The organism is Shewanella sp. HL-SH2 (genome assembly GCF_051164935.1).
GTDB classification, from domain to species: domain Bacteria; phylum Pseudomonadota; class Gammaproteobacteria; order Enterobacterales; family Shewanellaceae; genus Shewanella; species Shewanella glacialimarina.
On the sequence record NZ_CP195035.1, the window covers coordinates 621,201 to 1,082,573 of the forward strand.

Consider the following 461,373-nt stretch of genomic DNA (forward strand, 5'->3'; position numbering starts at 1 on the left):
TTGGCGGATATAGCACTGGTCAACTCAGCTTGTAAACGTTCAACTTCGGCAGCAAATACTCTCGAGTCGATAGTAAATAACACATCGCCTTTATTAACCAGCGTCCCTTCTTTAAAGTTCACCGACTCTATGTATCCTGATACGCGAGGCACTAGGGTAACTTCTTCAGGAGCTTGTAAGTGTCCGGTAAACTGATCCCACTCGGTAATACGTTCATGGATCACATTGGCAACATTCACTTCGATGGCTGCTGGTGGCATAGCTTGTTGTGGAGGCGATTCATTACCACATGCGGTTAATAGCAATGCGGTTAGGCTCACTATCAGTGTGGATAGAATTGATGTAAATCTGTTCATGTAATTGTCCTTTCAACAATGGCTTTGATGTCATCTAGTGCGTTGCTTTTGTTGTCTAATAGTTAAATTTGTACCAAAAGGTAAAAAATGTTCTGTACCGAACGGTAATATATAGATTAAAATAGACCTGTCAATTAAATGTGTACCGATAAGTATTAAATTATTTTATAAGATATGTTATTTACGATGAGGCAATCTGTTACCGGGCAAGTTAGCCTTAGTGACTTGGGTCAACCTTGATACATTAAGGTCTTTATTTGATATTGGTAGCGTGTAACATACTCAATAATCCCCACAGGTAAGTGATTCAGACTTTGAGTCAAAGTATGGCGTTGTGGTAAAGTGTGCTGATTATTTTTCAGTGTTTGGTTAACTTATTAATCATCAACAATTAATCAATTTAAAGAGGTGATGTTTTGACAGAAATAAAGACAGCTTGTGTCGGACGTCCTCGTGGATTTGATATTGATTTTGCTTTAGCACAAGCATTGGACGTATTTTGGCGTAATGGTTATGAAGGGGCGTCTTTAAGCGAGCTGACCGCTGCGATGGGAATTAAAAAACCGAGCCTTTACGCCGCATTTGGTAATAAAGAACAATTGTTTTTAAAGGCAATTGATTTATATGAAAGTCGACCTGAATCATTCTTTAATCAGGCATTTCAATGTGATCATATTGGTGATGTTATTAAGGGATTATTACTCGGCGCGGCTATGCAGTTTACCGATACTAATCACCCGCAAGGTTGCGCCTTGGCCAACAGCACCTTATCGTGCAGCGAAGCGAGCGAATCAATTAAACAGGCCATAGTTGAACGAAAGGCACAACATAATCAAAATTTAGTCGCAAGATTTGAAACCGCTAAAAAGCAGGGTGAGTTGAAGGAGGAATGCTGTCCTGAAGACCTAGCTAGGTTAATGGCAATTTTGTTTCAGGGGATGTCGGTACAGGCGTCAGAAGGAACAAACGTTGAAGCGTTAATCAAAGTGGCCCAAATGGCGGTTGATTGCGTGTTATCCCAGTATGTTAATAAGTAGCTAGTTGGACGACGTTTTTTATCAGTGCTAATCAGTTTAAACGTGCCATCAGAATGATGCTGTCTTGTTAACCTTTATCGTTAATCACCTCTTCACACTCCCGCTCTTCGCGCAGTTATATCGGCTGTTAATAGCGTGTATAACTGACAATGCTGTTTAAACAACTCAAATAGTCATTCAGTGATCAAGATATCAGTTTAAGATTTTGTGAACATAGGTTTTTTTGTTAAATTAACAGCCTATTTATCAATATTACTTTTTACCCACACTAGGGAATAAATAACATGAGTAAAGCAAAAATCGGCATTGTTACAGTGAGCGATCGTGCCAGCGCAGGCATTTATGAGGATTTATCTGGTAAAGCCATTATTGACGTACTTAATGAATATTTAACCTCGCAGTGGGAACCTGTTTATCAAGTGATACCCGATGAGCGAGATGTTATTGAAGCAACTTTAATTGATATGGCAGATAAACAAGGTTGCAGTTTAATCGTGACTACTGGTGGTACAGGCCCTGCAAAACGCGATGTAACCCCAGAAGCTACTGAAGCGGTATGCGATAGAATGATGCCTGGCTTTGGTGAGTTAATGCGTGCAGAGTCATTAAAATTTGTGCCTACCGCGATTCTTTCCCGTCAAACCGCAGGTCTTCGAGGTGATTCATTAATCGTTAATTTACCCGGTAAGCCTAAATCAATTCGTGAATGCTTAGATGCAGTATTTCCCGCTATTCCATATTGTATCGATTTAATGGAAGGGCCATTTTTAGAATGCAATGAAGATGTGATTAAACCATTTAGGCCTAAGGCAAAATAGGTTTTAATTGTTACCCTGTTTAAGCCCAACATTGTTTGGGCTTTTTTATGTTTTAAAAATATGAAATCTATCGATAATTTGTAGATAGATAAATTATCGTTATGAAAAATCACGACTACACTCAATAGTAATATTTGAATTTGAGTGAATATGCATGACGTTAAAACGCTTTTCATTGCTGCTGTTATCATCACTGTTGATAAGTGTTGCGTGTTTAGTTATGACTATTTATTACTTTTTTTACCTTCCAGGCATTAATGCTGAAGTTGTTGACCAGCAACAACAAGAATATGTTTTGCTTAAAGCTGCCTTTTCCGCATCGGCTAAAAATTTAACCACCCTAACCTATGACTACGCGGTTTGGGATAGTTTGGTGGAGTTTGTTTATGCGCCATCGGACGAATTCATAGCCAGTAATTTATTATCAAATGCATTTGAAGTGGCTAATGTCGCTGCGGTGTTTATCCATACTGTTGATAAGCAGTTGGTTTGGCAATACCTAGATGAATCGATCCGTGATGGCTCCTCAGCGTTAAGAGAATTTGTTGAGGGAAAAACAGCAACCGAAGCAAAAACTTTATTACCATCTGCGGCTGATATCTCTGCACAACAAGCTTCAACTCGTCATGGATATTATGTGATAGCAGAACAGTTATTTTATATCACTAACACGACTATTTTACCTTCAGAAGGCTATGGCGTTATCGCGGGTAGTATCACTATGGCCAGGTTAGTGGATAAGGAGATGATAGACGAAATTGCCGGCTATTCTATGGTGCGTTTTTCTATGGATAAAAAGATTAATACGCCTGCTGATGCACAACCCATGAATGATTTTTTTAGCTTTGATCAGTTACAGGTAGTAAATGCTTCACACAGTTGGCTGATCCGTAATACCTTTGATGATCAGACTATGGTTATTACAGTGCATCATCGAAAAGGATCAAGCCCTAAGTTAGATGCTGTTTCAATTATTTTGTTATTGTTAATTGCTACCCTGATAGTGTCATTGTCGATGATGATGTTATCGCGATTTTTAATTTTACCTCTGATCCATTTCAACAGCAGTATTAATGCCTCTTCAAATGATAATCTAATGGCTAAGGTTCCTAATCAGCACTTTATTGATGAAATAGACAATGTGTCTAATTCATTTAATAAGCTGTTAATTCGGTTTTATGAACAACAAAACTATTTAGAAACATTAACGGTTCAGGATGCGTTAACCGAAATCACTAATCGTCGTGGATTAGAGGCTTTTGCGGACAATGTGATGGCAGAATGGCATCAACAAGCGACGGGCTTTAGTGTGATGATGTTAGATATTGATCATTTCAAACTTTATAACGACCAGCATGATCATCTTGCTGGCGATAAGGCTTTAGTGGATGTTGCTTGTTGTTTAATGGAGACCATGGCGTCCCATGATGCGCTTGTTGCCCGGTATGGCGGTGAAGAGTTTTGTGTCATTGTGAAAGATGATAATACCCAAGCCGTAGCCTTTATCGCTGAGACGTTACGAAGTGCGGTGGAAAACTTACACATTAAGCACGATGTTGATGGTACTTTGTGGCTGACAATCAGTATTGGGGTACAGGTGGTGCCTAAGTCGCTTGAAAATGCTCTGCAGTACCAATTTCATGATTTATTAAAATTGGCAGATAAGCAGCTCTATCTAGCTAAAAATACTGGTCGAAATAAAGTGATGCTGAATGTACTGTCTTAAACTTAGTTTTTGCTGGCATGCTTTTGCGGGGACTTTTTCTTAAGCTCCGGTTATAACATTGCTTCTATCTTTATGACAGTTCGACGCTCATTGCGGCCATACTCTGTATTGGACTGCTCAAAATGGTCTGTTTGGCTATTCATAGGCTTCACTGAATTTGGTTTTTACTGCTTCAAATAACCTAGGCTGGGTTGACTTAAGTTGAATAACAAAATCATCGTTAATCTGTCTAATTTTGTTCGTGGTAGAGACCTGACAATGCAGTGCATCCAGTGTAATAAGCGCCATAGCGTCAATAATATTGCGGGCAATTTCAGCTCTTTTTCCCTTTAGAATTTGAACTACCCTGATAAAGCGCAATGCCGTTGCAAATATCAAATGTGCTGACGACATGAAGCGTATTCTTGGCATCTTCATGCCCCGCGCAGGTTTTTGCCATCCAGCGCTATAACTGTTTTCCCTTCTGCTTGTCGTTTCTCATTGGCCCAACCACACACTCCTTGTAGAAGGAGTTCACAGTCCAATGCTCTGATAATATTAGATATACAATGCCTGCGAGGGATGCCATTTTTGAATTTCTGGTACAGACGCAGCCAATCGAGTTGTTCCTCTCCGAACTCATGAATAGACTTCCAGCCTTTGCCGCCGCTAAGGATGGCACTGAGAGTTAGGAATACCACATCGACAATATTATGTTTTAGATTGATATCTTTACGAGGGCTGGTGATCTTTTCTAGTTGTTTTAAAAGAGTCATGGCTATTAGTGGGTTATTGGTTAGTATTGCTCAGATCATGACTAGCCGTAAAGTGGGCCCCCGACCTAGCTACCTACTGAATCTTACCTTACCATAGTCAAAATATAGTTTATCTATCTCATACATCAATCCTTTACTTATCCTGTTTATTATCTAGTGTCATTCCCAAGTTTAATAAAAAAAATTGATTTATTACCGTTAATCATTTTTTTTGACCGCTTTTCATAAGAGTAAAAATAATTACGTGATACCTCCTATTATTTATTTCAAGCAGACGCTTAACAAGATAATAAATTAAAGATGACTGATGAATTTATTATTTAAATCATTATCTATAAAAAGGAAGCCATGACATGAAAATCGAAAACACGACAGAACTTAAATCACAATTTGGTGTAGCAGGTACTTCACAACTACAAGTAGTTGGTGGTCCAATTTGTATCGGCGTAATGGTTGTATTAATACAAGCTTAATGTTAAATGTTTTTTACTAATACTTTGTAAGGATATTAATAATGAAAATCGAAAACACGACAGAACTTAAATCACAATTTGGTGTAGCAGGTACTTCACAACTACAAGTAGTTGGTGGCCCAATCTGTATCGGCGTAATGGTTGTATTAATCGCTCACTAATTACTGACTTAACTAACTCATAAATAACAAGGATATTAATAATGAAAATCGAAAACACAACAGAACTTAAATCACAATTTGGCGTAGCAGGTACTTCACAATTACAAGTGGTTGGCGGTCCAATTTGTATCGGCGTAATGGTTGTATTAATCGCTCACTAATTACTGACTTAACTAACTCATAAATAACAAGGATATTAATAATGAAAATCGAAAACACAACAGAACTTAAATCACAATTTGGTGTTGCAGGTACTTCACAACTACAAGTGGTTGGCGGTCCAATCTGTATCGGCGTAATGGTTGTATTAATCGCTCACTAATTACTGACTTAACTAACTCATAAATAACAAGGATATTAATAATGAAAATCGAAAATACGACAGAACTTAAATCACAATTTGGCGTAGCAGGAACTTCACAATTACAAGTGGTTGGTGGCCCAATTTGTATAGGCGTAATGGTGGTATTAATACAGGCATAGTCTGGAATGGGTCGCTGGCTTACTATTGTCGCTGTCAGTAAGTTAGCTTACCCCTCAATATAAAAACAAGGAAGAACATCATGGAATTTAATCACAAAGTAGAAAGCTTTTTAAGTAATCCTGCTTCTTGGGTAGATACGTTAACGGCGATGGAGAAAAGTAGAGGAAACAATTTAAATTTTACGCTTGTTAATAAGTTAAAGTCATTGTTTGCTCAATCGCCATCGGTTCAAATTGAAGCGATATCCGATGTGATTAAGAATGAACATGATGCGGTACTTGATATTATTCTCAAAGAAAGCACAGAAAACCTATCTACTAATGATTTTTATGTCTATCCAATTGCTGGTCATTCAACTGCTTTTGCTCAGAGAATAATATTAGACAGTAATGATGATTTTGATTTAAGTATTGATTTTATTGATCAAAAACTACTTTCAAACTACAAGTCAACAAGTAAGCGTAACTTAAAAGATCGTGGTATTTCATTTTATGGCAGAGAAACACTCACATTCTTTATTAAGTCAGGTAATATGCGTCTTTCCAATTGGGAGCATGATTTACAGCGGACTAATCTTAATCTTGCGCAATGTGAGCATACTGGTGATATTCGAGTTTCCGATGGTGAGTGCATTTATAAAAAAGCCAATGAAACTTACATGTTTGAAGAGTCTGAAGGTAATGCTGTGCTTATCTCATTAGAGTTGAAACGAAATAAGTCACCTATTAGTTTAATGTTCTCTGCCTATGATTATCAGCTTAAGTTCCAAAACCCATCAGATGAGGTCGACTCTAGGGTGCAGTTGCATATTTCATTGCTCAAAACGATGGATTATCAAATAGCTATTCCAACTATTAAAAAGTTTTTGAATCACCCACAGCACTATATGCGCTGGTATGCAATGCAACAATTATTGGGGATGGATGCCCTACAAGTAATTGATGAGTTAGAGAGTATGGCTAAGTCAGATCCTCACCATGAAGTTCAACAAGCGGCCTCTCAAACCTGGGACATTGTACAAAGCCAGTTACTTCAACGTGCTAGTTAATCATTAAATGCTTTAATAGCAACGATAAGCAGCGGCCATTCCAGGTTGCTGCTTTTAGTTTTACCCACATAATCTACCACTCACCAGCTAATAACTAATCTCTACCTTTACCTTGAGTCGTTTATCTTAAGTTGATGTGGACTTGTCATATTACTTCTGCCGAAAATCCTTTTGTTTGACCGTTAATCACACTTTAGCGCTGTTATTTCTCTCCGTTGCTATTATCAATCCATACCAATTACGGCACTAAAAAGTGATTGAATATACAATTTATTATAGGGAATATAACCATGCCATTAAAATTAGATCTAAATCATATTGATGAGTCTATTTCACTTGATGAATGTTATGAGCAGCTTATAGAAAGTAAGTTTGACTCTTCAGATGATGAGAGCTTTCAAACTGTTGCTCCTATTTTAAAGAAGTTAAATAACAATAAAACATTCTTACCAGAAATCTTAATGACAGAATTAGAAAAACACTGTGATATTCAAAAGAAAACAAATAAATATACCCCTCAAGTGATCATGCTTAAACCTGCTCAAAAAGGGATTAACTTTTTTATGAGAGCGAATATTTGGTTAGCCAAAAAAGATCCTTTATTACAAACATCTGGTGAGAAATCATTTTTCTATAATGTGCCTCATGATCACAACTTTAGCTTTCTAACTTCGGGTTATACAGGCCCTGGATATGGAAGTGACTATTATGAATATGATTATTACGATGTTGTTGGATACCCAGGTGAGAAAGTTGATTTGAGATTCATTGAGCGTAAGAACTTAACTGAGGGCGAGGTGATGCTATATCGTGCTTATAAAGATGTGCATAACCAATTACCAGCAGAGGAGTTGTCGGTATCACTCAATATTATGCCTTCAACCATGTTTGCACATTTACGCCCACAATATGTATTCGATGAAAACTGTTCAAAAATAGTAAGTTCAACAGTTACATCAAATTCATCTATGGAACCCATACTCCACCTTATCGCTGAAATGGGGAGTGACGATAGTCGTGAGTTTATCGAGCGTTTTGCTAATACTAGCTGTATTGAAGAAGACCGTTTTAAAGCGATTAAAGCATTAGTGTCAGCGGAAAAAGAAGTAAATAAAAAGTCAAAAATAATTGAAGAGTTGGGAATTAAGTCCAATTCAAAATTAGTGTCACAATTAAGTCGTAATTATTTATCAACCCTAGCATTAGCTTAATATTTAATTTAAAAGAGGAAATTATTATGTTTTTATCAAATTTAGGATTAAGTACTGGTCAAATTGTACTTTTAGTTCCCTTGTTTTTTGGTGTCTATTTTTTACCTTCAATTGTAGCGATCTTACTTAATCGAGAGCATAAAGGAAAAATAATGGCGGCTAACGTTCCTGCAGGTATTTCGTGGATTGTATGGTTTGGTATTTTAGTCTGGGCAATTTCTGGTCGAGAAAAGGTTAAATTTTAATGAAAAAAGCACTCGATAGCTGCTGGTGATATTGTTTATCACTTGCAGCTTTCTTGCTTTATCCCTTCTCCAACTTCCTGCAATTTGTATCGCTCCCTCGATACCCATTACCGAAAATCACTTAGTTTGACCGTTTGTCATTTTCCCCAGTCAGTTTTTTCCTTATTTGATATTTTATTTATAAGTAAATCCAATCATGAGGGAGTCATTATGGCTACTGTAGTTAATACGGTACTGGATGCGTTTGTTGCACCAAGTTCGTTGTTTGAAAAGTTTGATAATAATCAGAAACAAAGCGGAATCTTGTTACTTACGCTGATGTTATTAATATTTGTGAGTCATTACTGGTTTTTTGGTGGCATGACTGATGAGTATTTGCTTAATCAGCAATTAGCGAAAGTTAATGATTTGAGCGTTCAGGAATTAGCAGTCGTTAGAGAAAGTATGAGTATGACTTTGCAATATACCTGGATATTCGTGGCTGGGATGACCGCAATAGGGCATTTATTTGTGGTGATTGGTTTAAGCCTTTTTTTTGCGATGGTCTCTAAATTATCAAACACACAAATGAAAAGTTTTAGTGTGAAAAATTGGTTTTATTTTGCGTCATGGTGCCAGTTACCTTGGATAGTAAACTACGTAGGTTTCATGATGTTGTTTGCAAGCTCTACGACTGGGAATTTACCTTTGGATCTAATCGATTACGCCTCCGTAGCGCAGTTGTTTACCCATAATGAGGGGGGCGTTTACGTTGCACTGTATTCGTCAATGAATTTATTCTCTATTTGGTCAATTACGATATGTTCACTGGGGTTATCTCGTTATTTTTCTATGCGTTTATCTAGCACTATCGCCATTTCTTCAGCACCTTATCTTATTTTTTATGGTGTGTGGTTTGCAGTGCTTTAACTAGTAAAAAAGGAGTTTTACATGAAAAAGGGCATCGTCTTACTGTGCATTCTAATTGGCTTTTCTAGCTTACTAATATTGAGCAAAAACAAGTCTCGTGATGTTGGTGTGCAAGTTGATACTCAGAGTGTGAGTAAGAGCAGCATCAATGACACTATTTTAGCTTCTGGCAATTTACAGTTTTCCCGTGAGATTCAGATCCGCTCAGAATTGACTGGTATTGTTCAGCATGTGCATGTCAAAGAGGGGCAGCTGGTTAAAAAAGGTGAAATACTCATTGAGATCGATCCTAAGAGCTTTTTAGCAGATGTACGCAAAGCTAAGGCTGCTGTTGAAATTCAATTGATTGAGATTGAGCGACTTAAAGAAATTGAGTCAGAAACAGCGCGCCGCGCCAAACAGCATATTGGCTTAGTGGCAAAAGGATTGATGGATAAAGATACTTCGGCACAACTACAAAGCCAGTTAAGGATTGCCCAAATCGACGTGTTGGCTGCTCAACAGGGGCTTGAACAATACAGAGCAACTATGGTGCAAAGTCAAAATCGTTTGGATAAGACTCGATTTGTGGCTGCAATAGACGGGCTGATTTCAACCGTAGATATTAAAGTGGGTGAGACTGTTATAGCTGGCACGACAAATATAGTTGGTAGCCCGTTGATGACACTAGCTGATACAAAGTCTTATGTTGCTCAAATTAGAGTCGATGAGGCTGATGTTGCAAATATAGCAATAGGGCAAGACGTGGAAGTGTTCTTGGCTGCGACACCTCGCCAAGCTGTGTTAGGTAAGATTGATTCTATTAGCACTTCAGCCAAAAATGATGGCATAAACAAAGGCCTTTACTACAAAGTCGAAGTGACACTAGACGCGGAGCAAATGGTTTATCCAGGAATGAGCTGTCGGGCAGAGATTTTACTGGCCCGCTCAGACCGTGAGTTGACGGTACCGGTAGCGGCTATTAATCGCGATGAGGAAGGTTATTTTGTTTGGATTGTGGAAGCGAATAAAGCGACTAAAAAGTCGGTTAAGCTAGGAATGTCTACTGATACGGAGCAAGTTATATTGTCGGGTGTAGTGCAAAATGACTTGGTCATAACTGGGCCGAGTCGTTTAGTGAGCAGCCTGGAAGAAGGCCGAGAAGTGCAACATAAGGAAAGTTATCATGCTGCAATCTAACTCAGTTATACAATTAAATGGCATCACCAAGAACTATCCGTTGGCGGGTGAAGTCTATCAAGCTTTACATCCTTGTAGCGTATCTATTGAGCAGAACGATTTTGTTGCAATAACGGGCCCTTCAGGGTCGGGTAAGTCGACGTTGATGAATATTTTAGGCTGCTTATCAACACCCAGCGAGGGATGCTACATGCTCAATGGCGAAGATGTAGCTGGTTACAGTGAGTCAGAGCTCGCATATGTCAGAAACCATTCAATAGGTTTTATCTTTCAAAGCTTTAACTTACTGCCACGTCAAAGCATTCTACAAAATGTTATGCACCCATTAAAATACCGTATTATGCCGTCTCGCTCTCGACAACAGCTTGCGCTTAATGCGTTGGAGAAAGTAGGTCTGGCAGGCAAGCGTGACGTGTTACCTAATCAATTATCTGGTGGACAACGTCAACGCGTAGCGATTGCTCGCGCTTTAGTAACTGATCCCAAAATATTACTGGGTGATGAGCCAACGGGGAACTTAGACAGTAAAACAACTCGCGAAATAATGGCGCTATTTGATGAACTACATCAACAAGGGCAAACCATAGTCTTAGTGACTCATGAGCAAGACATTGCGAACCATTGTCAACGTGAAATTCGATTAGTGGATGGTCAGATCGTATCAGATATTTCTACCCCATCAATTAGACTGGAGGCAGCATGTTGAGCAACTTATTTCACCATCTCTATGAAGGTACAATAGCAGCAATTCAGTCTATTTGGGCTAATGGTTTTAGAAGTGCACTGACGACCTTAGGCATTATTATTGGAGTGGGATCGATTATTACAGTGGTATCGATTACTGAAGGTTTGAGCCAAGGGGTAGGTAATCAGCTAAAAGATCTTGGTAGTGACATGGTTACCATAAAAGCACAAACCAATACTGAGCTTGAAATGTTGGGGATTGCGAATCAACTTAGCTATGACGACTATTTGTCTATCAAGAGTAAAGCGCTGGGAATTAAACATATTGCCGCTAAAATGCGCGCATTTAGCTTTGGGTCGGAAGTGAGATATGGCCAACAAAGCTTGCATACTCAAGTTATCGGAACCGAGAGTGATTATCAAAAAGTGGTTAACGTTTTTCCCGAAATCGGCCGATTTCTTTCCCATGACGATGATGCTAAAAGACGCCGCGTGGTTTTTTTAGGTAGCTCAGTACTAAAAAAATTAAAACTGCCAGCTCAACCTGTTGGTGAGTTTATTTTACTCGGGAGCGAATGGTTTAAAGTGATTGGATTGGCCGAAACTCGGGGGAGTTTATTTGGGTTTGATCAAGATAACTATGTTATTGCACCACTAAGTACTATTCGCTCGTTAAATGGGACAGATAGTACCAATAATATTGATATTGTATTTAGTCCAGAAGCGGGGGCGGATCTCGCATCAATTAAATACTCTGTTAGCCAAATTTTAAGGAATAAAAATAAGATAGATGCAAGCGAAGCTGACTTTTTTGAATTTGAAACCGCAGAGAAAACACGTCAACAATTCAGTGATATTACTAATTCAATTACTTTTGTCGCCGCGGGGGTTGTTGGCATCAGCTTAATTGTAGGGGGAATTGGTATTATGAATATTATGTTGGTGTCAGTAACAGAAAGAACAAAAGAAATTGGCATTGCTAAGTCTTTGGGCGCCACTTCTTATATTATTTTGACTCAATTTTTGATTGAAGCCAGTGTGTTGTCTTTATTTGGTGGTATAGCTGGAATCGTGCTAGGTTATTTGCTTGCGGGTGTTATTTTCATGTTTATGCCAGTGGTTGGCTCTCTTACTATTCCTTTATGGGCAATTTGGTTAGCTCTTGGATTTAGTGGAATTATTGGTATAGTATTTGGTATTGCTCCAGCGATAAAAGCATCTAAATTGGACCCCATAGATGCATTACGATATGAATAGAAGGATCTCAATTGTTAAAGCAGTTTTATCAACATAGCCGTAACACCAGTAAAAGTTACCGTGCAGCCATGATGATCATGTTTGGATTGCATTTTGTGTTAACTTGGTCAGTGATGTTATCGCTTGTGGAAATGCCACAGCATCATTATAGCGACATTATTTTACGCTCTTTCCTAGAAGCCAGCCTGTTAATTTTTATTTGCCATTGTTTATTACGTCCCTACCTGCGAATGAACATGTTAGGCGCCAGTATGGATATTTGGACAACGTTTGTTGGTCTAGCCTATATTTTGTTTGTCTCATTTATTTATTTTATATTGTCGTATGGATTGGGGAAATTAAGCTTTTTACAAAGTACTGATATCAACCAAATTCAAGTGATGACACAGGACGGTAAGTTTGGCGGTGAAGTCACGACCTTAACCATATTTGTTATTGGCATATTAGAGTCATTTGCGACGTTATTTTTATGGTGTGTTGCTTATCTTGTTTGGCAATTTCACAAAAATAAAAAAGAACTCCAACTTGAAGTCAATGAAAGTCAAATCCAGCAACTTACCAATCAACTTAGTCCCCATTTTTTATTTAATACACTCAACAGTATTCGAGCACTTATTTTTGCGGATCAAGAAAAAGCTGCTGAAGTGGTGACATTGTTATCTGATCTGCTGCGTAATCAAATGCAATCGCAAATGAAAACTAAGTCGACGCTAGCACAGGATTGGTTAATTACTGATAAGTATTTAGCCATTGAGAAAGTGCGCTTTGACAAAAAGTTACAGCTAACGGTGCAATTGGCTGAAGCTACACTAAGCCAGAATATCCCAACGTTAACTCTGTTAACGTTGGCAGAAAATGCCATTAAACACGGTATATCAACAAGCCGTAAGCCAGGTTTTATTCATGTTGAATCGGCAGTCTTGAATGATGACTATTGGCGTTTAACTATTACCAATAGCGTATACGCGCAAAAAGTCCAGCCAAGTACAAAGGTGGGAATACATAACGTCAAGAAGCGACTTGAGCTGATGTTTACTAGCAAATATCAGTTTTTCAATGGACTGGATCAAGACCAATTTGTGGTTTCAATGGAGTTACCTTATGTTAAAAGTGCTAATCGTTGATGATGAATATTTAGCTCGTTTAGAGCTAACAAGGTTACTGGGGAAATTTGCTGATGTTGAAATCGTTGCTGAAGCAGAAGATGGACTACAAGCGCTTGAGATCTTGTCTGATATCAATGTAGATATTGTGTTTGTTGATATTCAAATGCCTGAAATGGATGGGCTTGAGTTTGCTAAGAAAGCACAAGAACAGCAAAGTCATATCGTTTTTTGTACTGCGTTTAGCGAGCATGCTGTAGACGCATTTGCATTGAATGCCTTTGATTATATTGTGAAGCCTATTATGCAAGATAGGCTAGAAGCTGTTATCAACAAAGCGCGTTTAGTCAAAGAAAGCCGCAGTGATGATGAGCTTACCCACAACCAATACTTACCTGATAACCACGGCTTGCTACTCAAATTTGGGGGCGATTATAAAATTGTGCGTATACAGGACATTACTCGTTTTGAATCAATAGGTAATCATGTGGCTGTTTATTCAGAGGCAGGGAAATCTTACTTACATATTTCGTTATCAAAAGTAGAGAAGCGGTTAGATGCCAACTTATTTTTCAAAGCCAGTCGCAGCGATATTTTACGTATCGATAAAATGAGTAAAATTGAGGAAGGAATAACGGCCGGTAGCTTGCTTGTACACATGAATAATGGTCAAGAAGTGGATGTTAGTCGACGCCAGGTACAGCAATTGCGTAAGATTTTTAGTATTGAGGCTACATTTTAGATGCTGTATTAGGATCAAAATGTAACCTCATAATGATTCAACGGATGGCATTGCAGTTAATGATAACCTTCACGTTAGTTTTAAGGTTCCAGGTGTTGAAAAGTTATGTGGGTGCTTGTTTATGCAATGTAGACATATTTCACACGTTATAACTTTTTAAACTGCTGCTTTAGCTCAAAATCACTGTCGGTGACTAACCTTTCTAGCACTTGTACTCGTTCAATCAGTGCTTGGTTTTGTGACTTAAGCTCGGCCATGCTCCCTGTGTCTGAGTTTTGCTTGTGCTTCATATAGTACTTAAACATTTCTGATGCAGTAGTGCCAATGACGATAATCAACACTAGGGCCATTATTGCGAAATCATTTTCCATTTTAAATTCCTCATTTTCTAGTATTTAATGACCCAATCCTTACCGATAAGCGCTAAGGATTGGGCGAATGACAAAGGTTATAGGCCAAATACGACCTTTTCACTTTTAAGCATTTTTTCCATCCCAAGCATTAGGCCGATTGAGATTGCTAATGTGGCAATAGAGGACGCTGCTAACTGCAACATAGGGATATCTTTGCCTTTGATAAAGTCCATGAGTGCTTGCTGCTGGCCAGACACAGGCAACCACTGCAATGCATCTGGGGCGACGTTATAGCTGGCTGCCATAGATAGGGCCAGTGGCACAAACAACACCATGGTTAAATATGACTGAGCTTCTTTGAAGCTTTTAGCCATAAATGACACAAACAATTGTAAGGTCGAAGCCATCAAGGCGACAGGAATACCAATGACGAACATCAGTCCCATAAAGTCGGTGGAGATATTGATGCTAAAGCCCAGCTCTTGCCATGGCACAAAGGTGTAGGCCACTTTGGATATAAGCAAAATAAGCACTAAGCCGAGTAAGGCGAAAGTGGTTACCGCAATCACTTTGCCTAACACAAGTTGACGGGTGCTAATGGGGTGACTGAGCATTAATGCCAATGAATTACGTTCGCGCTCGCCGGCACTGGTGTCGATGGCTAAATTCATTCCCGAAATAAATACCGAGTAAATCATGGTGAAAATTGCGATACCTAAAATCATGCCGCCTTTTGAATCAGGAGTGGCTTGATCTTTTACATTCACTTTTAATGGTTGCATCACTTGCGGGTTAATGCCGCGGGCGATTAACCGTATACTGCCCATTTCTGAACTATAGGCTTGTAATTCAAGCTGTAGACGACGGATCGACTTTTGCAGTTTTTCATTAGAGTTGTCTGCTTCTAAAATGACTTCTGCAGGTTTTGCTTTGGCCATGTTGGCGGCATAATCATCACTAATGGTTAATATAATTGCTTTAACATCGGCGTCGGGCTCAGTAGTTAAGTCTGCTTGGTTAATGCCTTTTCTGCCTAAGTAACGGACTAGATCGGGTGCGTTATCTGCTTTATTAATGGTGATGTTTAAATCTTCTGGGCTGGTTAGCTGACCAATTAGCACCATAAACATGGCACACATAAGTAAAGGCGTGCCGATGGCGTAATACAAGCCCGCCATCACAGATCGTTTGTCACGTGCGGCATCAATGAGTTCTTTGCGCACCATTGCGATGAGTTTATTCATTATGCTGCGATCCCTTCGTCAGTTCCGATAAGTTTAATGAAGGCTTCTTCTAATGAAGCCTCACCCGTTTGTTGGCACAGCTCGTCTGGACTGCCTGTGGCGACGACTTGACCATTGGCCATAACGATAACGTGATCGCATAATGCGGCGACTTCTTGCATAACGTGACTTGAAAATAGTACGCAGTGTCCACGTGCTTTAAGGTCGACTAAAATATCGCGTAATAAGCGGGTACTCATTACATCTAGACCACGGGTGGGTTCATCTAAAATAATATTGGTTGGCTGGTGGACTATCGCCTGTGCTAAAGCGGTCTTCATCCGTTGCCCCTGTGAAAACCCTTTACAGCGTCGATCACTAATGTCACTTAAATTGAGCTGGTTGATGACATTCTCGGTCGCGACTTTAGCGTCTTTGCGTGACATGCCACTCAGTTCAGCGAAGTAGGTAATATACTCGCGCGGGGTTAGGCGCTCATACAAGCCAAACGGATCCGGAAATAGGCCTAACTGTTGTTTGGCAGCAATAGGATTATCGGCAATGTTAATGCCGTCTACTTCTGCATAGCCCTCATCAGGCTTTAATAACCCAAATAAAGTGCGTAAACAGGTCGTTTTGCCCGCACCGTTTGGGCCGAGTAAACCGGTTATATGGCCATCTTGGGCGCTAAAGCTCAGTTTGTTCAATGCTTGAACATCACCGATTTTTTTCGATAAATTGGTCACTGAAATCATGATTATTCCTTATCCGTGCCAGTGGCATTGTCGGTAGCGTTGTTTATTACACTGTCAGTGACATTATCTGCCGCAGTCTCTTTTACCATGTCGACGGTATTTTCAGCCGCTGGTGTGATTGTGACATTGCCTTCAACGTTTGACTGCGTGGCAACGGTGAGTGGCTCAACGGTGTTAGCGTTGAGATAAAAGCTGCGGCGAATATCTTTTTGTAAACAGCTAGCATCCAGGTTTTTCACGCTACCACTGTCAACCAAATCAGCAATGAGATCGTTGGCACAGGTTTGAGCTGCCACACCATGGGTGGCGAATGGTGATATAAAATGCTTAGCATTAGTCATTTCTGTTTGCGCTAGTGCGGCCCAGTTAGGTGGGGTTGCGGGATCTAATTCACCAGATAACAATAATGTCGGTAAATCAATGCGGATGGGCTCACTAAAGGTGTCTTTAACCGGCGGTAGTTTCCAAACTTCACAGGTTTTTTCAAGGCCTTCAATCATGCTCGCGCTGATGTAAGATTCTTTGGCGTCTTTACGCATTTGATCAGATATACGGTGTATATCTTCACCGCATACCACTGAGGCATGCATGCCCATTGCTATGCCGATACTATCTGACGTTAAGGTATAAATACCCATAATCGGTTGATAATTTTCTAGAGCAGCTTGATGAATCGCATGGGGCAATAACGCGCGTATGGCTGGGGTATATAACCCCATTCTAATAGCACCTATAAACTTACTGCGAGTAAGTAAAAATGTGCTTGGCTCATTGGTTTGTGGGTCACGCACGCTTTGGGTTATGGCTTTTTCGCTAAGGCGTTTATTGGCGGTGGTAAAGTCGGCTAATAAATCTGGATATTGTGCTTGGCAAGCAGTGTTGCTGGCGCAATCGCGCATTAATAATTCAAATCCACGCTCAATCGCTCCGCCGATTGCCATAACACTTTGTTGCATTGGTACAACACCATCAAGTGTGACAGTGGCAAGTACTTCGGGATAGTGACGCATATAAAGCTGAGCCATTCTTGTGCCGTATGAAATGCCATAAAGATGCAGTTTTTGGTAGCCTAAATATGCTCGTACCGCTTCAAAGTCGGTTAAGGCTGTCTCGCTACCGTATTGGGTAATATCAGCATCGGTTTGCGCAAAACACTTTTCTGTTTCGGCTATTACATCGATATTTTCGTCATCAAAAGCTAGCATTGATATCACTGTACTGTCTTCGCAGTTAAGGATGTTTGATTTTCCTGTTCCGCGTTGATCGATCAGTAAAATGTCACGTTGCTGACGCACTTTACTGAGTAAATTTTCAAACCAAGCGGCATTATCAATCGCTGATTGCCCTGGGCCACCGGCTATCGCTAATAAGGCTTCGTTTGGGTGGGTATCTTTAATGGCCGGTAATATCGCAAAGTGGATATCAATATGCTTTCCATCTGGTTTTTGCGGATTTTCTGGCACACTAATTTTGCCACATTGTAGCTGCTCAGACATCCCGTCTAAGTAACACGCGCTGGTTTTAGCTGATTTGATAATATTCAGCTGATTGTCGACTTCAGCTGCAATACTAATATTGGCAAACACCATCGCAATAACGATAGCGGTACCACGACGAGCAAGTTTTGCCGATTGGCATAAAGCGGTGGTGCTTAGCCTTGAGATAAGTGCTTTGCTGACAAACTTCCTATAGATCATCGCAACGTTTCCTTTTTGCATTTTTAGATGATTGTGTTAACTTACTATAAGTGTATGAGTGTATCAATGTATTAATACAGTTGTTAGAGACTAATGTTAGAACTATTAAATGTCAACCCCAGCAGCGGCGAACCTATATATCGTCAATTACATGATCAAATAGTCAGTTTGATTGTGGGCGGACAGTTGCAAGCTGATGAGGTATTACCTTCAGTAAGGCAAATGGCTGAGTTTTTAGCGGTCAACCCAATGACGGTATCACGTGCGGTACAACAATTAGTCGATCAAGGCTGGATTGAGCGTCGTCGTGGGCAGCCTTCAATAGTCGCGGCTCGCACAGATACTCATACCACTTCTGGTAGCAGTTTATTACAACCCAAAATTAAAGAATTAATTTCTCAAGCTCAGCAGCTAGGTGTGAGTTTAGCTGAGTTAGAAGTGTTAATTGGCCAGCATTGGCAAGAGTAAGCTCACACAACCAAGTGAACACTTAGATTATACATGCAAGGAATCGCTAAAAATGACCAGAGAAGTCTCGCCAATACTCACATTTTCAAATGTCAGTAAAACTTATCCTGCCAAGGGAAAACAAGTGGCGCGTGTGGCGTTAAATAATCTGTCATTAGAACTCACACCGGGCATGGTTGTGGGGTTATTGGGACAAAACGGTGCAGGGAAATCGACCTTAATGCGCTGTGCATTAGGTATATTGGATATTGATCAAGGCGAAATCAGTACGTTAAATCAAGCACCCTTTATGTTATCAGCTCAAGCCAAAGCTAAAATTGGTTATGTGCCACAGCAGCCTTTTGGTTACGAAGGTTTTACCGTCGATCGCGCGTTAGATTTACATCGCAGTTTTTATCCTGATTGGGATATTCAATTAGAACAAGATTGGTTGGTTAGGTTTGATTTAGATGCCACTCAATCTGTGCAGAAACTGTCGGTAGGACAACGCCAAGCGTTAGCGTTAATCATGGCAATGGCGTATCGACCTCAGCTGTTAATCCTTGATGAGCCAGTGGCCAGCCTTGATCCAATAGCAAGACGCAAATTTATGACAGATTTGTTTGATTTGGCGCTGGAGTCTGGTTCTGCTGTGCTGTTTTCATCACATATCACCTCAGATTTAGAGCGCGTAGCTAGCCATGTGGCGTTAATTAAGCAAGGCCAGTTGGTGTTGTTTAAAGAAATTGACGCGTTACGTGAACAGGTTAAATTATTGAAAGTCAGTTCTGATGCGCAATTGCCTGCTCACTTAGTTGTGTTGCATCAAACTGAAACCCAAGGCACCCGTACGATAGTGGCGGATGATTGTGTGGGTGATGAGCTATTCCCAGGATTATTAAATCAACAATCATTGAATTTAGAACAGCTGTTTATGGAGCTGCATCGATGAAAGCCCTTTTCAGCGATTTTTTACATGCCAGTAAACGGCTTACTCCAGGTAGTGTTAAGTTAGCTGATTTTATTAACCCCCAATGCTATCGAGGTATGTGGCGTTTGTGGGCATACGATATTGGCAGCATTAGCTTTTTGTTAACCGCGTTAGTGGGTATAGCAATCGCATTATTAAGTGCTTACGTGGGTAAAACCAGTGCCGTTAGCATGATGCTGTCAATGTCTATAGCGTCAACCGTACTGGCGGTGGCGTGGCAAATAAATCGCTTAGTCGCCACCGAAACTAGCCGACTTATTCCAGGCTATCAACGTAATGTAGTTGTGCAAGCGTGCGCTATTTTATTTGGGTGCTTTATTCTGACTATGCTACTTGCTTTAGGTTTGGCTCCCCAGGGTATTAATACTGTGTTGCTGTCTTCAATTGTGGCGTTAGCTTTTTTGGTTTTAAGCTTACGATGGCAACATGGTTTTCAATTTTCAATGTTGTTATTTATTGGCATAGTGTTTATCGATAGCGTTGCAGCTCAGTTTTCTCCAGTGTTATTAATCGTATTGATGGCGGTGATGATTGCAGCCGTAAGAATACAGTTTAGTTTATTAAGTTGGCATGCCAACGCCCGGCAACTTTACTTAAATGGCATGGAAATGGGGTGGGTGTGGGTACCTAACTTAAAACAAAGTATTTTGCTTCATTGGTTGAACCGTCAACTACATCCCATTAATTTCTTTGTGGGGCCATTATTGGCGCTATTACTTATCTTTATTGTTCTTATTGGCTCATTGTTATTTGTTTTATCTAACTTATTTGGCTGGGATTTTCCGGTACCATTTTTAGCGGGACAATTATTACTAATGGCGGCAAGTTTAGTGCATTGGACTCGATTGCAGCGTTGGCGTAGTAGTGAAACTTTATTTTTACTCCCTTGTTTTAGTGGCTTAGTGGGCTTACAAAAAGCGTTTCATGATGCTTCTTATCGATTTGTTGGGCTATCCTTAATCGTGATGCTATTAGTTTGCTTGGTGGGCAATCTATTTGGCCAAGGGTTATCTTTCTTATTCATTATTCATTTGCTGTTAGCTACGGGTTGGGGCGTTGCTATGGCTCTGGGGTTTGGGGCCATAAGTCGAAGTGTTAGCCAGTTGTCAGTGTCTATGGTGTTGATGATTGCCCATTCGGTATTTATATCGTTAAGTTTTGACTCATTTGAGGTGCAAGCTAACATGGTTTATTGGCTAGTCGCTGACGGCACGCTACTGCTACTGGCAATAATACTATTAACCTTGGGGCGAAAGCAGTTGTGGAAAAATGGCTTAATAGATCAATAAATCTCAATGTAATTGTTTAAAAGTTGAACTTTAGCTCATGAATAGAGCAAAAACTCTTATTGTTTATTATTGCTTCAGGTAGAATGCAACAAAAAGCAGTACAGCTGTAAGCTAAAAAGGTAGCACTCAAATGATCCTTGAAAAATATCATATCGTCAGACTTCTTCAACAAAAAAGCCAAGCTTTAGGCGACAAAATTGCCCTTGAAGGTTTTGAAATGGCTGCGCCGTGGAATACGGTTTCCTGGCAGCAGTTTGATACTATCACCAGTAAAATAGCACAGTTGTTGATTGGTTTTGGTTTGCATGTTCAAGATAAAGTGGTCATTTTGGCGCAGAACAGTCCCCAGTGGAGCTGTGCTGATATTGGGGCATTAAAGGCGCGTAATGTAGTTGTGCCGGTTTATCCCACAAGTACCATGGAACAGGCTGTATTCATTGTTAATGATGCTCGGGCAAAGGTGATTTTTGCAGGTGATGAAAGCCAATATCACACAGCGTGTAAAATCCAAGCTCAGTGTCCAACGGTTGAACATATTGTGGTGTTTGACAGTGCAGTGGCGTTAGCCTCAGATGAGCATTTTCATTTAGACACAATACTAAGTTCAGCCCCTTCATCGGCTAGCGAAGATGAGCTAGTGTTGCGTTTGTCGCAAACCTCTTTAGATGACTTATTGACGCTAATTTATACCTCAGGTACCACGGGTGATCCTAAAGGTGTGATGCTGGATTACCGTAATATCGCCTCAATGGTTGAACAACATGATACTGAAATAGCCTTTAAAGAAGGTTATGTGTCATTAGCCTTCTTACCGCTAAGTCATGTGTTTGAGCGTGGCTGGAGCTTTTACGTGTTATGTCGTGGTGGCCGAAATGTGTATTTAAATGATACTCATCGCATTAAACAGGCCATTGCAGCAGTAAAACCACACACATTATGTGTTGTACCGCGTTTTCTTGAAAAAGTGTATAGCGCAGTACATGACAAGGTAAATACCGCACCAGCCTTACGACAAAAGTTATTTCATTGGGCAATAGGCATAGGTGCGCGCCAATTTGAAGTTAGCCAAGGCCGTAAACCAGCCAACTTGATGTTGTCTGTGCAGTGGAAATTGGCTAACAAGCTGGTGTTTAGCAAGTTACAAAATGTCTTAGGCGGGCGGTTGAAGTTTATGCCTGTCGGCGGTGCAGCCCTTGACGTAAATGTTACCGCTTTCTTTCACAGTATTGGTGTGCCTATTTTATGTGGTTATGGCATGACAGAAACCTGTGCCACGGTTACCTGTAATACATTAAGTAATCGCGTAACTGGGTCAAATGGCAAACCTTTACACGCCATGGAAATAAAAATCGGTAACAACAGTGAAATTCTCGTCCGTGGCGATACCGTTATGCGGGGTTACTTTAATCGCCCAGAAGATACTTTAGAAGCCTTTGAAGACGGTTGGTTAAAAACCGGCGATGCAGGCATGATAGATGCTGATGGCAACTTGCATATTACTGACCGTATTAAAGAGTTGATGAAAACGTCCAACGGCAAATATATTGCTCCACAACGTGTTGAAGGCAAAGTCAGTTGCTGCCCGTTTGTAGAGCAGGTGGCTATAATTGCGGATGCTAGAAGCTATGTGTCCGCGTTAATTGTACCAGCATTTGAAGCATTAGAAGTATGGGCGAAAGAGAAAGGGATTAGCGTTGAAAATCCAATCGATTTGCTGCGTAACACTCAAGTGGTAGAGCATTTTGAGCAACGCTTAAAAGAGTTGCAACATGAGCTTGCTAGCTTTGAACAAATCAAAAAGTTTACGTTACTTCCTGAAGCCTTTTCCATGGAGTCAGGCTTAATTACCCCCACGATGAAGCTCAAGCGCAAAAATATCTATAACAAGTATACTAGCGAGATTAATGCGATGTATTAAACATACTTATTGTTTTAACTAAAGAGCATAACAAGCCCCTTTATAGGGGCTTTTTTTGATTTGTAAAATTTGGTCATGCCCGTGTCATTTTACGTGTTTAATCTGGTGACATCATAAATACTTAAATATGCAGCTAATTGAAAAAACTTAAGCGCTATCAATATGAACGTTATGCGGTGCTTTGTAAGGTAACGTATAAGCCTGATTTTTCGCCTGAGAAGTTGGGGTTTGTGGCAGAGAATTATCAACAGATTGCCAATCGTTGGGGCAATGTTTGCGCACGAATTCTGTGGCGTGAAGATCAAACTGAAGTGCTGGTGGTATTTCGTGGTTCGCAAACGGTGAATGAGTGGTGGATTAATACCTGGTGTTGGCCGGTTACCAAAGTTTTTGCTGATGCCGAGTATCGAGTGCATGCTGGATATGAGTATTTACTGGAGCAAACAGCCAACCCTAAATCTCCTGAGTATCTGACGGGTGTCAGCCTTTATCAACAACTGTATACTATTTTGACTCCTCTAATTCAATCGGGTAAGCGTATTAGCTTAACGGGACATTCATCTGGCGGTGCGATGGCTATTCTGGCTGCCGATAGGTTAGAGCGAGACTTTCCCCGAGCAATTAAGCGGGTGGTGACATTTGGTCAACCTGCACCGGGTTTTAAGAGTTTTCAGCAACAATATTTACTGCATAGACGAACTTATCGTATTTGCTGTGGTGTCGATATGGTGACATTTCTGCCTCCTTTACCGGGTATTTACTACCATGTGGGTAAAATGCTGTGGCTACATAATGAAAGAATTTATGACAATATCCATCCGGTAAATCGATTTTTATTAAGTATTATAAGCTGGTTGATATCACCGTTTGCATATCATTACATGCATAAGTATATTCGAGACAAAGACTTCTTTGATGATGTTTGATGACTCTATTAAACTCTTGTTGCCGCTGAATTGAGTTTGGCGATGATGACCCTGAATATACCGATTATAATAATAAGGAATTACCGTGCCAGTGACTCAGTTTTCTTTGGATTTAACACCGCGCTTTTGTGAAACCGATGCCCTAGGCCATATTAACAATACCGTTATTCCGGTGTGGTTTGAGGCGGCAAGAGATCCTGTTTTTGAAATTGTGAATCCAGGACAAGATCTATCAAAATGGAATATGATTATTGCAGGTTTTACCATAGCGTTTAATGCGCCCACGTTTTACGGTAAAACGGTAACGGTAAAAACTCACATTAGCCGTATCGGTAACAGCAGTTTTGAAATCGCTCAAAGTTGCTGGCAAGAAGGTAAGCAAACCGCCGAAGCAAAAACCACTATGGTGCATTACGATTATAAAGCAGAAAAAAGCCAGCCATTGTCTGATGCGGTAAAAACGCAATTAGCTGACCTAACGGGGTAACCATTTAGCAACTGTAAGTGAGATACTAGCTAATTTAACGCAAAAATTTTTGTACGTAACTGCAACTGGCTTCTATAGTCAGTTGCTGCTCATTCGCCCAGCCTAACCCTGCTTGTACTAATTTTTCAGCCATTCCCTTGCCGCGCATTGATGGTGGTACAAAAGTATGGTGAAAATTGATGGTTTTATTGTCTGTGTGATATTCCAACATAGCTTGTTCACCCTCTGAACCTGCTACAAAACGATGCTGTTCTGGCTGATGTATGACAGTCATATCATTCATACTCTTTTCTCTATGATTTGGCATAAAGCGTTAGCGCATTAAGTAATGGCGCGGTTAGATCGGCTTTTTTACCTGATTTAAAGTTAAACATCACGACTTTAGCCCAGCCTTGGGTTGTCACAGCTTGTTGTGCTTCACTGAATGCAGTGTAGTGCATGGTAAAGCGGTCTGCTTGAATATCACTAATCGTCACACCAATAATTAAGGTATCGGGAAAGGTTACAGGGCGTTTATAGCGTGCGTTAGTTTCACTTAAAACAGGGCCTACTCCCGTTTTATGTAAGTCTTCTAGTAAGTTTATTTGATTAAAAAAGTCTAATCTGGCAGTTTCGAAATATTTGAAATAAACAGCATTATTGACATGCTGTAAGGCATCCATTTCGCCCCATGCGACTGGGATCTTGGTGTGGATCGGGTGTTCAGCGATAAAGTCTTCCATGTGGCTTATCCTTATTCTTATAAGTTGGTATAAGTTTTTTTAAACGGTCGTTTAATATATAGCACCAATTTAGCAATCATTGATACTGACAACAAGTATAAAAACACGTTATGTTATTGTTTTGCCATTAGCTTAAATGGCTGCTTTTATAAATAACATACGTATTCTGATGCGATGGCCAAAGTGAGTAAGAGAATCATGTTTGCACGAATAAAGTCGTTTAAGTTGCCAGAAGCTGCCGCAATACCCAAATTAGTATTCCAACAGCTAATTAGTCGATTGATTGTACTGCGTGATCAATTGTCTATTGCGCAAAAATTCTATCTGCTTGCCATTTTGTTACTTATTTTTAAGCAGCCATTGGCTTTAGTTGCACTGGTCAGTTTACTCGCCATATTGCTAGAGTTTTGGCCTATCTTTGAAAAGGTTTGGCATAGCCTAGCGGGTAAAGCGGTACTGCTATTGTTTTATGCCATAATCGCTAATTTTGCTCTAGCAAATGCCAGCTCTGTGGTTAACGATGTCGTGGGCGTGCCAGCTCAACATTTTAATTACACTCATAACTTTGCTATTTTGCTGTATATCCCTGCCTGGTTCATTATTATCAGCGGGATCGTGATGTTTTTAGTGCAGATTATGTCACCCGCTTACTTCTTATTTATATGGATATTGAGGCCATTAGGTATCAAGTCACCTCAATTTATACATCATAGTACTTTTCGACGTAGTACATTTTTAGTCCGAGTGATGCTGTCTTTTGTGGTGATTTACCATTTGTGGATGTTGTTAGGTGTTGATTTAGAAAGTAATATTGAAGATCCTGACAGTCCAGTGTCTCAGGTACTAAACCAGCAAGATGTAAATATGAGAGAGGATATATTAGACCAGCTTGAACAACCTCAAGCCAAAGACAATCTCAGTGCGACAGATGATAAGCAACTAGAGGGTATGAACCTTAATATCAATATATTTCAAGAGATTGACTTCAAGCAGGTCCACCACAATTACTCTTTAGGTGTGCGTAAGGCGGTAGCATTATTTGCTTATACATTCGAGGCAGATAACTTGTCCCGTTGTGAAAAATCGGCAGATTCACACGTTGTAGAATTGAATGATTATGAAATACTGGCAATAACACGCAATAGTAATGCTGTTTATGATTATGACTTTGTTATTAAACCATGTGTTTCAGTTGCTTTTGGCCGAATGCTACCAAAGCCAGTGAATCAAGTAGAGTGATAATGCTTCCCCCACCTTAATAGCGGGGGAGATTGTTACACAGACAGTTCATCAAATGTGGTAATGGTTTTGAATTTAGCCGTGTTGGCGCTTGGCTCTCTTACCATTTGGCAAGTCATTAACCCAGCCGCTTCTGCGGCTTGTAACTCTTCCACTCTATCGGAAATAAACAGCAGCTGTTTTGGTTTTAAACTGATGGTGTTACAAATGTTGCTGTACGCCTGCTTGTCTAATTTATTACCGGTACGAGTATCAAAATGACCGCTAAATTTAGCGGTTAAATCACCTGAGTCGGTATGACTAAACAGTAATTTTTGCGCGTCGACAGATCCAGATGAAAAGCTATAAATACGCAGGTTTGCGTTAAGAATTCGGTCAATATTGTCGATGAAATCTGGATAGATATGGCCTCTAAATTCAGAGCGGCTATAGCCTTGTTTCCAAATCAATCCCTGCAAGGTTTTTAATGGAGTCAGTTTACGGTCTTCATCAATCCATTGGCATAAAATTTCATTCACACGGGTAAGATCTGCTTCAGGTTCAAGCGCGATATCTTTCACATCACTAATGCAGTAATCAACCAATGCATTAGTTTGATTTTGCTCAAGAAAGTCTGCCATTGCTTTTTTGGAGTAAGGAAATAATACATCCTGAATAAAGGTTAGATCGGTAGTGGTACCAGCGGTATCAACGATGATGGCTCTAATACTCATAATGTTTTGTGACTCCAAATAAACAAATTAACTTGCCTGTGATCCTATGCTTTATTGCGGTTAATGGCTAGCTTAATTGCATTATCTAAGCTGAGGATTTGCTGTAAGTAAATCATAAATCACAACAAATGTTTGAAAGTTGTACGCTCAGTTTTTAGGTGTTAAGTTAGGTTTAACTGATTTACTCATTTGAGCTACCTATTTTCAAGGACGAATATGATTCAATCCCTACGTTGTTATTATTTTTTAACGCTCATGTTTTTTATTGCCATATTCTGGTCAAGTCAGCCTTGTGCCAACCCCGCTTTCCCCGTTTCGACCACCGAAGATCTTAAGGTAACGTCCACTTTACTGGGTGCTGAGTCGGCCAATTTCATGGTGACTTTGCCACATAATTATCAACAGTCACCGAACAAACGTTATGTTGTTCTGTTGGATTTACATCCAAGAAGTCATTTAATGCTTGTAGGAATGCACGACTGGATGAGCCATAACGGCGGTTGGCCATGGCCTGAAACGATTATTATTACCGCACCGGATGGCCATCAAGCCTTGGGGAAGTTAAAGCAGCGTGCAATAGAGCAACAAGGTGATCAGGCACTACTGGACTTTTTTGAGCAAGATTTACTGCCCGCAATTGATAAACGCTATCGCACCAACGGTTTTCGTATTTTTAACGGCTTTACTGGTAATGCTGGTTTAGTGCTCTACAGCTTAATTAATCGTCCAAGCTTATTTAATGCCTATATTGCTGCTAGCCCAGTGTTATCAGCAGACTTTGCATATGTGCTAAATGACGCGCCTGAAAAGCTTAAAAACATGCAGGGCAAACCAAGGTTTCTATTTGTTAGCACCAGTGATAGTGACTTTGAGCAAAGACAACTAGATTCATTTGCTAAGCTTGAAGGTATCATTCAAACCAATGCCAATAGTCAATTGAACTATCAAATAAAGCGTTTTGACGGCAGTTATTATATGACCCAACCTATACTGGCTACCGCCAACGGTATTGAGATGATATTTAATGATGTGCATAACACGGTTAAACCTGACTCAGTTATCGGCAAGCAGGGCGCTAAAGCGATTGTTGAGTATTATCAGCACTTGTCAAAACAGGTATATGGTTTTGAGGTTTCTGCTGTTGAATCGTTAACCTTATTAGCAGACAGTCAGTTAAAAACGGATCCTCAAACCGCGTTAAGTACTTTTATGCTGGCTATTGAAACTTATCCTAAAGAGGCGGGAGCACATGCTGCACTCGCTGAAGCCTATGTTCAATTAGGCGAGGTCGATAAAGCTAAAGATTCACTGAGAAGTGCGCTTAGTTTAACTGAGCATCCATTTTATTTGGATAAGTGGACCAAGATGCTAGAGGGTCTATAGACGCTTAGCTGCTGTTAGCGAGCAATAACACCATGAATGAAAGTGTTATTACTCACGAATAAGCACTATATTCGAATGAAAGACTTTGTCGCAATAATATTGTCTGAGGAGTCCCTTAACGTTAGAGTATAGGTTCCTTTTGGAGCTTCGTACTTCGATACTTTATGCTTTATACTCCAAGTGTCATCGGCATTACCATAAAGCATTCCTGCCCATAATTCACCTCTGTCACCGTTTTCGCTGGTGAATTGCCAGCTAGCCATTATCGCGAGGTTTTTCTCATCATTGTCAGCGTCAATATTGAAGAATAAGGCAATGTGGTCACCCTCACTGAGCTTGAGTTTAGGCTGGTTATTCACAATTGTTAGACCGTCAGATGAAACTAAACCTGCATCTTTTATGTTTATTGAGAATTTGATGTTTTCAACTTGATACTCCTCTAACAATAGCAGTTGTAATGCTCGCCGCTCGGCTGCTGAAAAGTCCGTTTCGAGAAATATTTTGCCAATAACCGCGCGCTGAGCTTGTTTGTTAAGTTCTTCGTCTTCGTTTGTCTTATTTTCTTCAAGTACATTTTTCAAATGATTTAATTTTAGTAAATCAACGCATTTAGTGTTATCTCTTGGGATGGTATCACCGACACAATAATATTTTGCCATCTGTATTTTGGCAGCAGAACTATAGCCTTGTTGATCAGCTCTTCTGAAATACTCGAACGCTTTAATATTATCTTTAGATACCGACTCATTACTATTACCACTATACAACAAACCCAATTTATAGCTTGCTGCCGCGTAGCCATACTTAGATGCTTGCTTATACCAGGATAATGATTCTGCTTCTTCACCCTGTTCTAAATGAAGACTTCCCATTATGTAGTTAGCTCTTCCGTGTTTCATTTCTGCAGCTTTTAAATAATATTCATTTGCTTTTTCAGGATTTTTGGCAATTTTGCTATCGAAATGCCATGCATCTGCAAGGGTGACATAATCTTCAGCTAAATCCACAATTGCTTTTGCATCTTTGTCGGCTGAAATTAACTGTTCATAACTATTAAAGTTAAACGTGTTTTTTAGAAATTCGGCAATAGTGATGGATTGGTGACGCTCCCAAAAATAATTATCGTGACCATGTTTAGTTTTATCGTAGTAAAGGGTCTGTGGTGGATTGCCTAACTTTTCTAGAACATATTCTAACCGACGAGTGTGTTCAAATTCAGCGATAGGGTCCTGCTTGCCGGCAATCAGTAATAAAGGAGTTTTGATTTTATTCGCCAAATACAAGGGAGAGGTATTCTTTAATTCGACCCTGTTATCACCAACCACTTTTGCAGTGCTTTCACGGTATTCATCTGTGGTTTTGATGTTGCTAGAATTAAACAATAAGGGCAAATCATAAACCCCATAAGCACCAACCACGCATTGATAATCATCGGGGTGTTGTATTGCTAACATTAAAGAAGAGTAGCCACCGTAGCTCGAACCAATAGCACATCTTCGTTTGAAGGAATACCGGCTATTAATATAGTTAACTGTGTTAGTGATGTCTTTTTCAATATCTAGACCAAATTCACCTACTCCACTGAGTTTAAAAGCTTTGCCGTATCCCTGAGAACCTCTGAAGTTGATTCTTAGAACAGCATAACCCCGGCTAGCATAAAACTGGCTTTCAGGATTGAAATGATTGTAATCTCTGATGCCAACAGGACCGCCATGAGGCATGATCAGTAACGTTCCATTACTGGTATCTTTATTGGGAAGGGTTAAATATGATTCAATATCGACGCCATTTTTAGATTTAATATTGAACTCTAAGGTCTTATTCAGTTGATAGTCTTGCAGTGACGGATAGCGATCAAAGAGTAAGACTGCTTTGTCGGTATCACTATTGAAAAGATAATATTTTCCTGAGTCATCAGAGGCTGAAACGAATAAAATATGTTGGTTGTTATCTTTGTTGGAGTTGATTGTGATTACAATTTTATTTGGAAATGCTTGAGTAAACTTTTTTTGTTCTAGACTGGCATCTTTATCAAATATGTTAGTTGTTAATTGGCCATTTTCATAAAAAGAAACCGAATGAAGGTTACTTTGCTGATCAAATTTTCCTCCGACAAGGTCATATTTTTCATGTTCATAAATCAAGTCGAGTAATGACTGATTTTTAATATCAAACTTATATAAACCCACTTTGTCGGAATTCTGATTGCTGAGTACATACATTGTTTGCTCATCAATAATTTGTATTGGGATGAAGGTTTCTGAGTCTGAGGATAGGGTGAAAAATTTTTGCCACTTGTAGTCATTAAATGGTCGGTAAAAGAAATTTATCTCTTTCGCTTCCTTATCAATTTTTAGAGAAAATAAGGTCATTTTTTTTTCATCGAAGAAATAACCGTGCACTTTCTGCTTGGTGTCATCAAATAAGGTTTGTTTAGAGAAGAGGTTTTTTTCTAGCTGTTCAATGCTGACTTTATGCAATTGTTGGTAGTTACTATTATATTTTTTGAAGCTATAGAGCACTTCACCACTATAATTGAGTGAACTAATGAGATCTCCTTTTGATTCAAGGATCGCAAAGCGAGGTTTAATGTTTCCTTGGCTATCTTTAATTGTCATAAAGCCTTCCATAGAGAAACCTTTGTGACTTATTTTTAAATATATATGATTGTTATCAAGCCACTGATATCCAGTAACGGTCTGGCTTGGGGGTAAGACTAAAATATTAATTAAATTCTGGGATTCGATTTCAATTAACGATAACTGATAGCCTTCGTCATTATACTGAGATGTCGATAGATATTTTTCATCAGGGCTAAAACTTAATTGACCGAAAGCGGGTGAAATAAACAGTTTATCTGCCGGAATAGGGATAGAGAAAACGGTTTTAATTATACTTAGGGTTAATACCAACGTAAGCAGGAGGCGATTTATCATTCAGATTTTTCCTTAGTCATTTCGCGGGCAAATGAAAAGAAGTCGTCATTACCCGGGCCAGAATAAACTAGCTCTCGAGATTGATATATATTGGGAAACTTTGCTTCTATATATCTCAGTGCTTCTGATGATTGGTTTTCTAAGAGCATTTTTGAGCCAAAAAATTTAATTTCAATATTGAAATTACCGATATAATTAATTTTTCCAGCTTCAACAGTGAAGTTCCATATTCCATCAGTAAGGGAGTAATAATAGTAACGATTTAGTTTTATCCTTTCGAAACTATAAGCGCCAGCAGGAATTTCGGCTATGATGAAGTTTGAACCAGGCTGCAAATTTTCTTCAGTAAAAATAAAATCACTGTCGCCGTCAATGCTAATGCTGTCTAATTTACTATTAGTATCAATGGAAATAAGCAAGTAACCCATAAGGGTATCAAGTTTTTTATCTTGGTCTGTGTTGATTGCGGTAATTTTCTGCGCGCAACCAGCCATTAACATGGCGAGCAGTAACACTAAGCACGGGTTCATTATTTTAAGTATCCTTACTTGGTTTAACGTCATTATATCCATGATCAATAACGTATTTAAATATTTGTAGTATCTAAAAATGTGTAACAATATCTATTTAATAATCAATTTTGTCAAATGCAGAATGCAACTTTAAATTTATTATCGCAGTTGGATAGATATAAGAGTTAGTTTGGTTATCAGGTATGATATTTTATCGAATAAGATTGTTATTTGTCATTCATTTAGGGCTGTTAGTATGATTTCAAAGTGGGCAAAACGTTTTTTTCAAATGGCTGAGTTAGTTGGCTCTTGGAGTAAAGATCCGTCGACTCAAGTGGGCGCGGTGATCACCAAGCATAATCGTATTGTGTCTGTTGGCTTTAATGGTTATCCGCACGGTATTTCAGACAGTGCTGAAACCGACGACCGGGAAATGAAGCTGCTTAAAACATTGCATGCCGAAGAGAATGCGATTTTATTTGCTAAGCGAGATTTAGACGGTTGTGATATTTGGGTGACACACTTTCCTTGCCCTAATTGTGCAGCAAAAATAATTCAAACAGGTATTACTGGCGTCTTTTGCCCTGAACAAAATGCTGATTTTTTATCACGCTGGGGTGAAAAAATTAAGCTTTCACAAGAGATGTTTCAACAGGCTGGTGTGACAGTAAATTGGTTGCCACTGGATGAGTTAGCCGAGTCGTAGGCTATATTGTTATTAATTAAAAATCGCCTATTTGGGCGATTTTTTCGTTTTAACTCATTACCCATATTCTTAACACTCCCCCTCGAGGTTGTTCTATTAGCTTTATTTCCTCCCTAGCGTAGCTTTTTAAGTAATGCCAAGACCGATTAATTATTAATAACATGCTCGTTATAATCATATTCATTAGATTTTTATCAATTATATTTTTATCAATTAGGTTTTTTGCATGGATATGATCTACTTCAAATTAACACTACCCCCTTTTAGGTAACATTCGTTACAGCAAAGAAATAATGACACCTTGCTAACGTAGCACCCATAAAAAGCCCTACAGAGGATAAACAGATGAACACTTATATTAAAGTTAGTATAGCAATCGCCATTGCATTATCGTTTGGTAGTCAAGTCATGGCCGCTGAAGGTGGAAACCCTAAAAAAGGTAAACACCTGTACAAAAAAGAATGTAAAGCCTGCCACAGTGCAAATAGTGAAGGGCAAGAGCTCACTCCAATGACCAAAACCATGAGCCAGTGGGATCGCTTTTTCACTCGCGATATGCACAAAGCCAAACCTGCCGTTTTTGAGGCACTGTCAGAAAAAGACTTAAAAGATATTCAACAGTTTTTATATGACCATGCCGCTGATTCAGATCAACCAGCCACCTGCGGCTAAATCATAAACGCTGAGCACCTTTCGTCTTAAGCGAAAACGTCAGCCACTAATCAAACTGAAAAATAATGGGGCTAAGCCTCAGGGATTTTTACAACTAAAATTTGCCAAATAGACTTGTTTATTAGGCAGGTTTGGGGAGAAATAACATGAGAACTCTCATATCAATACTCGTTGCTAATGCGCTCTTTATGAGCGGTGCTAGCCTTGCTGCAGACGCAGATGCCCAGAAAATTGCTGATTTAAAACAACAGCTCGCAACAATAACTGAAGATCTTGACGATTTAAATTCACGGGTTGATAAAACCGAACGTCACACCGCGTTAGACAGAGTTGCAATCACTGGTGACTTTAGAACGAAAGCGCATTCTTTACATTACCAAAATGTCACATGGAACCCGGCCATGAACGTTAATTTCTCTGACTTTGGCGCGAAAGCCATGTCAGGAGCATTTGGCGACCCGAATAGTGCTACCTCTCCGTTAGGCCAAATGATGATAGCGAACCCTGATTTAGCCAGCGCGTTTCAAAACGGTATGCTACAAGGCGTTATGCCTATGATGTTAGGGGCAAAAACCCAGCAAGATATTGATAATGAAATTTTTTACACCACGCGGTTGCGTTTAAATATTGATGCTAAAGTATGGGATAACGTCAGTTTTTCCGGACGTTTGACCATGTTTAAAAGTTGGGGAGACTCTACTGGCGTTAAAGTGTTTGATTCGTGGAATTCATTCACTATGGATGGCACCAGTAGCGGTAGCACCAGTGGTGATGAATTAAAAGTAGAACGCGCCTATTTTAACTGGAAAGACATTAACGGCAGCGGCACCTATCTTTCGATTGGACGCCGCCCTTCAACCTACGGCCCACCAAGTCACTATCGTGAAAATGAACTCAGAGGCGGCACGCCATCAGGTCATTTAGTTAACTTCAACTTCGATGGCCTAACGCTAGGCTATGATCTCAGTGATATTACCGGTATCGAAGGTCAAACAGTGCGTTTTTGCTATGGTCAAGGATTTGAATCACAGTACGGTAATGGCGAATTATTTGGCGACATTATCACCAAAGATACTCACCTCGGTGGTTTTAATATCGACGTTGTCAGTGACGGAAACCACTTCTTACAGTTCACTTTATTCGGCGCTAAAGATGTCAATGATGGCTTTACAGGCACCATGGCATTCCCGACTCGACTGGCGGGTATCTTTGCTCCAACTATGTATCAAGACATGCAAAAATTTGACAACTTTAACTTCGTTACCCGCGTACAACCCAGCGGTGTGATTGGTGATTTGTTCTTAGGGGGACTAGGTTATGCCTATGAAACCGATGACGATATGAAAATGTTTGCTTCATTCGGTTGGACTCGCGCAGAACCAAACGGTAATGCCGGTTTGTTTGGCGGCATGTTAAGTGACGCAGTATTTGAAGCAGAACTTAACAGCACGGGGACTGAAATCATTATGGTGCCAAAAGAAACGGTTGATAGTGACACTAAAGATGGCTATGGCATTTATGTCGGTATGCAAATACCTGCACCCTACGGAAAGTTCGGCTTGGAATATAACTACGGTTCTAAATACTGGAGTCCGTTCACCCAAGCGCAAGATGATCCTATCGGCAGTAAGCTAGCGACCCGTGGCCATGTAGCTGAAGCCTATTATATTTTTGATATAAATCCAAAAATGTTTATCAAGTTAGCCGGTTTGTATTACGACTATGAATATACCGGAAGTGGCTCACCAGTAGGTGCACCGATGAATGTTGACGATGTGATTGCCGGTAACGCGTTCTCAATGCTACCCGTTGTCGACACCGCCTATGACGTTAATGCGTCACTGACGGTTAACTTCTAACTTGGTTCCTCCCTGAGTGTCTGCTCAGGGAGGTAAGGATATACACCATGAAAATCTTAACTGCAGCCCTTATGTTGCTTGCCATAAGCACCACTGCACAGGCTGCCTTTGACCATAAAGAGGCGCTAAAAGGGCCATTTTCCAACGGCCCTGAAGTGACTACACAATGCTTAACATGCCATAAAGAACATGCTGAAGAATTTATGACATCTTCACATTGGACTTGGGAATTAGAACAAAAGCTACCTGATCGCACAGTGATGCGTGGTAAAAAGAACAGTATTAACAACTTTTGTGTGTCGATATCCGGTAATGAACCGCGTTGTACCAGCTGCCATGCTGGCTATGGTTGGAAAGATTCTACATTCGACTTTAAGGACGCGACTAAAGTGGATTGTTTAGTCTGTCACGACACCACGGGGACTTACATTAAAGATCCTGCGGGTGCAGGCGAGGCCTTAGCAAGAGTCAATTTAGCCAACGTAGCCCAGAATGTCGGTTCGCCTGTGCGTGATAATTGCGGCAGCTGCCACTTTTACGGTGGTGGCGGTGATGCGGTCAAGCACGGTGATTTAGACTCATCCATGTCTTATCCAGATAAAGCGACCGATGTGCATATGAATGCCGATGGAAATGATTTCCAGTGCCAAACTTGTCACGTCACTGAAAGTCATCAAATTACCGGTAATGCGATGGGTGTCTCACCTGGAGGCGAAAGCAAAATTGGTTGTGAAAACTGCCATGATGGCGCACCTCATAAAAACAAAAAGCTTAATACCCACTCGGAAGCCGTAGCGTGTCAGACTTGTCATATACCGTCATTTGCGAAAAATGAACCGACAAAAATGCATTGGGACTGGTCAACTGCAGGGCAAGATCTTCCTGATACGACAGATCAATATGGTAAGCATACTTTTAATAAAAAGAAAGGTAGCTTTATTTGGCAAAAAGACGTTAAACCACAATATGCTTGGTTTAATGGCCGTGCCGATGCGTATATGGCTGGCGATAAAATGGACCCAACTCAAACAATTAAATTAACTTATCCATTAGGGGATATTAATGACCCTAAAGCTAAAATCTATCCCTTCAAAGTGCACACGGGTAAGCAAATTTATGATGCTAAACTCAATATTTTGATAACCCCTAAAACGTACGGTGAAGGTGGCTATTGGGATAAGTTTGATTGGGACTTAGCAGCAAAATTAGGCATGGAAGCTAACCCAACTATGGTAGAGAAAGGCTTCAAGTACAGTGGTAAGCATGGCTTTGTTGAAACCGAAATGTGGTGGCGCATCAACCATATGGTGTCACCAAAAGGCAAAGCATTACAATGTAATGACTGCCATAACAAAGGTGAACGTTTAGATTGGAAAGCGCTAGGATATGACGGCGACCCAATGAAAAACAAACAAGGTAAACGTCATGCAATGGAGTAATTTTAAGCTATTCCTGAAGGCATTGTTTAGTTTCTAGGTTACCTAGACTTAATATTACCAATAATAAAAGAGCTTAAATCGCTAGTCGGTTTAAGTTCTTTTTATAGCGGATTATGTGGGTTTACTGCTGAATAATTTGACCCGCTTTAATGACTTGCTCGCAAGGGTTTACCCCAAAAGTGTAAGCCAGTTCAGCAGGTGAACTAATATCCCACAAACAGAAATCGGCTTGTTTACCTACCACTAAACTACCAACACTTTCTTCAATCCCCAATGCTTTAGCGGCATTAATGGTTAAGCCTTTAAGGGCTTCTTCAGGCGTTAGGCGGAATAATGTACACGCCATATTTAGCATCAATTTGGTTGAACAAATTGGTGATGAACCAGGGTTAAAATCACTGGCGATAACAATGGGTACTTTGTATTTACGCAGCAATTCAATCGGTGGCAATTTGGTTTCTCGTAGAAAATAATAGGCACCAGGTAGCAGTACCGCACAGGTACCGCTTTGACTTAGGGCTTGTACGCCTGCTTCATCTAAATGTTCAATATGATCGACAGACAAAGCGCCAAGTTTGGCAGCTAATTCACTACCACCAATATTAGACAATTGTTCGGCATGCAGCTTTATTGCTAAGCCGGCTTGTTTGGCAGCTGTCAGCACTCGCTCTGTTTGCTCAAGATTAAAGGCGATGCCTTCGCAAAACACATCTACAGCATCAGCAAGATTATGCTTAATCACTTGTGGCAGCATCTCATCAATGACTAAATCGACATAAGCATCAGGTTGGGTTTTATATTCTGCAGGAATGGCATGGGCGCCTAAAAATGTGGTTTTCACATCGATATGGTGATGCTCGCCGAGTTCTCGCGCAACCCTAAGGAGTTTTAATTCGGTTTCGGTATCTAAACCATAGCCAGATTTTATTTCAATTGTGGTAACGCCTTCTTTAGCAAGCGCATTTAAACGCTTACGACCCAGATTAAATAGGGTTTCTTCATCGGCTTCGCGACAGGCTGTTACGGTCGAAATAATCCCGCCGCCAGCTCGAGCAATATCTTCATAGCTTGCGCCTTGTAAGCGTTGTTCAAACTCATTGGCGCGGCTGCCTGCAAAGACGAGATGAGTGTGGGCATCAATCAAGCCAGGAGTGATCCATTTACCTTTACCACGGTAAATCGGCGTGGCTAACGCATCAAACTTAGGGAGATCTGCGCGAGGGCCTATCCAGGCTATTTTGCCGTCTTTTACGGCAATGGCTGCACTTTCAATCGCGCCATATGGCACTGATGATGCTGTATCCATAGTGGCAACGTTGACATCAATCCACACGTGGTCCCAGTTCATAGCCATGTTCTTTACTCAGTCTTTTGATTGTTAATCAAACAATACTTGATCTCGCTTGTATATACAAGCTAGGATGATATCCCATTATTCCTCATTTCTAGCATTGGAACCGCATATGGCATTGGCAAAATTTGCTGAGATTAAACAATTCATCCTTGCGCGTATTGAGGCGGGTGAGTGGGAAGAGAACGCCCGCATACCATCAGAAAATCAATTAACTGAGATGTTTAATTGTAGTCGAATGACTGCCAGACGCGCATTAACTGAACTTGTCGAGGCTGGCATTTTAGAGCGCACCCAAGGGTTAGGGACATTTGTAGCAGGTCTTAAGTCGCAATCGTCTTTACTGAATATTCGTAATATTGCCGATGAAATTAAAGAGCGCGGCCATGGATACAGTGTAAAGCAGCTAGAGTTAACTCAAATAGACGCCATCGCGCCAATTGCTATCGCGTTAGGATTAGAGGTGGGTAGTGCCGTATTTCACTCGGTATTAGTGCATTGCGAGCAAGGTATACCATTACAGTTAGAGGAGCGCTTTGTTAATCCTAACTTGATCCCGGATTACCTAAAGCAAGATTTTAGCCAGCAAACACCCCATGAATACTTATCCCAAATTGCGCCATTAACAGAAGCGCGCCACACAGTCGAAGCGATTATTGGCACAGAACAAACTCAGCAACGTTTAGAAATAGTGGCCACTGAACCCTGCTTACAAATTACTCGCCGTACCTGGTCACGTAAAGGCGTGGTGAGTTTTGCCCGTTTAGTGCACCCCGGCAGTAAATTTAGATTAGGCGGCCATTTAACCTTTAAGCGTTAACCATAAATAAGTTATTCGCCGTAAGTAAACCGATTAACTAACGAACAACAAGCCGTTAGCCACAGAAAAAATAAAACAAACCGAACAGGTTGAAGAGGAAAATATGGATAAAAGACACGACCCAAGCAGACGAATTATTGCGCCACACGGTACAACGCTAAGTTGTAAAAGCTGGTTAACAGAAGCGGCAATGCGGATGTTAATGAACAACTTACACCCTGATGTAGCTGAACGCCCGGAAGATTTGGTGGTTTACGGTGGTATTGGCCGTGCAGCAAGAGACTGGCCAAGCTATGACAAAATTATTGAAGTGCTGCAGCGTCTTGAAGATGATGAAACCTTGTTGGTGCAATCAGGTAAACCTGTAGGCGTGTTTAAAACCCACAGTAATGCACCGCGAGTGATTATTGCCAACTCAAACCTGGTACCGCATTGGGCTAATTGGGAGCACTTTAACGAACTCGATAAAAAAGGTTTAGCCATGTATGGCCAAATGACCGCAGGTTCGTGGATTTACATTGGCTCGCAGGGCATTGTGCAAGGCACTTACGAAACCTTCGTCGCTATGGCAAACCAACACTTTAACGGTTCATCTGCGGGTAAGTGGATTTTAACCGGTGGTTTAGGTGGCATGGGCGGCGCTCAACCATTAGCAGGCACTATGGCGGGCTATTCAGTATTAACCTGTGAAGTGGATGAAACCCGTATCGACTTTAGAATGCGCACCCGCTATGTAGACAAAAAAGCCAAGTCGTTAGACGAAGCATTAGCCATGATTGATGAAGCCAATAAAAGCGGCAAGCCAGTATCGGTCGGCTTATTAGGTAATGCGGCCGATGTATTTACTGAGTTAGTTAAGCGTGGCATTACGCCGGACGTGGTAACCGACCAAACCTCAGCGCACGACCCATTAAATGGTTATTTACCCCAGGGCTGGACATTAGAGCACGCTGCCAGCATGCGTAAAACTGATGAAGCGGCGGTTGTTAAGGCGGCTAAACAATCAATGGCTGTTCAGGTTAGAGCTATGTTGGCATTACAAGCCGCAGGCGCTGCAACTACAGATTACGGTAATAACATTCGTCAAATGGCGTTTGATGAGGGCGTTGAAAATGCTTTTGATTTCCCTGGTTTTGTACCTGCTTATGTGCGTCCTTTATTCTGTGAAGGTATTGGCCCGTTCCGTTGGGTAGCCTTGTCGGGTGATCCTGAAGATATTTATAAAACTGATGCCAAAGTCAAAGAGCTTATTCCTGATAATCCACATTTGCATAATTGGTTAGACATGGCGCGTGAGCGTATTGCGTTTCAAGGTTTACCTGCACGTATTTGTTGGGTTGGTCTAAAAGATCGTGCTCGTTTAGCGTTAGCCTTTAACGAAATGGTTAAAAATGGCGAGTTATCTGCGCCAATCGTTATTGGTCGTGATCATTTAGACTCAGGCTCTGTCGCCAGTCCAAATCGTGAAACCGAATCTATGCTTGATGGCTCTGATGCAGTATCTGATTGGCCACTAATGAACGCGCTATTAAATACCGCTAGCGGTGCCACTTGGGTGTCACTGCACCATGGTGGTGGCGTGGGTATGGGCTTTAGTCAGCATTCTGGTGTGGTGATTGTTGCCGACGGTACTGATGAAGCGGCTACGCGATTAGGTCGAGTATTATGGAATGACCCCGCTACTGGTGTGATGCGTCATGCTGATGCAGGTTACGACATCGCAAAACAGTGCGCTAAAGAGCAAGGTTTAGATTTACCTATGATTTCAAGTGATAAAGCAGGAACACAATAATGACTAAGCATAAATTCACATTAACACCGGGCACACTCACACTGGCAGAGCTGCGCCAAATTAGTCGTAATTCTGTTGAGCTAACACTTGCCGATAGCGCCTTTGCCGATATTAATAATAGTGCTGAAATTGTTCAGCAAGTATTGCGAGATGGTCGCACCGTTTATGGTATCAATACCGGTTTTGGTTTGTTAGCTAACACCAAAATTGCGCCAGGTGATCTACAGCTATTACAGCGCTCAATTGTATTATCGCATGCGGCGGGTATCGGCCAATATATGCAAGATGCGACCGTGCGCTTAATGATGGTATTAAAAATTAACTCATTAAGCCGGGGTTTTTCGGGTATTCGTCTTGAGGTGATCAACTTCTTAATTCAACTAGTTAATGCCGGTGTTTATCCCTGTGTGCCAGAAAAAGGTTCAGTTGGCGCATCGGGTGATTTAGCTCCATTGGCGCATATGTGTTTGCCGTTATTAGGTGAAGGCGAAATGAGTTACCAAGGTGAGTTAATTAGCGCCAAAGAAGGCTTAGAAATTGCCGGTCTACAACCTTTAGAGTTAGCGGCTAAAGAAGGCTTGGCGTTACTTAATGGTACACAAGCTTCAACTGCGCTGGCGTTAGAAGGTTTGTTTAATGCAGAAGACTTATTTGCCGCAAGTTCAGTGATTGGCTCAATGAGTGTTGAAGCCGCAATGGGCAGTCGCAGTCCGTTTGATGCGCGTATTCACGCTGCGCGTGGACAAAAAGGCCAAATTGACTCGGCAGCTATTTTCCGTCATTTATTGGGTAATGACTCTGAAATAAGTCAAAGCCATGCAAACTGTGACAAGGTGCAAGACCCGTATTCACTACGTTGCCAGCCACAGGTATTAGGTGCGTGTTTAACTCAAATTCGCCATGCCGCTGATGTACTATGTGTCGAAGCCAATGGGGTAACAGATAACCCATTAGTGTTCCAGGACACCGGAGATATTCTATCAGGTGGTAACTTCCATGCTGAGCCTGTTGCAATGGCGGCGGATAACTTGGCGATTGCGATAGCTGAGTTAGGTTCAATTTCTGAGCGCCGTATGGCCTTGTTAATTGACTCTAGCTTATCAAAACTACCGCCATTTCTAGTGAATAACGGCGGGGTAAACTCAGGTTTTATGATTGCGCAAGTGACTGCAGCGGCATTAGCGTCTGAGAACAAAACCTATGCTCACCCAGCATCGGTAGACAGCTTGCCGACCTCTGCAAACCAGGAAGATCACGTGTCTATGGCAACCTTTGCCGCGCGTCGTTTACGGGATATGAGTGAAAACACCCGTGGCGTGTTGGCAATTGAATTGTTGGCAGCGGCTCAGGGGCTTGATTTTAGAAAGCCATTACAACCCAGTGCTGCGGTAGCCAAAGCGAAAGCCGAGTTACGTGAAGTGGTGACGTTTTACGATCAAGACCGTTTCTTTGCACCTGACATCGAAAGTTCGATTGATTTATTGATGCAAGCAAACTTTAACACTTACTTACCAATGGGGATGATCCCGAGTCGCTAGATGATCCCGAGTCGCTAGATGATCCCGAGTCGCTAGATGATACGATTCTTGATACCTAGGGTGAGTTGTAAAGCCCTAGGTTAAAAAGTAATGAATAGATAAAGGACCCTGAGGTCCTTTTTTATTGTGATTTTCGGTTTTGTGCGATAACGATAAAGTAAGTGATAAAACACCGCCTAGCCTTGTTTCAAATGAGCAATATCAATATTGTTTAATCTTTCATATAAGTGCTGAAATGATAATGTTAAAATCACGATTTAAAATAATAGTTTGCGGCTGGCTTTAGATGGGTAATTATGGATTTAACTGATTATCGTTTACCCAGTGATTGTTATGTTTAGGCTTATCTTAATGAATAGGATTGAATTTGAATACAAATTGGCGAGTTGAAGTGGCCTCTTGGCTAACAGATTTGGGTATTAATAGTCAGCCTACCGATGGTATTTCTACCTCAGTATTATTGCTCGCGTGTGTGCTTGTGGCAGGCATTGGTTATTTTATTACTCATCATTTTTTTGTGAGTGGCATTAATCGTATTATCCGACGTTCTAGTGTGACTTGGGATGATATTTTTATCCGCTTCAAAATGTTTGAACGTTTAGCTATGCTAGTCCCCCTGCTCATTTTAGATTTTTTATTGCCGATAGTATTAACCGAACATAAAGTATTAAGCTTGTTTTTAGATCGTGCGCTTAGTGCTTTACTGGTGATATTAATTATCCGCGCCATTTACGCCGGTTTGAATGCAGTTAATGAGATAGCAGATGTTAAACGAATTAACCGAAACCTACCGGTTAAAAGCTTTGTACAGCTGATTAAGCTGTTTTTATTCTTTATCGGTCTGATTGTTATTATTGCTGTGTTAAGTGACCGTTCGCCGATATATTTTTTTAGTGGTTTAGGTGTTGCCACAGGTTTGGTGATGTTAGTTTTTCGCGACACCATTTTAGGCTTTGTTGCGGGTATTCAATTAGCAGCTAATCGCATGGTGAGTAAAGGCGATTGGATCCAAATGGACAAGTATGGTGCTGATGGTGCGGTTGAAGATGTCACTTTAACGACAGTAAAAGTGCGTAATTGGGATAACACTATCACCATGATCCCCGCTTATGCTTTAGTGTCCGATGCATTTAAAAATTGGCGCGGTATGTCAGAATCTGGCGGACGCCGTATCAAACGTTCAATTAATATCGATGTAAATAGTATTAAGTTTCTCAGCGATGATGAAAAAAGCCGCTTATCAAAAGTGAATCATTTAAAAGCTTATATTCCACAAAAGCTGTCAGAAATTACCACGGCAAACCAACTGATTAGCGATCTTGATATGCCAGTTAATGGCAGAAGGTTAACTAACATTGGCACCTTCAGGATTTACCTACAGGAGTTTTTACGCCAGCACCCTAAGATACACAAAGACATGACCCTGATGGTGCGTCAGTTGGCGCCAACAACTGAGGGGCTGCCGATTGAATTGTATATTTTTACCAATGACATTCGCTGGGCATACTACGAGGAGATTCAGGCCGATATATTTGATCATGTTTTTGCTGTATTACCAGAGTTTGGTTTGCAAGCATTCCAAAATCCGACTGGCATTGATATGCGTTCTATCAACACTGTAGTCAATAAGCTAGAAAATTAGCAGATTATAGGGCTGTGAATCGCAGCCCCAGCGGTTATTTGGTTTGTTACTTTTGATAAACGGGGATGGTTTTGGCGTGACGGCCATTAATGGTGCGGTAAAAAGCCATCAATTGATTTATTTCTAACTCTATCGCCCCGGTTGGTTTTAATGCTGTGGTGATAATTATTTTCTTACTGTTAAAATCTAAGCCTACCGGCACAATATCAACACCTGCCTGCAGGGCGATATGATAAAAACCACTTTTCCAGCGTTTAACAGTACTGCGAGTGCCTTCCGGTGCTAATGCAAGTTTGTAATTTGCGTTTTGATTAAATAGCTGTACCGCAGAATCAACCAAGTTATTGTGTTTGCGTCTGTCTACCGGGCTGCCACCCATTGCTTTAAATATCCAGCCCCAAGGCGGAACAAACAATTGATGTTTACCTAAAAAATGGATTGGGGTGTTTAATGCACCGCGCGCCAGAATACCAATAACAAAGTCCCAATTGCTCGTGTGCGGGCCAACAATAATGACACATGATTGGTTATGATTTATATGGCCATCAAACTGCCAGCCAAGCTTGGTGAGTGACCAGCTACAGAAGCGATTAAACATAAGTAACCCTTTATTTTTGGCTACCATTAAACGGGTAGCCTTATTATTTTATTATGTATTTTAAAGTAACAAATCTATTTGGATTAGCAAGCGCTTAAGTAGAGCTGACGCATCTTTCTAGCGGCCTGTAGAGCTTAAATTATAGATCAATTGGTGTTAGGTGAATTAATGTGTAGGGGCTTGTTCGAACTCAGTAATATTTTTGGCTTCTTGCAAAATACTCTCACCTAAGTCAGCTTCAGAGCGCATTCTGGCAAAATCCAGTTTCATACGTTGTTGCTTGGGTAGTGCTTGGCGCGCTTCCATAATAGGATGAGATCTTATGATGTCATAATGGCTGAACAGCTGCGGGAAAAGCGGAGTCACTTGTTCTGTCATTGACAAAGCATCGAATAACTTACCAATACGCATTACCCCTTCAGAAAGCTCGCAGCGGTCCTCTAGCATCGCTGCCGCGATGTAACGAATATCGGTAAGGACTTGTTGGCGGCGCACCTCTGCTTTTGCTAGGCGCTCTTCAAGGGCTTGTTGATTAATGGCAGCTTGGCGTTTCACTTTCAACAACAATGATGCGGCATAAGCACCTAAGGCGATAACGATGATAATGGCGATGATTATAAGAGCGGTAGACACAAAGACTCCTTAATTGGCTGACTACGACGAATAACAAACTGGCGCATTAAGCGCCAGTCGGGAGTTTATTTAGTCTTTGGAGAAGTAATCGTTTAAGTGATTCTCACCAGACTCAAACCGGGCTAATAAGTCATCATCAGAATCTGATTTAGCGGGCTTTTTGACTGCTTTTGGAGCTGGCTCAGGTTCATTTAACCCTAAGCGGTTCATTAAATGTTCAATTTTGTCTAATTGAGCATCAAGCCACTTTTGATCTTCTGCAGACAAATCACGGCCTTCTTCTAGCATGTCTAACAAGCTATTTAGGCGTGGGTCATCTTCTAACTTGAGTAACTTTTGCTCGTCAGTCAGTTTAGGTTGCTTAGGCTTATCCTGGTCCGCAACTTTAGATACTTTGACCACAGGTGCTAGTGCTACAGGCTTTTTACTGCCATGACGAGGGTCTGTCGACTTGCCGGCATTAGAGGGTGCACTTTTCTTTAGTAAGGCTTCGTTGTGACGACTTCCAGACTTTCGGCCTGTTTCGCCACGTTTTCCTTCAGCATCTTTACGATCGGCTTTTTTGACTCTAGGTGCAAATTTAGGGCCGTTCTCTCCGCCCTTGCGAGTTTTTTTACTGCGCGCCATGAATTATCTCAGTTACTTTTTAAAACAGCTCACGCCGGCAAAATGCCAACGTGCATTAAATTAGGATGCGCTTTATACCAGATCCTGATGATTTTTGCATCAAAATGAGCGCCTGCGATACAAATAATAGCGTAAATTCGCTATTTTCGGTTAAATATTCGAAAGTTTGTCGTTGATAGAAGCTCACGTGGGTAGGATTATTTTTATAATGCCACTTATTAAAATGTCTTAAATCCGTCATCAGTGGGGTACTAATTGCTAACCATCCCCCCGGTTTAACTAAACGAGATAACAATTGCCACTCTTTATTTGGGTGGCGAAAATGCTCAAACACTTTATAACTACAGACAAAGTCATAGGTTGTTTGCAATACACTGTGATCCGCTGCGAAAAAAGGATCGTATTGTTTAACACTATGGCCGGCTTCATTAATTGACTGCAAACATTGTTGATCCAGCACTCGGCCAAAGTTAAGTCCTGATAATATACCAGATTGTTGTAAATTAATTTGCGCTAAAAGTGGCATTAAGAATTGTGAAAGCTGCCGTTGTTTAGCCCCTTTCTGTGCTCGGCCATAACGTTGCATTTCAATACTGGGTCTTAAATGAGACTTAGGATCTGCCATAACTAGCCCACAATGAGGACAGACATAAAACGCGCGCTTTTTATCCTGCAAAAAAAATTGAGCCTGATGATTGCACAGAGGGCAGGGTATCATGAAATATTTATACACCTATAGAAGGATGTGTCATGACAGTATATAGGGATTTTTTGAGCTTTAAAATCACCAAGATATACAGTGTAGCTTGAAAAAAAGACAAGAAAAAAGGTGGCAGTAAACTGCCACCTTATAAACAGTGCAAAAAGCACCTTGTCCTGATTCCAAGTATCCATGCTTGCTATGCGACTTCCCGGTCGGATCCTTCTTGTTTTTTAAGCTTTCCATGCGCTTATTATTATTGGTCATCTATGACGCTTTTTATATGCTCTGTAGTCATCCTAACTTCAGCTTCCGTAGACGGTCATTAATGACACATCATATTCCTAACCGTCATCTGTGACGTGAATTTACTATCCATGTATAAAGTACCTTCCAGTGATAGTCAGCTTCCAGTGAATGCATCCTAAGCATGAGCTTTGTGTGCGAATACAGATGGCTTTTATCTCTGTTGCGTAAGGCAGTGCTATATAGCATGTCGACCAATTGGTCTATCCCTTACAAATTATCTGACCTGGATCTCAAACCGAAATCGCGACTCTTTGTTATTATTATTGAGTGGCCGTAAGTATATTATTATTATTGATTCAATTTATTCTTATATCTTAAATGACAAGGTCCGAGATCTGTTTTTACATTATTATTATTAGCAATAAACAGCTGGGTTCATCTCGGTACGCGGGGTATTTAACCCTAAAAGCGTCAACCCTGTCAAGCATTGATGGTGTGAAGTTGACGTAAACGTAAACTGGCGGTCAAAAATAATGGGTCAATCAGACCCATTATTTAATCAGTAGATTTATGATTTAAAACTACTTAATGCTTGAAATATACTTAGATAAAGCTTCCATATCTGCATCGGTTAACTTTTTCGCAATGTCTTGCATCATGCCGTTCATATCGTTATTACGGCTTTTTTCACGAAATTTAGTTAATTGAATTTTGATGTAATTAGCATGTTGGCCGCCAAGAGCTGGAAACCCTGCCGCTGCCATGCCTTTTGCATCTGGACCGTGACATGCAATACATGATGTTATGCCGCGAGCCATATCGCCACCTTTGTAAAGCGACTCACCCGCAGCAGGGACATCGGCTACATCAGCCACAATAAGCTTTTGCGATGAGTAATAGGCTGCAAGATCAGCAATATCTTGGTCACTTAACCCGATAGCCATACTGCCCATGATTGGGTCCATACGACCTTGTTTACCACCTGTTTGCATTGCTGCACGAAACTCTTTTAACTGTTTCTCAAGGTATGATGGGTGTTGTCCCGCGAGTTTCGGGTACATATCAATCATGCTATTGCCGTCAACACCGTGACAGGCAGAACATACGAGTGCTTTAGTTTTTCCCGCTTCGGCATTACCTTCAGCCATAACAGGTGATGACATAGCGGCTACTACAGACAGCGCAAGAGCTAACTTTTTCATGGCGTTCCAACTTCTTGTTAATTTATTGTCCTGAGCTTACTAGGATAACCCGCAAGCGTGGTAAAATAGTTTTCCAAGCGACAATTTTGCTTTAAATGAGGCTTTTAGAGTTCATTTAAGGGCTTTTTAAATCACAATATTAAGATTTGCTTGGAGTTATAATGTGATCTGGCTGATATTTTACACGAAAACGTGCAAAAGGCAGCATTTGAAACATAAATATGATGTTAGGTAAACATTTTCTGGAGTAAACCGTGTCTGAATCTCAAATCGACTTTCGTCAAACTAAGTTTTTAATCAGTGCACCTGACATTGCACACTTAGATCAATATCTTCCTGGCGATGTAGGTGTTGAGATTGCATTTGCGGGCCGCTCTAATGCCGGTAAATCCAGTGCATTAAATGCGTTAACCGAGCAAAAAGGTTTAGCCAGAACCAGTAAAACACCTGGCCGTACTCAGTTAATTAACGTGTTTTCTCTCGCTGCTGACCGCCGTTTAGTTGATTTACCTGGTTATGGTTTTGCTAAAGTGCCATTAGCGTTAAAAAATAAATGGCAGCTTGCGTTAGGCGAGTATTTACAAAAACGTGCTTGCTTAAGTGGTGTTGTGGTATTGATGGACATTCGTCATCCGCTTAAAGATTTAGATATGCAAATGATTGAATGGGCGGTGTTCAGTGAAATTCCCGTGTTAGCTTTATTGACCAAATCTGACAAGCTTGCGCAAAACGTGAAGATGAAAACAGTTAACGCCGTGCGTAAAGATTTGTCTAAATTTGGCGATTGGGTTCAAGTTGAGCCATTTTCGTCAACTAAAGGCACAGGTAAGCCAAAAGTGCTGAGTATTTTAAATAAGTGGTGTAATCCACAATGGCTACTTGATCAGCAAGCGCTTGAAAAAGAACAACAAGAGCAGCAAGATTAGCAGCTACTTATCGATAATAAAAAAGCGTAATGTGTTAATCACATTACGCTTTTTATTGGTCTATCATTTTTTACAAGCAAAAAAAACCGATAACCATAGGGCTATCGGTATAAAATTCTTTAGCTCTTTTTGGGGAGAAGCTAAATTCAACAAGACTCAAGTGACATCAACTCAATTTGATGACTCTCAATACAAATATAATAACGCTATTTTTAACTCATTTAAAGTATTTACTCTAAAAAATCGAATTTAAATTACAAATAATCATTAATTTTCCCACTGTGCAGTTTTAAAGTCACAAATCGATTAAAAAAAACCAAAAAAAAGCCTCAGCAATAAACATTGCTGAGGCGCCGAATTTGGCTGGTCACTATCGCTAGTGAAATAAAGGTTTGAAAGACTGAACATCTTAACCTCTGTACCCTACGACAAGAATAATACCCTATTGGACTTTAAATGGAAAACTGTTTTTCATATAAAACGACAATAATGTGAACTTAAGCACAGTCGACTGCTATCTATTTTTTATTCATTTATCATTATTATAGATTTTAGTTATTAATATCAGAGGATTGACGTTAATTTTAGCCGATAAAAAAACCGCGCTATTCTGGCGCGGTTTTGGCTTGATCTTGAATCGAGTTAACTTTTTGGCATTTATGAGCTTAGTGGGCTTGATCCCAGTTGTCTCCAATACCAGCTTCTGCGAGTAAATAAACATCTAATTTGGCCGCATCGGCCATCAGCTGACACACTTTTTGTTTTAGCGCCTCTGCTTGATCTGCATCCACTTCAAACACTAGTTCATCGTGAACTTGCATTATCATGCTTATCTCGCCATGGGTGTCTTGCTTTATCCAGTTTGCTACAGCAATCATCGCTTTTTTGATAATGTCCGCAGCAGTACCTTGCATTGGCGCGTTAATCGCAGCGCGCTCTGCAGCTTGGCGGCGCATTGCATTACGATCTTTTATTTCCGGTAAATACAGACGACGACCATATAAAGTGGATACGTATCCTTGTTCAGCGGCATCAGCACGTGTGTCTTCCATATACTTTAATACGCCAGGGTAACGGGTAAAGTAGGTGTCGATATAGGTTTGAGCTTCATTGCGTGGAATATCTAATTGCTTAGCTAAACCGAATGCTGACATGCCGTAAATCAAACCAAAGTTGACTGCTTTAGCACGGCGGCGTTGTTCTGTGGTGACTTCTTCAAAATGTACTCCAAACACTTCAGCAGCAGTTGCCTTGTGAATGTCTTTACCCTCGGCAAAGGCAGTTAATAGGCCTTTGTCTTGCGACAAATGCGCCATAATACGCAATTCAATTTGCGAGTAATCCGCCGCTAATATCTTACGACCTTCTGGAGCAATAAAGGCTTGGCGAATACGGCGGCCTTCTTCGGTGCGAATAGGAATATTTTGTAAGTTTGGATCGCTAGATGATAAACGTCCGGTTGCCGCATTAGCCTGATGGTAACTGGTGTGCACGCGTCCGGTGGTAGAGTTAACCATTAACGGTAATTTATCGGTATAGGTACTTTTTAATTTAGCCAAACTGCGGTGCTGCAAAATAATTTTAGGCAATGGGTAGTCTAGCGCGAGTTCAACTAAGACATCTTCAGCGGTAGAAGGTGCGCCTTTAGGTGTTTTCTTTTTAACTGGGTATTTTAACTTGTCGAAAAATATCACTTGCAGCTGTTTGGGTGAGGCAAGGTTAAATTTTTCTTCGGCTATTTCATATGCCTCTTGCTCTAGTTGGTCGAGCTTTTGAGCTAATTCCCCACTTTGTTGGCTGAGTAGCATTGAGTCGATATACACACCTTGTCGCTCTATATCGGACAATACTTGAATAAGTGGCAATTCTAGCCCATTAAATACGCTGGCAAGTTTGGCTTCTTTTTCGACTCTTGGCCATAAGTGCTGATGTAAGCGAAGGGTAATATCGGCATCTTCTGCGGCATAGGGTGCGGCAATGTCGAGCGACACTTGATTAAAGGTGATTTGTTTGGCGCCTTTACCTGCAACTTCTTCAAAACTGATATTTTTATGGCCTAGATACTTAAGCGCTAAACCGTCCATATCATGACGTGATGCAACCGAGTTAAACACGTAAGATTCAAGCATGGTGTCATAACGCACCCCTTGTAACTTAATGCCGGCGTTAGCAAATATACTGATGTCGTATTTTAGGTTCTGACCGACTTTCTCAGGTTTAGTGCCTTCAAGAATAGGGCGAAGTTTTTCTAATACAGCTGCTTTATTCAGTTGCTGAGGCGCTCCTTCATAATCGTGTCCTAGAGGTAAATAGGCTGCTTTTCCGGCTTCTACCGCAAATGAAATCCCGACTAATTCAGCATCCATATAATTTAAACTGGTGGTTTCAGTATCCACGGCAATTAACTCTGCCTGACCTAATGTGATTATCCATTGGTCAAGTTGCTCGTCAGTCAAAATGGTTTGGTAGTCAGTTTCTATTACAACTGGCACCGAACTTGGCTCATCCGTTTCTTCAGCTTTAGGCGCTGTTGGGTTGTTGTTATCCAATACCTCTGCTAACCAACGCTTAAATTCCATTTCGCCATAACAAGCAATGAGTTCGTCACGGTTTTGCGGTTTAATATCCAGACCATGCCAGTCTTGCTCTAGTTCAACATCTGTTTTGATGGTTGCTAACTCATAAGACAATTTCAACATGTCTGCGTTATCGATGATTTTAGCAGGCATGGTTTTTGAGCCTCTAAAGTTCACCTCTAGTACAGATTGAGGATCGGCTAGTAATTTTGCCACGCTGCCAACTCCCGTTAACATTGCAAGGGCTGTTTTTTCACCTACACCAGGCAAGCCTGGAATATTATCGGCTTTATCTCCCATCAAGGCTAAAAAGTCGATGATCAATTCGGGACCGACACCAAATTTAGTTTTTATTTCTTCTGGTCCCATGATGGTATCTGTCATGGTATTGATTAACGTGACGTGTTCATCAACGAGCTGGGCCATGTCTTTATCGCCAGTACTGATTAATGTCGCCCGACCTTCTTTACTTGCCTGGCGAGAAAGAGTGCCTATGACATCATCGGCTTCTACACCTTCAATGCTGATTAGTGGTAAGCCTAATGCGCGAATAATACGGTGCAATGGCTCAATTTGACTGCGTAAATCATCCGGCATAGGAGGACGTTGCGCCTTGTACTCACTGTACATGTCATTACGGAATGTTTTACCTTTAGCATCAAAAACCACCGCGATATGCGTGGGCTCATATCGACTTAATAGGCTACGCAACATGTTTACCACGCCATATACAGCGCCTGTTGCTTCTCCTTTAGAGTTGGTTAAGTGTGGTGGTGCGTAGTAAGCGCGATAAAGATAAGATGATCCATCGACCAATATAAGCGGATTATGAGCAACTGTAGGCATAAAATGAGTTCGTTTCTGTTATGTTGAAAAGAATATACTAGCAGTGAATATAGCATGAAATTGGCTATGAATGTTTGAACGTTATGAGTAACTTAACTCAAGCGTTATTTGTCAAGAAAAATGACCACGTAAAATGGTTACAGCCTGTGGATAAGTCTGTGAGTCATTTTGTGTAAATAACAGGATAGTTTTAAATACGACTAGAATTGAAAAACTTAACTTGTTGAATAATATTGTTTATTTAAATTTTTGTGAGCAGTATATAAGTTTTATAAATTATTCTTATTATGTGGACTTTTTTATTTAACTGGGTTAGTCCCTTGATATATAAACGATAGATTAAAGATTTTTTGGTGTTGCAAACTACATCGGATAATTCATTTAATGGATTAATTATCCGATAATCCAGCTCTGATATTTTTCGTAGCGATTGACGTTATAAAATTGAATAACTGACTTTACAAAAAATTTGATGAGCTAAGTTAGCACGATTTTTAATCAGATCAAGTATTTTGTTGAGCATTTGTTAAAAAATTACGTAATCAATCCTAAGGTGAAGGAACCGACAATGAAAACTATTGCAGTATTATTAAGTGGATGTGGTGTGTTTGATGGCACTGAAGTCCATGAGGCTGTTTTAACCTTACTGGCGTTGTCTCGTGCGGGTGCTAAGTATCAGTGTTTTGCTCCTGATATTGATCAAATGCATGTGGTTAACCATTTAACTGGTGAGGTTACAGCTCAAGAAACACGAAACGTATTAGTTGAGTCAGCACGAATTGCCAGAGGAGAAGTGCTTAACGCAGCCAACTTAGACGTTGACCAGTTTGATGGCTTGATTGTGCCTGGTGGATTTGGCGCAGCGAAAAACTTATCTAACTTTGCCACTAATGGCAGTGATTGCACTATTTCACCTATTGTTGAGACCTTTTTGCGGGAGTTTGCGTTGGCGAATAAGCCAGTAGGCTACATGTGTATTGCACCTATGATGCTACCTGTTATTTACACGAATGTTAAGGGCACTATTGGCCGTGACAATGAAACTGCTCATGCATTTAATGAAATGGGCGGCGAACATCATGCGGCGAATGTTGAGGATATTTTTGTTGATGAGGCGAATAAAATAGTCACAACTCCAGCTTACATGCTGGCAACTAGCATTGCACAAGCTAATGAAGGCATCGAGAAACTGGTTAATAAGGTGTTAGAAATGATAGGGTAAATGCTAACCCTCGCTTGCCAGCAATGACAAAGAGGAGGGTTAGCTTTTAGCTGATTTACGGCTATCGAATAGTGCTTGAGCTAGACCCACCAACAAACCGCCCACATGCGCCCCGTTAGCTATTGGCATACCTAATAAATCGGTAAACCCTAATATTAACCAAACCATCATAAAGCCCATATAAGATTGTGGTAATGCGATACTACAATCTGGTTTTCGTACACCCATTAACCAGGTGTACCCGACTACCGCATAGACCACGCCAGATAAGCCGCCAAAATTAGGACCTGTAATAAAAAATTGTAAAATATTGGGCAAGGTGCCCGCCATAAGCAATAAAAACAATAAGGGCCTAGTCCCTAAGCGAGTTTCTATTTTACCACCCAAATACCACCACCAGAGTAAATTGAAAATAATATGCATCGCGGAAAAGTGCATTAATGAGGGGGTAAATACACGCCAAACTTGATTAAGGTTGCTGTCAGGCACAGCGCTAAAAAATGATAATGCGCTAAAGGTGGCATTACCCAGACCTAAGTTCATTAATGCATATACAACAACACAACTAAAAAAGGTGATTAATGTTAGTGGTCCTGCGCCGGTAATAAATTGCTGGGTTAAGCCTAAAACACCTGAACCATAATCAAACTTTGTCTGTGTACTGCCATTATCCCACGAAGCCTGTAGATATTTGTCATCGTGAGGATGCAACACAAATTGAGCAAATTCATTACGGGCCTTTGCTTCATGTTGTGGCTCAACTAACATAATTGCTACGCCATGAGGGTGAGGCTCAATATGGCTCTCAATACCCAAACCTGTTAGGTAATCCACAAAAGCCTGTGCGGTGCGAGCGTATGGTAGCAGGCCAATTTCTATCATGCGTGGGCGGCTCCCCATGCGACATAACCACCATCAAGGCTATAGACATCATCAAAACCTTGTTCAATAAGGTAGCCTGCAGCGCCTTGGCTGCTTATACCGTGGTAACAGACAACCACTAGTGGTTTATCCATATCGGCATCGGCAATAAACTGAGCGATATTTTCGTTAGTTAAATTGATCGAGTTTTCAATATGCCCGGCATTAAAAGTGGCGCCGTCGCGAATATCAACAATCTGTACATCGTTAGAATCTGTAGTCATATGGATGAGTTCGTTAATAGATAAATGCTTAAAAGTCGACATGCTTCACCTTAAGATAAAATAACTGAATAAATAACAAAGTAAACGTGATTATGTAATAAGGGGTTGTAATGATACAACCCCTTATTGGTGTGAATATTATGTTAGGTTTAGGGCTGAGCCTAAATTAGTCCCAATTTAAAATCACTTTTCCTGATTGGCCTGAACACATAGCGTCAAAGCCTTGTTGGAAGTCATCAATATTGAAATGATGGGTAATAATTGGTGACAGGTCTAATCCCGACTGAATTAAACTGGCCATTTTATACCAGGTTTCAAACATCTCGCGGCCATAAATACCTTTGATGATTAACCCTTTGAAAATGACTTTGCTCCAGTCAATAGCCATATCGCCACCAGGAATACCTAGCATGGCAATTTTGCCGCCGTGATTCATGGTGTCCAACATGGCGTGGAATGCTGATGGCACCCCAGACATTTCTAAGCCTACGTCAAAGCCTTCGGTCATACCGAGATCTTTCATCACATCTTTTAAGTTTTCTTTGGCGACGTTTACTGCGCGTGTTACGCCCATTTTGCGGGCCAAGTCTAAGCGGTATTCGTTAACATCGGTAATCACCACATGGCGAGCGCCCACATGCTTACACACCGCCGCAGCCATAATACCAATAGGCCCAGCACCTGTGATTAACACATCTTCACCGACCAAATCAAATGATAATGCGGTATGAACAGCGTTACCAAATGGGTCAAAAATAGCGGCTAATTCATCAGGAATGTCCGCTGGAATTTTAAAGGCATTAAATGCTGGCAATACTAAAAACTCAGCAAATGCGCCATCACGGTTTACACCCACACCAGAAGTGTTACGACATAAATGGGTGCGACCGCCTCGGCAGTTACGGCAATAACCACAGGTAATATGGCCTTCACCTGATACGCGATCGCCAATTGCAAACCCGCGCACTTCCTGGCCCATGCCGACAACTTCACCGACATATTCATGACCCGCGATCATAGGAACCGGAATGGTCTTTTGCGCCCACTCGTCCCATTTGTAAATATGTACGTCAGTGCCGCAAATAGCCGTTTTACGAATTTTGATTAATAGGTCGTTATGACCTACTTCTGGTTTTGGGGCGTCAACCATCCAGATGCCTTCTTCAGGCTTTAATTTACTTAGTGCTTTCATCTTAATAACCTATTATTTCCGAGCTGTTGTCGTCTTGGCTAAGATCAAATAATGCCCATGTCTTTACCTATTCGGGTAAAGGCACTGATAGCATGGTCTAATTGCTCACGGGTGTGTGCGGCTGACATTTGGGTGCGAATACGTGCTTGCCCTTTAGGAACAACAGGGAACGAAAAACCGACCACGTAGATATTTTCAGCCAGTAATTTGTTAGCAAAGTCACTTGCTAGTTTGGCATCGCCAATCATAACCGGAATAATGGCATGATCTGCGCCGCCTAAAGTAAAGCCTGCAGCTGTCATTTGCTCACGGAAATAACGGCTGTTTTCCCATACGGCTTCACGTAAGTTTTGCCCAGTTTGTAGCATTTCAAGCACACGAATCGACGCACTGACAATTGATGGGGCTAAAGAGTTTGAAAATAAGTAAGGGCGTGAACGTTGACGTAACCACTCAACCACTTCTTTTTTGGCAGCAGTAAAACCACCTGATGCGCCACCTAATGCTTTACCTAAAGTACCTGTAATAATGTCCACTCGGTCCATCACATCACAGTACTCATGTGTACCACGGCCATTTTGACCAATAAAGCCCACGGCGTGAGAGTCATCGACCATCACTAATGCGCCGTATTTATCTGCTAAATCACATACGCCTTTGAGGTTGGCAATTAAGCCGTCCATCGAAAACACACCGTCGGTGGCAATCAAAATATTGCGTGCACCAGCGTCTTGAGCTGCTTTTAATTGGACTTCTAAATCAGCCATATCATTATTGGCATAACGGAAACGCTTCGCTTTACATAAGCGTACGCCGTCAATGATTGAGGCGTGATTAAGTGCGTCAGACACAATGGCATCTTCGGCATCTAATAAGGTTTCGAACAAACCGGCGTTGGCATCAAAACAAGAAGAATACAAAATAGTATCTTCAGTACCTAAAAACGCGCTTAAGCTTGCTTCTAATTGCTTATGAATATCTTGCGTACCACAGATAAAACGCACCGAAGCCATACCAAAACCATGGGTGTCTAAACCCGCTTTTGCTGCTGCAATAAGGTCAGGGTGATTAGCTAAACCTAGATAGTTATTAGCACAAAAATTAATAACTTGAGTGTGATTAACTTCAATCGAGGTTTGCTGAGCAGATGCAATTACACGCTCACTTTTATATAAGCCATCGGTTTTTACATCGGCAATTTGTTGGTTGATACGGTCATAGAAAGAGGTTGAGGCCACCTTTTTTCTCCTAGATATTGGTTATTATGCTAATCCAAACCTCAGTGTTAAATCGGTCTACACGGGGCAGGTCAGTTGGAGTTGATGGCATTCTAACCTGTATTTTTGTTGTCCCACAGTGTTTTTTATAGTGGCAAATGCAACATTAACAAGATTAGGGCAATTGAGGTGTTTCGATTAGAAAATCTAATCAGAATTATGAATGAATTGTTATCGAAAATACCGCCAACCCACATACTATTGTAGCGGGTTCGGGCAACATTGTTTGATGGCTGTAGAGTTTACGCTGCGGCAGCGCGCTCTTGGCTAGCGATATCACGATAATGATGTTCTAAACGATCAAACGTGGCGATGGATGACGGCGTTGAGTAAGCTTTAAAAATCATCATAACCCGTAATAAACCATCGTATAAAGTGGCTTTAGTTATGGTGCCAATACTCGTTTGCGTTAACTGGTAGCTAATCCAAAAACTGACCATCATTTTAATCGTGTCTGCTAAGTCGATAATGCGATCATCATCTACGGCTAATATGCCGTCTTTTTTTAGTTTACGTAATACATCACTTGAGCGATTTAATACCTGCTGTTGTGCATGTAAATAACGCTTTTTAAGCGCGTCATCACGACTTAAAATATCGGCCAGATTGGCATACATAAAGCGGAACTGCCATAAGGTATAAAACATGGCATCAAAATAGCCAATCAGTAAGTCAACCGTAATAGGAATATCATCGTAAGGTTTAAACCCTGATTCTAAATGACTTTCATACAAACTGAATATGGAGTTGATGATGTCTTCTTTATTGCGGAAGTGGTAATACAAATTACCCGGGCTAATACCTAAATGGGCAGCAATATGATTGGTTGTTGTGGCACGTTCACCGTGTTCATTAAACAGTTCGAGGCTTGCAAAAACAATTTTATCGCGGGTTTTCATGCGGTTTCCAATTTCAACAAAAAGTCATTTACGCTTATGGCGACATGATAATCGAGAGTTCATATCCCTATGAATTATGATTATGTTAACATTGTGTTTATCTGACAAGCAAAAATCTCAAAAGTAGCCAATTAATGTTCCGAATTCTGTATTCGATATTTCTTTACCTCTTGTTTCCATTGGTTGTGATTTATTTTGGCGTGCGAGCCTATAAGAGTGTTGATTATCGCAGCCGTTGGGGTGAACGTTTTGGTTTAACCCAATGGGCAAAAACCGATGTGGTGGTGCACTGTGTCTCAATGGGTGAAACCTTGGCCGCGGTGCCGCTAATTAAAAAGCTGATTAAAAGCTATCCAGAATATAAATTTACCGTCACCACGACTAGCCCAACCGGGTCGAGCGAAGTGCTCAAAGCATTTGGCAATAAAGTACAGCATTGCTATTTACCGCTGGATTTTGCTTACGCAGTGAAACGATTTTTACGCCAGACACAACCCAAAATGTTGATCATTATGGAAACCGAGCTGTGGCCGAACTTGTTATATTTTGCAGATAAACAGCACGTTAAGTTAGTTCTGGCCAATGCGCGCTTATCTGCCAAGTCAGCGAAAAAGTACCAAAGTAAGTCATGGTTAACTCGGCCTATGTTAAAACAATTAAGCGCTATTGCGGTGCAAACTCAAGTAGAAGCTAGTCGGTTTACTTCGTTAGGCATTGATCCTGCGGCTGTACATGTGTGCGGCAGTTTAAAGTTTGACCTCACAATTGATCCGCAAAAATTACAGCAAGCTCAAGCGTTAAGGCTGCAATGGCAACGCCAACAAGCGCCGATTTGGGTGGCGGGCAGTGTTCATCCCGGCGAGTTTGACGCAATATTAACTGCACATAAACAACTGTTAGCCAAATACCCTCAAGCCTTGTTAATTATGGCGCCGCGTCATCCTGAGCAATTTAATTTAGCAGCTATTACCATTGCTCAAGCTGGTCTGCAATTAGCGCGTCGTAGTATGAATGATAACGTGGTTGAACAAACTCAAGTGTTACTAGGCGACACTATGGGGGAGTTGGTGATGTTATATGGCGCAGCAGACCAAGCTTTTGTCGGCGGCACGTTAATTAATAACGGTGGGCACAACCCACTAGAGCCAGCAGCAATGGGGTTACCCGTCACTGTGGGGCCTAATCATTGGGATTTTGCCGAAATTACTGCGCTGCTGAAACAAGCTGGAGGTCTTAAAGTGGTAGCCAATGCTGATGAACTTGCCGACACACTACTGCACTTTTTTGAACATCAGCAAGATTATCAACAAGCTGTGCTAGCTGCTCGTGGTGTTGTTGAGCAAAATAAAGGCGCACTTGAAAAACAATATGCGCTAATCGAGCAGTTATTAACGCACTAAAATCTCAATAGTCTGCTCTTATTGGCGCTTAATTTACAGCCCTACTGGGTTTAGCGTTTGATAGCCTTGGATTAATTGTTGCCAGTTTTCTGTGGTGAATGGTAAGGCGGGTTGTTTAGTTTGCTCTTTGTTAAACGAGCGCAATAATCGTTGTAAATTTGCCTGTTGCCATTGTTTCTGCGGTGATTTAATTTCACCGCGATCAAAATCGATTAACGAGAATGAATCACCAGAGATTAAAATGTTTTTCGCGTTAAGGTCGGCATGGTACACCCCACGCAGATGAAACTTAGCAATAGTTTCGCCCAATGCGTGCCACTGAGCCTCAGTAAGTGGCTGGTTAGTTAAATGCGCCACTAGATCTTTCGCACCAGCGACTCGTTCAATAATAATATCTGCACGATACCACAGGCCAAAACGTTCAATTTTAGCTGCAATGGGATTTGGTACCGCAAAACCTTCTTGATAAAGCAGCTCTAATAACGCTAACTCAGCATAGGCACGTGTGCGGGTTAATCCTGTGTAAAAGTAAGCATCACGGCTAAATTTCTCCATTAATCCACCACGCCAATAATGACGTAATACCCACTGTTGCAGCTGGTGTTCAGCACCGGTTTGCACAAACCAAGTGGTGTAGCGCCCTTTGGACTGGCCAACGACAGCATCGTTCGCCTGCCAGTGCTCAACAGTGAAACTGTCGACAGTTAATTGTGCTGCCGATGGTGGGCACCAAGCAATAACGCCGTTGGGTATGGATTTTAGCTGCATGAATAGTTAATAACCCTGCTAGATCAAAAGGGCATTATACCTTAAGATCACTCACTTGCATTCACTGGCAACTTCGCTTGCTTAATCTTACATTGGACGCCCATGAAGTTTGACCCTAGCAAGATGAAATCATTATGCCTTTTAAGGTTATCTGCCATTGGTGATGTGTGTCATGCCGTGGCTATGGTACAAGCTATTCAGCGTGAATATCCTGAACTAAGCATTACCTGGATTATAGGCAAAGTTGAATACCAATTATTACAGCATCTCCCTGGGATAAAGTTTGTCATATTTGATAAATCCCAAGGTTGGCGAAGCTATGGTGCATTGCGTAAAGCATTAGTCGGACAAAAATTCGATGTGCTTTTGCACATGCAAGTGGCTTTAAGAGCCACCATCGCATCATTGATGATTAACGCTCGTGTTCGAGTTGGTTTTGATAAGGCCAGAGCCAAAGAAGGCCAGTGGCTAGTGACTAACCATGCGGTAGAACCACTAGCAACGCCACATGTTTTAGACGGTTTTATGGGGTTTGCCAAAGCCATTGGCGTGACAGACTTAACCCCGCGTTGGCATATTCCTGTCCCACAAGCTGACACCGACTTTGCCTCACAACTTATTGGGGATGATAAGGTATTGGTGATTTGCGCCGCAGCCAGCAAAGCTGAACGTAACTGGTTAGCTGATCGCTACGCTGCTGTGGCCGATCATGCGGTATCGCAAGGCTATAGGGTGATGTTATGCGGTGGCCCTACAGTACTTGAAAAAGATTTAGCCGATGCGATTCAATCACACAGTCAACATATGTTAGACAACCAAGTCGGTAAAACATCCTTAACGCAATTGCTTGCGGTGTTAAAGTTGGCAAAACGGGTACTTGCACCTGATACCGGACCATTACATATGGCTGTCACGCAGGGCACTGCCGTTATTGGTCTATATGCACACTCAAACCCTGATAGAACTGGACCTTATTTCTATCGCCAATTTACCGTTAGCGTTTACCCTCAAGTCATTGCCGCACAAGTACAGGGTGATGTTCCTTGGGGGAAAAGGGCTAAAGGCGATCAGCTAATGGCCATGATTGATGTTGCTGCTGTTATTGAGCAATTTGACCATTTAGAAGGTGTAGGCATTATCGGAAATTGAGGCCGCTTGATTTAGGGGCGTTTGGGCTAAATTTACAACGTAGACACTAGGCTCTCTTGTTGGAGGCCAATGCTTTAACTTGGTTAATGTTTTATTTGGCTATTGTTGACTTGAGATTCAGTGTATTTAAAAGAGCACTATAAAAAATAATATATAGAAAAAAGGCCAGAGTAATAAGTTACTCTGGCCTTTTAAGTGTTATGTAACGAGTGTTACTTAACCGTGGAAGGTTTATTTAACCAAGGTGATCTGGCATCTGTGCCACCGTATAATTCGAACTTGCGACTCAGCTTTTGACCGCCATCACGAGTTAGTGGCTGCCAAGCTAAACTGCCACGGTTTGAAACCGGTTTTGGTAGTATGGCGTCAAAAGGTACCGAGATATAGAATCCCTTAGTGAAGCTACCTTCGCCAAAGTCTTCAGCTGACAAGTCTGTTTTAGAAGCAAAAGCGCCAACAATCACGCCACTATTAAACTGTTTAGCGAACTCAACCGTGAATCCACGGTCCTCTGCTAGGTACTGACCATAGCTTACCTTAAGCAGCACATCGTCAAACCACTTTGGTTGATAGTAAACGCTGGCATGGCCGGTAAAAGTCCCTGTTTGTGCGCGGAAGTAAACGTTTGAGTCAGGGTCTAAATTGATTTCTTGGTCAAAAAAGCCAAATGTGTCATCAGGATCACGCTGTTTTACGTAGTTAGCATCAACACCGAAGGCCCATTCACTATCCCGAGGACGATAAAGGATCTCTCCACCCACGCCGCCAAACATCATTTCTAAATAACCCGCATAAGCTTGACCATAGAAATTTTCACTGAGTTTATCTAACCAAGTGAGTTGTAGGTTATCTACACGAACTGGGGTGTCAGAGACATACTGTCGTATTAGTGTTCTGACTCGTTTTAAGTCAGTTCCATCAGGTGGTGTCTTGTATTTAAATTGATCATAGTTATCAAGTATATTGATATACACCGAACTGCTTATTTCAATATTGTCAGTTAACCAGCGACTTGCGGCCCCATTAATGCCGAAGTTGAACATGTAAAAGTTCTCTGAACCACCAAAAGATTGAACCAGTTTAGGAGAAAAACCATAATTCCACTGGTTAGGTGTTTCCCAATCAGGATTTTCCGTCGGTAGAATGGGCTCAACAACAGTAATGCTATCTTCAACCTTGGCATTAATGTGATTGTGCTGCACGGCATCTTTAAACTGCTTTGCATCGATACGGGTTTCTGTGGTGGCTAAATGGCCAGCTTCTTCAATAATGATAAAAGTCTTAACCGCAGGAAATTGGTTGGCTAAAATTCGACCTGCTTGATCGTGAGCATATTTTCTATCACGATATTTAGTTTGCGTTGCCACAACGGTGACCTGGTCATTTTTGATGTAAATTCTAGCGCCTTTGTAACCGGCATCAAATGCTAATTGTTTATTTAATTCAGGTAAATCGACTTTGTGGTCGGCTATATCTGGCTTATCTTCAATCGGCGGTTTTGGTGTGTCGCGCCAGTTAGATTTAAGCGTGTTAAAATTGGTGACTAAACTAAAGCCTAATGTCCAAGTATTACCGCGCTCGTAACTCAGTTTGAAGTCACCCCAGTTGCCTACTTTGTACAATACACCGTAGTTTATTGAGCTATCTTGTACTAATTCATTGCCGGTTCTTAACGCAGCAAAGTCAGACTTATAATCATTGCCGTCATATTCGACCTTTAAACGCAGAGGGTCCCAAGGTGTTTGATACTCTATACCTGCAAAAATAGCGCTACAACCTTTAAACCATCGTTCAAAGTCAATACTACCGCCAGTACCTTTAAAGCCTGTGCTGCGATTACAATCGACCGATGATGTTTTATCGGTATCAATTAAGTTACCACTATTTCCAATATAGCCCCAGCCTATACCGATAGTGGCATCAAAAGGGCCAAAGGCTTTGGTCATAGCAATAAATTCGCTATCAAATAACCCAGTACCACCAATGTCACGTAAGCCTATGGAGGTTTCTGGGATCCAGTAACTCTCTTCAAGTAAGCGTAGCTTTACATCAATACCTTTATCTGTGTAATAAGTGTCGCCACTAAAACTAGGGTCATTACTATAAAGTACATCAGGCACTTGAGTGTAACGAATGGTTGTTTCTAACCAGGGAAAAAGTTGTAACGATAACGCGCCATGGTAGTAGTCTTCGTTGAAAGTGGCATTGGCGTTAAACTCGCCTTCTGCAGCCATTCTGCCACTGGGCATTTGAATTAACCCGACACCGCCAAAATCATTTTGCGAGGGAGTGAGTTTTATTGTTGAAAATTCATCACTTTGTGCTTGAATAGAAACAACAATGCTACTGATCATCAACGGGATCGCGAAAAAAGAATAAACGGTCTGTTTTACATGACTCATGATTAACGTATCCAATGTCGTAATAATTCGAGTATTGCACTATTTAACTCTGGCTCGTTATCTCTAACACCTTGAAAGTCTAAATAAATGATAGCGCCGGGTGCAATATCAATGTGATGTTGGTTCCAATAAGCAATGGGATGATTTTCGATCTGACCATCTGGCTGAATAACCCAAGCAAAGCTATTTTCTGAGTCGCTAATCGGCATCGCCAAATCTAGATAGGTAGCCGCTTGTTGGTTAGCTTTAAAAGCTTGAAGGCCATTTTTTTCTACCCCACCAAGTACCACTACGTAATCTGGTTTTGTTGGTAAAATCAGTAAGTATTGGCTCGCCAGCTTCGGATTTAATTCTTGTTTGAGTCGAATGCTATCGAAATCAAGCGGGATAAATTCTCTTTTAATGAATTTATTGCTACTTATCCATGATGACAATGATTTAAGTGCATTAATATTTTGCGGTTGACCCATGTCAGTATATTGAGTTTTGAGTGAGTTCAGTACTTGCTGTTTTTTTTGTTGAAATTGGATTTTAGTTTTGGAGTCGTAAAGCCCTGCTGACAGCCAATATATAGCCTTTGGCTGTTGTTTTATAGTAAATTGCTCACTGCTTAATAAACTATCTTGGATTACCTGTACAAGTCGAGGCGCTTGTTCGTACTGGAGTGTGAGCGATTGCTGTGCAGCAATTGACTGTTTAACCGTAATCGAAGTGCTTGCATTGATATTTTGTGAGAAAGTCACCAGAAACAGCAAACATAGTTGAATTAAAGACTTCATTTCATGTCCCCAAAGCCATATGGTTTTAACAAGGTAATATCGATATAAGGCAGATTAGGTGCAATTTTTTGGCGGCTCTGTAATACCAGCCCAGTCGATTTATCAACCCAGAATTGATTGCTGTATTCCATATTCAAATTACTGATTACGACGAGTTCATTAAATTTTTTGACTAGTACAGGCTTATCATTAATCAATAATGTTTCATCTGCGATGAAAGTAAATGTCGACAGCTGCTGATAATTAAGGTGATAACCCGGTTGCCAATCAATGGTGCTTTGCCATTGTAAGGGGGTGCTGGCTAAATGCAGTCCTAATACTAAAGGGTCGGTTTGCTCGCTGCTCAGGCTCACTCTATTACCATCATAAAGGTTGATGGTTTTTAATAAGCGACTATTACGGGTAACTAACATGCCCGCATCAGATGAGATCCATTTTAATTCTGCATTTTGTTGGGTAAGCGTGGTTGCTGGAAGTGTTTGCGGTGCTTCAACTAATGCGAGTAAAACGTAAACTTGGTGGGTATCATTAACTTTGGCATAAATACTAGAATATGGGCTGCTGTCTATTTCACTTGCTGGAATATTATCACCCGGCAACCCCACTATGCTTTCTTTTAGCATTGAACCGACCTGAACAAAGGTATTGCTACAGCCTGTTAATACCATGATTGTGATAAGGGGTAGCAGGATTTTGTTGTTAAAAATCGGAGGCATACGAGCTCAATTCCTTAAGCTTTAAGACTATCGCGAAAAAAAGAAAATAAAAAAGCACATTAAAAAATGTGCTTTTTATTCAGTAAAACTAATTAGTTTGAAACTGAAGTAGTCGTTGTGCCAGTACCAGTACCAGTACTTGAAGTTGTAGTGCCAGTTCCTGTGCCTGGAGTGGTGCCATTACCAGTACCATCTTCAGCAGCATTATCGTTCAATACTGTAGCGGTAACAAAAGTTAAAACGCCGCCAATCACTACCCACGTGCCATTTGTTAATCCAGCACCTGTTTTAGCAACGGTTGAACCAGTTGGGATACCATCAGCAGCAGAAGCTGAACCGATCATTAATAAAGCAATTGATAACGCGATAGCTGATTTTTTCATATTCAAAGTCTTCCCATAAAAATATTCAAACAAACCTGATGGAATATTAGCACATAATCGATGCACATCCATATACAATTCGATATAATTGCTCAATTAATATTCAGCGTTACCGAATGCTAAATTTACACGACTTTGCACTTTTTTACAAATTTTGTTTACTTAATTATCAATGATAAGTGTGTTGAAGTGTGTAGAACTGATAAAATCACTGAAAATGAATCATTAAGACTATTAATTATGCACAGAAGAGCAATTTATCCAGGTACCTTTGACCCTGTGACTAACGGTCATGCTGATTTAATTGAACGTGCAGCACGTTTATTCAAGCATGTGATTATAGGCATTGCGTCTAATCCTTCTAAGCAGCCTAGATTTTCATTGGAAGAGCGTGTGGCTCAGGTTAATTTGGTTACCGCTCATTTAACTAACGTCGAAGTGGTTGGATTTACTGGCTTGTTGGTCGATTTTGCTAAGGAGCAGAGGGCTAGTGTTTTGGTTCGAGGCTTACGTGCAGTGTCTGATTTTGAATATGAATTCCAACTGGCGAATATGAATCGCCGCCTAAGCCCTGATTTAGAGTCGGTCTTTCTAACGCCAGCAGAAGAGAATTCGTTTATATCTTCGACACTTGTAAAGGAAGTGGCATTACATGGTGGTGATGTGAGTCAGTTTGTACACCCTGACGTGGCTGCCGCTCTGGAGCAGAAAATGGCAAAAATCCACGCTGCAAATAAACAAGGATAAGTCACCCTATGATAAAGGGATTTAATGTCACTAAAGTGGCTGCCGCAATTAGTTTTAGCGCGTTATTTATTTGTCAGTTTACTCAAGCAGCGCCTTGGGTTGATACATCAGATATATACCTACGAGCCGATATTCAAGCACTTGCTGATGGGGGAGTCATTAGTGCCCCTATTAATACTTATCCATTGATGTGGGCCGGTATTGGTAAAGATTTGGCAAAAGCGGAGCCTTCTTTGTTTAGCGCTGATTTAGTCGATGCATATTCACGGGTTAATTTTTATTATCAAAATGCGGTTAATAATCGTGGAAATACCGTCATTAAAGCTTCTGCTGCATCTGATCCTGCTCGTTTTCAACATTTTGGTTCTGATTATCGTGAAAAAGGGCAAATACAAGCTTCACAGGAATACATGGATGAGCGATTGGCTTACAAAATCAAAGCTTCTGCTGTGTATGATCCCTTAGACGATAAAGAATTCCGTTTTGAAGATAGTTATGTTGCATTAATATTGGGCAATTGGGTGACAACTTTCGGGGCTGTGGCGCAATGGTGGGGACCTGGCTTTGATTCTGCTTTACATAAGTCGACTAACGCTAGACCTATGTCTTCGTTAATGATCAGTCGTCATAATCCACAAGCATTTGAGACCCCATGGTTATCATGGTTAGGGCAGTGGACGCTGAACGGTGGTGTGAGTTTGTCAGAACAAGAACGTTATATTCCTAACGTTTTGTTATGGAGCTTACGTGCCGGCTTTAAGCCGCTAAAGACATTAGAGGTTGGCTTATCTTGGACTGCGCAATTTTGCGGTGAAGGCCAAGACTGCGGTGTTAATAGTGCAAGTGAGTCGATAATCAATCCACAAGACTGTCAAATGGGCGTCAGCGACAATGGTGAATGTGTTGCTAATGCTAATCAAATGACCGGTTTTGATGCGCGCTATGCCGATACCTGGTTTAGTGTGCCTGTAGGACTGTACTTAGAACGCACTTGTGAAAATGCCTCTGGCGAGTCTTGGGCCATGGCTGATTGTGGGCAAATGGTCGGAGTTGATACTCGGTTTAATTTTTTAAAACAACAATATAAGTTATTTCTAGAGTATTCAGACACAACCGTTAATTGTGGTAAAGAGGGGCAATATAACTGTTTTTACGAACACTCAATCTACCAAAGTGGCTCTCGTTATTATGGTCGTGCGTTGGGCAGTACCTATGACAGTGATGCCAAAGTGACTGCGTTAGGCTTGGTGGGGCAATTTGAAAATAGCCATGGATTCACGTCTATACTACGTTATGCTCAACTCAATAATGATGGTAAAAATGTAACCAGTCAATGGTCGCCTCAGCCTTTAAAAGAAGACCTTATCATGCTTGAATTGTCATATCGTTTACCTATGTTTAACGGTATGTTGACCTTAGGCGGCAGTGTGTCTAATGCTAATTATGAAGTACAAGACGATGATTCGCAGGCGAGCGTTTTCTCTGCTTATGAATATCGTTTTTAAATGTTTAATTTAGTGATAAAGGAGCCTAGGCTCCTTTTTTTGTTGGTGTTTTAGCTATTTAAGCGTTCACTATTTGCACTATCAGTTGTGTTAACGCTTTTGGCACACTCCACAAAAAACCGTCGTGCGCTGGCCTAATTTTATCTCACTCAATAAATTACCACAGGCTGTGCAAGTTTGGCCGCCGCGACCATACACATGCAGTTTTTGGGCAAAGTAACCTGGTTTACCATCGGCATTAGTGAAGTCTTTAAGCGTCGTGCCACCTTGCTTGATGGCGTGAGCTAGAATTAATTTCACCTCATTAACTAAGATGGTCAAACGTTCAATGTCTATATTGCCAGCCGCTGTTTGTGGGTGAATACCCGCAGCAAATAATGCTTCATTGGCATAAATATTACCGACCCCGACGACAATGTGATTGTCCATCAAACACAGTTTAATGGCCTTTTTTTTACCGGCTAACGCAGTTTGCAGTTGGATAGTATTAAAGGCATCGCTTAGTGGCTCAGGCCCTAGCTTAGACAATAGCGGGTGAGCCTCTTCGGGGAGTTCATACCATAACCAGGCACCAAAGCGGCGGGGGTCGTTATAGCGCAGCATGCGACCATTGCTGAGGATTAAATCGATATGATCATGTTTTTCAGGCGGTGTATTGCGCGGCAAAATACGTAAACTGCCAGACATGCCCAAATGCACAATGGTGATGCCGGCATCGGTATCAATGAGTAAATATTTGGCGCGGCGACGCACGCTGTTGATTGTTTGGCCGACAATGTTTTGTGCAACATCAGGGACAGGCCAGCGTAATGAGCTATTGCGTACAATCAACTGGTCAACGGTTTGGCCGACAAGGAAAGGACTGACACCCTGGCGGGTGACCTCTACTTCTGGTAATTCTGGCATGGCTTAGCAATCTCTCTTATGGTGGGTCATCTACAATTATTCACTTTGATGCTTAGTGAGATTGTACGTTGACTATGGGCAATAGATCAGCGCGTAAGCTTGGGGGAATTTTATACCAATTGAATCCGGGTGATTGTAATAAACCTTCCTCAGTGAATAACAACCACACTTGGGGCTCGTCAATATTGGCAATGGCAAAGGTAATCTTGATAGGTTCAGAGGTATGTATGGGTTCAATTTGTAATGCAGATACAGCAATGTTTTGCCAAGCTTCAGTCCACTGCAAGCAGTTAAGGACGTCATCAGAGCACTGCCATTGACCGTTAGAGTCAGCAAGCCATTGATTATTGATGTGCAGTTGCTTTAACGGCAAGGTGCTGTCAAACAATGGCATTGCATCAGTTGGTACCTGTTCGGTTTTACTATTAATAAAGCTCAGTACAGCAATCATCATCGCTGTGACAAGGATAATAATGGTATTCCATTTTTTACGTGATAAAGCCATAAGCTCAATAGGATAATGAAACGTTATTTGAGTTTATCATCTATGGTGAGAAATACTAACTATCCTCAGCTTGATAGAAGTAACCACCTACGGCACTGATAAATCGAAATATCTGCACGCTTTCATTATTGCTTTGGCTATTTTCGAGATACGTGAGCTATTTGTTGTTATAGGCATCTAGCTCACGCGGTAAATAAATCGGTGTCTTCACTCACACAATAGAGGTAACAGAATCACAGCGGTCTGTTACAGACAATTGTTAATATCCTGCTTGGCTATCTGAACTATCTTCAATTTGACTTATCTTTCCCCTATAGATTTTTCTAAAACGTGAGTTAAAGTTGCTGAATAAAAACACGCTCGCCCTTGGCAATATGCTCATCCTTTTCACCAATTACGATTAAGCAGTTGGCGGTAACCATCGAATTCAACATGCCAGAGCCTTGAGCACCGCTTGAGGTAACATGCACTTGTCCGTCTGCGGCAATATGATAAACCCCGCGTAGAAATTCAGTGCGGCCTGTTTTACTGCGTAACAACTCATCGGCAACCGCTGGCATATAACTGGGTTGCCATTGTTGTTCACCTGCCAATTGTTGTTCACCCGCAAGCTTACGTAATGCCGGTTCAACGAATTGTAAAAATGACACCATGACAGCGACAGGATTCCCCGGTAAGCCAAAGAACAAGCTGTTATTGATTTTACCTACCGCCAGAGGGCGACCGGGCCGCATATTGATGCGCCAAAAATTAATTTGACCAATTTTAGCCAGTACGGTTTTAATGTAATCAGCATTTCCTACAGACACACCACCAGAGCTAATCACAATATCTGCTTGCTCGGATGCCTTAAGTAAAGCGGCTGTAAGTGCCTGTTCATTATCTTCAATAATACCTAAGTCGATAATTTTGCAGCCTAACTTTCTGGCCATTGCTTTGATGGTGTAACGGTTAGAGTCGTAAATACAATTTGGTTTAAGAACGTCACCTGGTTGACTCACTTCATCACCCGTTGAAAACACTGCCACTGTTGGTGCTTTAACCACTGATGCTTGATGAACCCCTAAAGAGGCTAATAAACCTATCTCAGCCGCACCTAAACGCTTACCTTTAACTAGGGCCACCTCATTAATAGCAATATCTTCACCGGCTAAACGCACATGCTGACCTTGCTTAATGCTAGTGGTTTCTAATAGTGTTAATAGGTTATCTTGAGTATCACATAATTCCCTAGGCTGAATGGTATCAACACCTTGTGGGGTGGGCGCGCCAGTCATAATTCTTACAGCTTCTCCCGGTTTTACGACCTTGTCATAGCCATGGCCAGCGAGTACTTCTGCTACTATGGTGAGTGGTTTGTCAGTAGCCACATCGCTATATGCAAAACCGTAACCGTCCATTGCTGAATTAGTTTGCTGTGGGACATTGACTGGAGAAATACAATTAGTGGCTAAAACACGCTTATCCAATTCGTCTAAGTCGACTAACTCGGCTCCAACAAGTGGCATAACCTGGCTAAGAATATGATTAATGCCTTGCGCAACCGAAAGACCTTGTTGGCCATCACTAGGTTTTTGTGCGGTTAAGAGATCAATTGGCAAAGTGACAGATTTAGCTTGCCAGCTTTGTTGGTATTGCATTACAAAATCGGCAATTTGAGCGATATTGTTGATGTCTAACCGAGTCAGTTCTGCCGGTGTTTGTGTGTCTTCGCAGCAGGCAATTGCAACAATATTGTCGTCATGGGTATGAATTAAAGGTTTGCCATGGGAAGCGCGATGTAATTCAATTTTTGGCAATGCCAGTTTTTTAAAACCTTCGACTAAAACAATATCGACTTTATCGGTTTCAATTTGTTTTAGCAGGTGAGCTAAACTCGGATCTGTCTCTAATGCATCCTCTGTCATTAACGCCCAGCGGACATGGGATGCTACAAGCACTTGCTTCGCACCTGCTTTGCGCATTTCGTAACTGTCTTTACCGGGAATGTCGACATCAAAATTGTGATGGGCATGTTTAATTACCGCTAAGCGAAGTCCACGACGATTAAGTTCAGGAATTAGCTGTTTCAGTAGTGTGGTTTTGCCGGTACCACTGTATGCACAAAAACCAAGAACAGGGATCGACAGTGGATTATTAAAAACGGAAGACATAATGACCTCTAATTGAAAGACTATGCTAGTTTTTACACATAACTTGGCTTGTTACTCGACTAATGGTGCAGCAAGTTGCTCGGCAAGTTGTTGTTTTTGTTCTGGGGTATTCACATTGATAAAGGCGTTAGGCTGATCAGCAAAGCTGGTCACTTCATAGTGATGCTTGGCGTACCAAAAATCGATTTTACGTTCACCTGCATCTAGAAATGTTTTCATTGAATCACGTAAACCCGGCTTGAGTAATAACACCACAGGTTGTTCACGTATGCCATCGCTAGCCACAACAAGCTCTGCGCCTGTTTGCTGCATAGTTGCTAGCATTCTGCTGGTTAAATCCTGTGGTAATAATGGGCAATCACAGGGAACTACTAATAATAAGTCTGCTTCAGTATTGCCCATCGCGGTGATCATGCCTGCTAAAGGGCCTAAATAGCCGGAGTCAATATCACTCATCACAGGGTAGCCGAACTCGCTATAACGCTGTTGATTACGATTGGCGTTGATCATAATGCGCTGTACTTGTGGTGCTAATCGAATAATCGTATGGCTAATCATCGGCTGGCTGTTTAACTCGACTAAGCCTTTATCTTCTCCGCCCATACGCCTAGCCATACCGCCGGCAAGAATAACGGCATCAATAGTCGGTTGGTGTTTACTTGGCAATGACATAGTGTGATTCCATAACAGAGTAATCTTGTTGAGTATCTAAATTAGGCACATATTGGCTTGTGTGTATAACATGTTGCTTAATATGCCAATGTTGTTGACATAACGCGGTCAAGCCACAGGTTTGATGGCTACTAATCAGTAAGCCAGTACCTTCTGATTTAAGCTGGTTTATCATGGCAAGCACAAGGCGTTGAGAGTGTTTGTCCATGTTTGAAATGGGCTCATCTAGCATGAGCAATTTAGGCTGACAGATCCAGGCCCTAGCAATCGCTAAACGCTGACGCTCACCGCCTGATAACTCACTGGCGCAATGGTGTATCAAGTCGGTAAGTTGAGCCATTTTTATTGCCTGAACTAAGCGTTGCCGTATTGCTTGTGAGCGAGCTTGTCTTACCGTTAATCCGTAGGTTAAATTGTATTCAACACTGCCATCGAATAAATAAGGGTGTTGATGTAAATACACAGCTTTACCTAGCAAAGACTCTGCTTGCCACCAAGCGGGTTGGCTAAAGCCTTGGCTGTTAATATGCCCTTGTGAAGGAGATATTAACCCCGCCAAAATCTTCATTAGAGTTGATTTTCCTGAACCATTATCACCCTGTAGATAAATGACATCCCCCTGGGTAAAGTTCAATTCGTTGACGGAAAATAGTACTTTTTGATCAAACTGCATCACCACATTAGTGGCATTGATTGTCGCCTTTGTTGTGGAGCGAATCGCTATGGTTGAAGACGATTGTCGAGTCATTAATGACTCCTTGGCAGGGCTTTACCCCGTAATGAGCCCAGAGAGAAATTCAGTACTAATGCCAGAATGAGTAACACTAATCCAAGTGCAATAGCCTGAGCAAAGTCGCCCTTGCTGGTTTCTAACGCAATGGCTGTAGGAATATTGCGGGTGACATTCATAATATTGCCACCGACCATCATAGAGCATCCTACTTCAGTTAAAATTCGACTAAATGCGGCTATAACAGCAAGCAATAATGCCGCTCGTAATTCTCGGCACACAGTCCAAATTGCATGTAACCAGTTCGCGCCTAATGTGCGTGATGTTTCCCACGCGCGGCGGTCGACGCTGGTAAATGCAGCTTGCGATAAGGCCACTAGCACTGGGGCGCAAATTAACATCTGACCAAAAATCATCCCATTTTGGCTAAACAACCATTTTAAATCACCCATAACACCGTTGCGGGTGAGTAATAAATACACTAATAATCCAATAACAACCGTCGGAATTGATTGTAAAGTTTGCACTAGGTTAGTGACAATCCAACGGCCAGGAAAGTGAGTAAAAGCAAGTAAAAAGCCCAGCATGATGGATGGGAACAGGGTGAACAGTAGCGCAGCGAACGAGACGGAAAAAGACACATAAATGATTGACCACACATCGGGGTCAAAAGAGATCAGCAAGCCGAACGCTTGCTGCAAAAGGGCTAACCAGCCTTCACTCATTATTGATAAGTTGCCTTAAACAATTGCTCTCCTTGCACGGTGAACTCATTAATCATTTTTTGTGTAGCAGGGCTGATTAACCAGTCACTTAATGCTTGTGCACCTTGATGATTCAGCTCAGGGTATTTTGTCGGATTAATCAGCATAACTTGATAAGGGTTGGCTAATTCAGCGCCGCCTTCAAAGCTAATAGTTAAGTCCAACTTTGCTTTGTAAGCTACAAATGTACCACGGTCTGTTAGCGTATAAGCTTGTAACTCATGCGCCATTAATAGGGTTTTACCCATACCTTGACCAACCGAAGTATAGCCTGCAAAATCAGGCTTGACGTTAGTTTGTTGCCAAATCTTCAACTCTTTCATATGTGTGCCAGAGTTGTCGCCACGGGAGATAAACGTGCTTGGTTTGGTGGCGATACGCTCAAATGCCTGGATAACGCTTTTAGCATTGTGCACACCAGCAGGGTCATTTTTAGGTCCTAAGACCACAAAATCGTTTTCCATAATGCCGCGAGGTTGAATGCCATAGCCGTCAGCGACAAATTTTGCTTCAGCAGCAGGAGCATGAGTCATCACGATATCTACATCGCCTTGGCTGGCGAGTTTAATTGCCTGACCAGTGCCTGTGGCGATTACCTGTACCGAGTAACCTGATTGTTTTTCAAACCTAGGTAATAATGCGCTTAATAAACCAGAGTTTTCAGTGCTGGTGGTCGTTGCTAATTTTATTACGCTGTGATTTTTATGCTCATGTGCTTGTAATAATGGACTAAAAACTAAGCTGCCCAACACGCTAAATGATGCCGTAATACAGGCGATTTTCTTTAACATTAAATTATCCTTTTAAACGACGATGGAATTGCATAATCCATTACTGGAGGTGTAAGTCTCGGTTTAGTAACCGTTAATACTGTCCGCTGTTAAGCAAGTTAAATGCCAATTACATAATGTGCAAATTCAGTTCACGGCAAAACCTTAATTTGTGAACCAGATCCCACGGTGGTTAAAAACACCTAAGACAAATTGTCCCAAGGTCACTTTTTGGTGGTTCATCCTGACCCAGTTTCTATCATTGAGTGCTAAAGTAACGCCAAGTTGAGCCAAAATGTCCAATCGGAGTAATTATGAGCATCGCTGTAAGCGCTAACACCAGTATGTCGGTTCTAATCGTTGACGATGAGCCTGGAATGCGCAGCTTCTTAACTAAAGCCATGTTGAAAAAATTTGCTCTAGTCGAAACCGCATCAAGTATTGCACAGGCCGAGCAACTCCGCAGCCAAGGTCATTTTGATTTGTTAATCGTCGATATTCGGTTACCCGATCGTTCAGGCATCGAATGGCATGAAGCATTAGATGATACAGACCGTCAGTCCGATATTATTTTTATGACGGGTTATGCTGACATGGATGTGGCGATTAGAGCATTACGAGCGGGCGCATCAGACTTCATCATGAAGCCGTTTCACTTAGAACAAATGATGACAGCTGTTGATCGTTGTATTGAAAAGCGTTTACTAAAGCGTGAAAATTTTATGCTAAAACGTGAGCTGTCCCATGGTCAGTCTTCTACCATCATTGGCAGCAGTGACGCGATTAATGAAGTTAAGCAAGTGATAGAACGTGTTGCTCAAACCAATGCGGTTGTTTTAATTGAAGGCGAGTCAGGTACAGGTAAAGAGCTTGTCGCGCGCCAGCTACATCAGTTGAGTGGACGAGCAGGCCCATTTGTACCGGTGAATTGTGGCGCTATTGCACCAGATCTATTGGCCAGTGAGTTATTTGGTCATATAGCAGGATCATTTACCGGAGCAAAAAGCTCTCGGGAAGGATTATTTAGTTTTGCTTCCGGTGGGACTATTTTTTTAGATGAGATCGGCGAAATGCCGATGAATATGCAAACGGCACTATTGAGAGTGTTAGAACAACGTGCAATTCGCCCAGTGGGTAGTGAGAAAGAAGTGGCAATTGATGTGCGTGTTGTGGCGGCCACTAACCGGTTATTAATTGAAGAAGTCGACCAAGGCCATTTTCGTCGAGATTTGTATTACCGTTTAAATGTACTGAATATTTTAATTCCACCTTTACGTGCTCGTCCAGAAGATGTGGTGGAATTAACCCATCATTTTACGGTACAGATATCACAGGACTTGGGCATTAAACCGGTTCTATGGAGCCATGAAGATTTACAAGTTTTAAAGCAGCATGAATGGCCAGGTAATATCCGTGAGCTTAAGAATATGATTGAGCGATGTATTTTATTAGGTAAGCCCCCTGCAGAATATTGGAAAAAAACTGAACAAGCAGAAACTGTAGATAATTACGGCTACCCCCTAAGTTGGACATTAAAAGATGTTGAAAAACAGCATGTAACACAGGTGGTTGACTCCCATGATGGCAATAAATCGGCAGCGGCGAGAGATTTAGGCGTATCGCGAAAAACCTTAGACAGAAAGTACAAAGATTGGTTTGGGCAAGATAGTTGCGAGGATCAAAAGGAAGCTTAATCGTGTCACTTTTTAAACAAATATTCGGTATCAGTTGGCAACAAATGCAGGCTAAGGTGCGTTATCGACTATTAATTCTGACACTATTGCCGATCTTAATGACATTAATCAGCCTAGTATTTATCACTATTTACTGGAATATTAGTTATACCAGTCAGCAATTGTTTATGAAGGTTAAAGCTGATTTATCGGTTGCTGAAAACACACTACAACAGGTTCAAATCCGTCAAGAGCAACAGCTTGTTCATTTGGCTAATTCATGGGCCTTTCAAACTGCGTTTAGTCAACTCCAACAAGATAAAAATAATCCACAAGCGCAGCAGACTATCGTAGAGGTATTAACGCAAACTCAGCGGCAATTTAACTTAGATTTTTTAAGGTTAATCAGTGTAGAAAAAGTTAAAACAGATCCAGATTTAACAGCATTGTTGCGTAACAAACCTGACTCGCCATCTTCAGGTGTCATGGTGCTTCCCTCTGAGCGTTTAAAGCAGATAAACCCACAATTGGCACAATATGCCACAATTAATCTTAAAACCACTCAAAGAGCGATAGCGCCAAGCAAGCAGCAGGAACATCGCGGCTTAGTGAGTCGAAGCGTACTACCAATAATAAATTCAGACTCTTCAGTGCAGTGGTATCTTGATGGGGGGAATATATTTAATAAAGATACCGTGATAGTTGATTACATTCGCAATCTTGTTTATGACAAAGGGACTTTACCTGCACATTCAATTGGTACTGTGACGATTTTTTTAGACAATGTCAGAGTCAGTACTAACGTGCCAATGAATGCCTCGTCATCACAATATTCTGAACAAAATCGCGCGCTAGGCACCTTAGTGTCAGAAGAGGTGAAGCAAAAAGTACTAGTGGATGGGCAAACTTGGGTTGATAGGGCATTTGTGTTTAATGACTGGTACATTTCCGCCTACGCCCCTTTACTTGATATCTATGGTAAACGAGTGGGTATGGTATATACCGGTTTTTCTGAAGGACCTTTCATTCATAATTACCTACTTAATATTATTGAGTTGGGCAGTATTTTAATGCTGGTATTATTTGGCTCAGGCTTATTGGTTTATCGTGGCGCGTACAGTTTATTAAAACCCATAGAACGCATTCATCAGGTGGTTAAAGCGGTACAATCAGGCCGTAATGTTCGTATCGGTGAGCTCGGTTTAGATCGTGATAATGAACTGGCTCATTTAGCTGAACAGTTCGATAGTATGCTGGACTTATTGCAAAGTCGAAATTTACAGATTCAAGCCGCAGCAGAGCAACTCGAATTAAAAGTGGAGCAGCGCACCAAAAGCTTGCAAGACAAAACGGAAGAGTTACAACGTAATGTCGAATTACTGAATGAAACTCGCCAGCAATTGGTCACCAATGAAAAACTAACCGCATTAGGTGAGTTAACGGCGGGTATTGCCCATGAAATTAATAATCCTACCGCTGTAATTCTAGGTAATATGGAATTATTAAAGTATGAATTGGGTGATCAAGCTGAACAGGTATCAGAAGAGATTGATCTCGTGATCCAGCAAGTGGGACGTATAAGCACTATTATTCGTAGCTTATTGCAGTACAGTCGCCCTGGTGAATTTAATGCCCCCATCGAAATGCATCAGATGACCCCGATTGTTGAAGAAGTTTTAGTCTTGGTACGTCACTCAATACAAAAGCAAGAGGTTGTACTAGTTAAAGCGCTTAATGCAAGTTGTCCCGTTGAGGTTAATCGACCGCAGTTGCAACAAGTGCTAATTAACCTAGTTGTTAATGCCGCCCATGCTATCGAAGCTAGAAATGATACGGGTAAGGGCAAAATTTGGATTCGAACCCAAGACTGGCTTCAAGGTGATGAACCTATAGGAGTGAAAATCGAAATAGAAGATGAGGGTATAGGCATAAACACTGAGCAACTAAGCCGTATTTTTGATCCATTTTATACCACCCGTAAAGACGGCACAGGTTTAGGGTTATCATTAAGCTACGGTATTATCAAACGGTTAGGCGGCACTATTGAAGTGAAGTCTACCGAAGGCAAGGGCACGGTATTTATTATTGGTCTTTATCATAGAGCTAAAGATGAATATACCAATAACCCTTACGAGGGGCTGCAGTTTAACTAAGCATGAGATTGATGTGAACCACTGGTGGCTAAATTAAATGAAGTGTGATGATTAACAGCATGGGGATAGAATTGAGCGGTTTATCATAAACTCACGTAGCCTTATAAATGTGTCGGTTAATAAATTTTAAGCAAAAAAAAGCCGGATGATTAATCCGGCCACAAAGAGTGTGAGCAATGTCGTGCTTGCGAACTCAGCGTAACAATAAAGGTGATGAATCTTTAAAATCGTAACTGAGCTTTGGAACGTAGATGAATAGTAATCATTCTCATTATCGTTTGCAAGTTAAATAAACTTTTTTTTATTCTTTACACTTCATTTACCAACTTTAAGACAATAAAAAAGCGCGATAGCCGATACCATCACGCTTATTATTCTATTATCAAATAGGGTTATAAAATGCGTCTTGAATGTTGATGCGTACTTAATAATTTATCTTGTAATACCCTCAATAACACCCCGTAAACGGGTAAAAACAATCCCAAACTGACAATCAATTTAAAACCATAATCTATGGTCGCTATTTCTGGCCAGTGTTGCGCCATAAAAGTATCGGTAGAGGCATAAAATGCCACACTGAAAAAGACTAAAGTGTCGACTAAGTTACCAATTAAGGTAGACGCAGCAGGGGCTATCCACCACGCACGGGCTTTTCTTAATTGCGCAAATACCGTTATATCCATTAATTGGCCAATAAGATAAGCAATGAAGCTTGCAAAGGCGATGCGGAATACAAAAGTATTGGCTTCGAGTAAGGCGTCAAATTGTTGAAATTGGCCTTGATGAAATAGTACGCCAATTAGATATGACACAATTAAAGCAGGAAACATGGCTTTAAAAATGATTTGTCTCGCAGCTTGCTGGCCAAATATACGCACCGTAAGATCCGTGGCTAAGTACACAAAAGGAAAACTAAATGCTCCCCAAGTGGTGTGATAGCCGAATACTTGAAACGGTAACTGAACCAAGTAATTACTGGCACAAATTATCAGTATATGAAAGCTGACTAAAAATAGCAGCGCACGGCGCGTCTGCGTCGGGGTAAGTGTTAACATCTTGTGGCCTTTTTATTGAGATTAGGCGGGGTGAGGGAACCCGCAATTTTATTGGTTCTGGGTATGCTAGCACCCACAACGTGTACAGAGATTTATTATGATTATATCTTGTGCGGTCATCACCAGTAATAGGTCGCAGCCGACAAGGGGGCAGGATAATACCACTCTAGCAATAAATAGCCCAGCTTAAGCGATAAAGTCGATTGTTTAGCTCGCATATTTCCGAGTGGAATAAGAATAAAGTAACAACAATACATGCACTTAAAAATTATTGAACGACTCTCAAAAAAACTATTAAGTGAGTTGTATGGTAATGTCTATGTCAGTTTTTACGTTTGTAATTAATAAAATCAACAACAAAGCATTTGTTTGTTGTACTTAAATATTTTGGTTTCTTTGATTTGCACGATACCTGTTACAATAAATCATCTTGTATTTACCATGTTATCTATATGTCAGTATCTCTGCTTAAACACAATACCCTGGGACTAGAACAGTCTTGTGATGAACTATTTGTCGTAGATTCTAAAGCGTCTCTTATCGAGAATTGCCTATCCTTATATCACTCAGATAAAGCGTTAATGATACTCGGTGGTGGCAGTAATGTTGTCTTCACTGAAGATTTTGCAGGATCTGTGGTTAAAATTGCGACTAAAGGGATTGCTGTAGAACAAGAAGGGAATGAGGTACTGCTTACTGTTGAAGCTGGTGAGAGTTGGCATGAGCTGGTGGCGTATTGCGTGGAACATAATTTCTACGGTATTGAAAACTTAGCGTTAATACCCGGCACTGTTGGTGCTGCACCGATCCAAAATATCGGTGCTTACGGGGTGGAATTTAGTCAGGTTTGCCATTCTGTCGAGTTCCTCGATCTTGATTCATCACAACTGTATGAAATTATGGCTGCAGATTGCCAATTTGATTATAGAGAGTCTATTTTTAAGCAACAACTTAAACACAAAGCTGTCATTACAGCGGTCAAAATTAAGTTAACTAAAGTTTGGGTGCCGCAGTTGGACTACGCTCCATTAAACACACTTGATTCTACGACTGTCAGTGCGAAACAGGTTTTTGAACTAGTTTGCAAAATAAGACAGTCAAAATTACCAGACCCTGCGGTATTAGGAAATGTTGGCAGCTTTTTTAAAAACCCAATTATTAACACCGATAAATTTGAAACTTTAAAAGATAAATTTCCACAAATAATCGGCTACAGCTTAGAAAATAGTCTAGTAAAACTAGCCGCAGGCTGGTTAATCGAAAATGCTGGGCTTAAAGGGTTTTCTATCGGCGGCGCATCGGTTCATCAACTGCAGGCACTAGTTTTAGTGAACTCTGCTAATGCAACCGGCAATGATATCTGTCAACTCGCGTTACATGTTATTGATGTTATTGAGCAGCGATTTGAAGTATCTCTAGAAACTGAACCTAGGATGATGGCGCAATTTGGAGAGGTCGTTTTATCATGAATGAACATTGGTCGCGTAAACGTTCAATACTGTCCTTGCTGAGCGCAGAACATTTTACTTCTGGCGAGAAAATAGCAAGTCAAATTAGCTTAACCAGAATGGCGGTTAATCAGCATATTGACTCATTATCAGAATATGGTGTTGAGATTTTTAGTGTGAAGGGCAAAGGGTATAAGCTCGCCAACCCAATAGCATTAGTTGATGAAAATAGATTGATTAACCAGATAGATAACAGATGTTTTTATTTTGATGAAATAAATAGCACTAATAGTTTTCTGTTAAGCCACCATGAAGACCTTAAGTCTGGTGATATTTGTGTTGCTGAATATCAATCAGCTGGCCGCGGCAGGCGTGGTAGGCAGTGGCAGTCTCCCTATGGTAACCATCTTTATGCATCCCTATTTTGGCGTTTTGACAGTGATGTAACCAAAGCTATGGGGTTAAGTCTGGTTATAGCGTGCTCAATCGTCAAAGCGTTAACTGATATGGGTGTGACTGGGCTAGGGCTTAAATGGCCTAATGATATTTATTTAGAGGGTAAAAAGCTGGCTGGAATTTTAATTGAAGTGGCGCAAACCAATGCACAACAAACTGAGCTGGTAATCGGCTTTGGGATTAATATGAGTATGTCGGCTGTACAGGGCGAACTTATTGATCAGCCTTGGAGCGATTTAACTAGCCAAAATCAATTGCCCGATAAAACCTTGTTATTGGCAAAGCTACATCAGCACTTAAAAAGTGATATTCAACTGTTTGATAAGCAGGGTTTGGTTCCATTTATTGATTTTTGGCAGCAATACGACTTATTTACTGACAAGCCAATCAAGTTGCTGATGGCGCCTAATGAAGTTGAAGGTGTTTACAAGGGAATAGATCAACAAGGAGGGATTATAATTGATACTAATGAAGGGCTAAAAACCTTTATTGGCGGTGAAATAAGTTTACGACGCGCCTAACTTAGCGCGTGTGAACTTAAGGTTACTTTCTCAGTAAAACATTATCCATTAGGTGATTTTCACCTTTTTTGAGGATCAAATTTGCGCGTTCTCGAGTCGGTTGAATATTCAAGTTTAAATTTGGGCCATTAATCGTGTCCCAAATATTAGCAGAAATGGCATTTGCCTCACTATCGGACAATGCTGCGTAGTGATGGAAAAATGATAATGGGTCGCTAAATGCGCCTTTTCGAAATTGCAAAAATCGCTGCTGGTACCATTCTTTTAATAAATGTTCTTCTGCATCGACATATATTGAAAAGTCGACAAAGTCAGATACAAATGGACGTCTTAAATCAATGGGAGAATCTAGACCTGTTTGTAAAACATTTAACCCTTCAAGTATAAGAATATCCGGTTGTTCTATCACTTGATGTTGATCATGACATCGATCATAGGTCACATGGGAATATAAAGGGGCTAAAACACGCGGTTCACCGGTTTTCACTGCGGAAATGAAGTCGACTAACATTTTCATGTCATAACTTTCAGGAAAGCCTTTGCGCTGGAGTAATCCCTTGCGTTTTAAGTCTGCTAGTGGGTACAGGAAACCATCGGTTGTGACTAAATCGACTTTTGGATGTTCTGGCCAGCGTTGTAATAAGGTTTGCAGAATACGTGCAGTGGTACTTTTTCCAACAGCAACACTACCTGCAATACTGATAATGTAGGGTGAACGAGAAGCGCTTTGCTCCAAGAACTTGTCTACAATCATTCCCCGTTGTTGCTTAGCTCCTACGATAAGGTTAAGTAACCGACTTAATGGTAGATAAATGTCAGTTACTTCATCTAATGATAACTTCTCATTCATGCCCCTTAGGTTTTCAAGCTCTTCCTGACATAATGTTAAGGGAACAGAATTGCGCAACTCCGCCCATTTATGACGTTCGAAGGAGAGATATAGCGCTTGTTGAATGCTGTTTTTCATTAATAAGCCAACTTTATACTGGGTCTGGCACATTACACGATCCGTATTACTGGAACAATACTTTAAGATTCAATTAACTGACCGAATAAAAATAATGGTTAATTATTGGTTATATTTAACGCTTCGCGAATAAAAAAACGACAATTGAGAGTTTATTTAGCTTTTTTATAATTTTTCTATTGCACTTAGCGCCACATTTACCTAATATCCGTTCCCGAAATGATGCGCCGGCATAGCTCAGTTGGTAGAGCAACTGACTTGTAATCAGTAGGTCCCGAGTTCGACTCTTGGTGCCGGCACCATTTTTCTGGAGGGGTTCCCGAGTGGCCAAAGGGATCAGACTGTAAATCTGACGGCTCAGCCTTCGAAGGTTCGAATCCTTCTCCCTCCACCATTTTTTAGGTAGTTAGGTAGCCTATGTAGGTTGCGCGGATGTCGTATAATGGTATTACTCCAGCCTTCCAAGCTGATAACGCGGGTTCGATTCCCGCCATCCGCTCCAAGTTTGTTTGCTGATATGGCTCAATTAATTGAGCAAACCTTAGGTCAAGGTTAGTCGGTATTACTGCCATGCTTATCAGCACAATCCTACAAAAAATAATCGCCTGACTAAAAAATCGATTCGATGTCATATCTATATGCATCGGATTTTTATTATGTGTGTGTTTTCATCACCAAACTATTGGATTGAGGCTATACCATGGCAAAAGCTAAATTTGAACGTAAGAAGCCCCACGTAAACGTAGGCACCATCGGTCACGTTGACCATGGTAAAACAACTTTAACTGCAGCTATTTCTGCTGTGTTAGCTAAGACTTATGGTGGTGAAGTGCGTAACTTCGCTCAAATCGATAACGCTCCAGAAGAGCGTGAGCGCGGTATTACCATTAATACTTCTCACATCGAATATGACACACCAATTCGTCACTATGCACACGTCGACTGTCCAGGTCACGCGGATTATGTTAAAAACATGATCACTGGTGCTGCACAGATGGATGGCGCAATCTTAGTAGTTGCTGCTACAGACGGCCCAATGCCACAAACACGTGAGCACATCCTACTTTCTCGTCAAGTAGGTGTACCTTTCATCATCGTATTCATGAACAAATGTGACATGGTAGATGACGAAGAGCTATTGGAATTAGTAGAAATGGAAGTGCGTGAGCTTCTTTCAGAATACGACTTCCCAGGTGATGACTTACCAGTTATCCAAGGTTCTGCATTAAAAGCGTTAGAAGGCGATGCGGCATGGGAAGGTAAGATTCTTGAGCTTGCAGAAGCACTAGATACTTATATTCCAGAGCCAGAGCGTGACATCGATAAGCCATTCCTACTACCAATCGAAGACGTATTCTCGATTTCAGGTCGTGGTACAGTGGTAACTGGTCGTGTTGAGCGTGGTATTGTACGCGTATCAGACGAAGTTGAAATTGTAGGTGTTAAAGACACAACTAAAACAACTTGTACTGGCGTAGAAATGTTCCGTAAGCTACTTGACGAAGGTCGTGCTGGCGAGAACTGTGGTGTGTTATTACGTGGTACTAAGCGTGATGACGTAGAACGTGGCCAAGTACTAGCTAAGCCTGGTTCAATCAACCCACACACTACTTTCGAATCAGAAGTATACGTGTTATCAAAAGAAGAAGGCGGACGTCACACTCCATTCTTCAAAGGATACCGTCCACAGTTCTATTTCCGTACAACGGACGTAACTGGTACTATCGAATTGCCAGAAGGCGTAGAAATGGTAATGCCTGGTGACAACATCAAGATGGTTGTTACTTTGATTTACCCAATCGCGATGGACGACGGTTTACGTTTTGCTATCCGTGAAGGTGGCCGTACAGTTGGTGCTGGTGTTGTAGCTAAAATTATTGCTTAATTGCGAATTTAGTTAACACTGAAAAAGGAAGCTTAGGCTTCCTTTTTTGTTTTGGCTGCCTGCGTTAAGATAAAACGCAAGTTTTTTACTGATTTATTCGCATAAGACCACCAGTCATGTTGCGAATAGAGCTGAATCAGAATACAATCTATGACCGATTTTTGACCCTGTGCTGTGATAGTTTCTGGGGTAACTCGGGAATGTAGTGGCAGTTCACTGTTGCTAAGCTCAGGTCGTATTGAGTAACGGAATTAACAGATGACAACAAGTACTGAAAGCCAGGGTAATTCTCTGGATATCGTGAAATGGAGCGTGGCTGTATTGCTAGTTTTAGCAGCAGTTATTGCTAACCAATTTTTTGCAGAAGCCAGTGTAGTGGCTCGTGTTGCTGGTGTAATTGTCACTTTTGCAATTGCTGGCTTCATAGCATTTCAAACCGTTAAAGGTAAGCAAGCACTTTCATTTGCTCGCGAAGCACATATTGAAGTGCGTAAAGTGATTTGGCCAACTCGCCAAGAAGCTCTTACCACAACGTTTATCGTTCTTGCTGCAACAGGTGTTGTTGCATTGATCCTTTGGGGATTAGACGCAATCTTATTGCGAGTTGTGAATTTAATTACAGGCGTATAGGCATTTAAACATGACTGAAGCTACAGAAGCGAAGAAAAGATGGTATGTTATTCAAGCCTTTTCAGGTTATGAAGGTCGTGTACTTAAAACACTACTTGAACATATCAAAATGCACAGTATGGAAGATTACTTCGGCGAGATTTTAGTGCCAACAGAAGAAGTCGTTGAAATGCGTGCAGGTCAACGTCGTAAAAGTGAGCGTAAATTCTTTCCGGGCTATGTGTTAGTACAAATGGAAATGAATGATGATAGCTGGCACTTAGTAAAGAGCATTCCTCGTGTAATGGGCTTTATTGGTGGTACATCAGATCGTCCAGCGCCGATTTCAGAGAAAGAAGCAAATAACATACTACAGCGTTTACAGGACACTGTTACTTCGCCGACACATCGTGTTATTTATGAACCAGGTGAAGTGGTTCGTGTGTGTGACGGACCATTTGCAGACTTTAACGGAACTATCGAAGAAGTCGATTATGAGAAGAATCGCGTTAAAGTTTCTGTGATGATTTTTGGTCGCTCAACACCTGTTGAACTTGATTTTCATCAGGTTGAAAAAAGCTGATTAAAATAACCACAAAATATTGATTGTTTGCGGGTGTGGATTTTTGTATAATTCGCACCCGTTGTTTCAGGGGGAGCAAATTGGCATGTCGCCAAGATGCGTTTGAACCCAAATAGAGGAAATGTCGACATGGCAAAGAAGATTGAAGCTTATATTAAGCTACAAGTAGCAGCCGGTGCTGCAAACCCGTCTCCACCAGTTGGTCCTGCTTTAGGTCAAAAAGGTGTGAACATCATGGAATTCTGTAAAGCATTCAACGCTCGTACTGAAAAGTTCGAAAAAGGCATGCCAATTCCTGTTGTTATCACTGTATACAGTGACCGTTCTTTCACTTTTGAAACTAAGACTCCACCTGCATCTTTCCTACTGCTTAAAGCAGCTGGTTTGAAATCAGGTTCAGGCCGTCCTAATACACAGAAAGTAGGAACTATCAAGCGTAGCGCTGTTCAGGAAATTGCTGAATCTAAAGCGGCTGATATGACTGGTGCTGATATTGAAGCGATGACTCGCTCAATTGAAGGTACTGCACGTTCAATGGGTTTGGTAGTAGAGGACTAATATAATGGCAAAGCTAAGTAAACGCGCTCGCGTAATTCGCGAAAAAGTTGATGGTACTAAGCAGTATGACATCAACGAAGCAGTAGCACTTTTAAAAGAATTAGCAACAGCTAAATTCGTAGAAAGTGTTGACGTAGCTGTTAACCTTGGTATCGATCCTCGTAAATCAGATCAAAACGTGCGTGGTGCTACTGTACTTCCACACGGTACTGGTCGTGACGTTCGTGTTGCTGTATTCACTCAAGGTGCAAACGCTGAAGCTGCTAAAGCTGCGGGTGCTGAACTTGTGGGTATGGACGACCTAGCTGCTCAAATTAAAGCTGGCGAAATGAACTTTGACGTTGTTATCGCATCACCAGACGCAATGCGCGTTGTTGGTATGTTAGGTCAAATCTTAGGCCCACGTGGTTTAATGCCTAACCCTAAAACTGGTACTGTAACGCCTAACGTTGCAGAAGCAGTTAAGAATGCTAAAGCTGGTCAAGTTCGTTACCGCAACGACAAAAACGGTATTATCCACACTACTATCGGTAAAGTGGATTTCACTGTTGAACAGTTAAAAGAAAACTTAGAAGCGTTAGTGTCAGCACTGAAAAAGGCTAAGCCTGCAGTTGCTAAAGGCATTTACGTGAAAAAAGTTAGCATCTCTACCACTATGGGTGCAGGTGTTGCAGTCGACCAAGCTAGCTTGGAAGACATTAAGTAATTTTACAATTTGCGCGCATTAGTCTATAATGCGCGCAAATTGTGGGTTGAAGCTCCTTTTACTTGATATTGCCTTAATTCGTTAATGTATATTGGCTAAAAAGTGAGTTTCCGTCCAAGACCGCAGGTGTTTATCGTAAGGTTAACTTAATTTCCTGCGTAGACGGTGTCAGGCCCCAGCTAAATTTTTTTACTGGAAAATCTGCACCGTAAGTAGCCATCTACATATTGTATTTGGTTTGGTAAATTCTAGGGATTTCCCTAGGTAGAATCCAGGAGTAAAGCCTAATGGCATTAAGACTCGAAGACAAAAAGGCAATTGTTGCTGAAGTCAACGAAGCTGCCAAAGGTGCGCTTTCTGCAGTTGTTGCCGATTCACGCGGTGTAACTGTAAGTGCCATGACTGTTCTGCGTAAAGCCGCTCGCGCTAATGGTGTTTATGTACGTGTAGTACGTAACACTTTAGCTAAGCGTGCTGTTGAAGGTACTTCATTTGAATGCCTTGCAGAAACATTCACTGGCCCAACTTTAATCGCCTTCTCTCTAGAGCACCCAGGTGCTGCAGCGCGTCTTTTAAAAGATTTCGCTAAAGAGCAAGCAAAGTTTGAAGTTAAAGGTGCAGCTTTCGAAGGGATGTTTATCCCTGCAGTTGAAATTGATCGTTTAGCGAAACTACCAACATACGACGAAGCACTAGCTCAGTTAATGATGACTATGAAAGAAGCATCTGCTGGCAAATTCGTACGTACATTGGCCGCCCTTCGCGATCAAAAACAAGAAGCCGCTTAATTATAAGTTGGCCGCTTAATAAAATTGAATTCAGAACAATAGGAAATATTTCTAATGTCTATCACTAAAGACCAAATCTTAGAAGCTTTCGCAGCAATGTCTGTAATGGAAGTTGTTGAACTAATCGAAGCAATGGAAGAGAAATTCGGTGTTTCTGCTGCTGCTGCAACTGTAGCTGTTGGCGATGCTGGCGCAGCTGCTGAAGAGCAAACAGAATTCGACGTAATTCTTACTTCTCACGGTGCTAACAAAGTTGCTGTAATTAAAGCACTTCGTGGCGCTACAGGTCTAGGCCTGAAAGAAGCTAAAACTATGTCAGAATCTTCTCCAATTGCAGTTAAAGAAGCTGTTTCTAAAGAAGAAGCTGAAGCGCTTAAAGCTGAGTTAGTTGCAGCTGGTGCAGAAGTTGAAATCAAGTAAGTTTTAGTTAACTTACTCACCCAAGCAATTGGGTGAAGGCTGGCGGTTTTTTAACCGTCGGCCTTTTTTGCGCTCTATGCGCAGGCGATTTTTTATTCACCGTTTATCGCCAGTTTTAGCAGTTCCTAGCAGAGATTACTGGTTAGGTTCTTGCGACAACGGTGACGGGCAAACGCGCTGATTTATATTAAAAAATTAATGTATTTCAGTCTTGGTCACACTAGTAAGTAGAGGAAACCCATGGTTTACTCCTATTCTGAAAAGAAGCGTATTCGCAAAGATTTTGGTAAGCGTCCAAAGGTTTTGGACATCCCTTATCTATTGTCTATCCAGTTAGACTCTTTTAAGAAATTCACCGATCAAGATCCTACGGGTGAACGCGGTTTTGAAGCGGCATTTCGTAGCGTTTTTCCTATCAAGAGCTTTTCTGGTTATTCTGAGCTGCAATATGTCAGTTATAAACTAGGCGAGCCAGTTTTTGATGTGAAAGAATGTCAGATCCGTGGTGTCACTTATTCAGCTCCACTGCGCGTTAAGTTACGCATGGTGTTGTTTGATCGTGAAGCTGCAGCTGGCACAGTAAAAGATATTAAAGAACAAGAAGTCTACATGGGTGATATCCCATTGATGACTGATAACGGTACGTTCGTTATCAACGGTACTGAGCGTGTTATTGTGTCTCAGTTACACCGTAGTCCTGGCGTATTCTTTGATCATGACCGTGGTAAAACCCACTCTTCCGGTAAAGTGCTTTATAACGCACGTATTATTCCTTACCGTGGTTCATGGCTTGACTTTGAATTCGATCCTAAAGACGCATTATTCGTCCGTATTGACCGTCGTCGTAAATTACCTGCGACTATCATGCTACGTGCGTTAGATTTTTCTACTCAAGACATCTTAGACTTATTCTTTGAGCGTATTCAGTTCAAGATTAAGAAAGATTCTTTAGTGATGTCATTAGTACCTGATCGCTTACGCGGTGAGACAGCTAGCTATGACATTAAAGATGCTGAAGGTAGTCTGTTGGTTGAAGCGGGCCGTCGTATTACAGCTCGTCATATTAAACAGTTAGAAAAAACCAACACGACTGAGCTTGAAGTGCCAGTGGATTACATTGTTGGTAAGTATGCTGCACAAGATTATATCGATGAAGATACTGGTGAAGTATTAGTGACAGCAAACAGCGAAATCTCATTAGAAGATTTAGCTAATTTGTCATTAGCCGGCATTAAAGAAATTGATACGTTATTTATCAATGACCTTGATCATGGTGCTTATATCGCAGACACACTGCGCATAGATTCAACAACTAACCGCTTAGAAGCATTAGTTGAAATCTATCGTATGATGCGTCCTGGCGAGCCACCAACCAAAGATGCTGCTGAAGGTTTATTCCAAAACCTATTCTTCAGTGAAGAACGTTATGACTTATCAAAAGTAGGTCGTATGAAGTTTAACCGTCGTCTTGAGATTGCTGAAGATGAAGGTTCAGGCGTTCTATCGAAAGAAGACATCGTTTGTGTTATGAAGAAAATCATCGAAATCCGTAACGGTTACGATGAAGTCGACGATATTGACCACTTAGGTAACCGTCGTATTCGTAGCGTAGGTGAGATGGCTGAAAACCAATTCCGTGTTGGTCTAGTCCGTGTTGAGCGTGCGGTTCGTGAACGTCTATCTTTAGGCGATTTAAACGAATTAATGCCACAAGACTTAATTAACGCTAAGCCAATTTCTGCGGCAGTGAAAGAGTTTTTCGGTTCTTCACAGTTGTCACAGTTTATGGACCAAAACAATCCATTGTCAGAAGTGACGCATAAACGTCGTATTTCTGCCCTTGGTCCTGGTGGTTTGACCCGTGAACGCGCAGGCTTTGAAGTCCGTGACGTACATCCAACTCACTATGGTCGTTTATGTCCAATTGAGACCCCAGAGGGTCCAAACATTGGTCTAATCAACTCGCTAGCCAGTTTTGCTCGTACAAACTCGTACGGCTTCCTAGAAACGCCATACCGTAAAGTGGTAGACGGTGTGATTACTGATGAAGTTGAATACTTATCAGCAATCGAAGAAGGTCGTTATGTTATTGCGCAAGCTAACATCGAAGTTGATGCAGCTGGTCGTATGGTTGAAGACCAAATAGCTTGTCGTCATAAAGGTGAATCTACCTTTATGCGTGCAGCTGACGTTCAGTACATGGACGTTTCGCCACAACAGATTATTTCTGTTGCAGCGTCATTAATTCCGTTCTTAGAACACGATGATGCTAACCGTGCATTGATGGGTGCAAACATGCAACGTCAAGCCGTTCCTACACTGCGTGCTGATAAGCCGTTAGTAGGTACTGGTATTGAACGTACTCTTGCTGTTGACTCTGGTGTTGTGGTGGTGGCTAAACGTGGCGGTGTGGTTGACTATGTTGACGCTAGCCGTATCGTTGTTAAAGTTAATGAAGACGAGCTACGCGCAGGCGAAGCCGGTATCGACATTTACAACCTAACAAAATATACCCGTTCAAACCAAAACACTTGTATTAACCAACGTCCTTGTTGTTTTGCTGGTGATCCAGTGGTTCGTGGTGATGTATTAGCTGATGGTCCTTCTACGGACCTTGGCGAATTGGCCCTTGGTCAAAACATGCGTATCGCGTTCATGCCTTGGAATGGCTATAACTTCGAAGATTCGATCTTAATTTCTGAGCGCGTAGCGCAAGAAGATCGTTTTACTACTATCCATATCCAAGAGCTTTCTTGTATTGCTCGTGATACTAAATTGGGTAGCGAAGAAATCACGGCTGATATTCCAAACGTAGGCGAGTCTGCTTTATCTAAATTAGATGAATCAGGTATCGTTTATATTGGTGCAGAAGTGAAGGGCGGCGATATTCTTGTGGGTAAAGTGACACCTAAGGGTGAAACACAGTTAACTCCAGAAGAGAAACTACTCCGAGCTATTTTTGGTGAGAAAGCTTCTGACGTTAAGGACAGCTCATTACGTGTACCTAACTCAGTTAAAGGCACCATCATCGACGTTCAGGTATTTACCCGTGACGGCGTTGAAAAAGACAAACGTGCACTTGAAATTGAAGACATGCATGTTCGTCAAGCTCGTAAAGACTTAGGCGAAGAATTCAAGATCCTTGAAGACGGCGTATTAGGCCGTGCGCGTAACTTGTTATTAGCTGCTGGTTTCTCTGAAGCTAAATTAGCTGAGTTACCACGCAAAGACTTGCTAATCCAAGTGATTGACGATGAAGCAAAACAAACTGAACTTGAGCAGTTAGCTGAACAGCACGAAGAGCTGCGCGCTGACTTTGACAAGAAGTTTGAAACTAAGCGTCGTAAGATCACTCAAGGTGATGATTTAGCTCCAGGCGTACTGAAAATTGTTAAGGTTTACTTAGCCGTTAAACGTACTATTCAGCCTGGTGATAAAATGGCGGGCCGTCATGGTAACAAAGGTGTTATCTCGAAGATTTGTCCAGTCGAAGACATGCCATATGATGAAGAAGGTAATCCAGTAGACATCGTACTAAACCCATTGGGCGTACCATCGCGTATGAACATCGGTCAGGTACTTGAAGTTCACATGGGTGCTGCTGCGAAAGGCATTGGTAACAAGATTACCGCTATGCTTGAAGAGCAACGTGAAATTGCTGTACTTCGTGATTACATCAAGCAAGTCTATGAGTTAGGTGACGACGTGTTACAACGCGTTGATATCGATTCATTTACTGATGATGAAGTTGTACGTTTGGCGACTCACCTTAAGGGTGGTATCCCAATCGCAACACCAGCATTCGATGGTGCTAAAGAGAAAGAGATCAAGCAAATGCTTGCTCTTGCAGGCTTACCTGAGTCTGGTCAGTTGACATTATGTGACGGCCGTACCGGTAACGAGTTTGAGCGTAAAGTGACCGTTGGTTACATGTACATGCTTAAACTGAACCACTTAGTTGATGACAAGATGCACGCCCGTTCTACTGGTTCGTACAGCTTAGTTACACAACAACCATTGGGCGGTAAAGCTCAATTTGGTGGTCAACGTTTCGGTGAGATGGAAGTGTGGGCACTTGAAGCATACGGTGCAGCTTATACTCTACAGGAAATGCTGACAGTTAAGTCGGATGACGTTAATGGTCGTACTCAGATGTATAAAAACATCGTCGACGGTAACCATCAGATGCAACCAGGCATGCCTGAGTCTTTCAACGTATTGTTGAAAGAAATTCGTTCACTTGGTATTAATATCGAGCTGGATCAAGAGTAAGCATCGCACTTAAGCAATGTTTGGTAACCAAGGGTGCTTTGCATCAGCAAAGCACCTGGTTTAACTCCTTCAGGAGAGAAACGTGAAAGACTTATTAAAGTTTCTTAAACAGCAAAGTAAGACTGAAGAATTTAGCGGAATTAAAATTGGATTGGCTTCGCCTGATCTAATCCGCTCTTGGTCATTTGGTGAAGTTAAAAAACCAGAAACCATTAACTACCGTACATTCAAACCTGAACGTGAAGGTTTGTTCTGTGCGCGTATCTTTGGTCCAGTTAAAGATTACGAATGTTTGTGTGGTAAATACAAACGTCTTAAGCACCGTGGTGTCATTTGTGAAAAATGTGGCGTAGAAGTTACCCAGACTAAAGTGCGTCGTGAGCGCATGGGTCACATTGAACTGGCTAGCCCAGTTGCACATATTTGGTTCTTAAAATCATTACCGTCTCGTATCGGCTTAATGTTAGATATGACGTTACGTGATATTGAACGCGTACTGTACTTTGAATCATTTGTTGTGATAGAGCCTGGCATGACCACGCTTGAACGCGGTCAAATGTTGACCGAAGAAACGTATTTAGATGCGTTAGAAGAGTACGGCGATGAGTTCGAAGCTAAGATGGGTGCTGAGGCAGTTTTAGAATTGCTACGTGCTATCGATCTTGAGCAACAAATCGAGCAAATGCGCGAAGAGTTACCATCAATAAATTCAGAAACTCGTCGCAAAAAAGTGACCAAGCGTTTGAAATTGATGGAAGCATTCTTTACATCTGGCAACAAGCCAGAGTGGATGATCTTAAAAGTGTTACCGGTTCTTCCACCTGATCTACGCCCATTAGTGCCGTTAGATGGTGGTCGTTTCGCGACATCTGATCTTAACGATCTATATCGTCGTGTGATTAACCGTAACAACCGTTTGAAGCGTCTGTTAGATTTAGCTGCGCCTGACATTATCGTACGTAACGAAAAGCGTATGTTACAAGAGTCAGTTGATGCGCTATTAGATAACGGTCGTCGTGGTCGTGCTATTACCGGTTCTAACAAGCGCCCGCTTAAATCTTTGGCTGATATGATCAAAGGTAAGCAAGGTCGTTTCCGTCAGAACTTACTTGGTAAGCGTGTTGACTACTCTGGTCGTTCGGTAATTACCGTAGGTCCTACTTTACGTTTGCACCAGTGTGGTCTTCCTAAGAAGATGGCACTTGAGCTATTTAAACCATTTATCTATGGCAAATTAGAAGGTCGTGGCCTAGCTACAACTATCAAAGCTGCTAAGAAAATGGTTGAGCGTGAACAGGCTGAAGTATGGGATGTGTTAGACGAAGTAATTCGTGAACATCCAGTCATGCTTAACCGTGCACCAACACTTCACAGACTAGGTATTCAAGCATTTGAACCTGTTCTGATTGAAGGTAAAGCGATTCAATTACATCCGTTAGTTTGTGCGGCATACAACGCCGACTTCGACGGTGACCAAATGGCGGTACACGTACCATTAACGCTTGAAGCTCAGTTAGAAGCTCGTGCGCTAATGATGTCTACGAACAACATTTTGTCACCTGCTAACGGTGAGCCAGTAATTACGCCGTCTCAAGACGTTGTATTAGGTTTGTACTACACAAGTCGCGAATGTATTAATGGCCGCGGTGAAGGTATGGCATTCTCTGACGTGTCAGAAGTAGAGAAAGCTTATGCTACTGGTGCTGTTGAGATACATGCACGCGTTAAAGTACGTGTTACAGAGACTACTATCGCTGAAGATGGTGAAAGAACTAAGGCTACTCGTATCGTTGATACAACAGTAGGACGTGCGCTTTTATCATTAATTCTGCCTGAAGGCTTATCATATGATTTGGTTAACCAAAACATGGGTAAGAAGCAGATTTCTAAATTGTTGAACACTTGTTATCGTCAACTAGGTCTTAAAGATACTGTTATCTTTGCTGACCAGTTAATGTATACCGGTTTCCGTTTTGCAACCATCTCTGGTGCCTCTGTAGGTATCGATGACATGGTTATTCCTGACGAGAAATACACCTTAGTTGCAGATGCTGAAGCTGAAGTGCTTGAAATTCAAGAGCAGTTCCAGTCTGGTCTAGTAACTGCCGGTGAGCGTTACAACAAAGTCATCGATATCTGGGCATCTGCCAACGAAAAAGTATCAAAAGCGATGATGGAAAACCTGTCAATTGAGACAGTGATTAACCGTGATGGCGTGCCAGAGCAACAAGCTTCGTTTAACAGCATCTATATGATGGCTGACTCGGGCGCTCGTGGTAGTGCTGCACAGATCCGTCAGCTAGCGGGTATGCGTGGTTTGATGGCTAAGCCTGATGGCTCAATCATTGAAACCCCAATTACGGCTAACTTCCGTGAAGGCCTAAACGTACTTCAGTACTTTATTTCTACTCACGGTGCGCGTAAAGGTCTTGCCGATACCGCATTGAAAACAGCTAACTCGGGTTATCTAACTCGTCGTCTTGTTGACGTTGCACAAGATTTAGTGGTTATTGAAGATGATTGTGGTGTTGAACACGGTCTAACAATGAAGCCGCTTATTGAAGGTGGTGATGTTGTTGAGCCATTGCGTGAACGCGTACTGGGTCGTGTGGTTGCTATTGATGTATTGAAGCCTGGTACTGAAGAAGTATTAGCGCCGCGTAATACATTACTAGACGAAGCATGGTGTGACACATTAGAAGAGCACAGCATCGATGAAGTTATCGTACGCTCTGTAATTACCTGTGACACAGATTTTGGTGTGTGTGCGGCATGTTACGGTCGTGATTTGGCTCGTGGTCATATTATTAACCACGGTGAAGCGATTGGTGTTGTTGCGGCGCAGTCTATTGGTGAACCTGGTACACAGTTAACCATGCGTACGTTCCACATTGGTGGTGCGGCATCTCGAGCTTCTGCAGAAAACAACGTTCAAGTTAAGAACGCAGGTTCTCTGAAGTTACACAATGCTAAGCATGTTTCTAACATTGACGGTAAGCTTGTAATTGTTTCTCGTTCATCTGAACTAGCCATCATTGATGAACTAGGTCGTGAGAAAGAACGTTACAAAGTGCCTTACGGTACCGTTTTAGAAAAACTGGAAGATACTGAAGTGGCAGCTGGCGACATAATCGCTAACTGGGATCCACATACGCATCCAATTATTTCTGAAGTTGCCGGTACAGTTAAGTTCGTTGACATGATCGACGGCGTAACCATGACACGTCAAACCGACGAGTTAACAGGTCTTTCTTCTGTTGTTGTACTTGACGTTGGTGCACGTACTTCAGCGGGTAAAGAAATGCGCCCAGCAATCCGCTTAGTGGATGCTAATGGTAATGACTTAATGATCCCTGGTACAGAAGTACCAGCTCAATACTTCTTACCAGGTAATGCGATTGTAGCAAAAGATGATAACGCGAAAATTAACGTTGGTGACGCATTAGCACGTATTCCTCAAGAATCGTCTAAAACACGTGACATCACCGGTGGTCTTCCACGTGTTGCTGACTTATTCGAAGCGCGTAAGCCAAAAGAGCCTGCAATTCTTGCAGAAATCTCTGGTACTATCTCGTTCGGTAAAGAAACTAAAGGCAAGCGTCGTCTAGTGATTACTCCTGCCGATGGCGGCGATCATTATGAAGAGATGATCCCTAAGTGGCGTAACTTAAACGTGTTCGAAGGTGAAAAAGTCGAACGTGGTGAAGTTATTGCTGACGGCCCAGAAGCGGCACACGACATCTTACGTCTTCGTGGTATACATCATGTAGCAAACTACATTGTTAACGAAGTACAGGACGTTTACCGCCTCCAGGGTGTGAAGATCAACGATAAACATATCGAAGTGATCATTCGTCAGATGCTACGTAAGTGTATTATCACTTCTTCAGGCGACACTGACTTCTTAGAAGGTGAGCAAGCTGAAGTGGCTCGCGTTAAGATCGCTAACCGCGAACTTGAAGCGCAAGGCAAGATGCCTGCATTGTTTGAGCGTGATTTATTAGGTATAACTAAAGCTTCTTTAGCTACCGAATCATTCATCTCAGCAGCATCGTTCCAAGAAACGACTCGTGTGTTAACTGAAGCTGCAGTCGGTGGTAAGAGTGATCCATTACGTGGTCTGAAAGAAAACGTAATCGTAGGTCGTTTGATCCCAGCGGGTACTGGTTATGCTTATCATAAGACTCGTAACGAAGAACGTGCTAAAGCAGCGGCTTCTGGTGGCAAGGTTGAAGCACCAAAAGTGACAGCAAGCGAAGCTGAACAGAACTTAGCAGACTTACTTAATTTGGCAGGAAGCTAAGATTAAGTTGCGAAAATGTTAATAAAAGGCGCCTTTGGCGCCTTTTTTATTCGAATTTCGATCAAAAGTTGGCTATTTCTTGACAGATTGGCATTACCTTTCTAAAATTCCGCGTCCCACCATTGTGGGATATAGATTTTTCACACCTAATTGTTGAGTTATTCAACTGTCGGAGCTATACATGGCAACTGTAAACCAGTTGGTACGTAAGCCACGTGCGCCAAAAGTCGAAAAGACTAATGTGCCTGCGTTGAATGCGTGCCCACAAAAACGTGGTGTTTGTACTCGTGTGTACACTACAACACCAAAAAAACCAAACTCTGCTCTACGTAAAGTAGCTCGTGTGCGTCTTACTAACGGTTTCGAAGTAACTTCGTACATCGGTGGTGAAGGCCATAACTTGCAAGAGCATAGTGTAATCTTAATCCGTGGTGGTCGTGTTAAAGACTTACCCGGTGTGCGTTACCACACTGTTCGTGGCGCATTAGATTGTGCAGGCGTGACTACACGTCGCCAAGGCCGTTCTAAATACGGTGCTAAGCGTCCTAAGTCTTAACGTATCCCGTTAGAAGTAAGGCCAAGCTAGTATTATTTAACATTCCAGTTTTGGAAATACCTGAAGCATACGGAGAATTAATATGCCAAGACGTCGCGTTGTAGGACAACGTAAAATCCTACCAGATCCAAAGTTTCACAGTGAGTTGTTGGCTAAGTTCATCAACGTCATTATGCAAGACGGCAAAAAGTCGACTGCAGAAAAAATTATCTACAAGGCGTTAGATGTTGTCGCTGAAAAGAAAAGCGAAGATCATTTATCTATCCTTGAAGCAGCTCTTGATAACGTACGTCCATCAGTCGAAGTTAAATCTCGTCGCGTTGGTGGTTCTACTTATCAAGTACCATGTGAAGTTCGTCCAGTGCGTCGTAACGCACTAGCGATGCGCTGGTTAGTTGAAGCTGCTCGCAAACGTGGTGAAAAATCTATGGCTCTACGTCTAGCAGGTGAAATGCTAGATGCGTCTGAAAACAAAGGTACTGCGGTTAAGAAACGTGAAGACGTTCACCGCATGGCAGAAGCTAACAAAGCGTTTGCTCATTACCGTTGGTAATATAATGGGGCGGGCATTAGCCCGCTCCATATTGTTGATATTGTCTAAAGCAAATTTTGCTTTAGTTGAGAGGGTATAATCGTGGCTCGTACAACCCCAATTGAGCGTTACCGAAATATCGGCATCGTCGCTCATGTGGACGCAGGTAAAACTACCACAACTGAACGTGTTTTGTTCTATACCGGTCTGTCTCATAAAATTGGTGAGGTGCATGACGGCGCCGCCACTACGGACTGGATGGTACAAGAGCAAGAGCGTGGTATAACAATTACCTCGGCTGCTGTTACCACTTTCTGGCGTGGTATGGATGCTCAGTTCACTGAACACCGTATTAATATCATCGATACCCCAGGTCACGTTGATTTCACTATTGAAGTAGAGCGTTCATTACGTGTGTTAGATGGTGCAGTTGTTGTCTTCTGTGGCTCATCAGGCGTTGAACCTCAATCAGAAACCGTATGGCGTCAAGCTGACAAATACCACGTTCCGCGCATTGTATTTGTTAACAAGATGGATCGTACTGGTGCTGACTTTGACCGTGTTATTAAACAAATCCGTAATCGTCTTGGAGCCACTTGTGTACCTATTCAAATGAATATTGGTACAGAAGAGGATTTTAAAGGGGTTATTGATTTGATTAAGATGAAAGCCATCAATTGGTCTGAAGAAGATCAAGGGATGTCATTCACTTATGAAGAAATTCCAGCACATCTTGTTGCTAAGGCAACAGATATGCGTGAGTACCTTGTGGAAGCTGCTGCTGAAGCCTCAGATGAACTGATGGATAAATACTTGGAAACAGGTGAACTTTCAGAAATCGAGATTAAGCATGCATTGCGTCAGCGCACTATCAATAATGAAATTGTCTTAGCAACCTGTGGTTCAGCATTTAAGAACAAAGGTGTTCAGGCGGTGTTAGATGCGGTGGTCGACTTCTTACCCGCTCCAGTTGATGTACCTGCAATTAAGGGTATTGATGAGGAAGAGCAAGAAGTAGAACGTCCATCTGATGATAATGCCCCATTTGCGGCATTAGCATTTAAGATAGCCACTGATCCATTTGTTGGAACACTTACCTTTATCCGCGTATATTCCGGTGTACTTCAATCAGGTGCAGCCGTTTACAACTCTGTTAAACAGAAACGTGAACGAATTGGTCGTATGGTGCAAATGCATGCAAATGATCGCTCTGAGTTAAAAGAAGTACGTGCTGGTGATATCGCTGCGGCAATTGGTTTAAAAGATGTCACAACAGGTGATACTCTTTGCGATATAGATCACAAAGTGATTCTAGAACGCATGGAGTTCCCAGAACCAGTAATTACCATTGCTGTTGAGCCTCGTTCAAAAGCAGACCAAGATAAAATGGCGATTGCGTTGCAAAAATTAGCAGCGGAAGACCCTTCTTTCAAAGTCGAAACTGATGACGACTCTGCTCAAATACTGATATCTGGAATGGGTGAGCTACACTTAGACATTATCGTTGACCGTATGCGTCGCGAATTTGGTGTTGAGTGTAACGTAGGTAAACCTCAGGTTGCCTATCGTGAAACTATTCGTTCCAGTGTTGAAGTAGAAGGTAAGTTTATACGCCAATCCGGCGGGCGAGGTCAATTTGGTCATGTATGGCTAAGAATTGATCCACGCGAAGAAGGTGAAGGCTATGAATTTGTCAATGAAATTGTTGGGGGTACAGTTCCTCGTGAATTTATTCCTGCCGTTGACAAAGGTATTCAAGAACAGATGAAGAACGGCGTTTTAGCTGGCTACCCTGTACTTGACGTAAAGGTCACTTTATTCGATGGTTCATATCATGATGTGGATTCGAATGAGATGGCATTTAAGATTGCGGGTTCTATGGGCTTCAAAAAGGGTGCGCTAGAAGCTACCCCTGTGTTGCTCGAACCTTGTATGAAAGTAGAAGTGACTACTCCTGAAAATTATATGGGCGACGTAGTAGGTGACTTAAACCGCCGTCGTGGCATAATTGAAGGTATGGAAGATGGCATCGCTGGTGTTAAACTTATCCAAGCAGTAGTCCCTCTATCTGAAATGTTTGGTTATGCAACTGATTTGCGTTCAGCATCTCAGGGTCGTGCTTCATACTCTATGGAGTTCTTGAAGTACGCAGATGCACCGCAAAACATTGCAAAAGCGATTATAGAATCTCGTAACTAATATTGGTTGCGGCATAAATGTTATATTGCTCGAATTAAACGAGCACTTCTGAAAAGAAAGGAATATATCGTGGCAAAAGCTAAATTTGAACGTAAAAAGCCTCACGTAAACGTAGGCACCATCGGTCACGTTGACCATGGTAAAACAACTTTAACTGCAGCTATTTCTGCTGTGTTAGCTAAGACTTATGGTGGTGAAGTGCGTAACTTCGCTCAAATCGATAATGCTCCAGAAGAGCGTGAGCGCGGTATTACTATTAATACTTCTCACATCGAATATGACACACCAATTCGTCACTATGCACACGTCGACTGTCCAGGTCACGCGGATTATGTTAAAAACATGATCACTGGTGCTGCACAGATGGATGGCGCAATCTTAGTAGTTGCTGCTACAGACGGCCCAATGCCACAAACACGTGAGCACATCCTACTTTCTCGTCAAGTAGGTGTACCTTTCATCATCGTATTCATGAACAAATGTGACATGGTAGATGACGAAGAGCTATTGGAATTAGTAGAAATGGAAGTGCGTGAGCTTCTTTCAGAATACGACTTCCCAGGTGATGACTTACCAGTTATCCAAGGTTCTGCATTAAAAGCGTTAGAAGGCGATGCGGCATGGGAAGGTAAGATTCTTGAGCTTGCAGAAGCACTAGATACTTATATTCCAGAGCCAGAGCGTGACATCGATAAGCCATTCCTACTACCAATCGAAGACGTATTCTCGATTTCAGGTCGTGGTACAGTGGTAACTGGTCGTGTTGAGCGTGGTATTGTACGCGTATCAGACGAAGTTGAAATTGTAGGTGTTAAAGACACAACTAAAACAACTTGTACTGGCGTAGAAATGTTCCGTAAGCTACTTGACGAAGGTCGTGCTGGCGAGAACTGTGGTGTGTTATTACGTGGTACTAAGCGTGATGACGTAGAACGTGGCCAAGTACTAGCTAAGCCTGGTTCAATCAACCCACACACTACTTTCGAATCAGAAGTATACGTGTTATCAAAAGAAGAAGGCGGACGTCACACTCCATTCTTCAAAGGATACCGTCCACAGTTCTATTTCCGTACAACGGACGTAACTGGTACTATCGAATTGCCAGAAGGCGTAGAAATGGTAATGCCTGGTGACAACATCAAGATGGTTGTTACTTTGATTTACCCAATCGCGATGGACGACGGTTTACGTTTTGCTATCCGTGAAGGTGGCCGTACAGTTGGTGCTGGTGTTGTAGCTAAAATTATTGCTTAATTGCGAATTTAGTTAACACTGAAAAAGGAAGCTTAGGCTTCCTTTTTTATTGTAAAAAATTTACTAGTATTTTGACAATAATTGTGTAAAATGCTGCGCAACGAATTGTGTAGACTTATTTTAATATAACGCACAAAGGGCCTTGATCTTATAAACCAGATCTGTATAATTGCCCACTCGCTGCACTAGTGCAGTGAGCGAAAGAAGAGTCGATTAGGCTTTTCATATTCATAGCGACTCCGATTGGGAGTCGAACGGTTAAATCATCTCGCTCTGCATTTCCGATCAGGAAGTAGCAAGAGGGTGATTTTTTATGTGTCCATTTTAGGAGCTCTGGTCAATGCAGAACCAAAGAATCCGTATCCGCTTGAAAGGCTTTGATCATCGTTTAATTGATCAGTCTACAGCGGAAATCGTTGAAACTGCTAAGCGTACAGGCGCGCAGGTCCGTGGTCCTATTCCACTACCTACACGCAAAGAGCGTTATACCGTTTTGATCTCTCCGCACGTTAACAAAGATGCTCGTGATCAGTATGAAATTCGTACACACAAGCGCTTAGTTGACATCGTAGAGCCAACAGAAAAGACAGTAGACGCGCTAATGCGTTTAGATCTTGCGGCTGGTGTCGACGTTCAGATTAGCTTAGGTTAATTGAGATCCTTAGAAGAGGTTTGAGAGATGGCTATCGGTCTTATTGGTCGTAAAGTGGGTATGACTCGCATCTTCACTGAAGATGGTACGTCAATCCCAGTAACAGTTATTGAAGTAGCTGGCAACCGTGTTACTCAAGTGAAAACTTTAGAAACTGACGGCTACCGTGCACTACAGTTAACTACAGGTACCAAAAAAGCCAATCGCATCACTAAAGCAGAAGCAGGTCATTTTGCCAAGGGCGGCGTAGTTGCCGGTCGTGGTTTATGGGAAGTGCGTCTAGCAGATGGTGAAGGCGAAGGCATTGAAGTTGGTGCTGAGCTTAATGTTGATATTTTCGCAGAAGTGGCGAAAGTAGACGTTACCGGTCAATCAAAAGGTAAAGGTTTCCAAGGCGGCGTTAAGCGTTGGAACTTCCGTACCCAAGATATGACTCACGGTAACTCTTTGGCTCACCGCTCGAATGGTTCTATCGGTCAGAACCAAACGCCCGGTCGTGTATTCAAAGGCAAGAAGATGTCAGGCCATATGGGTGCTGAACAAGTAACTACTCAAAATTTACACGTTGTACGTGTTGATGCAGAGCGTAACTTGATACTAGTACGCGGCGCTGTTCCAGGCGCTACCAATGGTGACTTGATTATCAAGCCAGCAGTTAAAGCTTAAGGTCTGAGGAGATAGTAATGGAATTGGTATTGAAAGACGCGCAGAGCGCTCTTGAAGTTTCCGAAACTACCTTCGGCCGTGACTTTAACGAGGCATTGGTTCATCAGGTAGTTGTAGCTTACGCTGCAAACGCACGTCAAGGCACTCGTGCCCAAAAGACGCGCGCGGAAGTTATTGGCTCAGGCAAAAAGCCTTGGCGCCAAAAAGGCACTGGCCGTGCTCGTGCCGGTAGTGTTAAAGGCCCAATCTGGCGTGGCGGTGGCGTAACATTCGCTGCTAAAACTCAAGATCACAGCCAAAAAGTTAACAAAAAGATGTACCGTGGTGCTCTTCGTAGCATATTTTCGGAATTGGTACGTCAAGAACGTTTAGTTGTCGTTGAATCATTTAGTGTTGAAGCTCCTAAAACTAAAGAGTTGAAAGCTAAATTAGCAGCAATGAACTTACAAGATGTTCTAATTGTTACTGCAGAAGTTGATGAGAATTTATTCTTAGCAGCTCGCAACTTATACAAAGTTGACGTACGTGACGTTGCGGGTCTAGACCCAGTAAGTCTAATTGCGTTTAACACTGTTCTTGTTACTGCTGATGCAGTGAAGCAAATTGAGGAGATGCTAGCATGATCACCGAAGAACGTTTGCTAAAAGTTATTCTTGCTCCGCACATCTCTGAAAAGAGTACTGTTGTTGCAGAGAAAAACAACACTGTAGTTTTCCGCGTAGCAATCGATGCGACTAAAGCAGAGATCAAAGCTGCAGTAGCGAAGCTATTTGAAGTTGAAGTAGATACAGTTCGCACTTTAGTTAACAAAGGTAAAACCAAACGTACTGGCGCCCGTACTGGCCGTCGCAGCGATTGGAAAAAAGCTTATGTTACTTTAGCTGCTGGTGCTGACATCGATTTCGTCGGCGGCGCTGAGTAAGCAAAGGAGAATTATCATGGCAGTTATTAAGTGTAAGCCAACCTCTCCAGGTCGTCGCCACGTAGTTAAAGTGGTGAATACGGACCTGCATAAGGGTAAACCTTTTGCTGGCCTGTTGGCGAGAAAAACTAAAAGTGGTGGCCGTAACAATACTGGCCGTATCACTGTCCGTCACATCGGTGGTGGTCACAAGCAACATTACCGTCTAATCGACTTCAAACGCGATAAAGATGGAATTCCAGGAAAAGTTGAGCGTATTGAGTACGATCCAAACCGTACTGCGCACATTGCTTTAGTATTATACGCAGATGGTGAGCGTCGTTATATTCTTGCTGCTAAAGGCATGAAATCTGGCGATCCAATCCAATCTGGTAATGATGCTGAAATCAAAACTGGTAACGCTAAACCGTTACGCAACATTCCTGTTGGTTCAGTTGTTCACGCAGTAGAAATGAAGCCTGGTAAAGGTGCTCAAATCGCTCGTTCAGCTGGTGCCTATGTACAAGTTGTTGCTCGTGATGGCGCATATGCAACTCTACGTCTTCGCTCTGGCGAAATGCGTAAAGTTCCAGTTGATTGCCGCGCGACATTTGGTGAAGTTGGAAATGCCGAACACATGCTACGCCAATTAGGTAAAGCAGGTGCTAAGCGCTGGAGAGGCGTACGCCCAACAGTGCGTGGTGTTGCAATGAACCCAGTAGACCATCCACATGGTGGTGGTGAAGGCCGTACTTCTGGTGGACGTCATCCAGTGAGTCCATGGGGTGTGCCAACTAAGGGTTATAAAACTCGTAGTAATAAGCGCACTGACAAGTACATCGTACGTCGTCGTAATAAATAGTAAGAGGATTCGCCATGCCACGTTCTCTCAAGAAAGGTCCCTTCATTGACCTGCACTTGCTGAAGAAGGTAGAGAAAGCGATGGAAGCGGGAGATAAAAAGCCAATTAAAACTTGGTCTCGCCGCTCAATGATCATCCCTAATATGATTGGGTTGACCATCGCTGTCCATAATGGTCGTCAGCACGTACCTGTGTTCGTAACTGACGAAATGATCGGCCACAAGCTTGGTGAATTTTCACCAACTCGCACTTATCGCGGCCATGCTGCAGATAAGAAAGCGAAGAAGCGTTAATACGGGAGGAATAAGATGGAAGTTTTAGCTAAACATCGTTTTGCTCGTACGTCTGCGCAGAAGGCCCGTCTAGTTGCTGATCAAATTCGCGGATTGCCTGTTTCTAAGGCACTCGAGATTTTGACATTCAGCCCCAAGAAAGCCGCCGTACTAGTTAAAAAAGTACTTGACTCAGCTATAGCAAACGCCGAACACAACGAAGGTGCGGATATTGATGAGCTTAAAGTTGGAGCCGTCTTCGTAGATGAAGGCCCAACTATGAAGCGTATCATGCCACGTGCCAAAGGTCGCGCTGATCGTATCATGAAGCGTACCAGCCACATTACTGTGGTTGTATCAGATCGCTAGGAGAAGAGAGCAATGGGACAGAAAGTACATCCTAATGGTATCCGTCTGGGTATCACTAAGCCTTGGATCTCTACCTGGTACGCAGATGGATCAGACTATGCAAATAATCTGAACAGCGACTGGGAAGTGCGTCAATATTTAACTGAAAAGTTAAAGGCCGCATCAGTATCTAAGATTGTCATTGAACGCCCAGCGAAAAGCATCCGCGTTACTATTCACACTGCCCGTCCAGGTGTTGTGATTGGTAAGAAAGGTGAAGACGTTGAAGTACTACGTGCATATGTGTCTAAAATCACAGGCACTACTGCTCAAATCAACATCGCTGAAATCCGTAAGCCTGAATTAGACGCTAAGCTTGTTGCTGACAGTATTGCACAGCAATTAGAGCGCCGTGTTATGTTCCGTCGTGCTATGAAGCGCGCGGTTCAAAACGCAATGCGTATTGGTGCTCAAGGCATCAAGGTTCAAGTTAGCGGCCGTTTAGGTGGTGCTGAAATCGCACGTGCAGAATGGTATCGTGAAGGTCGTGTACCTTTACATACTTTACGTGCTGATATCGACTATTCAACAGCTGAAAGTCACACGCAATATGGTGTGATTGGTATTAAAGTTTGGATCTTCAAAGGCGAAGTTCTAGACGGTATGATGCCTGCTATTGAAGAGCCAAAGCAGCAACCTAAGCGTAAGCCTCGTGGTAAATAGGAGAAACTTTAATGCTGCAACCTAAACGTATGAAGTTTCGCAAGATGTTCAAAGGCCGCAACCGCGGTCTAGCGAACGGTACTGAAGTTAGCTTTGGTACTTTCGGTTTGAAAGCAGTCGGCCGTGGCCGTTTAACTGCTCGTCAAATCGAATCTGCACGTCGTGCCATGACACGTCATGTTAAACGTCAAGGACAAATTTGGATTCGAGTTTTCCCTGACAAACCAATTACCTCTAAGCCTCTTGAAGTGCGTATGGGTAAAGGTAAAGGTAACGTTGAATACTGGGTATGTCAGATTCAACCTGGTAAGGTTCTTTATGAGATGGGTGGTGTACCTGAATCGTTGGCTCGTGAAGCCTTCGCTTTAGCATCAGCTAAACTACCTCTGAAGACTACCTTCGTAACTAAGACGGTGATGTAATGAAAGCGAGCGAACTAAGAGAAAAGAGCGTTGAAGAACTTAACGCTGAATTACTTGGTCTGCTGCGTGAGCAGTTTAACCTGCGTATGCAACACGCTACTGGTCAATTGACTCAAACGAATCAATTGAAACTAGTGCGTCGTAACATTGCACGTGTTAAGACCATTATTACTTCTAAGGCAGGTGCGTAATGTCTGATAAAATCCGTACTTTGCAAGGTAAAGTAATTAGCAACAAAATGGAAAAATCTATTACTGTTGCTATTGAGCGCCAAGTGAAACATCCTATTTATGGGAAGTACATCAAGCGTACTACTAAGATCCATGCACATGACGAAACTAATCAGTGTAATGAAGGTGACATAGTGACTATTAGTCAGTGTCGTCCTCTATCTAAGACTAAGTCTTGGACCCTAGCTGAAGTAGTAACCAAAGCCTAATTTTATGTTAGGTTAATCTAAACGGCTCCTTATTTTGGAGCCGTTTGTTTTTTTACTATGCAATCCGATATTGTGGTGTTATACTTGCGCGCCAAAATTGAGTAAAACTATCCTCATTTTTGGCTAAATATTGTCCCAATATTGGGATTTGTGTAGTAACGATAGCGGAGCACTTAAAATGATCCAAATGCAATCGACTCTAGACGTCGCATGTAATAGTGGCGCACGTAGAGTTCAGTGTATTAAGGTCTTGGGTGGCTCTCATCGTCGTTATGCCGGTATCGGCGACATTATCAAAGTTTCTGTTAAAGAAGCGATTCCTCGCGCTAAAGCGAAGAAAGGTGATGTATATAACGCGGTGGTAGTCCGTACTAAGAAAGGCGTACGTCGTCCAGACGGTTCTGTCATTCGCTTCGATCGGAATGCAGCGGTATTGCTTAACGCAAACCTTGCACCGATTGGTACTCGTATCTTTGGACCAGTGACACGTGAATTGCGTACTGAGCAATTTATGAAGATTGTCTCTCTGGCACCTGAAGTACTGTAAGGAGCTTTCAAAATGGCAGCAAAAATCCGTCGTGAAGACGAAGTGATTGTATTAGCAGGTAAAGACAAGGGTAAACGCGGTAAGGTTTCTCAAGTTCTACCTACTGGTAAATTAATTGTTGAAGGCATCAATCTCGTTAAGAAACACCAAAAGCCAAACCCACAATTGGGCGTAGCTGGCGGCGTTATCGAGAAAGAAGCACCGATGCAAACATCAAACGTAGCGATCTTTAACCAAGCCACAGGCAAGGCAGATCGTGTTGGTTTCCGATTTGAAAACGACAAAAAAGTCCGTTTTTATAAATCGAACAGCGAACTCGTTAAGTAATTTGGAGTAAACGATGGCGAAACTGCATGATAAATATCAAGAGACTGTGATCGCTGAACTAGCTAAAAAGTTCGGTTATAGCAGTGTCATGCAAGTCCCTCGGATTGATAAAATCACCCTTAACATGGGTGTTGGTGAAGCTGTTGCAGATAAGAAAGTTATGGAGCACGCGCTTCGTGACATGACTGCAATCGCTGGCCAAAAGCCAATTGTAACTGTTGCTCGTAAATCAGTTGCTGGCTTTAAAATCCGTGAAGGCTACCCTATAGGCTGTAAAGTTACCCTGCGCGGTGAGCGCATGTGGGAATTTTTAGAGCGTCTAGTTGACATTGCAATCCCACGTATTCGTGATTTCCGTGGCTTAAGCGCTAAAGCGTTTGACGGCCGTGGTAATTATGCAATGGGTGTGAAAGAACAGATCATCTTCCCTGAGATCGATTACGATAAAATCGATAAGATTCGTGGTATGGATATTGTTATCACTACTACTGCGAAAAATGATGAAGAAGGTCGTGCTTTGTTGACCGCTTTTAACTTCCCATTTAAGAAATAAGGGTAGCATAATGGCTAAAACTTCTATGAAAGCACGTGAAGCAAAACGTGCACAGCTCGTAGCTAAGTATGCTGAAAAGCGTCTAGCACTTAAAGCTACTATCAGCAGCCCAGAGACTTCGGAAGAAGATCGTTGGGATGCGGTACTTAAGTTGCAAGCACTACCACGTGATTCAAGCGCATCGCGTCAACGCAATCGCTGTAATCAAACTGGTCGCCCACATGGCTTCTTACGTAAATTCGGCTTAAGCCGTATTAAATTACGTGAAGCAACCATGCGTGGTGAAGTTCCTGGCCTACGTAAGGCCAGCTGGTAAGCACTTGTACGGAGTAAGCTAATATGAGCATGCAAGATCCTATTGCGGATATGTTAACCCGTATTCGTAACGGCCAAGCTGCTAACCACGTATCTGTAAAGATGCCTTCAGCTAAGTTAAAAGTAGCAATTGCGAAATTACTTAAAGATGAAGGTTTCATTACTGACTACGCCGTAGCAGATGAAGCTAAGCCTGAATTAGAAATTACATTAAAGTACTTTCAAGGCAAACCAGTCGTTGAGACTATCCAGCGCGTAAGCCGTCCTGGTCTTCGTATTTACAAAGGTAAAGACGAACTTCCAAAGGTTATGGGCGGTCTGGGTATCGCAATTGTGTCCACTTCTAAAGGCTTGATGACTGATCGTGCCGCCCGCCAATTTGGCTCGGGTGGCGAGGTTATCTGCTACGTAGCGTAAGGAGTTAGTAATGTCTCGTGTTGCAAAAGCACCAGTCACTATCCCTGCTGACGTAGAGGTGACTTTAAACGAACAGACTTTAACTGTCAAAGGCAGTAAAGGAAGTCTGACTCGAGTAATCAACAATGCGGTAAATGTTGTTATCGAAGATGCACAAGTTAAGTTTCTACCTGTCGAAGGCTTTGAAAAAGCTTGGGCGCAGGCAGGTACTGCACGTGCACTAGTAAACAATATGGTTGTTGGTGTATCTCAAGGTTTTGTGAAAAAACTTAAACTTGTTGGTGTAGGTTACCGTGCGAAAATCGCTGGTAGTGACTTAGACTTAACATTAGGTTTCTCACATCCATTAGTACACAAGCTACCCGCAGGCGTGACAGTAGAATGTCCTAGCCAAACTGAAATCGTCCTAACAGGCGTTGATAAACAGTTGGTTGGTCAAGTTGCTGCAAACATTCGTGGTTACCGTCCACCAGAGCCTTATAAAGGTAAAGGTGTTCGCTATGACGACGAAGTTGTACGCCGTAAAGAGGCTAAGAAGAAGTAGGTAACGCGATATGGATAAGAAAACATCTCGCTTACGTCGCGCTACTCGTGCACGTAAGAAGATCCAAGAGCTAGGCGTGAATCGTCTGGTTGTACATCGTACACCGCGTCACATTTATGCTCAGGTTATTAGTCCTGAAGCTCAGGTGTTAGCTGCCGCTTCAACTGTTGAAAAAACAGTTAAAGAGCAACTAAAGAGTACCGGAAACGTAGATGCGGCCAAAGCAATTGGTAAACTAGTTGCTGAGCGTGCGATCGAGAAGGGCGTGGCTACTGTTGCGTTCGACCGTTCTGGTTTCAAGTATCACGGACGTGTGGCTGCATTAGCAGACGCTGCTCGTGAAGCTGGCCTGAAGTTCTAAGGGGTTATAAATGGCTAAATTAGAAGCTCAGCAAAAAGACGATTTGCAAGAAAAATTGATTGCAGTTAATCGTGTTTCTAAAGTAGTTAAGGGCGGTCGTATCTTTAGCTTCACAGCACTAACAGTAGTGGGTGACGGTAACGGTAAGATTGGCTATGGCTACGGTAAAGCACGTGAAGTTCCAGCAGCGATTCAAAAAGCTATGGAAAAAGCGCGTCGTAACATTGTGACCGTTGAGTTGAATGCAGGTACTCTGCATCACCCAGTTAAAGGTCGTCATACAGGTTCACTTGTGTACATGCAACCAGCATCACAAGGTACTGGTATTATTGCCGGTGGCGCAATGCGTGCCGTATTGGAAGTAGCAGGCGTTCATAACGTTCTGTCAAAAGCATACGGTTCTACTAACCCGATCAACATCGTTCGCGCTACAGTCGATGCGTTGGTGCACATGAAGTCACCTGCTCAAATCGCTGCTAAACGTGGCCTGAATGTTGACGAAATTCGGGGATAATGCACCATGGCTACTAAAACAGTTAAAGTAACACAGACCAAAAGCAGCATCGGTCGTTTACCAAAACACCGAGCTACCCTAACAGGTTTAGGTCTGCGCCGTATTGGTCATACAGTTGAACTTGAAGATACTCCTTCAGTTCGCGGTATGATTAACAAGGTTTACTACATGGTTTCGGTGGAGGAATTAGGATAATGCGTCTAAATACTCTATCTCCAGCAGCAGGTTCTAAATCTGCTCCTAAGCGTGTTGGCCGAGGTATTGGTTCAGGTTTAGGTAAAACAGCAGGTCGTGGTCATAAGGGACAAAAGTCTCGTTCTGGCGGCGGTGTGCGTGTAGGTTTTGAAGGCGGTCAAATGCCTCTTAAAATCCGTTTACCTAAGTTCGGCTTTACATCTCGCAAAGCTTTGGTTTCAGCTGAAGTTCGTTTACTCGAACTAGCAAAGGTTAACGGTGATGTCATCGATTTAAACACTCTGAAAGCTGCGAACGTTATTACTCGCAATATCCAGTTTGCGAAAATCGTTCTTTCAGGTACCATTGAGCGCCCAGTGACTGTAAAAGGTCTAAAGGTAACCAAAGGTGCACGTGCAGCTATTGAAGCTGCCGGTGGCAAGATCGAGGAATAATACGTCGATGGCAAAACCAGGACTTGATTTAAAAAGCGCGAAAGGTGGTTTATCTGAACTGAAAACTCGCCTTCTGTTCGTGATTGGTGCGATTATCGTCTTTAGAGCCGGTTCGTTTGTACCAATTCCTGGTATTGACGCAGCTGTATTAGCAGAGCTTTTTGCTCAGCAAAAAGATACCATCCTTGGCATGTTTAACATGTTCTCGGGTGGTGCTTTAGAGCGTGCCTCTATCTTCGCATTAGGTATCATGCCGTATATTTCGGCATCGATTATTATGCAGTTATTGACTGTTGTGCATCCTGCACTTGCTGAATTGAAAAAAGAAGGCGAGTCAGGGCGTAAAAAGATAAGTCAATATACTAGATATGGCACACTTGTACTGGGTACATTGCAATCTATCGGTATCGCGACAGGTTTACCGAATTTAGTTCCTGGCCTCGTGGCCAATATTGGATTTGGTTTTTACTTTGTTGCTGTTGTAAGTTTAGTCACAGGAACTATGTTCCTAATGTGGTTAGGCGAACAGATTACCGAACGTGGTATTGGTAATGGTATCTCGATATTAATTTTCGCAGGTATTGTTGCAGGATTACCATCGGCTATCGGCTCAACAGCCGAGCAGGCGCGTCAAGGTGACTTGAATGTATTGGTACTACTGTTGCTCGCGGTTATTGTATTTGCTGTAACTTATTTTGTAGTGTTTGTGGAACGTGGACAGCGTCGAATCGTTGTCAACTATGCTAAACGTCAACAAGGCCGTAAGGTTTTTGCTGCGCAAAGCACTCATTTACCACTTAAAGTAAATATGGCAGGTGTAATTCCACCAATATTTGCATCCAGCATTATTTTGTTTCCAGGCACACTGGCTCAGTGGTTTGGACAAAATGAGTCTATGTCATGGCTAAGCGATTTCGCTTTAGCTGTGTCCCCTGGACAACCGCTGTATTCATTATTGTATGCGACAGCAATTATCTTTTTCTGTTTCTTCTATACTGCGTTGGTTTTTAATCCACGCGAAACAGCTGATAATTTGAAAAAGAGTGGTGCATTCATTCCTGGGATTCGTCCCGGTGAACAGACTTCGCGTTACATTGATAAAGTAATGACACGTTTAACCTTAGCGGGTGCGTTGTATATTACCTTTATCTGCTTAATTCCGGAGTTCATGTTAATTGCGTGGAAAGTACAGTTCTATTTTGGCGGTACTTCGCTACTAATTATAGTAGTCGTGATCATGGACTTCATGGCTCAGGTTCAGACCCATATGATGTCTCATCAGTATGAGTCTGTGATGAAGAAAGCTAATTTAGTCAACAAAGCGAATTTAGATCGCTTTGGAAAATAAGTTAGCTTTTACGGAGTGATGAAATGAAAGTTCGAGCTTCCGTGAAGAAGATCTGCCGTAATTGCAAGATCGTCAAGCGTAGTGGTGTTGTTCGCGTTATATGTGTTGAACCTAAACACAAACAGCGTCAAGGCTAAGTAAGAAGTTGGTCAGCCCAATAATGGGCTGACCAAAAATATTGTTTGCAAATTTGTTGTCTGTCGAGTATCCTTTCGGGCTTTTCGCAGATAGCCTTTAACATTTAAGGAGTGCATAGTGGCCCGTATCGCTGGCATTAACATTCCTGATCAAAAGCATACAGTCATCGCATTGACTGCTATTTTTGGTATTGGACGTACAAGCGCAAGAGCAATCTGTGCTGCTACTTCAATTGCTGAAGATGCTAAGATCAAGGAATTGAGCGAAGCTCAAATAGATATCCTACGCGAAGAAGTCGCCAAATATGCTGTAGAAGGTGACTTACGTCGTGAGATTTCAATGAACATCAAGCGTCTTATGGATCTTGGTTGTTATCGTGGTCTCCGCCATCGTCGTAGCCTGCCACTTCGTGGGCAACGTACTAAGACCAATGCGCGTACGCGTAAAGGTCCACGTAAACCAATCAGAAAGTAACGGGAAGGTAAACCAAAATGGCTAAAGTTCCGTCACGTTCTCCGCGTAAGCGCGTACGTAAACAGGTTGCAGATGGCATGGCTCATATCCATGCGTCTTTCAACAACACAATCGTAACCATTACCGATCGTCAAGGTAATGCTTTATCTTGGGCTACCTCAGGTGGTTCTGGTTTTCGTGGTTCACGTAAATCGACCCCGTTTGCTGCACAGGTTGCGGCAGAGCGTGCAGGTATTGCTGCGCAAGATTATGGTGTTAAAAACCTTGAAGTTTTTGTGAAGGGTCCAGGTCCAGGACGTGAATCAGCGATTCGCGCACTGAACGCAGTTGGTTATAAAATAACCAATATTACTGATGTGACACCTATCCCTCACAATGGTTGTCGTCCACCTAAAAAACGTCGTGTATAACACTACGTTATAGGATAGTTGGAGAAAGATCATGGCAAGATACTTGGGTCCTAAGCTCAAGCTCAGCCGCCGAGAAGGTACAGACCTTTTCTTAAAAAGCGGTGTGAGAGCAATCGAATCAAAGTGTAAGCTGGAAACTGCACCTGGACAACATGGCGCTCGTAAGCCACGTTTGTCTGAGTATGGTACTCAGTTACGCGAGAAACAAAAAGTTCGTCGTATTTACGGTGTGTTAGAAAAGCAATTCCGTAACTACTACAAAGAAGCTGCACGTTTAAAAGGTAATACAGGTGAAAACTTGTTACAACTTTTAGAAGTCCGCCTAGATAACGTAGTTTATCGTATGGGTTTCGGTTCTACTCGTGCAGAATCACGTCAGCTAGTAAGCCATAAATCTATTATGGTTAACGGTCGTGTAGTTAACATTCCGTCATTCAAAGTGTCTGCGAATGATGTTGTAAGCATCCGTGAAAAATCACGCACTCAAGCTCGTATTAAAGCGGCTTTAGAAGTGGCTGGTCAACGCGAAAAGCCTACATGGGTAGAAGTCGACAATGCGAAAATGGAAGGTGCTTTCAAGCGTCTACCAGAACGTAGCGATTTGTCTGCGGATATTAACGAACAGCTGATCGTCGAGCTTTACTCTAAGTAAAGCTAACAAACAAGAGAGGACACAATGCAGGGTTCTGTTACAGAATTTCTTAAACCGCGTCTCGTTGAAATTGAGCAGGTTAATTCAACTCGCGCCAAAGTTACACTAGAACCGCTAGAACGTGGTTTTGGCCATACCTTAGGTAACGCGTTGCGTCGCATCCTATTGTCATCTATGCCTGGCTGTGCTGTTACAGAAGTCGAGATAGATGGCGTACTGCACGAATATAGCAGTAAGGAAGGCGTACAAGAAGATATCCTTGAGATATTGTTAAATCTTAAAGGTTTAGCGGTAACTATCGAGGGTAAAGACGAGGCTATGCTTACGTTAAGTAAGTCCGGCACAGGCCCTGTTACAGCAGCAGATATCACACATGATGGCGATGTTACCATCATGAATCCTGATCATATTATCTGTCATTTGACTGGTAATAATGACATCAGCATGCGTATCCGTGTTGAACGTGGTCGTGGTTATGTACCTGCTTCGGCTCGTGCACAAACCGAAGACGATGATCGTCCAATCGGTCGCCTGTTGGTTGATGCGTCTTTCTCACCTGTTGCTCGCATTGCATACAATGTAGAAGCGGCTCGTGTTGAACAGCGCACAGACTTAGATAAGCTCGTAATTGATATGACCACTAATGGTACTATCGATCCTGAGGAGGCAATTCGTCGCTCAGCAACTATTTTAGCCGAACAGCTAGATGCGTTTGTTGATTTACGTGAGCCTGCTGCTAAGCCTGAGGAAGATGATAAACCGGAATTCGATCCGATATTGTTGCGTCCTGTCGACGATTTAGAGCTAACTGTACGTTCGGCTAACTGTTTGAAAGCCGAAGCGATTCATTACATCGGTGATCTGGTACAACGCACTGAAGTTGAGTTGTTGAAAACCCCTAACTTAGGTAAGAAATCACTTACTGAAATTAAGGACGTTTTAGCATCTCGCGGACTGTCGTTAGGTATGCGTCTTGAAAACTGGCCTCCAGCTAGTTTAGCAGACGACCTATAAGTCTCAGGTTAGTACAGATTAAGGTTATAAGGATTAGTCATGCGCCATCGTAAGAGTGGTCGTCAACTAAATCGTAACAGCAGTCATCGCCAAGCTATGTTCCGTAACATGGCATGCTCACTAGTTCGTCATGAGATAATCAAGACAACTGTAGCAAAAGCGAAAGAATTGCGTCGCGTAGTTGAACCTCTAATAACATTAGCTAAAGTAGACAGCGTTGCAAATCGCCGTTTAGCTTTCGCTCGTACCCGCGACGCTGAAGTTGTAGGTAAGTTATTTACTGAATTGGGTCCACGCTTCCAGGAACGTCCTGGTGGTTACACTCGTATTCTTAAGTGCGGTCTTCGTACCGGTGATAAAGCCCCAATGGCTTACATCGAGTTAGTAGGTCGTCCTGAAGCTGCTGAAGCTGTTGAAGTTGAAGCTGCAGAGTAATTAATTTTTAATTACTTATTAAAAACCGAGCCTAGGCTCGGTTTTTTTATATCCACTTTTCAGCTTTCTTATCCCTTGTTTTATTCTACTTAACCTCAGCTCGTGTTAAGAATGAATAAACGGTATTGAAATAGTCAAAATTCAACTGTTTACCCTCAAACTTGAGCTTTGCGCTGTTAACAAGGCGAATTTATGCGTCAATAGCGAGCTATTGCAAATGAATTCAACACAGTTAGCGGGGCAAAGATCTGTTTGATATGCATTTATTATCCCGAGCTGAGGTTACTTAGTATTATCTGCAATTTTTAACGTTCACAGTAGTCTTTAGTAACTAACAACGGGTTAATACCAGTTGTTATCAAGTGTGTAATCTAATGAAAATGTACACTTTAGTAAGCTTTCAGTAGCCTCAGCATGCTCATCGGAATGCAGCATAAGCGTTTGTTGCACTCTCAAACATGCTAAATCCATAATTTGTCTTTATTTTATGAAATTCATTTATGATTTGGCTTTCTGATGTCTATTTGGAGCTGTAATAATTATGCTTATTTTGCGATTACCTTAGTTTCACTTACTCGTAAATAAGTCGATGAGGATTGTCATGTTCGCCAGATTGAGAATTGATGTCTAAAGGTTCGAATATAGTTTTCGAGTCACCTGTGCTAAAGAATTGGATGAATAACAGCTACCAATGCTTGCGACATATAAGCTTGAAGTTAATGCCTCTTCAGCTCGATCACTACAAGCAAAATTTGAGTCGTTGTGGAAGTTGTTCGGATATTTCACTGACGTAACGATTTCAGCAGTTTTAAATCTGAATCGGTTCCCGTAAGCTGTTATGGGAATTCTTACAGAAGCAGACAAAGCGTTCATAAATTACATTACTGAATATTGCAGTGAACCTCTACCCCATCAATATAATGATGGGTAACGCCAAATGAATCAGACCGTTTATATTGGAATCGCACTAAAACCGCGGCTAATTTAACTTGACCAATAATTTTTTATACGAATATAAAAAAGACCGAATCTTTTGGATTCAGTCTTTTTATTCAAAGAGATTATTAATCTAGGTATAAGAACCAATATCTATTTCAACTCTATTAATTTATAGGCTTTGAATTTGTAGTTTTTCAATATAAGTTACTGGTATTTATAGCCCTTTGGCTCTGCGCCTTCTGGATAATCTAATTTTTTGTGGGTTTGTCCCATTGCTTCAGCAACTTCTGGTGGCATATAATTTTCATCATGCTTTGCAAGTACTTCAGTTGCTTCCAGCTTACCTGATTCCACTAATACGCCTTGAGCGACTATTCCCTGGCCTTCGCGGAATAAATCTGGAAGAAGATCGTCAAATGTCACAATGATTTCGCCACCTACTGAGTCATGTACCGCGAATTCCACATGTAAACTGCTTGGGTCGCGTATCATAGAGCCAACAGTGACCATGCCGCCTACGCGAATACGCTGTCCAATCTCTGGCTTAACTCCAGTGTCATTCTTACCATGTACAATTTCATATGGTGTATAAAACAAGTTCAAATTGGTATTTAACGCGTACAGTAAAAGTGAAGCGACACCTGCTACACCTGCGATTAAAGCTACTGCCAGTGTGAGTCTTTTTTTACGTCTTGGGTTCACGATTTATTACCTCTCGATTCTTTTAATCGTTCTTCTCTGATGATCTTTTTAGATATCTCAATAAGAACTTTTTTCCTTTGGCTAAGACTATGAATGATCAAAATAGCCAAACTGCCAAATGTTACACCGTAAGCTAACCATACAAAGAACGCATAGCCGCCCATATCTAAAAATTCTGCTAATGTATCGAATTGCATTATTTTGTCGCCTCCGCGTTAGCTAAATCACGAACCCAAGGACGCATTCCGTTACGTGCCAATACTTCTGCTCTATATCTTACTATGGTTAATGCTCCTATCATCATGCCAAATCCAGCAATATTGATAAGCAGTGGATAGAGCATATCTCCAGTCATTGTAGATTTTTCTGTAATCTTGATTGTGGCAGGTTGATGTAAGCTGCTCCACCATTCAACTGAATACTTGATAATTGGAATATTGATTACCCCAACGATGGCCAATATGCCTGCAGCTCTGCCTGCCAATACTTTGTCCTCAAATGAGGCGTAAAGTGCAATAACACCCAAGTAAAGGAATAATAGTACTAGTTCTGAAGTTAAACGAGCATCCCAAACCCACCATGTACCCCACATAGGTTTTCCCCATGCAGCGCCAGTAAATAATGCGATAAAAGTAATAACTGCTCCAATTGGGGCAATAGATGCCGCAGCCCAATCGGCGGCTTTAATCTGCCAGACGATACCAATAAATGAAGCGGTTGCCATCCCCATGTAGGCTGCCATTGACATGGATGCTGCAGGAACATGTATATATATAATTCTAAAACTATCACCCTGTTGATAATCCATCGGAGCATATAACAAGCCCCATGTCGTACCAACACCTATCATTGCAATTGCTAAACATGCAAACCAGGGCAACATTTTTCCTGCTAGATTATAAGATCGCTCAGGGTCTGCATATGAATTAAGCCATTTCCACATCTTATTCCACATATTAATTTGTACTCACACGTAAGGAGGCGCCAATTGCAAAAGGTGCCATAATTAAAGAACCAACCAGCATAGCGCCAATAATCGCTAGCTGACCATCATAAGGTAAATTCATCCCTGCCGCATCGATAGCACTTGTAGCAAAAATCAACACCGGTATATATAAAGGCAATATTAATAAGGTCAGTAATACGCCACCTTTACTGAGCCCAACAGTAAGAGCCACACCAATTGCACCTAATAGTGACAGGACAGGTGTTCCCAACGCTAAGGTAGCCATTAAAGCAACATAGCTATTACCTTCTAAATGAAGCAATACCGCCAATAATGGTGATACGAGTATTAATGGCACACCCGTTAAAATCCAATGAGCTAAGACCTTAGCCAATACCATAATCGCTAGCGGCTGAGGACTAAGTAACATTTGCTCTAAGCTACCGTCGCTGTAATCCGCTTTAAAGAGCCTTTCCAGTGACAGCATTGATGCCAGTAGAGCTGCTACCCATATTATTCCTGGAGCTACACGTGTTAGTACTTGCGGTTCTGGTCCAATTCCTAGTGGGAATAGAGTTACCACCATAATAAAAAATAACAGTGGGTTAAATATGTCACCACGATGTCTAACCGCAATTTTCAAATCACGTTTTAACAAGGTCACAAACGCGCTGCTGTAGCTAATACCTCTGTTCATTATTGAGCCTTATATAAAACGATAATCGAGAGTGATTTTACGAAGATTAGGCTCAGTAATTAAACTCATATCTTGATGAGTTGTGATAATTACGCATCCACCGCGATTAGCATGCTCCATAAAGAGTTGCTCCAGCTCTTCAACACCTTTTTTATCGATTGCAGTAAAAGGCTCATCCAATATCCATATTTTACAATTGGTATGCCATAATCTTGCTAACGCTGTTCTCCGGTGTTGCCCTGCAGACAGATGTCCTGCTAATGCTTCTTCAAACCCGCTTAAGTTTACTTTGGCTAAAATGTCAGACGTTCTATAGTCATCATAACCACTGATTCTTAAATTGAAGTTAAGATTTTCTTCTGCGGTTAATTCACTTTTAACGCCGGCTAGGTGCCCTAAATAAAGTAAATTTTCATTAAACTCATCACGCGATCGAATGATGTTGTGTTTCAAATACAGCACATCCCCGGAATAGGGACGAGATAAACCTGCTAGAATACGTAATAAGCTTGTTTTTCCGGAGCCATTCGGACCTTCAATTTGAACGATATCCCCAGGCATGATATCAAAGCTAAGCTCGTCAAATAATAAACGCTCTTCGCGGATGCATGTTAGGTTGTTTGCACTGATCAAGGGAGTGGATGATGTTATTTTTGTCACTGAGCCCTCTATTTAATCGACTAATAAAGATTAAAAGATATTAACATAAACAGTATTATGCAGTTAACTTTAGCTATCATTAAGTGCCCGCAATTTGATGTAGTTCCAATAAAATTACTAAAATGCGAGTTTTTTCAACATTTGCTAATATATTACTTGAACTGGTTAATATTGGTTGATTTGAATGCCAAGGTGAGATTGTTATCACAAAAAGGTGAGATTTTTTGCAGTATGTAGTAATCTAGTAGAGCTAAAAATAGTCTGCCTTCTAAAAATAACAGGCAGCGTTGAGCTTTGTATTTATTTGCAATTAGGAACGTTGAACATGAAAAAATTGTTAGCAATGACTGCAGTAGCTGCCTTAACTTTGTCTGCGAATGTATTTGCTCAAGAAGGTGAAGCTGTATATAACAAGGCATGTCAAGTATGTCACAGCATGGGTGTGGCCGGTGCGCCTAAATCTCATGATGTTGCTGCTTGGGAACCTCGTTTAGCCAAGGGTGTTGATGTACTATTAAACTCTGTTAAGACAGGTTTAAATGCAATGCCACCAGGTGGTATGTGTACTGACTGTTCTGATGAAGATTACAAGAACGCTATTGAGTTCATGTCTAAGTAATACTTCTTTAAGAATATAAAAACCGGCCTAATAGCCGGTTTTTTTATGGATGTCTGACAGCAAATTTGCGTAGACCTCTATTAAGGTGAACCTAATAAGTTCGCCTTAATCTAAGTTATTGAACTATTGTATCTAATACGAGCGTGGTTTTACCGCCGACTTTAACAGCATCTACAGTACCTTTCATGTCACCCGCTTGTGGTTTGACGCTGCCATGTTTTGATAGCACGGCTATAATCTCAACTTCGCTAGCACCACTTAATTTTACATCCCCTCCCATAGAAGTACTATCGTCTAAGGTAATGGTCAATGGTAAATCACTAGCATTGACTTTAGTCGCTGCTAAAGGCACTTTTGGCCCTTGAGTTGCGCGAGCAAAAATAAATACTTGATCATTTGGCCCAACCTTAGACGCTAATTCCGGTGCAACTTCGACCATAACACTGACAGTTTTTGCAATTGTTGTACCTGCTTCAGTGGCGGTATTTTTAACAGCACTGTGGGCATCATCATTTGGCATGGCTCCCGTATCTGATTGCATACTCATTTTAGCAGACTGAATAGCATTCATTAATGCTGTGCGGTCAACATCACTACGGTCACTATCTAAAATAGCTTGCCATGCATTAATTGCATCTTGATATTGAGCATTAAAAAAGGCGTCCATTCCGACAAGTAATAATGTAGATGGGTCTTGTGCATCCAAAGCTAATGACTGCTCAATAATAGCCTGAATATCTGGCGTGAGCTTCTGACCTGCCTGGTAATACATCGCCGTTGCTTTAGGGCCTAGTAATTCAGCGTGGGTTCCGACTAACTCCATGACTTTATCGAATGCAGCAACAGCTTTATTATATTGGTTTGCTGAAATATAAGCATGACCTAGGCTAAACCATGCTTGGCTGTTTTCAGGAGCTTGTTGAACCTCTGCCTCCATCATCTGCACACGCTGAGCCATAATTTGTTCATTACTCATTCCTTGATGCGGATTATTAGCTTGTGGCGGATTTGCCAGTTCATTATATGCACCAAGCTGCTGATAGAAGTAACCTGTTAGTCCCAACACTACTATGGTCATCAAAGAGGGCCATAAAATACCTTTTGGTTTTGCAGCAGCAAGTGAGTCATCACCCTTATGCTTCATATCCTGCAATAAACTAATTTCTAGTTCCTGCTTTAATGCGTCAAATTCATTCTGATCATGTAAATCGTTTTGTAATTCTTTCTCAAGAATGCCTAAACGTTCATTAAAAAGTTCAAGGTTAGTTTGTTTACGGACGCCAGACTCTTCAGCTTGAAGTAGCTTTGTCTGACGAAAATGAGGTACCCAAATCATCATTAAACCGATAATAAGGACAAGCGCGATAAGAATCCAAAATGTGGTCATCGTTTCAATATTCACTTTTAGTTTATAGGAAAGCGGGGGTTCCGCTGAGCTTGATTAGACGATTATACGTAAAGATTATTAATTGAATAGTAATATAAGGAAGATATAAAGCTCAAACTTGAGAGTTGAGCACTGGTTCACAATTTAAAATGTGAACATTAAATGGTAAGAAACTTTAGATCATTTTGTTAGTCTTATCGCAGTGTGATTGTGATTAGAGACTTTTGATCCTACAGCGTACCGATAATGAGACAAGTAACCCAGTTTTGCACGAAAGTGGCAGACATGTGAGCTGGCAAGCTCTAAAATGATTTAAAATTCGCTTAAGCTAATGTGAGTATAGTAACGTATGCTCATCACCTGCATTAACGTGGTTTGTTGATATCAAATCAATGTTTTTATAACTAAGGAATACCCATGATTCCAGAAATTGGACATTTTTCACTGATAATAGGTTTGGCATTTGCCATGTTATTAGCCAGTGTTCCATTAATAGGTGCTGCCAAGAAAGATGCATATTTAGTGAGATATGCCTGGCCTCTTGCGTACGGTATGTTTTTCTTCATTCTAGTTTCAGTAGTTATATTAGGCTACAGCTTCGCGGTGGATGACTTTTCAGTCGCCTATGTTGCACATCATTCAAATTCACAATTACCCATCTTCTTTAAAATTGCTGCAGTATGGGGCGGTCATGAAGGTTCATTATTATTCTGGGTATTCTCATTGTCAGTGTGGGCAACAGCTGTAGCCATGTTCAGTAAAGGCTTAGAAGAAGTCTTTACTGCGAGGGTGCTAGCAGTACTAGCCATGATTATTGTTGGTTTCACCTTGTTTATGGTTCTAACCTCAAGTCCATTTGAGCGTATATTTCCAATTCCAATGGAAGGACGTGACTTAAATCCAATGTTGCAAGATGTGGGGCTAATCTTCCACCCACCTATGTTATACCTTGGTTATGTAGGTTTCTCAGTAAGCTTTGCTTTTGCTATTGCAGCATTAATGAGTGGTAGTTTAGATTCAGCTTGGGCTCGTTGGTCTCGTCCTTGGACGTTGGCTGCTTGGGTGTTCTTAACCGGTGGTATCTCACTAGGCTCTTGGTGGGCATACTATGAATTAGGCTGGGGTGGTTGGTGGTTCTGGGATCCAGTTGAAAATGCTTCTTTTATGCCTTGGCTAATAGGTACAGCATTGGTTCACTCTTTAGTGGTAACTGAAAAGCGTGGTGCATTCCGCAATTGGACTGTTTTGCTATCAATCTTTGCTTTCTCATTAAGCTTACTGGGTACCTTTATTGTGCGTTCCGGTGTACTCACATCGGTGCATTCATTTGCAGCAGATCCAAGCCGTGGTATGTTTATTCTGCTTCTACTGGCTATTGCCGTTGGTGGCTCTTTAACTCTGTTTGCTTTCCGTGCCAGCGAAATGAGCAGTCCTGCTCGATTTGAGCTTAAGTCTAAAGAAACCATGTTGTTGGTTTGTAACGTGCTATTAACTGTAGCTGCCGGTACCGTGCTACTTGGAACCTTATATCCGCTGCTTATAGATGCGCTCGGTATGGGTAAAATTTCTGTAGGACCTCCATATTTCAACGCGGTATTCGTTCCAATCGTGTTAGTACTGTTTGGCTTTATGGGTATTGGTCCAATCATTCGCTGGAAGAAATCAAAGCAAGGCGAGATCAAGCGTCAATTGCTTGTGCCTGCAATGGTTGCAGCAGTGATCGGTTTGTCTGTACCTTTCCTCATGGGCGGCGAATTCAATATATGGGTTGTACTTGGCATTACTGCGGCAACATGGGTGACATTATCGACATTCCGCGCTGCATACAATATGGTTAAAGGAACAGATGGCAGCATCAGTTTAACCCGTATTGGGCGTAGCCAACTTGGAATGATCATGGCCCACTTAGGTATTGCCGTCTCAATTGTTGGTGCCACTATGGTGTCGAACTACTCAATAGAGAAAAGTGTTCGCATGGGGCCAGGAATCAGTCAAGAGTTAGCGGGTTACACATTCAAGTATCTTGAAACTAAGAATGTCGTTGGACCAAACTACACAGCACAACAAGGTCAAATAGAAATCTATCAAGATGATAAATACATTACCTTATTAAAACCGGATCGTCGTCAATATAATGTTCGTACAATGGACATGACAGAAGCCGGTATCGATTGGGGTTTATTCCGTGACCTATATGTCACCATGGGTGACCCAATCAGTGCGACCGAGTTTGCTGTACGTCTAAACTACAAACCTTTTGTACGTTGGTTATGGTTCGGATCAATCTTTATGATGATTGGTGGTTTCCTTGCTGCATCAGATAAGCGTTATCGCGTAAAGAGCACGGCTGCCGAAGTAAACGACAAAGCAAAAGAAAAGTTAGCGACAGCTTAAAAACGGAGAATTTATGAAAAAGTTGGTGCTGTTTATACCTCTAGCCTTATTTTTGGTGATGGGAATATTCTTATATCAAGGTTTATTCCTTAATCCACAAAAGCTGGATTCAGCATTAGAAGGGAAGCCGGTGCCGGCTTTCCAACTTGAGAGACTTGAAACCCCTGGTGAACTGTTGACTGAAGCTGATTTAAAAGGTCAAGTTTCATTATTAAACGTGTGGGCCACCTGGTGTCCTGCATGTAAATATGAACATCCTTTTTTAACTATGTTGTCTCGTCGTAATATTATGCCTATATATGGTATTAATTATCGTGACGATCGAGCACTGGCAATAAAAGAGCTACAGCGCGAAGGGGATCCATATACGATCAACTTTTATGATAAAGATGGTCGTTTAGGTTTGGATCTCGGGGTATATGGTGCGCCAGAAACATTTATCATTGATCATAATGGCATTATACGATTTCGCTATGCAGGCCCAATTGATCAAAATATTTGGCAAGATACCTTATATCCAATGGTTAAGCAGCTACAAGCTGAAGCTAAAGCGGATGGAGCAGCGTAATGAAATTAGTTAATTTATCGTTCGCGTTAGTTATTGGTTTGTTATCGAGTGTAGTGGTCCATGCCACACCAGTAGATACCTATGAATTCAAAACACCCAGTAATCAAAAGCGTGCTATTTCACTCGCACATGAGTTGCGTTGCCCACAATGTCAAAACCAAAACTTAGTTGATTCTAATTCGCCAGTCGCTCAAGATTTGCGATTAGAAGTTTATAAGATGGTTGATGATGGTAAGTCAGATGAGCAAATTGTAGAGTTCATGACAAGTCGTTATGGTGACTTTGTACTTTATAAACCGCGACTTGATCCAAAAACATATGTTCTTTGGATTGGTCCTTTTGCGCTGCTATTTATAGGTTTCATTGTTGGCGCGATACTTATTCGTCGCCAGAGAAATGTAAAATATGCCCATGCCGAGATGTCAGCTGAAGATAAACAGCAGCTTGATGAATTACTAAAACGTAATAAATAACCTCAGTCCAGAATATAAAGACTTTTCAAACTGCTCTTTGTTTTGTTAACAGCGTTACATCAACGTGCTTTGCTTTCAAAACAAATAGCAAGTTTGCGATAAAATAGGCTAAAAGTGTAGGGTTTAGCCTATTGACTGTATCTCTTAACCCGACTTGAGGTTAAATAATGATATCGAAAAAAAAACTTGTTGTTGTAGCCTCTATTATTAGTGCTAGCATGCTGTTAATAGAAAGCGGTGTAGCCTACCCAGGTATGCAACCTAGTCAAAAATCAGTATCTCAAACCAGTTTGGATAAAATCATCATCCTGGAGCAACCTTTTCCCATCGCCCAAGCTAACTTCAGCCAATTGAATAATGATCAAATAGATTTTGAAGCCTTCAAAGGTAAAGTCATCTTAGTGAATATGTGGGCGACATGGTGTCCCCCTTGTGTCAGAGAACTTCCAGCACTAGACAGGCTTGCCAAAAAAATAGATCAAACCCAATACATGTTGTTACCTATATCAATTGATGGCGATGGCCAAGTGATAGTGCAACCATTTTTGCAATCGATAGGTCTACCAAAATTCGAATCTTATTTTGATCCCAAGCAAAATCTTCGTGAAGTGTTCCCGTTAGAAACAATTCCGGCGACTTTTATATTAAATCCGCAAGGGGAACTGGTAGCTTATGTACGTAGTTATGTTGATTGGGACGATGAGAACGCTATAACCTTCTTAAAGCAGTTTTACACCACAACAGGAAAAGTGGTCGATTAGTATTCTTTTTGGTGCCTAATTAAACGATTTAGATCGTGTTAGGTTAAAAGATCGTCAAGCGATCTTTTTTTATATAAAAACTTTATAAAAGGGGTTGCACTGCCTCAGAATCTCCCTATAATGCGCATCCACTGACACGGCACAGCGCGAAAGCAAAGTGGCGAGTTAGGTTGATTTGAAAGGATAAAAACTTCGGTTTCATCATCAAATCAACAGCGAAAAGAAAGTTTGAAAAAACACTTGACGCTGACAACAGGGCCTGTAGAATACGCAGCCCAAGCCAACGACCTAGCGTCCAACGGCGATGTTTGAAAAATCAACATCAACGCTCTTTAACAACTTAAACAAGAAATCTGTGTGGACATTCACAGGTATTGAGTTATTCGAAATTGCTTCTTCTTAGGAAGAGCAATCAAAAAATTTAAACTCAATGCAACGATGAATGTTCATGGCAATATGTACAAAAAGACTTTGTTAACTTCGGTTGATAAAGCAATCAGAATTCATTGAGCCGAAACCTTCGGGTTTCAAAAAACTTTAATTGAAGAGTTTGATCATGGCTCAGATTGAACGCTGGCGGCAGGCCTAACACATGCAAGTCGAGCGGCAGCGGGAAGATAGCTTGCTATCTTTGCCGGCGAGCGGCGGACGGGTGAGTAATGCCTAGGGATCTGCCCAGTCGAGGGGGATAACAGTTGGAAACGACTGCTAATACCGCATACGCCCTACGGGGGAAAGGAGGGGACCTTCGGGCCTTTCGCGATTGGATGAACCTAGGTGGGATTAGCTAGTTGGTGAGGTAATGGCTCACCAAGGCGACGATCCCTAGCTGTTCTGAGAGGATGATCAGCCACACTGGGACTGAGACACGGCCCAGACTCCTACGGGAGGCAGCAGTGGGGAATATTGCACAATGGGCGAAAGCCTGATGCAGCCATGCCGCGTGTGTGAAGAAGGCCTTCGGGTTGTAAAGCACTTTCAGTAGGGAGGAAAGGCAGTAGTTTAATAAACTATTGCTGTGACGTTACCTACAGAAGAAGGACCGGCTAACTCCGTGCCAGCAGCCGCGGTAATACGGAGGGTCCGAGCGTTAATCGGAATTACTGGGCGTAAAGCGTGCGCAGGCGGTTTTTTAAGCCAGATGTGAAAGCCCTGGGCTCAACCTAGGAATTGCATTTGGAACTGGGGAACTAGAGTCTTGTAGAGGGAGGTAGAATTTCAGGTGTAGCGGTGAAATGCGTAGATATCTGAAGGAATACCGGTGGCGAAGGCGGCCTCCTGGACAAAGACTGACGCTCATGCACGAAAGCGTGGGGAGCAAACAGGATTAGATACCCTGGTAGTCCACGCCGTAAACGATGTCTACTCGGAGTTTGGTGACTTAGTCACTGGGCTCCCAAGCTAACGCATTAAGTAGACCGCCTGGGGAGTACGGCCGCAAGGTTAAAACTCAAATGAATTGACGGGGGCCCGCACAAGCGGTGGAGCATGTGGTTTAATTCGATGCAACGCGAAGAACCTTACCTACTCTTGACATCCAGAGAATTCGCTAGAGATAGCTTAGTGCCTTCGGGAACTCTGAGACAGGTGCTGCATGGCTGTCGTCAGCTCGTGTTGTGAAATGTTGGGTTAAGTCCCGCAACGAGCGCAACCCCTATCCTTATTTGCCAGCGAGTTATGTCGGGAACTTTAGGGAGACTGCCGGTGATAAACCGGAGGAAGGTGGGGACGACGTCAAGTCATCATGGCCCTTACGAGTAGGGCTACACACGTGCTACAATGGCGTATACAGAGGGTTGCAAAGCCGCGAGGTGGAGCTAATCTCACAAAGTACGTCGTAGTCCGGATTGGAGTCTGCAACTCGACTCCATGAAGTCGGAATCGCTAGTAATCGTGAATCAGAATGTCACGGTGAATACGTTCCCGGGCCTTGTACACACCGCCCGTCACACCATGGGAGTGGGCTGCAAAAGAAGTGGGTAGTTTAACCTTCGGGAGAACGCTCACCACTTTGTGGTTCATGACTGGGGTGAAGTCGTAACAAGGTAGCCCTAGGGGAACCTGGGGCTGGATCACCTCCTTACCTATACGACTAACTCAATACCTAAAGTGCAGAGATGCATGTGAGTGTTCACACAGATTACTTGTTAACTTCTTCGGAAGTAGAGTGAAACACACCGCTTGCCGGTTAAGTGTTGTTCTTTAACAATTTGGAAAGCTGATAGTACTAACTAAAGGCGCATGAATGATGATTCGTTGTCGTTTGTGTGATTACGTTAGTGCGAAAATAATATTGATGCGAAAGCATCAGTATCTTGAGTTCTCAAAACACTGTTTAAGTGTCTTGAATATTCTAAAAACTAAGGCGAGTCACACTTCCTGGTCGGGAGTGAGACAAGTAAAAACCAGCTAGTTGCGATACAGTCTAATTAGTTCATTCTCTTGTTTACAAGGGTTGTGAAACTCATTTGGGTTGTATGGTTAAGTGACTAAGCGTATACGGTGGATGCCTTGGCAGTCAGAGGCGATGAAGGACGTAATAACTTGCGAAAAGCGTTGGCGAGCTAGTAATAAGCATTTGAGCTAACGATATCCGAATGGGGAAACCCGGCCACATAAGTGGTCATCATACAGTGAATACATAGCTGTATGAGGCGAACCTGGGGAACTGAAACATCTAAGTACCCAGAGGAAAAGAAATCAACCGAGATTCCCCTAGTAGCGGCGAGCGAACGGGGATTAGCCCTTAAGTCTATGGGGTGTTAGTGGAATGAGTTGGAAAGCTCAGCGGCACAGGGTGATAGCCCCGTACATGAAAACTAACCATAGATGAAAACGAGTAAGGCGGGACACGTGACATCCTGTTTGAATATGGGGGGACCATCCTCCAAGGCTAAATACTCCTGACTGACCGATAGTGAACCAGTACCGTGAGGGAAAGGCGAAAAGAACCCCTGTGAGGGGAGTGAAATAGAACCTGAAACCGTATACGTACAAGCAGTGGGAGCGGTTCTTGAGACCGTGACTGCGTACCTTTTGTATAATGGGTCAGCGACTTACGTTTTGTAGCGAGGTTAAGCGAATAGCGGAGCCGTAGGGAAACCGAGTGTTAACTGCGCGTTTAGTTGCAAGGCGTAGACCCGAAACCGAGTGATCTAGCCATGGGCAGGTTGAAGGTTGAGTAACATCAACTGGAGGACCGAACCGACTTATGTTGAAAAATGAGCGGATGACTTGTGGCTGGGGGTGAAAGGCCAATCAAACTCGGAGATATCTGGTTCTCCTCGAAAGCTATTTAGGTAGCGCCTCGAGCGAATACCATTGGGGGTAGAGCACTGTTAAGGCTAGGGGGTCATCCCGACTTACCAACCCTTTGCAAACTCCGAATACCAATGAGTACTACTCGGGAGACAGACAGCGGGTGCTAACGTCCGTTGTCAAAAGGGAAACAACCCAGACCGTCAGCTAAGGTCCCAAAGTGTATGTTAAGTGGGAAACGATGTGGGAAGGCTTAGACAGCTAGGATGTTGGCTTAGAAGCAGCCATCATTTAAAGAAAGCGTAATAGCTCACTAGTCGAGTCGGCCTGCGCGGAAGATTTAACGGGGCTAAACATACCACCGAAGCTACGGGTTTGCAGTTTACTGCAAGCGGTAGAGGAGCGTTCTGTAAGCGGTTGAAGGTGAAGGGGTAACCCACACTGGACGTATCAGAAGTGCGAATGCTGACATGAGTAACGATAAAGGGAGTGAAAAACTCCCTCGCCGAAAGACCAAGGGTTCCTGTCCAACGTTAATCGGGGCAGGGTGAGTCGACCCCTAAGGTGAGGCCGAAAGGCGTAATCGATGGAAAACAGATTAATATTTCTGTACCTCTGCTAACTGCGATGGAGAGACGGAGAAGGCTAGGCTAGCGCGGCGTTGGTAGTCCGCGTTTAAGGTAGTAGGCGGTGTTCTTAGGCAAATCCGGGAACACGTACTTAAATGTACACGTTGAGAGCTGATGACGAGTCACTAAGGTGATGAAGTAGTTGATGCCATGCTTCCAGGAAAATCTTCTAAGCTTCAGGTTAGTAGGGATCGTACCCCAAACCGACACAGGTGGTCGGGTAGAGAATACCAAGGCGCTTGAGAGAACTCGGCTGAAGGAACTAGGCAAAATGGTACCGTAACTTCGGGAGAAGGTACGCTGCTGTTGGTGATGGGACTTGCTCCCTAAGCTGACGGCAGTCGCAGATACCAGGTGGCTGCAACTGTTTATCAAAAACACAGCACTGTGCAAAATCGCAAGATGACGTATACGGTGTGACGCCTGCCCGGTGCCGGAAGGTTAATTGATTGGGTTATCGCAAGAGAAGCTCATGATCGAAGCCCCGGTAAACGGCGGCCGTAACTATAACGGTCCTAAGGTAGCGAAATTCCTTGTCGGGTAAGTTCCGACCTGCACGAATGGCGTAATGATGGCCACGCTGTCTCCAGCCGAGACTCAGTGAAGTTGAAATTGCGGTGAAGATGCCGTATACCCGCGGCTAGACGGAAAGACCCCGTGAACCTTTACTATAGCTTGGCACTGAACATTGAACCTACATGTGTAGGATAGGTGGGAGACTTTGAAGCTTCGTCGCTAGATGGAGTGGAGTCAATCTTGAAATACCACCCTTGTAGTTTTGATGTTCTAACTCTGGCCCCTTATCGGGGTTGAGGACAGTGCCTGGTGGGTAGTTTGACTGGGGCGGTCTCCTCCCAAAGAGTAACGGAGGAGCACGAAGGTTGGCTAAGTACGGTCGGACATCGTACGGTTAGTGCAATGGCATAAGCCAGCTTAACTGCGAGACATACACGTCGAGCAGGTACGAAAGTAGGTCATAGTGATCCGGTGGTTCTGAATGGAAGGGCCATCGCTCAACGGATAAAAGGTACTCCGGGGATAACAGGCTGATACCGCCCAAGAGTTCATATCGACGGCGGTGTTTGGCACCTCGATGTCGGCTCATCACATCCTGGGGCTGAAGTCGGTCCCAAGGGTATGGCTGTTCGCCATTTAAAGTGGTACGCGAGCTGGGTTCAGAACGTCGTGAGACAGTTCGGTCCCTATCTGCCGTGGGCGTTGGATGATTGAGGGGAGCTGCTCCTAGTACGAGAGGACCGGAGTGGACGAACCGCTGGTGTTCGGGTTGTCATGCCAATGGCATTGCCCGGTAGCTACGTTCGGAATCGATAACCGCTGAAAGCATCTAAGCGGGAAGCGAGCCCCAAGATGAGTCATCCCTAGAGCTTTAAGCTCTCTAAAGGGCCGTAGGAGACTACTACGTTGATAGGCAAGGTGTGTAAGCGTTGTGAGGCGTTGAGCTAACTTGTACTAATGACCCGTGAGGCTTAACCATACAACCCAGATGGGTTTTACTGATACGACTTAGTATTAGAATGGGACGCTTAAATAGTGTAACGAGACTCAAACTCAGATAAAGCAATCAGCTTTCCGAATTATTATTTAATGCACATGAGTGTGTTAGATAAACCAAATTTGTCTGGAAACCATAGAGCTGTGGCACCACCTGATCCCATTCCGAACTCAGAAGTGAAACACAGTATCGCCGATGGTAGTGTGGGGTCTCCCCATGTGAGAGTAGGTCATTTCCAGGCGCCTAATTTCTCTTTTAAGTAAGAGAAGTCTACTGATAGTGACATATCAGCGACTTAAAAAGAATTTAGCATAGTGCGTAAGCAATTTGCTAAAGGAGCGGTAGTTCAGTTGGTTAGAATACCGGCCTGTCACGCCGGGGGTCGCGGGTTCGAGTCCCGTCCGCTCCGCCAACTTAAGACGAAGGCCTTTGCAGCAATGCAAAGGCCTTTTTCGTGTGTGTAATATTAAAAATATTGGTAATAGTTCTGTTGGTTAAGGCTTTTTCGAGACATCGATTCGAGACATCGATTCGAGACATCGATTCGAGACAGCGGCCTGTCACGCCGGAGGTCGCGGGTTCACTCTTGTTACCAGCAGCGTTCGCTCCGCCAACTTAAGACGATGGCCTTTGCAGCAATGCAAAGGCCTTATTCGTATCTGGAATTTGATATTATTGTTGATGTTTTCGTTTTCATCAGTCAATAAGGGCCAATTGGATAGCGTTATTTTAGATTAATGTCGTTCTTTGTCGTTCTTTGTCATTAATCTATTTTTATACCATTTACATTAATTAATTGGTCAGTTTTGTCCACCGTCTAGAACATAGTAGAATCACCCTTTCCGGCTCTGCAATAAATCGATTCCATGCAATGGAACACTGCTCAACAATATCGTCATATCCACTAAAGCAACGATTGGCGAGTTCATTCTGACGAAGCCATTGCCACACTTGTTCTATAGGGTTGAGTTCTGGCGAATAGGGCGGAAGCTTAAGGATACTAAGGTTATCAAAGTCCTCTGTCAGCTCCTGTTGATGCCAACCTGCGCCATCCATGATGACCAAAGCATGGCGACTCGATTCGGTAGCCTCTGAAATTAATTTTAAATGCTCCCACATATATTCACTATTGGCATGCGGGGCAATAATAGCCTCTGTCGCACCCGTTGCCGGACACACCGCGCCATATAAATACGCTGATTCAAACTGTTGTTGCCTTACCGCTCGTGGTCGGGTTCCTTTCGTTGCCCAAATGCGGGTTGTTGTATTTTGCTGACCAAATCTGGCTTCATCTTGAAACCAAACATCAATGCGATCTAACGCCACATGACCAGGGGTGTTAAGGATCGTTGACAGCTGGAAGTTTTTTAAAAGCGTCCTGAATATCTTGAGATTGTTTTGGGTGACGAGAGCGGGTCGTTATCCATGACAATCCTAATTGATGCAGTAATCTGTAGATATTTGCCTGTTTAAAGGTCACGCCAAATTCAGACTGAATAAAAAGACTGACATCTCTTGCCATCAATCTTCCGCCACTCTCAGACAAGCTTTTGACGTTGTACAAATTCTTTCAGATTTACCAGTTGTTTCGCCGATAATTGAGCGGGTCGACCTGGATTATGTTTATCATCTAGGCCGCTAATGCCATGAGTTAAATAATGAGTAACCCATGCATTTACACTGGTTCTACTGACCTTCAACATGTTGGCTATAGCAGTACGAGAATGACCTTCGGTAAAATGAAGTAAGGCGAGATAACGCATACGTTTACGTGCGCTTTTCTCAGATTTAACTAATGCTGCAAGATTGAGATTATTCATCGATACTGAAATAAGGAAATGACAACTAATTAGATCACATATTTAATGTAAATGGTATTACACCTTGTGTGGCTAATCTGGTGAGACTTTTTGTCCGTTATCTGTCTGATGAACCAGCTGTTTTCTTGCTAACACTTAATAGGAACAGATAAATCGATCTATTTTCTTGCTATTGCCATATTGGTTGCCTAACTTATGGGGCAATTGTTGTTATAAAGGAAAAAGCAATGAAGCTTGAGATGATTTGTACTGGTGAAGAAGTGTTATCTGGCCAGATTGTTGATACTAATGCCGCTTGGGTTGCCAATGAGCTAATGTCATTAGGTATTGAGATGCAGCAACGCACCACTGTTGGCGATAGATTAGCGGATTTAGTGGCTGCTTTCCAAGAGAGAAGTAAGCACGCTGACGTTATTTTAGTGAATGGTGGGTTAGGTCCAACCAGTGATGATATGTCAGCGCTTGCTATGGCAAAAGCGAAAGGCGAAGAGCTAATAGAGAATCAGCAATGGCGCGATCATCTAGAGAATTGGTTTACCAAAAATGGCCGTGTGATGTCGAAGAGCAACTTAAAACAAGCTTGGTTGCCTGAGTCGGCGGTGATGATCGATAACCCCGTAGGCACCGCCTGTGGTTTTAGAGTGAAGTTAAATAAGGCCTGGTTATTCTTTACTCCGGGAGTACCTTTTGAACTAAAACACATGTTCAAAGAACAATTTGTGCCATTCATTACTAAAGAGTTTGGCTCAGGTGATAACACCCAATTGCATAAACTGCTCACCATTGGCTATGGTGAATCTACTCTCGCTGATATGTTATCTGAACTTAGCTTACCCCTAGGTATCGAGCTAGGTTATCGCTCTTCTATGCCACATATTGAAATTAAAATTTTCGCCCGTGGTGATGAAGCTATTCGCGCGTTGCCTCAAGTGACAAAAGCGGTTAAGGAATGTTTAGGCACTGCCGTTGTGGCGGAAAATAAGCCGACCTTAGCTGAAGAGATCCATACAAGGTTATACCAGTCTGGTTTTAGTTTAAGTGTGGCAGAATCCTGTACTGGCGGAATGATCACAAGTCAGTTAATTGATTTCGCTGGCAGCTCATCATACCTACATCATGGCTTAGTGACCTACAGCAATGAGTCCAAGGTAAAAGTACTTGGCGTTAATCCGCAAATTTTAGATGATCACGGAGCTGTCTCTATTCAAACCGTCGAAGCAATGGCTGAAGGCGTGCGTAAAATACTCGACAGTGACTTCGCTTTAGCGACCAGCGGAATTGCTGGCCCTGAAGGTGGTTCTGATCAAAAGCCAGTCGGCACAGTTGCAATAGCACTCGCGACGCGTAATGGCATTTACAGTCAAATGGTTAAATTGCCGAGTCGCTCTCGACAGTTAGTGAGAAGCCTCAGCACTGCCGTTGCTTATGACATGTTACGTCGTGCGTTATTGGATGAAGCTGTCATAGTAGATTACCCATCAATTAGTCGATTTGAAAAATAATATACGCTGGCATTAAGTCATTAATCAATTAATCCCCTCAGGTTCTCTCTGTGGGGATATTTGATTTTTCTGCGCTAAACAAAATACGCAACCGCCAGCAATATGATCCCGATTAGCATAAAAGCAATGACTTTTAACCTTGTTATCCCTAATAAAATGCCTGACAGTTTGAGTAAATTTTGATGATGGGGTCGTAAGCTTAAAAACATCAATACACTGCCATGTATCACCATTTGAATTGCACTTACAGTTGCTGCAAGATCGCCTGCTTGTGATCCAATAACTAAAGTATGCTATCCCACTTCAAGCCAATTCTCGTGATAAATGAGCCGTTTATTGTAAATCTTGTGCCTAGAACAAAAAAAGCGCCTATTGGCGCTTTCATTGAGTCATACTTTTTGGCCTTAAAACTTAACTACCAATTTACCTTTTTGAACGGCGAGCTCTTTGGTCATTTTGGCCATTAACGCTTGATTTGAATCATTCATATCAAGGGTGTAAACCGGCTGACTTTCTAGAAACCCACGTAAGAAGCTCATTACCTGTGGGGTAATGGCTGTCAGTGCTTGCTCTAAATCGGCCGGATCTGCACTGACATTAACTAAATCCAAATTGCGTAAATAGATACTTTTAGTTTCGCTGTTATACCAAGGCTGTGCTTCAAACGTTGTTTTAAGCTTAGCGCTAATTGGCATTAAAGGATTACGAATACGCACAAGAGTCGTTGCCGTTAATCCCATAGTATTAGGTTTATCACCTAAGCTGACTTGCATGTCGTTAAGCACCAAATTAATACCAATAATTTGGTTACCTTGCTTTACCTCAAAATGCATCTCTTTATTAAGGTAATTTTCTATCTCATTTTCAGTAATGCTGTACTGACTGGCACAACCTGTCAGTACTAGCAAGGCACTGATAAAAATCAGCTTTAGTGTTTTCATTAACCAGTGTTTCTCATGCCTGCGGCAACGCCCGCGATAGTAAGCATTAGCGCCAGTTGTACGTGCTTAGAAGGCTCAGCTTCTTTACGTGTACGGGCTAATAGCTCGGTTTGTAGGAAGTTTAATGGATCAATGTAAGGATTGCGAAGTTTTACTGATTCACGATTCCAGGGAGTATGCGACATTAACTCATCTGACTCAGTTAATGACAATACGGTATCAATACCCAGTTGTAATCGTTGACGTAATTTCTCACCTAAATGATGTAGTTCAGGTTTCACCAAACAGTTTTCATAATAGCGGGCTAAGTTAGGCTCTGCTTTCATGTAAACCATTTCTAGCATAGAAATTCGTGTTTCAAAAAATGGCCACTCGGCTTCCATTTCACGCAGTAATGCTAGTTCATCACGCTGAATAGCGTCATTGAGTGCTTCACCTGCACCTAACCAAGCTGGCAACATTAAGCGGTTTTGTGACCAGGCAAATATCCAAGGAATAGCACGTAAACTTTCAATGCCTCCATCAACTTTGCGTTTAGCTGGGCGGCTACCTAATGGTAATTTACCCAGTTCAACTTCTGGTGTTGCTGCACGGAAGTAAGGCACAAAATCCTTTTCTTCACGTACGATACCGCGATAATGCAGCACAGATTCATCGGCAATCCGCTGCATACAATCACGCCAAGCTTTTTTCGGCTCAGGTGGCGGTAATAAAGTGGCTTCCATTACGGCTGAGGTATAAAGCGCTAAACTTTGTACCGCTAATTTTGGTAAGCCAAATTTAAAGCGGATCATCTCACCTTGTTCAGTCACACGGATACGGCCATCTACTGAACCCGGCGGTTGAGATAGAATGGCTTTGTGAGCAGGCCCGCCCCCACGTCCAATTGAACCCCCACGGCCATGGAACAACATCAGTTTGACGTTGGCTTTATTACACACTGCGACTAACTGCTCCTGTGCGCGATACTGCGCCCAGGCAGCGGCCATCACACCGGCGTCTTTAGCTGAGTCAGAATAACCAATCATGACTTCTTGCATGCCTTTGGTGTATCCACGATACCAATCGATATTCAATAAAGACTCAATACAGCTAGCGGCATTGGTTAAATCTTCTAAGGTTTCAAATAATGGCACTACGCGCATTGGATGGCTGCAACCAGTTTCTTTTAATAACAATAAAACAGTCAACACATCTGATGGCTTACCCGCCATTGAAATAACATATGATCCCAAAGACTCTTTAGGCTGTTTGGCAATCAGTTCACAGGTTTTGATGACTTCAGCAACATCTTCGCTTGGCTGCCAATTAGCCGGAATTAAAGGACGACGATTAGTGAGCTCGCGCAGCAAGAATGCTTGCTTTTCATTTTCATCCCAGTGATTGTAATCACCTAAACCTAAATAACGGGTCAGCTCGGCAATCACATCGCTGTGACGAGTAGAATCTTGGCGAATATCCAAACGCAGCATATGAATACCAAAGCTGGCTAGACGACGTAAAATATCGAGCAGTAATCCATTGGCAATCAATTTCATGCCGCTGTCACATAAACTGTTATAAAGCAGTTCTAATGGCGCTTGCAGATCCGCTTGTTGCCAAATCAGTTCACTGGTATCAACATCAGGAAAACGACCTTCAAGTCGAATGTTCAAGTAATCAATTGTTTTACGCAGTTTACAACGTAATTGGCGTAACACTTCACGGTATGGCTCATTGCTATTGTTAGTGAGTTCAAGCAGTTCTGGCGTTGCTTGCTCCATAGATAATTCACCGACTAAGGCAACGATGTCTTTTAAATACAAACGTGCAGCAGCATGACGATTTCGGTCTAATACTTCTTGGGTGACTTTGTGAGTAACAAATGGGTTGCCATCGCGATCGCCGCCCATCCAGCTAGAAAAGCGAACAGGGGCGATATTAATCGGTAATTCTTTACCTGTGCGCTGCTCTACTTGATCATTTAACTGACGTAGAAAGTCGGGAATAGCCTGCCATAGAGAGGTTTCAATCGTGCTTAAGCCCCAACGAGCCTCATCTACAGGTGTTGGACGCTCGCTACGAATTTCATTGGTGTGCCAAATTTGGGCAATCAATTGACGTAAACGTAAGTTGTTTTGGTTGCGCTCACGGTCTGACAGTTGGCTGTTTTCTTGATCTGTTAAACAATCGACAACCGCAGCATATTTTTGGATCAGAGTACGACGAGATATTTCAGTTGGATGAGCAGTTAACACTAAGTCGATTTCTAATTGCTTCAAGCAATTAATCACATCATTTTCATCTAAATCAGTATTAAGAATGCGACCAAGCAGTTGCTCTACTGGGTCTGGCACACAGACTAACTCATCGCAATTACGACTTATGGTGTGGTATTGCTCGGCGATGTTAGCTAGGTTCAAAAATTGGTTAAACGCTTTAGCAAACGGCACTAATTCTTCATCTGGAAGTGAGGTCAACAATGCTAACATTTGCTCGCGAGAGGATTCATCGCCTTTGCGTGCCTGTTTTGCAAGAATTCGAATTTGTTCTACTTTCTCAAGAAATGCATCACCAAGATGGCTTTGCATTGTCTCACCTAAAATTTGGCCTAAATGTCCCACATTCGATCTCAGTGAGGCATACATATCTGCCACTTGCTCTGCCATACATACTCCAAAGTAAACTCGGTTAAACTTGTACTACTTATCTATCACAATAACCATCGTACAGTATTCGGTCAATACACAAACACCGCGTTTGGTAATTTTATTTCGTTAAAAAATTTCAACAAAAGCGGTTTTAACGGTTTTTTGGTTGAAAATTACTTAATGCATGCGTGATAAATCATCTTTTTGATCAATTCTACTGTCGGCGTGAGATATTCTAAGCCAATAAACTCATCGGGTTGGTGGGCTTGATTAATACTCCCAGGTCCTAAAACTAAGGTTTGGCAGCCTAACTTATTAATGTAAGGCGCTTCGGTTGAGTAGTTAACTACCTCAGCTTCATGGCCTGACAATTCAGCAACCAGTTTTGTCCATGGGTTGTCTGCTTTACCGGCAAACGATTCAGCGCCTGGATATAAAGTGCTGATACTAATACTGCCAGGGTACTCTTTACTGATATCACTTAAATAATTCAGCACCATGAGTTCAAGATCGGCCAATTCCATTCCTGGTAAAGGACGAATATCTAAGTGTAAATCACAACAACCACAAATGCGGTTAGCTGCATCACCACCGTGAATATGGCCAAAGTTCATTGTAGGGTAGGGAACGGTAAAAGCATCTTCGCGATAGTTTTCACTTAAATGCTGTTTAAGTTTCAATAACTGGCCCATGACTTTATGCATTACTTCAATGGCGTTTAATCCGCGGGCGGGGTCAGATGAATGACCACTGCGGCCAATAACGCGAATACCTTGAGCTAAGTGCCCTTTATGCATATACACAGGTTTTAAGCTGGTGGGCTCGCCTATTACCGCATAATCAGGTGCAATTGCCTTTGAGTCGGCAAATGCTTTGGCACCACTCATAGTGGTTTCTTCATCGGCACTGGCAAAAATAGTCAGTGGGCGTTTAAAGTCTGCTAGAGGCATGTCTTTTAGCGCTTCAAGTACCAAGGCAAAAAAACCTTTCATGTCACAGGTGCCTAAGCCGTACCAACGATTATCTTTTTCTATTAACTCAAACGGGCTTTGGCTCCAACGACCTTCATCAAAAGGTACGGTGTCTGTGTGGCCGGCTAATAATAAGCCACCTTCCCCTTGGCCAATGCGGGCTATAAGGTTTTGTTTATTGCGTGAGTCTGCAACCGTAGGAGTTTCGCAGCTAAAGCCTAACTCGCTGAACCAATCTTGTAACAAGGCAATAACTGCATGGTTACTCATATCTTGCTCTGGCTCAAGCGCGCTGATAGATGGTGTGCCAATTAACTGTGTAAAAGCACTTTTTAGGTCAGGTAGTGTACTCATTAGTTGTCCTGTGTCTGAAACTATTAAAATACTTATTCAATAATATTGCATAAAAATTATTGTGTGCTAGTCTAGCAAACAGATGACTAAGGCACTACAACTAGAATGTAAGCAATGATAATAAATATGTGTAACTTTACTGTTAAATCCAATATACCAATAATCAGCAAGAACTTCCTGCGACGATAGTTCTAGATTAGACGTCCCCCGTCTAAATGTACTATGCTAACACTTCCATTTATGACAACAAAAGATAACAACATAATGAAAAATATCGCAATTATTGGTGCCAGTGGATACACAGGTGCACAAATTACGTCTTTGATAAATGCTGACGCTAATTTATCGGTTCAGGGGTTGTATGTGTCTGAGGGCAGTTTAGATAAAGGGCGTAAGCTAGCTGATCTTTACCCAGTGTATAGTCATATGCCTTATGTGCTTGCTCCATTAACTGACGAAGCTAAAGCGACAATTATTGCTGAAGCAGATGCCGTAGTATTGGCAACAGAGCATTCAATTAGTTTGGAATTAGCCGCTGAATTTTATAAAAAAGGCTTAGCTGTATTTGATTTAAGTGGTGCATATCGTTTTGCTGATGTCGCGCAATACCCTAAGTGGTATGGCTTTGAACATACTCACCCAGACGTACTTGCAGATGCAGTTTATGGCTTAGCTGAATGGAATAGCGAGCAAATTAAGCAAACTAAAATGATTGCCGTGCCTGGCTGTTACCCAACAGCATCATTAACCGCACTAAAACCTTTGAAGCCTTTGCTTACTGCTGCTTACCCAGTAATTAATGCGGTAAGTGGTGTTACAGGAGCGGGACGTAAAGCGCATTTACATACCAGTTTTTGTGAAGTCAGCCTGACACCTTATGGTGTATTAGGTCACAGACATCAGCCTGAAATTGCCACGCAATTAGGCCAAGAAGTGATATTTACCCCGCATTTAGGTAATTTTAAGCGTGGCATTTTGGCCACAATTACCGTGCAGTTAAAGCCTGGGACCACAGAAGCGGATGTCGCTAAAGCCTATAGCGTTTATGACAGCTCACCGATTGTGACGGTTAAGCATAATCAATTCCCTAAAGTAGACGATGTGGTACTGACACCAAACTGTCATTTAGGTTGGAAATACGACGAAAACAGTGGTTATTTAGTAGTTGCCAGTGCGATTGACAACTTAATGAAAGGTGCTGCAAGCCAAGGTTTACAGTGCATCAAAATCCACTTTGGCGTTTAATCACTAAATAAAACAAGGATAAAAAAATGACAACTAATTCTGTTTTAGTACTTAAAGTGGGTGGCGCATTACTGCAAACCGAAACCGGTATGGCTAATTTAATGTCAGCAATTAAAGACATGACCGCAGCAGGGCAGAAAATTGTTTTAGTTCACGGTGGTGGTTGCTTAGTCGATGAGCAATTAACGGCAAACGGTAAAGAGATTATCAAGCTTGACGGTTTACGCGTAACCCCAGCCGATCAAATTGGCATTGTAGTAGGCGCATTAGCGGGCACATCGAACAAAACCTTACAAGCAGCAGCAGCGAAAGCGGGTGTTGTCAGTGTAGGCATGAGTTTGGGCGATGGTAATGTGGTTAAAGCGAACATTAAAGATGAGCGCTTAGGACTAGTGGGCGAAGTGACCCCGAATGACGCTAGCTACTTAAACTTTATTTTACAGCAGGGCTGGCTGCCGATTTGTAGCTCAATCGCCATTTCAGATGCCGGCCAAATGCTCAATGTTAATGCAGACCAGGCAGCAACCGCATTGGCCAAATTAGTTAACGGTACTTTAGTGCTGTTATCTGATGTGTCAGGCGTGTGGGATGCGAACAAGCAAGTGATTAAAAGTTTAAATAAAAGCCAAATTGATACCTTAATCGCTGAAGGCGTGATTGAAAAAGGCATGAAAGTCAAAGTTGAAGCCGCTTTAGAAGTGGCTCAATGGATGGGCAAGCCGGTTTTAGTTGCTTCTTGGCAAGATACTGAACAGTTAAAAACATTAGCACAAGGTGGGTCCATTGGGACCCAAATACAGCCTTAATGGAGTAGTTTATGAAGCACCTGTTGTCGATAAAAGAGTTATCTCAAACTCAGTTACTGGATATTTTAGCGCTAGCTAAAAAAATTAAAGCCAACCCAGCTGAGTACCGTCGCGCTTTAGATGGAAAAAGCGTTGTGATGCTTTTTGAAAAGCCATCACTGCGCACCCGAGTAAGCTTCGATATTGGCATCAACAAGTTAGGTGGTCATTGTTTGTACCTTGACCAACAAAACGGTGCTTTAGGTGAACGCGAATCTGTGGCGGATTTTGCCACTAATATTTCATGCTGGGCCGATGCCATTGTCGCTAGAACATACCTGCACAGTACAATAGAAAAATTAGCTCAGTACGGAAGTGTACCTGTTATTAATGCGTTATCTGATTTATATCACCCATGCCAGGCATTGGCAGACTTTTTATCATTATCAGAAAAGTTTGATGATGTTAGTCAGGCGAGATTAGCCTATGTAGGGGATGGCAATAATGTCACCCACTCATTGATATATGGTGCAGCTATTTTAGGCTTAACCATGACAGTGATTTGCCCTGAAGGGTATTTTCCTGATGCATTGGTGGTTACCGAGGCACAAGCTTTAGCAGCACAAAATGGTGGTAAGCTGACATTATCTACTGATATCAATCAGATTGAAGGCCATGACGCCATTTATACCGACACCTGGATTTCAATGGGTGATGAAACCTCTTTAGCTGAAATTAAAGAGCGCTTTAGCCCATACCAAGTTAATGCAGCATTAATGACTAAAGCGGGTGCAAAATATTTTATGCACTGTTTGCCTGCTCACCGTGGTGTTGAGGTAACTGATGAAGTTATCGATGGCAAAGGTTCATTAATTTTAGATCAAGCGGAAAACCGTATGCATGCTCAAAATGCAGTATTGGTCACCTTATTAAGTTAGTCTGATGATTAAGTCAGTAATGCCATTGGCGTTATTCATATATCAAAATATACGTAATCGATTGTAGGAAAATAAACATGTCTAGTGCAGTGAAAAAAACCGGCGTTAAAAAAGTCGTCCTCGCTTATTCAGGCGGGTTAGATACCTCAGCCATCATCCCATGGTTAAAAGAAACCTATGATGATTGTGAAATCGTGGCCTTTTGTGCCGACGTAGGTCAAGGCGAAGAGGAATTAGTGGGCTTACACGAAAAGGCCATCGCTTCAGGGGCATCAGAATGCTACATCGTTGACCTGAAAGAAGAATTTGTTGCTGATTATATTTACCCAACTATTGCTACCGGCGCGATTTATGAAGGCACTTACTTGTTAGGTACTTCAATGGCGCGTCCAATTATTGCCAAAGCACAGGTTGAGATTGCCCGTAAAGTCGGCGCAGACGCCGTATGTCATGGTTGTACCGGTAAAGGTAATGATCAGGTACGTTTTGAAGGCTGTTTTGCTGCCCTAGCACCGGATTTAAAAGTGATCGCCCCTTGGCGTGAATGGGAAATGCGTAGCCGTGAAGACTTGCTTGCCTACTTAGCTGAGCGTGATATTAAAACCAGCGCATCGGCGACTAAAATTTATAGCCGTGATGCTAACGCATGGCATATTTCCCATGAAGGCGGCGAGTTAGAAGACCCGTGGAACGAGCCATCAAAAGGCGTGTGGACATTAACTGTTGCCCCAGAAGATGCGCCGAATGAGCCAGAATATGTGTCGCTTGCGGTTAAACATGGTCGTATTACCCATGTTAACGATGAAGCACTAACGCCATATGCAGCATTAATGAAGTTAAACGACATTGCCGGTAAACACGGTGTAGGCCGTATCGACATTACTGAAAACCGTTTAGTCGGCATGAAGTCACGTGGTTGTTATGAAACACCCGGCGGCACTGTGATGTTTGCGGGCTTGCGTGCCATTGAAGAGTTAGTACTGGATAAAACTAGCCGTACTTGGCGTGAGCAGATCGCTGCCCAAATGTCGCATTTAGTCTATGACGGTCGTTGGTTTACGCCTTTATGTAAGTCACTTATAGCTGCATCTGAGTCGCTAGCTGAATCAGTAAATGGTGATGTGGTGATCAAGCTTTACAAAGGCCAAGCTACACCAGTTAAAAAACGCTCACCAAACAGCTTGTATTCAGAAGCTTTTGCTACCTTTGGTGAAGATGAAGTGTATGACCAAAAGCATGCAGAAGGCTTTATTCGTTTATATTCATTAGCTAGCCGTATTCGCGCGCTAAATACGAAATAAACCTTAATCAATCTTAATTAGGGCGCTGCAAAGCGCCCTTCTTGTAATCACTTTTAATCTTACAAAAGAGTGAATAAAAGAGTGCTTAAAGAGTGATTACAAGAAGACAATATTGATCTAATCGACTTAATTGAATAGCAAAAAAGAGGATACCGACATGGCGTTATGGGGCGGAAGATTTCAAGGCGAAACCAGTGCACTTTTCAAATTATTTAATGACTCATTGCCAGTCGATTACCGTTTATTTGAACAGGATGTTGTTGGTTCAATCGCCTGGGCAGATGCCATTGCTAGCGTAGGTATTATTACAGCCAAAGAATGTAGTGATTTAAAAGCGGCATTAAATGAATTACTGGTCGAAGTGGGCAACGATCCCCAAGCGATTATCAGCAACGGCGCCGAAGATATTCACAGCTTTGTTGAACAAAAGCTGATTGCCAAAGTGGGTGACTTAGGTAAAAAACTCCATACTGGCCGTTCACGTAACGACCAGGTTGCTACCGATTTAAAACTGTGGTGTAAAAAAGAAGGTGCAGCACTGCTGGCTCGTTTAGGTACATTGCATGCGGAGTTAATTGCTTTAGCAGAACGTGAAGTTGACGCCGTTATGCCGGGTTATACCCATTTACAACGTGCACAACCGGTAACATTCGGTCACTGGGCGCTAGCTTATGTTGAAATGTATGAGCGTGACATTAGTCGCCTACAAGATGCATTGGGGCGTGCCGATTCATGTCCATTAGGTTCTGGTGCACTTGCTGGTACAGCCTACCCGATAGATCGCCATGCGTTAGCGTCAGCGTTAAACTTTGCTCGCCCAACGCTAAACAGTTTAGACAGCGTGTCTGATCGCGATCACGTGGTTGAATTGTGTAGCGCAGCATCAATCAGCATGATGCATTTAAGCCGTATGGCCGAAGACTTAATTTTCTTCAACTCTGGCGAAGCCAATTTTATCTCGCTAGCCGATGAAGTCACTTCTGGTTCATCATTGATGCCGCAAAAGAAAAACCCGGATGCGTTAGAGCTTATTCGGGGTAAAACCGGCCGTGTATATGGCAGTTTAATGGGTATTTTAACCACAATGAAAGCCTTGCCATTGGCATACAATAAAGACATGCAAGAAGACAAAGAAGGCTTGTTTGATGTGGTCGACAGTTGGGCAATTTGTTTAGACATGGCCGCATTAGTGTTGTCGGGCTTAAAAGTTAATCGCCCGCAAGCACTAGTGGCAGCTCAACAAGGTTATGCTAATGCGACTGAGCTAGCTGACTACCTTGTCGCCAAAGGCATGCCGTTCCGTGAAGCGCATCATGTGGTTGGCGAAGTAGTGGTATTTGCCATTGGTCAGCAAAAGCCGATTGAAGCGTTAAGCGTGGCTGAATTACAAAAATTTGCCCAAGTGATTAGCGATGATGTTTATCCAAACCTCACCATTGAAGCGTGTTTAGAAAAACGTGATGTATTAGGTGGCACTGCGATTAATCAAGTTAACGCAGCCATCGCAGCCAAAAAAGCGTAACTATAGCGTTATTGGTTTGAATAGGGTGGTTTACACCCATTTATCAAAAAGCCCTGCTGGTGGATACCAGCAGGGCTTTTATGTTTACAGGGCTTAAACAGCACTGTAAACATAAAAGCTTACAATGATAATAGCGGATTATGTGATCATTATAGATTGTTAGCTGGACACTTATCAGACATAATTTTAAACAGTAAGGTTAATCAGTAATCGTAATCAATCACTTATCAATGGCGTGCATTCATACATCTTATGGCTTTAGAACATTCGTCTAGCAGCACTAACCCTTGTTCACGCAGTCGCGATAGATTGTCGTGGCTGCGACGGACGTTGCGCCGTTCTCAACAAGAAGCCATAGCGTCATCAACCATGACCGCCACCAGCGATAACTTCTTTAATGCCTATGCCATATTTTTAGGCGCAAGCATGGGGCAAATGGGTTTTGTTACCGGATTACCGCAATTATTTGGTGCGATATCGCAGTTATTGTCAGTGTGGTTAGCCAGTCACTTTAGCCGTAAACTTTTTATTGTTACATCAGCGATATTGCAAGCGCTGGTGGTATTAGCAATGGGATTAGTCGCCGCCCTCAGGCCTGACAATGCAGTGTGGATGTTTATTGGTTTGGCGGTGTTATACCACGGTTTTATTAACTTGATTCAGCCCCATTGGCGCGCCTGGATGGGGGCGATAGTGCCTGACAAACGTCGCGGAGCCTTTTTTGCTGCCCGCACCAGATTAACCATGGCAGCGTCCTTGAGTGTGTTTTTTGTTGGCGGCGGTATTTTAAGTCTTACCGACAGTTATCAAATGGCCTGGCTAGGGTTTAGTTTACTGTTTTCAATCGCCTTCATGGGACGATTAGTGTCAGCATGGCTATTATTGCAAATGCATGATCCTGAACCTTGTTGCGCAAAAGAGAAAGGCTATTTTACCCAGACATTGGTCAATTTTCGCAGTGCTTGGGCAGATAAGGTTTTCCGTCAATACAGTTTATTTGTCGCCGGCATGCAATGTATGGTGGCAATCTCTGCACCGTTTTTTGCGGTTTACATGTTAGAAGACTTACATTTTACCTATTTAGAATTTGTGTTCGCCAGTGTCGCCTCCATTTTTACCCAATTTGTTACCTTGCGGTTTTGGGGACGCTTCAGCGATTTATATGGCAATAGAATTGTGATGATCATCACTAGCTGCTTAATTCCTTGTTTGCCACTACTGTGGATTTTTTCTGATAATTATCTTTATATTATCGGCCTACAAGTTTTTTCAGGTCTAGCGTGGAGTGGCTTTACCCTTTGTACCGCTAACTACTTATACGACATTCGGCCTTTTCGCAGCGACTTTGCGACCTATGCTGCATTGCAAGCATCATTAAGTGCAGGTTTTGTATTTGTCGGTGCCATGGTCGGTGGGTTTATTGCCACCTATGCCAATGACTTCTTGGTATTCACCGGACTTAATCAATGGTTATCTAGCCCGATATTTGTGGTGTTTATTGTGTCTACTGTGATGCGCTGTATGGTTACGTTATGGTTTATTCCGCGCTCTATTGAACCTAAAATTCGGCCAAGGCCGCAATTTTTACAACTCATATTCCGTATTAAGGGCTTTAGTGCCATATCAGGGGTGAGTTTAGATTGGCTTACCGTAACCAAACGGATCGTAAAGCGAAAACCTCACGAAAACGCAGACGAATAATACATTGAGCTGAGGTGACTTAGGCCATGACTATTATGGTTTAGGTAAGGTGTAATCAAAAAACTTTCGTTTATCAGGGCCAGTCGCATTGCTACTGATTTTATGCGGATGTTTATACTCATCCCAGCTGGCCACGTTGCGACCGACATTAAGCACAGGGTAGTCGATAGCATCGTCATCTTTTATCCCTAAAAAGGTCAATAAGGTTTGCAAGCTATTCGGCTGGCCAATATCAATACTGATAAAGTCATCCCGCCCCGCAAAGTAATCGCTTACTTGCTGCTGGTGGCGTAAATAACACTCCGCTAAATGCGCTTCATCACATACATCTTCAACCTGCCATATATCAAAACAATGATTAAAGCTGCGTTTCATTATCGGATGAAAACGGCCATTGTCTTTATCTAAATGCACCATCATCTTACTGAGCAACATTTGCATCGACGGTAGCCATTTATCCATTGGCCTATCTAAATAAACAAACTTAGCGCTGGGAAATAGCGCATCAAGTTGTTGATAGTCACTAAAGCACGGCGCATCAGACACCGCATCGGCCAACATAAACGCCTGCTTAGTAAAGGCCTGGTGAGCAACCGTTAAGCCTTGCTCAAGCAACGCAACACTCACGCTAGTCGTACCCGTACGTGGCAGGCCAATAATAAACACTTTATTGGCCTGTTTATTCGGCAAAGTGGGATTAGGTATCGTTGACAATGATGTTGTTGAATGGGGCAGCTTATAAGTCATTCAGTTGTTTTCGCATCGTGTTTATTTAGCCAGTAAGTGATTATACCGAAATGACTATTTAAAGTGTTATTGAAGTTAAAAGTGATCGTGATGAGGCAATTAATAACCCTATTCGCCTCATTTTGTGAGTAGAATAATTTGTTATTTGCCTCACCTTGCATCCACTTGATGATGGCAATGGGCGTATCACCCGTTTACTCACGGACTTAGCTTTAGCACAGGCTGAACATCGTTAGATTCATTTTTACGCTATGTCAGTGAGCATACTTGAGCGACGTAAAGCTTATTACGCGATATTAGAGTCTACCCAACAGGGTTCTCTCGATATTACACCTGGCTTCTTTGGTTTTTAGACACCTTAAACGATGCCGTTCAAAACTCTCTTAATAACATTGAACAAACCATTGCGAAAACCCAATTCTGGCTTCGTTTGGATCGACGCTCACTCACCCCATCGTTAACAACAGAACAAGTTAAAGTGCTTAATAGATTACTCGATGGTGACTTTAGCGATGGCATCAGCAGTAGCCAATATCAGAAAGTCGCCAAAGTCAGCCGGGCCACTGCAACCCGACATTTGGCCCAGCTTGTAGAGCAACAATGTTTGGCCAAAACTGGCGCGGGCGGCCGAGTACAAGGTATGTGTTGGTGCTGAGAGTATTGTATTAAGTTAAAAATTGTTTGAATGATATTTTGCTTGCGCCAACTATGTTTTGAAATGTAAGAGTATTGATTTCTAAACAAATAACGTCTTTATTTTGTCTGATCTTAAAGCCATTCAAATTATCAAAAAGGTACAATCTATCTACTTTTAACCAATTTAAGCTGTTATCACTTTTTAGAAGCAAATGAATAAAAGGCAAACTAGGTGATTTTATTTTATTGATTGGTATTTCTAGCCACCATACTGGCTTTGCTTTATTCACATTAGCAAAGTGAGTGTTTGACGTATTAAATACGACGTTAAAATTTCTATTTGCAAAATCTAGCGCTTCATTCTTGTTCATGCTTTTACCTAGAAATAAACCCATAAAGTATAACAATAACATTGTGTTATTAAATAGTCTCTGTAATATTACGCATCAATAAAGTATTGTTGTTTGTCGGTGAATATGGAAATTCAAATTGGTGATGTGCTCAGATATAAAAAGCCAGCAACTGCTGAAAACATGTATGAAGATGGCTACCTCAATTTCCATTTTCTAACAAAATCAATCGAAGCCAACAATCTGCAGCTTGAAAAGGGAATTAATCCCTGTGCCAAAATCAAAACTAGCTTGGGTGAACTCGTCCGCCCGGCAATACTAATTTCCAGTAGTCCAAATAAAAAAGGTTCATCAGAAACACCGTGGGAAGATTTCTACGATGTTGATAATGGTCATATTCGTTACTTCGGTGATAACAAGGAACCTGGTAAAGATCCCGCAACCGCGCTCGGAAATAAAGCATTACTTGAAGCGTTTCGTTTAGCCCATTCACATTGCCCACAAGAACGTTCACTAACACCGCCAATTTTATTTTTTAAACGTGTTGTAATGAACGGCGTTGCTAAAGGCTACCCTCAATTTCAAGGACTAGGCGTAATTAATAGTGTTGAGTTAGTGACTCAATGGGATAACAAACTGGGGCGTACCTTCACAAATTACGCGTTTGATTTTACTGTTTTTTGTATTGCATCAGAGCATGAAAAATTTGAATGGGATTGGATTAATAGCCGACGAAAAAAAGCGTTCTCTTTAGATGTTACCAATCAAGCGGCACCTAAGAGTTGGCGACAATGGCTTAAAGAGGGGAGTAATTCACTCAATAAACTACGTCGACGCGTTTCAAAATTACGCCTTGAAAAGTCGGTTAATCAAAGACCTATAGCTGGCAGTGAAACAGACAGAATATTAAATGAGATATATGCTTTTTATGCAGACAAAAAACACAATTTCGAGGCCTTGGCAGAGGTTATTGCGGAGCGCGTTATCGATAGGGATTTAGGTATTTATCAAAAAGGTTGGGTGACCCAAGGCTCGAGTGACGGCGGTGCAGATTTTATCGGTAAGGTCACGCTGGGTAGCGGCTTTTCTAAGGTCGAATTGATTGTGTTGGGTCAAGCCAAGTGTGAATCATTAAATACCCCAACTGGTGGTAATCACATAGCTCGTACCGTTGCCAGATTAAAACGTGGTTGGCTAGGCGTGTATGTTACGACCAGCTATTTTTCTGATTCTGTGCAGCGTGAAGTGATTGAAGATAAATACCCCATCATATTGATCCATGGCCTCAGAGTCGCCGAAGAAGTCGCCAAAATAGTCTATGAAAGTGAAATATATTCGAGTGTAGGTGAGTTTTTAATCGCGATGGATACAGTGTATCCATCGCGATTAAAGCAAAGGCAAGCTGAAGAAGTTTTAAATATCTAAAACTGGAGGTTCAGCAGGGTTCATTTCGCTAAAAAAAGCAGGAATATAGTCAACCCCAACTCTACCTTCGTGGTGGCTCTTAATAGCTTGAAAACGCGCAGCATACGCGGACTTTAACTGAGCAACTGGTATCAATGTAAGATTGTTTTCTTGTAAATTTCCTTTTCCCTTCTTTTTCTGAATAGAGGTAATAGAGGTCGCCGTTATACCTGCAGTAGTTAAGTAGGTAGTTTTATGGTTTTTAACTATCAATTGGACTAAGTCTGGCTGCTTGGTAATCTGATTTATCACCCTCAGAGCGACTCTCTCTCCATCGATATCAGTAATAAAAACATGAGAAGATTGAGTTGCAACACTTAGTGCGTCACATAATTCTTCTCGGGTAAGTTTTATGAAGCTTAACAGTCTATGAGGTGATAACCATCTTGCTACCTCATCCGTTTCTTGATTCGGTACCGTATCACAGCTTGGCGTAACACATACATACCAATTAGTTTGCTTCCCTTCGCTAGATTTTAAAATTGTCCCTGTAGTGATGTACTCAGGTAAAGAGCGCTTTGTTGATAGCAGTTTATTATGAGCATGGGCGACACTCATATGGAAGTTTTGATCGAACTTTTCTTGATTGGTTTTAAAATTAGATTTTGATACTTCCAGTGCTTTTTGTACAAATTCATTATGTGGCTGAGAATTAGATTTTTTAAACGGAATAAATACTGGAGGATTTTCAACAGTAGAATTAGCAACTGATTTTATCAAGTTAGGGACAGCTTTATTATCCCTATGAAGCAACTCATCTGATATATCCTGAAGTAAATGATGTAATAAGCTCTCAGATATAATGAGTTGTCTATTAGGATCTTCTTTCAATATTGACCATAGTAAAGCTATCTGCTCATGTTCGGGCTTACCAACAATTTTAGACATAGAGAAATTTGAGTCTTCAATTCGGTTTTGAAGCTCAGATAAAACCACTCGATAAAAGCTTGGATACCAGCTATGAAGTGCTTCTTCTAGTTTGTCCCATACAGCTTGTGGTTGTGTGACTATCTCTTCAGATGAACTATCTTTCTTTTCGCATAAAGCGATAAACACCTCTCCACACTGAATCCAAATATTATCCTTGCCATGTATATGCGACTTTTCCCTTCCAGCAGTTAGCAGGTTTTTTTCACTAATATCAAGCTCGCACAAATAATTAACAATAGCGGTAGTAGGCTCCTTGTGAATATCTTGATCAAACTCTTCTCGAGCTTGAATATCACTCCAGAACCGAACTCGAAGTTCATCTGTTATAGGATGGGCTGGCCCATCCAGGATAAAACTCACTTCTTCTGGTCGAGATAAAGTTGACCAGAATTCTTGGTATTCATCTGAAGCATCATCCCAAAGGGACAATGAGATTGGGTCATCTGAAAAATATTCTTGCGGGGTTAAAGTCTTAGGCCCTCTCAATGTTGCTGCAATTTCTAGCCAAACTTCAGACAAAGATTTGTTTGTGTATATAACGACTAAATTTAGGTGTTTACTTGAACTTAACTCCCTAAGCAGCTGCAATGATGCAGATGGGTCATCTCTGTTTAAACAATAATCTAAAATTATCAGATCGCTTTTTCGTACTTTTTCTGGGTTTAGTTGAGCAGTTTGCTTTTCAACATCACAAATACATTTAGCGTTGTGAAAAAAACGACCAAATTCAGCGGCGACCGAAGTACGTTTAAAACTATCGGCAATAGACTTAGCTGACTCACGAAGAAGTTCTATCTTGGCATATACTTCGGACAACATTAACTTTACATCCTTAGCATCCTGAGGTATAGCAGGTGGTAGCTCCCCCTCTGGTAACTTAGGTGCAATCTTCTGGATCTCTTCGATAAGTTCTTGCTGCTTTTGAGCTAAATCAGTATATGGATGGTAATCATCATCAATTAGAAGCACCGAACGAATAGCATCATCGCGAAATGTTTTGGTAATTTGTTGTTTGTAGGCTTGTGGCATTATCTTACTTCCATTCCGCGAAATTGAATTACAAAATTGGCACCATTTTGAATTAGCTTTTCTTCTGGCTTTTGGGCATACCAGATATTGTGGCGAGCTATCGCAAGGTTTTGTTTAGACAGGTACAAACCCACACCGTTGCCTGTTGGCCTGCGGCTATAAAACAGCTGGAATAGATTGCCAATATCGTCATGGTCAATAGCTGGTCCATTATTCGCAATTACGACCAAATCATTAATGATATCCACCTTTATTTCGCGCTCTTGTTCGGCTAAAGCCACCCAATACTGCGCGTTGTTCAGTAAATTGATAAACACCGGGATAATCCGTGACTTTACATCAACAATATTCATACGCATGAAGGCATCGCTAAATTCTAGTTTAATGTTTTGTTGTTCAAACTGATCTTGAAAGAACAGCTTTACATTTTTGACTATATCTTGCCCTGTAATGTCATCGCGGGTTTGATAACCGGAAAGCTTAAGCGGCGATAAAAACCTGAGGTATTCGGTAAACTGTTTATGCGCTTTCATTGCATTTTTAAAGCCTAACTCTTGTTTTGCGCCAACGCTCATGGCATTGAGCGAGCGAGTTACCGCTTTATCTTGTGTGCTAAGTTCATGAGCTAAAATTTCAAAACTAATACCTAGTTGCGCAAGGCTGCGCATTTGAGTAATTTCTTGCTCCGCTTTTACGCGTTCGTCTTCAGCCAAGGTAAAAGCTGATTCTAGATCAACACCTTGCTCTAATTTATCAAGGGCTTGTAAAAAACCTTCATACTTGGTGGCAATATCATCGGCTAAATCGCGATAAATTTTATCTAATGAATTAAGCACTTGAGTTGTATCACTAGCGTTGGTTACTGCATCGAGTAATGGCAAGGCTTGTTGTTCAAATACTTCTTTATCCACTCGCGCTGTTTTTTTCCAAGTAATCACTAAACGCTCAAGGGTTTTATCGATATCATTGGCATATCGATTTACCTGTTTTGTCAGTGCTAAATCAATAGCGTTATATTTGTTCTGCGCACTTTCCATTGGTGAGCGTTGCTGGCTTAGCGTTTCTAGTTTATTTAAGCGCTCACGGCAAGTTTGTAAAAGCTCACTGAGTTCGCCAAATAAATCACGATAGCTACGGTACTGTTCTTCGAGGTAATCATCCATCTTAGCGGGCTTGTTGGGCGCTTTTAGCTCAGGTCTTAGTGCTTCTAATTTATCGATGCCTTTAACTAGCTCATCCAAATGGTGAAGCGATAATGTTACCCCATCTTCTAGCTCTTTATGAAAGCTTCGAGCAGATTCTACATGAAGAGTTAGTTTAGGTAGGTTGGCCGTCATTGCACTTGTAAAAGTTTTTTTGGACAGTCGTGCTGATGAGTTACGGGCTTTAAGCTGTTTTTGTTTATCTTTCGATAACTGGTCAAGCATTATTTTTCGTTCTTCGGAATTAGTACCAAAGTAAGTATCTGCAAGCTTTAATAGAAGAGATCTTATCAATACCTTAAGCTCTCTGGCAGCTTCATTTTTCACAAAACCTTCACGACCAGCTTTATCTTTTAATGAGCGGTTGCTTTTGTGTTCTAATAAAACCTGGCCAAATAAACGACGAGAAGCCCAATAATATCGACCAGCATTCTTTCCTCTATTTTCTTCTATCTGAAAAAAATCATTATCTGAACGGCCATATGGTAGAACTCGTAAACCATCACGGAAGATCATAAATCCAGCGTATTTTTCAGCTTGCTCTTTTAAATATGCATGGTGTTCTGGTTCATGAGTCGATTTAGCAAGCTCAATTTCAAACGTACCTAATTTAAAGTCAAAAGCACCCGTTTTTGTTAATGCATCCATACCTGAGGTTCGACAGGGAAATGCCACATCAGGGTATTCTTTTCCAAAAGCGGTTACCTGACCTCTAAACCAGCCCTTATCGTCAATCACCCCAACTACTTTATGTTCTAATGTCTCAAACTGAGAATAATCAAATACGTCTTGGTAGTTAAGAATTTCGGTTCGATCACCGCGGGAGTAACCAACATTATCAAAGGCAATTATTTCATAATGAAATTCATTATTGTCACTCGATTCTCGGTTAAATGGGTCAACAAATGCACGTAAGGTATCGACTAAATCACGTTGAATTGCTTGATACTCATCGGCCTCACGGCTCATGTTTCCCCTGTTGGTAAGTAAAGCTAAGTCGCGATTCAAGTCTAAAAGAAAAAGTGCAGTGCCATGTTCTGCTTCATCTAGGTCAGTAACTTTATCTAACAAAGTGGCCCAACTATCGCTGTGACTTGATTTGAAAGTAAAGTTTTCACTTAATTGTCTAACTTTCTGCTCGGTAGATATAAATACTTCGTTATCTTGGCTGTTGTGTCGAAAATCGAACGCTTCTTGCTCATCTTCACTAAAGCGCTGCCACATATGGCGGAGCATTTTTTCATCTTCAGTTTTTGGGTTTAAGGCTAGATTTTTAAGCATGTCTTTCTGTAGACCTGAACATACAGAAGGTAATTCACTTAGATTATCAAACTGCTGCATAGGAACTTTAATATCATGCAAACTAAGATAGGTATTTTCAAATAAACGCCAATCAATTAGTGCTGCCGAATATTGTGTATTGCCTTTTTTAGTCACAATAAGGGTGACTGGGGCTAAAAAAGCAGTTGAAAGCCTGCCAATACCTTTTTCACCTTGGGTATATCTATCTTTTAAGCCAAAACGATCTTCTTCAGGTAGGAGGTTTTTTTTTGTTTTTGATGATGTACCAATAGTTAGCCAGCTATTGCTTAACTGCTCGTAAGTCATGCCGCAGCCATTATCGATAATTGCACCACATTTTATATCATCATCGAATAAATGGAGGGCTACATCTCGAGCATAAGCATCGTAAGAATTTTTCCAAAGCTCACTAACAGCTGTGGGCGCATCAGCTATTTGGCCTTTACCTAGGTGATCGATAGTTCGAGCCTGAGCCTTAAACGAAACCGATTTTCTTGAAGATTCATTGCTCATATCAAATGGTTACATTGGAAAATAATGAAACCTATTCTATGCACTTTTTTAAATTCAATCCATTTATTATCGATTTAATTAGAACCTTACCGAGTAAAGGAGGAACAGCGTTACCTATCTGTTTACCTTGTTGAGTCGAGTTGCCTAAAAAATTAAAGCTGTCAGGAAAGGTTTGGAAGCGAGCAGCATGGCGTAGCGTCATGCCATGGTTCTTCCAGGGGTGAACAAAACGGCCTTTTGAAGGGTTGTTACAGCCCGTAGTCATGGTGTTGCCAGGTAGGTGGATCATGATCCGGCCATACACATCTTTATGGCCTTTATAGCCATTTGAATGACATTTTAGAGTGTGTCCTGAGTCTTCTCTCCCCCCATTAAGAGGCGTATTTTCGAATCGGATAATCATCTTAGGTGTTGGCTGCATATTGATGTTGCATACGTCAGTCGGGTTAACTGGTTCGCCGTGTTCTAAAGATGCTAATAGTAATCTTGCATTTTCATCGGTCATTTTCGTTTTGGGACGGAAATAATCTTCGATATAAAAGTCTATTAATTCTGAAGTGAGCTTTTCAAACACGCTAGACGCGGTTTTCCATTTAGGCTCATTTTTAGTGGTTGGCGCAAAATGTGTCGCTGCAGGTGGAAAGTCTGAGTTTTCAATATTCAAATCGTTATGTGTACCAAAAATAAACACACGCTTACGGTTTTGTGGCACACCGTAGTCTTTAGCGTTTAGTATTCCGCAAAAATGAATGGTGTAGCCATGCTTTTCTGCCAACACTAACAGCTGATGTAGATAGTCTTCGTGGCGCTTCCACAGTAATCCTGCCACGTTCTCGATTAAGAAAGCTTTTGGTTGCAGGCCATCAACAAAATCGAAGTACTTTAACAGCAACTGATTTCTAGGGTCGTCAATGCCAGCATTATTGATGCGATGTGTTGAGAAGCCTTGGCATGGAGGGCCACCAAGCAATAAATCTAACTCACCGGATTTAAGTTGTAGCTCTTTCATCAAGGCGGGGAGATCGACTTCATTAATGTCACCATTAATGAGTTTTGTTGGTGCTTTTAGCTGTTCAATTAAGTTCGCTTGATAAGTAATGGAAGCGGCTTTATCTAACTCTATGGCTGCTACTACATCAATACCACATTGATGTGCGGCTAAGGAGAAGCCACCGGCACCAGCAAAGAGATCTATCGCTTTCATTAATCATTAGCCTAAACGCAAAATTCGAACCGCAAATTATACATGGCAAGCGCTATTCTGCTAGCTTTTCATTATTCAAGGTTGATGATTTCTCAGATCCTAAATCTTTTATGATGTTTCGGGTATAAGAAAGTGAGCTTGTATTGATGAATTTATGTATTTCTTTAAGACCATCATCGACAGTAAAAACCAACCCGCTCTCTAGCTCTTCATTATTTTTCGATACCGACCAAACATAACCACCACTGTATTGGTCTGGATTAGGTTCTATGTAAATATCAAAACCATCAATAGTGTCTTCAACAATTTCGGTATATGAATTACCACACATATTTTTACCTCCAATAAATGCTAAGTTTTATTGTCAGTAATCATAAATAAAGAGTCCACGGACTATGAGTCACATTGGCCTGTTTTAAACACCGGAAATGATGATTTATTGAGAAGTTAAATCATATGAGCTTGCCAAAGCCTGCCATATCGGCATATGCAACTGTTGAAAACAGGATGTTTTCGTCAAGCCCCCATGGATGGGTTTACGGCGTGTTGCAGAGGACTATGTGGCTGGCTGTTTCGCTATGTGGAAATGAGATTAAGATAAGCTATTAGATCTTCACTTGTTTCGCACTCAAAGATGTTAACAGCTTCAGTACCAGCGTATATTTCGGGGAAAGCATCATTACCTTCATTGGTGGCTGATTCGATAATGAAACGGGCGCAGTCTTCTTCACGTTCATCGGCTATTTCATGATCAACCCACAATATTTTGTATTGATCACCTTGCCTAAAATAAAAGCTTACACAAGTGTCGTTACCGTAACTATTATCGATTAAAAATGGATAATCACTAAGGCTAAACCCCAAATTAAACTGAGTCTCAAAAGCTTGTAAATATGGCTGCATGATTATTACTCTTACATTTTTTCAAGGTATATAGATTATAGTATAAACCTTGATTTTAGCGGTTTTTAGCTAACTTTTTGAGCAAAAATAGAGTTTGATATGTAAGATTATCAGTAGCGTTTGCCTATAATGATTTTGTGCTTTTGAGCTGTATATTTAGTTTGGGTTTAGCTAAAGATCGGCTAGTTTTCGAGCCGCCAGAAGTCATATTATTCCTTAGCATCACGCATTATGTTTGTAGACTTATCCGTAACCATTACTGAGGCGTGAATGGCGATGTCATTAAAGGCGTGACTTAATCATCACGGGTTAATACTTCAAGCAATTCAATTTCAAAAAACAAATCTGAATGAGGCGGGATCTTCTCGCCAATTTGACGCTCGCCGTAACCAAGGTTTGCTGGCACTGATAATTGACGCTTGCCACCGACCTTCATCGGATTGTCTCCAATAATGCCCATATACCATCCTTGAATAACCCGCTTAGCGGATATCACCACTTGAAATGTATCAGAACTGTCAAACACAGTGCCGTCGGCTAGCTTGCCAGTATATTTACAGGTAATAAGTGCGCCTTTTTCGGCGGCTTTACCCGTTCCTATTTGGGTGTCGTTGATGATTAAATCTGTCAATGTTGATGAGGTCATAGGGTGTCTTATTGATTGTTTTGTCGATTTTTGTGAATGTTATTAATGAGTGTCTGATGCCAGTAGACTGGCTAAAAAGCCAAAAAATATGCCCGTATCATAGCAGTTGATACGGGCATATTTAAAGCTGTTAGCTTAAGTAACACTCTAATAGCGTGTGGTGTTTAATTAGTTCACCGGTAAATGCTTTTGTAAAAAGGCTTCAATAGCATAAAAGGTTTTAAGTCTGTCAGCATTGTCACTAAGGTAATGGTCGCCATCTTCAAGCTCAACAAATTGGACATTTTTATTGTACTTAGTTAATGCATCAAACATATCTTCACTGTGCTCAACGTCGACAACCCGATCTTTCTCGCCGTGAATTAATAGCACTGGCACATTAATGTCTTTGGCTTTACTGACAGGGGAGCGGGCATAAAGTGCATCATAATCGTCGCCAATTTGCTGCTTCACAATTTCAAAGTTGCGGTAACGACGGTGTGACTTGACTAAGTCTTCCACATCCATCACACCACCAAAACTAATCGCACATTGAAATAAATTTTGGGTGGTTGCAACGGCCATTAATGCGGCGTAGCCTCCGTAACTTGCCCCAGCAATACAAATTCTTTTAGGGTCAGCAACGCCTTGTTCAATAAGCCAGCGTGTACCGTCTTCTACGTCGGTTTGCATTTCAAGTCCCCAGTTTTTGATACCTGCTTTCATAAAGTCGTAGCCGTATCCGTCTGACCCTCTAAAGTTCATCCGCAATACCGCGTAGCCGCGATTTGCAAAGTATTGGGTCCAATAGTCAAAACTATTGTTGTCGAAACTAATTGGTCCGCCATGGGGGAATACAATGGTGGGTAGTTTAGTTTTTAATGCGTTTTTTGGCGTTGTTAGAAAACCTTCAATATTTAAACCATCACGGGCTTTGTAGTTAATACTTTCGGTACTGGCCATTAATTCAGGGAATAAATTTTTGTAGCGATAAGCAATAGGGATCAATGTTTTGGCATCTCTGTTACCTAAATAATAAGTGCCTGAGTCGGTTGCGCTGGTAGAGAATACAATGTAACTGCGCTCGTCTTCACTGTATTGAGTAATAAAATTGCGGGTGTCGGGCAACACTTGATTCAAGCCATTAATGAGGGCGATATATTCTTCATCCCAAAAAGTGTATTCCGAGTCAGCACCATCACTTACACCTACGATTTGTTGTTTTACTTTGGAGTAAATTAACCCCCCTGTGACATCAAGATTATCGCGCTTAAACACCAGCTCTTTGGTGAGTTTAGGATCAGTGAGGTTCACTTTGAAAATAGCTTTATAGCCTTCATGGTAGGCTTGAATATATAAAATGTTAGGGTCTTCACCGAAGCCCATTGGCCAAACTTGATCTTCAGCAAACGCCTCAAATTCCCATAACGTACGATAGCTTTCATTGTTATCGGCTTGTTCAATGATTTTATAATGGGTGTCATCTTGAAAGATGCCGACTCGTACTCGATGTTGTTTGTCCGTCGTCCAATCGATGACATTTTTTACCGCATATTGCACAGCACTTGAGCGGCCGTCGGTGAGGTTAATTTTCATTACTGTTTCATTTTCTGGTTTGCTACCTAATCCAGTAAATTGCATCAGAATGTGGTCATCATCGTCTTTGAGCATATCAATAATATCAGATTGAATTTGTGGCACCCATTTAAAGCGTTTTAAAACCATGGGTTTAATCACACTTGATAATTCATTTTCAGAGATAGAATATTTAAATAACCGCCATTCATTGGTTGGCGTGCCATATCGTATGGCTGGAAACTTGGCATAAATAAATAATATGTCATTACTTGCCCAGGATAAGCCGGTAATGGTGAATTTTTGGTTGTCAGTTTGTACTGGATAAACTGACTTACCAGAAGCAACATTATAAATATTAACTAATGAGCCTTTTTGAGTATCTAAATCCAACCGAACAACTGTTGCAATGTTTTTACCATCAGGTGAAAGGGTGACATTGGTTACGTCGGGAATGCTGGCAAAAGCTTCAACAGGCAGTTGTTGTGGTGTAGAGGGAGTGGCAAATGAAGGTTGTGCAACAAGCAAAGCGAGTAACAATGCAAATGCACTGGAAAAAAGAGCTAAAGTCCGTTTCATTAAATATCCAAACTAAATTGTTATTTTGACATGTAACCAGGATGTTACCGTGTAATTCATCAAAGTTTACTGCTTTTTGAGTATTTACCCAAATTTTAGTTTAAGTCGATATTGATAATGCCAACCCAAACTAATGCTGCGAAATAGCATAAATGCACACAATGCGCCCCATAAGGCGTGGTTGCCAAAGGATTGCAAGCTCCACCAGAGTGGAAAGTAAACCCCAAAGGTGGCGATTATCATGCTGTTACGCATAATATGCCCCTGGGCGGCACCAATATAAACGCCATCAAATAAATAGCAGCCAAAGGCTAAAATAGGCATGGCGATAAGCCACATAAGGTATGTGCTGGCCGTTTGTTGCACGCTGGGGATATTGGTCAGAGCGTTGATAATATATTGACCAAACAACCAAAAGAAGACACTGAAAATAACGGCGATAATCGCTGACCAGGCAAATGCTAGGCTAACAGATTCAAACAATAAGCTGGGGTTATTTTGTCCTACAGCGCGGCCAACTTCTGCTTCGGCGTAGTAAGCTACCCCATCCAGCGCATACGATATCAACATCAATAAATTGAGCAGTACCGCATTAGCGGCTAAGGTATCGTCACCTAACCCTGCGCCATAAAAAGCCATAAAACTGAATGCCGCTTGCAGGCATAAGCTGCGAATGAATATATCGCGGTTTAAGGTGAGTAAGCGTGATAAGCCTGTAAAGCTTAAGTGTTGGGTTAACTGTGGCCAGGTAAAACCAGGCTGCTTTTGCAGCTGCTGTTTAACCATAATTACCGCCACACTAAATGCACACATATCAGCGATAACAGATGCTAAAGCCGCACCTTGTACGTTCCATTGAAAACCAATTACAAACACCACATCTAGAATAATATTAACAATGTTGGCAATAATTAGCTGCCACATAGCAGCTTTGGGTTGTTGCCTACCAAGTAGCCAGCCTAATAACACTAGGTTAGTTAAGGCGAAAGGCAATGACCAAATGCGGATCTCCACATACTGACGACAATAAAATTGTACTTGCTCGCTGGCTTCAGTTAAGTGCAGCGCTAATGACAATATCGGCTGTTGGAATAGAAGGGCGAAAAAGGCCAGCAAAAGCGCTAAACTGACCCCTTGAATAAGTAATTGCTGCTGGGTATGGTGATCGTTTGCGCCAAAAGCTTGTGCCACTAACCCTGTGGTCGACATACGTAAAAAGCCTAATAACCATATTATTAAGGTAATAATGGTACTGCCCAGCGCCACTCCGCCTAAGTAATAGGCTTCACCAAGATGGCCAATAACCGCAGTGTCCACTAAGCCTAATAGTGGCACTGTGATATTAGATAAAATCATTGGAATGGCTAGCGCCATTAATTGGCGGTTTTTATCGCCATTTAACAGTAAACGAAACACAGACATATTTGGGAAACACTATGCTTAAAAAAGTCATGTTAGTGGCGGGCGCAATATTAACGGGGGTTATATCGTCATTGGCCAATGCCGTGGTGATATTACAATACCACCATGTGTCTGACAGTACACCCAAAAGTACCTCAGTTACCCTAGCTCAATTTGCCGAACAAATGCAATATTTGGCTGACAACGACTTTACGGTTATGTCTCTGACTCAGGCTGTTGAACAAATAAAATTGCAGCAAACTGGATCGCCTAAGCAAATCGTTATTACCTTTGATGATGGTTATGACAGCATTATTGAAAATGCCGCACCTATTTTAGCTAAGCATCAATTCCCATTTACTGTGTTTATCTCTGTTAAGCCTATCGATGCAGAATATAAGGGGATGATGAGCTGGCAGCAGATAAACAAACTTACTGAACAAGGGGCGACAATCGCCAATCATAGTTGGGGGCATGAGCATTTAATTCGCTATCTTGCCAATGAAACCACTGTGCAATGGCGGCAGCGGGTTGGGCAAAACCTGTTGAAAACAGAAGCTGAAATTAAGCAGCAAACAGGGCAAAGTGTGAAAATGCTGGCATATCCATATGGTGAATATAATGCTGAGTTAACCTCATTGCTGGATGAGTTGGGTTTTGTCGGCTTGGGTCAGCAATCGGGTGCCGCAGGTCAGTATTCATCACTCACGGCATTGCCGCGTTTCCCGGTAGCCTTTGATTACGCGGAACTGTCTGAGTTAACACTAAAGTTTACCAGCTTGAACATGCCGGTAATTAAGCAAAACATTACCGATCCACAATTAAAAAATGGCCAATGGCGCCCTTTGCTTGAGGTAACCGTCGACACCACTGATATTGATAAGCACCAAATGATGTGTTTTGTGCAGGGCCAGGGAAGTCAGCCTACTATTTGGGTTAATGATAATACTTTTTCTGTGCAGGCGAAGCGCGATTTACCCGCAGGACGAAAGCGCTACAATTGTACTGTGCCTAGTAAAACCCAAACAGGCTATTATTGGTTTTCACAAGCTTGGGTAAGGCCTAAAAATGATGGTACTTGGCGTGAAGAATAGCGAAACCTATTCTCATAAAAACACATTAACTGATGGTGAGTAAGGTCAGTAGTTTGTCGCTAATTTGAGTTAGAGGTAATACTTCACTGGCTGCCTCAATGGCAACCGCGGCACTGGGCATTTGCCACACCAACGACGAAGCTTCATCTTGGGCTATGGTATAAGCCCCTTTTTGTTTCATTGCAAGCAGACCTGTGCTGCCATCGGCGCCCATTCCGGTCAGTATAATACCAACAGAGTTTTGAGCCGCATGTTCAGCGACGCTATTAAATAATACGTCTATCGAGGGTTTATGGCGGTTTACTGGCCCAGTGTTAAGTAGTTTTGTTTTAAAGTGGTTGCCTTCAGGTTCGATGGCTAAATGCTGATCCCCTGGGGCAATATAAACGTTACCTGGGGTGAGCTTTTCACCGCCTTGGGCTTCTATCACATTTAAGTGGCAATTTTGATTTAGCCTAGCTACAAATGAGCTGCTAAATACTGGCTGTATATGCTGGGTAATCACAATGGGTGGCATATTTGCGGGTAATGCCATCAGAATGGTTTGAATCGCTTCAATGCCTCCTGTTGACGCCCCTATGGCGATAAGTCCATTTTTAAACTTCCCCGTCACTGGGGGAGCTATTGCATGATGATGGCGAATAGCCGGTGGTGCATCAAAGGACACTTGTCCTGCAGCGGTGACTTTTTGAACTAAATTATTTTGAAATAATGATAGGCTATTTTGATAATGGTTTTGTGGCTTAACAATATAATCTATAGCCCCCAAAGAGAGTGCTTCTAAGGTGATGTCGGCTGCCTTTTTAGTGAGCGAAGACACCATCAAGACTGGCATGGGTCTTAGGCGCATTAAATTACGCAAAAAAGCCAGCCCATCCATTTTTAGCATGTCAACATCAAGGGTTAACACATCAGGTGAAAGTTGTTTAATAAGTTCGCGAGCTTCATAGGGATCTTCTGCTTCACCCACAACAATAATATTATCATCAGTATCAAGCATCTGAGTGAGTCGCTGGCGCATTAAGGCAGAATCATCTATGACCAATACTTTAATCATTTAGCCTCCTTTCAAGTGGTGATAATAATACGTTACTCCCTTACGGGCGAAATAAATAGCGTGTCCTATAAACTAGACACCAGTAGTTAAGTTATGCTGGCTTTGAGCGTGATTAATTCATAACGGTTTGAACGTTGAGTTATGCGTTGGTTCACCTATTTTTGAAAAATGAGCGGGAGTACCTTTCAAGTATTGGTGCCTTTATAGGCAGAGTCAAGTATCTGATGTGTAAAGCAATGATATAAAATATTTAAAGTGTACTTTTTAGGGCTTACGGTTTTTTAAGCATAATCAACAGTTGTTAAGTGTTATCAACGATCTTTTTAAAATCAGCAATTAGCTCATTATTCAGTATTTGAGGTGTCTCACCCGGCTTAGGCTTGGCTTTAAATACCGCTATTTTTTCCGCATTAGGTGAGACCAGTACATATGATGCACTGTGGTCGACTTGATAATCATCACCATCACCTACCATTGCATAAGCAAAGCCGAGATCGCGGCTAAAGGGAAATAGCTGAGCGTGTTCAGCGGTAATGGCTTTAAAGTCACTATTAAAAAAGTTGATGTAATCTAGACGTTTGGTTTGCGTGTCACGGTCAGGATCGGCTGATACAAACACCACTTGTATGGAGTCAGATATTTGCTGTAACGCGGGATAAGCTGCGGCTAATTTATTAAGCGTTGTTGGGCACACATCTGGGCATGAGGTGAAGCCGATAAAAAATAGGCTCCATTTACCTGTTAAATTTTTATTAGTAAAAGTATTGCCATATTGATCACTCAAACTAAACGGCGCTAATTTACGAGGATTATCGTAAATAAAGCTGGTGGCTAAATCTAGGGAGTCGTATTGCGGCTTAGCAAGTGACGTTGAAGGCATATTATCTGCAGGGCTTAGCCATTGATTAGCGACTATGCCCCCGAATGCCATAATGATCAGTGCGACGATAATACTGCGCTTACCCATTTACCACTTCCCTAGATATTGATGTTAGCTGCCAATTTAGCTTGTGCATTGTTACTGTAAGTCACGATTAAACTTAACGGATTAATTCACCCACAAGTAATGATCAACCAGCAAGATGATAAATAGCACCATTAAGTGGTATATAGAAAACTTAAACACATTCATCGCTAAACCTGAGTAGTCATGGTACTTAAGCTGCCAAGCTTTATAAATAAATCCACAACTCAGTAGCGTTGAACCAACCAAATAAACCGGGCCACACATTCCGACTAATACGGGTAATAAACACGCTATGGCTAATAGGACTGTGTATAACAAAATGCAGGTTTTGGTAAACTCAACGCCGTGGGTAACTGGCAGCATTGGAATATCAACCTTGGCGTACTCTTTACGTCGATGAATAGCTAGCGCCCAGAAATGCGGCGGTGTCCAGGTGAAAATAATAATCACCAACAATAACGCATGACCATGCATTTCATTGGTGACAGCAGTCCAGCCAAGTAAAGGGGGCATTGCGCCTGCTAAGCCGCCAATTACAATGTTTTGCGATGTTGCACGTTTCAAATACGTGGTATAGACCAAGGCGTAACCAATTAGGCTGGCAAAGGTAAGCCAAGCTGTGAGGGGATTAACCCAGGCATACAGCATCACAAATCCTAGCACCCCAATAGATACCGCAAACACTGCCGCTTTTACGCCAGATATTTTACCTTTAGGCAATGGACGGTTATAGGTTCGCGCCATTAGGCCATCTATTTTTCGGTCAATAAGGTGATTAAAAGCGGCTGCTGCGCCTGCCATTAATCCTATGCCGACCATACCGACAATTAAAGGTTGTAGTGGTACGGCTCCTGGTAATGCTAGACACATGCCGACTAACACCGTCAGTAGCATCAATGCTACCACTTTGGGTTTAGTCATTTCAAAGTATGCCCGCCACTGTAATGTGAGAGCCGCACTTGGAGCGTTGAGGATGATCGGTTTTGTCATTGTTATGTCCTCTAGTTACGCTTTACGCCATAGGGCGTAGTTAATAAATACCATGGTGAGCAGTAATAATGCTGCGCCGCCATTATGTGAAACTGCAATGCCTAATGGTAAATTCATCACCACATTGCTGATGCCTAACGCAACTTGCACAATTACCATTAAAATAAGTAAATAGGCACTGGTGCGAATGGTGGATGATTGTGCTTTTAATAACTTGAACGCCAACCAAACAAGCATTACTGCGGTGAATACTCCCCAAATACGATGAGTGATGTGAATCGTCATTCTGGTTGAATAATCTAATACCCCATATTCAAAACTGGGATGGTCACCTTGAAAGGGTGAAAACGCATCGGCAAAGCGCAGATTGTCTATCCAATTCCCCTCACAAATTGGCAAAGTGGTACAGGCCAGTGCAGCATAGTTAGAGGATGTCCAACCACCCAACATGATTTGCACCACTAATACCACTAAGCCTATAGCAGCCAATGGCGCCAGTTTTCGAGCATAAGTATCACCGCCGGGAATACGTAACGGCTTGGTACGTAAATACAAAATGAATAATAGTGAGAATAGGGCAAAACCGCCGATTAAGTGAGACATCACTACAATCGGCATCAGTTTCATGGTGACCGTCCACATCCCTAACGCGGCTTGAAAAATGATTAAGGCTGAGATAAATATTGGCAACTTTTTTGGCGCTTCACGTTGCTTTAAACACATGATTAAAATCACCAGCACCATAAGGCCTAATGTGCCAGCAATGTAGCGATGGATCATTTCAAGCCAAGCTTTTTTCGGTTCAATAGTGTGTTCAGGAAAATGGGTTTCGACTTTTGCCAGTTCATGGCTTTCATTGGGAACGGTTAAATGACCATAACACCCAGGCCAGTCAGGACAGCCTAAGCCCGCATCTGACAGGCGGGTGTAAGCGCCCATTAGAATTACCATTAAGGTAAATACTAAGGTGAATTTAATCAGTTGAGGAATATGCATTAACCCACCCTCGACAACTTAAGCATTTTACGTAGGTCGGCAATGATCGCTTTGCCCTGAACAATATTGGCATCACGCCCCAATACTGCGTCATATTGCATGACTAAACTGCCTAATGGGTCGACGATAATCATTTGTTGTAACCGTAATAATTCAGCCATCTTGCTATTAATTACGGCGGTATCAAAAGGAATGTGCAGCTGTTTAAGCGCCTCGATATCACTGTTGTCTTGCAGCAGTATCATTGGAACTATTCTGTCGCGGTCTCGCCCAAGGGCAATGTGACTTTGATTAATAATATATAATCTGTCTACACATTGTTCATCGCACTTTTCTGGCAGTAAATATACCAATTGCCATAAATGTGGCTTAGGGTTATCCATGTCTAGGGTGCTGTATGTAAGGTCTGTACTGAGTAGCGCGCCTTTATTGGTTGCGCCGCCATGGTACAAATCCATACTTAATACTAGTTTGGCCAATGCCACAGGCACTAAAAACACCACAAACAAAAGTATTAATGTTTTATTACTTTTTCTAGGTTGGGAGTTCATTCTCTCTCCTCTTATTACTTGTTATATAATGGAAAAATATTTAACGCCTTAATTGCTGCCACTTTTTCAGTGTCAGCCAAGTCATTAATCCTAAAAACACTGCGGCCATAGTGAACCATTGCAGTGCGTATCCTTGATGTTTATGGGCCGATAATGGAATGGGTTGCCAGGGTTGTGGTAAGTCCACATGGGGCACATTGTCAGGTTGTAAAACCACAGGTAATAATGGATACCCCAGTGTTTGTGATAACTCATCTATGGCAATATTTTGAAAGCGCATAGGATTACCCGTTTCAGCCATAAGATGGTCGCTAAGTGGATTAGTTTGCTTTTGATAAATTCGCCCGAGCAATTTGTATCGCCCAGCTGGAATAGGGTTAATTTGCGGCAAAATACGGCGATCTTTATTGGCTGGTATAAAGCCAAGTTCGACTAATAATCGAGGCTCTGTTTGCTTTACTTGGAATACTTGGTAGGCCAAGTAACCCACTTGACCTTGGTATACTTGATTATCGAGTAATAAAACCTTGTCAGAGGCTGGCGAAGCTGAAACGGCTACACGGTAGCCTGTCAAAATATTTGTCTCAGACGCATCGGCTGTCTGTGAAGTAATGATTTGTTGTAAGGACTTAAAGGTAATTGCAGGTTGATTTTGTCTTTCAATTAACGTTTGTTCCCAAGCTTGTTTGAATTCGGCTCTATCAAGTTGCCACAAACCCAGCTTGACCAGAATGCTAAACACGCTCACAGTAATAGCAACAAAAACAAACGCGGCCCAACCTATACCCGCAAAAGGATTGCCTGTGACAGCCCCTCTGTTCGTTAAGTTAGTTTTAGTGCTACTGCTTGTATTCATTCTATTTAATTTAGCCCGCGCATTATTTATTATGGTTAAAGGTGAAAACACTCAGTCTATGAGTCGCTTTTTAGGGCGTAGGGTAATGTTTTCTGCATTCGTGGTTATTCTGTTATTAATTGCCATGGGACTAGGCATTATTGAGCCTAACCCACGGCCTTACTAATATGTGCTATTTACCTGTTGCTACAACACGTAAACGAACACAAATAAACATAACCACACCACATCAACAAAGTGCCAATACCAACTACCTGCTTGGAAGGCAAAATGTTTATCTTGGGTAAAATGGCCTTTCAACACCCTTAAAAACAGTACAATTAAAAATACAGTCCCTAAGGTGACGTGCATACCGTGAAAACCGGTTAACAAGAAGAAGGTATTGCCATAAATTCCCGACTCAAGCGTTAAGCCCATTTCATGGTAAGCGTGGGTATATTCTTCTACTTGTAAAAACAAAAACGCAGAACCTAAAAGAATGGTCAGTCCTAGCCAAATTTTCAGTGGTGTACGTTTCGCTTTTTCTAAACTTGTGTGAGCAAAATGTAAGGTTACCGAAGAGGTTAATAACAATATCGTATTGATAAGCGGTAAACCTGTCCATGGCATGGCTTTGGTGGTGGTGCCATCTGGAGTCTTAACCAGTGGCCATACTGCTTCAAATGCTGGCCACAATACTTCATGGGTCATGGCATTATTTGATGCACCGCCTAACCAGGGCATTGCAATCATTCTGGCATAAAATAATGCGCCAAAAAATGCCCCGAAGAACATGATTTCAGAGAAAATAAACCAGCTCATTCCTTGACGAAAAGAACGGTCCATTTGCGCCGAATACAAACCGGACATAGATTCATCAATCACGGTTTTAAACCAACCAAAAATCATAAATATGATCACAGCGATACCGGTTATTAGAATATAACCGCCATAACTGGCTTCAGTTGATAGTTGTTGTACGTAACTGCCTGCGCCAAAGGCGATTAAAAATAGGCCTATTGCACCAATGATAGGCCAGGCACTTTGTGCTGGCACATAATAGGTTTCATGCTTTGTGGTCATTTTGCTGCTCCTTGCTTTACACCACCGCCGACTTTGTCGGTAATGTCATAAAGGGTATAAGAGAGAGTCAATGTATGAATGGATTCTGGTAAATCAGGATCCACGTAAAAAACCAGTGGAAGTTCAGCGCTTGCTGATGCCGCTAGCGGTTGTTGATTAAAACAAAAACACTCTGTTTTATTAAAATAGGCTGCACCTTGACCAGGTGATACTGAAGGTATCGCCTGGCCAACCGTGTCTTTTGTCGATAAGTTTTTGGCATAAAACTTCGCATGGGTAAGCTCTCCAGGGTGCACTGTAATACGATTGACCTGAGGCTTAAATTCCCAAGACATATCAGATTGCACCTGCGCGACAAATTCAATGGTAACGGTGCGGCTTTTATCTACAATCACCGCTTGGTAAGTGCTGGCGGTGCTTTGGGGTTTGCCATTAATCCCCAAGGCATCACACAGCACGTCATACAAAGGCACCAACGCAAAACCAAAGCCGAACATACCCACAGCGCCCAAAATAAGCAGGGTCAGTAATTTACGATTCGATTTTGTTGGCTGATTCATCTCATTTTATCTCTGGTGGGGTAGTAAACGAGTGATATGGAGCAGGACTCGGAAGGGTCCATTCCAATCCTTCAGCACCTTCCCATGGTTTATCTGGTGCTTTTTCACCACCTTTAATGCATTTAAGCACTACGGCTAAGAAAATAAACTGAGACAATCCAAAGGCAAATCCACCAATTGATACAATCTGGTTAACGTCGGCAAACTGAATTGCGTAATCAGGAATTCGACGTGGCATACCAGCAAGTCCTAAGAAATGCATTGGGAAAAACAGCACGTTAACCGAAATGACCGAGCACCAGAAATGCCATTTACCTAAGGTTTCGTTGTACATATGACCGGTCCACTTAGGTAGCCAATAGTAAGCAGCGGCCATAATGGAAAATATTGCCCCAGTAACCAGTACGTAATGGAAATGAGCCACCACAAAATAGGTGTCATGGTACTGGAAATCTGCCGGTGTAATGGCCAGCATTAACCCTGAGAAACCGCCAATAGTGAACAAAATAATAAAGGCGATAGCAAACAGCATGGGCGTTTCAAACGTTAAAGAACCGCGCCACATGGTTGCTACCCAGTTAAATATTTTTACACCCGTTGGTACGGCAATCAGCATGGTGCAGTACATGAAGAACAGCTCTGCAAATACCGGCATACCCGTGGTGAACATATGATGTGCCCACACTAAGAATGACAGCACCGCAATACTGGCGGTCGCATATACCATTGACGAGTACCCAAATAGCTTCTTACGGCTAAAGGCGGGCACAATGGCAGAGATAATACCGAATGACGGTAAAATCATGATGTACACTTCAGGATGACCAAAGAACCAGAAAATATGCTGGAACATAACAGGGTCGCCACCACCTGCGGCATCAAAAAAGCTGGTGCCGAAGTATTTATCGGTTAACACCATGGTGACCACACCAGCCAGTACTGGCATTACCGCAATCAGCAAGAATGCAGTAATAAGCCATGTCCACACGAATAAAGGTAACTTCATCCATGTCATTCCTGGTGCGCGCATATTAACTATGGTCACAATCACGTTGATTGCGCCCATAATCGAGCTAATCCCCATAATGTGTATCGAGAACACAAACAGTGCTGTGCTATCTGGACTGTAGGTGGTAGATAACGGTGCGTAGAATGTCCAACCAAAGTTAGGTCCACCGCCTTCCATAAATAATGTGCTAAGTAACATGGTAAAGGCGAAGGGTAAAATCCAAAAGCTCCAGTTGTTCATGCGAGGTAATGCCATATCTGGCGCACCAATCATCATAGGTATTAGCCAGTTAGCTAAGCCGGTAAAGGCTGGCATAACAGCACCAAATACCATGATAAGGCCATGAACTGTGGTCATTTGATTGAAAAAGTTAGGTTCAACTAGTTGTAAGCCTGGTTGAAATAACTCAGCGCGGATCACCATTGCCATGGCACCGCCAGTTAGAAACATAATAAAACTAAACCATAAATACAAAGAGCCAATGTCTTTATGGTTAGTGGTTAGCAGCCAGCGCATAATGCCCTTAGGGGCACCATGATGATGGTCGTCATGGACTGCAGTATCGTGCGTAGATGTACTCATTAATTATCCCCTACTGTCCATGGCTATTGACATCGGCTGCTTGCACCGTATCGCCTGAATTGTTACCCCATGCATTACGCTCGTAAGTGATCACCGCTGCCATTTGGCGTGGTGATAATGAACTGGCGAAAGCTTGCATCGCGGTACCAGGTTTACCGTTGTGAACGATATTGATATGCGCATCAACAGGGCCAGTAATTATGGGACTACCAATCAATGATGGGAACGCACCAGGTAAACCAGCACCTGTTGCTTGATGACAAGCAGCACAAGACGATGTGTATACCTGTAGACCTTCGGTCATTAACTGCTCATAAGTTAATTCCGTCAAATCTACCTCTTTCACCTCGGCGACAATGTCGACAGCTTTGGTAACTGCAGCATTGACTTGCTCAGATGGATCGGCAGATACAACTGCTTGAGTGCTGGTATTTGCTTGATTAGGTTCTGCTGCATTAATACCACTGGCAACATTGCTTACATCAACAGCCTGAATAACATCACCGGAGTCGTTCCCCCAAGCATTACGCTCATAGGTGACAACCGCGGCAATATCTTTGGCGGTTAACTGTTTTGCAAATGATTGCATTGCTGTTCCAGGCTTACCATTAAGCACAATATTAATATGGCCATCGACAGGCCCCTTAATGAGTGGGCTGCCAATAAGAGATGGGAATACACCGGGTAAGCCTGCACCATTAGGTTGGTGACATGCTGCACATGTAGAGAGGTAAATTTGTTCGCCTTTGGTCATTAACTCTTCTTTTGAAAGAGTTTCTGACAAGGCTGCTTGAGCCGCGGCAGCTGCATTATTGGCAAGCTGTTTTTGGTCTAAAAGCCACGCATCATATTCCGCTTCAGGCAACGCCTGAACCACAATAGGCATAAATCCATGGTCTTTGCCGCATAATTCAGCACATTGACCACGGTAAGTTCCTGCTTTATCAATTCGTGTCCAAGCTTCGTTAATAAAGCCTGGGTTAGCATCCTTTTTAACCGCAAAAGCTGGAACCCACCAAGAGTGGATAACATCATCTGATGTCATTAAAAAACGCACTTTCCGATTGAGAGGCAGTACCAAAGGTTTATCTACTTCTAATAAGTAGGTTGCGCTTTTAGTTTCATCACCGTCAATTTGGGTGCGAGGAGTGGATAAAATGCTATAGAACTCGACATCTTCATTAAAATAACTGTAATGCCATTTCCACTGCGAACCAGTGATCTTAATGGTTAAGTCCGCGTCAGACGGATCTTCCATAGCGATAAGGGTTTTAGTGGCTGGAATGGCCATACCAATTAAAATAACAAATGGGATCACGGTCCAAGCAATTTCTACTTTGGTACTTTCATGAAAATTTGCCGCGACCGCGCCTTTGGATTTACGATGATAGATCATTGAATAAATCATGATCCCGAACACCACAACACCAATAGCACAGCAAATATAAAGAATAATCATATGGAGGTCATAAACCTGGCCACTGATATTCGTTACACCCTTTGTCATGTTGAGGGGCATTTCGTTTGCCCCAAGTGGAGGTGCCAGTAACACCGCCATTACACAATACAACCATTGCTTCACAAGACTTCTCCTCTGCCAATTGCGAATAGCAACTACAAAGAAGAGTCACACAGTAAGTCTCTGCTCTATGTAAACTCTTCGGTTCCCAAAAAAGCTTGATGACTTCAAAGTACCCTGGTGGTTGTAAGCGTGTAAGGCTTACGGATTTGTATTTATGTGCACCACGCTGGCACCTACAACTGAACCTATCAATTCTGATTTGACGCTTTTATCTGTCAGATAAAATCTAGACTGTAGCGTTTCAATTAGGTTAAAAATGTTTCAACCCTGTTAAATACATTACTTGTAGATTAAACATTGATCAAGATCACTTTTATAGCTAATTAACTGAAAGTTTGCATAAAAAAGCCCTGTACATAGACAGGGCTCAGTAAACACGGCGTTTAGTACTAATGAAATGAAGTGAAATTAATTGTTTTAACAGCATTATTTTGATTTGAAATAATCGCTTTAGTTGCCAAATTAGTGCCTAAGTGAGTGCTTACATCTTCAATAACGACACCTAATGCTCGGGCACTTTTTGCGACTAACTCTAATCGGCGACTGTCGCGTGCATCTAAAGGTTGAGTCCATGAAATAACGGCACTTGATGTACCACTGGTTAATGCTTTTTCCATTGCCCAAAGTGTTTCAATTTCATCCTTTGCATGTACTAACAATACGCGGTCCATTCTTACCCCAGCACTAGCTAACATCTGTTTATAATTGATATTGGCGGGATTAATTAGCACAATCCAACGACCTTGCAGGCTTAGTTGTGCCAATTGGCTAGCATATTGACTGAGTTCCACTTTACCATTGGTTTCGGTTTGGAGTGTGGTGATAGGCTGCGCTAAATTAATATCTGCAGTTGGCAAATCTACCCATAAACCAGGATGACGAGGGGATGTACCCATTAGTTTGTTCATAACCATTCTCCATTACGAATTACACCAACTGCAAGCCCTTCAATAGTGAGGCTTTGGTAACTTAAATCGACTTCGATAGGTGCATACGCTTCATTTTCAGCGTGCAAATATACGACATTGCCTTTTTTCTCAAAACGTTTCACTGTCACATCATCTTCAACACGAGCAACAACGACCTGGCCATTTCTGGCTTGCTGTATTTTATGAACGGCGAGTAAATCACCCTCTAAAATGCCGATGTTTTTCATGCTGTCACCGCGAACCCTTAACAAAAAGTTTGCGGCAGGTTTAAACATATTAGGATCAACTTGATAGTATTGTTCTACATGCTCTTGCGCTAAAATAGGTTCACCTGCAGCGACTTGTCCAATTAAAGGTAAACCTGCTTCTTCGGGTTCATCTTCTTGGGTTAATCGTATTCCACGGGATGTGCCGGGCATGATTTCAATAAACCCTTTTTTAGCCAAGGCTTTTAAATGCTCTTCTGCGGCATTTGCGCTTTTGAAACCTAAGCGTGTAGCGATTTCTGCACGAGTAGGTGGCATACCAGTTTCAGAGATATTGTTTTTAATAAGCTCTAAAATTTCAGCTTGGCGTGGTGTTAAGGGTCTCATGTTATTTCCTGTCTTTCTATACAGTAACTGTCATTATATACAGTGTTTGTGTTTGCGCAAGTATTCACCAATTATTTTTTAATTTTATTATTTGAAATGTTTTTTTTATTATATGTATCAATTGCATGCTTCAATTTATTTGTTCTTGAATTTAAAAGCATTGTTTGATGTGTACAGCCTATAGTGAAAGGTAACCAGTTTCTGGTATCCTATGCGCCCATATTAAAAGGGCTTTATTGCGAATATTATTATGTCAAAACCAGATTCAATCATGCTTAGACTGCTGCGTAGGGTGCAAAAGCTGATGGTGCAAACGATAGTTGTGCCACATGACCCATTTGCAGATCTAAACTTCGATCCAGACAAGCCCATTGTTTATGTCATGAAGACAGAGTCGATCAGTGACACTGCAGCATTAAGCGAAATGACCCAAGGCTTAGGCTTACCAAGTCCTTATGCGCCATTACAACTTGATGGTATGAAAGTGCCACGAGTTGTTTGTTTAGAGGGGCGAAAGCCTATTATTGGTAAGCGTGAGGGTGGTGAGAAGTTTTTAAACTGTTTTACCAGTTTATTAGCGCTCCACCGTCAGCAGCCTGAATTAGATATTCAACTTGTGCCAGTAAGTCTTTACTGGGGCCGTACTCCAGGCAAAGAAGATGACACGATGAAAGCTGCTGTGCTTGAACGTGAGAATCCAACCTGGTTACGTAAATGGTTAATGATTCTATTTCTAGGTCGCCATAGTTTTGTGCAGTTCTCTAACGCAATGTCATTACGCTATTTAGCCGATGAACATGGTACTGATGAAGCCATTGCCCATAAATTAATTCGGGTGGCTCGGGTACATTTTCGCCGTCAACGTAAAGTCATGACTGGACCACAACTGCCTAACCGTCAAGCTCTGTTTGCTTCGTTATTAAAGTCTGAATCGATCAATAAGGCCATTGAAGAAGAAGCGGCAAACAAGAAGATTTCCAAAGAGAAAGCGCGTGAAACTGCGATTGAGTATCTGGACGAAATCGCGGCCGACTATTCAGATAGTTTAGTACGTATTGCTGAGCGTTTTCTCACCTGGTTATGGAATAAGCTATACAGTGGTATTAACATCAAAGGCGCTGAGCAAGTGCGCCAACTGCATCATGACGGTCATGAAATTGTATATGTGCCTTGTCATCGCAGCCACATGGACTATTTACTGCTGTCTTATATTTTGTATTACCAAGGTATGGTGCCGCCGCACATTGCAGCCGGTATCAACTTAAACTTCTGGCCTGCAGGCCCAATGTTCCGTCGTGGTGGTGCATTTTTCATTCGCCGTAGTTTTAATGGCAACAAACTGTATACCGCTATTTTTCGTGAGTATTTAGATCAACTGTTTGCTAAGGGCTACGCCGTTGAATACTTTACCGAAGGTGGTCGTTCACGCACTGGTAGATTGCTTGCACCTAAAACCGGTATGTTAGCCATGACAATTAACAGTGTGCTGCGTGGTATTGAGCGGCCGGTGACGTTAGTGCCTGTTTATCTCGGTTATGACCACGTGATGGAAGTGGCTACTTACCATAAAGAATTAAGTGGTAAGAAAAAAGAGAAGGAATCGCTTTGGCAGGTATTTGGTGCTATTCGTAAGCTGGGTAATTTTGGCCAGGGTTACGTAAACTTTGGCGAGCCAATCAATTTACAAAACTTTTTGAAACAACAATCTCCTGATTGGCGTGAAGAAATTGCCAAAGATCCAGACCAGAAACCATCATGGGTTACGCCAGCAGTTAATCTTCTAGCCAATCAAGTGATGACCAACATTAATGGCGCAGCAGCGGCAAGTTCAGTCACGCTAACTAGTTTAGTGTTATTAGCCTCAGAGCAAAATGCGTTAGAACGTCATCAGCTTGAGCGTCAGCTAAATTTCTATTTAAAGTTGTTAAAACAAGCACCTTATTCCGACTATGCATCGGTTGCAGAAGGTGATGGTCCATCCATTGTTAAGCATTGCTTATCACTCAATAAATTTACCTTAGAAAAAGACCCACTAGGGGACATTGTCGCAATTGACCCTAACCACGCTATTACCTTGAGTTATTATCGTAATAACATTATTCATATCATGATTATTCCTTCCTTAATTGCCAGTTGTTTAGTGCGCTATGAAGAATGTAATCGTGAACAAATTCTGGCAGTGGTTGAGGACTTTTACCCGCTGATGAAAGCAGAATTATTTATGGGTATTGCTGATCTTCCCGCTTATGTTGATTTAGTGCTTGATCAAATGGTTGAGGAGAATTTAATTAGTGGTGATAAACGTTGTGTTGTTGTCCAAGCGAATATCACCCAGTTAGAGCTATTAGCTGAAACCGTCAGTGAAACATTACAGCGTTATGCAATTATCTTTAATTTGCTAGGGATCAAACCTGAATTAGAGCGTGCTGAGCTTGAACGAGACAGCCATTTATTGGCCCAAAGGTTAGGGGCGTTGCACGGTATTACTGCACCAGAGTTCTACGATAAAAAATTGTACAATACCCTGAGCGTGAAACTAAAAGAGCTAGGTTATTTATGCAGTCGTGAGCCATTAGATGAAGTGTTTCGTATACGCGACCACGCGAATGGATTATTACGTCCATCAGTGCGACAAACCATTCAAGATAGCGTAAACGCGGAGCATTTAAATTAATGGCAAACCACATGAATGCGGCTAAAAATAGCCCCAAAAGTAAGTCTCTTATTGGTGGGGCAATGATTATTGCTGGTACGACTGTCGGCGCGGGAATGTTCTCGTTACCCGTGGTCGGGGCAGGTATGTGGTTTAGTTATTCTGTACTGATGTTAGTAGGTATTTGGTTTTGTATGCTGATGTCTGGTTTACTATTACTGGAAGCCAATTTACATTTTGAGCCTGGGGCCAGTTTTGACACGTTAACGCGTGATACGCTTGGGCAATTTGGTAGAATAGTCAATGGGTTATCAATTGCTTTTGTGTTGTACATCCTAACTTACGCTTATATTAGTGGCGGTGGCTCGATTGTTAATCATAGTCTGCAGGCCATTGGCATCAGCTTACCGCAAAGTATCGCCGGATTAGTGTTTGCGTTGGTGCTTGCACTTATTGTGTTAATCAGCACTAAAGCCGTTGATCGCATTACCACCATTATGCTTGGTGGTATGGTGATCACTTTTTTCTTAGCTACGGGTAACTTATTAATTGAAATAGATCCAAGTCGATTGTTTGAGCCTGATGGTGAAGCTCGATACTTGCCTTATATGTTAGCTGCATTGCCATTTGGCCTGGCCAGTTTTGGTTACCATGGTAATGTACCCAGTCTGGTTAAATATTACGGTAAAGATGCCAAAACCATTGTAAAAGCTATCGTACTAGGCACAACCATTGCCTTGGTGATTTATGCCTGTTGGTTAGTGGTCACTATGGGTAATATTTCTCGTGCTATGTTCTCAGATATTATTGCCCAAGGCGGTAATATGGGGGTATTAGTGGCGGCCTTATCTGAATCCATCGCCAGCGAAAATTTATCACGCGTACTGACCTTGTTTGCCAACTTAGCGGTTGCTTCATCTTTCTTAGGGGTGACATTAGGCTTATTCGATTACCTAGCTGATTTATTTGGTTTTGATGATTCACGTACTGGTCGATTAAAAACCGCAGCAATTACGTTTATTCCACCAACAGTATTAGGGTTACTCTTTCCTAATGGTTTTTTAATGGCTATCGGTTTTGCAGCTTTAGCCGCAACCATTTGGGCGGTTATTGTACCTGCACTATTGGCTTATAAAACCCGTCAGCTCTATCCAAATAGCCGAAGCTTTAAAGTACCAGGAGGCAATATGTTGATCATTATTGTGGTGTTATTTGGGGCATTAACGGCAACGTGTCACTTGTTGGCCATGGCGGATATTTTACCGGTTTACCAGTAGGTTTTTGACAGGCTTACATAATAAAAAGTCTTCTTCGGAAGACTTTTTGCATTTATGGCATTTTGTAGCTTAACTGTGGGCAATAAGATACGTGAAACCCTATGTTAAGAATTAAAAATGAAGGAGGCATGTTTTAATCATTACGTTACCCTCCCATGTTATAAGGCAGATGAAACATAAAACAAATAAACTTGTTGATAACAGATTGTTTTTATTGCTATGTTAATTTTTTAATTTAAGGATGAAATTGTTATGTCAGATCTGCTACTAACACAACTAAAAGCGATTGATCGTAAAATGCTGATGATTGCCATTATTGATTTTCCAGGCAGCCTTCTGTTTGGCTTAGGCTTGTATGGCATATTTGCTGGCTTTGATAAAAACTTTTTACCTATGTTGGCGGATCAACAAATCATTTACGCCATGATCCTTGTAGGTGGGGGGATAATGCTGTGGGGTGGCTGGAAGATGCTTATACTAGCCCGTGAAAAACAGCATATTTTGGCTCAACATAAATAATTAAATTAGCGGGTCATGGCATAAAATGAGATCTGTGTTGCAATTATACTGTTGATATTTCGTGTCTTGTTGTTAAGCAACCTCCGTTGTATTAAGTTTAGTTTAAGGTTTGAGTGAGTAATAGTTAGTCAATTATTGATCAGCTTCAAAGTTTAAGTGATGAATTCTACCTATTACCTAAATCTAGAGGCATATCAGCTTTTTTCGTGCCACAACACTCTACACTTACTCAAAATTAATAATATATAAAATGTTGTAAAACGGAGATGTGTGATGAACTGGCGAACCCTATTTAAACCAAGCACAAAATATTCCATTATCGTACTGATTTTAGTCGGTGTGATTTTAGGTGTAGTTGGCTATTTTGCAACTCAGCAAACCTTACATGCAACAAGTACAGATGCTTTCTGTATGTCTTGCCACAGTAACCATTCTTTAAAGGATGAAGTATTAGCGTCAGCTCATGGTGGTGGCAATGCAGGTGTAACAGTGCAATGCCAAGATTGCCATTTACCCCATGGCCCAGTTGATTACTTGATCAAAAAAATCATCGTTTCTAAAGATTTATACGGTTTTATCATGATAGATGATTTCAATACTCAAGCATGGTTAGATGAAAACCGTAAAGAACAAGCGGACCTAGCATTAAAGTATTTCAAATCTAATGATTCAGCTAACTGTCGCCATTGCCATACTCGTATATATGAAAATCAGCCTGAAGGCATGAAGAAAATGGCGAAAAAAATGCATGAAAATAATTTCAAAAAAGCACCCGAAGACAGAAAAACCTGTGTTGATTGCCATAAAGGTGTCGCCCATCCTTACCCTAAAAAGTAACTTGGCTTAGGCTACTGAATAAAAAACCTCGTTCAAGTGAACGAGGTTTTTTTTATGGATGATTATTTAAAGTGTGCTTAACGGTGTTGAGTGAGTTTATGGTACTGGTTGATAAGCATACAAACGGTAACTCACTTGCCCCGCTGTTTTTTGTTTCAGTGGTAACCAGCTTGAGGGAATAACCAGATCAGTAAGATCGGTTTCAGTTTCAAGATAAATGAGTGCATCGTTATTTAACCAACTATGGGCCATTAATAATTCAATAGTCTGTTTGGCCAAACCTTTACGAAAGGGAGGGTCAATATAAACCACATCAAAACCTTGATCTGTTCCTTTAGCCAATAACTGCAAACTATCACCATTAATCACTTTGGCATTGATGCAGTTAAGGGTGTGCAGATTTTTGGTCAGTTGGTTGGCGGCACTTTTTTGTAATTCAAACATTAACGCAAATTCGGCATGACGTGATAACGACTCTAGGCTTAATGCTCCGCTTCCGGCAAAACAATCTAATACTCGAGCGCCCCGAATATCAACCGATAGCCAGTTAAATAGGGTTTCACGCACACGGTCTGTGGTAGGGCGTAAGCCTTCTAAATCATGGATCGGCAGCTTACGAGAACGCCATTGTCCAGAAATAATTCTGACCTGCCCACTACTGCTATTTTGTCGTGCCATGTGTTCCCCGTGATTTTGTCTGAACAAAGAAAAAGAAAGTGGTAGACTATGCTCACCCTAAACAGCTGATATTTTATATTAAACTCAACCAAAATACTGAGTATTCTCCAATAACCCATATTGGCGTAAAAAAATCGCTGTAATTGAACTTATTTTATATTGAGCACTGGTAGTAAACATGGCAAAGAAAGGTTTTTTCTCGTGGTTTCGTAAAGACAAGAACGAGCAAGAGGTAGTTGAAACCTCCAAAGAAGTCGTCCAAGACGTTGCTCAAGAAAGTATTCAAGATGATGCTACTCAAGCGCAAGCGAGTGATGCAAAAATTGCCGCTGAGGCGCAAGCTGCCGAAGAGGCTAGAATAATTGCCGCTGAAGCTCAAGCTGCAGAAGAGGCTAAAATAATTGCCGCTGAAGCGCAAGCTGCAGAAGAGGCTAAAATAATTGCCGCTGAAGCGCAAGCTGCCGAAGAGGCTAAAATAATTGCCGCTGAAGCGCAAGCTGCCGAAGAGGCTAAAATAGTCGCCGCTGAGGCTCAAGCTGCAGAAGAGGCTAAAATAATTGCTGCGGAAGCTCAAGCTGCCGAAGAAGCTAGAATAGTCGCCGCTGAAGCTCAAGCTGCCGAAGAGGCTAGAATAGTCGCCGCTGAGGCTCAAGCTGCAGAAGAGGCTAAAATAATTGCCGCTGAAGCTCAAGCTGCCGAAGAAGCTAGAATAGTCGCCGCTGAGGCTCAAGCTGCAGAAGAGGCTAAAATAATTGCTGCTGAAGCTCAAGCTGCCGAAGAAGCTAGAATAGTCGCCGCTGAGGCTCAAGCTGCCGAAGAAGCTAGAATAGTCGCCGCTGAAGCTCAAGTTGCGGAAGATAATGCACAAGGTGTTGTTACCCAAGTTGAGCCAGAACCCCAAGACAAGCCTAAAAAAGAAGGCATGTTTGCGCGCTTAAAACGTGGTTTGATGCGTACCAGTGAAAATATTGGTTCTGGATTCATTGGTTTGTTTAGTGGCAAAAAAATCGATGACGATTTATTTGAAGAGCTTGAAGAACAGCTGTTAATCGCCGATGTGGGTGTTGAAACTACTACTAAGTTAATTAAAAGCCTCACTGAGCAAGCATCACGTAAACAGCTTAAAAATGCAGAAGCGCTGTATGATCTTATGCGTGATGAAATGCACAAAATGTTAGCCCCTGTAGCTATCCCTTTGGTGCCTGATCATGCTGAGGGGCCATTTGTTATTTTAATGGTAGGTGTTAATGGTGTAGGTAAAACAACGACCATTGGTAAATTGGCAAAACAGTATCAAAAACAAGGCAAATCTGTCATGTTAGCTGCTGGTGATACTTTTCGGGCAGCCGCTGTTGAGCAACTACAAGTCTGGGGGCAGCGCAATAATATTCCAGTTGTTGCACAGCACACAGGTGCCGACAGTGCTTCAGTTATTTTTGATGCACTTCAAGCTGCTAAGGCGCGTAAAGTCGATGTGCTAATTGCAGATACTGCTGGCCGTCTACAGAATAAAAGCCACTTAATGGAAGAGTTGAAAAAAGTGGTTCGAGTGATGAAAAAACTCGACATCAATGCTCCCCATGAAGTGATGTTAACCTTAGATGCTAGTACAGGGCAAAATGCGATTAGCCAGGCACAACTATTTCAAGAAGCAGTAGGTGTGACAGGTATTACCTTAAGTAAATTAGACGGCACAGCCAAAGGCGGAATAATCTTCGCCATAGCAGACAAGTTTAATATCCCCATTCGTCACATTGGTGTCGGCGAACAAATTGATGATTTACGTACTTTTAATGCCAATGATTTTATCGAAGCATTATTTAGTCAAGAAAAGGCAGAATAACAGAACATGATCCAATTTGAGCAGGTCAGCAAAGTCTATCCCGGCGGGCAAAAAGCCTTACTGGATGTGAATTTTCATCTTCGTCAAGGTGAGATGGCTTTTTTAACCGGTCACTCTGGTGCAGGTAAAAGTACCTTGCTTAAATTGATCACCGTTATTGAGCGTGCATCAGCAGGTCGGGTGGCGATTAATGGCCATGACATTGCCAATGTCAGTGCTAAACACGTGCCTTATTTACGTCGTAATATAGGGATGATTTTTCAAAATCATCACCTATTAATGGACAAAAGTGTTTTCGATAATGTGGCATTGCCATTAGTGATTGAAGGCTTTTCCCATGGTGAAATAAAAAAGCGTGTTGCAGGTGCGTTAGACATGGTTGGGCTATATGGCAAAGAGCGTCATAGCCCCATTATGTTATCTGGTGGCGAGCAGCAAAGGGTAGGTATTGCCCGCGCGATTGTGAATAAGCCACCTATTTTATTAGCCGATGAGCCAACAGGTAACTTAGACCCAAAGCTGTCTATGGATATTTTAAGGTTATTTGAAACCTTTCATGATGCTGGTACCAGCGTGTTAATTGCGACCCACGACTTGGGACTCATCGCACGGATGAAATATCGTACCTTTACCCTAAAACAGGGAAGAATGATTGGCGGTGAGTCTCATTCTAGCTCGGGGGGAGAAGACTAATGGCTAAACAAAATAGCATTACCCAAAGCAAGCTACCTATGAGTGGGCGAATCGTGATGTTTTTTATTCGTCATGTTCAACAAGGCATGTCGAGTATGGGAGAATTATGGCGTACGCCAGTGTCTTCAATCATGACAATGGCCGTTCTTGGGGTCAGTTTAAGCTTACCTGCAGCATTGCAGGTGTTGGTTAAAAATGCAGAAAATATCACTCAATCTTGGAATAGCGCCGCGGAGATATCACTGTTTATCAATGAAGGACGCAGCGAGCAGTCTATTCAAAGCTTAATTTCACGCATTAAAGTGTTTCGAGAAGTCGAGTCGATTGACTATATCAGCCGAGATCAAGCCTTAGAAGAATTTCAGCGTCTATCTGGTTTTGGTGAGGCTTTATCTTACCTGGACGAAAACCCACTACCCGCAGTGGTAACGGTTACACCGTCACTTAAATATTCTAGTCCAACAGGTGCGCGAGAATTACTACGTAAACTTGAACGTGAACCTGAGGTCAGTTTTGGTCGTTTAGATATTGAATGGTTAGAGCGTTTACAAGCCATGGTGCGCTTGCTGGAGAAAACCGTATTGGCAATCGCGGCATTATTAGTACTGGCGGTGATATTGGTAATAGGTAATACCATTCGACTGGCTATTATGAATCGTCGTACCGAAATTGAAATTATGAAATTAGTCGGCGCGACAGAAGCCTTTATTCAGCGGCCGTTTCTATATACCGGCATATGGTATGGCGTCATTGGTGGACTTTTAGCGTGGATAATTATTAATTTATTAGTCTGGTACTTAGATAGTGCGCTAGCTGACTTAATGGGACTATATGGTAGCGAATTAAGTTTACAGGCACTGACTTTTGCTGAACTGGGTCAATTGGTTTTACTGGCATCATTTTTAGGCTGGTTAGGATCTTATTTATCAGTGCGGCAGCATCTTCGTAAAATAGAGCCGTCGTAAATATATCGCCGACCAGCAGTAAACTTAGCATAGATGTTAACGGTAACAGGATTAACCGATTGAGATAATCTATGCAAAGTAAGTAAATGAAACTTAGTTTACTTGCAAAGTAGTACGTTAACGGGTTAAATAACGGCTCGGATGAACTTTATTGGACATAAGATGTCTTAATAATATGAAGTTTATCAGCTAACGTCTTGTGAATTTTTTAATCTATTTCATTGTATTCAAAGATTTTGTAGCATGATTTTATTAAAGCAGTAGGAGAGCGAATGACTAATCAAACGCAATCAATGGCGCTAGCGTTACCGCAAAGCAGTGGTAGCATAGAAGCTTATATTCGGTCAGTATCTAAAATTGAGATGTTAGATGCTAAGACTGAGTTTGATCTCGCCAAGCGTTTACAAGAAACCGGCGATCTTCAAGCGGCTAAACAACTTATTATGTCGCATCTTCGTTTTGTTGCACACGTCGCCAAAGGTTATTCTGGCTACGGGCTACCACAGGCGGATTTAATTCAAGAAGGCAATGTTGGTTTGATGAAAGCGGTAAAACGTTTTGATCCTGATGTTGGTGTACGTCTAGTCTCATTTGCAGTGCATTGGATTAAAGCCGAAATTCATGAATACGTGTTGAAAAACTGGCGTATTGTGAAAGTGGCTACCACCAAAGCACAACGCAAACTATTCTTCAATATTCGCAAATCTAAAAAACGTTTAGGCTGGTTCAGCGATGAAGAAGTCTCAATGGTGGCCGAAAACTTAGGTGTTTCTAGATCAGACGTGACGGAAATGGAATCTCGGATGGCAGCGCAAGATCCTGCCTTTGATTTGACCAATGACAGTGACGACGACACAACCGATTATGCGCCAGCATTGTATTTGCAAGATCACGCTTCAGATATTGCGCAAAATATTGAAGACGACAACTGGGAGTCTGACTCGCAGGACCGTTTATTATTAGCCATTAAAACCTTAGACGAGCGTAGTCAGCATATTCTTCGTTCTCGCTGGTTAGATGATGATAAAACGACCCTACAAGAGCTGGCTAATACTTACCAAGTATCAGCTGAGCGTATAAGACAGTTAGAAAAAAATGCCATGAATAAGCTTAAAAGCTGTATGGATATCTAATACTGTTATTAGTGCTCGTTAAGTATTAATTAAAACCTGCCGCGGCAGGTTTTTTTATGCCTATCGCTAAAATATTTGTATTAGTTGATACCGTTTCAAACACTATTGTGCATAAAAATCTTCACATCAAAACGCTTCAGTTTTAAGGCTAATTAGTTCGAGTTTAAACTCTTCATGTCTGTGCATTCCGAGTTAAATTGTTATAACCCGTGCTTAAGATCAACTTTCTAATAATGGGTTTTGTTAGGGGCTATTAAAGTTTTAAATTAGCCCTTACACTGAAAACAGAGCCATTACCTAGGTAAACTTAATGCCCCCAATTATTTGTAATACTGCTTTAGAAGCTGTTTCTTTAATTGAAAATGGTGAAACAATCTGGACCCACTCTATGGGCGCGACACCCAAGCTATTACTCGATGCATTGGCTGTTCACGCGTTAAATCGGCATGATTTAACTTTATTGCAGCTTCATACTGAGGGCGCTGAGTCATTAAGTGACCCAAGATTGAAGGCTCATCTTCGTCATCGTTGTTTTTTCGGTGGCGTGCCAACACGCTTGTTGTTGCAACAAGGTGATGCGGACTACGTACCGATATTTCTCTCTGAAGTTCCTAAACTGTTTCGTTCCGGTGAACAGCATATTGACACCGCTATTATTCAGGTATCGCCGCCAGATAAACATGGTATTTGTTCACTGGGTATTTCGGTTGAAGCAACGTTGGCAGCATGCCAAATGGCCGGTAAAATCATCGCACATATTAATCCCATGATGCCCCGTACTCATGGTGATGGGTTTGTTCATTACCAGAAATTTGCAGCCGTGTATGAGCAAAGTATGGTATTACCACAACATCCATTAGCAGTAAGTGACCCGATTAGCTCAGGCATAGGTAAAAATGTTGCCAAGCTGGTGCGCGATGGTGACTGCTTGCAAATGGGCATAGGCTCGATTCCTGATGCGGTACTCTCTTGCCTTACAGAGCATCATGACCTTGGTGTCCATACCGAACTATTTTCCGATGGGGTATTAAACCTGGTTGAGAGTGGCGCCATTAATAATAGCCGTAAGAAGGTGCATCCAGACAAACTGGTGACAGGTTTTGCTTTAGGTAGCCAGAGACTTTATGATTTTGTTGATGATAATCCATCAGTGATTTTCATGGATATTGAACAGGTTAACGACACGGCTATTATTCGTAAAAATCCTAATGTTATGGCAATAAATTCCGCCTTACAGGTGGATATATCAGGTCAGGTCTGCGCCGACTCGCTAGGCACAAGTATCTACTCCTGTGTAGGCGGTCAAATGGACTTTATTCGCGGGGCAGCACTTTCTGAAGGAGGGCGATCGGTTATTGCCCTGCCGAGCACTGCAGCTAAAGGCACTATTTCAAGGATTGCGACAGTGTTATCTCCTGGCGCAGGGGTCGTCACTACCCGTGCCCATGTACATTACATTGTCACCGAATATGGTATTGCCAACATGCGGGGTAAATCACTGCGTGAACGTGCCCGCGCTTTAATCGATATCGCTCATCCAGACTTTAGAGAACAGTTGTGCCAGGAAACCTTCGATATTTGGCGGTTGAGGGTATAGTTTTTTATGGATATTAGTAAATAACCTCAGCTCGGGATAATAAATGCATATCAAACAGATCTTTGCTCCCGCTAACTGCGTTGAACTCATTTGCAATAGCTCGCTATTGACGCATAAATTCGCCTTGTTAACAGCGCAAAGCTCAAGTTTGAGGGTAAACAGTTGAATTTTGACTATTTCAATACCGTTTATTCATCTCTTAACCCGAACTGAGGTTAAATAAAAAAGCCTCACTTAATGAGACTTTAGTAAGGTGTTTAGTGTTTTAGCGTGACCGCTAAAACATTACTCAACGTTTTGGATCTGCTTGTTGATTTTTACTATTTAAATGTTGATATTAAAGGGTTTTCTGTTTGATTTTGTTTTTATATAAACTTTTGCCCACCATTTTGCCCACCTTTTGTGTAAGTTGTTCAGTACAGAGTGAACACCACAGTTTCGAAAGAAGTTGCCAGCACAACCCTTTCGATAACTGGAGTTGACTTATATTGAAATTTTCACTGGAGTAGAAATTCTTGGTTCGATTTCAGTAAGAATCTCTGAATAAGCCTCTAAAATATCGGAAAATATATTTTTATGTTTAGCTGCCTCTAAGGTAACTACAAAAGCATATTTTATTATAGGTGCTTTTGAGCCGCTTATACCACCACCGCTATCTCTTGCCATATAATGTATTTCAAATGCTGGAGAATTAAGCTTATCACCAAATTTATTTTTATCTTCATGTAAGACCGATTCCCATTTGGCAGCATCACGCCTCAGCTCTGCTTCAGTTGCAATTTTAACTTGCTTAAAAAATGCCTCAGGTTTTTTATCCTTATTTGGTCTCCAAGATATTTCTACACCAGCTTTTGTGTACATTGAAGTATCTTGTGGATCAACGGGGGTTGAAAAACAGCAGGTGGCTTTAATCTTCACTTTGCCTGTAATACCTGATATTGGAATTGGCAGTGGGACTCGTAAATATTTTCCAGGCAATAATTCGCCTTGATATAAAATTTTAGCCACACCATCGGGAGACTCTATAAGGTGTCCGATATCATCTGATACTTTACCCCATCCAACATCACATTGGTCGTGGCCTGCTTTTTCTGCACTATTAATAAGTAGTGCTTTAATCGCTAATGGAGAAATGCTATAGCCTAATATGGCCCTAATACCTACTGCTTGTCGCAATAAATAGGGTGCAGAGAAACTAGTTCCACATTGAGGAATTAGCTGTGCAGGATTGGAATCATTGATAACGTGAAAATAGTCTGTAGAAGAACCACCAAATGCTAAAAGGTCAGGCTTTACTCTTCCTGGCGATCTTCCCGGTCCTACTGCACTGTATGACGCTCGGGTCCATTCTTTTTTATTCGTTGTCGCAGCACCAACGGCTATAGCATTTACGCAATCTGAAGGAACTTGAATGCGGTTTAGCATCATAGCTTGGTCATTTTCGCCGTTATTACCAGCTGCTATTGTTAAAAATGTATCGCCTTCTGCTAGGTATGTGTCTATCAATGATGTCCAAGGGTGTATTTCATCATCCTCAATTGGAAGGTTTGGACCCAAACTAATATTTATAAATTCATATTGTCTAGATAATAAAATATCTTCAATATGGGCAAGTGTTCTATATAGCTCCAATGGATCTTCAGTCGCGATTAGGCTATCCAGGACTCGATGGTGGTCTACATAAGAATATGGGCGAGAAGCTTCTTTTCCTTGTGAAAGAGGTCCAAAAAGAAATGCAGATGTCACGCCTAAACCATGCTGTGGGCCGCCTACATGATCAGTTGCTTTTGAATCTGATATTTTATAATCATTTACCCAGGGTGTTAATGCGTGAAATTTCGGTAATCCTCCATCTAAAATTGCTACCCGGACGTCTGAGGCATAAGGCGGTTCAGTAGGAAGTATTGCCGTTGAGGCTATTGGCAGCCCCCGCACTAGTGGTTGAAACGATCTAAGTTGCGGTATCGGCCTTATAACTCTAATAAAAGAGTGTTCTGCTAGCTTTTTAAGTTTATCCTGGCTGCCTTTGATAGGAACAAACCATAGGTTTGAAATCTCTATCGCTAGCTCTTCATTGACAACAAAACCTAGTTGTTTTGCGTATCGTAAGAAGGAAGACTTTACAAACTCAGATGGACTATCAGGAATAAGTTGAACTCCAGCTTCAAAATATCCTTTGGTATCGTGAAGCCCTTTCTTAATTTTTGACTCTGGAGTTATATTTTCTAAACTCCACACCCGAATAAGATCATCTGCGCCAGGTGTATCATCAGTCATATTTTTTAAGTTTTGCCCAAAGCTAGCTAATTGCTCTCTTTTACCCGCAATGAAGATGGCTGTAGATGGTGAAAGTTTAGGTTCACCTTTTCTTGTCCATTTATCTGGTTTTACTTCTGTAGCTTTACTTCCGACAGAATGAACCCCCATTTGTCGGAGGAGACTTTTTGGGAAATGGCCTTTTGAAATGAAAGATGGATGTAGTGTTAGTTTCGTTACAGAATAGTCTTTTGGGCATACATCATCATCTAACTTGCGTAGTTCTTTGGTAACATGACTAAATTGAGCCTCAAGCCTATTAATAACTTCATTTAAGGTATATAAACTCCCGCCAGGGGGCATCATTTTTGGTGGAGCCTTTAATTCAGTTAACACTTCAGCTTTGCCAATAAGATAATTCTTCTTTGCCATTTCACATGTCCTTATGCAGTTGCTTCATTAATTTTTTTCTAATGGTGTCTCTACTAACTTGAGCAAGTTTAGCTGCTTTAAGCTTCGGTAGATTGAAATCGGAAACTAACTTTACCGCTAGATTTATGCGCTCGGTTCTAGTTAAAGATGAGACATCAGGTAGCAAATAATCCAAAGCATTTTCTTCAAAATTCTTTGGATTTAATAATTTAAGTTTACGAAGTTTGAGAATAGTTCGCTTAATATTACTATAAGACGTACCGTTAAGACTGTCTACGAGTAACCCAATCCAAGGTTCAAAATCCTTTAAATCGGGTCCTAAAAATTTGATTACCGCTTTCTTTACATGCTCTTCTAACGGGTTAGTAAATGATATTTCCATATCAAAACGCCTCCACAGAGCAGGATCAACTAGTTCGGGGTGATTTGTGGCAGCGATTAGTAGTCCATCTGAAGGCCAATTCTCAAGCTCTTGGAGCATTATTGTAACTAGGCGTTTCAATTCACCAACATCAGCCTCATCACTTCGTTTCTTTGCTATAGCATCAATTTCATCTAGCAGTAAAACGCAAGGATGGGTTTTAGCAAATTCAATAACAGCTCTTAAATTATTCCCCGTTTTACCTAAAAAACTACTCATTACGGATGTTAGGTCGAGAACATAGAATGGTAAATCTAGTTGTGATGATAACCATCGTGCAGTTATTGTTTTTCCAACGCCAGGAGGCCCTTGAAAAATTAATGAGCTTGTAGGTTTTAACCCTCTTTCTATTAGAACATCTGAAGCTTGTCTTTCAGCAATTATTTGAGTTAAGCAATTACTCATAGATTGATCTAATAGAGGTTCTTCGATAAAGATACCATCGAAAGATTTCAATAGTGATAGGTCGTCATCTGTGGAAGGAGTTATTATTACACCATTTGTTGGTGCAGCTTTACGCATTATGGGGTTTCCCCTAGCAGGTGAAGATTTCAGTAGTCCTTCTAGTGCTGAAGCTGTTTCAGGTTCAGTTTTTCTCAATGATCTTACGAGCTTTGCGACGTAAAGTCGCACATCGGATTCTTTTCCTGCTAGAGATAATCTTGCTATGTTTATGATTTGTTCGGATTTCATTATTTAAACCTATTGCCATCGTTTATGATTGCAGTCTAATTGGTGGCTTTTTACGTCCTAATTTTTCAATTGTAGCCACTAGTGGTGCTATGTGCCACTGTTTTGGTGTTTTTTATTGCCATTTTTGGTGGCTAGTTTTATTTATTTTTTTAACTCTAGTCACTTCGCGGGATTTTCTAAAGGTTGTTTGCTCTTTGTTGCTATGTCTTTACCCTCAAAAATATAGGTATCTTCAAACTCTAAATGGATTTCAAGGTACAAGGTAGATTTTACTTTAGGCGGGATTAGCAGATATTTTAAAGATGACCTTATGTTCACATTGCTCGTAGCCTTCGTTATGCCCCTGAATACTGATGACTCTTGAACCGTTTTTGAGATACTTTCTGACATCCAATTCAGGCCAGTGCTGTTCTTCGCTTAAATATCTAAAGCGACGACCTTCAGTTATCATCTCATTGGTTTTTTGCTCACGAATGCTCGTAAAATCAGTATTAAATTTTAGTTTACTTGATACCCAAATGAACAAGTCGATATCACTTACAGGTCCCGTCCCTGATAGGTAACTGCCGAACAATGCTACCTTGGTTACTCGATATAGGTATGAATCACTGGAATCGATCTCATCGACTCGCGTCAGGAACGCCTGATAGTGCTTGTCGACACTGGCTTGGGCGGTAATCCCCCTAAAAATAGTAGATTTCAAAAGTAGAATTTTCTCGTAATGTATACAAAGGGATATTCTGCATGAAAACATCAAAATTTAGTGACAGCCAAATCCCAGCAACCCTTAAGAAGCCCGAAGCTGGCATCACAGTTCCGGGGCTTTGCCGTGAGCTGGTATGAGCTCTGCGACCTTCTACAAATGGCGCGCCAAATTCGGTGGCATGGACGCTTCTATGGTGGCGCGATTAGAGGAAGTGGTAAAAGTGTCGCGTCGGCTTGAGCTGGTGCAAAAGGCGGTGCAAGATAAAGCCATTACTATAGCCTTTGCCTTGTTTGGGCTCAGTGAGATCTGTTTCGTTATCAAGCAAAACTCAGTAATGAAAACGCTGCCGATGGAACAATAAGCGGGTGTATAGGATTTACCGCGAGTTGGTCTGAACCTACAGATTAAGCTGAAGAAACGCTTGAAGCGTGATAAACCGGACGTATTGGCAGTGCCAGAGGCAATCAATGTTGGTCCATGTACTTTATGCAAGATCAATTGGAAGATGGTCGCAGCATTAGGTTATTGAACGTGATTGATGATTACAACCGTGAAGGCTTGACGATAGAGGTCGACTTTTCCTTACCTGCGGAGCGTGTTGTGAGAACATTGGAACAGTCATCGAATGGCGTGGAAAACCAAAACAGATACGCAGCGCTAATGGTCCAGAATATATAAGTGTGGTATTGGCTGCCTGGGCTGAAAAACACAATGTAGAACTGAAATATTTTCAGCCAGGCAATCCACAGCAGAATGCCTATGTAGAACCCTATAATCGGACTGTGCGATACGAATGGTTGAGCCAATATCTTTGGAATAGTATTGCCGAGGTACAGAAGTATGCGACACAATGGCTATGGTTTTATAAAAATGAAAGACCTAATGCAGCAATTAGTGGTGTCCCAGCAAAGCAAAAACTGGCACTAGTGAATTAAGTCTCTACTTTTGTTATCAACTAAAAACGGGGAGATTACCGCCAACGTGGCGGCTTTCATGGTGAGTTGCCAGCGGGTGTTCTTGTCATCATCCCTGACTTTTTCAAAGTATCCCTCAGGCTCAAATGCTTCTGTTTTTATTGAGGAGTCTAATTATTTTATCGTATACGGTTTTAAGTTTACATACACAAAATTAGTAGACAGCATGAAGTAACATATACAAAGTCATTTACTCTGGAATCGGTCCCAACAGATTTTAATAAGTATTATTGTTAATTGTTGGCTTGGAAAAAAGATCTTATTTGTCACAAGTAAAAATTAACTTAAGGGGGCGGTCACTAAGCTGTATCTGCTAGAGATTTGACCATCCCCCCTTATCTATTGAGGTGAGAATTAAGTGTGCAAAATGGCTGTATCCCTTATAAATACAGAGTCTTAGGTGGCTATATGTTTTATGAAATTGGATCGCATACACGCAATATTTCGAGGCTAAATTATGGCGTTTACCTTCATTAATCTAGTGTCATTCTTTGTAAACATCAGGTGTTAAAAAGTAGTTTTTAGCCTTATTTAAGCGAAAAAATGGGTTAAAGGAGGCTAGGTTTTGCAAATTTATGCGTATTTACCGCCTTCTATAGGCGGTAAATACGTTTGTATTTGTTTGTGACGGGTCACAAACTCCACTTTCCCTAATCACTTCACAACAACTTGTACCAAGTTATATTTAGATAGTAACTTGCAATGCTCGGAAGCCAGGTAGAGAATTAATCCAGATAGTGTGTTAATTGAGAAGCCATAATCCTGATTTATTACAGGCAATACGCTAGAGCAAGCAGAGTGCCACGGCTTTGAGCCTAGACTTTGATCCCAATAGCTTTGAATTAACTCGTACAGCGCTTCAATAGCGATGCGTGAAGGCCATTGGTCAACTGGGTATCGATTAAATCTAGATCGTAACGAAGCACCTATTAACAAGGCGATAACCTGCTCATGATCATGCTTTACCTTCGAAAGATATGTCATAGTGTTCCGCTCTCCACTACTTAGGCAATCTCCTCTTTTTATGAATGAAGTTGTTCTGTTACTTAATTGACCAAGTAATTCATCTGTTCTTTGCTTTAGTTGATCGCGTTGCCATAGAAAACACATTTTTACTGCCGATTCGGGGTCAATATGGTTTGACGTGATTTCGATGAAAAAATCATCTAGGTTTATTCCGAAATAATCGACTTCCATTTTCCATGTTGAAAGGATTAAATCCCAATCACTCTTACCCATAAAATCACTAATAATTTTTAGTTCTCGTTCTTCAATATTCAACTGTCTATCCTTGTTGGTAATTTGGGTTAAATTAGTCTGAAAACTGTAAATGTCAGCCTGTAATAAAATCAATGTGTTAACTTGAATTTGGGACGCAACTTATAAACTGTCTCAATTGTTAATCTCCTCTCCAAAGAGTGCTTTATCTCCTGCTACAAAGGTATCGACTAAGTCTTGTTCGTTATTGTCCAGATAGTTGATGGTTGTTTCTGGCTTACTGTGGTTAAGTAATTGCTGTAATTCTTCTAAAGTCACACCCGCTTGCTGTCGTAATCGTGAGCCTGACTTACGTAAAGAGTGAGTACCGAGATTAACGCCCCCTAAGCGACCACAGCTACGCCGCCACTTGATGACGTCAGGTTCTACTTGTGACATCCAACGCCAAGCCGTCTTGCGACTTAATGGTTTTCTCGAACCTCCATGACGGCTTTCAAACAGGTATATGTGGTTTGGGAATGTCAGTCTCATGTGATTAAGTAATTTAATGGCGTGAGGAGTTAAGGTAATCACCTTATTTTTTTGAGTCTTGGTCTCGATAATGGTGAATTCACCAGTATTAAAAGATTCATCTACTTGAGCTGTGGTAATTGCGAGTAAATCACTAATCCTTAATGCCCATAGTGCGGTTAACTCTGCCAGCCAGCGGGCTTTAAGTCCGTGGTTTCGTTCCAAGGCATCAAGAATTACTCCAAATTCATCACGATCCCTAGCTGAATGCACTCTTGACATGATTAGCCTACTGATTTGCTCTAAGAGTGGTACTTAAGGTGGCCAGGCTGTTTTGAATATCATTGGCCATATCCGTTAAAGTATTGAAGAAATGCACGATATCCTCTGAGTTTAATTCTTCAATATTACTGCCTTGGGCAATGATGGTTAAGGCTTTAATCTGTGAGGTTTTGGTTTCGATTTGTTCTAGTGCAGTAAATGTTTTATCTGACATTTCTATAATTCCTCTGACACAAAGTTAGTTAATTTTTTGTTTGGATATGGCTTATATAAAGCACACCAGATTTTGGGACAAACCTCTGAGCACTCTTAATTGCATAAATTTATTTTAAGTTGTTGATTATAAATGTTAATTATTGGTTTATCGTGAGTTACCCAAACACCAGTAATTGGTGTTTGCTTTTTATCAATTAAAGGTGGTTTACACCAATTATTGGGACTAACTAGCTGGTGTTTGCACCAATTTTTAGTACAGGTGATTTTGAAACCTTATGGTCGTTAATCTTATGCCAGTCATTCCGAATAGGGCTTAACGTCGGTTTTGTTGTCATCTGTCCTTGTCCACGATATTCATCTATTGACTCCCAGGTTATCGCGTATAGCACTGGTGGTAATCCGCCTTTTCTCGATGTTGAGCCTGTGCCCGTGACTTCGATTAATCTATGTTTAATGAGTGCCTTTAGGGCACTTCTCATTGTGTCTTGGCCCCCGAAGTAGGGCTTCATTTGGTCCCAAGTACACGTTAGATTGCCATTGTTAAAGCCATTCCATTGCCTAACAATTAAGGTAAGCAGTTTGATGGCACTACCATTAAGATCAGCGTAGCTAGTCGAATCCAATACACAGTGTGGGATACTGATATACCGTTTATGTGCACTGCGACTTTGTCTTCTTTTTGCCATGCCTTATCCATGTCGCCTCGTTTAAGTAAAAATAGAGATCGTTTGGTGTGCTTGTTGTTTAACATGCCGTCTGTAATCTCTGTTGGTGACATTGGTACCATGAGTTTACGACCTCGAATTTATCGCCGTAATCCATGATGAGTTTAAAGTCTTGGGCGTTATCTACTCTAGCCGCACCAAAATATGTTTTAACTTCGTTATCTTCTAAACATCGTAGAATAGTGAAGTGCAAAGGTTCTTGATTGCGATAAGCGAGGATGATGCCGCGCCTTTGATATACATGTGCATCACTAAGCGGCAGTGTTAGTCCATTGTGAAAGAGAGTATTCATTTTTGTGCTCCTAACTGGGCTTTGCTAGTAGTACGGGGACTTGATACTGCTTGAGTGAGTGTGGGGTGATAGATAAACCACAGTAAATCTGAAAGTAGCCAGGCGACTGAGTTCACACCAAGTTTGGTTCTGATAGGGTGCAGTCCTAAGCGTTCTAGCTCCCAGGTTCTGGACCGCGATAGCGTGGTGATTTGCTTACGTTCATTTTCACGAACTAAACGATCTGATTCGCCAGCGACTTTAAGCAGTTCCTGGCGTTGTTCGGGGGTAGGGCGGGTGTATTGGATGGTCATTATATGCCTCAACGTGTGTTGGTAAGTTCAGGCATATTTTATTGGGTATGACGGTGTTGTAGTGCTCAACTTCAAGTGAGCTAAAGTTGGGTTATTTGAATTTATTGTTTTTGATATCAACGCTAAGTTGTTCTAAGTATTCAAAACTCATTACATTTTGAGAGTTTCGCTTAACTTTTCCTCCGATTTCTTTAGCCGTGAATTTGCCATTAGAAATAATTTTAGACAAAAAATCAGGTCTAATGTCATGCTCGTTCAACTTGGCCCACATCGTAAGGTCTAAATATTCGAATACGCCACAGTTGAATAGATTGTCGTGTTTTTCATAAGTGTTGTAGCGATTAGGATTGTCAATTGCTAATGCACTGCGGATTTCTGGAAGTAATCTCTTCAATTCTCGTACTATTTCGTCATCAGAGCTGTGTGAAAGATTGATTGATATCAGAGTGTTTCCTCTATCTTTGTCGCAGTGGCTATACTTATAAGAGAAAATATCAAGTTTATCTATATGGCATTCTTGATTCTGACCAGAAATTTGAAATTTTGCTTGTTCAGCTAAAGCAATAACATCCCTATTTAAAACTGGGGATACATTGTAGTCTTCACTATAAATCGACAATGTCTGGCTATTGATAGGAATGACTCTATCCGTGAATAGTTCTGAACATACTTCAGTAAAGTGATCCTTTAAGTCTTCATGTGGATCTCCGTAAAGCCCTAACCACACAGAATGCCTTGCTGATAATTCGCAATTTATTTGGTGAATATTGGACTTTTTAATATCCGTATATCTACTTGATTTGAACCATTTAGGTAATTGCGTTCTACAGATTATCTTTGCCATTTATGGTTCCATTGATAATGGGTTCGAGTAAATCAGCCACTTTAGCGTGAGCTTCCTTGCGTTCTTCTAGGTAATCGTGGCGGTCGTAAATGCCTTCTACACCTTTGAGTTTATGGTTTAAACAGCGTTCGGCAACATGACCTGGCACACCTTGGGATGCAGCCAGTGTCCTGAAAGTTCTTCTCAAATCATGTGGGGTAAAAAGCAGCATATCCCCCATAAGGTTTGGTGGTTGCACCTTACGTCCTGGCTCACGACCAAACAGCTTAGAAATAGCTCTGTTAAGCGTGTCATTGCCCATGTGTGGCTTGCTTGAGGTTCGGCGAGCTGGAAAGACATAGGCAGAGCCACAAGATCTGATTTTAAGCTCATTCAGCCATTCCATAGCCTGGCGAGGGAGTGGAATGGTAATAGGTGCACCTGTCTTGCTTCTGCCTTCTGGTAAGTGCCAAAGGGCCTTATCTAACTCAAACTCATTCCACATGGCGCAGCATAGCTCACTCTTACGAAGGCCCAAAGTGACCAGCATGGCGCAGGCTAAATAGTTATCACGGGTGAAGCTCATAGCGTTGGCTTTGAATAGCTTGAACGCTTGTTCTATCTCAGGGAAGGTCAAGGCTCTGTCTTTGCTGAGTTCAACGCCGCCAGCGTCAGAAACAGTAAATGCACTGGCAGGATTGTTTCCTAATAGATCTAACTTGATGCCATGCCTGAATAACTGCTTCAAGTACATTAACGCATCATTGGCGGTTGTCGGCCTTTCTTGAGCAATTTTCTGAACGATAGCCCTAATGTCCCTGGCATTCACTTGATCTATTGGAATTTCTCCGATGGCGGGCTTGATATCATTACGGTATACCCGCTGTGGAATATGTGGGTGCTTAAGCCGCTTAACTAAGTCCGACTCGTACCAGTCATTAAATAAATCATCAACCACTTTTATGGATTGTTCTTTGATGCGTTGGCGAACAATAAGGGGATCTGAGCCAGCGTTTATATCCCGCTTTTGAATGGCGGCTTCCGCTTTAGCATCGGCTAGTGAAAGGTAAGGGAATTGCCCCAAAGTGATTTCTTTACGCTTGCCATTGGAGGTATAGCGCAGCATCCAATAAGGAGTGGCATTGTTTCTTACGACGAAGTAGAGACCGCCACCAATAGGGTGCCTTTTGGGTTCACCATTGGCGAAAGTCTGTATTTGCTTTGCTGTTATTGTTGCCATTACCTTCCTTGCCCACCATCGATGTTTTTGTTTGTGGTAGTTGCCCACCGTATTGCCCACCACAAATACTACAACAACTGCGAACAAACAGAAACGGGTGAAAACAAAAAAGCCTCAAAAATTGAGGCTTTATAGGGTTTTTAGTGTTCTAGCATGACCGCTAGAACATTACTCAACATTTTGGATCTGCTCGCGCATTTGCTCTATCAAAACTTTAAGCTCTACTGCTGCAGAAGTGATTTCTGCGCTAATTGATTTTGAGGCTAAAGTATTTGATTCACGGTTAAACTCTTGCATCATAAAGTCTAAACGACGGCCTTCGCTGCCGCCTTTTTTAAGGATTCTGCGGGCTTCGGTCACATGCGCTTCAAGGCGATCCATCTCTTCAGCCACATCTTGCTTCTGAGCCAGTAATACCATTTCTTGCTCAATTCGTGCCGGGTCTAATTCACCTTGAATTTCGGCTAAGCGATTAGTCAGTTTTTCACGCTGATACAGCATAACAGTAGGCATGTGGTCGCGGACCACTTTGATTTGCTCGGTCACGCCGTCTAAACGACTTAGTAGCATATCTTTTATCGCTGAACCTTCACGGCCGCGGGCTTCAATGAATTGGTCGATGGCGCTGTCAAAGGCGGTCATCAGTTCGCTGCCTATGCTGTCCATATCTTGCTCTGCTGAAGCTAACACGCCAGGCCAGCGTAGCACGTCGGTAAGGCTTAGTTCGCCTTGTCCGGCTTCTTGTTTTAGCCAATTGGCTGCATTAAGTAATTGTTTGGCTAAATCTTGATTTAACTGCAATTCGTTTGTGCTGTTGTCGGCTAGTTCATAACGTAGGTTTACTTCCACTTTACCGCGATTTAAACGTTTACGCAGGCGATCACGTAGCACGGGCTCAAAGCTACGGAATTGTTCTGGCAAGCGTAGGTAGGTTTCTAAATAACGCTGATTGACTGAACGAATTTCCCATGAGGCTGTGCCCCAGTCTGCTTTATGCTCGATACGAGCGTAGGCTGTCATGCTTTGGATCATGAAGTGTCCTATATGATATTAACCAAATTGATTTTCGATTATAGCGGTTTTATCACAAGGGGTTAAAGGATTCGTTCACACAATGTCGCCTTTACATGGCATATGTAAGCTTATGCGACTATAATATTGTCCCAAATTAAATACGAATTCGACTACAGGACTTTTCATGCGCCCAAGCAATCGTACACCCGCTCAAACTCGCCCTATTACTATTACCCGTAACTTTACTGCCCATGCGGAAGGTTCGGTATTGGTTGAGTTTGGTGATACTAAAGTACTTTGTACCGCTAGCTTTACTGAAGGTGTACCGCGCTTTTTGAAAGGCCAAGGACAAGGTTGGGTAACGGCTGAATACGGTATGTTACCGCGTTCGACCCATAGCCGTATGGACCGTGAAGCGGCTCGTGGTAAGCAGTCTGGTCGTACACAAGAAATTCAACGCTTAATCGGTCGTTCATTACGTGCTGCAGTTGATATGAAGCTGTTAGGCGAAAATACTCTCGTTATCGATTGTGATGTGATTCAAGCTGATGGTGGCACGCGTACTGCTGCTATTACAGGTGCTTGTGTGGCATTGGTTGATGCGCTTAACTGGGCGCGTGGTAAAGGCATTATTAAAGCTAACCCGCTTAAGTTTTTAATTGCAGCAGTCAGTGTCGGTATTTATAAAGGCGAAGCGATCAGTGATTTAGAATACATTGAAGACAGTGCTGCTGAAACCGACATGAATGTTGTGATGACTGAAACGGGCAAAATTATTGAAATTCAAGGTACTGCAGAAGGTGAGCCATTTAGCCACGAAGAGTTACTAGAATTGCTTGGCTTAGCTAAAAACAGTATTCGTGAAATTGTCGATGTACAGAAAGCGGCATTAAGTTAATATGCTGTTGAAAAATTAGGACCTTTGGTGGTCCTTTTTTTAATCTAAAATTTGATTGTAGAGGAATGAAAGTGAAAGCTTATCAACGTGAGTTTATTGAATTTGCCTTAGAACGCCAAGTATTACGCTTTGGTGAGTTCACCTTAAAATCTGGCCGTACTAGCCCGTACTTTTTCAATGCTGGATTGTTTAATACAGGCAAGGATTTAGCCCGTTTGGGACGTTTTTACGCCGCTGCATTAATTGATTCTGCTATTGAATTTGATTTGTTGTTTGGCCCGGCTTATAAAGGCATTCCTATTGCAACAACTACAGCAGTCGCCCTTTGTGATCATCATGATGTGGATATTCCTTATTGTTTTAACCGTAAAGAAGCAAAAACTCACGGTGAAGGTGGCAGCCTGGTTGGCAGTGAGCTTAGAGGTAAGGTGATGCTGGTTGATGATGTGATCACCGCTGGCACCGCTATTCGTGAGTCTATGGAAATTATTAATGCCCACAATGCCCAACTTGCTGGTGTGTTGATTGCACTAGATCGTCAAGAAAAAGGTAAGGGCGAGCTGTCGGCGATTCAAGAAGTTGAACGCGATTTTGGTTGTCAGATTGTATCGATTATTAAATTAGCCGATTTAATCAGTTATTTGTCTGAAAAGTCGGGCATGGAAACCGAGCTAGCTTCGGTGAGCGCCTATCGTCAGCAGTACGGGATTTAATTGGTACTGATGAGTTAGTTTCAGTTTAAGCATAAAAAAGCTGCGCAATAGTCATATTGCTGCAGCTTTTTTATTGGAATATTTATCACAATCGGTAATTGTTGTGGCTATTTAACTTGATGCAAAAACTCAGCACGGGTAGCCGGATTTGACTTGAAAATACCCCCTAATGCTGTGGTGGTGGTTGAACTTGTTGAATCCATTACACCACGGGATTTAACGCAGTAATGCACCGCATCGACTTTTACCGCAACATCTTTGGTTTCAAGCAAGGTTTGTAATGCCACTAACACTTGTTGGGTTAAACGCTCTTGTACCTGTGGTCTCTGGGAAAAAAATCGCACTATACGATTAATTTTTGACAAGCCGATAATCTTGGTGCGTGGTAAGTAAGCAACGGTAGCAAAGCCATCTATGGTGACTAAGTGGTGCTCACAGGTGCTGGTTAAACTGATGTCTTGCACCCGCACCATTTCATCAACGCCCATTTTGTTTTCAATGACGGTGATTTTAGGGAAATTCTCGTAATCAAGGCCTGAAAAAATCTCATCGACATACATTTTTGCAATTCGACGTGGCGTATCGGCCAGGCTGTCATCTGTCAAATCTAACGACATCAAGGTCAGAATTTCACGCATGTGATGCTCAATTTTAACTTTACGTTCTTCAGGTGTAGAGGTTTGTGGCAGCATAGGGGTTTCAAGCCCTCTATCAGCTAATGCGGCTTGAACTTTCTTGGCTGTTTCAGATAGTGCCATCATATTCTCCTACAACAAGTACCACTAAAGTGTACGTTAAAAATGAGGGAGCTGCTCACTGCAGCTGGATAGGGATGATAACGTGGTTTGGACTAAATTAATATTGCTGGCATAAAAAAGCCGACCCTTTTAGTCAGGTATCGGCTTTTGATGAGAAACTTTTTTGAAAAAGAGGCTAAATATCTAGGTTATCTTTTAGGAACTTAAGCATTTTTTGGTAGTATTTTGCACGGTGACTATCATTATAAAAACCATGGCCTTCGTCGTCCATGACTAGCTTTTCGTATGGATAATTTATGGCCTTCAAGCTTCTTTCAAGTGATTCAAGTTGTTCTATCGGCGCTCGTTTATCTTCACCGCCATGAACTAACATCAGTTTTGCTTTTAATTTATCGACGTTAGCTGATGGCGACATGGCTTTTAGCGCCGACGGATTCTGTCCTAGTACTTGTTTAAGAAAGCTAGTGCCGGAGCGAGAGTTGGCAATATCCCCTTCGTTAAACATCAATTCGAGATCATATATCCCAGCAAAACCTATTGCACACTTGAATAAATCGGGTGCGAGTATAGAACTTTGCAATGCGCTATAGCCACCAAAGCTGCCGCCTACAATACAAATTCTGTTTTTATCTGCCATACCTTGTTCAATAAGATACTTTGTACCATCAATGATGTCATATTGAGTGTTTGAGCCCCATTGCTGGTAACCAGCTTCTTCAAAAGCAAGCCCATAACCACCTGAACCTCTAAAGTTGATTTGCAGTACGGCCATTCCTTCGTGTGCTAACATTTGGTTTTGAGGATCGAACCCCCACCAGTCACGTACACCATGCGGTCCACCGTGTGGATTAACCACTAATGGTAAGTCTTTCGTTTGTTTGCCATTTGGTACTGTTAAATAGCCATTAATCGTTTGGCCATTTCTATTAGTAAAAGTGATAGGTTTTACTTCAGCCATTAAGTCTGGATCAAGCCAAGATTTGTTTGAGACTAAATACTCGAGTTTTAATTTTTCAGCATCAAATAGATAAAAATCACCCGGATTACGATCATTAAATGCTTTAATTATAAATTTCTTACCATCCTCTGTTTCACTGACGATATGTACTTGGTGTCCTGGTAGCGAGGCTATAAGCTGTTTTAATAATTTACTGTGTGAATCATCTTGATCAACAAAAGCATATGTTGGATAGCCATTTTCAAACTCAACAGCATAAAGCTTTTGGGTTGAGTTGTTTTTCCAAAAATGACTTGGATCGACTTTTTCATCTTGAATGATTTTTTGCAGCTCGCCCGTTTCAAGATTAATTTTATAAACCCCCATAGTTTCAGTACCGTTTCTGCCAACGGCATAAATCGAGGTATCATTTTCTGCAAATGAAACAGGGGAAAACTCGGACAAATTAATGTTTAACTTACTGCTGTCAATCCAATCGCCATCATTTCTGTAGAATAATTTTGTTTCGTTATTTTTATCTTCGCCTGAAACAAATTTCACTTCACCTTTGAGGTTGGTTAGAAATCGCGAACCGCCTATGGGGGCCAATGTCAGTTTTTTTCGACTGCCAGTATAAACATTAACACGATAAACAACCTGTTTTGTTTCAGTAAATTCATCTAAAGATATAAACCCGCCTGAAGACATACCTGCCCACGGCACCGCATTGACGAGCATGTATTTATTATCATGTGTCATCGGATCAAGAATGTATGCAGTCGCTTCGATAGAGGTGTTCTTTTTGATATGGGAACCTGTTTGCATTTGTCCGCTATTGTGGCCAAACAAATACATGCTTTTTGAGCCATCGGCATTGATGGCAAAAAGTTCACCATAGTAGATAGGATGATCTTGCCAGCCTTTTAAGTATTCTTTGGCTAATACAATGCGCTCATTATTCACCCATTGGTAATCGCCCACTTGTGCATTCTCACCAAAATGGACGGTATTGAGTAATTTTTTTGAGTCTGACGCCATGACAACCAGCACATTTTTACCTTCAAAACTTGTAATGGCGCTTAGGTAATCTCCAGTTGGAGATATTTTGACATTGCTATATTGGCTCCCTTTGCTGAATAATTCGGCAGAATTATTACTTAAAGCAAAAGGTGAAGTAAAAATTAATAAAAGTAGAAAAAAATAATGGTTTTTCATATTCATCCTTGAGTAACACTAGTCCCGTAAGTTATTGAGATATATCTTACTTTAATAATCAGATTGACCTAATTCTATAGCTGTTTTTTAATTAGGTAAAGACCCTTTAATCAGCACGTTACACGTTGCACTTTGGTTGTTAGGGTTAACTTCTTAATAGCTGTTGCTGAATAAACGTCCATTGTTCGTCAAAGTGCAGTGTTGGTTTTTGCTTAAACTCACTGCGAACAAATTGCGAAATTCGTCCTTCAGCAAAGGCTAGTAGCAGATTGGCTAAAACGGCTTCATCCAAATTAAATCCACGACCTTCACGGACTGTTTTTTCACGCAGAATTTGTTTAATTTGAGTTTCTATTTTAGCAAAAAGCACGCTTATTCTGCTGCGTAGACGCTCGTTCTCACCTAGTAATGCATCTCCATTTAGCACACGTGAAATACCTGGATTACGCTCAGAAAATACCAATAAAAGGTGCAATACTAATTGGCAGCGTTTCATAGTGTCTTTCTCTTCATCCATTATGATGTTTAAGCGAGATAAAAGCGCATCTTCGATAAATTCAATTAACCCTTCAAACATGCGTGCCTTACTTGGAAAGTGGCGATAAAGTGCCGCTTCTGACACGCCGACTTCGGCAGCGAGTTTGGCTGTGGTTATGCGTTGACCTGGGCTGGTTTCTAACATTTGAGCTAAACATTGTAAAATGTGTTCACGACGATTGATTTTAGGGCTTTCCGCCATTCTTATGTTCCTTGACTCAGTGACTGCAAGTTGGGTTATTTGGTGCCAGAATGACCAAATCCACCTTCACCACGATCCGAGTGATTAAATTCATCTACTAGTGTAAATTGCGCCTGTACTATAGGTACAAATACCAGTTGTGCTAAACGATCGCCGATTTCTATCGTAAAAGATGCCGAGCCTCGATTCCAACAAGACACCATTAATGGACCTTGGTAATCAGAATCAATTAAACCGACTAAATTACCTAATACAATGCCGTGTTTGTGACCTAATCCCGAGCGTGGCAATATGATTGCAGCAAGGCTTGGGTCAGCAACATGAATTGCTATACCTGTTGGAATTAATACGGTTTCACCCGCGGCAATTTCCATCGTGGTGTCTATCATCGCACGTAAGTCCATACCAGCGCTGCCAGGTGTGGTATAGGCGGGCAGTGGGAACTCACTACCAATACGTGAATCTAAAATTTTTAGTTCAATAGGTGTTTTCATGTTGTCGGTAATTGTTGATTGATTAAAGTCAGCAGTTGGCGCGCTAACGAGAGTTTATCTGTTGCGGGTAATGAATGTTGCCCATCATGCCAAAATACCTGTAGTGCATTATTATCGGCATTAAAGCCTAGGCCTTGAATAGACACATCATTAGCGGCAATCATATCTAACTTTTTACGCTCAAGTTTACCGCGGGCATATTGTTCAATATTATTAGTTTCTGCCGCAAATCCAACGGTAAAGGGTTTATTGGCTAACGCTGCAACATTGGCGAGTATATCTGGGTTTTGCACCATAGACAGTTGCATTTTATCTGCCGACTTTTTCATTTTTTCAGTTGCGATGTCTGCAATTCGGTAATCCGCCACAGCGGCACAACCAATAAAAATATCTTGCTGGCTAATATTTGCCATAACCGCAGCTAGCATTTGCTCCGCTGATTCTATATCGATACGGCTGACATTGGCTGGGGTAGCCAAATTAACTGGACCACTAACAAGTGTGACTTCAGCACCCATTTCTGTCGCTGCTTGTGCTAAAGCAAAGCCCATTTTTCCCGAGCTATGGTTGGAAATATATCTTACAGGATCAATGGCTTCACGGGTGGGACCTGCTGTTAATAGCAATTTTTTACCCGCGAGCAGCTTTGGTGCAAAAAATTGAACCAATTGCTCTGCTATGGTTAATGGCTCAAGCATGCGTCCTGGGCCGACTTCACCGCAGGCCTGGCTACCGGACGCTGGTCCCCAAAGGGTAAAGTCTTTTCTAGCTAAATTAGCGATATTTTCTTGTGTAGCGATATTTTGATACATCTGCTGATTCATTGCAGGACAAATGATCACCGGTGCGCTAGTTGCCAAGCAGGTCGTGGTCAGTAAATCATCTGCCATGCCAGCATTAATGCGGGCAAGTAAGTTTGCTGTGGTAGGTGCAAGCAGTACAACATCAGCCCAGCGCGCTAATTCAATATGTCCCATAGCGGCTTCCGCAGCTGGGTCAAGTAAATCAGCCGCTACGGGATGACCTGATAAGGCCTGAATGGTTAAAGGAGTAATGAACTCCATCGCGCTTTGAGTCATGATAACTCGCACATCAGCGCCACGCTCTTTTAAGCGGCGAATAAGGTCGGCACTTTTATATGCCGCAATGCCACCGCCAATACCTAATAACACTTTCTTATCTGTCAGCATGGGTAAAAATTCGCTTCAAATCGTAATGCGGCTAACGATACCACAAAGCAATCAAAAGTGGGTGAAGATCCATTATCAAAATATTCGACCATACTGTGATGACAATAAATTATTTGAACAGATTTTATTCGATTAAAAACAAGGAATGTTTATGGGGATTAAAGATTGGCCGCAAGGCGAAGGACCGCGTGAAAAGCTATTACTCAATGGTGCAGGTCAATTAACGGATGCTGAATTATTAGCAGTAATATTACGTAATGGTTTGGCGGGACAAAATGCACTGGATTTATCACGTCAATTAATTACGCAATTTGGCGGTTTGCGTAAATTATTTTCAGCGCCCAAGCAGCAAATTTGTAAAGTTGCCGGTATTGGACCGGTAAAATATGCTCAATTACAGGCCGCAGCGGAGATTTCTAAGCGAATTGCACGAGAAAATCTACAAAAAGGCCAAATTTTGACAAATCCTGATTTAACTCGGGACTATTTAATGAGACAATTAGCGGACCGATCCTATGAAGTGTTCGCCTTGCTATTGTTGGATAACCAACATAGAGTCATTCAATTTGTAGAATTATTCCGCGGAACTATTAATTCAGCCTCGGTTTACCCCCGTGAGGTGGTTAGTTTAGTGCTGGAAAAAAACGCCGCGGCTGTAATAGTATGCCACAACCATCCATCAGGCATTGCAGAGCCCAGCCAAGCTGATCGGCGAATAACTGAGCGAATAAAAATTGCATTAGAAACTATCGATGTTTCTTTGTTAGATCATATGGTTGTGGGTGATAAAGAGATAGTATCCTTCGCTGAGCGAGGATGGATGTGTTAATCACTACTTGATCTTATGTAGCTAATCGTGTATAAAATGCGCCCTCTTTGTGCCTCGGGCGACGGCCATACGAGGCACATTAATGCTCGAGCGTTAAAAATTTGTTTTGGAGAAGATTGACATGTCAAGAGTATGCCAAGTAACTGGCAAGAAGCCTATGGTTGGTAACAACCGTTCGCACGCTAAAAATTCGACTCGTCGTCGTTTTTTACCTAACCTACAAAACCACCGTTTTTGGTTAGAAGAAGAAAAACGCTTCGTGCAACTACGTGTATCCACTAAAGGTATCCGTATTATCGACAAAAGAGGCATTGAAGTTGTTGTTAAAGAACTTCGTGCTCGTGGCGAAAAGGTATAATAGAAAATGGCTAAATCTAAAGGTAATCGTGAGAAGATCAAATTAGTCTCTAGTGCTAAAACTGGTCACTTCTACACTACTGAAAAAAATAAGCGTAACATGCCTGAGAAAATGGAGATCATGAAATTTGATCCTGTTATCCGTCAGCACGTTATGTACAAAGAAGCTAAAATCAAGTAATTGATTTATGCCTCTTTTAAAAAGCCCCTTTATTGGGGCTTTTTTTATGTCTGCAATAAAGTAAGCTATACTAATGGCTTAAAGACTTTAACTAAATCGCTGTCCTATAGTTTTTACACTTGCTAGCGAATTTTTATTTTCCCCTAAGTGATAATAAATGCTGTTCTAGTGAATTAAAATGCAATAGGATTGCATAAAGTGTGATGTCTTAGGGGTGTCCTACATCACAATACAGAAACTTAATTATTTAATGAGGTGAATTTGCCTGTGAGAACTACAGAACTGGTTGATGGATTTCGTCATTCTGCTCCTTATGTTAACGCCCACCGCGGTAAAACGTTTGTGGTCATGTTAGGCGGGGAAGCGCTAGCGAATAATCACTTTCGCGGCATTTTGAATGATGTGGCGCTATTACATTCTCTCGGGATTAAAATTGTTCTTGTTTATGGTGCAAGGCCGCAAATAGATGCGGGCCTTCAGGCCGCGGGGATTGAGCCTGCTTACCATAATGGTGTGCGTATTACAGATGAAGATACCTTAAAGGTAATCAAACAAGTTGCCGGAGCCGTTCAGTTTGATATTACTGCGCGCTTATCCATGAGCCTTGGCAATACGCCAATGCAAAATGCACAAATCAACTTAGTCTGCGGTAATTTTGTGATTGCTCAGCCTTTAGGGGTCGACGATGGTGTTGATTTTTGTTTAAGCGGCAAAGTTCGCCGTATCGACACTCAAGGCTTAAAACGTCAGTTAGAAAATAATTGTATAATTTTAATGGGACCAATAGCGGCTTCTGTTACGGGCGAAAGCTTTAATTTAACCGCAGAAGAAGTGGCAACCCAGGTTGCTGTAAAACTAAAAGCGGATAAAATTATTGGTTTTAGTGAAACCAATGGCCTGTCTGATGAAAATGGCAATGCGATTGCTGAACTGATGCCAAATCAAGCCATAGAGCATTTAGCCAAAATGGAACAAAATGGTTCAGCTTGTACCGGCATTACAGCGTTTGTTAAAGCCAGTATTGATGCTTGTCGTAATGGTGTACCACGTTGTCATTTAGTCAGTTATTTAGATGATGGTGCCTTACTTCAAGAACTGTTCTCCCGCGAAGGGATTGGTACCCAAATTGTCACAGAAAGCGCAGAGCGCTTACGCCGCGCAACTATTGGCGATATTGGTGGAGTATTGAATCTTATTCGTCCATTAGAAGAGCAAGGTATTTTAGTGCGTCGCTCACGTGAACAGTTAGAGATGGAAATCGAGCAATTTATGCTGATCGAACGCGATAACTTAGTCATTGGTTGTGCCGCGTTATATCCATTTGAAGAAGACAATGCCGGTGAGTTTGCCTGTTTAGTTGTTCATCCTGACTACCGAGATGCAGACCGAGGCAGCGTGTTGTTAAACAACATTATTGGTCAAGCGCGTGTTCGTGGTTATTCACGCCTATTTGCCTTAACAACGCGCAGTATTCACTGGTTTTTAGAGCATGGCTTCAACATTGTAGAAGTAGAAGCATTACCCGGTAAGAAAAAGCAGTTGTATAACTATCAACGTCGCTCAAAAATATTGGCACTGGATTTATAATCAAATAACCTAGTTGTCTCGTTAAATATGCCGGTCTGTCCGGCATTTTTTATGCCTGCCATTTATTAAATTGACATAATATGTCATTGCTGGCAGATTAAATTTATTATTATCTTTTTATCTAGTGGAATACGTTTATGCACATTATTTCTCTTAGTGCTTTAGGGCCGTCAGCGCTATATAGCCTGATAGGTTTGTTAGCAGGACTGCTTGTTATTGCCGTTATAGTATTGCGTAAACCTATACCTAAAAATGCTAAGTATGCCTCTATGGGGATCTTATTGGCTGTGTTTGGGGTATTTGTATTAACCTTATATCAGTCATATAACAGTGAGCTAAAATGGGATGATACGGGCGTATCACTTAATTTACCGTTATATAGCCAAGATTTTACCGCGAGTGACATTGATTGGCAGGCTTCGTACATCGCTGATTTAGCGATTCAAACCCAATTGCAGCCTAAATGGCGTATCAATGGATTAGGATTGCCTGGTTACGCTTTAGGCTGGTTTAAATTACAAAATGGCAATAAGGCCTTACTGTCAGTTGTTGCGGCGGAAAATGGCACACAAAAAGTGGTAATAGTGCCGATTATCGATAAAGATTATGTGATCATGATTAGCGTGGAGCAGCCAGATACTGCACTGGCTTTGCTCCATACTCAACTAACCCATTAAATGAGTGCTTGTGGGGACTTGATGAGGTTAATTATACCTTGGCTGTATTAATGCGTTTTTGACGTTGTGCCAACATGTCACCGACAAATACCACAAGCGCTAACCAAATAAATCCAAACGTTAGGCCTTTTTCCATATCAAAAGGTTCATTAAACAGCTTGATAGCCAAAATGAACATAATACTGGGGCCTATATATTGAAAGAAGCCTAGAATTGAAAATGGGATACGTACCGCGGCTCCCGCAAAGCAAAGTAATGGAATAGTGGTGACAATACCTGCTGCAATTAAGGTGAGATTCAAACTAAGGTTGTTAACTAGCATACTGGTAGCAGATGAATCTAGCGTCACCAATAAGTAACCTAAAGCGATGGGTAACAGCAATGCTGTTTCAACTAATAAGCCGGTTTTTGCATCGATATTGACCTTTTTACGCAGTAAGCCATAGAAACCAAAACTGGCTGCTAATGCAAGCGATATAAGTGGAATAGATCCAAACGAAATTAACTGTAGTAACACCCCAATGAAGGCTAGGCTCACAGCAACCCACTGCAATTTACGTAATCTTTCCCCAAGAAATAACATGGCTAAAAATACATTAAATAATGGGTTAATGAAGTAACCTAAACTGGCATCTAGCATGCGGTCATTATTGATGGCCCAAATAAAGATTAACCAATTGGCGGCGATTAATATCGAGGTGAAAACTAATACCGCAACTTGTTTAGGTTGTTTAAGCACTAAGCGTAAACGTCCAAATCCACCGATAAATTGCATTAATAGGATCATAAATACAAATGACCAAATTACTCGGTGCATCAAGATTTCAAGCGGAGACACTTGGATAAGTAATTTGAAGTAAAGCGGAGCAATTCCCCACATAGCGTAGGCGCACACAGCAAGTATAACGCCTTTGCGGTATTCTAAATCAGGCATAAGTTCACAGGAATTGTCAGGTAAATGAGCGGGAGATTGTAGGCCTGATAGTCGCCCGACTCAAGTAAACTTATTTATCTTATTAGATTGCTGCTGTAAAGATTCTGCCTCAAAACTAACCCACCATATAGGTGCCCGTGCCGAAGGCAATATGAGTGCCTTCCTCGTTATGTAATTCCATACGACAAACTGACACCCGATTACCTGAGCGAATAACACTGCCTGTGCCAGTGAAAACCTGACCTCTACCTGGGCGAAGATAATCAATGCGCATATCAATGGTACCTAAGGTGGTGAGGCGTTGTTGTAATTCTTCAATTTGCCAATTATCTCGACTGCCAACTAACCCTGCAAACACCGTCAAGCCACCCACAACGTCCAGTATTGTTGCTGTTACTCCGCCATGAAGAATGTTTTGATGAATATTGCCAATTAATTCAGGTTTCATCTTAATGGCCACTTCTACGCCCTGAATATCGTAACGTATGATGTCTAATCCTAATAGATTATGAAACGGGACATGCTTATCGAAAATCTCTGCAACCTGCTGTAACACTTGAGCTTGAATGGGTGTTGTCATGTTCGTCCTTGCTTTCTATTAAACGTAGAGTATTTAATCTAGCGCTAATTCTAATCATTTGATAGAGGTGAATGTGGTTTAAGCCAAGACATCTGTGCATGGGTGCTTTAGAATAGTCGACTCATTTTGTTCCGTTCAACTAATTATGGATAAACCATTTTCCGCTAATGACATCACAACCCGTTCAATCTACTCATGCTGATTTATTAGCTGCTCAATTGCAGCAAGTCTTTGGTTATCGCGATTTTCGCGATGGGCAGCGTGAGGTTATTGAGCAAGCTTTATCCGGCAACGATACCTTGGTGATAATGCCAACCGGTGGTGGTAAAAGTATGTGCTACCAGTTACCAGCACTCGTTATGCCTGGGTTAACTATTGTGGTGTCACCGTTAATATCCTTGATGAAAGATCAAGTCGATAGCTTAAGGCAAAGTGGGGTTTATGCGGCGTATTTAAATTCATCCTTACCACGGGAGCAAAGCGCCGCAATTTTGCGTCAGTTGCACCAGGGCGAAATAAAACTGCTTTACGTGTCTCCTGAACGGTTATTAAGACCGGACTTTATTGAGCGCATGCATGAGCTTACCATTTCATTATTTGCCGTTGATGAAGCGCATTGTATTAGTCAATGGGGTCATGATTTTCGACCTGAATATGCCGCATTAGGTGCGCTTAAACAGCATTTCCCCCACATTCCATTAATGGCATTAACGGCCACAGCAGACCATGCTACCCGTCAGAGTATTTGTGAGCGTTTGCATATTCAGCCCTATACTCTATTAGCCAGTTTTGATCGTCCAAACATTCGCTATACCGTAGCGGAAAAACTCAATGCAGCGAATCAATTACGCCAATACCTCCAAGTTCAAAATGGCGCCAGTGGGATTATTTATTGCAGCAGTCGACGCCGCGTTGATGAAGTGTCTGAGCGCTTACGTTTACAAGGTTTTAACGCGCAAGGTTACCATGCGGGCATGAGTCAGGATCACAGAGCGGATATACAGGATAAATTTTTAAAAGACCAAGTCGACATAGTCGTTGCGACAGTGGCATTTGGTATGGGGATCAATAAATCGAATGTGCGGTTTGTGGTGCATTACGATATTCCTAAAAGTATTGAATCCTACTACCAAGAAACAGGCCGTGCCGGTCGAGATGGGTTAGAAGCCGAAGCCTATATGTTATTTGACCCCGCCGATATCGGCAGGGTTAGACACTTGATTGAACAATCTGAACCTGGTCCGCAACAACAGGTTGAGTTTCATAAGTTACATACCATGGCCGCGTTTGCTGAAGCGCAAACTTGCCGTCGTCAGGTACTACTGCATTATTTTGATGAGAGTGCCTCTGAACCCTGTGGTAACTGTGATATTTGTCTTGACCCCCCTAAACGATACAACGGTACAGAAGATGCGCAAAAAGTGCTTTCCTGTGTATTTCGATTACAACAACGCTTTGGCATGCATCATATTATTGATGTGCTAAGAGGTTCTAAAGCTGCCAATGTGATGGATAGGGGTCACGACAAGCTGACAACCTGGGGAATTGGTGCAGATAAGTCCGCCGAACATTGGTTAAGTGTACTTAGGCAATTGATCCATCTTGGCCTAGCGAGTCAAGATATTACCCGAGGCTCCAGTATTCGCTTAAACCCCGCCGCCCGACCGATTTTAAAAGCTGAAATGGCGCTGATGTTAGCTGAGCCGCGGATCCAGTTACTCGATGTGAAACGTAAGCCTAATACTCGCTCAGTGCAGCAATATGATCGTAAGCTGTTTGCACGCTTAAAACTATTACGGCGCGAACTTGCTGAACAACACGATATACCACCTTATTTAGTGTTTAATGATGCAACGCTAGCTGAAATGTCTGCCATGTTACCCACAAGTCCGGGTGAAATGCTGGCTGTAAACGGCGTAGGCCAAATTAAACTAGACCGCTTCGGTGGTGAGTTTCTTGATGAGATCAGTGACTATTTAGCCAACAGCTAATGTCTCGGTTATCAGGCCATAAAACGCTGCTAAATCAAAAAATGTTCAAGTAGAACACCAAATAACAACCATTACCTCTAATCCAGTTTGTTTAATATTTTATTTACTACTTTGGTGCCACTTCTGTAAATTGCCTAGCTGATTTAATTCTGCACGTTTAATTAAGCTATCAAGGTTGTCCAGCTGCTGCAGGCTGGCAATGCCAAAGTTAACTTTAATTGATTGATATGGCTGAATAGTAATCGCAAGTTGATTAACTACTCTTGTAGCGCCTTCATCGGATGTGAAGGGCAGTAATACAGCTATTTGGTTGCTTTTTTGGCGCAAAATTTTATCTTGCTCTCGTAAGACTTGCTGCATTGCTCCTTGTACTATCGCAATATCCACATCACGCATATTGATGGTGTCCAGGAGCAACAATGTAAGCGGATTATGGCTCTGCTTCGCTAAGCTTAACATTGCATCTATTTGCTGTAATGGGTCGTCTTTATTTCTCAAGTTGAGTTCAGTTTTAGGCTTGCGAGAGATGAAGAAAATAAACGATGCCAATAAAATAAAAATAGCTAAACTTAATAGCGCGATATTTTGTGCTTGAAAGATTAACGATGATGGGTCTATTTGTTGGGTAATATTTTCAATGGGTTCGCGATTAGCCTTGAGCTGCGCAATGCGTGTATTAGTCAGTTTTTCACTGGCCTTTTGACTTGCAGCATATTTAAGTTCTTGCTGATGAAACGCTAATTTATATTGATTGTTGCTGCTGTAATGTTGACTTAGAATTTGATGAAACTCTACTAGATCAAAAAATTGATTATTATCATTAGCTTGGGCAATATTTTGATCCATTAGCGATAACGCTTGCTGGTTTTTATCTTGAGCGAAATAAATCATTGCTAAAGTACGTTTAGCCCGCATTAATTTAATATTGTCATTAGTATTGATAAAATGCTTGATGCTTTTTTCAATAGCGGTTTCTGCTGAGAGTAAGTGACCCAGGTGCAGTTCGATATAAGCCGTTTGGGCATTAAAATTAGCTTGGTTATTTAAGTTATCTGGTTCAGGTGACAGGGTTTTAGTTAACGCTAAATAGTGCTCTGCAGATTTTAAATCACCTGAAGAGATAGAAATTCGTGCCAAGTAAAACCCCACTGCGGTGGCAATTACACCATTAGCCTGATGTGAGGCTTGTGCTTCTTTTGCATAGGCTAATGCAGCTAATAAATCGCCAGAAGAGTACATTAAATTACTCATTACCAGTGCCAAGTATGGTTCGGGCAGGATGTACCATGAAGGAGTTTGAGCTTTGGCAACAGGATATAAGTCTATGGCGACTTTGATATCTTCAGATGCTTGTGAGAAGGTTTCATTAGTATTATTTCTGGTACTTCTAGTCATTAAGCCCTGAACTAATGCTTGAGGCTGGTTATATAGCTGAGCTAATTTAATCGATTCCTCATTGACGAGTGCGGCCAGAATTTGTTCCCCCTCAAAATCCAATGCACTTGCTTCACAGGCCAAAAAATAGGGTTTGGCTAAATCTATACGCATTTTTTGAGCCGTATCGACGCCAACTTTGGCTACTTTAATGGCTTGTGAATTTAAACCCAAATTAATCAGATTAAAACAACTTAACAAATGTAATCTCAAATAATGACGGTCAGAAAAAGGCGTTACTTGATGCAAAGAATCAAGTTCATCAATCAGTTTTTTAGCCTGGGCTGGATACTGTGGTGACAGCCAATCGATGTAATCGAGCTTTTCTGTTTTCGTTTTAAGCTGATAATCAGCATGAGTTAGTGCGGGTGGGTAAGTTGCAGCCAAAGCTGTGTTGCTGTTTAAGGATAATGCTGCAGTAATCAGTATCAGTGATCCTGTGATAAATAAGCAATACACACGTATAAACCGCTGCAACAAAAACATGATGACCTATAGGGACTGTTAAAAAGATGTCTGAGTAGTGTTGAGTATACCGATTTCACGCTAAATAATGCACAAAATTAGTGACTAAGTTAGAAGTGAAACAATGAGATAGCTCAATTTATAACGCTATTTATTCAATGATTATTCATTTTAATTGTCACTCATATTATTCAACTTAGTAAAAAGGGGGTTGACACTGAGGCGTTGCCAAGGTAATTATTAACCCAAGAGAAAATTTGATAACTGTAAAAATAGAATAGATATTTAAAAATTATGAATAACACTAACGTACTTCTAGGGCTCCTTCTCCTCATTCGCAGAAACTGCGCGGAGCCTGTTGTGCTGAATGTGAATTAATTTTCTCACCAATCACAAACCCCGCGCATGATGTCGCGGGGTTTTTTGTTTATACGCATTTGAAAATGTATTAATTACCGAGAAGCAATTGCCGATTTAGTTTAAAAAGCAAAGGCAAAAATGGAGTAAAGTCGATGTCTGATAGAGTCATAATTTTTGATACCACATTAAGAGATGGTGAGCAGGCTTTGGCGGCCAGTTTGACGGTGAAAGAAAAACTTCAAATCGCATTAGCATTAGAACGTCTTGGTGTAGATGTCATGGAAGTAGGGTTTCCTATTTCATCACCTGGTGATTTCAAGTCGGTACAAACTATTGCCCAAACCATTAAAAACAGTCGTGTCTGTGCGCTAGCACGTGCCCTAGAAAAAGACATTGATGCAGCAGCTCAAGCCTTATCTGTGGCAGAGCAGTTCCGTATTCATACCTTTATTTCTACTTCAACTATTCATGTTGAAAGCAAATTAAAACGCAGCTTTGATGATGTGCTAGAAATGGCCGTTAATGCGGTTAAATATGCGCGCAAATTTACCGATGATGTTGAGTTTTCCTGTGAAGATGCTGGCCGGACACCGATTGATAATTTATGTCGTATGGTTGAAGCGGCAATTACTGCGGGTGCGCGCACCATTAATATCCCGGACACCGTCGGCTATACCATCCCAAGTGAATTCGGCGGCATTATTCAGACCTTGTTTAATCGCGTCCCTAATATCGATCAAGCGGTAATTTCAGTGCATTGCCACGACGACTTAGGATTGTCGGTTGCCAATTCGATTACCGCCGTTGAAATGGGGGCTCGTCAGATTGAGTGTACTATTAATGGTATTGGTGAGCGTGCAGGTAACTGTTCTCTTGAAGAAATCGCGATGATTTTATCGACTCGCAAAGGCTTATTAGATCTAGAATGTGGCATTAACGCCAAAGAGATTTATCGTACTTCAAGTTTGGTTAGCCAGTTATGTAATATGCCTATTCAGGCCAATAAAGCGATTGTTGGTGCGAATGCCTTTTCACATTCGTCAGGTATTCACCAGGATGGCATGTTAAAAGCCAAAAATACTTACGAAATAATGACCCCAGAAAGCATTGGCTTAAATCGTAATAACTTGAACATGACTTCACGTTCAGGCCGCCATGTGATTAAGCATCGCATGGAAGAAATGGGTTATTTGACGACTGATTATGATATGGACAGTTTGTACGATCAGTTCTTAAAATTAGCCGATAAAAAAGGCCAAGTATTTGATTATGACCTTGAAGCCTTAGTGTTTATGGAATCACGAGCTCAAGATGATGATAACTATGAATTACAACACATGATGGTGCATTCAGATTCAACCGAAGGTGTGGCGACAGCCACTATTCGTATTATGGTTGATGGCGAGCAAAAAACGGAAGCTGCCACAGGTAACGGTCCAGTTGATGCAGCATACAACGCGATTGCCCGAGCAACTGGGCGTGAGATAAATATTACTAGCTATAAATTAGGTGCTAAAGGTGAAGGCCAAAACGCATTAGGGCAAGTGGATATTACCGCCAAATATAATGGCCAAAACTTCCACGGCGTTGGTTTGGCTACCGACGTAGTTGAGTCGTCAGCGCAAGCGTTAGTGCATGTGATGAACTTAACTTATCGTGCCGATAAAGTGGCTGATTTTAAACAACAGATTCATAAAGATAGGGAGTTAGGTGGCGTATGAGTTATCAAGTAGCAGTATTGTCGGGTGATGGTATCGGTCCTGAAGTGATGGCTGAAGCACGTAAAGTGCTTGTCGAAGTCGAAGCACGCTTTAACCTCGATATTAAATACACCGAATATGATGTAGGCGGCATTGCGATTGATAATCATGGCTGCCCATTACCCGATGCCACATTAAAAGGCTGTGAAGCCGCCGATGCGATTTTATTTGGTAGCGTTGGTGGTCCAAAGTGGGAAAAACTACCGCCTAACGACCAACCTGAGCGCGGTGCATTATTACCGCTTCGTGGTCACTTTGAATTGTTTTGTAATCTACGTCCTGCAAAATTACACAATGGCTTAGAGCATATGTCACCATTACGTAGTGACATATCTGCCCGTGGTTTTGACGTGTTGTGCGTGCGTGAGCTAACCGGTGGCATTTACTTTGGCAAGCCAAAAGGGCGCCAGGGCGAAGGGGATGATGAAGAAGCATTTGACACTATGCGTTATAGCCGCCGCGAAATTAGCCGTATTGCCCGTATCGCATTTGAAGCGGCGCGCGGTCGCAAAAATAAAGTCACCTCGGTCGATAAAGCCAACGTGCTAGCGTGCTCGGTATTATGGCGTCAAGTGGTTGAAGAAGTTGCGATCGATTTCCCAGATGTTGAGCTGGAACATATCTATATTGATAATGCGACCATGCAATTGTTACGTCGCCCAAATGAGTTCGATGTGATGTTATGTTCAAACCTTTTTGGTGACATTATCTCTGATGAAATCGCCATGTTAACCGGTTCTATGGGTCTATTATCATCGGCCAGCATGAACAGCACAGGTTTTGGTTTGTTTGAACCCGCTGGTGGCAGTGCGCCAGACATTGCAGGGCTTGGTATTGCCAACCCAGTAGCGCAAATTTTATCTGCAGCATTAATGCTACGTCACAGCTTTAAAGAAGAAGCCGCGGCAACCGCCATTGAGCGTGCCGTAAGTAAAGCATTGTCGGCGGGCTATTTAACCGGCGAGTTATTAACAGCAGAGAAGCGCGACCAAGCCAAATCGACTAAGCAAATGGGTGACTTCATCGCTAATGCTATTAAGGAAGGTGTCTAATGATGCAAACTAGCGCAAAAACATTGTACGAAAAAGTATGGGATGCACACATAGTCGCCAGCCCAGAAGCTGAGGCGCCAATTATTTATGTGGATCGTCATTTAGTGCATGAAGTGACATCACCGCAAGCGTTTAGTGGCTTAAAGGTTGCGGGACGTAAATTACGCGCACCAGAAAAAACTTTTGCCACCATGGATCACAACACTTCAACTAAAAGTGCCAGCCTTGATGCGCTAAGCCCAATGGCACGCATTCAAGTTGAAACTCTAGCGCAAAACTGTAAAGACTTTGGTGTGCGCTTATATGATATTCATCATCCCAACCAAGGTATTGTGCATGTAATGGGGCCTGAGTTAGGTATTACATTACCTGGCAGTGTTATTGTCTGTGGTGACTCGCATACTGCTACACATGGTGCGTTTGGCGCACTGGCATTTGGTATTGGTACCTCTGAAGTTGAGCATGTATTGGCGACACAAACCTTACGTCAATTAAAAGCCAAAACCATGCGAGTAGAAGTGCGTGGCAGTGTCACTGACGGCGTGACAGCTAAAGATATCGTATTAGCCATTATTGGTAAGCTTGGCATGGACGGTGGCACAGGTTATGTGGTCGAATTTTGTGGTGATGCAATTGCCGCATTATCAATGGAAGGCCGTATGACCTTATGTAATATGGCCATTGAAATGGGTGCTAAAGCTGGCATGGTAGCACCTGATCAAACTACTTTTGACTACTTAAAAGGGCGCGAATTTGCACCAAAAGGCCAAGATTGGGAGAAGGCGGTTGCCGCTTGGTCTGAATTGAAAACCGATTTAGATGCCCAGTTTGATGCGCAAGTAGTGCTAGAAGCGAAAGATATTGCGCCGCAGTTAACCTGGGGAACTAACCCTGGTCAAGTGGTTGCAATTGATGGCGTAGTACCTAATCCAGATGATGAGACCAATAGTACTGAGCGCAACAGTATCATTAAGGCATTAGAGTATATCGGCCTGACATCGGGCACAAAAATGACCGATGTGACCATCAATAAAGTGTTTATTGGCTCGTGCACTAACTCGCGCATTGAAGATTTACGCTCCGCTGCCGCACATGCTAAAAATCGTAAAGTGGCGGCAGGTGTTGTGGCCATTGTGGTGCCGGGGTCGGGTCAGGTGAAGTTGCAGGCAGAAGCTGAAGGCTTAGATAAAATATTTATTGAAGCGGGCTTTGAGTGGCGTTTACCGGGTTGTTCGATGTGTTTAGCCATGAATGATGACCGTTTAGAAGCCGGCGATCGCTGCGCATCAACCAGCAATCGTAACTTTGAAGGTCGTCAGGGCCGGGGTAGCCGTACTCACTTAGTGAGCCCGGCCATGGCCGCGGCAGCGGCAATAGCCGGTCATTTTGTTGATATTCGCAAACCTTACTAAACCGATAAAGGAGAGAAACATGCAAGCATTTACTGCCCATACCGGTTTAGCGGTAACCATTGATAGTGCCAATATTGATACCGACCAAATTATTCCAAAGCAATTTTTGTCTAAAGTGACCCGAGATGGTTTTGGGGTTCATTTATTTCACGATTGGCGTTATTTAGACGATGCAGGTGATCAACCTAATCCTGAGTTTGTGTTAAATCATCCTCGTTATAAAGGTGCCTCAATTTTACTCACCCAAGAAAATTTTGGCTGTGGATCAAGCCGTGAGCATGCTCCTTGGGCATTAGCGGATTTTGGTTTACGGGTGATTATCGCGCCTAGTTTTGCTGATATTTTTTACGGCAACTCAATTAACAATGGTTTGTTACCGGTAAAATTAGCGGCTGATCAAGTGCAGCAATTAATGAATGAAGTCGCGGCCAAAGAAGGTGCTGAAATTACTGTCGATTTACAAGCGCTGCAAGTGACCTCACCAACAGGTGCTGTGTTTAGTTTTAGTCTTACTGAATCAGCGCGTCATAAATTGCTAAATGGTTTAGATGCCATAGGATTAACCTTGTCGTTTGAGCAAAGCATCACCGATTATGAAGCTAATATTCCAGCTTGGTATGCATAAAACTTACCGCTAAAAGGTGGGTTAATTTTTTAAAAACCTTCTAGCAATAGAAGGTTTTTTTATTGGATACCATTTAATTACATTGAGTTTTCTTTAGTGCGCCACTTTAAGCTCTTATTAAGCCTAGTTGCATTTTGTAGCGTTTGTGAATAAGGTGTTTCATTTTTGTGTTTGGCTAATGGACTTTTCGCTTACATGGAGCTGGGTTAAATGAGAGCAAGTTATTAATGAAACTATCTTTTAGATGCTCGTTATTATTAGTGATGGTGCTAGTCTCGCTAGTGCCGATTATTTCTATGGCGGTATGGTCGAATCATAATGTATTTGAAGATGAATATCGGACGGTAGAAGAAAAGCATTTACTACTAGCCAAAAATATTTCTCAGGCATTAGAGCGCTATGCCATTGATGCTTTAGCTATTTTTACTCGTGCGAGTGATTCAGTGGTATCGCAAACCTTAGCAACAGAATTTATTCAGTTGATGCAGGATGTCGATGTTATTTCATTAGGTGAATTTGATCAGCATGGCAAATTACAAGCGGTTATTTTTGGTCCTGAAAACTCACAGCCTACCTCGTTAACCTCTTCATTAAACCCATTTAATTTAACTGATATTAATCGTAGCCGCTTCACACCAATCCATAAAAAAGGGGTTACCAAGCCGACCTTATATATGATCCGCCAAAGTGATGATAAACGCATATGGCTTGCTACTATGCACTCTAGCTATATCCAGCAATTGCAGTCTGCAGTTAAGTTTGGTCAAGGCGGGCATGCCGCTATTGTTGATCAACAAGGTAATGTATTAGCCCATCCGAATAAGTTATGGCAACAAGAGAGTAAAAACATCAGTGCTATAAGTGTGGTACAAAACATGATGATGGGTGGCTCAGGCGTTATGGCATTTTATTCTCCGGCGGTAAAGGCTGACATGATAGCCGGCTATACCGTGGTACCGAGCACAGGATGGGGGGTGATGATCCCTCAGCCAAAAAGTGAATTATTAGCCCGTGCAGATGAACAAGCCGGCATTATTTTAACGCTAGCAATTAGTGCCTTTATTGTTTGCGTTGTCATTTCGTGGTGGATTTCTGGGTTAATTACGCGTCCGATTGCGTTATTAATTGATACTACCAATGGTTTAACCTTTGCCCCTAACACCTTAAAAAAACTGCCTTTATCGCGGTTAACAACCAAAGAGTTTGTGCAGCTTTTTGAAAGTTTTAACCATATGTCTGAAGAAATTAAAAAAAGTCGCTATGAGTTAGAGCGTCGCGTAGCTGATAGAACAGCAGATTTGGCACAAGCCCAGACAAAAGCGCTGCACTTGGCTAATCATGATATGGTCACAGGGTTACCTAACCGCATGGCGATTAGAGATATGATCCAAAACTTATTATCCGAAAAGCGTCACTTTTCATTATTATTTATCGATCTTGATGGTTTTAAGTTGATCAATGATAACTATGGGCATGGCATTGGTGACTTATTACTTAATGAGGTGGCTAAGAGAGTCAGCCGAGATCTGTTTCATGGTGATATTATTGCCCGCTACGGCGGCGATGAGTTTATTGTATTGTTGCCCAACAAAGACCAGGCGCAAACCGCTAACTTTGTTGCCAATAAAGTATTGGATATTATAAAGTTACCTTATGAATTAGAGGGGCATACTTTGTTTGTAGGTGCTTGTATTGGGGTGGCATTGTGTCATGGAGATGATGTGGATACAGATAGCTTGATTCACCGAGCAGATATTGCCATGTACAAAGCCAAGCATAATGGCAAAGATCAAATATCTATTGCGCAAGACGCTGTTTTTTGTGATAGCTAGCCAAACTTAACTCAATCAGTTAATGGTTCTACCTTAGTTGATCCCGTCGTGCTGAATTTATCATCACCACCTTTAGTGCTGCTGGGCAAGTGGCTGGATTACATATTAGGCCCAATGCAGATTATGCGGCAAATAAATCTGAAGTGCGTTATTCTCAACCGCAAGTGGTGGGAGAGGCTCCTATAATTGTGGTTCAAGTTAATGGCTGTTAGAAACAGTTTTAAAGATAATAGGCTATACAATGGATAAAAAAGACTTAAAGTTACTTGATATTTTGCAGCATCAGGGCCGTATTTCAATAGCCGACTTAGCTGATAAAATGAATATGTCTGATACCCCTTGTTTACGCAGAGTGAAAAAGCTGGAACAAGATAAAGTGATTATCGGCTATCAAGCCCAGCTAGATCCGCAAAAACTCGATCTTAATATCAGTGCGTTTATCTATGTTCGATTGGCTGATTGCACCAGTATTAAAGCGGATAAGTTTGAATTAGAGATGACTAAGCTGAAGCAAGTGATGGAATGTGCTGTGATCACTGGTGAATATGATTACATGCTTAAAATTGTCGCGAAAGATTTGTTGAGTTTAGAATGTTTGATTAAACAAAATATCAATAACATTGATAATGTTGCTCAAGTTCATTCAACGGTGGTGTTAAAGCCGGTGTTTAGCCGCACTATGTTGCCGTTAGAGCAGTAGACATACATGACTAAAATGCCGTATTACTGCTAATAGTAATACGGCATTTTAGTCAGCGTCAGACAATAAGTAGCTGTTAAATAAAATTATATCATCCAGAGCTGAGGTTGTTTAGCTAGCTGTTTCCATTGATTTAATAAACGCATTAGATTCAGCAATCGACTTGTTCATCTCTTTAATCAAGCTTGAAATGTCAGTCTGTAGGCTGCTGAATTCGCCTTTAATTGCGCCAATAGCCTGCGCATTAAGGTTGTGTTTTAAATACAGCATATTATCTTTCATCGCAGTTAAAATGGGCGGCATTTTAGCTTCAGCTCTGCGCATACTTTTCACTAAAGAGTTGTATGAACGCTGAGTCTCTTTCAGTTTGCTAGTGCTGTTACGACGTAAACTGGCCTTGCTGATTTCATCTATTTCAGATTGCCATTCTTCAAATAATGCTTCAGCCACATCTTCTACTTTATCTATACGATTGCTCACATCATCAGCGGCAGCCTGCGCTGACTCATATTCGTCTTTAGCTTTGTTATAGGCTTTTTCTAAATCGCCGCCATCAAATGCCAGTAAAGCCTGCATTTCAGCTAATGCAGAACTAAATTGCTCTTGCGCTTCTTCCTGTGACTCTTTTGCATCTTGCACTCGGTCGACCATAATATCACGCTTGTGATAGCCGACTTTTTCCATCGCGCCATAATAAGCACTTTGACAACCACCTAATGAAAGAGTGCTTGCTGCTAACGTTAAAGCAAGTCCGATGTTAATTATTTTTGAGGTTTTCATTTGGTTTCTCTTATTGTTTCTCTTATTGATTGTTACGCAGCAGACTTAAACTTTGCAGCATCAATAATGGCCCATAAATGAAATATTGCGCCTATGATGGCGGGTACAATGAGTACCCCAAAAAAGTATCCAGTGCCTACAATGCAAAAGAAAGCGATAGCAGCTAAAAATCGACCTTGTAATAATTGTCCCAGTCCAGGGAAAAATAAACTCGCGACAGCGGCTAATACATTGCCAGCAGATCCTTGTTGTGACATAAATTCGTTCCTTTGGTTTGCATCTCATTTGTTATAACATTGTACGAAGTTGAAAGGTGATTACAATGAATATCTTACCTATCGTTTGTTGATTAAGGATAAATATGGCCAGTCGTATCACTATGGCATCCCTAAAGAAGTTTTTTATTGGGAGTTGGGAATTCTTATTACATCTCAAGCATCGGCTTGATGAAGACCAAATTAATATTCGCGCCGGGCATTTAACCTATGTAACGTTATTATCACTGGTGCCTATGGTCGCGGTGACTATGTCGATGTTGTCGGCTTTTCCGGTGTTTGAGGGCATTAGAGAGCATATCGAAGGGTTTATGTATCAGAACTTTTTGCCCGCAGCCGGAGATACAGTACAAGTTTATATTAATGAGTTTGTCAGTAATGCTTCTAAAGGGACCTTTGTAGGGATTATAGCCTTAGTCTTTGTTGCCATTATGCTGATTTCTGCCATTGATAAGTCGTTGAATAGTATTTGGCGGGTCACAGAAAAGCGCTCTTATGTGGTGTCTTTTTCTATGTATTGGATGGTGCTGACCTTAGGCCCGGTGCTAATGGGGGCCAGTATTGTGGCTTCTTCCTATCTTGCCTCTTTGGAGCTATTGAGCGATACCGAGCTTTCAGGTTTTTTACCCTGGCTTATGGCACAGTTACCGATGATATTTTCTGTTGCCTCTATTTTGCTGCTGTATATGGTTGTGCCCTATAAAAAAGTGCATTTTTTACATGCGCTTTTGGGCGCTATAGTGGCAGCGGTATTGTTTGAGGCAGGTAAAAAAGGTTTTGCTTTTTATGTTACTCAATTTCCTAGCTATGAGGCCATTTATGGTGCGCTAGCGGTTATCCCTATTTTGTTTGTTTGGGTTTATATCTCTTGGATTATAGTGTTATTGGGTGCGGTTATTACCGCTTCATTACCTGAGTATTTAGATCAGCATGTTGCTCAATTACTGCATCAAATGATCCCAGAGCTGGATGATAAGCCTGCTGCTGACAATAACTCTAGCGTTCATTCAGTGGTTGGAAAAGATATTTTGGAACCATCCGATGAAGATGAGAGTACGGCAACTCAGTTATTTCATTCAAATCAGTCATCGCAAACGACTGACAAAAAGATTAAGTCAACGTCTTGAGCTTAGCGTTTATTCGCCATGCAATGGTTGATGTTGGCGAGGGTGTCACGCTTTCGGTGTCGCAATATGGCCGCCTAGGCGCTAAACCTGTGCTGTATTTACATGGTGGCCCTGGTGCAGGTTGTCATGCTGGTGATGTGACTTTGTTTGAGAATCTTGATTTACACGTATTTTTTATTGATCAACGAGGATGCGGCCGCTCACAAGGTGGTGATTTAAGTACTAATACTTTACCCGCTTTAATTGACGATATTGAGGTTGTGCGACAGTATTTTGCTATCGAAAAATGGGCCATCGTGGGTGGGTCTTATGGTGCGACACTAGGGTGGTTATACAGTGGATTATATCCTGCTAGGGTAAGTGAGCAAGTGTATTGGGGCTTGTTTTTAGCTAATACAGCAGCACGTGATTGGTTATATGGCCCTAATGGCGCGGCACAATTTTTTATCGATGCTTATCAAGCATTCAAGCCTGCAGTGGATGCACAAACAGAAGATGCTCAGATTGAAGATACAGCACAGTTATTATCTGCTTATGACACATTGTTACACTCAGCAGACCCGCAACAAAGACAACAAGCTATTTGGGCATGGAATCAGTGGGAGCAAGCTTTGGCTTCGCCAATGCTAGTTCATGTTATGGGGACTGGGCCTGAACTCACTTCAATCGCTCATATTGAACACCACCATGCCATGCATCATTATTTTTCTGCACCTGAGTTGTTTGAGCAAATAGCGCGGCGAGTTTCTGCAAAAACTTATTTAATTCAAGGCGAGTTAGATTGGGTGTGTCCTGCTCATTTACTGACGGATTTCTTACAAAAGGCCCAACACCATTATTTAACGGTAGAGCATGTAAAGTCCGGATACCATAGTTTGAGTGATATGAAGATGCTGCGTGCAGTGATGCAAGGTATCGCAAGTATTTGTTAAACGATAACGAATATGAGTCAACGCAGAACAGCCAATTTATACCTGTTATAAGCCGTTTTTAAGGAGTGAAATTACATTATGATTGGACTGATACAAAGGGTTAAACACGCCAAAGTGACTGTGGCAGATGAAACAACTGGCGAGATTAATCAAGGCTTGTTGGTGTTGTTAGGTGTTGAGCGTGAAGATGATATTGATAAAATGCAAAAGTTGGCCACCAAGATCAGTAAGTATCGAGTGTTTAGCGATGAAAATGGCAAAATGAATTTGAATATATCCCAGGTTGGCGGCCAATTGCTGGTGGTTTCTCAGTTCACTTTGGCAGCAGATACAGGCAAAGGCTTACGCCCCAGTTTTTCTGGTGCGGCGACCCCTGAACAAGCCAATACGTTATATGAAGCGTTTGTCGCATACTGTGGTGAGCTTGGGCTTGACACTCAAACAGGACGTTTTGGTGCTGATATGCAAGTATCCTTGATTAACGATGGCCCAGTGACCTTCAGTTTACAGGTATAAAGTATGACTCAGCATCAACCGCTAATAGAAGAACTGGTGAGCACCTGGTATCAAACCATTCCGCTCAGTCAGTTTATGCAGATTGAGGTGTTGTCATTTACTGATGCGATTAATTTACCAACAAATATTGAACTTGCAGCTTCCCATGCTGAGGTGCCTTTATCTAAAATCAGTGAGCTAATAACCACAGCACCGTTAGCACCCAATATTAACCTTCATCAAACCATGTTTGCCGGCAGTATTTATACTTTGATGACCTTAACGGGTTGGGGCATGGTATGGCTGCAACAGCAGTTGGCCTCGGTCACGGGTGACATTGTGCTTGCTGAGGCTCAGGTGAAATATATTGCGCCAGTGCGTCAACAACCTACCGCGAGAGTGATTTGGCCAGCATTAGACTTGTCACCGCTGACACGAGGGCGGCGAGTTAAAGCCGATCTTACGGTTGAACTCTGGTGTCAGGATGTATTATGCGCTCGTTTTTGCGGCGTTTATGTATCTTTACCTTTTGCTAAATAGGTTTTCATTCTATTTTTTAGAACGTTAGTGTCGATTTATTCCGCTATTATTCCATTTATTAGTAAGTATACTGTTGTTATTCCATCAAGGCAGCGATTCAACGTGTTTGAACGTACAGGGGTCCAGTGCTGAAGATGACGATACGACTTTAAGGAATAATCATGAACAAAGTATTAATGTTGAAATCGAGTATTTTAGGCGAGCATTCACAATCATCAGTATTATTAGATGACTTGGCAATGTTATTTAAAGATAAAGGTGCAGCAATCACTACCCGCGATTTGGCACTAGACCCAGTACCTGTATTAGATGGCGAACTGGCAAATGGTTTACGTGGTGGCGATAATTTATCTTCGCGTCAACTCGATGCCTTAGCGTTATCTGATAAATTAGTCGCTGAGCTCCAGCACAATGACACCATAGTATTAGCTGCTCCTATGTATAACTTTATGATCCCTACGCAACTTAAAGCTTGGATTGATTTTATTGCTAGAGCAGGTGTGACATTTACCTATACAGATAAAGGACCACAGGGATTGTTAACCGGCAAAAAAGCCGTGATTGTAGCTTCCAGTGGAGGTATGCATAAAGATGCTGGCAGTAACCATGTCGTGCCTTATTTAACCACAGTATTAGCGTTTATTGGCATTACAGATGTAGAAGTTATTTATGCTGAAGGGTTAAACATGGGCGCAGATATTGCCGCATCAGCAATGACAAATGCAAAGCAAGCGTTAAAAGCAATATCATTGTAATTATTCGATTACTTATTAAAAAAATCCCATAAATGCCCATGATTGGATATACTCAATCATGGGCATTTTTTATGATAATGTATTAACTTTTTACCCAGATATATTATTTCGCTAAGCGGTGAGGTGAATGACAAAAACGCAAAAATGGTCGGCAGTTGGCTTTATTGTTACCGCACTATTTTTAGTGCCTCTATTAATGATTGCAGCACAATTCATTAACAGCACAGATGGCCAAAGCCGATATGGTATTAATGCTGAAAATTTAGCACCCTTAAATTTTCAATGGCAAGACACTAAGCTTAATACGCATATTTTTCCTGCTAATTCTGGTCAGTTCACTTATTTGTTTGCTGGATTTTTGTCTTGTTCAGAAATCTGTCCAATACGCATTCAGCAATTACATCAGCTTGAAAATGCCATTGCCCAAGATACTGAATTGCGCCAAGCAGATATAGTATTTATGTTTATTACTATTGACCCAGAGAATGATACTCCAGCAATTCGACAGCAAATGATTGATGCCCAGTCAGCTAGATTTGTCAGTGCCGCGCTGGCAGAATCTGATCTATTGAGGTTTTCCCAGCATTTGTCTGAAAATATTCATGCGTATTCACCTACTAATAATCACGTAGGTAATCTATATTTAATTGCACCGAATGGACATATTGCTCGTATTTACACAGCCAAACAACTTTCGACCGACAAGATGTTAGCTGAATTAAGACAATATATAACATCGAAATAAAGGATCGCTATGATTGAATCGCAAGCCATTGAACGATTATTAAAAAATGATGCATATGTGTACCGAATATTATTAATGCAAGCACCGTTACTTATTTTGAGTGGTTTTTTTGGTGCTAAAATGCTCATGTTTACCGGTGTTTCAGCGGTTGCTATAGCAGTGTTAGTGCAGGCAAGTTACAGCATGCTTAAAGGTACGCCGTTATTTGGTATTGTTGCAGCAGTAATCATGATGACGGTATCTGCGCTATTAGTACAAAGCCAAATGGGTATGATTGAAATGCATTTTCATATCTTTGCTTCTATGGCTATTTTTTTGATTTATCAGCGTTGGCAGCCTTTGTTAGCCTCTTTATTAACTGTTGCCGCTCATCATGTGCTATTTACCTATATTCAGCTTTCAGGTGGTAGTTTTTTTGATACACCTATAATGATTTTTGCCGGCGATTGTAATTGGAGCATTATGTTTGTACATGCTTTATTTGCTGCAGCTGAAACGATGATTTTAATTAAAATATCACTCTTCATGCGCGAAGACTCATCGGCGAATATACGCATCGCCGATGCTATTGAGCAAATTTCGGCTAATAAAGACTTATCTATTAGGCTGAGCCCTGCTACGACTTCAGCAGAGAGTGCATTTAATTTGATGTTGGAAGAGCTGAGTCAGTTGTTCAGTGATTACCATGATATTGCCGCGAAGATGACTAAGACGTCAGATCAATTACTGATGTTAAGCGAGCATACTAAAGAGGCTATGAATCATCAGCAGCATCAGGCTCATTCAATTTCGCAAACGGCGCAAAATGTGATTCAGTATTTTCACCAGGTTACAGATAACAGCAAATTATCAGCAGAGCAGGCACACACAGCAGCTTCATCTAGCGTGCAAGATAGACAAAGTGCATTGTCGATCATGAAGGACATGCAGTTATTAGAAAGTAATACCACAGAGGTAACCGAATCTTTAACCGATTTAACCAAAGATGTCACAGCCATCACCACCTTATTACAAGCTATTCGCAGTATTTCTGAGCAAACTAACTTGCTGGCATTAAACGCGGCGATTGAAGCTGCAAGAGCAGGTGAAAGTGGTCGTGGTTTTGCTGTGGTTGCCGATGAAGTGCGCGCTTTAGCACAACGAACTAGTCAATCAACCGATGAAATTGCCAAAGTATTAAGTCGATTAAATAACAGTATGCTGAAAACAGTTGAGTCAATGGATGAAGGCAAGCAACGTACCACGGCTAATGTGGCCCATACAAACGTTATTGCATCGGGACTGGCGGAACGAGCTAATCAAATTGAGCAAGTTGCTAGCTTAAGCCGTCATGTTGCTGATGATACAGAACAGCAGGGTAAGCAGTTAAGTCATATTGGCAGCGAAATGAGCGACAACATGAACACAGTTACCTTGTTATCAGAGCAAATTGCTAAGTTAGCTAATGGAGTGACCAGCATGAAAGCAATTACTGAAGAGTATCAAACCAAAGCGGCGATATATCGTGTTTAATTACATGCTTTAACATGTCTGTGTTTAAGGAAAAATGCGATTCGAATGAGTCGCATTTTTGTTAAAGCTAAGCAATTAGGCTTAACGGTAAGAGTTTAAATACTCTGATACGTAACTGCGTAGCTTTTTTTGGTTCGGTTTCAGACGGCGTCACTGTCACAGGTTTGAATTGCTCCATTGCCAGAGACTCAAAGTACTTTGGTTATCCAGGCATAGGCATCAATCGCCAGTTTATCATTAGTTAATTCGTTTAAACGGGTTAGCTTGGCTTTATCTTTATTAGTGCTTAATATGCCATAAATTCCACTGCTAATATTATGTACGGACTGGCTAAAGGCCATGGGGGAAAGAGGTTGTTTGGCTACCACATCTTCAAGCAAGCCAATAGTGCGATTGAGCTCACAGTGGCGGGACGAAAGATACTGCGAGTTGACACTTCTGTTTGCAATAAAATGCGACAGTAAGCATCATTTTGCTTAGTCGACTGAACCGGCGTCTTTTCATTGCAGGTATTTGAGAAAGCGCTGGCGACACGTTATTGAGTACAGTTTGTTGATTTGGTCTCTGCTAGAGCGACCAACTTTTTTTGTTGGAAAGACAGGTGTCCAAGCACTCCATGATAAAATATCAAATGCTAACTGCACTACATTGCCTCTTTGTTGCCTAGTCGTCCTTATCTAAGTAGGCATTTTTGTTTGCGAGTGAAAATAGGAGAGATTACTGGCAACCAAAAATCGACAGGGTGACTCTACACTAAAGTATGAAGGGCTAAACAGTCTTGCTTGCATAAAAAAGCAGCAGGAAAAGAGGTTTTTTCGCTGCTGCTTCTTATAGGTTACTCAAATGTTACAGTGTTGGCTGGCTATTGAGGTAATAAAGGTTGTAATCGTTTTACGGCATTTTTAATTTTACGGGTGTTTTCTGGTCCCATTCTAACAAGCAGTTTTTGTGCATTCGGTAGTGCTTCTAAATTAGCATCAACGTACTGATAGTTGACCGATATTGAGGTTAATTCAATAGGATCTTCAACAATTGGGGCGTCAGCAATCATTTTAAAAGCTTGTTGCATGCGTTCATCAAAAGTCATATTGGTGTAACCAAGTTCTGTAAACGCTTCCTCAAATAATGGCTTAAGTTCGCGGTAAGTCGCAGCAAGTTCTTGATCGTTCAAGCCAGAGACAAAATCTGCGTATAAATCATAGCGATGATAGCTATCTGGGTTTAAGTAAGTTTTATTAGTAATTTCACTCACCGAAAACTTATTGCTGGGCCCCTGCATTGGGCTGGCTTTACGGATCAACTCACCCTGAGCTAAGTTATCAATAAAGACCACAAATTGACGCGCCATATCTTTTTTCAAAATAAGCGGCTCAATTTTCATTCCATTGGCAACAGCTAAGGTTTTCTTGGCAACAAAGTCATCAGATTCCGCTAATGGTGGTAAGGGTTCTGCAACGACTTTAGGGGCTTGTGACTCTCCACCCAATGGCACAATATCAGATACTGATGTATCAGTTGTATCAGTATCTGTAATCGACTCTTCAATAGGTACCTCTTCGATAGGGTTCATTGGCACGGGTTCTGGTAACTCAATAGGTGTTGGCATGGCCGGTTCTAATTCAGCTGAGTCTTCGCCACTCATATAGAAGTAACCCGCACCGACTATCAGTGCAACGATAACGCCGCCGATAATGGCGTTATTCATATTTGGTTTTGTTTCAGCTTCAGTCGCGGGTGTAGCTCTATCTTCTTTATTAACCTGCATTGTAATTCCTTAGCTGTTTAAAGCTGATAATACGGAACAGAAAGAGTAAATACTGTTTCCATTGTGCAAGATTACGCTTGCATGTCCATAGGGTGGTTAAAATATAAATAAAAAATCATCTTATGCCTGTACATATTGTTGTCGTTCACCCAACCATCGCTCAATGATTAAGTCGACGTTATCGGGCACTTGTTGATAAACATGCACAGCAAGCTTTTGAATGCTTGGGATCAGGTGTTGGTCACGCATTAAATCAGCAATTTTCATTTCTGCCAACCCAGTTTGTTTGGTACCTAATACTTCACCAGGGCCTCTGATCTCTAAATCTTTTTGAGCAATAACAAAGCCGTCATTACTATTACGTAGCACACCTAATCGCTTGGTCGCAGTGTGTGACAATGGCGCTTTATATAACATGACGCAATGACTTGCCACCGCACCACGACCAACACGTCCCCTTAATTGATGTAATTGAGCCAGCCCTAAACGTTCAGGATTTTCAATAATCATCAAGCTAGCATTAGGCACATCAACGCCTACTTCAATCACAGTCGTCGCAACTAGCAGCTGTATTTCACCTGCTTTGAATTTTGCCATGACCTGTTGTTTTTCAGCGCTTTTCATGCGCCCATGTACTAAGCCAATAGTGAGTTCTGGTAATACCTCAGTCAGTTCCGCCGCGGTATCTTCAGCAGCCTGACATTCTAATACTTCAGACTCTTCAATTAAGGTGCATACCCAGTAAGCTTGACGATTATCTTGTAGCGCGGCTTGTCTAACTCTTTCTATCACATCATTGCGGCGACTGTCGGATACGGCTACCGTGGTAACTGGCGTTCTACCAGGGGGAGTTCATCAATCACCGAGGTATCTAAATCCGCATAGGCTGTCATGGCTAAGGTTCTGGGTATTGGGGTGGCAGTCATGATGAGTTGATGTGGATGAAAACCCTGACTAACGCCTTTTTCGCGTAAGCCTAGACGTTGATGAACACCAAATCTGTGTTGTTCATCAATAATTATTAACGCCAGTTTATGAAAGTGAACCGCCTCTTGAAATATTGCATGGGTACCAATGACTATCTGTGCCGCTCCCGAAGCGATATCTTCTAATGATTGTACTCTTGCCTTACCTTTAATTTTACCCGCTAACCAACCTACTTTTACCCCTAAAGGTTCAAACCATTGGGCGAAATTAATCGCATGCTGTTCGGCTAATAACTCAGTGGGTGCCATCATAGCCACTTGATAACCATTTTCTATGACTTGCAGCGCGGCCATTGCAGCAACTAATGTTTTGCCTGAGCCTACATCACCTTGCACTAATCGCATCATAGGATGCGATTGCTGTAAGTCTTGGCTTATTTCAGCAACAACGCGCTGTTGCGCACCTGTTGGCCTAAAAGGGAGATTTTTTAAAAATGGATTAAGTAGTTGCCCGCTTGCGGCGATTGAAATAGCGGCATCACGCTGTGATTTTTGTCTTAGTTGTAACATGCTTAAGTTATGGGCGAGTAATTCTTCTTGGACTAAACGTTGCTGGGCAGGGTGTTGCCCTTGCTCAAGCATAAATGGATCGACATTTTTATCCGGTCGATGAAGTAGCATTAGGGCTTGCGGCAGTGTCAGGTTGTTGGGTTGCAGGTTAGCGGGAATAAGCTCTTGCAAGCCACCTTGATTTAGCATCAATAGTGCTTGTTCGGTTAACTTAATCCAACTTGCCTGCTTTAACCCTTCCGTTGTCGGATAAATCGGGGTTAAGGTTTCAGTTAAATTACTTTCATCACCGGCTTGGATAATTTTATATTCAGGGTGAACTATTTCAGCATGATGATTGCCACGACGAACTTCACCATAGGCACGGATCATCGCGCCTTGTTGCATACCATTACGTTGTGCCATCGAAAAATTAAAAAACCGTAATGTCATAGGTCCTGTGTCATCACGCACATTGCAGATAAGCATTCTGCGACGACCTTGAATAATTTGCGTGGACTGAACTTCGGCTTCGATGGTGCCGTAGCCGCCAAATGATAGGGCGCTAATAGGGTAGATTTGAGTGCGGTCTTCATAACGCAGCGGCAAATGAAACAGCACATCCTGTACTGTTTTAATGCCTAGCTTATGCAGCCTTTCAGCCATTTTTTTAGCCACACCTTTTAGCTCGGTGATGGGCACTAAATCTAAACGCAACAAACGTTATTTACTCCACTAAGTTATGCTTAACTCAATTTGCTAAGCAATTGCATAGTACTGTGATTATATACATATGTTTTACTATCTTAGCAGAGATTAGATCTAAGGCAATATCAAGATATTAGCTTAAATTCATAACCAACCTTTTTGTTTGGCAATTCGAGCAGCATCAATGCGATTGCTGGCATTGAGTTTAGCGATTGCTTCAGACAAGTAATTACGTACCGTGCCTTCGGCAATAAAGAGTAATTTGGCAATATCGCTGGTAGCTTTACCTTCGCTGGCTAATCGCAGTGCTTGGCGTTCTTTGTCATTTAGCGGGTCAATTTCACCTATGGCGGCAAACGCAAGCTCAGGGTCAATCACGCGCTTGCCTGACATGACTTTAATAATGGCATTAATTAGCTCATCTGATGGGGCATCTTTTAATAAAAAACCATTTACACCATATTCTAAGGCGCGTTTGATGTAACCGGCTCGGCCAAAGGTGGTTAGAATAATCACTTTGGTTGTGCTGGATTGTGATTGTAGCCATTGGCTTAAATCAAGGCCGGTTTTATGCGGCATTTCTATGTCGGTGAGTAATAAATCAAAAGACTGTTTTTTCAGCAAAGCTAAAGCTTGCTCACCGTCTTCAGCTTCTGTAATTTCAAAGCCATTAGCTAAATGCGCGAGGGGCAATTGGCCTTTGGCCAACGTAAGCAGTGCCACTAAGGCACCACGGATCATAGCCTGGTCTTCAGCGAGTAAAATTTTCATACGGTATCGTTTCCCTTTGCTTTAGCTCTTTCTTGTTACCGCGACTCACTACTAACCTTAATGCGTTGCATTGGGTAGGGTGATATTCAGCTGAAAGACTGGTGTCGTTTGATATTCAAATGTGCCATTTAATAAATCTACCCGCTCACGTATGCCTTTTAAACCATTACCTTCGGTAATCTCTTTTGCGGCGGTATTCTGGCTGAGACTAAGATGAATATGATGTTCATCTTGAGCAAAAATTAGACTCACTTTTTCAGCATGACTATGTTTAAGGCAATTATTAATAGCCTCTGTCAAAATGAGCGCTAATTGTGACTCGGTAAGAACAGTTGATGAGGGAGTATCACCCTCCACATTTACTTCTATACCTTGATCGCGCAAAGATTGTATTAATGTAGGCAAACAAGCTTGCAGACCTTTATGTTTGTAGTTCGACACAGTTTGACGAATTTGGCTAAGGCTATCACGTGCTATTTCGGCTAATTGGCTTAATTGTGTTTGGGCCAAGTCTAATTGATTTGCATGAAGTAATTGTCCAGCAAGTTCGGCTTTTAAGGCGATAGAAGATAAATTGTGGCCCATAATGTCGTGTAAATCACGCGCAATGCGTTCACGTTCTAATGCGGTTGCCAGTTGGGTTATCTCGTCTTGTGAGCGCTTATGCTGACGCTTAATACGTTGACGATTTTGTTCAATAATACCAAAAACCCCTACACCTAAACTAATGCCCATGCCATAAAAAGCGAAGTAATACCCTTCAATATTAACGACTTGATTCAATAGTAATAACAACAAACAAATTGCCAAAAACCCTAAAGTAGCCGTGCGTAATGTATAGAAAAAGCCAATAAAAAAGCATACAAATGAGAATAATGAAATAGTGCCGGAGGTAAAAGGTGTCGCCACAATCGCGCATGTTAGCATTAAGATGATAGGGTAAAGCGCTTTTTGGGTACTGCTGTTATATGCCCAAAAATATCCGAAAATAAAGGGCACTAATATTAACAGTGCGACTATGATACTGAGCCATTGACCTTGCATAAAAAACAGCGGCACAAAGTAAAAACCTAGGTTTAACAGGTATACCCAAGCCGTTTTTTGCTCGTAGCTTTTTTCAGCAGTTAGGGCGTTGTTATTAAAGTAACTCATGGTGCTCATTCCCGTTTAATCATTAGGTCGTGCTGATAATTAAGGCGCTGTTAATCATATGTTAACTGCGCCTTAATTGCGCGTATTTGCACAAGCCTTTATTTAAAAAGGCGTTTAATATGACGCTTACTTTGACACCTGCTTTGCTGTTTGCTGGCTAAGTAAAAACTTAGCCCAACCATATTGTGCATCAACCGTTAACGCGGTTTGCCAGTCAGAAATTGCCCCCGCCATGTCGCCATCCTCTTGTTTAGCTAGCCCGCGCCATGTGTAGGCTTCGGCGTGCCCCCAGCAAATACTTTCACAAGGAGCTTCAAAAAGGGTAATGGCTTCTGTTGCAAGTGTTTGTGCTTTGTCTATACCGCCACCAAATATTGATGGGGTATTGAATGCGCTAATGGCTTGCACCAATTTAACTCTTGGATTCGTGGCATCAAGTTGCTCTGCTTGGGTCAGTAAACGGGATGACTTCACACCTAAGGTGGCTGCTTTGCTGCTATCAAAGGCGATTTGCATACCATAGATTGATGCTAACAGCGCGCTGGCATCGGCACTATTTTCTCTGTTAATCAGTTGTGCAAGGTTTGCTTGGGCTGAATCTAAGTGAGTGCTGGCAAGTTGTCGTTGCCCCAAAATATTGGCGGTTATTGCTAAGCGGTATTCAGCATAAGCTTTTTCATAATCAAAAGTTTGGCTACTAATTTGTTTTAGTTGCTCAATATTCATGGTGTTGGCCGCGGCATCAATTTGGTTTATGTCAGCAAAGCTTGCGTGGCTAATAAGGGTTAAGCTGCCAATCAATAATAGTGTTTTCATGTCAATCTCCATTTGTTTCATGTTAATAAGCCAAACCAGACTGGTTTGAAACTGAGATAATTATGTCGAGAAACAGTGAAGCTTGGCAGACACATAGGTCATGGATTTGATATGACAAATGTCATCAATTTTAGGTGAGTTTTGTAGGCATAAAAAAACCGCCTATAAAATGAGACGGTTTTTTTGCTGGACACCAAGATGGAGATTTTGGTTGTTAGTAAATCTACTTAAGTGTTTATCAACACCAGCTGATTAGCATGTTTAATTTAAGCAACCACTTGAGAAATCAAGAAGCCGGTATAACCAATATAGCCCGTTAGCAATACCGCACCTTCGCGACGACCAATACGCAGTCCGCTCCAGGCAAAAGGTAATACCATAATGGCGAAAATGATCATGGCGATGAAGTCTATTTGATTAAACCCCTCTGCAGATACCGGGTGGATTAATGCTGTAGCGCCCAATATGCCTAAAACGTTAAAGATGTTCGATCCCACTACGTTACCGATAGCAATATCACTTTGGCCCTTTAATGCAGCCATAACCGAAGTGACTAGCTCTGGCATACTGGTGCCAATAGCCACAATCGTTAAGCCGATAATGACTTCACTAATGCCAAACATTTTGGCGAGATCTACTGCGCCATCAACGAATAAAATTCCGCCGCCAACCAGCATAGCAATACCGACAATAATAAGCCCTACAGACAGTAATGGGTTTTGCGGTTTGGTATCAATATCTAACTCTTCGGGTTCATTTTTTGAACTGACATAACTAAATACTAAGTAACCCACTAATAAGCTGAATAAAATTGCGCCATCGGTAAAACTGACTATACCGTCAAGTAGTAATGTCCACACTAAGATGGATGCACCAATCATGATGGGAATATCACGTTTAACCATTTGTGATTGTATTTGGATCGGTTTAATTAATGCGGTAATAGCCAGAATTAATCCGATGTTAACAATGTTTGAACCAACAACGTTACCTAAGGCAATGCCTGGGTTGCCAGCAAGAGCAGACTTTATGCTGACGGCAAGCTCTGGTGCACTAGTACCAAAAGCCACAATGGTTAAACCAATAATCAGCGGGGCAATACCGAGCTTAAGTGCAACAGCACTTGCGCCACGAACTAGGGCTTCAGCCCCAATGGTTAAAATAATAAATCCGCCAAGAATGGCTAATGCAATTAACATGTTGCTCTCATTTAATGAAGTGGCGCGGTATTAACCATTAGCCACTTAAGGGTTACAGACATAATGAGGCGTATATTGACAGAATATGTCAAAAAAATACACGCATTCAGCGTGTATTTTTTGTCTATTTAATGAATTTTAGTTCATCAATTTATAGCTCATCTTCCCAGCGAATTTTTGCACCACGAACACCCTCTACTTTAGCGCTAAAGGCTTTTTCAAGCACATGACGTTTAATTTTAAGTGTTGGGGTTAATACATCATTTTCGATAGTCCATGGTTCTTTGACAACAATAATTGCATCAACATGTTCATGGGATTCAAGATTAGGATTTATGCTGTCTAAGGTAGCCTTTAATGAGGTACGCACTTCTTCACGTGGTTGTAAATTGGCGCCTTCAGACAATTGTACTAGGGCAACGGGATGAGGTAGACCTGAACCGATAACACAGATTAACTCGACGTGTGAGTCTTGAGCCAGCTTGCGCTCGATAGGCACTGGCGCAACGTATTTGCCCTTTGATGTTTTGAAGTTGTCTTTCACACGACCGGTAATATCTATATAACCATCACTGTCTATTTCACATAAGTCGCCAGTATGGAAAAATCCATCTTCATCAAATGCCGCTGCAGTAGCTTCATCTTGTAGATAGTACCCCTTCATTAAACCGGGACTTTTTACTAATAATTCACCTTGTTCGGTGCGGCGCACCTGGCAGCCTTCAATTGCGCGGCCGACCGTGCCAATCTTATCGGCATTAAAAGGGTAGTTAATAATCGAATAAGCGCAGTTTTCGGTCATACCCCATGCTTCACAAATATTCATACCAATACTGTGATACCACTTCAGTAACGTGGGTGGAATAGGCGCTGAGCCTGAGCCGAGTAAACGGCAATGTTCTAAGCCAAGGCCTTTCTGAATTTTGCGTTTAATAATGCTATTGATAATAGGTAATTTAAGCAGGAAATTAAGCTTATTTTGGCCAATTTTATTAACAATATTAAGTTGGAATAAGGTCCATAAGCGGGGTACTGAAAAGAAAACCGTTGGACGGCAACGTTTCACGTCTTCAACAAAGCTATCTAAGCTTTCAACAAACGCCACCGTTGAGCCTGAGTAGAAAGAGGACCCTTCCATGGCAATACGTTCAGTGATGTGAGCCAGAGGCAAGTAAGACAGCAGTCTATCGGCAGTATTGGTTTGTAAGTCACGTACCACAGCCTCACAGGTCCAGCTGTAATTAGCAAAGGTATGAATAGCGCCTTTGGGCTTACCTGTTGAGCCTGAGGTATAAATGATGGTCATAGTGGTGTCGGGCGTTGGATACTCAGCATCAACAAGAGGCTGACCCAATGACAATAACTGATCCCATTGATACTGAGCTGGCATAGTGTCATAGGGCATGGCTAGGCGTAAAATTTCACCACCGACACCGGCTTCTTGGTCTGCCCAGTAGTCTAACTTACCGATAAAAATAGCCTTAGTACCACTGTGTTCTAACACATAGCGAATGGTATCGGCATTGGCGGTAGGGTAAATAGGTACGCTGATGTAACCGCCTAGCATTAAGGCTAAGTCTGTAATAAACCATTCGGCACAGTTTTTAGATAAAATAGCGACTTTATCGCCGGGTACTAAACCCAGATGACGTAATGCGCCTGCGATTTGTTGAACTTTTTGTTGTACTTCGCTCCAGGTGAAGTCGTTATAGCTGCCATTAATCGGCTGGCGTAAATAGACTTTTTCGCCGTGTGTTTCAACCCAATGCGCAAGCATTTCAACGGGTGTTTTAATTGCATTATTCATAGGGCTATTCTCTGATTTATTGTTTTTAATTAAGATTAGTTCAAACATGCGTTTGAACCAGTATGGCGAGTTTTGTGAGCCGGCGCAAATGGTTTGAGTTGATGGGATAGTAAACGTTATGAATCAATAGAATGCTCTGACCAGCGAGATAAGTGACGTCTTACAATTGAATATAATGGTATGCAGAGAAAAGCTCTCAGTTAGCTATATTTTCAGTTTGCCTATACATGATGATAATTATTTGATATTCGACCTGACTGTAAGTTGTTGAAGTGTAATGTTTTTGTGTTATTTTGGTGTTATTTTTTATTTATTAAGAGGTTTATCTGCCATAGTCGCAAGATGGGGTTAATTAAAAACTTGCTGCAAAGGAATTCAGCAGGAATGTTTTTTAAAGTTCATTTACAACGGCGGCGATGCTATTTTTGAGGGGGATTTTATGCGTTTCTATTTAGGGCTTTCCTGTACGTATAGTTTCAAATGGGCGTGAGCTAATAAAGACATGATAATTAACAGTTTATTCCAGACAGGTAAGTGCTATCCCATCGTTTAACGGTAGCATAATTAAATTACTACCATATTAATAATTCAAATAAAAACGCCTGGCAGATAAGGTTTATGAGTACTTAATGTTCATTGAAATCAGCGCTTCACGCGACCCCTTTTCCGCGCGAAGGCGGGCTAAATACTGTTGCCAAAGCTCGACCTGATTAGTACACAAATCAAATAAAACCTTCCATGAAAACAAGCCTGTATCATGACCATCATCAAAGATAATCTTTACCGCATAATTACCAACGGGTTCAATGGCAGTAATGTTAACTTCTTTTTTATGGGTGACCAATACTGGGTTGCCATGACGCTGTACTTCAGCCGATGGCGAGTGGACGCGTAACATCTCACAACTAATGCTGTGGGTTTGGCCATTGTCGAAACTGACTTCTAATAACTTAGATTTCCGCTTAAGTTTAATACCTGTTACGTCGGGTGTGGCTGCTGACATATGATTACCTTTTAAAATATCTAGCCAAAAAAGTGATAGGCCTATAAAAATGTTAATCCATAAAAAAGGATTAACGCTAAACCTAATATGTTAATCATACTCGATTGTAGTGTTAATCCAATTTTTGTCGTGTCTAAACGTGACGCGCTTTGCTTAGACCACTATTTCGATTATGCCAATTACAAAATAAAGCGGCTTAAATCTTCATCTTGAACGAAGGCATCTAGGTGCTTATTAACGTATTCTGCGTCAATGACAAAACTAGAACCGGATATTTCAGAAGCCTCGTATGAGATATCTTCCATCAGTTTTTCCATCACAGTATGTAAACGGCGGGCACCAATGTTTTCTGTGCGCTCGTTGACCTGCCAAGCAGCTTCAGCGATTCGCTCGATACCCGATTCTGCAAATTCAACTGTTACGCCTTCGGTGCCCATTAACGCGATATATTGCTCAGTCAATGAAGCATGCGGCTCTGTTAAAATGCGTTTGAAATCATGAGCCGTTAGCGCATCTAGCTCAACGCGAATAGGCAGTCGACCTTGCAGCTCTGGGATAAGATCTGATGGTTTTGACATCTGAAATGCGCCTGAAGCAATAAATAAGATATGGTCTGTTTTAACCATGCCGTGTTTAGTAGTAACAGTACAGCCTTCGACTAATGGCAGTAAATCACGTTGCACACCTTCACGGGACACATCAGGCCCTGAGGTTTCGCCACGTTTACAAATTTTGTCAATTTCATCTAAAAAGACAATGCCATGCTGTTCAACTAACTCAATAGCTTGCTCTTTTAAATCTTCTTGATTAACTAACTTTGCAGCTTCGTCTTCAATTAATTGTTTATAAGCGTCTTTAATTTTCATCTTCTTACGCTTTGAAGTGTTTTGACCTAGATTTTGAAATAGCCCTTGCAGCTGATTGGTCATTTCTTCCATGCCTGGCGGCGACATGATTTCTACACCAATTTGCGGTGCAGTAACATCTATCTCGATTTCTTTATCGTCGAGAGAGCCTTCACGCAGTTTTTTACGGAAAATTTGACGGGTACCCGAATCTTCTTTTTTGTCGGTTTCCCAGTCTTCTTTTGGCTTAGGCAGAAGGGCATCTAAGATGCGTTCTTCGGCTAATTCTTCAGCGCGGAAACGGCACTTTTTCATTTGCAGTTCACGGGTCATTTTTACCGCAGAGTCGGTTAAATCACGAATGATTTGCTCGACTTCTTTACCGACATAACCGACTTCAGTGAACTTTGTCGCTTCAACTTTGATAAACGGGGCGTTGGCGAGCTTAGCTAACCGACGGGCTATTTCAGTTTTACCTACGCCAGTAGGGCCAATCATTAAAATATTTTTCGGGGTCACTTCTTGGCGCAATGACGCGTCAAGCTGCATCCGGCGCCAGCGATTACGAAGGGCAACAGCGACTGAGCGTTTAGCATTTTTCTGGCCAATAATGTGCGAATCGAGTTCGTGGACAATTTCGCGAGGGGTCATTTCAGACATAGTTTTTCCTTTCACTCGAATTAATAATTCAGCTCTTCGACAGTTTTGAATTGGTTGGTAAATACGCAAATATCGCCAGCAATAGTCAGTGACTTCTCAGCAATGTCACGGGCGCTTAATTCGGTATTTTGTAATAGGGCAAGTGCTGATGCGTGGGCATAGTTACCACCTGAACCAATGGCAATTAAATCATATTCTGGCTGCACGACATCGCCGTTACCTGTGATGATTAATGATTCTTTTTCATCGGCGACCACTAACATGGCTTCTAACTTACGCAGCATTTTGTCGGTACGCCAGTCTTTAGCTAACTCGACTGCAGATTTAAGCAGGTGACCTTGATGCATTTCTAGCTTGGTTTCAAAGCGCTCGAACAAGGTGAATGCATCAGCGGTGCCGCCAGCAAAACCCGCAAGTACTTTATTGTGATACAGACGACGCACTTTACGCGCATTACCTTTCATTACAGTATTGCCTAGGGAAACTTGGCCATCACCTGCGATGACAACTTGGTTATTGCGGCGAACAGATACGATAGTAGTCACGGTTAATCCTCTTCACTAAACTCAGCAACCTTGAACAGAGTGCTGATTGATATAAAGGATATGGGGTAGCGGGTGAGTGTTTTCAAGTGAAGAAGATGAACATTCATTTATGAAAAAGCCCGATGGCTCGGGCTATTAAAATGGTATTTAAGATAGATTTATTGCCATAACCAAATTTGGCAGGTATTTATGCCGCCTTTTTGCATTGTATGACGGCCACGCTCACCATCACGCTTACTTTCAAAAGGTCCTAAAACGACTCGGTACCAAATGCCGTTAGCGCCTTCTGAACGCTTAACCAGTGCTTCCATGCCCATGAAGGCAATACGCGCTTTCATCTCATTGGCTTGGCTTTCCTGACGGAACGAGCCACATTGCATTTGATATAGGCCGCTAGACACCACACCAGAGTTTGGTACATCAACCTCAACCTGTTTGTTCTCTAATTCTTCAAGATAAGTCCATTCTTCTTGAGGCTTAGGCGGCAGTTCATTAGGATCTTTTTTAACGACTGCTGGTTTGGCTATTGGCGTGTCAGTTTTATTGGCCGTTGACGATGCTGTTCCTGTTGCGGAATCAGTAGAGCTGCCGTTAATCATCCATAAAAAATAACCAAAACCGGAAACCAATACAATAGCCAACAACCATGGGATGATTGGCATAGTGCGCGTATCTTTGCGTTTTGAAGCACGCGAAGTCTTAGCTGCTTTTGCAGCAGGTCTAGGTTTACGGTTAGCGTAATCTCGGCTCATATTTACATGCGCTCTAAGGTTTCAATGCCTAATAACGACAAACCTGTTTTTAGAGTGTTAGCGGTTAATTGTGCTAACAGTAAGCGGCTGCGTTTTTGTGCATCCGTGTCGGCGGCTAGCACTGGGCACGCTTCATAAAAGCTAGAAAACTCGCTGGCTAGCTCATACAAATATGCACATAGCACATGTGGCTGACCTTTGTCGGTCATGCGCGTGAGCACTTCACTAAACTGAGCAAGTTTGGTGCCCAAGTCTTTTTCTTTTTCATGCTCTAATACTATTTCGGCCTGGCTTAAGTCAATGTCTTCGGCGCGTTTGAAAATACCGGCTACACGGGTATAAGCATAAAGTAGGTAAGGCGCAGTATTGCCTTCAAAACTTAACATTTGCTCAAAGCTAAAAATGTAATCACTGGTTCTGTTTTTAGATAAATCAGCATATTTAACCGCGCTAATGCCTACTACGCGGGCGATTTCAGTTAATGTGGCTTCGTCCATGTCTGGATTTTTACTGCGAACCAAATCAAGTGCGCGAACGTTTGCTTCATCAAGTAAGTCGACTAGCTTAACCACGCCACCACTTCGGGTTTTGAATGGACGACCGTCTTCACCGTTCATGGTGCCAAAACCTGTGTGCTCTAAGGTCATGTCTGGGCGAACGAATTTAGCTAGGCGAGCAAGCTTGAACACTTGCTGAAAATGAAGTGCTTGACGTAAATCAACAAAATATAGCGCGCGATCTGCTTTTAATACATTAGAACGATAACGCATCGCGGCTAAATCTGTGGTGGCATACAGGTAACCGCCATCGGCTTTTTTAATAATAACCGGCAGTGGCTCGCCTTCTTTTGTTTTGAATTCATTCTGGAAAACAACTTTAGCGCCATTACTTTCAGTTAATAAACCCTGGCTATCTAAATCGGCAACCACTTGGTCTAAATCAGCATTGTAAGCACTTTCACCATGCACATCGTCACGGGTTAAACTCACCCCTAAACGTTGGTATACCTCTAAACAATGGCTTAATGAAATATCATTAAACTCACGCCACAGTTTATTACAGTAGGCATCGCCTGATTGCAGTTTAACCACTAATTGGCGGGCGCGGGTGGCAAAGTCAGCTGACTCATCAAAACGAACCTTAGCAGCACGGTAGAAAATTTCTAAGTCGGATAACTCTAGTGTCGCTTGTTCACCATTGGCTGCACGAAGTTCTTCCATATATGCTAACAACATGCCGAACTGTGTGCCCCAGTCACCGACATGGTTTTGACGAATAACGTTATGGCCTAAAAATTCTAACGCGCGCACCACACTGTCACCAATAATGGTTGAGCGCAGGTGACCTACGTGCATTTCTTTGGCTAAATTGGGTGAGGAGTAATCAACAACAATAGTTTGCTTAGTCGGCATCTTAACCCCTAAATGGGCATCATTAATCGCTTGCTGTAATTGGTTAGCCAGTGCGTTGTCATCAATAAAAAAGTTAATAAACCCAGGGCCAGCAATTTCAACTTTAGCCACATGAGATGAGGCGGGTAAAGTATCAATAATCAGCTGGGCAACATCACGCGGCGGTTTGCCGATAACTTTAGTCAGCATCATTGCTAGGTTGCTGGCGAGATCACCATGGCTTTTATCTTTAGTGCGGTCCACCTGAATACGGGCTTGAAAATCAGCAGGTACAATACCTTGTTCTATAAACGAGGCGATGGTTTGTTGTAGTAAAGATTCAATATGTGATTTCATGGGCCTTTGCTTGCACTAAATTCGTTAATGAATGACGCGACAGAACCGCATATTTTAGCCGCTTATGGGGGTAAATTGCTATGTACTTGATGGAATTTTTTCAGATCAGATTATAAGCTTGCCATAAATGTGCTAAATGTTAACCGCTACATGAGGTCTTGTGGGTCACGATCTATGCTCCAACGGCACTTTTTGGTCTGTGGAAGTTGTTCTATAAACTCAAGAATTTTTTCAAATTCGATTTGTAACCGCTGACGTGATTTAGCTTGAAACATTAACTGGCGGCGATATTTACCTGCCTTTCTGTCTAATGGCGCGGGTATCGGACCAATAATTTCAAAGTCTTTATCCTGCGGCAGCAGTTGGCTGACTTGATTAAGAAAACTGTCGGCATCAGCAGCTAGGTGTGCTTCAGCGCGAATAAGCACCATGTGCCAAGCGGGTGGCAGCAGGGCTAATTGACGCTCTTTGAGTTGCTCGCGGGCAAAGTCACCATACCCCTGGCGTAATAAACTGCGCAGTAATGGATTATCGCTTTGGTGAGTTTGTAATAATACTTTGCCTGGCTTATCCGCACGTCCCGCACGGCCAGATACCTGGGTATATAGCTGACCAAATCGTTCTGGTGCACGAAAGTCAGCACTGAATAATGCACCATCGACATCTAATAAGCCGACTAAGGTAACATCTGGGAAGTGATGTCCCTTAGCCAGCATTTGCGTGCCAACTAGAATTTTATATTCCCCTTTATGAATACCGTGAAGTTGTTTCTCTAATGAGCCTTTGCGCCTTGTGGTGTCGCGATCTATTCGCACTACCGGGTATTTGGGAAACATTGTGGTTAATGCTTGTTCGAGTTGCTCAGTACCTAATCCATGACCCATTAGCATAGTGCTGCCACATTGATGGCACTGCTTAGGAATAGCGTATTGATTGCCGCAATGGTGACAGCAAATCTCATTCAAACCTTGGTGGACAGTAAAAAAGGCATCGCAGCGGTCACACTCGTGCAAATGTCCACACTCGTGGCATAACAATGCCGGAGCAAAGCCACGACGGTTTAAAAATAATAGCACTTGATTACCTGCATCTAAATGCATGCGCATTTCATTAATCAGTGAGGCTGACATACCATGCTTAAGCGGCTGGTTGGTGATATCAATAATTCCCTGTTTAACCTTTTGTGCAGCGCCTGCTCGTTCACTTAGCGTGAGATGATGGTATCGACCTGATATGGCATTTTGTAATGATTCTAAAGAAGGTGTAGCAGTACCTAAAATGACCGGAATATCTTCATAATGGCCTCGCATAACGGCTAAGTCACGGGCGTGATAGCGAACTCCCTCTTGCTGCTTAAAGCTGGAATCATGCTCTTCATCTAAAATAATGACCCCAGGAAAAGGCATAGGGGTAAATAATGCCGATCGTGTGCCAATAATAATCGCCGCTTGACCGCTTCTAGCTTGTCGCCAAGCATCAAGCCGTTGATTGTCGGTAAGCCCTGAATGAATTACCGCAATATTGACCGCAAATCGACGTTTAAAACGATTAATGGTTTGTGGGGTCAAGCCAATTTCAGGTACTAAAATAAGTGCCTGTTTACCTTGCTTTAATACTGTTTCAAGCACAGCTAAATATACTTCTGTTTTGCCTGAGCCAGTAATGCCTTCGAGCAAACTACAGTTAAAGCCTTGTTGCTGATTAAGAATCGATACTGCAACGGCTTGCTGTTTATTAAGTTTATGGGGTGTTTCAGTGATGTCTAACTGCTGACGCCAAGCTAAATCAATGTTGACAGCTTGTGTTTTTTGCTCAATCCAACCTTTATCTTCAAGCGCTTTTAATGCCGCTTTACTATACTCCAAACTTAAAAACTCATCGTGGGTGATAGATTGTAATTTAAGCGCGTCGAATAATTTTTTTGAGCGGGTGCGCGGCTGAGTAAACTGACTTGAGCCTGTTGACCTTGCTCGCTTAAGGCGTAATAAATAATGGCTTGTGGCGCGGTGTCTGCCCCTTTACGAAGCGCAACCGGTAGCGCCTGACTGAGCATTTGCCCCTGGGTGGTAAAATAATATCGTGCAGCCCATAAAGTTAGCTTGTATAAAGATTCAGGTAAAATAGCTTCTGAGTCGAGCACTTGAGTGATATTTTTTACTTGATTTTCAGCTAGAACACATTGATCTGTAATGGCGGTAATTAAACCAATGAGCTGTTGGCGCCCAAAAGGGACTTTGACGCGCAACCCTATTGCTAATGCAGCTATGTCCTTTTCAGGGACGCGATAACTGAAGTTTCTTCGCAGTGGCACAGGTAAAGCGACTTCAACATACACAGACATAGGGTTCCAAAAAGACAATTTAAATTATTCATCAATAGATGTACTTAGTGTACCGTTAACTGACAATAAATATAACAAACAGAATAAAAAGTAAGGTGAAGCTATGAATATGATGGGATTGATAATCAAATTCCTGCTCGTTGTTGTGCTGATATACAGCCAAGTTTTACCTGCTCAAGTATCACATATCAGTATTAATAGTCGTCAATTTGAACTAGGTCAGCCGCCTGTATTCAAGGTTAATTTCATTGATCAGCATGCTGATTTATCTTTATATCAATTTGCCATCAAACAAACACACAATCAGCAGACTATAATGCAGGTATTGATGGCGGAGAAAATTAATCCTTACTTATTGCATGTTCAAGGTAATAAAGAGGTTACGGACACTGGTGCTGAGTTAATTGTGTCAAGATTACACAGTGAACATTGGGCAGCCATAATCACTTTGGCTTTATTTGATGCGCCTATCTCAGATAAAAGTGCGGCCTTAACTTCAACTGGTATTACACCTGCTAAGGTAAATCAAATCGCCGATACACCTAAAAATAGTTCATCGGCGCTTGTTGATTCAGTTCAATCTTCGCCAGTTAAATCTGCTTCAGTGAGTTCGCAAAAAACACCGCCTTACGTTGAAGCGAATTGCACTATAGAACGCAATGACAGTGATACCTTGTGGAAAATAGCGAATCGTTATAAAGGACAGTGGAATACCAATGTTTATGGAGCAATGCTGGCAATATTTGAATCAAATTTGATTGCTTTTTCTAAACAACGTATTCATTTATTGTTGAAGGATGCGCCATTAATCTGCCCATCTAACGAAATTTTGACTGAATATAATGATAAGTCAGCCGATCGTCGCGTATTTGAAGTGATTGAAGCTAAGCATCTGGCTCAGTAGAGCTTAATACATTAATAAATCAGTATTTAGTTGCAGCGGATTAGGGTATTTATATATAGTTGTTAGGCTTTGTTAAAAAAAAGTATCGATAATAAAAATGAGATAGAGCCATAATGGATACGCATCGATAAAAATGACAACGATAATATTGGTGTATGAATATAGTTAGACAAAGGATTAATAAATGAAAGCCTTTCAGGTATGTATCGCTTTAGCGGCATTTGCGGCTAGCGTATTCACTCAACCTGCAGTCGCTGATGTAAGTCATATCGGTATCGAAGCCATGGACTTTGAAGCTGGTGAGTTACCCAAACTAAATGTTAATGTGGTCAGTGACCATAATGACCTCTCACTACTCACCTTTTACATACGTCAAAAATATAAAAATACTATAGTGTTAGAGAAGTTAATTGTTGATGACCATAAGCAAAATACTTTTATTTTACGCGGCGAAGAAAAAATTATTGACCCTAATTCTTCACTGATAGTATCTGAGTATCGCAGTGGTAAATGGCAGCAATATTCACCGGTAAGCTTATTTAAAGGCGATTTGGGGAAGCAAACAGCGAGTCATCAAGCGGATAAGCCGGTAGCGATTAAAACCATGAAGTCTTCGACAGCTTATAAGCAACGCCATCAAAATGTTGTGGCACAACCACAAGCCAAGCCAGAGAGTCGTTACAGCTCATCAATAGCTAGTACCTCATCAAGTACCAGTAATAGGTATTCATCGTCAGCAGACGCGAGTCAATCTGACTGTATAATTAATAAATCTGTCGAAGATACCTTATGGAAGTTGGGTATAAGTAATGCCAAACAATGGGGAACCAATGTGTTTGGTGCCATGATTGCTATTTATGAAACTAATCCAGATGCTTTTATTGATCATAATATTCAAAAGTTAAAGGCTGATAGTAAGCTGAATTGCCCCTCTGGTGAGATGCTTGCTCAGTTCCAAAGTCCGAATCAAGATAAGTTGTCGTTTGATGCGTTAGTGGCGGGAAAAATATCCAAAGCTGAGCATAATAACCTTGATGATCAGGTTGAGATGGTACAATTTAATGGCCAACAATCGCAAAGGGTTAAAGAAAGTGAAGTCACAGCACCACCTGAGGTGATTGAAACAATTGAAGATGAGATTGTCAGCATTGGGGTGAGTGACAATGAGCCAGTAGCAGATGAGTCATACTTAATATCTGAATGCGTCATCAATAAGCTACCTCAAGACAGCCTGTGGAGTGTTGCAACGGCGAACCATAAGCAATGGAATACGAGTATATTTGGCGCGATATTAGCGATATATGAGGTCAATCCTAGTGCATTTTCGGGTCAGAATATTCAACAGTTAAGAGCCGATGCTACATTGGATTGCCCATCTGAGGATATTTTAAAGCAATATCAAAATGCTCAGGCAGATAAGCTAAAGTTTGATGAATTGGTTGCTAGGCAGCAATCAAACTAGCGATAAATTAACGGCGTTTGGTCTACAGTGCTCTGCGCTGAAAATAACCGCTTGTGTGCAAAGTGTAGAAGCTGTATTATCTTGCGCCTAAAACATATTGTTATTAACTGCATGTGGTGTCCAACTTCGGGTTGAGATAGCGACATGGCCTTCAATTTAAGGTAACCCCCATGAAAACAGGTATTCACCCAGAGTACGCAGAAATTACCGCAACTTGTACTTGTGGCAACATCATCAAAGTAAACTCAACTGTTGGCAAAAGCTTGCACTTGGACGTATGTGGTGCATGTCACCCATTCTATACTGGTACTCAGAAAATTGTTGATACTGGTGGTCGTATTGACAAGTTCAACAAGCGTTTCGGCGCACTTGGTAAAAAGTAATTGCTTGTGCAATTATGACAAAGGCGCCTTAGGCGCCTTTTTTGTTTTTGAAAATCATTTATCTTCACGTGATAACTCTTCCCCAAGATCATTTTGTTATAAACAATAGCTTAGTTTACTTAGCTGGTATTGTTGTTATATTTACTAACATTTTATTGGGTTTAGTGACAATTTAAGCGTTAATTGATTAAATGTTTGTTATTTTACTACACTTTTAACTTGTTGATTTTTAAAAGTTCATAAATGATAAGTTATTATTAAATGGCTTAGGTACTGTAATGGTAAGATGTGTGGTGAAAGTTTGATTTTTTGATTTATATCCACTTTAGATTAGCGTATTGTTAGGGTTCTTCGATGCTGAATAAACCAGCATTCATAAGATAACTGTTCACAACAATAGCCATTCAGGATTGATAAAATGTCAGATATTCGCCAACAAGCCCTCGATTATCATGAATTTCCCGTACCTGGCAAAACTGCCGTTTGTTTAACCACACCCGCACAATCAAGTCATGATTTAGCACTGGCGTACAGCCCTGGTGTTGCAGAACCTGTGCGTGAAATTGCAGCCAACCCTGAGAATGCTTATCGATATACTAATAAAGGTAATACCGTTGCGGTTATTACCAACGGTACCGCAATTTTAGGACTAGGAAATCTAGGTCCTTTGGCTTCAAAGCCTGTGATGGAAGGTAAATCTTTATTATTTAAGCGCTTTGCTAATATTGACTCTACTGATATCGAGGTGACTCACAATACATCAGAAGAATTTATTAATACCGTAGCGGCTATTGCGGATACTTTTGGCGGCATTAACCTTGAAGATATTAAAGCCCCCGAGTGTTTTGAAATTGAAAAAGAATTAATTGCCCGCTGTAATATTCCGGTATTTCATGATGATCAACATGGCACTGCAATTGTGACTGCTGCAGGCATGCTGAACTCACTTGAAATTCAAGGGAAGAATATTAAAGATGCGATATTTGTCTGCCTTGGTGCTGGCGCGGCCGCGATTGCCTGTATGACCATGATAGTAAAATGCGGCGCTTTACGTGAAAACATCTATATGTTGGATCGCCAAGGTGTTATTCATACTCGTCGTGAAGATTTAAATGAATATAAAGCATTGTTTGCCAATAACACTGACAAACGCACTTTGAAAGATGTGATTGAGGGGGCCGATGCTTTCTTAGGCTTATCTGGAGCCGATTTGCTGACCGAAGAAGATGTGAAGCTTATGGCGCCTAATCCAATTATTTTCGCTTGTTCAAATCCTGACCCTGAAATTAAACCGGAAATTGCCCACAATATTCGCCAGGATTTGATCATGGGCACTGGTCGCAGTGACTATCCAAATCAAGTTAATAACGTGCTTTGCTTTCCGTTTATTTTTCGTGGTGCTTTAGATGTGCGTGCAGCAGTGATTAATGATGAAATGAAACTGGCAGCGGTTTATGCCATTGCTGATTTAGCCAAAGAAGCTGTGCCTAGTGAGGTTTTAGCAGCTTATCCGAATGTTAAGTCCCTTAGCTTTGGGCCTGAATATGTTTTACCTAAGCCAATGGATCCAAGGTTGCTGGTTAATGTCGCTCGCGCCGTAGCACAAGCTGCGATTGATTCCGGTGTCGCTAAAATTAACAAAGTACCAGCGTATTAATTTATCGGATAAAATGGTCATCGGCGCAAATACCAGTTTATATCAAGGGGCTTAAGCCCCTTTTTGCTGTTTTCTGCAATGTATCGGGATAAAGCAAAATATTTCCTTTAGATTATGTATACTTACCAAAGAATAAAAATCCAGCAGGAAGCGGATAAATGAAGCTTACTCAAATTCTCACAAAAAAATTGACCAGTTTTTGGTTGGTGTCTTTGGCTGCCGTTGCCTTTGTTTTTTTACTTTGTGCTTTAATGAGCTTTATTCAGCTGACCTACCGTTTTCAACAAAGTAAGGTCACTGAACTGGAATCTATGATTGTGGTCCACTATAAACAACATAGTGAGCGCCAGTTAGATACATGGTTGCCGGCCGTATTAAAAGCCTACCATGCCCAACATTTTCAATTGAGTCTTGGTGATAAAGTCTTATTTACTTATCAAGCAGATCACCCCCGTACTCCTTATTCAAACCTTAATTTATATCAACATGTTATTGACGCCGATAGTGGTCTTAGTATGACGCTTGCGGTACCTCCTCCTTTTAGCGCATATCAGCTGGGGTGGTATGAAACATTGATTCTGTTAATCGGACTTGGTGCCATTGGGGTGTTTGTGCGATACGGTTTAAGGTGGATTAGCCATGAGTTAGAGGGTATCGAGCAACTTGCACTGCGGAGTAAATTAATTTTAGACGGTGATATTAATGCTGCAAAATCACAAGCAACTAATGGACGTCCGCGGCTAATTAATCGGGCTATATCTCGCTTACTTGATGAATTGGATGATGCCAAACAAGAGCGTGGCAGATTAGATCAATTTATTCGAGCCAATACTTTTCTAGACCCGATAACTAATATTGGTAATAGGCTGTATTTTGATAATCGTATTGATGCGTTAAGCCATGATAATAAAATGGTGGCCCATGGGGTGATATTTCTACTTGAATTTAATGATGATGCATTAATGGATGTTAAGGCAGATGTTGAAGCCGATCGGATATTTTTAACCCAAATAGTTGCCACTATTTCGCCGTTGATTAATGAGCACAGTGAGGTGATTTTTGCACGTAAAACACTGTTGCAGTTTATTATCGTGATCCCTCAATTATCGTTAGATGAAGCCGACTTATTGGCTGACAGATTATTAAGAAACTGCTTATTGGTAGATCATCACCATATAGTCAACCACGACAACTATCTTCATTTTGGTGGTGCATTTTATAAAGCTGGAGATCAGCCATTATTAATCATTGAAGAAGCCGAAATGGCGCTGCGCGCTGCTCAGCTGCAAAGAATTAATACATGGTTTATGTACGATAAAGGTGCGGTGGACCAGGAAATTGCTAAAGGGTCGGTTAGGTGGCGCAGTTTTTTAGAAAATGCACTCGTTCAAAAGCGTTTTATTGTAATGACCCAGGCTGTGCTGGATAGTGATAATAGCCTGCTACATTATGAAGTATTTAGCCGTGTTAAAGATAATAAGAATAATGAGGTAAGAGCAACACTATTTATCCCAATGGCCAATAAGTGTGGCTTGATGCCGCAGATAGAAAGGCAGGTTATTGAGAAAGTATTATTTGGTTTAATGCAAAACAATACACTTACCTATAGTGTTAATTTAAGTATGGACACGCTAACAAGCCGTGCTTTTATTCGTTGGATCCAGTCTACTTTGCTTGAGCACAGGCCATTGGCAGCAAGGTTGATTTTTGAAGTGTCCGAAGATATTTTTATTAAGCATCAGCAACATCCACAATTAGCTAAAACGCTCACTATGTTATCTAAAATAGGCGCTAAATTGAGTGTAGATCATGTAGGTAAACAAGTAGTTGGCACACAATATATTCAAAACCAAGATTTTGATTTTGTAAAATTAGATCGTTCAATTATTCGTCAGGTGCATGAGCGACCTGAAAATCAGTTGTATATCCGTAGCCTTATTGGTGGTCTGTTACGTTCGAAGGCGCAGGTCATAGCGGAAGGAGTTGAAATGTTTGAAGAGTGGCAAACATTGAAAATATTAGGCGTTAGTGCCGCCCAGGGGCCGTTCTTGGGTGATGCTATGGTCTGGCAAAGGTGATGAGTCAGTAAACTTATATGTTATCAAATATCGTGAAAAACTTGTTTATCTTAGCGTGACAATCTATCTTATCTAAATAGGGCTATTTTTAGTATTTTTCTATAAAATAGAAAATATTAGCTGTTAAAGTATCGAATAAGTTCACCATGGATAATGCCATGTTTTTAGTTTTAGTTAACAGTTATGGTTGAATTAATGTTAGCGGTTAATATTTGTACTCAAAAGCCGTATCGTCAAAAGTTTAAATGGATGTAAACATACGATTAGACGCCAACACTTAATTCGAGTTAGATTGACTTTTTTAAGGCTCAATAAGTATGTTGGGGATCGACACCATTTAACACGCAAAAAGGTTTTTAGATGAATAGTGGTTTTGTTAATAAATTGGCTTTTTGGCGTACAGCAGAGGCTTCCGCTAAATTGGGCGTGTTTGTCGACACTGACTCAGTGTGGGTCTATCAAAGTGAAACGTCAGGTCAAGCCGAATCGTACACCAAATTTCCATTAATAAAACAGAACTGGAACGAAACTTTTAACGATATAAAACAAAAGTTTGGCACGGCTACTGTGCAAATAGTTATGTCAGCTAGCCATTATCAATCACTGCAAGCCGAAAAACCTAATGTTGAACCAGCCGAAATTAACCAAGCATTAATTTGGACTGTTAAAGACATGGTGTCCGAACCTGTTGCCAATATTCATCTCGATTATTTTGAATCGTCAGTTTCCGCTAACACTAAAATCAATGTCGTTGTTGTCGCTCGAGATAAACTTGTCGCTATTGCGAGTGCGTGTGAAGAACTTGGTTTTACCATTGCGGGTATTACCATTGAAGAGTTAGTGTTAACTCACATATTTGACGCAGATAACATGGCCCACATGTTAGTAACACATTTACCTCACCAGGAGTTGTTATTCACAGTCATTAAAGCGGGTGAATCTTTAATGCAACGCCGTGTACGTGGTTTTAACGAGTTGCAAGATGTTAAAGAACAAGACTTGAGTGCTGGGTTGGCAGATAACTTAAGTTTAGAAATACAGCGCTCAATGGACTATTTCGAAAGTCAGCTGCGCCAGGCGCCGGTTGCTGCGATTAACTTGCTGACAGAGGGTAAGCAAGCTGCTCTGACTAAATTAGTTGCTGCTAACTTTAATCAAGCAGTTACTATGGTCGAACATCAAGGTGTTGCAGCTTATTTGGCCAAATTAGCCTTTGTAGAACTATCAAGGAGTGAAGTGTGATTAAAAGCAGAATTAATCTCTATACCGCTTCGCTTTTACCTCCCAAGCAAAGGTTAAACTTTACTAGGTTAATGGCTGCTCTAGCAGTGTTACTGAGTGTAAGCATACTTTTATATGGCCTTGCCTGGCATCAATTGAATAATATGCAGCATGAATTGCAGCAGGCTAATGCTCAGCAGCAAATGTTAATCGAAAACAAAAACAACTTAGAACAACAGGTTGCTCAACGTGTTCCCGATCGTGATTTAGTCGCCCGTGTTGAGCTTGAGGAACAACGTTTAGTGTTAAAGCGCTTGCTTAAGAATGAACTAGAGCAGCGCACAGCTTTGATTAGTCAAGGTTATTCTCCTATTTTAACTGACTTGGCAGTGGTATCTGACGCATCAGTTTGGTTGAGTCGAATTTATTTTAATCAAACCCAGATTGAATTTGAAGGTTTTGGGCAGCAACCCTCTAGCATTCCGAGATGGATTGAGCGACTTAATACGGCTGAGACACTTAAGGGTTTTGCTTTTGCCACTATGACGATGGATCGAGGCGAAGATCAGCCTTTGGCCTTTAAGCTTACCAGCATGCCTGTGGTGAGTAAGGAGATGGCTCAATGAAACAAAAGTGGCAGTTAATTGAGCAAAAATTTAATCAGTTGACTCAACGTGAACGAGTATTAATTGCTGCGGCAACGTTTATCGTTATTGGTATGCTGGCTTTTTTACCACTCGATGGTAGTTGGATGAAAATAACCCAACTAGATAATCAATTGCATAGCGTTGCGCAAGAAACCTCCATTATTGAACAGCAGATTGAGTTATATCAACAAAGGTTGATGTTAGATCCCAATGCAGATTATCAGCAAAGGCTGACATTAATTAATGAGCAGATGCGTGTAGTTGATGCAGAGCTAGATGCGCAAATGGTTGATATGGTGCCAGCAGATTATATGCCCACTGTATTGGCTAATCTGTTATCAAATGATAAAGGCATCAAGCTAATTTCATTTAGCTCTATTGCCCCAATTGCACTTTTACAGGTGGGTGAGGACGAGCAGCATCAGATGAACCTATACAGCCATGGGATCAAGCTGCAAATTGAGGGCGATTATTTTGCTATTTTGAATTTTGTTAAAGCGGTTGAATCTATGCCAGATAAGCTTTATTGGAAGCGTTTAGATTATCAAGTTGCTAAACACCCTACAGCAAATGTCGAATTAGAGTTATATACATTAAGCATTAATAAGGACTTTATCAGTGTTGCTAAACAAGATTAATCCTTACGTTATGAGCAGCTTGCTTTCATTGGTGGTTTTTGCCGCCCATGGGCAGACATTGCGTGATCCGACTTTACCAAGCGCGAGTTATCAAGCCGTCGTTATAGCGGATGCGACAGAAAGGTTAGTGCTAAGTAGCGTCATTAATGGCGCATCTTCGTTTGCGGTGATAAATAATAAAATTATGAAAGTTGGGGATAGGGTACAAGGAGTACGTATTGTGGCAATTGGTAAAAGCCAGGTAAGCTTGTCTGATGGTCGTAAACTCCAACTATTCCAGTCGGTAACAGAGAGATAGGACAATAATAACAATGAAATCGATTAACTATATCACCCCTCTGTTGGCATTAAGTTTGATGGCATGTCAAACCACCAATCGTCCAGATCCAACTGAATCAAAACAATCAATTAATGAGTCATTAACGCAAGCGCAAGCGCCCAAATTGGTTATGCCTCCTCCTGCTGCCATGCCCGCTGATGTGCAACGTGAGCTTAATGGTCAAAACGGTATTGGCGCTTCAATGCCGCCGCTTCCAGCAGAGCGTCGATTTGATGTTTCAGCGCATGAAGTTGATGCAAGAGTCTTTTTTCCTTCATTAGTTGAAGGTACGCCACTCAGTGTTGCTGTGCACCCCGAAGTACAAGGTAGTATTTCACTGTCTTTAAAGAGTGTCACTTTAGCCGAAGCAATCCAGGTTGTTGAAGACATTTATGGCTATGAGGTGAGTCGAGAAGGCCGGATATTACGTGTTTTCCCTTCTGGAATGCGTACAGAGACCTTCTCATTGAATTACTTATATATGGAACGTGAGGGGTTATCGTTAACTTCAGTCAGTTCAGGTCGTATTTCTGATAACGACAATAGTTCAAATTCGAGTAATAACAGTAATTCTAATTCAGGTAACAACAGTAGCTCGAGTAACAACAGTAATAACGACAGTAGTAATAGTAATAGCAGCGATAATACAAATGGTACATTTATCCGTTCCAGAACTAAAACTGATTTTTGGGGTGAACTAAAAGAAACGCTAACCGCTATTATCGGGGAAACTGGCGGCGGGCGCCAAGTAGTTGTAACTCCGCAGGCTGGCTTAGTGACGATTCGTGCATTTCCAAATGAGTTACGCCAGGTACGCTATTTTATCGAAAAAGCAGAGACTCATTTACATCGTCAGGTGATTTTAGAAGCTAAAATTATTGAAGTGACCTTATCTGATGGTTATCAGCAGGGTATTCAATGGGAAAATGTCATGGGTCATGTTGGCAGTACTAACATTGATTTTGGCACAGGTGCAGGTCAGGGATTAAGTAATGCTATTACCAGTGTAGTTGGTGGCGTGACCTCAATTAATGTCAAAGGTACTGATTTTGCTGCGATGATTAGCCTGCTAGATACGCAAGGTGACGTCAATGTGTTATCAAGCCCAAGGGTGACCGCTTCTAATAACCAAAAAGCGGTTATAAAAGTGGGTAGTGATGAGTATTTTGTCACCGATGTGTCATCAACCACTGTTGCAGGCACTACACCAGTGACCACTCCACAGGTTGAATTAACGCCTTTCTTTTCTGGCATTGCGTTAGATGTCACTCCGCAAATTGATGATGATGGCAATGTGTTATTACATGTCCACCCATCAGTTATAGATGTGAAAGAGCAAACTAAATTAATTAAAATCAGTGATTCCACCTTAGAATTACCTCTAGCACAAAGCGAAATTCGCGAATCTGACACTGTGATTAAAGCGGCCTCGGGCGATGTGGTGGTTATTGGTGGTTTGATGAAGAGCGATAATATCGAAATTGTGTCTAAAGTGCCGCTATTGGGAGATATTCCCTTTATAGGTGAAGCATTTACAAATCGCAGCAGTTCAACCAGAAAAACCGAATTAATTATTATGCTAAAACCTACCGTGGTGGGTGATGATACCTGGGCAAATGAGCTAAAACGTTCGCAGGATCTTATTGAGCGTTGGTATCCGACTCAGCAGTAACCTTTGGCTGATCAGGAATTAGCAGTTATGTATTTGCAACACTTTGGTTTACGGCAGTTACCTTTCACATTGACGCCGAATACCGGATTCTTTTTTGGACTAACGCCACATGTTGAAGCGTTGCAAGTGCTGCAAATGGCGCTGGAAACAGGCGAAGGATTTATAAAGGTCACAGGCGAAGTTGGCACTGGCAAGACTTTAGTTTGTCGCAAATTATTGAATGAGTTACCTTCGCAGTTTCAATGTGCTTATATTCCGAACCCTTACTTAACCCCAGCTGAGTTACGTTGGGCGGTGGCAGCAGATTTAGGTATTGATGTCGCCGAAAAACTTGATCAACAGCAATTGACCCGGTTGATACATGAAAAGCTATTAGCACTGAGCGAGCAAGGTTTTCAAGTTGTGTTAGTGATTGATGAAGCACAAGCTTTACCGGATGAAAGCTTGGAGGCACTGCGATTATTTACCAACCTTGAAACCGAAAGCCGTAAGTTATTGCAAGTGGTGTTATTTGGTCAGCAGGAGCTTGATGACAGATTAAATCAGGCTAATTTACGCCAGCTAAGACAGCGGATTACGTTTAGTTATCATTTACGGCCATTAAATTGGGATGAGGTTCAAGCCTATATGAACCATCGTCTCACGATAGCAGGCTACCAAGGTCTGGCCACTTTTACCGTTAAAGAATCAAAGTTAATCGCCTCCGGCGCACGCGGGATCCCTCGGTTGGTGAATATACTCGCCCATAAAACGTTATTACTTGCTTATGGAGAAGGGGCTACCAAAGTCACCTTGGCACATTGTAAAGCGGCAATTAACGATACCGAAGATGCCAATAAGAGTATTGTGTCCTCATCACAATTATTTACCCGTAAACCAGTACTCGTTTTCATCGGGGTGGCGTTAAGTGTTTTGGTTGGATTACATTTCAGTTCGATTTCATGTTGCGGTCATTGGCTGGCACGAATAAGTGGGTGGTTATGAGCGTAATCAATAAAATGCTGCAAGATTTAGAGCAGCGTCAGCAGAATGCGACTCGTGCAGATACTGCACCAGCAAGCCAATTTGTTCGTCCTCAAGTAGAGTTTAACAGTCAGGTTGAACAACCAAAAAAAACACGTTTAGGATTATTAGTGCTGGCATTGACTATTCCTATGGCGTGGTTTGGGTATAGTTTACTTCAGCAAGGTGAGCAGCTTGAGGATGCGGCAGAATTTTTGCCTGAAATATCGACTAGCAATACCAGTTTACCCGAACAATCACTTATTTCTTCAACTGTATCACCAGTGATAACATCGGATAATCAGCAAGTTGAAGAAACTAGCCAAAAGCAGGATATGTCGGACGAACAATTAACCCAACTTGCGTTATCAACAGAGCTTGGTAATGACTCCGCCAGCCATTTTATTGCAGCAGAAATTCTAGATGAGCAAAATATCGAGCTGCAACCAGCTGAAGCTACTATGGCCAAGCAAGATGCCCAGCGATCAGAGTTAGCGCCGCAATCCGATACTTTGGAGCAGCAAGATACAGTCAATGTTGCTGCCAGCTCAGATATTGTACAAGCCACCGCGATAACAACCGAGAGTGAAGCACCTGCAGTGGCTAGCTCTGCGCAGGCTAACTCGACTATACAAGCTCAATTACAACAACCATCACAACAAACATCGCAACAGCAACAATCATCACAGCAAAAGACTAGTAATAGGCCAGTAAGTCAGCAAGCTGTGGCGAGTAATATGAAGGTAACTGAAGTCAACCTGACTAAGGCGCAATTAGCTAAGGTGTTATTTCAAAAGGCGCAAACGGCAGAAAAAGAAAAACGCTTAAGTGATGCATCAAGCGGGTATTTAGAAGCGATAATACTCGACCCTAGCTTGCATGCGGCGCGCAAACAGTTAGTGAGTATTTATTACGCTCAAAATAATGCTAATACCGCGATTAGATTACTTGAAAGCGGCGTAGGTATGTTTCCGTCACACTGGGAATTTTATTTAATCAAAGCCAATATTGAAAACGCTTTGCAAGAATATCGCGCCGCTTTGCAATCATTGAGCTACATTGATGATAGTAGTCACTTTGTTAAAGATAAGTGGGTATTTCAAGGTGAAGTAGCCCAAAAAATAGGTCAATATAGTTTGGCTGAGTCTGCTTATCGCTCGCTGTTAACCCTTGAGTCAACGCAGGCTCGGTGGTGGATGGGATTAGCCTATGCATTAGATTCTCAGCAGCAATATGTCAAAGCGGCCGAAGCTTATCGGTCTGCATTAAGCTATCCAGGATTATCGAATACTGCGATTGAATTTGTTGAGCAGCGTTTAGCGCAGCTAGGAGAAAATCAATGAAACCTAAGTTAAAGATGCGTTTAGGTGATCTTTTAGTCCAAGAACACATTATTTCGGAAGCTGAACTTCAACAAGCGTTAGCAGAGCAACGTAGTTCCGGTAAAAAACTCGGCCGTACCTTAATTGATTTAAAAAGTATTAGTGAAACGCAATTACTGCAGTTTTTATCACAGCAATTAAACTTACCCTTTTTAGATATTAGTCGCCTGCCGATTACCCCTGAAGTGGTTAATATTCTTCCAGAAGTACAGGCGCGTCGACATCGTGCACTTGTGGTTGAGAGCAACCACGATAGTGTCTTAGTGGCAATGAGTGACCCTGCAGACCTTCAAGCAATTGATAATTTGGAAATTCTTGTTGCACCTAAACAACTAAGAATTGCGGTAGCACCTGAACAACAGCTGTTAGACGCGTTTGATAATTTATATCGTCGTACAGATCAAATCGCGCAAATTGCCGGTAAATTAGATGAAGAATATGCCGCTGACGACATGTTCGATTTGGCAAATTTAACCCAAGGTGACAGCGATAACGAAACAACAGTTGTTAAGTTACTGCAATCAATATTTGAAGATGCAGTGCAAATGCGCGCTTCGGATATTCATATTGAGCCAGGTGAGAAAGTACTGCGCATTCGCCAGCGTGTTGATGGACAACTGCACGAAAATATTTTAAATGAAGTCAATATTGCTTCCGCTTTAGTGTTGCGCTTAAAGCTGATGGCCGGACTGGATATTTCTGAAAAACGTCTTCCCCAGGATGGTCGCTTTCACATGGAAATAAAGGGCCATAAAATTGATGTTCGTATGTCGACTATGCCCATTTATCATGGTGAGTCAGTCGTAATGCGTCTACTCGATCAAACAGCAGGTTTACGCACACTAGATGAAACCGGGATGCCGCCACACATTGTTGCCCGTATTCGTAAACAAATTAAACGCCCCCATGGCATGTTGTTGGTAACAGGCCCAACAGGTAGCGGTAAAACCACCACTTTGTACGGTATTTTAAGAGAGCTAAATACAGCCGACCGTAAAATTATTACAGTAGAAGACCCGGTGGAATATCAATTACCGCGCATTAACCAGGTGCAGGTGAATCATAAGATTGGTTTAGATTTCTCTAACGTGCTTCGCACCACCTTACGTCAAGACCCTGACATTATAATGGTGGGCGAGATGCGTGACCAAGAAACCGTTGAAATTGGTTTGCGAGGCGCATTAACCGGTCACTTTGTATTATCGACTTTGCATACTAATGATGCGGTCACCAGTGCATTACGTTTGCTCGATATGGGCGCGGCCAGTTATTTAGTTGCCAGTGCTTTAAGAGTGATCATTGCCCAGCGTCTTGTGCGCAGAGTGTGCCATAATTGCAGTGTCGATTATCAATTAACCCCAGCTGATACCAGTTGGTTGAAAAGTGTTTCTAAAGAAGATTTTTCACAGGCCACCTTTAAAGTAGGGACGGGCTGTCAAACATGTAGCGGTTCAGGTTACCGTGGTCGTATCGGTATTTTTGAAATACTAGAACTTGATGAGAACATGATTGATGCCATGCGTACAGGTAATCCACAGGATTTCGCCCGCGCAGCATTAAAAAGCCCTAATTTTGTTCCTTTGGCTAAATCCGCAATGGAATACTTATTTCAGGGCACCACAACTATGGAAGAGGTGTCCAAGTTGGTTGAAGATGTCAGTGAATCTTCAATTGCGTTATCACAAGATGTTATAAACCAACAAACGGCTGAGGCGTAATTATGCCCACTTATCATTATCGAGGTAGAAATGCGCAAGGTCAGTCAGTGACGGCGCAACTGGAGTCAGCGGATGAAAACTCAGCCGCGGACGCCTTGATGAGCCGTGGCATTATTCCGTTAGAACTAAGAGTGGTAAAACCTCAAAAGACATTCTCTATTACTAGCTTGTTTGGCAGTAAAGTGTCATTGGAAGAGCTACAAATTTTTTCACGGCAAATGTACTCGCTGACTCGGTCTGGTATTCCTATTTTAAGGGCAATAGCAGGGCTGTCGGAAACCACTCATTCAGTGCGGATGAAACAAGCATTGGATGATATATCATCGCAGTTAACCGCTGGTAGACCTTTGTCTTCTGCGATGAATCAACATCAAGATGTATTCGATTCTTTATTTATTTCTATGGTTCATGTTGGTGAGAATACCGGTAAGCTAGAAGATGCTTTTATTCAATTATCTGGTTATATCGAACGTGAGCAGGAAACTCGTCGTCGAATAAAATCGGCTATGCGCTACCCCATGTTTGTGTTAATCGCGATCGCTATTGCTATGGTAATACTCAATATCATGGTTATCCCTAAGTTTGCTGATATGTTTTCACGCTTTGGTGCCGAACTCCCTTGGGCAACTAAAATTTTAATGGCAACCTCTAGTCTATTTGTTAATTTTTGGCCACATATGATAGTCGGCTTAATTGGTATAATAGTGGGTATTCGTTATTGGTTGCACAGTGAAAAAGGCGAGAAACAGTGGGATAAATGGAAGTTACATATTCCTGCCGTGGGTTCAATCATTGAGCGTTCGACACTGGCGCGTTATTGCCGCAGTTTTTCGATGATGTTAAGTGCAGGTGTACCAATGACACAAGCGCTCAGTCTCGTTGCTGATGCGGTAGATAATGCTTACATGCATGACAAAATTGTAGGTATGCGACGAGGAATAGAATCTGGCGAATCCATGCTTAGAGTGTCGAATCAAAGTAAGTTGTTTACACCATTAGTGCTGCAAATGGTTGCCGTTGGTGAAGAAACTGGACAGATTGACCAACTATTAACTGACGCTGCTGATTTTTATGAGGGCGAGGTTGATTACGATTTAAAAAATCTCACCGCTAAACTAGAACCTATATTAATTGGCTTTGTTGCTTGTATCGTATTGATCCTCGCCTTAGGTATTTACCTTCCTATGTGGGATATGCTCAATGTGGTTAAAGGCTAGATTATCAATGACCTCAATAGGTGAGGAACATTTATGCTGAAACAACAAAAGGCTGATGATGACTTACTGAAAATCTATGGTCGTATAGTAGCAATAAGCATATTTTTATTAGTTTTGGCTGTTTTAGGAATTAAATATTTTAACGCCATGCCTGCTATTGCTGGTAAAAGCTTAGCCCTTGAGCATACGCGTTTTCTTAATATCACCACAATGATAAAAAGCCAGTGGCTATCAAGCGGTAGACCGAAACAACTACTGCTTAACTGGCCAAGCATGGCACCCAAGGCACCCGACAATAAAAGTGCTATAGAATCTGCTAAAGTTTCACCGCAACGTGTAGTAGATACGTTAGGCAATCAGTTTGTTGCAACAGATAATTGGATTAGCCTGTCCGATAAAGGATGGCCGGTGATCGACAGTTTAGATGTTCTAGGATGTAAACGTTTATGGTATCAATTATTAGCGACTCAATTAACCGACATTGAGGTGAGCTATGATGCTAATGATAAAATATGTCGATATACCGCGGAAGATTCCGCTAATATCAATTATCAATTTACCTCTGGACAAGTGCTTTTTTTTCAAAAAGTAGCTATAGAAAGTAAATAAATTTTAGCAAGTTGCAATAAGCTGCTAATATCAGTGGAGATATCTTAATTTTAGTGTAATGCTAAGGTGTAGATAAATCGATGGGACAATTGAAAGAGTGTATAACTTATGAAGTTGAATCAAAAAGGCTTTTCATTAATCGAGTTGGTCATTGTTATTGTGATCCTTGGGTTGCTTGCAGCAACCGCTATTCCGCGTTTTTTAAACGTAACAGAAGATGCTGAAAATGCCAGTGTTGACGGTGTGTCGGGTGGCTTAGCGACTGCGGTTGGTTTTGTGAGAGCACAATGGGAAGTCGATGGTCGTCGTAATACGTCGGTTATTTTAGACGGTACCAGTGTATCTTTAGATACTCGTTTTGGTTTCCCCACAGGAACAACCAATACTGACGTGACCTCTATGACAGATGCAACCTGCCAGGAAGTATTTAATAGCGTATTGCAAAGTGCACCGCGTAATGTGCTGTATACAGCAGACGCAAGAAATCAGCGCTATACGGTTAGAGCATTAGACAATGTCGGCGGTTCGGCTACAGGGATAAACGGCACTAGTGTGGCCGGTATTGATTTATGCGTTTATCACCAAATAGCATCTTTGACGATAAATCAGACCACAGGTATAGCCACTCCCGCTCCTGACTTAAGCACAGCTGGCGCAAAAGGCGTGACATATAATCCAGGTACAGGACAGGTATTGTCGTTTACCAACAACTAATTTTTAATTTGGCTGTTAAGTTATATTAGAAAATAACAGCTAAACAGACATGAATTTATTTTATTTATTTTGAGAGGCTTACTATGCAAAAATTAATGCAAAAACAACAGGGTTTCACCTTAATTGAATTAGTCGTCGTGATTATTATTTTAGGTATTTTAGCGGTTACTGCCGCGCCTAAGTTCATTAATTTGCAAGGTGATGCACGAGTGTCAGCACTAGCGGGTATGAAAGCGGCTATTCAAGGTGGCAATACTTTAGTTTATTCAAAAGCAGCTTTATCTGGAAAAGAAAAAGCTGCTAATCAAACGGTGACTATCGGTGGCACAACAGCGGTACCCGTTACGATAACTACTCAGTATGGCTATACTAATGCACTACAGGTTGATTTACAGAAAGCATTAGACGTTGTGTTTGACGCGGGTGCCGATGGCGCACCAACGGCGACAACTGGAACAGCTGAATGGATTATTAAAGCGAACGCTGGTACGCCTAAAACCGTTGAAATTTGGCAGAAAGGTGCTCCAGCTGCATGTAAGCTTACTTACACAGAAGCAAGTGCGACTACATTGCCTACTTATGTTATTAGCGCTGCAGCAGCTGATTGCTAAATAACATAGAGTTTAGTAAAAAGCCTGCATTTTTGCAGGCTTTTTTACACCTGTCATTCGGGTAGCGCAAAGGTGAACTATCCTGACGGTTCAGCTGGATGCTATTGAAAAAATGCCTACTAATCATCTTACAGACGACTTACTATTAACCTTTACTAAAAGTGAGCTAGAAAAGGGTAAAAAACTTCTTTACTCATGCCAATACTAAGTTGGCATGAGCCACTTAACTAGCTTCGGTACCTTTTTGTAATCGATTTACTATCAAAGATGGTTTGTGCATCCACTTATAAATAGGCAGACAAATACTTAAAAAATTTGCCATACTATCAAGTGCTAATTGCTATTTTTTTGCTGAATTTATCGAAAGGGCAATATGGATTTAAATTGTTCAACATCAAGACTAAACGGCTTTACTTTAGTCGAGCTTGTGACCACGATAATACTGATTGGTATTGTCTCGGTTGTGGTGTTGCCGCGTTTTTTTTCAAGTTCGAGTTTTAGTGCATACACGTTACGCAATGAATTCATTTCAGAGCTTCGCCAAGCTCAATTAAGGGCACTGAATAACACCGACCGATGCTATGAGGTTAATGTCACTGCAACGGGTTATCAGTTACGCCATTATAGTGCTCGCGCAGGCAATAGCTGCGCTACTCTTATTCGCAGTGAGGCAATACAAGGCTTTAATGGCGGCGCTTCCATCAGTTTAGTCGCATCCGCTAGTCAGTCATTTAACATCACTTTTGATAGTTTAGGCAGAATGTTGTCACCCAGCTGCGCAGGTGTGTGTTTTAACATCAATGCCGATGACATTTTAAAAGTGGCGGTTGAGTCTGAGGGTTATATTTATGCTTTATAACTCAAGTCGTTTAAGCCAGTTGTTACCGTGTTTAGCACGCTCGCACCTAAAGTCGCTTAATCGGCCTAACACGGGCTTTTCACTGATTGAATTAGTGGTGGGAATGTTAGTGATCAGCATCGCGATTGTGATGATGACATCGATGTTTTTCCCCCAAGCCGATAGATCCGTTGAGTCACTGCACCGGATGCGCTCTGCTGAATTAGCCCATTCTGTAATGAATGAGATTTGGGGTAAACGCTATGATCAACAAACCAACCCCAATGGTGGTGTGCCTGCGTGTAATAGTCCTTTAGGGTTAACATGCTCAGCCACATTAGGACCAAACGGTGAGACTCGTGACAATTATAATGATGTAGATGATTATAATGGATTGAATATCAATTCATTGATGTTTAACTCAAACAAAACCTATGCAGCTGTTTATATTAAATTTGGTCTGAGTGTTGAGGTGAAGTACGTTGATGCCACCACTCAGGCTGCTAAGCTGATTTCGGTCAATGTCACTACGCCCAGTAATGAAGTGATCACTTACCAAGCCGTAAGGAGTAATTACTGATGCGAGTGATTACTCAATCTAAATGGGCTAAACAAGCCGCTTTTATGCTTGTAGAAATGGTCATGGTTATTCTTATTTTAGGCATAATTGTGGTTGGTGTTAGCAGCTTTGTCATTTTTGGCACGCGTATTTTTGTTGAATCGAGTGCGGTAGACCAAGTGCTAAGCCAAAGTCGTTTTGGGGTTGAGCGGATGACTCGAGAGATACGCAGCGCACTGCCTAATTCAACCCGTTTACTAACAGCAGTAGATGGCAGCTACCAGTGTATAGAATTTGTTCCTGTTACTGCCAGTACATCCTACGTTAATGCACCAATCGCACCGGCTGCAACAAGTAATACACTGAGTGCAATTGTGATTAATCAAACCATTTTAGCAGGGCAATGGGCGATTATTTATCCGCTAACCGCAAGTGAAATTTATAATCCAACCGGCAGTACTGCAAAACGATTTCTAATATCAAATGTTAGCACCAGTGGCGATCAAGTTGACTTAACCTTTGGCGCATCCATTCGATTTACTGAAGCTTCGCCATTAAAGCGGCTTTATCTAACCGCGCAACCTGTGAGCTATTGTGTTGAAAACCAACCTAATGGCACCTCAGATTTAACCCGTTACGCTAATTATAGTTATCAAAACAGTCAGCCAGCCCCGACAGCAATGGCCAACAGGGTGATTATGGCGCAAAATATTATCAACAGTTTATTAATTGAGCCCGCCATAATTTTAACACCATCCAGTTTGGTGACTAATGCGATTGTGCATATTGAACCTAGGTTTAGTGTCAATGGTGAGTCGTTTAAATATCAGCATCAGGTACAGGTGATCAATGTTCCTTAAATTGTCGATAAAATCACACCAACAAGGTAGCGCGTTAGTGATTGGTATTTTTGTGCTAATAGTGATGTTTTTGCTCGCGGCAAGTTTACTGCGCATTGTTGATGATTCTGATGCCTCTATTTCTATGGAAGTATGGGGCGCACGGGCACTTAATAGTGCGAACAGTGGTGCCGATGCTGCGTTAGCACAACTGTTTCCTTTAAATGGCGCAACTGCATTATGCACCAATGTGAGTTCAACCTGGACACCTCCTGCTAATGCGGTTGGATTTCATGGCTGCAGTGTCACCATTACCTGTAATAGCGCGACAGTCAGTTCCCTTACTCAGTACCGTATTGGCAGTAAGGCCGTGTGTGAAACCGGAGCCTGTGGCGCTAACAGCAGTACAGATTGTTTAAGAGTGCAAAGGCAAGTAGAGGTAGAAGCCCGTGGGAATTAAGTTGATATCGCGTATGCTTACCTGTGTTGGCGTACTAACGGCGTTATTTACGACGACCGCATTTGCATTTGATGTTGTTGATGAGTCCGTTACCTGGCCTGCAGTGGCGCAAGGACATCATCAAGACAACAATAATAGTTGCCATCAAATCTCTAGCCCGCAACTCTCTCTGCAGGGGGGCTCTCGCATTAACGGCACTTTGGGGGCAGATCTGGCCTATTGCTCTAATAATAGTGGTTCAGGTTTACCTAATAATAGTTGCGATACCGCCTCTGGAGGCGATCGTTTTTGTACAGTCACAGGCAGTGATATCCGAGGCTTGAGCTTAAACGGCAATAATGCCTTTAAAACCAGCAATGGTGCCGGTGGTGGTGTAGGGTCCTGTACCGCAAATCAAAATATTAGTTTGGGTAGTACGGGCCAAAATCAATTCAGTTCAATTGCATTGTATTCAGCCTGTACTGTTACCCTCTCTTCAACCCAGCAAGAGTATCGATTTCAGTCTATAGAAGCCGGAAGTGGTGCTAAGTTGGTTTTCCCCGCAGGAGACTACTGGATAAATTCTTTAACATTAAATCAAAATGCACAGATAGTATTGCAGGGAAATGCGCGCATTTTTATTGGTAATAACATTCAATTAAACGGCGCTAAAATTAACGAAACCAATACTCATTCGTTACAGTTAGTTGCCTATAAAAACCTGAGTTTAACTTCTGGAGCGATTATTGGTGGGCGTGTTTATAGTGATGAAACCTTAACTATTGATAATAACTCAATTATTAATGGTCGGGTTACATCGCGATATTTAACTATTAACTCAAATGGCCAAATTAATGATGCTTCAGTGGCTGTGCCTTTTCATATTCAATATGGCAAAGCAACCACAACTAGCATTACTTTTACCACTGCCTTTCCAACGGGGGTTAAGCCCTTGGTGTTTCTAATGCCAACGGTTTCAACCAGTAATAGTAATAATGATGGTCCCGCGTCAGCATTACTTGGTAATGTGACCGCACAAGGTTTTACCTGGTTAAAGCAAGAGCCTGAATCACCCACCAATCAATATATTCCTTCTAATAATATGCCTGAGGTGCATTGGATAGCCGTGACCCCTGGTAATTATGATTTACCTAATGGCACTAAGCTTATAGCCGGTTCAGTTAATTATAATCAAGCATTGTTCGGGTCTAACTCACCTTATACGCCCGTTACGCTGCCTGCTAGCCAGGATGTATTGCTGAATCAAATTCAAACCCGCAATAACAATTGTTGGTTTACTAGTACCTCACAATTTACCTCGACGGGTATTGAACTGGCATTAGACACTTCTGAAGTAAGAGATAATAGCGCTCGATGCCAACCGGGTGGTTTGAATAATAGCCAAATTCAGAATGAGACCATTGGTTATTTATCATTAAAATCAGGCAGCGGAGCAATGGTGCTCGCAGGTGAAAATACCAATTACCATTTCGGTAAGTCTCAGACGTTTAATGTTGGCGGCGTACAAGATCTGAATTATCAATGTGGCTACACAACACCGTTAATCGGATTCACTGTTCCCCCTGTATTAGTTGCAGGCAAAAATAGCCGTAATGGGGGGGATGGCGGTTGGTTACGTCGTTGTCAATTAACTAATAGCCTGGTCAGTATGGTTGATGATGAGGATACTTATCGAGATACCGACAGGAGTCACATTTTTGAAAATTATAGCTTTGTTGCCATTGAGCGCTTAACCAAAGTGAGACAATGTTTTACCGACGACTTTCAGCGCAGCAGTGTGGGCAATGACTGGGTTGTGTCAAATAGTGGTGGTGGTTTTACCCCTTCTATTGTGAACAATCGCTTGCGGGTAACTCAGGCGGCCGGTAATCAAGCCACCTCTTCAACCTATCAACGCTTATTTCCAGCAGCAAATAATCTAGTTGAAATTGAATTTGATCACTATGCCTATGGCGGTAGTGGCGCCGATGGTATCGCATTTGTGCTTTCGGATGCCGCGGTTACCCCACAGGCAGGTGCTTACGGCGGCCCGTTGGGTTATGGGGCTAGGTCGAACGTCAATGGTTTTGCTGGTGGCTGGTTAGGATTTGGTATTGATGAATACGGTAATTTTTCAACTGAAGGCGGGCCAAGTGGCCCGGGAAGAAGGCGTCAGTCTGTCGCGGTTCGAGGTTCCGGGGCTGGCACGGTAGGTTATCCTTACTTACGCGGCTCTTGTAATAATGGCACCACTAATACGGGGGGAAGCTGTCTTAGTCCAACGGTGGATAATAATAATGTGACCCCTGCGCATCGTTACCGCATTACCGTTGACTCGAAAATAGCTGGGCAGTCTATTGTTAAAGTTGAACGGAACAGTGGTAGTGGTTTTGTTGAAATCATCCCCGCATTTAATGCCGCAGCTATTAGTACGCAGGCTGCTGTGCCCGCAGACTTCTTACTGTCTTTGACCGGTTCTACAGGTGGTTCGACTAACAACCATGAAATAGACAACGTCGAAATTTGTGCGCTGGACTCAAGGCCGATTGGCGTAGTGATTGATCATTTTGAATTTACCCACAGCGGTAGCGGACTCACCTGTGGTCCTGAAACATTGACCCTTAAAGCCTGTGCCAATGCTGATTGTAGTCAAACAGTACCAGATTTTATTACCGCCACGCTAAGCCCTGCAACGGTCACAGGCGGAGGAGGCTGGGTTGGTGGTAATGTTGTCAGTTTTAGTGGCGGCGCTACTACACTGCAATTGAATCGCAATACTGTAGGCACAGTAGTGGTTGATGTAACTGGCTCAACACCTGGTGCTAAACCTTTCAGCCAGACCTTATGCCGTATTGCTGGAAGTGCTGCATCTGCTGCTAATTGCACGCTAACTTTTGCTGATAGTGGTTTTATTTTTGATGTGCCTGATAAGTTAGCCAATAAACCTGCGCCAGATATAGTGGTTAGTGCGGTTAAAAAGAGTGATATTACCAAGCAATGTATTCCAAGTTTTGCCAATGTGTCTAAAAATGTCGCTTTTTGGAGCACTTATACCAGTCCCTCAGTACCCATTAATGGCCAAAGTGTGTCAGTAAATGGTACCAATGTGGGTAAAACAAGCGCGACTGCAACCAATATAGCACTTGCATTTGATGCCTTAGGCAAGGCGAAAATTGCGGTGAATTATCCTGATGCGGGCCAGCTTCAACTCGATGCGAGATATACAGGCACGGGTAATGAACAAGGGTTAATTATGTTAGGTAATGATCCCTTTGTGAGTTTTCCGGTAGGTTTATGTATTACGCCGCAGGATACAGGTGCCCAATGTGTAGCAGGAAATAGCACTTGTAATGTGTATAAAAAAGCCGGGGAATCATTTAACTTACTCATTCAAGGTAAAGCTTGGCAAATTGATGGTGATACTAATTACTGTGACAATCTCAATACCCCTAATTATGCCCACAGCAATATTACATTAGGTCGTAGTATAGTTGCGCCTTCAGGTGGCGAGCTTGGGACTGTTTCTAATGTAAGTTATGCTCAAGTGGCCCAAACAACCAACACTAGTATTGTACCTCAATCAATCAGTGAAGTTGGGGTGTTTACGTTCACGGCTAAACCGCCTACTAATTATTTAGGCTCTAGTTTTTATGATATTCCCTTGGCGCAATCGCCAAATATAGGCCGTTTTGTGCCCGACAGATTTGTCATCAGTGGTGTAAGCGTTTTACCTGCCTGTGGTGTGTTCAGTTATATGGACCAACCATTTCCGCTATCGATGAATATTACGGCTTACAATACATTTTCGAGTGTGACGAAAAATTATCAAGCAGCCTTTGCAAAAGGCACGGCGCAGTTAGTGGGCGAAAATAGTAATAATGGTACTGAGCTGTCAAACCGTCTCAGTAGCCTACCTGTCAATGCCGCGTCATGGGTTGCCGGTGTGGCTTCGGTCGATGCAAGTTATCGAGCCAAATTAGCTCGCACAACGGCGCCTAATGTTGATGGGCCTTTTAGTGCGTTAGATATCGGCGTGAAGGTTTTTGATAATGACACTAATATTGCGTTTGTCGCCGATCCAGACATGCGCGCAGACACAGCGGGCAATTGCACTACGCCATCAAATACTTGCAGTGCCAAACGCATCACTACTCAGGATTTACGTCATGGCAGGGTCACTATGGATAATACCTATGGACCTGAAAATGAAATATTACGCATGCCAACCTATGCACAATATTGGAACGGCAGTCAGTGGGTTGTCAATGTTGGCGATAGTTGCAGCGTAATTAATGGCAGCTTATCTGGAGCAGAAATTTATACTCCGACTAAGGTTGCAGGTCAGACGGTAACAAGAACAAATAATAGTACTAATATTTCTGTAGGGAAGATGACCTTGTTCTGGCAAAATACAGGTACGAATAATTATCGTGGTCAAGTGCAAGCACCTGCGCAAGTTGATAGTTGGCTGCAATGGTATTGGAATTACGACACGAGTTCGGTCAATTTATTGGTTAACCCCCAGGCAAGTGCTTTTTTTGGTCGTTATCGAGGCCATGATAGAATTATTTACTGGGAAGAAGTAAGGCAATAATGACGATTTATGTGCTAATTCACTTTTTCACTGGACCATTTAGCCTATTTAAGGGCTCTTTTTAAAAAAATATAGTCAGATTAGCAATTGTTAACCCTCACGGTCTTGTGGATTGTGGGTGTGATTGATAAAGTTAGCTGATTTTTTTCTTCTGACTTCACAGAATACAGGCCTGATACATGTTCAAAAAGCTGCGCGGCATTTTTTCTAACGACCTATCGATCGATTTAGGTACGGCAAACACTCTTATTTATGTTCGCGATGAAGGTATCGTGTTAAACGAACCCTCAGTAGTTGCTATTCGTGGTGAGCGAAACGGTAATGGGCCCAAATCAGTGGCAGCAGTCGGAACCGAAGCAAAACAAATGCTTGGCCGAACACCTGGCAATATTCAAGCTATTCGCCCAATGAAAGATGGCGTAATTGCAGATTTTTATGTGACAGAAAAAATGTTGCAGCACTTTATTAAACAAGTGCATAACAATAGCTTTTTCCGCCCAAGTCCTCGCGTATTAGTTTGTGTGCCAGTTGGTGCTACGCAAGTTGAACGTCGTGCGATACGTGAGTCTGCAATGGGTGCAGGTGCTCGTGAGGTTTACTTAATTGAAGAGCCTATGGCTGCTGCAATTGGTGCTGGTTTACCAGTATCTGAAGCAACCGGTTCTATGGTTGTCGATATCGGTGGTGGTACTACTGAAGTGGCAATCATTTCGTTAAATGGTGTGGTGTATTCATCATCGGTTCGTATCGGTGGTGACAAGTTTGATGATGCCATTATCAATTATGTTCGTCGTAATTATGGTTCGTTAATTGGTGAAGCTACCGCAGAACGTATCAAGCACTCTATTGGTACTGCTTACCCAGGTGATGAAGTGCTTGAAATTGAAGTGCGTGGTCGTAACTTGGCCGAAGGTGTTCCAAGAAGCTTTACGTTGAACAGCAACGAGATTTTAGAAGCATTGCAAGAGCCATTATCAGGTATTGTTAGTGCTGTTATGGTTGCCCTTGAGCAATCTCCTCCTGAATTAGCGTCTGATATTTCAGAGCGCGGTATGGTACTAACAGGTGGCGGCGCATTACTTCGTGATTTAGATCGCTTATTAATGCAAGAAACCGGCATTCCAGTCATGGTAGCGGATGATCCACTGACGTGTGTTGCGCGTGGCGGTGGTAAAGCGTTAGAAATGATCGATATGCATGGTGGCGATTTGTTCTCTGAAGAGAACTAATCAACCCCCTCATTAAGCGGCGAAGTGTGTTAGCTTTTGGCTATTGGCAAGAAGGACTATTTGGCTTTGCCGCCTAATTTTTTATGAAACCAATTTTTGTTCGTGGTATTTCACACCAATTCCGTCTCACACTGGCTATTATTTTGTCGGTGGCATTATTTGTTGCCAACGATCGCCTTGAGCCTGTTCGCCAATCCCTTTCTTCCTTATTAAGTCCATTACAATATTTAGCTAATGTCCCTGGTTTGATGCTTGATTGGACTGCTGAAGCCTTGGCGACGCGTAATATGCTGGCGGTACAAAATAAAACGCTAATGGATCAGCAGTTATTAATGTCAGAGCGTTTACAACGTTTTGAGCATTTACGCCAAGAAAATGTCCGCTTAAGAGCACTTTTAGGGTCACCAGTACATATGGAATCCCGCAAAGTGGTTGCAGAAGTGATGGAAGTGGCTAGCGACCCATTTCGTCAGTTAGTGGTTCTCAATCATGGTCAACGAACTGGTGTGTTTGTAGGCCAGCCAGTGGTTGATGCAAAAGGTGTCGTAGGTCAGGTCATTGAGGTCAGTGAATTAACCAGTCGAGTGTTATTGGTTTCAGATGCTAGCCATGGTATTCCGGTGCGTGTAACCCGCAATGATGTGCGTGCTATTGCAAATGGTACAGGTGAAATTGATCAAGTTGAGTTACGGCACGTAGCAAAAAGCACTGATGTTATTGCTGGTGACTTATTAGTGACTTCTGGCCTAGGTAATCGTTTTCCTGAAGGCTACCCTGTTGCTAGGGTGACATCTGTGTCACGGGACGATGGCCAAAGTTATGCTGTTATAAATGCCCAACCTTTGGCTGCTTTAGACCGTATTCGTTATGTGTTATTGATTTGGCCCGGTGAAGCAGATGATAAGCCTTTTTGGCCTATTTTACCGGCCGTAGAGCAGACTGATAACAATAACACTGTCGAACCAAAGATTGATTCAGGCGTTACAATCGAGCCCACTCCCGATAGCGCGACGCAGCAAGTGCTATCAAGCGAAATGCAGCCGAATCAAGTACAACAAACGCAAACACAGTCTATTCCTGTGCAATCAACCCCAGCACAGCCAATTCAAACCCAACCTACTCAAACACAGTCAAGCACAGAGGTGAGACAATGAGCGCTCACATCCCCAATGGCCGTTTGGTGGTTTGGATTACATTATTTATTGGCATGATGTTCCAGATTATGCCATTGCCCCATGTGGTTGCTGCATGGCGTCCTGATTGGCTGTTGATGGTGATGATATACTGGGCAATGGCATTGCCGCACCGTTATAGTATTTTGACGGCCTGGGTATTAGGCGTGCTATTAGACGTATTACTTGGCGCCACATTAGGGATAAGAGGGCTAGCTTTCGCACTCATAACTTATGTTGTTGTGATGCATTTTCAACGCTTACGTAATTTTCCCCGTTGGCAACAAACACTGCTGATTGCAATGTTTATTTGTATCTATCATTTTGTTATTTATTGGGCCGAATATGTGCTCGTTGGCAAAACGCCTTTCAAAACCGATATGTTTTTACCTGCATTTTCAAGCGTACTAATTTGGTGGTGGGTATTTTGGATACTGAGAAATATTCGCCGTAGGTATAAAGTACGTTAGTTGCTTAACATCAGTGAAATTGATTTATTGATACTATAGCTGCTCATCAGGGGCTGATTTTAAAGAGAGTGTAATTCAAATGACTTGGGTTTTAGCTTCCACTTCACCTAGACGAAAACAACTGTTTGCCCAGGCCGGATTTTCAATTGCTGACTTTTCCTTTGAGCAGGTGTCCCCTGATATTGATGAAACGCCATTAGCGAACGAGTCTGCTGCTGATTATGTGGTTCGTCTTGCGTTAGAAAAAGCGCAAGCTGGATTGTTATTAGTGCCAACGCTAACAGATGCCAAGGTGTTAGGATCAGATACTTCAGTAGTGCTTGAAGGCAAAATTTTGGGTAAACCGCAAAATGCTGCTGATGCGAAACATATTTTGCGTCAATTGTCAGGTCATACCCACCAGGTGATGACAGGTGTCGCCATGACCGATGGTACACATGCGTATAGCCGACTTTGTGTTACCGATGTGACCTTTTGTCATATTACCGATGACGAAATTGACACTTATATAGCCACTCAAGAACCAATGGATAAAGCCGGTGCTTACGGTATTCAGGCGCTTGGAGGTTGTTTTGTTGAGACGATTAAAGGCAGTTATTCTGCCGTTGTCGGCTTGCCGTTAGTAGAAACACGACAATTAATGCAGCTAATGGCTCAACCGTGAATACAGAAATAACACACAAATCATTTTAATTTTCATGTTAGCTCTTTACTCATCATTTAATTGAACAAGAGCAAGCATGTGGCCTGAATACTGGTGGCTTATGAATATCAAAGCACAGCGTAAGAAAGGATCGGAATTACTGATAAATGTCACACCTACAGAGGCGCGCGTAGCCTTAATCGAACATGGTGTGTTACAAGAAGTGCATATTGAGCGTCGGATGAAACGAGGCCTGGTTGGTAATATCTATAAAGGTAAAATCAGCCGAGTTTTACCCGGCATGCAGGCTGCTTTTGTGGATATTGGCTTAGATAAAGCCGCATTTTTACATGCCTCAGACATAGTGCCGCACACAGAATGTGTCGCCGATGTTGAAAAAGGCAACTTTGTCGTGCGTGATATTGCCGAACTTGTCCGCCAGGGGCAAGATATTATGGTGCAAGTGGTGAAAGATCCGCTTGGCACAAAAGGCGCTCGTTTAACCACAGATATCACCTTACCGTCTCGCTACTTAGTCTTTATGCCAGGTTCAAGCCATGTGGGTGTATCACAACGAATTGAGCTTGAAGATGAACGCGCCCGTTTGAAAAATATTACCTTACCTTATGTTGATGAAGATGGTGGTTTTATTATTCGCACCGCCGCGGAAAATATAGGTGAAGATGAACTGGCACAAGATGCGGCTTTTTTACGTCGGGTGTGGGCTAAAGTCAGTGAGCGACGTAAGCGCAAAGGGGCTTGTTTACTTTACCAAGACTTAGCTTTACCGGTGCGCATTATTCGTGATTTTGTTGGCACTGATCTTGACAATATTAAAGTCGACTCTCGACGTACTTTTGCTGAACTACAGCAATTTGCGCAGGAGTTTATGCCTGAAATCGCGCAAAAGATTGAGCTTTATGAAGGTCCTGCGCCCATTTTTGAACTGTACGATGTTGAAAATGAAATTCAGCGAGCACTAGGCCGTAAGGTTGAGCTTAAATCCGGCGGGTATTTGATTATCGATCAAACCGAAGCTATGACAACCGTTGATATTAATACCGGTGCATTTGTTGGCCATCGAAATCTTGAAGAAACCATTTTCAATACCAATCTTGAAGCCACTCAAGCTATTGCTAAACAACTTAGGTTACGTAACCTAGGTGGTATTATCATTATCGACTTTATTGATATGCTCAGTAGCGAACACCAGGCGCGGGTATTAGAAAGTTTAAATGCCGCACTCGCGTTAGACAGAGTAAAAACCAGTGTCAGTGGCTTTTCAGGGCTTGGGCTGGTGGAAATGACCCGCAAGCGAACCCGCGAGAGCTTAGAGCATGTCGTGTGTGGTGAATGCCCAGCCTGTTTAGGTACAGGTTCTATGAAGACAGTAGAAACCGTCTCTTATGAAATTTTCAGAGAAATCATTCGTCTCAATCGTGCATACAAAGCAGATGAGTTTTTATTGTATTGTTCACCTGCGGTTTATATGAGCTTTAGTGGTGATGAAAGTCATTTATTGGCTGAGCTTGAGGTATATATAGGTAAACGTATTCGTCTGCAAAATGAAACCCTGTACACTCAAAATAAATATGATGTGGTGATGATGTAGTGTGGTTACCACGTCTGACAGCTATTGGGCGCACCAGCTTACAAGTACTCGCTATTTTGCTAGTACTTTTTGCGCTTGGGGTCAGTCTTATTCGTGGCTTGTTACCCCATATTCCAGAAGTTCGCCAAGAAATACTGGTTTATGTGGAAAAAAACTATGGGGTAAAGCTGCAGCTGGAGGGATTGTCAGCCAAATGGCAAGCTTATGGCCCAGCGTTAACTGTTACTAATCTGGTGTTACCACCGCAAGATAATCTACCGATAACCTTAGTCAGTGAACAGGTCAATATCAAACTCGATTTTTGGCAATCATTACTGACGTTATCGCCTCAAATAGAAACGGTCAGTTTTGATAAGGTCCGTATCGCAATCGATGTCGATAAATTATCCAATCAAAGCGGGTCACCAACACCCATAGCCAATATGGATTGGCTGTATGCTTTTTTACTCGAACAATTAAACCATTTTTCTATTAATGATGTTTCGGTACAACTGAACAGTTCTTTGCATAAATTTCGGCCTATTTTTGTTGATAACTTAGTTTGGCTCAATCAAGGTGACGAGCACCGTGGCGAGGGGAGCTTATTTGTTGATGATCAAGCATCTGATAAAGAGTCGTTATCATTACAAATTGCATTACAAGGTAATGGCTATCAGCCTGAATCGATAAAGGGTGATATTTATATTGCCGCCGCAGCACTCGATATTGGTGAGTGGGCCTCAAGGCGCATTAATCCCCAAAATGATGTAAATAGTATCAGTTTTCAAGGTGTGGTTAATTTTGAAGCCTGGTTCAGTTTCGCCGAACGTAATATTCAAGATGGTCAGTTAATATTTCAACCAAGCTGGTTAGAATGGGATGATAAACGCCCTAAAACCGGCGGGATTTTTGACACAAGTTTCGATGTCATATCGAATACAAAACCTGATAAAGAAGCAGAAATAACACAAAATGCAGTAAATGCAGTTGAAGCTCGCAATACACAGCGTTTCGATATCAAAAATGGTCAATTAACCTGGCAAAATACCCCTGAAGGATGGCAGATTCAAAGTCATCAGTTAGCCATTGAGTCAAATCAACAAACCTGGCCCGAACTGAGTTTATCGCTGGCGTATCATAACGCGCAATTGTTTGGTCAACTGAATAAAATTAACTTAAATAATCTTACCCCGTTATTACCGCTAATCCCCAGCGTGGGCCATGATGATGTGCAGCTGTGGCGGGATATTAATGTGCAAGGCGATATCGGCCCCATAAAGCTTTATAAAGCCAAAGATAAACCTTGGGCGGCATCAGCTAGCTTAAGTCAGTTAACATGGCAAGCATTTGAACAGTTACCAGGTCTAAGTCCCGTTGATTTACATTTATCCTGGGCAAATAACACCTTACAGGCAGATCTGCCAGAGCAAGATTATAATATAGATTTTGCAGGCGGTTTTAATCAACCTTTACAGTTAACCGGTCAAACATTATCGGTTAGTTTTGATCTTAAAGACATGCGACTCACTGCGCCAGATATTGCCTTTTATAATGATGACATTCGTTTGCAGGCAGCGCTTAATCTTCATCTTGGCGATAATCCTTATATGGCGTTAGCGGCTAATCTTGATATTAACGATGTGGCTAAAGCCAGTGATTATTTTCCTTTAATGGCGATGTCGCCTAGTCTTGTCGAGTATTTAGACAGCGGCTTACTGGCAGGGCATATTGAACAGGCGAATGTACTGTGGCGAGGCGCTTTTAATCGTTATCCCTATGTTGATTTTGATGGGGTATTTCAAGCTGAGTTCAATATTAACCAAGCCGAGTTTAAGTTTCAGCCAGATTGGCCTGCGGTAAAACAGCTAGATTTATATGCTTTTTTTGAAAATAAGCTAATGGATCTCACCATTAACTCAGGCAAGTTAGGCCAGGTGGCTGTTGATGGCACCAAAGTGTGGATCCCTGAGCTAGGCGCTAAGTCTTTGTTGCGAGTTGATGCTGATTTATGGATGGATGCACAAGCGGCAGCGCAAGTTATTAACGCCTCACCACTTAAATCGAGCGTGGGCTCAACCCTTGCTGTCGTGCAGGTTAAACAAAACCTGAATACGTTGTTAGAACTGTCGATTCCGTTATTTAAAGGCGAAAATCCGTTAATTAAAGGCACCGTTCGTTTCGAAAATAATCCGGTGTTTATTAGCCAGCCAGGTGTTAATTTAACGCAAGTCAATGGTGATTTAAGTTTTGAAAATAACTTGGTCACAGGAAAAAACCTAAAAGCTAAACTATTTGGTCAGCCGCTGCAATTTAGCTTTGCCACTAAAGAAAAAGGCCGTCAGCTAGCGTTAGATGTCGACTTTAGAGGCAATATGGATATTGCATCTTTACCGACATCTTTTAATCATCCGCTGAGCGATTACTACCAAGGTGCTCTCGATTGGACAGGCCAGTTAATGATGATGTTTGGCGATCAAGGCTATAGTTTGCGCGCCCAAGCAGAAACAGACCTTCAAGGGGTAAGTGTGTCGTTACCCGCTCCCTTTGCTAAAACCGTTGAGCAGTCGCAAAAATTGTCTGCGGACATTATGGGTGACAACAAACAAATTACAGTCAATGTTAAGCTGAGCGACCAAGCTGAATTTTGGGGTGGCCTAGGGGATAAAGACGGTAACGCTTTGCAGTTTTATGACTTAATGTTAGGGCGAAACTTTAAGTTTGGTGACACATTGAGCCAACAAGATGGCGTTATTCATATTGACCTTAAGCAAGCCAATCTAACCGAATGGTTGCCCATTATTCGCGGTTTTACTGCATCGACAGCAGAAACTGTTGTCAGCGCTAACCTAGAGCCATTGGTTGCATCAAAGTCGACGTTTCCTGCTTTAAAACAAATTAATGCCAGTATTGATCAGTTCAATTTACTTGCGCAAAACTTTGAACAGCTAAAACTGACAGCCAGTCCCATCGATGAGGTCTGGCGATTTAATGTCAACTCGACACAGTTTGAAGGGCGAGTTGATTTTTATAAAAACTGGCGGGAGCAAGGGCTTAAAATTGTGGCCGACAAGCTGCACTTAGCACCCGTTGTAAAAGACAGCCAAGATGCAGAATACAGCCCCGACACTCTGCTTGATAGTTTGCCGCCGCTGGCTATTGATGTTGACGACTTTACAGTCTTTGATATGCAATTTGGTCATCTGCAAATGCAAGCCAATCCTTATGATCAAGGATATCGTTTTCAAACGGTGTCATTAACGCACCCAGTATCTAATATTAGTTTACAGGCCAAAGGCGCATGGACCAAAAATAGCATCGGCACTATGACTCAATTTGATGTTAAATTGAATGCCGATAAGTTTGATGATTTATCAGCATTGTTAGGCATTAATCCTGGCTTGCAAGATGCACCTTTAGGATTTATGGGTGATTTTTCATGGCAAGGTGCGCCCTATAACTTTTCGCTTGAAACCTTAAATGGCAAAATTAAATTTGATATGGGTAAAGGGCATTTGTCGGAAATAAGTGATAAAGGGGCGAGAATATTTTCACTTTTCAGCTTAGATTCTATTTTACGCAAACTGTCATTTGATTTTTCAGACGTGTTTGGTTCAGGTTTATATTTTAATAGCTTTAAGGGTAACTTAGACATCAAAGATGGCGTGGTTAAAACCACCGACACAGAAATGGATGCCGTGGCGGGCAATATGAAAGTGCGCGGTTATACAGATTTAACCACTCAAAGCCTAAATTACGACATCCGCTTTATGCCTCAATTAGCATCCAGTGTGCCAACCGTGGTATTTTTAAGTACTAGCGCCTGGACATTAGGTATTGGTGCATTTGCACTGACGAAGGTATTGGAGCCAGTGATTGAAATTATTTCTGAAATAAGATTTCGCTTAAAAGGCACCATGGATAACCCTGAACTCCAAGAGTTAGAGCGCAAAAGCAAAGAGATTGTTATTCCAGAGTCGATATTACGTGAGAATGGTATTTTTCCGGGCCCTGAAGATGTGACTGCCGATGGCAAAGGCACACAAGAGCCATTATCAAAGGGTAAAGCTAATAGTACAGCGCCTCAAGCGCCAGCCACAAAAGACGCTGAAACTCAATCAGAAAACGAAACCGGTGATAAACCATTAACCGCCCCCAGTGTTAATGCCAGTAGTCTGCGATATTTGAAAAGGGACAGTTATGCAAATCAGTTTGTTACAATGTCAAAGCAGTCGAGACGTTCAGGCCAATCTGGCTTTTATCAACGCGCAGCTTAACCTATTACCTCGACAACCTTCACAACCGCAGTTAGTAGTTTTACCTGAATGCAGTTTGTTATTTGGCGGTCATGAGTCACAGCAATTACAATATGCAGGCACTGATGACAACGGTGAACTTAAACAAGCATTAGCCGATTTAGCACAAAAGCATCAGGTTTATATGGTCGCAGGGACGATTCCAATGCGTGCCGATGACCATAGGGTTTATAGCCGCAGTTATTTATTCAATGATAGTGGTGAAACCTTAGGCTCATACGATAAGCTGCACTTATTTGATGTAGAGGTTGCCGACGGCACTAAGACTTATCGTGAAAGTGACACCTTCCATCCAGGTTCCCGTATTACGGTTGTTGATACTCCTTTTGGCAAGGTTGGCCTAGCGATTTGTTACGACATTCGCTTCCCTGATGTGTTTCGTGCACTGCGCTTAGCCGGAGCTGATATTATTGCATTACCTTCGGCCTTCACTAAAGTGACCGGAGCTGCGCATTGGCAAGTATTGTTACAGGCCAGGGCAATTGAAACCCAATGCTACCTACTTGGCGCAGGGCAATGGGGGCAACATAATGAAGGTAGCCGAGAAACCTGGGGCCACAGCATGATTGTTGACCCCTGGGGGAAAGTGATTGCCGAACTACCCGAAGGGTTAGGTTGGGTTCAAGCCGAGATAGATTTAAAACAAGTAACAGAAATTCGCCAACAAATGCCTGTGTTAGGGCATAATCGTTTTATTGCTCCCGCGCTGGCTAAATAGAAGCTGCGGGTTGATTAGATTGAATAAAGAGAATATGAATGCCTTTTTTATCGCAAGTTGAGCAAAGCTTATTTCAAGGTGGACTGACAATCGATGGCCTGCAAGATTATTTAGCCATCATTCATCAACATCAAATTGACTTCTCTGATCTGTATTTTCAAGGCAGTCGCCATGAGTCCTGGGTGCTAGAAGATGGCATCATTAAAGAAGGCAGTTTTCATATTGAGCGGGGTGTGGGCGTGCGCGCCATTACCGGCGAAAAAACCGGTTTTGCCTATGCCGATGAAATTAGCCCAGCAGCATTAGATGCAGCAGCACGAGCGGCCCGCGGTATAGCTATTGCCGGTGAACAGCACAAAGTCAAAGCCTTTAGCCGCACTAAAACCATTCAACTGTATGATAGTGCAGACCCTATCGCGGCGATGGATGAAGTTAAAAAAATTGATTTGTTAAAGCAAGCGGACGCGTATATTCGCAGCTTAGATAGCCGTGTTATTCAAGCTGTGATCAGTTTATCTGGCGTGCATGAAGAAATTCTCGTCGCGGCCAGTGACGGTACTCTAGCTGCAGATGTGCGCCCATTAGTGCGTTTTAACTGTAGTGTTATTTTAGAAGAAAACGGCAAGCGTGAACGCGGCAGTGCTGGTGGCGGTGGTCGACATGATTACAGCGTATTTTTAACCACGGACGATGCAGGGCTGCCACACAGTTTTGAGTTTGCCCGTGAAGCAGTGCGCCAGGCACAAGTTAACATTCATGCCGTCGATGCCCCTGCCGGCGAAATGGCTGTGGTGTTAGGTAATGGTTGGCCAGGAGTATTATTGCATGAAGCGGTAGGGCACGGTTTAGAGGGTGACTTTAACCGTAAAGGCAGCAGTGCTTTTAGTGGCAAAATAGGTCAGTCAGTCGCATCAAGCTTAGTGACCGTAGTTGATGATGGCACCATGAAAAATCGCCGTGGCTCATTAAGTATTGATGATGAAGGTGTACCCACTCAAAAAACCACCCTGATTGAAAACGGTATCTTAAAAGGCTATATGCAAGACAAGCTTAACGCCCGATTAATGGGTGAGGCCTCTACCGGCAATGGCCGCCGTGAGTCCTATGCACACTTACCTATGCCTCGTATGACTAACACGTATATGGAAGCTGGCCAATCTGATCCTGCCGATATTATTAAGTCGGTTAAAAAAGGCATTTATGCGCCTAATTTTGGCGGTGGGCAAGTGGATATTACTTCAGGTAAATTCGTGTTCTCAGCTTCTGAAGCCTATTTGATTGAAAATGGTGAAGTGACTAGAGCGATCAAAGGTGCCACCTTAATTGGCAACGGCCCAGAAGCTATGAGTCAAATCTCTATGGTGGGTAATGATCTTGCTTTAGACAAAGGTGTGGGTGTGTGTGGTAAAGACGGTCAAAGTGTGCCTGTTGGTGTGGGTCAGCCAACCTTAAAGTTAGACAAGCTCACTGTAGGCGGTACGGCTTAATTTATCGCCATAATTGATGTCATCGTCCACCTCAAACTGGATTGTGTTTGAGGTGGATAATATTCATGACAGCAAGCTTAGCGGTTCAGGTCCAAGCATAAACCGCCTCTAACGGGAGTTAAGTGCACAGACTTAACATCTATGGCCATTAGAGAGTGGCAGTAATCAAAGAGTCGGTTATAATTCATTTATATTATTAGAGCAAAAACTCTACACGGTGATGAACGACATGGAACTACAGATTAGCTCACAGCAAGTTTTCGCGACTTCAACACTGACCCGTTTGTCTGGGTTCATCAAGGCTGCTGTTATTTTACTGCTGGCCAGCGTCAACCATGTGAGTGCAGCGCAAGATCCTCAAACTTCCCCCATAGGTATTTCTCAAATACAAGCTTCGAGCACCATGAGCTTTGAGCAGGCATGGCAAAACTTATTAAAAGTGAGCGACACCTTACAAGCCAAAAAACAGCAAGTGAATCGCGCACAAGCGAAACAAGATGCGGGTAAGTCATTAAATTATCCTGCTGTCGATATTGCTGGTTCTTATACCCATTTAGAAAAACCAATTGAGCTGGATTTAATGGACTTAAATCCGATAGCCGGTCTTGACCCAGCGCAATTGCCACCCGCAATAGGCGGTATGTTAGCCACCATTCCCGCATCAGCGTTTGTCACCCCTTTTACCGAGCAAGATGTGTTTCGCTCAAGCCTACAAGCTATGTGGCCAATTTATACCGGGGGCAGAATTACCGCTGCTCAAGGTATTCAGGCTGCCCAGGTTGTTGAAGAGCAACAGCAACTAGCGTTAAGTCAGCGTGATTTATTTACCCAACTGGTTGACCGCTATTACGCGGTGGCAGTGACCCAAGCACTAGCAGATACCCAATATCAATTAGTTGAATCACTAACGATGCATGAAGATCATGCTAGAAAGTTAGAGCAACAAGGCCAAATTGCCAAAGTTGAACGCTTAAATGCCCAAGTCGCATTAGAGAATGCCAAAGTCAATTGGACCCGTGCCAAGCGTCAATATGAAATGACCGAAATAGCCCTTGCCAGTATGATGCATCAGCGCCAGATTTCACCGACGTCGGCTTTATTTATCCTTAATACTCAACCTGCGTTATCGCGCCTGAGTCAATTGACCTTATCGACTCATCCAGCGCTAAAATTGCTCGAGGCCAAAGAAGTACAAGCCAATGGCCTAGTGGATTTAGAGAAGGGCAGCTATTACCCAACGGTATTTCTATACGGCAATTACACCTTATACGAAGATGACAGCTTATTTTCACAGGTGGAACCCGATTGGATGGTTGGCGTTGGCATAAAAGTGCCACTATTAAGCCGTGATGGCCACAGTGGTAAGGTGCAAGCGGCCAAAAGTGCCTTATTACAAGCAAGACACACCAAAGCACAAACTCAACTTGATTTAAGTTTATTGGTTGAGCAGCAGTACCGCCAAATGATGCAAGCCATTGAAGAGATTGATGCTTTAGATATTTCATTAGCGTTAGCAGAGGAAAACCTGCGCTTACGTGAACTCGCTTTTAATCAAGGACTATCGACATCCATTGACAGGGTCGATGCCGAGCTTAAATTAGCAGCGGTTAAAACCCAGCAGTTAGGTGCTAAATACCGTTACCTACAAACCTACGCCAAGTTGATGGCGATTAGCGGTCAGTTAGATGAGTTTATTGCACGAACCAGCCCAGTTATCACTTCACAGGAGAACAATAATGCGAGTAAATAAGTTTTTAGCGGTCATCGCATTATGTTTTCTGGGAGTATTTCTAGCTTATGGGCTTTGGCTGGCCTACACGCCTAAGCCACAGACGCTACAGGGCCAAATTGAAGCGCGCGAATACAATGTGTCATCCAAGGTGCCGGGACGCGTTGAGCAAGTGATGGTTCGCCGGGGTGATATAGTGACTCAAGGTGATTTGTTATTTGCCATTAGCAGCCCTGAACTGGATGCGAAGTTGATGCAAGCAGAGGGCGGCCGAGATGCCGCTAAAGCGATGCAAACCGAAGCGCAAAATGGTGCCAGACAACAAGAAATTACCGCTGCTGAAGAGCAATGGCGTAAAGCCAAAGCGGCTAATCAGTTAATGCAAGCCACTTATCAGCGGGTAGAGAATTTATTCACCGAAGGTGTCGTTGCTAGACAAAAGCGCGATGAAGCCTATACCCAATGGCAGGCTGCAAGATATACCGAACAAGCCGCATTGGCGATGTTTCAAATGGCACAAGAGGGGGCGCGGGTAGAAACCAAAGCCGCAGCGGCGGGTAATGCACGCATGGCTGAAGGCGCGGTACGTGAGGTCAATGCCATTATGGCCGATAGCCAGATGCGTTCGCCTAAAAATGCTGAAGTCAGTGAGGTGTTATTGCAAGCGGGTGAATTAGCCCCAAGTGGTTTCCCTGTTGTTAGTTTGATAGACATGCAAGATTCATGGGCTATTTTACAGGTTAGAGAAGATCAATTAGCCGATTTTAAACAAGGGCAGCTAATTAAACTGACTGTGCCAGCTTTACAGCAAACCTATGACTTTACTGTCGATCATGTCAGCGTGATGGGGCATTTTGCTACCTGGCGTTCAACAGAAAGTGGCCATGACTTCGATATGCGCACTTTTGAGGTTGAATTAACCCCAGTAACTCCTATTGCGGATCTTCGTGTCGGTATGTCTGTACTGTATCAATATGACGCTGAGTAATCATGCTAACCATGATGGATTTCGTTAAGCGAGAGTGGCGGACACTGTGGCAATCACCTTGGCAATTAGCCTTAGTGACCTATATTCCTATTGTGAGTGTACTGTGCTTATGGTGGTTATTCAGCGCCGGATTGCCCAGGCAATTACCCGTTGCGGTAGTTGATTTAGACAATAGCCAAATGTCCAGAATGCTCACCCGAAAAATGTCGGCCAATGCAGTGATGAAACTAGAGTCATATGGACAATTAGATCTCGCCATCAAGGACATGCGCGAAGCGAAAGTGTATGCAATGGTGGTGATTCCTTATCAGTTTAAATACCAATTATTGACCTCAAAATCTCCTACAATTGATATTCGTTACAACAGTCAATATTTGCTGGTGGGTAAACTATTATCTAGCCAAATACAGATGAGTTTAGGTGCCGGACTGTTTAAAAGTGCTGAACAAAAGCTATTAATGAGCGGCGTCAATCATGCCAGTATTGCGGTAAACCTATCGCCAGTAACGAGTCAAACTACCGCCTTATTTAATCGCAATAATAACTATGTTGGTTTTTTGGTGCCGCCAGTGTTAATCGCACTATGGCAATTACTGGCCATGATGGTGTTTTCTAATGCACTGAACAAAGAGCTGATTACGGTAAATAATCAAGTCACCTTACCGCAGGATTTGTGGATAAAAGTATTGGCTAAGTGCGCAGTATTTTTACCCATCATGCTATTGCACAGTAGTTTTATTTTATTGTTATTGTACCAATATTTACAGCTACCTTACGCGGGTGCATTAGGGGTACTCATCATCGCCCAAGCCATTATGCTAATAGCGTTATGGTTAATAGTGACGGTGATCTTCCTGATGATGAAAGATTCGGCTCGCTGTGTCAGTTTTTGTACCGCATTATTTGCCCCAGCCTTTGCGTTTATGGGGATAACATTTCCGGTCAATGAAATGCCAGAATTGGCTCAATATTGGCGCTTGTTAATGCCATCGAGCCATTATATTGATTCCCATGTCAGTGTGGTGAGTTACGGCGCAGACAGCGCCTTAGTCTTGCAGCAACTGTCTTCCTATTGGATGTTTATTTTCATTCTTCCTGTAATAGTTGGGTTATGGCATCGCGCACCTAAATCATCAGGTGACACACTGGATACAGGCTTGCTGGATAGCAGCTCGTCAGTAAAGTCGGAGTTTATATGACATTTTGGGCGCTTTATTTTGCTGAATGGCGAGCACTTCTAGCCGATAAAGCCATTGTGGTGACCCTATTTGGTGGCGTGGTATTTTACTCTGTGTTGTATCCACTTCCCTATTTACATCAAGTGCCTACCGAACAAACCATTGTGGTAGTCGATCAGGACAACTCTTCGCTGAGCCGAAAGTTAACCCGCCATGCCGATGCCAGCGCCAAAATTCATATCATTGCCCATGCCAATAGTATTGACGAAGCTAAGCAGCTTATACAACAAGGTAACGCCTACGGTTTATTGGTTATTCCCGAAGGATTTAGACGCAATTTACTATTAGGCAAAGGCGCTACGCTGAGTTATGGCGGTGATGCCAGTTACTTTTTGATTTACTCAGCCGTTGCTGAAGGGTTAGTCGCTGCGGGTATGGATGCGGGTAAGCAAGTGCAACTAATGGGTTTATTAGCCCGTGGTGAAAACCCTACACTTGCAGATCAAAATATCAACTCGGTCAATATTAACGCCGTGCCGGTTTTTAATCCTAGTTTGGGTTATACGCCTTATGTTGTGCCTGGGTTGTTTATATTGATTTTGCATCAAACATTACTCATTGGTACAGGTATTTTAGGGGCAGGGCAGTGGCGCAAAAAAGGCTACTGGCAGCAAGTATCACCTATGGCAATATTCAGCGCGAGAATGGCGATGTTTGTCAGTTTATATAGCGTATTTAGCAGCTTTTATATTGGTTATTGTTTTTATGCTTATCAGGTCACTGTACTTGGAACATTAGCAGAAACGGCACTAATGCTGCTGCCCTTTTTATTGGCAACAACCGCTGCAGGTATTACATTAAGCTGCCTGTTTACCCGACGAGACTTACCGACTCAAATCTTTTTACTGTCATCAATGCCAATCTTGTTTGTTGCAGGTTTCGTGTGGCCAATAGCATTAATTCCAGAGCCACTCGTGTGGATGTCACAGGTTATTCCAGCCATTCCTGCAATTAATAGCATGTTGACGTTGAATCAAATGGGCGCAGACTGGTCGGCAATAATGCCGCAATGGTTACAAATGTGGTTGATGTTTGCGGTGTTTAGCGGGTTGGCTTTAGCGGGTATTAGACGTCGCCAAAAAGAAGTAAACCAGGCACATTAACAGGTAATAATACCTTGTATCTGCAGTGCTATATTGAGATTGAAGTTAACTTAGCTCTTAGGTAAGAGCTAGGCACAAAAGTAGTTTAAATTGATTAGGCATAATCATCATAATCACCAAGCACTTATATCGCCTCCTAACAAAAAGCCCACCGAAGTGGGCTTTTAGAGTTAGCCAGCTAGACACTAAGTGTCAGCTCAATCTGCATTTGCTAAGTTTGACTACAGCAAAGTTACATTAAAGTTGGTTTCAGTGATAATGCCGCCTGGAGTGGTCACTGTTACCGTGACCCTACTGACTCCCGTTACACCGTTATGTTTTAATATGAATGAAGTGCTAGTACCACCGGCAAGCGTGCGGTTAGGCACAGTATAACCGTTAAATAACACCTCGCCCTCAGTCGCGGTAACTGCGACTGTAGTCTTGGCAGGTAATATTTGGTTAGCAGTATCGGTAAGCTTAATTGTGAATGTTGAGAGGCCATTGACAGCGATAGGGGTAATATTACTAAAGTTAGTATTTAGCGCCGTGCCATCTTGGTTAAATTGCATCACTGCAGTTGAACCAGACATAGTAAGCACAAAAGCCTTACGGATATAGGTTTTATTGGCTTGACCTATCCCGCATATGCCGTCATTGCGAAGACATTGTGGTCCATTAAATTTAGCGTCGGGACCAGTGTAGGTACTGGCTAAAGTGTTAAAGAATTTTTCGCTGGAATCAAAAGCACCCGTCTCATTATCATCTCTAAACGCGTCGCCTAAATCGATAAAGCCAGCTGGGTGATAAGTTTCAATGTCCATACCATTACCTTTACAGGCAACTGGATTATTGCTGGCATTTAAACAAGCTAATGCAATTGCACCACCATCTTCATCACCAAACATATTATCGCCATCGGTATCAAAGAAAGTTTCATGGCCTAGTGCATAGGCTAAAATTGTCACCCTATTATCAGTGACTCTCGGGTTGGCTGATGTCCAGCTGACGTTACAGGTTCCACCTTTAGTAGAGCAAGAGGGCTGTATTTGGCCGCCTTCAGCGGTGAAGTTAACCACAGTGTCGTCGGGCGCAGGGTTCCCAAAACTATCTGATGCGTAAACCGTAATAGTGACTTGCTTGCCATTTTGATTGCCTGCCTCTGGGTTGTATTCCGAGGGTGAAATACTAAAGCCAAGCTGCTGTGGTAAACCAGTATTCACCGTTAACTGTTCAGATTGGCTGGTAATGACTTCATTAGTGTCGATGTCGGTTGCTTTGGCAACGACCCGCACAGGCGTTGGTACAGTACCTGATAATACTCGAACGCTGGCTAGACCCTGTGCATTAGTAATACTTTTATCGGTTTGCTGGCCATTTGCAAAGCTTAAGCCGCCTATTACAGTATCAAGATTGAAGTTGACGGTTTGCTGCGCAGTCGGTTGACCATTGGCACTGGTGACCATAAAAGTCACTAATGATGACTCGCTTGAGCCAGTACCTCCAGCGCCTTTAATACGAATTTGATCTGGCTCTGCAGAAATAAAGCTTAAGCTTGCTAAGGTTTGACGGCTTAAGGTGAAGTCTATACTCGCCGTTAATGCTGTGGTACCAACCATTGCTGTTGCAATGATTTGATCGCTACGTTCACTATTGCCGCTGCAGCTGGTATCAGAAAAAGTCGAACCAGCACTGCCCGATAACGTTGTTACAGGCGAGTCTAAGCTGGCTTTATTGTTGGTTGAACAGTCAGAACTGAAAGTGACGCTAGTTGGTGTTTGTAAACGGCTAAAAGTGCCATCGATATTGTCGGTAACAATAGTGGCTGTTACGCCAAATGTGCCGCCAGCGCTGACTTTATAAATACCGTTAGTATCTGTGGGTAATGTGGTGTTCAGTTCACCTTCATAAAATTCGGTAGCAGATACCCAGCGACCCATTTTTAACAAACCTGTTTGGGCGACATCATCTGCGGTTAACACTTCGTAAAAACTTGAGCTAGTGACCACCTTGCCTTGGTAATTAGTGCTCACCGCTAAGGTGCTGGCACCTAAATCTGTTACGGCGGGTGTATAGCTCACCACAGCTTTACCGCTACTATTAGTGAGCGCTGTTGCGGGTGATAAGCTGGCACTGCCGGCAGTAAAAGTCACCAATTGATCGGCGATACCTTGGTTACTGCTGTCTAATAGGGTGGCTTGTAACTGAACCGCTTCATCAACCTTAAAGCGTGTGACTGTGCCCGAAGCATGGTTAATACTGGCTGAAATGGTGACCGACTCTGTCGTTGGTGAAGTAGTTAACGCTAAAAACTCAAAATTACGACTGGCACTGACCACATTACTATTAGCAGGGTTGAATTGTACGCTTAGCTCTCCTGCATTGGTCGTACTTGAGCTAATGATGGAGCTTGCTTGACCATTAGCATTGGTGAGCTTTGAGGCAGGTGAGGCACTGCCAAAAGGTAGAACAAAATTGACTAGTTGTCCCGATGCGAGTGTATTGCCATTTTTGAGGGTGGCAACCGCACAAAATTGTTCATTAAGATAAAATGATTGCTGGCTTGTTGCGTCGCTACATTGCCCATCTACAACCGCCTGAAAACTTAAGCTAATGGCATAGTTTTCTGTGGTTGTTTCTGTCTCAGTGCCATCAGCGGCGCCATTGCAACCGCTGATAAGTAAAGATGAAGCAAAAATTAATGGAATGCTGCGACTCAAAGTCATTATTCGCATGGGTAACATCCTAGTATTATTGTTATTCAGAATCTAAGGTAAATTGCTGTTTACTACTTACTCAGTCCGTTTAATAACACCCCAGCCAAAAAATGACTAAGTTATTTCACTGCGCAAGTATTTAAACAGTTCTTTGGCTGATTTAGACTCAGGGCCTTGGGTCAGCTCTTTATTGGCTTGACGCACTAATTGACGAAGCTTTTGACGATCAAGTTGTGGATGGTCATCCATCAATGTTTGAACTTCAGTGTCACCATTAGTCAACAAACGATCGCGCATTTTTTCGAATATCTGTATTTGCGCAGCTTCATTATTGTTCTTATTCAACACTTTATCCAGTGCTGCTTCAATAGGTTCGTGATCAAAGTTACGCATTAATTTGCCTATGTACTGCAAATGACGACGATAAGCTTCAGTTTTTTGCTTAATGACTTTGCTTTTTAGTACAGCATCGTACAAAAATTCGTCTAACCCCATTCTGTCTAACTGCGTTTTACTTAGTGCCACCAAACGCATGCCTAACGCCTGCGCCTCTTCACTTTCTTTTTTAAATCCAGTACGGCTGACGTATTCTTCATCGTTGTCATACGGTTGCTGAAAGTGCTCAGAATCACCAACAATTTTCATAATCTTAAACCTCAAATAAATATCTGCTAATGATAGCATTTATTTTGCAGTTGTATCGGGGAAAAAAGGTCAGCAAAACGTGTTGTTATCAATCGTGAAATGAATTTGCTATGCTAGCGTTAATTTAGGCCATTTAAGAGACTATTTGTGACTTCTCATCAAGCACCTCCAGCCACTATTGACAGTGAATTATCGGCATTAAAGCAAGCAGTCAGTGTTGCGCTTGAATACGCCAAAGAATTAGGCACTACTGCGGCGGAAGTCGCCATTAGTAAGCAGCAAGGCCTGTCAGTTTCTACCCGTAATAAAGAAGTTGAGACCGTCGAGTTTAACAAAGATGGTGCTTTAGGCATTACCGTATTCCGTGATGGCCGTAAAGGTAACTCTTCTACTTCAGATTTAAGCCCGGAGGCAATTAGACAAGCGGTTAAAGCGGCCGATGATATTGCCAAATATACCTCTGAAGATCCGTTCAGTGGGTTGGCGGATAAAGCCTTGATGGCACAAGATATTCGTGATTTACAGCTGTATCATCCGCAAACATTAACCGCTGAAGAGTTAACTGAATTAGCCATTCGCGCCGAAGAAGCCAGCTTATCAACCGACCGCCGTATAAAAAGCTCCGATGGCGCCACAGCCAATGCCCATACCAGTGCCAAAGTGTATGGCAATAGTCATGGCTTTTTAAATGGCTATTGTAGTTCGCGTTACAGTTTAAGTTGCGTGGCGATTGGTGAAGAGTCTGATGGCAATATGCAGCGCGATTATGACTATACCGTTGCCCGTAAGTATCAAGACTTATTAAGCCCTGAAGCGGTTGGTAAACAAGCAGCCAATAAAACCCTTAGCCGTTTAGATGCACGTAAAATTGCCACCGCGAAAATGCCGGTACTGTTTGCGCCTGAAATAGCCACTGGCTTGATGGGACATTTAATTGGTGCAATTAGCGGCAGTAGTTTGCATCGTAAGTCGAGCTTCTTGCTCGATTCAATTAACACGCAAATTTTTCCTGAGTGGTTCAATATTGAAGAGCAGCCTCACTTAATAGGCGCATTAGCGTCAGCCAATTACGACAGTGAAGGTGTTGCTACTCAAAGTAGAAAAATTATTGATAATGGTTCATTAGCTACCTATTTATTGACCAGTTACTCGGCGCGTAAATTAGGTTTGACCAATACCGGTCACGCTGGCGGTATTTATAACTGGACGCTTAGCCATACAGATCAAACCTTTGATGATTTAATCAAAGCGATGAACACAGGTTTGATTGTCACTGAAGTGATGGGGCAAGGCGTTAATGGCGTAACGGGCGATTACTCCCGTGGCGCTGCAGGGTTTTATGTTGAGAACGGTCAAGTGATGTTCCCTGTGGAAGAAATCACCATCGCGGGTAATTTAAAAGACATGTTTATGGGCATTCAGGGCGTGGCTAAGGATCGTGATTTACGATCGTCGATTCGCACTGGTGGCATTTTACTCAGTGAAATGAAGATCGCAGGTAACTAATACGGTCTGACTGACATGACCGTTAGCAAAAGTGATTTAAATTAAATAAGGGGTAAGTGAAAACTTACCCCCTTATTTAATTTTATTGATGACTAAAGGTTTATTCTATTGAAAACTCATAACGTGAAATATGGTGATAAACTTCATTTGGCATTAGCCAAGCATTACCCGGTAAATCAGGCTGATTAGGTGAGTCTGGTAGCATCTGCGGCTCAATGCATACCGCTTGATGGTCAACTAATATCTGCTGCTTTTTAGCCACTACACCGTTTAGGAAATTAGCACCGTATAACTGCACCCCAGGCTGGTTGGTATACACCGTCATACTGGCACCGCTAACCGTACTGGATAACTTACCAAAACGTTGTAATTCACCCCCGGTATTATCCATTACATAGCAATGATCAAAACCATTGGTTGCAGCAAGCTCTGGGCGTTGTGTTTGTACTACCATTGAGGTTGTGTGAGCTAAATCTAAATCGCTGCCCGCGGTGGTCAGTAATGCTGTGGGTATACCCACCTCATTCATGGTCAGGTATTGCCTAGCATCAACTTGTATTTGATGGGTAGTATTGGTCACACCGCCGTCTAAATTAAAATAACTGTGCTGGGTGAGGCTAACAGGGCAGGCTTTATCTGTTGTGGCTAACATTTCAACATACAAATTATTACCGACTAATCGGTAATCTAATTGGACTCTGCAATTTCCTGGAAATCCCATATCGCCATCAGGACTGTGTAAGGTCAAACGCACCCCGTCACTTGTCGTCCCCAGCTGCCAATGCTTACGGTTAAAACCTTCCATACCGCCGTGTAAACAGTTAGTTGCCTGGTTAACACTTAATTGATACTCAGTACCGCCGTGGGACATTTTGCCATTGGCGATGCGATTGGCGTATCGACCTGCAATAGCCCCAAGGTGGGCTGACTGAGCCAGATAATCTGCCACACTGTCACAACCGAGTACCACGTTTTGGCGCTCACCATTTTTTGTCGGTACCCACAATGATCTGATAATGCCGCCTAAACTTAAAATTTCCACTGCGATTGTGCCATTGTCTAAACGGACTCGTTCAACTTCTCCACCGCGGGGATCTTGCCAAGATTCAAGCACACTAAAACGTACCATTGAGGCCTCTCTTATTATGATGTGTTAGATTATTTTCGGGATTATTTGCTTATCCTGCCTGCGCCAGCACTGGCTGAACATAAATGGATTTTGGCTTCTAAGCCTGTTTTTTGGGTGTATTGTTGTTCAACTAAATTGATCACATTATCTGTTAATTCATGCTCGATTAACGCGATAACACAGCCGTCGCTCATACGCACGCCGCCGCGTTCACCTATGTGCTCGGCTATCATTGACACCAATATATCGACTTCAGGTAATATCACTTCAAAATCATCACGCAATGACTGGTGAGATTGCGTCATTAATTGGCTAAAGCGGGCGATATTATTTTGCTCAAAGGCACGAGCAACATTGCTGGCGCGGGTATTTTCAGTGATAACGTGGCGAGCGCGTCTAAATTGCTCAGATGACAAGGTGTCTCTGCGTTGCTCTAGGTATGAGGATGATAAATCGCGTAAGGAATCTAAACCTAATAAATCAGTAATGATGGAACATTCTTTTTTACGTTGCTCAAATTGCATCATAAAGGCTTTACGATTAATGCCGGGGTCAATCACGATAATGCTTAACTCTTCAGGAATTAATACAGTTTCACTTTCTAACTCTAAACAATCAATTAATAAGGCGTGATCTTCAACGGCTAACGCGCTGATCATTTGATCCATAATGCCACAGTCATGGCACATGTATTGGCTTTCACCACGTTGAGATAATTGAGCAATGGCTAATGGAGACAAATGTAATTGGCTGGCATAACTGATGGCGGTACCAAAAGCGACTTCTAATGCCGCGGATGATGAAAGGCCCGCGCCCAATGGCACATTGCCCACAATCGCCAAGTCCAAGCCTTTAGCGTGCAGGCCAGAGGTGTGCATCGCTGAGGTGACACCTTTTAAGTAGTTAGCCCAATCGTCATTAGAAGACACAGTGCCTTCTTCGCCAAAGTGCCATTGCTTAATTTGTCCTGGAAAGGCATCTGTTACCGCGCGAAATAAATCATCTTCCCGGTGTTTTACTGCAATTACGGTATGAAAATTAATTGCTGCGGGCAGCACTAAACCTTCATTGTAATCTGTATGCTCACCAATAATATTCACCCGCCCTGGTGCTTGGTATAAATCGTCCGCTTTTGTGCCGAAAGTTTGCACAAATAATTTGGTAGCACGTTGAGCAGGGTTAGACATACTTCAAAAATTTCCGACAGACAGTGATTTAAGTTATTACTTTGATTTATATCACGACTTTGTAGCTGCTGTAACTGAGATTTTTTTCACTATCTGAAAATTGAAAATACGCTGACAAAAACAAAAACGCCCCGAAAAAATTCGAGGCGTTATATATTGACTATTACTACCTTAAATGACGCAAGTGTTTAGCACTAAACTTGGCCATTATTGGTTGAGCTGCTAGTTGAATCAGTTGCATTATCCTGCATTGCCTCACTGGCAACCTGCTCCGCACGGTTAACCTTTTCTTGAGGTTCATCAAGATGCTCGTAAATCACATGATCAACAAAACCAGCACCTGCGGCTTCATAAAGGTTATAGGCACTGTCGACTCCTGCTGCATTAAGGGCTTCTGCATCTTCGGCATATTGTACAATCGCGCTGATTTTTCCACCGTAGTTGAGCTTTTTAAGTTGCTCTACGGCAAACAAATTACCAACGTGATGGGGGATGGCCAGTAATACCAGTTCAAGATTCGGCGCACGTTCTAGTTTTTCCCAAAAGTCAGTGTCACCAGCATCACCTTGGACGACATTACGGCCCTGGCTGCGGTGAAAGTCAACTAACTCCTGTTTATGCTCAATGCCTAATATTTCGCCATCGAAACGCAAACGCAATTCATCATAAGCACCACTACCAATACGGCCCATACCAAAGATTAAAAATCGCGGATTACCAATTTTTATTTGACGATCTTCTGGATGTAATGGATGTTTCTCAAGTTTGACTAAGTGGCTTTGGAAATGCTGATAAATTTTATTCACACTGCTGTTAAGCGGCGCAGCAAACAAAAAGCTAATACTTAAGGCAACGGCAATAATGATTAACCATGATGCTGGCAACCAGCCTTTATGTGCCGCTACTGCGGCGACAATTAATCCAAACTCACTGTAGTTAGCCAGATTAAAAGAGGCTAATAGTGAGGTGCGTGAGCGCAACTTAAAGCGAGTGAGTAAATACATAAACATGGCTATTTTTACTGGTACTAGCATGACTAATATGCCAGCCAAGCCAATATCTGACCAGGTAGGTAGCCCATTTAGGCCTATGGTAAGGAAGAAGGCGACTAAAAATAGTTCTTTAAAGTAGTACATGGATTTAGCTAATTCAGACGACTTTGCATGGCCTGCTAGTAAAATACCAATAATTAATGCCCCTAAGTCGGGCTTCAAGCCAACGGCTTCAAATAACCAAGCGCCGACCACTAATGCCATCACTAGGCCAAACAGCACTAACATTTCACTGTGGCCCACTTTGTCGAACACTTTATAAATAAGCGGTCGAGCAAAGGGTAATAACAATAATCCTAGCGCCCAAATAGAGGGCACATCGCCTTTTGATATGGTTAAAAACACCACAGCGAAGATATCTTGCATAATCAAGATACCAATAGCGACACGACCATACAGTGACTTCATATCACCATTATCTTCGATCACTTTTACCGCAAATACGGTACTTGAAAAGCTTAATGCGAACGAAATAAGCAGTAGTTGATTAAGGGTATAGCCTTCTAGTTGCTCTAACCCCGCCATGCCTAATAATTTTAATATCGGAATGAAAAAGATAATTGAACCAATTAAATGAATGCTAGAAGTGGCCCACACTTCGGCTTTAAATAAGCTTTTTAAATCCAGCTTTAAACCTATTGAAAATAGCAGTAAGGTCACGCCTAAATTAGCGAGTTGTTGTAAAAGAGGCAGGCTGGTGTCTTGAATACCAAAAGTGAATAGCACAAACCCAGCAGCTAAATAACCAATAAGCGGCGGTAAGCCCACTTTACTGACCAAAAGCCCACAGAGTAAGGTGATAATTAATATGGCCGGTTCCATAGTACTCCATCATGGTGAATTAAGGCAAAGATGCTTAACATTGTATAAGAAAAACCAGCATTTGGGGAAAATGATGCTCATAAAACAAAACAAGCGACCTGAGTGAAAAGTCGCTTGTTTACATTGGTAGATGTTTATTGTGTCGATATTGTCACTAGCTAAGAGGTTGTTTACTCTTTAAGCAGTAAATCCAAGTGATTAGCGAAATCTTTAGGACCCATAAAGCCAGTGACACGAAGATCATCACGGATATCACCGTTTTTATCAAACATCAGCAAAGTAGGTAAACCAAGCACACCGTAATGCTCAAGTAACTCGATATCAATAGCATCACTTTTGGTCACATCGGCTTGCAAGATAACCATTTTATTCATGCGTTCAAGCACATCAGCATTGGCGAATGTAATCGCTTCAAACTCTTTACAAGCGACACACCAGTCAGCATACAAATCTAACATGACAGTTTTACCACTGATGCTGGCTTTATCTAACTCAACCGCTAAATCATCTAACGATTTAATCTTAATAAAGTGGTGCGCATCAGCTTGGGCTGTACCCTTGTTCGCCGTTTGGCTAACCCCGGGCACCTGGAAGCCAAAGTGACTCATCACAGCTTGAAAACCATAGGAAAAACTGGCAAGTAAAGCGAGTAATAATAATACTCCACGAACAGACTGCTTCCAGTTAAAGGCGGTTAACTTGTTCTGATGCATTAAATAACCGACTAAGCTAACAGCCCAAATTGACCACAATACGTCAGACACCAGCCCTACCCAAATACGACCAATCATCATGATTGAAACCGAAATTAGCAAGAAGCCGAAAATAGTTTTGATAACATCCATCCATGCACCGGCGCGAGGGAGAATTTTGCCACCGGAAGTACCGAGTACTAATAACGGCACGCCCATGCCCATGCTTAATACATAAAGGGCGAGGAAGCCCTGTAATAAGTCCCCGCTTTGAGCCACGTAAATGAGTGCGCCTGATAACGGTGCAGTCGTACAAGGCGATGCCACCAAGCCTGAAATCACCCCCATAAAGAATACGCCAATCAAGTTGCCGCCTTTTTGGTTGTTTGACATGGCGTTCATTTTTTCTTGCCACTTTGACGGCAGTTTTAAATCATACATGCCAAACATAGATAAGCTGAGCAGTACAAACATCACCGCTAAGAAAATCAAAATAGCAGGGTGTTGCAGCGCCGCTTGAAACTTCATTCCGGCACTGGCTACTACTAGGCCCAATAATGAATAGGTAATCGCCATACCTTGTACATAAGCCATCGATAACGTGAAGGCTTTTGCAGTAGACAGTTTTTCACCCTGGCCGACAATAATACCCGATAAAATAGGGTACATTGGGAACACACAGGGTGTTAACGCTAGGCCAATACCTAAACCAAAAAAGATCGCCAAGGTCCACAGTAAGCTGTCATTTTGAAGCATTTGGCTTAAGGTGTCTTGTTGGGTAATCGGGCTTTTAGTTGCTTGTTCAGCCGTGTCGTTGATCGATACTTCTGGTGCGCCAATGACTTTTTTAGCTTGAGCCACTTTGCCATCGTTAGCGGCAACTTCCGTTAAAATCACATCACGGGTGGTTGGCGGATAACACAAAGTCCCTTCCGCACAACCCATAAAGGTCACTTTAAAAGTGCCTTCTTTACTGGCTTGTTTAATACCAACAGGGATTTGGACAAACGAGTAAAATACCTCTTGTTCGCCAAAGTATTCGTCGTTATGGATTTTTCCGCGGGGTAAATTAATCTCACCAATAACCGCGCCGTCGGCTTTAAAGGTCAGTTTGTCACGGTACATGTAGTAACCGTCAGCAATCACCCAGCTAATGAGTAACTGATTGCCTTGCTGCTTAAAATCGAATGAGAATGCTTCATTAACCGGCAATAGCTCAGGTTCACTGCTTAAAAAATCAAACTTACTTTTACTAAATACCCCTTCACTTTGCACCAGTGGTGAGAAAGCGATTGAAGACAGTAAAAGTAAAGATGTTAAAACAAAGGCGAATATTTTTTTCATGATTGAGTGGTTTCTTTTATCCATGTTAAATAAGGCGCTAACCCATGAGTAATAGGGGTTGCGATTAACTCTGGTACTTCATAAGGATGCAATTGGATCACCAATTGTTCAATTGCTTGATAATGTAACGCGCGACATTTTATCTGCAATTGTACCTCTTGAGACTGACACACTTGGTTATCCCAATAATAAACCGACACAATAGGTTGGCTAATTTGCACACAGGCAGCAAGCTTGGCATTAATTAATGCCTGGGCGATACTATCGGCAGTGGCCTTATCGGGACAGGTTGAAAAAATCAGTAAATAATCAGCTTCCATTGTATCTCGGTTAAACTTAACGTTAGCTTAAGCTAAAATAGTCAATATCGGCTTACTGTACGATTTTTAGCAACAGATTTCACTGTTATGTTTGAAATTCGTGACGTCTCTTGAAAATAGACCGGACAAACCCCATATAGCTTTCATCGACAGCAGATTATTTGCCAGTTATTGGGTAAACATCATTCTTATATCGAGGTTTACATGTTTTTGATTTTATTATTAGTGTTCGTTATTGTACCAGCCTTAGAACTGTCGGTATTAATTCAAGTTGGTGATGCACTTGGTGTATGGCCAACTATCGGCCTAGTATTTTTTACTGCCATTGTTGGTGTGTCATTGGTAAGAAGCCAAGGTTTGAACACCCTAATGACAGTGCAACAAAAAATGGCACGGGGCGAAGCGCCAGGACAAGAAATTGTAGAAGGCATGATGTTAGCGGCCGCCGGTGTATTGTTGTTAATTCCGGGCTTTGTCACTGATGCGATAGGATTATTGTTGTTAACCCCTTTTACCCGCTCGCCTGTGGCGGCATTTATGTACAAACGATTACAGTTGAGGGTGATGGCTAACGGCGGAGTACACGGCGGAGTACACGGTGGATTTGGTCAGCAAGGTCCGTTTAATCAGGGGCCATTTGGACAAAACCCTTTTGAGCCACCGCGTGATCAAGACAACACCTTTGAAGGGGATTTTGAGCATAAAGACGACCCAAGCCAAAAACGTCCTGAAACGCATCAAATAGACAATAAAGACGATACTAAAAAGTAATTTATCAAAGGTGTGAGCTAAAGTGATCAGCGCTCTATTACTTCACCTATTCTTTATTTAATATTAACCCAGCTTATCGCTGGGTTTTTAGTGACCGATTATTATGCAGCGCTTATACAGCATAGCTATTTATCGCTTCTATTTTTACCGCTAATCTTTTTATCATCAGTCTTTGTACCAGCAAGATAGGCAGTCACAATGCTGGTTAACCAATTAGCGACAAAAATCCAGGTGATCCAGGCGGCGACTTGCGCAGCATCACCTTCGGGCGCTTGGGTTATTTGGGCGTAAATTGCACTGTATTCTAATGGAACTTCGCCAGCTAAAATTTTCTCTGATATCACCTGCGCCCGCTCAATGGCAAAGTTCATTAATACCAGCACACACCCCAGCGATACTGCCATAAAACCCATGCCTTGCCATTTATTACCCAGCCACATTTGGCCACTGCCCGGCATAATAAATGCTGACATCAGAGCCGCTTTAAATGGGCGCTTTATACCTGAGGATTGATCCGTTTGTGGGGTGTTTTGAATCGTCATAGTATGCCTATGCAGTAGTGTAGAAAATGAGTCGATGACATTAGTCGATAACATTTAGTCGATAACATTTAGTCGATAACATTTAGTCGATAACACTTAGTCTATAATAATGGGAGTCGAGCGTGTCTGTTGATTTGGCTCAGTAATTTTGGTTGCCAATATATAACAGGCTATCCCCATTAGGGTGTTTGTTACAGGTAGCGCCAACATCAAGCCTTTAACCCCACCAATGTACGAGCATAACGCGGCTAAGGGAAGCATTAACAACATTAAACGGCATAAATTAATCACCAAAGAGCTCATTGGACGATGATACGCATTTAAGCTGGTGGCAAAAATAATCACTATGCCCAGCGGACCATATGCCGCTGGCAACGCCATAATATAAAAAGTCAGCCAATCAATAACCACAGGGTCGTTAGAGAATTGCTGTGCAATGGGATAGGCAAAAAAATACATCGGAATATACAACAGGGTTTGAAATACCAAGATAAACTGCAACGATTTAAGTAACGCTGCTTTGGCACGAACATGCTGTCCAGCGCCTAAATTTTGCGCAATAAAGGGCATTAAACTTGATGACAAAGCCATTACCACCAGCAGCAATACCGACTCTAAGCGCATTCCCGCGCCAAATGCCGCTACACCTGCATGGTCTATACGGGCTATCATGGCCATCAAAATACCATTGGCAATGGGGTTAATTAAATTCATTAATGCCGCTGGGCGAGCAATATGCGCTAGGGCGCGCCAATTGGTGACCATACGGCTGCGGACTAAGCTGGCACTATGTAATAACTTACGTTTAAATATCAGCAATCGGCCCGCAAGCAACAGCGCAATAATCCAAGATAATGTGGTAGCAATGGCAGCCCCTTGCACTTCTAAGCGTGGAAAAGGCCCTAAACCAAATATTAATAAGGGATCTAGCACCAAGTTGACAATAGCCGCCAACATCATAATTTTAGCAGGAGAGCGAGTATCGCCAGTGGCGCGTAATGCTTGATTGCCCACCATCAGAACCACCAAAGCTGGTGCACCCAAATACCACCACATCATATAGTCATGAATGTAAGGCATACTGCGATCATTCGCGCCCAGCAAGGTGAATAATGGCTCAATCAGTAAGCCACCCATTAGGCACAATAAAGTGATAATCGCAGAGGTTAATACTAAGGTATCGAATAAAAAAACTTTAGCTTGTTCTGCATGGCCAGAGCCAATAAAACGGCCTAAATTGGTGGATACACCGGCACCTATGCCGATACCGATACTGACAATCACTAAGGTTACCGGAAAAGTAAAACTGACCGCCGCTAAGGCTTCTGTACCTAGCTGGCTAATGAAATAGATGTCCACCAAGCTGCCACCCAGAATGGTGAGAATACCAATCAGGTTAGGCAGGGTCATGTTAAACAGAACACGACCAATTGGTGCACTAAGCAACCCGTGTTTATCTTTCATGGTGACATCGCTTTGTAATGAAGGATGCGAATTCTATCAGGGTTTGCATAGCTTTAATAAAACAGACTTAAAAATTCTGTAGTTTTTTTATTGTTAGCCCTTGGAAGTGTGATGGATCACCCCCATATATCAACCATCAAAGGGTAAAAGCCTTTTCCATCAAAACCGCCTCGATATTGGGCATAAAATCATTAGGAGAGTTCATAGATGAATATTCGTCCATTACATGACCGTGTTATCGTTAAACGTTTAGAAGTTGAATCTAAATCTGCAGGTGGCATCGTGCTTACCGGTAGCGCTGCTGAAAAGTCAACTCGCGGTAAAATCCTTGCTGTAGGCAACGGTCGTATCTCAGAAAATGGCACAGTGACTCCGCTTGACGTTAAAGTGGGTGATGTTGTGATCTTCAATGAAGGTTATGGCGTTAAAAAAGAAAAAATTGACGGTGAAGAAGTGTTAATCCTGTCAGAAGCAGATCTAATGGCTGTTGTAGGCTAAGCCTCCAGTATTATTAGACTTTCTACTTCAAAACTCATTTAAAGGAACATCAGAACATGGCAGCAAAAGAAGTATTATTTGGTAACGATGCACGCGTAAAAATGCTTGCAGGCGTTAACATTTTAGCTAACGCAGTTAAAGTAACCTTAGGCCCTAAAGGTCGTAACGTTGTTTTAGATAAAAGCTTTGGCTCACCAGTCATCACCAAAGATGGTGTGTCAGTGGCAAAAGAAATCGAACTAACAGATAAGTTCGAAAACATGGGCGCGCAAATGGTTAAAGAAGTTGCTTCTAAAGCCAATGATGCAGCCGGTGACGGTACCACTACTGCAACAGTATTAGCACAAGCTATTGTTGTTGAAGGCCTAAAAGCAGTTGCAGCGGGTATGAACCCAATGGATCTTAAGCGCGGTATCGACAAAGCGGTTATTGCAGCCGTTGCTGAGCTTAAACTACTTTCTCAAGAATGTTCAGACACTAAAGCGATTGCTCAAGTTGGTACTATCTCTGCTAACTCTGACGAGTCAATCGGCGACATCATTGCAACCGCAATGGAGAAAGTCGGTAAAGAAGGCGTTATTACGGTTGAAGAAGGCCAAGCGCTTGAAAACGAATTAGACGTTGTTGAAGGTATGCAGTTTGACCGTGGTTACTTATCACCATACTTCATCAACAAGCCAGAAACTGGCAGCGTTGAATTAGACAGCCCATATATTTTGTTAGTAGACAAAAAAGTGTCTAACATCCGTGAATTATTGCCAATTCTTGAAGGTCTAGCTAAAACCGGTAAGCCATTATTAATGGTTGCAGAAGACGTTGAAGGCGAAGCATTAGCCACATTAGTGGTAAACAACATGCGTGGCATCGTTAAAGTGGCTGCTGTTAAAGCACCTGGTTTTGGCGACCGTCGTAAAGCAATGTTACAAGACGTAGCCATTCTAACTGGCGGTACAGTTATCGCAGAAGAAATCGGTCTAGAGCTTGAAAAAGCGACCCTAGAAGATTTAGGTACAGCTAAGCGCGTTATCATCACTAAAGATAACACTACCATTATCGATGGTAATGGCGATCAAACGCAAATTGCTGGCCGTGTAAGCCAAATCAAACAACAAATTGAAGAATCAACTTCAGACTACGACAAAGAAAAACTTCAAGAGCGTATGGCTAAATTAGCTGGCGGTGTTGCAGTAATTAAAGTTGGCGCAGCAACAGAAGTTGAAATGAAAGAGAAAAAAGCCCGTGTTGAAGATGCATTACATGCAACTCGCGCAGCGGTAGAAGAAGGCGTAGTAGCAGGCGGCGGTGTAGCCCTTGTTCGCGTAGCAAGCAAAATTAAAGATGTTGAAGTATTGAACGAAGACCAAAAACACGGTGTGGTAATCGCACTACGTGCTATGGAAGCGCCTTTACGTCAAATCGCAACTAACGCTGGTCAAGAAGCATCAGTTGTGGCTAACACTGTTAAAAACGGCACAGGTAACTTCGGTTATAACGCCGGTAACGACACTTACGGTGACATGTTAGAAATGGGTATTCTAGACCCAACTAAAGTAACTCGTAGTGCATTACAGTTCGCCGCATCTATTGCTGGTTTGATGATCACAACAGAAGCGATGATTGCTGAAGTACCACAGGATTCTGCGCCAGATATGGGCGGAATGGGTGGTATGGGCGGTATGGGCGGCATGATGTAACTATTGCCCATGACCTAACAGTCATATAAAACAATAAGTTAAGGCTACCGTGTTGACACCAATGTTGACCCCTACGGTAGCCTTTTTGTTTGTGGGTGGCAAGTAGAATAGCCATTAAGAGTGGGCTCTCAAGAGTCCAACTAAACTGTTAATAAAATGATAGCTTAGCTGTAGGGGGGATGTTCGGGGGTATACAGATGGTCTTGCGATTACAATGCGCCATGCTGTTTAAGCTGTATGTGTGTTATAAAAGTTGGTTTTTCCACTTTAAGTACCGTTGTAATCTAATTCTGCTTAAGCAAAATATTGAGTTATTATTTTATTATTTCAGCAACCTACGAACATTATTTTGATAGGTGCTAATGGAGATATCATGAAATCAAGAAGTTTAAAAACAATTCACGATTTAATCGTTAGTGATTACAGTATTACGCCTTCAGGTATGGGTAAGTTTATTCATTCTTTTAAACCAGCAACAACAGATACCAGATATCAATTCGAAGCAAGTGGGACGCCTGAGCTAGTAGAAGGGGAGCGTTACAATATTGGTTTTTATGTTGACGATGCAGGTAATAAAATTATTGATACATCGTGCCTATCTAAAAATACTGAAATTAATCCAATGATTAGTTATTTGTATGCTAATCAATTAGCTAAAAGTAGGCATGTTATTAACAAAGGGAAAAATGATGCTCGTGTTCAGCATATTGCTAAAGACGGCTACTATTGGGGTAAAAAGTATGCATGGAGGGAGTTTGGCTTAGTTATATCAAAAGATGCGTTTTATGCTTACCTAAAGGAGATTAACCACCCTAGAGTTGATTGCATAACAAATAATCCTGATATGGGGTTTATGAATGAGCCCTCTACAGCATACAAAGAAGAAGGCTTAGCAGATGCCATAAATGCTTTAATAGCATCAGCGGAAAAGAAAACTAAAGTACGCTATAAATCACCTCTATATTCAAAGCAATTTGTCATCAAAGGTATTGAAGCTATTACGGATAAGAAGTAACAAAATATCTTTGTACTTGCCTCTATCTACCACAATATATAAAAATACTAACTGAATCAGCTTATAGGTTCATGATGGTAATAAACCTGTTGTGTACACCCTAAGTTTCCCCAAGGTGTACACACGTGTACAGTTACTTGTAAATCTCCTGTAGGCCCCGTTGAGTAAGGGTTTTGGTTCTCAATGTGATTCTAGAAACCATAACTTTCAATGTCATCAACAACAAATGATTCATCACCTTCTACGGAGCCTGCTTGCTCTAGCCACTTATTTCGTTGAGATATTGTGATACCTAACCCAGCACCCCTTACGGCCTTTCTTAAGCCTTCTCTAAAAATGTCTTCACGGTATCTCTCAACGAGGCGGCTCATATCAACAGCAGCCTCCTTAATCTTCATTTGTTGCCATTCGTCACTATCTTTATCTGGAGTTGTATCTCTACCATTAACAGCATCAGAAAGAGGTCTAGCTTTAGGGAACCCTTTAGAATCCCAAGCACTGTTTGGCAATAGATACTTATGCTCAAGCCCCTCTGTAAGCTGTCTAATAAAGTCATCTAAGTTGATTAACTCACCACCAGCAAAACTAGCAAGTGCATCCTTACAGGCCTTAAGTCCATGTGCAATATGGCTAGCATGGCCTTGACTGCAGCCTACTTTATTTCTAATTTGTGAGACGGTTAGGTCAAACTCACCATTCACAATCAACGTTCTAAACTTAGATTGGTATTCTTCATCTTTAGTGACACCCACACCATGACCTTGATTGGCCTGCTGCGCGGTAGTAAAGGCTTCTTGGTAAGTACGATTCTTAATGACTAAAGCATCAATCATTAGGTCTGAATCAGGATTCTCTTTAAGGTACTTCAAGCAAGCACCAGTTCGATGGAAGCCATCAACCACGTAGTAAGTATCATTAACTATGAATACGGTAATAGCCTGTTTAATGGGCACACCGTTACGGAGGTCTTCAAGTATCGCTTTGTCTTGTGCTTCTTGCTTGATCTCTTGGGCTGACCGTAGTCGTTTATCTTTGATTAATTCAACATCACGGGCTTGCATTGCGGGTTCAAGAGTAAGAGTTCTAGGGTCTAACTTGGTAAATTTACTATCTTGCATGTACTGATTCATTAAGTCTTCTCTAAGGCTGCTAAAGCCCTTTGTACGGTTGATAGTGATACACCTACTTCCTTGGCTACCTTCCTCAATGAAACACCTTGTGAGCGTAACTCAATGATCCGCTGGTGGTTCAATTCATTGGAAGTCCTACCTTTGTACTTACCAGCAGTTTTAGCCTTCTCAATGCCTTCCTGACGCCTCTCTTGGATCATGGCTAGTTCAAACTGAGCAACAGCACCAAGCATATTAAGCATTAGCTCTGACATATGGTCATTGCCACCAGCATTAAAGCTAAGACCTTCTTTATGAAACTTGACGGTAATGCCTTGGTTATTCCAATCGTTGATAAGCTGCTTCAAATCAATCAAGTTACGAGCAAGGCGGTCAATGCTATGCACATGAATAGTGTCATCGCTCCTGACGTAGTCTTTAAGCTCGGTTAAGGCTGGTCGTTTGGTTGAGCCACCACTACATTTATCGATGAAGGTTTTATCGAAGGTAATCCCAGACTCACTAAGTTGACGGTCAGTGTTCTGGTCTACTGTGGAGACTCGAAGGTAAGCGATGTGTGCCACTGGGTGTATCCGTTTGGTTCCAAGAGGTCACGGATAATATTGTGTTCATTATAATAAATCAACCCTAGTGGGTACTGTTTGGTTGTGATTTGACCATACCTGTATGGGTATACCTAATGGGTACGTGAATTCTTCCACGGGCTTAGAGTTTTAATTCTTATGTAGGGCTACTTCTATTCATAGCCATAAATACTTTAATCTCTCCTGTATGTAAACGGTTGACTTAAATCTAGCTTTTAACTACCCAGTCAATTGCTGATTTTGCTTGATCCTTAATAGAGGGATAAACCAAGCTGGCAACAATTGAAGAAAGTATGCCAACAAAAAAGCTAATCAGTAAGCTAATAAACTGAACAGATACATCATCATTGTTAATGTCATCTAGAGTTTTTTTAAGGCTAATAATTTCTTCACCTTGGAGTGTTTTAATGGTATCCAATTTTTTCTTAAGTTCACGAAAGGTTACCCCGTCATCATCCATCTTGGCCTTTAAGTCAACCCAAGCTTCATATTGAGCATCAATTTCTCTAGTAGTTAAATTAATAAGGGCTACTGTTTTTGTGATCGTAGAACGTATGTCTTTGAGCGGTAAAGATTCAATGTCATTAATCATTAAATTCATCTTATCAGAGTGCTCTTGTAACTTAGTTAAACTGTTTGGCGTACGGGTAACTAGCATAAGGTTTGTGCTGGTGACATTTTCCATACCCATAGTGACAACCGCAGCTCGATAGCCTAGTAAGCCGAAAACGCCTAAGATAATTAAAACAAGAACTATTACCCTTTTCTGAGTAATCACCATTCTTTGTGCAGGGATTAGTTGGCTGTTCATTACGCAGTCCTGATGAGAGGATTAATTGATCAATAAAACTACTTTACCACTTTATCAAAGTCAAAGTAAGTAATTGTATTTCTGGGTCTTATTGGTAAAAGTGTGCTTAGTGTAAAGGTGGTGTTTCGTAGGGGTAAGAGATACTAGATGAGAGCTGACTCACAAACTAGATATTTCAAAGTTTAGTACTTAATAAAACTTAACAGTAGTTACTTTAATCACTGAAGGGGCTAGTGAATAAAATTTAACGTTATTCTAGCTCTTCAGTGTTTAGTATGACTATATTCTACTTATTAAGCCAATCCCGCTTAATTATATCAACACCCTTTTCTACGGCCTCTTTTAGGTTATACAGTTCATCAGCTTTAGCGTAGTAACCATACGTCATAGTTTTACCGCCTTCATGTCCTACAATAAATGCAGCTGTCCGCTCTTTAATATCTGCCCTATTGAAAGCAGTGCTCATGTGAACCCGAAAACTATGAAAACATTTAGAGCTATCTGTGCTTATCTCAGCGATTTTGAATCGGCTAAAATCTCGACTCGCTTTCTTTCCCTGAACTCCAAATAAGAGGTCTTCAGGTTCAACAGTTTTAAGTCGTTTATTTACTATAGGTATAAGATCATTACATAAAGGCACAGTTCTTTGAGCATTTCCATTTTTACCAGTTTGGACAAAAAAGGCCATTAGGTCATCTTCAATGTATACATCTTTAGCTCTAAGGTTACATATTTCACCAATACGCATTCCAGTAAATAAACCTACTTTAGTAATATCGCCCATAGTGTTGTTCTGGGCATTAGCCCACAGCCATATCTTTTGAACCTCACTTTTACTAAATAATTGTTTTTTAATAGTTTTGCTTGTTTTATAAGGCGCAAGACTATGATCGGAAAATGGACAGGAACGAGACTCAATAAGACCAATCTGCCAAGCATGTTTATAGAGTGAGCGTAATCTGCTGAGATTCCCTGAAACAGTACTGACACAATAATCTTCAATCGTTTGTTCAATGTAATTCAGCACATCTTTACGGTGGATTGATTCGAGCTCAACATCAAAATGACCACAATGTTTCAAGAATCTATCCGTAGTGGATTTCATCTTCGATATAGTATCTTTATTTTTACGTGAATTACGTTCAAGCCATGAGTGCAGTGACTCTCGCAAGGTTGGTCTATAACCTTCAGGAATAATACCCGTTTCAACTGAATGAGAGGCCGCTAATTGAGCTTTAGGGAAGGTTTCAGTATCAAGAATATCTTCAGTCGATAATTGATAGTACGCTTCACCACGGTTGCCTCTAGCTTCTTGTTTTGCTTCTTTAAGCGTATCAACAAAGGCTAGAAAAGCACCCCTTTCATGACTGTAAGTTGACTCTTTCTGTGCTGCAATTTCACCCACGATTCTATCTCTACGGATTCTAGCTGTCTTAATGCAAGATGTACCAAGTGTGCGGGTTATGTATGTCTTGTAAGGGTAGAGGTGTGCTAAAGCTTTGGGGACTCTCATATTAAACTGATATGTGTCTTTACCTTTCTTTTTAACGATGTACTTGTCTTGCAATGTAGACCCCTTTGTTGACCGCAATGTTGACCCCTATGATACCTGAAAGCCTTTGTTTCAGACACATACAGGGTTTAAAGCTGATTTGGGTGGCATGATGTAATCTAACTGGTTAAAATCAGTTATAGCGGCGTTACTTTGCCACTCACGTAGAAAAACACTACGCTTCGTGACAAAAAGCCTTGCTCTAAGCTGATTTTTCCTGCGTTAGATGCATTGTCGTTCTAAAGCCTAAAAGCTCAAAGCCAAACGTCTTGTAAAAGAGTTCTTGGTAAATAGATGAAAGCCCCGATACTTAACAGAATCGGGGCTTTTTGTTTTTTCGATAAATGTTGATAGTGAGTAATTATAAGAATAAAGTATCGCTTGTTCTGTTTTTAGCACTCATAAAAGTGCAAGTGTATGAGTTGATATTAGATAATAAAAGATGTTTTATTTAGATAAAAAAGCATCAAATCAATCGTGATTGACAATAAAAAAGACCATCAGGGATTTAATAATTATGGATAATAAGAGTAAATATGCCTTTCAAATTTCTTACGATACACTTGAAACTGCTAATCATACTATTGATGCTGAAAAGCTAGGTGAAGCTATTGTCAGCATGTCTAAAGTATTAAAAAATGCTAATAAATTAATCAATGGTGAAGAATCAGAATTGAGCCTCGAAGTTAAAGCTCATACCGAAGGCTCATTTGTGGTTGAGTTTGTTTCTTATCTTTCTAGTGTAGGCGTAAACCCTATGTCCATTCTTGGGTTTATGGGGACTACTGGTGCAGGTGTAACCGTAATTAGTGCTTTAAAGCAACTTAAGTCTAGAAAAATTAGGATAGTTGAACAATCTAGTGACGGTATGTCTGTGTTGAAACTGAGTGACGACACAGATTTAACACTACCTTCTCAAGTTGCTGAGTTAGTTGCAAACAAGCATGTTCGTGATAGTTTAGATACTATTATCAAAGCCCCTTTAGAAGGATCTACTGCCGCTAAGTTTGTTATTAAAGACGATCAAGGAGCTGAAGTTAATATTATCACCGATGAAGAAGCTAAAGACTTTAAAACCATAGCGCAAAACGTCGTTGAAGAAGTTACTGAGGTTACTGAAAGAAAAGAAGTTTATTTTACAAAGGTTAATTTTGAAAGTTCAACAGGCTGGCAAGTCCGCTTACCAGATGATTCCTTAGTTGCAGTTGCCATGAAAGATGAAGCATTTAAAGAACGAGTAAATAAACGAGATGAGAAATTTTCAAAAACTGCGTTATTTTCTGTAAGATTAAAAACTATCAAAACACATCGTTATGGTACATCTCCTACTTATAAACGGGAGTTATTAGAAGTAGTAAGACAACGCGGTAATTAAAAATGACGTATAGAGAAGCGAAATGACTGAATATGAGGCATACATCAAATTAATCATGATGTTAGGTTTAGTTCTTTCTATGCCTTTTTTTTATCGTGTTTGTTTTTTGCTTGGAAAAATATTTATTTTAAAGTTTTTCCCACCAAAATACTTAACGATTGAAGTAAAGCGTTTAGATGGTTCAGTTGAACTAACCAAAGTAAAAATATCAGATAACGAAGCGCTTGTGGATGCTCTCCTGCACTCGACTGGGAGGCAGCTATCATGACTGATACCAATGCGACTAAATTGCCGTATGCTTCTTTAGCTGCAGCCTCTCTTTCTTCGTTCGCAGTTGGTGCAGTTCAGCTATTTTTCCCAGATGATGCAGCTACAAGAGGTATTTTGTCCTCAGGGGTTCCGCTCTGTGTCGGCGCGATTGTGTATATTGCGCATTGGTGCTTTATTCGTTGGGGCTTAAAGCCTATTGCAGTGATGAGAAGCGAGACAAATTTAGATGACTTAATTCAGTTCTATGAACAGCAGATTTCTAGAGCACAGCAAGCTAACCGAGAAACCACTACACTTGAGGCTAAATTAACCGACTCTATTATCGCAAGAGGTAAGCTCTTTGAAGATGAAGCTAGTCGAAAATAGTAGATTACTTCGTCAATAAGTAAAGAAAATAACGCAATTTAATTGCGTTATTTTCTATTAGTCTGTAGTTGCGAGATTTAATCACCAAATTACTAAAAGTAAGGTCAAAGTACACTTTCTACCATCTAAATAACCTGCTTTTCAAACCCACAATCTACACAATTCAATGTGTAGGTTTCTTTGCGCTTGGTGACTTTAGTATTTTTACTCATGCATTGTGGACAGGCTTGTTTCATTGGTGTGTTTTTGCTGCATTGATTGCAGTTGATGTAGTAACCGAATTTGCCATACATAGGTGTGTATTGTGTTGATTCACCGCAATATTTACAGCTTAGTATCGGGTGTTGGTCTGGCGCTAATGCGTCAATCGCTACTGATGCAAGTATTGCGGCATTAGATTGAGCTAGATGATGAGTGGGCGCTGATGCTGGTTTAGGCCCTTGCTCAAGCTCTGGTTTTAGTTCTGGCGTATTTGATATAGGTTGAATTTGTTTTAGTTGAACTTGAGCAGTGTCAACTTGCTGAATATTTGAGTTGATGTGTTGGTTAATAAGAAATTGGCTGACTGTATTGAGTTCTTGTTGGCTAAAGTCTGGTCGGGTGTCTGCGACGCTGACCAAGCGGAGCAATTTGTGTTTAAGATTCATGATATTTTTGAGTTCATCGACCAAAAATTCAGTTTTGAAAAGCTTGTCTGAAATCTCTTTGGGCATGGTTTTTCGGTCGATCACCGCATTACTGGATACCGCACATAAATGGTGCCAACAGCGTCCATTGAAACCTTGCTGCTTTATACCCAGTAACTTGCTTAATATGTCACTCTTATGGTGTTTCAACATTTCTTTTAGCAAGGCTTGTTGCAGCTCAACTTGCTTGATGGGTGAAGACATACCTGACCATTGGCTGTTATAGCTGCGTGTCCATTCGCCTTGGTTGTTGACTTTAACGTGACCCTTTATGCTTTTGGATTCAATTAGCACGAAGCCATAGGTATATACGATCAAGTGATCGATTTGAGCCGTTTCATCATTAAAGCTGAATTTGAAGTCGTTGATGACCAGCACTTCAGGATTGTCTTTAAATGCACGGCGTAAGAAAAAGGCCACATCCTGTTCTTGTTTTTGGCCCGCAATTGTTTGCGGCGTTTTGGTCATTTGTAGTGTTTTAGTTTTAAGAATCATTTACCAACAGCATCCATTCATAACTTGATAATAATCAAGCTCATAATATCTATGATGCAGGTAAAAAAGCCAGTGTTAATTTTAAAAGCAGGGGGCAATCGATTCGATAGTGTAACAAGTAACACTTCTAACTCGTTTAGCTACTTAGATAATGTAAAAGTGTACAATGTTACACCTTTTGTTGTGGTAATAGGGTAAATCACAATAAAGTGTAGCAAAGTACACTTTGGACTAACGTTATGACATCTGCACTCAATCAACAATCCTTGGGTTTACTCATTAAAGAAACCAGAAACAAAGCGGCACTGACTCAAGATGTGGCGGCGATGCTTTGTGGCGTGACCAAAAAGACTTTGATCCGTGTTGAGAAAGGCGAAGATGTTTATATCTCGACAGTGTTCAAAATTCTTAATGGATTGGGGATTAGCATTTTGGCGGCACAACATAGTGACGTTGATTCTAAGGGCAGGTACTAATCGATAGTAAATAAAAAGCCCTGATGCTGTTATGTATCAGGGCTTTTTATTTGGAGATGGATGGTTATTTCCGGGTAATCTTATCCAAATATCCCATAGCAAAAGCCGATAACACAAAAGTGATGTGGATGAGTAGATACCACATGATTTTGTCGTTCTCGATATTTTCGGCATTCATAAAGACTTTAAGTAGGTGAATAGATGAGATTGCCACAATCGAGGCGGCCACCTTGTTTTTAAGCGAACCTGAATCCATCTTGCCAAGCCAGTTCAGTTTTTCACTGTCTTCACCGACGTCCAGCTGTGAAACGAAGTTCTCGTAGCCTGAAAACATCACCATGATGAGCAGACCACCGACCAACGTAATATCTATCAGTGATAGGGTTACCAGTATTAAATCGACTTCAGCCATTTTGAAGATATTGGGTATGATATGAAAGATCTCCTGGAAGAACTTTATGCCTAAAGCAAATAAGACTAGGCTTAATCCCAGATAAATCGGCGCCATTATCCAGCGCGATGCATACATCAGTTTTTCAAACACTTTTTCCATAAAAAACTTAACCCTTCAGATAAAATACGCTAGAAATCAATCGAGCTAACTATTTTTGAATAATAACATAATGAACCTTAACTGTGCTTGCATATAGTAACAAGCTTGATGACGTCTCGTGAGTAAGTATTGCTGTAGTAATCTGTTTCAATGTTTGATATTCACAATATAAGTTACTTGATGTAGTCGGTAGGCTTTTAGTATTAAACTCAAGTGGATGCGATACTTTTTTCAATGAATTTATCGTTATTTTGAGAATGATCAATCTCTAGTTTTTCAAGGTTTAAGTGCCAAGGTCGATATAAATATTATTCAGCTTTGGAAGGGGCAACCATTGAATATTTCAGGCTTAAATTCACCGAGTTCAATTATAGATAATCTGCAAAATCGGCAATTACGAGTACAGCCTACTATTAAGCCGTTGGGTATAACGCTTGCTCAGCCAGCGAATACTGAAGATAAGGTCTCTATTTCAAATGAAGGGCAGAAAAAATTGTCGGCGGAATTAGGTTCGGCGATGGATAAAAATGTAATTATTTCTGGTGGTTCGAAGTCCGCTGACGGTGATAAGGTCGATACGCGCACTGAACTAGAAAAGAAGATTGAAAAGTTAAAAGAAGACATAAAAGAGCTTCAAGCACAACGTAGGGAGTTGATGGGTGATAATTCGGAAGAAGCCGAGTTGCAGCGAAAACACTTAGATCAGCAAATCACTATGCTCAACACACAACTGATGACCCTGTTTAAAATGCAAAAAAACGAAAATAGATAGGTTTCTGTATAGTCGCTGTTAGTTTACATTTTACAGAAAATTATTTACAGGCTCATGCGACTAACCCGCTTTTACGATATTTCATCCGCTTTTTTAGCCTGATTTAAGTTTTCATCTACTTTGAATGATGTGGTCTTGCATCATGTGGTCCAAGTATCAAAACAGTCAGCCTCAATATTGATAAAAATTTTGCTAAGGCAAGATTACAAAACACTAACCTGTCTTCGGATTAAAATGCCTACATCCTCTTTTGTGAGTAATAGTGAATCAATAATCATCTTTTCAATATGATGGTCTAACACTTGAAACACCCAATTGAGCCCTTGTTTACTATGATGTTAAAGTGATGATGTTCAAATAGAGTTGAGACATTTTCACAGCTGAGTTCCTTCATTTAAAGCTGATAGGGAAATAGTGGATATTTGCATAGCGTGCGTCAGCTTAAATAAGGCATGATTGAGTCAAACAAAGTTTAGCTCAGCCTAAAATGCAGTTAGCCAGTTTTTATGCAAGATTGTCCAATTTACTCAGCACTATAATGATACGCAAATTTAACTATTTCTATTAGATAACTATTTCTATTAGATAATCAGCTAAGGGCTAAATTTCAACGGTAAGTGTAATAACCTCAGTACTTATATCTTTAACGAGTCATGCTTTCTGTTAACAACATTTAGTAGTAATTTTTAATCTAGGCCTCAGGTTAAGTCGCTACACTGAATGACTTAATTATGTATTTCAACCTCTTAAAATCGAGATCTATTATCATGGATACACATACTGCAAATATGCCACGTAAAATGCCTTGGGTTGCGATAAGTGTCATTGCATCTGTAGTGCTGCTGCTTGGGCTATTACTGATGGTGATGCCCAAAGGGTTTAAAACCACCCACGAGCAAATCGGTACAGGTAAGCCTTCGGTAGTATTTGTCTATGATGCTAACCTTGTTGCGAGTACCACCCAGACTGAGCAGATGAATGAAGCCCGAGCACATCTTGGCGATAACGTTTACTTTCTTCTGGCCAGAGCGGGTACTCCTGAAGGTGATCAACTTATTGCTAAGCATGGTGCTAGACCGGCTGAGTTATTACTGTTTGACGCAGCAGGAAGCTTAACTAAAAGGCAGCTTGCGGTGGTAGATGCTAACGAGCTTATGTTGTGGGTACGTTAGTTATTTATAGGACTGTTTGAATTTGCGTCTATGAGTGTAGATTTTAGTGTTTAAAGATTTATAAACTTTTTGTTTTATTTTTCTAATTAGGGTCAATCGCAGCCTTACTTAGCTAAGTTGATCAGAATTTATCATCCAGATGTTGAATACTAAAAAGCCTCGACACTAAAAGTTTCGGGGCTTTTTGCCTTTTGGCGGTGTAAGTGCATGGATGTTAGCGCGACTATTAACAAGCTGACTCATTTGTGTAGCACGATTTATTTGCGGTTATTGCTTGCGGTAACGTTTTAAGCTACAACTTAGTTATAACTTCTTATCGATATGTGACTAAATGTACGTTTTTCAGACAATATATCAAAATAACCATTGGGATAAACCGTTACTGCAAAATGCAGCTATTAATTTGGTGTTGGTATTTGGTTCGCCTGAGCTTATGTTAGACAATAAGCTTAATGGTGAGCTAGCAAGTGCTTTTCCAAACGCGCAAATCGTAGGCTGTAGTACTAGCGGTGAAATTCAAGATGATTGTCTATATGACAACAGTGTATGCGTTACAGCGATTGATTTTGAGCATACTCAGGTGCAAGTTGTCAGCAGTTCGATAAATCAATTTGAACATTGTGCTGAATTAGCAAAGCAGTTGATCGATCAATTAAGCTTTGATGGGTTAAAACATGTTTTTGTTATTTCTGATGGTCATTTAGTTAATGGTTCTGAACTGGTTGATGGTTTACAGCAGCACCTGCCTAAAGGTGTCATGGCTACGGGAGGCTTAGCCGGTGATGGTGAGCGTTTTAGTCAAACCACGGTATGGCATAATCAGCAAATAGAAAGCGGACTTATTGTGCTGGTAGGGCTTTATGGTGAAAGGTTATCTGTTGGTTTTGGTAGTCTAGGAGGCTGGCGTCCATTTGGGCCTAAACGGGTGATTACTCAGTCGACAGACAATGTGCTTTTTGAACTCGATGGACGGCCAGCTCTTGATTTATATAAAGAGTTTTTGGGTGAGTTTTCTGCCGGCTTGCCTGCTTCTGCACTACTCTATCCGTTAGCACTACAACTCAATGGTGAGCAAGAAACTGTGGTTCGCACTATATTATCCATTGATGAACTGCAAAAAAGTATGTTGTTTGCAGGTAATATGCCCACAGGCGCGACATGTCAGTTAATGCATTCTAATTATGAAGATTTACTTGATGGTGCACAGCTTGCCGCAGAGGATGCTGTCTCTTCCTTTGGGGGAACACAGCCTGAGTTGGCTATTTTAATTAGTTGTGTTGGCCGTAGACTTGTTTTACAGCAAAGGGTTGAAGAGGAGTTGGAAATCATTAAGCAAGGCTTACCCAGCCAGTGTACTATTTCTGGATTTTACTCCTATGGTGAAATATCGCCTATTAAGTCTATTGGTCGGTGTGGTTTACATAATCAGACTATGGCTGTCACATTATTTTCTGAGACATAGTGATATTAACAATGCATAAATTGCTATTGCGTCAGCTCAAACGTAACCAAAAAGATGAATTGTTTATTTCAAAAAATGACATTTTTTTAAATTCAATATCAGATGCTTATGCTCAAAATGAGCAAAGTGTAAAAATGTTAGAGCGTTCTTTATTCCTTATTTCCAACGAGTTGAACGAGCGTAACCAAACACTAAATGATCAGTTAGCAAAGATGAAACTGGTTCAAGATAAGCTTGAGCACTCCATTGGTTTATTAAATGCGACGGTTAATTCGACCGGTGAGATTTTGTTTGTTTATGGATTAAATGGCGAACTATTATCATTTAATACCATGGGGCAGGATTTTTTTGACGATATAGGCTTTAAACCTGTATCGCATTGGGAAGAGTTTCTTAGCATTATCAAAGATAAACAACATATGTTATCTATTATTGATCGTCTTCAACATGACCCATTTCAATATTTAACTGGCACAATAGAGTTACTCGATAACCGTTTTTTTGATTACCGGTCTTTACCTCAGATACAAGAGAAGCAAATTTATGGCCGAGTGTGGTGCTTTCGCGATGTGACAGTGCAAAAGCAGTACGAGGCTACTATTGAATATCATGCTTTTCATGATGCACTGACTGGCTTACCTAATCGTGCATTATTATTGGATAGAATTAGCCATTCTATTGCGACGAGTAAAAGAGAAAATAAAAAGTTAGCGGTGTTATTTTTAGATTTAGATGACTTTAAAAAAATCAACGATACAGAAGGCCATGATGCAGGCGACTTGCTGCTAAAAGAAGTGGTTCGACGACTTCAGACACGCTTACGAGAATTTGATACTTTGTCCCGCCAAGGTGGTGATGAGTTTATTATTGTATTAGAAAAAATAGAGTCAGAAATGACGGTAAAACAGGTTTGCCAAGATTTATTAGCATTGATTAAACAACCTTTTACTATTGGTTCTCGTCAATTTATTGTGACCTCAAGTATTGGGATTTCACTATTCCCTAATGATGATGACAATGCCAACTCGCTGATCCGTAAAGCGGATTTAGCTATGTATGAGTCAAAATCACTGGGTAAAAACAGCTTTCATTTTTACAGTCAGGCACTTGAAAAAGAGGCATTAACTCAGCTTGCCGTTGAGCAAGCACTTCGCCAGGCCATCGAAGATCAGAGCTTACATTTAGTTTATCAACCCAAAGTTGATTTAAACACTATGAAAGTGGTTAGTGTTGAAGCGTTATGCCGTTGGACGCAGCAAGATGGCGTTGTGATCCCGCCCGATGTTTTTATTCCCATAGCAGAACAAACTGGGCTGATTATTGATATCGGTTGCTTAGTAATTTCTAAAGCCTGCTTACAGTTAGCTAAGTGGCGAGATGCAAACATTACAGCGCTGGCTATTTCAATTAATCTAAGCTGCTTAGAATTTCAAAACGAAGCGCTAATAACACATTTAATAGATACCTTAACCCATTATAAATTAGAGGGTAAATATCTTATTATTGAATTAACCGAATCGATTTTTATGGAAGATAAATTCAGTGTAAAAGAAATTATGTTACGGCTTAATCAATATGGGATTACTTTTGCACTTGATGATTTCGGCAAAGGTTATTCATCATTTAGCTACTTACAATTTTTGCCGTTGCATTATCTCAAAATAGATAAAGCATTCTTACAAGATGTTGAGAGCAGCAGCTCATCGGCAGCGATAGCTAAAACTATTATCGACATAGGGCATAACCTAGGCTTAAAAGTTATCGCAGAGGGGGTGGAAGACCAATTTATGCTTGATTACGTTAAGGCTTATAAATGCGATTTAGCCCAAGGTTTTTATTTGCACAAGCCCATGCTGCCAGAGGCGATAGAAACCTTATATCTCGGCTGATCTGATTGAGTAAAGGTGGGATTGAGTAGTGCTAGAGCATAAGGTATTGAAACTTATTCAGTGGTGAGTCGTTAGTGCTTATTGATTAGTTATTTCTCAATCGCACTATTTGATATATGATGCGCCACCCTAAATTTACCAACCTCGTCGATTCTATTTTATGTCTACCAATGCCCTCTATACCGATTTGTCCGGTTACTATGATTTGATGTGCTGTGACATTAATTACCAACAACAAACTAATAGCGTAGCGCGCTTACATCAGTTTTTGGGTAACAGCGGCAAACAACATTTAGACTTGGCCTGTGGCACTGGGCCACATGTTAGGCATTTCATCGATTTAGGGTTTCAAAGCAGTGGCCTGGATATCAATCAACCTATGCTCGACATTGCTATGCGTCGTTGTCCTGAAGCGCAGTTTAGTTTGCAAAATATGACTGAGTTTTACGTTGAACAAAAACTTGATCTGATCACCTGTTTTTTGTACTCCATTCATTATTCTCCAGGAACCGAGGCGCTTAAAGCCTGCATTGCAAGCGTACATAAGGCATTAAATACTGGTGGCCTGTTTTGTTTTAACTCAGTTGATAAGCATAAAATCCATAACAAGGCGTTAGTGAAACATAGTGCGGAATTTGACGGCAGCCAGTTTGTGTTTGAATCGGGTTGGCATTACAGCGGTGTAGGTGAGATGCAAGCACTCAATTTAAGCATCGCCAAAACTCAATCTGGTGCAACGCAGTTATGGCAAGACTCCCATGCGATGGTGGCCACCAGTTTTACTGAAATCGAAGCCTTGTTAAGTCCGTATTTCGAGGTGCAAATATTTGAACACGATTACGACAAAATCATCCCGTGGGATTTGGAATCAGGCAACGCCTTGTTTGTGTGTGTTAAGCGAGAGATTAAATAGTTAAGGTTTTTTAGCGTCATTGCGGTAATAATTTCGAGCTGAAATATCCCTGTTAACTTTTGTGATTGTATCGCAGGGTAAATGTTGAGATTTTTGCGGTGTGATTAGATCGACTTATTAGAACATAGGCCATTATGCATCATTAATGATAATGGCCATTTATAAGGTTTACTCTTCAGTAAATGCCGCTTCAACCTTTTCTAATTCTTGCTGGTTTTTAAGCTCGGTTTGTTGCTGTTTTTTAATGCTGACTTCTTCTACTAGTGCAGCTTGTCTTTGTTTAAGGCTGTGTTTTTCATCTTTGGTTAGAAACTTAAATGCCTTTTCATTGGCAAGCGCATATGCCACCACATCTTCACCCTTTACTCTGCGCTCATCCACACGTTTTGAAAAACGATCGTTATCTCGAGCTTTACGCTCTTCGGCATTTAACTTGCTCATATTTTGTATCCTCTGAGTTATTCACGGTAGCATTGTTCTAGGTTCAGTTAGACAAATGAGAGCGGTAATACATTTATAAAGCTGATGGGCGTATTTTAGCATAAATTGGCTTACTAGCTTGCAATACGTGATATGTGAATAACTATGGTTTGTGAATAACTAGAGTTGGTAAGGTAATCGATTGAGTGGGATGAGTATTAGCTCTTGCAATGGTTAAATAAGCTATTGGTAAAAATCACCATTTTACATGCCGGTTGAGTCTATACGGGTGGCTAAGAAAGTAGATATGAATAGAATATGGGGCAAAGTTGAATATGACTTACTATTCCCCACATTGCTAAATTGATTGAAACTACGTCATTTATTACAGTGTTGACTCATCTATTAAGTATTGGGTTGTCAGCTGCGATATGAGCTTTTCAGTATCGAATGTATCGACTTTACTGTTAAATTCATTAATTAATTTAACTTCGATTACGACCTCTGGTTTAAAAGTATAAACGCCAGCAGTACCTGAACTTCCCTGGTTTATGACATTTTTTAAGTATATTACTTCAAAATAAGGCGATAGGTTTTTTCTTGCCAGCACAGCCGCTCTTAGTAAAGCAAAATCATTCGCCCTGCGCTGTGAGGTATTACCGTTGCCAGAAAATCGAACATAATAAGTGTTCTCTTTGTCTTCATATTTAGAATCAGAATACCCACCAGTTAAACCTTGTGATTGATAAGTTGTCGGTGAAGCACAACCGCCAAGCATTAAAAGATTAATAACCAAAATTATTTGAATTAGATACTTCATTTTTACCTTTAGACTATCCGTTAATTAACTGGGCGATAAGGTAGCAGAAAAATTAGCTAATAATCTTATTTTCAAACCAATAAGCAATCTGAATGTTGTAATTGTGAGCTTAGACTTGTTGAGGTATAGCTTTGGTTTTGTGAGACGGTTTGTTTTATAGGACTTTGTAAAAAGTTGTGCAGTTTGCAGCAATTTAGTTTTCAGAATCATCTATCCACAATCCATTTGTAACTTGATAACAATTAATCTGCAATAACCTAGAGCAAGGGATCAATAAAGCTGTATCCTTTAACCACAGAATTGTCTTTCGCACGGAACTCCGTCGCCATCACCATCCATCTCAGTTCCCGGACAATTACGGGTGTAAAAGGTGGCCTCTGCACAAGATCGCATATGACTACAATGGGTCTTGCCTGCTTCACATCTGAACTGATTGCTGGGGATGATTGAACTTGGTTGTGCTGTAGGAGTCCACTGCATTTGTTCAACATCTTCATTGGTAATCACGGGCGTGGCGTTGAACTCTTGATACTTGTTGAAACCGTATATGGCTAAGTTAAGCACAATTAACACTAAAATGATTCTGCCAATGACGGAGCTTGATGAAGTGCGCAGCGAGTGGTGAGTTTTATTATTGGAAGGCAGGTTAAATGGACCACTTAATGGCGTGTCCGCGACTTTTGCTTGTGATGAACCTGCAATAACTGCAACACCTTCAATGCTGGCTTTTACGGCTTTAACTTTGCCGTCGGGCTGGTTCTCACGATGAAATAGGATCTCATCGCCAATAAGGGGTTTTCTGGCCATGTGCTTGAGCGTGGTAATATGAATAAACACATCTACATCACTGCTTGTTTCTGGTTTGATAAACCCAAAGCCTTTATCTTTATTCCAACGAACTAACGTGCCTCTTTCCATGGCAATATTCCCTTAATAAGCATTGTTTGATGATGTAGATACGTCAACTAAGCTGCCATAATAGCGAGTTGTAAAGGAAATAAGCTAGCTATTTCATTAAGTTAACTTAAATTTTGTTATAATGATATCTGATAATAGCAGGACGTAATAACTATCCTCACACAATATTGTTGTAGACGCTAAATATAGGCATCAAGCTAACGATCACTAGTTTGATGCCCTAAGTTTAATCCTGTTTCTTAACATGTTTTAGCGCAGCTTGAAGCGCTTCATAGCGAAATAAGAAGGTATTTTCTTTCGGTAGTGAGTCGATAGCTTGAAACTTGCCAAGTTGCTCTCGTGTTTGTTGATTTGGGCACAGTAAAAACACTTCACAATTAGCCTCTAGTGCATCTTTAATCGCATTTTCAAGCGCTAAGCCAACGGTAACATCAATCATAGGCACATCAGTTAGGTCGAGGATCATTGCTTCATATTCGGCAATACTGGCGTGTTGACGTGAAATCGCTTTTGATACGCTAAAAATCATTGGACCTGATAAGTAGAAAAACAGCACTTTACCATTTGCCTGGTCAAGTAAGCCGCGCTCACTTTGTGTCAGCGGAACATCGTTTTGATCTGCATCACTGATGGCTTTAACTTGGCGTGCTTGTTCTCGGCTTAAGCGTTCAATAATGAGGATGTTAGAAATAAAGACCCCAAGTCCTACTGCCACAATTAAATCGACAAATACGGTTAATAACATCACCCCATACATAATAGCCATGCTTTGCATACTGACTTTGTGAGCACGTTGAATGAAACTCCAGTCAAGAATATTAAAACCAACATAAACCGCAATCCCGGCTAATACCGCCATCGGGATAGGCTCGGTCAAACCACCGGCCACCAGTACCACTAATGCCAGTATTACCGCTCGGGTGATACCTGATAGCGGTGATTGGGCACCTACTTGAATATTGGTTACCGTGCCCATAGTGGCTCCCGCACCAGGAAGCGCGCCAAACAAGCCTGAAATCATATTGGCTAAACCTTGGCCACGTAATTCTTTGTCTGAATCGTGCTCTTTACGGGTTAATGAATCGCCGATAACTGCGGTCAGTAGGGTGTCAATACAGCCAAGGGTACCTAGCACTAAGGCGTCGATGATCATGGTGACAAAGATATCAGCGTTAATGTGAGGAATAACCAGAGAAGGTAAGCCTGCTGGAATTTCACCAATGCGGCGCATACTGTCGGTGTCAAAGAACATGATCGATAATAAGGTGACCCCTACTAGAGCAACAAGCTGCGCAGGCACATATTTACGATATCGTTTAGGGAACATGAACAATGTTATTAGGGTTAATAAACCAAGAAACAGCTCGCTAAACTTGATATTTGCTAAGGTATTTGGCAGTGAAGATAAGGTGCCTATAACGCCACCTGTTGGGGCTGCGTGACCTAGTAAAGGCGATAATTGCAATATAATCAAAATCACGCCAATGCCGGACATAAAGCCAGAAATAACACTGTAGGGCATTAGGGTGACATATTTGCCTAGTTTTAAGCTGCCGATTAAAAATTGAAAGCCACCTGCCATCATGACTATCGTGAATGAGGTAGCGATACCAGATTCAGGATACTTAGCCACCATGGTGGTTAAAATGGCGGTCATAATTACAGTCATAGGACCGGTAGGTTCAGAGATTAAGGTTGATGAACCGCCAAATAACGCGGCAAAAAAACCAACAAGAATAGCGCCCCATAAACCTGCTTCGGCACCAGCGCCAGAGGCGACACCAAACGCAAGAGCCAAGGGTAATGAAATGATTGCCGTGGTAACACCGCCAAACAAATCGCCTTTGATACTGAGATCCTTAAAGCGTTCTTTAAACAAAACAATACCCCTTATACAAAAGTTGGCGTGACTGTAGCAAATTATGCGTAAATTATTAATCATTTTGTATAGACCATTTACATTTGGGGCGCGTATAACTGTATAGAGAACTTAATAACAAGGATTAAAAATGCGTTTATTTATGGTTATTGCGATGGCGACGTTATTAACGGCCTGCAGCACCAGCTACCCTAATCAAGCCATTACAGGACAGGTTTTTCCGTCAGTAACGGGGCAAACTCTTGAACAGCAGCCGATGGCCTTACCTGACGATTTAAAAGGTAAGGTGGCATTATTATTAATTGGCTATAAACAAAACTCACAATTTGATATTGATCGCTGGTTGATTGGCTTAGACATGACCCAGACTCAAGTTGCTGTATATGAAGTGCCGACAATACAAGGATTGTTCCCTAGAATGTTCAGTACTTTTATTGATAATGGCATGCGCGCGGGCATTCCTAAGCCACTTTGGAAAGGGGTGGTGACGGTTTACCAGGATGGCGACCAAGTACAAGCCTTTACTGGCAATGAAAACCCAAACAACACCCGAGTCGTGCTGTTAGACCCACAGGGAAAAGTGATTTACTTTTATGATCAAGGTTTCTCGGTAGATGCGCTTAATCAGCTAAGAGCCTTACTTTAAAAACGCTCATATCAGGCTATAAAAAAATCGAGTCTGAGTAAGAGGTTACTTATAAGCTAGTTAATGACTGGCTCGGTTAACTTTTATCCTAAGTAACAGACTAATAAGTGGTGAAAATCATCAATATGGTTAACTTCAACACCTTGGCTTATTAGTAAGATTTTGAATTTAAATGTAAAAAAATATGGTCTAATCCTTGCTAAATATCTTCCAACTCAACCAGGAAGAGCAATATTATGCAATTGGACATTCAATCACTTAGTCAACAATATCAAAGTGGCAAAAACGTTAAACTGGCGATTAACGCCTTATCGTTAAAAGTTGAGCCGGGAATTTTAGGGTTACTCGGGCCTAATGGTGCGGGTAAATCTAGCCTAATGCGTATTCTGGCCACTATCACCAAACCCACCGCCGGAAAAATTTTGTGGAACGGACAAGATATTGTTAGGTCACCGCAAGTTTTACGTCATGAATTAGGTTATCTGCCGCAGTACTTTGGTGTGTATGATCAACTATCGGCTGTCGAATTTTTACATTACATTGCCAGCTTAAAAGGTTTACCCAAATCAAAGGCTAATCAAGTTATTGACGAGTTAATTGATAAACTCAATTTAACCCACGCTGCCAATATGCCATTAAAAGGTTATTCGGGCGGTATGAAGCAGCGAATTGGTATTGCGCAAGCCTTGCTCAATGATCCCAAGTTACTGATTATTGATGAACCCACAGTTGGTTTAGACCCGCATGAGCGGGCCAACTTCAGGCAACTACTGACTGAGTTAGCGGGTGACCGATGCATCATCTTTTCGACTCATATTGTGTCTGATATTGAGTCTATAGCGAACCGTATCGCGATTATGAATACCGGGCAGCTGATCCAATCGGACACTCCTAGTTCACTGCTACAAAAAATGGCCAATAAATGCTGGCAACTCACCACTGACTTTAATGAGCTTAAACATATTCAGCATGAGTTTATTGTTAGCCATAGCGTGCGTAAAGAAGACAAAGTGGAGCTCAATCTTGTTGCCGACCATTGCCCTGATGCCAGAGCAATTGCAAGAACCCCATCATTAGAAGATGCTTATCTTTACTTTACCAGCAGGCAACAACCGCAAGCGGGTTTAGCGAGGGCAAGTTAATGAATACCATGTGGCAATGTATCATCGCTGATTTTAAACAGCGTACCCGGCAACAAAGCTATATTGTCGCCTTGTTGGCTATGTCGGTTTTAACGCTATTATTTTTTCCATCGCCGGATGCTCAATATCAAACATTAGTGATTAATGGCTATCGCGGCATTTATAACAGTGCCTGGCTTGGTGTGTGTTTGGCGATGTTGAATGTACTTTTTTTACCGATTATTTGCTTTTACTTAGTTAAGAATGCACTTGAATTAGACCGGCAATCCATGACAAGTGAGTTGATCGCCGCCACGCCTGTGGCCAAGCACACATTTTTATTTTCAAAGTGGTGTGTGAATGTACTTATGTTGGTATCAATTGTACTGGTCATGTTGTGCAGTACTGTAATGATCCAGCTTTATTATGGCGAAAGTTATCAAATTGGTTTTTGGGTATTAATTTGGCCTCAGCTGGTGTTCGTTTTGCCCGTATTACTGGCTGTCGCCTCTATTGCTATCATGTTCGAATCAATAAAATGGCTTAGAGGTGGCTTAGGTAATCTGGTGTATTTTTTTATCTGGATAGGCTCGATTGTACAAACGATTGAAAGTGTTTCTGGTATTGGCAATCTGCTTGATCAATTAGATGCTGAAGTGGTAGCACGTTTTCCTTTATCTCAAGGGGCAACCAATATAGGCATTAAAGTGGGCGATAGCTTAAGCCCAGAAATTAATACCTTTATATGGCAAGGTATTGAGCCGACAGCAGTGCATTTGTGGGGCGCGTTACCGTTAATATTTTTTAGCCTGATTTGTTTGGGTGTTACCTATCTATGTTTCGACCGATTTAGCCAGCAAACGCAAGCCGTTAAGCAACAATCATCATGGCTACACCGCACTTTTAGCCGCACAGTAGGGATGCCACTGGATAGTCTTTTTGGTTTTTTTACTCAGTATTTTGCCTTCACACGACTGCTGCGCTTAGAGCTCAAATTAATGTTAACTGGCCAATCTACTTATTGGTTTATCGGCTTAATTATTTTAAATATTGTGCAAGTATTTATTAGCCAGCAATTACTGATGAGCATAGTGTTACCTCTTGCATGGTTGTGGTGTGTGTTAGTGCTATCGCCCTTAGGGCAATTAGAAAAACAATCGAATACAGTAGAGTTAATGACCTACAGTAAGCAATCATCAAGGTTACAAAGTTTGGCGAGTTATTCCGCAGCATGGATTGTACTGGCAATGGCCTGTTTGGGCGGCGCTATCCGTTTTATGGTGATGGCTGAGTGGATGTTACTGCTGCAATTGATTATTGCTATTTCATTTACAGTATCGCTGGCTTATTTTTGTGGTGCTTTTGGCGGAACAAAGCGCTTTTTTGAAGTGCTTTATCCCGCTATTTGGTATTTTGGACCGATTCAAACAGCACTTTATGTCGACTTTTTTGGCGTGAATAGCCAAACCAGTTGGCAGGCGGGGATGCCCTATGCCGTTGCTGCTATTTCTACGGGATTACTGCTACTCACCGTGGGAGTGAAAAATAGCCGTTAGCTAATAAATAATTCATTAATAACAGAAGCTTAGCCCGCGATGCTATTATTTCACTATGCTATTAGTTCACGATACTATTGTTCAACGATACTATTAGATCACGATACTATTAGTTCACTGACTAAGCTTTGTTAACAACTAGGCTTAATCTACCACAGCTTTATTAGGTATTCTTCGGCGCAGCAGCTGAATTAATGCCGGTGCGATAGAGGCTAAAATCATTCCGCTCATTAATAAATATTGGTGAGGCGTATAGGATTCACTCATTAACACTAAACCACAAACGATACCCGCTATGGGGTTGGCAATGCCACCAAAAGTAAAGTCGACCACCGACATACGTTGTAATAACCAGACATACATGCTGTAACCCAGCACTGTATTGAGCAACACTATCCAGCCTATTCCAGCAGCATTTATCAGGCTGAATTGGCTGATCGCATCGAAATATTGCTGCGGTAAAAAGAATGCCTGAACGCCCGCACTAACTAGTAATAATGCCCCCCCAATAATGAGCTGCCAGGTCAGTATGGTCCACCAATGAATCCGCGTACCCAGTGCCTTGGTTATCGTGCTACCGACAATAATGCAGCTAATAGCCGCTAGCATAGCGACCAACCCTATTGGGTTTAACGTGATCGAACTTGGGTCAAATAGCATCCAAGCTAATAGCACTAACATCATGCCAAAAAATGCTTGTACTGGGTTAGGGCGCTTTTTACTGATAACCCAGTGGAATAGCATGGCAAAAACGGGTACGGAAATCATTCCAATGCCTGATATGGCTGAAGGTAGCGTTAATGCCATCACAAAAATAAGGCTGAAAAACACCGCGATATTAATTGCACCCAGTTTAATTAAAATCGGCCATTGTGCTTTTTTAGGTTGGCTAGGCTTTATGGCTAATAATATTAGCCCCGCAGGTAAAGCGCGCAGCGCGCCTAATAGTAATGGTGGCCAGTCAGGTAAGGTGAACTGGGTCATGGCATACGTGGTACCCCAAAAAAAAGCTGGGATCATGGCTAATAGGATATTCATAAACTACCTTTAAATTAAGTATCTTTATATGAAGATATATTGCAATTCTGAACCGATAATTTATTTTTGTAAAGTATCTTTTTATCAAGTATCTTTGCGTTAAGTTTATTTCAACGTTATTTAACGGCTTATCAGTCAGGTGAAAAATGGAAGATATCGATCGCGTTGTTGCCCAATGGGCTGAGCAGAAACCACATTTAGATACTCTGCCAATGGCGATACTTGGACGTTTTCTGCGTCTACAAAAACATATTGAAGCCGAAATATCCACTTGCCATAAACAGTTTGATCTTACTATGGGTGAATTCGATGTGCTGGCGACATTAAGGCGTGCAGGCCCCCCTTTTCGCTAACACCTTCAGGGTTATTATCGTCGATGATGCTGACCTCAGGTGCGATGACCAATCGGTTAGATAAACTTGAATCTAAAGGGTTAATCAAGCGTGTTCACAGTACTGAAGACAGACGCAGTGTGACGGTTGGTTTGACTGAAAAAGGCCTTGCCACCATAGATGATGCAATTGAACAACATGTGCGTATTCAACACACCTTAGTGGATCATCTGTCGGATACTGAGATGCCTGAGCTTAATCAGTTGCTCAAGACTTGGCTGGTGGCCTTTGAAGGTAAGAAGTAATTTAGTCGTGAGATAAGACTGTTGATATAAGGACTGTTGATTTTTTTGGTTAAAATTGATCTCGAAAGATCACAGCCCTCAAGTATTGCTCAGTATTTTATTACCGTTTATTGATTCAGCATTAACTGGTAAAAGCTAACTTGGGTATAGTCGCCCGCTTCCATACCTCTTGATTGGCAATTGGAACTGCTTTTTTGGGTATTACATTGATTATAAGCGCCTGCTTTATAATACATCCAGTCATTCTTGTAACCTTGATCGACCTCATGCCCTTGGTAGTGACCTTTGGCTAAATCAACGGCAAAGGTTTTAATAATTTCATTTGCTGTACCTGGGTTTTTAGTGAAAGTAAGGTGCATGGTATTGCCTTTGACATTTACGTCATAAGCAAAAATCTCTCCCAGTTTTATCCCCTCTTTAGGTTCAGGTTCACCTGCACGTATGTCATTTTTACCAAATACATCATGACGTATATCCTGGCGATATTTTATCCCTTTGCTGTCGGTAGCATCCTGTAATTTAGGTAGGGGATTAAGTTCATAATTCCACGATAGCGACCCAAATTCATGTTCGGGCAGCTTACGATATTGAATTTTTAATGGTTCGTTATCAGGGGCATGAATTTGTCCAATGACCACACCGAATGCACCATTCATAGCAGGATCGCCACTGGTGCTGACATGATCAACCGACAGTTGTGCAGTTAATTTACCACCAATAGCGCCGTATTTGCTGGCATTAGGATGAGAAGCCACAACGAAGTTATTGCTAAGCTGATCATATTGTTCAGCGAGCATTGCGCGTAATTCACTACGAGTATTTTTACTATTGGGTGTTGTTGGTGCTTCATTGGGGGCAACAAATATCATAGCGCCAGTATGCTGGTCGGTATAAAACCACTGTGGATGAACATAGGGATCAGCTGCACTACTCAGTTGATTTTTATCGATTTCTAATGCTTTACCATTACTTTTTCCCTCTTGGGCTAATTCTGGCAGAGTAATTTTCCATTTAGATAAATCAAAATTTTGTGCTGGCGCTTTACTTGGGTCTAAATTGAACTGCTTAGCGGTATCAAGCTGAGTTGCAGCGACGGTGGAACCGGTAATGACACAAATGGCTAATAAGCTAAAGTGGGCTCTTGTTATGTTGTTTTTCTCTCAAGGATATGGCCTGACTATTCTATCAAGATAATAATATTGTATTACGATAGGGGGTGAGGTTTTTAAGGTTTCTTGCCGTTTTTACGATATGCTGAATAAATCGTCAAAACAACAAGTAGTCGGTGCCTCATGACATTACCTAATAATTTTTATACTGCTGAGCAAGTTAAAGTAGGCGAGATCCAGGCAGCGCAGCTAGCCGGTGTGACTATGTTTGACTTAATGAAGCGTGCCGGAGAAGCCGTTTTTAAGCTTGTTTTACAATATTATCCAACGCCTCAACATATTTTAGTCTGTTGTGGTGGTGGTAATAATGGCGGTGACGGTTATGTGCTGGCACGCCTAGTGCGTAAAGCGGGTATTAAGCTCACTGTGTGGTCAACTCATCAACCGAGCCAATTAACAGGTGATGCTTATCAAGCTTATTGTGACTTTACGGCTGCAGGTGGCAGGGTTAATACTCAAACAACTCACATTGCTGATGATGTTGATGTGATTGTCGATGCGCTATTGGGTACAGGTCTACGTGGCGAGGTTAAACAACAAACCTCTGCATTGATCCAGTTGGTCAATACCAGTTCGGCAAAAGTGTTCGCTGTTGATATTCCCTCAGGGTTATGTGCAAACACCGGTACGGTATTGGGTATTGCGGTACGCGCAAATCATACGGTCAGCTTTATTGGTATCAAACAAGGTTTAGTAACAGGTCAGGCGCGGGAATATTGCGGAACATTACATTTTGCAGGTTTGGGGGTTGAGTTATTTTTTCAGCAAAATAACTTGGCAGAAGTGCATGCTATAACCGAGCAGAGATTAAAGCACACTTTGCTCGGCCGAAACCCTGTATCAAATAAAGGTCATCATGGTAAGGCCTTGTTACTCAGTGGCGATATCGGTTTTGGTGGAGCAATAATATTAAGTGCAGCAGCATGTGCTAGAACGGGCGCAGGATTAACCGCAGTATTAACCCACAGCGCAAATTACTCGCCATTGTTATCATATTGTCCTGAGGTAATGTGTCACGCTTGGGATTGCCTTGATAATGTTGATGCTCGTATTCATTGGGCTACGGCCATTGCGTTAGGTCCCGGGCTAGGGATGAGTGTGCATGCAAAATTAATTGCCGATCGGGTTAGGCAATCTGATAAACCCAAAGTGATTGATGCAGACGGGTTAAACCTGTTGGCATTAGCTCCTAATATCGATGTTAATAGAGTGATTACTCCGCATCCAGGTGAAGCTGCAAGATTATTAAACTGCGCTGTAATAGATATAGAACGAGACCGTTACCAAGCTGTGCGACAGTTGCAACAACGTTTTGGTGGGGTGGCTATTTTAAAAGGTGCTGGCACATTAGTGTGTGATGGTCGCCAAGTTTATGTGTGCTTAGCAGGTAACCCAGGGATGGCCTCGGGTGGAATGGGCGATGTGTTAACCGGGGTTATTGTGAGTTTGTTAGCCCAAGGCTATTCACTTTTAGATGCCGCGTTAATCGGGGTGCAACTGCATAGTCAGGCAGCGGATCAATCGGCGAAACAATCAGGCTTTATAGGTTTGCAGGCCAGTGATTTAGTGCCGTTTATTCGAAAGCAAATGAATCGCCTAAGTACTTAACTTAATTATTGAGATAAATGTGAGCGTTATCAAAAAAGAGTAAAGTAGGGTGCCACTTTACTCTTTTTATCGTTTACAGCTCTAGTGCTGTAATTGTGCTTTTGCCGCTTCGACTTTTGAAAAATCAAAACCTAATTCTAATACAGCTTCTTTAATTAATGCAGGGTTTTGCATAACCATAGCCATCAATTGTTGTAATTTTTCAGCTGGGATCCCTAATTGACCAATAACGCTCATTGCCATTAATGGATTTTGGGTTAGCGTTTGAAATAATTCGCTAATTTTAGCATCGCTTACATTGTGCTCTTTTAAGATGGCAATAATTGGATTCATTAGATGACCTTATGTTGATGGCTGAAATTTATTTGTTGCTGATTCTAACACACTAAAACTGAGTGAGTTTGAATGTTTAAGTTAAGCTTTGTCGATAAAGTATATGGTTTTAAAATCAATAGATAACTCAATATTAACGTATAAAGTATCATTTTAAAATAAAATGACGCATCACCTTTTAATTACTTGAAGATTGTTTAATTCATTGAATATAAAAGAGTAATGCTGTAAATTTATCCTATTAAATACTTTTTTGCTGGGTAATGTATATGCATTTTAATACTAAAATTAAAGCTGAACGTCCTTTTCAATATAAAGCGTCCTCAGGCCCAATATTAAGGCAGTTTGAAAGTGACCGTGGCCGTATCATTAATTCAGCAGCTATTAGGCGATTACAGCAAAAAACTCAAGTATTTCCGCTAGAGCGAAATGCCGCAGTGCGTAGCCGATTAACTCACTCAATGGAAGTGCAGCAAGTCGGCCGATATATCAGTCAGTTGATTTGTGATGGCTTGTCAAAGTACGACTCCGACACACAAAACTATGGTTTAAAAACCTTAGCACGTGAGCTGGAAACTATCGTAGAAATGTCGTGTTTAATGCACGATGTTGGTAATCCACCATTTGGTCATTTTGGTGAAGCGGCAATGATTGATTGGCTGCAAAACAGTCTTGCGGGCATATATCAGCAATTACACAATAAAATCTTACCCGATGACATTGCCAGAGACTTAATTAGTTTTGAAGGTAATGCTCAGGGAATACGATTAATTCACTCCTTGCTAAAACTGAATCTGACTTATTCACAAGCCTCGGGGATCATGAAGTACACCCGCTGTGGTACTGAGCCCAAACCAGCTAAAAATGGTAATGACCCCCACAGTTATTTAAAGAAAAAGGTCGGTTATTATTTGAGCGAAACTGACTATATCACTGAGTTACAAAAAACCTTAGATATCGCTCCTCATTGCCGCTCACCTTTTGCGTATATTATGGAAGCCGCGGATGATATTTCTTATGGAATAGCTGATTTAGAAGATGCGGTTGAAAAAGGTGTGCTGACGGTAACGCAAATGAAGTTAGCATTAATAGACAAGTTTGCCCAAATATCTACACATCTTAGCGATGTAGACCAAGCTGTAATGCAAGTGATGCTAGATAAAGCCAGTAAAAGTGCCAAGGGCAGTGACAGCATGTTTTTTGTGTTCTTACGAGTAGGGGTGAACGGTCGTTTACCTCAGCACGCCCAGAAACGCTTTATTGATAATATGGAAGCCGTGTTCAATGGCAGCTTTAATTATGCCTTGATTGAAGACAATAGCGCTAATCACATGATTGTTGAAACGTTTAAACGGGTCGCGTTAGAACAAGCTTTTTGTCACCCAGAGGTGGAAGCGCGTGAGTTGCAGGGGTATAGAGTAATCAGTGGCTTAATGGAATGCTATAAGCCATTGCTAACCCTGAGTCGTGAGCAATTTAATGTATTAATGTATGGCGCTCAAACGGCTGAGGATAAGTTGCTGTCAATTCCGATATACCCGGCACGTTTATACAAGAAACTGTCTTCTAAGCATATTGCCGCATACCAAACAGCCATGGCAGAGGGCGCATTAACGACTCAAATTACTGATGAAGATTGCCGTGAGTTTTACTTCCGTATGCGGCTGATTATTGATTATATCAGTGGTATGACAGATCAATTTGCCTATGATGAGTATCGTGCTTTTCATGTGATAGATGATTTTTAATTAATCGACAGCTTGTTGCTGATGTTAATTTTAATTTCAGCCAATTTATTCGCGTTATAAAAACCAAAAGGCCTGAATAATTTCAGGCCTTTTGTTTGTATTTATGTGTACCAGTAATGACTAAGATGACAGCGAGCTTTTGTCTAACTGTAAACGTGCCAGACAATCAACGACAGACAAAGGCTTACTCAGCAAGAAGCCCTGTACTTGGTCACAACCACCTTGTCGCAAAAACTCTAGCTGCTCATGGGTTTCAACCCCTTCAGCCACAACATTTAATTCTAAGCTGTGGGCTAAGGTAATAATTGCGCTGGTTATCGCAGCATCATCAGGGTCTTCACTAATATCACGTACGAACTCACGATCAATTTTTAAGGTGTCGATAGGGAAGCGCTTAAGGTAACTTAAACTTGAGTATCCTGTACCAAAATCATCAATAGATATCGTTAAACCAATGGCTTTTAGCTGGGTGAGAATATCTACAGAATCTGCTGGGTTACCCATAATCATTGATTCGGTTAATTCTAATTCAAGCGCGCTTGCAGGTAGACCTGAAACCGCTAAAGCAACTTCAATGGTCGATATTATATCGGCCTTTAATTGTCTGGCAGAAAGGTTTACCGCAACAGATATATGCTCAAATCCCTGCTGATGCCATTGTGAAAGCTGGCCACAGGCTTGGTTAAGCGCCCAATGACCTATCTCATTAATCATGCCAGTTTCTTCAGCTAGCGGGATAAATTCGGCTGGAGAAATAAATCCAAGCTCTGCGCTATTCCAGCGTAATAGTGCTTCTAATCCGATAATTTTTTCTGTTTTAACATCAAATTTAGGCTGATATACCAAAGACAGCTCATTCAAAGTAATAGCTTGTTTAAGACCTGCTTCTAGCTGCACATGGCGAGTAGCATATTGGTTAAGCTCAGCGGTATAGAACTGGAAATTATTACGCCCTAAAGACTTAGCATGATACATAGCTGTATCGGCATATTTAATTAATGAAGTTGTATCATCAGCATCACTTGGATATAAGCTGATACCAATCGATGATGAAATCGTTAACACTTTATCGTCTAATAAAAACGGGGTTTCAAATGATTGCAGCACTTTCTCTGCAATTCGCGTCGCGGATTCGATTTTTTTAACGCCTTCTAAAATGAGGGTAAATTCATCGCCGCCTAATCGGGCAACGGTATCACCTTCTCTAATTGCATTTTGAAGACGCACTGATACCGCTTTTAGTAATAAATCACCAATATGATGCCCCATAGAATCATTAATATGTTTGAAGCGATCTAAATCAAGGAACAATAACGCGACAATTTGCTGCGAACGATGCGCTTTGGTGATGGCATGATTGAGTCTGTCTTGGAATAAGGTTCGATTAGGTAAGCCAGTCAATGGATCAAAGTTAGCCAGAACGCGCAAATCTTCTTCTGCTTTTTTACGGGCAGTGATATCGGTAAATACCGCAACAAAGTGGCTAGTTTCACCTTTATTATCGATGACCTGATTTATTTCTAGCCAGGCCAAAATACCTTTACGATTACGGGTACGAATTTTAATTTCTCCGGCCCAGTGCTTATGACGTAACAATTGGGCTTCAACGGTAATATAAAACTCCCTTGATTGTTTGCCCATAGCCAAAAATAAGAAGTGTTTGCCAGCGACTTCTCGCGCTTTAAAGCCGGTAATTCGACTAAATGCCGGGTTAACTGAGCGAACTTTATAATCTAATTCTCCGACGACAACGGCTTCATTCATACTGAATAGCACTTGTGAAGACAGTTTTAATTCATTTTCAATTTCTTTACGGCTGGTGATATCTTTATGGGTTCCCGCCATGCGAAGTGGTCTATCTTTGCTATCACGTTCAACCACTTGTCCACGATCAAGCAACCAGGTCCACTTACCATTGCCTATTTCAACTCGGTATTCGGCCTCGAAAAATTCACTATTACCATCAAGATGCTCTTGCAGTAGACTTTCTACTCTTGCGCGGTCTTCAAGGTGAATGCTATCTATAAGTAACTTATCAGAATGATCAAAGTTCATTTGAGGCACCATGTTAGTGCGGTAGACTTTGTTCTGTGCGATATTCCAGTCCCACATACCATCACCAGAAGCCCATAAGGCAAGCTTCAAACGTTCTTCAGATGCACGAATACTTTGCTCAAATTCTCGTTGTTTCTCATGTTTATAGTGCCTTGAATACATAAAATATGACAACAGGCTAAAGCTGAATATGCCATAAAACATATAAGCAAATTTACTCATATAAAAAGGCGGGATCACCGAAATAGGTATGACTAATGATTTCTCATCAAAAGCATTTTGACCTAAAGCATGACGCACTATGAGTTGATAATCCCCTGGTGGGATGTTGGTGTAGGTTATTTTGCTGCCAGTGGGCAGTTTATGCCATACAGAATCAAAGCCAGTTAAAAAGTAACTGTATTGACTTAAATTACTATAACTAAAGTTGAGCGCGCCAACTTCAAAGCTAATGAGTTGTTTTTCATAGGGCATATTAATCTTAGGTGTGTGACTAAGATCCAAAACCGGATAACGTGTATCGCCAATAGTATAGCTAGTAAGTGCTAGTTTGATTGGTGGACGTTGCTGTGGAATATCGCTCGGCGTAAAGTAATTTAGCCCATTTATGCCGCCAAACCACATGTCACCATTACTGTCTTTAAAACGAGCCGCGCCATTAAACTCTAAAGCCTGTAGCCCTTCATGAATATTAAACGAAGTAAATTTTTTCGTTGCGGGGTTATAACGGGCAATGCCTGAGTTGGTACCTAGCCATAGGTTTTGGTCATTATCTTCCAGCAAACTGTATGCTGTATTTATAGCTAAGTCGTTATTCACATCCAAGCGTTCAAATTTAAAAATACCGTAGTCCGTTGTTAATTTGTCTATACCGCTATGGGTTGCTACCCAGAGATCGCCATTTGAGGCGCGAAGAAAGTCTCGTACGCGGTTATCGCTTAAACTATAGGGATTACCAGGTTCGTTGCTAACAAAAACTAATTCTTTTTCTTCTGGATTAAGTCTGACAAGGCCGCCTATGGTGCCTATCCATAAATATCCATCACTGAAATGTAGCGTTAGCATTTGGTGCTTATAGGGGGAATACTCCTTCTGAAAACCAAAGTTATAGGGCAGCATTTGCTGATTATCTTTAGAGATAAAATACAGCCCTAGCATGCTGGCCAACCAGACTCTATTTTTATCATCAACGGCTAAGCTGCGAAAATTTATATCTGCCTGCAGTGCTGGATTGTGAGGCTTAACTTGCGATAGCGTATCTTGTTTGTCTAAGGTAAATACACCTATGCTAGTCGCAAACCATACTGTTTGTTCACTATCTTCAATAATATCGTTAACTTGTATATCGAGTTCAGTGGCAGGAATATCCAACAACACAGAAAATTGATCATTAAGATAGGTGTACTTGCCATCCTCAGTTAAATATTTAAGGCCTTTTCCATCCGTTCCAATCCATAAGCGTTGTTTATGATCGCGATAAATTGCCCTGATCATATTGGCCTTGCGTGGATTACTGGTGCTGCTATCGAATAAATGAGTAAAATATTGATTGCTAAGGTTAATTTTATCGATACCAGAAAAGGTAGTCCCTAGCCACAAGGTGCCATTAGGATCGAGCATCATGGTGAATAAATTATCTTCACTCAGGCTATTTATTTTATAGGCTTCATTTTTATGATATTGGCTTTGCCATTCTTTGCCGTCAAAATCTAACTGAATAAGACCTGAGCCATTGCCTATCGCCCATACTTGGTTGGCATCAACAACTATAAAGTCTTTGATGTCATTCTTTTTTCCAGTAGCATCAGATCGTTGCCAGATAAAATCTTTTTGGTGGGTATCTAAATTATAACGCCAGATTTGATTATCAATAGCTAACCAAACGGCAAAAATTGAGCTGGCCTGAATTCGGTTAACTTGCATTTCATTTGGAATATCTAAACGATTAATTGTATTAGTATCAATTGCATAAGTTCCAACTCTGTCAGTGCCAACGATGACAAACTTATTATCGATATTAGATAAGCTGGTTATTTGCGGTTCTAAGCTATTACCAAGACCAATAGAAGTGATTTTATAAGTCTTGAGGGACATCATAAACAGGCCCGAACGTGTGCCTATCCAAAGGGTATCACCAATAACGGCAAGATGAGACACTTGGCTATCAGTTAAGCCATCTACCTGATTAAATCGGATAAACTTACCCGTTTTAAGGTCAAGCCTATTTAAGCCGCTATTCAAAGTTGCGACCCAAAGTGCACCATCGGGGGTTTGTATAATATCAGTAATAAAATTATCTGAAATTGTTTCAGGATCACCAGAACGCTTGAGGTATATCTGAAAATCGACACCATTATAACTGTGCAAGCCATCTTGAGTACCAATCCATAACATACCAGCACTGTCCATAAACAACTTGGTAATACTGTTTTGGTTTAGCCCTTGTTGGCTATCAAAATGCTCAAATTTGATCTCGGAAATATGACTATACTTGCCTTTATGTAACGCAATAGCTGGTGTTGCATACAATAAAGCTGCAAATAGAATGGCTGTAATCAAAAATGAAAATATGCGTAAAATCAAACGACACCTTAGTTTCTGTGTTTTATTTTTATGAAATGACAGCTTAATTTCTGTGTTTTATTATTATGAAATGACAGCTTAAATCAATACTACCTTTTAAGGTGGGAAATTCAATTGTTAATCAATTATTAATAGATATATTTTTTCGTTAACGATTTGATGTTGATTATAGCTAGTTTTACAGATGATGCTTGATCGTTATTGTTTGTTGATAGTAATAGATTTCTCAGCATATTGCTTAAGGATGCCATCGATTTGATTATCTTTCTCTAACCATAAATCATTCAACCAACGCTGAAATTCAGCTCTATATTCCGCCTGAGAGAAATAAAGTTCAGGGTCAACCTTAGGAACAGGGAGTATTTCTACTCTCATAACAACTTTTTTAACGCGACCATTCATCACGCCATAAAGTATATCTTCATCAGCCTTTGCATCTGGATACACTAAAGTAATATTAAGAAGGCTAGTAAATTGTTCACCCATTGCCGAAAGTGTAAAAGCAATACCACCCGCTTTTGCACGCAGTAAATGTTGGTAAGGTGATTGTTGGCGTTGATGTTTTTCTACCGTGAAGCGACTACCTTCAACGTAGTTAATAATAGAGGTTGGTAAATGTTTAAATCGAGCGCAAGCCTTGCGAGTCGTTGCTAAGTCTTTACCTTTTAATTTAGGATTTTTACGTAACTTTGCAGGGCTAGTTCTATGCATAAATGGCATATCCAGCGCCCAACAGCCCAATCCCATAATGGGTACATACATCAATTCTTGTTTGAGAAAAAACTTTAGCATTGGAATATGGTTACGCAGTAAATAGGTTTGCGCAGCAATATCAAAACCGCTTAAGTGATTACTTATCAGTAAATACCAGCTATTTTTATCAAGATTCTCAAGCCCTTCAACGTCCCATTCAATATTAGAAATTAGTGCTAAAATGCCGCCATTGCAGACTGCCCAGCACCACATAAAGCGATTCATTAAGTGAGATAAACCTAAGCGAATCGTTTTGACTGGCAATAGTAATTTAATAATGCCGCCAATGCTGAGTAATGAGCTCCAAACAATAGTATTGATAATCAATAAAGTCAGACTTATTGCGTATAAAATTGGGCCAGGTAAAAACGATAACATTGATATTTATGCCTTTTTCGTGCACTTATTGCTAATTGCCGCGCTATGACTTGGGGCTGTGCAGTGCTGATGATACTGTTGTAATTTTTGATCTTTCTCAGACCAAAATTGGTTTAGCTGCTCTTGAAAATCAATTTTAAATTGACGGTCGTTAATATAATCACCGCGCATATTCTGTGGAATATCGCTAATTTCAATATTGACTTTAATGTGCTTGGTTTGCCCACAGATATACCCCCAAAATGAAGGCACCTGTTCAGGATAATAAATAGTTACATTGACTAACTTATTAATGTGCTGACCCATAGCTGAAAGTGCGAAGGCCATTCCACCTGCTTTAGGTTTTAATAGGTGTTGAAAAGACGATGCCTGTAGTTGATGTTTTACGTTATTAAAGCGAGTACCTTCTACAAAATTCATTACACTGACAGGCTTAGTTTTAAATTTTTCGCAGGCTTTGCGGGTAATTTCGATGTCTTTACCTTTAAGCTTAGGGTTTTTCTTGAGTTGTGCATGACTAAAACGGCGCATAAAAGGAAAGTCTAATGCCCACCAAACAAGACCTAACACAGGCACATAAAGTAGCTCTTGTTTGAGAAAAAATTTAAGAAAAGGAATTTTGCCATTTAATATACGTTGCAGTACTAAGATATCGACCCAGGACTGATGGTTTGCAATTACCATATACCATTGTTTTTGATCAAAATCAGTATCACCAGTGACTTCAAAAGTGACCGGGTGAAGGATGCTTTCAGTGAGAGTATTGCAGTAAATCCATGCAGAAGCACAATGATCGGCGATATAACTGCAAATCTTGTCGATTATTTTTAAAGGGATTAGTTTGATTAAGCCAAAAACCAAAATGGGGATAGCCCAAAATAGTGTATTTATGCAGTAGCATATAAATGCTAACGATCCTTTAATTTTTGAAAACAACGACATCTAACTCTCCTGTAAATGGAGGTCTATATTACTCGTTGTATAGGTTTAGCTCAATCAGTAGCGATTTTATTTTAATATTGTCTACTTAAACTGGCTAACAGGCGGTCCATTGCGCGGTAACCTAAGGCTTGAGCAATGTGGCTGCGGTCTGTATTTTGACTATTTTGTAGGTCAGCAATAGTACGAGCTACGCGCTGAATTCTGTGAAAGCTACGCACTGATAACCCGAGTTTAACTACACTTTGTTCTAAAAAAACCAGATCTTGATGGCAAATACCGCTGTGCTGATTAAGTAGTTTAGGGCTTAATTCACTATTTAACACCCCGCTGCGACTCAGTTGTAAATCTCGAGCACGTTTGACACGCAGTGCAATGCTAGCGCTGGTTTCTGAAGTGGTATTGGTCTGAGTTAACGTACCAGACGGTAATTTAGGTACATCTATAGTTAAATCAAATCTGTCTAAAAAAGGCCCTGATAAACGTGATAAATAACGCTGAATTTGATCTGGTGTCGCCCGCGCATGTTCGGTATCACCGCATGGACTAGGATTCATTGCAGCAATTAGCTGAAATCGGCTTGAAAAGGTCAGCTTGGCTGCGGCGCGTGAGATCACTACCTCGCCACTTTCCATCGGCTCCCTTAGGCAATCTAATACTTTACGGGGAAACTCGGCTATTTCATCTAAAAATAGAATGCCGCGATGGGCTAATGAAATCTCCCCGGGTTTTGGGTGACTTCCGCCGCCGACCAATGAAATCGAGGAACAAGTATGATGTGGTGCGCGAAAGGGACGGTTCAAGAAGTTAGCCGGTTTAATACTGAGCGCCGCCACTGAATGAATCGCCGCGACTTCTATTGCTTCTTCATAAGTCAGTTTCGGCATCAACGGAATAATTCGATTGGCCAACATCGACTTGCCAGTGCCTGGTGGCCCCAGCATTAGCATGTTATGCCCGCCAGCAGCGGCAATTTCTAATGCTTGTTTTGCTTGGTGCTGGCCAATCACTTCGCTCATACATAAATGGCTTTCATCAGTGGGGGCGTCATCTATCCATTGGGGTAAGTTATCTAACTTAGGCAATTGTGATTGCCCGTGAAGAAAAGCCGCTAAATGCTGTAAATGGGCGACAAAAAAGCAGTGTTCATAGCCTACAAGTTCAGCTTCATAACGATTTTCTAGTGGCATAAATAAATGATGATATTGATTTTTTGCAGCGATAATGGCGGGCAAAATACCACTACAGGATCTAACATGCCCCGATAGTGCAAGCTCACCAATAAATTCATATTGGGCGATATTCTTAATTGGGATTTGCCCTGATGCAGCTAAAATACCAATAGCGATAGGTAAATCGTAGCGACCACCCTGTTTAGGTAAGTCTGCAGGGGCAAGGTTAACGGTAATTCTGCGTTGTGGCACTTCAAAGCCTGCATTAATCAAGGCACTGCGGACTCGCTCTTTTGCTTCTTTTACTGAGGTTTCTGGCAAGCCGACTAAATTAAAGGCCGGCAGACCATTACTTAAATGGACTTCAACGGTCACTATGGGGGCATCAACGCCACAACTGGCGCGAGTGTTAATACAGGCAATTGCCATAAACAGATCCTTTGCAGTGGTTAATCCTGATTCCATGGATTAATCAATAAAAATATAGGCAGTTCGATTGATATTCAGTAAGTGTAGACTATTTTATAAATAATACTTCGAGTACCATACGGCGATTTTTAGCAGCATAAAGATGCTTGGTTCCACTAAAGTAGATTAATGCCGTTTCTAATTTAGCCGTAACTGCCAAAGTTGTTGCTATTTGCCCCCCTTATAATGGTCATGATGTGTATCGTGCTCTTATTGATTTAACCAGCCTATAAACAAAAATTAGGCAGAGGTAGTAATGAGTTTTGTTGACAATTTTTTAATTATGATGGGGTTAATTGCGATTAGCTGTTTCTTTTCTCTGTCAGAAATCGCCTTAGCCGCTGCCCGTAAAATTCGCTTGCAAGCCCTTGCTGAAGAAGGTGATATTCGCGCGTTTAAAGTGCTTAGCTTGCAAGCGCATCCAGGCAGTTTTTTCACTGTGGTACAAATAGGGCTTAATGCCGTTGCTATTATGGGCGGTATTGTGGGTGAAGGCGCATTTAGGCCCTATTTTGAAGGTCTATTATCGTCATGGGTTGACCCTGCTTGGGTCAGTCAAAGCAGTTTTGTATTGTCATTTATTTGTGTGACTTCACTGTTTATCTTATTTGCGGACTTAATGCCAAAACGTATTGCCATGGTGATGCCTGAAAAGGTGGCGGTAACCTTAGTCGCGCCCATGCTGCTATGCATTACGCTGTTAAAACCTTTTGTTTGGCTTTTTAATGGTTTGGCGAATGGCTTATTTAAGTTATTACAAATTCCTATGATACGGAATGACCAAATTACCCATGATGATATTTACGCGATAATGAGTGCAGGCACTGAAGCGGGAGTGTTAGATAAAGGTGAGCAGCAAATGATGGAGAATGTATTTGAAATGCAGTCCGTCCCTGTTACCTCAGCAATGACAGCGCGTGAAAGTTTAGTGTTTTTTTTACAGCAAGATTCCGAAGACACCATAAAACGTAAAATTGCAGATCAACCCCACAGCAAGTTTTTGGTGTGTAATGGCCAACTAGACACTATTTTGGGTTACGTCGATGCTAAAGAAATTTTACTTAGGGTAATTAATGGTCAAAGCATTAATTTAAAAGACAGCTCCTTGGTACATAGCTGTCTGATTATTCCCGATACACTGACCTTGTCTGAGTCGATGGAGTATTTTAAAAATAATCGCACCGGATTTGCGGTGGTGATGAATGAATACGCTTTAGTTGTCGGTATCGTGACCACCAATGATTTACAAAGTGCAGTAATGGGCGCTTGGTCGTTACATGAAAGTGAAGAGCAAATAGTTAGCCGTGATGACAGCTCATGGTTAGTGGATGGCGTGACACCGATAACTGATGTGATGCGGGCATTTAATATTGAGTCATTTCCCCATAGCCAAAACTATGAAACCATCGCGGGTTTTATTATGTATATGCTACGTAAAATACCCAAACGAACCGACTTCGTTAATTATGGCGGCTATAAATTTGAAGTGGTCGACATTGATTCATACAAAGTCGACCAGTTATTAGTGACGAAAATAGACCAGCCTTAAATGACCTGTAAAAATGCATTGATGATTGGATCCTCAGTGCGCTTGTCTTTGCAACAACAGCCTAGCTCAAACCCTGGAATTTCAACCGGTGAAGCCACCATTTGAATGCGCCCTCGCACTGGGCTATTTTGAATCACTACATCAGGGCTAATGCCAACCCCGCATCCTAACGCTACCATTGAGGCAATTGCTTCTTGTCCTGCAACTTGGGCATAAATGTTCGGCTTGAAACCCATTTGCTTAAACCAGTTATCCACACGACGGCGTCCAGGGCCATGATCAGGCACAATAAAGGGTAATTTATCCCACTCAATATTAGCTTGTGACACCATCTGCTGAACCTGGCAGGGCATAGTGGGCGCGATAATAGATAAAGGTACATAATCAATTTTGCTGAAATGAATACTTGGGGCAAGGGCATCTGGCAGCGCAAGAATGGCAATGTCTGCTCTATTTTGTTGCACCTCGTTAATGGCATTAGCAGGATCTCCAGTGGTTAAGTTGATTTCTACATGCGGATGCTCACGTCTAAATCTGTCTAATAGTGATGGCAAGTGGCTGTAAGCTGCGGTAACCGAGCAGAAAATATTTAACCGACCACGTAACACATTTTGTTGTGGATCAATGCGCTGTTTCAACTGTGTCCATTCAGATAACGTTTGTTCAGCAAAATGCTTAAACTCAATACCTGCGTGGGTTAGGCTGACACTGCGATTATCTCGCTCAAGCAATTTACAACCCACTTCTTCTTCAAGCCTTTGCATCGCACGGCTTAATGTTGATGGACTAACATGGGTTTGCTCTGCGGTTTTAGCAAAATGCAAACTGTCGCATAAATGTAGGTAAAGCTTGAGTGAACGAATATCCATAACACCTCAGAGTTCAGGTTAAGTGTGCGCTGTTTGATATAGAAAACTATGTAATTTCATTAAATGCAATTACAAATACCGAATATATCATTTTAAGCAATAACATGCTTGCGCTATAGTAAGCTTAATCACAACTTCCGATGATTTAAATTATCTGAATGTTGCGTCTCAAATTTCTGAATTTTATAGGTGGTATCAGATGGCTAACTATTTTAACTCTCTGAATTTACGTCAACAATTATCTCAACTAGCACAATGTCGTTTTATGGACCGCAGCGAATTCTTAGACGGCTGCAATTATATTAAAGATTGGAACATTGTTATTTTAGGTTGTGGCGCTCAAGGGCTTAACCAGGGCTTAAACATGCGTGACTCTGGCTTGAATATTTCATTTGCCTTGCGTCCTCAAGCCATTGCTGAAAAGCGCGCCTCTTGGCAAAAAGCTACCGATAACGGTTTTACTGTTGGTACCTTTGAAGAGCTTATTCCTGCTGCAGATTTGGTATTAAACCTGACACCTGACAAACAACACACTGATGTTGTTAATACTGTTATGCCGTTAATGAAGCAAGGTGCAACATTATCTTATTCTCACGGTTTTAATATCGTTGAAGAAGGCATGCAAGTGCGGTCAGACATCACTGTTGTGATGGTGGCACCAAAATGTCCAGGTACTGAAGTACGCGAAGAATATAAGCGCGGCTTTGGTGTACCAACATTGATTGCGGTTCACCCAGAAAACGACCCTAATGGTGATGGCTTAGACATTGCTAAAGCCTATGCAAGTGCTACTGGTGGCGATCGTGCCGGTGTATTACTGTCATCGTTTATTGCCGAAGTTAAGTCTGACTTAATGGGCGAGCAAACGATTTTGTGTGGCATGTTACAAACCGGTGCCATTTTAGGTTACGAGAAAATGGTTGCCGACGGTGTTGAGCCAGGTTATGCCGGTAAACTCATTCAACAGGGTTGGGAAACCGTTACTGAAGCGCTTAAGCATGGCGGCATCACTAACATGATGGACCGTTTATCTAACCCGGCTAAAATTAAAGCCTTTGATATGGCTGAAGAATTAAAAGAAATTTTAGCGCCATTATTTGCCAAGCATATGGACGATATTATTAGTGGTGAGTTTTCTCGCACCATGATGGCTGATTGGGCTAATGATGATGCCAACTTGCTTAAATGGCGTGCAGAAACTAACGAAACCGCATTCGAAAATTCACCGGTTTCAAGTGAGCACATCGACGAGCAAACGTACTTTGATAAGGGCATCTTTTTGGTCGCGATGATCAAAGCGGGTGTTGAGCTAGCATTCGATACTATGGTTGCTTCAGGTATTGTCGAAGAGTCAGCTTATTATGAGTCGCTACATGAAACGCCGTTAATTGCTAACACTATTGCACGCAAGCGCTTGTATGAAATGAACATTGTTATTTCAGATACCGCTGAATATGGTTGTTACTTATTTAACCATGCAGCAGTGCCGTTATTACGTGATTACGTTAATGCCATGTCACCAGAGTTTTTAGGTAGCGGTTTGAAATCAGCTTCAACAGGTGTTGATAACCTTCGCTTAATTGAAGTCAATGAAGCCATTCGCAATACCGACGTTGAGTTTGTGGGTGCAGAGCTTCGCGGCTATATGACTGATATGAAAAGTATTGTAGAAGCTAGCTAACTACTAGTGGCTTAATCATTAAGCCGTTAACTCGTTAGAGTTATAGTCTAGGTTTATGAAATTAGATTTGTAAAAAAGTACTGATGAAGTACCTGTTCAGTTTAGATTATTTAATTAATCATAAGTTGTCGGACAGGCATCATTAGAGTGAGTAACTAAGGTGACCACTCTAGCAAATTTTTATTTGAGTAATCTAAATTGGGTTACTGCCAAATTTTTAGTTTGTTGTTTGCATTGTCTCGGCAGGGAAGCTGAATTTTTTTTTACAATACCGATTTTTACTTGTGTTGGATGAAGTTTGTATGGTATCACTTATCACACAGTTGATATTCAACACTCAAATTAGGAACTCAGTCTTTATATGTTTAACCAAGTAGCCCTACTCATTATTTCGATTATTACCGTAGTGATTATTAAATCACAGCGGGGGCTGCATTTGGCAAAAAGACTGACCTAGAGGTCACAAAATTCCAAAAACCCCCGCTCCGAAAGGACCGGGGGTTTTTTTGTTTTAAGGCGTTTGAACATTCACTGAACATACACATTGTCATCAAGTAGCGTTAATAAGTAGAGAGTACATTATGGAAGTAGGGCAAAAAATGAGAGGCGCAGACGCCGTAATCAAAGTACTAGCCGCACATGGTGTAACCACAGTGTTTGGTTACCCAGGTGGGGCTATTATGCCGATTTATGATGCCCTTTATGGTAGCCCTGTTGAGCATCTGTTAAGTCGCCATGAACAAGGTGCTGCTTTTGCCGCAGTCGGGTACGCCAGAGCCAGTGGCAAAACCGGTGTATGCTTTGCAACATCAGGACCGGGAGCGACCAATTTAATCACCTCACTTGCTGATGCATTACTTGATTCCGTGCCGTTAGTTGCCATTACAGGCCAGGTGTCGACCAGTGTAATTGGTACTGACGCCTTCCAAGAAATTGATGTGCTGGGCATGTCACTGTCTTGTACCAAGCACAGTTTTATGGTCACAGACATCAACGAGCTCATTCCGACTTTATATCGCGCTTTTGAAATTGCCGCCTCTGGAAGACCTGGACCTGTGTTGGTCGATATCCCTAAAGATATCCAAATAGCCGAACTTGAATACAAAACACCACTGCAATCGGTGGAAGTTGAATTGCAAGCCGAACAGGCTGATTTGGACGCCGCAGCTGAATTAATCAAAGCCGCCAAAAAACCCATGTTATACGTCGGTGGTGGCGTGGGTATGGCTGGTGCTGTTGGACACTTACGTCAGTTTATTACTCAAACAAAAATACCGTCTGTAGCCACTTTAAAAGGGCTTGGCAGTATTGCCCATGATGCACCGGGTTATCTTGGTATGCTAGGGATGCACGGTGGCAAAGCGGCTAATTTAGCGGTACAAGAATGTGATTTATTAATCGTAGTTGGGGCACGCTTTGATGACCGTGTAACCGGCCGCTTAGCCAGTTTTGCCAGTAATGCCAAGGTGCTGCATTTAGATATCGATGCCGCCGAGCTGGGCAAGTTACGCCAACCCGATGTGGCTATAGCGGCTGAACTGCGTGTTGTATTGCCAGCTTTAGCAGAAGCAGTCGTTGATGCGGTGCATATTCAGCCGTGGTTACAAGATATTGCCGACATGTCACGTCAATATAAATGGGATTATAACCACCCAGGTGAACTGATTTTTGCCCCTTCTATGTTACGCCGCTTAGCCAATAAGTTGCCTGAAGATAGCGTAGTCAGTTGTGATGTGGGTCAGCACCAAATGTGGGTGGCGCAACATATGTGGTTTAGACGTCCAGAAGATCACTTATCTAGCGCAGGTCTAGGCACTATGGGATTTGGATTGCCAGCTGCCATTGGCGCACAAGTAGCCAGACCTAATGCAACTGTGGTCACAGTATCGGGCGATGGCTCGTTCATGATGAACGTGCAAGAGTTAACCACCATCAAGCGCCGTAAGTTACCGGTTAAAATTTTACTGGTTGATAACCAAAAATTAGGCATGGTGAAGCAATGGCAGCAGCTATTTTTTGAAGAACGCTACAGCGAAACAGATTTATCAGACAACCCTAACTTTGTGTTAATGGCATCGGCATTTGATATCCCAGGGCGTACCATTACCCGCGCAGATCAGGTCGAAGAAGCCCTAGATGAAATGATTAATACCCCAGGTCCATTTATGTTGCATGTGTCGATTGATGACGCTTTCAACGTTTGGCCATTAGTGCCTCCAGGGGCCAGTAACAGTGAAATGATGGATCAAATGGAGAAGCAAACATGATGCTACATAATCTAGAGATAACCGTAAAACAATGTCCTGAAGTACTAGAGCGTGTTCTGCGTGTTACACGTCACCGTGGCTTCAAAGTGACTGAAATGAAAATGCACACTAAGGATGACAGCAACCTAGCGATTAATTTATGGGTTGAAGCCGAGCGTGCGATTGAATTATTAAGCAACCAATTAGACAAGCTGATTGATGTGACACAGTGTAAAGTGTTGCCGGTTGCCGCCCAATTAGATAAAACAGTAAACGCTTAATATTTTTAGCTTTCATCGGCAAAGATTAATCGATTTTATGCAGTAAAGAATTAAACAAGGAATAAAGCAATGCCAAAACTACGTTCAGCAACCAGTACCGAAGGTCGTAACATGGCAGGAGCTCGCGCACTTTGGCGCGCAACAGGCGTGAAAGAAACGGATTTTGGTAAGCCAATTATTGCCATCTCTAACTCATTTACCCAATTTGTGCCGGGTCATGTGCATTTAAAAGATATGGGCTCGTTAGTAGCAAGCGCTATTGAAGAAGCAGGCGGTATCGCCAAAGAATTTAACACTATCGCAGTAGATGATGGTATTGCCATGGGCCATGGCGGCATGCTTTATAGCCTGCCATCACGTGAGTTAATTGCCGACAGCGTTGAATACATGGTTAATGCCCACTGTGCCGATGCATTAGTGTGTATTTCAAACTGCGACAAAATCACCCCAGGCATGTTGATGGCCGCACTAAGACTGAATATTCCAGTGGTTTTTGTCTCTGGTGGCCCAATGGAAGCTGGCAAAACTAAGCTATCAGATAAAATTATCAAACTTGATTTAGTCGATGCCATGGTTGCTGGTGCTGACACCAATGTTAGCGATGAAGACAGCAAACAAATTGAACGCAGTGCCTGTCCTACTTGTGGCTCGTGTTCGGGTATGTTTACCGCAAACTCAATGAACTGCCTAACTGAAGCGCTAGGGTTATCGTTACCGGGTAATGGCTCAATGTTGGCTACCCATGCGGATCGCCGTGAACTGTTTTTAGAAGCGGGTCGCCGAGTCATGAAGCTCGCAGAGCGTTATTACAAGCATGACGATGAAACTGCTTTACCACGTAATATCGCCTCATTTAAAGCGTTTGAAAACGCAACAACTTTAGATATCGCCATGGGCGGTTCATCTAACACGGTATTGCATTTATTGGCCGCCGCCCATGAAGCGGAAGTTGATTTCACCATGGCCGATATTGACCGTATTTCACGTTTAGTGCCGCACCTTTGTAAAGTCGCGCCATCTACCCCTAAATATCATATGGAAGACGTTCACCGTGCGGGTGGCGTCATGGGTATTTTAGGTGAGTTAGACAGAGCAGGCCTATTACATAATGACGTACCACATGTGGCTGCGGACAATGGCGGTGATTTAAAGTCAGTGTTAGCCAAATACGATATTAAACAAACCAATGACCCTGCCGTTATACGCTTCTTCAGTGCAGGACCTGCTGGTATTCCAACCCAAAAGGCCTTTAGCCAAGATTGTCGCTGGGACACTGTTGATGATGACCGTGAAAACGGCTGTATCCGTACGCGTGAATTCGCTTTCAGCCAAGAAGGCGGCTTAGCGGTATTGTCGGGTAATATCGCTGAAAAAGGCTGTATTGTGAAAACCGCAGGGGTTGATGATTCTAATTTAACCTTTGTGGGCAGCGCCCGTATTTATGAAAGCCAAGATGATGCCGTCGCCGGTATTTTAGGTGGCGAAGTGGTTGCCGGTGATGTGGTGGTTATTCGCTATGAAGGCCCTAAAGGCGGCCCAGGTATGCAGGAAATGCTGTACCCAACTACCTACCTTAAGTCTCGTGGGTTAGGGACCAAGTGTGCGTTAATTACCGATGGACGTTTCTCTGGCGGCACTTCTGGTTTATCGATTGGCCATATATCACCAGAAGCGGCTTCAGGTGGCACTATTGCCTTGATTGAAAATGGCGATCAAATTGCCATTGATATCCCTAATCGTAGCATCAAACTGAACGTCAGTGACCAAGCTTTAGCAGCGCGTCGCCAAGCAATGGACGCCAAAGGTGTGTTAGGTTGGAAACCCATTGGTCGTGAACGATATGTTTCATTGGCGTTGAAAGCGTATGCGCTATTAGCCACCAGTGCCGATCAAGGTGCTGTGCGCGATCGCAGTAAACTAGAGGGATAGATTATGCAGTCCTTGGTATCACCAACTCAATTGGAGCTAGCGCCCATGTCCTTAGCTCAGCAATATTTGCAAAAGATTTTGCTATCATCCGTTTATGATATTGCCGAGGTCACGCCGTTATCTGCTATGAAAAAAATGTCAGCTCGTTTAGGTTGTGATGTTTTTTTAAAGCGCGAAGATATGCAGCCGGTACACTCGTTCAAGCTTCGTGGTGCTTATAACCGCATTGCCGAATTAACCCCAGAACAATGCGCTTGTGGTGTTGTTTGTGCGTCAGCCGGTAATCATGCCCAAGGTGTGGCAATGTCGGCAGCAAGTCGTGGCATTAATGCGGTCATTGTGATGCCAAGCACAACGCCTGAAATTAAAATCGATGCGGTAAAGCGTTTGGGCGGCACAGTCGTATTGCACGGTCAAGCATTTGATCAAGCTAATGATTATGCTAAAGCATTGTCTGAATCAGAAGGTCGAGTGTACATTGCCCCATTTGATGATGAAGCTGTCATAGCAGGACAGGGCACAATTGCCCAGGAAATGGTGCAACAACAACGCGGGCTTGATGTGGTGTTTGTACCTGTTGGTGGTGGCGGGTTAATTGCAGGTATTGCGGCGTATTATAAAGCGGTAATGCCACACGTAAAAATTATTGGTGTTGAGCCGGAAGATGCCGCGTGTTTAAAAGCGGCATTAGAAGCCGATGAGCCCGTTACATTAAGTCAGGTAGGTTTATTTGCCGATGGCGTAGCCGTTAAGCGCATTGGTGATGAGCCTTTTCGGGTTGCTCGAGAATATGTTGATCATGTGATTACTGTGACCTCTGATGAAATCTGTGCCGCAGTAAAAGACATTTTTGAAGATACCCGCGCAATTGCGGAGCCCGCTGGTGCGTTATCTATTGCCGGTTTGAAAAAATACATGCTGGCATTTGAAAACGATGCAGACAAACCATTAAAGGTAGCGGCTATTTTAAGCGGTGCAAATGTCAACTTTCATAGCTTACGTTATGTGTCTGAACGTTGTGAATTAGGCGAGCAAAAAGAGGCCGTGCTAGCCGTTAAAATTCCTGAACAGCCTGGCAGTTTTCTGCGTTTTTGTGAGTTACTTGATAAGCGCGTGATGACTGAGTTTAATTACCGTTTTAGTAGCCGTGATATGGCCGTAGTGTTTGCCGGGATTCGCTTAAGTGGTGGTCAAACCGAACTGAAAAGTATTATTGCTAAGTTAGAATCGGAACACTTTGAAGTTCAAGACTTATCCCAAGACGAAACCGCAAAGTTACACGTGCGTTATATGGTTGGCGGTCATCCATTAGAATCATTAGAAGAGCGATTATTTAGCTTTGAGTTTCCTGAGTATCCAGGCGCATTGCTGAAGTTTTTAACCACATTACAAAGCCAGTGGAATATCAGTTTATTTCATTATCGTAATCATGGTGCAGCCTTTGGCCGCGTGTTAGCGGGTTTTGAAGTGCCTAAAAGTGATGATATCCCATTTGCCCGTTTTTTAACGGAGCTGGGCTTTGTCTACCAAGAAGAAACCAATAGCCCAGCCTATCAATTATTTTTAGGCGCTAAGGCTAAATAGTTATATAGCATACTAGCGTTACTTTTGGCGCCAGTATGCTAAGTTAACGTCAATGCCGAAACGAGAATATACTCGTTGGCTGAATACTATTTTTTCTATGTAGGGTAAATTTTTCAACTACTGCTATTTAATAAAATAGCTAGACCTAGTTAAGGAGACATTGATGTTGCCCGTACCGCAAATTGCTGCTTTTAACCCTCCACGTCGTATTTTGATGGGCCCAGGGCCGTCCGACGTTTATCCTGAAGTATTGGCTGCACAAGCCAAGCCGACTATCGGTCATTTAGATCCGCTGTTCGTTAATATGATGGATGAGCTAAAACAACTGATCCAGTATGCCTTTCAAACTAAGAATGAAATGACCCTAGCGGTATCTGCACCAGGCAGTGCTGGCATGGAGACCTGTTTTGTCAACTTAGTTGAGCCAGGTGAAAAGGTCATCGTGTGCCGTAATGGGGTGTTTGGCGAACGTATGCGCCAAAACGTTGAACGTGTCGGCGGCGTAGCCGTGGTAGTTGATAATGCTTGGGGAGAACCTGTTTGTCCAGAAGCGGTTGAACAGGCATTAGTGGCCAACCCTGATGCAAAATTTTTAGCCTTTGTACATGCAGAAACATCGACTGGTGCGTTATCTGATGCGCAAACTCTGTGTACACTTGCGCAGCTCCATGGCTGTTTAACCATAGTGGATGCGGTGACATCATTAGGGGGTGTAGAGCTACGTGTGGACGAGTGGGGTATTGATGCCATTTATTCGGGTAGCCAAAAGTGTCTATCATGCGTGCCGGGCTTATCGCCGGTATCGTTTTCAGACAAAGCCGTTGAAAAGCTTAAAAATCGTAAAACATTAGTACAAAGTTGGTTTTTAGACCAAACATTAGTCATGGGTTATTGGGGTAATAGCGCTGGTGGTAAACGTAGCTATCATCACACCGCCCCCGTTAATGCACTTTATGCATTGCATGAGTCATTAAGGGTATTGGCGAATGAAGGGCTAGAAAATGCCTGGGCGCGTCACCACAATATGCATGTGATTTTACGCGACGGACTGACTAAGCTAGGGCTTAAGTTTGTTGTTGAAGAGGCATACCGACTACCTCAGCTTAATACCGTTTATATTCCTGAAGGTATTGATGATGGCGCGGTGCGCAAACAACTGCTAGAGCAATACAACCTAGAAATTGGCGCAGGATTAGGCGCATTAGCAGGAAAAGCTTGGCGTATCGGTTTGATGGGTTTTGGTGCTAGAGCTGAAAATGTGGCCCTATGCCTTAAAGCACTTGAAGATGTGATGAATTAATTTGTGATGCGGATAAAACACAGGTGCCTATTGGTGCCTGTTTTTTTATGGCGACTTTATATGTTTCACGTTTATATTTATGAGCTATATTTGTTGAATGGTTGAGCTTGATCGACATTCATTATTCACGCTATGCTTGCACTATAACTGGCACAAAAAATAATAAAAGGTAACACTTACCCTATGCTAGGTTCTCAAAGGCATTATTTCTCACTCGCTTTGACCTCTAGCGTATTACTGACGTGTCTAGCATCTATGCTTCAACTAGTCGTATCACAACCATTGTCTGCTACAGAGTTGAGGGTAGATAAAAAAATCATTATCGCGTCCCCTACAGCTCGCCCGCCTTATATATTACAAGATGAACAATCAGGTATTGAACTGGATATCATCCGTCAGGTATTTGCCAGTGAAGGCATAAAGGTTGAGTTTCAGTTTTCTTCCCGTAATCGCCAATTATTGCATTTTCAACAGAAAAAAGCGGATGCCATTATGACGGTAAATCAGCATACAGGTGTTGGAGGGTTCGCTTCAGATAATTATATTTCATACCACAATGTAGCGATTAGCTTAGCCAAAAATGACTTACGTATTACTAGCATTGATGATTTAAAACATTACAGCGTGGTGGCCTTTTTGAATGCCCAACACGTTATGGGCAACACTTTTAACAAAATGACCCAAAATAATCCCTCCTATTTGGAAGTGTCACCACAAGAAAAACAAAATAAAATGCTTTATAAAGAACGCATTGATATCGTGATAGCCGACCGGTACGTGTTCCAAGATTTAAACCGTATGATCGCCAAAGATATCGATGTAACAGCAAGCTTGCATTATCACATGATATTTTCAGGACCGGATTATTATCTAAGCTTCCATGATGAGGCATTAAAAAACACGTTTAATCGTGGTTTAAAAACAATTCGAGCCAGTGGTGAGTATAAGCAGCTTGAACAACAATATTTTGTCGATGTAGAAACAAAATAGCATATTACTGATTATCCGCTAGGCTAACTCAATTCACTTGATTCACTTTACTTCAATTTAATCCAATCCAATGCGCTAGTACCTTGATAACATAATAGCGTCGACCAGCTATTTTTAGCTAATTCCCCCATAGCAAACCTAAACCATTAGATTAATCATTTGGTGTAATCGTCATTTTCAGCCCTTTAATAAGATTTTCCCCCTGCTTATAGATTATGTATTTTGTCTTAATTGTCAGCACGCTACTTTAATCACACAACCAGCGGTTCCTACCGTTGTAAAAAATAATCAATAGCTTAAAGAGGGCGCACCATGACTACTCATCAAAACGTTGCTTTAGTACAACAATTTAAAACTCAAAAATTCATTAACTATATCTTAGGCATTAGTCTCTTATCATTAGGAAGTTATGTTTTTTTAGATAAATTAGATAACAGCCCTAATAAGATGACGTTTGAAGAGATTTCTGTTGAACGTATTAATATTGTAGAGAAAAATGGCTTAAACCGAATGGTACTCTCAAACGCTGATAAAGCGCCTGGGGTTGATAAGTTTGGTAAGGAAGTATTTCGCTCTAATGAGCCTAGACCGGGTATGATTTTTTATAATGATGAGGGCACAGAAAATGGCGGTTTCATTTTCCGTGGTAAAAAAGACAATGGAGAGGTTAATCATGGGTTACACATGTCTTTTGATCGCTATAACCAAGACCAGACTATGATGATGCAGCATATTGAGCAAAAAGATTTTATGATCACCGGCTTAACCGTTATGGATAGACCTGATACCGATATGGACTTTGAATTGACCAAGGCATTTATTAAAGCGCAGTCAGAAGGAGATACTGCTAAATTAGCTGCCCTCGAGCAACAATATATAGAAGACAATAAAGGTGCAGTGCATCGTGCTTTTTACGGTACCTTAAATGGTAGCTCACAATTACGCTTAAATGATGCTCAGGGTAATAAGCGAATTCAACTGGTAGTGACTGAATCGGGTGAAGCAAAACTGGAGTTTTTAGACGACAAAGGCCAAGTGATTATGCGGTTGCCAGAAAATAACTAAACTCAAATGAATTTAAATAGAGTCAACATCATGAATAAACTTATTAATATTATTATTATCAGCCTTTTTTCGATATTTATGGTGTTGTACTCTGCACTTTTACAGGCCAAACCTGGTGAGGCCATTCAATGGCATTTTGATGCCCCAGTGTGGATGGCCATTCAATGTCTTATTGCGCAATGGCTTACTTTACGCTGGTTTAGCTTCTATCAAAACAGCAAACACATACTAAGCAATACACAATGCTATATACGAGTATTTTTACTCAGTAATGTCAGTTTTACCTTTGCCGTTACAGGGTTAATTGTCGCGCTTGAGTTTGCGATAGGTATTCAAGCAATTAATGTGGTTCATATCATATCGCTTTTGAGTATGCAGTTTATTTTGCATACCATAGTGGGTGGTTTTACCTTAGCATTCAAAGTGTTTGAAGATATAAAACAACAACATAGCGCGCTAGAACAAAGCGAAAAAGCGTTACTGCAAAGCCAAGTAAAAACATTACAGCAGCATATTGATCCACATTTTTTATTCAATAACCTCAATGTGTTGTCGGCATTGATACAACAAGACCCTGATGAAGCGGATGAATACCTTAATACCTTTAGCGATATTTACCGTTATATTTTACAGCATAAAGATCACTCTTTAGTACCGCTTGAACATGAACTGATTTTTGCAAAAAATTACATGTCATTAATATCAACACGGTTTGAAGGGGCTTATGTGCTTGAGATTATTCAAAAGCCTGGGGATAATTTACGCAGTCATATTTTACCCTGTGCTTTGCAACTCGCTATTGAAAATGTGATTAAGCATAATCAAGGCAATAAACTTGCCCCTACCAAGATTGAAATAACAATTGATGCTGATAAAGTCAGTATTGGTAATCAGATTAGTCAGAAAAGCTTTAAACCTGAGTCTACTCAATTAGGTCTGCAAAACTTACGCACACGCTGTGTGGCTATTTGTAACCAACCTTTAGAAGTTGAGCATACCGAACATTATTTCAGGCTCACTTTACCTTTATCTGTTCACAGGGAGTTTGCATGAGAGTGTTAGTGATTGAAGATGAGCCGTTGGCTGCCCAAAAACTGATTGGTTTTATTCATCGTTACTATCCCGAGGCTGAAATTGTTGCACAAATAGATAAAGTAGCCGATGTCATTACATTCTTTGATAATCAGCCACTGTTAGACCTTATTTTCTCTGACATTGAATTGTTAGATGGCCAGGTCTTTAACGCTCTTAATGCCCTTGATTTACCTTGCCCTGTTATATACACCACATCTTATGATCAACATTGGGGTGATGCTTTTCAAAATCAGGGGGTTGAATATCTGCTCAAACCTTTTTCATATAAGCGTTTCTCTGCGGCTATGTTGAGCTATGAACAATTAAAGCATAACTTAACTCAGGTTCAGATAGGTCAGCCCAGTGTTGAACAGCCAATCTATAAAAGCCGCTTTTTATTGCGTAAATCACAAGTGGTCGAAATACTTAAAACCGATGACATAGTGTGTTTGCGCGCTGCGGCAGGGGTTATTTCTGCTTACGATAAACTCGGCCAGCATCATATGCTGACAGGCAACTCGATTACTGAACTTGAACAACAACTCGACCCTAAGCAGTTTTTCAGGCTCAACCGCAGCGATTTAATTAATTTGAATTATATTCAAGCATTCGAGAATTACGGCAAAGATACCGTCGCGGTAACAACGACAATATTAAAAGAGCCACTTATTACCAGCAAAACTCGCACAGCACAATTTAAAAAATGGTTAGACGGTTGAGTATAATAGGTTAGTCATAGCGGTTTTAGTTGGCCATATTAGTGACATCGCCCAATACAAAGGCTATATAAAACAAATGTTGTTATGAGATATTTTATGGGTGAAAAGACTAAAAGAATAAGGGACAACAAAAAAGAAGGTGCATATGCGGATACATATACGCAAAAACGGGCTTATCATTGCTGATAAGCCCGTTTTCTTACAATCACTTAGACGTTGAGTCTTAGTTCATGCCATATTTTTTTAGCTTCTTACGTAAAGTACCACGGTTGATACCTAACATGTTCGCTGCGCGAGTTTGGTTGCCACGAGTGTGTTGCATGATAATGTCTAGTAAAGGTGCTTCAACTTCACTAAGTACCATTTCATACACTTCTGAAGCTTCCTGACCGTCTAACTGAGAGAAGAAGTTGGTTACGGCGCGTTTAACTGCGTCGCGTAATAACTGCGGCTTGATAGTGCCGTTTGCTGTTTCGATTTTGCCTACGGTAAGCTGGTGAACTTCTGTGTTAGTTGTCTGATCAAACATTCTATTCTGCTCTTTAATTAATTTTACACTAATTCTTCAAAATAACATTCCACAAAGGAATGCTGTTGGACAGCGGTTTCAAGCCTGTTGAAGTCAGCACGCCATTGACGTTGTTCTTCCTGGTTTAGGTACCATCCGATATGCTTTCTGGCAAAACGGACACCTTTGTACTCGCCATACAGATTATAAAGTTTATCAAGGTGTTCAAGCATCACAGTGCGTTGCTCTTCTGCCCCGATAGGCGCTAACTTTGTACCTGTTTCCAAGTAGTGCTGAATCTCTTTAAAAATCCAGGGCCTTCCTTGTGCACCTCTTCCTATCATCACCGCATCAGCACCCGTATAATCAAGCACAAATTTGGCTTTTTCGGGGCTGTTAATATCGCCATTGGCAACAACCGGAATCGAGATATTCTGTTTTATTGCTTTAATTGTGTCGTATTCGGCAAAGCCTTTATACATACATTGCTTTGTACGGCCATGAACCGCTAACGAAGCAATGCCACAATCTTGGGCAATTTGGGCTATTTGGATCCCGTTACGATTATCTGGGTCCCACCCTGTGCGAATTTTTAAAGTTACCGGAACATCCACTGCGCTAACCACGGCTTGTAAAATCTCTTTTACTAAGCAGGGGTTTTGCATCAATGCAGAACCAGCTAACTTTTTATTCACTTTTTTTGCTGGGCAACCCATATTGATATCAATGATATGCGCGCCTTGTTCAACGTTGAACTGAGCGGCATTAGCCATTAAATCAGGGTCTGCACCTGCAATTTGTACGGAGCGTATTCCTTCTTCGCCTGAATGCGCCATGCGCATGCGGCTTTTATCCGAGTCCCAAACATCAGGATTGGACGACAACATTTCAGATACTGCTAAGGCTGCGCCATAACGTAAACAAAGGTTGCGGAAGGCTTGATCGGTGACACCTGCCATTGGTGCCACGATCAGCTGGTTAGACAGTTGATAGGGGCCAATTCGCATTTGCTGATTTCACCTTGCTCTTCAAAGGGGCGCTATAGTAGCCCTTTTTGACCAGCTTGAAAAGGTCAATAAATGACCTAAACAAAACTTTTTTACTTGACTTTTGATCTCAGACAATTAATTGACTTAATATCTGCGGTTTAGGGGGATATATTTTTGTTTTTGAGCACTGATGGGGGTTGCAGCTAAGCAGTAGATAAGCTAGACGCGTGTAAAACAATTGTAACCCTTGTTATACGCGCGTCTGTTTGCTTAAATAGTAAACTATTTTTTTGTTCCGTTTAAGCGAGTCCAATCTTCTTTATGGCACGCTGGGTCCATATCAAACCATTGGCTATAGAAGTCAGATACATCTTGAGCCTGTTCGCGTAATAAACCTGACAGGGCTAGTTGACCACCGGTTTTTACTTTTTCAGCAATTAATGGGGCTAATTCTTTGAGCGGCCCCGCTAGAATATTGGCGACAAGCACATCAGCTTGTAAATTCACTGGCTGATCTTCAGGTAAATAAAGTGATAATTTATCTGCTACATCATTTCGTTCAGCGTTAGCGGTAGAGGCGTCTATAGCTTGATAATCAATATCCACACCGGTGACTTTTTTGGCCCCGAGTTTGATAGCGGCAATCGCTAAAATACCTGAGCCACAACCAAAATCGATAACTTCTTTATCAGCTAAATCTAAGCTGTCCAACCACTCAAGACATAATGCAGTTGTAGGGTGTGTACCTGTGCCAAATGCTAAGCCAGGATCTAAAATAACGTTAACCGCTTCTGGGTCAGGAATAGGGCGCCAGCTTGGGCAAATCCATAAACGTTGACCAAATTGAATAGGGTGGAAACTGTCCATCCATTCACGTACCCAGTCTTTGTCTTCTACCTGTTCAATTTTATGGTTAAAACCAGCGCCTAAAAATGGCATAGATTCTAAAAATTCAATCGTGGGTGCTAAATCGGTGCCTGCATCAAATAACGCAACAACTACCGTATCTTGCCAAAGTGGAGTTTCACCTAATTTAGGTTCAAAAATGGGTTCGTCTTGGCCATCTTCATAGGTAATGGAAACAGAACCTTGATCCATTAATAAGTCGCCTAACATATCTGCATTGTCGCGATGAGTGTGAATGCGCAATTGGATCCAAGCCATGGGGTGTTCCTAATCTTTGATAAAAGTGGTGTTAATGGCGGCTATTATACCCAAACCATTTACAGATGCGCACCTTAGTATGGATTTTATCTTGTTAAGATTTTGGAGTGACATTATGAACGTGATGACGGTTAATTATCGCGACATGATCATTGTTATTGTTTGAATTACGCAAATTCGTTTTGTTAGTTGGTCAAGTCATTGGGTTTGTTTGAAATTTCAATCTTAAACACAGTGTGATCAGCCTCTAAGTCCGACATGATAATAAGTGAGCAAGGTCACGGTTTGTTTTATCGCCAATGATGTTGTTTGAAAAGACTTGATATGGTCAAGTTACCTTATTGTGCCAGTACCGGATGTAACAATTTATGGAATCTCAATCCTTGCCTGCAAAAAATAATAATGTGAGTGCTGCTAAGGGTTTTTCTCATCCAATTTGGGCTGCAAGAGCAGACAGTTTACAAAGTCTATCCGGGGCATTACTTGGGCTATTTATTATTGCGCATTTGCATTTTGAATCCAGCATTTTGCTGGGAAAAGAAGCTTTTTACCAGGTTGCTCAATTTCTTGAAGGGGGGATTTTCAGTGAAACGGGTCATGGTTATCCATTATTAACCCAGATATTTTCAGCGTTTATGTTAGTTGTGGTGATGATCCATGCCATTTTTGCCTTGCGCCGCTTTCCGACTCAAATTGGTCAATGGCGAGCATTACGGCAACAAATGCATTTTTTACCCCACGAAGATACCAAAATATGGTTCTGGCAAATGGTGACAGGTTTTTTATTGTTTTTCTTAGTGCCGGTGCATCTATTTACCATGATCATGAATCCTGAAATTGGCCCGCATTTATCTGCCGAGCGAGTTTATTACGATAATGTCTGGATTCTGTATATCTTACTTTTACCCGCCGTTTTAGTGCACGCCGTGTTTGGTTTATATCGTGTTTGCGTGAAGTGGGGATTAGTACAGCAACGTTTTGCCTTACTTAAGTTTGCCAAGGTGCTGCTGGTATATTTGATGATTATTGGTATTGCCAGTTTAGTCGCTTACATTGTGATAGGGCGAACCCTTGAGTTGCCTGTTATCCCTTTTGCGCCAACTTAATAAGGAATAAACATGCAAATAATTTATACCGATACATTAGTGGTTGGTGCAGGTTTAGCCGGTTTAAGGGTTGCTATTGCGTCTAAAGAGCGCGGTCTTGATACATTAGTGCTGTCACTCATTCAAGCTAAACGCTCTCATTCAGCAGCAGCCCAGGGAGGGATGCAAGCTAGTTTGGGTAACACAATAAAAGGCATGGGCGATGATGAAGATGTGCATTTTGAAGACACAGTAAAAGGCTCTGACTGGGGCTGCGATCAAACCGTTGCCCGTATGTTTGCCCATTGTGCACCTAAAGCAGTACGTGAGTTAGCCAATTGGGGCGTACCCTGGACACGCATCACTAAAGGTGAACGCCAGGTGATAGTTAATGCACAGAAGGTCACTATTAATGAAGCCGAAGAGGCGCATGGGTTAATTAATGCCCGTGACTTTGGCGGCACCAAGAAATGGCGCACTTGCTATACCGCAGACGGGACTGGGCATTCATTGCTGTATGCGGTCGATAATAAAGCGATTTCGTTAGGTATTCCTGTACACGAACGCATGGAAGCGCTAAAGATTATTCATGATGGCAAGCGCTGCCAAGGCGTGATTGCTCGCTGTTTAATTACTGGCGAGGTTAGGGCGTATATTGCCAAATCAACCACGATAGCTACTGGGGGTTATGGTCGTATATATGAAGTGTCTACCAACGCCATTATTTGTGATGGGATAGGCCAAGCATTGGCATTAGAAACTGGCGTGGCGACATTAGGTAATATGGAAGCGGTACAGTTTCATCCTACTGCCATTGTGCCCGTAGGTATTTTAACCACAGAAGGCTGTCGCGGTGATGGCGGGTTATTGCGCGATAAAGACGGCTATCGTTTTATGCCAGATTATGAGCCTGAAAAGAAAGAATTAGCATCACGTGATGTAGTGTCACGGCGCATGACTGAGCATATGCGTAAAGGCAAAGGTGTCGATAGCCCATATGGCCCACATTTATGGTTGGATATTACCTTGTTAGGCCGCAAACACATTGAAACCAACTTGCGCGAAGTGAAAGAAATTTGTGAAAACTTTCTCGGTATTGACCCCACAAAAGATTGGATCCCCGTTAGGCCAACTCAGCATTATTCTATGGGCGGCATACGCACAACGCCAACAGGTGAAAGCCCGCAGTTATCTGGCTTATTTAGCGTAGGAGAGGCTGCCTGTTGGGACATGCATGGTTTTAATCGTTTAGGCGGGAATTCTCTAGCAGAAACCGTGGTTGGCGGGATGATTATTGGTAAATATGTTGCTGACTTTGGCGAGAAAAACAATCTGGTTATTGATACTGACCTCATTAATCGTTTCGGTGGTGAGTTAATTGATGAGATTAATGGTTTAGTGGATGGTGAAGGCACCGAAAATACCTTTGAACTTAAGCTGGCGATGCAAAAAATTATGATGGATTACGTCGGTATTTTCAGAAATGGCGATGAGTTACAACAAGCCGTAGATGAGTTAAGTCAGTTGCTTAAACGTTCACGCAATATCGGACTAAGGTGTAAAAAACGCCATGCTAACCCTGAGCTAGTAGAAGCATTACGCCTAAGGCGAATGCTAAAAGTGGCGCTAACTGTCGCTTGCGGTGCAAATGCGCGCACCGAAAGTCGTGGTGCTCACTCCCGTGAAGACTTTCCACAACGTAATGATAAAGACTGGCTAAACCGGACATTATCAACCTGGCCAGATGCCGATGCTTTAGCGCCAGTACTGAGTTATGAGGCGCTTGATGTGATGCAAATGGAACTGCCACCGGGCTATCGTGGCTATGGTGTAAACAATACGATTGCGCATCCCGATACCGAGAAGCGTCAGCAGCAAATAGACGCCATTCTTGCCAACTTAGGTATTGATGCTGACCGATATGCCAAGCAGGCAGCAATCATGCCATTCACCTTACCTGACGAGCTAATGCCGCTAAATCAGCGCTTATCAGACACATTAAATTGTGCTGTGGTCAGTGCAACAATGGTGGGAGATAAATAACATGAGCCAAGCTAGAACAATTCGTTTTTCAATTTTTAGATTTGATCCACAAGACCCTAACGACAAACCGAAAATGGTTAACTATGAAGTGACTGAAGCGCCCGGTATGACGGTGTTTATTGCGCTGAATATGCTTCGTGAGCAACAGGACCCTTCACTGCAATTTGACTTTGTCTGCCGCGCAGGCATTTGCGGCAGCTGCGCCATGGTGATTAACGGCAAGCCCACATTGGCTTGCCGCACTTTAACGGCCAATTACCCTAAAGGTGACATTATATTGATGCCATTACCTGGGTTTGAATTAATCGGCGATTTGTCAGTTAACACCGGTAAGTTTATGCGCGAGTTGGCCGAACGTTTACAGTTGTGGTTACAGCCAAATAATTTTGATAGTGATATTCATCGCATCGAAACACCCATGGATCCAGACGAAGCGGCCAAGTTATATGAACTCGACCGTTGTGTAGAGTGTGGTGTATGTGTGTCAGCCTGCGCCACCAAACAAATGCGTGAAACCTTTGTTGGCGCGGTGGGTATGATGAAAATTGCCCGCTTTGAATTAGATAGCCGCGATACCCGTACTGCGGATGATTTTTATCATGTTATCGGTAATCAAGATGGGGTATTTGGCTGTATGACTTTATTAGGCTGCCAAGATGCTTGCCCGAAAGATTTGCCTCATATGCAACAGATTGCTTACTTACGCCGTAAGATGGCGATAGCAAGCCCGAATAGGATTTTGTAGTTGATGTATTGATTAGCGATAAACTGAGTGATACAAAAATGCCGCTAACCTTTATTAGGGGGAGCGGCATTTTTATCAGAGGTAGAGGTTCAATAAAGATTAGAAATTAGCTTTTGGAGCCTCTGCCATTGCAGGTATAACATTTTTGTCATTGCCATCCTTTAAATGCTTTGGATGATATTTCCCTACAGGAAGCGTCATCACTGCATTTTCGTGAACTTGTCTTGCGACTGGCACATAATCTGTAGCTGCGGTTGAAACCGCGGTAACGATGATATCCGCAATTAAGTTACCTGAAGAGCTGGATGTATTTATTGCAAAAGTATTTTTGTAAGACCAAATAATTTCGTTGGTCGTCGTAGACATAAGCACATATTCCATGCCCACGGTAACATTGCCTGCAATAACTAGGTAATTAGTTTCCCAGTTTGTTAGTTTAATAAATAATACCGAATCGGCACCAAATTTCTCTTTATAACTGGCCATTGGTACGCCTTTAAGTTGGCTTCCATCAATAACACCAGCATCTTTGAATAAATGATTAACAATAGGTATAGATAATACGTAATAACCTTTATTTGCTAAAGGTTGTGCAACTGTGGCATTTAAAAAGTCGACAGCTTCAGCTGCGGTTGTTTCGTTAATTACGGGAACAATGAGTATAGTTTGTCGATTAGTATCACCATACATACTAGGAAAAGCAGCTTCTTTAGTCGTTGTAGTTGAAGTGCAGCCGGTAAAAAATAGGATAAAAAGTAAACTTAAGAGGATGCGCATTATAATGTTCCTTTTTTACTATCGGCAATTAATCGTTCAATAAAAGGTTGAGATTCAGGATAAAGTGCTGATTCTTGTCGATAGAAAGCGATACTTTCTTGCTCTGCACCCAATTTAGCTTTGATAAAACCAAGCTCAGCAAAAATACCAGGGGGCACTTTCAAGTTCTTTTTCTGAGAATAGTCAACAATTTTATACAACTCTTCGACGTGCCTATTGAGTGTTTGCTCAGAAGGATTTTTAATGTAGTCATAATAAGTTTCTGAATATCCTCCCCAGTAATAGCCACTCTCTGTCACTGCTGCACAACCACTTAATATCAAAAATACCGCGGATATTAGTGAGTACTTAATTTTAGAATCCATTTTTCTTCCTTAAAGTCTTATTGTTCTTATTTGTCCATCAGCCAAATAAAGTGATTTGGCATAAATTGTTGCGCCTTGTAGATCTTTTATCAAAATTTCGTGAGTACCTTTGTCTACCTTAATCGATAAAATCTGATTATTCTCATCAGCAGCATCAGCCGCACCAGCAACACCTGTTTGATACGGGGTTAAATCTGATTGAGTAATAGTGTGATTGACAATTTTGCCTACTGAAATCGTATTACCCACTAATTGTTTAGCGATAACAATTATTTGCTGCTCGTGAGCAAGCCCTGTTTCTTTGTGTTGTACATTTGCACCACATGCCGTGAGCAGTAAGCTAAAAATTAATGTAAAAAATACTCTCATAACCTGATTTCCTTATTGGTCTGATAGGTAGTATTGAGAAAGGTCATCACCGATATTGCCTTCAATTAAGCTCACAAATGAAATTTGTTCAAATTCATCTGTACCATAAGTAGAAAGCACTTGAACCTTGCCGATTTGTTTCCCTGGTAAACTAATCAAACCTCCAGTTTGTGGATTTTTAACTTGTTTGCCTTTTTGATAGACCATCAATTCTAAACCTGTTGATAGACCTTGAGCCTCACCGCCTGAAATAATTAAGGTGCCATCTTCATTTGATAAGAAAAAGGATTGCCAAGGCTTTGCGATCATATTTTCAACTAAGTTACTGATCATTTGCGAAATAGCCTGTGATAAGGCTTTGTCAGTGAGGCTTTGATCATAAGCGGCAGATGTTCCTGCTCCGAAGCTTTTTTGTGTTTCAGTTACCGCCTCTCCAGCGCCTTCGACTGAGCTAACAATACGTCCTGTTTCCACATCGACTAATCTGACGTTGACTTTAGCGTACGCTTTTTGCATTTTCGAACGTGAAAATAATCCTGTAGTACTCTCAACAGAACGTCCGAATTCACTTACTGATCCAACAATTAAATAATCTACCGATACGCCACTTTCATTAATACCTTTGAGAATACTTTCTGAGTTGACTTCATTTTGATCTAATCGTTCAAACATAATGAATTGGTTGGTGTCCGCCAATCTAGCACTTAAAATATCGGCAGCTTGTTTACCGATTCGATTACCTGCATCATTTACCAAAAAGCTGTTTGCAGCTTGGGTTTCATTGGAGAAACGTGCAATGGCTATTTTGCGTTTTAGAAATGTTTGATTTTTTTCTTGTGAAATTGTTGATGAGTTTGTGGCATCTAAACTTGTTGCAGATGCTCCCAATGGAGATAAAAATATCAACAATGCTGATATAAAAAAGTTCCGTATTTTCATATTAATCTCTTTTGTTGGAGGTGATGTAAAGAGACAAATCAAGTACAAAAAATAGGTATATTTAGAGTAAATGGTCACATCCCTTTAGACTCCGCAAATATAGCATTTTGGCATATATTTATTCAAAGTATTTTCTATATAAAATGAGTTAAATCAGGAACTTTAAATATTGAATGTAAAATATAACAAAGGTGCTGATTTATTTCCTATGTATCAGTGCAGCTGTCACTCAAGCAAAGATAGCTCGATGCTATAGGTGTAGATACAAAAATGCCGCTAACCTTTATTAGGGGGAGCGGCATTTTTATTAGATATAGAATGTATGTCTTAAGACTTAGCGCGTTTCATCGCGGTGAAGAATTCTTCATTTGTCTTAGTCATTGCAAGCTTATCGATTAAGAATTCCATTGCTGATACTTCATCCATTGGGTGAAGTATTTTACGTAAGATCCACATCTTCTGAAGTTCTTCAACTGTAGTCAGTTTCTCTTCGCGACGAGTACCGCTGCGGTTGAAATCAATCGCCGGGAACACGCGCTTTTCAGCTGCTTTACGAGAAAGGTGTAACTCTTGGTTACCTGTACCTTTAAACTCTTCGTAAATCACTTCATCCATTTTCGAACCAGTATCAACAAGTGCGGTAGCAATAATAGTTAAGCTGCCGCCGTGCTCGATGTTACGTGCTGCACCGAAGAAACGCTTTGGACGGTGTAGTGCGTTAGCATCAACACCACCGGTAAGCACTTTACCTGATGATGGAATAACTGTGTTGTATGCACGGGCTAAACGAGTGATAGAGTCTAGTAAAATCACTACGTCTTTTTTGTGTTCAACTAAACGCTTGGCTTTTTCAAGTACCATTTCGGCAACTTGAACGTGACGGCTTGCTGGCTCATCAAAGGTAGAAGCAATAACTTCGCCTTTGACCATGCGCTGCATTTCGGTCACTTCTTCTGGGCGTTCGTCAATAAGTAATACCATTAACACCACATCAGGGTTGTTATAAGTAATACTTTGGGCGATGTTTTGAAGTAATAATGTTTTACCCGCTTTTGGCGGCGCAACAATCAAACCACGTTGACCTTTACCGATAGGAGAACATAGATCAAGAATGCGTGAGGTAATATCTTCTGTTGAACCATTACCGCGTTCCATACGAAGACGTTCTTCAGCATGAAGTGGGGTTAAGTTTTCAAACAAAATTTTGTTACGTGAGCTTTCTGGCTTATCGAAGTTAACTTCAGATACTTTTAGCAGGGCAAAATATCTTTCACCTTCTTTAGGCGGACGTATCTTACCAAAAATGGAGTCACCAGTACGCATATTGAAGCGGCGAATTTGGCTAGGTGAAACATAGATATCGTCAGGGCCGGCTAAGTATGAACCATCTGAACTTCTTAAAAATCCAAAACCGTCTTGGAGGATTTCTAATACACCGCCACCGAAGATATCTTCTCCGCTTTTGGCATGTGATTTTAAAATCGAGAAGATAATATCTTGCTTACGGGCGCGAGCCATATTTTCTAGTTTCATGCTTTCTGCAAGTGAAACAAGATCTGAAATCGGCGTGTCTTTTAATTCTGTTAAATTCATGTATGGGAGTCTTGTGTTACGCGACAAAGCTTACCGCAATCAATCAGTAGGGGTATTGAACAGAGTTTATGACTGAAAAGCGAGAAAAGGTTAAATTGAAAAAATCTGAGGTAAATTTATCACCATATTAGGCTGACGTCCAGAATTTTAGGTACAAAAATGGCACAAATTGTATAAAACTTGTGCCATTTCGCAATTAGACTCTAAATGAGATTAGATTTGAGCGTCAATAAACTCTTTTAATTGCGTTTTAGACAGCGCACCAACTTTGGTTGCAGCTAACTCGCCACTTTTAAACATAAGCAAGGTTGGAATGCCACGAACGCCAAACTTTGCAGGTGTAATGCTGTTTTGGTCAACGTTCATTTTGGCAACAGTCACTCTACCTGCATACTCTTCTGCTACGTCATCTAAGATTGGCGCGATCATTTTACAAGGTCCACACCACTCAGCCCAGAAATCGACTAACACAGGAGTGTCAGACTTTAATACGTCGTTTTCGAAGCTGTCGTCGCTTAGGTATACTATTTTGTCGCTCATGTTGTTCTCCAGATTTGGTTCCATTGCTAGTTTATTAATGGCTTACCATGTATATTGGGTTAGTTGAAAAGCTTTTCAAGTGACCGTGTAAATATCCGCAATTTTTATATTTGCCATTATACGCAGAGCATCATCCGCTGTTAAATAGTTAAGGTGATTTTTTTTTAAGCTTCTCAGTGCCCAGTCTTTTTTATAACCATTTGATAATTAATTATTTATCAATAAAGAAGCCTGTGCAGTGAGGTGCTTTGAACTCTGCATATATAATATGAACGGATAAACAATGTAGCTATTTCAAACTATCGTATCTTTTTTTGCAACCCCAACTAGTATGCTGGTGCCATGAGCCAAACACATTTATCTACCAAAAAGTTCGCTGACTTTCCGCTGCAAGATGCAGTTTTATCAGCCTTAAACGAGAACGGCTTTGAATTTTGTACCCCAATCCAAGCCTTATCATTACCTATTTTATTAAACACTAAAGATATCGCCGGCCAAGCCCAAACGGGCACAGGCAAAACCATGGCGTTCTTAGTAGCAACTTTTAATCACTTACTCACATCTGCTGCCCCAGAAGGGCGCAAAAATACTGAACCGCGTGCCATTATCATGGCTCCAACTCGCGAATTAGCGATTCAAATTGCTAAAGATGCCAATTTACTGGCTAAACATACTGGCTTAAAAGTTGGGATTGTTTATGGCGGTGAAAGCTATGAAACACAGCGTGAAGTATTAGATAAAGGCGTTGATATTTTAATTGGTACCACAGGTCGAATTATTGATTATGTTCGCCAAGGTGTCATTAGCCTGAATCATATTCAAGCCGTGGTATTAGATGAAGCCGATCGTATGTTCGATTTAGGCTTTATTAAAGATATTCGTTTCTTATTTCGTCGTATGCCAGACGCTAAAGCGCGTTTGAACATGTTATTTTCTGCCACACTTTCAATGAAAGTGCAGGAATTAGCCTATGATCATATGAATGACCCTGAGAAAGTGGAAATCGAACCACTTGAAAAAACCTCTAAAAACATCAAAGAAGAAATTTTTTATCCTTCAATGGAAGATAAAATGCGCTTATTGCTTACTTTGATTGAAGAAGACTGGCCAGAAAAAGCTATTGTGTTCTCTAACACTAAACACAGCTGTGAAAAACTATGGTCATACCTTGAAGGTGATGGACATCGTGTTGGGTTACTGACAGGCGATGTACCACAAAAGAAACGTATTCGTATTCTTGAACAGTTTACCTGCGGTGATTTAGATATTTTAGTCGCCACAGATGTAGCAGCCCGTGGTTTACATATCTCTGATGTATCGCATGTTTATAACTATGACTTACCTGATGATTGTGAAGATTATGTACACCGTATAGGCCGTACTGGTCGAGCTGGCGCTAAAGGTATTTCAATCAGTTTTGCCTGTGAAGAATATGCATTAAATTTACCAGGTATTGAAACCTATATTACCCACGCTATTCCTGTATCTGATTATGACCGTGATGCATTACTGGATGATATTCCTCCGCCAGTGCGTATTCATCGTAAACACCCTACTACCCGTACCCGTGATGGTGCAAGTAAAGGTGCTCATCGAAGTGGAAGCAGTAATACACCATCGCGTCATCGGACTCGCAGACCGACGTAAATGCCTCAATTATCATCCTTACCTGCATACGCAGCCATCACATTAGGCTCTAATAGCTTTAATATGTTGGTTGCGGTGACTGTGGCTGGTAAGCCACAGATTATTGCCAAGTATAAGCGCAAAGTGCGTTTGGCAGAGGGTATTGGTGATGATGGTTATTTGTCGCATGAGGTGATGCAACGGGGGTTAGATTGTTTAGCTCTGTTTGCAGATATGCTAAAAAAACATCGTGTTAATCAGCATGATGTTGCAGTAATCGCTACCGCCACATTGCGTGTTATTGCTAATGCAGATGAGTTTAAGCAGCAGGCTTTACCTATATTAGGCCATCCGATAGAGGTTATTTCAGGTTTACGTGAAGCTGAATTAATTTATCAAGGTATGGTGGCAACTACTACAGGCATAGAAAAACGCCTCGTGATTGATATTGGTGGTGCCAGTACCGAGTTTATTGTCGGTAAGGGCCGTAAAGTGTTATTTAAAACCAGCGTACCCATGGGCGGGGTGGTTTTTAATCAACAATTTTTCAATGCTACGCCTTTTCAAATGCTTGATTTTTCCCAAGCAAAAGATGCCGTTAAAAATATTTTATCAGAACACATGCAGTCTCTGACTAACTTAGGCTGGGACAAGGCTGTGGGTGCATCAGGAGTTGTGCAATCTGTTGTGTCGGTATTGCAACATAGGCAAGTGTCTGAAGTGATCACCTTAACTGTGCTGCAATCATTACGTGATGAGATTTTAGCTCAGTCAGATTTGCTTCTATCCGATATTGAAGGATTAACGGCAGAACAAGCACCCACTTTTGCATCTGGTGTCGCCATCCTGTTGGCATTGTTTGAATTATTATCAATTAAGCAATTACATCTAGCGGGCGGCGCATTACGTGAAGGCGTATTGCAAGTGCTGGCGGATAAGCAACGCGTACCTAATACATGAGTTACTAGGCCATCAGCGCTAAGCTCAACCGATAGAACAATAAAAATAGGTCGCATAATGCGACCTATTTTTTGCCATTTAGCGAGAACTCATTATTTCAAAATGTTTACTAAGTCGGCTTCAAGTGACACTTCTGGACGCTCTACAATACGGCCGATTTCATGACTTTTTTGCTCAATAATAAAGGTAGGAATACGCGTGAAATCATATTTAGCTGCTAGCCCTTCAGGGTCAAGCTTGCTGCGGTCAACTCCTATATAGGTCACTTTAAGGTTTGGGTTGGCAGCTGCTTCGATTAAACGCATAAAGCGGGGTGTTTCACGGTGGCAATCCGGGCACCAGGTACCAATAATAACGACTATGTCAGTGGGTTCTGATACTTGCTTTAATGCCGCTATTTGCGCCTCATCAACCCCGTAATCTTGGTACTCAGCAGCATAGCCTGGTAAATCTTTTGCAAGTGTTTCAGTTGTAACAATACCGGTAATGATCACTTCTTCTTTCTCCTCACTGCAAGTTGCGTTAAACCCTTGCGACTCTTTTTCAAATCCACAACCACTGTTGGCGAAAACGGGATCCACTAATGCTTGGCTGCTGAAAATAAGTGCGCTGGTGGCGAATAATGTCTTAATGCTATTGTGCATGATAAAGCCTCTGTGCAGAAGGAAATAGTGCGAGGGATATTCAAACATGAGTTGATTTAGCTGTTAAGTCATAACCATGCTGGATGTTAACTTAGTCACTAAATTAATGGGTTAAATGCTCAAAATGAGACTTAAAGCATATTCGCATAGCAGTGAATAGACAATAAAAAAGCCCAGAATATCTGGGCTTATCAAAGGTGATAAAATCTATTTGTCGTCTTTTAACCACTGAGCCGCACGTTTAGCAAAGTAAGTTAATATCCCATCAGCACCAGCACGTTTAAAGCAAAGTAATGACTCCATTACGATGGCTTTTTCCGCTAACCAACCATTTTGAATTGCGGCCATATGCATGGCATATTCACCACTGACTTGGTAGGCGAAAGTGGGTACCGCTAACTCTGTTTTAACACGGTAGACTATATCAAGGTAAGGCATGCCAGGTTTCACCATCACCATGTCAGCACCTTCTTGAATATCTAAAGCAACTTCGTGCAATGCTTCATCACTGTTAGCAGGATCCATTTGGTAGCTATGCTTATTGCCACCCTTTAGATTACCAGCAGAGCCAACCGCATCACGGAAAGGACCATAATAATTAGAAGAATATTTTGCAGAGTAAGCCATTATTTGGGTATTAACATGACCAGCCGCTTCTAACGCTTTACGGATCTCACCAATACGGCCATCCATCATGTCAGACGGCGCGACAATATCAGCACCTGCTGCAGCATGTGATAGAGCCTGTTTGACTAAAATTTCAGTTGTGATGTCATTTAAAATGTACCCTGTGTCATCAATGATGCCGTCTTGACCATGGGTGGTGAACGGATCTAATGCGATGTCTGTCATCACACCCAGTTGCGGGAAAGCTTTTTTTAACTCGCGAACAGCGCGCTGCACAAGTCCATCATCATTGTAAGCTTCCTCTGCCATTAATGATTTTTTCTCAGCAGGCGTTACTGGAAATAAAGCAATTAACGGAATGCCTAGCTCAACTAACTCAGCGGCTTCTTTTAATAATAAATCGATAGAGAAGCGTTCAACACCTGGCATTGAAGCCACTTTTTCGCTGCGCTGCGTTCCCTCTAGAATAAACATCGGATAAATTAAATCATTTACGGTCAGCTGGTTCTCGGCCATTAAGCGACGACTAAATTCATGTTTACGCATGCGGCGCATTCTGCGCTGAGGAAAAGCACTAGTAATAATATTCACATTCTACTCCAGGTTAAGATTCTTCTGATGCTACTGAGTGAAGACGGACTCGATTTCTTCCACCACGCTTGGCTTGATACAATGCTTTGTCTGCTTGGTCTAATAAAATAGTTGGGTGATCATCACTATCAATAATCGCCACAGAAATACCGATACTAATGGTAAGCGGAATATCATGGCTATCCCACTTTATCGCTAATACTTCAATGGCATTGCGTATTGTCTCAGCCACTAACATTGCACCATCTCCATCAGTATTAGGCAATATAATAGCAAACTCTTCACCACCAAAACGTGATACGAGATCGGTTGGGCGCTTTACATGTTCAGATAAGGTGTGAGCAATAATTTGTAAGGTATGATCGCCAGCTAAATGACCATAGCGATCATTAATACTCTTAAACTTGTCAATATCGAGCATTAGTAGTGCCATTGGCGTTTGTTGGCGGCGGCTGATACGCCCCTCTGCAATCAGTCTGCGATCAAATACGCTACGATTTTTGACACCCGTTAGACTATCGATAGTGTTCTGCTCGGTGAGTTTTTGATTAACTTCATTTAGTTCACGTAAAGTCACTTCTAACTCTAAGGTGCGCTCCTGGACCATTTGCTCTAACAGTTCATTGGCTTCTGTCTCAGCTTTAAAAAATTCTTCGCGGTTTTGCCTTAAGCGCTCAGCCTGCTCTAATGCTTGCTGTTGGATATCTAATTTAGATTTACGCTCATCGTTATAGCGAATGGTTAATACTGCAGCCATAGTGATAACTTCAATACTTATCCCTATCATTAGGGGCGTTTGCACCGCCATGCCGATATCAAACATACCTAGATACATCAGGCAAGAGATAATACAACTAGCAAGTAGTATAACGCGCCCTAACCCATATAAACGTGCATTACGCTGTCCTGCCCAAGCCTGGGCAATGGTAATAAAGCTTAAAATAATGCATACCAAAGCGACGAAAAATAATAAAACATATATCGCGATACTATAGTCAATAAACGGCAGTATTATTGCCAACAAAAACGCAATAGCGGCTAATAAACGGCAAATTTTTAGCATCTGTAAGTTGTGATATTTGAGCAGTAGCACCTTTTCAGTGAACATTAAGTTAAATCCCAGAATAATGGGAATAAGAAAAGGAACTATGATGTTTTGCACTTGGGGCCATTCTGACCATAAATATCGGAACGAAACACCATGAATGGTGGCAACTAATAACGCTAAACTTAATACATAGCCACTGTAATAACTAAAGCTAAATGAGCCAGAAGTTAATGCGATAAAAAGACTAAAAGTACCAATAGCAACCAATAAACCGATTTGTAAGCCATAACTGAGATTTTTGGTTTCAATTTCTTGGGTTAAATCATTTGGTGACCATAAAATTAACGGTAAATTGGTACTGCCTAAGGTGTCGATTTTGAGTAAAAACTGGTGAGTTTCACCTGGTTGTAAATCAAAGGGGAATAGAAAAGTATTACTTTGTAATGGTCGGTTATTAAACGTTAATGCATCCCCCATATAGGCTGTGCTGACTAATTCTCCATTCACTTTGTGATAAAGAGTTATATTGTCAATTAACGGGTTATCAAGGGCAATAATACGAGTTTGATAGTCGATTGGCGAAAAAATACTGAAGCTAATCCACAGATCTTTAACACCAATAAGTTCAGTATCTTCTCGGGTTATTTTACGCCAAGTGGTGGGTGCTTGTTGTTCTAGTTCTGCTAAGTTACTGATGTTTTTCTGTGTTTGAATAAACATCCAGTCATGTAAATTAATTTTGGTGATAGAACTTTCTGTGAGACGAACAGGTGGTTGATGACTATAATTTTCATTGTTAGCAACACTTTGCTGAGTGAGTAGTAATGAGCACAAAACCAAAAAGAGCAAACCAAATAGTTTGCTAGGCATGAATGCTGAAATTGGCTGATTATTCATTACTTTGTACCAGTAATATTGGCAGGTAAGTTAAAAAACGTACTGCTGTTTTGATAACAATGTTGCGCAACTACAGCATAATCTTGATTGCGTAGTTTCGCTATTGATTCGACAATATAAGGTAAGTATTGGGGTAAGTTTTTACTTGATTTAGGCTTAGGGCGCATACTTCTTGGTAATAGATAAGGCGCATCAGTTTCTGCCATTAAACGGTTGTTGGGAATATACTTCACTAACTCAGCTAAATCTTGTCCGCGACGTTCATCACAAATCCAACCTGTAATGCCAATATATAAATCAGCAGCTAAACATGCGTCGAGCTCTGATTTGTTGCCGGTAAAGCAATGCAATACCGCCTTAGGTAAGTGGACTTTATACTGATTAAATATGGCGATAAAGTCATCATGGGCATCGCGACAATGCATATAAACCGGCATGTTGAGTTCAGCGGCTATCTCAAGTTGAGCTGCAAATGCTTGTCGTTGTTTATCACGCGGAGAAAAATCACGGTTATAATCTAAACCGCACTCACCAATAGCAACCACAGTTTCATCTAGGGCTAATCGTTTTAACTCATTGGCACTGGTATACGTCCACGTACTGGCATGGTGAGGGTGCACACCTGCTGTACAAAATACGTGTAGGGGATGTTGCTTACATAGGGTAATGGCTTGGCCACTTTCGTCCAGGTCAGAACCAATAACGATTAAAGGCGAAACATGATGTTTCGCCGCTTGTTCTATTATGTCGCTGCTGTTTTCTATTAAGCTTGAACTTAATAAATTAACTGCAATATCGATATGCTGGATCATTAATAGTTTACTTGATCCGCTTTACTCGAGTGGTTGAGTTGCGATCATCTGTGCCAAGTAAAAATGAGCTTAACGCGCCTTTTTCGATATAAATTGTTTGCCCTTTATTGATTCTGTAGCGATCACTCTCAGTTTGTTTCCAGACCTGCCCATTGGTTAGCGTAATAGTGAATGCCCCATAAGGGTTTGTATTAATCTCAGCAACTTTGAAATATAACTTCTCTATGTCTGCTTCAATGGTTTTTTGAAAACCAAAGGCATCGACTGGCATAGAAGATGGCGTTGCCGCTACAGGAACAACTGCTTGAGGGGTTGACGCGATAATAGTTTCTTTAGTCGTCACAGCTGACTGAGCCGCCACAGTCGACGGTAAAGTGACCGCAACAGCATGACTATTTTTAGGTGTTAGTGCAATTTTAGCCGCTAAATCATCATAACAAACTAGGCGATCGAGCTTATCGGCTTTAATTGCACAAATTGATAATTGTTGTTCTAATTCGGTATTTGCTTGTGCAGAGTTAGAGGCCACAATAATGGCTGCTGCAATCCAAGTTAAGCGCATGATTTATTCCTTGTTATTATTAACTAATCACTGGTTGGATTAAGGATTAGCCATCAGAGTGCTCATTTGTTGGCACATCTTCTTCGTCGTCTTTTGGAGTATACATCTTAGCAGCTAATAAACCGCCTTCAAATAACAGTAGCATAGGAATTGCTAACATAGTTTGCGAGATGATATCAGGAGGGGTAAGGATCATGCCAATAACAAATGCCCCTACAACGATATAAGGACGTTTCTCTCTTAATTCATCAGGTGTTGTTACACCTGCCCAGCACAGTAATACCACTGCTACCGGGATTTCAAATGCTAAACCGAAAGCAAAAAATAGCTTTAAAATAAAACTTAAATAACTACTGATATCGGTAGCAACTTGCACGCCTTCAGGCACAACACTCGTAAAAAATCCAAATACGACAGGGAAAACAACATAATAAGCAAAAGCGATGCCTAGATAAAACAATAAGGTACTGCTAGCAAGTAGCGGCATAACCAAACGCTTTTCATGTTTATATAATCCCGGAGCCACAAAAGACCAAATTTGATACAACACATAGGGTATTGCGACAAAGAATGATAACACTAATGTTAATTTGAAAGGTGCAAAAAACGGCGCCGCAACATCGGTTGCAATCATACTGCCAGTTTCTGGTAATGATTTCATTAATGGCAAGGCAACATAATGGTAAATGTCATTAGCCCAATAAACGCTAATAATAAAAACCAGTAGCACACTGCCAATGGCTTTAAGTAATTTTGTGCGTAATTCTAACAAATGGCTAATAAGCGGTAGCTGTTGCGACATGAATTATCCGTTTGATTTAGGGCTAGAGTGGCTAGTGTCTGATGTCGATTTAACAGTTTCATCACCTAGTTTGTCTTCGCTAGGCTGACTGACTGTTGAGTCATTAGCTATTGATGCTGGTGCTGGTGATTTTGTCGGATTAATGTCTTCGACCTGATAAGGACGATTTACCGATTGGGCAGCCTGTTTTAATTCATCAATTGATTGCTGTAGCTCAGGTGACAAATTGCTTAAACCTTTGCTTTCTGCTTTTTTTAAATCGGCATGTAACTGCTCGATTTTAAGCTCTTGCTCAAGTTCATCTTTAACTGAATTGGCCATGCGTTTAATCGCACGGATCCAGCCAGTGATTGAACGTACTGCAACTGGTAAACGTTCGGGGCCGAGAACAACCAGCCCCAAAATACCAATCAGCAGCAGCTCCATAAAGCCGATACCGTCAAACATAATAAATTACGCCTGTTCTTTGCTCTTAGACTCAGGCTTTTTTTCATCAGCCTGTTGAGAGGTTTGTGCTGTGGCGTCTTCTAATGACTTTTTCTCATCTTCAGATGACATGGCGTTTTTAAAGCCTTTTACGGCACCGCCTAAATCACCACCTAATGAACGAAGTTTCTTCGTTCCAAATAATAACACTACGATAAGTGCGACGATTAAAAGCTGCCAAATACTGATGCCGCCCATGGAATTTCCTCTTTAAAATATAAAATGGTGTCTTGTTTCACAAAACTTAAAAAACCATTATAAGGTCAAATTATGTAAGTATTATGAACTTCTAATAAATTAGTGCTAGCTAAAATTTACGGTTCTTTGGCCTAGATCGCCATCCTGCTATCCATAAAGCACTGCCAGTACCGATACAAGTATAAGCTGGCCATAGTGTAGCGCTTTGGGTGAATAATATTGTGCCACAGATCAACAAAACGGCAGAGGTGATAAGCAGGTAATTACTTTTATGAGATTTCTGCTGATAACGTAAGTACTTATCAAGCATTTGCTGTTGTGTGCCTAATAATTTTCGACCTACTTTGAGGTTGTCATATATCAGCTCAGGCAACTCAGGCAGCATCTCTGCCCAATAAGGTGCGTTAGTTTTCACTTTGTTAAACATGGCTTTAGGGCCGACTTGTTCTGCCATCCAGTTTTCTAAAAATGGCTTAGCTGTTTGCCATAAGTCCAATTGAGGATAAAGCTGACGGCCTAAACCTTCGATGTACAGCAAGGTTTTTTCAAGCAGCACTAACTGAGGTTGTACCACAATATCAAAGTGACGTGCGGTACGGAACAGCGCTAATAACACATGACCAAATGAGATCTCATCCAGTGGTTTATTAAACATAGGCTCGCAGACTACTTTTACCGCTTGCTCAAACGCTAATACGTCAGTGTTTTCAGACACCCAACCAGATTCAATGTAAAGCTGGGCAATGCGATGATAATCTCGATTAAAAAAGGCTAAAAAGTTTTCCGCAAGATAGCGCTTATCTACTTCGGTTAATGTGCCCATAATGCCGCAGTCTAAGCCTATATAATAGGGGTTTTCAGGGTGTTCGGTACTGATGAAAATATTGCCGGGATGCATGTCCGCATGGAAAAAGTTATCCCTAAACACCTGAGTAAAAAACAACTCTACGCCACGCTCAGCCAGCAACTTAAAATTAGTCCCCTGGGCACGTAAAGCCTCGGTATCAGAAACTGGAATGCCGTAAACACGTTCCATTACCATGAGTCTTTGATAGCAATGTTCTTCATAGACATAAGGGACATAAAGCGAGTCTGAGTCTAAAAAATTGTTTCTGAGTTTGGTGGCATTCAACGCTTCGAGTTTGAGGTTTAATTCGCCCAGAATTGTGGTGCGATAATCTTCTATCACTTCAGCAGGGCGCAGACGATTTCCTTCCCCTAAAATACGATCTAATGTATTTGCCGCTAGCATCATTAGCTGAATATCGGCATTGATATTGGCTTCAACATTGGGACGTAATACTTTCAGTACGACTTCTTTACCATTTGATTTTAAGGTGGCTGTGTGGACTTGAGAAATCGATGCGCTGGCTAGTGGCGTGTCTTCAAAATTATCAAACAGGTTTTCAATCGGTTCACCTAAGGCTGCTTCAATCGAAATACGCGCTAAAGCAGAGTCAAATGGCGGGACGCGATCTTGCAGCATTGCCAACTGATAAGCCCACTCATCGTCTAATAAGTCTCGACGTGTGGATAGCATTTGACCTAGTTTTATATAAACAGGCCCCAGCTCTTGCATCGCCAGCTTTAAGCGCTCAGCGGGTTGTTTATTTTTATGACGGTTACCTAACCAGAAGAAACAAGCGCGCAGTAATTTGAAGTACCATGGCTTTTTATTTTTAGGTAATAAATCATCAAGGCCGAAGTGAAGTACGGTTTTAATGACTTGATAACCGCGCCTGATACTAGCAATTGTCATGAGGTTATTTTGTCTCTTAGTTGGGCAATACGTGTATCGATATATTCAGTTTGCGTGACAAGTTGTTGCAGATTATCACGAAAGTGCAGGAATTCGATTTTATGCGGTGCAAGGCGGTATTCTTCGGTGGTTAATTGCCCTAGATGAGCACGAGTTTTTACCAGCACGGACTTGATATCTTTGCTTATATGCTGGGTGGTGGTGAATAATTTATGCGCCGGTGCGTCACCAATGTATCGTGATAGTGGTTCGGCAAAGTCAAATTCGATGTTTTGCATGTAGTGACTGAAAGTTTGCAATAACTGAATGTCACCTTCAATACTGAGCTTATCTTGTTTAATTAACTCGGTGAGGTTGGCACCTTCACGGAGTTGGTACAAGGTCGATGCATCCGCTTTTACGGTGACAGCTATCTCGCCTTCAAAATGGCTCATTACTTGAATTTGCTTGGCAAAAATAATGTAAATCGGCCAGGACAATTGTGATAGTTGTATGCAAAACACTTTACCGTGTAAGGGTTTTAAACGAGCGTAATCTTGCTGCGCTTGAGCAGGCAGCTTGGCAAAGCCTGACTCAATCGCTGCGCACGTTAACAAGGCTAAGTGGTTGACGCTCATTAAAACTTATAACCTCTGTGCAATGCGACAACACCGTCAGTCATGTTGGTGTAATCCACTTGTTCTAAACCCGCATCAATCATCATTTGCTTTAAGGTTTCTTGGTCGGGATGCATACGAATTGATTCGGCTAAGTATTCATAGCTATCTGCGTCTTTAGTGATTAACGCGCCCATTTTAGGCAGTACTTTAAAGCTGTAAAGATCATAAACCTTACGCATAATTTCATGTTGTGGTTTTGAAAATTCTAACACCAGCAACTTGCCGCCTGGTTTTAAAACTCGTTGCATAGAGCGCAGCGCCGCATCTTTGTCGGTTACGTTACGTAAACCGAATGCGATGGTGATAATGTCAAAATAGTTATCAGGAAACGGCAAGGCTTCAGCATTAGCTTGTACGTATTTGACGTTATTGACAATACCCTTATCACGTAGCTTAGTGCGGCCAACCTTAAGCATAGAATCATTAATGTCGGCTAAAACGACTTGACCCGAGTCACCTACAAGATGAGAAAACTTAGCGGTTAAATCACCTGTGCCACCGGCTAAATCTAATATTTTCATACCTGGGCGAGCCGCGGCTACTTCAATAGTGTGACGTTTCCAAAAACGGTGAACACCAAATGACATCACATCGTTCATGATGTCGTATTTTGCCGCAACAGAATGAAATACATCCGCAACAAGATCGGCTTTCTTTTCAGCCTCTACGGTTTTGTAGCCAAAGTGGGTGTTTTTTGATTCGCCCTCAGACATGGGTATATTCCTATAATGTGCGATAATTAAGTGCCAGTTTATGCCATCGTTGCAGCTTGTAACATCACCTAAGCGCCAGAGTGTGATAACAATCAAGTCGATAATAAATGATACGTGCTTAAGCCAAACTTGATCATTGGCGTTAGCTTGATTTGGCTAAGGTTAAATCGAGATATTAACTTCAGTAAAGTGAAGCATAAATTTGCCCCGCATTAGAGCATAATTTAACGATAAAAATCTACTCTGCTGGTGTTTGTGCTGTTAATTCGAACTTGTTTTTTACAACATCTTTCATCCATGTTAGCCCAGTTTGCTCATTCGACCTTGAATGTAGCTATAAATAAGCTCGCTTATGCCTTGGCCTACATCACGGTATCCCGCCGTTACTCCAGCCTCATGGCACTGCGGCGCAGCTTCTGCTAAATGTAGATAGGCGCAATCACATTGTTTGGCGACACGGTAAACGTAATGACAAGCGTCTAAAAGGGGGACCCCTGCAAACGTTGATGCGCTACTGGGCATTTTAGCGATAGCATCAACGTCAAGCTCAAGGCCCACAGGTAACCCCGTGTTATTTAACTCGCGACAGATATCTTTAAGGGCTTGATCTAAGCTTATTTCGCGGTGTACCCATATTTGCTGAAAACTGTGCCAACTGGCTCCAAATAAGCTGAGCTGCTCTAAGGTTGCTTCGCTATTTTTAAGTTCGTGTAATCCTAGAATATGGTAGTAGTCGAGTGAACCATTAGCCGCAGCATAACTAAATCCATTGCCACTGTGCCGACCTTCTCGCGGCCTAAAATCACTGTGTGGGTCAAGGTTGACAGCGGCCATTGGTTGATTAAAGGTTTGTTTAGCGGCAGTTAACAGGCCATAGGCATTATTATGTCCACCACCAATCACAATCGGCTCTAACCCTGCGGCAAACACTTGGGTTAATACTGCTATAACCTGATCGTCAAGATCTGCCGTTGCTTGGCGTAATGTGGCGATATCAGCGTTAGCGTCAACAACTTGATCTAGGCTAATTTGACCCACAATCATGCATTGTTTACCGCTAAAAAAGCGGTTTGACTGTAAGTTGGCAAGCTGGCTGATACTTGCCGTAAAGGCATCATGTGATCCGCCGCGGCCTAAATTAGCCCGGGGTCCAATGTCTTCACTAATGCCAATAATGGCGAACTTAACCCCTTGTGTAGCAGCATGTGCAAGTGCTATTGAAATATCACCATCTTGATTTCCTTCAAGCGGCAATAGCTGAAATTGCTGCCCAAGTTTTGTTTCACCTGTACGACAATTCAGTAAGGATTGAAGATCGGTTGCATGGAATGACGTGAGCATAAATACACCTTTAATGAGTTTATGATACGGAACAGAAGCTGCTAAGTTTGCAAGGGTAAACACGGTGAGTATAAAACAAAAAAAGCCAGCAATGCTGGCTTTTTATTATTGGAATGATTAATCAATATCCAAAGGTTCTGGAGATAAAATCACCCCAGTGTTATCGGCATAAATATGGTCGCCAGGTAAGAAGGTCACACCGCCAAAGTTCACTGGCACTTCAACTTCGCCAATGCCATTACTATCGGCACCCACAGGAATAGAAGCAATCGCTTGAATACCAATATCTAGCTCTTCTAGCGCATCAACATCACGGACAGTACCGTAAATGATAATACCTTCCCAATTGTTGGCTACAGCAATTTCAGCAATACTAGCATCTAGTAGTGCACGGCGTAATGATCCGCCACCATCTACTAACAATACTTTTCCTTCGCCATCTTCCTGTAAGGCTTCAGCAATTAAACCGTTATCTTCAAAACATTTAATGGTGCTTATAGAGCCGCCGAAAGAGCTGCAACCACCATAATTACTGAACATAGGCTCGACAACGTCGACCACATCGATATACATGTCGCACAGTTCTGAGGTGTTGTATTCCATAGATAACTCCTAGTGGCTGCAATAGTTTCATTGCTCTGGATTAATTGCTATTAAAGGTAATAGTTAAGTGAATTATATGGGGTTTATTTTAAATTAAAAGCGTTATTCGTCACGACCTTGTTGCAAATCAAACTAGAATGATAATACTATATAAAAAACACAATGGTCTATTTTGAGAACAATAGGTAGTTTTGTAAGTAATTTACTTTCAAATTTAACTGTTTATCAATCAACTGTAGATCATGATCACTAAAATACGTTTATAAATTACTAACATACCTGGCTACTTGTTAACATATCAGTGGTTTTTAGGCATTGGTTTATTTTATTTATTTGCTTTAGGGGCATGGATCCCTCGTTACGCTTATGGATGGCAGAGAGCCTTAAAGAGGTTCTTATGGATAGTTCAAATATGGTTGAAATATTAGGTTACGTTGCTTCTGTTATGGTGGCGATTTCATTAATGATGAAAGATATCATTATGTTACGTTGGTTGAATTTCGTTGGTTGTGGTTTATTTGCTGCCTACGGTTATGCCATTGATGCTTGGCCCGTTGCTGGTATGAATGCGTTTGTTGCCGGTATTAATATTTATCACTTAGTGAAAATTTATCGCAATAAAGCACCAGAAACTCAAGCTGCTTCAGCGTAAAAAAGCATCTTACTTCATTCACCCTTAGTTGTTATTTACACAATCAAGGGTGAATAGTAAGTGTTCTGGCCAGTCAGTGCTTGTCGCTGTTGCGTGACAAACATCAAACATCAAACATCAAACATCAAACATCAAACATCTCGCTTTCTGTTCTATTACTCCTATTTATTATATAAGCCTGTCATTTCAACTTCTTTAGCTGCGCTTTTAGTTTCTATTGTCATAAAAGCTTCGAATAAATGTCACTCCACATTCATTGGCGCAGATTAGTCTGCAAAAGTGGATTAAATAAAAGTGGATTAAACATTAGCGCATGATGCGCGACAGGAGTGGCGATGAACCTGATTACAAAAGTTGATCAATATCTGTTTTATTCGATTATTCGTTTTACTCGTGAACAACAATTGTCACCAACTGCGTTAAAAATATCCGCAACGGGTGATGGCCATTGGTACGTTTATCTGTCTGTCGCGATATTGTTATCCCACAGCCAAGGCCAATCATTTTTCAACCTATTACTGCTCGGATTTTTAATTGAGCTACCACTATATTTAGTGCTTAAAAATGGCATACGACGCCAACGACCTTGTTATGCGTTAGTCGGTTTTAATTGCCATTTTGAGCCATCAGATAAGTTCAGCTTACCTTCAGGACACACAGCCGGTGCTTTTGTGCTGGCAAGTGTTATTCATGTGTATTTTCCCGTATTAGCGCCATTAGCTTATCTATGGGCAATAACGGTCGGCTTCTCTCGTATCGCACTTGGGGTGCACTATCCATTAGATATCGTAGCAGGAATGGGGCTAGGTATCGGGTCAGTTATGCTAGCTGAAAACATTATATAAGGGTTAAATAGCATGAAAATTCTTTACGGAGTTCAAGGGACTGGAAATGGTCATATTAGCCGTGCACGTGTTATGGCTAAGGCAATGAAAAATAAAGGAGTCGATGTCGACTTTCTGTTTAGCGGTAGACCCGCCGAACATTACTTCGACATGCAGGAGTTTGGTGACTATCAAGTGCGTAAGGGACTATCATTTGCTACAGATAATGGACGCATTAATTTATTAAAAACCGCTCAAAAAACGGTAAGTCGTTCGATATTCAATGAAGTTAAACAATTGGATGTGCGCGGCTATGACTTAGTGTTAAACGACTTTGAGCCTGTTACCGCTTGGGCGGCAAAACAACAAGGGGTTAAATCGATATCTATTAGCCACCAGGCAGCATTACAGCATTCGGTGCCTAAGCAAGGTGGCAGTTGGTTAGATGAAGTCATTTTAAATCATTTTGCGCCGGTTGATATTGGATTAGGGTGCCATTGGCATCACTTCGGCTTTCCAATTTTGCCGCCATTTGTAGAGGTTTCTCCATCAGATATTCAATACGGTCATCAAATCTTAGTTTATTTACCGTTTGAAAGTGCCGATAGTATCGCTGAGTTTTTAGCCCCATTCGATGACTATCAATTCTATGTTTATCACAGCACCAAGCCAATTAAACCCTTACCTGAGCATATTCAATGGCATGGTTTTAGCCGAGACGGATTTAAACTGCATTTATCGCAATGTGGTGGCGTGATAGCGAATGCGGGGTTTGAATTAGCCAGTGAAGCTATGGCATTAGGTAAAAAGCTACTAGTTAAACCGCTAATCGGCCAATTTGAGCAGTCGGCTAATGTAGCAGCACTAGAATTGCTTGCCGCAGCGGATAGTATGCAAACGTTGGACAAGTCTAAATTTACGCGCTGGTTAAAGGCGCCGTCACCTAAAGCTATTCGTTACCCGCAGGTGGGGGATAAACTGGTTGACTGGCTTAAAACGGGAGAGTGGCAGCAGCCTCAACAGCTATGCGACCAACTTTGGGATCAAGTAGAGTTACCTGAAAATTGGCATAAAAGGCAGTAATAACAACTTCAGCGACATAAAATAATAAACCCATAATGAGTATCATGGGTTCGTGTACAAACTTTCAATTTTAACAATACTGGTTAACGGTGTCGTAATTAAGATTGAGAATGACGGCTATGAAGAATTTCTAATAATTCGTCTTCAAATTCAAACCGTGATTCCATTGCTTGTGCAAGTTGTGCTAAGTCTTTATCCAGTTGGTAAAGAATATTTTCATCTTCAGATTCGGTATATTTATCATTAAAATCGAGAGCAGTATCGGTACTTTCACTGATTTTAGGCAGTAAGTTTTGAGCGGTCGCTTTGCTGTCCTGACCATGGGTAGCACATTCGCTCACTACTCTGTCATATACTTCAAAATGTCCTTCAGACACGTAATCTACAAGCTGCTCACAAAAATCCTTCACATCTTTGATGCTAGGTAGGCCTTTTTCTGCCTGTTTATTAGGTGAAAGTCCAACAAGGGTAAAGTATTTAACCAGCAATTTACGACGGTGAGTCAGCCATTGGTCGACTAATTTGTTAGCTCCGCCCCAACGTTGCTCAGCTTGTTCTAATTTTATAAGCATACTTGTATTCCTGACGTTCAACCGATCAATTTCAACCACTGTATTGGACAAGTACGTAGTTGATCAACTGTTTTATGCTTTATTTATCAATGGACAAACCAGCCTTAATAAATTACTAAAGAATTTAAAATAAAAAACCCAGTGATAGATAACTATCACTGGGTAAATAAGCATTTAAGGGCTCGATATATCGTGCTTCTTGATTGTTCTTGCTAGCGCGTACTTTTTATACCAAACACTCACCAATGGTGCAACTAATAATCTACTTTATGGGGTACTAACAATATTGTTGCTGTTTTTGTGAGCAAAGATTGAGGCGTTTTCAGATTTTTGAATACAGATTTAGTAATAGCTCACATAAATATCGCATAAGTGGTTACATTAATCGCGTAAGTGCTAAACTACCGACCTGCAAAATTCATAACTATCTAGGAAAATAGCCCCCATGGCAGAACTAAAGAATGATCGTTATTTACGTGCTTTATTAAAACAACCTGTAGACAGAACGCCAGTATGGATGATGCGTCAAGCAGGTCGTTATCTTCCAGAATATAAAGCCACACGTGCTGAAGCCGGTGATTTTATGTCTCTTTGTAAGAACCAAGATCTAGCATGTGAAGTGACCTTACAGCCATTACGTCGCTATGATTTAGATGCCGCTATTTTGTTCTCTGACATTTTGACCATTCCTGATGCAATGGGTTTAGGTTTGTATTTTGAAACCGGTGAAGGTCCACGTTTTCAGCGTCCTACCGATACAATCGATGCCATCAAAAAGCTTGCTGTGCCAGATCCAGAAGATGAATTAGGCTATGTAATGCGTGCTGTAAAAACCATTCGTCGCGAATTAAACGGTGACGTACCGTTAATTGGTTTTTCGGGTTCACCTTGGACTTTAGCCACTTATATGGTTGAAGGTGGTTCAAGCAAGACCTTTGAAAAAATAAAGAAAATGGCATACGAAGAGCCAGCAACTTTGCACATGTTGTTGGATAAACTAGCTGATTCAGTGATTTTATATCTCAACGCGCAAGTGGCCAACGGTGCTCAATCGTTAATGATTTTCGATTCATGGGGCGGTGCGTTATCTCACCATGCTTACCGTGAGTTCTCATTACGTTATATGCAGAAAATCGTTGATGGCTTAACCCGTGAAGCCGAAGGCCGCGCAGTACCAGTGACTTTATTCACTAAAGGCGGTGGTTTATGGTTAGAGGCAATGGCTGAAACCGGTTGTGATGCGTTAGGCTTAGACTGGACCGTAGATATTGGTGATGCACGTCGTCGCGTAGGGCACAAAGTGGCCTTACAAGGCAATATGGATCCATCAGTACTTTACGCTTCACCTGAGCGTATTCGTCAAGAAGTTGAGCAAATCTTAGCGTCTTACGGTGAAGGTAGTGGTCATGTATTTAACTTAGGCCATGGCATTCATCAACATGTTGATCCAGAAAATGCGGGTGCATTTATTAAGTCAGTTACCGAGCTGTCGGGTAAATATCACAAGTAATTAAGTGGTATTTGATAAAAAAGCGAACCTTGAGGTTCGCTTTTTTTGAATTAAAAACTGACTATAATTTTTTTGCCTTACCCCTTGATAGTCAACATCAACTTCATTGGATTCCTTCCTGCTAGGGCCATTGCTGAAAATCCCTAACGCTTTCGATGTGCTGTCCTTAACCCAAAGAAAGCTAGCTTGGCATCTATGCCAAGCTCACAGCATGTTCTCGATGGCCTCAATGTAAATGATGTCCGAATTGTTTAAAATATGACTGTTACATCTACTTCTTGTTGTTGTTCTTATTCTTATTTGTATATTTTATTGAAGTCGTCAATGAGGCTAAATCTCAGTAATGAAAATATCAGGTGTAAAAAAAGTGATTCAATAAAAAACCCAGCCTGGGCTGGGTCTGTTTTATTGACGAGTTCGATTAATTACATGAGCTGCTATAAAGATCCTCGGCCCACATTGGGTTATCGATGAAGGGGTTGCGGTTCAACTGCCATTCATACACACGGTTATTACGACGACGCTCCCAATCACTCACAGGATCTTGAATGTGCCAGCTAAGCAAGGTGCATAAATCACCCAATAGTGCCTCACCAGTACCGGTAACCCCTTTGGCTACAGTAAGGTTAGGTGTACCACTGTTATCGCCGCCTTCATAACGCACATCCATATAAAATACCATGCGCGCGACATCGCCTTTAACCATGTTTGCAGGCTCGAAACTATCCGCATCTGTTTTGTTATCTGGCGCTTCAGTTAATGGCGACCCACCTAAGGCAAAATCTTTATTACCACGACTGCTATTAACAGTCACATCGGCAGGACGCAAATGGTGTAAGTCGGTATAGGCATGTTGTCCGCTGCTAGGAAAACCATGGCTTTTAGCCCATACATGTTCACGATTCCACGCATCTAAAGAATTACTCATACCGGCACGGTTTGTTTTAGGCTCAGAGCGATTGGTATAGAGTAAAATCACATTGTTAGTGTTGCTTGGATCTTCATCTGCATAGTTAAGGCCATCCCATACTTGATCATAGGTAAAGCGGGTATGATCTCGAATGATAAGGTTTAGGCTCGCCTTTAATGCTGAACCTGTTTTACCACTAGCGTTAGCATAATAGGTATCGAAGGCATAATCACCTGGGTTTCCCGTACCGCCTCCCGAAGTGGCAGGAGTATAGTTAGCCACTAAGCTCGTAGCGCTAAAGCCTTGATAGGCTGTGATGTTGACAAAATAACGACCTGCTACTGCTGTAGCAATAGGGCATTCTTCATTATTACCAGTTAAGTATGGGCGACAATCAAATACGCTTGCCGTTGGCTCACTGCCCTGGCGCACATAAAGATCCGCATCACCACTACCGCCACTCATTTTAAAACTAAGCCCAGTTGCCCCAGCTGGAATATCGGCGACAAACTTCAATGTTTGCCCTGTGCTGGCGCTTAGGCTTGTCTTGGCTTGGCCATTTTCGAGTAAGTTTTCCGTTGGTGCTGGCGGCGTGCCACAGCTAGTGGTTAAGCTGCCTACACCTGGATAGCCAGCATTGCTGCCCACACTCCAATCAGCTTGGCTTTTGGTGTTGGTACTGGTGCTGCGCACCAAAGACACGTTAGTGGCATTAAGTGTCCAACCACTTAAACCACCTTCCCAAGCGACGACATCAACGTCTTGAGTACCCTTGAGCAACTTAACGTAATCACCTGAGTTACCTAAAGATAAAGGCATAGGCGCTAAATCGGCTTGGCGGGAGAACAGGCTGTTAAAACCCGCAGCGTTTTTGGCTATCGTAAAGTATTGCCCCGACGCCAACGTGCCGCTTAATGCTAAACTTGCGCCATTGTCGCTGATGCTATATTGGCTTAAGTCGATGCTGCTGCAACTGGCGTTGTAGAGCTCGACAAATTCTTCAAGGCTATCATTATTGGGTGCATCGTAGAGCACTTCGCTTATCATCAGATTGGCACTGGCATTGAATGCTAGGCCTGCGAGTGTCAGTGTTACTGCTGTTTTTAGTGCTATAGTGGATTTAATCATCAACATAACTCTCTTTAATATTTATTATTATTGAGGACTTTCATGGCAGTTTTTCATGGAAATTCTCAATAATGATTTCCTTAGAAAACACCACGAAAGTCCGACCCCATTCAAATCCATTTGAGTTTTGTTAAAGCGGCTGGAGTATGACATAAAATTAGTTACGTATATGTGACCAAATTGTTATTTATAAAAAAGAATATGGCGATATATGGGATCTCTCTGTGGACATTAAGCATGGTCATTCCTATGGGTTGATCTTAAAATCCTTTTATCGTTTGTTGCTCATCCCACTCAAAACATATCTTATCCTTAGAATGTGGTTATGAATTAGCTATGCCGATCCAGTCCATATCCGATGTGTTGAGTCATTTGACTGAGAATAATATTGCCTTCTATCAGGTAGTTGGTGGTGATAAGATAAAAGATGCATGGTGTTAATATCACGCATTGTACATTTTGAGTTATTTTTGCCTTTTATGAGGGCGCAATATTTGCACATCAAGGACGTGGCACATATGAAACTGAGTTATTTTAAGCTGTTATCCATTCTGGTTTTATCGTTTGAGGTTAACGCAGCCAGTTATGATTGTGCTGGTAAATTAAATTTAACTGAGCAGGCAATTTGCTCAAGCAAAGCGTTAAATTTATTAGATGAGCAATTATCTCAATATTATTCAGCACAGTTAGCAGTATTACAAAATGCTGAAAAATCTGACTTGATCAATAATCAACAAAAATGGATAAGAAAAAGAAATCATAATTGCCAGGCGAATGTAGATTGTTTAGTCGTTGTTTATTCTGCAAGAATTGAGCAGTTAAGTTTTACACCTGAGAGAATCGAGGCTACCAACACCACATTCACCCATCTGCCTAAAGTTGATAGCTTTGAAGTTGAAAAAAAATGCGATTTTTCAAACCTTACCTTTCCTGAAAATGTAGCGGTTTATGCTGGTGGCGCTTACAGCGGCTATAAAACCAATTATCAGACTGATGAAAGTGGTCATATGACAACGGTTTTTGATGTTGCGATAAACTCTCCCAATGTACCAGTTGCGCTAATTTTAGGTGCTTATGAACCTTCGGTATGGAATATCAAGTGGACAAAAAACACTAAAATAACAGCGGTTTACGCTATGGGATACCATAAGCAAGTCGTTGCGGGATTACCAAACGATACTCCTGTTGTTATGAGTAGTTCTCGTGAAAGGCCCAATTGCCGTGATAGTTTTTATATCAGCGCTAAAACTCTGGATAAAATAAACCCTCTTTCAATGAAACTTTTTAATAAGAAAGTATCATTAGTCACTTTTGCTAAAAGCGGTAAACTTGGATTTGGTGATGCTTTTAATCAAAGAACCGAATTTTTTACTAATGCAGCCAATACTTTACACAACCATGTCGATCAGTCATTACCGCTAGCAGGAAAAGCGGGAATAGATGAATTGTTGGCAAGGGGCGATATAAGAAGCTACAACAATAAAGATATTGAAAAGTGGGTTAAGTTAAAGTCGAATCAGCTTAATGAAGACTTGCCTCCTGTTTCTGGAATAGATATTTCATCAAGATACAAGCCAAAACATATCGGTGTTGGTTATGTTATTCTCAAAAAAATAACGATTCCGGCTGGCTTATTTGGCGGTAATCGGGTCACATTTTTTTTGAATGAGAATGTTCCCTATCCAGAGGGAAGTCTTGGTCACAGTGATTTATACGATTTTAATACTCTTAAATGCCATGGGTCATTATGTAATATCTGATTATATAATCGTTCAACATCATCAAACCTTATTATGTTTATGTTTTATCTTGTTTTTATCATTTTAGTTGTCTGGCATTTTGGCAACTAAGAAAACAATATGTGCGACTCCTTAATAAAAGACTTTATGGACTTAAACCAAAAGAGTAAAAGTGAAGTTGATGGTAAGTAGAACATCTAATCAGTGCATCATTGTTTCAACAATGTGTGCCGTGTTTAGTTAGCAGTTGGCATGCAATAGCGACAGTAAAAGAATGTTATAACCAGAGACTACGATTTAATAATCATCTTTTAATCAATTCACGAGTGTGTTGATTCAGTCCGTATAGGGACGCTTGCATCAGCGATGCTTAAGTAACATTAGCTTTGCATCACCAGTTCTATCTTAAACTCACTGCCGACGCCGGGTTGGCTTTCTACTTCAATTTTACACTTCAATAGCCCCAACAACTGACGCACAATGGCCAGTCCTACGCCTAGCTGAGGTAGCGCTTGGTTGTTATCGAAGCTTAGCTGGTGGTGTTGTGGAATATTCGTTTGGCTAAGTGACAATTGTCTTAGGGCTTCTACTTCATGTTGGTGCATGCCTGAGCCGGTGTCTTTTACGGCTAACCATTGTTGGTTTTTACCCTGGCTAAAATCTTGTTGCGTAAGAATAGTGATTTCGCCACCTGACGGGGTGTAGCGTAAGGCATTATCAATTAGATTGTTGAGTATGCGTCGCATTAATTGTGGGTCGGTTAAAATTGAAGTGGCGTTAATATGCTCAAAATTTAATCTTACGCCGAGTTTTTTCGCTCTTGGGGTAAAGGTTTGGTCTATTTCATTGAGAAGTTCTGTTAACTCAACTTGTTGAAGTTGTGCATGAATTTGGCCATTTTCTAGTGCAGCTAATTCTAATAACTGGGCTAATAACTGTTGTAAGGTTTGACCTGAGTTAGCCGCGTATTGAATAAAGGCTTGATCTCGGTCCGCTTCAGGCAAAATTAACCAGGTATCGATATAGCCCAATAATGCGGTGAGTGGGGTTTTTAAGTCATGGGACAGGTGCAGTAAAAAGTCATGTTTTGCCTGCTGTTGACGTTTGACCTGTTGTTGCTGTTGCTGAATGTCTTGCAGCAACTGATTAATGTGTTCGCTGAGTTGAGCTATCTCTAAACTGCCTCTATAGCGATCTGGCAAGGTGAGCTTTTCGGTAATGGGTAAGGTTTTTAACTTAGTTAAATCCTGGGCTAATTTATGGATCGGGCGGGTAAAATAATGCAATAAAATCACAAATAACAATAGGGCGAATATTACCCAAAAACCTATGGTTGCACCCCATATTTTTGGTTGGTTTTCGGCATTAATTAATGCTTGCCAGCTGTCGTACTCTTCTCCGCCAATAATCACATATAAATAACCACTGTGCAGACCTTGGGCATTGACTAACTTACTGGCTGAAAAAATCTTTTTGGTTTGTTGCGAACGCGGATCTGTGCCTAAAATCGGCAGATTCTTTCCTGCTAAAAACTGCTTAATAATACCGGTGTCCACTCGATGTGTTTTAATTTTTTCTTCTTTGGCATCATAGGCTATCACTTTGCCATCTGGATCTAAGGTGTAAATTTCAAAGCTGGGTCCGAGCAACATAAAATCATGAAAAGCTTCTTTTAATGCGGCATCAGAGGTAATCCCCTGTGATAACAACGGATTAATATGCGCCATATGTTCAGCCAACTCTTGATGTAGAGACTGCTGTATTTGATTGCGACTGAATTCGTGGTTTAGTTGTAGCCATTGCCATAATGCGACAAATAGCAGCAATACAATCATTGTAGCGACTAAAAATAATCGATTAAATAGGCGATTCATTAGTGAGCATGTGCCTCTGGTGGCGAGAATTTATAGCCCACACCCCACACGGTTTTCACTAAGTCGTGTTCTGAGCAGCGGGACAATTTGTTGCGTAAACGATTAATATGGCTATTTACTGTGTGCTCGTAACCACTATAGTTGTAGCCCCACACCGCTTCTAATAACTGTAAACGGCTGAACACTTGTAGTGGATGTTGAGCAAGAAAAAGTAATAAATCGAACTCGCGTGCGGTTAACTCTAAAGCATTATTAAATGCTAATACTTCACGTGTGCTGGCATTAATACTGACACAATTAAAATCAAGTTGCTGCTGATGGTTATGCAGAATTTGTCCACGTCTTAAATGCGCTTTAACTCTGGCGCGCAGTTCTAGCACGCTGAAGGGTTTTACAAGGTAGTCATCGGCGCCCGCTTCAAGCCCCAGTACTATGTCAGCTTCAGAATCTTTGGCGGTCAATAACATAATTGGCACCTGTTTTTGCGCTTGTCTCAGTTGCTGGCATAGCATAATGCCGTCGCCGTCTGGTAGCATTCTGTCCATTAAAATCAGATCGAGCTTTTTATGTTCGATGATCTGCATGGCTTGCTTCAATGTCGTGGCATGGTCGACGCTATAGTTAAGGGCCTTGAGGTTCAGAATAATTAATTTAGCCAAGTCTTGTTCGTCTTCTACCAGCAAAATATGTTGCGGACTAACATGACCGTTATGTTTGGTGTTTCCATTCATGGTAACTTCCTCAAAGCAAATCCAGTAATTGCATTAATACCTAGACCTGCTTTAAGGATAATAAATTTCAATCTGTTTAAAACTTATTCAATCAACCAGTAGTGTCGCGGTTACTGGGTACGCATAATGGTTACTGCAAGCACTGGGTTGTCAAAACGATGTGAAGGCAGAAGGACTGAGTCAGCTAAACCATCATATTGGCTGATAACGCCTGGATGAATATGCACAAAATCGACATCATCACGTGCAGTGTTAAACCCTTCACCGCCGTCAGCTGGGCCAGGCATAGTGCCTTTTGCTTCGCTGTTGGCTTCAGTACCCGCATCGTAGGCCATGTATTTCATCATTTTTGGCATATCAACTTCCATACCTGCAATGTGGTAACTATTGACCCCGGTAAAGGCGTCATTAGTATTCACTAGCATTGTGGCTAAGCTGATATTGGCAACATTGGCTTGTGCTAATGTGAGGGTAAGTGTTTCACTCATCCCCGGCATTAACATACCCGTACCGTTGACACTGCTATCAATTACTTCAAGGACTGCTATATCTGCAGTGTCGCCACCTTCGGCCATTTTTTCGATAGCAAGGCTGGCCATTTCGCCCGTTTGCCATAAACTGGCTTCGGCATTATGCGCGGCTAAAATGACCGGTGACATAGGCTGATTTGCCGTTAGGTTAGTCACAGTGACAGTAAATGTTTGCATTACTGGCTCTGGTTCAACCGGTGGCACCACAACATTGTCATCGTCACTACAGGCGGTGAGTAATGTCGCGGCAACAAATAAGCTCAGTAAGCTGGGTTTAAGTTTAATGTCGGTGGTTTTCATGTGTTACCTCCTTATTTTACTGTGACCACAACTTTGGCTACAGGGTTTAACCAGCGGTGAATACGGCTGTCTAAATCACTTGCGCCTCCAGCGGGATCTGTATCACCTAAAACACCTGGGTGGGTGTGCACATACATATTGTCAGCACCGTCCATTACACCAGTCCCATTTGCGCCACCATTACCACCCGGTGCTGCAGGAATACCCGGTACGCCTGACATACCGCCGCCGTTTATGATTTCATCATTTGCTTCTGTGCCGGCATCGTAGGCGTTGACATAAACTGTGTAAGTGCCTGCTTCAGTTGGAATTTTCCAGCTGTCTAAACCAATAAATGCATCGTTGGTTGGCAGCACCATTGCGACAATAGAAAGATGAGTGTTATCGCCGGTATCTAGCATCACATCTTTAATGCTGGCTCCTGCGGCAAGTAACCCCATGGCTGGGTTAGCTAAGGTGACGCCGTTTGCGCCTGTTACCGCAGTATTAAGATCGCCAATATCGCCACCTTCAGCCATTTTTTGTAACGCAGGCGTGGCCATTTCTCCGACGTGAAATAAATGACTGTCGCTGTTGTGAGCGGCTATTAACAATGGGGTAAAGTGATTACCATGGGTAAGGTTGGTGACACTGACTTCAATGTCTGCGGCTTGGGTTGATAAACTCAATAAACCTGCTGCTAGTAGGCTAGCGTTAACTAATGTACGTTTCATAACCGAGCTCCTTTTGTTTAATTGCAGCTAGTATTACAAATGGATATCACCGGGTTATCGCTAAATTATCACAAAAGTTTAACATCGTTAGCTTTGTGTGTTTTTGATGTGCTAAATTGAGCTTAAACGTGCCATTTCAATGTTTAAAATAATAAAAATAAAAGCATAAAAAATATGATTAGAATATTACAAAAAGATGATTTTAAAGCAGTATTAGTATTAGGTGAGCAAGTGCACGGTCAGGGTTATATGGATATGGACGAACTGACAGCCATTTATCACAAAGGCATAAAAAATGGCATTAATGCTAACTTTGTTGCCATTGAAAACGATGAATTACTGGGTTTTCGATTAACCTATGCCGCAGGTAAATGGCAACAGGATCAATGGTGTACTGTAGCGTTGTGGGGCGTTAACTTTGATGATGTGTGTTACTTTAAATCCAATACCATTGCTGAACATGGCCGAGGTAAAGGATTAGGGGGACAACTTTTACAAGCCTCTAAAGAAGCGGTTATCGCACAGGGCGCTAAAGCTGGCGTGAGTCATTTGTGGCAACAAAGCCCCAATAATGCTGCGGTACGATATTTTACCAAAGCCGGTGGGAAATTGATTAAACAGCATCCTCAACGCTGGCACCAACGGCATATGGGAGAGGATTATATCTGTGTACTTTGCGGCGTTGATTGTCACTGTGTCGCATGTGAAATGTTGTTAATTTTTTAAGGGATTAAGCGATGAAAACAGCCACGCAAACATCGTCTGAAACACGCTCTACAACCATTACCACAACACCAGAAGAGCTCAAGTTACTTAAATTCGAGTTAGACAAACTCGAGTTAGAAAAGCTGAAACTGTCAAAAATCGTGCTTTATTTACAATTTATTCAATTACTTATTTTTATTCCTTTAGGTGTCGTATTGCTGGTTTTACTGACGCGTCATTGGGATCAAATTTTACAGTTATTAGGCTAACCCAATGCAACTTTATGATCCCCTTGTTAATTCCACTCCAAAACAGCAACCCCAGCCTAATAGCTATTGGGCAAGTACGGTTCAATTACCCCAGCCAGGTAGCGCACTAAAAGGTTCTCATCAAACTGATGTGGCTATTATTGGCGGCGGCTACACTGGATTATTAACCGCTTATTATCTAGCGACTGAATTTAATATTGATTGTCACGTGTTGGAAGCTAATCAGGTTGGCTTTGGTGCCAGTGCTCGTAATGCGGGATTTGTTTTAAAAGGTTCTGGTAGATTGGGCTATAGCGCCATGGCACAGCGTTGGAATATTGATACCGCCAAAGGTATTTATGGTGAGTTTACCGAGGCGGTTGAGCGGGTATCAGGATTAATTAAACAGCATCAAATTAGCTGTGATGTGCAGGACACGGGTTACTTAAAAGTCGCCCATAACCCAAAAGCGCTCGCACAACTGCAAGCCGCGGCAGGGTTCATTCAACAACATTTTGGTGATGGGGCTGAGTTGATTGACCGTAACACTTTTTGTGATCAGTACATGAATCACCAGCAAGCTTATGGTGCATTAAGACTAAATGATGGTTTTGGGATTAACCCATTAAAATTATTACTGGGTTATAAACAGATGGTACAGCAAGCCAAAGTGTCGATATCAGAGCAATCTTGCGTGCTTGAATGGCATCAGGAGGGCGGAAAGCATCGCTTAATAACCGAGTCCGGTGAGCTTACTGCCAATAAGGTAATTTGTGCCGGTAATGCTTACACGCCAAAACAATTCTCGCCAATTATCGATAATAAATATTTGCCAATACTCAGTAATGTCATTGTGACAGAGCCACTTACCGCCGATGAGTTACAACAAGCGGGTATTTATACTTCGCAAGTCACCATGGATACTCGCATATTAAAATATTACTACCGCTTACTGCCTGATAACAGGTTGTTGTTTGGTGGTCGCGGCGCGGTATGGGGCAAAGACGGTGCTAACCCTGTGTATGGTCAAAGGCTAAAAATGGCCTTAGATAAATGCTTTCCTGCATTAAAACACAAAGCCATTGCCTATAACTGGACCGGCTGGATAGCGGCATCGTTTGATGATATGCCACATGTATTTGCACAAAGTGGAGTGGGTTATAGCCTAGGTTATTGTGGTGCAGGAGTGTCTTTTAGCAGCCAAGCGGCTTATCGATTAGCGCAAAGTATGGCTGGTATCGCATCACCTAATTTGCCTTTATATCGTCAGCCGTTACCTGCGCAGCCTGTATCTATACTACCTTTTGGCCAGTTAAAGCGTTTAGGTCAATGGGGTTATTATCATTATGGCTGGATGAAAGACCGCTTTGGCTAAAGCGGTCTTCTATTGTTAAATCGAATTAGCCTACAACGGTACCGTCACTCACTAAGCGCTCATCTAGCGGTTCAATTTTGAAATTGAAATAAGCATATGATGCACTAATTAAGGGGCAAACTAAGTTAAAGAATGCATAGGGTAGATAAGCCACTGTCGCGACACCTAAGGTACTGGCCATAAAGGCACCACAGGTATTCCAAGGAACAAGCGGGCTAGTGACAGTGGCAGAATCTTCAAGGGCGCGACTTAAATTAACTGCAGCAAGTTTTCTGTTGGTATATTCCATTTTGAGCATTCTACCGGGCAACACAATCGCAATGTACTGGTCGGCAGTGATCACGTTGGCGCCAATACACACGCCGAGAGTAGTAATGATCAAACTAGAGGTGCCAGTCACTAGGGTTAAAATACTTTGCAAAATACGGCCAAGTAAGCCAGTAACTTCCATCACGCCACCAAAGGCCATGGCACACAGGATCAGCCAGACAGTCGTCACCATGCTGCTCATACCGCCACGGCTTAATAAGTTATCTAATACCGCATCGCCGGTATTGGCTACATAGCCGTCAAACATAGCGATCCAAATACCTTTAACTAACGCCAGCAGCGGCGGTATTGCATCATCGTGCACATAGGCTAATACATTATCAAATTGAAATATTGCCGCGCATACTGCGCCAGCAAGCGTGCCTAAAATAACCGTAGGGAAGGCAGGCATTTTACGGTTAGCTAAATACAACACCACTAAAAGGGGGATCAATAAGTGGAACCCCGGATTAAAGGTGCGTTCAAGTAAGGCTAAGCTATCAGCTAATTGATTTTCTACTGGGGTGGCTTCAGCGGTTAAGCCTAAAAAGGTAAAGCCTATCAGTGCAATTGTAATACTGGGAACCGTGGTCCAGGTCATATGTTTAATGTGGCTGAAAATATCGGTTCCGGCTACAGCTGGTGCCAAGTTGGTGGTATCAGACATTGGCGACATCTTGTCACCAAAGTAAGCACCACTGATAATTGCGCCCGCGGTGATATTAACATCTAACCCCATGGCCGATGAGATACCAATAAGCGCAATACCTAAGGTACCGGCTACCGTCCAAGAGCTACCAATACTTAATGCAACAATTGCACACAATACACAACATGCACTGTAGAAATATTGTGGATTAAGAATTTGCATACCGTAATAAATCATTGTCGGCACTGTACCGGCTAAAATCCAGGTACCGATCAGCGAGCCTACACTAAATAAAATAAGTAATGCCCCGGTCGCGACCCCAATACTTTTAACTATGCCACGCTCCATTTGATTCCAGCTGTAGCCATTTTTATAGCCAATCACCATGGCAATACAGGCTGCTAATACCAAGGCGATTTGGTTGGCCCCCGATGAGCTATCAGACGAGAAAAGATATACCGCAGCGGCTAGCATCAAAATTAATGCCACGATCGGAATAAGCGCATCAAGCAAGCTAGGTTGCTTAGGTTGTGAAGGTGTCGTTTGAGACATGGAGATCCTTGTTTATTATTTTTATTTTGTGTCGTTTTCATTATCGAGTTGCTATAGCAACAGTCAATATAAGCGTACGGGATAGTCCCAAACTACAGTTGTTATTAATTTGTAACGGCTGGCTATCGTTACATAGAAATGATAGTTAAGTCGAGCCTTGCTTTGTTTGAAACCCTTGGCTGAGAAGGTGTTGAAGCCTTCAAGGTGACTAAATGTTTAGCTTGGTTAACTCAATATGCGCAATAGCGGCTTGTGGCTTGCTTAAATATGCATGATGGGCTTATTTTTTGTGAGGAGAATATCTTAATTGAGATTAATGCAGCTTTAAGCACATTTAATAGTTTGACTAACCACATCTTGAGTTGATAGAAAGCATTAATATCAACTCTTTTAAAATGATTTTACTGATCAGATAAATCATTTGTTCGTCTCTTTGGGATATGCAATTATGCTTTCGTGTTATAAACATATAGCCCATAGGGTATCAAAGGAATGTTGATGAAGTCTAAAATGTGTGTCTGTCTACTAGTAGTGTTTTTTTTATCAGCCTGCAGTGCAATTGTCAGTCAAAATACCGGTAAACAAACACAATCCAGCAGTCTGATGGATTTTTTATATCCGGATGAAAAAAGTCGTGCTGAACATCAACCTGAAATTCCTATTCTAAAATTACCGGTAAAAGTGGGTATCGCGTTTGTGCCGTCTAAAAACTGGGGTGCCGACGGTATTCACAGCAAAGATCAAATCGAGTTACTTGAAAAAGTAAAACAGGCGTTTCTTCAATATGATTATATTGGCCACATTGAAGTCATCCCTAGCACTTACTTAAAGCAGGGCCAAGGGTTTGACACTTTAGAGCAGATATCAAGGCTATATGATGTCGACGTTATGGCGTTAGTGTCTTATGATCAAGTGACACAATCAATCGAGAATAACGCCGCACTTTTGTATTGGACCATAGTGGGCATGTACGTTATTCCGGGTAATGAAAACGCGATACAAACATTTGTTGATACCGCCGTTTTTGATATTAAAAGTAAAAAAATGTTGTTCAGAGCGCCTGGGGTTAGCAAGCTTGAAAAAAGAACTACCGCGATTGGCATTGATGATACCTTAGCCGAAAAATCACTTGAAGGGTTTGGCTTAGCCGTCGATGATATGACGACTAATCTAGATGCGGAATTAGCTAGATTTAAGACTCGAGTAAAAGAAGATAAAGTGGCTACAGTTGAACATAGAGAAGGCTACAGCGGTGGCGGTTCAATGGGTTTTTATTGGGTATTGCTAATGGGTATGGCATGGCTGAGAAGAGTCAGCCGTTGATCATGATTAATGCGGCTTGATGGTCGAAAAAATTAATTGATAAGTTATCTAATAAAATGAAAGGGCATAGTTTGAAAAAAATAATAATAGGGATGTTGTTTATATTTCTGACAGCGTGTGCAGCAACTGGCGGTAAAACAGAATCAGCAGTTAATAATGAAACCCAAAATGAGCAGACTGATATCCCACTATCAGAAAGAATTTATTTTCTACAGCATAACTTGATAGCAGAGTGGATGTTTGAATCGGAAGGTGATTTCTATGCTGATTTAATGGAGGGGAATAATGATAAATTCTTTGAAGTTGCTGCTGAAGTCGTCAATTCTGAATATGCCAGCGGTATCGTAGTGACCCCCATGATTGAAAGTGGCGTGGTGTTATTTAGTTTTCCTACCCCGTTAACCTCTCCGAATTGTTACTTTTCTATCATAAAAAAGGAAGCAACAGGTTTTTCTTATTATACCTATGAGAAAACTTTAGATTACGGTGAAAAAGAGTTTATAGCCGTCGTAGGTGGATGGGATGAAGATGGATCTCACATGAATTTTGGCATTCGAAATTATCAAACCGGACAAGATTTTGTGACTGATATCTTGGGCGATAAATAGAGGGCAACTTCAGGATTTAATGATGCCAAATAATAGGGGCCATAGATATTTGTCATAAAAAAATCCCTGTGAGGCTTTAATTAGCCACCATCACAGGGATTTATTATGTCACATAAAAACTAACTTATTATGCTTTACCTTGCTCGCGCGCAATAGCACGGTAAGCAATATCGGTGCGGAAGTAAACGTCATCCCAATGGATGGTATTTACTAATGCGTAAGCGGCTTTTTGCGCTTCAGTAACGGTATTACCTAATGCTGTAGCACATAGCACTCGGCCACCATTTGTTACCACATGACCGTCTTTCATTTCAGTGCCAGCATGGAATACCTTGGCATTGTTATCGCCAAGTGATAACCCATCAATCACATCATGCTTACGATACGCATCTGGGTAACCGCCAGCGGCTAACACAACACCTACAGCAGGACGTGAATCAAACTCAGCGGTGACTTTACCTAACTCACCACGAGTTGCTGCTAAACACAGTTCAACGATATCAGATTGCAGACGCATCATGATTGGCTGAGTCTCTGGGTCACCAAAACGGCAGTTGTACTCAAGTACCTTTGCACTACCGTCAGGTGAAATCATCAAGCCCGCGTAAAGAAATCCAGTGTAAACGTTACCTTCAGCGGCCATGCCATCTACCGTTGGGCGAATAACATTAGCGATGGTCCAGTCATGAACTGCCTGAGTCACAACAGGTGCCGGTGAGTATGCACCCATGCCGCCAGTATTTGGACCGTAGTCTCCATTGTCGCGAGCTTTGTGGTCCTGGCTGGTGGCCATGGCTAAAATGTTTTTGCCATCAACCATAACGATAAAGCTGGCTTCTTCACCCTTTAAAAATTCTTCGATAACAACGCGTGAACCCGCTTCGCCAAATTTATTACCAGATAACATATCGTCAATGGCTGCATCGGCTTCAACCTGGCTAGCAGCAATAATCACGCCTTTTCCTGCGGCTAAACCATCGGCTTTAATCACCACAGGAAAACCTGTTTTAGCGGTTAACTCTGTCGCGTAAGCTTTGGCTGGCTCAATTTCAGTGAAGTTTGAATAATCAGCTGTTGGAATGTTATGACGCGCTAAAAAGTCTTTAGTAAAGGCTTTTGATGACTCAAGCTGAGCAGCACCCTGTGTTGGACCAAATATAGGTAAACCAGCAGCGTTAAACGCATTAACCACACCTAATGATAAAGGCACTTCTGGGCCAACAATGGTGAGTTCAATCTTGTTGTCTTGGGCAAATTTCACTAACTCTGAAATGGCCTCAACCTTGATTGCAACGTTTTCTAATTTTGGCTCTAGTGATGTGCCCGCATTACCTGGCGCAACAAAAACTTTTTCAACTTGAGCAGACTGAGCCGCTTTCCAAGCTAGAGCATGTTCACGACCGCCGCCACCAATTACAAGTACTTGCATCTCGATTCATTCCTCTAAGTAGTAATAATATATGATTCTTTAAACGAAAAAAGCAGCCAAACAAGGCTGCTCTATTCTAGTGCCGATTAATGGCGGAAGTGACGCATGCCAGTAAATACCATGGCGATATTGTGTTCATCCGCAGCGGCAATAATTTCTTCATCGCGAATTGAACCACCCGGTTGAATAATACAACTGATACCTGCAGCAGCGGCAGCGTCAATACCATCGCGGAATGGGAAAAATGCATCAGATGCCATTACAGAACCTTCAACCACTAAACCTTCATCAGCTGCTTTAATACCGGCAACTTTAGCTGAGTAAACGCGGCTCATTTGACCTGCGCCAACACCGATTGTCATACCATCTTTGGCGTACACAATCGCGTTTGATTTAACAAACTTAGCCACTTTCCAGCAGAACATTAAGTCGGTTAATTGCTCAGCCGTTGGTTGACGTTTTGATACCACTTTAACGTCTTCAACATTGACCATGCCCTGGTCGCGGTCTTGAACCAATAAACCACCATTAACACGCTTAAAATCTTGAGTGGTGGTTTTAGTGTTCCACTCACCACATTCTAATAAACGTACGTTAGCTTTAGCAGCAACAATGTCACGTGCAGCCTGACTGACTTTAGGTGCAATAATCACTTCAACAAATTGACGGTCAACAATTGCTTTGGCCGTGTCTGCATCTAATTCCTGGTTAAAGGCAATAATGCCACCAAAGGCAGAGGTTGGATCTGTTTTGAATGCGCGCTCGTAAGCTTCTAAAATAGTACTGCCTAATGCTACACCACAAGGATTAGCATGCTTAACAATCACACATGCAGGGCCTTCAAATTCTTTTACACACTCAAGTGCTGCGTCAGTATCGGCGATGTTGTTATAAGATAATGCCTTACCTTGAAGTTGAGTTGCACTGGCAACAGATGCTTCATCAATGTGCGTATCCACATAAAACGCCGCTTTTTGATGACTGTTTTCACCGTAGCGTAAGTCTTGTTTTTTGATCAACTGAGTGTTGAAAGTACGTGGAAAGCTTGAATCTTCATGGCACTCATCTTTGCTATGAGTAGGCACCATAGTGCCGAAGTAGTTAGCTATCATGCCATCGTATGCCGCTGTGTGTTCAAATGCGGCTATGGCTAGGTCAAAACGGGTTTCAAGCGTAGTGCTACCATTGTTAGCTTGCATTTCAGCAATCACGCGGGCGTAATCTTTAGCGTTAACTACTATGGTAGTGTCTTTGTGGTTTTTAGCCGTAGAGCGCACCATTGTTGGGCCGCCGATATCGATATTTTCAACGGCATCAGCCAATGTACAACCTGCTTTTGCCACAGTTTCAGCAAACGGATACAGATTTACGGCGACTAAATCGATAGGCTTGATACCGTTTTGTTCCATCACGATCTCATCAATACCACGACGAGCTAAAATGCCGCCATGCACTTTAGGATGCAATGTTTTGACACGACCATCCATGATCTCAGGGTGACCTGTGTAATCAGAAACTTCCATGACAGGGATATTGTTATCGGCCAGCAATTTTGCTGTGCCACCGGTAGATAACAGTTCAACACCTTGGGCATGCAAAGCTTGTGCAAATTCAAGGATTCCAGTTTTATCTGAAACGCTTAGTAGCGCGCGACGAATTGGTCTGACAGTATTCATGTAGGTACAGGGTCCACTATTAAATTTCAAGGATCTTTCGCAAAGCAGATTCGGGTTGTTTAATGGTGTTTACACCCAAAAGTGAATCTGTTTTGCCAAAGTTCCTCGGGGCATTATTTGAACAAAATGTGCAGCTATTTATGATTATTTTTATCTGTGCCGCCAGAGCGCGCATATTTTACCGTAAACAATAGGGCTTGAGTGTTTTTTCTGCGTGATTTCACAATATTGAAATCCGAACAACACCAGAGAAAATAAATGACCAGAAAACCCTTGACCTTGGATTAAACTCTAAGGTTTATACTTGAGCCATATTCAAAGTTTGCTTAGGGCAACAACGGGACGATTATGTATCGAATAGGTGAGTTAGCGAGTCAGTGTGATATCAAGGCTGACACCTTACGCTTTTATGAAAAACACGGCCTGCTTGCACCATCGAGCCGTTCTGAGTCGGGTTATCGTTTATATAATAATGATGATGCCGCTAGATTACGTTTTATTTTACGCGCTAAAGCTGTTGGTTTTACCTTAAATGAGATAGCAGAGCTGTTGTCTATTGAACTTGATAAAGCCAACTGGGCCTGTGCTGACGTGAAAGGTATGGTGGATAACAAACTTGAGCAGGTTGAAGCTAAAATTGCCGAGTTAACCCAGTTTGCTAATTCCTTACAAAGTTTATCTAACGCCTGTTGTGGTGGCCCCGATAGCGCCGAGCATTGCAGTATTTTAGAGGCGCTTGAATCTGAAGATAAGCAGCTAAATGCCAGAAATGAAACGGCACATAAAGCGCATCAACATGGTTAGTCTTTATTGATTTTGCTTGTTCGCAGCTATCAACACCTTGATGGAAGCTTGTTAGTTATATTGCCATAAGCGGCTTTAACCGATAGCCGCTGGAGAAATCACTATGTTATTTGATAATTTTATTCAGTTATTTTTAGAGTCGGCACCCTGGCTGCTGCTTGGACTCATTCTGGCTGGCTTGTTAAAAGTCTTTGTTCCTATGGAGTGGATGCAAAAGCAGCTAGGTGGTCATGGTTTTAAAACCGTGCTGAAAGCGGCCTTGCTAGGTGCGCCATTGCCTTTATGTTCATGTGGGGTTATTCCTGCTGCTGTTGGCTTGCGCCGCTCAGGTGCATCAAAAGCCGCGACAACCTCCTTTTTAGTTTCAACACCTGAAACCGGTGTTGATTCCGTGACAGTGTCTTACGTGTTACTCGGCCCTTTCATGGCCATAGTACGTCCAATTGCGGCAATCACCAGCGCCATTGTTGCAGGTTTGTTGGTCGGGCGAGATGACGATGATGGAAAGCCTGATGATAAAGCTAGCCATAAAGCTGTGGAAAAGACTGCGGCTGTGATAGCAGAAAAAACCAGCAGGTGTTGTGCAAGTCAGTCAGCTAAACCTAAAGCGATAACAACCATGACTTTTAAGCCAGTCGATCCCGCTAGCTTGTTGAGTAAACCGGCTTTGGTTGAAAGTCAGTCGTTTAAAGCTGACTTATTTAAGGTTGTTGCTGATAAATCGGTGGATAATCTTGCTCAGGTAAAATCGTGTTGTAGTTCAACCTCCGTCGAAAAAGCACCGCAAAAGTCCAGCTGTTGCAGTAAAGCTTCAGCGTCGTCTGCGCAAATAACCGCTCCGGTCAAATCCGATGTTGCAACATCGACGAAAGCCAGTTGTTGCAGTACCAAATCGGCTAACCAAGCAAATGTGACTCCTAAAGCGAGTGAATCCTCAGAAAGTTGTTGTGCTTCAACCGATGATATGGCGACTGCGTTAAAGCAAAACTCAATTTTAAGCCGAGTGGGCTCAGGTTTGCACTATGCAGCGACCGATCTCGTGCGTGACACCACCCTATGGTTATTGGTGGGCTTGTTCTTTGCCGCTTTAGTACAAACCTATGTGCCAGGTGATTTTTTGGCAAAATGGGGTGATGGTATTCTAGCTATGTTAGTGATGGTGCTGGTGTCGGTGCCTATGTACATATGTGCAACCGCTTCAACGCCAATAGCTGCGGGGCTGTTATTAGCAGGGGTGTCGCCGGGTGCAGTGCTGGTGTTTATGATGGCAGGACCTGCTACTAATATTGCCACATTAGGTGTGGTCAGTAAGGAGTTAGGCAAGCGTGCATTGCTAGGTTATCTTGGTGGAGTCATCGGCGTGGCGTTAATTTCTGGCATGGTTGTGAATTACTTAGTGGCGACCTTTGGATTTGAGGTGATACCGCAAATTGGACCAGAACATCAGTTATTACCACAGGGTGTTGTGGCAATATCGGGCATTGTGTTAGCCATTTTAATGGCAAAAGTATTATGGGATAAGCTGCCTAAAAAACAAAAAGATCAAAGCTGTTGCTCGTAATGCAGCGTTAAATGCCATCAAATGATATTAATGATGGTCTAAGATAAAAAGGCCGTAAAGGCCTTTTTTATTGAGATTTGTCACGCTTATTGGCCAAATATCTGATTTAACTTTTCAGCTAATCGAATACCAGCCTGCTGTAATCTAAGTTCAATTAAAGGTAAATTGGCTGTTTCATAATCGGACCCTAACTCGTATTCTGCTGCTGAATTGACCTCTAATCGATAAACATTGACCCGTAAGGCTGTAGACTCATCAGCCCATTGATAGTAGTTTTTTCCCGTCCAGTCATGCTTTTGTTCTGGGGTGATATGACTCAAAAAGCGTGTATATTGATTAGCGTTAAGTTGCTGGTGGGCTAATAGTTTACTGTCCCATACCGAATGTAAATTACTGTTTTTACCAAACCATTTCAATTTCACGCCGTTACCACCCTGATCATGACGATATCCTACATGCAAAGGTTGGTGTAGGTCACCGACAAAATGGACATAAAAGGCGAGCGCTTGCCATTGCTTCTTAATTGTTGTGTTCGAGTTAGAGAGTACTTTTTCAAAACCTTCTAGACTGCGTAAAATATCACCGTTTGGATTACGTTTAACATTGCTCCAACTTTCATTCTCATCAATGGATATATAATGCCAAGAGGCACTATGTCTCCAGTGAGTGCTAGATCGTATTTCATCTGCCCAAGTCGATATTTGTGCTAAGGATTTCCCCTGAGTCAATTGACGGATATTTTTAGCCGCGTGATCAGTTAAATTGTCTTCGGCTATATGAGCGATAATTTGATGACCTAATCTGCCAAATGCCACAGCAGGGCGACTGCTGAATATGCACAAGACTAAACTAATGCAGAGCAAGGATGTTATCCCGTTCATTAAATTCCTTTTCTTGTTATTGATGTAAATTGCTTTCTAACCTCAAGCCAAAAGAGAAAACGGCACTCTTATATGACATGCTCTCATCGTGAGTTTTGGGCGATAACAGCAGTAGTCGTTAACGCAATACTGTAATCTGTTAATGCTATATATTGGTTTATAGGATGGTATTGCGCAAAATAACAGCGGAAAAGGCGTTTTACAGAAGCTTGCTTGACTTGTATTTTGACGTTGCGAATTTGTGTGAGAAATGATTGAAAGAGGCACAAACAAAAATACCGAGCTATGCTCGGTATTTCTTATGGTTATCACTTAAAAATAAATTTTATTTAGCCTTAGAAACGATACCTGATGAAGGTGCGTTTTTTGATTGCTTAACTGCACGTTTTTCTTTTAATGACAGTAATGGCTGCTTTTTGGATTCTTTAGAATTATTGCGCTCTTTACTCATGTTGTGCTCCAAAAAAGTATGATAGAAAATGACGAATTCATTTATTAACGGTTATGCTGTTTTTGTGCTTAACCTAGTTAGTAAAAGTAGCGTAGCACTAATTCGTTTAGTTTCATCTAGGGCCAATATATAATATTTTCATCTAGGATTAGCGTAATTTATGCTATCACTTTGGCATATAAAGTGCCGTGTTGGCACTTGAGATATTAGCGTGTTAAGTAATGTTACAATATGGTCAAATTAGAGAGAGTATAAAGGAGTGGAAAGTGATTTCACGTAGCCTGAGGTTTGAACAGTTAACACGAGATGAACTCTACGAAATAATGAAACTACGAGTTGATGTGTTTGTGGTTGAGCAAAAGTGTCCATATCCTGAATTGGACGAGAAAGATCGACATTCACAAACCCAGCACATGGTAATACAGGATCGAGACGGACATTTAGTTGCCTATTGTCGTATTTTGCCTCCAGGATTAAGTTACCCGCAAGCCAGTATTGGACGGGTTGTTGTTGCATCTAGTCACCGCGGCCAGGGCTTAGCAGAGTCATTAATGCAACAGGCATTACCAAAAGTATTGGCGTATTGGCCCAATGCTGGGGTGCAAATTGGCGCACAGGAACATCTACAAAAATTTTATCAGCGCCTTGGTTTTATTAGCCATTCCGAGGTTTATTTAGAAGATGGAATCCCCCATATTGATATGCTTTACCAATTTTAAAGGAAATTTTAATGTCTGATTATGTAATCAATAACACCCAGTTAGTATGTGTAGCACAATTTGTCGCCAAAACAGGTAAGCGAGATGCACTAGTGGCGGCGTTGGCTGCATTAATTCCTGACACGCGTAAAGAGCTAGGTTGTATTCGCTATGAATTAAACATTAGCTTAGATGATGACAATAAAGTGGCTTTTGTGGAAAAGTTTGTCGACCGGGCAGCATTTGACCAACATTGCGAAAAAGAGGCTATTCAGTATTATTTTCATAAAGTAATGCCTGAGTTAGTCGAATCGCACCATGTTGAAGTATTTAATCAGGTTATTGTGTAATAGATTTAAAAAAAAGAGTGGCAGGCCACTCTTTTTAAAATGAATTAGTGGGATTTACGTAAAACGATGTTGGGGCGTAAGTCGACCTCACCATCTTGATATATTGCAGCAATGTCATTTTGTTGTGATATTACAGCCACTGGACCTTTTAATGTGTGCCGAACAAACAGTAAACGGTATCCGAAACGATGTAAGTCGTATAGTGCGAGTTTTTGCTCAGCAGTTGTGAGCTCCCAACATTCACTATTAGCTAAGGGGGCACTTCGGCGCTCACCGATATCAAGCGCGGTCTGATCCATCATCATGTAACTCATTCACACTCCTTTGTGAGAGAAAAATAGTCAACTAAAATGTTGATTAGGCTAATATAACAAAAAATTTATTCATGGATAGTGCTTTTTTATGACAAATTATGTTTTATGCCATAAACCAAGTGTAATAGAGTGTGATTTAAATGAATATTAAGGGATGTGATCTTGTTAGAATATATTGAACCTGTGTTTAGGCCACCGTCAGAATGGAAGTCATTAATCTTACAGGTGACTAATGGATGTAGTTGGAATAATTGCACTTTTTGCGACATGTATACTCAACCGCAAAAGCAGTTTCGGGCGCAGAAATTAGATAAAATAGAACAAGACATTTTACTCGCCGCTGAATCTGGTTATCCAATAAGTCGGGTGTTTTTGGCTGATGGTGATGCGATGAGCCTGCCATTTAATCGCTTGAAAGCCATGTGTGAGTTAATTAATACCCATCTCCCCTCTGTGACTCGTATTAGCAGTTACTGTTTGCCGCGTAATTTGAAAAATAAAACGGTTGAACAGTTAGCTGAGCTGCGTCAAATGGGATTATCTTTACTTTATGTCGGCTGTGAAAGTGGCGATGATGAAGTGCTGACCCGTATTCAAAAGGGTGAAGATTATCAGTCTTCAGTTGAAGCCCTTCATAAAATCAAGCAAGCTGGAATGAAATCATCAGTAATGATTTTAATGGGGCTGGGTGGGGTTAAATTATCCAAGCAACATGCCATAGCCTCAGCTAAGTTAATGAATGAAACTCAACCTGATTACCTGTCTACTTTAGTGGTCACTTTACCATTAGGTACTGAGCGTATGGATGCGGCATTTGATGGTAAGTTTGAGTTACCTAACCAACAGGGATTATTGGCTGAAATGCATACTTTGCTGACTCACCTTGAGTTAACTAAAACCATTTTTAGATCTGATCACGCTTCAAATTATTTAGTGCTTAAAGGTGTGTTAGGTAAAGACAAACCTCAACTTGTCCAACAAGTCACGCAAGCATTACAAGGTATGGTGCCATTAAGACAAGAATGGCAAAGAGGCCTGTAAGCCTGTTGCTCTCAATATTAGATAAAAGGAAGTTATTAATATGGATATTCGAGTCGATGATTTATCTGGTGTTGAAATAGCAGCATTGTTAGAAGAACATTTACAGGATATGTACGCAACCTCTCCAGCAGAGTCGGTTCATGCTTTAGATTTATCAAAACTGCGCCAGCCTAATATTACCTTTTGGACTATTTGGGACAATGGGCAACTTGCAGGATGTGGTGCAATAAAACGACTCAGTGCATCACATGCAGAGATTAAATCAATGCGAGTAGCCAATGCCCATAGACGTAAAGGCGTTGCTGCAAAATTATTGCAACATATGTTAGATGTTGCAAAAATTAACGGATATCAACAACTCAGTTTAGAAACCGGCACAATGGCATTTTTTAAACCCGCCAGACAATTGTACGCAGGTTTTGGATTTAAGGTAGGCGAAAAATTTGCCGATTACCCATTAGATCCCCACAGTCTATTTATGCATAAATACCTTTGATGAACCCAAGCTAGGGAGTCATTAGCTTGGTTCATCAATAAAAATATCTTCTATGGTTAAGCCAAATAGGCGCGCGGCTTTGAATGCCAATGGTAAGCTAGGATCAAACTTACCTTTTTCAATCGCATTAATGGTTTGGCGCGACACATTCAACAAGTCAGCTAACTGAGCTTGAGTTAAGTCCCGCTCGGCACGTAATACTTTCAAGCGATTATTCATTGGTACTTCCTGTTTCCCATTATTATGCCCATTAGATAAGTCAGACTCATCACAATAACAAGATGGGATATTTCTGCATGAGCTTGAATTAGGCCTGTTGTATCTAAGGTTGAGTAGCTGATCCCTATGATAAGTCCCATACCTAAACTTAAGCCCATAGCATTGAGTTGAATCTTTTGCTGAAGTTCATCTAAGTCGGCTAAATGTTGCTTATTAGCTATTATCATCCCTATTCCAATAAGAAAGTTAAGACCTATTGCGGTAGCTGTCATCCATTGGTTTTGTTGCCAAATAAACTGAGCGCCAAAAGTGGCTAATGCTAAAGACAGTACCCATGCTGCCGTCCATTTAGCGAGTCGTTTGGTGTTAATCTGGTTACGCTGTTTCCAATCTGTATTAGTAGAATCGAGTGCTTTCATTTCGGTATCCTTTTTAAGTTAGCCTGCTTTAATGTCAAGTAAGCTTTACTTAAATATGGAGTGGCAACTGAGTAATGTCAAGTCTAGTTTACTTTTTGTCGTTAATTTAAGTCTTTTTGCGGGTAGAAAACAAAAAGGACGACATAATGTCGGCCTAATATATTAAAAACTAACCCTGTTTAGGGTTAATGTTGAATTTGAATTTCGCGCACTGGGCAAGGAATAGTTATGCGGGCTTGTTTTAATGCCAGCATCACTTGTTGATTGGTTTGATACTTAGCTTGAAAATAATGTTCTGTTGGCACCCAGTACCGCATACCTAATTCAATACCAATACTATTAAAACCGTTGATGCCAACCAAGATTTTTTGGTCTTTATTGACATTGTCTGACTGAGAAATAGCCTGTTCAATTATTGTAATTATCGCCGCGGTATCAGCTTGATAATCAATGTTGAGGGTATTTTCAACTAACTTGTATTCAAATGAGTTATGCAGTATTTCACCTATAATGAGTTTATTAGGGATACTGATTTGTTCACCTTCTTCGTTGGTTAATATTGTTTGTCCCAGTTTGATCAAACTGACTACACCATTAACGCCACTCACTTCAATGGTGTTACCGACCACAAAAGGGCGAGTCACTATGATAGTCACCCCTGCGGCATAGTTTGATAACATGCCTTGTAAAGCAAGTCCTGCCCCTAAGGACGCTGCACCAATAGCGGCAACCATTGGTGTGACACTAATTCCCAGTTTGCCTAAGCAGATGACCGCAACCATGACTATGATAATGATGCGAACCAAGTTTGAAGTGAAATTACTCAGGGTAATGTCTATTTCATGCTTTTCAAATAGCCTAGTGACAAGGTTAGCCACTTTACTTGCTAGCCATAATCCGATTAAAAATATCAGTAAAGCCCCAACAAGCTGAAAGCTATACTGAACTAAAAACTCAGTGATAAGGCTGTAAGCATTTTGAAGTTGGGCAAGTTCCAGGTCTAAGTTTGGTTGGTCCATCTGATATCCCTATTTTGGCAAGTCATAAAGGTATTTTTGTGAACCGTATCATAACAAGTTCATTCACTTTATAAAAAATCATCTTCATTGGGATATTAGTCATATTATCTTGGTAGCGTGACTAAACTTATTTTTAGCTTAGAGGTGGCAAATGCGAAATCAGCTGTTTATGGCAAGTTTTATATTACCGATGTTATTTTTATCTACTTCCACAATTGCGGATAAGCTGACACTAAAAGTGGGCGATACGCTGACAGAAATGAGTTTACACAATCAGTTTAATAAGCCACTTAATGTAACTTCACAAACACAGGTCTTATTATTTAGTCGGGATATGGACGGCGGAGCAGTTATCCAAGCCGCATTTGAACAAACACCAGCAAATAAACGGCCTGAAAATTTAGTTTATGTTGCTGATATCAGTGGTATGCCTTCACTTATTGCGAAATTTATTGCCGTACCTAAAATGCAAGATTATTCATTTATGTTAGGACTTGATAGAGAAGGTGACATAACAGCAAGGTTTCCTGCCGAAAAAAGTCAGGCTACTATCATAAAAATCAATCAACTAAAGGTGATATCAATTGCATATGCGCAGGATGTCGAATCACTCATTGTTCAATGGTAATGACACCTTGAAAATATTAATTTAGGTTAACCATTTGTTATTTTCACCAATATTTGGTTGAATAGAGATAGCAACTGGCATGTTTTAACTAAAATTGTATCTGATATGGATAATTCCGCAGTGGAAATGACAAATAGAGCCGCTGGCTATTGGAATAAAAAATTGTCTATGACGCATAAAAATTCATTGCGTCGCAACTTAAAATAGCGTTTACTTCGCCTGTTTTACCATGTTGTCAAAAGCACGTATTTATTGTTAAAGCATTGCCCAGTATTATTGCCCAACTATGAGGAGGCACCGGCCTAATGAGCCAATTTCAATCTATTGATATCGCTGATTATTATGAAAAAGATACTTTCGCCCGTATTCAAGAATTCGCGAAAGACAAGCCGACACCATTTGTCGTCATTGATACTCAGATCGTTGCTAAACAATTCGATGACATGGTGGAAAGTTTCCCTTTTGCTAAAGTGTATTATGCGGTGAAGGCTAACCCTGCAAAAGAAATTTTAACCTTATTGCGTGACAAAGGTTCTAGCTTCGATATTGCCTCTATTTATGAATTAGAAATGGTGACATCAATTGGTGTTAGCCCTGACCGTATCAGCTACGGTAACACCATTAAGAAGCGTGTTGATGTGCGCTCTTTTTATGAGCAAGGTGTTCGTATGTTTGCTTCTGATTCAGAAGCAGACTTACGCATGATCGCTGAAGAAGCACCCGGCGCAAAAGTGTATGTTCGGATTCTTACCGAAGGCACTCATACTGCTGATTGGCCTTTATCACGTAAGTTTGGTTGCCAGAATGAAATGGCTTATGACTTATTGGTATTAGCAAAAGAGTTAGGCCTACAGCCACACGGTATTTCTTTCCATGTCGGTTCTCAGCAGCGCGATATCGGCGCATGGGATTCTGCAATAGGTAAAGTGAAAAGTATTTATGACCGTTTACGTGAAGAACACGGCATTGTGCTTAAAATGATTAACTTAGGCGGTGGTTTTCCTGCAAACTATGTAGACAAAACCAACGAGCTAGCGACATATGCTCAGCAAATTAAGCATTTCTTGCATGAAGATTTTGGGGATGATTTACCTGAAATTATTCTTGAGCCTGGTCGTTCACTATTGTCTAATGCGGGTGTATTGGTTTCTGAGATCGTGTTGATTTCACGCAAATCAAATACCGCACTTGAACGTTGGGTATTTACCGATGTGGGTAAATTCTCAGGTTTGATTGAAACAACTGACGAAGCGATTAAATTCCCTATCTATACTGACCGCACAGGCAAGTTAGATAAGTGTGTCATTGCCGGACCAACGTGTGACAGTGCTGATATCATGTATGAGCATTACAGCTATGGTTTACCTGTTGATTTAGCCATTGGCGATCGCATGTATTGGTTAACTGCAGGGGCTTACACTACAACATATTCAGCTGTCTCTTTTAACGGTTTCCCACCGCTTAAAGATTACTATTTATAATAAAGAATATAAATTCAACAAAGGACGCCTAGGCGTCCTTTTTTTTGCTTAAAACGAAGTATATTCTTTCGTTAAGCCATTTCGTGTTTTTTCAGAATGTCAAAAATCTCTTCTTTAAGGTGCAGTTTCTTGGCCTTTAGCACTTTTACTTCTGGCGTACTATCACTGCTATTGTGTGTTTCTAAATGCTTTATCTCTTCATCTAACTGATTGTGTTCGTCAAATTTTCTTAAAAAATGCGCATCAGATGTTTTAAGTTTAGTAATTAAGTCACGGTATTCTGGGAACATAGATAAACTCCTGTAGGGTAAATAATTATTTTTTGCTATACCTTAAACCTACTCTTATCTTTAAAGTAAAAGTTTGATGTAAATCAAATTAACGTGTTTTGGAGATATAAAATGTTAATCTTCATTGTTACATGTTGATTTAATGAGCTGTTATCAGTTAATTACCCAGCTTTTTAGCGAGTTCATTTGCCACCTTGTCATGACAAATTATATGAGTGATAAATAATAATGTGATCCAGTTAACCTTTTCTGAGACAATACTAGGATACAGTTTATAAAACACAGCGTTTCATTTTTAAAATAATATAGGGGTTCAGCATGTCTGACGTATTCCACTTAGGTTTGACCAAAAAAATGTTAGATGGCGCTACATTAGCAATCGTGCCCGGTGATCCAGAACGCGTGAAGCGTATTGCTGAATTAATGGATAATGCGACGTTTCTTGCCAGCCATCGTGAATACACCACTTATTTAGCCTATATCGACGGCAAAGCTGTCGTTGTTTGTTCAACCGGTATTGGTGGCCCTTCAACTTCTATCGCGGTAGAAGAATTAGCTCAGTTAGGTGTCACGACATTCTTACGTGTAGGCACTACTGGCGCCATTCAACCGCATGTCAATGTTGGCGATGTGATTGTGACACAAGCGTCAGTACGTTTAGATGGTGCAAGCTTGCACTTTGCGCCACTTGAGTTCCCAGCTGCAGCAAACTTTGACTGCACCACAGCAATGGTTGCCGCCTGTCGTGATGCAGGTGTTGAACCGCATGTGGGCATTACAGCATCTTCTGATACTTTCTATCCAGGACAAGAGCGTTATGACACGGTATCTGGCCGCATCACTCAACGTTTTGTCGGTTCAATGAAAGAGTGGCAGTCTATGGGTGTGCTGAACTATGAAATGGAATCAGCAACTTTATTTACCATGTGTGCGACTCAAGGTTGGCGTGCAGCCTGCGTTGCGGGTGTGATTGTAAACCGCACTCAGCAAGAGATCCCTGATGAGGCTAGCATGAAGAAAACCGAAGGTGTTGCTGTATCTATTGTTGTTGCTGCAGCGAAAAAGTTACTCTAGTACCGATTTTATCTTTAAGACAGTGATTGATATGTAAAAGGGCACCCTAGGGTGCCCTTTGTCTTTTAGCCCTATACAAACACTGCAACTAAGCTATTTTGAAATTTGACTAAAATTTGAGTTAGAAGTGATATTTAGCAATAGCAGAATAGGTATTTTGATCAATCCCTTCTACGCCGTATTTATTTTGCCAGTAGTCGTATTCAAAACCGACTAAGAGTTTATTCTTTTTATGTTGACCGAATAAAATTGACCCTAAATCATATTTGATTTGTGGGTTGAAGTGCAGATTCTCTTGATAACCACCGTTGTCGGCTACAAAAATCCAATCAATAAAACCATCTAATACGATATTGGAATTGCCTACAGGGAAATCAACTCTAAACGCAGGGGTTAATTGCCAGCCATCGCTGTTATTACCGCTACTTATCGCATTACGACGGTAGGTGTTAAGTTGAAAATAGCTAAAATAAGGGATATCAAAGTCAAGTCCTACGCCGTAAAGCAAACTGCTTACAGGACCTCTGCCTTCTTCTAATGTCAGTGCCAACGAAACATCTTTGATTGGGCCAAGATTAATTTCATTTCCAGAAATTTTTCCATAGCTAAAACGGGGAGATATTTCACCATAGTTTGTTCTTTGTTGCCCATTAGAATCATTAAAATGGGTAAAATCTTGGAAGGCAAACCAATCGCCATATTTCCATGCGCCCGCAGTTTCAACTGTGATAGTTGTTTGGGTCTCTGATGGTGCTAAATCGTAGTTGTCACCATAAAGTGCCGTGGCACTAAAATCCCACCATTGCACCATGTCATCAGCAATAGCTGGTTGAGCGGCGAGAAGGGCTAAAGCGAGCCAGTTTTTATTCATTGAAATACCTTCATTTATTTTGCTATCAGAACAAATACAAAAAAATTACCGATTGTACGTTTAGTTTTATAGGGTTACCGCAATATGTTACCTGAGTATAAATAAATTAGCATCGAAGGATACCGTTTAACTACAGACTAAAAGGTGAAGGATTATTTGCCTGACATAATATGTCGCTATAAGGTAAAAGAGTTGATATAGTCTAATGACGAATACTCTAGAATAAGGAGTGAATATGACTTTTAGTGACCCAATTTCAATATGGGTAATACTGGGCATAGTGTTGATGCTAGCGGAAATTATTATTCCAGGCGGTATAGTAATATTGCTCGGCTCATCATGTTTGTTGGTTGCTTTGGCATTAGCTGTGGGTATTATCGAAGGTATAAGCCAAAGTCTAACCCTGTGGTTTATTGCCTCAATGGTAATGTTACTCAGCTTCCGTCATGTGACCCAAAAACTAGTGGGTGGGGACTCACATGTTGATAACACAGATGAAGAATTAGATTTGTACAATCAGGTTGCCATTGTTAAGGAACCGATTGGCCCGGGTCAACAAACTGGGCGCGTGAGTTGTTTAGGCTCAGATTGGACTGCACTTGGTGATGGTACTGAGATACAATCGGGCACAAAAGTTAGAATCATATGTCGGGATAACATTGCATTAGTGGTTGAGCCTTTTGTGGAGTAACACATCCACTCAAATAGCCAAGCGTCATTAATGTAGTATCAAAAGGAAGAGAGTATGTTCATGTTTACCATAATATTTTTATTCATCATGTTTATTTTATTTAAGCTGATGTTGATAGTGCCTATGCGCGAAGTGCATGTCATTGAACGTTTAGGAAAGTTTCGTACCGTATTGCAACCGGGCTTTCATTTTTTAGTCCCTTTTGTTGACCGTGTTGCCTACCGACACGATACCCGCGAGGAAGTACTTGATGTCCCTCCGCAAAGTTGTATTTCAAAAGATAACACTCAGTTAGAAGTCGATGGTTTAGTTTACTTAAAAGTCATGGACGGCAAGCTAGCTAGCTACGGTATTGAGAATTATCGAAAAGCGGCTGTAAACCTTGCCCAAACCACTATGCGTTCTGAAATTGGTAAATTGACTTTGTCACAAACTTTTTCCGAGCGTGACAGCTTAAATGAATCGATTGTACGTGAAATTGATAAAGCTTCCGATCCCTGGGGCATTAAAGTTTTGCGCTATGAAATTAAAAATATTACCCCCTCGCACCATGTGATCCATACGCTTGAAAAGCAAATGGAAGCGGAACGCCGCAAACGTGCTGAAATTACCTTAGCCAATGCTGAAAAAGCGGCGATGATTAATATGTCGCAGGGTGAACGCCAGGAAGCGATTAATTTATCTGAAGGCCAAAAGCAAAAACGAATTAATGAAGCACTTGGTACCGGTCAAGAAATCTCCATTATTGCCAATGCAAAAGCCGATGGTATGGAAATGATTTGTAAGGCATTAACCGTTAATGGCGGTAACGATGCAATGAATATGTTACTGAAAGAGCAGTTTATTGGTCAGGTGGGTAAGATTTTATCTGAAGCTCAAGTATCAGTGGTGCCAGCAGAAATGGCAAAACTGGAAGGCTTTTTTGAAGGTATGGAACAAGTTACCCATGCGGTTTCAGGTTCACCATCACAGAATGCCAAATCAGCAGCAAAAGGAGCACGCTAATGATCTTAAATGGAATTGATACCGATATTGTTGTAATGGGTATTTGGGGTATTATTTTTGCTATCTTCGTGATGAAGTTATTCCAATCTATTCGCTTAGTCCCAACAAAGTCAGCGTGTATTGTGGAGCGTTTAGGTAAATATCACTGCACCTTAGATGCCGGTTTTCATGCGCTAGTGCCGTTTGTTGATAAAGTAGCTTATATACATGACTTGAAAGAAGAAACAATTGACGTGCCACCGCAGGAATGTTTTTCCAGCGATGAAGTCAATGTCGAAGTTGACGGGGTGATTTATATTTCGGTGACTGACCCTGTTAAAGCCAGTTACGGTATTACCGACTACCGTTATGCTGCCATTCAATTAGCGCAAACCACTACACGTTCAGTGATTGGCACTTTAGATTTAGACCGTACTTTTGAAGAGCGCGACCTAATTTCCGCCAAAGTGGTTCAAGTATTAGATGAAGCCGGTGCGATTTGGGGCATACGCGTACATCGATATGAAATTAAGAACATTACCCCACCTGAAACCGTTAAAAATGCCATGGAAATGCAAGTGAACGCTGAGCGTGAACGCCGTGCATTATTGGCAAAAAGTGAAGGTGACAAGCAAAGTAAAATTAACCGCTCTGAGGGTGTGATGGCGGAAACCATTAACCGTTCAGAAGGCGAAATGCAGCGCCGAATCAACGAAGCTGAAGGTAAAGCCCAAGAAATTTTAACCTTAGCTAAAGCGACGTCTGAGTCGATTGAGCGTCTGGCACAAGTGATTTCTTCTGAAGGCGGCCAAAGTGCATTACGTATGCAGTTAGGCGAGCAGTATATGAAGCAGTTAGATGGGCTAACCAAGACAGACACTCGCATTGTATTACCCGGTAACTTAGTGAACTTTGAATACTGGATGGACACGATTGGTTTGAAAGACGATAAAAAGTAATTCTGTTGTTAAACCTCAAATGGGCCGGTATTTACTGGCCCATTTTGCTTTTATAGTTAGTTGTGCAACAATTTAAGTACTTCTTACTCGCCTTAATAGGGATTAAATGCGGCCAAAAATTTTGCATTGTGTTGATGATAACAGCATGGGTGGAGTCAATTTCGCCTTGCAAGCACTTTGTGATTCGTCATTAGCTCAAGACTATGATTTTGAGATCCGCTATGTCGATTTGACCCGCCTAAGTCGAATATCCACCTCTGCCGACATTATCTGCTTTCATGGTGCTTCTAGCTGGCGCAAACTGATTGGGTTAGTTTGGCTAAAACTGCAGTTTCCACGCACGCCATTTATGTTACAAGAGCACCATTATTGTCAGCACTTTGTAGTGTCACAAATCCCCTCAGTCAGCCGTTTCTATCGTATGTTGAAAATGACTTATGCTTTAATGGATTACGTTATTGCTATCTCACCGTCGCAACGTCAATGGATGATTACAAATAATCTTGTTACAACAAGTGCGATTGAACTTGTGGGGCAGGGGCGTGATTTAAGCCAGTTTGTGACCACAAACACGCAGGCTATTAGCGCAACTCATAAAATACCAGTAATTGCTGCTTATGGGCGGTTTCATCAGCAAAAAGGCTTTGATTTATTACTGCAGGCCATGGCAAATATTGCCACAAGCCAATGCCAGCTCAAACTTGCAGGAGAAGGGCCACAATTAACTGCATTAACTAAATTAGCCGCGCCTTTAGCCCATGTTGAAATAGTTGGCAGGGTTGATAATGTCGCCGATTTTTTAATGACCTGTGATGCAGTAATTATTCCTTCGCGATGGGAACCCTTTGGACTGGTGTTTATTGAAGCGTTAGCCATGCAAAAGTGGATAATATCTACCGAGGTCGATGGTTTGGGCGACCAATTGACAGAGATAACATCACGTTGGCCTGATGCATATGTTACCCCGATAAAGGGGGGCAGTGGCTTCAATAACTCAAGCGATTGAAGCGTTTATTGCTGATTGGCAAGCCGCTCAAGTGTCTTCGATGGATGTGCTAGAGCAAAACATGGCAGCAGAACTGCAACACCCATACTTAGATAAAGCTTGCTCAGATAAAAATGGCTTAGATAAAGAGGCTCAGGTTCAACTATGGTCTATTGAACAGTGGGATAGGGTGCAAGCTAAATGGCGCGACTTGTTCACTAAAATACTGTCTTAGTTTTGTCACTCTATTCACCAATTGTGCTTGGCTCAAGCTAGGGGGTATGTATATTTTACTGCGGTTTATTAGAGGGTTAAGTTATTCATCTACACGTATACATCAGTTTATTTTAGGTTGCTTTAAACCATTACAAAAAGCGCTTACTCGCCACACTCCCCACAGAGGTCAAATTCACCTCGAAAGTTGACCCCTCGCTAGATACAATACCAAAAATCAATCAAAACGAAATTCTAAATATGAACCGCTTTTCTGCTTTACCGATAGCTCACCATATATTGAAGAACCGCTTAGTGGTGGCGCCTATGGCCTCGCAAACTTCAACCCTTGATGGCAAGGTAACAGATAAAACACTGCGCCATTATGCCAATCTAGCACAATCTCAAGCGTCATTAGTGATGGTTGAATATAGCTTTGTAGCGTTTTCAGGTCGCAGTGAGCCCAATCAGTTGGGCGTACATGATGATAATTGTATTGATGGAATTAAGGCTATTGCTAAGGCTATTCATCAAACAGACGCCAAAGCTGGCCTACAATTAACCCATTGCGGCGGTAAAGCGCAGCTTGATGTGTGCCCTGATTTAATGGGGCCATCAGGGATAACGGTTCCAGCCTATGATCGTATTTTACCTACCCCTAAAATGATGACGCTAAACGACATCGCTGTATTGAAAAAGCAATTTGTCGATGCAGCCAAAAGGGTTGAATTGGCGGGCTTTGATTTTGTTGAGCTACATTGCGCCCATGGCTATGGCCTGAACCAGTTTTTATCACCACTGACCAATCAACGCGATGATCAATATGGTGGTTCTCAGCTTAATCGTGCACGGTTAATCGTTGAGATTATCGAACAAATTAAGCAGCATACCCAGTTATCAATTATGGTCAGAGTGCCAGGGCAAGACCTTTATCCACAAGGGCTTACCCAGACTCAAATTGTCGAATCCTGTCAATATTTCATTGATGCTGGCGTGGTGATATTAGATGTTTCATCTGGTATTGGTGGTTGGAATCGCCCGAAAGAGCGTCGCGGTGAAGGTTTCTTGGTTGAAGAAGCCGCTTTCTTGAAACAAGCGGGATTACAGGCGTGCATTATTGGTGTGGGTGGTATAGAAACCGCTGAGTATATTGATATGGCGATTGAAAACCAGTGGCTTGATTTAGCGGCGGTTGGCCGAGCGATACTCAAAGGGCCGCAGGAATTTGCCCATAGTGTAATGCGTGAAGCAAGCGAAGTAGTTGTGTGATGATGTTTAGCATAACCTCTTTAATCTTATGAATAAAAATAGGCTCGCATATCTGTGAGCCTATTTTCTGTATCTGATCGAAAATTTTTGCCAATTATTATTTAAGCCCACATTCCACTCACAATAATGCTCTCCATAATACTCCCCAATGACTTCTCGCGCCTCTGATAACGGGCAGTGTCAAGCCATTACCCTTAGGGTGATATTACCTATTCCCATACCATTTCGATTGGGAGGATTAAGTCTATTTTTGCAATTTATTCGCATTTTGCAAAATGATAAATCGATAATAATTAAATATAATTTCATATATTTCAATGATTTGAATGTTGGCATCTTATGTGCAGTACGTTTGTTACGTTCAGTGAAAGATGAGATCACCAATATGAAATTAGTCACATTAACTCAGTTAACCCGTCATCCCTTATCCGGATTATTTACCCTAGGGGCTTTAACGTTAGCATTGGCCCAATCTGCGCAGGCAAGTGAACCTTTTCAAGCTTGTCCCCACGAAGCATTTATCATTCAAACTCCTGCCTCTAAACCCATCGCCTACGGAGTTGATTTAGGCACAGGCAGTTATATCACTCTGTCGGATAATATGGGTATTAATGGTGCACTCAATGGCACAGGTTTCAGCTTCAATGACAATTATTTATATGGCTGGGATTACGAGCATCAAACCCTAGGTCAAGTCGGGAATGATTACCAAGTTATTCCATTAGCATTAGCCAAAGATACGCCATCTGCTGCAGCCGCTGCGGGTAACTTCTTCGTCGGCGACGTGGCGTTAGCAGAAAACGCCTGGTACGGTTATCGCAAAAATGTGGGTCTATTTCGGGTCGATTTAGATGACCAAAACCATCCCATGACGTTAGTCCCTGGCAGTAATTCACAGGCGAGCTTTAACATTACTGATTTTGCCTTTCATCCAACCAATGGTTTTTTATATGCGGTAACCAATGGCAAAGAGGGGCAATTAATTAAAATTGATCCCACTACCGGCGGCTCTGAAAATTTAGGGCTAGTGATCAGCGGCAGTACAAATTTCACCTTTGGCGCTCAATTTTTTGACCCACAAGGCAATTTATACTTAAGCAATAATGGCACAGGTAATGTGTACAAATTAAATGTAGAGCAGAGTTCGCCTCAAGCTGAATTGTTCTCATATGGGCCTTCCTCAACCTCTAATGATGGTGCGCGCTGTGCTTTAGCTGAAGTGCCAGTGGGTGATGCGGTCGACTTTGGAGATGCCCCAGCAAGTTATGGAACCTTAATGGCAGATAACGGTGCCCGTCACGGGATTATCGAGTCATTAACATTAGGGATATTGAATGATAACGAAGCAGATGGTTCGCCATCTCCTTTATCTGATGATAGCAGCGATGGTATTGATGATGAAGATGGTGTCAGTATGCCCACGGGATTTGAGATTGGTGAAGAAGCGATTTTATTAGTCACTACCTCAGGGCAAGGCGGATTTTTAAATGGGTGGATTGATTGGGCCCAAGATGGCAAATTTGATCAAGAAGACCGCATCATTAGTGCCAAAGCTATGCCTGCAGGCGTGCAAACCTTATTAATCAATGTGCCTAACTGGGCAAAGCCTGGCGAAACCTGGTCAAGATTTAGATTAAGTTCTGTTGCAGATATTTTACCAACAGGCGGTGTCAGTGACGGTGAAGTAGAAGATTATCCTATTACTGTGACAGAAACCGGTGTCACCATGACCTATTACCCATCATCATCAGGTTTTACCACATTGGCGTATGAAGATTTATATCCTGATCAAGGTGACTTTGATATGAATGATGTGGTGATGCAATTACGTATTACCCAGTTTGTAAAAAACAATCAAGTGCGTCGCGTGGGATTTAATGCCCAGTTGGTTGCCATGGGCGCCTGGTACCACAATGGTTTTGCGGTTCAACTTCCTGGTATTGCGCGCAGTAACGTGCAGGAGTCAGCCATTGAGTGGACATTACAGGGGGTAAAACAACCCCAATCTCCGCTTGAAACGGGGCAAACTCATGCTGTGCTCAAGTTTACTGATGACCTTTGGCAGCATGCTACCCGCGGTAACGGTTGTGAATATTTCAGAACCGAGCCTGGTTGCGGCACAAGTTATCGTGCGACCTGGCAAATGACCGTACCGTTTGTAAATGCGGTGGATGAAGACCAAATGCCAGAGTTTCCATACGATCCGTTTATCTTCGCTACACCTAATACCGATCATGGATTAGCCGCTAAAAACATTAATGGGGGTAAAGAGCCTGGCCGAGCATTAGAAATTCATCTTAAAAACCATGCGCCAACAGATTTATTCAATCAAGCCTTTTTAGGTCAACGTGATGACGCCTCAAATGCGGCGGCTGGACAGTATTTTCAAGATAAAAATGGTATGAGCTGGGCCATAGAAGTGCCAGACACCTGGCAGCATCCACTTGAAAAACAGCGTTTAGATGGCAGCTATCAAGAGTTTGTTGATTTTGCAGCAGATGCAAGTGGTACAACTAACCCCTATTGGTATCTGACCGCCATCGAAGCATTAATTTTTGAAGATTAATGCCCGTAATTATCAGCAATGATTGGCCTAATACACAATGAAGGTGAACGATATGAAATATGCAAACATAACCAGATTAACCTTAAGCTCAAAGGTAAGAGAATCATTTAACAGTAAGCGTGAAAGTAAGCCGTTATTTGGCCTATTAACGTTAACTCTGCTGTTACAGTTAACGGCCTGTGGGGGAGGCGGCGGTGGTGACAGTGCACCTGCAGTTCAAGTGACGCCTCCGGCAACCACACCGCCAACAACGACGCCACCTACCACCATAACACCGCCGATACCGCCAACTCCGCCGGTTGTCGAGCCTGTGCCGGATCCCACATCACTTGATGACTTGATTGTGGATCCAGATTTTGATTTGCAAGCCGCATTTACGTTATCGATAAACGTCGACATCGCCAGCGGAAAAAGAGGCTATTTTTCTTTGTGCGATAAGTTTGAGCAGCAAGGGCAAACCATCAGCGTGAACTATGAATCGTGTTTATTAAGGGGCGCACTTGATAACGGCCAACTGAGCGAATCGTTATTGGTTGCAAACCACCAACGCGACTTAATAGCAGTTGTCTGGTTTTATGACGGTAATCAGCCACAGTATTTACATTGGCAATATGCAGCCAATGAAGTAGAGCAGCAGCTTGTTATTAATTAAGGGTTGTTGAGTCTAGGCTAAATGGGATGAGTATTAGAGAGATAAAATTTTAATATTCAGTTGTTGCAAGGTGTGAAGTGTCGCAAACGCACTCAGTACCTTGCAGCAAACCGCATTTTTTTGAGTGCTAAAGCTATAACAACTATTTTAGTGGACGGGTAAGGTGCTCTATAAATACTTTTGCGGCATTAGATAAGTGGGCATCATGCGGGTAAATTAAATTTAGGTCAGTAAAGCCTGCGCTCAATTCAGGTAACACATTGACTAATTGTTGGTTGGCTATCGCTTCGTTAGCAATAGTTTGCGGTAACAGCGTAATCCCCGCACCGCCTAAACACAGGTTATACAAAGAGTTGTAATCAGTGCAAATTACTTTGTGGTTAGCCGTAATTGAGGTTTGTTGAAACGTCCATTTATCTTCAGCCAAGCCATTAGTGTTTCTAAAGCCAAGTAAGGATTGATACTGCAAATCATCAACGGTTTCTATCACAGATGATTTTTCAAGGTAACTCGGGCTTGCATAAATCTTGCGTTCAAAACTAAGTAATGACTGAGTCGTAAACTGGCTATCATGCTGTTGATTGATATCAATAACCATATCTAAATCTAATCTAAGTATATCTTTATAACCGCCTGAAATCACCATGATATCTAATTGCACTTGTGGATAAGCATGCACAAAACTAGCGATTTTTTTATCTAACATCTTATCGACAAAAGGCAATAAGCCGATGCGAACACGCCCTTGTATTTCGTTGTAGCGGTTTTTGAAAATAAACGAGGCATTTTTAAGCTGTTTGAGTAGCGGGGCAACTTGTTCCAAATAGAGTTCACCGGAGGATGTGAGCGCCATAACCCGAGTTGTACGGGTGAATAAAGGTGCGCCAAGTTGTTTTTCTAATTCAGCAATGCGGCGACTGACTAATGCACGGCGGGTATTCAATGATTCTGCAGCTTTAGCAAAACTGCCTTGCTCAGCTACCAAAATAAATAGCTCTAAATCATTGATGTTCAAATTAATATAACCCGCTTAGATAAATGAACAATTATAGTAGTTTTAGTGTCTATTGTTGTCAATTTATGACTACTTAAGACTCAATAAGTGAACATTAGTTAGCCATTTTTAATCCTTTATAGGAAGTAAAGATTATATTGGGACATAAATCCATGGGCTTTCATCGCATCTAGTATCTGTTTGGCGCTATAATGCGCGCAGATTTCTGGGAGGAAAAATGGACGTATCATCATTATTAGACGGCCTGAATGACAAGCAACGCGAAGCCGTCGGCGCACCTTTATCTAACATGCTGGTATTAGCCGGCGCGGGCAGCGGCAAAACTCGGGTGTTAACCCACCGTATTGCTTGGTTAATGCAGGTTGAACAGCAAAGTCCATATTCTATTCTGGCGGTAACTTTTACCAATAAAGCCGCAGCAGAAATGCGTGAGCGTGTTGAAAAAGTAGTTGGCAGCAATATGGGGCGCATGTGGATAGGCACCTTCCATGGTTTAGCCCATCGAATTTTACGCACCCATTTTCAAGATGCTAATTTACCGCAAACCTTTCAGATTATTGATTCTGACGATCAGCTCAGATTATTAAAGCGCATCTTAAAAAGTCTCAACCTAGATGATAAACAATATCCTCCAAGACAAGCTCAGGCATATATCAATGGCAAAAAAGATCAAGGGTTAAGACCTAAGCATATTGATGCTGGTGGGTTTCCGATTGAACAAAATCTGCTTAATATTTACAAAATATATCAAGAGTCTTGCGATCGCGCGGGTCTAGTCGATTTTGCGGAAATTCTATTGCGTGCCCATGAGTTATGGCTGAATAAGCCGCATATATTGGCACATTATCAGGACAGATTTCGCCATATTTTAGTCGATGAGTTTCAAGATACCAACGCGATTCAATATGCGTGGATCCGCGTACTGGCAGGTAATACCGCAAATGTAATGATTGTCGGTGATGACGACCAATCTATTTACGGCTGGCGCGGCGCTCAAATTGAAAACTTACACCGTTTCTTAAAAGACTTCCCCGGTGCAGAAACGGTTCGCCTAGAGCAAAACTACCGCTCGACCGGCAATATCCTCAAAGCGTCTAACGATCTGATTGCCAATAACCCCGATCGTTTAGGCAAAAAACTGTGGACCGAAGATAAAGATGGCGAGCCTATTTCAGTTTATTGCGCTTTCAATGAAATGGATGAAGCTAAGTTTATTGTTGGTCGCATTAATGACTGGCAAGAAAAGGGCGGCAGCTTAAGTGACTGCGCGATTTTATACCGCTCCAATGCCCAGTCTCGTGTGCTTGAAGAAGCCTTATTGCATCGTGGTGTCGCTTATCGCATTTATGGCGGCTTACGCTTCTTTGATCGTCAAGAAATTAAAGATGCTATGGGTTACATGCGCCTAATCAATAACAAAGATGATGATGCAGCCTTTGAACGTGTGGTGAATACGCCTACACGTGGCATTGGCGATCGCACCCTTGAAATTATGCGCTCTACCGCAAGGCAACAACAATTAACCCTGTGGCAGGCGAGTTTACGTCTATTGGAAGAAAAAGTACTGGCCGGTCGTGCCGCTAATGCCGTGCGTGGCTTTATGGACTTAGTGATTAATATGCGCACAGATACCGCTGATATGTTGTTGTATCGCATGACGGATACTGTCATTAATCAATCCGGTTTACGGACCATGTACGAGGCAGAAAAGGGCGAAAAAGCCCAGGCGCGGATAGAAAACTTAAATGAGCTAGTTACCGCAGCCAAAAGCTTTGAAATGCCAGAAGAGCTCGAAGATATGGGCGAGTTAAACGCCTTTTTATCCCATGCGGCGTTAGAGGCTGGCGAAGGTCAGGCTGATGCCTTTACTGATGCGGTGCAATTAATGACTTTGCATTCCGCTAAAGGACTAGAGTTTCCAATGGTGTTTATGTCTGGGGTGGAAGAAGGGCTTTTCCCGAGTAAAATGGCATTAGATGAAGGCGATCGTTTAGATGAAGAACGTCGTCTTTGCTATGTGGGTATGACCCGTGCCATGAAGAAGCTGTATATCAGTTATGCAGAATCCAGACGAATTTATGGCCGCGAAGATTACGCCCGTCCATCCCGTTTTATTAATGAAATACCTGAGCAATACGTTGAGCAAATTCGACTACGCGCCCAGGTTTCGCCGTCAATCAGTCAGCGTTTTCCCGCCAGAGGCGTCAGTACTGGGTTTAGCCAATCACCCGCCAATACCACCGGATTCAGTGTTGGCCAAAAAGTGAAACATTTTAAGTTCTCTGAAGGCGTGGTGACAAGCTTTGAAGGTACAGGTGAAAAAGCGCGAGTACAGGTTAACTTTCGCGACTTTGGCAGTAAATGGTTACTGGTTAGTCTAGCGAAACTCGAAGCCTGTTAAGCAAGAAGGATCTTGATGTGAAACAAAAACTGCACGCCTATGCACGCTTAATGCGCATCGACCGACCCATAGGGACTTTACTGTTATTGTGGCCGTGTTTGATGGCGCTGTTACTGGCAGCCAAGGGAATGCCAGACATTAAAGTGCTGGTTATCTTTATTGTTGGGGTGATTATAATGCGCGCTTGTGGCTGCATTATTAATGATTTTGCCGATCGTAAATTAGATGCTCACGTTGAGCGAACCCAAAATAGGCCATTAGTTTCGGGTGAAATCAGCGTTAAAGAAGCGCTGAGCTTATTTGCTATTTTAGGCCTAGTGGCATTTTCATTGGTGCTGCTGTTAAATACCTTAGTGGTGCAGCTTTCGGTTGTCGGCATTATTTTAACTGTGATGTATCCGTTTATGAAACGGGTGACTAACATGCCACAAATGTTTTTGGGCATTGTGTGGAGTTGGTCTATTCCGATGGCCTATGCGGCCCAGTTAGGCACTGTTCCTGTTGAAGCATGGTGGCTATTTATGGCCAATTGGTGCTGGACAGTGGCTTACGACACCATGTATGCCATGGTCGACAGGGATGATGATGTCAAAGTCGGTATTAAATCTACCGCCATTTTATTTGGTCGTTTTGATAGGCATTGGATTGGCTTGTTTCAGTTAGCCGCGCTTGGGTGTTTTATTATGGCGGGCTTATTAGCTGAACGTGGTTTAGTATATGCACTAGGAATTATCGCTTTTATCGGCTTCAGTGGTTATCAGCAATGGATGATTTATAGGCGTGAACGCACAGCTTGTTTCACCGCTTTTTTAAATAATAATTGGGTGGGTTTGGTATTATTTTTAACGTTAGCTGCCGACTACCTCATCTAATCCTGTTAGCTGTTTTTAAATGCGAGTCTTTTAAATGTTAATTGTTAAACATTAACCTTGATGCACTCAAAACCGCTATTTAGCGGTTTTTTGTTGTTTATTACTCAGCAAACATAATTATTAACAAATTTAATTTGTTAATAATTTGTGGGTCTATATGCTGAACGTCATGACCAAATTTGCTAAGTATTTAAATCTACAAGGATTGTTTGATGCGCTCACAGGTAAAGTTTCGTTTATTGTTTCTGCTATTAGCATTGGTGTGTTTCGTGGTGGGGGTGAATTTTACGCCCGAGTCCTTGAGTACAGACAATGAAAAATGGCTGCTTGGCACTATTTCTGGCGTCTATTTTATCCTTCTACCCATTGCGTATTGGTATTGCATCATCAAAGTAGGCCAGCAAAAGCTGTGGAAAATCATCATGGTATTGAGCTTAAGCAGCTTAGTCGCAAGATTGAGTTACCCTGCGGAGTTAAGCCATTATTTCGAGTTTGTGATGTGGGTGCGCTACCCTATCATTGCTGTGTTATTGGTTATTCAACTGTACTTAATGTTCAGTGTTATTCGCGGACTGTTTAAGGTCAGAAAACTGAAAGGTGACCCCAGATTCGGCGCAGTTGAAACCTACCGAGAAGGTGATGATAAAAGTTTAACCCTTGCGCTTATTCTTGCCAGCGAAGCGACTAACTGGCTTTATGCAATTCCCTGGTTTTCACGCCATCAACAACCCGCAATCGCTCATATCAATCTTATTAGCGCTTCTAGGTGGCATATTGCATTCATGGTGCTGGCTTGTCTTGCGGCATTGATTACTAGCTATGTGTTATTGCAGTCGTGGAGCCAATTAGTGGCCATTATAGTATCGTCTTTCATTGGTTATACCTTGATGTCGATAGTGGCCAACCATAGAGTGTCGCGTTACTACTCGATATATATTCTGCGTAATAAGCTGGTTATCAATAATTCCTTATGGGGTTTTATGGTGATAGATATGGCTGATATTTCCTGCATGCTCAATCAAGAAGCGAAGTCTGAAACTAAAGATGATACTGAGGTTATCTCAATCGGGCGAGGGCCGACTAATTTAACCCTTAACTTAGTAAAGCCTGTTATTTACCACGGAGGCATGGGGCAATTGCCCGAGCCGATGAGTATGATTCATTTGAGTGTTGATAAGCCACAAGATGTGATTGCAGCGATTGAAGCTAGCAGAGCAGGAATGGCGACTTAACCAAACGTCTCTGTTTTCTATGGGGTTCGATCCAGCTTTAAACTTCATCTGTAACCGGCTTAGGCTATTGTCGCCTAATATAAAATAACCTAATGCTTCTGATGGTCTTATTGTTCTGCGGCCTAAACGGCCGAGGGAAGTCGTGGCGCTTCGCCCACACCAGACCAAAGGGGCAAAACGCTTGCGCCCCTTTGGAAACCCTCAGCGCCCCAGACGAAAAATGCTGAAAAGCGCATGTTTTCGATGGGGATCGATCCAGTTTTAAACCTCATTTTAATCGGCTTCGGCCATTGTCAAAAAGTCCTAACGCTTCCGATGGGCCGTCCCTGGCCCAACGAAAGCTAGCGTGGCATCCATGCCAAGCTCACGGCCTTTTCTAGATGGCCTCAATTCAAAACGGACATCCCAGCTTTTCTTATAGAATTGTTACAAATGAAGTTAAATCGAAGATGCGAAAATATCATCTGCATAAGAACTTGCGGCATGCAATTGGTTAGATTAAAGTCACGAATTGACTTAACCTACCCAATATAGCTTGTATTAAAACATTGAATTAAAGCTATAAAGTAGATTAAAGTATGAAAACTTAAGGACAAAGTAGGGTTACCTCGAACACTATCATCGAGTGCGCCATTTAGGGAAGAAAAACCATTTAATAACATGTGCCTATTAACTCCCCTAAAATGTTTACCCTGACCCAACTAATTTAGTATCTGGCTTATAAATATCGGATAAGTATCCTGTGTAAGCTATATTTCTCACCTTTATGTTGTGTGTACTGTATACAAAAACAGTTGTAATGGTTTTTAGTGTTTTTTTAAGTTAAATTGGCTAATAAGTAAACTAAAGTAGTACGATAAATAATTTGTTTATTTTTTAATGCATTGAAATAAATGTGTTTTTATTTCCTTTTGAATATAGAGTCCACTTTTAACGCGCAACCTCGCTTTTATTTGTCAGTTGAGTTAAATAAAACAGCTTTACATCAAGAAGATAGTAAATGTAGGATGATATTAATCAATCACTTAAAAGGGAGACTTTAATTTTTTTTGCCCTTCAATAAGCTGTTAGTGAGCAGGAGGCTTAAATGGATGTCTGGTTTATTATAATAACCTTATCAAGTTTAACTGGATTATTGGTCGCGAGGTTTATGAAACATAAGCGAGCAATTGTAGTCGCAGGTGTTGTTCCATGGTTGGGACTATTAAGTAAACTTTTATACGAAGAGTATTTTGTACCTTATCAAGGTGGTGGGGCTTCAATGTGGCCTGTCGCTCAAGTTTTCGGTGGTACGGCTGCAGCGTTCATAGGTATGATTGTGTTTTCATTGGCTCGTAAGTTTATCTGGCCAATTAACGATGCTCACTAACAAGTTACTCAAAAGGACGCAAAACGCTTGGCTTGTGCTCCTTCGTCGCTAATTTTAGCCAAGCATTTATGCGCCCATTAGTAAGGCGTTGAGGCTGTAGAATTTCTCCCCAGGAGCCGTTTTTAACGTCTATTTACAAATAAAGTTAATTGGTTGTTTTTTGAGCTTGTGGCGTATCGGTGTCTGTGATCTAATAGATATTATTCACCTACAGTAAATTGTTATGGCCAACTATAAGCCTGACTTATCCTGCCAAAGTAAATTCATTCCCATCAATTTTTCAGAGCAAATTCTGCCTGGTACATTTGAGTATGCCCTTTGTTATATTATCGAAAACAAACTCGACTTATCAGGGTTTGATGCTTGGTATCACAATGATAAAACGGGTGCGGCAGCGTATTCACCGGCAGTTATGCTCAAAATTATTTTACTCGGGTATGCGCATGGTTTAATTAGCAGTCGACGTATTGCTAAGGCGTGTGAAAACAATATTTTGTTCATGAGCGTGTCGGGTGATGTACAGCCACATTACACATCGATAGCGGGTTTCGTGGCTAAAATGCATGAACAAATAGAACCCTTATTTACTCAAGTGCTGCTGATTTGTGATGAAGAAGGGCTCATCGGCCGCAACATGTTTGCCATCGATGGTTGTAAGTTAAAGTCAAATGCGAGCAAAGAGTGGAGCGGTACGTTCGATGAACTCGACCGTAAAAAAGCAAAATTAGCGCGGGCAAGCAAACGCATTATTGAGCGTCATCAAGCTCAAGATGGCCTAAGTGAAGAGCTCGTCACACAAGACTTAAAACAAAAAGAAAAGTTGGATAAAAGTGCGGACAAAATAACGGCATTCCTCGCGACACACCAAGAAAAAATAGGCAGTCAAGGCAAGCCTGTAAAAAGCAATATAACCGACCCTGACAGCGCAAAGATGACCACATCCAAAGGCACCATTCAAGGTTACAATGGTATTGCGATAAACGATGATAAACATCAAATTATTTTACAAGCACAAACGTGGGGTTCGGTCGGTGAACAACAAACGCTTCAGCCCGCGGTCACGCAATTAAAACAACAACTCGAAAAGCTCAATATCGATAACCCCTCAAACGAACACACCATAAAATTCACGGCAGACAGCGGGTTCAACAGCGAAGCTAATCTGGCATTTATGGCGCAAAGTGGCTTTGATACCTACATCGCAGATAACCAATTTAGAAAACGAAACCCGTTGTTTAAAGAAAGTGAAACTTACGAAACCGAGCAAGAAAAGCGCAGATTAAAACGACGTAACGGCAAGCCAAGATTGTTTACCTGTGATGACTTTCATTATGATGAAGCAACACAAACCTGCCGATGTCCCGCAGGCAATGAGATGTGGCGAAGCGGCATCAATGTCAAAAGCTATAACCAAGAATACACCCGATTCTGTGGTTATTTAAAAGATTGCAAAATCTGTCCGCTGCAACAGCAATGCATGCGAAAACCGCCGATAAAAACGGGGCGGCAAGTGCAGTTTAAAAATGATGCCTCACGGAAAAAGCTGAGTTACACCGACAAGATGAAAGTGAAAATAGACAGCCCGATGGGGCGGCGGCAATATAGCAAACGACTGGGTTGCATTGAGCCTGTGTTTGGCAATATTACGGTCAACAAAGGGATGAATAAATTGACCTTACGCGGCCAAGTCAAAGTTAATGCCCAGTGGCAACTGTATTGCCTTGTTCACAACATAGAAAAGCTGCAACACGTGATGCACTAAGAAGGGTAAGCCCTTTTCACCTCAAAAACTCACCAAACCTGCCTTATACTCCCTCTAAAAACAACAATACATCAGCATGTTAAATAGTAATCTAAACACCACTAAATAATTGAATCAAAATAGAAACTCAGATATTGTTTGTTCATTAATCAAAATGAATTTAAAAACGAGTAATTCTACAGGCTCGTTAGGAAACCCAAATGAGATCAGCGTCGATGGATCGAACGTTACTAGTATTAATCCTATGCCTTACTGCAATCCTTTCATCGTGTGATTCATCAAAGTCTATCGAATTGTCAAACAAAAGGAAGTTATGCCTTTCTTCAAAGCATTCGGTGGCAGCTATATCTTATGAAGAAAACGCCACTGAAGTGACTCTGTCAATGCCGGCTAAGAATTTTACTGGTAATGTTTATGTTCATCTAAATACCGAAAATATGCTTCAAGGATCCGCCTTTATGGCGAATTTGGCTCTCTTGATAGAAAATACTGAAAAAATAAATATGCCGGGTTTGGAATTGAAATCTGTTCTGGATGACTCTGTCGGTGTATACCATTATTTTGATAACAACCCCGATATTTCAATCAACGATTATCGAGGTTCTTGTTATACACTTTCTGACGAAATTGGTGAGTGCACATTTTATTTATTAAAAAAAGAGATATTTGTTAAGTTTGATTTCCCTTATAGCAGCTTGAGCAGTTGGAAAGAAATATTGAGAAATACAGATGAACAAATCTCTAAATTATTTTGCTGATGGCTTTCCTAACAAGCCAAGTCTGTGTGACTTTTACTCGCTGGCCGCATGCGGCCAAAACACTCGCAAAAGCACCAGCTTGGAGCGTTATAAATCAAGGAGAGGTTGGTGGAAGCATTCACAGCGGCAACTACTTTTGCGACTATTGTTGGTTTGCTAAGTAACTTCAAATCAGAAAGAAAAGCTTCATCTGATAATGAATATCAGGAATTTGTAAGTTGGCTAGATAGCAAAAGACATAAAAGCCTAATGGAAGAAATAACATCCAACCACCTGTTAGGGCTTGGAATTAAATCTCTCTTAAATCAAAATCATGAAGTTGTGTTAAAAAAACTTGCTAGTTTGGATGAAACTTTATTAGTTTTATCGTCATCAATTGGTGGTTTTAAAGAAATATCAAATGCCTTAGCACCTAATGTAGAGCTCTCTGAACAAGCAATTTCAATTATCAGTCAATTAAACTCTACAGGGGGAAGTTCATTTACTGAAAATAAAGGATATGGTTTACCTAGTTTTATTTTCATGGATACCCAAGGCAGCATTGAGATTACAGAACAAAGGTTTATTGAAGATGACTTGGCACAATTAGTTAATCTAGATCTTTTAATACTCGACTACAGTTCACATGGAAATCGTGTATTCAGAATTACCCGAATGGCTGTAAAACTATTAGAACAGATGTAAGTTGATTTATAACAAGAGACTATGGCGTCAATAGTTAATTTTATGCTTTTGGCGCGTCCCATAAAACACCATCTCTTAACATCGAATTTAAGATCACAACCATCTTTCTAATACAGGCAATAATAGCCACTTTCTTTGATTTTCCTGCCGCAACTAACCGCTGATAAGTCTCTTTAAAAACAGGGTTAGATTGTATCGCTGACATCATGGCCATGTATAAAACCGTTCTCACTTGATGCCGACCCCCTTGGATCTTTCTATGCCCTTTGAAACGTCCACTTTCTTTATTCATGGGTGCAACACCAACTAATGAGCTGGCTTCTTTGTTATTGATATAACCTAATTCTGGTAGGTTGCTGATGATGGACGCAGCAGCAATTTGATTTAGTCGGGTCAGGGTAAATTTTTATAAAAAGACACCTTCTAACTTTTACATCCATGTGATCACGACATTCCGTTCATCCTGAACATCCCTGTGGCAGGCAATAGTACCCATGAAGTATTGGACTCGTTACACTAACCAGAGTGATTGCTGTTGAGACATTGAGTGGGACAGGCATTTAGTATGCTCAGGATAAACGACTAAATTAAATACAACAAATGCGCTTACCGTTAATACGATAAGCGCATTCTATTTTGTTGCTTTGCCTAAACATTAGGCGTGTTTTAGCAGACAACCGCTTTAAGCTTTAAGCCTTAACCTTTAACTAACGATGTTAAATCTGCTGGGCGATAATAAACTGACTTTAATACCTTGCCTTGACGAACGGTTTTACCCGCCATTTCAACATCTTTAGCGCACTTAGCAATTAAAAACTCACCTTTTTGACTGCCAACAATTTCTACGCCTTGTTTGGCGTAATGAGCAATTGTCTCATCTAACTCTTGTTGATTGCGACACACTTTACTCATGTTACTTGAGTGCACTTCATCCCAGCATTTTATAAAATCTATTTCACGGTTTTTAGCCACATTTAGCAACAGATCAATCAGATAGCTAATTTCTAAACGATCACTTACCTGAGACGCACCTAAGTGGACTAAACGACCCATTAACACATATACAGAGTCAACAATGGCATCAGCCTGTTCAACTTTACAATCTGCCTCAGCTAGCTCAGTTAACTCTTCAATAATAAGCGAGGTGTGAAGGGTATCTGCTTTGTTATCTAAACTTGATTCGTCGGCAACTGGAAGGTCAAATGTGCTGCGAAATTCAAAAATATCATGGTAAAGGTGATCAAAAATAGGCTGAGTTAACTGACTTAATTGCATGTGGAACCTTATAAATGGGTAATGAGTCGTTCATGTATTGGGTGATAAGGTAACTATGTTAGGTTTAATAACGTTACCCAAATGTATTACGTAAGCCTTTGGCCTTTTCAGCATGATGCTGAATGTTTATTGCCGCCGATCCTATCACATTTAAATTATCAACATTACTTTGGCTAAGCTGACTTATTTGATGAATATTATGGGTCATTTCAACGGTTACATTTTTTTGTTGCTCTGTTGCCACCGCACTTTGCTGGGTAAACTGATTTATTTCACTCATGCGTTGATACACTTGATCAAATTTTTCAGTCACTTGCCCCATTTCATTTGCACAAACTTCGGCTTGTTGCTTACTGTTTTGCATTTGAACAGACCAGTCATGTAGCATGGTGTGCATTGACTGAATACTTTTAGATATAGTATCGGTAGAGAGCTGCGTTCGGCTGGATAAGGCGCGAACCTCATCAGCAACGACGGCAAAACCTCGGCCTTGTTCACCGGCTCTGGCTGCTTCAATGGCGGCATTTAGTGCCAGTAAATTTGTTTGCTCAGCAATACCGTTGATTTCAAGCATCGCATTAGACACATTTTCCGCTTCTTTGGTTAATAAATGCGAATTTTCAGCCGCTGTGGTCACTGAATGACTTAGCAGTTCAATTTGTTTCTTATTGTTTTGCATGGTTTGGCGATTTTCAACACAGACCAGTTGGGCTTCTTCTGCATGGTGTGATGTGGATAAGGCGTGTTGTGCCATATCTGACACCGTGTTGTTCATTGTTTCTATCGCGGTAGCGATATGATTAATCTGATTCTGTTGTTGCTCAATACTGCGATTAGCTTGCTTAGATGAGGCAACAAGTTCATTGGCTATTTGATCAAGGTTATTACCTTGATCCTGCGCACGCCCAAGCACTCCCTGCATTTTTGCCTGATTAAGGATCAGCTGAAAATCTAATACAGTGCTGTTGCCGTTACCACAAAATACCAAACGACTTACTGAGTCATATTTTTGCTGTAACTGCTGTATTTTAGCGGGAATAGTGAACAGCTCATCCTTGAAAAGAACGGCCATTAAAATGGATAACGCCAGGGTGAAGAGTGCGGTGCCAATATTGAACATCACTGCCATTGCGATAACAGCTGTCATGATTATTATAGCAGCGACCGTTTTTTTATGGCTGAAACTCATGGGTGAAGATAGCTTTTTGCCCTGTTTGATTTTGGCGTATAGGCTAGTGGCCCTAGCAATATATTCAGGCTTTGCTTTTATCCGAACAGATTGATAACCGATTACTTTACCATTTTCAAATAGAGGGGATATAAAAGCATCAACCCAATAATAACTGCCATCCTTACAACGATTTTTAACGATACCACGCCAAGATTCACCCGCTTTTAATTTATCCCAAAGCTCTTTAAATGCCTCTGCTGGCATGTCGGGGTGACGTACTAGGTTATGGTTATGGCTAACAAGCTCCTGCTCACTGTAACCCGATATTCGAATGAAAATGGGGTTTGCATAGGTAATAATACCGCGAGTATCGGTTATTGACACCAACTCGTCGCCCGCTTTTAGTTCAACTTCCTTATTAATAATGGGCTTGTTTCGCATCAGATACTTCCATAATGTTTAACGTACGCACAGCGTAGGCTTTAATTGTTTGTTATTACCAATATTAGATGATGAAGGGATAACTTTCACGTTAGATCTTACTAAAGAGGTATTAAGTTAGCATTATCAATAAAAAAACCGACTCAGAGAGTCGGTTTTAAAGAAGCTTTAAATATTTCAATAACTACTTTATGAATGCAAAAGCATCACCATAAAGATGGGCTTCTTCGATACCTTGGGCTCTAAATACTTCACGCGCAGCGCCTACCATATCGAATCGTCCAGCAATATAGACGTCATATCCATTAAGGCTGATAAAATCTTGCTTAATTTGTTCCAGTAAATTGGCTTGTTTGCCTGTCCAATTTGCATCGGCCTGTTCAATAACAGGTATGAACTCTAACCACTCATGGGCTTGATGCCATTGACGTGCGATAGCTTGATAATACATAGCATCTTCGGTGCGACATCCCCAATAAAAATGGGTATGTACTTTTTCGCCGATAGCAATTTGGTGCTCAATGATACTTTTGATATATGAAAAACCTGTGCCGCCTGCAATCAAAATACGCGGACGGATACTGTCCTCGCGAAAATAGGCATCACCAGCGGGGGCTTCAATATCAATGTGAGTAGCGTTTTTTAAGCGCTCTACCACTTGCATTGGATAGCTTTCACTTACCGCAGCACCGATATGTAATTCAATTTCATCGGCATTGGGTGCTGATGCAATAGAAAAAGGACGTTTGTCTTTTTCACCCATAACAATACTTAGATACTGACCCGCTTTAAAATCAAAAGCAGTGTCAGGTTTAAGAACGACTTGGAATACAGCGTCATTAAACGGGGTGATTTTTTTAATCTGACAACGAATGGTTTTCATCTAACGTCCTTTAAGCCCTTTCTTTTGAAGGTGGTTTATCATTTGCTAAATTATAGCGTTTAGTTACTCTTAACTCACGTCTTACTGAGATGTTACTTTTTCATCATCAAAGTGTATTTCGACAGATTAACATACTCTATAGTGTAGCTTGACCATCAATACCCAGTTGTTCCCACATTTGATCAACTTTCTCTTTAACAGCCTTATCCATTACTATCGGCGTACCCCATTCGCGATTGGTTTCACCAGGCCATTTATTGGTAGCATCTAAGCCCATTTTTGAGCCTAAACCAGCGATTGGCGAGGCAAAGTCTAGGTAATCAATTGGGGTATTGTCTATCAGTACGGTATCACGTGTAGGGTCCATACGCGTTGTGATTGCCCAGATGACATCTTGCCAGTCGCGACAGTTTACATCGTCATCGACTACCACAATAAATTTGGTGTACATGAACTGACGTAGGAATGACCAAGCACCCATCATGACTCGCTTAGCGTGGCCAGGGTATTGCTTACGAATAGAGATAATCGCCATGCGATATGAGCAGCCTTCTGGCGGCAAATAGAAGTCGATAATTTCTGGATATTGTTTGCGTAATATGGGCACAAAGACTTCATTGAGTGCTACGCCTAACATGGCAGGCTCATCAGGTGGGCGGCCAGTATAGGTGCTGTGATAAATAGCATCTTTACGGTGAGTAATATGCGTTACCGTAAAGACTGGGAAGGCATCGGTTTCATTGTAGTAACCGGTATGGTCGCCATAAGGACCCTCTTCGGCAACTTCATCGGGGGCTATATAGCCTTCTAGGATGATTTCGCTGGTAGCGGGCACTTCTAAATCACAACTGATTGCTTTACATATTTCAGTACGTTCGCCACGTAAAAGCCCCGCAAAGGCATATTCGCTCATAGAATCTGGTACTGGTGTTACCGCACCTAAAATAGTGACGGGATCGCTTCCCAGTGCAACGACCACTGGATAGTTTTCTCCCGGGTGTTTTTGTTTAAAATCTTTAAAATCTAATGCACCACCGCGATGATCTAGCCAGCGCATAATGAGTTTGTTTTTACCCAAAAGCTGCTGACGATAAATACCTAAGTTTTGGCGTTTTTGACGTGGACCTTTGGTAATAGTTAATCCCCAGGTAACCAGAGGTGCGACGTCTCCCGGCCAACAATGTTGAATTGGTAGAGAGGTTAAATCAACCTCGTCACCGGTTTTTATGACTTCTTGGCAAGGTGGATTACGCACTGTTTTAGGCGGCATGTTTAACGCTTGTTTAAACATTGGGATCTTTGAAATGGCGTCTTTAAAACCCGTTGGTGGTTCTGGCTCTTTTAAAAATGCCAATAATTCACCAACTTCCCGCAGCGCTAGCGGATCGTCTTTACCTAGGGCCATAGCAACACGTTTAGGTGTGCCAAATAAATTGACTAAAACAGGCATAGAATTATTAACTGGGTTTTCAAACAACAAGGCTGGGCCACCGGAGCGTAATACTCTATCGGCTATTTCAGTCATTTCAAGGTGAGGGTCAACTGGATGACTAATACGTTTGAGCTCACCATTGGCTTCAAGATGGTTAATGAAGCTGCGTAAATCCTTGAAACTCATACCTACCGCCTATATATGCAATTCGATGTGGCGCGCACTATAGCATTTTTATAATTTGAGGTTAAGCCATTTGATCCCTATCGGGGTGTCATATGTACGTTATTTATGTGTGATTAAGAGGCTTAGGTGTAAACTGAAGTTGGGTGGTTTGACATTGACAAAGCTATGTATGTATTAACCGGGATGTAACGTTAAATGATCATGAAAATCAATATTGTAAAGACGCTGCTGTCTGCGGTTATTATTAGCGGTAGCCATTTCGTTCTGGCACAAGAGCCATTAAGGTTCGATCTGCTCAATCAAGATACTGACTCATCTATTGGTCAGCAACAGAGTATTAGCCAAGGTTATCAGCAGGGTCATCGACAACACTATCAATCAAGCCATAGGCAACACTATCGACAAGGTAATCAATATGGGTACCAAGACCCTTGGCGTTGGGGGGCTGGCTGGAATAATCACTGGGGGCCAAATATTGGCATTGGCTGGAGTTCTGGTTATCGATGGGGAAATGATTGGGGATGGCGTGACCCTTGGTATAATAACAGACGTGCAAACTATGATTATGATCGAAATGACTATAATCGATACAACGAATATCCTAGACGTGAAGTCAGAGTCGAACCTGTTGTGGTTACTCCGCCAGAAAGAACAACCACATCTATCCAATATGACCGTGGCATAAAAACCTTACCTGAAAATGCTAGAGTGATTCAGCTCGAAGGGAAAACTTTATACGAGTGGCAAGGGGTCAGGTATGTCTATGACTGGTCTACAGAAACTTATATCAAAGTAGAGTAAAGGGATACAAACGATGAAAGGTACAGCCAAAATAGATTGGTAATTATATCTGACTAACGGGTTTAATTGGTATTTTGAAATAAGCAGTAGTGGTTATGAGTACTTTGTTTTGCCAGATACATGGCAGTATCTGCGGCGGTAACAAGGCTACCACTACTATTACCATGTAATGGAAACTGACTTATACCAATGCTTGCCCCCACACTGAGTATTTCACCATTGGCTATTATAGGCTGCTCTATCAGCATGATTATCTGATTAACTTTGGCAATAATATCATGTACATCATCAATATAATCTAACCATACAACAAACTCATCGCCACCCAATCTGCCCACAAAGTCGCTGCTGCGAAGGTGAGAAGTGAGACGCTGAGCTATGGTAATTAATACTTCATCCCCCATTTGATGGCCTAAAGTATCATTAATAATTTTGAATCTATCGAGGTCAATAAACAACAACGCTGCCTTTTCATCCCTTCTTGTGCCTCTGGCAATGGCAATATCAATTTGCTTTATAAATGCTCTGCGGTTGTAAATCGAGGTGAGTTCATCGTGTTCAGCTAAATAAGTGAGTTTGACTTGTTGTGCGGTTAGCTTTGCGGTTTGCCTGGCGACCTCTCGTTTGAGCTGATCTTTTTTGACGGTGATGTTCTGTAATGAGGACTTCATATGGTTGAAATTGTCGCTCATTTCGAAAAATTCATCTTTCATTGTGTAGGCAATACGGCTTTCTAAGTCACCTGCAGCTAATTTTCGCATGCCGTCATTAAGCGCTTTCATGCCGCGTTTAAATCTAATCAGCGTGATAGATGACCAAAGGGTTGCTATGGCAGAGAGTAGTAATACGACCAGGGAAATTGATATGAGTAAAGATTGTTGGGTTTGTTTTGCTTGTGAAATGGTCAGTTGATGCAGACGATACATATCCTCAGTCATTCTTTCAATATTCATGCTGTATTTTACTTTAAGTAACCGCACTGAGGTGGAGGTTCTTTCTACAGGTGTTTCGCCATTTTTTGAGCTCTGCTGAGTATTAAATAGCACTCTAATATTGGTGTTAAGGCGATTTAGATTATCTAATACTTGCTGTTGCTTAGTATTCCACTGCATGTTTTTTGATAGCTCAAATGCTAAGCTAGCCTGTCTGGCATTTAACTCAGTTAAACTGAGTTTGTCAGCGTATTCTTCATAAAGCCATAATTGGCTTCGAAGGCTGTCAATGCTGAGTTGAATTTGCATTGAGTGGTTAAGTTGTTGATAGATTTTCTGCTGGTAGTCGTGTGCTCGAAATAAAGCCTCACCAACTGCAAGCGTTAACAATGCACACAAAATAGCGGTTAATTTTAGTCGTGTCGCAAGTGTCATTAATGCTCATCCTGATGCTGACTGATAGCGGATTCAAATAGCTGTTTATCAATAATCATCCTGACATCAATTCGATTATCTTTAAGGACTAATCTATTGTCAATTGCCCATTGGGCTTGTGACTGTATGTTTGAAACTAACGCATTACTTAATGATACTCGAAAAGAGTAATCCTTCCATAAATAACGCAGTTGTTGCAAATCCATGTCTAATGTTTGACTGACAATGAGTTGCGATTCAGTAGGGTTCTCGCTAATAAAGTCAATTGCATCACTGAGCGCTTTAAGTAAACTTTGACGATCTTTCAGACTAACTTGATTTTGTTTTAACCCGAGCAGGTTAAACGATAAGTTATACAGCCCTTTGGTACTCATAACCTGGTTAGCGTTTTGACTCCTTTGTAATATTTGATAACCCAATGGCTCCCAGGCTGAAATAGCATCTACCTCACCGTTTTCTAGTGCAGCTAATAGCTCATTAGGTTTCAGGTAGACCCTTTCTAAAGGCAAGTCTTGCTGATGATGAAGTATCAGTAGGCTATCAAAAAAGAATTCACTGGCACTACCTTTGATGATACCTATTTTGGCATTTTTAATACTCGCTAGATTTTGATACTTTTTCGCGGATAAGCTGATTAATTTAATATCATTATCAGATTCAACAAAACTGGTTAAAATAGCAAAGTCGCTACGATAGAAGCTATTAAACATAGCTACAGTTTCTGATGCGGTGGCAAAATCGACTTGTTCAGTGATAAGTGCTTCAAAACATTTTACCCCACCTTCGTGTTCAATTAATTCAACATTTAAGCCATGCTGCTTAAAAAAACCCTTTTTATGTGCAATAAATAAAGGCGCCGATAAGGGAGTATTAGACACTGCAATCTTGATAACATTAACCGTACTGTTTTGTGGGGTAACCGTTGAATCGGGCTGACATGCGAATAATAGTGCAACAAGCAACATAAATACTGGGAGTTGAAATTTCATACATAATTGATTTTAGTTAATAATGGTAAGTGTAGTGGCTAAAAGACATGTTCGCTAAATTGTTGAGTAAAAAACTGTTAATTATTATAGAAGTAAGTAAAAAGTCGTAGTTACAATCTGAATTTGACTAATCCTTATTATCTCAATGCTGGCGTTAACGGTAAAAATATTACTCACTATTAAGGGGCTAAATAAGGCTTAGCCTAATTATTGTCTTGTGGATTGTCTTGTGGATTGTCTTGTGGATTGTCGTGCGGATAAAGTGGCAAGGGTGTTAGTGCGTCACTATTAGGCTTCTAGCGCCATATTATTATGTGTGGTTGTTGTTTGCATTGATATATCCCATTACTGGGGAATAATTGAATATATCCAAACACCCTTGCCGAAACTGGTTTATGCAATCATTTGCAATTGTTTATTTAAGCTTTGGATTTGCCTTTGTAAAGTGGCTATTTGTTCTGTGATTAGATCTTTTTTAACCTCAACGGGTTCAGTCGTTGATTTTACCCATTGGTATACCACTCTAGATGAAACGCCATATTCCTTGGCTACTTCTGATAACAAGCGGTTATGGTTAGTGACTTGATTAACCACTTGATTGATTAGTGTGTCTGGATAACGATTGCTTAGGTATTTTTTCATAATCAAAGTCCACTTTTTTGAATGCAGATATTTATCGTTTTTCAACTTCCCATTGACTAAAACCAACATTGGCAAAAAATGTGTAGTGTTGCTGAATTTTTGTAAAAATTGGGCTAGCCAATTTAAGAGTATGTCCAAAAACAGTATTAATCGTATTTAAGGTTAATTGTGTATTTCGCATAGTGCTCTCTCCAATAAGTCTTGCTAGCTTTAAATCTAGTACCACTTTGTAGGTACTAATTACTATATGAAAAGAGCGTGCCAACTATTTTTTTATTTATTTTTTATTCATTTTCAATGCGTTATGATTTTATGGTTTCTGTGGTGGTCGTAGGGTATGCAATATAATGGTGCAATTGCACTAATTCGGAGGGAGATTTAAATTATCCTAACTGCATTAATTTAACCTCAACTTAGCTCTGGTTAAGCGAGGAATTCAATAAATTAAACACGGTTAGCTATTTTAAAGCAAAGGTGGGTTCATGATGAAAAAGTAGATTCAATCGCTGGGGGAAGTGATTAGGATCAACAACCTTCTTCGAACTTGTCATTAATTAAATCGCATATAGCATCAAGCGCAGATTGTGCATCTGGCCCTTCAGCTATGATATCTATGGTTTTACCTAAGCCACTTTCAAGCATTAATAAGCCTAAAACACTGGCGGCGCTGGCCTTTTTATCACCCTGGATCAGGGTAACATTGGCATTGAATGCATTAGCAAGAATAGCCAGTTTGGTCGCCGCTCGTGCGTGTAAACCAAGCTTGTTTGATATGATGACTTGGCGCTGTAAAAGACTCATTTAGTTAAGTTCCGACAAGTAACTTTATTGCGATTATTTGTGCTTATTTATAAGCTCTCGATGTCTTGCTTGAACAACATGTTTTTTACCACTTGAAAAACGTTTAGCAAGCTGGTCGGCGATATAAACTGAACGATGCTGGCCACCAGTACAACCAATAGCTATGGTTAGGTAGCTGCGGTTATTGCGCTCTAAGTGGGGCATCCATGTTTCAAATAGGTTTTCTATTTGCCAAATGAATTTATTTACCAGCGGTTGCTGGCCAAGAAACTCCTGTACCGGTTCATCTAATCCAGTAAAGGGGCGTAATTCTATTTCCCAATGTGGGTTAGGTAAAAAGCGTACATCAAACATAAAATCGGCTTCGGCGGGCATACCATATTTAAAACCAAATGACTCAAAATTGATCACTAACTCTTTATCAACACTGCCCATTAAAATTTCACGTACTTGATCACTAAGTTGATAAATATTTAGCTTAGATGTATCGATAAAATGGTCCACGTATTCAGAAATAGGCGCTAGTAGCTCACCTTCAAATTGAATCGCATCTTGTAGGGACATATTCTTTTTCGATAAAGGATGTAGTCGTCGGGTTTCACTGTAACGTTTTAGTAGTGCCTCATCACTTGCCTGTAAAAAAAAGCTTATGACTTCCGTATCCTCAGATAACCACGCTAGCTGCTGCTGTAATACTTTACCTTGCTCTTCTATATTTCGAACATCAACACTTATAGCCACCAGTTCATTGGTGTTTCTAAGCTGTTCTAATAGCCGTCCAATTAAGGGCAGTGGTAAGTTATCAACGCAATAGTAACCTAGGTCTTCTAGTACCCTAAGTGCGACAGATTTACCTGAGCCCGAACGACCGGATACAATGACTAATTTCATGCTGTGATAACCTGATAGAGTTCAGTTGAGTTACTTGCTTTTCGTAACTGCTTAAGAATATGTTTATCCGATAACTTTTCAGCCATTGAGGATAGGGTACTGAGATGTTGCTGACACTGGTCTGCTGGCACCAGTAATGCAAATAAGAGATCCACTGGTTGTTTGTCGATAGCATCAAATGAAATCGCTTCTTCGCACTTTATAAAAACCGCGATAGGGCGAACGATGGACGTTAAACGACCATGCGGGATTGCAATGCCAGAGCCTATTCCTGTGCTACCCATTTTTTCTCTAGCCACTAGGCTTTCAAAAATCTCTTGTGAAGAGAGGGATGGGTACTGGGCTGCAGCTAAATCACTGATAAGCTCCAGTACCTTTTTCTTACTGCCCGGTGTGGCACAGGAGGTGCATTCCGGCTGCAGGATGGTACTAAGTTCCATCATTAATGCTTAGTTAATTTCTCTTTGTGTTTAATGACCTGACGATCGAGTTTATCAATCAGGGCGTCTATAGCGTGATACATGTCAGCATGTTCAGATGTCGCAAATACCTCAGCTCCATTCAAGCTGACTTTTGCTTCAGCTATCTGTTGTTGCTTTTCGACATTTAATACTACGTGGACATTATTGATCTGATCGAAATGTCGTTCAAGTTTTGTAAACTTACTTGTGACATATTCTCTTAGTGATTCAGTAATTTCAATATGATGACCCGTTAAGGTGATTTGCATATTTATCCTCCAATTGCCTAGGTAGATTATAAACTCTTACGTTGGTTTGAGGGAGGGATCATCATCGCTTCGCGGTATTTCGCTATGGTACGACGTGCAACATTAATCCCTTGTTCTGCCAGAAGATCTGCCATTTTACTGTCGCTTAGTGGTTTTTTCTGGTTTTCAGCAGCAACCAGCTTTTTAATAAAAGCTCTAATTGCTGTAGACGAACATTCTCCGCCATCATCAGTACTGACATGGCTAGAGAAAAAATACTTAAGTTCGAACAGTCCGCGCGGTGTGTGCATATACTTTTGTGTGGTGACACGCGAAATAGTGGACTCATGCATTTCGACAGCTTCAGCTATGTCATTCAACACCATAGGCTTCATGGCTTCAGCACCGTACTCAAAAAAACCTTGCTGAAATTGCACAATACAATTGGATACTTTAAGCAGGGTGTCGCTGCGGCTTTCTAAGCTTTTGATAAACCATTTGGCTTCTTGTAAGTGACCTCGAATAAATTGAGTGTCTGTTGAACTCTTACTGCTTTTTGCCATGGCGGCATATTGTTGATTAATACCTATTTTTGGCATGTTATCAGGGTTCAATTCAACCACCCAACGGCCATTCTTTTTGGTCACTGACACGTCTGGGATAACATATTCATCATCCGGTGGGGTGATCATCGTGCCAGGACGTGGATTTAAAGATTGAATTAATTCAATTGCTTCGCGCAGCTCATCTTCTTTTAGCTTAGTTTTGCGCATGAGTGTGCGAAAATCACGTCCAGCAATCAAATCTAAATAATCTTTGATTAACATTCTGGCATTATCAATATGGGGCGTGTCTGGTGCAAACTGAACAAGTTGAATCAATAAACATTCACTTAAGCTACGTGAGGCGACACCCAGAGGGTCGAAATGTTGTATACGTTTTAGTACCGCTTCGACTTCGTCTAATTCGACAGAATCATCGCCCATAGCTTCTAAAATATCTTCAGTACTTTGGGTGAGATAACCTGTGTCATCAATGGCATCAATAATGGCTGTGGCAATAGCGAGGTCTGTTTCAGAAAAAGGGGTTAGATTTTTTTGCCATTCTAAATGCTCGTATAATCCTTCGGATGTTTCACCTTGGAAGGGCATGTCATCATTTGGCATGCTGCCAGAACCCGAACCAGGGCTTGCCATTGGGGAGGCGCTGTACACTTCATCCCAGGTAGTGTCCATTGGCAAGTCTTCAGACATTTGCTCTTTAGTCATTGACTCTGCGGTGTCGACATTTGAAGTGTCTTTTTCGACTACAGGTGCGCTTACTTCATTGAAGTCAGTTTCTGATAGGTCTTTGGAGTTATCATTTTTGTTGCTAAGTGCTGAAAATTCATCTTCCATTTCAAGCAAAGGATTGGAATCTAATACTTGTTGAATTTCTTGCTGTAACTCCAAAGATGATAACTGCAGCAAACGTATAGCTTGTTGCAGCTGTGGGGTCATAGTGAGGTGCTGACCCATTTTAAGTTGGAGTGAAGCTTTCATTACTGCTGATCCCTAGAAGAATTCGGCTTTCTACACTGATTAAAGTGAGTGATAGTCGCAATTTTTTAACAAATGGTTTTACTTTACCTATACACGATCAATTAGCTTAGTCGCCAGAAACATTTTGCCAAGCAAGTGCTTCAGATCCTATTTAGATTAACTATAGCTTGAATTGTTCGCCTAAGTATACTGCTCGAACTTGCTGATTGTTGAGTACTTCAGTTGGGGTGCCTTCGGCAATCAAATTCCCCTGGCTAACAATATATGCCCGCTCACACACATCAAGTGTTTCACGGACATTATGATCAGTAATTAATACGCCTAGGCCACGGTGTTTGAGTTGCAGAATAATTTTCTTAATATCAATCACTGAAATAGGGTCAACACCCGCAAAGGGCTCATCTAACAATATAAATTTAGGATTGGCTGCTAAAGCGCGTGCAATTTCTACCCGTCGTCTTTCACCACCAGATAGCGACATGCCTAAGCTATCGCGAATATGGGTAATATGGAATTCTTCTAAAAGATGCTCCAGTTCCTGAATTCGCTCATCCGAAGTCATCGATTTTCGGGTTTGCAACACGGCCATAATATTATCGTGCACACTGAGTTTTCTAAAAATACTGGCTTCTTGTGGTAAATAGCCAATACCTTTTCGCGCACGTAAATGCATTGGGTCAGCAGTTAAGTCATCGTCATCAATTAAAATGCGGCCATGGTCACTTTTGACTAAACCAACAACCATATAAAACGTGGTCGTTTTACCTGCGCCATTGGGACCAAGTAGTCCGACAATTTGGCCTGTTTTTACAGTTAAGCTGACACTTTTAACCACTTGACGACTTTTATAGCTTTTAGCTAAATTCTCAGCTGTTAAGGTAATTTGGGTCATTGGTTACCTTGCTTTTTTAACGGGATTTCAGGTAATTTTTGTGCTGGTGACTCATCATTTTGGAAATTTTCCGGTTGAATAATGGTAATAACACGATCTTCACCTTTACCGGTACTTTCAGCGATAAGTTCCTGAGCATTGATATTGTAACGGATCACGTTACCCGTCACTTTACTGCCTGCTTGATCTAGCTTAGCGTTACCTGTTAATAACAGTCCAGTTGTTGCTAAGTCATAACGAATTTCATTGGCGCTTGCTGTACCTATGCGACCATCATCAAGTTCTTGTGAAAATGTAGCAGGGTTACCGGTCGCAATGAGCGTTTTAGTCTGGCCGTTTTCAGCTGAAAATGCCCGCAGTTCATCGGCTTCGATATTGATCGAGCCTTGGGTAATTTTTACTGGGCCGTTAAAAATAATTTGATTATTTTTAACGTCTGCTCGTTGACTTACGGCTGCAATTTTAAGCTCTTGCTTCAAATCGCCTTCTTTAGCTACGGCGTTGCCTGCCAATACACTAATCGCTAAAGTGCAAATAACACTGCTTTTACCGAGCAATGTGGTTAAAAACTTAATGTGGTTCATATGTCCCTTCTACCTGGCTGAGTAAGGTAATTTGTTCTGCATTGAGATCGGCAAATAGCCCTAAGCCTTGAATAATAAAACCATTACCTTTAATGGTAACTGACTCTTCAGAACGACCTATCATAGTGTTTAAATTAAAGGTGACTTGTTGAGTTTCAAGTGATTGTAATGGTTCTTCAATATCAATGGCATCAATTACTACATCGTTATGTAAACTGACTTCATTTGAATGTTGATCTAAGGTCGCATTTTTAGCTGTTATTTGCCACTGCGCTTTACCATTTTCAGGGTAAAGAAGTAGTACAGGCGCAGTAAATGAAGTGGTATTTGTGCTGGTGAAATGTTCCATATGCTCGGCGCTAACTTTGCTGTCAATAAACCCGAGTTTATTAAATTCTGTCGTGCGAAGATTGTCAGCCACAAAATCAGGTCGCTCAATTCTAGGATCTTTAATTAACGCCATTTGGTTACGTTTGACTTGTACTTGCCAATACAATACCAAGGCTAAGCCAAAAAATGCACAAATAGCCAGTGTGGTTCGATTCATATGCTCATACCATGGGCACTTTCAAATTTATTTTGGCTTAATAACAACAAATCAGTGAGTTCTCTTAAGGCACCATTACCACCTTTAATGGTGGTTATCATATGGCAATGTTGTTTCACGTAAGGATGTCCATCGGCCACGCTGACAGCAAGTCCCACTACTTTCATCACAGGTAAATCTACCATGTCATCGCCAATATAAGCTACTTGTTCAGCAGTAACGTTATATTTTTTGATTAATTCCTCGTAGGGAGTAAATTTATCATCTATTCCTTGATAGATATCTTTGATGCCTAAAGCTGTCATGCGATTTTCGACAATTTTAGATTTTCGTCCGGTAATAACCGCCACATTAATGCCACTGGTTAATATTGAGCGAACGCCATATCCGTCTCGTGTATGGAATGCTTTTGACTCTTCGCCGCTATTATTAAGGTAAATACGGCCGTCAGAAAAAACACCGTCAACGTCGCAAATAAGCAGTTTAATTTTTTGAGCGCGCAGCCAAATATCATCACTAATAGGGCCATAAAAACCTTGGTGAGTGTGCGTATTTATTGTCATGTTTAAATTACTCCTGCTTTGACCATATCGAGCATATTCAATGCACCAATAGGCTGGTGTGCGTCATTGACCACAATCAAACCATTAATGCTTTTCTCATCCATTATTTGTAACGCTTGAGCGGCCAAGATGTTAGCCGGGCTAGTGACACATTTTTTGGTCATAACCTGTGAAATAGGCGTGGTGCGAAGATTGACTTCTGCATCGATAACACGTCGTAAATCACCATCAGTAAAAATACCGACTAAAACATTATTACCATCAACAACCGCGGTCATACCTAAGCCTTTATTTGATATTTCATACAAGGCTTCAGTGATACAAATATCTTGCTGTACCAAGGGGAGATCTTTGCCTTGGTGCATCACATCATTAACCTTGAGTAATAATTTTCGGCCCAAAGAGCCCCCCGGATGTGAGAGGGCGAAATCATCACGGGTAAAACCTTTTGCTTGTAATAGGGCGACCGCTAAAGCATCTCCCATGACTAATGTCGCCGTCGTGCTTGATGTTGGCGCTAACCCAAGGGGGCAAGCTTCTTCTAGCACTTCAATACATAAATGCACTTTTGCCAGCTTCGCCATATTAGAGTCTGGTTTACCAGTAACTGCAATCACAGGAACGCCCATACGTTGAATAACAGGCATTAATGTCAAAATTTCACTTGATTCACCTGAGTTCGAAATAGCTAAAATAATGTCGTTTTTAGCTAATGCGCCAAGGTCGCCATGGCTGGCCTCTCCTGGATGAACAAAAAAAGCTGGCGTGCCTGTACTGGCAAATGTGGCTGAAATCTTATTACCGATGTGGCCAGATTTCCCCATGCCCATTACAATAACTTTACCTTTGCATTGCATGATTAATTCACATGCCTGCCCGAACGCATCTGAATCTACAAATTGGTAGAGATGTTCAAGTGCTGCTTTTTCAATATCAATGACTTTACGGCCCCATTGACGAAATTGAGTTTGGTTTGCCATGTATGTCTCTCTTGGTAAAGTCCTTTGTGCTCCATTAAGAAGCGTTGAATACAACGTATTGGTAAGCCACAAAGGTTAATAGTAATAAAACGCCATGCCAAGGCGTAAGTTGTCGCTTTGCACCGCTGGATAACACTAACACTGCTAATGCGGCACTGGTGCCCAGTACCATGTAAAAATCTCTGTTTACCGCTGTCGCATCAACCTCACCTGGTGAGATTAGCCCTGGAATAGCTAAAACCGCAAGAATATTAAATAAATTAGACCCGACAATATTGCCAATAGCTAAATCGTGTTCTTTTTTTAACACTCCGGCGATACACGCCGCTAATTCTGGCAAGCTAGTGCCAACAGCAATGATGGTCAGTCCAATGACTAAATCAGACAAACCATAAATTTTTGCAATACCTACAGCTCCGTCTACCATCCAACCAGCTGAGAGTGGTAAAAACACAATGCCGATAATAATCCACATGATAGCATTAAAAGTAGGGACATCTTTAGGGATCTCGCTGTCGATTTCGGCATCAAGGGGGTCAGTATCTTTATTGCTTAAAGCTTGATAAATAAATCCGCCCATAACAAGCAAGAAAGCCACGACTAAAATCATTCCTTCAACCCGTGTCAGAAATCCATCATGGATCAAATATCCCGCTAATAAAGTTGCAGCAAGCATGAGTGGCACTTCACGTTTTAAGGTTTTAGAGCTAACGCTGATTGCCCCAAGTAAAGCTGTAATGCCTAATATAAGAGTGATATTGGCAATGTTTGAGCCAAGTACGTTACCTATAGCGGTATCGTTCATGCCTTCCATAGATGCCGTTGCCGCAACAAACATTTCTGGTGCAGAGCTGCCCATAGCGACTATGGTAAGCCCAATTAACATGGGAGGTAAGCCAAGATTACGGGCAAATGCAGACGCGCCATAAACAAATTTGTCAGCACTTATTACCAGTACTGCTAGCCCAACGCAAAGCATCAAAATATTAACTAACATGTCATCCCTTTAATTTATTTGAACATGAGCATTTTCCCTGTAAATGACCTAAATTGAAAGCTGCAATAAGTATAAATAAGCTAATCAATCAGTCGATTAATCTTTGTTTAAGATTAATTTCATTTAAGGTTTGAGTATTTTTATCGTGATGAGGTTGTTAGGTGAACAACATTCACGTAAAATTTAACCTTCATTTACGCGCCGGGATGGCAGCTATCTCTTCAAATATTATGTCTGAGACATCAACCGTGTTGCAAAATCCGCTTGTAGAAATTAAACACCTTGGCTTTAGTCGTGGTGAGAAAGTCATTTATGATGATATTTCTTTAACGATCCCAAAAGGGAAAGTCACCGCTATTATGGGCCCTAGTGGTATTGGTAAAACTACCTTACTTAAATTAATTGGTGCTCAGTTAACGCCCGATTCAGGTGAAGTATTATTTGATGGCCTCAATATGCATCAATTATCCCGTACTGAGCTATATCAAGTGCGCAAACGTATGAGCATGTTATTCCAAAGTGGTGCTTTGTTCACTGACATGAATGTGTTTGATAATGTCGCTTTTGCATTACGTGAACATTCAGGGTTACCAGAAACGATTATTCGTTCGATTGTGCTAATGAAATTACAAGCCGTTGGACTTCGTGGCGCAGCTTATATGATGCCTAGTGAGTTATCGGGCGGAATGCAGCGTCGTGCAGCGCTCGCCAGAGCTATCGCTTTAGAGCCTGAAATGGTGTTGTATGATGAGCCTTTTGCGGGGCAAGATCCAATTTCAATGGGTATGCTAGTTAAGTTAATTCGAGAATTATCAGATTCATTAAAGTTAACTTCAGTGGTGGTGTCCCACGACGTCAAAGAAGTCTTAGGCATTGCCGATTATGTTTACGTGATAGCGGATAAAAAAGTTATTGCAGAGGGCACGCCTGAGCAATTGAGAAAATCTGATAACCCGCAACTGATACAGTTTATTGATGGTGCGCCAGATGGTCCGGTACCCTTTCATTATCTAGCAGTTGATTATCAACAGGAGTTGTTGAGTGAATCCGATTAATTTGATTGCTGCAATTGGTCGTTATGCCATTGGGTTAGTAGGGGGTTTTGGTAAGGCTGGCGTGATGTTATGGCGCGCCATAGTCCATGTCCCCAACCCTAAAAAAGGCCTACCCTTACTGATTAAACAAATCTACGTATTGGGCGTGCGCTCAATGATTATTATTATTGTATCAGGCTTATTTATTGGCATGGTATTAGCGCTTCAGGCTTATAATATTTTAGTCGGTTTTGGTACCGAAGACAGCCTAGGCCCTATGGTGGCGTTAAGCTTACTGCGTGAACTTGGACCTGTTGTTACCGCACTGTTATTTGCCGGGCGAGCAGGGTCTGCGCTTACTGCTGAAATTGGCTTGATGAAGTCGACTGAGCAATTATCAAGTTTAGAAATGATGGCCATCGATCCGCTCAGGCAAATCATAGCACCACGATTTTGGGCCGGCGTAATCAGTATGCCACTATTAGCTATGATGTTCAGTTTAGTCGGTATTTTTGGTGGGCATTTAGTTGGTGTTGAATGGAAAGGCATTGATACAGGTGCTTTTTGGTCGATATTACAGGCTTCAGTTGAGTGGCGACAGGATATTGTTAACTGCCTTATTAAAAGTACAGTGTTTGGTATTGTGGTGACATGGATTGCATTATATCGAGGTTATGAAGTGAAGCCTAATCCAGAGGGGATTAGTCGTGCGACAACCTCTACGGTAGTGCAGGCCAGTTTAGCTGTTTTAGCTTTGGACTTTTTGCTAACAGCATTAATGTTCGGAAATTAAGATTAATTTATTAACTATTTAAGTGGTTTAAGCGTATGTTGACACGGAAGATTGAGTTACTTGTTGGTCTATTTTTATTGTCAGGAGTGTTAGCATTTTGCGTATTGGTTTTTAATGTAGCCAATGTCAAAGTCGATACCCAAAATAATAATTATTCCCTCATTGCTGAATTTAATAATATTGGCGGATTAAAAGTGCGTGCGCCAGTAAAGGTCGGTGGTGTGGTTGTTGGCCGAGTGGCCGACATCACCTTAGATGATCGCAAGCTTGTTCCCATAGTGACGTTAACTATGGATAAGCGTTATGATCATTTTCCTGAAACCAGTAGTCTATCTATTTTAACATCAGGCTTGTTAGGTGAGCAGTTTATTGGCTTAACCCCAGGTTTTATGGATGATGATATCGACATGCTGGGTGATGGTGACAAAGTTGATGACACCCGCGGCGCGTTGATTTTAGAAGACCTTATTGGTCAATTGTTATATAGCATGTCGTCAAAAGATAAATAGGAGCGGTTTTATGCAAGCATTTTTAGTGCGTATCGTTAGCGCTGTTATATTGTTGACCAGTATTCAAAGCTGGGCGGCAGAAATTAATACTCAAGACCCATATAAGTTAATCGAACAAGTGGCCAATCAAACCTTTGATCGCTTTAAAAGAGATAAAGCGATAATCGATCAAGACTTAAGCCATTTAAAAATTATTGTGGCTGATGAACTTATGCCCTATGTCGATTATAAATATGCCGCCTATAAAGTGATGGGCCAATATTTACGTGAAACCAGTGATGATCAAAGAACACGGTTTGTCGAAGCGTTTAAAGGTTATTTAATTGGCACTTATGCACAAGCGTTAACGGCTTATACCGATCAAACGGTCGCATTTGAACCGCCGTCAAATTTTAGTAAAGAGAAAATGGTTGAAGTGAGCGTGCAAATTATTGAGCAAGGTCGTCCGCCGATTAAAATTCAATTCAAAGCGCGTCGTTTAAAAGATAACTCATGGAAAGCATTCGATTTAGTCGCAGAAGGCGTCAGCTTACTTGCATCAAAACAATCTGAAATATCAAATTTAATTCGCCAGCAAGGCATTGAATCGGTCATTACTATGCTGAATGATAAAACAAAGCAAAAAATTGATCGCAAACTAGATAAAGAGGATAAAGCGGCGTGATTCAGTTTGAGCAGCAAGGTGATACTTGCTTAGTGCAAGGGCGTTTAACGCAAGATGAGGTCATACTTTTGTGGCCGAATCGACATCAACTGTTTACTGCATCTACCCAAGTGGTAGACTTGTCCGCTTTGACTTATGTCGATAGCGCAGGCGTTGCTATGCTGCTTGCACTAAAAGGATTAGTAATGTCAGAGCAAGATATGTCTTTAGGGACTATTTCGCGTATATTGCAGCATCCTGCGGCTCAATTACAAAAAATGATTGAGCTATACGATTTACACACTTTTTTTGCTGATAATTCTCGTTAATTTGATCGGCATTTAGTTCACCATTCACGATGTTAATTTTGTTAGATTAGCATCGCAATAAAGGTATAAATTCATGGATTGCAAAGTTATTGAGCAAATTCTATCCGAAGCATTAGAACTAACAGAAGTTCATGCTACATCTGATGGCAGCCACTTCAAAGTTGTTGCTGTAGGTGAATGTTTTGATGGCATGAGCCGAGTAAAACAACAACAAGCAATATATGGACCGTTAGCAGATAATATTGCCAGTGGCGAGCTGCACGCATTAACTATTAAGACATTTACGCCGACCCAGTGGAAGCGTGAAAAACTTTTCAATATGTAATTAGAGAGCCCAGTGGATAAATTAACCATTAAAGCTAGCCAGCCTTTATCTGGCAGTGTTGTTATTTCAGGTGCTAAAAATGCGGCATTGCCGATTTTAATGGCAGGTGTACTGGCTGAAACTGACTTTATTTTAACGAATGTTCCAAGCCTGCGAGATGTCAGTACCAGCTGTAAGTTGTTACGCTGTTTAGGTGCTGACGTTGAAGAGTTAGGCCAAGGTAAAGTACGGATTTCTACCACTAACCTAAATGAATTTTGTGCGCCATATGATTTGGTAAAAACCATGCGCGCATCTATTTTGATTTTAGGTCCACTGCTTGCCCGTTACGGCACTGCAGATGTGTCTTTGCCTGGTGGCTGCGCTATTGGTGCAAGGCCTGTTGATTTACACCTTCATGGCCTTGAGCTAATGGGAGCTAAAATCGAAGTCAAAGAAGGTTATATAAAAGCACGTGTAGATGGTCGTCTCAAAGGTGCACATATCTTTATGGATATGGTCAGTGTTGGCGCGACTGAGAATTTACTGATGGCTGCCGCATTAGCTGACGGTACCACAGTGATTGAAAATGCTGCCCGTGAGCCTGAAGTGTCAGACTTAGCGCATTGCTTAATTGCAATGGGAGCAAAAATTACTGGTATTGGTTCAACTACGTTAACTATTGAAGGCGTTGAACGTCTGCAAGGTTGTGAATATCGTGTGATGCCTGATCGCATCGAAACTGGCTCATTTTTAGTTGCCGCCGCCGTCACTCGTGGGCATATTCGCTGTGAAGCGGCAGATCCTGGCTCTCTTGAAGCGGTAATATCAAAACTTGAAGACGCTGGTGCTACCATTACGACAGGTGAAGATTGGATTGAGCTTGATATGCAAGGCAAACGTCCAAAAGCGGTTAACATTAAAACCGCGCCTTACCCTGGCTTCCCGACAGATATGCAAGCTCAGTTTTGTGTACTGAATGCGCTAGCAGAAGGTACTGGACGAGTCACTGAAACGATTTTTGAAAATCGTTTTATGCATGTACCAGAGTTAAGCCGTATGGGCGCTAAGCTCGCACTTGAAGGTAATACTTGTATTATCGAAGGTATTGAGTCATTAAACGGTGCGCAAGTGATGGCAACTGATTTACGTGCTTCAGCCAGCTTAGTCATAGCAGGTTTAATGGCAGAAGGGATCACTACAGTTGATCGCATATACCACTTAGATCGTGGTTATGAGCACATTGAAGCTAAGTTTAAAGGCTTAGGCGGTGAAGTATTACGCGTGTCTTAACTTAAGTCGCTTTGAGGCAATCGATTAATTGCTAAATAAAAAAGCCATCAATTTAAATTGATGGCTTTTTTCATGGCAGTTTATGCCATTTAATATCGTGTGGTTGGAATGTTTTGTGGTTGTGACTATTGATCAAAAGAGTTCTTTTCTACAACAAATACCGGTATTTCCAGTTTTAATCCCTCTCGAATAACCGTCAATAGCACTTTGTTACCAGGTGGTGTTTCTGCAATTTTATCCATTAACACCTCAACACCTGGAATATCGTCATTACCATAAGTAATAATGACATCCCGTGGCTGTAACTCCGCATTGGCAGCAGGCCCATTAGGGTCAATACCAGTAACAAAAACCCCTTTTAGATCAGGTAAATTTAAAATTTGCGCCACAACTGGGGTTAATGCTTCTCCGGAAATACCAATTGCGCCACGAATAACGCGTCCATCTGCAATGAGTTTGTCCATAATGCTGTGGGCTAACTTTATCGGGATAGCAAAACTAATGCCATTACCACCATTATCACCGCCGACTTTAAACGCTGCGGTATTTATTCCAATTAATTCACCAGTAGTATCAATTAACGCACCACCAGAGTTACCCGCATTAATCGCAGCGTCTGTTTGTAAAAAGTCTAAATAACCTGAGCTTAATCCACTGCGACCTGTTGCACTAATAATACCCTGAGTAATTGTTTGTCCAAGGTTATAGGGATTGCCAATGGCTAAAACTACATCGCCAACTAATGCTGGGTTAGTTAAGTTAATCGGCACGACAGGGAGGTTGTCACCTTCAATTTTTAACACTGCTAAATCTGTTTCAGGATCACTGCCAACCACTTCAGAGGTAAAACGCCGTCCATCTTGCAGTGCAATAACTATTTCATCGGCACGTTTTATAACGTGATAGTTGGTTAGAATATAACCTTGATTACTCATAATAACGCCAGAGCCTAAGCCCTGCAGTGAACTTGAGTTAAGTGGTGCGCGTTGATCAATACTTAAGCTATAAATATTAACAACGGCGGGTGCTGCACGGCGAACCGCTTTAGCAAAAGACAACTCACTGCCCATATTAGCACGCTGTGTTAAACCGCTTTTAAACGGACTGCCTTCAAATGAGGTTGCGATAAGGAAAACGGCAGCCATGATCAGACCAAATAAAATGGATTTGCCTAGATAAATACTAATGTCTTTAAAGTTCATAGTCTGATCTATGTTAAGTAAATAGCGCAAATACTAACATAACTGAAAAAATTAAGCATCGAGGTTGAATGCTCGATGCTTAATTAATGAATGCTAACATTAACTTAAGTGATTACAGTCAACAATCACCACTAATAATATTAAATCAATTACTCTCAGTATCGATTAATCATTATCGTAAAACTAAATAGCTCAGGTTGTTATCGCGTAGTATTTTAAGCGCAACTGAGCCCTGTTGTTTTTCTAGCAAGGCTTTAAAGGATTTTAAATCTTTAACCTGAGTACGATTAATGCCGACAATGAAATCGCCTTTTTGCAAACCAGACATAGCAGCTGGAGAGCCTTGGGCAACATCGGTTATTTCAACTCCTCTAGAGCCATTACTAAGGGTAGTACCCTGAAGCATAGGATGTAATGCGCCTGCGGCGGCTTCAATAGCATCAGCTTTACCTAAAGTTGCTTTAACAGTTTTAGTGTCGCCATCACGAATAAGGCCAAATTCAACTTTTACATCAGCTCCCATAGTGGCCACTTTAGCGCGCAGTTCCTGGAACGACTTAATCTTGCGGCCATTAACGCTGGTAATAATATCACCCGCTTTAATGCCTGCCTTAGCGGCTGCACTGTCTGGCACCACTTCGCTAACAAAAGCGCCATGTTGGGTTTCTAGTCCAAATGCGGTAGCCAGTTCTTTATCTAAATCACGACCCGCTACCCCTAATATTCCTCGTCTTACCTCACCGTGTTCTATGATTTGTTGAACTAAGTTATTGACCATATTTGCAGGAATGGCAAAACCAATACCGACGTTACCGCCATTAGGTGCCACAATGGCGGTGTTGATCCCCATTAATTCACCGTTTAAATTAACTAATGCGCCACCTGAGTTACCACTATTAATCGCAGCATCGGTTTGAATGAAGTTTTCAAGCATTTCAATGCCCAAACCACTTCGCCCTAAAGCACTCACAATACCGGATGTTACTGTTTGTCCCAAACCGAATGGATTACCTATGGCCACGGCAAAGTCACCTACACGAACTTCGTCTGAATCAGTTTGTTTAATCGCGGTGAGGTTTTTAGCGGTAATTTGTAATAGTGCAATATCGGATTCTTTATCTGCACCTATTAGTTTAGCTTCTACTTCTCGCCCATCACTTAAACCGATTTGAATATCATCAGCACCATTAATGACGTGATTGTTAGTCACGATATAGCCTTTTTCGGCATCAATAATCACTCCAGATCCTAGGCCTCGAAATGGACGTTCTTGGACTTGTTCACGCGGAGCGTTTGGACCAAAGAAATAACGAAATACATCGGGAACTTGCTGCTTAGATACTTGAGTACCTGATACTGCCACAGATACCACAGCTGGTGTGGTGCGTTCTAGCATAGGCGCTAAACTGGGTATTGATTGGCCATCAACAGATTGTGGAATAGCAGCAAAAGAAGTGGTTGGTATAATAGCTAATGATGCGGTTAACAGGGCTGCAGAAAGTAAGCTTAATTTGGTTTTCATTAATATGGCTCCTTGGACATTCAAGCTAATGCTAAAAATATGGCGCTTGATTGAGGTAAATTAAAGTTAAATATCGTTAATCAGGTAAATTATTAGGTCGTTAAAATTCAAATTTTTGATAAACAATTGTTTCTATAAATGTCGCTGTTTCAAAATGAGCGTCAATTAGATTTGCCTTGAAACGTAAAAATTATGGAAAGTGGATATGTTATTTATTGGGAGTCGGTTTCGAATTGATAGTTCATTAACGATTAACAAAGGTTAATTTGATCGTTTAACGCGGTTACTCGTATTGAAGGTTTAATGTTATTATTCGCAGCA

General features: G+C 41.6%; 426 protein-coding genes, 4 tRNA genes, 3 rRNA genes and 8 pseudogenes (1 of these 441 cut by a window edge). 245 read left to right on the forward strand and 196 right to left on the reverse strand.

Going from position 1 to position 461,373, the window contains the following annotated elements:
- A protein-coding gene (locus ACRWP9_RS02565) for an efflux RND transporter periplasmic adaptor subunit (protein ID WP_434927724.1) crosses the window boundary here: on the reverse strand, positions 1–356 show its beginning. 880 nt of this gene lie to the left of the window's left edge; only the first 356 of its 1,236 coding nucleotides appear in the window; the start codon lies at positions 354–356; its stop codon lies beyond the left edge, outside the window.
- A 416-nt stretch (positions 357–772) separates the two neighbouring features.
- Here ACRWP9_RS02565 and ACRWP9_RS02570 point away from each other — a divergent pair, with 416 nt between their 5' ends.
- The 3 genes from ACRWP9_RS02570 to ACRWP9_RS02580 all read left to right on the forward strand — a co-directional run bounded on the left by ACRWP9_RS02570 (position 773) and on the right by ACRWP9_RS02580 (position 3,937).
- On the forward strand, positions 773–1,393 hold the full coding sequence (locus ACRWP9_RS02570; RefSeq protein ID WP_434927725.1) for a TetR/AcrR family transcriptional regulator: 621 nt from the start codon (positions 773–775) through the stop codon (positions 1,391–1,393).
- Positions 1,394–1,677: 284 nt separating this feature from the next.
- Complete coding sequence (gene mog / locus ACRWP9_RS02575) at positions 1,678–2,211, forward strand: molybdopterin adenylyltransferase (protein WP_434927726.1); 534 nt, start codon at positions 1,678–1,680, stop codon at positions 2,209–2,211.
- 154 nt (positions 2,212–2,365) lie between these two features.
- Positions 2,366–3,937 carry a diguanylate cyclase gene (locus ACRWP9_RS02580; RefSeq protein ID WP_434927727.1) on the forward strand — a complete coding sequence of 524 codons (1,572 nt, stop codon included), beginning with the start codon at positions 2,366–2,368 and terminating at the stop codon, positions 3,935–3,937.
- Between the two features lie 135 nt (positions 3,938–4,072).
- Here ACRWP9_RS02580 and ACRWP9_RS02585 read toward each other — a convergent pair whose 3' ends face one another.
- Together ACRWP9_RS02585 and ACRWP9_RS02590 are read right to left on the reverse strand one after the other, a co-directional pair.
- A complete protein-coding gene (locus tag ACRWP9_RS02585) occupies positions 4,073–4,330 on the reverse strand; it encodes a hypothetical protein (protein ID WP_434927728.1) in 258 nt (85 codons plus the stop codon).
- Positions 4,331–4,350: 20 nt separating this feature from the next.
- Positions 4,351–4,692: an ISAs1 family transposase gene (locus ACRWP9_RS02590; RefSeq protein WP_434927729.1), complete on the reverse strand. Its 342-nt coding sequence runs from the start codon at positions 4,690–4,692 to the stop codon at positions 4,351–4,353.
- Positions 4,693–5,889: 1,197 nt separating this feature from the next.
- On the opposite strand from ACRWP9_RS02590, the gene ACRWP9_RS02595 reads away from it, so the two are divergent.
- The 9 genes from ACRWP9_RS02595 (at position 5,890) to ACRWP9_RS02635 (ending at position 14,188) form a co-directional block, all read left to right on the forward strand.
- Complete coding sequence (locus ACRWP9_RS02595) at positions 5,890–6,858, forward strand: HEAT repeat domain-containing protein (protein ID WP_434927730.1); 969 nt, start codon at positions 5,890–5,892, stop codon at positions 6,856–6,858.
- Positions 6,859–7,148: 290 nt separating this feature from the next.
- A complete protein-coding gene (locus tag ACRWP9_RS02600) occupies positions 7,149–8,069 on the forward strand; it encodes a hypothetical protein (RefSeq protein ID WP_434927731.1) in 921 nt (306 codons plus the stop codon).
- 26 nt (positions 8,070–8,095) lie between these two features.
- Positions 8,096–8,314: a superinfection immunity protein gene (locus ACRWP9_RS02605; RefSeq protein WP_434927732.1), complete on the forward strand. Its 219-nt coding sequence runs from the start codon at positions 8,096–8,098 to the stop codon at positions 8,312–8,314.
- A gap of 210 nt (positions 8,315–8,524) precedes the next feature.
- The gene (locus ACRWP9_RS02610; protein ID WP_434927733.1) at positions 8,525–9,223 is read left to right on the forward strand and encodes a YIP1 family protein; all 699 of its coding nucleotides are present in this window, start codon (positions 8,525–8,527) and stop codon (positions 9,221–9,223) included.
- A 21-nt stretch (positions 9,224–9,244) separates the two neighbouring features.
- The gene (locus ACRWP9_RS02615; protein WP_434927734.1) at positions 9,245–10,402 is read left to right on the forward strand and encodes an efflux RND transporter periplasmic adaptor subunit; all 1,158 of its coding nucleotides are present in this window, start codon (positions 9,245–9,247) and stop codon (positions 10,400–10,402) included.
- Positions 10,389–11,108 (forward strand): ABC transporter ATP-binding protein, encoded by a 720-nt coding sequence (locus ACRWP9_RS02620; protein ID WP_434927735.1) that lies wholly within the window; start codon positions 10,389–10,391, stop codon positions 11,106–11,108. Before ACRWP9_RS02615 ends, ACRWP9_RS02620 begins: the two co-directional genes overlap by 14 nt.
- Complete coding sequence (locus tag ACRWP9_RS02625) at positions 11,102–12,343, forward strand: ABC transporter permease (RefSeq protein WP_434927736.1); 1,242 nt, start codon at positions 11,102–11,104, stop codon at positions 12,341–12,343. The genes ACRWP9_RS02620 and ACRWP9_RS02625 overlap by 7 nt, the downstream gene beginning before the upstream one ends.
- A gap of 11 nt (positions 12,344–12,354) precedes the next feature.
- Positions 12,355–13,467 carry a sensor histidine kinase gene (locus tag ACRWP9_RS02630; protein WP_434927737.1) on the forward strand — a complete coding sequence of 371 codons (1,113 nt, stop codon included), beginning with the start codon at positions 12,355–12,357 and terminating at the stop codon, positions 13,465–13,467.
- Complete coding sequence (locus tag ACRWP9_RS02635; protein ID WP_434927738.1) at positions 13,445–14,188, forward strand: LytR/AlgR family response regulator transcription factor; 744 nt, start codon at positions 13,445–13,447, stop codon at positions 14,186–14,188. Before ACRWP9_RS02630 ends, ACRWP9_RS02635 begins: the two co-directional genes overlap by 23 nt.
- 146 nt (positions 14,189–14,334) lie before the next feature.
- Here ACRWP9_RS02635 and ACRWP9_RS02640 read toward each other — a convergent pair whose 3' ends face one another.
- The 4 genes from ACRWP9_RS02640 to ACRWP9_RS02655 form a co-directional block, all read right to left on the reverse strand.
- Positions 14,335–14,559 (reverse strand): hypothetical protein, encoded by a 225-nt coding sequence (locus ACRWP9_RS02640; RefSeq protein WP_226412123.1) that lies wholly within the window; start codon positions 14,557–14,559, stop codon positions 14,335–14,337.
- Positions 14,560–14,636: 77 nt separating this feature from the next.
- Entirely contained in the window at positions 14,637–15,785 is a 1,149-nt protein-coding gene (locus ACRWP9_RS02645) for an ABC transporter permease (RefSeq protein WP_434927739.1), read from the reverse strand.
- Positions 15,785–16,519, reverse strand: a complete 735-nt coding sequence (locus tag ACRWP9_RS02650; RefSeq protein ID WP_226412119.1) for an ABC transporter ATP-binding protein — start codon at positions 16,517–16,519, stop codon at positions 15,785–15,787. Before ACRWP9_RS02650 ends, ACRWP9_RS02645 begins: the two co-directional genes overlap by 1 nt.
- Positions 16,520–16,521: 2 nt before the next feature.
- Positions 16,522–18,216, reverse strand: a complete 1,695-nt coding sequence (locus ACRWP9_RS02655) for an alpha/beta hydrolase (protein WP_434927740.1) — start codon at positions 18,214–18,216, stop codon at positions 16,522–16,524.
- A 93-nt stretch (positions 18,217–18,309) separates the two neighbouring features.
- Here ACRWP9_RS02655 and ACRWP9_RS02660 point away from each other — a divergent pair, with 93 nt between their 5' ends.
- The 6 genes from ACRWP9_RS02660 to ACRWP9_RS02685 all read left to right on the forward strand — a co-directional run bounded on the left by ACRWP9_RS02660 (position 18,310) and on the right by ACRWP9_RS02685 (position 24,274).
- Positions 18,310–18,684, forward strand: a complete 375-nt coding sequence (locus ACRWP9_RS02660; RefSeq protein WP_226412115.1) for a GntR family transcriptional regulator — start codon at positions 18,310–18,312, stop codon at positions 18,682–18,684.
- Positions 18,685–18,736: 52 nt separating this feature from the next.
- Positions 18,737–19,615, forward strand: coding sequence for an ABC transporter ATP-binding protein (locus ACRWP9_RS02665; RefSeq protein ID WP_434927741.1), 879 nt, complete (start codon positions 18,737–18,739; stop codon positions 19,613–19,615).
- Positions 19,612–20,943, forward strand: a complete 1,332-nt coding sequence (locus tag ACRWP9_RS02670) for a hypothetical protein (protein ID WP_434927742.1) — start codon at positions 19,612–19,614, stop codon at positions 20,941–20,943. The genes ACRWP9_RS02665 and ACRWP9_RS02670 overlap by 4 nt, the downstream gene beginning before the upstream one ends.
- 130 nt (positions 20,944–21,073) lie before the next feature.
- Positions 21,074–22,861 carry an AMP-dependent synthetase/ligase gene (locus tag ACRWP9_RS02675; protein ID WP_434927743.1) on the forward strand — a complete coding sequence of 596 codons (1,788 nt, stop codon included), beginning with the start codon at positions 21,074–21,076 and terminating at the stop codon, positions 22,859–22,861.
- A gap of 137 nt (positions 22,862–22,998) precedes the next feature.
- Positions 22,999–23,787: a lipase family protein gene (locus ACRWP9_RS02680; RefSeq protein WP_434927744.1), complete on the forward strand. Its 789-nt coding sequence runs from the start codon at positions 22,999–23,001 to the stop codon at positions 23,785–23,787.
- Between the two features lie 85 nt (positions 23,788–23,872).
- Positions 23,873–24,274 (forward strand): acyl-CoA thioesterase, encoded by a 402-nt coding sequence (locus tag ACRWP9_RS02685; RefSeq protein ID WP_434927745.1) that lies wholly within the window; start codon positions 23,873–23,875, stop codon positions 24,272–24,274.
- Positions 24,275–24,308: 34 nt separating this feature from the next.
- Here the strand turns inward: ACRWP9_RS02685 and ACRWP9_RS02690 are convergent, their stop codons facing one another.
- Positions 24,309–24,557 carry a GNAT family N-acetyltransferase gene (locus ACRWP9_RS02690; protein ID WP_434927746.1) on the reverse strand — a complete coding sequence of 83 codons (249 nt, stop codon included), beginning with the start codon at positions 24,555–24,557 and terminating at the stop codon, positions 24,309–24,311.
- Between the two features lie 10 nt (positions 24,558–24,567).
- On the reverse strand, positions 24,568–24,996 hold the full coding sequence (locus ACRWP9_RS02695; RefSeq protein ID WP_434927747.1) for an acyl-CoA thioesterase: 429 nt from the start codon (positions 24,994–24,996) through the stop codon (positions 24,568–24,570).
- 198 nt (positions 24,997–25,194) lie between these two features.
- Here ACRWP9_RS02695 and ACRWP9_RS02700 point away from each other — a divergent pair, with 198 nt between their 5' ends.
- Entirely contained in the window at positions 25,195–26,235 is a 1,041-nt protein-coding gene (locus ACRWP9_RS02700) for a hypothetical protein (RefSeq protein ID WP_434927748.1), read from the forward strand.
- Between the two features lie 35 nt (positions 26,236–26,270).
- Here the strand turns inward: ACRWP9_RS02700 and mtnC are convergent, their stop codons facing one another.
- Positions 26,271–26,948: an acireductone synthase gene (gene mtnC / locus ACRWP9_RS02705; protein ID WP_434927749.1), complete on the reverse strand. Its 678-nt coding sequence runs from the start codon at positions 26,946–26,948 to the stop codon at positions 26,271–26,273.
- A 216-nt stretch (positions 26,949–27,164) separates the two neighbouring features.
- On the opposite strand from mtnC, the gene ACRWP9_RS02710 reads away from it, so the two are divergent.
- Complete coding sequence (locus ACRWP9_RS02710; RefSeq protein WP_434927750.1) at positions 27,165–28,331, forward strand: alpha/beta hydrolase-fold protein; 1,167 nt, start codon at positions 27,165–27,167, stop codon at positions 28,329–28,331.
- Positions 28,332–28,396: 65 nt separating this feature from the next.
- On the opposite strand, the gene ACRWP9_RS02715 is transcribed toward ACRWP9_RS02710, so the two are convergent.
- Together ACRWP9_RS02715 and ACRWP9_RS02720 are read right to left on the reverse strand one after the other, a co-directional pair.
- Entirely contained in the window at positions 28,397–31,267 is a 2,871-nt protein-coding gene (locus ACRWP9_RS02715; RefSeq protein ID WP_434927751.1) for a prolyl oligopeptidase family serine peptidase, read from the reverse strand.
- Entirely contained in the window at positions 31,264–31,797 is a 534-nt protein-coding gene (locus ACRWP9_RS02720) for a hypothetical protein (protein WP_434927752.1), read from the reverse strand. Before ACRWP9_RS02720 ends, ACRWP9_RS02715 begins: the two co-directional genes overlap by 4 nt.
- Positions 31,798–32,035: 238 nt before the next feature.
- Here ACRWP9_RS02720 and ACRWP9_RS02725 point away from each other — a divergent pair, with 238 nt between their 5' ends.
- The 4 genes from ACRWP9_RS02725 to ACRWP9_RS02740 all read left to right on the forward strand — a co-directional run bounded on the left by ACRWP9_RS02725 (position 32,036) and on the right by ACRWP9_RS02740 (position 36,455).
- Complete coding sequence (locus ACRWP9_RS02725; protein WP_226412085.1) at positions 32,036–32,485, forward strand: dCMP deaminase family protein; 450 nt, start codon at positions 32,036–32,038, stop codon at positions 32,483–32,485.
- Between the two features lie 345 nt (positions 32,486–32,830).
- Entirely contained in the window at positions 32,831–33,157 is a 327-nt protein-coding gene (locus ACRWP9_RS02730; protein WP_226412083.1) for a c-type cytochrome, read from the forward strand.
- A 146-nt stretch (positions 33,158–33,303) separates the two neighbouring features.
- Complete coding sequence (locus ACRWP9_RS02735) at positions 33,304–35,016, forward strand: DUF3373 domain-containing protein (protein ID WP_434927753.1); 1,713 nt, start codon at positions 33,304–33,306, stop codon at positions 35,014–35,016.
- Between the two features lie 47 nt (positions 35,017–35,063).
- Entirely contained in the window at positions 35,064–36,455 is a 1,392-nt protein-coding gene (locus ACRWP9_RS02740) for a tetrathionate reductase family octaheme c-type cytochrome (RefSeq protein WP_434927754.1), read from the forward strand.
- A 121-nt stretch (positions 36,456–36,576) separates the two neighbouring features.
- Here ACRWP9_RS02740 and hutI read toward each other — a convergent pair whose 3' ends face one another.
- On the reverse strand, positions 36,577–37,803 hold the full coding sequence (hutI, locus tag ACRWP9_RS02745) for an imidazolonepropionase (protein ID WP_434928906.1): 1,227 nt from the start codon (positions 37,801–37,803) through the stop codon (positions 36,577–36,579).
- Positions 37,804–37,918: 115 nt separating this feature from the next.
- On the opposite strand from hutI, the gene hutC reads away from it, so the two are divergent.
- The 4 genes from hutC (at position 37,919) to ACRWP9_RS02765 (ending at position 43,598) form a co-directional block, all read left to right on the forward strand.
- Entirely contained in the window at positions 37,919–38,626 is a 708-nt protein-coding gene (hutC, locus tag ACRWP9_RS02750; protein WP_434927755.1) for a histidine utilization repressor, read from the forward strand.
- 103 nt (positions 38,627–38,729) lie between these two features.
- On the forward strand, positions 38,730–40,418 hold the full coding sequence (hutU, locus tag ACRWP9_RS02755; protein WP_226412077.1) for a urocanate hydratase: 1,689 nt from the start codon (positions 38,730–38,732) through the stop codon (positions 40,416–40,418).
- Entirely contained in the window at positions 40,418–41,956 is a 1,539-nt protein-coding gene (gene hutH, locus ACRWP9_RS02760; RefSeq protein ID WP_434927756.1) for a histidine ammonia-lyase, read from the forward strand. The genes hutU and hutH overlap by 1 nt, the downstream gene beginning before the upstream one ends.
- 367 nt (positions 41,957–42,323) lie before the next feature.
- Complete coding sequence (locus tag ACRWP9_RS02765; RefSeq protein WP_434927757.1) at positions 42,324–43,598, forward strand: mechanosensitive ion channel family protein; 1,275 nt, start codon at positions 42,324–42,326, stop codon at positions 43,596–43,598.
- Positions 43,599–43,644: 46 nt separating this feature from the next.
- On the opposite strand, the gene ACRWP9_RS02770 is transcribed toward ACRWP9_RS02765, so the two are convergent.
- From ACRWP9_RS02770 to ACRWP9_RS02790, 5 genes are all read right to left on the reverse strand, one after another.
- Positions 43,645–44,196 carry a 1-acyl-sn-glycerol-3-phosphate acyltransferase gene (locus ACRWP9_RS02770; RefSeq protein ID WP_434927758.1) on the reverse strand — a complete coding sequence of 184 codons (552 nt, stop codon included), beginning with the start codon at positions 44,194–44,196 and terminating at the stop codon, positions 43,645–43,647.
- Between the two features lie 165 nt (positions 44,197–44,361).
- A complete protein-coding gene (locus ACRWP9_RS02775) occupies positions 44,362–44,829 on the reverse strand; it encodes a DUF2489 domain-containing protein (protein ID WP_434927759.1) in 468 nt (155 codons plus the stop codon).
- Between the two features lie 69 nt (positions 44,830–44,898).
- Complete coding sequence (yihI, locus tag ACRWP9_RS02780) at positions 44,899–45,456, reverse strand: Der GTPase-activating protein YihI (RefSeq protein WP_434927760.1); 558 nt, start codon at positions 45,454–45,456, stop codon at positions 44,899–44,901.
- A 55-nt stretch (positions 45,457–45,511) separates the two neighbouring features.
- The gene (locus ACRWP9_RS02785; protein WP_434927761.1) at positions 45,512–46,174 is read right to left on the reverse strand and encodes a methyltransferase domain-containing protein; all 663 of its coding nucleotides are present in this window, start codon (positions 46,172–46,174) and stop codon (positions 45,512–45,514) included.
- Positions 46,175–46,986: 812 nt separating this feature from the next.
- On the reverse strand, positions 46,987–47,607 hold the full coding sequence (locus ACRWP9_RS02790; RefSeq protein WP_434927762.1) for a c-type cytochrome: 621 nt from the start codon (positions 47,605–47,607) through the stop codon (positions 46,987–46,989).
- Between the two features lie 254 nt (positions 47,608–47,861).
- Here ACRWP9_RS02790 and yihA point away from each other — a divergent pair, with 254 nt between their 5' ends.
- The gene (gene yihA, locus ACRWP9_RS02795; RefSeq protein WP_226412061.1) at positions 47,862–48,533 is read left to right on the forward strand and encodes a ribosome biogenesis GTP-binding protein YihA/YsxC; all 672 of its coding nucleotides are present in this window, start codon (positions 47,862–47,864) and stop codon (positions 48,531–48,533) included.
- A 665-nt stretch (positions 48,534–49,198) separates the two neighbouring features.
- On the opposite strand, the gene polA is transcribed toward yihA, so the two are convergent.
- Complete coding sequence (gene polA, locus ACRWP9_RS02800) at positions 49,199–51,955, reverse strand: DNA polymerase I (protein ID WP_434927763.1); 2,757 nt, start codon at positions 51,953–51,955, stop codon at positions 49,199–49,201.
- Positions 51,956–52,523: 568 nt separating this feature from the next.
- Between polA and elbB the strand changes: the two genes are divergently transcribed.
- Positions 52,524–53,177: an isoprenoid biosynthesis glyoxalase ElbB gene (gene elbB / locus ACRWP9_RS02805; protein WP_434927764.1), complete on the forward strand. Its 654-nt coding sequence runs from the start codon at positions 52,524–52,526 to the stop codon at positions 53,175–53,177.
- Between the two features lie 39 nt (positions 53,178–53,216).
- Here the strand turns inward: elbB and glpG are convergent, their stop codons facing one another.
- The 5 genes from glpG to ACRWP9_RS02830 form a co-directional block, all read right to left on the reverse strand.
- Positions 53,217–54,059 (reverse strand): rhomboid family intramembrane serine protease GlpG, encoded by an 843-nt coding sequence (gene glpG / locus ACRWP9_RS02810; RefSeq protein ID WP_434927765.1) that lies wholly within the window; start codon positions 54,057–54,059, stop codon positions 53,217–53,219.
- The gene (gene glpE, locus ACRWP9_RS02815) at positions 54,056–54,364 is read right to left on the reverse strand and encodes a thiosulfate sulfurtransferase GlpE (protein ID WP_434927766.1); all 309 of its coding nucleotides are present in this window, start codon (positions 54,362–54,364) and stop codon (positions 54,056–54,058) included. The genes glpG and glpE overlap by 4 nt, the downstream gene beginning before the upstream one ends.
- Positions 54,365–54,488: 124 nt before the next feature.
- Complete coding sequence (gene tdh, locus ACRWP9_RS02820) at positions 54,489–55,514, reverse strand: L-threonine 3-dehydrogenase (RefSeq protein WP_434927767.1); 1,026 nt, start codon at positions 55,512–55,514, stop codon at positions 54,489–54,491.
- A gap of 44 nt (positions 55,515–55,558) precedes the next feature.
- Positions 55,559–56,752 carry a glycine C-acetyltransferase gene (locus ACRWP9_RS02825; protein ID WP_434927768.1) on the reverse strand — a complete coding sequence of 398 codons (1,194 nt, stop codon included), beginning with the start codon at positions 56,750–56,752 and terminating at the stop codon, positions 55,559–55,561.
- 281 nt (positions 56,753–57,033) lie between these two features.
- Complete coding sequence (locus ACRWP9_RS02830) at positions 57,034–57,690, reverse strand: TetR/AcrR family transcriptional regulator (RefSeq protein WP_434927769.1); 657 nt, start codon at positions 57,688–57,690, stop codon at positions 57,034–57,036.
- A gap of 134 nt (positions 57,691–57,824) precedes the next feature.
- On the opposite strand from ACRWP9_RS02830, the gene waaA reads away from it, so the two are divergent.
- Positions 57,825–59,090: a lipid IV(A) 3-deoxy-D-manno-octulosonic acid transferase gene (waaA, locus tag ACRWP9_RS02835; RefSeq protein ID WP_434927770.1), complete on the forward strand. Its 1,266-nt coding sequence runs from the start codon at positions 57,825–57,827 to the stop codon at positions 59,088–59,090.
- A 33-nt stretch (positions 59,091–59,123) separates the two neighbouring features.
- Here waaA and ACRWP9_RS02840 read toward each other — a convergent pair whose 3' ends face one another.
- Positions 59,124–59,858: a 3-deoxy-D-manno-octulosonic acid kinase gene (locus ACRWP9_RS02840; protein ID WP_434927771.1), complete on the reverse strand. Its 735-nt coding sequence runs from the start codon at positions 59,856–59,858 to the stop codon at positions 59,124–59,126.
- A gap of 102 nt (positions 59,859–59,960) precedes the next feature.
- Between ACRWP9_RS02840 and ACRWP9_RS02845 the strand changes: the two genes are divergently transcribed.
- Positions 59,961–61,007: a glycosyltransferase family 9 protein gene (locus tag ACRWP9_RS02845; protein ID WP_434927772.1), complete on the forward strand. Its 1,047-nt coding sequence runs from the start codon at positions 59,961–59,963 to the stop codon at positions 61,005–61,007.
- Between the two features lie 212 nt (positions 61,008–61,219).
- Here ACRWP9_RS02845 and ACRWP9_RS02850 read toward each other — a convergent pair whose 3' ends face one another.
- From ACRWP9_RS02850 to ACRWP9_RS02865, 4 genes are all read right to left on the reverse strand, one after another.
- Positions 61,220–63,409: a YjbH domain-containing protein gene (locus tag ACRWP9_RS02850; protein WP_434927773.1), complete on the reverse strand. Its 2,190-nt coding sequence runs from the start codon at positions 63,407–63,409 to the stop codon at positions 61,220–61,222.
- 2 nt (positions 63,410–63,411) lie between these two features.
- Complete coding sequence (locus ACRWP9_RS02855; protein ID WP_434927774.1) at positions 63,412–64,188, reverse strand: capsule biosynthesis GfcC family protein; 777 nt, start codon at positions 64,186–64,188, stop codon at positions 63,412–63,414.
- A complete protein-coding gene (locus ACRWP9_RS02860) occupies positions 64,185–64,904 on the reverse strand; it encodes a YjbF family lipoprotein (RefSeq protein WP_434927775.1) in 720 nt (239 codons plus the stop codon). Before ACRWP9_RS02860 ends, ACRWP9_RS02855 begins: the two co-directional genes overlap by 4 nt.
- Before the next feature lie 92 nt (positions 64,905–64,996).
- Entirely contained in the window at positions 64,997–65,287 is a 291-nt protein-coding gene (locus ACRWP9_RS02865) for a hypothetical protein (protein WP_434927776.1), read from the reverse strand.
- 240 nt (positions 65,288–65,527) lie between these two features.
- On the opposite strand from ACRWP9_RS02865, the gene coaD reads away from it, so the two are divergent.
- Positions 65,528–66,034, forward strand: coding sequence for a pantetheine-phosphate adenylyltransferase (gene coaD / locus ACRWP9_RS02870; protein ID WP_434927777.1), 507 nt, complete (start codon positions 65,528–65,530; stop codon positions 66,032–66,034).
- Between the two features lie 8 nt (positions 66,035–66,042).
- Complete coding sequence (locus ACRWP9_RS02875; RefSeq protein WP_434927778.1) at positions 66,043–67,539, forward strand: capsule assembly Wzi family protein; 1,497 nt, start codon at positions 66,043–66,045, stop codon at positions 67,537–67,539.
- 90 nt (positions 67,540–67,629) lie between these two features.
- Here the strand turns inward: ACRWP9_RS02875 and mutM are convergent, their stop codons facing one another.
- From mutM to ACRWP9_RS02910, 7 genes are all read right to left on the reverse strand, one after another.
- The gene (gene mutM, locus ACRWP9_RS02880; RefSeq protein ID WP_434927779.1) at positions 67,630–68,445 is read right to left on the reverse strand and encodes a bifunctional DNA-formamidopyrimidine glycosylase/DNA-(apurinic or apyrimidinic site) lyase; all 816 of its coding nucleotides are present in this window, start codon (positions 68,443–68,445) and stop codon (positions 67,630–67,632) included.
- A gap of 52 nt (positions 68,446–68,497) precedes the next feature.
- Positions 68,498–68,950: a hypothetical protein gene (locus ACRWP9_RS02885; RefSeq protein ID WP_434927780.1), complete on the reverse strand. Its 453-nt coding sequence runs from the start codon at positions 68,948–68,950 to the stop codon at positions 68,498–68,500.
- A gap of 335 nt (positions 68,951–69,285) precedes the next feature.
- Positions 69,286–71,103, reverse strand: coding sequence for a bifunctional molybdopterin-guanine dinucleotide biosynthesis adaptor protein MobB/molybdopterin molybdotransferase MoeA (locus ACRWP9_RS02890; RefSeq protein ID WP_434927781.1), 1,818 nt, complete (start codon positions 71,101–71,103; stop codon positions 69,286–69,288).
- Positions 71,104–71,154: 51 nt separating this feature from the next.
- Entirely contained in the window at positions 71,155–71,775 is a 621-nt protein-coding gene (mobA, locus tag ACRWP9_RS02895) for a molybdenum cofactor guanylyltransferase MobA (RefSeq protein WP_434927782.1), read from the reverse strand.
- The gene (locus tag ACRWP9_RS02900; protein WP_434927783.1) at positions 71,759–72,523 is read right to left on the reverse strand and encodes an ABC transporter ATP-binding protein; all 765 of its coding nucleotides are present in this window, start codon (positions 72,521–72,523) and stop codon (positions 71,759–71,761) included. The genes mobA and ACRWP9_RS02900 overlap by 17 nt, the downstream gene beginning before the upstream one ends.
- Positions 72,523–73,230: an ABC transporter permease gene (locus tag ACRWP9_RS02905; RefSeq protein ID WP_434927784.1), complete on the reverse strand. Its 708-nt coding sequence runs from the start codon at positions 73,228–73,230 to the stop codon at positions 72,523–72,525. The genes ACRWP9_RS02900 and ACRWP9_RS02905 overlap by 1 nt, the downstream gene beginning before the upstream one ends.
- Positions 73,230–74,060: a substrate-binding domain-containing protein gene (locus tag ACRWP9_RS02910; protein WP_434927785.1), complete on the reverse strand. Its 831-nt coding sequence runs from the start codon at positions 74,058–74,060 to the stop codon at positions 73,230–73,232. Before ACRWP9_RS02910 ends, ACRWP9_RS02905 begins: the two co-directional genes overlap by 1 nt.
- Before the next feature lie 293 nt (positions 74,061–74,353).
- Here ACRWP9_RS02910 and ACRWP9_RS02915 point away from each other — a divergent pair, with 293 nt between their 5' ends.
- Both ACRWP9_RS02915 and ACRWP9_RS02920 read left to right on the forward strand, forming a co-directional pair.
- On the forward strand, positions 74,354–75,733 hold the full coding sequence (locus ACRWP9_RS02915; RefSeq protein ID WP_434927786.1) for a sigma-54-dependent transcriptional regulator: 1,380 nt from the start codon (positions 74,354–74,356) through the stop codon (positions 75,731–75,733).
- Between the two features lie 44 nt (positions 75,734–75,777).
- Positions 75,778–77,865 carry a sensor histidine kinase gene (locus ACRWP9_RS02920; protein WP_434928908.1) on the forward strand — a complete coding sequence of 696 codons (2,088 nt, stop codon included), beginning with the start codon at positions 75,778–75,780 and terminating at the stop codon, positions 77,863–77,865.
- A 392-nt stretch (positions 77,866–78,257) separates the two neighbouring features.
- Here ACRWP9_RS02920 and ACRWP9_RS02925 read toward each other — a convergent pair whose 3' ends face one another.
- On the reverse strand, positions 78,258–78,920 hold the full coding sequence (locus ACRWP9_RS02925; RefSeq protein ID WP_434927787.1) for a 7-cyano-7-deazaguanine/7-aminomethyl-7-deazaguanine transporter: 663 nt from the start codon (positions 78,918–78,920) through the stop codon (positions 78,258–78,260).
- A gap of 446 nt (positions 78,921–79,366) precedes the next feature.
- Here ACRWP9_RS02925 and murB point away from each other — a divergent pair, with 446 nt between their 5' ends.
- Together murB and birA are read left to right on the forward strand one after the other, a co-directional pair.
- Positions 79,367–80,389, forward strand: a complete 1,023-nt coding sequence (gene murB, locus ACRWP9_RS02930; RefSeq protein WP_434928910.1) for a UDP-N-acetylmuramate dehydrogenase — start codon at positions 79,367–79,369, stop codon at positions 80,387–80,389.
- Positions 80,386–81,345, forward strand: a complete 960-nt coding sequence (gene birA / locus ACRWP9_RS02935) for a bifunctional biotin--[acetyl-CoA-carboxylase] ligase/biotin operon repressor BirA (protein WP_434927788.1) — start codon at positions 80,386–80,388, stop codon at positions 81,343–81,345. Before murB ends, birA begins: the two co-directional genes overlap by 4 nt.
- Positions 81,346–81,367: 22 nt before the next feature.
- On the opposite strand, the gene coaA is transcribed toward birA, so the two are convergent.
- Complete coding sequence (gene coaA / locus ACRWP9_RS02940) at positions 81,368–82,312, reverse strand: type I pantothenate kinase (protein WP_434927789.1); 945 nt, start codon at positions 82,310–82,312, stop codon at positions 81,368–81,370.
- Positions 82,313–82,538: 226 nt separating this feature from the next.
- On the opposite strand from coaA, the gene ACRWP9_RS02945 reads away from it, so the two are divergent.
- From ACRWP9_RS02945 to rplQ, 44 genes are all read left to right on the forward strand, one after another.
- Positions 82,539–82,614 (forward strand) — tRNA-Thr (locus ACRWP9_RS02945).
- A gap of 7 nt (positions 82,615–82,621) precedes the next feature.
- Positions 82,622–82,706: transfer RNA gene (locus tag ACRWP9_RS02950), tRNA-Tyr, on the forward strand.
- Positions 82,707–82,740: 34 nt separating this feature from the next.
- A tRNA-Gly gene (locus ACRWP9_RS02955) sits at positions 82,741–82,814 on the forward strand.
- Between the two features lie 198 nt (positions 82,815–83,012).
- Positions 83,013–84,197 carry an elongation factor Tu gene (gene tuf, locus ACRWP9_RS02960; RefSeq protein WP_434927790.1) on the forward strand — a complete coding sequence of 395 codons (1,185 nt, stop codon included), beginning with the start codon at positions 83,013–83,015 and terminating at the stop codon, positions 84,195–84,197.
- Between the two features lie 258 nt (positions 84,198–84,455).
- Complete coding sequence (secE, locus tag ACRWP9_RS02965) at positions 84,456–84,827, forward strand: preprotein translocase subunit SecE (protein WP_226412011.1); 372 nt, start codon at positions 84,456–84,458, stop codon at positions 84,825–84,827.
- Positions 84,828–84,837: 10 nt separating this feature from the next.
- The gene (nusG, locus tag ACRWP9_RS02970; RefSeq protein ID WP_226412009.1) at positions 84,838–85,389 is read left to right on the forward strand and encodes a transcription termination/antitermination protein NusG; all 552 of its coding nucleotides are present in this window, start codon (positions 84,838–84,840) and stop codon (positions 85,387–85,389) included.
- Between the two features lie 129 nt (positions 85,390–85,518).
- Positions 85,519–85,947, forward strand: coding sequence for a 50S ribosomal protein L11 (rplK, locus tag ACRWP9_RS02975; protein WP_182771917.1), 429 nt, complete (start codon positions 85,519–85,521; stop codon positions 85,945–85,947).
- Positions 85,948–85,951: 4 nt separating this feature from the next.
- Positions 85,952–86,653, forward strand: coding sequence for a 50S ribosomal protein L1 (gene rplA, locus ACRWP9_RS02980; protein WP_434927791.1), 702 nt, complete (start codon positions 85,952–85,954; stop codon positions 86,651–86,653).
- 287 nt (positions 86,654–86,940) lie between these two features.
- Positions 86,941–87,441, forward strand: coding sequence for a 50S ribosomal protein L10 (gene rplJ, locus ACRWP9_RS02985; RefSeq protein WP_434927792.1), 501 nt, complete (start codon positions 86,941–86,943; stop codon positions 87,439–87,441).
- 54 nt (positions 87,442–87,495) lie between these two features.
- Positions 87,496–87,861 (forward strand): 50S ribosomal protein L7/L12, encoded by a 366-nt coding sequence (gene rplL, locus ACRWP9_RS02990; protein WP_434927793.1) that lies wholly within the window; start codon positions 87,496–87,498, stop codon positions 87,859–87,861.
- A 240-nt stretch (positions 87,862–88,101) separates the two neighbouring features.
- The gene (gene rpoB / locus ACRWP9_RS02995) at positions 88,102–92,133 is read left to right on the forward strand and encodes a DNA-directed RNA polymerase subunit beta (RefSeq protein ID WP_434927794.1); all 4,032 of its coding nucleotides are present in this window, start codon (positions 88,102–88,104) and stop codon (positions 92,131–92,133) included.
- Positions 92,134–92,215: 82 nt separating this feature from the next.
- The gene (gene rpoC, locus ACRWP9_RS03000) at positions 92,216–96,436 is read left to right on the forward strand and encodes a DNA-directed RNA polymerase subunit beta' (protein ID WP_434927795.1); all 4,221 of its coding nucleotides are present in this window, start codon (positions 92,216–92,218) and stop codon (positions 96,434–96,436) included.
- 181 nt (positions 96,437–96,617) lie between these two features.
- Positions 96,618–96,992: a 30S ribosomal protein S12 gene (gene rpsL / locus ACRWP9_RS03005; RefSeq protein ID WP_025823559.1), complete on the forward strand. Its 375-nt coding sequence runs from the start codon at positions 96,618–96,620 to the stop codon at positions 96,990–96,992.
- A gap of 82 nt (positions 96,993–97,074) precedes the next feature.
- The gene (gene rpsG, locus ACRWP9_RS03010) at positions 97,075–97,545 is read left to right on the forward strand and encodes a 30S ribosomal protein S7 (RefSeq protein WP_226411997.1); all 471 of its coding nucleotides are present in this window, start codon (positions 97,075–97,077) and stop codon (positions 97,543–97,545) included.
- A gap of 81 nt (positions 97,546–97,626) precedes the next feature.
- Positions 97,627–99,723: an elongation factor G gene (fusA, locus tag ACRWP9_RS03015; protein ID WP_434927797.1), complete on the forward strand. Its 2,097-nt coding sequence runs from the start codon at positions 97,627–97,629 to the stop codon at positions 99,721–99,723.
- Between the two features lie 69 nt (positions 99,724–99,792).
- Positions 99,793–100,977, forward strand: coding sequence for an elongation factor Tu (gene tuf / locus ACRWP9_RS03020; protein WP_434927790.1), 1,185 nt, complete (start codon positions 99,793–99,795; stop codon positions 100,975–100,977).
- A 340-nt stretch (positions 100,978–101,317) separates the two neighbouring features.
- Entirely contained in the window at positions 101,318–101,629 is a 312-nt protein-coding gene (rpsJ, locus tag ACRWP9_RS03025; protein ID WP_011635639.1) for a 30S ribosomal protein S10, read from the forward strand.
- 27 nt (positions 101,630–101,656) lie between these two features.
- Positions 101,657–102,295: a 50S ribosomal protein L3 gene (gene rplC, locus ACRWP9_RS03030; RefSeq protein WP_226411991.1), complete on the forward strand. Its 639-nt coding sequence runs from the start codon at positions 101,657–101,659 to the stop codon at positions 102,293–102,295.
- Between the two features lie 17 nt (positions 102,296–102,312).
- On the forward strand, positions 102,313–102,918 hold the full coding sequence (gene rplD / locus ACRWP9_RS03035) for a 50S ribosomal protein L4 (RefSeq protein WP_226411989.1): 606 nt from the start codon (positions 102,313–102,315) through the stop codon (positions 102,916–102,918).
- Positions 102,915–103,217, forward strand: coding sequence for a 50S ribosomal protein L23 (gene rplW, locus ACRWP9_RS03040; protein WP_226411987.1), 303 nt, complete (start codon positions 102,915–102,917; stop codon positions 103,215–103,217). Before rplD ends, rplW begins: the two co-directional genes overlap by 4 nt.
- A gap of 16 nt (positions 103,218–103,233) precedes the next feature.
- A complete protein-coding gene (rplB, locus tag ACRWP9_RS03045; RefSeq protein ID WP_226411985.1) occupies positions 103,234–104,058 on the forward strand; it encodes a 50S ribosomal protein L2 in 825 nt (274 codons plus the stop codon).
- Positions 104,059–104,072: 14 nt separating this feature from the next.
- The gene (gene rpsS / locus ACRWP9_RS03050) at positions 104,073–104,351 is read left to right on the forward strand and encodes a 30S ribosomal protein S19 (RefSeq protein ID WP_006083596.1); all 279 of its coding nucleotides are present in this window, start codon (positions 104,073–104,075) and stop codon (positions 104,349–104,351) included.
- 15 nt (positions 104,352–104,366) lie between these two features.
- The gene (gene rplV / locus ACRWP9_RS03055) at positions 104,367–104,699 is read left to right on the forward strand and encodes a 50S ribosomal protein L22 (RefSeq protein ID WP_160056441.1); all 333 of its coding nucleotides are present in this window, start codon (positions 104,367–104,369) and stop codon (positions 104,697–104,699) included.
- Between the two features lie 12 nt (positions 104,700–104,711).
- A complete protein-coding gene (rpsC, locus tag ACRWP9_RS03060; RefSeq protein ID WP_226411984.1) occupies positions 104,712–105,401 on the forward strand; it encodes a 30S ribosomal protein S3 in 690 nt (229 codons plus the stop codon).
- 11 nt (positions 105,402–105,412) lie between these two features.
- The gene (gene rplP, locus ACRWP9_RS03065; protein WP_124017689.1) at positions 105,413–105,823 is read left to right on the forward strand and encodes a 50S ribosomal protein L16; all 411 of its coding nucleotides are present in this window, start codon (positions 105,413–105,415) and stop codon (positions 105,821–105,823) included.
- A complete protein-coding gene (gene rpmC, locus ACRWP9_RS03070; RefSeq protein ID WP_006083592.1) occupies positions 105,823–106,014 on the forward strand; it encodes a 50S ribosomal protein L29 in 192 nt (63 codons plus the stop codon). The genes rplP and rpmC overlap by 1 nt, the downstream gene beginning before the upstream one ends.
- A complete protein-coding gene (rpsQ, locus tag ACRWP9_RS03075) occupies positions 106,014–106,262 on the forward strand; it encodes a 30S ribosomal protein S17 (RefSeq protein ID WP_188922997.1) in 249 nt (82 codons plus the stop codon). Before rpmC ends, rpsQ begins: the two co-directional genes overlap by 1 nt.
- 178 nt (positions 106,263–106,440) lie before the next feature.
- A complete protein-coding gene (gene rplN / locus ACRWP9_RS03080) occupies positions 106,441–106,809 on the forward strand; it encodes a 50S ribosomal protein L14 (RefSeq protein WP_011494644.1) in 369 nt (122 codons plus the stop codon).
- 12 nt (positions 106,810–106,821) lie between these two features.
- A complete protein-coding gene (gene rplX / locus ACRWP9_RS03085) occupies positions 106,822–107,136 on the forward strand; it encodes a 50S ribosomal protein L24 (protein WP_226411983.1) in 315 nt (104 codons plus the stop codon).
- 13 nt (positions 107,137–107,149) lie between these two features.
- Positions 107,150–107,689: a 50S ribosomal protein L5 gene (gene rplE / locus ACRWP9_RS03090; RefSeq protein ID WP_226411982.1), complete on the forward strand. Its 540-nt coding sequence runs from the start codon at positions 107,150–107,152 to the stop codon at positions 107,687–107,689.
- 10 nt (positions 107,690–107,699) lie between these two features.
- Positions 107,700–108,005 carry a 30S ribosomal protein S14 gene (rpsN, locus tag ACRWP9_RS03095; RefSeq protein WP_226411981.1) on the forward strand — a complete coding sequence of 102 codons (306 nt, stop codon included), beginning with the start codon at positions 107,700–107,702 and terminating at the stop codon, positions 108,003–108,005.
- A 23-nt stretch (positions 108,006–108,028) separates the two neighbouring features.
- Complete coding sequence (gene rpsH, locus ACRWP9_RS03100) at positions 108,029–108,421, forward strand: 30S ribosomal protein S8 (protein WP_188959299.1); 393 nt, start codon at positions 108,029–108,031, stop codon at positions 108,419–108,421.
- A gap of 10 nt (positions 108,422–108,431) precedes the next feature.
- Entirely contained in the window at positions 108,432–108,965 is a 534-nt protein-coding gene (gene rplF / locus ACRWP9_RS03105) for a 50S ribosomal protein L6 (RefSeq protein ID WP_226411980.1), read from the forward strand.
- Positions 108,966–108,975: 10 nt separating this feature from the next.
- Positions 108,976–109,326 (forward strand): 50S ribosomal protein L18, encoded by a 351-nt coding sequence (gene rplR, locus ACRWP9_RS03110; RefSeq protein ID WP_188843805.1) that lies wholly within the window; start codon positions 108,976–108,978, stop codon positions 109,324–109,326.
- Between the two features lie 10 nt (positions 109,327–109,336).
- The gene (rpsE, locus tag ACRWP9_RS03115) at positions 109,337–109,840 is read left to right on the forward strand and encodes a 30S ribosomal protein S5 (protein ID WP_076502247.1); all 504 of its coding nucleotides are present in this window, start codon (positions 109,337–109,339) and stop codon (positions 109,838–109,840) included.
- 6 nt (positions 109,841–109,846) lie between these two features.
- Positions 109,847–110,035: a 50S ribosomal protein L30 gene (gene rpmD / locus ACRWP9_RS03120; protein WP_226411979.1), complete on the forward strand. Its 189-nt coding sequence runs from the start codon at positions 109,847–109,849 to the stop codon at positions 110,033–110,035.
- A complete protein-coding gene (rplO, locus tag ACRWP9_RS03125; RefSeq protein WP_226411978.1) occupies positions 110,035–110,469 on the forward strand; it encodes a 50S ribosomal protein L15 in 435 nt (144 codons plus the stop codon). Before rpmD ends, rplO begins: the two co-directional genes overlap by 1 nt.
- A 7-nt stretch (positions 110,470–110,476) precedes the next feature.
- Complete coding sequence (secY, locus tag ACRWP9_RS03130) at positions 110,477–111,817, forward strand: preprotein translocase subunit SecY (RefSeq protein ID WP_226411977.1); 1,341 nt, start codon at positions 110,477–110,479, stop codon at positions 111,815–111,817.
- Positions 111,818–111,840: 23 nt separating this feature from the next.
- Positions 111,841–111,954 (forward strand): 50S ribosomal protein L36, encoded by a 114-nt coding sequence (rpmJ, locus tag ACRWP9_RS03135; RefSeq protein ID WP_006083579.1) that lies wholly within the window; start codon positions 111,841–111,843, stop codon positions 111,952–111,954.
- Between the two features lie 118 nt (positions 111,955–112,072).
- Positions 112,073–112,429 carry a 30S ribosomal protein S13 gene (gene rpsM, locus ACRWP9_RS03140; protein ID WP_226411976.1) on the forward strand — a complete coding sequence of 119 codons (357 nt, stop codon included), beginning with the start codon at positions 112,073–112,075 and terminating at the stop codon, positions 112,427–112,429.
- Positions 112,430–112,446: 17 nt separating this feature from the next.
- Entirely contained in the window at positions 112,447–112,839 is a 393-nt protein-coding gene (rpsK, locus tag ACRWP9_RS03145; RefSeq protein ID WP_011635661.1) for a 30S ribosomal protein S11, read from the forward strand.
- A 31-nt stretch (positions 112,840–112,870) separates the two neighbouring features.
- Positions 112,871–113,491: a 30S ribosomal protein S4 gene (gene rpsD, locus ACRWP9_RS03150; RefSeq protein WP_226411974.1), complete on the forward strand. Its 621-nt coding sequence runs from the start codon at positions 112,871–112,873 to the stop codon at positions 113,489–113,491.
- A 24-nt stretch (positions 113,492–113,515) separates the two neighbouring features.
- Positions 113,516–114,505, forward strand: coding sequence for a DNA-directed RNA polymerase subunit alpha (locus ACRWP9_RS03155; protein ID WP_188843792.1), 990 nt, complete (start codon positions 113,516–113,518; stop codon positions 114,503–114,505).
- A 39-nt stretch (positions 114,506–114,544) separates the two neighbouring features.
- Positions 114,545–114,940: a 50S ribosomal protein L17 gene (gene rplQ, locus ACRWP9_RS03160; RefSeq protein ID WP_226411972.1), complete on the forward strand. Its 396-nt coding sequence runs from the start codon at positions 114,545–114,547 to the stop codon at positions 114,938–114,940.
- A gap of 1,143 nt (positions 114,941–116,083) precedes the next feature.
- Here the strand turns inward: rplQ and ccmE are convergent.
- From ccmE to ccmA, 5 genes are read right to left on the reverse strand one after another with little or no spacing between them, the layout of a single operon-like run.
- A complete protein-coding gene (gene ccmE, locus ACRWP9_RS03165; protein ID WP_226411970.1) occupies positions 116,084–116,581 on the reverse strand; it encodes a cytochrome c maturation protein CcmE in 498 nt (165 codons plus the stop codon).
- Positions 116,578–116,778 carry a heme exporter protein CcmD gene (ccmD, locus tag ACRWP9_RS03170; protein ID WP_226411968.1) on the reverse strand — a complete coding sequence of 67 codons (201 nt, stop codon included), beginning with the start codon at positions 116,776–116,778 and terminating at the stop codon, positions 116,578–116,580. The genes ccmE and ccmD overlap by 4 nt, the downstream gene beginning before the upstream one ends.
- Positions 116,778–117,524, reverse strand: a complete 747-nt coding sequence (locus tag ACRWP9_RS03175; protein WP_226411966.1) for a heme ABC transporter permease — start codon at positions 117,522–117,524, stop codon at positions 116,778–116,780. Before ACRWP9_RS03175 ends, ccmD begins: the two co-directional genes overlap by 1 nt.
- A gap of 13 nt (positions 117,525–117,537) precedes the next feature.
- A complete protein-coding gene (gene ccmB / locus ACRWP9_RS03180) occupies positions 117,538–118,224 on the reverse strand; it encodes a heme exporter protein CcmB (RefSeq protein WP_434927801.1) in 687 nt (228 codons plus the stop codon).
- Between the two features lie 9 nt (positions 118,225–118,233).
- Positions 118,234–118,884: a cytochrome c biogenesis heme-transporting ATPase CcmA gene (ccmA, locus tag ACRWP9_RS03185; protein ID WP_434927802.1), complete on the reverse strand. Its 651-nt coding sequence runs from the start codon at positions 118,882–118,884 to the stop codon at positions 118,234–118,236.
- Positions 118,885–119,209: 325 nt separating this feature from the next.
- On the opposite strand from ccmA, the gene ACRWP9_RS03190 reads away from it, so the two are divergent.
- On the forward strand, positions 119,210–119,503 hold the full coding sequence (locus tag ACRWP9_RS03190) for a c-type cytochrome (RefSeq protein ID WP_434927803.1): 294 nt from the start codon (positions 119,210–119,212) through the stop codon (positions 119,501–119,503).
- A 115-nt stretch (positions 119,504–119,618) separates the two neighbouring features.
- Here the strand turns inward: ACRWP9_RS03190 and ccmI are convergent, their stop codons facing one another.
- The gene (ccmI, locus tag ACRWP9_RS03195; protein WP_434927804.1) at positions 119,619–120,890 is read right to left on the reverse strand and encodes a c-type cytochrome biogenesis protein CcmI; all 1,272 of its coding nucleotides are present in this window, start codon (positions 120,888–120,890) and stop codon (positions 119,619–119,621) included.
- Between the two features lie 417 nt (positions 120,891–121,307).
- Here ccmI and ACRWP9_RS03200 point away from each other — a divergent pair, with 417 nt between their 5' ends.
- The 8 genes from ACRWP9_RS03200 to ACRWP9_RS03235 all read left to right on the forward strand — a co-directional run bounded on the left by ACRWP9_RS03200 (position 121,308) and on the right by ACRWP9_RS03235 (position 130,898).
- The gene (locus tag ACRWP9_RS03200; protein WP_434927806.1) at positions 121,308–123,284 is read left to right on the forward strand and encodes a heme lyase CcmF/NrfE family subunit; all 1,977 of its coding nucleotides are present in this window, start codon (positions 121,308–121,310) and stop codon (positions 123,282–123,284) included.
- Positions 123,285–123,297: 13 nt separating this feature from the next.
- Positions 123,298–123,852 (forward strand): DsbE family thiol:disulfide interchange protein, encoded by a 555-nt coding sequence (locus ACRWP9_RS03205; protein WP_434927807.1) that lies wholly within the window; start codon positions 123,298–123,300, stop codon positions 123,850–123,852.
- Positions 123,852–124,325: a heme lyase NrfEFG subunit NrfF gene (gene nrfF, locus ACRWP9_RS03210; protein ID WP_434927808.1), complete on the forward strand. Its 474-nt coding sequence runs from the start codon at positions 123,852–123,854 to the stop codon at positions 124,323–124,325. Before ACRWP9_RS03205 ends, nrfF begins: the two co-directional genes overlap by 1 nt.
- A gap of 167 nt (positions 124,326–124,492) precedes the next feature.
- Positions 124,493–125,086 (forward strand): TlpA family protein disulfide reductase, encoded by a 594-nt coding sequence (locus ACRWP9_RS03215; RefSeq protein ID WP_434927809.1) that lies wholly within the window; start codon positions 124,493–124,495, stop codon positions 125,084–125,086.
- A gap of 538 nt (positions 125,087–125,624) precedes the next feature.
- Positions 125,625–127,169 (forward strand): 16S ribosomal RNA (locus ACRWP9_RS03220).
- Between the two features lie 396 nt (positions 127,170–127,565).
- Positions 127,566–130,468, forward strand: a 23S ribosomal RNA gene (locus ACRWP9_RS03225).
- Positions 130,469–130,611: 143 nt separating this feature from the next.
- Positions 130,612–130,727 (forward strand): 5S ribosomal RNA (gene rrf, locus ACRWP9_RS03230).
- The 16S, 23S and 5S rRNA genes sit together here with 1 tRNA gene alongside, the layout of an rRNA operon.
- A gap of 94 nt (positions 130,728–130,821) precedes the next feature.
- Positions 130,822–130,898: transfer RNA gene (locus ACRWP9_RS03235), tRNA-Asp, on the forward strand.
- Between the two features lie 380 nt (positions 130,899–131,278).
- On the opposite strand, the pseudogene ACRWP9_RS03240 reads toward ACRWP9_RS03235, so the two are convergent.
- A pseudogene (locus ACRWP9_RS03240) lies at positions 131,279–132,306 on the reverse strand (IS630 family transposase).
- Between the two features lie 227 nt (positions 132,307–132,533).
- Here ACRWP9_RS03240 and ACRWP9_RS03245 point away from each other — a divergent pair.
- Positions 132,534–133,808 (forward strand): CinA family nicotinamide mononucleotide deamidase-related protein, encoded by a 1,275-nt coding sequence (locus tag ACRWP9_RS03245; protein ID WP_434927810.1) that lies wholly within the window; start codon positions 132,534–132,536, stop codon positions 133,806–133,808.
- A gap of 404 nt (positions 133,809–134,212) precedes the next feature.
- On the opposite strand, the gene ACRWP9_RS03250 is transcribed toward ACRWP9_RS03245, so the two are convergent.
- From ACRWP9_RS03250 to argE, 3 genes are all read right to left on the reverse strand, one after another.
- The gene (locus tag ACRWP9_RS03250; protein ID WP_434927811.1) at positions 134,213–134,749 is read right to left on the reverse strand and encodes a DUF1439 domain-containing protein; all 537 of its coding nucleotides are present in this window, start codon (positions 134,747–134,749) and stop codon (positions 134,213–134,215) included.
- Complete coding sequence (gene ppc / locus ACRWP9_RS03255) at positions 134,749–137,397, reverse strand: phosphoenolpyruvate carboxylase (RefSeq protein WP_434927812.1); 2,649 nt, start codon at positions 137,395–137,397, stop codon at positions 134,749–134,751. Before ppc ends, ACRWP9_RS03250 begins: the two co-directional genes overlap by 1 nt.
- A 155-nt stretch (positions 137,398–137,552) precedes the next feature.
- Complete coding sequence (argE, locus tag ACRWP9_RS03260) at positions 137,553–138,704, reverse strand: acetylornithine deacetylase (RefSeq protein ID WP_434927814.1); 1,152 nt, start codon at positions 138,702–138,704, stop codon at positions 137,553–137,555.
- Positions 138,705–138,968: 264 nt separating this feature from the next.
- Between argE and argC the strand changes: the two genes are divergently transcribed.
- The 6 genes from argC to ACRWP9_RS03290 all read left to right on the forward strand — a co-directional run bounded on the left by argC (position 138,969) and on the right by ACRWP9_RS03290 (position 146,196).
- Positions 138,969–139,949 (forward strand): N-acetyl-gamma-glutamyl-phosphate reductase, encoded by a 981-nt coding sequence (argC, locus tag ACRWP9_RS03265; protein WP_434927816.1) that lies wholly within the window; start codon positions 138,969–138,971, stop codon positions 139,947–139,949.
- Positions 139,950–139,975: 26 nt separating this feature from the next.
- Positions 139,976–140,755 (forward strand): acetylglutamate kinase, encoded by a 780-nt coding sequence (argB, locus tag ACRWP9_RS03270; protein ID WP_434927817.1) that lies wholly within the window; start codon positions 139,976–139,978, stop codon positions 140,753–140,755.
- An 11-nt stretch (positions 140,756–140,766) separates the two neighbouring features.
- The gene (locus ACRWP9_RS03275) at positions 140,767–141,672 is read left to right on the forward strand and encodes an ornithine carbamoyltransferase (RefSeq protein WP_434927818.1); all 906 of its coding nucleotides are present in this window, start codon (positions 140,767–140,769) and stop codon (positions 141,670–141,672) included.
- Positions 141,673–141,749: 77 nt separating this feature from the next.
- On the forward strand, positions 141,750–142,973 hold the full coding sequence (locus tag ACRWP9_RS03280) for an argininosuccinate synthase (RefSeq protein WP_434927820.1): 1,224 nt from the start codon (positions 141,750–141,752) through the stop codon (positions 142,971–142,973).
- A 157-nt stretch (positions 142,974–143,130) separates the two neighbouring features.
- The gene (gene argH, locus ACRWP9_RS03285) at positions 143,131–144,495 is read left to right on the forward strand and encodes an argininosuccinate lyase (protein ID WP_434928912.1); all 1,365 of its coding nucleotides are present in this window, start codon (positions 143,131–143,133) and stop codon (positions 144,493–144,495) included.
- Between the two features lie 252 nt (positions 144,496–144,747).
- A complete protein-coding gene (locus ACRWP9_RS03290) occupies positions 144,748–146,196 on the forward strand; it encodes an MFS transporter (RefSeq protein WP_434927821.1) in 1,449 nt (482 codons plus the stop codon).
- 33 nt (positions 146,197–146,229) lie between these two features.
- On the opposite strand, the gene ACRWP9_RS03295 is transcribed toward ACRWP9_RS03290, so the two are convergent.
- Complete coding sequence (locus ACRWP9_RS03295; RefSeq protein WP_434927822.1) at positions 146,230–146,943, reverse strand: sulfotransferase family protein; 714 nt, start codon at positions 146,941–146,943, stop codon at positions 146,230–146,232.
- Positions 146,944–147,092: 149 nt separating this feature from the next.
- Between ACRWP9_RS03295 and ACRWP9_RS03300 the strand changes: the two are divergent.
- Positions 147,093–147,612, forward strand: a pseudogene (locus tag ACRWP9_RS03300) (Fic family protein); the annotation flags it as partial.
- Here ACRWP9_RS03300 and ACRWP9_RS03305 read toward each other — a convergent pair.
- Positions 147,609–147,950: a hypothetical protein gene (locus ACRWP9_RS03305; RefSeq protein ID WP_434927824.1), complete on the reverse strand. Its 342-nt coding sequence runs from the start codon at positions 147,948–147,950 to the stop codon at positions 147,609–147,611. The pseudogene ACRWP9_RS03300 and the gene ACRWP9_RS03305 overlap by 4 nt on opposite strands.
- A 105-nt stretch (positions 147,951–148,055) precedes the next feature.
- Between ACRWP9_RS03305 and ACRWP9_RS03310 the strand changes: the two genes are divergently transcribed.
- Positions 148,056–149,354 carry a restriction endonuclease gene (locus ACRWP9_RS03310; RefSeq protein WP_434927825.1) on the forward strand — a complete coding sequence of 433 codons (1,299 nt, stop codon included), beginning with the start codon at positions 148,056–148,058 and terminating at the stop codon, positions 149,352–149,354.
- On the opposite strand, the gene ACRWP9_RS03315 is transcribed toward ACRWP9_RS03310, so the two are convergent.
- From ACRWP9_RS03315 to dinF, 8 genes are all read right to left on the reverse strand, one after another.
- On the reverse strand, positions 149,343–151,352 hold the full coding sequence (locus tag ACRWP9_RS03315) for a response regulator receiver domain (RefSeq protein ID WP_434927826.1): 2,010 nt from the start codon (positions 151,350–151,352) through the stop codon (positions 149,343–149,345). The genes ACRWP9_RS03310 and ACRWP9_RS03315 overlap by 12 nt on opposite strands.
- Entirely contained in the window at positions 151,352–154,369 is a 3,018-nt protein-coding gene (locus ACRWP9_RS03320; RefSeq protein ID WP_434927827.1) for an ATP-binding protein, read from the reverse strand. The genes ACRWP9_RS03315 and ACRWP9_RS03320 overlap by 1 nt, the downstream gene beginning before the upstream one ends.
- 31 nt (positions 154,370–154,400) lie before the next feature.
- Positions 154,401–155,573 (reverse strand): DNA cytosine methyltransferase, encoded by a 1,173-nt coding sequence (locus ACRWP9_RS03325; RefSeq protein ID WP_434927829.1) that lies wholly within the window; start codon positions 155,571–155,573, stop codon positions 154,401–154,403.
- A gap of 52 nt (positions 155,574–155,625) precedes the next feature.
- On the reverse strand, positions 155,626–155,904 hold the full coding sequence (locus ACRWP9_RS03330) for a hypothetical protein (protein ID WP_434927830.1): 279 nt from the start codon (positions 155,902–155,904) through the stop codon (positions 155,626–155,628).
- 245 nt (positions 155,905–156,149) lie between these two features.
- Positions 156,150–156,476 (reverse strand): hypothetical protein, encoded by a 327-nt coding sequence (locus ACRWP9_RS03335; RefSeq protein ID WP_434927831.1) that lies wholly within the window; start codon positions 156,474–156,476, stop codon positions 156,150–156,152.
- Between the two features lie 295 nt (positions 156,477–156,771).
- On the reverse strand, positions 156,772–157,122 hold the full coding sequence (locus tag ACRWP9_RS03340; protein ID WP_434927832.1) for an FKBP-type peptidyl-prolyl cis-trans isomerase: 351 nt from the start codon (positions 157,120–157,122) through the stop codon (positions 156,772–156,774).
- Between the two features lie 168 nt (positions 157,123–157,290).
- Positions 157,291–159,255, reverse strand: a complete 1,965-nt coding sequence (locus tag ACRWP9_RS03345) for an alpha/beta fold hydrolase (RefSeq protein WP_434927834.1) — start codon at positions 159,253–159,255, stop codon at positions 157,291–157,293.
- An 84-nt stretch (positions 159,256–159,339) separates the two neighbouring features.
- Positions 159,340–160,677, reverse strand: coding sequence for an MATE family efflux transporter DinF (gene dinF, locus ACRWP9_RS03350; RefSeq protein WP_434927835.1), 1,338 nt, complete (start codon positions 160,675–160,677; stop codon positions 159,340–159,342).
- A gap of 14 nt (positions 160,678–160,691) precedes the next feature.
- Here dinF and ACRWP9_RS03355 point away from each other — a divergent pair, with 14 nt between their 5' ends.
- Positions 160,692–161,750: a polysaccharide deacetylase family protein gene (locus ACRWP9_RS03355; protein ID WP_434927837.1), complete on the forward strand. Its 1,059-nt coding sequence runs from the start codon at positions 160,692–160,694 to the stop codon at positions 161,748–161,750.
- Between the two features lie 25 nt (positions 161,751–161,775).
- Here the strand turns inward: ACRWP9_RS03355 and ACRWP9_RS03360 are convergent, their stop codons facing one another.
- The 6 genes from ACRWP9_RS03360 to ACRWP9_RS03385 all read right to left on the reverse strand — a co-directional run bounded on the left by ACRWP9_RS03360 (position 161,776) and on the right by ACRWP9_RS03385 (position 167,059).
- Positions 161,776–162,807, reverse strand: coding sequence for a protein-glutamate methylesterase/protein-glutamine glutaminase (locus ACRWP9_RS03360; protein WP_434927839.1), 1,032 nt, complete (start codon positions 162,805–162,807; stop codon positions 161,776–161,778).
- 301 nt (positions 162,808–163,108) lie between these two features.
- Entirely contained in the window at positions 163,109–163,774 is a 666-nt protein-coding gene (locus tag ACRWP9_RS03365; protein WP_434927840.1) for an SCO family protein, read from the reverse strand.
- An 81-nt stretch (positions 163,775–163,855) separates the two neighbouring features.
- Positions 163,856–164,764, reverse strand: a complete 909-nt coding sequence (gene cyoE / locus ACRWP9_RS03370; RefSeq protein ID WP_434927841.1) for a heme o synthase — start codon at positions 164,762–164,764, stop codon at positions 163,856–163,858.
- Positions 164,765–164,779: 15 nt separating this feature from the next.
- Complete coding sequence (locus ACRWP9_RS03375) at positions 164,780–165,760, reverse strand: COX15/CtaA family protein (protein WP_434927843.1); 981 nt, start codon at positions 165,758–165,760, stop codon at positions 164,780–164,782.
- Positions 165,760–166,311, reverse strand: coding sequence for a hypothetical protein (locus ACRWP9_RS03380; protein ID WP_226411906.1), 552 nt, complete (start codon positions 166,309–166,311; stop codon positions 165,760–165,762). The genes ACRWP9_RS03375 and ACRWP9_RS03380 overlap by 1 nt, the downstream gene beginning before the upstream one ends.
- Before the next feature lie 40 nt (positions 166,312–166,351).
- Positions 166,352–167,059, reverse strand: coding sequence for an SURF1 family protein (locus ACRWP9_RS03385; RefSeq protein ID WP_434927844.1), 708 nt, complete (start codon positions 167,057–167,059; stop codon positions 166,352–166,354).
- A gap of 55 nt (positions 167,060–167,114) precedes the next feature.
- Here ACRWP9_RS03385 and ACRWP9_RS03390 point away from each other — a divergent pair, with 55 nt between their 5' ends.
- On the forward strand, positions 167,115–167,333 hold the full coding sequence (locus ACRWP9_RS03390; protein ID WP_226411902.1) for a DUF2909 domain-containing protein: 219 nt from the start codon (positions 167,115–167,117) through the stop codon (positions 167,331–167,333).
- A 20-nt stretch (positions 167,334–167,353) separates the two neighbouring features.
- Here the strand turns inward: ACRWP9_RS03390 and ACRWP9_RS03395 are convergent, their stop codons facing one another.
- The 6 genes from ACRWP9_RS03395 to lexA all read right to left on the reverse strand — a co-directional run bounded on the left by ACRWP9_RS03395 (position 167,354) and on the right by lexA (position 173,484).
- Entirely contained in the window at positions 167,354–168,229 is an 876-nt protein-coding gene (locus ACRWP9_RS03395; protein WP_434927845.1) for a cytochrome c oxidase subunit 3, read from the reverse strand.
- On the reverse strand, positions 168,226–168,789 hold the full coding sequence (locus tag ACRWP9_RS03400) for a cytochrome c oxidase assembly protein (protein WP_434927846.1): 564 nt from the start codon (positions 168,787–168,789) through the stop codon (positions 168,226–168,228). Before ACRWP9_RS03400 ends, ACRWP9_RS03395 begins: the two co-directional genes overlap by 4 nt.
- Before the next feature lies 1 nt (position 168,790).
- Positions 168,791–170,380, reverse strand: a complete 1,590-nt coding sequence (gene ctaD, locus ACRWP9_RS03405) for a cytochrome c oxidase subunit I (RefSeq protein ID WP_434927847.1) — start codon at positions 170,378–170,380, stop codon at positions 168,791–168,793.
- Positions 170,381–170,390: 10 nt separating this feature from the next.
- A complete protein-coding gene (coxB, locus tag ACRWP9_RS03410) occupies positions 170,391–171,962 on the reverse strand; it encodes a cytochrome c oxidase subunit II (protein WP_434927848.1) in 1,572 nt (523 codons plus the stop codon).
- 389 nt (positions 171,963–172,351) lie between these two features.
- Positions 172,352–172,870, reverse strand: a complete 519-nt coding sequence (locus tag ACRWP9_RS03415) for a cell division inhibitor SulA (protein WP_434927850.1) — start codon at positions 172,868–172,870, stop codon at positions 172,352–172,354.
- Positions 172,867–173,484, reverse strand: coding sequence for a transcriptional repressor LexA (lexA, locus tag ACRWP9_RS03420; RefSeq protein WP_434927852.1), 618 nt, complete (start codon positions 173,482–173,484; stop codon positions 172,867–172,869). The genes ACRWP9_RS03415 and lexA overlap by 4 nt, the downstream gene beginning before the upstream one ends.
- Positions 173,485–173,734: 250 nt before the next feature.
- Here lexA and plsB point away from each other — a divergent pair, with 250 nt between their 5' ends.
- The 4 genes from plsB (at position 173,735) to ACRWP9_RS03440 (ending at position 178,770) form a co-directional block, all read left to right on the forward strand.
- On the forward strand, positions 173,735–176,158 hold the full coding sequence (gene plsB, locus ACRWP9_RS03425; protein WP_434927853.1) for a glycerol-3-phosphate 1-O-acyltransferase PlsB: 2,424 nt from the start codon (positions 173,735–173,737) through the stop codon (positions 176,156–176,158).
- A complete protein-coding gene (gene mtr / locus ACRWP9_RS03430) occupies positions 176,158–177,414 on the forward strand; it encodes a tryptophan permease (protein ID WP_434927854.1) in 1,257 nt (418 codons plus the stop codon). The genes plsB and mtr overlap by 1 nt, the downstream gene beginning before the upstream one ends.
- A 252-nt stretch (positions 177,415–177,666) precedes the next feature.
- Positions 177,667–177,933, forward strand: a complete 267-nt coding sequence (locus tag ACRWP9_RS03435; RefSeq protein WP_226411884.1) for a hypothetical protein — start codon at positions 177,667–177,669, stop codon at positions 177,931–177,933.
- A gap of 273 nt (positions 177,934–178,206) precedes the next feature.
- Positions 178,207–178,770: a NapC/NirT family cytochrome c gene (locus ACRWP9_RS03440; protein ID WP_434927856.1), complete on the forward strand. Its 564-nt coding sequence runs from the start codon at positions 178,207–178,209 to the stop codon at positions 178,768–178,770.
- 96 nt (positions 178,771–178,866) lie between these two features.
- Here the strand turns inward: ACRWP9_RS03440 and rsmD are convergent, their stop codons facing one another.
- Positions 178,867–179,448 (reverse strand): 16S rRNA (guanine(966)-N(2))-methyltransferase RsmD, encoded by a 582-nt coding sequence (gene rsmD, locus ACRWP9_RS03445; RefSeq protein WP_434927857.1) that lies wholly within the window; start codon positions 179,446–179,448, stop codon positions 178,867–178,869.
- A gap of 178 nt (positions 179,449–179,626) precedes the next feature.
- On the opposite strand from rsmD, the gene ftsY reads away from it, so the two are divergent.
- The 5 genes from ftsY (at position 179,627) to ACRWP9_RS03470 (ending at position 185,679) form a co-directional block, all read left to right on the forward strand.
- The gene (gene ftsY, locus ACRWP9_RS03450) at positions 179,627–181,291 is read left to right on the forward strand and encodes a signal recognition particle-docking protein FtsY (RefSeq protein WP_434927859.1); all 1,665 of its coding nucleotides are present in this window, start codon (positions 179,627–179,629) and stop codon (positions 181,289–181,291) included.
- 6 nt (positions 181,292–181,297) lie between these two features.
- Positions 181,298–181,984: a cell division ATP-binding protein FtsE gene (gene ftsE, locus ACRWP9_RS03455; RefSeq protein WP_434927861.1), complete on the forward strand. Its 687-nt coding sequence runs from the start codon at positions 181,298–181,300 to the stop codon at positions 181,982–181,984.
- Entirely contained in the window at positions 181,984–182,949 is a 966-nt protein-coding gene (gene ftsX / locus ACRWP9_RS03460) for a permease-like cell division protein FtsX (protein WP_434927862.1), read from the forward strand. Before ftsE ends, ftsX begins: the two co-directional genes overlap by 1 nt.
- A gap of 272 nt (positions 182,950–183,221) precedes the next feature.
- Positions 183,222–184,082 carry an RNA polymerase sigma factor RpoH gene (gene rpoH / locus ACRWP9_RS03465; RefSeq protein ID WP_434927863.1) on the forward strand — a complete coding sequence of 287 codons (861 nt, stop codon included), beginning with the start codon at positions 183,222–183,224 and terminating at the stop codon, positions 184,080–184,082.
- A gap of 310 nt (positions 184,083–184,392) precedes the next feature.
- Positions 184,393–185,679, forward strand: a complete 1,287-nt coding sequence (locus ACRWP9_RS03470; protein ID WP_434927864.1) for an acetyl-CoA hydrolase/transferase family protein — start codon at positions 184,393–184,395, stop codon at positions 185,677–185,679.
- 483 nt (positions 185,680–186,162) lie between these two features.
- Here the strand turns inward: ACRWP9_RS03470 and ACRWP9_RS03475 are convergent, their stop codons facing one another.
- The 3 genes from ACRWP9_RS03475 to ACRWP9_RS03485 form a co-directional block, all read right to left on the reverse strand.
- On the reverse strand, positions 186,163–188,367 hold the full coding sequence (locus ACRWP9_RS03475; RefSeq protein ID WP_434927866.1) for a S8 family peptidase: 2,205 nt from the start codon (positions 188,365–188,367) through the stop codon (positions 186,163–186,165).
- Between the two features lies 1 nt (position 188,368).
- Positions 188,369–189,481, reverse strand: a complete 1,113-nt coding sequence (locus ACRWP9_RS03480; RefSeq protein WP_434927867.1) for an AAA family ATPase — start codon at positions 189,479–189,481, stop codon at positions 188,369–188,371.
- Positions 189,482–189,755: 274 nt separating this feature from the next.
- Positions 189,756–190,184, reverse strand: a complete 429-nt coding sequence (locus tag ACRWP9_RS03485; RefSeq protein ID WP_434927868.1) for a nucleotidyltransferase domain-containing protein — start codon at positions 190,182–190,184, stop codon at positions 189,756–189,758.
- Positions 190,185–190,225: 41 nt separating this feature from the next.
- On the opposite strand from ACRWP9_RS03485, the pseudogene ACRWP9_RS03490 reads away from it, so the two are divergent.
- Positions 190,226–191,122, forward strand: a pseudogene (locus ACRWP9_RS03490) (IS3 family transposase).
- Positions 191,123–191,815: 693 nt separating this feature from the next.
- On the opposite strand, the gene ACRWP9_RS03495 reads toward ACRWP9_RS03490, so the two are convergent.
- The 9 genes from ACRWP9_RS03495 to ACRWP9_RS03535 form a co-directional block, all read right to left on the reverse strand.
- Positions 191,816–192,442, reverse strand: a complete 627-nt coding sequence (locus ACRWP9_RS03495; RefSeq protein ID WP_434927870.1) for a hypothetical protein — start codon at positions 192,440–192,442, stop codon at positions 191,816–191,818.
- A 111-nt stretch (positions 192,443–192,553) separates the two neighbouring features.
- Positions 192,554–193,171: a tyrosine-type recombinase/integrase gene (locus ACRWP9_RS03500; protein WP_434927871.1), complete on the reverse strand. Its 618-nt coding sequence runs from the start codon at positions 193,169–193,171 to the stop codon at positions 192,554–192,556.
- 7 nt (positions 193,172–193,178) lie between these two features.
- Complete coding sequence (locus tag ACRWP9_RS03505; protein ID WP_434927872.1) at positions 193,179–193,385, reverse strand: hypothetical protein; 207 nt, start codon at positions 193,383–193,385, stop codon at positions 193,179–193,181.
- A 229-nt stretch (positions 193,386–193,614) separates the two neighbouring features.
- Positions 193,615–194,073, reverse strand: coding sequence for a hypothetical protein (locus tag ACRWP9_RS03510; RefSeq protein WP_434927873.1), 459 nt, complete (start codon positions 194,071–194,073; stop codon positions 193,615–193,617).
- A 58-nt stretch (positions 194,074–194,131) separates the two neighbouring features.
- Positions 194,132–194,404 carry a hypothetical protein gene (locus ACRWP9_RS03515; RefSeq protein WP_434927874.1) on the reverse strand — a complete coding sequence of 91 codons (273 nt, stop codon included), beginning with the start codon at positions 194,402–194,404 and terminating at the stop codon, positions 194,132–194,134.
- A complete protein-coding gene (locus ACRWP9_RS03520) occupies positions 194,401–194,697 on the reverse strand; it encodes an AlpA family phage regulatory protein (RefSeq protein ID WP_011494777.1) in 297 nt (98 codons plus the stop codon). The genes ACRWP9_RS03515 and ACRWP9_RS03520 overlap by 4 nt, the downstream gene beginning before the upstream one ends.
- A 91-nt stretch (positions 194,698–194,788) precedes the next feature.
- Positions 194,789–195,541 carry a DUF6387 family protein gene (locus ACRWP9_RS03525; protein WP_434927875.1) on the reverse strand — a complete coding sequence of 251 codons (753 nt, stop codon included), beginning with the start codon at positions 195,539–195,541 and terminating at the stop codon, positions 194,789–194,791.
- A complete protein-coding gene (locus ACRWP9_RS03530; RefSeq protein WP_434927877.1) occupies positions 195,522–196,760 on the reverse strand; it encodes a tyrosine-type recombinase/integrase in 1,239 nt (412 codons plus the stop codon). Before ACRWP9_RS03530 ends, ACRWP9_RS03525 begins: the two co-directional genes overlap by 20 nt.
- A 168-nt stretch (positions 196,761–196,928) precedes the next feature.
- On the reverse strand, positions 196,929–197,792 hold the full coding sequence (locus ACRWP9_RS03535) for a YicC/YloC family endoribonuclease (RefSeq protein WP_434927878.1): 864 nt from the start codon (positions 197,790–197,792) through the stop codon (positions 196,929–196,931).
- A gap of 166 nt (positions 197,793–197,958) precedes the next feature.
- Between ACRWP9_RS03535 and rph the strand changes: the two genes are divergently transcribed.
- Both rph and pyrE read left to right on the forward strand, forming a co-directional pair.
- Positions 197,959–198,672 (forward strand): ribonuclease PH, encoded by a 714-nt coding sequence (rph, locus tag ACRWP9_RS03540; protein ID WP_226411819.1) that lies wholly within the window; start codon positions 197,959–197,961, stop codon positions 198,670–198,672.
- A 71-nt stretch (positions 198,673–198,743) separates the two neighbouring features.
- Positions 198,744–199,385, forward strand: a complete 642-nt coding sequence (gene pyrE / locus ACRWP9_RS03545; RefSeq protein ID WP_434927879.1) for an orotate phosphoribosyltransferase — start codon at positions 198,744–198,746, stop codon at positions 199,383–199,385.
- A gap of 107 nt (positions 199,386–199,492) precedes the next feature.
- Here pyrE and folE read toward each other — a convergent pair whose 3' ends face one another.
- From folE to coaBC, 5 genes are all read right to left on the reverse strand, one after another.
- Positions 199,493–200,143 (reverse strand): GTP cyclohydrolase I FolE, encoded by a 651-nt coding sequence (gene folE / locus ACRWP9_RS03550; RefSeq protein ID WP_226411815.1) that lies wholly within the window; start codon positions 200,141–200,143, stop codon positions 199,493–199,495.
- Positions 200,144–200,318: 175 nt separating this feature from the next.
- Positions 200,319–202,295 carry an alpha/beta hydrolase family protein gene (locus ACRWP9_RS03555; RefSeq protein ID WP_434927880.1) on the reverse strand — a complete coding sequence of 659 codons (1,977 nt, stop codon included), beginning with the start codon at positions 202,293–202,295 and terminating at the stop codon, positions 200,319–200,321.
- A 145-nt stretch (positions 202,296–202,440) separates the two neighbouring features.
- On the reverse strand, positions 202,441–203,034 hold the full coding sequence (gene slmA, locus ACRWP9_RS03560) for a nucleoid occlusion factor SlmA (protein WP_226411811.1): 594 nt from the start codon (positions 203,032–203,034) through the stop codon (positions 202,441–202,443).
- A gap of 35 nt (positions 203,035–203,069) precedes the next feature.
- Positions 203,070–203,528 carry a dUTP diphosphatase gene (dut, locus tag ACRWP9_RS03565; protein WP_434927882.1) on the reverse strand — a complete coding sequence of 153 codons (459 nt, stop codon included), beginning with the start codon at positions 203,526–203,528 and terminating at the stop codon, positions 203,070–203,072.
- Positions 203,525–204,718, reverse strand: a complete 1,194-nt coding sequence (gene coaBC, locus ACRWP9_RS03570; RefSeq protein ID WP_434927884.1) for a bifunctional phosphopantothenoylcysteine decarboxylase/phosphopantothenate--cysteine ligase CoaBC — start codon at positions 204,716–204,718, stop codon at positions 203,525–203,527. The genes dut and coaBC overlap by 4 nt, the downstream gene beginning before the upstream one ends.
- 151 nt (positions 204,719–204,869) lie before the next feature.
- Here coaBC and radC point away from each other — a divergent pair, with 151 nt between their 5' ends.
- The 5 genes from radC (at position 204,870) to ACRWP9_RS03595 (ending at position 208,349) form a co-directional block, all read left to right on the forward strand.
- Positions 204,870–205,547, forward strand: a complete 678-nt coding sequence (gene radC, locus ACRWP9_RS03575) for a RadC family protein (RefSeq protein WP_434927885.1) — start codon at positions 204,870–204,872, stop codon at positions 205,545–205,547.
- A gap of 121 nt (positions 205,548–205,668) precedes the next feature.
- Complete coding sequence (gene rpmB / locus ACRWP9_RS03580; protein WP_235086910.1) at positions 205,669–205,905, forward strand: 50S ribosomal protein L28; 237 nt, start codon at positions 205,669–205,671, stop codon at positions 205,903–205,905.
- Between the two features lie 6 nt (positions 205,906–205,911).
- A complete protein-coding gene (gene rpmG / locus ACRWP9_RS03585; RefSeq protein ID WP_226411801.1) occupies positions 205,912–206,085 on the forward strand; it encodes a 50S ribosomal protein L33 in 174 nt (57 codons plus the stop codon).
- Positions 206,086–206,352: 267 nt separating this feature from the next.
- Positions 206,353–207,672, forward strand: a complete 1,320-nt coding sequence (gene argA / locus ACRWP9_RS03590) for an amino-acid N-acetyltransferase (protein ID WP_434927887.1) — start codon at positions 206,353–206,355, stop codon at positions 207,670–207,672.
- A 137-nt stretch (positions 207,673–207,809) separates the two neighbouring features.
- Positions 207,810–208,349 (forward strand): PH domain-containing protein, encoded by a 540-nt coding sequence (locus ACRWP9_RS03595; protein ID WP_434927888.1) that lies wholly within the window; start codon positions 207,810–207,812, stop codon positions 208,347–208,349.
- A 31-nt stretch (positions 208,350–208,380) separates the two neighbouring features.
- On the opposite strand, the gene rarD is transcribed toward ACRWP9_RS03595, so the two are convergent.
- Together rarD and ACRWP9_RS03605 are read right to left on the reverse strand one after the other, a co-directional pair.
- Entirely contained in the window at positions 208,381–209,283 is a 903-nt protein-coding gene (gene rarD / locus ACRWP9_RS03600) for an EamA family transporter RarD (protein ID WP_434927890.1), read from the reverse strand.
- A gap of 115 nt (positions 209,284–209,398) precedes the next feature.
- Positions 209,399–209,863 (reverse strand): thioesterase family protein, encoded by a 465-nt coding sequence (locus tag ACRWP9_RS03605; protein ID WP_434927891.1) that lies wholly within the window; start codon positions 209,861–209,863, stop codon positions 209,399–209,401.
- A 167-nt stretch (positions 209,864–210,030) separates the two neighbouring features.
- Between ACRWP9_RS03605 and recQ the strand changes: the two genes are divergently transcribed.
- Positions 210,031–211,854 carry a DNA helicase RecQ gene (gene recQ / locus ACRWP9_RS03610; RefSeq protein WP_434927892.1) on the forward strand — a complete coding sequence of 608 codons (1,824 nt, stop codon included), beginning with the start codon at positions 210,031–210,033 and terminating at the stop codon, positions 211,852–211,854.
- 99 nt (positions 211,855–211,953) lie between these two features.
- On the opposite strand, the gene ACRWP9_RS03615 is transcribed toward recQ, so the two are convergent.
- The gene (locus ACRWP9_RS03615; protein WP_434927893.1) at positions 211,954–213,747 is read right to left on the reverse strand and encodes a hypothetical protein; all 1,794 of its coding nucleotides are present in this window, start codon (positions 213,745–213,747) and stop codon (positions 211,954–211,956) included.
- A gap of 518 nt (positions 213,748–214,265) precedes the next feature.
- Here ACRWP9_RS03615 and leuA point away from each other — a divergent pair.
- The 6 genes from leuA to ACRWP9_RS03645 all read left to right on the forward strand — a co-directional run bounded on the left by leuA (position 214,266) and on the right by ACRWP9_RS03645 (position 221,494).
- Complete coding sequence (leuA, locus tag ACRWP9_RS03620; RefSeq protein ID WP_434927894.1) at positions 214,266–215,834, forward strand: 2-isopropylmalate synthase; 1,569 nt, start codon at positions 214,266–214,268, stop codon at positions 215,832–215,834.
- Positions 215,831–216,925: a 3-isopropylmalate dehydrogenase gene (gene leuB / locus ACRWP9_RS03625; RefSeq protein ID WP_434927896.1), complete on the forward strand. Its 1,095-nt coding sequence runs from the start codon at positions 215,831–215,833 to the stop codon at positions 216,923–216,925. Before leuA ends, leuB begins: the two co-directional genes overlap by 4 nt.
- Positions 216,925–218,337, forward strand: coding sequence for a 3-isopropylmalate dehydratase large subunit (gene leuC, locus ACRWP9_RS03630; protein ID WP_434927898.1), 1,413 nt, complete (start codon positions 216,925–216,927; stop codon positions 218,335–218,337). The genes leuB and leuC overlap by 1 nt, the downstream gene beginning before the upstream one ends.
- A gap of 19 nt (positions 218,338–218,356) precedes the next feature.
- A complete protein-coding gene (gene leuD / locus ACRWP9_RS03635) occupies positions 218,357–218,962 on the forward strand; it encodes a 3-isopropylmalate dehydratase small subunit (protein WP_434927899.1) in 606 nt (201 codons plus the stop codon).
- Between the two features lie 227 nt (positions 218,963–219,189).
- On the forward strand, positions 219,190–220,794 hold the full coding sequence (locus ACRWP9_RS03640) for a diguanylate cyclase domain-containing protein (RefSeq protein ID WP_434927901.1): 1,605 nt from the start codon (positions 219,190–219,192) through the stop codon (positions 220,792–220,794).
- A 241-nt stretch (positions 220,795–221,035) separates the two neighbouring features.
- On the forward strand, positions 221,036–221,494 hold the full coding sequence (locus tag ACRWP9_RS03645) for an Lrp/AsnC family transcriptional regulator (protein WP_434927903.1): 459 nt from the start codon (positions 221,036–221,038) through the stop codon (positions 221,492–221,494).
- Positions 221,495–221,605: 111 nt separating this feature from the next.
- Here the strand turns inward: ACRWP9_RS03645 and ACRWP9_RS03650 are convergent, their stop codons facing one another.
- Both ACRWP9_RS03650 and ACRWP9_RS03655 read right to left on the reverse strand, forming a co-directional pair.
- Positions 221,606–222,274: a DUF2959 domain-containing protein gene (locus ACRWP9_RS03650; RefSeq protein ID WP_434927904.1), complete on the reverse strand. Its 669-nt coding sequence runs from the start codon at positions 222,272–222,274 to the stop codon at positions 221,606–221,608.
- A 32-nt stretch (positions 222,275–222,306) separates the two neighbouring features.
- Positions 222,307–222,531, reverse strand: a complete 225-nt coding sequence (locus ACRWP9_RS03655; RefSeq protein WP_226411773.1) for a hypothetical protein — start codon at positions 222,529–222,531, stop codon at positions 222,307–222,309.
- Positions 222,532–222,635: 104 nt separating this feature from the next.
- Here ACRWP9_RS03655 and ACRWP9_RS03660 point away from each other — a divergent pair, with 104 nt between their 5' ends.
- The 7 genes from ACRWP9_RS03660 (at position 222,636) to ACRWP9_RS03690 (ending at position 228,655) form a co-directional block, all read left to right on the forward strand.
- Positions 222,636–223,676: a virulence factor BrkB family protein gene (locus ACRWP9_RS03660; protein WP_434927905.1), complete on the forward strand. Its 1,041-nt coding sequence runs from the start codon at positions 222,636–222,638 to the stop codon at positions 223,674–223,676.
- Positions 223,673–224,608: an alpha/beta fold hydrolase gene (locus ACRWP9_RS03665; RefSeq protein ID WP_434927907.1), complete on the forward strand. Its 936-nt coding sequence runs from the start codon at positions 223,673–223,675 to the stop codon at positions 224,606–224,608. The genes ACRWP9_RS03660 and ACRWP9_RS03665 overlap by 4 nt, the downstream gene beginning before the upstream one ends.
- Before the next feature lie 78 nt (positions 224,609–224,686).
- Entirely contained in the window at positions 224,687–225,124 is a 438-nt protein-coding gene (gene dtd / locus ACRWP9_RS03670) for a D-aminoacyl-tRNA deacylase (protein ID WP_434927908.1), read from the forward strand.
- Positions 225,125–225,127: 3 nt separating this feature from the next.
- Positions 225,128–225,643 carry a thioesterase domain-containing protein gene (locus tag ACRWP9_RS03675; RefSeq protein WP_434927909.1) on the forward strand — a complete coding sequence of 172 codons (516 nt, stop codon included), beginning with the start codon at positions 225,128–225,130 and terminating at the stop codon, positions 225,641–225,643.
- Between the two features lie 161 nt (positions 225,644–225,804).
- Complete coding sequence (locus ACRWP9_RS03680) at positions 225,805–226,398, forward strand: FMN-dependent NADH-azoreductase (RefSeq protein WP_434927911.1); 594 nt, start codon at positions 225,805–225,807, stop codon at positions 226,396–226,398.
- Between the two features lie 127 nt (positions 226,399–226,525).
- Positions 226,526–227,143 (forward strand): SCO family protein, encoded by a 618-nt coding sequence (locus ACRWP9_RS03685; RefSeq protein WP_434927912.1) that lies wholly within the window; start codon positions 226,526–226,528, stop codon positions 227,141–227,143.
- A gap of 9 nt (positions 227,144–227,152) precedes the next feature.
- Positions 227,153–228,655: a methyl-accepting chemotaxis protein gene (locus tag ACRWP9_RS03690; protein ID WP_434927914.1), complete on the forward strand. Its 1,503-nt coding sequence runs from the start codon at positions 227,153–227,155 to the stop codon at positions 228,653–228,655.
- 188 nt (positions 228,656–228,843) lie between these two features.
- On the opposite strand, the pseudogene ACRWP9_RS03695 reads toward ACRWP9_RS03690, so the two are convergent.
- The 14 genes and pseudogenes from ACRWP9_RS03695 to priA all read right to left on the reverse strand — a co-directional run bounded on the left by ACRWP9_RS03695 (position 228,844) and on the right by priA (position 246,242).
- Positions 228,844–229,159, reverse strand: a pseudogene (locus ACRWP9_RS03695) (beta-ketoacyl synthase chain length factor).
- Positions 229,160–229,517: 358 nt separating this feature from the next.
- On the reverse strand, positions 229,518–230,420 hold the full coding sequence (locus ACRWP9_RS03700) for a DUF3014 domain-containing protein (RefSeq protein ID WP_434927915.1): 903 nt from the start codon (positions 230,418–230,420) through the stop codon (positions 229,518–229,520).
- Positions 230,421–230,540: 120 nt separating this feature from the next.
- A pseudogene (gene recG / locus ACRWP9_RS03705) lies at positions 230,541–232,615 on the reverse strand (ATP-dependent DNA helicase RecG).
- Positions 232,616–232,747: 132 nt separating this feature from the next.
- A complete protein-coding gene (locus ACRWP9_RS03710; protein ID WP_434927916.1) occupies positions 232,748–233,374 on the reverse strand; it encodes a response regulator transcription factor in 627 nt (208 codons plus the stop codon).
- A gap of 57 nt (positions 233,375–233,431) precedes the next feature.
- Positions 233,432–234,526, reverse strand: a complete 1,095-nt coding sequence (locus ACRWP9_RS03715) for a sensor histidine kinase (protein ID WP_434927918.1) — start codon at positions 234,524–234,526, stop codon at positions 233,432–233,434.
- 126 nt (positions 234,527–234,652) lie between these two features.
- A complete protein-coding gene (locus ACRWP9_RS03720) occupies positions 234,653–235,342 on the reverse strand; it encodes a hypothetical protein (protein ID WP_434927919.1) in 690 nt (229 codons plus the stop codon).
- A 266-nt stretch (positions 235,343–235,608) separates the two neighbouring features.
- A complete protein-coding gene (locus ACRWP9_RS03725) occupies positions 235,609–236,541 on the reverse strand; it encodes a calcium/sodium antiporter (protein ID WP_434927920.1) in 933 nt (310 codons plus the stop codon).
- A 151-nt stretch (positions 236,542–236,692) separates the two neighbouring features.
- Positions 236,693–238,348, reverse strand: a complete 1,656-nt coding sequence (locus ACRWP9_RS03730) for an AMP-binding protein (RefSeq protein ID WP_434927922.1) — start codon at positions 238,346–238,348, stop codon at positions 236,693–236,695.
- A gap of 616 nt (positions 238,349–238,964) precedes the next feature.
- On the reverse strand, positions 238,965–239,351 hold the full coding sequence (locus tag ACRWP9_RS03735; RefSeq protein WP_434927923.1) for a gamma-butyrobetaine hydroxylase-like domain-containing protein: 387 nt from the start codon (positions 239,349–239,351) through the stop codon (positions 238,965–238,967).
- A 179-nt stretch (positions 239,352–239,530) separates the two neighbouring features.
- On the reverse strand, positions 239,531–240,856 hold the full coding sequence (hslU, locus tag ACRWP9_RS03740) for an HslU--HslV peptidase ATPase subunit (RefSeq protein ID WP_434927924.1): 1,326 nt from the start codon (positions 240,854–240,856) through the stop codon (positions 239,531–239,533).
- A 20-nt stretch (positions 240,857–240,876) separates the two neighbouring features.
- On the reverse strand, positions 240,877–241,401 hold the full coding sequence (gene hslV / locus ACRWP9_RS03745; RefSeq protein WP_226411739.1) for an ATP-dependent protease subunit HslV: 525 nt from the start codon (positions 241,399–241,401) through the stop codon (positions 240,877–240,879).
- Positions 241,402–241,559: 158 nt separating this feature from the next.
- A complete protein-coding gene (locus ACRWP9_RS03750) occupies positions 241,560–242,153 on the reverse strand; it encodes an SPOR domain-containing protein (protein ID WP_434927925.1) in 594 nt (197 codons plus the stop codon).
- 2 nt (positions 242,154–242,155) lie between these two features.
- On the reverse strand, positions 242,156–243,901 hold the full coding sequence (gene argS / locus ACRWP9_RS03755) for an arginine--tRNA ligase (protein WP_434927926.1): 1,746 nt from the start codon (positions 243,899–243,901) through the stop codon (positions 242,156–242,158).
- 146 nt (positions 243,902–244,047) lie between these two features.
- Positions 244,048–246,242, reverse strand: a pseudogene (priA, locus tag ACRWP9_RS03760) (primosomal protein N').
- Between the two features lie 103 nt (positions 246,243–246,345).
- On the opposite strand from priA, the gene ACRWP9_RS03765 reads away from it, so the two are divergent.
- The 34 genes from ACRWP9_RS03765 to ACRWP9_RS03930 all read left to right on the forward strand — a co-directional run bounded on the left by ACRWP9_RS03765 (position 246,346) and on the right by ACRWP9_RS03930 (position 288,426).
- A complete protein-coding gene (locus ACRWP9_RS03765; protein ID WP_434927928.1) occupies positions 246,346–247,146 on the forward strand; it encodes a FimV/HubP family polar landmark protein in 801 nt (266 codons plus the stop codon).
- 184 nt (positions 247,147–247,330) lie between these two features.
- The gene (locus ACRWP9_RS03770) at positions 247,331–248,608 is read left to right on the forward strand and encodes a FimV/HubP family polar landmark protein (RefSeq protein WP_434927929.1); all 1,278 of its coding nucleotides are present in this window, start codon (positions 247,331–247,333) and stop codon (positions 248,606–248,608) included.
- Positions 248,609–248,778: 170 nt separating this feature from the next.
- Complete coding sequence (gene rpmE / locus ACRWP9_RS03775) at positions 248,779–248,991, forward strand: 50S ribosomal protein L31 (RefSeq protein ID WP_226411727.1); 213 nt, start codon at positions 248,779–248,781, stop codon at positions 248,989–248,991.
- A gap of 418 nt (positions 248,992–249,409) precedes the next feature.
- Positions 249,410–250,648: a malic enzyme-like NAD(P)-binding protein gene (locus ACRWP9_RS03780; RefSeq protein ID WP_434927930.1), complete on the forward strand. Its 1,239-nt coding sequence runs from the start codon at positions 249,410–249,412 to the stop codon at positions 250,646–250,648.
- A gap of 158 nt (positions 250,649–250,806) precedes the next feature.
- Entirely contained in the window at positions 250,807–252,726 is a 1,920-nt protein-coding gene (csrD, locus tag ACRWP9_RS03785; protein ID WP_434927931.1) for an RNase E specificity factor CsrD, read from the forward strand.
- Positions 252,727–253,086: 360 nt separating this feature from the next.
- Positions 253,087–253,968 carry a biogenesis protein MshI gene (locus ACRWP9_RS03790; protein ID WP_434927933.1) on the forward strand — a complete coding sequence of 294 codons (882 nt, stop codon included), beginning with the start codon at positions 253,087–253,089 and terminating at the stop codon, positions 253,966–253,968.
- Positions 253,965–254,573 (forward strand): PilN domain-containing protein, encoded by a 609-nt coding sequence (locus ACRWP9_RS03795; protein WP_434927934.1) that lies wholly within the window; start codon positions 253,965–253,967, stop codon positions 254,571–254,573. The genes ACRWP9_RS03790 and ACRWP9_RS03795 overlap by 4 nt, the downstream gene beginning before the upstream one ends.
- Positions 254,570–255,232: an MSHA biogenesis protein MshJ gene (locus tag ACRWP9_RS03800; RefSeq protein ID WP_434927935.1), complete on the forward strand. Its 663-nt coding sequence runs from the start codon at positions 254,570–254,572 to the stop codon at positions 255,230–255,232. The genes ACRWP9_RS03795 and ACRWP9_RS03800 overlap by 4 nt, the downstream gene beginning before the upstream one ends.
- Entirely contained in the window at positions 255,213–255,530 is a 318-nt protein-coding gene (locus tag ACRWP9_RS03805) for an MSHA biogenesis protein MshK (RefSeq protein WP_434927936.1), read from the forward strand. Before ACRWP9_RS03800 ends, ACRWP9_RS03805 begins: the two co-directional genes overlap by 20 nt.
- Before the next feature lie 13 nt (positions 255,531–255,543).
- Complete coding sequence (mshL, locus tag ACRWP9_RS03810; RefSeq protein ID WP_434927937.1) at positions 255,544–257,223, forward strand: pilus (MSHA type) biogenesis protein MshL; 1,680 nt, start codon at positions 255,544–255,546, stop codon at positions 257,221–257,223.
- A gap of 27 nt (positions 257,224–257,250) precedes the next feature.
- Complete coding sequence (locus tag ACRWP9_RS03815) at positions 257,251–258,207, forward strand: ExeA family protein (protein WP_434927939.1); 957 nt, start codon at positions 257,251–257,253, stop codon at positions 258,205–258,207.
- The gene (locus tag ACRWP9_RS03820) at positions 258,204–259,568 is read left to right on the forward strand and encodes a tetratricopeptide repeat protein (protein WP_434927941.1); all 1,365 of its coding nucleotides are present in this window, start codon (positions 258,204–258,206) and stop codon (positions 259,566–259,568) included. Before ACRWP9_RS03815 ends, ACRWP9_RS03820 begins: the two co-directional genes overlap by 4 nt.
- Positions 259,565–261,325: a GspE/PulE family protein gene (locus tag ACRWP9_RS03825; RefSeq protein ID WP_434927942.1), complete on the forward strand. Its 1,761-nt coding sequence runs from the start codon at positions 259,565–259,567 to the stop codon at positions 261,323–261,325. The genes ACRWP9_RS03820 and ACRWP9_RS03825 overlap by 4 nt, the downstream gene beginning before the upstream one ends.
- A gap of 2 nt (positions 261,326–261,327) precedes the next feature.
- The gene (locus ACRWP9_RS03830; protein ID WP_434927943.1) at positions 261,328–262,542 is read left to right on the forward strand and encodes a type II secretion system F family protein; all 1,215 of its coding nucleotides are present in this window, start codon (positions 261,328–261,330) and stop codon (positions 262,540–262,542) included.
- A gap of 33 nt (positions 262,543–262,575) precedes the next feature.
- A complete protein-coding gene (locus ACRWP9_RS03835) occupies positions 262,576–263,151 on the forward strand; it encodes a hypothetical protein (protein ID WP_434927944.1) in 576 nt (191 codons plus the stop codon).
- 108 nt (positions 263,152–263,259) lie between these two features.
- Positions 263,260–263,865 carry a pilin gene (locus tag ACRWP9_RS03840; protein ID WP_434927945.1) on the forward strand — a complete coding sequence of 202 codons (606 nt, stop codon included), beginning with the start codon at positions 263,260–263,262 and terminating at the stop codon, positions 263,863–263,865.
- A gap of 95 nt (positions 263,866–263,960) precedes the next feature.
- On the forward strand, positions 263,961–264,476 hold the full coding sequence (locus ACRWP9_RS03845) for a type II secretion system protein (protein WP_434928914.1): 516 nt from the start codon (positions 263,961–263,963) through the stop codon (positions 264,474–264,476).
- A gap of 373 nt (positions 264,477–264,849) precedes the next feature.
- Entirely contained in the window at positions 264,850–265,335 is a 486-nt protein-coding gene (locus tag ACRWP9_RS03850; protein ID WP_434927947.1) for a type II secretion system protein, read from the forward strand.
- Entirely contained in the window at positions 265,325–265,894 is a 570-nt protein-coding gene (locus tag ACRWP9_RS03855) for a type IV pilus modification PilV family protein (RefSeq protein ID WP_434927948.1), read from the forward strand. Before ACRWP9_RS03850 ends, ACRWP9_RS03855 begins: the two co-directional genes overlap by 11 nt.
- Positions 265,894–266,733: a PulJ/GspJ family protein gene (locus ACRWP9_RS03860; protein ID WP_434927950.1), complete on the forward strand. Its 840-nt coding sequence runs from the start codon at positions 265,894–265,896 to the stop codon at positions 266,731–266,733. The genes ACRWP9_RS03855 and ACRWP9_RS03860 overlap by 1 nt, the downstream gene beginning before the upstream one ends.
- Positions 266,723–267,172, forward strand: a complete 450-nt coding sequence (locus tag ACRWP9_RS03865) for an MSHA biogenesis protein MshP (RefSeq protein ID WP_434927951.1) — start codon at positions 266,723–266,725, stop codon at positions 267,170–267,172. The genes ACRWP9_RS03860 and ACRWP9_RS03865 overlap by 11 nt, the downstream gene beginning before the upstream one ends.
- Positions 267,162–271,745, forward strand: a complete 4,584-nt coding sequence (locus ACRWP9_RS03870) for a DUF6701 domain-containing protein (protein WP_434927952.1) — start codon at positions 267,162–267,164, stop codon at positions 271,743–271,745. The genes ACRWP9_RS03865 and ACRWP9_RS03870 overlap by 11 nt, the downstream gene beginning before the upstream one ends.
- A gap of 179 nt (positions 271,746–271,924) precedes the next feature.
- The gene (locus tag ACRWP9_RS03875) at positions 271,925–272,974 is read left to right on the forward strand and encodes a rod shape-determining protein (RefSeq protein ID WP_188842525.1); all 1,050 of its coding nucleotides are present in this window, start codon (positions 271,925–271,927) and stop codon (positions 272,972–272,974) included.
- A gap of 83 nt (positions 272,975–273,057) precedes the next feature.
- Entirely contained in the window at positions 273,058–274,128 is a 1,071-nt protein-coding gene (gene mreC / locus ACRWP9_RS03880) for a rod shape-determining protein MreC (RefSeq protein WP_434927953.1), read from the forward strand.
- On the forward strand, positions 274,125–274,616 hold the full coding sequence (mreD, locus tag ACRWP9_RS03885) for a rod shape-determining protein MreD (RefSeq protein WP_226411689.1): 492 nt from the start codon (positions 274,125–274,127) through the stop codon (positions 274,614–274,616). The genes mreC and mreD overlap by 4 nt, the downstream gene beginning before the upstream one ends.
- A gap of 79 nt (positions 274,617–274,695) precedes the next feature.
- On the forward strand, positions 274,696–275,280 hold the full coding sequence (locus ACRWP9_RS03890; protein WP_434927955.1) for a Maf family protein: 585 nt from the start codon (positions 274,696–274,698) through the stop codon (positions 275,278–275,280).
- A 100-nt stretch (positions 275,281–275,380) separates the two neighbouring features.
- Complete coding sequence (gene rng / locus ACRWP9_RS03895; protein WP_434927956.1) at positions 275,381–276,871, forward strand: ribonuclease G; 1,491 nt, start codon at positions 275,381–275,383, stop codon at positions 276,869–276,871.
- Entirely contained in the window at positions 276,871–281,124 is a 4,254-nt protein-coding gene (locus ACRWP9_RS03900; protein WP_434927958.1) for a YhdP family protein, read from the forward strand. Before rng ends, ACRWP9_RS03900 begins: the two co-directional genes overlap by 1 nt.
- Entirely contained in the window at positions 281,048–281,881 is an 834-nt protein-coding gene (locus ACRWP9_RS03905; protein WP_434927959.1) for a carbon-nitrogen hydrolase family protein, read from the forward strand. Before ACRWP9_RS03900 ends, ACRWP9_RS03905 begins: the two co-directional genes overlap by 77 nt.
- A 38-nt stretch (positions 281,882–281,919) precedes the next feature.
- Entirely contained in the window at positions 281,920–283,368 is a 1,449-nt protein-coding gene (gene tldD, locus ACRWP9_RS03910) for a metalloprotease TldD (RefSeq protein WP_434927960.1), read from the forward strand.
- A 403-nt stretch (positions 283,369–283,771) separates the two neighbouring features.
- Positions 283,772–285,118, forward strand: a complete 1,347-nt coding sequence (locus ACRWP9_RS03915) for a TolC family protein (RefSeq protein WP_434928916.1) — start codon at positions 283,772–283,774, stop codon at positions 285,116–285,118.
- A complete protein-coding gene (locus tag ACRWP9_RS03920) occupies positions 285,105–286,085 on the forward strand; it encodes an HlyD family secretion protein (protein WP_434927961.1) in 981 nt (326 codons plus the stop codon). The genes ACRWP9_RS03915 and ACRWP9_RS03920 overlap by 14 nt, the downstream gene beginning before the upstream one ends.
- A 2-nt stretch (positions 286,086–286,087) precedes the next feature.
- Positions 286,088–287,284 (forward strand): ABC transporter permease, encoded by a 1,197-nt coding sequence (locus ACRWP9_RS03925; protein WP_434927962.1) that lies wholly within the window; start codon positions 286,088–286,090, stop codon positions 287,282–287,284.
- A complete protein-coding gene (locus ACRWP9_RS03930; RefSeq protein WP_434927963.1) occupies positions 287,281–288,426 on the forward strand; it encodes an ABC transporter permease in 1,146 nt (381 codons plus the stop codon). The genes ACRWP9_RS03925 and ACRWP9_RS03930 overlap by 4 nt, the downstream gene beginning before the upstream one ends.
- Positions 288,427–288,647: 221 nt before the next feature.
- Here ACRWP9_RS03930 and ACRWP9_RS03935 read toward each other — a convergent pair whose 3' ends face one another.
- Together ACRWP9_RS03935 and yjgA are read right to left on the reverse strand one after the other, a co-directional pair.
- Positions 288,648–291,131 (reverse strand): Ig-like domain-containing protein, encoded by a 2,484-nt coding sequence (locus ACRWP9_RS03935; protein ID WP_434928918.1) that lies wholly within the window; start codon positions 291,129–291,131, stop codon positions 288,648–288,650.
- Positions 291,132–291,236: 105 nt separating this feature from the next.
- Complete coding sequence (gene yjgA / locus ACRWP9_RS03940) at positions 291,237–291,767, reverse strand: ribosome biogenesis factor YjgA (protein WP_226411671.1); 531 nt, start codon at positions 291,765–291,767, stop codon at positions 291,237–291,239.
- Positions 291,768–291,914: 147 nt separating this feature from the next.
- On the opposite strand from yjgA, the gene pmbA reads away from it, so the two are divergent.
- Positions 291,915–293,273 (forward strand): metalloprotease PmbA, encoded by a 1,359-nt coding sequence (pmbA, locus tag ACRWP9_RS03945; protein ID WP_434927965.1) that lies wholly within the window; start codon positions 291,915–291,917, stop codon positions 293,271–293,273.
- Positions 293,274–293,373: 100 nt separating this feature from the next.
- On the opposite strand, the gene ACRWP9_RS03950 is transcribed toward pmbA, so the two are convergent.
- The 5 genes from ACRWP9_RS03950 to cutA form a co-directional block, all read right to left on the reverse strand.
- Positions 293,374–294,402 carry an aldose epimerase family protein gene (locus ACRWP9_RS03950; RefSeq protein WP_434927966.1) on the reverse strand — a complete coding sequence of 343 codons (1,029 nt, stop codon included), beginning with the start codon at positions 294,400–294,402 and terminating at the stop codon, positions 293,374–293,376.
- 41 nt (positions 294,403–294,443) lie between these two features.
- Positions 294,444–295,589 carry a galactokinase gene (gene galK / locus ACRWP9_RS03955; protein ID WP_434927967.1) on the reverse strand — a complete coding sequence of 382 codons (1,146 nt, stop codon included), beginning with the start codon at positions 295,587–295,589 and terminating at the stop codon, positions 294,444–294,446.
- Between the two features lie 194 nt (positions 295,590–295,783).
- Positions 295,784–297,463, reverse strand: coding sequence for a cation:proton antiporter domain-containing protein (locus ACRWP9_RS03960; protein WP_434927968.1), 1,680 nt, complete (start codon positions 297,461–297,463; stop codon positions 295,784–295,786).
- Between the two features lie 170 nt (positions 297,464–297,633).
- Complete coding sequence (locus ACRWP9_RS03965) at positions 297,634–299,499, reverse strand: protein-disulfide reductase DsbD (protein ID WP_434927969.1); 1,866 nt, start codon at positions 299,497–299,499, stop codon at positions 297,634–297,636.
- Positions 299,496–299,819 (reverse strand): divalent-cation tolerance protein CutA, encoded by a 324-nt coding sequence (gene cutA / locus ACRWP9_RS03970; RefSeq protein ID WP_226411661.1) that lies wholly within the window; start codon positions 299,817–299,819, stop codon positions 299,496–299,498. The genes ACRWP9_RS03965 and cutA overlap by 4 nt, the downstream gene beginning before the upstream one ends.
- A gap of 204 nt (positions 299,820–300,023) precedes the next feature.
- Here cutA and ACRWP9_RS03975 point away from each other — a divergent pair, with 204 nt between their 5' ends.
- Entirely contained in the window at positions 300,024–300,590 is a 567-nt protein-coding gene (locus ACRWP9_RS03975) for an FxsA family protein (protein WP_434927971.1), read from the forward strand.
- 125 nt (positions 300,591–300,715) lie between these two features.
- Here ACRWP9_RS03975 and ACRWP9_RS03980 read toward each other — a convergent pair whose 3' ends face one another.
- Together ACRWP9_RS03980 and ACRWP9_RS03985 are read right to left on the reverse strand one after the other, a co-directional pair.
- Complete coding sequence (locus ACRWP9_RS03980) at positions 300,716–301,132, reverse strand: hypothetical protein (RefSeq protein ID WP_434927972.1); 417 nt, start codon at positions 301,130–301,132, stop codon at positions 300,716–300,718.
- Positions 301,133–301,228: 96 nt separating this feature from the next.
- Positions 301,229–302,596 carry an MATE family efflux transporter gene (locus tag ACRWP9_RS03985; protein ID WP_434927973.1) on the reverse strand — a complete coding sequence of 456 codons (1,368 nt, stop codon included), beginning with the start codon at positions 302,594–302,596 and terminating at the stop codon, positions 301,229–301,231.
- Between the two features lie 207 nt (positions 302,597–302,803).
- Here ACRWP9_RS03985 and ACRWP9_RS03990 point away from each other — a divergent pair, with 207 nt between their 5' ends.
- The 3 genes from ACRWP9_RS03990 (at position 302,804) to ACRWP9_RS04000 (ending at position 305,803) form a co-directional block, all read left to right on the forward strand.
- Positions 302,804–303,094 carry a co-chaperone GroES gene (locus tag ACRWP9_RS03990; protein WP_011639076.1) on the forward strand — a complete coding sequence of 97 codons (291 nt, stop codon included), beginning with the start codon at positions 302,804–302,806 and terminating at the stop codon, positions 303,092–303,094.
- Positions 303,095–303,150: 56 nt separating this feature from the next.
- Entirely contained in the window at positions 303,151–304,788 is a 1,638-nt protein-coding gene (groL, locus tag ACRWP9_RS03995) for a chaperonin GroEL (RefSeq protein ID WP_434927975.1), read from the forward strand.
- A 373-nt stretch (positions 304,789–305,161) separates the two neighbouring features.
- On the forward strand, positions 305,162–305,803 hold the full coding sequence (locus ACRWP9_RS04000) for a hypothetical protein (protein ID WP_434927976.1): 642 nt from the start codon (positions 305,162–305,164) through the stop codon (positions 305,801–305,803).
- A gap of 191 nt (positions 305,804–305,994) precedes the next feature.
- Here ACRWP9_RS04000 and ACRWP9_RS04005 read toward each other — a convergent pair whose 3' ends face one another.
- The 4 genes from ACRWP9_RS04005 to ACRWP9_RS04020 all read right to left on the reverse strand — a co-directional run bounded on the left by ACRWP9_RS04005 (position 305,995) and on the right by ACRWP9_RS04020 (position 309,919).
- Complete coding sequence (locus tag ACRWP9_RS04005) at positions 305,995–306,921, reverse strand: hypothetical protein (protein ID WP_434927977.1); 927 nt, start codon at positions 306,919–306,921, stop codon at positions 305,995–305,997.
- Positions 306,922–306,932: 11 nt separating this feature from the next.
- Positions 306,933–307,496: a recombinase family protein gene (locus ACRWP9_RS04010; RefSeq protein ID WP_434927979.1), complete on the reverse strand. Its 564-nt coding sequence runs from the start codon at positions 307,494–307,496 to the stop codon at positions 306,933–306,935.
- Between the two features lie 229 nt (positions 307,497–307,725).
- Positions 307,726–308,328 (reverse strand): hypothetical protein, encoded by a 603-nt coding sequence (locus ACRWP9_RS04015; RefSeq protein WP_434927981.1) that lies wholly within the window; start codon positions 308,326–308,328, stop codon positions 307,726–307,728.
- A 286-nt stretch (positions 308,329–308,614) separates the two neighbouring features.
- On the reverse strand, positions 308,615–309,919 hold the full coding sequence (locus ACRWP9_RS04020) for a tyrosine-type recombinase/integrase (RefSeq protein ID WP_434927982.1): 1,305 nt from the start codon (positions 309,917–309,919) through the stop codon (positions 308,615–308,617).
- 478 nt (positions 309,920–310,397) lie between these two features.
- On the opposite strand from ACRWP9_RS04020, the gene ACRWP9_RS04025 reads away from it, so the two are divergent.
- From ACRWP9_RS04025 to ACRWP9_RS04035, 3 genes are read left to right on the forward strand one after another with little or no spacing between them, the layout of a single operon-like run.
- Positions 310,398–311,255, forward strand: a complete 858-nt coding sequence (locus ACRWP9_RS04025; RefSeq protein ID WP_434927984.1) for a hypothetical protein — start codon at positions 310,398–310,400, stop codon at positions 311,253–311,255.
- Positions 311,256–311,277: 22 nt separating this feature from the next.
- Positions 311,278–311,523, forward strand: a complete 246-nt coding sequence (locus tag ACRWP9_RS04030) for a hypothetical protein (protein ID WP_434927986.1) — start codon at positions 311,278–311,280, stop codon at positions 311,521–311,523.
- Positions 311,520–311,891 (forward strand): hypothetical protein, encoded by a 372-nt coding sequence (locus ACRWP9_RS04035; RefSeq protein WP_434927988.1) that lies wholly within the window; start codon positions 311,520–311,522, stop codon positions 311,889–311,891. The genes ACRWP9_RS04030 and ACRWP9_RS04035 overlap by 4 nt, the downstream gene beginning before the upstream one ends.
- 125 nt (positions 311,892–312,016) lie before the next feature.
- Here ACRWP9_RS04035 and ACRWP9_RS04040 read toward each other — a convergent pair whose 3' ends face one another.
- Positions 312,017–313,072 (reverse strand): nuclease-related domain-containing protein, encoded by a 1,056-nt coding sequence (locus ACRWP9_RS04040; RefSeq protein ID WP_434927989.1) that lies wholly within the window; start codon positions 313,070–313,072, stop codon positions 312,017–312,019.
- 239 nt (positions 313,073–313,311) lie between these two features.
- On the opposite strand from ACRWP9_RS04040, the gene ACRWP9_RS04045 reads away from it, so the two are divergent.
- On the forward strand, positions 313,312–313,548 hold the full coding sequence (locus ACRWP9_RS04045; RefSeq protein ID WP_434927990.1) for a helix-turn-helix transcriptional regulator: 237 nt from the start codon (positions 313,312–313,314) through the stop codon (positions 313,546–313,548).
- Between the two features lie 64 nt (positions 313,549–313,612).
- Here the strand turns inward: ACRWP9_RS04045 and ACRWP9_RS04050 are convergent, their stop codons facing one another.
- Positions 313,613–314,101 (reverse strand): TIGR00645 family protein, encoded by a 489-nt coding sequence (locus ACRWP9_RS04050; protein ID WP_434927991.1) that lies wholly within the window; start codon positions 314,099–314,101, stop codon positions 313,613–313,615.
- A gap of 334 nt (positions 314,102–314,435) precedes the next feature.
- On the opposite strand from ACRWP9_RS04050, the gene ACRWP9_RS04055 reads away from it, so the two are divergent.
- The 5 genes from ACRWP9_RS04055 to ACRWP9_RS04075 all read left to right on the forward strand — a co-directional run bounded on the left by ACRWP9_RS04055 (position 314,436) and on the right by ACRWP9_RS04075 (position 320,309).
- A complete protein-coding gene (locus ACRWP9_RS04055) occupies positions 314,436–314,873 on the forward strand; it encodes a hypothetical protein (RefSeq protein WP_434927993.1) in 438 nt (145 codons plus the stop codon).
- 767 nt (positions 314,874–315,640) lie between these two features.
- A complete protein-coding gene (locus tag ACRWP9_RS04060) occupies positions 315,641–316,045 on the forward strand; it encodes a hypothetical protein (RefSeq protein WP_226411636.1) in 405 nt (134 codons plus the stop codon).
- Between the two features lie 331 nt (positions 316,046–316,376).
- Positions 316,377–317,507: an FIST signal transduction protein gene (locus ACRWP9_RS04065; protein WP_434927995.1), complete on the forward strand. Its 1,131-nt coding sequence runs from the start codon at positions 316,377–316,379 to the stop codon at positions 317,505–317,507.
- An 11-nt stretch (positions 317,508–317,518) separates the two neighbouring features.
- Positions 317,519–319,396 carry a putative bifunctional diguanylate cyclase/phosphodiesterase gene (locus ACRWP9_RS04070; protein ID WP_434927996.1) on the forward strand — a complete coding sequence of 626 codons (1,878 nt, stop codon included), beginning with the start codon at positions 317,519–317,521 and terminating at the stop codon, positions 319,394–319,396.
- 160 nt (positions 319,397–319,556) lie between these two features.
- Positions 319,557–320,309: a class I SAM-dependent DNA methyltransferase gene (locus tag ACRWP9_RS04075; protein WP_434927997.1), complete on the forward strand. Its 753-nt coding sequence runs from the start codon at positions 319,557–319,559 to the stop codon at positions 320,307–320,309.
- Between the two features lie 168 nt (positions 320,310–320,477).
- Here the strand turns inward: ACRWP9_RS04075 and ACRWP9_RS04080 are convergent, their stop codons facing one another.
- The 4 genes from ACRWP9_RS04080 to ACRWP9_RS04095 form a co-directional block, all read right to left on the reverse strand.
- Entirely contained in the window at positions 320,478–320,750 is a 273-nt protein-coding gene (locus ACRWP9_RS04080) for a DNA polymerase III subunit epsilon (RefSeq protein WP_434927998.1), read from the reverse strand.
- Between the two features lie 364 nt (positions 320,751–321,114).
- A complete protein-coding gene (locus ACRWP9_RS04085) occupies positions 321,115–321,549 on the reverse strand; it encodes a CC0125/CC1285 family lipoprotein (protein ID WP_434928000.1) in 435 nt (144 codons plus the stop codon).
- Between the two features lie 288 nt (positions 321,550–321,837).
- Positions 321,838–322,467, reverse strand: a complete 630-nt coding sequence (locus ACRWP9_RS04090; RefSeq protein ID WP_434928001.1) for an excalibur calcium-binding domain-containing protein — start codon at positions 322,465–322,467, stop codon at positions 321,838–321,840.
- A gap of 226 nt (positions 322,468–322,693) precedes the next feature.
- Entirely contained in the window at positions 322,694–324,409 is a 1,716-nt protein-coding gene (locus ACRWP9_RS04095) for a SulP family inorganic anion transporter (RefSeq protein ID WP_434928002.1), read from the reverse strand.
- Positions 324,410–324,476: 67 nt separating this feature from the next.
- Here ACRWP9_RS04095 and ACRWP9_RS04100 point away from each other — a divergent pair, with 67 nt between their 5' ends.
- From ACRWP9_RS04100 to ACRWP9_RS04110, 3 genes are all read left to right on the forward strand, one after another.
- On the forward strand, positions 324,477–324,992 hold the full coding sequence (locus tag ACRWP9_RS04100; RefSeq protein ID WP_434928003.1) for a hypothetical protein: 516 nt from the start codon (positions 324,477–324,479) through the stop codon (positions 324,990–324,992).
- A gap of 236 nt (positions 324,993–325,228) precedes the next feature.
- Positions 325,229–326,134 carry an ABC transporter ATP-binding protein gene (locus tag ACRWP9_RS04105; RefSeq protein WP_434928005.1) on the forward strand — a complete coding sequence of 302 codons (906 nt, stop codon included), beginning with the start codon at positions 325,229–325,231 and terminating at the stop codon, positions 326,132–326,134.
- Positions 326,134–327,669: a hypothetical protein gene (locus ACRWP9_RS04110; protein WP_434928006.1), complete on the forward strand. Its 1,536-nt coding sequence runs from the start codon at positions 326,134–326,136 to the stop codon at positions 327,667–327,669. The genes ACRWP9_RS04105 and ACRWP9_RS04110 overlap by 1 nt, the downstream gene beginning before the upstream one ends.
- 144 nt (positions 327,670–327,813) lie before the next feature.
- On the opposite strand, the gene ACRWP9_RS04115 is transcribed toward ACRWP9_RS04110, so the two are convergent.
- Positions 327,814–328,707, reverse strand: coding sequence for a DMT family transporter (locus ACRWP9_RS04115; protein WP_434928007.1), 894 nt, complete (start codon positions 328,705–328,707; stop codon positions 327,814–327,816).
- 146 nt (positions 328,708–328,853) lie between these two features.
- Between ACRWP9_RS04115 and ACRWP9_RS04120 the strand changes: the two are divergent.
- A pseudogene (locus ACRWP9_RS04120) lies at positions 328,854–329,344 on the forward strand (MarR family winged helix-turn-helix transcriptional regulator).
- Positions 329,345–329,451: 107 nt separating this feature from the next.
- Here the strand turns inward: ACRWP9_RS04120 and ACRWP9_RS04125 are convergent.
- Positions 329,452–330,492: a polysaccharide lyase family 7 protein gene (locus ACRWP9_RS04125; protein WP_434928920.1), complete on the reverse strand. Its 1,041-nt coding sequence runs from the start codon at positions 330,490–330,492 to the stop codon at positions 329,452–329,454.
- Between the two features lie 144 nt (positions 330,493–330,636).
- Here ACRWP9_RS04125 and ACRWP9_RS04130 point away from each other — a divergent pair, with 144 nt between their 5' ends.
- Positions 330,637–332,121, forward strand: a complete 1,485-nt coding sequence (locus ACRWP9_RS04130; RefSeq protein WP_434928008.1) for an NAD(P)H-hydrate dehydratase — start codon at positions 330,637–330,639, stop codon at positions 332,119–332,121.
- 81 nt (positions 332,122–332,202) lie between these two features.
- Here the strand turns inward: ACRWP9_RS04130 and ACRWP9_RS04135 are convergent, their stop codons facing one another.
- A complete protein-coding gene (locus tag ACRWP9_RS04135; RefSeq protein ID WP_226411599.1) occupies positions 332,203–332,454 on the reverse strand; it encodes a DUF2999 family protein in 252 nt (83 codons plus the stop codon).
- Between the two features lie 263 nt (positions 332,455–332,717).
- Between ACRWP9_RS04135 and dgt the strand changes: the two genes are divergently transcribed.
- Positions 332,718–334,202 (forward strand): dGTPase, encoded by a 1,485-nt coding sequence (gene dgt / locus ACRWP9_RS04140; protein WP_434928009.1) that lies wholly within the window; start codon positions 332,718–332,720, stop codon positions 334,200–334,202.
- A 120-nt stretch (positions 334,203–334,322) separates the two neighbouring features.
- Here dgt and ACRWP9_RS04145 read toward each other — a convergent pair whose 3' ends face one another.
- From ACRWP9_RS04145 to ACRWP9_RS04160, 4 genes are all read right to left on the reverse strand, one after another.
- The gene (locus tag ACRWP9_RS04145; RefSeq protein WP_434928010.1) at positions 334,323–338,840 is read right to left on the reverse strand and encodes an EAL domain-containing protein; all 4,518 of its coding nucleotides are present in this window, start codon (positions 338,838–338,840) and stop codon (positions 334,323–334,325) included.
- Positions 338,841–339,038: 198 nt separating this feature from the next.
- Entirely contained in the window at positions 339,039–339,971 is a 933-nt protein-coding gene (locus ACRWP9_RS04150; RefSeq protein ID WP_434928011.1) for an acyltransferase, read from the reverse strand.
- Positions 339,972–339,977: 6 nt separating this feature from the next.
- A complete protein-coding gene (locus ACRWP9_RS04155; protein ID WP_434928012.1) occupies positions 339,978–340,913 on the reverse strand; it encodes an acyltransferase in 936 nt (311 codons plus the stop codon).
- 71 nt (positions 340,914–340,984) lie between these two features.
- Positions 340,985–342,511, reverse strand: a complete 1,527-nt coding sequence (locus ACRWP9_RS04160) for a YifB family Mg chelatase-like AAA ATPase (protein WP_434928922.1) — start codon at positions 342,509–342,511, stop codon at positions 340,985–340,987.
- Between the two features lie 295 nt (positions 342,512–342,806).
- Between ACRWP9_RS04160 and ACRWP9_RS04165 the strand changes: the two genes are divergently transcribed.
- Positions 342,807–344,099: a hemolysin family protein gene (locus ACRWP9_RS04165; RefSeq protein WP_226411589.1), complete on the forward strand. Its 1,293-nt coding sequence runs from the start codon at positions 342,807–342,809 to the stop codon at positions 344,097–344,099.
- Here the strand turns inward: ACRWP9_RS04165 and ilvY are convergent.
- Complete coding sequence (ilvY, locus tag ACRWP9_RS04170; protein ID WP_434928013.1) at positions 344,096–344,968, reverse strand: HTH-type transcriptional activator IlvY; 873 nt, start codon at positions 344,966–344,968, stop codon at positions 344,096–344,098. The two genes, ACRWP9_RS04165 and ilvY, sit on opposite strands and share 4 nt — an antisense overlap.
- A 199-nt stretch (positions 344,969–345,167) precedes the next feature.
- Here ilvY and ilvC point away from each other — a divergent pair, with 199 nt between their 5' ends.
- The 10 genes from ilvC to ACRWP9_RS04220 all read left to right on the forward strand — a co-directional run bounded on the left by ilvC (position 345,168) and on the right by ACRWP9_RS04220 (position 357,837).
- Entirely contained in the window at positions 345,168–346,649 is a 1,482-nt protein-coding gene (gene ilvC / locus ACRWP9_RS04175; RefSeq protein ID WP_434928015.1) for a ketol-acid reductoisomerase, read from the forward strand.
- A gap of 581 nt (positions 346,650–347,230) precedes the next feature.
- Entirely contained in the window at positions 347,231–348,916 is a 1,686-nt protein-coding gene (gene ilvG, locus ACRWP9_RS04180; protein ID WP_434928016.1) for an acetolactate synthase 2 catalytic subunit, read from the forward strand.
- Complete coding sequence (ilvM, locus tag ACRWP9_RS04185) at positions 348,916–349,176, forward strand: acetolactate synthase 2 small subunit (protein ID WP_434928924.1); 261 nt, start codon at positions 348,916–348,918, stop codon at positions 349,174–349,176. Before ilvG ends, ilvM begins: the two co-directional genes overlap by 1 nt.
- Before the next feature lie 69 nt (positions 349,177–349,245).
- The gene (ilvD, locus tag ACRWP9_RS04190) at positions 349,246–351,105 is read left to right on the forward strand and encodes a dihydroxy-acid dehydratase (protein ID WP_434928017.1); all 1,860 of its coding nucleotides are present in this window, start codon (positions 349,246–349,248) and stop codon (positions 351,103–351,105) included.
- A gap of 3 nt (positions 351,106–351,108) precedes the next feature.
- Positions 351,109–352,689, forward strand: coding sequence for a threonine ammonia-lyase, biosynthetic (gene ilvA / locus ACRWP9_RS04195; protein ID WP_434928019.1), 1,581 nt, complete (start codon positions 351,109–351,111; stop codon positions 352,687–352,689).
- Positions 352,690–352,852: 163 nt separating this feature from the next.
- Positions 352,853–353,989: a pyridoxal-phosphate-dependent aminotransferase family protein gene (locus tag ACRWP9_RS04200; RefSeq protein ID WP_434928021.1), complete on the forward strand. Its 1,137-nt coding sequence runs from the start codon at positions 352,853–352,855 to the stop codon at positions 353,987–353,989.
- A 183-nt stretch (positions 353,990–354,172) separates the two neighbouring features.
- Positions 354,173–354,979, forward strand: coding sequence for a substrate-binding periplasmic protein (locus ACRWP9_RS04205; protein ID WP_434928023.1), 807 nt, complete (start codon positions 354,173–354,175; stop codon positions 354,977–354,979).
- A gap of 312 nt (positions 354,980–355,291) precedes the next feature.
- Positions 355,292–356,044, forward strand: a complete 753-nt coding sequence (locus ACRWP9_RS04210) for a hypothetical protein (RefSeq protein ID WP_434928024.1) — start codon at positions 355,292–355,294, stop codon at positions 356,042–356,044.
- Positions 356,045–356,074: 30 nt separating this feature from the next.
- Complete coding sequence (locus tag ACRWP9_RS04215; protein WP_434928026.1) at positions 356,075–357,097, forward strand: sensor histidine kinase; 1,023 nt, start codon at positions 356,075–356,077, stop codon at positions 357,095–357,097.
- A complete protein-coding gene (locus ACRWP9_RS04220; RefSeq protein WP_434928027.1) occupies positions 357,094–357,837 on the forward strand; it encodes a LytR/AlgR family response regulator transcription factor in 744 nt (247 codons plus the stop codon). The genes ACRWP9_RS04215 and ACRWP9_RS04220 overlap by 4 nt, the downstream gene beginning before the upstream one ends.
- 223 nt (positions 357,838–358,060) lie before the next feature.
- Here the strand turns inward: ACRWP9_RS04220 and fis are convergent, their stop codons facing one another.
- From fis to prmA, 3 genes are all read right to left on the reverse strand, one after another.
- Positions 358,061–358,366: a DNA-binding transcriptional regulator Fis gene (gene fis / locus ACRWP9_RS04225; protein ID WP_011494902.1), complete on the reverse strand. Its 306-nt coding sequence runs from the start codon at positions 358,364–358,366 to the stop codon at positions 358,061–358,063.
- 23 nt (positions 358,367–358,389) lie between these two features.
- On the reverse strand, positions 358,390–359,352 hold the full coding sequence (dusB, locus tag ACRWP9_RS04230) for a tRNA dihydrouridine synthase DusB (protein WP_226411578.1): 963 nt from the start codon (positions 359,350–359,352) through the stop codon (positions 358,390–358,392).
- 264 nt (positions 359,353–359,616) lie between these two features.
- Positions 359,617–360,498 (reverse strand): 50S ribosomal protein L11 methyltransferase, encoded by an 882-nt coding sequence (prmA, locus tag ACRWP9_RS04235; protein WP_434928028.1) that lies wholly within the window; start codon positions 360,496–360,498, stop codon positions 359,617–359,619.
- A gap of 368 nt (positions 360,499–360,866) precedes the next feature.
- Between prmA and ACRWP9_RS04240 the strand changes: the two genes are divergently transcribed.
- The 3 genes from ACRWP9_RS04240 to ACRWP9_RS04250 are packed head-to-tail and all read left to right on the forward strand — an operon-like array spanning position 360,867 to position 364,371.
- Entirely contained in the window at positions 360,867–361,604 is a 738-nt protein-coding gene (locus ACRWP9_RS04240) for a fumarate reductase cytochrome b subunit (protein WP_226411576.1), read from the forward strand.
- Between the two features lie 12 nt (positions 361,605–361,616).
- Positions 361,617–363,626 (forward strand): fumarate reductase flavoprotein subunit, encoded by a 2,010-nt coding sequence (locus ACRWP9_RS04245; protein ID WP_434928029.1) that lies wholly within the window; start codon positions 361,617–361,619, stop codon positions 363,624–363,626.
- A gap of 1 nt (position 363,627) precedes the next feature.
- On the forward strand, positions 363,628–364,371 hold the full coding sequence (locus ACRWP9_RS04250; protein WP_434928030.1) for a fumarate reductase iron-sulfur subunit: 744 nt from the start codon (positions 363,628–363,630) through the stop codon (positions 364,369–364,371).
- 99 nt (positions 364,372–364,470) lie between these two features.
- Here the strand turns inward: ACRWP9_RS04250 and ACRWP9_RS04255 are convergent, their stop codons facing one another.
- From ACRWP9_RS04255 to trxA, 6 genes are all read right to left on the reverse strand, one after another.
- A complete protein-coding gene (locus ACRWP9_RS04255) occupies positions 364,471–365,148 on the reverse strand; it encodes a GNA1162 family protein (protein WP_434928032.1) in 678 nt (225 codons plus the stop codon).
- A complete protein-coding gene (locus ACRWP9_RS04260) occupies positions 365,148–365,513 on the reverse strand; it encodes a DUF4810 domain-containing protein (RefSeq protein WP_434928033.1) in 366 nt (121 codons plus the stop codon). The genes ACRWP9_RS04255 and ACRWP9_RS04260 overlap by 1 nt, the downstream gene beginning before the upstream one ends.
- Before the next feature lie 9 nt (positions 365,514–365,522).
- The gene (locus ACRWP9_RS04265) at positions 365,523–365,882 is read right to left on the reverse strand and encodes a hypothetical protein (RefSeq protein ID WP_434928035.1); all 360 of its coding nucleotides are present in this window, start codon (positions 365,880–365,882) and stop codon (positions 365,523–365,525) included.
- Positions 365,883–365,894: 12 nt separating this feature from the next.
- A complete protein-coding gene (locus tag ACRWP9_RS04270) occupies positions 365,895–366,899 on the reverse strand; it encodes a CsgG/HfaB family protein (protein ID WP_434928037.1) in 1,005 nt (334 codons plus the stop codon).
- Positions 366,900–367,148: 249 nt separating this feature from the next.
- A complete protein-coding gene (gene rho, locus ACRWP9_RS04275) occupies positions 367,149–368,414 on the reverse strand; it encodes a transcription termination factor Rho (protein WP_226411573.1) in 1,266 nt (421 codons plus the stop codon).
- 213 nt (positions 368,415–368,627) lie between these two features.
- Positions 368,628–368,954: a thioredoxin TrxA gene (gene trxA, locus ACRWP9_RS04280; RefSeq protein ID WP_434928038.1), complete on the reverse strand. Its 327-nt coding sequence runs from the start codon at positions 368,952–368,954 to the stop codon at positions 368,628–368,630.
- 342 nt (positions 368,955–369,296) lie between these two features.
- Between trxA and rhlB the strand changes: the two genes are divergently transcribed.
- Positions 369,297–370,601, forward strand: a complete 1,305-nt coding sequence (gene rhlB / locus ACRWP9_RS04285) for an ATP-dependent RNA helicase RhlB (RefSeq protein WP_226411570.1) — start codon at positions 369,297–369,299, stop codon at positions 370,599–370,601.
- Positions 370,602–371,540 (forward strand): Ppx/GppA phosphatase family protein, encoded by a 939-nt coding sequence (locus tag ACRWP9_RS04290; RefSeq protein WP_434928040.1) that lies wholly within the window; start codon positions 370,602–370,604, stop codon positions 371,538–371,540.
- Between the two features lie 92 nt (positions 371,541–371,632).
- On the opposite strand, the gene ACRWP9_RS04295 is transcribed toward ACRWP9_RS04290, so the two are convergent.
- From ACRWP9_RS04295 to rraA, 13 genes are all read right to left on the reverse strand, one after another.
- Positions 371,633–372,184 carry a thioredoxin family protein gene (locus ACRWP9_RS04295; protein WP_434928042.1) on the reverse strand — a complete coding sequence of 184 codons (552 nt, stop codon included), beginning with the start codon at positions 372,182–372,184 and terminating at the stop codon, positions 371,633–371,635.
- A gap of 207 nt (positions 372,185–372,391) precedes the next feature.
- Positions 372,392–373,402, reverse strand: a complete 1,011-nt coding sequence (gene hemB, locus ACRWP9_RS04300; RefSeq protein ID WP_434928043.1) for a porphobilinogen synthase — start codon at positions 373,400–373,402, stop codon at positions 372,392–372,394.
- Between the two features lie 13 nt (positions 373,403–373,415).
- Entirely contained in the window at positions 373,416–375,347 is a 1,932-nt protein-coding gene (locus tag ACRWP9_RS04305; protein WP_434928044.1) for a sensor domain-containing diguanylate cyclase, read from the reverse strand.
- Entirely contained in the window at positions 375,347–376,159 is an 813-nt protein-coding gene (locus tag ACRWP9_RS04310; RefSeq protein ID WP_434928045.1) for a TatD family hydrolase, read from the reverse strand. Before ACRWP9_RS04310 ends, ACRWP9_RS04305 begins: the two co-directional genes overlap by 1 nt.
- 7 nt (positions 376,160–376,166) lie before the next feature.
- The gene (locus ACRWP9_RS04315) at positions 376,167–376,721 is read right to left on the reverse strand and encodes a hypothetical protein (RefSeq protein WP_434928046.1); all 555 of its coding nucleotides are present in this window, start codon (positions 376,719–376,721) and stop codon (positions 376,167–376,169) included.
- 46 nt (positions 376,722–376,767) lie between these two features.
- Positions 376,768–377,523 (reverse strand): twin-arginine translocase subunit TatC, encoded by a 756-nt coding sequence (gene tatC / locus ACRWP9_RS04320; RefSeq protein ID WP_226411556.1) that lies wholly within the window; start codon positions 377,521–377,523, stop codon positions 376,768–376,770.
- 3 nt (positions 377,524–377,526) lie between these two features.
- On the reverse strand, positions 377,527–377,970 hold the full coding sequence (gene tatB, locus ACRWP9_RS04325) for a Sec-independent protein translocase protein TatB (protein WP_434928047.1): 444 nt from the start codon (positions 377,968–377,970) through the stop codon (positions 377,527–377,529).
- A 6-nt stretch (positions 377,971–377,976) separates the two neighbouring features.
- Positions 377,977–378,207 carry a Sec-independent protein translocase subunit TatA gene (tatA, locus tag ACRWP9_RS04330; RefSeq protein WP_226411552.1) on the reverse strand — a complete coding sequence of 77 codons (231 nt, stop codon included), beginning with the start codon at positions 378,205–378,207 and terminating at the stop codon, positions 377,977–377,979.
- Between the two features lie 109 nt (positions 378,208–378,316).
- Positions 378,317–379,966, reverse strand: coding sequence for a ubiquinone biosynthesis regulatory protein kinase UbiB (ubiB, locus tag ACRWP9_RS04335; RefSeq protein ID WP_434928048.1), 1,650 nt, complete (start codon positions 379,964–379,966; stop codon positions 378,317–378,319).
- Positions 379,963–380,583: a ubiquinone biosynthesis accessory factor UbiJ gene (locus tag ACRWP9_RS04340; RefSeq protein ID WP_434928050.1), complete on the reverse strand. Its 621-nt coding sequence runs from the start codon at positions 380,581–380,583 to the stop codon at positions 379,963–379,965. The genes ubiB and ACRWP9_RS04340 overlap by 4 nt, the downstream gene beginning before the upstream one ends.
- Positions 380,583–381,338 (reverse strand): bifunctional demethylmenaquinone methyltransferase/2-methoxy-6-polyprenyl-1,4-benzoquinol methylase UbiE, encoded by a 756-nt coding sequence (gene ubiE / locus ACRWP9_RS04345; RefSeq protein ID WP_434928051.1) that lies wholly within the window; start codon positions 381,336–381,338, stop codon positions 380,583–380,585. Before ubiE ends, ACRWP9_RS04340 begins: the two co-directional genes overlap by 1 nt.
- A gap of 300 nt (positions 381,339–381,638) precedes the next feature.
- Positions 381,639–382,679 (reverse strand): formimidoylglutamase, encoded by a 1,041-nt coding sequence (locus tag ACRWP9_RS04350; RefSeq protein WP_434928053.1) that lies wholly within the window; start codon positions 382,677–382,679, stop codon positions 381,639–381,641.
- Positions 382,680–382,796: 117 nt separating this feature from the next.
- Entirely contained in the window at positions 382,797–383,282 is a 486-nt protein-coding gene (gene rraA / locus ACRWP9_RS04355) for a ribonuclease E activity regulator RraA (RefSeq protein WP_226411542.1), read from the reverse strand.
- Between the two features lie 397 nt (positions 383,283–383,679).
- On the opposite strand from rraA, the gene ACRWP9_RS04360 reads away from it, so the two are divergent.
- The 3 genes from ACRWP9_RS04360 (at position 383,680) to ACRWP9_RS04370 (ending at position 385,841) form a co-directional block, all read left to right on the forward strand.
- Positions 383,680–383,934 carry a uroporphyrinogen decarboxylase gene (locus tag ACRWP9_RS04360; protein ID WP_226411540.1) on the forward strand — a complete coding sequence of 85 codons (255 nt, stop codon included), beginning with the start codon at positions 383,680–383,682 and terminating at the stop codon, positions 383,932–383,934.
- A gap of 335 nt (positions 383,935–384,269) precedes the next feature.
- Positions 384,270–384,779 carry a phosphatase PAP2 family protein gene (locus ACRWP9_RS04365; RefSeq protein WP_226411538.1) on the forward strand — a complete coding sequence of 170 codons (510 nt, stop codon included), beginning with the start codon at positions 384,270–384,272 and terminating at the stop codon, positions 384,777–384,779.
- Between the two features lie 12 nt (positions 384,780–384,791).
- Positions 384,792–385,841 carry an MJ1255/VC2487 family glycosyltransferase gene (locus ACRWP9_RS04370; protein WP_434928055.1) on the forward strand — a complete coding sequence of 350 codons (1,050 nt, stop codon included), beginning with the start codon at positions 384,792–384,794 and terminating at the stop codon, positions 385,839–385,841.
- A gap of 98 nt (positions 385,842–385,939) precedes the next feature.
- Here ACRWP9_RS04370 and rsd read toward each other — a convergent pair whose 3' ends face one another.
- Positions 385,940–386,413, reverse strand: a complete 474-nt coding sequence (gene rsd, locus ACRWP9_RS04375) for a sigma D regulator (protein WP_434928057.1) — start codon at positions 386,411–386,413, stop codon at positions 385,940–385,942.
- Positions 386,414–386,858: 445 nt separating this feature from the next.
- On the opposite strand from rsd, the gene hemE reads away from it, so the two are divergent.
- A complete protein-coding gene (gene hemE / locus ACRWP9_RS04380; protein WP_434928058.1) occupies positions 386,859–387,923 on the forward strand; it encodes a uroporphyrinogen decarboxylase in 1,065 nt (354 codons plus the stop codon).
- A gap of 421 nt (positions 387,924–388,344) precedes the next feature.
- On the opposite strand, the gene ACRWP9_RS04385 is transcribed toward hemE, so the two are convergent.
- Positions 388,345–389,967, reverse strand: a complete 1,623-nt coding sequence (locus ACRWP9_RS04385; RefSeq protein ID WP_434928060.1) for an endonuclease — start codon at positions 389,965–389,967, stop codon at positions 388,345–388,347.
- Positions 389,968–390,479: 512 nt separating this feature from the next.
- On the opposite strand from ACRWP9_RS04385, the gene ACRWP9_RS04390 reads away from it, so the two are divergent.
- A complete protein-coding gene (locus tag ACRWP9_RS04390; protein WP_434928061.1) occupies positions 390,480–391,721 on the forward strand; it encodes a lysozyme inhibitor LprI family protein in 1,242 nt (413 codons plus the stop codon).
- A 359-nt stretch (positions 391,722–392,080) separates the two neighbouring features.
- On the opposite strand, the gene ACRWP9_RS04395 is transcribed toward ACRWP9_RS04390, so the two are convergent.
- From ACRWP9_RS04395 to ACRWP9_RS04410, 4 genes are all read right to left on the reverse strand, one after another.
- Positions 392,081–393,574, reverse strand: coding sequence for a sensor histidine kinase (locus tag ACRWP9_RS04395; RefSeq protein ID WP_434928063.1), 1,494 nt, complete (start codon positions 393,572–393,574; stop codon positions 392,081–392,083).
- Positions 393,574–394,305 (reverse strand): response regulator transcription factor, encoded by a 732-nt coding sequence (locus ACRWP9_RS04400; RefSeq protein ID WP_434928064.1) that lies wholly within the window; start codon positions 394,303–394,305, stop codon positions 393,574–393,576. The genes ACRWP9_RS04395 and ACRWP9_RS04400 overlap by 1 nt, the downstream gene beginning before the upstream one ends.
- A gap of 110 nt (positions 394,306–394,415) precedes the next feature.
- Positions 394,416–395,135: a spondin domain-containing protein gene (locus tag ACRWP9_RS04405; RefSeq protein WP_434928065.1), complete on the reverse strand. Its 720-nt coding sequence runs from the start codon at positions 395,133–395,135 to the stop codon at positions 394,416–394,418.
- Between the two features lie 11 nt (positions 395,136–395,146).
- Positions 395,147–395,848: a spondin domain-containing protein gene (locus ACRWP9_RS04410; RefSeq protein ID WP_434928066.1), complete on the reverse strand. Its 702-nt coding sequence runs from the start codon at positions 395,846–395,848 to the stop codon at positions 395,147–395,149.
- A 174-nt stretch (positions 395,849–396,022) separates the two neighbouring features.
- Between ACRWP9_RS04410 and ACRWP9_RS04415 the strand changes: the two genes are divergently transcribed.
- From ACRWP9_RS04415 to ACRWP9_RS04425, 3 genes are read left to right on the forward strand one after another with little or no spacing between them, the layout of a single operon-like run.
- Positions 396,023–396,574 carry a GNAT family N-acetyltransferase gene (locus ACRWP9_RS04415; RefSeq protein ID WP_434928067.1) on the forward strand — a complete coding sequence of 184 codons (552 nt, stop codon included), beginning with the start codon at positions 396,023–396,025 and terminating at the stop codon, positions 396,572–396,574.
- A gap of 11 nt (positions 396,575–396,585) precedes the next feature.
- Positions 396,586–396,822 carry a hypothetical protein gene (locus tag ACRWP9_RS04420; RefSeq protein ID WP_434928068.1) on the forward strand — a complete coding sequence of 79 codons (237 nt, stop codon included), beginning with the start codon at positions 396,586–396,588 and terminating at the stop codon, positions 396,820–396,822.
- Positions 396,823–396,826: 4 nt separating this feature from the next.
- Positions 396,827–398,176: an NAD(P)/FAD-dependent oxidoreductase gene (locus ACRWP9_RS04425; RefSeq protein ID WP_434928069.1), complete on the forward strand. Its 1,350-nt coding sequence runs from the start codon at positions 396,827–396,829 to the stop codon at positions 398,174–398,176.
- Between the two features lie 25 nt (positions 398,177–398,201).
- Here ACRWP9_RS04425 and nhaC read toward each other — a convergent pair whose 3' ends face one another.
- Complete coding sequence (gene nhaC / locus ACRWP9_RS04430; RefSeq protein ID WP_434928070.1) at positions 398,202–399,686, reverse strand: Na+/H+ antiporter NhaC; 1,485 nt, start codon at positions 399,684–399,686, stop codon at positions 398,202–398,204.
- 498 nt (positions 399,687–400,184) lie between these two features.
- Here nhaC and rhlP point away from each other — a divergent pair, with 498 nt between their 5' ends.
- The gene (gene rhlP / locus ACRWP9_RS04435) at positions 400,185–401,009 is read left to right on the forward strand and encodes a rhombotarget lipoprotein (protein ID WP_434928072.1); all 825 of its coding nucleotides are present in this window, start codon (positions 400,185–400,187) and stop codon (positions 401,007–401,009) included.
- 71 nt (positions 401,010–401,080) lie between these two features.
- Positions 401,081–401,617 carry a hypothetical protein gene (locus ACRWP9_RS04440; protein ID WP_434928073.1) on the forward strand — a complete coding sequence of 179 codons (537 nt, stop codon included), beginning with the start codon at positions 401,081–401,083 and terminating at the stop codon, positions 401,615–401,617.
- Between the two features lie 127 nt (positions 401,618–401,744).
- On the opposite strand, the gene purD is transcribed toward ACRWP9_RS04440, so the two are convergent.
- Positions 401,745–403,046: a phosphoribosylamine--glycine ligase gene (purD, locus tag ACRWP9_RS04445; RefSeq protein WP_434928074.1), complete on the reverse strand. Its 1,302-nt coding sequence runs from the start codon at positions 403,044–403,046 to the stop codon at positions 401,745–401,747.
- Between the two features lie 86 nt (positions 403,047–403,132).
- A complete protein-coding gene (gene purH, locus ACRWP9_RS04450; RefSeq protein ID WP_434928075.1) occupies positions 403,133–404,722 on the reverse strand; it encodes a bifunctional phosphoribosylaminoimidazolecarboxamide formyltransferase/IMP cyclohydrolase in 1,590 nt (529 codons plus the stop codon).
- Positions 404,723–405,070: 348 nt separating this feature from the next.
- Between purH and zntR the strand changes: the two genes are divergently transcribed.
- Positions 405,071–405,526, forward strand: a complete 456-nt coding sequence (gene zntR / locus ACRWP9_RS04455) for a Zn(2+)-responsive transcriptional regulator (RefSeq protein WP_434928077.1) — start codon at positions 405,071–405,073, stop codon at positions 405,524–405,526.
- Positions 405,527–405,629: 103 nt separating this feature from the next.
- Positions 405,630–407,087, forward strand: coding sequence for an SO_0444 family Cu/Zn efflux transporter (locus tag ACRWP9_RS04460; protein ID WP_434928078.1), 1,458 nt, complete (start codon positions 405,630–405,632; stop codon positions 407,085–407,087).
- 86 nt (positions 407,088–407,173) lie between these two features.
- On the opposite strand, the gene ACRWP9_RS04465 is transcribed toward ACRWP9_RS04460, so the two are convergent.
- Together ACRWP9_RS04465 and ACRWP9_RS04470 are read right to left on the reverse strand one after the other, a co-directional pair.
- The gene (locus ACRWP9_RS04465) at positions 407,174–407,968 is read right to left on the reverse strand and encodes a S1/P1 nuclease (protein WP_434928079.1); all 795 of its coding nucleotides are present in this window, start codon (positions 407,966–407,968) and stop codon (positions 407,174–407,176) included.
- 325 nt (positions 407,969–408,293) lie between these two features.
- The gene (locus tag ACRWP9_RS04470; protein ID WP_264177950.1) at positions 408,294–408,419 is read right to left on the reverse strand and encodes a hypothetical protein; all 126 of its coding nucleotides are present in this window, start codon (positions 408,417–408,419) and stop codon (positions 408,294–408,296) included.
- A 221-nt stretch (positions 408,420–408,640) separates the two neighbouring features.
- Between ACRWP9_RS04470 and ACRWP9_RS04475 the strand changes: the two genes are divergently transcribed.
- Together ACRWP9_RS04475 and ACRWP9_RS04480 are read left to right on the forward strand one after the other, a co-directional pair.
- Positions 408,641–409,138, forward strand: coding sequence for a GNAT family N-acetyltransferase (locus ACRWP9_RS04475; protein WP_434928081.1), 498 nt, complete (start codon positions 408,641–408,643; stop codon positions 409,136–409,138).
- Positions 409,139–409,149: 11 nt separating this feature from the next.
- The gene (locus ACRWP9_RS04480) at positions 409,150–409,467 is read left to right on the forward strand and encodes a putative quinol monooxygenase (protein WP_434928082.1); all 318 of its coding nucleotides are present in this window, start codon (positions 409,150–409,152) and stop codon (positions 409,465–409,467) included.
- Positions 409,468–409,511: 44 nt separating this feature from the next.
- Here ACRWP9_RS04480 and ACRWP9_RS04485 read toward each other — a convergent pair whose 3' ends face one another.
- Positions 409,512–409,781, reverse strand: coding sequence for a hypothetical protein (locus tag ACRWP9_RS04485; protein WP_434928083.1), 270 nt, complete (start codon positions 409,779–409,781; stop codon positions 409,512–409,514).
- Positions 409,782–409,940: 159 nt separating this feature from the next.
- Between ACRWP9_RS04485 and ACRWP9_RS04490 the strand changes: the two genes are divergently transcribed.
- Together ACRWP9_RS04490 and ACRWP9_RS04495 are read left to right on the forward strand one after the other, a co-directional pair.
- Positions 409,941–410,822: a radical SAM protein gene (locus tag ACRWP9_RS04490; protein ID WP_434928926.1), complete on the forward strand. Its 882-nt coding sequence runs from the start codon at positions 409,941–409,943 to the stop codon at positions 410,820–410,822.
- A 40-nt stretch (positions 410,823–410,862) separates the two neighbouring features.
- Positions 410,863–411,318, forward strand: coding sequence for a GNAT family N-acetyltransferase (locus tag ACRWP9_RS04495; protein WP_434928084.1), 456 nt, complete (start codon positions 410,863–410,865; stop codon positions 411,316–411,318).
- Positions 411,319–411,339: 21 nt separating this feature from the next.
- On the opposite strand, the gene ACRWP9_RS04500 is transcribed toward ACRWP9_RS04495, so the two are convergent.
- From ACRWP9_RS04500 to ACRWP9_RS04510, 3 genes are all read right to left on the reverse strand, one after another.
- The gene (locus ACRWP9_RS04500; RefSeq protein WP_226411482.1) at positions 411,340–411,537 is read right to left on the reverse strand and encodes a helix-turn-helix transcriptional regulator; all 198 of its coding nucleotides are present in this window, start codon (positions 411,535–411,537) and stop codon (positions 411,340–411,342) included.
- Complete coding sequence (locus tag ACRWP9_RS04505) at positions 411,534–411,956, reverse strand: hypothetical protein (RefSeq protein ID WP_226411480.1); 423 nt, start codon at positions 411,954–411,956, stop codon at positions 411,534–411,536. Before ACRWP9_RS04505 ends, ACRWP9_RS04500 begins: the two co-directional genes overlap by 4 nt.
- A 185-nt stretch (positions 411,957–412,141) precedes the next feature.
- Positions 412,142–412,975, reverse strand: a complete 834-nt coding sequence (locus ACRWP9_RS04510) for a mechanosensitive ion channel family protein (protein ID WP_434928086.1) — start codon at positions 412,973–412,975, stop codon at positions 412,142–412,144.
- A 151-nt stretch (positions 412,976–413,126) separates the two neighbouring features.
- Between ACRWP9_RS04510 and ACRWP9_RS04515 the strand changes: the two genes are divergently transcribed.
- Together ACRWP9_RS04515 and ACRWP9_RS04520 are read left to right on the forward strand one after the other, a co-directional pair.
- Entirely contained in the window at positions 413,127–413,603 is a 477-nt protein-coding gene (locus ACRWP9_RS04515; RefSeq protein ID WP_434928088.1) for a hypothetical protein, read from the forward strand.
- 305 nt (positions 413,604–413,908) lie between these two features.
- Positions 413,909–415,084, forward strand: a complete 1,176-nt coding sequence (locus ACRWP9_RS04520; RefSeq protein ID WP_226411474.1) for a type III PLP-dependent enzyme — start codon at positions 413,909–413,911, stop codon at positions 415,082–415,084.
- Between the two features lie 71 nt (positions 415,085–415,155).
- Here the strand turns inward: ACRWP9_RS04520 and ACRWP9_RS04525 are convergent, their stop codons facing one another.
- Positions 415,156–415,374: a YdcH family protein gene (locus tag ACRWP9_RS04525; protein ID WP_434928089.1), complete on the reverse strand. Its 219-nt coding sequence runs from the start codon at positions 415,372–415,374 to the stop codon at positions 415,156–415,158.
- Between the two features lie 318 nt (positions 415,375–415,692).
- Here ACRWP9_RS04525 and udp point away from each other — a divergent pair, with 318 nt between their 5' ends.
- Complete coding sequence (gene udp / locus ACRWP9_RS04530) at positions 415,693–416,448, forward strand: uridine phosphorylase (protein WP_434928090.1); 756 nt, start codon at positions 415,693–415,695, stop codon at positions 416,446–416,448.
- Between the two features lie 121 nt (positions 416,449–416,569).
- On the opposite strand, the gene ACRWP9_RS04535 is transcribed toward udp, so the two are convergent.
- Positions 416,570–417,319, reverse strand: coding sequence for an outer membrane protein OmpK (locus tag ACRWP9_RS04535; protein ID WP_226411468.1), 750 nt, complete (start codon positions 417,317–417,319; stop codon positions 416,570–416,572).
- A 235-nt stretch (positions 417,320–417,554) separates the two neighbouring features.
- Between ACRWP9_RS04535 and ACRWP9_RS04540 the strand changes: the two genes are divergently transcribed.
- From ACRWP9_RS04540 to ACRWP9_RS04575, 8 genes are all read left to right on the forward strand, one after another.
- Positions 417,555–418,010, forward strand: a complete 456-nt coding sequence (locus tag ACRWP9_RS04540) for an NfeD family protein (RefSeq protein ID WP_434928091.1) — start codon at positions 417,555–417,557, stop codon at positions 418,008–418,010.
- A gap of 54 nt (positions 418,011–418,064) precedes the next feature.
- On the forward strand, positions 418,065–419,015 hold the full coding sequence (locus ACRWP9_RS04545; protein ID WP_434928092.1) for an SPFH domain-containing protein: 951 nt from the start codon (positions 418,065–418,067) through the stop codon (positions 419,013–419,015).
- The gene (locus ACRWP9_RS04550; RefSeq protein WP_434928093.1) at positions 419,015–419,953 is read left to right on the forward strand and encodes an SPFH domain-containing protein; all 939 of its coding nucleotides are present in this window, start codon (positions 419,015–419,017) and stop codon (positions 419,951–419,953) included. The genes ACRWP9_RS04545 and ACRWP9_RS04550 overlap by 1 nt, the downstream gene beginning before the upstream one ends.
- A gap of 106 nt (positions 419,954–420,059) precedes the next feature.
- Positions 420,060–420,959 (forward strand): glycosyltransferase, encoded by a 900-nt coding sequence (locus ACRWP9_RS04555; protein ID WP_434928094.1) that lies wholly within the window; start codon positions 420,060–420,062, stop codon positions 420,957–420,959.
- Positions 420,934–421,173, forward strand: coding sequence for a hypothetical protein (locus tag ACRWP9_RS04560; protein ID WP_434928095.1), 240 nt, complete (start codon positions 420,934–420,936; stop codon positions 421,171–421,173). The genes ACRWP9_RS04555 and ACRWP9_RS04560 overlap by 26 nt, the downstream gene beginning before the upstream one ends.
- 239 nt (positions 421,174–421,412) lie before the next feature.
- The gene (locus ACRWP9_RS04565) at positions 421,413–422,420 is read left to right on the forward strand and encodes an NADH:flavin oxidoreductase (RefSeq protein WP_434928096.1); all 1,008 of its coding nucleotides are present in this window, start codon (positions 421,413–421,415) and stop codon (positions 422,418–422,420) included.
- 385 nt (positions 422,421–422,805) lie between these two features.
- Positions 422,806–424,986, forward strand: coding sequence for an LruC domain-containing protein (locus tag ACRWP9_RS04570; RefSeq protein ID WP_434928098.1), 2,181 nt, complete (start codon positions 422,806–422,808; stop codon positions 424,984–424,986).
- A gap of 52 nt (positions 424,987–425,038) precedes the next feature.
- A complete protein-coding gene (locus tag ACRWP9_RS04575; RefSeq protein ID WP_434928099.1) occupies positions 425,039–425,638 on the forward strand; it encodes a hypothetical protein in 600 nt (199 codons plus the stop codon).
- 142 nt (positions 425,639–425,780) lie between these two features.
- Here the strand turns inward: ACRWP9_RS04575 and ACRWP9_RS04580 are convergent, their stop codons facing one another.
- Positions 425,781–426,653: a LysR family transcriptional regulator gene (locus ACRWP9_RS04580; protein ID WP_434928101.1), complete on the reverse strand. Its 873-nt coding sequence runs from the start codon at positions 426,651–426,653 to the stop codon at positions 425,781–425,783.
- Between the two features lie 217 nt (positions 426,654–426,870).
- Between ACRWP9_RS04580 and uvrD the strand changes: the two genes are divergently transcribed.
- The 7 genes from uvrD (at position 426,871) to ACRWP9_RS04615 (ending at position 435,731) form a co-directional block, all read left to right on the forward strand.
- Positions 426,871–429,054: a DNA helicase II gene (gene uvrD, locus ACRWP9_RS04585; protein WP_226411450.1), complete on the forward strand. Its 2,184-nt coding sequence runs from the start codon at positions 426,871–426,873 to the stop codon at positions 429,052–429,054.
- Between the two features lie 17 nt (positions 429,055–429,071).
- Positions 429,072–429,926, forward strand: coding sequence for a 4-hydroxybenzoate octaprenyltransferase (gene ubiA / locus ACRWP9_RS04590; RefSeq protein ID WP_434928102.1), 855 nt, complete (start codon positions 429,072–429,074; stop codon positions 429,924–429,926).
- Between the two features lie 212 nt (positions 429,927–430,138).
- On the forward strand, positions 430,139–431,158 hold the full coding sequence (locus tag ACRWP9_RS04595) for a hypothetical protein (protein ID WP_434928104.1): 1,020 nt from the start codon (positions 430,139–430,141) through the stop codon (positions 431,156–431,158).
- Between the two features lie 1,087 nt (positions 431,159–432,245).
- A complete protein-coding gene (locus ACRWP9_RS04600) occupies positions 432,246–432,527 on the forward strand; it encodes a hypothetical protein (protein ID WP_434928106.1) in 282 nt (93 codons plus the stop codon).
- Between the two features lie 223 nt (positions 432,528–432,750).
- Positions 432,751–434,289 carry a transposase gene (locus ACRWP9_RS04605; protein WP_434928107.1) on the forward strand — a complete coding sequence of 513 codons (1,539 nt, stop codon included), beginning with the start codon at positions 432,751–432,753 and terminating at the stop codon, positions 434,287–434,289.
- A 335-nt stretch (positions 434,290–434,624) separates the two neighbouring features.
- Positions 434,625–435,047: a hypothetical protein gene (locus ACRWP9_RS04610; protein ID WP_434928109.1), complete on the forward strand. Its 423-nt coding sequence runs from the start codon at positions 434,625–434,627 to the stop codon at positions 435,045–435,047.
- A 108-nt stretch (positions 435,048–435,155) separates the two neighbouring features.
- Positions 435,156–435,731, forward strand: coding sequence for a hypothetical protein (locus ACRWP9_RS04615; RefSeq protein WP_434928110.1), 576 nt, complete (start codon positions 435,156–435,158; stop codon positions 435,729–435,731).
- A gap of 40 nt (positions 435,732–435,771) precedes the next feature.
- Here ACRWP9_RS04615 and ACRWP9_RS04620 read toward each other — a convergent pair.
- From ACRWP9_RS04620 to ubiD, 5 genes and pseudogenes are all read right to left on the reverse strand, one after another.
- A pseudogene (locus ACRWP9_RS04620) lies at positions 435,772–436,119 on the reverse strand (transposase); the annotation flags it as partial.
- A gap of 308 nt (positions 436,120–436,427) precedes the next feature.
- On the reverse strand, positions 436,428–437,006 hold the full coding sequence (locus tag ACRWP9_RS04625) for a nucleoside triphosphate pyrophosphohydrolase family protein (RefSeq protein WP_434928112.1): 579 nt from the start codon (positions 437,004–437,006) through the stop codon (positions 436,428–436,430).
- A gap of 73 nt (positions 437,007–437,079) precedes the next feature.
- Positions 437,080–438,618: a methyl-accepting chemotaxis protein gene (locus ACRWP9_RS04630; RefSeq protein WP_434928113.1), complete on the reverse strand. Its 1,539-nt coding sequence runs from the start codon at positions 438,616–438,618 to the stop codon at positions 437,080–437,082.
- Between the two features lie 184 nt (positions 438,619–438,802).
- Positions 438,803–439,501: an NAD(P)H-flavin reductase gene (gene fre, locus ACRWP9_RS04635; RefSeq protein WP_226411438.1), complete on the reverse strand. Its 699-nt coding sequence runs from the start codon at positions 439,499–439,501 to the stop codon at positions 438,803–438,805.
- Positions 439,502–439,637: 136 nt separating this feature from the next.
- Positions 439,638–441,119, reverse strand: coding sequence for a 4-hydroxy-3-polyprenylbenzoate decarboxylase (ubiD, locus tag ACRWP9_RS04640; RefSeq protein WP_434928114.1), 1,482 nt, complete (start codon positions 441,117–441,119; stop codon positions 439,638–439,640).
- 195 nt (positions 441,120–441,314) lie between these two features.
- On the opposite strand from ubiD, the gene ACRWP9_RS04645 reads away from it, so the two are divergent.
- Entirely contained in the window at positions 441,315–441,920 is a 606-nt protein-coding gene (locus ACRWP9_RS04645) for a hypothetical protein (RefSeq protein WP_434928115.1), read from the forward strand.
- Between the two features lie 62 nt (positions 441,921–441,982).
- Here ACRWP9_RS04645 and ACRWP9_RS04650 read toward each other — a convergent pair whose 3' ends face one another.
- The 15 genes from ACRWP9_RS04650 to ACRWP9_RS04720 all read right to left on the reverse strand — a co-directional run bounded on the left by ACRWP9_RS04650 (position 441,983) and on the right by ACRWP9_RS04720 (position 453,423).
- A complete protein-coding gene (locus ACRWP9_RS04650; RefSeq protein ID WP_434928116.1) occupies positions 441,983–443,287 on the reverse strand; it encodes a diguanylate cyclase domain-containing protein in 1,305 nt (434 codons plus the stop codon).
- Positions 443,287–444,276 (reverse strand): ABC transporter substrate-binding protein, encoded by a 990-nt coding sequence (locus ACRWP9_RS04655; protein ID WP_434928118.1) that lies wholly within the window; start codon positions 444,274–444,276, stop codon positions 443,287–443,289. Before ACRWP9_RS04655 ends, ACRWP9_RS04650 begins: the two co-directional genes overlap by 1 nt.
- A 393-nt stretch (positions 444,277–444,669) precedes the next feature.
- Positions 444,670–444,918 carry a transposase gene (locus tag ACRWP9_RS04660; RefSeq protein WP_434928120.1) on the reverse strand — a complete coding sequence of 83 codons (249 nt, stop codon included), beginning with the start codon at positions 444,916–444,918 and terminating at the stop codon, positions 444,670–444,672.
- 31 nt (positions 444,919–444,949) lie between these two features.
- A complete protein-coding gene (locus ACRWP9_RS04665) occupies positions 444,950–445,099 on the reverse strand; it encodes a hypothetical protein (RefSeq protein WP_226411426.1) in 150 nt (49 codons plus the stop codon).
- A 344-nt stretch (positions 445,100–445,443) separates the two neighbouring features.
- On the reverse strand, positions 445,444–445,719 hold the full coding sequence (locus ACRWP9_RS04670) for an HPr family phosphocarrier protein (RefSeq protein WP_434928122.1): 276 nt from the start codon (positions 445,717–445,719) through the stop codon (positions 445,444–445,446).
- A 33-nt stretch (positions 445,720–445,752) separates the two neighbouring features.
- The gene (gene rapZ / locus ACRWP9_RS04675; RefSeq protein WP_434928123.1) at positions 445,753–446,610 is read right to left on the reverse strand and encodes an RNase adapter RapZ; all 858 of its coding nucleotides are present in this window, start codon (positions 446,608–446,610) and stop codon (positions 445,753–445,755) included.
- Positions 446,607–447,050, reverse strand: coding sequence for a PTS IIA-like nitrogen regulatory protein PtsN (gene ptsN / locus ACRWP9_RS04680; RefSeq protein WP_434928125.1), 444 nt, complete (start codon positions 447,048–447,050; stop codon positions 446,607–446,609). The genes rapZ and ptsN overlap by 4 nt, the downstream gene beginning before the upstream one ends.
- Positions 447,051–447,052: 2 nt before the next feature.
- On the reverse strand, positions 447,053–447,340 hold the full coding sequence (gene hpf / locus ACRWP9_RS04685; RefSeq protein ID WP_226411418.1) for a ribosome hibernation promoting factor: 288 nt from the start codon (positions 447,338–447,340) through the stop codon (positions 447,053–447,055).
- A gap of 26 nt (positions 447,341–447,366) precedes the next feature.
- Positions 447,367–448,860: an RNA polymerase factor sigma-54 gene (locus ACRWP9_RS04690; protein ID WP_434928126.1), complete on the reverse strand. Its 1,494-nt coding sequence runs from the start codon at positions 448,858–448,860 to the stop codon at positions 447,367–447,369.
- Positions 448,861–449,020: 160 nt separating this feature from the next.
- On the reverse strand, positions 449,021–449,752 hold the full coding sequence (gene lptB / locus ACRWP9_RS04695) for an LPS export ABC transporter ATP-binding protein (protein WP_226411414.1): 732 nt from the start codon (positions 449,750–449,752) through the stop codon (positions 449,021–449,023).
- On the reverse strand, positions 449,749–450,336 hold the full coding sequence (gene lptA / locus ACRWP9_RS04700) for a lipopolysaccharide transport periplasmic protein LptA (protein WP_434928128.1): 588 nt from the start codon (positions 450,334–450,336) through the stop codon (positions 449,749–449,751). The genes lptB and lptA overlap by 4 nt, the downstream gene beginning before the upstream one ends.
- The gene (gene lptC, locus ACRWP9_RS04705) at positions 450,323–450,883 is read right to left on the reverse strand and encodes an LPS export ABC transporter periplasmic protein LptC (RefSeq protein WP_434928129.1); all 561 of its coding nucleotides are present in this window, start codon (positions 450,881–450,883) and stop codon (positions 450,323–450,325) included. Before lptC ends, lptA begins: the two co-directional genes overlap by 14 nt.
- Positions 450,880–451,446 carry a 3-deoxy-manno-octulosonate-8-phosphatase KdsC gene (gene kdsC, locus ACRWP9_RS04710; protein ID WP_434928131.1) on the reverse strand — a complete coding sequence of 189 codons (567 nt, stop codon included), beginning with the start codon at positions 451,444–451,446 and terminating at the stop codon, positions 450,880–450,882. The genes lptC and kdsC overlap by 4 nt, the downstream gene beginning before the upstream one ends.
- A gap of 2 nt (positions 451,447–451,448) precedes the next feature.
- Positions 451,449–452,426: a KpsF/GutQ family sugar-phosphate isomerase gene (locus tag ACRWP9_RS04715; protein ID WP_434928132.1), complete on the reverse strand. Its 978-nt coding sequence runs from the start codon at positions 452,424–452,426 to the stop codon at positions 451,449–451,451.
- Positions 452,427–452,460: 34 nt separating this feature from the next.
- Positions 452,461–453,423: a calcium/sodium antiporter gene (locus tag ACRWP9_RS04720; protein ID WP_434928134.1), complete on the reverse strand. Its 963-nt coding sequence runs from the start codon at positions 453,421–453,423 to the stop codon at positions 452,461–452,463.
- Positions 453,424–453,653: 230 nt separating this feature from the next.
- Between ACRWP9_RS04720 and mlaF the strand changes: the two genes are divergently transcribed.
- From mlaF to murA, 7 genes are all read left to right on the forward strand, one after another.
- Positions 453,654–454,478 carry a phospholipid ABC transporter ATP-binding protein MlaF gene (gene mlaF / locus ACRWP9_RS04725; protein ID WP_434928927.1) on the forward strand — a complete coding sequence of 275 codons (825 nt, stop codon included), beginning with the start codon at positions 453,654–453,656 and terminating at the stop codon, positions 454,476–454,478.
- Positions 454,465–455,250 (forward strand): lipid asymmetry maintenance ABC transporter permease subunit MlaE, encoded by a 786-nt coding sequence (gene mlaE, locus ACRWP9_RS04730; RefSeq protein ID WP_434928136.1) that lies wholly within the window; start codon positions 454,465–454,467, stop codon positions 455,248–455,250. Before mlaF ends, mlaE begins: the two co-directional genes overlap by 14 nt.
- Before the next feature lie 35 nt (positions 455,251–455,285).
- Entirely contained in the window at positions 455,286–455,759 is a 474-nt protein-coding gene (mlaD, locus tag ACRWP9_RS04735) for an outer membrane lipid asymmetry maintenance protein MlaD (protein ID WP_434928138.1), read from the forward strand.
- 10 nt (positions 455,760–455,769) lie between these two features.
- Positions 455,770–456,423, forward strand: a complete 654-nt coding sequence (locus ACRWP9_RS04740) for an MlaC/ttg2D family ABC transporter substrate-binding protein (protein ID WP_434928139.1) — start codon at positions 455,770–455,772, stop codon at positions 456,421–456,423.
- The gene (locus ACRWP9_RS04745; RefSeq protein ID WP_434928141.1) at positions 456,420–456,731 is read left to right on the forward strand and encodes an STAS domain-containing protein; all 312 of its coding nucleotides are present in this window, start codon (positions 456,420–456,422) and stop codon (positions 456,729–456,731) included. The genes ACRWP9_RS04740 and ACRWP9_RS04745 overlap by 4 nt, the downstream gene beginning before the upstream one ends.
- Positions 456,732–456,804: 73 nt before the next feature.
- Positions 456,805–457,056, forward strand: coding sequence for a BolA family protein (locus tag ACRWP9_RS04750; protein ID WP_434928143.1), 252 nt, complete (start codon positions 456,805–456,807; stop codon positions 457,054–457,056).
- Positions 457,057–457,068: 12 nt separating this feature from the next.
- Positions 457,069–458,328 (forward strand): UDP-N-acetylglucosamine 1-carboxyvinyltransferase, encoded by a 1,260-nt coding sequence (murA, locus tag ACRWP9_RS04755; RefSeq protein WP_434928144.1) that lies wholly within the window; start codon positions 457,069–457,071, stop codon positions 458,326–458,328.
- A gap of 125 nt (positions 458,329–458,453) precedes the next feature.
- Here murA and degS read toward each other — a convergent pair whose 3' ends face one another.
- Both degS and degQ read right to left on the reverse strand, forming a co-directional pair.
- A complete protein-coding gene (gene degS, locus ACRWP9_RS04760) occupies positions 458,454–459,530 on the reverse strand; it encodes an outer membrane-stress sensor serine endopeptidase DegS (RefSeq protein WP_434928146.1) in 1,077 nt (358 codons plus the stop codon).
- Between the two features lie 172 nt (positions 459,531–459,702).
- A complete protein-coding gene (gene degQ / locus ACRWP9_RS04765) occupies positions 459,703–461,052 on the reverse strand; it encodes a Do family serine endopeptidase DegQ (protein WP_434928147.1) in 1,350 nt (449 codons plus the stop codon).
- Between the last annotated feature and the right edge of the window lie 321 nt (positions 461,053–461,373).

Coding starts and splice junctions, on each gene's coding strand:
- mog (WP_434927726.1), top strand. CDS start 1,678: ATGAGTAAAGCAAAAATCGGCATTGTTACAGTGAGCGATCGTGCCAGC.
- ACRWP9_RS02580 (WP_434927727.1), top strand. CDS start 2,366: ATGACGTTAAAACGCTTTTCATTGCTGCTGTTATCATCACTGTTGATA.
- ACRWP9_RS02585 (WP_434927728.1), bottom strand. CDS start 4,330: ATGTCGTCAGCACATTTGATATTTGCAACGGCATTGCGCTTTATCAGG.
- ACRWP9_RS02590 (WP_434927729.1), bottom strand. CDS start 4,692: ATGACTCTTTTAAAACAACTAGAAAAGATCACCAGCCCTCGTAAAGAT.
- ACRWP9_RS02595 (WP_434927730.1), top strand. CDS start 5,890: ATGGAATTTAATCACAAAGTAGAAAGCTTTTTAAGTAATCCTGCTTCT.
- ACRWP9_RS02600 (WP_434927731.1), top strand. CDS start 7,149: ATGCCATTAAAATTAGATCTAAATCATATTGATGAGTCTATTTCACTT.
- ACRWP9_RS02605 (WP_434927732.1), top strand. CDS start 8,096: ATGTTTTTATCAAATTTAGGATTAAGTACTGGTCAAATTGTACTTTTA.
- ACRWP9_RS02610 (WP_434927733.1), top strand. CDS start 8,525: ATGGCTACTGTAGTTAATACGGTACTGGATGCGTTTGTTGCACCAAGT.
- ACRWP9_RS02615 (WP_434927734.1), top strand. CDS start 9,245: ATGAAAAAGGGCATCGTCTTACTGTGCATTCTAATTGGCTTTTCTAGC.
- ACRWP9_RS02620 (WP_434927735.1), top strand. CDS start 10,389: ATGCTGCAATCTAACTCAGTTATACAATTAAATGGCATCACCAAGAAC.
- ACRWP9_RS02625 (WP_434927736.1), top strand. CDS start 11,102: ATGTTGAGCAACTTATTTCACCATCTCTATGAAGGTACAATAGCAGCA.
- ACRWP9_RS02635 (WP_434927738.1), top strand. CDS start 13,445: ATGTTAAAAGTGCTAATCGTTGATGATGAATATTTAGCTCGTTTAGAG.
- ACRWP9_RS02640 (WP_226412123.1), bottom strand. CDS start 14,559: ATGGAAAATGATTTCGCAATAATGGCCCTAGTGTTGATTATCGTCATT.
- ACRWP9_RS02645 (WP_434927739.1), bottom strand. CDS start 15,785: ATGAATAAACTCATCGCAATGGTGCGCAAAGAACTCATTGATGCCGCA.
- ACRWP9_RS02650 (WP_226412119.1), bottom strand. CDS start 16,519: ATGATTTCAGTGACCAATTTATCGAAAAAAATCGGTGATGTTCAAGCA.
- ACRWP9_RS02655 (WP_434927740.1), bottom strand. CDS start 18,216: ATGATCTATAGGAAGTTTGTCAGCAAAGCACTTATCTCAAGGCTAAGC.
- ACRWP9_RS02660 (WP_226412115.1), top strand. CDS start 18,310: ATGTTAGAACTATTAAATGTCAACCCCAGCAGCGGCGAACCTATATAT.
- ACRWP9_RS02665 (WP_434927741.1), top strand. CDS start 18,737: ATGACCAGAGAAGTCTCGCCAATACTCACATTTTCAAATGTCAGTAAA.
- ACRWP9_RS02670 (WP_434927742.1), top strand. CDS start 19,612: ATGAAAGCCCTTTTCAGCGATTTTTTACATGCCAGTAAACGGCTTACT.
- ACRWP9_RS02675 (WP_434927743.1), top strand. CDS start 21,074: ATGATCCTTGAAAAATATCATATCGTCAGACTTCTTCAACAAAAAAGC.
- ACRWP9_RS02690 (WP_434927746.1), bottom strand. CDS start 24,557: ATGAATGATATGACTGTCATACATCAGCCAGAACAGCATCGTTTTGTA.
- ACRWP9_RS02695 (WP_434927747.1), bottom strand. CDS start 24,996: ATGGAAGACTTTATCGCTGAACACCCGATCCACACCAAGATCCCAGTC.
- ACRWP9_RS02700 (WP_434927748.1), top strand. CDS start 25,195: ATGTTTGCACGAATAAAGTCGTTTAAGTTGCCAGAAGCTGCCGCAATA.
- mtnC (WP_434927749.1), bottom strand. CDS start 26,948: ATGAGTATTAGAGCCATCATCGTTGATACCGCTGGTACCACTACCGAT.
- ACRWP9_RS02710 (WP_434927750.1), top strand. CDS start 27,165: ATGATTCAATCCCTACGTTGTTATTATTTTTTAACGCTCATGTTTTTT.
- ACRWP9_RS02715 (WP_434927751.1), bottom strand. CDS start 31,267: ATGATAAATCGCCTCCTGCTTACGTTGGTATTAACCCTAAGTATAATT.
- ACRWP9_RS02720 (WP_434927752.1), bottom strand. CDS start 31,797: ATGAACCCGTGCTTAGTGTTACTGCTCGCCATGTTAATGGCTGGTTGC.
- ACRWP9_RS02725 (WP_226412085.1), top strand. CDS start 32,036: ATGATTTCAAAGTGGGCAAAACGTTTTTTTCAAATGGCTGAGTTAGTT.
- ACRWP9_RS02730 (WP_226412083.1), top strand. CDS start 32,831: ATGAACACTTATATTAAAGTTAGTATAGCAATCGCCATTGCATTATCG.
- ACRWP9_RS02735 (WP_434927753.1), top strand. CDS start 33,304: ATGAGAACTCTCATATCAATACTCGTTGCTAATGCGCTCTTTATGAGC.
- ACRWP9_RS02740 (WP_434927754.1), top strand. CDS start 35,064: ATGAAAATCTTAACTGCAGCCCTTATGTTGCTTGCCATAAGCACCACT.
- hutI (WP_434928906.1), bottom strand. CDS start 37,803: ATGAACTGGGACCACGTGTGGATTGATGTCAACGTTGCCACTATGGAT.
- hutC (WP_434927755.1), top strand. CDS start 37,919: ATGGCATTGGCAAAATTTGCTGAGATTAAACAATTCATCCTTGCGCGT.
- hutU (WP_226412077.1), top strand. CDS start 38,730: ATGGATAAAAGACACGACCCAAGCAGACGAATTATTGCGCCACACGGT.
- hutH (WP_434927756.1), top strand. CDS start 40,418: ATGACTAAGCATAAATTCACATTAACACCGGGCACACTCACACTGGCA.
- ACRWP9_RS02770 (WP_434927758.1), bottom strand. CDS start 44,196: ATGTTTAATCGCTTCTGTAGCTGGTCACTCACCAAGCTTGGCTGGCAG.
- yihI (WP_434927760.1), bottom strand. CDS start 45,456: ATGGCGCGCAGTAAAAAAACTCGCAAGGGCGGAGAGAACGGCCCTAAA.
- ACRWP9_RS02785 (WP_434927761.1), bottom strand. CDS start 46,174: ATGATACCCTGCCCTCTGTGCAATCATCAGGCTCAATTTTTTTTGCAG.
- ACRWP9_RS02790 (WP_434927762.1), bottom strand. CDS start 47,607: ATGAAAAAGTTAGCTCTTGCGCTGTCTGTAGTAGCCGCTATGTCATCA.
- polA (WP_434927763.1), bottom strand. CDS start 51,955: ATGCCTACAGTTGCTCATAATCCGCTTATATTGGTCGATGGATCATCT.
- elbB (WP_434927764.1), top strand. CDS start 52,524: ATGAAAACTATTGCAGTATTATTAAGTGGATGTGGTGTGTTTGATGGC.
- glpG (WP_434927765.1), bottom strand. CDS start 54,059: ATGATAGAAATTGGCCTGCTACCATACGCTCGCACCGCACAGGCTTTT.
- glpE (WP_434927766.1), bottom strand. CDS start 54,364: ATGTCGACTTTTAAGCATTTATCTATTAACGAACTCATCCATATGACT.
- tdh (WP_434927767.1), bottom strand. CDS start 55,514: ATGAAAGCACTAAGTAAATTAAAGCCTGAAGAAGGCATCTGGATGGTT.
- ACRWP9_RS02830 (WP_434927769.1), bottom strand. CDS start 57,690: ATGAAAACCCGCGATAAAATTGTTTTTGCAAGCCTCGAACTGTTTAAT.
- waaA (WP_434927770.1), top strand. CDS start 57,825: ATGTTCCGAATTCTGTATTCGATATTTCTTTACCTCTTGTTTCCATTG.
- ACRWP9_RS02840 (WP_434927771.1), bottom strand. CDS start 59,858: ATGCAGCTAAAATCCATACCCAACGGCGTTATTGCTTGGTGCCCACCA.
- ACRWP9_RS02845 (WP_434927772.1), top strand. CDS start 59,961: ATGAAGTTTGACCCTAGCAAGATGAAATCATTATGCCTTTTAAGGTTA.
- ACRWP9_RS02850 (WP_434927773.1), bottom strand. CDS start 63,409: ATGAGTCATGTAAAACAGACCGTTTATTCTTTTTTCGCGATCCCGTTG.
- ACRWP9_RS02855 (WP_434927774.1), bottom strand. CDS start 64,188: ATGAAGTCTTTAATTCAACTATGTTTGCTGTTTCTGGTGACTTTCTCA.
- ACRWP9_RS02860 (WP_434927775.1), bottom strand. CDS start 64,904: ATGCCTCCGATTTTTAACAACAAAATCCTGCTACCCCTTATCACAATC.
- ACRWP9_RS02865 (WP_434927776.1), bottom strand. CDS start 65,287: ATGAAAAAATCAGCTATCGCGTTATCAATTGCTTTATTAATGATCGGT.
- coaD (WP_434927777.1), top strand. CDS start 65,528: ATGCACAGAAGAGCAATTTATCCAGGTACCTTTGACCCTGTGACTAAC.
- ACRWP9_RS02875 (WP_434927778.1), top strand. CDS start 66,043: ATGATAAAGGGATTTAATGTCACTAAAGTGGCTGCCGCAATTAGTTTT.
- mutM (WP_434927779.1), bottom strand. CDS start 68,445: ATGCCAGAATTACCAGAAGTAGAGGTCACCCGCCAGGGTGTCAGTCCT.
- ACRWP9_RS02885 (WP_434927780.1), bottom strand. CDS start 68,950: ATGGCTTTATCACGTAAAAAATGGAATACCATTATTATCCTTGTCACA.
- ACRWP9_RS02890 (WP_434927781.1), bottom strand. CDS start 71,103: ATGTCTTCCGTTTTTAATAATCCACTGTCGATCCCTGTTCTTGGTTTT.
- mobA (WP_434927782.1), bottom strand. CDS start 71,775: ATGTCATTGCCAAGTAAACACCAACCGACTATTGATGCCGTTATTCTT.
- ACRWP9_RS02900 (WP_434927783.1), bottom strand. CDS start 72,523: ATGACTCGACAATCGTCTTCAACCATAGCGATTCGCTCCACAACAAAG.
- ACRWP9_RS02905 (WP_434927784.1), bottom strand. CDS start 73,230: ATGAGTGAAGGCTGGTTAGCCCTTTTGCAGCAAGCGTTCGGCTTGCTG.
- ACRWP9_RS02910 (WP_434927785.1), bottom strand. CDS start 74,060: ATGTTAAAGAAAATCGCCTGTATTACGGCATCATTTAGCGTGTTGGGC.
- ACRWP9_RS02915 (WP_434927786.1), top strand. CDS start 74,354: ATGAGCATCGCTGTAAGCGCTAACACCAGTATGTCGGTTCTAATCGTT.
- ACRWP9_RS02920 (WP_434928908.1), top strand. CDS start 75,778: ATGCAGGCTAAGGTGCGTTATCGACTATTAATTCTGACACTATTGCCG.
- ACRWP9_RS02925 (WP_434927787.1), bottom strand. CDS start 78,920: ATGTTAACACTTACCCCGACGCAGACGCGCCGTGCGCTGCTATTTTTA.
- birA (WP_434927788.1), top strand. CDS start 80,386: ATGAATGAACATTGGTCGCGTAAACGTTCAATACTGTCCTTGCTGAGC.
- coaA (WP_434927789.1), bottom strand. CDS start 82,312: ATGAAAAACAGCATTCAACAAGCGCTATATCTCTCCTTCGAACGTCAT.
- tuf (WP_434927790.1), top strand. CDS start 83,013: ATGGCAAAAGCTAAATTTGAACGTAAGAAGCCCCACGTAAACGTAGGC.
- secE (WP_226412011.1), top strand. CDS start 84,456: ATGACAACAAGTACTGAAAGCCAGGGTAATTCTCTGGATATCGTGAAA.
- nusG (WP_226412009.1), top strand. CDS start 84,838: ATGACTGAAGCTACAGAAGCGAAGAAAAGATGGTATGTTATTCAAGCC.
- rplK (WP_182771917.1), top strand. CDS start 85,519: ATGGCAAAGAAGATTGAAGCTTATATTAAGCTACAAGTAGCAGCCGGT.
- rplA (WP_434927791.1), top strand. CDS start 85,952: ATGGCAAAGCTAAGTAAACGCGCTCGCGTAATTCGCGAAAAAGTTGAT.
- rplJ (WP_434927792.1), top strand. CDS start 86,941: ATGGCATTAAGACTCGAAGACAAAAAGGCAATTGTTGCTGAAGTCAAC.
- rplL (WP_434927793.1), top strand. CDS start 87,496: ATGTCTATCACTAAAGACCAAATCTTAGAAGCTTTCGCAGCAATGTCT.
- rpoB (WP_434927794.1), top strand. CDS start 88,102: ATGGTTTACTCCTATTCTGAAAAGAAGCGTATTCGCAAAGATTTTGGT.
- rpsL (WP_025823559.1), top strand. CDS start 96,618: ATGGCAACTGTAAACCAGTTGGTACGTAAGCCACGTGCGCCAAAAGTC.
- rpsG (WP_226411997.1), top strand. CDS start 97,075: ATGCCAAGACGTCGCGTTGTAGGACAACGTAAAATCCTACCAGATCCA.
- rpsJ (WP_011635639.1), top strand. CDS start 101,318: ATGCAGAACCAAAGAATCCGTATCCGCTTGAAAGGCTTTGATCATCGT.
- rplC (WP_226411991.1), top strand. CDS start 101,657: ATGGCTATCGGTCTTATTGGTCGTAAAGTGGGTATGACTCGCATCTTC.
- rplD (WP_226411989.1), top strand. CDS start 102,313: ATGGAATTGGTATTGAAAGACGCGCAGAGCGCTCTTGAAGTTTCCGAA.
- rplW (WP_226411987.1), top strand. CDS start 102,915: ATGATCACCGAAGAACGTTTGCTAAAAGTTATTCTTGCTCCGCACATC.
- rplB (WP_226411985.1), top strand. CDS start 103,234: ATGGCAGTTATTAAGTGTAAGCCAACCTCTCCAGGTCGTCGCCACGTA.
- rpsS (WP_006083596.1), top strand. CDS start 104,073: ATGCCACGTTCTCTCAAGAAAGGTCCCTTCATTGACCTGCACTTGCTG.
- rplV (WP_160056441.1), top strand. CDS start 104,367: ATGGAAGTTTTAGCTAAACATCGTTTTGCTCGTACGTCTGCGCAGAAG.
- rpsC (WP_226411984.1), top strand. CDS start 104,712: ATGGGACAGAAAGTACATCCTAATGGTATCCGTCTGGGTATCACTAAG.
- rplP (WP_124017689.1), top strand. CDS start 105,413: ATGCTGCAACCTAAACGTATGAAGTTTCGCAAGATGTTCAAAGGCCGC.
- rpmC (WP_006083592.1), top strand. CDS start 105,823: ATGAAAGCGAGCGAACTAAGAGAAAAGAGCGTTGAAGAACTTAACGCT.
- rpsQ (WP_188922997.1), top strand. CDS start 106,014: ATGTCTGATAAAATCCGTACTTTGCAAGGTAAAGTAATTAGCAACAAA.
- rplN (WP_011494644.1), top strand. CDS start 106,441: ATGATCCAAATGCAATCGACTCTAGACGTCGCATGTAATAGTGGCGCA.
- rplX (WP_226411983.1), top strand. CDS start 106,822: ATGGCAGCAAAAATCCGTCGTGAAGACGAAGTGATTGTATTAGCAGGT.
- rplE (WP_226411982.1), top strand. CDS start 107,150: ATGGCGAAACTGCATGATAAATATCAAGAGACTGTGATCGCTGAACTA.
- rpsN (WP_226411981.1), top strand. CDS start 107,700: ATGGCTAAAACTTCTATGAAAGCACGTGAAGCAAAACGTGCACAGCTC.
- rpsH (WP_188959299.1), top strand. CDS start 108,029: ATGAGCATGCAAGATCCTATTGCGGATATGTTAACCCGTATTCGTAAC.
- rplF (WP_226411980.1), top strand. CDS start 108,432: ATGTCTCGTGTTGCAAAAGCACCAGTCACTATCCCTGCTGACGTAGAG.
- rplR (WP_188843805.1), top strand. CDS start 108,976: ATGGATAAGAAAACATCTCGCTTACGTCGCGCTACTCGTGCACGTAAG.
- rpsE (WP_076502247.1), top strand. CDS start 109,337: ATGGCTAAATTAGAAGCTCAGCAAAAAGACGATTTGCAAGAAAAATTG.
- rpmD (WP_226411979.1), top strand. CDS start 109,847: ATGGCTACTAAAACAGTTAAAGTAACACAGACCAAAAGCAGCATCGGT.
- rplO (WP_226411978.1), top strand. CDS start 110,035: ATGCGTCTAAATACTCTATCTCCAGCAGCAGGTTCTAAATCTGCTCCT.
- secY (WP_226411977.1), top strand. CDS start 110,477: ATGGCAAAACCAGGACTTGATTTAAAAAGCGCGAAAGGTGGTTTATCT.
- rpmJ (WP_006083579.1), top strand. CDS start 111,841: ATGAAAGTTCGAGCTTCCGTGAAGAAGATCTGCCGTAATTGCAAGATC.
- rpsK (WP_011635661.1), top strand. CDS start 112,447: ATGGCTAAAGTTCCGTCACGTTCTCCGCGTAAGCGCGTACGTAAACAG.
- rpsD (WP_226411974.1), top strand. CDS start 112,871: ATGGCAAGATACTTGGGTCCTAAGCTCAAGCTCAGCCGCCGAGAAGGT.
- ACRWP9_RS03155 (WP_188843792.1), top strand. CDS start 113,516: ATGCAGGGTTCTGTTACAGAATTTCTTAAACCGCGTCTCGTTGAAATT.
- rplQ (WP_226411972.1), top strand. CDS start 114,545: ATGCGCCATCGTAAGAGTGGTCGTCAACTAAATCGTAACAGCAGTCAT.
- ccmD (WP_226411968.1), bottom strand. CDS start 116,778: ATGCAATTCGATACATTAGCAGAATTTTTAGATATGGGCGGCTATGCG.
- ACRWP9_RS03175 (WP_226411966.1), bottom strand. CDS start 117,524: ATGTGGAAATGGCTTAATTCATATGCAGACCCTGAGCGATCTTATAAT.
- ccmB (WP_434927801.1), bottom strand. CDS start 118,224: ATGAACAGAGGTATTAGCTACAGCAGCGCGTTTGTGACCTTGTTAAAA.
- ACRWP9_RS03190 (WP_434927803.1), top strand. CDS start 119,210: ATGAAAAAATTGTTAGCAATGACTGCAGTAGCTGCCTTAACTTTGTCT.
- ccmI (WP_434927804.1), bottom strand. CDS start 120,890: ATGACCACATTTTGGATTCTTATCGCGCTTGTCCTTATTATCGGTTTA.
- ACRWP9_RS03200 (WP_434927806.1), top strand. CDS start 121,308: ATGATTCCAGAAATTGGACATTTTTCACTGATAATAGGTTTGGCATTT.
- ACRWP9_RS03205 (WP_434927807.1), top strand. CDS start 123,298: ATGAAAAAGTTGGTGCTGTTTATACCTCTAGCCTTATTTTTGGTGATG.
- nrfF (WP_434927808.1), top strand. CDS start 123,852: ATGAAATTAGTTAATTTATCGTTCGCGTTAGTTATTGGTTTGTTATCG.
- ACRWP9_RS03215 (WP_434927809.1), top strand. CDS start 124,493: ATGATATCGAAAAAAAAACTTGTTGTTGTAGCCTCTATTATTAGTGCT.
- ACRWP9_RS03245 (WP_434927810.1), top strand. CDS start 132,534: ATGAAGCTTGAGATGATTTGTACTGGTGAAGAAGTGTTATCTGGCCAG.
- ACRWP9_RS03250 (WP_434927811.1), bottom strand. CDS start 134,749: ATGAAAACACTAAAGCTGATTTTTATCAGTGCCTTGCTAGTACTGACA.
- ppc (WP_434927812.1), bottom strand. CDS start 137,397: ATGGCAGAGCAAGTGGCAGATATGTATGCCTCACTGAGATCGAATGTG.
- argE (WP_434927814.1), bottom strand. CDS start 138,704: ATGAGTACACTACCTGACCTAAAAAGTGCTTTTACACAGTTAATTGGC.
- argC (WP_434927816.1), top strand. CDS start 138,969: ATGAAAAATATCGCAATTATTGGTGCCAGTGGATACACAGGTGCACAA.
- argB (WP_434927817.1), top strand. CDS start 139,976: ATGACAACTAATTCTGTTTTAGTACTTAAAGTGGGTGGCGCATTACTG.
- ACRWP9_RS03275 (WP_434927818.1), top strand. CDS start 140,767: ATGAAGCACCTGTTGTCGATAAAAGAGTTATCTCAAACTCAGTTACTG.
- ACRWP9_RS03280 (WP_434927820.1), top strand. CDS start 141,750: ATGTCTAGTGCAGTGAAAAAAACCGGCGTTAAAAAAGTCGTCCTCGCT.
- argH (WP_434928912.1), top strand. CDS start 143,131: ATGGCGTTATGGGGCGGAAGATTTCAAGGCGAAACCAGTGCACTTTTC.
- ACRWP9_RS03290 (WP_434927821.1), top strand. CDS start 144,748: ATGGCTTTAGAACATTCGTCTAGCAGCACTAACCCTTGTTCACGCAGT.
- ACRWP9_RS03295 (WP_434927822.1), bottom strand. CDS start 146,943: ATGACTTATAAGCTGCCCCATTCAACAACATCATTGTCAACGATACCT.
- ACRWP9_RS03305 (WP_434927824.1), bottom strand. CDS start 147,950: ATGAACAAGAATGAAGCGCTAGATTTTGCAAATAGAAATTTTAACGTC.
- ACRWP9_RS03310 (WP_434927825.1), top strand. CDS start 148,056: ATGGAAATTCAAATTGGTGATGTGCTCAGATATAAAAAGCCAGCAACT.
- ACRWP9_RS03315 (WP_434927826.1), bottom strand. CDS start 151,352: ATGCCACAAGCCTACAAACAACAAATTACCAAAACATTTCGCGATGAT.
- ACRWP9_RS03320 (WP_434927827.1), bottom strand. CDS start 154,369: ATGAGCAATGAATCTTCAAGAAAATCGGTTTCGTTTAAGGCTCAGGCT.
- ACRWP9_RS03325 (WP_434927829.1), bottom strand. CDS start 155,573: ATGAAAGCGATAGATCTCTTTGCTGGTGCCGGTGGCTTCTCCTTAGCC.
- ACRWP9_RS03330 (WP_434927830.1), bottom strand. CDS start 155,904: ATGTGTGGTAATTCATATACCGAAATTGTTGAAGACACTATTGATGGT.
- ACRWP9_RS03335 (WP_434927831.1), bottom strand. CDS start 156,476: ATGCAGCCATATTTACAAGCTTTTGAGACTCAGTTTAATTTGGGGTTT.
- ACRWP9_RS03340 (WP_434927832.1), bottom strand. CDS start 157,122: ATGACCTCATCAACATTGACAGATTTAATCATCAACGACACCCAAATA.
- ACRWP9_RS03345 (WP_434927834.1), bottom strand. CDS start 159,255: ATGAAACGGACTTTAGCTCTTTTTTCCAGTGCATTTGCATTGTTACTC.
- dinF (WP_434927835.1), bottom strand. CDS start 160,677: ATGTCTGTGTTTCGTTTACTGTTAAATGGCGATAAAAACCGCCAATTA.
- ACRWP9_RS03355 (WP_434927837.1), top strand. CDS start 160,692: ATGCTTAAAAAAGTCATGTTAGTGGCGGGCGCAATATTAACGGGGGTT.
- ACRWP9_RS03360 (WP_434927839.1), bottom strand. CDS start 162,807: ATGATTAAAGTATTGGTCATAGATGATTCTGCCTTAATGCGCCAGCGA.
- ACRWP9_RS03365 (WP_434927840.1), bottom strand. CDS start 163,774: ATGGGTAAGCGCAGTATTATCGTCGCACTGATCATTATGGCATTCGGG.
- cyoE (WP_434927841.1), bottom strand. CDS start 164,764: ATGACAAAACCGATCATCCTCAACGCTCCAAGTGCGGCTCTCACATTA.
- ACRWP9_RS03375 (WP_434927843.1), bottom strand. CDS start 165,760: ATGCATATTCCTCAACTGATTAAATTCACCTTAGTATTTACCTTAATG.
- ACRWP9_RS03380 (WP_226411906.1), bottom strand. CDS start 166,311: ATGAACTCCCAACCTAGAAAAAGTAATAAAACATTAATACTTTTGTTT.
- ACRWP9_RS03395 (WP_434927845.1), bottom strand. CDS start 168,229: ATGACCACAAAGCATGAAACCTATTATGTGCCAGCACAAAGTGCCTGG.
- ACRWP9_RS03400 (WP_434927846.1), bottom strand. CDS start 168,789: ATGAATCAGCCAACAAAATCGAATCGTAAATTACTGACCCTGCTTATT.
- ctaD (WP_434927847.1), bottom strand. CDS start 170,380: ATGAGTACATCTACGCACGATACTGCAGTCCATGACGACCATCATCAT.
- ACRWP9_RS03415 (WP_434927850.1), bottom strand. CDS start 172,870: ATGAACAAACTAATGGGTACATCCCCTCGTCATCCTGGTTTATGGGTA.
- lexA (WP_434927852.1), bottom strand. CDS start 173,484: ATGAGACCCTTAACACCACGCCAAGCTGAAATTTTAGAGCTTATTAAA.
- plsB (WP_434927853.1), top strand. CDS start 173,735: ATGTCAAAACCAGATTCAATCATGCTTAGACTGCTGCGTAGGGTGCAA.
- mtr (WP_434927854.1), top strand. CDS start 176,158: ATGGCAAACCACATGAATGCGGCTAAAAATAGCCCCAAAAGTAAGTCT.
- ACRWP9_RS03435 (WP_226411884.1), top strand. CDS start 177,667: ATGTCAGATCTGCTACTAACACAACTAAAAGCGATTGATCGTAAAATG.
- ACRWP9_RS03440 (WP_434927856.1), top strand. CDS start 178,207: ATGAACTGGCGAACCCTATTTAAACCAAGCACAAAATATTCCATTATC.
- rsmD (WP_434927857.1), bottom strand. CDS start 179,448: ATGGCACGACAAAATAGCAGTAGTGGGCAGGTCAGAATTATTTCTGGA.
- ftsY (WP_434927859.1), top strand. CDS start 179,627: ATGGCAAAGAAAGGTTTTTTCTCGTGGTTTCGTAAAGACAAGAACGAG.
- ftsE (WP_434927861.1), top strand. CDS start 181,298: ATGATCCAATTTGAGCAGGTCAGCAAAGTCTATCCCGGCGGGCAAAAA.
- ftsX (WP_434927862.1), top strand. CDS start 181,984: ATGGCTAAACAAAATAGCATTACCCAAAGCAAGCTACCTATGAGTGGG.
- rpoH (WP_434927863.1), top strand. CDS start 183,222: ATGACTAATCAAACGCAATCAATGGCGCTAGCGTTACCGCAAAGCAGT.
- ACRWP9_RS03470 (WP_434927864.1), top strand. CDS start 184,393: ATGCCCCCAATTATTTGTAATACTGCTTTAGAAGCTGTTTCTTTAATT.
- ACRWP9_RS03475 (WP_434927866.1), bottom strand. CDS start 188,367: ATGGCAAAGAAGAATTATCTTATTGGCAAAGCTGAAGTGTTAACTGAA.
- ACRWP9_RS03480 (WP_434927867.1), bottom strand. CDS start 189,481: ATGAAATCCGAACAAATCATAAACATAGCAAGATTATCTCTAGCAGGA.
- ACRWP9_RS03500 (WP_434927871.1), bottom strand. CDS start 193,171: ATGTCAAGAGTGCATTCAGCTAGGGATCGTGATGAATTTGGAGTAATT.
- ACRWP9_RS03505 (WP_434927872.1), bottom strand. CDS start 193,385: ATGTCAGATAAAACATTTACTGCACTAGAACAAATCGAAACCAAAACC.
- ACRWP9_RS03510 (WP_434927873.1), bottom strand. CDS start 194,073: ATGGCAAAAAGAAGACAAAGTCGCAGTGCACATAAACGGTATATCAGT.
- ACRWP9_RS03515 (WP_434927874.1), bottom strand. CDS start 194,404: ATGAATACTCTCTTTCACAATGGACTAACACTGCCGCTTAGTGATGCA.
- ACRWP9_RS03520 (WP_011494777.1), bottom strand. CDS start 194,697: ATGACCATCCAATACACCCGCCCTACCCCCGAACAACGCCAGGAACTG.
- ACRWP9_RS03525 (WP_434927875.1), bottom strand. CDS start 195,541: ATGGCAAAGATAATCTGTAGAACGCAATTACCTAAATGGTTCAAATCA.
- ACRWP9_RS03530 (WP_434927877.1), bottom strand. CDS start 196,760: ATGGCAACAATAACAGCAAAGCAAATACAGACTTTCGCCAATGGTGAA.
- ACRWP9_RS03535 (WP_434927878.1), bottom strand. CDS start 197,792: ATGATCCAAAGCATGACAGCCTACGCTCGTATCGAGCATAAAGCAGAC.
- rph (WP_226411819.1), top strand. CDS start 197,959: ATGCGCCCAAGCAATCGTACACCCGCTCAAACTCGCCCTATTACTATT.
- folE (WP_226411815.1), bottom strand. CDS start 200,143: ATGGCACTATCTGAAACAGCCAAGAAAGTTCAAGCCGCATTAGCTGAT.
- ACRWP9_RS03555 (WP_434927880.1), bottom strand. CDS start 202,295: ATGAAAAACCATTATTTTTTTCTACTTTTATTAATTTTTACTTCACCT.
- slmA (WP_226411811.1), bottom strand. CDS start 203,034: ATGGCGGAAAGCCCTAAAATCAATCGTCGTGAACACATTTTACAATGT.
- dut (WP_434927882.1), bottom strand. CDS start 203,528: ATGAAAACACCTATTGAACTAAAAATTTTAGATTCACGTATTGGTAGT.
- coaBC (WP_434927884.1), bottom strand. CDS start 204,718: ATGCTGACAGATAAGAAAGTGTTATTAGGTATTGGCGGTGGCATTGCG.
- radC (WP_434927885.1), top strand. CDS start 204,870: ATGGGGATTAAAGATTGGCCGCAAGGCGAAGGACCGCGTGAAAAGCTA.
- rpmB (WP_235086910.1), top strand. CDS start 205,669: ATGTCAAGAGTATGCCAAGTAACTGGCAAGAAGCCTATGGTTGGTAAC.
- rpmG (WP_226411801.1), top strand. CDS start 205,912: ATGGCTAAATCTAAAGGTAATCGTGAGAAGATCAAATTAGTCTCTAGT.
- ACRWP9_RS03595 (WP_434927888.1), top strand. CDS start 207,810: ATGCACATTATTTCTCTTAGTGCTTTAGGGCCGTCAGCGCTATATAGC.
- rarD (WP_434927890.1), bottom strand. CDS start 209,283: ATGCCTGATTTAGAATACCGCAAAGGCGTTATACTTGCTGTGTGCGCC.
- ACRWP9_RS03605 (WP_434927891.1), bottom strand. CDS start 209,863: ATGACAACACCCATTCAAGCTCAAGTGTTACAGCAGGTTGCAGAGATT.
- recQ (WP_434927892.1), top strand. CDS start 210,031: ATGACATCACAACCCGTTCAATCTACTCATGCTGATTTATTAGCTGCT.
- leuA (WP_434927894.1), top strand. CDS start 214,266: ATGTCTGATAGAGTCATAATTTTTGATACCACATTAAGAGATGGTGAG.
- leuB (WP_434927896.1), top strand. CDS start 215,831: ATGAGTTATCAAGTAGCAGTATTGTCGGGTGATGGTATCGGTCCTGAA.
- leuC (WP_434927898.1), top strand. CDS start 216,925: ATGATGCAAACTAGCGCAAAAACATTGTACGAAAAAGTATGGGATGCA.
- leuD (WP_434927899.1), top strand. CDS start 218,357: ATGCAAGCATTTACTGCCCATACCGGTTTAGCGGTAACCATTGATAGT.
- ACRWP9_RS03640 (WP_434927901.1), top strand. CDS start 219,190: ATGAAACTATCTTTTAGATGCTCGTTATTATTAGTGATGGTGCTAGTC.
- ACRWP9_RS03645 (WP_434927903.1), top strand. CDS start 221,036: ATGGATAAAAAAGACTTAAAGTTACTTGATATTTTGCAGCATCAGGGC.
- ACRWP9_RS03650 (WP_434927904.1), bottom strand. CDS start 222,274: ATGAAAACCTCAAAAATAATTAACATCGGACTTGCTTTAACGTTAGCA.
- ACRWP9_RS03655 (WP_226411773.1), bottom strand. CDS start 222,531: ATGTCACAACAAGGATCTGCTGGCAATGTATTAGCCGCTGTCGCGAGT.
- ACRWP9_RS03660 (WP_434927905.1), top strand. CDS start 222,636: ATGGCCAGTCGTATCACTATGGCATCCCTAAAGAAGTTTTTTATTGGG.
- dtd (WP_434927908.1), top strand. CDS start 224,687: ATGATTGGACTGATACAAAGGGTTAAACACGCCAAAGTGACTGTGGCA.
- ACRWP9_RS03675 (WP_434927909.1), top strand. CDS start 225,128: ATGACTCAGCATCAACCGCTAATAGAAGAACTGGTGAGCACCTGGTAT.
- ACRWP9_RS03680 (WP_434927911.1), top strand. CDS start 225,805: ATGAACAAAGTATTAATGTTGAAATCGAGTATTTTAGGCGAGCATTCA.
- ACRWP9_RS03685 (WP_434927912.1), top strand. CDS start 226,526: ATGACAAAAACGCAAAAATGGTCGGCAGTTGGCTTTATTGTTACCGCA.
- ACRWP9_RS03690 (WP_434927914.1), top strand. CDS start 227,153: ATGATTGAATCGCAAGCCATTGAACGATTATTAAAAAATGATGCATAT.
- ACRWP9_RS03700 (WP_434927915.1), bottom strand. CDS start 230,420: ATGCAGGTTAATAAAGAAGATAGAGCTACACCCGCGACTGAAGCTGAA.
- ACRWP9_RS03710 (WP_434927916.1), bottom strand. CDS start 233,374: ATGAAAATTTTACTCGCTGAAGACCAGGCTATGATCCGTGGTGCCTTA.
- ACRWP9_RS03715 (WP_434927918.1), bottom strand. CDS start 234,526: ATGAGTTACTTTAATAACAACGCCCTAACTGCTGAAAAAAGCTACGAG.
- ACRWP9_RS03720 (WP_434927919.1), bottom strand. CDS start 235,342: ATGAAAACACTATTATTGATTGGCAGCTTAACCCTTATTAGCCACGCA.
- ACRWP9_RS03725 (WP_434927920.1), bottom strand. CDS start 236,541: ATGTTAATTGCATTAGCCATTCTTGGCGGATTTATTATTTTAACCATT.
- ACRWP9_RS03730 (WP_434927922.1), bottom strand. CDS start 238,348: ATGAATAATGCAATTAAAACACCCGTTGAAATGCTTGCGCATTGGGTT.
- ACRWP9_RS03735 (WP_434927923.1), bottom strand. CDS start 239,351: ATGTCAGCAGCCACACCCGACGTAACAGGTATTAAACTTAAGCGGAAA.
- hslU (WP_434927924.1), bottom strand. CDS start 240,856: ATGTCTGAAATGACCCCTCGCGAAATTGTCCACGAACTCGATTCGCAC.
- ACRWP9_RS03750 (WP_434927925.1), bottom strand. CDS start 242,153: ATGAGCCGAGATTACGCTAACCGTAAACCTAGACCTGCTGCAAAAGCA.
- argS (WP_434927926.1), bottom strand. CDS start 243,901: ATGAAATCACATATTGAATCTTTACTACAACAAACCATCGCCTCGTTT.
- ACRWP9_RS03765 (WP_434927928.1), top strand. CDS start 246,346: ATGAATATGATGGGATTGATAATCAAATTCCTGCTCGTTGTTGTGCTG.
- ACRWP9_RS03770 (WP_434927929.1), top strand. CDS start 247,331: ATGAAAGCCTTTCAGGTATGTATCGCTTTAGCGGCATTTGCGGCTAGC.
- rpmE (WP_226411727.1), top strand. CDS start 248,779: ATGAAAACAGGTATTCACCCAGAGTACGCAGAAATTACCGCAACTTGT.
- ACRWP9_RS03780 (WP_434927930.1), top strand. CDS start 249,410: ATGTCAGATATTCGCCAACAAGCCCTCGATTATCATGAATTTCCCGTA.
- csrD (WP_434927931.1), top strand. CDS start 250,807: ATGAAGCTTACTCAAATTCTCACAAAAAAATTGACCAGTTTTTGGTTG.
- ACRWP9_RS03790 (WP_434927933.1), top strand. CDS start 253,087: ATGAATAGTGGTTTTGTTAATAAATTGGCTTTTTGGCGTACAGCAGAG.
- ACRWP9_RS03800 (WP_434927935.1), top strand. CDS start 254,570: ATGAAACAAAAGTGGCAGTTAATTGAGCAAAAATTTAATCAGTTGACT.
- mshL (WP_434927937.1), top strand. CDS start 255,544: ATGAAATCGATTAACTATATCACCCCTCTGTTGGCATTAAGTTTGATG.
- ACRWP9_RS03815 (WP_434927939.1), top strand. CDS start 257,251: ATGTATTTGCAACACTTTGGTTTACGGCAGTTACCTTTCACATTGACG.
- ACRWP9_RS03820 (WP_434927941.1), top strand. CDS start 258,204: ATGAGCGTAATCAATAAAATGCTGCAAGATTTAGAGCAGCGTCAGCAG.
- ACRWP9_RS03825 (WP_434927942.1), top strand. CDS start 259,565: ATGAAACCTAAGTTAAAGATGCGTTTAGGTGATCTTTTAGTCCAAGAA.
- ACRWP9_RS03830 (WP_434927943.1), top strand. CDS start 261,328: ATGCCCACTTATCATTATCGAGGTAGAAATGCGCAAGGTCAGTCAGTG.
- ACRWP9_RS03835 (WP_434927944.1), top strand. CDS start 262,576: ATGCTGAAACAACAAAAGGCTGATGATGACTTACTGAAAATCTATGGT.
- ACRWP9_RS03840 (WP_434927945.1), top strand. CDS start 263,260: ATGAAGTTGAATCAAAAAGGCTTTTCATTAATCGAGTTGGTCATTGTT.
- ACRWP9_RS03845 (WP_434928914.1), top strand. CDS start 263,961: ATGCAAAAACAACAGGGTTTCACCTTAATTGAATTAGTCGTCGTGATT.
- ACRWP9_RS03850 (WP_434927947.1), top strand. CDS start 264,850: ATGGATTTAAATTGTTCAACATCAAGACTAAACGGCTTTACTTTAGTC.
- ACRWP9_RS03855 (WP_434927948.1), top strand. CDS start 265,325: ATGCTTTATAACTCAAGTCGTTTAAGCCAGTTGTTACCGTGTTTAGCA.
- ACRWP9_RS03860 (WP_434927950.1), top strand. CDS start 265,894: ATGCGAGTGATTACTCAATCTAAATGGGCTAAACAAGCCGCTTTTATG.
- ACRWP9_RS03865 (WP_434927951.1), top strand. CDS start 266,723: ATGTTCCTTAAATTGTCGATAAAATCACACCAACAAGGTAGCGCGTTA.
- ACRWP9_RS03875 (WP_188842525.1), top strand. CDS start 271,925: ATGTTCAAAAAGCTGCGCGGCATTTTTTCTAACGACCTATCGATCGAT.
- mreC (WP_434927953.1), top strand. CDS start 273,058: ATGAAACCAATTTTTGTTCGTGGTATTTCACACCAATTCCGTCTCACA.
- mreD (WP_226411689.1), top strand. CDS start 274,125: ATGAGCGCTCACATCCCCAATGGCCGTTTGGTGGTTTGGATTACATTA.
- ACRWP9_RS03890 (WP_434927955.1), top strand. CDS start 274,696: ATGACTTGGGTTTTAGCTTCCACTTCACCTAGACGAAAACAACTGTTT.
- rng (WP_434927956.1), top strand. CDS start 275,381: ATGAATATCAAAGCACAGCGTAAGAAAGGATCGGAATTACTGATAAAT.
- ACRWP9_RS03905 (WP_434927959.1), top strand. CDS start 281,048: ATGCAAATCAGTTTGTTACAATGTCAAAGCAGTCGAGACGTTCAGGCC.
- tldD (WP_434927960.1), top strand. CDS start 281,920: ATGCCTTTTTTATCGCAAGTTGAGCAAAGCTTATTTCAAGGTGGACTG.
- ACRWP9_RS03915 (WP_434928916.1), top strand. CDS start 283,772: ATGAGCTTTGAGCAGGCATGGCAAAACTTATTAAAAGTGAGCGACACC.
- ACRWP9_RS03920 (WP_434927961.1), top strand. CDS start 285,105: ATGCGAGTAAATAAGTTTTTAGCGGTCATCGCATTATGTTTTCTGGGA.
- ACRWP9_RS03925 (WP_434927962.1), top strand. CDS start 286,088: ATGCTAACCATGATGGATTTCGTTAAGCGAGAGTGGCGGACACTGTGG.
- ACRWP9_RS03930 (WP_434927963.1), top strand. CDS start 287,281: ATGACATTTTGGGCGCTTTATTTTGCTGAATGGCGAGCACTTCTAGCC.
- ACRWP9_RS03935 (WP_434928918.1), bottom strand. CDS start 291,131: ATGACTTTGAGTCGCAGCATTCCATTAATTTTTGCTTCATCTTTACTT.
- yjgA (WP_226411671.1), bottom strand. CDS start 291,767: ATGAAAATTGTTGGTGATTCTGAGCACTTTCAGCAACCGTATGACAAC.
- ACRWP9_RS03950 (WP_434927966.1), bottom strand. CDS start 294,402: ATGGTACGTTTTAGTGTGCTTGAATCTTGGCAAGATCCCCGCGGTGGA.
- galK (WP_434927967.1), bottom strand. CDS start 295,589: ATGTCTAACCCTGCTCAACGTGCTACCAAATTATTTGTGCAAACTTTC.
- ACRWP9_RS03960 (WP_434927968.1), bottom strand. CDS start 297,463: ATGGAACCGGCCATATTAATTATCACCTTACTCTGTGGGCTTTTGGTC.
- ACRWP9_RS03965 (WP_434927969.1), bottom strand. CDS start 299,499: ATGAAAAAAATATTCGCCTTTGTTTTAACATCTTTACTTTTACTGTCT.
- cutA (WP_226411661.1), bottom strand. CDS start 299,819: ATGGAAGCTGATTATTTACTGATTTTTTCAACCTGTCCCGATAAGGCC.
- ACRWP9_RS03975 (WP_434927971.1), top strand. CDS start 300,024: ATGTTTTTGATTTTATTATTAGTGTTCGTTATTGTACCAGCCTTAGAA.
- ACRWP9_RS03980 (WP_434927972.1), bottom strand. CDS start 301,132: ATGACGATTCAAAACACCCCACAAACGGATCAATCCTCAGGTATAAAG.
- ACRWP9_RS03985 (WP_434927973.1), bottom strand. CDS start 302,596: ATGAAAGATAAACACGGGTTGCTTAGTGCACCAATTGGTCGTGTTCTG.
- ACRWP9_RS03990 (WP_011639076.1), top strand. CDS start 302,804: ATGAATATTCGTCCATTACATGACCGTGTTATCGTTAAACGTTTAGAA.
- groL (WP_434927975.1), top strand. CDS start 303,151: ATGGCAGCAAAAGAAGTATTATTTGGTAACGATGCACGCGTAAAAATG.
- ACRWP9_RS04000 (WP_434927976.1), top strand. CDS start 305,162: ATGAAATCAAGAAGTTTAAAAACAATTCACGATTTAATCGTTAGTGAT.
- ACRWP9_RS04005 (WP_434927977.1), bottom strand. CDS start 306,921: ATGCAAGATAGTAAATTTACCAAGTTAGACCCTAGAACTCTTACTCTT.
- ACRWP9_RS04015 (WP_434927981.1), bottom strand. CDS start 308,328: ATGAACAGCCAACTAATCCCTGCACAAAGAATGGTGATTACTCAGAAA.
- ACRWP9_RS04025 (WP_434927984.1), top strand. CDS start 310,398: ATGGATAATAAGAGTAAATATGCCTTTCAAATTTCTTACGATACACTT.
- ACRWP9_RS04030 (WP_434927986.1), top strand. CDS start 311,278: ATGACTGAATATGAGGCATACATCAAATTAATCATGATGTTAGGTTTA.
- ACRWP9_RS04035 (WP_434927988.1), top strand. CDS start 311,520: ATGACTGATACCAATGCGACTAAATTGCCGTATGCTTCTTTAGCTGCA.
- ACRWP9_RS04040 (WP_434927989.1), bottom strand. CDS start 313,072: ATGATTCTTAAAACTAAAACACTACAAATGACCAAAACGCCGCAAACA.
- ACRWP9_RS04045 (WP_434927990.1), top strand. CDS start 313,312: ATGACATCTGCACTCAATCAACAATCCTTGGGTTTACTCATTAAAGAA.
- ACRWP9_RS04050 (WP_434927991.1), bottom strand. CDS start 314,101: ATGGAAAAAGTGTTTGAAAAACTGATGTATGCATCGCGCTGGATAATG.
- ACRWP9_RS04060 (WP_226411636.1), top strand. CDS start 315,641: ATGGATACACATACTGCAAATATGCCACGTAAAATGCCTTGGGTTGCG.
- ACRWP9_RS04065 (WP_434927995.1), top strand. CDS start 316,377: ATGTACGTTTTTCAGACAATATATCAAAATAACCATTGGGATAAACCG.
- ACRWP9_RS04070 (WP_434927996.1), top strand. CDS start 317,519: ATGCATAAATTGCTATTGCGTCAGCTCAAACGTAACCAAAAAGATGAA.
- ACRWP9_RS04075 (WP_434927997.1), top strand. CDS start 319,557: ATGTCTACCAATGCCCTCTATACCGATTTGTCCGGTTACTATGATTTG.
- ACRWP9_RS04080 (WP_434927998.1), bottom strand. CDS start 320,750: ATGAGCAAGTTAAATGCCGAAGAGCGTAAAGCTCGAGATAACGATCGT.
- ACRWP9_RS04085 (WP_434928000.1), bottom strand. CDS start 321,549: ATGAAGTATCTAATTCAAATAATTTTGGTTATTAATCTTTTAATGCTT.
- ACRWP9_RS04090 (WP_434928001.1), bottom strand. CDS start 322,467: ATGGAAAGAGGCACGTTAGTTCGTTGGAATAAAGATAAAGGCTTTGGG.
- ACRWP9_RS04095 (WP_434928002.1), bottom strand. CDS start 324,409: ATGATTAATAATTTACGCATAATTTGCTACAGTCACGCCAACTTTTGT.
- ACRWP9_RS04100 (WP_434928003.1), top strand. CDS start 324,477: ATGCGTTTATTTATGGTTATTGCGATGGCGACGTTATTAACGGCCTGC.
- ACRWP9_RS04105 (WP_434928005.1), top strand. CDS start 325,229: ATGCAATTGGACATTCAATCACTTAGTCAACAATATCAAAGTGGCAAA.
- ACRWP9_RS04110 (WP_434928006.1), top strand. CDS start 326,134: ATGAATACCATGTGGCAATGTATCATCGCTGATTTTAAACAGCGTACC.
- ACRWP9_RS04115 (WP_434928007.1), bottom strand. CDS start 328,707: ATGAATATCCTATTAGCCATGATCCCAGCTTTTTTTTGGGGTACCACG.
- ACRWP9_RS04130 (WP_434928008.1), top strand. CDS start 330,637: ATGACATTACCTAATAATTTTTATACTGCTGAGCAAGTTAAAGTAGGC.
- ACRWP9_RS04135 (WP_226411599.1), bottom strand. CDS start 332,454: ATGAATCCAATTATTGCCATCTTAAAAGAGCACAATGTAAGCGATGCT.
- dgt (WP_434928009.1), top strand. CDS start 332,718: ATGTATATGCATTTTAATACTAAAATTAAAGCTGAACGTCCTTTTCAA.
- ACRWP9_RS04150 (WP_434928011.1), bottom strand. CDS start 339,971: ATGTTATCGTTTTTACCTGGCCCAATTTTATACGCAATAAGTCTGACT.
- ACRWP9_RS04155 (WP_434928012.1), bottom strand. CDS start 340,913: ATGTCGTTGTTTTCAAAAATTAAAGGATCGTTAGCATTTATATGCTAC.
- ACRWP9_RS04160 (WP_434928922.1), bottom strand. CDS start 342,511: ATGGCAATTGCCTGTATTAACACTCGCGCCAGTTGTGGCGTTGATGCC.
- ACRWP9_RS04165 (WP_226411589.1), top strand. CDS start 342,807: ATGAGTTTTGTTGACAATTTTTTAATTATGATGGGGTTAATTGCGATT.
- ilvY (WP_434928013.1), bottom strand. CDS start 344,968: ATGGATATTCGTTCACTCAAGCTTTACCTACATTTATGCGACAGTTTG.
- ilvC (WP_434928015.1), top strand. CDS start 345,168: ATGGCTAACTATTTTAACTCTCTGAATTTACGTCAACAATTATCTCAA.
- ilvG (WP_434928016.1), top strand. CDS start 347,231: ATGGAAGTAGGGCAAAAAATGAGAGGCGCAGACGCCGTAATCAAAGTA.
- ilvM (WP_434928924.1), top strand. CDS start 348,916: ATGCTACATAATCTAGAGATAACCGTAAAACAATGTCCTGAAGTACTA.
- ilvD (WP_434928017.1), top strand. CDS start 349,246: ATGCCAAAACTACGTTCAGCAACCAGTACCGAAGGTCGTAACATGGCA.
- ilvA (WP_434928019.1), top strand. CDS start 351,109: ATGCAGTCCTTGGTATCACCAACTCAATTGGAGCTAGCGCCCATGTCC.
- ACRWP9_RS04200 (WP_434928021.1), top strand. CDS start 352,853: ATGTTGCCCGTACCGCAAATTGCTGCTTTTAACCCTCCACGTCGTATT.
- ACRWP9_RS04205 (WP_434928023.1), top strand. CDS start 354,173: ATGCTAGGTTCTCAAAGGCATTATTTCTCACTCGCTTTGACCTCTAGC.
- ACRWP9_RS04210 (WP_434928024.1), top strand. CDS start 355,292: ATGACTACTCATCAAAACGTTGCTTTAGTACAACAATTTAAAACTCAA.
- ACRWP9_RS04215 (WP_434928026.1), top strand. CDS start 356,075: ATGAATAAACTTATTAATATTATTATTATCAGCCTTTTTTCGATATTT.
- ACRWP9_RS04220 (WP_434928027.1), top strand. CDS start 357,094: ATGAGAGTGTTAGTGATTGAAGATGAGCCGTTGGCTGCCCAAAAACTG.
- fis (WP_011494902.1), bottom strand. CDS start 358,366: ATGTTTGATCAGACAACTAACACAGAAGTTCACCAGCTTACCGTAGGC.
- dusB (WP_226411578.1), bottom strand. CDS start 359,352: ATGCGAATTGGCCCCTATCAACTGTCTAACCAGCTGATCGTGGCACCA.
- prmA (WP_434928028.1), bottom strand. CDS start 360,498: ATGGCTTGGATCCAATTGCGCATTCACACTCATCGCGACAATGCAGAT.
- ACRWP9_RS04240 (WP_226411576.1), top strand. CDS start 360,867: ATGGAATCTCAATCCTTGCCTGCAAAAAATAATAATGTGAGTGCTGCT.
- ACRWP9_RS04245 (WP_434928029.1), top strand. CDS start 361,617: ATGCAAATAATTTATACCGATACATTAGTGGTTGGTGCAGGTTTAGCC.
- ACRWP9_RS04250 (WP_434928030.1), top strand. CDS start 363,628: ATGAGCCAAGCTAGAACAATTCGTTTTTCAATTTTTAGATTTGATCCA.
- ACRWP9_RS04255 (WP_434928032.1), bottom strand. CDS start 365,148: ATGCGCATCCTCTTAAGTTTACTTTTTATCCTATTTTTTACCGGCTGC.
- ACRWP9_RS04260 (WP_434928033.1), bottom strand. CDS start 365,513: ATGGATTCTAAAATTAAGTACTCACTAATATCCGCGGTATTTTTGATA.
- ACRWP9_RS04265 (WP_434928035.1), bottom strand. CDS start 365,882: ATGAGAGTATTTTTTACATTAATTTTTAGCTTACTGCTCACGGCATGT.
- rho (WP_226411573.1), bottom strand. CDS start 368,414: ATGAATTTAACAGAATTAAAAGACACGCCGATTTCAGATCTTGTTTCA.
- trxA (WP_434928038.1), bottom strand. CDS start 368,954: ATGAGCGACAAAATAGTATACCTAAGCGACGACAGCTTCGAAAACGAC.
- rhlB (WP_226411570.1), top strand. CDS start 369,297: ATGAGCCAAACACATTTATCTACCAAAAAGTTCGCTGACTTTCCGCTG.
- ACRWP9_RS04290 (WP_434928040.1), top strand. CDS start 370,602: ATGCCTCAATTATCATCCTTACCTGCATACGCAGCCATCACATTAGGC.
- ACRWP9_RS04295 (WP_434928042.1), bottom strand. CDS start 372,184: ATGCACAATAGCATTAAGACATTATTCGCCACCAGCGCACTTATTTTC.
- ACRWP9_RS04305 (WP_434928044.1), bottom strand. CDS start 375,347: ATGAATAATCAGCCAATTTCAGCATTCATGCCTAGCAAACTATTTGGT.
- ACRWP9_RS04310 (WP_434928045.1), bottom strand. CDS start 376,159: ATGATCCAGCATATCGATATTGCAGTTAATTTATTAAGTTCAAGCTTA.
- ACRWP9_RS04315 (WP_434928046.1), bottom strand. CDS start 376,721: ATGCGCTTAACTTGGATTGCAGCAGCCATTATTGTGGCCTCTAACTCT.
- tatC (WP_226411556.1), bottom strand. CDS start 377,523: ATGTCGCAACAGCTACCGCTTATTAGCCATTTGTTAGAATTACGCACA.
- tatB (WP_434928047.1), bottom strand. CDS start 377,970: ATGTTTGACGGTATCGGCTTTATGGAGCTGCTGCTGATTGGTATTTTG.
- tatA (WP_226411552.1), bottom strand. CDS start 378,207: ATGGGCGGCATCAGTATTTGGCAGCTTTTAATCGTCGCACTTATCGTA.
- ubiB (WP_434928048.1), bottom strand. CDS start 379,966: ATGACAATTGCTAGTATCAGGCGCGGTTATCAAGTCATTAAAACCGTA.
- ACRWP9_RS04340 (WP_434928050.1), bottom strand. CDS start 380,583: ATGAGCGTCAACCACTTAGCCTTGTTAACGTGCGCAGCGATTGAGTCA.
- ubiE (WP_434928051.1), bottom strand. CDS start 381,338: ATGTCTGAGGGCGAATCAAAAAACACCCACTTTGGCTACAAAACCGTA.
- ACRWP9_RS04350 (WP_434928053.1), bottom strand. CDS start 382,679: ATGCTCACGTCATTCCATGCAACCGATCTTCAATCCTTACTGAATTGT.
- rraA (WP_226411542.1), bottom strand. CDS start 383,282: ATGGAATACAACACCTCAGAACTGTGCGACATGTATATCGATGTGGTC.
- ACRWP9_RS04360 (WP_226411540.1), top strand. CDS start 383,680: ATGGATAGTTCAAATATGGTTGAAATATTAGGTTACGTTGCTTCTGTT.
- ACRWP9_RS04365 (WP_226411538.1), top strand. CDS start 384,270: ATGAACCTGATTACAAAAGTTGATCAATATCTGTTTTATTCGATTATT.
- ACRWP9_RS04370 (WP_434928055.1), top strand. CDS start 384,792: ATGAAAATTCTTTACGGAGTTCAAGGGACTGGAAATGGTCATATTAGC.
- rsd (WP_434928057.1), bottom strand. CDS start 386,413: ATGCTTATAAAATTAGAACAAGCTGAGCAACGTTGGGGCGGAGCTAAC.
- hemE (WP_434928058.1), top strand. CDS start 386,859: ATGGCAGAACTAAAGAATGATCGTTATTTACGTGCTTTATTAAAACAA.
- ACRWP9_RS04385 (WP_434928060.1), bottom strand. CDS start 389,967: ATGTTGATGATTAAATCCACTATAGCACTAAAAACAGCAGTAACACTG.
- ACRWP9_RS04390 (WP_434928061.1), top strand. CDS start 390,480: ATGAAACTGAGTTATTTTAAGCTGTTATCCATTCTGGTTTTATCGTTT.
- ACRWP9_RS04395 (WP_434928063.1), bottom strand. CDS start 393,574: ATGAATCGCCTATTTAATCGATTATTTTTAGTCGCTACAATGATTGTA.
- ACRWP9_RS04400 (WP_434928064.1), bottom strand. CDS start 394,305: ATGAATGGAAACACCAAACATAACGGTCATGTTAGTCCGCAACATATT.
- ACRWP9_RS04405 (WP_434928065.1), bottom strand. CDS start 395,135: ATGAAAACCACCGACATTAAACTTAAACCCAGCTTACTGAGCTTATTT.
- ACRWP9_RS04410 (WP_434928066.1), bottom strand. CDS start 395,848: ATGAAACGTACATTAGTTAACGCTAGCCTACTAGCAGCAGGTTTATTG.
- ACRWP9_RS04415 (WP_434928067.1), top strand. CDS start 396,023: ATGATTAGAATATTACAAAAAGATGATTTTAAAGCAGTATTAGTATTA.
- ACRWP9_RS04420 (WP_434928068.1), top strand. CDS start 396,586: ATGAAAACAGCCACGCAAACATCGTCTGAAACACGCTCTACAACCATT.
- ACRWP9_RS04425 (WP_434928069.1), top strand. CDS start 396,827: ATGCAACTTTATGATCCCCTTGTTAATTCCACTCCAAAACAGCAACCC.
- nhaC (WP_434928070.1), bottom strand. CDS start 399,686: ATGTCTCAAACGACACCTTCACAACCTAAGCAACCTAGCTTGCTTGAT.
- rhlP (WP_434928072.1), top strand. CDS start 400,185: ATGAAGTCTAAAATGTGTGTCTGTCTACTAGTAGTGTTTTTTTTATCA.
- purD (WP_434928074.1), bottom strand. CDS start 403,046: ATGCAAGTACTTGTAATTGGTGGCGGCGGTCGTGAACATGCTCTAGCT.
- purH (WP_434928075.1), bottom strand. CDS start 404,722: ATGAATACTGTCAGACCAATTCGTCGCGCGCTACTAAGCGTTTCAGAT.
- zntR (WP_434928077.1), top strand. CDS start 405,071: ATGTATCGAATAGGTGAGTTAGCGAGTCAGTGTGATATCAAGGCTGAC.
- ACRWP9_RS04460 (WP_434928078.1), top strand. CDS start 405,630: ATGTTATTTGATAATTTTATTCAGTTATTTTTAGAGTCGGCACCCTGG.
- ACRWP9_RS04465 (WP_434928079.1), bottom strand. CDS start 407,968: ATGAACGGGATAACATCCTTGCTCTGCATTAGTTTAGTCTTGTGCATA.
- ACRWP9_RS04470 (WP_264177950.1), bottom strand. CDS start 408,419: ATGAGTAAAGAGCGCAATAATTCTAAAGAATCCAAAAAGCAGCCATTA.
- ACRWP9_RS04475 (WP_434928081.1), top strand. CDS start 408,641: ATGTTACAATATGGTCAAATTAGAGAGAGTATAAAGGAGTGGAAAGTG.
- ACRWP9_RS04480 (WP_434928082.1), top strand. CDS start 409,150: ATGTCTGATTATGTAATCAATAACACCCAGTTAGTATGTGTAGCACAA.
- ACRWP9_RS04485 (WP_434928083.1), bottom strand. CDS start 409,781: ATGAGTTACATGATGATGGATCAGACCGCGCTTGATATCGGTGAGCGC.
- ACRWP9_RS04495 (WP_434928084.1), top strand. CDS start 410,863: ATGGATATTCGAGTCGATGATTTATCTGGTGTTGAAATAGCAGCATTG.
- ACRWP9_RS04500 (WP_226411482.1), bottom strand. CDS start 411,537: ATGAATAATCGCTTGAAAGTATTACGTGCCGAGCGGGACTTAACTCAA.
- ACRWP9_RS04505 (WP_226411480.1), bottom strand. CDS start 411,956: ATGAAAGCACTCGATTCTACTAATACAGATTGGAAACAGCGTAACCAG.
- ACRWP9_RS04510 (WP_434928086.1), bottom strand. CDS start 412,975: ATGGACCAACCAAACTTAGACCTGGAACTTGCCCAACTTCAAAATGCT.
- ACRWP9_RS04515 (WP_434928088.1), top strand. CDS start 413,127: ATGCGAAATCAGCTGTTTATGGCAAGTTTTATATTACCGATGTTATTT.
- ACRWP9_RS04520 (WP_226411474.1), top strand. CDS start 413,909: ATGAGCCAATTTCAATCTATTGATATCGCTGATTATTATGAAAAAGAT.
- ACRWP9_RS04525 (WP_434928089.1), bottom strand. CDS start 415,374: ATGTTCCCAGAATACCGTGACTTAATTACTAAACTTAAAACATCTGAT.
- udp (WP_434928090.1), top strand. CDS start 415,693: ATGTCTGACGTATTCCACTTAGGTTTGACCAAAAAAATGTTAGATGGC.
- ACRWP9_RS04535 (WP_226411468.1), bottom strand. CDS start 417,319: ATGAATAAAAACTGGCTCGCTTTAGCCCTTCTCGCCGCTCAACCAGCT.
- ACRWP9_RS04540 (WP_434928091.1), top strand. CDS start 417,555: ATGACTTTTAGTGACCCAATTTCAATATGGGTAATACTGGGCATAGTG.
- ACRWP9_RS04545 (WP_434928092.1), top strand. CDS start 418,065: ATGTTCATGTTTACCATAATATTTTTATTCATCATGTTTATTTTATTT.
- ACRWP9_RS04550 (WP_434928093.1), top strand. CDS start 419,015: ATGATCTTAAATGGAATTGATACCGATATTGTTGTAATGGGTATTTGG.
- ACRWP9_RS04555 (WP_434928094.1), top strand. CDS start 420,060: ATGCGGCCAAAAATTTTGCATTGTGTTGATGATAACAGCATGGGTGGA.
- ACRWP9_RS04565 (WP_434928096.1), top strand. CDS start 421,413: ATGAACCGCTTTTCTGCTTTACCGATAGCTCACCATATATTGAAGAAC.
- ACRWP9_RS04570 (WP_434928098.1), top strand. CDS start 422,806: ATGAAATTAGTCACATTAACTCAGTTAACCCGTCATCCCTTATCCGGA.
- ACRWP9_RS04575 (WP_434928099.1), top strand. CDS start 425,039: ATGAAATATGCAAACATAACCAGATTAACCTTAAGCTCAAAGGTAAGA.
- uvrD (WP_226411450.1), top strand. CDS start 426,871: ATGGACGTATCATCATTATTAGACGGCCTGAATGACAAGCAACGCGAA.
- ACRWP9_RS04595 (WP_434928104.1), top strand. CDS start 430,139: ATGCGCTCACAGGTAAAGTTTCGTTTATTGTTTCTGCTATTAGCATTG.
- ACRWP9_RS04600 (WP_434928106.1), top strand. CDS start 432,246: ATGGATGTCTGGTTTATTATAATAACCTTATCAAGTTTAACTGGATTA.
- ACRWP9_RS04605 (WP_434928107.1), top strand. CDS start 432,751: ATGGCCAACTATAAGCCTGACTTATCCTGCCAAAGTAAATTCATTCCC.
- ACRWP9_RS04625 (WP_434928112.1), bottom strand. CDS start 437,006: ATGCAATTAAGTCAGTTAACTCAGCCTATTTTTGATCACCTTTACCAT.
- ACRWP9_RS04630 (WP_434928113.1), bottom strand. CDS start 438,618: ATGCGAAACAAGCCCATTATTAATAAGGAAGTTGAACTAAAAGCGGGC.
- fre (WP_226411438.1), bottom strand. CDS start 439,501: ATGAAAACCATTCGTTGTCAGATTAAAAAAATCACCCCGTTTAATGAC.
- ubiD (WP_434928114.1), bottom strand. CDS start 441,119: ATGAGTTTCAAGGATTTACGCAGCTTCATTAACCATCTTGAAGCCAAT.
- ACRWP9_RS04645 (WP_434928115.1), top strand. CDS start 441,315: ATGATCATGAAAATCAATATTGTAAAGACGCTGCTGTCTGCGGTTATT.
- ACRWP9_RS04650 (WP_434928116.1), bottom strand. CDS start 443,287: ATGACACTTGCGACACGACTAAAATTAACCGCTATTTTGTGTGCATTG.
- ACRWP9_RS04655 (WP_434928118.1), bottom strand. CDS start 444,276: ATGAAATTTCAACTCCCAGTATTTATGTTGCTTGTTGCACTATTATTC.
- ACRWP9_RS04660 (WP_434928120.1), bottom strand. CDS start 444,918: ATGAAAAAATACCTAAGCAATCGTTATCCAGACACACTAATCAATCAA.
- ACRWP9_RS04665 (WP_226411426.1), bottom strand. CDS start 445,099: ATGCGAAATACACAATTAACCTTAAATACGATTAATACTGTTTTTGGA.
- ACRWP9_RS04670 (WP_434928122.1), bottom strand. CDS start 445,719: ATGAGTCTTTTACAGCGCCAAGTCATCATATCAAACAAGCTTGGTTTA.
- rapZ (WP_434928123.1), bottom strand. CDS start 446,610: ATGAAATTAGTCATTGTATCCGGTCGTTCGGGCTCAGGTAAATCTGTC.
- ptsN (WP_434928125.1), bottom strand. CDS start 447,050: ATGGAACTTAGTACCATCCTGCAGCCGGAATGCACCTCCTGTGCCACA.
- hpf (WP_226411418.1), bottom strand. CDS start 447,340: ATGCAAATCACCTTAACGGGTCATCATATTGAAATTACTGAATCACTA.
- ACRWP9_RS04690 (WP_434928126.1), bottom strand. CDS start 448,860: ATGAAAGCTTCACTCCAACTTAAAATGGGTCAGCACCTCACTATGACC.
- lptB (WP_226411414.1), bottom strand. CDS start 449,752: ATGACCCAAATTACCTTAACAGCTGAGAATTTAGCTAAAAGCTATAAA.
- lptA (WP_434928128.1), bottom strand. CDS start 450,336: ATGAACCACATTAAGTTTTTAACCACATTGCTCGGTAAAAGCAGTGTT.
- lptC (WP_434928129.1), bottom strand. CDS start 450,883: ATGAATCGAACCACACTGGCTATTTGTGCATTTTTTGGCTTAGCCTTG.
- kdsC (WP_434928131.1), bottom strand. CDS start 451,446: ATGACAATAAATACGCACACTCACCAAGGTTTTTATGGCCCTATTAGT.
- ACRWP9_RS04715 (WP_434928132.1), bottom strand. CDS start 452,426: ATGGCAAACCAAACTCAATTTCGTCAATGGGGCCGTAAAGTCATTGAT.
- ACRWP9_RS04720 (WP_434928134.1), bottom strand. CDS start 453,423: ATGTTAGTTAATATTTTGATGCTTTGCGTTGGGCTAGCAGTACTGGTA.
- mlaF (WP_434928927.1), top strand. CDS start 453,654: ATGTCTGAGACATCAACCGTGTTGCAAAATCCGCTTGTAGAAATTAAA.
- mlaD (WP_434928138.1), top strand. CDS start 455,286: ATGTTGACACGGAAGATTGAGTTACTTGTTGGTCTATTTTTATTGTCA.
- ACRWP9_RS04740 (WP_434928139.1), top strand. CDS start 455,770: ATGCAAGCATTTTTAGTGCGTATCGTTAGCGCTGTTATATTGTTGACC.
- ACRWP9_RS04750 (WP_434928143.1), top strand. CDS start 456,805: ATGGATTGCAAAGTTATTGAGCAAATTCTATCCGAAGCATTAGAACTA.
- degS (WP_434928146.1), bottom strand. CDS start 459,530: ATGAACTTTAAAGACATTAGTATTTATCTAGGCAAATCCATTTTATTT.
- degQ (WP_434928147.1), bottom strand. CDS start 461,052: ATGAAAACCAAATTAAGCTTACTTTCTGCAGCCCTGTTAACCGCATCA.